Origin of the sequence: Idiomarina sp., assembly GCF_019431395.1 — a bacterium.
Taxonomy (GTDB): domain Bacteria; phylum Pseudomonadota; class Gammaproteobacteria; order Enterobacterales; family Alteromonadaceae; genus Idiomarina.
This window is the reverse complement of the sequence record NZ_CP080268.1, coordinates 2478110-2939482: the sequence shown is the minus strand read 5'-3', so window position 1 is coordinate 2939482 and position 461373 is coordinate 2478110. Positions and strand designations below refer to the sequence as shown.

At 49.3% G+C, this 461373-nt stretch carries 432 protein-coding genes, 5 tRNA genes, 1 other RNA gene and 8 pseudogenes (2 of these 446 only partly in view); 148 read left to right on the top strand and 298 right to left on the bottom strand.

All coding sequences use genetic code 11. The features are described from left to right. The 35 genes from KZ771_RS14170 to KZ771_RS14000 form a co-directional block, all read right to left on the bottom strand. Positions 1 to 747 carry the 5' portion of a D-hexose-6-phosphate mutarotase gene (locus tag KZ771_RS14170; protein ID WP_290653990.1) on the bottom strand. The gene continues 63 nt to the left of window position 1, outside the view, so the window shows 747 of its 810 coding nt (coding positions 1-747); the start codon lies at positions 745 to 747; its stop codon lies beyond the left edge, outside the window. A 47-nt stretch (positions 748 to 794) separates the two neighbouring features. Then, a complete protein-coding gene (locus KZ771_RS14165; protein WP_290653989.1) occupies positions 795 to 1256 on the bottom strand; it encodes a GDP-mannose mannosyl hydrolase in 462 nt (153 codons plus the stop codon). A gap of 3 nt (positions 1257 to 1259) precedes the next feature. Beyond that, entirely contained in the window at positions 1260 to 2219 is a 960-nt protein-coding gene (locus tag KZ771_RS14160) for a GDP-L-fucose synthase (RefSeq protein ID WP_290654868.1), read from the bottom strand. Between the two features lie 12 nt (positions 2220 to 2231). Next, a complete protein-coding gene (gene gmd / locus KZ771_RS14155; protein WP_290653988.1) occupies positions 2232 to 3347 on the bottom strand; it encodes a GDP-mannose 4,6-dehydratase in 1116 nt (371 codons plus the stop codon). A gap of 24 nt (positions 3348 to 3371) precedes the next feature. Further along, positions 3372 to 4013, bottom strand: coding sequence for a hypothetical protein (locus KZ771_RS14150; protein ID WP_290653987.1), 642 nt, complete (start codon positions 4011 to 4013; stop codon positions 3372 to 3374). A gap of 67 nt (positions 4014 to 4080) precedes the next feature. Further along, positions 4081 to 4938, bottom strand: coding sequence for a hypothetical protein (locus KZ771_RS14145; RefSeq protein ID WP_290653986.1), 858 nt, complete (start codon positions 4936 to 4938; stop codon positions 4081 to 4083). 34 nt (positions 4939 to 4972) lie between these two features. Then, positions 4973 to 8383: a glycosyltransferase gene (locus KZ771_RS14140; RefSeq protein WP_290653985.1), complete on the bottom strand. Its 3411-nt coding sequence runs from the start codon at positions 8381 to 8383 to the stop codon at positions 4973 to 4975. Between the two features lie 21 nt (positions 8384 to 8404). Continuing rightward, positions 8405 to 9367 (bottom strand): hypothetical protein, encoded by a 963-nt coding sequence (locus tag KZ771_RS14135; RefSeq protein WP_290653984.1) that lies wholly within the window; start codon positions 9365 to 9367, stop codon positions 8405 to 8407. 18 nt (positions 9368 to 9385) lie between these two features. Continuing rightward, positions 9386 to 11527, bottom strand: coding sequence for a hypothetical protein (locus KZ771_RS14130; RefSeq protein ID WP_290653983.1), 2142 nt, complete (start codon positions 11525 to 11527; stop codon positions 9386 to 9388). Further along, positions 11520 to 12683, bottom strand: coding sequence for a hypothetical protein (locus KZ771_RS14125; RefSeq protein ID WP_290653982.1), 1164 nt, complete (start codon positions 12681 to 12683; stop codon positions 11520 to 11522). Before KZ771_RS14125 ends, KZ771_RS14130 begins: the two co-directional genes overlap by 8 nt. A gap of 17 nt (positions 12684 to 12700) precedes the next feature. Beyond that, positions 12701 to 13603: a hypothetical protein gene (locus KZ771_RS14120; RefSeq protein WP_290653981.1), complete on the bottom strand. Its 903-nt coding sequence runs from the start codon at positions 13601 to 13603 to the stop codon at positions 12701 to 12703. A gap of 23 nt (positions 13604 to 13626) precedes the next feature. Beyond that, complete coding sequence (gene rfbA, locus KZ771_RS14115) at positions 13627 to 14550, bottom strand: glucose-1-phosphate thymidylyltransferase RfbA (protein ID WP_290653980.1); 924 nt, start codon at positions 14548 to 14550, stop codon at positions 13627 to 13629. A gap of 22 nt (positions 14551 to 14572) precedes the next feature. Beyond that, positions 14573 to 15976 carry a mannose-1-phosphate guanylyltransferase/mannose-6-phosphate isomerase gene (locus KZ771_RS14110; protein WP_290571018.1) on the bottom strand — a complete coding sequence of 468 codons (1404 nt, stop codon included), beginning with the start codon at positions 15974 to 15976 and terminating at the stop codon, positions 14573 to 14575. A 16-nt stretch (positions 15977 to 15992) separates the two neighbouring features. After that, positions 15993 to 17372 carry a phosphomannomutase CpsG gene (locus KZ771_RS14105; RefSeq protein WP_290653979.1) on the bottom strand — a complete coding sequence of 460 codons (1380 nt, stop codon included), beginning with the start codon at positions 17370 to 17372 and terminating at the stop codon, positions 15993 to 15995. Beyond that, on the bottom strand, positions 17369 to 17917 hold the full coding sequence (rfbC, locus tag KZ771_RS14100; RefSeq protein ID WP_290653978.1) for a dTDP-4-dehydrorhamnose 3,5-epimerase: 549 nt from the start codon (positions 17915 to 17917) through the stop codon (positions 17369 to 17371). The genes KZ771_RS14105 and rfbC overlap by 4 nt, the downstream gene beginning before the upstream one ends. Before the next feature lie 3 nt (positions 17918 to 17920). Then, positions 17921 to 18784: a dTDP-4-dehydrorhamnose reductase gene (rfbD, locus tag KZ771_RS14095; protein ID WP_290653977.1), complete on the bottom strand. Its 864-nt coding sequence runs from the start codon at positions 18782 to 18784 to the stop codon at positions 17921 to 17923. A 10-nt stretch (positions 18785 to 18794) separates the two neighbouring features. After that, on the bottom strand, positions 18795 to 19880 hold the full coding sequence (gene rfbB / locus KZ771_RS14090; RefSeq protein ID WP_290653976.1) for a dTDP-glucose 4,6-dehydratase: 1086 nt from the start codon (positions 19878 to 19880) through the stop codon (positions 18795 to 18797). 40 nt (positions 19881 to 19920) lie between these two features. Further along, entirely contained in the window at positions 19921 to 21042 is a 1122-nt protein-coding gene (locus tag KZ771_RS14085) for a glycosyltransferase family 4 protein (RefSeq protein ID WP_290653975.1), read from the bottom strand. Beyond that, entirely contained in the window at positions 21039 to 22106 is a 1068-nt protein-coding gene (locus KZ771_RS14080; RefSeq protein WP_290653974.1) for a hypothetical protein, read from the bottom strand. The genes KZ771_RS14085 and KZ771_RS14080 overlap by 4 nt, the downstream gene beginning before the upstream one ends. Next, entirely contained in the window at positions 22090 to 23175 is a 1086-nt protein-coding gene (locus KZ771_RS14075) for a hypothetical protein (protein WP_290653973.1), read from the bottom strand. The genes KZ771_RS14080 and KZ771_RS14075 overlap by 17 nt, the downstream gene beginning before the upstream one ends. 1 nt (position 23176) lies before the next feature. Then, a complete protein-coding gene (locus KZ771_RS14070) occupies positions 23177 to 23914 on the bottom strand; it encodes an ABC transporter ATP-binding protein (protein WP_290653972.1) in 738 nt (245 codons plus the stop codon). A gap of 2 nt (positions 23915 to 23916) precedes the next feature. Then, on the bottom strand, positions 23917 to 24717 hold the full coding sequence (locus KZ771_RS14065) for an ABC transporter permease (protein ID WP_290571001.1): 801 nt from the start codon (positions 24715 to 24717) through the stop codon (positions 23917 to 23919). Positions 24718 to 24719: 2 nt separating this feature from the next. Continuing rightward, a complete protein-coding gene (locus KZ771_RS14060; protein WP_290653971.1) occupies positions 24720 to 26522 on the bottom strand; it encodes a polysaccharide biosynthesis/export family protein in 1803 nt (600 codons plus the stop codon). Further along, the gene (locus tag KZ771_RS14055; protein ID WP_290570997.1) at positions 26519 to 26920 is read right to left on the bottom strand and encodes a hypothetical protein; all 402 of its coding nucleotides are present in this window, start codon (positions 26918 to 26920) and stop codon (positions 26519 to 26521) included. Before KZ771_RS14055 ends, KZ771_RS14060 begins: the two co-directional genes overlap by 4 nt. A 207-nt stretch (positions 26921 to 27127) precedes the next feature. Further along, positions 27128 to 29278 carry a YjbH domain-containing protein gene (locus KZ771_RS14050; protein ID WP_290653970.1) on the bottom strand — a complete coding sequence of 717 codons (2151 nt, stop codon included), beginning with the start codon at positions 29276 to 29278 and terminating at the stop codon, positions 27128 to 27130. Further along, positions 29275 to 30186, bottom strand: coding sequence for a capsule biosynthesis GfcC family protein (locus tag KZ771_RS14045; RefSeq protein WP_290570994.1), 912 nt, complete (start codon positions 30184 to 30186; stop codon positions 29275 to 29277). Before KZ771_RS14045 ends, KZ771_RS14050 begins: the two co-directional genes overlap by 4 nt. Beyond that, positions 30183 to 30986: a YjbF family lipoprotein gene (locus tag KZ771_RS14040; protein ID WP_290570992.1), complete on the bottom strand. Its 804-nt coding sequence runs from the start codon at positions 30984 to 30986 to the stop codon at positions 30183 to 30185. Before KZ771_RS14040 ends, KZ771_RS14045 begins: the two co-directional genes overlap by 4 nt. A 132-nt stretch (positions 30987 to 31118) precedes the next feature. Then, entirely contained in the window at positions 31119 to 31475 is a 357-nt protein-coding gene (locus KZ771_RS14035) for a hypothetical protein (RefSeq protein ID WP_290570990.1), read from the bottom strand. A gap of 182 nt (positions 31476 to 31657) precedes the next feature. Then, a complete protein-coding gene (locus KZ771_RS14030) occupies positions 31658 to 34603 on the bottom strand; it encodes a zinc-dependent metalloprotease family protein (protein ID WP_290653969.1) in 2946 nt (981 codons plus the stop codon). An 86-nt stretch (positions 34604 to 34689) separates the two neighbouring features. Beyond that, on the bottom strand, positions 34690 to 35919 hold the full coding sequence (locus KZ771_RS14025; protein ID WP_290653968.1) for a hypothetical protein: 1230 nt from the start codon (positions 35917 to 35919) through the stop codon (positions 34690 to 34692). A gap of 5 nt (positions 35920 to 35924) precedes the next feature. Beyond that, positions 35925 to 37154 (bottom strand): hypothetical protein, encoded by a 1230-nt coding sequence (locus KZ771_RS14020; protein ID WP_290653967.1) that lies wholly within the window; start codon positions 37152 to 37154, stop codon positions 35925 to 35927. Between the two features lie 8 nt (positions 37155 to 37162). Beyond that, complete coding sequence (locus tag KZ771_RS14015) at positions 37163 to 40183, bottom strand: AAA domain-containing protein (RefSeq protein ID WP_290653966.1); 3021 nt, start codon at positions 40181 to 40183, stop codon at positions 37163 to 37165. A gap of 7 nt (positions 40184 to 40190) precedes the next feature. Next, entirely contained in the window at positions 40191 to 41012 is an 822-nt protein-coding gene (locus tag KZ771_RS14010; RefSeq protein ID WP_290653965.1) for a protein kinase, read from the bottom strand. Continuing rightward, entirely contained in the window at positions 41003 to 43069 is a 2067-nt protein-coding gene (locus KZ771_RS14005; protein ID WP_290653964.1) for an NERD domain-containing protein, read from the bottom strand. Before KZ771_RS14005 ends, KZ771_RS14010 begins: the two co-directional genes overlap by 10 nt. 11 nt (positions 43070 to 43080) lie before the next feature. After that, a complete protein-coding gene (locus tag KZ771_RS14000; RefSeq protein ID WP_290653963.1) occupies positions 43081 to 44805 on the bottom strand; it encodes a hypothetical protein in 1725 nt (574 codons plus the stop codon). A 430-nt stretch (positions 44806 to 45235) separates the two neighbouring features. Between KZ771_RS14000 and KZ771_RS13995 the strand changes: the two genes are divergently transcribed. Together KZ771_RS13995 and KZ771_RS13990 are read left to right on the top strand one after the other, a co-directional pair. Then, positions 45236 to 46018, top strand: a complete 783-nt coding sequence (locus KZ771_RS13995) for a CsgG/HfaB family protein (protein WP_290653962.1) — start codon at positions 45236 to 45238, stop codon at positions 46016 to 46018. A 195-nt stretch (positions 46019 to 46213) separates the two neighbouring features. Then, entirely contained in the window at positions 46214 to 46558 is a 345-nt protein-coding gene (locus KZ771_RS13990; protein ID WP_290653961.1) for a four helix bundle protein, read from the top strand. A gap of 165 nt (positions 46559 to 46723) precedes the next feature. On the opposite strand, the gene KZ771_RS13985 is transcribed toward KZ771_RS13990, so the two are convergent. From KZ771_RS13985 to KZ771_RS13970, 4 genes are all read right to left on the bottom strand, one after another. Continuing rightward, positions 46724 to 48460 (bottom strand): DUF5666 domain-containing protein, encoded by a 1737-nt coding sequence (locus tag KZ771_RS13985; protein ID WP_290653960.1) that lies wholly within the window; start codon positions 48458 to 48460, stop codon positions 46724 to 46726. 243 nt (positions 48461 to 48703) lie between these two features. Then, entirely contained in the window at positions 48704 to 52696 is a 3993-nt protein-coding gene (gene purL / locus KZ771_RS13980) for a phosphoribosylformylglycinamidine synthase (protein WP_290653959.1), read from the bottom strand. A gap of 94 nt (positions 52697 to 52790) precedes the next feature. Beyond that, positions 52791 to 53276, bottom strand: a complete 486-nt coding sequence (gene rfaH / locus KZ771_RS13975; RefSeq protein WP_290573313.1) for a transcription/translation regulatory transformer protein RfaH — start codon at positions 53274 to 53276, stop codon at positions 52791 to 52793. A 56-nt stretch (positions 53277 to 53332) separates the two neighbouring features. Then, positions 53333 to 53467 (bottom strand): hypothetical protein, encoded by a 135-nt coding sequence (locus tag KZ771_RS13970; RefSeq protein ID WP_290573315.1) that lies wholly within the window; start codon positions 53465 to 53467, stop codon positions 53333 to 53335. A gap of 207 nt (positions 53468 to 53674) precedes the next feature. Between KZ771_RS13970 and rfaH (KZ771_RS13965) the strand changes: the two genes are divergently transcribed. Then, positions 53675 to 54169, top strand: coding sequence for a transcription/translation regulatory transformer protein RfaH (gene rfaH / locus KZ771_RS13965; protein WP_290573317.1), 495 nt, complete (start codon positions 53675 to 53677; stop codon positions 54167 to 54169). Positions 54170 to 54496: 327 nt separating this feature from the next. Here rfaH (KZ771_RS13965) and KZ771_RS13960 read toward each other — a convergent pair whose 3' ends face one another. The 4 genes from KZ771_RS13960 to KZ771_RS13945 form a co-directional block, all read right to left on the bottom strand. Continuing rightward, on the bottom strand, positions 54497 to 55528 hold the full coding sequence (locus KZ771_RS13960) for an IS110 family transposase (RefSeq protein ID WP_290653958.1): 1032 nt from the start codon (positions 55526 to 55528) through the stop codon (positions 54497 to 54499). Positions 55529 to 55669: 141 nt separating this feature from the next. Then, positions 55670 to 57025 (bottom strand): membrane-bound lytic murein transglycosylase MltF, encoded by a 1356-nt coding sequence (mltF, locus tag KZ771_RS13955; protein WP_290653957.1) that lies wholly within the window; start codon positions 57023 to 57025, stop codon positions 55670 to 55672. Between the two features lie 103 nt (positions 57026 to 57128). Then, positions 57129 to 58709, bottom strand: coding sequence for a methyl-accepting chemotaxis protein (locus tag KZ771_RS13950; protein WP_290573321.1), 1581 nt, complete (start codon positions 58707 to 58709; stop codon positions 57129 to 57131). Between the two features lie 232 nt (positions 58710 to 58941). Further along, positions 58942 to 60237: an amidohydrolase gene (locus KZ771_RS13945; RefSeq protein ID WP_290573323.1), complete on the bottom strand. Its 1296-nt coding sequence runs from the start codon at positions 60235 to 60237 to the stop codon at positions 58942 to 58944. Positions 60238 to 60440: 203 nt separating this feature from the next. Here KZ771_RS13945 and KZ771_RS13940 point away from each other — a divergent pair, with 203 nt between their 5' ends. Next, positions 60441 to 61472: an IS110 family transposase gene (locus KZ771_RS13940; protein WP_290653956.1), complete on the top strand. Its 1032-nt coding sequence runs from the start codon at positions 60441 to 60443 to the stop codon at positions 61470 to 61472. Between the two features lie 299 nt (positions 61473 to 61771). On the opposite strand, the gene KZ771_RS13935 is transcribed toward KZ771_RS13940, so the two are convergent. From KZ771_RS13935 to KZ771_RS13910, 6 genes are all read right to left on the bottom strand, one after another. Next, a complete protein-coding gene (locus KZ771_RS13935; protein ID WP_290653955.1) occupies positions 61772 to 63028 on the bottom strand; it encodes a type II toxin-antitoxin system HipA family toxin in 1257 nt (418 codons plus the stop codon). Beyond that, entirely contained in the window at positions 63025 to 63333 is a 309-nt protein-coding gene (locus KZ771_RS13930; protein ID WP_290573327.1) for a helix-turn-helix transcriptional regulator, read from the bottom strand. The genes KZ771_RS13935 and KZ771_RS13930 overlap by 4 nt, the downstream gene beginning before the upstream one ends. A 101-nt stretch (positions 63334 to 63434) precedes the next feature. Then, positions 63435 to 63896 carry a tRNA adenosine(34) deaminase TadA gene (gene tadA / locus KZ771_RS13925; RefSeq protein ID WP_290653954.1) on the bottom strand — a complete coding sequence of 154 codons (462 nt, stop codon included), beginning with the start codon at positions 63894 to 63896 and terminating at the stop codon, positions 63435 to 63437. Positions 63897 to 64056: 160 nt separating this feature from the next. Then, positions 64057 to 65445, bottom strand: coding sequence for a Na+/H+ antiporter NhaC family protein (locus KZ771_RS13920; RefSeq protein ID WP_290653953.1), 1389 nt, complete (start codon positions 65443 to 65445; stop codon positions 64057 to 64059). Positions 65446 to 66172: 727 nt separating this feature from the next. After that, positions 66173 to 69334, bottom strand: a complete 3162-nt coding sequence (locus KZ771_RS13915) for a TonB-dependent receptor (protein WP_290653952.1) — start codon at positions 69332 to 69334, stop codon at positions 66173 to 66175. A 136-nt stretch (positions 69335 to 69470) separates the two neighbouring features. Continuing rightward, positions 69471 to 72602: a TonB-dependent receptor gene (locus tag KZ771_RS13910; RefSeq protein WP_290653951.1), complete on the bottom strand. Its 3132-nt coding sequence runs from the start codon at positions 72600 to 72602 to the stop codon at positions 69471 to 69473. A 476-nt stretch (positions 72603 to 73078) separates the two neighbouring features. On the opposite strand from KZ771_RS13910, the gene KZ771_RS13905 reads away from it, so the two are divergent. The 4 genes and pseudogenes from KZ771_RS13905 to KZ771_RS13885 all read left to right on the top strand — a co-directional run bounded on the left by KZ771_RS13905 (position 73079) and on the right by KZ771_RS13885 (position 76555). Next, positions 73079 to 74218: an endonuclease/exonuclease/phosphatase family protein gene (locus KZ771_RS13905; RefSeq protein WP_290653950.1), complete on the top strand. Its 1140-nt coding sequence runs from the start codon at positions 73079 to 73081 to the stop codon at positions 74216 to 74218. A gap of 231 nt (positions 74219 to 74449) precedes the next feature. Continuing rightward, positions 74450 to 75782, top strand: a pseudogene (gene xseA, locus KZ771_RS13900) (exodeoxyribonuclease VII large subunit). A gap of 256 nt (positions 75783 to 76038) precedes the next feature. Beyond that, positions 76039 to 76311 carry a type II toxin-antitoxin system Phd/YefM family antitoxin gene (locus KZ771_RS13890; RefSeq protein ID WP_290653947.1) on the top strand — a complete coding sequence of 91 codons (273 nt, stop codon included), beginning with the start codon at positions 76039 to 76041 and terminating at the stop codon, positions 76309 to 76311. Further along, entirely contained in the window at positions 76292 to 76555 is a 264-nt protein-coding gene (locus KZ771_RS13885) for a Txe/YoeB family addiction module toxin (RefSeq protein ID WP_290653946.1), read from the top strand. Before KZ771_RS13890 ends, KZ771_RS13885 begins: the two co-directional genes overlap by 20 nt. A 202-nt stretch (positions 76556 to 76757) precedes the next feature. Here the strand turns inward: KZ771_RS13885 and guaA are convergent, their stop codons facing one another. Beyond that, positions 76758 to 78335, bottom strand: a complete 1578-nt coding sequence (gene guaA, locus KZ771_RS13880) for a glutamine-hydrolyzing GMP synthase (protein ID WP_133538648.1) — start codon at positions 78333 to 78335, stop codon at positions 76758 to 76760. A 29-nt stretch (positions 78336 to 78364) separates the two neighbouring features. Next, the gene (gene guaB / locus KZ771_RS13875) at positions 78365 to 79834 is read right to left on the bottom strand and encodes an IMP dehydrogenase (RefSeq protein WP_290653945.1); all 1470 of its coding nucleotides are present in this window, start codon (positions 79832 to 79834) and stop codon (positions 78365 to 78367) included. Positions 79835 to 80199: 365 nt separating this feature from the next. Here guaB and KZ771_RS13870 point away from each other — a divergent pair, with 365 nt between their 5' ends. Both KZ771_RS13870 and KZ771_RS13865 read left to right on the top strand, forming a co-directional pair. Continuing rightward, positions 80200 to 81144, top strand: a complete 945-nt coding sequence (locus tag KZ771_RS13870) for an alpha/beta fold hydrolase (protein WP_290653944.1) — start codon at positions 80200 to 80202, stop codon at positions 81142 to 81144. Continuing rightward, positions 81141 to 82418 carry an O-acetylhomoserine aminocarboxypropyltransferase/cysteine synthase family protein gene (locus KZ771_RS13865; protein ID WP_290653943.1) on the top strand — a complete coding sequence of 426 codons (1278 nt, stop codon included), beginning with the start codon at positions 81141 to 81143 and terminating at the stop codon, positions 82416 to 82418. Before KZ771_RS13870 ends, KZ771_RS13865 begins: the two co-directional genes overlap by 4 nt. A gap of 238 nt (positions 82419 to 82656) precedes the next feature. On the opposite strand, the gene KZ771_RS13860 is transcribed toward KZ771_RS13865, so the two are convergent. From KZ771_RS13860 to gspC, 13 genes are all read right to left on the bottom strand, one after another. Next, positions 82657 to 83478 (bottom strand): mechanosensitive ion channel domain-containing protein, encoded by an 822-nt coding sequence (locus KZ771_RS13860; protein WP_290653942.1) that lies wholly within the window; start codon positions 83476 to 83478, stop codon positions 82657 to 82659. A 174-nt stretch (positions 83479 to 83652) separates the two neighbouring features. Next, on the bottom strand, positions 83653 to 84387 hold the full coding sequence (locus KZ771_RS13855; protein ID WP_290653941.1) for a type II secretion system protein N: 735 nt from the start codon (positions 84385 to 84387) through the stop codon (positions 83653 to 83655). Next, positions 84384 to 84911, bottom strand: a complete 528-nt coding sequence (locus tag KZ771_RS13850; protein WP_290653940.1) for a type II secretion system protein M — start codon at positions 84909 to 84911, stop codon at positions 84384 to 84386. The genes KZ771_RS13855 and KZ771_RS13850 overlap by 4 nt, the downstream gene beginning before the upstream one ends. A 2-nt stretch (positions 84912 to 84913) precedes the next feature. Next, the gene (gene gspL, locus KZ771_RS13845) at positions 84914 to 86194 is read right to left on the bottom strand and encodes a type II secretion system protein GspL (protein ID WP_290653939.1); all 1281 of its coding nucleotides are present in this window, start codon (positions 86192 to 86194) and stop codon (positions 84914 to 84916) included. Positions 86195 to 86196: 2 nt separating this feature from the next. Next, the gene (gene gspK, locus KZ771_RS13840) at positions 86197 to 87162 is read right to left on the bottom strand and encodes a type II secretion system minor pseudopilin GspK (protein ID WP_290653938.1); all 966 of its coding nucleotides are present in this window, start codon (positions 87160 to 87162) and stop codon (positions 86197 to 86199) included. Further along, positions 87152 to 87844: a type II secretion system minor pseudopilin GspJ gene (gene gspJ / locus KZ771_RS13835; RefSeq protein WP_290653937.1), complete on the bottom strand. Its 693-nt coding sequence runs from the start codon at positions 87842 to 87844 to the stop codon at positions 87152 to 87154. Before gspJ ends, gspK begins: the two co-directional genes overlap by 11 nt. After that, the gene (gene gspI / locus KZ771_RS13830) at positions 87844 to 88260 is read right to left on the bottom strand and encodes a type II secretion system minor pseudopilin GspI (RefSeq protein WP_290568988.1); all 417 of its coding nucleotides are present in this window, start codon (positions 88258 to 88260) and stop codon (positions 87844 to 87846) included. The genes gspJ and gspI overlap by 1 nt, the downstream gene beginning before the upstream one ends. Continuing rightward, on the bottom strand, positions 88247 to 88873 hold the full coding sequence (gspH, locus tag KZ771_RS13825; protein WP_290653936.1) for a type II secretion system minor pseudopilin GspH: 627 nt from the start codon (positions 88871 to 88873) through the stop codon (positions 88247 to 88249). The genes gspI and gspH overlap by 14 nt, the downstream gene beginning before the upstream one ends. Then, entirely contained in the window at positions 88848 to 89294 is a 447-nt protein-coding gene (gene gspG / locus KZ771_RS13820; RefSeq protein WP_133538816.1) for a type II secretion system major pseudopilin GspG, read from the bottom strand. The genes gspH and gspG overlap by 26 nt, the downstream gene beginning before the upstream one ends. A 5-nt stretch (positions 89295 to 89299) precedes the next feature. Continuing rightward, positions 89300 to 90526 (bottom strand): type II secretion system inner membrane protein GspF, encoded by a 1227-nt coding sequence (gene gspF / locus KZ771_RS13815; RefSeq protein ID WP_290653935.1) that lies wholly within the window; start codon positions 90524 to 90526, stop codon positions 89300 to 89302. Between the two features lie 6 nt (positions 90527 to 90532). Then, positions 90533 to 92023, bottom strand: a complete 1491-nt coding sequence (gene gspE, locus KZ771_RS13810; RefSeq protein ID WP_290653934.1) for a type II secretion system ATPase GspE — start codon at positions 92021 to 92023, stop codon at positions 90533 to 90535. Beyond that, on the bottom strand, positions 92016 to 94094 hold the full coding sequence (gene gspD, locus KZ771_RS13805; protein WP_290653933.1) for a type II secretion system secretin GspD: 2079 nt from the start codon (positions 94092 to 94094) through the stop codon (positions 92016 to 92018). Before gspD ends, gspE begins: the two co-directional genes overlap by 8 nt. 10 nt (positions 94095 to 94104) lie before the next feature. Further along, positions 94105 to 94917, bottom strand: coding sequence for a type II secretion system protein GspC (gspC, locus tag KZ771_RS13800; protein WP_290653932.1), 813 nt, complete (start codon positions 94915 to 94917; stop codon positions 94105 to 94107). 204 nt (positions 94918 to 95121) lie between these two features. On the opposite strand from gspC, the gene hslR reads away from it, so the two are divergent. After that, positions 95122 to 95532, top strand: coding sequence for a ribosome-associated heat shock protein Hsp15 (gene hslR, locus KZ771_RS13795; RefSeq protein ID WP_290568978.1), 411 nt, complete (start codon positions 95122 to 95124; stop codon positions 95530 to 95532). Next, on the top strand, positions 95529 to 96368 hold the full coding sequence (gene hslO, locus KZ771_RS13790; protein WP_290568976.1) for an Hsp33 family molecular chaperone HslO: 840 nt from the start codon (positions 95529 to 95531) through the stop codon (positions 96366 to 96368). Before hslR ends, hslO begins: the two co-directional genes overlap by 4 nt. 61 nt (positions 96369 to 96429) lie before the next feature. Here the strand turns inward: hslO and der are convergent, their stop codons facing one another. The 9 genes from der to ndk all read right to left on the bottom strand — a co-directional run bounded on the left by der (position 96430) and on the right by ndk (position 105951). After that, positions 96430 to 97872: a ribosome biogenesis GTPase Der gene (gene der, locus KZ771_RS13785; protein ID WP_290568974.1), complete on the bottom strand. Its 1443-nt coding sequence runs from the start codon at positions 97870 to 97872 to the stop codon at positions 96430 to 96432. Positions 97873 to 97878: 6 nt separating this feature from the next. Beyond that, positions 97879 to 99126, bottom strand: coding sequence for an outer membrane protein assembly factor BamB (gene bamB / locus KZ771_RS13780; RefSeq protein WP_290653931.1), 1248 nt, complete (start codon positions 99124 to 99126; stop codon positions 97879 to 97881). Beyond that, positions 99126 to 99743, bottom strand: coding sequence for a tetratricopeptide repeat protein (locus KZ771_RS13775; RefSeq protein WP_290568970.1), 618 nt, complete (start codon positions 99741 to 99743; stop codon positions 99126 to 99128). The genes bamB and KZ771_RS13775 overlap by 1 nt, the downstream gene beginning before the upstream one ends. 11 nt (positions 99744 to 99754) lie before the next feature. Then, positions 99755 to 101032, bottom strand: coding sequence for a histidine--tRNA ligase (hisS, locus tag KZ771_RS13770; RefSeq protein WP_290653930.1), 1278 nt, complete (start codon positions 101030 to 101032; stop codon positions 99755 to 99757). A gap of 93 nt (positions 101033 to 101125) precedes the next feature. Continuing rightward, positions 101126 to 102241, bottom strand: coding sequence for a flavodoxin-dependent (E)-4-hydroxy-3-methylbut-2-enyl-diphosphate synthase (gene ispG, locus KZ771_RS13765; protein WP_133538630.1), 1116 nt, complete (start codon positions 102239 to 102241; stop codon positions 101126 to 101128). Between the two features lie 45 nt (positions 102242 to 102286). Continuing rightward, a complete protein-coding gene (locus KZ771_RS13760) occupies positions 102287 to 103531 on the bottom strand; it encodes a RodZ domain-containing protein (RefSeq protein ID WP_290653929.1) in 1245 nt (414 codons plus the stop codon). Continuing rightward, the gene (locus KZ771_RS13755; RefSeq protein ID WP_290653928.1) at positions 103512 to 103961 is read right to left on the bottom strand and encodes a pilus assembly protein PilF; all 450 of its coding nucleotides are present in this window, start codon (positions 103959 to 103961) and stop codon (positions 103512 to 103514) included. The genes KZ771_RS13760 and KZ771_RS13755 overlap by 20 nt, the downstream gene beginning before the upstream one ends. Before the next feature lie 195 nt (positions 103962 to 104156). Then, positions 104157 to 105290 carry a bifunctional tRNA (adenosine(37)-C2)-methyltransferase TrmG/ribosomal RNA large subunit methyltransferase RlmN gene (locus KZ771_RS13750; RefSeq protein WP_133538627.1) on the bottom strand — a complete coding sequence of 378 codons (1134 nt, stop codon included), beginning with the start codon at positions 105288 to 105290 and terminating at the stop codon, positions 104157 to 104159. A gap of 229 nt (positions 105291 to 105519) precedes the next feature. Next, positions 105520 to 105951 (bottom strand): nucleoside-diphosphate kinase, encoded by a 432-nt coding sequence (ndk, locus tag KZ771_RS13745; protein WP_133538626.1) that lies wholly within the window; start codon positions 105949 to 105951, stop codon positions 105520 to 105522. A 171-nt stretch (positions 105952 to 106122) separates the two neighbouring features. Between ndk and msrA the strand changes: the two genes are divergently transcribed. Then, positions 106123 to 106662 (top strand): peptide-methionine (S)-S-oxide reductase MsrA, encoded by a 540-nt coding sequence (msrA, locus tag KZ771_RS13740; protein WP_290568959.1) that lies wholly within the window; start codon positions 106123 to 106125, stop codon positions 106660 to 106662. A gap of 144 nt (positions 106663 to 106806) precedes the next feature. Here msrA and KZ771_RS13735 read toward each other — a convergent pair whose 3' ends face one another. The 3 genes from KZ771_RS13735 to trmJ all read right to left on the bottom strand — a co-directional run bounded on the left by KZ771_RS13735 (position 106807) and on the right by trmJ (position 109499). Next, positions 106807 to 107955, bottom strand: coding sequence for an IscS subfamily cysteine desulfurase (locus KZ771_RS13735; protein WP_290653927.1), 1149 nt, complete (start codon positions 107953 to 107955; stop codon positions 106807 to 106809). A gap of 32 nt (positions 107956 to 107987) precedes the next feature. Further along, complete coding sequence (gene iscR / locus KZ771_RS13730) at positions 107988 to 108470, bottom strand: Fe-S cluster assembly transcriptional regulator IscR (RefSeq protein WP_290653926.1); 483 nt, start codon at positions 108468 to 108470, stop codon at positions 107988 to 107990. A gap of 303 nt (positions 108471 to 108773) precedes the next feature. Then, on the bottom strand, positions 108774 to 109499 hold the full coding sequence (gene trmJ / locus KZ771_RS13725; RefSeq protein ID WP_290653925.1) for a tRNA (cytosine(32)/uridine(32)-2'-O)-methyltransferase TrmJ: 726 nt from the start codon (positions 109497 to 109499) through the stop codon (positions 108774 to 108776). Positions 109500 to 109631: 132 nt separating this feature from the next. On the opposite strand from trmJ, the gene suhB reads away from it, so the two are divergent. Next, a complete protein-coding gene (gene suhB, locus KZ771_RS13720; RefSeq protein ID WP_290653924.1) occupies positions 109632 to 110411 on the top strand; it encodes an inositol-1-monophosphatase in 780 nt (259 codons plus the stop codon). A gap of 78 nt (positions 110412 to 110489) precedes the next feature. On the opposite strand, the gene KZ771_RS13715 is transcribed toward suhB, so the two are convergent. Together KZ771_RS13715 and ung are read right to left on the bottom strand one after the other, a co-directional pair. Beyond that, positions 110490 to 110663 carry a DUF3545 family protein gene (locus KZ771_RS13715; RefSeq protein ID WP_133538620.1) on the bottom strand — a complete coding sequence of 58 codons (174 nt, stop codon included), beginning with the start codon at positions 110661 to 110663 and terminating at the stop codon, positions 110490 to 110492. A gap of 124 nt (positions 110664 to 110787) precedes the next feature. Further along, complete coding sequence (ung, locus tag KZ771_RS13710) at positions 110788 to 111471, bottom strand: uracil-DNA glycosylase (protein ID WP_290654866.1); 684 nt, start codon at positions 111469 to 111471, stop codon at positions 110788 to 110790. Between the two features lie 61 nt (positions 111472 to 111532). On the opposite strand from ung, the gene KZ771_RS13705 reads away from it, so the two are divergent. Both KZ771_RS13705 and KZ771_RS13700 read left to right on the top strand, forming a co-directional pair. Further along, complete coding sequence (locus tag KZ771_RS13705; RefSeq protein ID WP_290568945.1) at positions 111533 to 112318, top strand: glycosyltransferase family 2 protein; 786 nt, start codon at positions 111533 to 111535, stop codon at positions 112316 to 112318. Next, positions 112319 to 113053 (top strand): glycosyltransferase family 25 protein, encoded by a 735-nt coding sequence (locus KZ771_RS13700; protein WP_290653923.1) that lies wholly within the window; start codon positions 112319 to 112321, stop codon positions 113051 to 113053. It abuts the gene before it with no gap. Here the strand turns inward: KZ771_RS13700 and KZ771_RS13695 are convergent. The 4 genes from KZ771_RS13695 to KZ771_RS13680 all read right to left on the bottom strand — a co-directional run bounded on the left by KZ771_RS13695 (position 113050) and on the right by KZ771_RS13680 (position 118998). Further along, on the bottom strand, positions 113050 to 115077 hold the full coding sequence (locus KZ771_RS13695; RefSeq protein ID WP_290653922.1) for a S9 family peptidase: 2028 nt from the start codon (positions 115075 to 115077) through the stop codon (positions 113050 to 113052). The genes KZ771_RS13700 and KZ771_RS13695 overlap by 4 nt on opposite strands. 236 nt (positions 115078 to 115313) lie before the next feature. Further along, positions 115314 to 117134 carry a DUF1302 domain-containing protein gene (locus KZ771_RS13690; RefSeq protein ID WP_290653921.1) on the bottom strand — a complete coding sequence of 607 codons (1821 nt, stop codon included), beginning with the start codon at positions 117132 to 117134 and terminating at the stop codon, positions 115314 to 115316. 188 nt (positions 117135 to 117322) lie between these two features. Continuing rightward, on the bottom strand, positions 117323 to 118252 hold the full coding sequence (locus KZ771_RS13685) for an FAD-binding protein (RefSeq protein ID WP_290653920.1): 930 nt from the start codon (positions 118250 to 118252) through the stop codon (positions 117323 to 117325). After that, on the bottom strand, positions 118249 to 118998 hold the full coding sequence (locus KZ771_RS13680; protein WP_290653919.1) for an electron transfer flavoprotein subunit beta/FixA family protein: 750 nt from the start codon (positions 118996 to 118998) through the stop codon (positions 118249 to 118251). The genes KZ771_RS13685 and KZ771_RS13680 overlap by 4 nt, the downstream gene beginning before the upstream one ends. 139 nt (positions 118999 to 119137) lie before the next feature. On the opposite strand from KZ771_RS13680, the gene KZ771_RS13675 reads away from it, so the two are divergent. After that, positions 119138 to 119494 (top strand): SufE family protein, encoded by a 357-nt coding sequence (locus KZ771_RS13675; protein ID WP_290653918.1) that lies wholly within the window; start codon positions 119138 to 119140, stop codon positions 119492 to 119494. Between the two features lie 20 nt (positions 119495 to 119514). Here the strand turns inward: KZ771_RS13675 and tcdA are convergent, their stop codons facing one another. Genes tcdA through rppH form a run of 8 tightly spaced genes read right to left on the bottom strand, consistent with a single transcriptional unit; the run spans position 119515 to position 127018 of the window. Next, entirely contained in the window at positions 119515 to 120315 is an 801-nt protein-coding gene (gene tcdA / locus KZ771_RS13670) for a tRNA cyclic N6-threonylcarbamoyladenosine(37) synthase TcdA (protein WP_290653917.1), read from the bottom strand. Then, positions 120308 to 120721: a PAS domain-containing protein gene (locus tag KZ771_RS13665; protein WP_290568930.1), complete on the bottom strand. Its 414-nt coding sequence runs from the start codon at positions 120719 to 120721 to the stop codon at positions 120308 to 120310. The genes tcdA and KZ771_RS13665 overlap by 8 nt, the downstream gene beginning before the upstream one ends. A 1-nt stretch (position 120722) precedes the next feature. Beyond that, complete coding sequence (locus tag KZ771_RS13660) at positions 120723 to 121739, bottom strand: response regulator (RefSeq protein WP_290653916.1); 1017 nt, start codon at positions 121737 to 121739, stop codon at positions 120723 to 120725. An 8-nt stretch (positions 121740 to 121747) separates the two neighbouring features. Further along, positions 121748 to 122614: a thymidylate synthase gene (locus tag KZ771_RS13655; RefSeq protein ID WP_290568926.1), complete on the bottom strand. Its 867-nt coding sequence runs from the start codon at positions 122612 to 122614 to the stop codon at positions 121748 to 121750. Then, entirely contained in the window at positions 122611 to 123417 is an 807-nt protein-coding gene (gene lgt / locus KZ771_RS13650) for a prolipoprotein diacylglyceryl transferase (RefSeq protein ID WP_290568924.1), read from the bottom strand. Before lgt ends, KZ771_RS13655 begins: the two co-directional genes overlap by 4 nt. Before the next feature lie 9 nt (positions 123418 to 123426). Beyond that, on the bottom strand, positions 123427 to 124218 hold the full coding sequence (locus tag KZ771_RS13645; RefSeq protein WP_290653915.1) for a sulfite exporter TauE/SafE family protein: 792 nt from the start codon (positions 124216 to 124218) through the stop codon (positions 123427 to 123429). Position 124219: 1 nt separating this feature from the next. Further along, entirely contained in the window at positions 124220 to 126490 is a 2271-nt protein-coding gene (gene ptsP / locus KZ771_RS13640) for a phosphoenolpyruvate--protein phosphotransferase (RefSeq protein WP_290653914.1), read from the bottom strand. A gap of 3 nt (positions 126491 to 126493) precedes the next feature. Then, positions 126494 to 127018: an RNA pyrophosphohydrolase gene (gene rppH, locus KZ771_RS13635; protein ID WP_290568917.1), complete on the bottom strand. Its 525-nt coding sequence runs from the start codon at positions 127016 to 127018 to the stop codon at positions 126494 to 126496. A gap of 79 nt (positions 127019 to 127097) precedes the next feature. On the opposite strand from rppH, the gene mutH reads away from it, so the two are divergent. Beyond that, positions 127098 to 127778, top strand: a complete 681-nt coding sequence (mutH, locus tag KZ771_RS13630; protein ID WP_290568915.1) for a DNA mismatch repair endonuclease MutH — start codon at positions 127098 to 127100, stop codon at positions 127776 to 127778. Then, positions 127768 to 128454: a DUF2982 domain-containing protein gene (locus KZ771_RS13625; RefSeq protein ID WP_290653913.1), complete on the top strand. Its 687-nt coding sequence runs from the start codon at positions 127768 to 127770 to the stop codon at positions 128452 to 128454. The genes mutH and KZ771_RS13625 overlap by 11 nt, the downstream gene beginning before the upstream one ends. Here the strand turns inward: KZ771_RS13625 and KZ771_RS13620 are convergent, their stop codons facing one another. Beyond that, positions 128455 to 129189 carry an EAL domain-containing protein gene (locus KZ771_RS13620; RefSeq protein WP_290568911.1) on the bottom strand — a complete coding sequence of 245 codons (735 nt, stop codon included), beginning with the start codon at positions 129187 to 129189 and terminating at the stop codon, positions 128455 to 128457. A 181-nt stretch (positions 129190 to 129370) separates the two neighbouring features. On the opposite strand from KZ771_RS13620, the gene KZ771_RS13615 reads away from it, so the two are divergent. The 8 genes from KZ771_RS13615 to KZ771_RS13580 all read left to right on the top strand — a co-directional run bounded on the left by KZ771_RS13615 (position 129371) and on the right by KZ771_RS13580 (position 137455). Beyond that, complete coding sequence (locus KZ771_RS13615) at positions 129371 to 129787, top strand: RimK/LysX family protein (RefSeq protein WP_290653912.1); 417 nt, start codon at positions 129371 to 129373, stop codon at positions 129785 to 129787. 2 nt (positions 129788 to 129789) lie between these two features. Then, positions 129790 to 130698, top strand: coding sequence for a 30S ribosomal protein S6--L-glutamate ligase (gene rimK / locus KZ771_RS13610; RefSeq protein ID WP_133538600.1), 909 nt, complete (start codon positions 129790 to 129792; stop codon positions 130696 to 130698). 32 nt (positions 130699 to 130730) lie between these two features. Continuing rightward, entirely contained in the window at positions 130731 to 131747 is a 1017-nt protein-coding gene (locus KZ771_RS13605) for a succinylglutamate desuccinylase/aspartoacylase family protein (RefSeq protein ID WP_290569020.1), read from the top strand. Continuing rightward, entirely contained in the window at positions 131747 to 132085 is a 339-nt protein-coding gene (locus KZ771_RS13600) for an Hpt domain-containing protein (RefSeq protein ID WP_290653911.1), read from the top strand. Before KZ771_RS13605 ends, KZ771_RS13600 begins: the two co-directional genes overlap by 1 nt. A 93-nt stretch (positions 132086 to 132178) precedes the next feature. Beyond that, positions 132179 to 133888, top strand: coding sequence for a FapA family protein (locus tag KZ771_RS13595; protein ID WP_290653910.1), 1710 nt, complete (start codon positions 132179 to 132181; stop codon positions 133886 to 133888). A 3-nt stretch (positions 133889 to 133891) separates the two neighbouring features. After that, positions 133892 to 134914 (top strand): methyltransferase, encoded by a 1023-nt coding sequence (locus tag KZ771_RS13590; protein WP_290653909.1) that lies wholly within the window; start codon positions 133892 to 133894, stop codon positions 134912 to 134914. 98 nt (positions 134915 to 135012) lie between these two features. Further along, on the top strand, positions 135013 to 136659 hold the full coding sequence (locus KZ771_RS13585; protein WP_290568900.1) for an ATP-binding protein: 1647 nt from the start codon (positions 135013 to 135015) through the stop codon (positions 136657 to 136659). Positions 136660 to 136732: 73 nt separating this feature from the next. After that, a complete protein-coding gene (locus tag KZ771_RS13580; protein WP_208107595.1) occupies positions 136733 to 137455 on the top strand; it encodes a response regulator in 723 nt (240 codons plus the stop codon). Here the strand turns inward: KZ771_RS13580 and KZ771_RS13575 are convergent. Next, on the bottom strand, positions 137449 to 137802 hold the full coding sequence (locus KZ771_RS13575; protein WP_290568896.1) for an Hpt domain-containing protein: 354 nt from the start codon (positions 137800 to 137802) through the stop codon (positions 137449 to 137451). The genes KZ771_RS13580 and KZ771_RS13575 overlap by 7 nt on opposite strands. 190 nt (positions 137803 to 137992) lie before the next feature. Between KZ771_RS13575 and folE2 the strand changes: the two genes are divergently transcribed. From folE2 to KZ771_RS13540, 7 genes are all read left to right on the top strand, one after another. Continuing rightward, positions 137993 to 138919, top strand: a complete 927-nt coding sequence (gene folE2 / locus KZ771_RS13570) for a GTP cyclohydrolase FolE2 (RefSeq protein ID WP_133538593.1) — start codon at positions 137993 to 137995, stop codon at positions 138917 to 138919. Between the two features lie 271 nt (positions 138920 to 139190). Beyond that, complete coding sequence (locus KZ771_RS13565) at positions 139191 to 139772, top strand: DUF2726 domain-containing protein (protein WP_133538592.1); 582 nt, start codon at positions 139191 to 139193, stop codon at positions 139770 to 139772. Between the two features lie 24 nt (positions 139773 to 139796). Next, positions 139797 to 140750 (top strand): cobalamin biosynthesis protein, encoded by a 954-nt coding sequence (locus KZ771_RS13560; protein ID WP_290568892.1) that lies wholly within the window; start codon positions 139797 to 139799, stop codon positions 140748 to 140750. Between the two features lie 49 nt (positions 140751 to 140799). Further along, positions 140800 to 141795, top strand: a complete 996-nt coding sequence (locus KZ771_RS13555; protein WP_290653908.1) for an adenosine kinase — start codon at positions 140800 to 140802, stop codon at positions 141793 to 141795. A gap of 29 nt (positions 141796 to 141824) precedes the next feature. Further along, entirely contained in the window at positions 141825 to 143210 is a 1386-nt protein-coding gene (gene ahcY, locus KZ771_RS13550; protein WP_290653907.1) for an adenosylhomocysteinase, read from the top strand. Then, positions 143210 to 143785, top strand: coding sequence for a GNAT family N-acetyltransferase (locus tag KZ771_RS13545; RefSeq protein ID WP_290653906.1), 576 nt, complete (start codon positions 143210 to 143212; stop codon positions 143783 to 143785). Before ahcY ends, KZ771_RS13545 begins: the two co-directional genes overlap by 1 nt. A 1-nt stretch (position 143786) precedes the next feature. Then, positions 143787 to 145106, top strand: a complete 1320-nt coding sequence (locus KZ771_RS13540; RefSeq protein WP_290568884.1) for an FAD-dependent oxidoreductase — start codon at positions 143787 to 143789, stop codon at positions 145104 to 145106. 27 nt (positions 145107 to 145133) lie between these two features. Here the strand turns inward: KZ771_RS13540 and KZ771_RS13535 are convergent, their stop codons facing one another. The 10 genes from KZ771_RS13535 to mdh form a co-directional block, all read right to left on the bottom strand. Further along, positions 145134 to 146279 carry an ABC transporter permease subunit gene (locus tag KZ771_RS13535; protein ID WP_290568882.1) on the bottom strand — a complete coding sequence of 382 codons (1146 nt, stop codon included), beginning with the start codon at positions 146277 to 146279 and terminating at the stop codon, positions 145134 to 145136. Beyond that, positions 146279 to 147013 carry an ATP-binding cassette domain-containing protein gene (locus KZ771_RS13530; RefSeq protein WP_133538585.1) on the bottom strand — a complete coding sequence of 245 codons (735 nt, stop codon included), beginning with the start codon at positions 147011 to 147013 and terminating at the stop codon, positions 146279 to 146281. Before KZ771_RS13530 ends, KZ771_RS13535 begins: the two co-directional genes overlap by 1 nt. Further along, a complete protein-coding gene (locus tag KZ771_RS13525) occupies positions 147013 to 148494 on the bottom strand; it encodes an alpha/beta hydrolase (RefSeq protein WP_290653905.1) in 1482 nt (493 codons plus the stop codon). Before KZ771_RS13525 ends, KZ771_RS13530 begins: the two co-directional genes overlap by 1 nt. A 160-nt stretch (positions 148495 to 148654) precedes the next feature. After that, complete coding sequence (locus KZ771_RS13520; RefSeq protein WP_290568877.1) at positions 148655 to 149029, bottom strand: DUF3718 domain-containing protein; 375 nt, start codon at positions 149027 to 149029, stop codon at positions 148655 to 148657. A 112-nt stretch (positions 149030 to 149141) separates the two neighbouring features. Further along, a complete protein-coding gene (gene folA, locus KZ771_RS13515; protein WP_290653904.1) occupies positions 149142 to 149642 on the bottom strand; it encodes a type 3 dihydrofolate reductase in 501 nt (166 codons plus the stop codon). Positions 149643 to 149892: 250 nt separating this feature from the next. Next, a complete protein-coding gene (gene cgtA, locus KZ771_RS13510; protein ID WP_290653903.1) occupies positions 149893 to 151059 on the bottom strand; it encodes an Obg family GTPase CgtA in 1167 nt (388 codons plus the stop codon). Between the two features lie 123 nt (positions 151060 to 151182). Next, complete coding sequence (gene rpmA, locus KZ771_RS13505; RefSeq protein WP_133538580.1) at positions 151183 to 151440, bottom strand: 50S ribosomal protein L27; 258 nt, start codon at positions 151438 to 151440, stop codon at positions 151183 to 151185. Between the two features lie 15 nt (positions 151441 to 151455). Then, complete coding sequence (gene rplU, locus KZ771_RS13500) at positions 151456 to 151770, bottom strand: 50S ribosomal protein L21 (protein WP_133538579.1); 315 nt, start codon at positions 151768 to 151770, stop codon at positions 151456 to 151458. A 380-nt stretch (positions 151771 to 152150) separates the two neighbouring features. Further along, positions 152151 to 153122, bottom strand: coding sequence for an octaprenyl diphosphate synthase (gene ispB, locus KZ771_RS13495; protein WP_290654864.1), 972 nt, complete (start codon positions 153120 to 153122; stop codon positions 152151 to 152153). A gap of 134 nt (positions 153123 to 153256) precedes the next feature. Then, positions 153257 to 154186: a malate dehydrogenase gene (mdh, locus tag KZ771_RS13490; protein WP_133540879.1), complete on the bottom strand. Its 930-nt coding sequence runs from the start codon at positions 154184 to 154186 to the stop codon at positions 153257 to 153259. A 130-nt stretch (positions 154187 to 154316) separates the two neighbouring features. On the opposite strand from mdh, the gene argR reads away from it, so the two are divergent. Continuing rightward, positions 154317 to 154790: a transcriptional regulator ArgR gene (argR, locus tag KZ771_RS13485; protein ID WP_133540881.1), complete on the top strand. Its 474-nt coding sequence runs from the start codon at positions 154317 to 154319 to the stop codon at positions 154788 to 154790. Here argR and KZ771_RS13480 read toward each other — a convergent pair. Further along, complete coding sequence (locus KZ771_RS13480; protein ID WP_290653902.1) at positions 154766 to 155806, bottom strand: Dyp-type peroxidase; 1041 nt, start codon at positions 155804 to 155806, stop codon at positions 154766 to 154768. The two genes, argR and KZ771_RS13480, sit on opposite strands and share 25 nt — an antisense overlap. Positions 155807 to 155848: 42 nt before the next feature. On the opposite strand from KZ771_RS13480, the gene KZ771_RS13475 reads away from it, so the two are divergent. After that, positions 155849 to 157600, top strand: a complete 1752-nt coding sequence (locus KZ771_RS13475; RefSeq protein WP_290653901.1) for a DUF885 domain-containing protein — start codon at positions 155849 to 155851, stop codon at positions 157598 to 157600. A 108-nt stretch (positions 157601 to 157708) separates the two neighbouring features. Here KZ771_RS13475 and KZ771_RS13470 read toward each other — a convergent pair whose 3' ends face one another. Together KZ771_RS13470 and KZ771_RS13465 are read right to left on the bottom strand one after the other, a co-directional pair. After that, the gene (locus KZ771_RS13470) at positions 157709 to 160768 is read right to left on the bottom strand and encodes an efflux RND transporter permease subunit (protein ID WP_290653900.1); all 3060 of its coding nucleotides are present in this window, start codon (positions 160766 to 160768) and stop codon (positions 157709 to 157711) included. Beyond that, positions 160768 to 161844, bottom strand: a complete 1077-nt coding sequence (locus KZ771_RS13465; RefSeq protein WP_290653899.1) for an efflux RND transporter periplasmic adaptor subunit — start codon at positions 161842 to 161844, stop codon at positions 160768 to 160770. The genes KZ771_RS13470 and KZ771_RS13465 overlap by 1 nt, the downstream gene beginning before the upstream one ends. 100 nt (positions 161845 to 161944) lie before the next feature. Here KZ771_RS13465 and KZ771_RS13460 point away from each other — a divergent pair, with 100 nt between their 5' ends. The 3 genes from KZ771_RS13460 to KZ771_RS13450 all read left to right on the top strand — a co-directional run bounded on the left by KZ771_RS13460 (position 161945) and on the right by KZ771_RS13450 (position 165909). Next, the gene (locus KZ771_RS13460; RefSeq protein WP_290573710.1) at positions 161945 to 162838 is read left to right on the top strand and encodes a LysR family transcriptional regulator; all 894 of its coding nucleotides are present in this window, start codon (positions 161945 to 161947) and stop codon (positions 162836 to 162838) included. Between the two features lie 85 nt (positions 162839 to 162923). After that, entirely contained in the window at positions 162924 to 165512 is a 2589-nt protein-coding gene (locus tag KZ771_RS13455) for a bifunctional aconitate hydratase 2/2-methylisocitrate dehydratase (protein WP_290573708.1), read from the top strand. A 142-nt stretch (positions 165513 to 165654) separates the two neighbouring features. Next, on the top strand, positions 165655 to 165909 hold the full coding sequence (locus KZ771_RS13450; protein ID WP_133540893.1) for a type II toxin-antitoxin system Phd/YefM family antitoxin: 255 nt from the start codon (positions 165655 to 165657) through the stop codon (positions 165907 to 165909). A gap of 88 nt (positions 165910 to 165997) precedes the next feature. On the opposite strand, the gene KZ771_RS13445 is transcribed toward KZ771_RS13450, so the two are convergent. The 12 genes from KZ771_RS13445 to ampD all read right to left on the bottom strand — a co-directional run bounded on the left by KZ771_RS13445 (position 165998) and on the right by ampD (position 179795). Beyond that, a complete protein-coding gene (locus KZ771_RS13445) occupies positions 165998 to 167140 on the bottom strand; it encodes an RNA-guided endonuclease TnpB family protein (RefSeq protein ID WP_290573705.1) in 1143 nt (380 codons plus the stop codon). Between the two features lie 116 nt (positions 167141 to 167256). Beyond that, the gene (locus KZ771_RS13440) at positions 167257 to 168351 is read right to left on the bottom strand and encodes an efflux RND transporter periplasmic adaptor subunit (protein ID WP_290653898.1); all 1095 of its coding nucleotides are present in this window, start codon (positions 168349 to 168351) and stop codon (positions 167257 to 167259) included. Continuing rightward, on the bottom strand, positions 168333 to 168497 hold the full coding sequence (locus KZ771_RS13435) for a hypothetical protein (protein ID WP_290573703.1): 165 nt from the start codon (positions 168495 to 168497) through the stop codon (positions 168333 to 168335). The genes KZ771_RS13440 and KZ771_RS13435 overlap by 19 nt, the downstream gene beginning before the upstream one ends. 150 nt (positions 168498 to 168647) lie before the next feature. Then, complete coding sequence (locus tag KZ771_RS13430; RefSeq protein ID WP_290573702.1) at positions 168648 to 168896, bottom strand: hypothetical protein; 249 nt, start codon at positions 168894 to 168896, stop codon at positions 168648 to 168650. A gap of 22 nt (positions 168897 to 168918) precedes the next feature. Next, complete coding sequence (locus KZ771_RS13425) at positions 168919 to 171012, bottom strand: M13 family metallopeptidase (RefSeq protein ID WP_290653897.1); 2094 nt, start codon at positions 171010 to 171012, stop codon at positions 168919 to 168921. A 22-nt stretch (positions 171013 to 171034) separates the two neighbouring features. Then, positions 171035 to 171322, bottom strand: coding sequence for a ferritin-like domain-containing protein (locus KZ771_RS13420; protein ID WP_133539658.1), 288 nt, complete (start codon positions 171320 to 171322; stop codon positions 171035 to 171037). Between the two features lie 152 nt (positions 171323 to 171474). After that, the gene (gene lpdA, locus KZ771_RS13415) at positions 171475 to 172902 is read right to left on the bottom strand and encodes a dihydrolipoyl dehydrogenase (RefSeq protein WP_133539659.1); all 1428 of its coding nucleotides are present in this window, start codon (positions 172900 to 172902) and stop codon (positions 171475 to 171477) included. A 135-nt stretch (positions 172903 to 173037) separates the two neighbouring features. Further along, entirely contained in the window at positions 173038 to 174807 is a 1770-nt protein-coding gene (aceF, locus tag KZ771_RS13410; protein WP_290653896.1) for a dihydrolipoyllysine-residue acetyltransferase, read from the bottom strand. A gap of 11 nt (positions 174808 to 174818) precedes the next feature. Then, positions 174819 to 177491, bottom strand: coding sequence for a pyruvate dehydrogenase (acetyl-transferring), homodimeric type (gene aceE, locus KZ771_RS13405; RefSeq protein ID WP_290573699.1), 2673 nt, complete (start codon positions 177489 to 177491; stop codon positions 174819 to 174821). Between the two features lie 24 nt (positions 177492 to 177515). Continuing rightward, positions 177516 to 178262: a pyruvate dehydrogenase complex transcriptional repressor PdhR gene (gene pdhR, locus KZ771_RS13400; RefSeq protein ID WP_290573698.1), complete on the bottom strand. Its 747-nt coding sequence runs from the start codon at positions 178260 to 178262 to the stop codon at positions 177516 to 177518. A 100-nt stretch (positions 178263 to 178362) separates the two neighbouring features. Next, positions 178363 to 179196, bottom strand: coding sequence for a regulatory signaling modulator protein AmpE (gene ampE, locus KZ771_RS13395; RefSeq protein ID WP_290573697.1), 834 nt, complete (start codon positions 179194 to 179196; stop codon positions 178363 to 178365). Then, a complete protein-coding gene (gene ampD / locus KZ771_RS13390) occupies positions 179193 to 179795 on the bottom strand; it encodes a 1,6-anhydro-N-acetylmuramyl-L-alanine amidase AmpD (RefSeq protein ID WP_290573696.1) in 603 nt (200 codons plus the stop codon). The genes ampE and ampD overlap by 4 nt, the downstream gene beginning before the upstream one ends. A gap of 105 nt (positions 179796 to 179900) precedes the next feature. Here ampD and nadC point away from each other — a divergent pair, with 105 nt between their 5' ends. From nadC to yacG, 8 genes are all read left to right on the top strand, one after another. Further along, positions 179901 to 180755, top strand: a complete 855-nt coding sequence (gene nadC / locus KZ771_RS13385) for a carboxylating nicotinate-nucleotide diphosphorylase (protein WP_290573719.1) — start codon at positions 179901 to 179903, stop codon at positions 180753 to 180755. A gap of 75 nt (positions 180756 to 180830) precedes the next feature. Further along, a complete protein-coding gene (locus KZ771_RS13380; RefSeq protein ID WP_290653895.1) occupies positions 180831 to 181289 on the top strand; it encodes a prepilin-type N-terminal cleavage/methylation domain-containing protein in 459 nt (152 codons plus the stop codon). A gap of 23 nt (positions 181290 to 181312) precedes the next feature. Continuing rightward, positions 181313 to 182626, top strand: coding sequence for a GspE/PulE family protein (locus KZ771_RS13375; RefSeq protein WP_290573695.1), 1314 nt, complete (start codon positions 181313 to 181315; stop codon positions 182624 to 182626). Further along, on the top strand, positions 182613 to 183659 hold the full coding sequence (locus KZ771_RS13370; protein WP_290573694.1) for a type II secretion system F family protein: 1047 nt from the start codon (positions 182613 to 182615) through the stop codon (positions 183657 to 183659). The genes KZ771_RS13375 and KZ771_RS13370 overlap by 14 nt, the downstream gene beginning before the upstream one ends. A 12-nt stretch (positions 183660 to 183671) precedes the next feature. After that, positions 183672 to 184529 (top strand): A24 family peptidase, encoded by an 858-nt coding sequence (locus KZ771_RS13365; protein ID WP_290573693.1) that lies wholly within the window; start codon positions 183672 to 183674, stop codon positions 184527 to 184529. 2 nt (positions 184530 to 184531) lie between these two features. Next, on the top strand, positions 184532 to 185146 hold the full coding sequence (gene coaE, locus KZ771_RS13360) for a dephospho-CoA kinase (RefSeq protein ID WP_290573692.1): 615 nt from the start codon (positions 184532 to 184534) through the stop codon (positions 185144 to 185146). Positions 185147 to 185236: 90 nt separating this feature from the next. After that, a complete protein-coding gene (locus KZ771_RS13355) occupies positions 185237 to 186019 on the top strand; it encodes a cell division protein ZapD (RefSeq protein WP_290653894.1) in 783 nt (260 codons plus the stop codon). Positions 186020 to 186042: 23 nt separating this feature from the next. Beyond that, positions 186043 to 186234, top strand: a complete 192-nt coding sequence (gene yacG / locus KZ771_RS13350; protein WP_133539683.1) for a DNA gyrase inhibitor YacG — start codon at positions 186043 to 186045, stop codon at positions 186232 to 186234. Here yacG and mutT read toward each other — a convergent pair. The 3 genes from mutT to KZ771_RS13335 all read right to left on the bottom strand — a co-directional run bounded on the left by mutT (position 186231) and on the right by KZ771_RS13335 (position 190380). After that, positions 186231 to 186653, bottom strand: coding sequence for an 8-oxo-dGTP diphosphatase MutT (gene mutT / locus KZ771_RS13345; protein ID WP_133539685.1), 423 nt, complete (start codon positions 186651 to 186653; stop codon positions 186231 to 186233). The genes yacG and mutT overlap by 4 nt on opposite strands. Positions 186654 to 186656: 3 nt before the next feature. Beyond that, positions 186657 to 189368, bottom strand: a complete 2712-nt coding sequence (gene secA, locus KZ771_RS13340) for a preprotein translocase subunit SecA (RefSeq protein WP_133539687.1) — start codon at positions 189366 to 189368, stop codon at positions 186657 to 186659. Between the two features lie 79 nt (positions 189369 to 189447). Continuing rightward, the gene (locus KZ771_RS13335) at positions 189448 to 190380 is read right to left on the bottom strand and encodes a M23 family metallopeptidase (RefSeq protein WP_133539689.1); all 933 of its coding nucleotides are present in this window, start codon (positions 190378 to 190380) and stop codon (positions 189448 to 189450) included. A 52-nt stretch (positions 190381 to 190432) separates the two neighbouring features. Between KZ771_RS13335 and KZ771_RS13330 the strand changes: the two genes are divergently transcribed. Further along, positions 190433 to 190870, top strand: coding sequence for a DUF721 domain-containing protein (locus tag KZ771_RS13330; protein ID WP_290573690.1), 438 nt, complete (start codon positions 190433 to 190435; stop codon positions 190868 to 190870). Between the two features lie 29 nt (positions 190871 to 190899). Here the strand turns inward: KZ771_RS13330 and lpxC are convergent, their stop codons facing one another. The 19 genes and pseudogenes from lpxC to KZ771_RS13235 all read right to left on the bottom strand — a co-directional run. Further along, the gene (gene lpxC / locus KZ771_RS13325; RefSeq protein WP_133539693.1) at positions 190900 to 191817 is read right to left on the bottom strand and encodes a UDP-3-O-acyl-N-acetylglucosamine deacetylase; all 918 of its coding nucleotides are present in this window, start codon (positions 191815 to 191817) and stop codon (positions 190900 to 190902) included. A gap of 116 nt (positions 191818 to 191933) precedes the next feature. Further along, positions 191934 to 193124 carry a cell division protein FtsZ gene (gene ftsZ / locus KZ771_RS13320; RefSeq protein WP_133539695.1) on the bottom strand — a complete coding sequence of 397 codons (1191 nt, stop codon included), beginning with the start codon at positions 193122 to 193124 and terminating at the stop codon, positions 191934 to 191936. 43 nt (positions 193125 to 193167) lie between these two features. Then, a complete protein-coding gene (gene ftsA, locus KZ771_RS13315) occupies positions 193168 to 194400 on the bottom strand; it encodes a cell division protein FtsA (protein WP_133539697.1) in 1233 nt (410 codons plus the stop codon). 6 nt (positions 194401 to 194406) lie between these two features. Continuing rightward, positions 194407 to 195171 carry a cell division protein FtsQ/DivIB gene (locus KZ771_RS13310; protein ID WP_133539699.1) on the bottom strand — a complete coding sequence of 255 codons (765 nt, stop codon included), beginning with the start codon at positions 195169 to 195171 and terminating at the stop codon, positions 194407 to 194409. Continuing rightward, positions 195171 to 196094 carry a D-alanine--D-alanine ligase gene (locus tag KZ771_RS13305; RefSeq protein ID WP_290653893.1) on the bottom strand — a complete coding sequence of 308 codons (924 nt, stop codon included), beginning with the start codon at positions 196092 to 196094 and terminating at the stop codon, positions 195171 to 195173. Before KZ771_RS13305 ends, KZ771_RS13310 begins: the two co-directional genes overlap by 1 nt. Further along, the gene (murC, locus tag KZ771_RS13300) at positions 196094 to 197566 is read right to left on the bottom strand and encodes a UDP-N-acetylmuramate--L-alanine ligase (RefSeq protein ID WP_290573687.1); all 1473 of its coding nucleotides are present in this window, start codon (positions 197564 to 197566) and stop codon (positions 196094 to 196096) included. Before murC ends, KZ771_RS13305 begins: the two co-directional genes overlap by 1 nt. Positions 197567 to 197579: 13 nt before the next feature. Then, positions 197580 to 198677 (bottom strand): undecaprenyldiphospho-muramoylpentapeptide beta-N-acetylglucosaminyltransferase, encoded by a 1098-nt coding sequence (murG, locus tag KZ771_RS13295; protein ID WP_290653892.1) that lies wholly within the window; start codon positions 198675 to 198677, stop codon positions 197580 to 197582. Beyond that, entirely contained in the window at positions 198674 to 199903 is a 1230-nt protein-coding gene (ftsW, locus tag KZ771_RS13290; protein ID WP_290653891.1) for a putative lipid II flippase FtsW, read from the bottom strand. The genes murG and ftsW overlap by 4 nt, the downstream gene beginning before the upstream one ends. Beyond that, on the bottom strand, positions 199887 to 201290 hold the full coding sequence (murD, locus tag KZ771_RS13285; RefSeq protein WP_290653890.1) for a UDP-N-acetylmuramoyl-L-alanine--D-glutamate ligase: 1404 nt from the start codon (positions 201288 to 201290) through the stop codon (positions 199887 to 199889). Before murD ends, ftsW begins: the two co-directional genes overlap by 17 nt. A gap of 16 nt (positions 201291 to 201306) precedes the next feature. Then, positions 201307 to 202389, bottom strand: a complete 1083-nt coding sequence (mraY, locus tag KZ771_RS13280) for a phospho-N-acetylmuramoyl-pentapeptide-transferase (protein ID WP_133539710.1) — start codon at positions 202387 to 202389, stop codon at positions 201307 to 201309. Further along, on the bottom strand, positions 202383 to 203795 hold the full coding sequence (gene murF / locus KZ771_RS13275; protein ID WP_290653889.1) for a UDP-N-acetylmuramoyl-tripeptide--D-alanyl-D-alanine ligase: 1413 nt from the start codon (positions 203793 to 203795) through the stop codon (positions 202383 to 202385). Before murF ends, mraY begins: the two co-directional genes overlap by 7 nt. Further along, positions 203792 to 205264 (bottom strand): UDP-N-acetylmuramoyl-L-alanyl-D-glutamate--2,6-diaminopimelate ligase, encoded by a 1473-nt coding sequence (gene murE, locus KZ771_RS13270; RefSeq protein ID WP_290653888.1) that lies wholly within the window; start codon positions 205262 to 205264, stop codon positions 203792 to 203794. The genes murF and murE overlap by 4 nt, the downstream gene beginning before the upstream one ends. Further along, positions 205261 to 207014: pseudogene (locus KZ771_RS13265) on the bottom strand (penicillin-binding transpeptidase domain-containing protein). The gene murE and the pseudogene KZ771_RS13265 overlap by 4 nt, the downstream one beginning before the upstream one ends. Beyond that, positions 207011 to 207328, bottom strand: coding sequence for a cell division protein FtsL (gene ftsL, locus KZ771_RS13260; protein WP_133539716.1), 318 nt, complete (start codon positions 207326 to 207328; stop codon positions 207011 to 207013). Before ftsL ends, KZ771_RS13265 begins: the two are co-directional and overlap by 4 nt. Beyond that, positions 207321 to 208263 (bottom strand): annotated as a pseudogene (rsmH, locus tag KZ771_RS13255) (16S rRNA (cytosine(1402)-N(4))-methyltransferase RsmH). The gene ftsL and the pseudogene rsmH overlap by 8 nt, the downstream one beginning before the upstream one ends. Next, positions 208263 to 208721, bottom strand: a complete 459-nt coding sequence (gene mraZ / locus KZ771_RS13250; protein WP_133539720.1) for a division/cell wall cluster transcriptional repressor MraZ — start codon at positions 208719 to 208721, stop codon at positions 208263 to 208265. Before mraZ ends, rsmH begins: the two are co-directional and overlap by 1 nt. A gap of 187 nt (positions 208722 to 208908) precedes the next feature. Then, an RNA gene (gene rnpB, locus KZ771_RS13245) (RNase P RNA component class A) lies at positions 208909 to 209262 on the bottom strand. Between the two features lie 40 nt (positions 209263 to 209302). After that, entirely contained in the window at positions 209303 to 210181 is an 879-nt protein-coding gene (rsmI, locus tag KZ771_RS13240) for a 16S rRNA (cytidine(1402)-2'-O)-methyltransferase (RefSeq protein WP_290653887.1), read from the bottom strand. Positions 210182 to 210311: 130 nt separating this feature from the next. Next, positions 210312 to 210659 (bottom strand): annotated as a pseudogene (locus KZ771_RS13235) (SAM-dependent methyltransferase); the annotation flags it as partial. Between the two features lie 76 nt (positions 210660 to 210735). Between KZ771_RS13235 and KZ771_RS13230 the strand changes: the two are divergent. The 4 genes from KZ771_RS13230 to dolP are packed head-to-tail and all read left to right on the top strand — an operon-like array spanning position 210736 to position 214062. Continuing rightward, on the top strand, positions 210736 to 212571 hold the full coding sequence (locus KZ771_RS13230) for a penicillin-binding protein activator (protein WP_290653886.1): 1836 nt from the start codon (positions 210736 to 210738) through the stop codon (positions 212569 to 212571). A 2-nt stretch (positions 212572 to 212573) separates the two neighbouring features. Beyond that, entirely contained in the window at positions 212574 to 212924 is a 351-nt protein-coding gene (locus KZ771_RS13225) for a YraN family protein (protein ID WP_290653885.1), read from the top strand. A 2-nt stretch (positions 212925 to 212926) separates the two neighbouring features. Next, positions 212927 to 213475, top strand: coding sequence for an SIS domain-containing protein (locus KZ771_RS13220; protein WP_133539727.1), 549 nt, complete (start codon positions 212927 to 212929; stop codon positions 213473 to 213475). Continuing rightward, positions 213475 to 214062 carry a division/outer membrane stress-associated lipid-binding lipoprotein gene (dolP, locus tag KZ771_RS13215; RefSeq protein WP_290570738.1) on the top strand — a complete coding sequence of 196 codons (588 nt, stop codon included), beginning with the start codon at positions 213475 to 213477 and terminating at the stop codon, positions 214060 to 214062. Before KZ771_RS13220 ends, dolP begins: the two co-directional genes overlap by 1 nt. A 13-nt stretch (positions 214063 to 214075) precedes the next feature. Here dolP and KZ771_RS13210 read toward each other — a convergent pair whose 3' ends face one another. From KZ771_RS13210 to zapE, 8 genes are all read right to left on the bottom strand, one after another. Then, on the bottom strand, positions 214076 to 214510 hold the full coding sequence (locus KZ771_RS13210) for a ClpXP protease specificity-enhancing factor (RefSeq protein WP_290654862.1): 435 nt from the start codon (positions 214508 to 214510) through the stop codon (positions 214076 to 214078). A 19-nt stretch (positions 214511 to 214529) separates the two neighbouring features. Then, positions 214530 to 215150, bottom strand: a complete 621-nt coding sequence (gene sspA, locus KZ771_RS13205; protein WP_133539729.1) for a stringent starvation protein SspA — start codon at positions 215148 to 215150, stop codon at positions 214530 to 214532. A 73-nt stretch (positions 215151 to 215223) separates the two neighbouring features. Then, positions 215224 to 215958, bottom strand: a complete 735-nt coding sequence (locus KZ771_RS13200) for a cytochrome c1 (protein WP_290653884.1) — start codon at positions 215956 to 215958, stop codon at positions 215224 to 215226. Next, positions 215958 to 217223, bottom strand: coding sequence for a cytochrome bc complex cytochrome b subunit (locus KZ771_RS13195; protein ID WP_290653883.1), 1266 nt, complete (start codon positions 217221 to 217223; stop codon positions 215958 to 215960). Before KZ771_RS13195 ends, KZ771_RS13200 begins: the two co-directional genes overlap by 1 nt. Next, positions 217223 to 217813 carry a ubiquinol-cytochrome c reductase iron-sulfur subunit gene (petA, locus tag KZ771_RS13190; RefSeq protein ID WP_133539734.1) on the bottom strand — a complete coding sequence of 197 codons (591 nt, stop codon included), beginning with the start codon at positions 217811 to 217813 and terminating at the stop codon, positions 217223 to 217225. The genes KZ771_RS13195 and petA overlap by 1 nt, the downstream gene beginning before the upstream one ends. Before the next feature lie 662 nt (positions 217814 to 218475). After that, on the bottom strand, positions 218476 to 218868 hold the full coding sequence (gene rpsI / locus KZ771_RS13185) for a 30S ribosomal protein S9 (protein WP_290570749.1): 393 nt from the start codon (positions 218866 to 218868) through the stop codon (positions 218476 to 218478). 15 nt (positions 218869 to 218883) lie between these two features. Next, on the bottom strand, positions 218884 to 219312 hold the full coding sequence (rplM, locus tag KZ771_RS13180) for a 50S ribosomal protein L13 (RefSeq protein ID WP_133539738.1): 429 nt from the start codon (positions 219310 to 219312) through the stop codon (positions 218884 to 218886). A 206-nt stretch (positions 219313 to 219518) separates the two neighbouring features. Further along, positions 219519 to 220628 (bottom strand): cell division protein ZapE, encoded by a 1110-nt coding sequence (zapE, locus tag KZ771_RS13175; RefSeq protein ID WP_290653882.1) that lies wholly within the window; start codon positions 220626 to 220628, stop codon positions 219519 to 219521. A 125-nt stretch (positions 220629 to 220753) separates the two neighbouring features. Here zapE and KZ771_RS13170 point away from each other — a divergent pair, with 125 nt between their 5' ends. From KZ771_RS13170 to KZ771_RS13160, 3 genes are all read left to right on the top strand, one after another. Beyond that, complete coding sequence (locus tag KZ771_RS13170) at positions 220754 to 221212, top strand: YhcB family protein (RefSeq protein ID WP_290653881.1); 459 nt, start codon at positions 220754 to 220756, stop codon at positions 221210 to 221212. An 85-nt stretch (positions 221213 to 221297) separates the two neighbouring features. Continuing rightward, on the top strand, positions 221298 to 222656 hold the full coding sequence (locus tag KZ771_RS13165; protein WP_290653880.1) for a DegQ family serine endoprotease: 1359 nt from the start codon (positions 221298 to 221300) through the stop codon (positions 222654 to 222656). An 83-nt stretch (positions 222657 to 222739) separates the two neighbouring features. Continuing rightward, entirely contained in the window at positions 222740 to 223795 is a 1056-nt protein-coding gene (locus tag KZ771_RS13160; RefSeq protein WP_290653879.1) for a trypsin-like peptidase domain-containing protein, read from the top strand. A 12-nt stretch (positions 223796 to 223807) separates the two neighbouring features. Here KZ771_RS13160 and murA read toward each other — a convergent pair whose 3' ends face one another. From murA to KZ771_RS13120, 8 genes are all read right to left on the bottom strand, one after another. Then, positions 223808 to 225067, bottom strand: a complete 1260-nt coding sequence (gene murA, locus KZ771_RS13155; RefSeq protein WP_290653878.1) for a UDP-N-acetylglucosamine 1-carboxyvinyltransferase — start codon at positions 225065 to 225067, stop codon at positions 223808 to 223810. 8 nt (positions 225068 to 225075) lie between these two features. Next, complete coding sequence (locus KZ771_RS13150; RefSeq protein ID WP_133539747.1) at positions 225076 to 225336, bottom strand: BolA family protein; 261 nt, start codon at positions 225334 to 225336, stop codon at positions 225076 to 225078. Between the two features lie 42 nt (positions 225337 to 225378). After that, positions 225379 to 225669, bottom strand: a complete 291-nt coding sequence (locus tag KZ771_RS13145) for an STAS domain-containing protein (RefSeq protein WP_290653877.1) — start codon at positions 225667 to 225669, stop codon at positions 225379 to 225381. A 12-nt stretch (positions 225670 to 225681) separates the two neighbouring features. Beyond that, positions 225682 to 226338, bottom strand: coding sequence for an ABC transporter substrate-binding protein (locus tag KZ771_RS13140; RefSeq protein WP_290653876.1), 657 nt, complete (start codon positions 226336 to 226338; stop codon positions 225682 to 225684). A gap of 16 nt (positions 226339 to 226354) precedes the next feature. Continuing rightward, positions 226355 to 226822, bottom strand: coding sequence for an outer membrane lipid asymmetry maintenance protein MlaD (gene mlaD / locus KZ771_RS13135; RefSeq protein ID WP_133539752.1), 468 nt, complete (start codon positions 226820 to 226822; stop codon positions 226355 to 226357). Between the two features lie 6 nt (positions 226823 to 226828). After that, complete coding sequence (gene mlaE, locus KZ771_RS13130) at positions 226829 to 227605, bottom strand: lipid asymmetry maintenance ABC transporter permease subunit MlaE (RefSeq protein ID WP_290653875.1); 777 nt, start codon at positions 227603 to 227605, stop codon at positions 226829 to 226831. Beyond that, positions 227605 to 228405 (bottom strand): ATP-binding cassette domain-containing protein, encoded by an 801-nt coding sequence (locus KZ771_RS13125; RefSeq protein ID WP_290653874.1) that lies wholly within the window; start codon positions 228403 to 228405, stop codon positions 227605 to 227607. Before KZ771_RS13125 ends, mlaE begins: the two co-directional genes overlap by 1 nt. Positions 228406 to 228507: 102 nt before the next feature. After that, a complete protein-coding gene (locus KZ771_RS13120) occupies positions 228508 to 229062 on the bottom strand; it encodes a TetR/AcrR family transcriptional regulator (RefSeq protein ID WP_290653873.1) in 555 nt (184 codons plus the stop codon). A gap of 157 nt (positions 229063 to 229219) precedes the next feature. On the opposite strand from KZ771_RS13120, the gene KZ771_RS13115 reads away from it, so the two are divergent. From KZ771_RS13115 to mgtE, 11 genes are read left to right on the top strand one after another with little or no spacing between them, the layout of a single operon-like run. Next, positions 229220 to 230197: a KpsF/GutQ family sugar-phosphate isomerase gene (locus tag KZ771_RS13115; RefSeq protein ID WP_290570776.1), complete on the top strand. Its 978-nt coding sequence runs from the start codon at positions 229220 to 229222 to the stop codon at positions 230195 to 230197. 5 nt (positions 230198 to 230202) lie between these two features. Then, on the top strand, positions 230203 to 230751 hold the full coding sequence (kdsC, locus tag KZ771_RS13110) for a 3-deoxy-manno-octulosonate-8-phosphatase KdsC (protein ID WP_290570870.1): 549 nt from the start codon (positions 230203 to 230205) through the stop codon (positions 230749 to 230751). Continuing rightward, on the top strand, positions 230748 to 231308 hold the full coding sequence (gene lptC, locus KZ771_RS13105; RefSeq protein WP_290653872.1) for an LPS export ABC transporter periplasmic protein LptC: 561 nt from the start codon (positions 230748 to 230750) through the stop codon (positions 231306 to 231308). The genes kdsC and lptC overlap by 4 nt, the downstream gene beginning before the upstream one ends. Continuing rightward, complete coding sequence (lptA, locus tag KZ771_RS13100) at positions 231280 to 231813, top strand: lipopolysaccharide transport periplasmic protein LptA (protein ID WP_133539766.1); 534 nt, start codon at positions 231280 to 231282, stop codon at positions 231811 to 231813. Before lptC ends, lptA begins: the two co-directional genes overlap by 29 nt. A 3-nt stretch (positions 231814 to 231816) precedes the next feature. Further along, positions 231817 to 232542 carry an LPS export ABC transporter ATP-binding protein gene (gene lptB / locus KZ771_RS13095; RefSeq protein ID WP_133539768.1) on the top strand — a complete coding sequence of 242 codons (726 nt, stop codon included), beginning with the start codon at positions 231817 to 231819 and terminating at the stop codon, positions 232540 to 232542. A 43-nt stretch (positions 232543 to 232585) separates the two neighbouring features. After that, positions 232586 to 234052, top strand: a complete 1467-nt coding sequence (locus KZ771_RS13090; protein ID WP_290653871.1) for an RNA polymerase factor sigma-54 — start codon at positions 232586 to 232588, stop codon at positions 234050 to 234052. Between the two features lie 28 nt (positions 234053 to 234080). Continuing rightward, positions 234081 to 234368: a ribosome hibernation promoting factor gene (hpf, locus tag KZ771_RS13085; RefSeq protein WP_133539772.1), complete on the top strand. Its 288-nt coding sequence runs from the start codon at positions 234081 to 234083 to the stop codon at positions 234366 to 234368. 2 nt (positions 234369 to 234370) lie between these two features. Further along, positions 234371 to 234841 carry a PTS IIA-like nitrogen regulatory protein PtsN gene (gene ptsN / locus KZ771_RS13080; protein ID WP_133539774.1) on the top strand — a complete coding sequence of 157 codons (471 nt, stop codon included), beginning with the start codon at positions 234371 to 234373 and terminating at the stop codon, positions 234839 to 234841. Further along, positions 234832 to 235677 (top strand): RNase adapter RapZ, encoded by an 846-nt coding sequence (gene rapZ / locus KZ771_RS13075; RefSeq protein WP_290570786.1) that lies wholly within the window; start codon positions 234832 to 234834, stop codon positions 235675 to 235677. The genes ptsN and rapZ overlap by 10 nt, the downstream gene beginning before the upstream one ends. Before the next feature lie 12 nt (positions 235678 to 235689). Next, positions 235690 to 235965: an HPr family phosphocarrier protein gene (locus KZ771_RS13070; protein WP_290653870.1), complete on the top strand. Its 276-nt coding sequence runs from the start codon at positions 235690 to 235692 to the stop codon at positions 235963 to 235965. A 2-nt stretch (positions 235966 to 235967) separates the two neighbouring features. Further along, positions 235968 to 237332, top strand: coding sequence for a magnesium transporter (mgtE, locus tag KZ771_RS13065; RefSeq protein ID WP_133539780.1), 1365 nt, complete (start codon positions 235968 to 235970; stop codon positions 237330 to 237332). Between the two features lie 12 nt (positions 237333 to 237344). Here the strand turns inward: mgtE and pmbA are convergent, their stop codons facing one another. Continuing rightward, positions 237345 to 238691 carry a metalloprotease PmbA gene (pmbA, locus tag KZ771_RS13060; protein ID WP_290653869.1) on the bottom strand — a complete coding sequence of 449 codons (1347 nt, stop codon included), beginning with the start codon at positions 238689 to 238691 and terminating at the stop codon, positions 237345 to 237347. A gap of 65 nt (positions 238692 to 238756) precedes the next feature. On the opposite strand from pmbA, the gene yjgA reads away from it, so the two are divergent. After that, the gene (gene yjgA, locus KZ771_RS13055) at positions 238757 to 239278 is read left to right on the top strand and encodes a ribosome biogenesis factor YjgA (RefSeq protein WP_133539784.1); all 522 of its coding nucleotides are present in this window, start codon (positions 238757 to 238759) and stop codon (positions 239276 to 239278) included. Positions 239279 to 239296: 18 nt separating this feature from the next. Here yjgA and tldD read toward each other — a convergent pair whose 3' ends face one another. The 29 genes from tldD to KZ771_RS12910 all read right to left on the bottom strand — a co-directional run bounded on the left by tldD (position 239297) and on the right by KZ771_RS12910 (position 271705). After that, the gene (gene tldD, locus KZ771_RS13050) at positions 239297 to 240742 is read right to left on the bottom strand and encodes a metalloprotease TldD (protein ID WP_133539786.1); all 1446 of its coding nucleotides are present in this window, start codon (positions 240740 to 240742) and stop codon (positions 239297 to 239299) included. Between the two features lie 12 nt (positions 240743 to 240754). Further along, entirely contained in the window at positions 240755 to 241594 is an 840-nt protein-coding gene (locus KZ771_RS13045) for a carbon-nitrogen hydrolase family protein (RefSeq protein ID WP_133539788.1), read from the bottom strand. Next, positions 241554 to 245435, bottom strand: coding sequence for a YhdP family protein (locus KZ771_RS13040; protein WP_290653868.1), 3882 nt, complete (start codon positions 245433 to 245435; stop codon positions 241554 to 241556). The genes KZ771_RS13045 and KZ771_RS13040 overlap by 41 nt, the downstream gene beginning before the upstream one ends. A gap of 5 nt (positions 245436 to 245440) precedes the next feature. After that, positions 245441 to 246907: a ribonuclease G gene (gene rng, locus KZ771_RS13035; RefSeq protein ID WP_290653867.1), complete on the bottom strand. Its 1467-nt coding sequence runs from the start codon at positions 246905 to 246907 to the stop codon at positions 245441 to 245443. Continuing rightward, the gene (locus KZ771_RS13030) at positions 246904 to 247515 is read right to left on the bottom strand and encodes a Maf family protein (RefSeq protein ID WP_290653866.1); all 612 of its coding nucleotides are present in this window, start codon (positions 247513 to 247515) and stop codon (positions 246904 to 246906) included. The genes rng and KZ771_RS13030 overlap by 4 nt, the downstream gene beginning before the upstream one ends. Next, positions 247516 to 247995 carry a rod shape-determining protein MreD gene (gene mreD / locus KZ771_RS13025; RefSeq protein ID WP_133539796.1) on the bottom strand — a complete coding sequence of 160 codons (480 nt, stop codon included), beginning with the start codon at positions 247993 to 247995 and terminating at the stop codon, positions 247516 to 247518. Then, on the bottom strand, positions 247988 to 248848 hold the full coding sequence (mreC, locus tag KZ771_RS13020) for a rod shape-determining protein MreC (protein ID WP_290570803.1): 861 nt from the start codon (positions 248846 to 248848) through the stop codon (positions 247988 to 247990). The genes mreD and mreC overlap by 8 nt, the downstream gene beginning before the upstream one ends. 30 nt (positions 248849 to 248878) lie before the next feature. Then, complete coding sequence (locus tag KZ771_RS13015; protein WP_133539800.1) at positions 248879 to 249922, bottom strand: rod shape-determining protein; 1044 nt, start codon at positions 249920 to 249922, stop codon at positions 248879 to 248881. A 62-nt stretch (positions 249923 to 249984) separates the two neighbouring features. After that, a complete protein-coding gene (locus KZ771_RS13010; RefSeq protein WP_290653865.1) occupies positions 249985 to 251856 on the bottom strand; it encodes an SUMF1/EgtB/PvdO family nonheme iron enzyme in 1872 nt (623 codons plus the stop codon). A gap of 191 nt (positions 251857 to 252047) precedes the next feature. Beyond that, on the bottom strand, positions 252048 to 254882 hold the full coding sequence (locus tag KZ771_RS13005; RefSeq protein ID WP_290653864.1) for a polymer-forming cytoskeletal protein: 2835 nt from the start codon (positions 254880 to 254882) through the stop codon (positions 252048 to 252050). Then, entirely contained in the window at positions 254879 to 255307 is a 429-nt protein-coding gene (locus KZ771_RS13000; protein WP_290653863.1) for a Type II secretory pathway component, read from the bottom strand. The genes KZ771_RS13005 and KZ771_RS13000 overlap by 4 nt, the downstream gene beginning before the upstream one ends. Next, the gene (locus KZ771_RS12995; protein WP_290653862.1) at positions 255297 to 256106 is read right to left on the bottom strand and encodes a type II secretion system protein; all 810 of its coding nucleotides are present in this window, start codon (positions 256104 to 256106) and stop codon (positions 255297 to 255299) included. Before KZ771_RS12995 ends, KZ771_RS13000 begins: the two co-directional genes overlap by 11 nt. Then, positions 256106 to 256654: a prepilin-type N-terminal cleavage/methylation domain-containing protein gene (locus tag KZ771_RS12990; protein WP_290653861.1), complete on the bottom strand. Its 549-nt coding sequence runs from the start codon at positions 256652 to 256654 to the stop codon at positions 256106 to 256108. Before KZ771_RS12990 ends, KZ771_RS12995 begins: the two co-directional genes overlap by 1 nt. 16 nt (positions 256655 to 256670) lie before the next feature. Further along, complete coding sequence (locus KZ771_RS12985) at positions 256671 to 257135, bottom strand: prepilin-type N-terminal cleavage/methylation domain-containing protein (RefSeq protein WP_290653860.1); 465 nt, start codon at positions 257133 to 257135, stop codon at positions 256671 to 256673. 6 nt (positions 257136 to 257141) lie between these two features. After that, entirely contained in the window at positions 257142 to 257666 is a 525-nt protein-coding gene (locus KZ771_RS12980) for a type II secretion system protein (protein WP_290653859.1), read from the bottom strand. A 62-nt stretch (positions 257667 to 257728) separates the two neighbouring features. Then, complete coding sequence (locus KZ771_RS12975; protein WP_290653858.1) at positions 257729 to 258370, bottom strand: prepilin-type N-terminal cleavage/methylation domain-containing protein; 642 nt, start codon at positions 258368 to 258370, stop codon at positions 257729 to 257731. A gap of 75 nt (positions 258371 to 258445) precedes the next feature. Beyond that, positions 258446 to 258892, bottom strand: a complete 447-nt coding sequence (locus KZ771_RS12970; RefSeq protein ID WP_290653857.1) for a hypothetical protein — start codon at positions 258890 to 258892, stop codon at positions 258446 to 258448. Beyond that, the gene (locus tag KZ771_RS12965; protein ID WP_290653856.1) at positions 258892 to 260172 is read right to left on the bottom strand and encodes a type II secretion system F family protein; all 1281 of its coding nucleotides are present in this window, start codon (positions 260170 to 260172) and stop codon (positions 258892 to 258894) included. The genes KZ771_RS12970 and KZ771_RS12965 overlap by 1 nt, the downstream gene beginning before the upstream one ends. Beyond that, complete coding sequence (locus tag KZ771_RS12960) at positions 260173 to 261900, bottom strand: GspE/PulE family protein (protein ID WP_290653855.1); 1728 nt, start codon at positions 261898 to 261900, stop codon at positions 260173 to 260175. Beyond that, a complete protein-coding gene (locus KZ771_RS12955) occupies positions 261897 to 262970 on the bottom strand; it encodes a tetratricopeptide repeat protein (RefSeq protein WP_290653854.1) in 1074 nt (357 codons plus the stop codon). The genes KZ771_RS12960 and KZ771_RS12955 overlap by 4 nt, the downstream gene beginning before the upstream one ends. Beyond that, complete coding sequence (locus tag KZ771_RS12950; protein WP_290653853.1) at positions 262967 to 263878, bottom strand: AAA family ATPase; 912 nt, start codon at positions 263876 to 263878, stop codon at positions 262967 to 262969. Before KZ771_RS12950 ends, KZ771_RS12955 begins: the two co-directional genes overlap by 4 nt. A gap of 8 nt (positions 263879 to 263886) precedes the next feature. Further along, a complete protein-coding gene (gene mshL, locus KZ771_RS12945) occupies positions 263887 to 265575 on the bottom strand; it encodes a pilus (MSHA type) biogenesis protein MshL (protein ID WP_290653852.1) in 1689 nt (562 codons plus the stop codon). Beyond that, a complete protein-coding gene (locus KZ771_RS12940; RefSeq protein WP_290653851.1) occupies positions 265572 to 265955 on the bottom strand; it encodes a hypothetical protein in 384 nt (127 codons plus the stop codon). Before KZ771_RS12940 ends, mshL begins: the two co-directional genes overlap by 4 nt. After that, the gene (locus KZ771_RS12935; RefSeq protein WP_290653850.1) at positions 265948 to 266583 is read right to left on the bottom strand and encodes a hypothetical protein; all 636 of its coding nucleotides are present in this window, start codon (positions 266581 to 266583) and stop codon (positions 265948 to 265950) included. Before KZ771_RS12935 ends, KZ771_RS12940 begins: the two co-directional genes overlap by 8 nt. Continuing rightward, on the bottom strand, positions 266580 to 267194 hold the full coding sequence (locus KZ771_RS12930) for a PilN domain-containing protein (protein ID WP_290653849.1): 615 nt from the start codon (positions 267192 to 267194) through the stop codon (positions 266580 to 266582). The genes KZ771_RS12935 and KZ771_RS12930 overlap by 4 nt, the downstream gene beginning before the upstream one ends. Then, a complete protein-coding gene (locus tag KZ771_RS12925; protein ID WP_290653848.1) occupies positions 267194 to 268078 on the bottom strand; it encodes a Type II secretory pathway component in 885 nt (294 codons plus the stop codon). Before KZ771_RS12925 ends, KZ771_RS12930 begins: the two co-directional genes overlap by 1 nt. Before the next feature lie 221 nt (positions 268079 to 268299). Beyond that, on the bottom strand, positions 268300 to 269919 hold the full coding sequence (locus tag KZ771_RS12920; protein WP_290653847.1) for a methyl-accepting chemotaxis protein: 1620 nt from the start codon (positions 269917 to 269919) through the stop codon (positions 268300 to 268302). A 95-nt stretch (positions 269920 to 270014) separates the two neighbouring features. Then, on the bottom strand, positions 270015 to 271049 hold the full coding sequence (pyrC, locus tag KZ771_RS12915) for a dihydroorotase (protein ID WP_290653846.1): 1035 nt from the start codon (positions 271047 to 271049) through the stop codon (positions 270015 to 270017). 74 nt (positions 271050 to 271123) lie between these two features. Beyond that, entirely contained in the window at positions 271124 to 271705 is a 582-nt protein-coding gene (locus KZ771_RS12910; protein ID WP_290653845.1) for a thymidine kinase, read from the bottom strand. A gap of 56 nt (positions 271706 to 271761) precedes the next feature. Between KZ771_RS12910 and KZ771_RS12905 the strand changes: the two genes are divergently transcribed. Continuing rightward, the gene (locus KZ771_RS12905; protein ID WP_290653844.1) at positions 271762 to 272988 is read left to right on the top strand and encodes an adenosine deaminase family protein; all 1227 of its coding nucleotides are present in this window, start codon (positions 271762 to 271764) and stop codon (positions 272986 to 272988) included. A 3-nt stretch (positions 272989 to 272991) separates the two neighbouring features. Here KZ771_RS12905 and KZ771_RS12900 read toward each other — a convergent pair whose 3' ends face one another. The 4 genes from KZ771_RS12900 to KZ771_RS12885 are packed head-to-tail and all read right to left on the bottom strand — an operon-like array spanning position 272992 to position 278433. After that, complete coding sequence (locus KZ771_RS12900) at positions 272992 to 275445, bottom strand: GGDEF domain-containing phosphodiesterase (RefSeq protein WP_290653843.1); 2454 nt, start codon at positions 275443 to 275445, stop codon at positions 272992 to 272994. Then, positions 275445 to 276398: a hypothetical protein gene (locus tag KZ771_RS12895; protein WP_290653842.1), complete on the bottom strand. Its 954-nt coding sequence runs from the start codon at positions 276396 to 276398 to the stop codon at positions 275445 to 275447. Before KZ771_RS12895 ends, KZ771_RS12900 begins: the two co-directional genes overlap by 1 nt. Positions 276399 to 276419: 21 nt before the next feature. After that, positions 276420 to 277010 (bottom strand): single-stranded DNA-binding protein, encoded by a 591-nt coding sequence (gene ssb / locus KZ771_RS12890; RefSeq protein WP_290653841.1) that lies wholly within the window; start codon positions 277008 to 277010, stop codon positions 276420 to 276422. Between the two features lie 43 nt (positions 277011 to 277053). Beyond that, a complete protein-coding gene (locus tag KZ771_RS12885) occupies positions 277054 to 278433 on the bottom strand; it encodes an MFS transporter (RefSeq protein ID WP_290653840.1) in 1380 nt (459 codons plus the stop codon). A 93-nt stretch (positions 278434 to 278526) separates the two neighbouring features. On the opposite strand from KZ771_RS12885, the gene uvrA reads away from it, so the two are divergent. The 3 genes from uvrA to glsA are packed head-to-tail and all read left to right on the top strand — an operon-like array spanning position 278527 to position 282721. Further along, positions 278527 to 281352 (top strand): excinuclease ABC subunit UvrA, encoded by a 2826-nt coding sequence (uvrA, locus tag KZ771_RS12880; protein WP_290570861.1) that lies wholly within the window; start codon positions 278527 to 278529, stop codon positions 281350 to 281352. Between the two features lie 15 nt (positions 281353 to 281367). Then, positions 281368 to 281775 (top strand): thioesterase family protein, encoded by a 408-nt coding sequence (locus KZ771_RS12875; RefSeq protein WP_290570863.1) that lies wholly within the window; start codon positions 281368 to 281370, stop codon positions 281773 to 281775. Further along, positions 281765 to 282721, top strand: a complete 957-nt coding sequence (gene glsA / locus KZ771_RS12870; protein ID WP_290653839.1) for a glutaminase A — start codon at positions 281765 to 281767, stop codon at positions 282719 to 282721. The genes KZ771_RS12875 and glsA overlap by 11 nt, the downstream gene beginning before the upstream one ends. Here the strand turns inward: glsA and KZ771_RS12865 are convergent, their stop codons facing one another. The 29 genes from KZ771_RS12865 to KZ771_RS12725 all read right to left on the bottom strand — a co-directional run bounded on the left by KZ771_RS12865 (position 282722) and on the right by KZ771_RS12725 (position 314228). Further along, entirely contained in the window at positions 282722 to 283501 is a 780-nt protein-coding gene (locus KZ771_RS12865; protein ID WP_290570868.1) for a transporter substrate-binding domain-containing protein, read from the bottom strand. A 387-nt stretch (positions 283502 to 283888) separates the two neighbouring features. After that, the gene (tuf, locus tag KZ771_RS12860; protein ID WP_133541027.1) at positions 283889 to 285073 is read right to left on the bottom strand and encodes an elongation factor Tu; all 1185 of its coding nucleotides are present in this window, start codon (positions 285071 to 285073) and stop codon (positions 283889 to 283891) included. A 60-nt stretch (positions 285074 to 285133) separates the two neighbouring features. Beyond that, positions 285134 to 287257, bottom strand: coding sequence for an elongation factor G (gene fusA, locus KZ771_RS12855; RefSeq protein ID WP_133540857.1), 2124 nt, complete (start codon positions 287255 to 287257; stop codon positions 285134 to 285136). 30 nt (positions 287258 to 287287) lie between these two features. Continuing rightward, positions 287288 to 287758 carry a 30S ribosomal protein S7 gene (gene rpsG, locus KZ771_RS12850; RefSeq protein WP_133540859.1) on the bottom strand — a complete coding sequence of 157 codons (471 nt, stop codon included), beginning with the start codon at positions 287756 to 287758 and terminating at the stop codon, positions 287288 to 287290. A gap of 71 nt (positions 287759 to 287829) precedes the next feature. Continuing rightward, positions 287830 to 288204, bottom strand: coding sequence for a 30S ribosomal protein S12 (gene rpsL / locus KZ771_RS12845; protein ID WP_006956845.1), 375 nt, complete (start codon positions 288202 to 288204; stop codon positions 287830 to 287832). Between the two features lie 203 nt (positions 288205 to 288407). Beyond that, entirely contained in the window at positions 288408 to 292640 is a 4233-nt protein-coding gene (gene rpoC / locus KZ771_RS12840; protein WP_290653838.1) for a DNA-directed RNA polymerase subunit beta', read from the bottom strand. Positions 292641 to 292712: 72 nt separating this feature from the next. After that, a complete protein-coding gene (gene rpoB / locus KZ771_RS12835; RefSeq protein WP_290653837.1) occupies positions 292713 to 296741 on the bottom strand; it encodes a DNA-directed RNA polymerase subunit beta in 4029 nt (1342 codons plus the stop codon). Between the two features lie 214 nt (positions 296742 to 296955). After that, positions 296956 to 297330, bottom strand: coding sequence for a 50S ribosomal protein L7/L12 (gene rplL / locus KZ771_RS12830; protein WP_133540866.1), 375 nt, complete (start codon positions 297328 to 297330; stop codon positions 296956 to 296958). 53 nt (positions 297331 to 297383) lie between these two features. Then, the gene (gene rplJ, locus KZ771_RS12825) at positions 297384 to 297902 is read right to left on the bottom strand and encodes a 50S ribosomal protein L10 (RefSeq protein ID WP_133540869.1); all 519 of its coding nucleotides are present in this window, start codon (positions 297900 to 297902) and stop codon (positions 297384 to 297386) included. A gap of 266 nt (positions 297903 to 298168) precedes the next feature. Beyond that, a complete protein-coding gene (gene rplA / locus KZ771_RS12820) occupies positions 298169 to 298864 on the bottom strand; it encodes a 50S ribosomal protein L1 (protein ID WP_133540871.1) in 696 nt (231 codons plus the stop codon). A 3-nt stretch (positions 298865 to 298867) separates the two neighbouring features. Further along, entirely contained in the window at positions 298868 to 299296 is a 429-nt protein-coding gene (rplK, locus tag KZ771_RS12815; protein ID WP_133540873.1) for a 50S ribosomal protein L11, read from the bottom strand. Between the two features lie 137 nt (positions 299297 to 299433). Beyond that, positions 299434 to 299973, bottom strand: a complete 540-nt coding sequence (nusG, locus tag KZ771_RS12810) for a transcription termination/antitermination protein NusG (protein WP_133540875.1) — start codon at positions 299971 to 299973, stop codon at positions 299434 to 299436. Between the two features lies 1 nt (position 299974). After that, the gene (gene secE, locus KZ771_RS12805; RefSeq protein WP_133540877.1) at positions 299975 to 300355 is read right to left on the bottom strand and encodes a preprotein translocase subunit SecE; all 381 of its coding nucleotides are present in this window, start codon (positions 300353 to 300355) and stop codon (positions 299975 to 299977) included. Between the two features lie 52 nt (positions 300356 to 300407). Continuing rightward, a tRNA-Trp gene (locus tag KZ771_RS12800) sits at positions 300408 to 300483 on the bottom strand. A gap of 396 nt (positions 300484 to 300879) precedes the next feature. After that, entirely contained in the window at positions 300880 to 302064 is a 1185-nt protein-coding gene (gene tuf / locus KZ771_RS12795; protein WP_290653836.1) for an elongation factor Tu, read from the bottom strand. A 79-nt stretch (positions 302065 to 302143) separates the two neighbouring features. Further along, positions 302144 to 302219, bottom strand: a tRNA-Thr gene (locus KZ771_RS12790). Positions 302220 to 302232: 13 nt separating this feature from the next. Continuing rightward, a tRNA-Gly gene (locus KZ771_RS12785) sits at positions 302233 to 302307 on the bottom strand. Positions 302308 to 302345: 38 nt separating this feature from the next. Further along, positions 302346 to 302430, bottom strand: a tRNA-Tyr gene (locus tag KZ771_RS12780). 16 nt (positions 302431 to 302446) lie between these two features. Then, positions 302447 to 302522: transfer RNA gene (locus tag KZ771_RS12775), tRNA-Thr, on the bottom strand. Positions 302523 to 302838: 316 nt separating this feature from the next. Then, on the bottom strand, positions 302839 to 304134 hold the full coding sequence (locus KZ771_RS12770; RefSeq protein ID WP_290653835.1) for an adenylosuccinate synthase: 1296 nt from the start codon (positions 304132 to 304134) through the stop codon (positions 302839 to 302841). Positions 304135 to 304269: 135 nt separating this feature from the next. Continuing rightward, the gene (gene hflC / locus KZ771_RS12765) at positions 304270 to 305163 is read right to left on the bottom strand and encodes a protease modulator HflC (protein WP_290653834.1); all 894 of its coding nucleotides are present in this window, start codon (positions 305161 to 305163) and stop codon (positions 304270 to 304272) included. Further along, positions 305163 to 306323, bottom strand: coding sequence for an FtsH protease activity modulator HflK (gene hflK / locus KZ771_RS12760; protein ID WP_133540699.1), 1161 nt, complete (start codon positions 306321 to 306323; stop codon positions 305163 to 305165). The genes hflC and hflK overlap by 1 nt, the downstream gene beginning before the upstream one ends. 76 nt (positions 306324 to 306399) lie before the next feature. Continuing rightward, on the bottom strand, positions 306400 to 307692 hold the full coding sequence (hflX, locus tag KZ771_RS12755; protein ID WP_133540698.1) for a ribosome rescue GTPase HflX: 1293 nt from the start codon (positions 307690 to 307692) through the stop codon (positions 306400 to 306402). Between the two features lie 23 nt (positions 307693 to 307715). Continuing rightward, positions 307716 to 307973, bottom strand: coding sequence for an RNA chaperone Hfq (gene hfq / locus KZ771_RS12750; RefSeq protein WP_133540697.1), 258 nt, complete (start codon positions 307971 to 307973; stop codon positions 307716 to 307718). A 192-nt stretch (positions 307974 to 308165) separates the two neighbouring features. After that, positions 308166 to 309116, bottom strand: a complete 951-nt coding sequence (gene miaA, locus KZ771_RS12745) for a tRNA (adenosine(37)-N6)-dimethylallyltransferase MiaA (protein WP_133540696.1) — start codon at positions 309114 to 309116, stop codon at positions 308166 to 308168. Further along, positions 309109 to 310854, bottom strand: coding sequence for a DNA mismatch repair endonuclease MutL (gene mutL, locus KZ771_RS12740; protein WP_133540695.1), 1746 nt, complete (start codon positions 310852 to 310854; stop codon positions 309109 to 309111). The genes miaA and mutL overlap by 8 nt, the downstream gene beginning before the upstream one ends. After that, complete coding sequence (locus KZ771_RS12735; RefSeq protein WP_290653833.1) at positions 310854 to 312185, bottom strand: N-acetylmuramoyl-L-alanine amidase; 1332 nt, start codon at positions 312183 to 312185, stop codon at positions 310854 to 310856. The genes mutL and KZ771_RS12735 overlap by 1 nt, the downstream gene beginning before the upstream one ends. Then, positions 312182 to 312658: a tRNA (adenosine(37)-N6)-threonylcarbamoyltransferase complex ATPase subunit type 1 TsaE gene (tsaE, locus tag KZ771_RS12730; RefSeq protein WP_133540693.1), complete on the bottom strand. Its 477-nt coding sequence runs from the start codon at positions 312656 to 312658 to the stop codon at positions 312182 to 312184. Before tsaE ends, KZ771_RS12735 begins: the two co-directional genes overlap by 4 nt. A 13-nt stretch (positions 312659 to 312671) precedes the next feature. After that, entirely contained in the window at positions 312672 to 314228 is a 1557-nt protein-coding gene (locus KZ771_RS12725; protein ID WP_290653832.1) for an NAD(P)H-hydrate dehydratase, read from the bottom strand. Here KZ771_RS12725 and queG point away from each other — a divergent pair. Further along, the gene (queG, locus tag KZ771_RS12720; protein ID WP_290572639.1) at positions 314227 to 315366 is read left to right on the top strand and encodes a tRNA epoxyqueuosine(34) reductase QueG; all 1140 of its coding nucleotides are present in this window, start codon (positions 314227 to 314229) and stop codon (positions 315364 to 315366) included. The genes KZ771_RS12725 and queG overlap by 2 nt on opposite strands. Before the next feature lie 15 nt (positions 315367 to 315381). Here queG and KZ771_RS12715 read toward each other — a convergent pair whose 3' ends face one another. After that, positions 315382 to 315585: a YheV family putative zinc ribbon protein gene (locus tag KZ771_RS12715; protein WP_133540691.1), complete on the bottom strand. Its 204-nt coding sequence runs from the start codon at positions 315583 to 315585 to the stop codon at positions 315382 to 315384. Positions 315586 to 315665: 80 nt separating this feature from the next. Here KZ771_RS12715 and KZ771_RS12710 point away from each other — a divergent pair. The 3 genes and pseudogenes from KZ771_RS12710 (at position 315666) to KZ771_RS12700 (ending at position 318844) form a co-directional block, all read left to right on the top strand. After that, positions 315666 to 317589: pseudogene (locus KZ771_RS12710) on the top strand (ATP-binding cassette domain-containing protein). Then, positions 317586 to 318602: a hydrolase gene (locus KZ771_RS12705; protein WP_290653831.1), complete on the top strand. Its 1017-nt coding sequence runs from the start codon at positions 317586 to 317588 to the stop codon at positions 318600 to 318602. Before KZ771_RS12710 ends, KZ771_RS12705 begins: the two are co-directional and overlap by 4 nt. Next, positions 318602 to 318844 (top strand): YheU family protein, encoded by a 243-nt coding sequence (locus KZ771_RS12700; RefSeq protein ID WP_133540689.1) that lies wholly within the window; start codon positions 318602 to 318604, stop codon positions 318842 to 318844. Before KZ771_RS12705 ends, KZ771_RS12700 begins: the two co-directional genes overlap by 1 nt. On the opposite strand, the gene cysQ is transcribed toward KZ771_RS12700, so the two are convergent. After that, positions 318816 to 319628, bottom strand: coding sequence for a 3'(2'),5'-bisphosphate nucleotidase CysQ (gene cysQ / locus KZ771_RS12695; protein ID WP_290572630.1), 813 nt, complete (start codon positions 319626 to 319628; stop codon positions 318816 to 318818). The two genes, KZ771_RS12700 and cysQ, sit on opposite strands and share 29 nt — an antisense overlap. 4 nt (positions 319629 to 319632) lie before the next feature. Further along, complete coding sequence (gene nudE / locus KZ771_RS12690; RefSeq protein ID WP_133540687.1) at positions 319633 to 320181, bottom strand: ADP compounds hydrolase NudE; 549 nt, start codon at positions 320179 to 320181, stop codon at positions 319633 to 319635. A 167-nt stretch (positions 320182 to 320348) separates the two neighbouring features. Between nudE and sthA the strand changes: the two genes are divergently transcribed. After that, on the top strand, positions 320349 to 321770 hold the full coding sequence (gene sthA / locus KZ771_RS12685) for a Si-specific NAD(P)(+) transhydrogenase (protein ID WP_133540686.1): 1422 nt from the start codon (positions 320349 to 320351) through the stop codon (positions 321768 to 321770). Here sthA and envZ read toward each other — a convergent pair. The 10 genes and pseudogenes from envZ to KZ771_RS12635 all read right to left on the bottom strand — a co-directional run bounded on the left by envZ (position 321767) and on the right by KZ771_RS12635 (position 334871). Next, a pseudogene (envZ, locus tag KZ771_RS12680) lies at positions 321767 to 323073 on the bottom strand (two-component system sensor histidine kinase EnvZ). The gene sthA and the pseudogene envZ overlap by 4 nt on opposite strands. Continuing rightward, positions 323074 to 323799 carry a two-component system response regulator OmpR gene (gene ompR / locus KZ771_RS12675; protein WP_133540684.1) on the bottom strand — a complete coding sequence of 242 codons (726 nt, stop codon included), beginning with the start codon at positions 323797 to 323799 and terminating at the stop codon, positions 323074 to 323076. A 97-nt stretch (positions 323800 to 323896) separates the two neighbouring features. Then, positions 323897 to 324322 (bottom strand): potassium channel family protein, encoded by a 426-nt coding sequence (locus tag KZ771_RS12670; RefSeq protein WP_290572623.1) that lies wholly within the window; start codon positions 324320 to 324322, stop codon positions 323897 to 323899. Then, positions 324319 to 327531, bottom strand: coding sequence for an efflux RND transporter permease subunit (locus tag KZ771_RS12665; protein ID WP_290653830.1), 3213 nt, complete (start codon positions 327529 to 327531; stop codon positions 324319 to 324321). Before KZ771_RS12665 ends, KZ771_RS12670 begins: the two co-directional genes overlap by 4 nt. Beyond that, on the bottom strand, positions 327524 to 328540 hold the full coding sequence (locus tag KZ771_RS12660; protein ID WP_290653829.1) for an efflux RND transporter periplasmic adaptor subunit: 1017 nt from the start codon (positions 328538 to 328540) through the stop codon (positions 327524 to 327526). Before KZ771_RS12660 ends, KZ771_RS12665 begins: the two co-directional genes overlap by 8 nt. 65 nt (positions 328541 to 328605) lie before the next feature. Beyond that, complete coding sequence (locus tag KZ771_RS12655; RefSeq protein WP_290653828.1) at positions 328606 to 331149, bottom strand: EAL domain-containing protein; 2544 nt, start codon at positions 331147 to 331149, stop codon at positions 328606 to 328608. 137 nt (positions 331150 to 331286) lie between these two features. Beyond that, complete coding sequence (locus KZ771_RS12650) at positions 331287 to 331946, bottom strand: YoaK family protein (protein WP_290653827.1); 660 nt, start codon at positions 331944 to 331946, stop codon at positions 331287 to 331289. Between the two features lie 26 nt (positions 331947 to 331972). Next, positions 331973 to 332329, bottom strand: coding sequence for a hypothetical protein (locus tag KZ771_RS12645; RefSeq protein WP_133540678.1), 357 nt, complete (start codon positions 332327 to 332329; stop codon positions 331973 to 331975). 39 nt (positions 332330 to 332368) lie between these two features. Further along, a complete protein-coding gene (locus tag KZ771_RS12640; protein WP_133540677.1) occupies positions 332369 to 333550 on the bottom strand; it encodes a GGDEF domain-containing protein in 1182 nt (393 codons plus the stop codon). A 130-nt stretch (positions 333551 to 333680) separates the two neighbouring features. Further along, entirely contained in the window at positions 333681 to 334871 is a 1191-nt protein-coding gene (locus KZ771_RS12635; RefSeq protein WP_290653826.1) for an RNA-guided endonuclease TnpB family protein, read from the bottom strand. 13 nt (positions 334872 to 334884) lie between these two features. Between KZ771_RS12635 and KZ771_RS12630 the strand changes: the two are divergent. Next, a pseudogene (locus KZ771_RS12630) lies at positions 334885 to 335061 on the top strand (transposase); the annotation flags it as partial. Between the two features lie 88 nt (positions 335062 to 335149). Here the strand turns inward: KZ771_RS12630 and KZ771_RS12625 are convergent. Beyond that, positions 335150 to 335440 carry a hypothetical protein gene (locus KZ771_RS12625; protein ID WP_290653825.1) on the bottom strand — a complete coding sequence of 97 codons (291 nt, stop codon included), beginning with the start codon at positions 335438 to 335440 and terminating at the stop codon, positions 335150 to 335152. A 224-nt stretch (positions 335441 to 335664) separates the two neighbouring features. Here KZ771_RS12625 and KZ771_RS12620 point away from each other — a divergent pair, with 224 nt between their 5' ends. Both KZ771_RS12620 and KZ771_RS12615 read left to right on the top strand, forming a co-directional pair. Beyond that, positions 335665 to 335907 carry a type II toxin-antitoxin system Phd/YefM family antitoxin gene (locus tag KZ771_RS12620; protein WP_290653824.1) on the top strand — a complete coding sequence of 81 codons (243 nt, stop codon included), beginning with the start codon at positions 335665 to 335667 and terminating at the stop codon, positions 335905 to 335907. A 14-nt stretch (positions 335908 to 335921) separates the two neighbouring features. Then, a complete protein-coding gene (locus KZ771_RS12615) occupies positions 335922 to 336221 on the top strand; it encodes a type II toxin-antitoxin system RelE/ParE family toxin (protein WP_290653823.1) in 300 nt (99 codons plus the stop codon). 89 nt (positions 336222 to 336310) lie between these two features. Here the strand turns inward: KZ771_RS12615 and sugE are convergent, their stop codons facing one another. From sugE to KZ771_RS12600, 3 genes are all read right to left on the bottom strand, one after another. Beyond that, positions 336311 to 336628 carry a quaternary ammonium compound efflux SMR transporter SugE gene (gene sugE, locus KZ771_RS12610; RefSeq protein WP_290653822.1) on the bottom strand — a complete coding sequence of 106 codons (318 nt, stop codon included), beginning with the start codon at positions 336626 to 336628 and terminating at the stop codon, positions 336311 to 336313. Positions 336629 to 336688: 60 nt separating this feature from the next. Then, a complete protein-coding gene (locus tag KZ771_RS12605) occupies positions 336689 to 337117 on the bottom strand; it encodes a GFA family protein (protein ID WP_290653821.1) in 429 nt (142 codons plus the stop codon). A 96-nt stretch (positions 337118 to 337213) separates the two neighbouring features. Further along, on the bottom strand, positions 337214 to 337678 hold the full coding sequence (locus KZ771_RS12600) for a GNAT family N-acetyltransferase (RefSeq protein WP_290653820.1): 465 nt from the start codon (positions 337676 to 337678) through the stop codon (positions 337214 to 337216). A 326-nt stretch (positions 337679 to 338004) separates the two neighbouring features. On the opposite strand from KZ771_RS12600, the gene KZ771_RS12595 reads away from it, so the two are divergent. Together KZ771_RS12595 and KZ771_RS12590 are read left to right on the top strand one after the other, a co-directional pair. After that, complete coding sequence (locus tag KZ771_RS12595) at positions 338005 to 338226, top strand: hypothetical protein (RefSeq protein ID WP_058576644.1); 222 nt, start codon at positions 338005 to 338007, stop codon at positions 338224 to 338226. Then, on the top strand, positions 338219 to 338509 hold the full coding sequence (locus tag KZ771_RS12590) for a type II toxin-antitoxin system RelE/ParE family toxin (protein ID WP_053953157.1): 291 nt from the start codon (positions 338219 to 338221) through the stop codon (positions 338507 to 338509). The genes KZ771_RS12595 and KZ771_RS12590 overlap by 8 nt, the downstream gene beginning before the upstream one ends. Before the next feature lie 94 nt (positions 338510 to 338603). Here KZ771_RS12590 and KZ771_RS12585 read toward each other — a convergent pair whose 3' ends face one another. The 4 genes from KZ771_RS12585 to KZ771_RS12570 all read right to left on the bottom strand — a co-directional run bounded on the left by KZ771_RS12585 (position 338604) and on the right by KZ771_RS12570 (position 341397). Beyond that, complete coding sequence (locus KZ771_RS12585) at positions 338604 to 339200, bottom strand: HAD family hydrolase (RefSeq protein ID WP_290653819.1); 597 nt, start codon at positions 339198 to 339200, stop codon at positions 338604 to 338606. A 95-nt stretch (positions 339201 to 339295) separates the two neighbouring features. Then, complete coding sequence (locus KZ771_RS12580; protein ID WP_133540997.1) at positions 339296 to 339856, bottom strand: hypothetical protein; 561 nt, start codon at positions 339854 to 339856, stop codon at positions 339296 to 339298. Positions 339857 to 339943: 87 nt separating this feature from the next. After that, positions 339944 to 340408 (bottom strand): DUF1643 domain-containing protein, encoded by a 465-nt coding sequence (locus KZ771_RS12575; protein WP_126752305.1) that lies wholly within the window; start codon positions 340406 to 340408, stop codon positions 339944 to 339946. An 86-nt stretch (positions 340409 to 340494) separates the two neighbouring features. Continuing rightward, a complete protein-coding gene (locus tag KZ771_RS12570) occupies positions 340495 to 341397 on the bottom strand; it encodes a hypothetical protein (RefSeq protein ID WP_133541011.1) in 903 nt (300 codons plus the stop codon). A gap of 322 nt (positions 341398 to 341719) precedes the next feature. Between KZ771_RS12570 and KZ771_RS12565 the strand changes: the two genes are divergently transcribed. The 3 genes from KZ771_RS12565 to KZ771_RS12555 all read left to right on the top strand — a co-directional run bounded on the left by KZ771_RS12565 (position 341720) and on the right by KZ771_RS12555 (position 345037). Then, positions 341720 to 342082, top strand: coding sequence for a site-specific integrase (locus KZ771_RS12565; RefSeq protein WP_290653818.1), 363 nt, complete (start codon positions 341720 to 341722; stop codon positions 342080 to 342082). Between the two features lie 78 nt (positions 342083 to 342160). Further along, a complete protein-coding gene (gene greB / locus KZ771_RS12560) occupies positions 342161 to 342640 on the top strand; it encodes a transcription elongation factor GreB (protein WP_290653817.1) in 480 nt (159 codons plus the stop codon). Positions 342641 to 342703: 63 nt separating this feature from the next. Next, positions 342704 to 345037 (top strand): Tex family protein, encoded by a 2334-nt coding sequence (locus KZ771_RS12555; protein WP_290653816.1) that lies wholly within the window; start codon positions 342704 to 342706, stop codon positions 345035 to 345037. A 10-nt stretch (positions 345038 to 345047) separates the two neighbouring features. On the opposite strand, the gene KZ771_RS12550 is transcribed toward KZ771_RS12555, so the two are convergent. From KZ771_RS12550 to KZ771_RS12540, 3 genes are all read right to left on the bottom strand, one after another. Further along, the gene (locus KZ771_RS12550) at positions 345048 to 345905 is read right to left on the bottom strand and encodes a putative metalloprotease CJM1_0395 family protein (protein ID WP_243734583.1); all 858 of its coding nucleotides are present in this window, start codon (positions 345903 to 345905) and stop codon (positions 345048 to 345050) included. A gap of 73 nt (positions 345906 to 345978) precedes the next feature. Then, entirely contained in the window at positions 345979 to 346290 is a 312-nt protein-coding gene (locus tag KZ771_RS12545; protein WP_133540502.1) for a flagellar basal body rod C-terminal domain-containing protein, read from the bottom strand. Between the two features lie 91 nt (positions 346291 to 346381). After that, on the bottom strand, positions 346382 to 347515 hold the full coding sequence (locus KZ771_RS12540) for a fatty acid desaturase (RefSeq protein ID WP_290653815.1): 1134 nt from the start codon (positions 347513 to 347515) through the stop codon (positions 346382 to 346384). Positions 347516 to 347718: 203 nt separating this feature from the next. Between KZ771_RS12540 and fabR the strand changes: the two genes are divergently transcribed. Beyond that, complete coding sequence (fabR, locus tag KZ771_RS12535; protein ID WP_290653814.1) at positions 347719 to 348372, top strand: HTH-type transcriptional repressor FabR; 654 nt, start codon at positions 347719 to 347721, stop codon at positions 348370 to 348372. Positions 348373 to 348393: 21 nt separating this feature from the next. Beyond that, on the top strand, positions 348394 to 350421 hold the full coding sequence (locus KZ771_RS12530; protein WP_290653813.1) for a S9 family peptidase: 2028 nt from the start codon (positions 348394 to 348396) through the stop codon (positions 350419 to 350421). Between the two features lie 61 nt (positions 350422 to 350482). On the opposite strand, the gene KZ771_RS12525 is transcribed toward KZ771_RS12530, so the two are convergent. The 3 genes from KZ771_RS12525 to pckA all read right to left on the bottom strand — a co-directional run bounded on the left by KZ771_RS12525 (position 350483) and on the right by pckA (position 354337). Continuing rightward, positions 350483 to 351691: an ABC transporter permease gene (locus KZ771_RS12525; RefSeq protein WP_290653812.1), complete on the bottom strand. Its 1209-nt coding sequence runs from the start codon at positions 351689 to 351691 to the stop codon at positions 350483 to 350485. Then, positions 351678 to 352625, bottom strand: coding sequence for an ATP-binding cassette domain-containing protein (locus KZ771_RS12520; protein ID WP_290653811.1), 948 nt, complete (start codon positions 352623 to 352625; stop codon positions 351678 to 351680). The genes KZ771_RS12525 and KZ771_RS12520 overlap by 14 nt, the downstream gene beginning before the upstream one ends. 110 nt (positions 352626 to 352735) lie before the next feature. Then, a complete protein-coding gene (pckA, locus tag KZ771_RS12515; protein ID WP_290653810.1) occupies positions 352736 to 354337 on the bottom strand; it encodes a phosphoenolpyruvate carboxykinase (ATP) in 1602 nt (533 codons plus the stop codon). Positions 354338 to 354530: 193 nt separating this feature from the next. On the opposite strand from pckA, the gene KZ771_RS12510 reads away from it, so the two are divergent. Beyond that, entirely contained in the window at positions 354531 to 355856 is a 1326-nt protein-coding gene (locus tag KZ771_RS12510) for a sodium-dependent transporter (protein WP_290653809.1), read from the top strand. A gap of 181 nt (positions 355857 to 356037) precedes the next feature. On the opposite strand, the gene coaD is transcribed toward KZ771_RS12510, so the two are convergent. After that, entirely contained in the window at positions 356038 to 356526 is a 489-nt protein-coding gene (gene coaD / locus KZ771_RS12505) for a pantetheine-phosphate adenylyltransferase (RefSeq protein ID WP_133540495.1), read from the bottom strand. 148 nt (positions 356527 to 356674) lie between these two features. Between coaD and KZ771_RS12500 the strand changes: the two genes are divergently transcribed. Genes KZ771_RS12500 through KZ771_RS12485 form a run of 4 tightly spaced genes read left to right on the top strand, consistent with a single transcriptional unit; the run spans position 356675 to position 360058 of the window. Continuing rightward, complete coding sequence (locus KZ771_RS12500) at positions 356675 to 357865, top strand: glycine C-acetyltransferase (RefSeq protein ID WP_290653808.1); 1191 nt, start codon at positions 356675 to 356677, stop codon at positions 357863 to 357865. 24 nt (positions 357866 to 357889) lie between these two features. Continuing rightward, a complete protein-coding gene (gene tdh / locus KZ771_RS12495; RefSeq protein WP_133540493.1) occupies positions 357890 to 358915 on the top strand; it encodes an L-threonine 3-dehydrogenase in 1026 nt (341 codons plus the stop codon). 16 nt (positions 358916 to 358931) lie between these two features. Further along, positions 358932 to 359240 (top strand): rhodanese-like domain-containing protein, encoded by a 309-nt coding sequence (locus tag KZ771_RS12490; RefSeq protein ID WP_133540511.1) that lies wholly within the window; start codon positions 358932 to 358934, stop codon positions 359238 to 359240. A gap of 5 nt (positions 359241 to 359245) precedes the next feature. Then, entirely contained in the window at positions 359246 to 360058 is an 813-nt protein-coding gene (locus KZ771_RS12485) for a rhomboid family intramembrane serine protease (RefSeq protein WP_290653807.1), read from the top strand. A gap of 5 nt (positions 360059 to 360063) precedes the next feature. On the opposite strand, the gene KZ771_RS12480 is transcribed toward KZ771_RS12485, so the two are convergent. Further along, a complete protein-coding gene (locus KZ771_RS12480) occupies positions 360064 to 360468 on the bottom strand; it encodes a flagellar basal body-associated protein FliL (protein ID WP_290653806.1) in 405 nt (134 codons plus the stop codon). A gap of 76 nt (positions 360469 to 360544) precedes the next feature. On the opposite strand from KZ771_RS12480, the gene KZ771_RS12475 reads away from it, so the two are divergent. Both KZ771_RS12475 and ubiA read left to right on the top strand, forming a co-directional pair. Continuing rightward, entirely contained in the window at positions 360545 to 361150 is a 606-nt protein-coding gene (locus KZ771_RS12475) for a chorismate lyase (protein ID WP_290653805.1), read from the top strand. Further along, on the top strand, positions 361143 to 361997 hold the full coding sequence (ubiA, locus tag KZ771_RS12470; protein ID WP_133540489.1) for a 4-hydroxybenzoate octaprenyltransferase: 855 nt from the start codon (positions 361143 to 361145) through the stop codon (positions 361995 to 361997). Before KZ771_RS12475 ends, ubiA begins: the two co-directional genes overlap by 8 nt. On the opposite strand, the gene plsB is transcribed toward ubiA, so the two are convergent. Then, complete coding sequence (gene plsB, locus KZ771_RS12465; protein WP_290653804.1) at positions 361994 to 364465, bottom strand: glycerol-3-phosphate 1-O-acyltransferase PlsB; 2472 nt, start codon at positions 364463 to 364465, stop codon at positions 361994 to 361996. The genes ubiA and plsB overlap by 4 nt on opposite strands. A gap of 138 nt (positions 364466 to 364603) precedes the next feature. Between plsB and lexA the strand changes: the two genes are divergently transcribed. From lexA to KZ771_RS12435, 6 genes are all read left to right on the top strand, one after another. Continuing rightward, positions 364604 to 365221, top strand: a complete 618-nt coding sequence (lexA, locus tag KZ771_RS12460) for a transcriptional repressor LexA (protein WP_290653803.1) — start codon at positions 364604 to 364606, stop codon at positions 365219 to 365221. Next, the gene (locus KZ771_RS12455; RefSeq protein ID WP_290653802.1) at positions 365218 to 365637 is read left to right on the top strand and encodes an SOS-response cell division inhibitor; all 420 of its coding nucleotides are present in this window, start codon (positions 365218 to 365220) and stop codon (positions 365635 to 365637) included. The genes lexA and KZ771_RS12455 overlap by 4 nt, the downstream gene beginning before the upstream one ends. A gap of 333 nt (positions 365638 to 365970) precedes the next feature. Further along, positions 365971 to 367092 (top strand): cytochrome c oxidase subunit II, encoded by a 1122-nt coding sequence (gene coxB, locus KZ771_RS12450; protein ID WP_290654857.1) that lies wholly within the window; start codon positions 365971 to 365973, stop codon positions 367090 to 367092. 10 nt (positions 367093 to 367102) lie between these two features. Then, a complete protein-coding gene (ctaD, locus tag KZ771_RS12445; protein WP_133540485.1) occupies positions 367103 to 368689 on the top strand; it encodes a cytochrome c oxidase subunit I in 1587 nt (528 codons plus the stop codon). 4 nt (positions 368690 to 368693) lie between these two features. Then, on the top strand, positions 368694 to 369275 hold the full coding sequence (locus KZ771_RS12440; RefSeq protein ID WP_290653801.1) for a cytochrome c oxidase assembly protein: 582 nt from the start codon (positions 368694 to 368696) through the stop codon (positions 369273 to 369275). A gap of 13 nt (positions 369276 to 369288) precedes the next feature. Then, entirely contained in the window at positions 369289 to 370164 is an 876-nt protein-coding gene (locus KZ771_RS12435) for a cytochrome c oxidase subunit 3 (RefSeq protein ID WP_290572552.1), read from the top strand. Positions 370165 to 370183: 19 nt separating this feature from the next. On the opposite strand, the gene KZ771_RS12430 is transcribed toward KZ771_RS12435, so the two are convergent. Further along, positions 370184 to 370354, bottom strand: coding sequence for a DUF2909 domain-containing protein (locus KZ771_RS12430; RefSeq protein ID WP_290572659.1), 171 nt, complete (start codon positions 370352 to 370354; stop codon positions 370184 to 370186). 22 nt (positions 370355 to 370376) lie between these two features. Between KZ771_RS12430 and KZ771_RS12425 the strand changes: the two genes are divergently transcribed. The 5 genes from KZ771_RS12425 to KZ771_RS12405 are packed head-to-tail and all read left to right on the top strand — an operon-like array spanning position 370377 to position 374200. Continuing rightward, positions 370377 to 371117: an SURF1 family protein gene (locus tag KZ771_RS12425; protein WP_290653800.1), complete on the top strand. Its 741-nt coding sequence runs from the start codon at positions 370377 to 370379 to the stop codon at positions 371115 to 371117. A 2-nt stretch (positions 371118 to 371119) separates the two neighbouring features. Next, the gene (locus KZ771_RS12420) at positions 371120 to 371662 is read left to right on the top strand and encodes a hypothetical protein (RefSeq protein ID WP_290653799.1); all 543 of its coding nucleotides are present in this window, start codon (positions 371120 to 371122) and stop codon (positions 371660 to 371662) included. A 4-nt stretch (positions 371663 to 371666) separates the two neighbouring features. Then, the gene (locus tag KZ771_RS12415) at positions 371667 to 372656 is read left to right on the top strand and encodes a COX15/CtaA family protein (protein WP_290653797.1); all 990 of its coding nucleotides are present in this window, start codon (positions 371667 to 371669) and stop codon (positions 372654 to 372656) included. 11 nt (positions 372657 to 372667) lie between these two features. Continuing rightward, on the top strand, positions 372668 to 373564 hold the full coding sequence (gene cyoE, locus KZ771_RS12410) for a heme o synthase (RefSeq protein WP_133540478.1): 897 nt from the start codon (positions 372668 to 372670) through the stop codon (positions 373562 to 373564). 18 nt (positions 373565 to 373582) lie between these two features. Beyond that, the gene (locus KZ771_RS12405) at positions 373583 to 374200 is read left to right on the top strand and encodes an SCO family protein (protein WP_290653795.1); all 618 of its coding nucleotides are present in this window, start codon (positions 373583 to 373585) and stop codon (positions 374198 to 374200) included. On the opposite strand, the gene KZ771_RS12400 is transcribed toward KZ771_RS12405, so the two are convergent. Continuing rightward, positions 374197 to 375294: a polysaccharide deacetylase family protein gene (locus tag KZ771_RS12400; RefSeq protein WP_290653793.1), complete on the bottom strand. Its 1098-nt coding sequence runs from the start codon at positions 375292 to 375294 to the stop codon at positions 374197 to 374199. The genes KZ771_RS12405 and KZ771_RS12400 overlap by 4 nt on opposite strands. Positions 375295 to 375359: 65 nt before the next feature. Between KZ771_RS12400 and KZ771_RS12395 the strand changes: the two genes are divergently transcribed. Next, positions 375360 to 376676: an MATE family efflux transporter gene (locus tag KZ771_RS12395; RefSeq protein WP_290653791.1), complete on the top strand. Its 1317-nt coding sequence runs from the start codon at positions 375360 to 375362 to the stop codon at positions 376674 to 376676. On the opposite strand, the gene KZ771_RS12390 is transcribed toward KZ771_RS12395, so the two are convergent. From KZ771_RS12390 to KZ771_RS12380, 3 genes are all read right to left on the bottom strand, one after another. Continuing rightward, complete coding sequence (locus tag KZ771_RS12390) at positions 376647 to 377531, bottom strand: DUF4397 domain-containing protein (protein WP_290653789.1); 885 nt, start codon at positions 377529 to 377531, stop codon at positions 376647 to 376649. The two genes, KZ771_RS12395 and KZ771_RS12390, sit on opposite strands and share 30 nt — an antisense overlap. A 129-nt stretch (positions 377532 to 377660) precedes the next feature. Further along, positions 377661 to 378239 carry a Fe-S biogenesis protein NfuA gene (gene nfuA / locus KZ771_RS12385; protein WP_133540474.1) on the bottom strand — a complete coding sequence of 193 codons (579 nt, stop codon included), beginning with the start codon at positions 378237 to 378239 and terminating at the stop codon, positions 377661 to 377663. A 67-nt stretch (positions 378240 to 378306) separates the two neighbouring features. After that, complete coding sequence (locus KZ771_RS12380; RefSeq protein WP_290653787.1) at positions 378307 to 378996, bottom strand: phosphoribosyltransferase family protein; 690 nt, start codon at positions 378994 to 378996, stop codon at positions 378307 to 378309. Positions 378997 to 379031: 35 nt separating this feature from the next. Here KZ771_RS12380 and bioH point away from each other — a divergent pair, with 35 nt between their 5' ends. After that, a complete protein-coding gene (bioH, locus tag KZ771_RS12375; RefSeq protein WP_290572529.1) occupies positions 379032 to 379799 on the top strand; it encodes a pimeloyl-ACP methyl ester esterase BioH in 768 nt (255 codons plus the stop codon). A gap of 6 nt (positions 379800 to 379805) precedes the next feature. Here the strand turns inward: bioH and mutM are convergent, their stop codons facing one another. Continuing rightward, entirely contained in the window at positions 379806 to 380627 is an 822-nt protein-coding gene (gene mutM, locus KZ771_RS12370) for a bifunctional DNA-formamidopyrimidine glycosylase/DNA-(apurinic or apyrimidinic site) lyase (protein WP_133540471.1), read from the bottom strand. Positions 380628 to 380657: 30 nt separating this feature from the next. Next, on the bottom strand, positions 380658 to 381149 hold the full coding sequence (locus KZ771_RS12365) for a hypothetical protein (protein ID WP_290653785.1): 492 nt from the start codon (positions 381147 to 381149) through the stop codon (positions 380658 to 380660). Between the two features lie 83 nt (positions 381150 to 381232). Between KZ771_RS12365 and KZ771_RS12360 the strand changes: the two genes are divergently transcribed. After that, positions 381233 to 381862 carry a 2OG-Fe(II) oxygenase gene (locus tag KZ771_RS12360; protein WP_290653783.1) on the top strand — a complete coding sequence of 210 codons (630 nt, stop codon included), beginning with the start codon at positions 381233 to 381235 and terminating at the stop codon, positions 381860 to 381862. 66 nt (positions 381863 to 381928) lie between these two features. Here the strand turns inward: KZ771_RS12360 and rpmG are convergent, their stop codons facing one another. From rpmG to radC, 3 genes are all read right to left on the bottom strand, one after another. Further along, positions 381929 to 382084, bottom strand: a complete 156-nt coding sequence (rpmG, locus tag KZ771_RS12355; protein ID WP_006953863.1) for a 50S ribosomal protein L33 — start codon at positions 382082 to 382084, stop codon at positions 381929 to 381931. A 12-nt stretch (positions 382085 to 382096) separates the two neighbouring features. Continuing rightward, positions 382097 to 382333, bottom strand: coding sequence for a 50S ribosomal protein L28 (gene rpmB / locus KZ771_RS12350; RefSeq protein WP_053953199.1), 237 nt, complete (start codon positions 382331 to 382333; stop codon positions 382097 to 382099). A gap of 414 nt (positions 382334 to 382747) precedes the next feature. Further along, positions 382748 to 383422 (bottom strand): DNA repair protein RadC, encoded by a 675-nt coding sequence (gene radC / locus KZ771_RS12345; protein ID WP_133540507.1) that lies wholly within the window; start codon positions 383420 to 383422, stop codon positions 382748 to 382750. Positions 383423 to 383537: 115 nt separating this feature from the next. Here radC and coaBC point away from each other — a divergent pair, with 115 nt between their 5' ends. Further along, positions 383538 to 384758, top strand: coding sequence for a bifunctional phosphopantothenoylcysteine decarboxylase/phosphopantothenate--cysteine ligase CoaBC (gene coaBC, locus KZ771_RS12340; RefSeq protein ID WP_290653781.1), 1221 nt, complete (start codon positions 383538 to 383540; stop codon positions 384756 to 384758). Positions 384759 to 384761: 3 nt separating this feature from the next. Continuing rightward, positions 384762 to 385352 carry a nucleoid occlusion factor SlmA gene (gene slmA, locus KZ771_RS12335; RefSeq protein ID WP_133540468.1) on the top strand — a complete coding sequence of 197 codons (591 nt, stop codon included), beginning with the start codon at positions 384762 to 384764 and terminating at the stop codon, positions 385350 to 385352. On the opposite strand, the gene gpsA is transcribed toward slmA, so the two are convergent. From gpsA to KZ771_RS12320, 3 genes are all read right to left on the bottom strand, one after another. After that, a complete protein-coding gene (gene gpsA / locus KZ771_RS12330) occupies positions 385349 to 386356 on the bottom strand; it encodes an NAD(P)H-dependent glycerol-3-phosphate dehydrogenase (RefSeq protein ID WP_290653779.1) in 1008 nt (335 codons plus the stop codon). The two genes, slmA and gpsA, sit on opposite strands and share 4 nt — an antisense overlap. Positions 386357 to 386377: 21 nt before the next feature. Further along, positions 386378 to 386884: a protein-export chaperone SecB gene (gene secB, locus KZ771_RS12325; protein WP_133540466.1), complete on the bottom strand. Its 507-nt coding sequence runs from the start codon at positions 386882 to 386884 to the stop codon at positions 386378 to 386380. 86 nt (positions 386885 to 386970) lie between these two features. Beyond that, entirely contained in the window at positions 386971 to 387402 is a 432-nt protein-coding gene (locus KZ771_RS12320) for a rhodanese-like domain-containing protein (RefSeq protein WP_290569825.1), read from the bottom strand. Positions 387403 to 387566: 164 nt separating this feature from the next. On the opposite strand from KZ771_RS12320, the gene gpmI reads away from it, so the two are divergent. Genes gpmI through KZ771_RS12305 form a run of 3 tightly spaced genes read left to right on the top strand, consistent with a single transcriptional unit; the run spans position 387567 to position 391039 of the window. Further along, positions 387567 to 389102, top strand: a complete 1536-nt coding sequence (gene gpmI / locus KZ771_RS12315; RefSeq protein ID WP_290653776.1) for a 2,3-bisphosphoglycerate-independent phosphoglycerate mutase — start codon at positions 387567 to 387569, stop codon at positions 389100 to 389102. A 2-nt stretch (positions 389103 to 389104) separates the two neighbouring features. After that, entirely contained in the window at positions 389105 to 390268 is a 1164-nt protein-coding gene (locus KZ771_RS12310) for a peptidoglycan DD-metalloendopeptidase family protein (protein ID WP_290653774.1), read from the top strand. Beyond that, a complete protein-coding gene (locus tag KZ771_RS12305; RefSeq protein ID WP_290653772.1) occupies positions 390269 to 391039 on the top strand; it encodes a divergent polysaccharide deacetylase family protein in 771 nt (256 codons plus the stop codon). Here KZ771_RS12305 and KZ771_RS12300 read toward each other — a convergent pair. From KZ771_RS12300 to ftsY, 5 genes are all read right to left on the bottom strand, one after another. Next, positions 391007 to 391258 carry a YkgJ family cysteine cluster protein gene (locus KZ771_RS12300; RefSeq protein WP_133540462.1) on the bottom strand — a complete coding sequence of 84 codons (252 nt, stop codon included), beginning with the start codon at positions 391256 to 391258 and terminating at the stop codon, positions 391007 to 391009. The two genes, KZ771_RS12305 and KZ771_RS12300, sit on opposite strands and share 33 nt — an antisense overlap. Before the next feature lie 70 nt (positions 391259 to 391328). After that, positions 391329 to 392189: an RNA polymerase sigma factor RpoH gene (rpoH, locus tag KZ771_RS12295; RefSeq protein ID WP_133540340.1), complete on the bottom strand. Its 861-nt coding sequence runs from the start codon at positions 392187 to 392189 to the stop codon at positions 391329 to 391331. Positions 392190 to 392360: 171 nt separating this feature from the next. Next, complete coding sequence (gene ftsX / locus KZ771_RS12290; RefSeq protein WP_133540339.1) at positions 392361 to 393350, bottom strand: permease-like cell division protein FtsX; 990 nt, start codon at positions 393348 to 393350, stop codon at positions 392361 to 392363. Continuing rightward, positions 393347 to 394027, bottom strand: a complete 681-nt coding sequence (gene ftsE, locus KZ771_RS12285; RefSeq protein WP_133540338.1) for a cell division ATP-binding protein FtsE — start codon at positions 394025 to 394027, stop codon at positions 393347 to 393349. Before ftsE ends, ftsX begins: the two co-directional genes overlap by 4 nt. A 13-nt stretch (positions 394028 to 394040) precedes the next feature. Then, the gene (gene ftsY / locus KZ771_RS12280; RefSeq protein WP_290653768.1) at positions 394041 to 395345 is read right to left on the bottom strand and encodes a signal recognition particle-docking protein FtsY; all 1305 of its coding nucleotides are present in this window, start codon (positions 395343 to 395345) and stop codon (positions 394041 to 394043) included. Positions 395346 to 395452: 107 nt separating this feature from the next. On the opposite strand from ftsY, the gene rsmD reads away from it, so the two are divergent. After that, positions 395453 to 396022, top strand: coding sequence for a 16S rRNA (guanine(966)-N(2))-methyltransferase RsmD (gene rsmD / locus KZ771_RS12275; protein WP_290653766.1), 570 nt, complete (start codon positions 395453 to 395455; stop codon positions 396020 to 396022). 1 nt (position 396023) lies between these two features. Continuing rightward, positions 396024 to 396332, top strand: a complete 309-nt coding sequence (locus tag KZ771_RS12270; protein ID WP_290653764.1) for a DUF1145 domain-containing protein — start codon at positions 396024 to 396026, stop codon at positions 396330 to 396332. Here KZ771_RS12270 and KZ771_RS12265 read toward each other — a convergent pair. The 5 genes from KZ771_RS12265 to KZ771_RS12245 all read right to left on the bottom strand — a co-directional run bounded on the left by KZ771_RS12265 (position 396314) and on the right by KZ771_RS12245 (position 399945). Next, positions 396314 to 396919: a YjaG family protein gene (locus KZ771_RS12265; protein ID WP_133540334.1), complete on the bottom strand. Its 606-nt coding sequence runs from the start codon at positions 396917 to 396919 to the stop codon at positions 396314 to 396316. The genes KZ771_RS12270 and KZ771_RS12265 overlap by 19 nt on opposite strands. Before the next feature lie 9 nt (positions 396920 to 396928). Continuing rightward, positions 396929 to 397351 carry a VOC family protein gene (locus tag KZ771_RS12260; protein WP_133540333.1) on the bottom strand — a complete coding sequence of 141 codons (423 nt, stop codon included), beginning with the start codon at positions 397349 to 397351 and terminating at the stop codon, positions 396929 to 396931. Between the two features lie 14 nt (positions 397352 to 397365). Then, positions 397366 to 397599 carry a hypothetical protein gene (locus KZ771_RS12255; protein ID WP_133540332.1) on the bottom strand — a complete coding sequence of 78 codons (234 nt, stop codon included), beginning with the start codon at positions 397597 to 397599 and terminating at the stop codon, positions 397366 to 397368. A 195-nt stretch (positions 397600 to 397794) separates the two neighbouring features. Beyond that, on the bottom strand, positions 397795 to 398967 hold the full coding sequence (locus tag KZ771_RS12250) for a cystathionine gamma-synthase (RefSeq protein WP_290569821.1): 1173 nt from the start codon (positions 398965 to 398967) through the stop codon (positions 397795 to 397797). Positions 398968 to 398979: 12 nt separating this feature from the next. Beyond that, entirely contained in the window at positions 398980 to 399945 is a 966-nt protein-coding gene (locus KZ771_RS12245; RefSeq protein ID WP_290569820.1) for a cysteine synthase family protein, read from the bottom strand. A gap of 129 nt (positions 399946 to 400074) precedes the next feature. Here KZ771_RS12245 and ltaE point away from each other — a divergent pair, with 129 nt between their 5' ends. From ltaE to KZ771_RS12225, 4 genes are all read left to right on the top strand, one after another. After that, complete coding sequence (gene ltaE, locus KZ771_RS12240) at positions 400075 to 401100, top strand: low-specificity L-threonine aldolase (protein ID WP_290653762.1); 1026 nt, start codon at positions 400075 to 400077, stop codon at positions 401098 to 401100. A 108-nt stretch (positions 401101 to 401208) separates the two neighbouring features. Further along, positions 401209 to 401637, top strand: a complete 429-nt coding sequence (locus KZ771_RS12235) for a hypothetical protein (protein WP_290653760.1) — start codon at positions 401209 to 401211, stop codon at positions 401635 to 401637. After that, positions 401627 to 402457, top strand: coding sequence for a DUF692 domain-containing protein (locus KZ771_RS12230; protein WP_290653758.1), 831 nt, complete (start codon positions 401627 to 401629; stop codon positions 402455 to 402457). Before KZ771_RS12235 ends, KZ771_RS12230 begins: the two co-directional genes overlap by 11 nt. After that, positions 402441 to 403202 carry a putative DNA-binding domain-containing protein gene (locus tag KZ771_RS12225; RefSeq protein WP_290653756.1) on the top strand — a complete coding sequence of 254 codons (762 nt, stop codon included), beginning with the start codon at positions 402441 to 402443 and terminating at the stop codon, positions 403200 to 403202. The genes KZ771_RS12230 and KZ771_RS12225 overlap by 17 nt, the downstream gene beginning before the upstream one ends. On the opposite strand, the gene KZ771_RS12220 is transcribed toward KZ771_RS12225, so the two are convergent. Next, entirely contained in the window at positions 403184 to 404716 is a 1533-nt protein-coding gene (locus tag KZ771_RS12220; RefSeq protein ID WP_290653754.1) for a YifB family Mg chelatase-like AAA ATPase, read from the bottom strand. The genes KZ771_RS12225 and KZ771_RS12220 overlap by 19 nt on opposite strands. Positions 404717 to 404873: 157 nt before the next feature. On the opposite strand from KZ771_RS12220, the gene KZ771_RS12215 reads away from it, so the two are divergent. Further along, positions 404874 to 405167 (top strand): YebG family protein, encoded by a 294-nt coding sequence (locus tag KZ771_RS12215; RefSeq protein WP_290653752.1) that lies wholly within the window; start codon positions 404874 to 404876, stop codon positions 405165 to 405167. A 9-nt stretch (positions 405168 to 405176) separates the two neighbouring features. On the opposite strand, the gene KZ771_RS12210 is transcribed toward KZ771_RS12215, so the two are convergent. Both KZ771_RS12210 and KZ771_RS12205 read right to left on the bottom strand, forming a co-directional pair. Then, the gene (locus KZ771_RS12210) at positions 405177 to 405917 is read right to left on the bottom strand and encodes a ferredoxin--NADP reductase (RefSeq protein WP_133540303.1); all 741 of its coding nucleotides are present in this window, start codon (positions 405915 to 405917) and stop codon (positions 405177 to 405179) included. Between the two features lie 5 nt (positions 405918 to 405922). Beyond that, positions 405923 to 406171, bottom strand: coding sequence for an accessory factor UbiK family protein (locus KZ771_RS12205; RefSeq protein ID WP_133540302.1), 249 nt, complete (start codon positions 406169 to 406171; stop codon positions 405923 to 405925). 64 nt (positions 406172 to 406235) lie between these two features. Here KZ771_RS12205 and rep point away from each other — a divergent pair, with 64 nt between their 5' ends. Continuing rightward, the gene (gene rep / locus KZ771_RS12200) at positions 406236 to 408248 is read left to right on the top strand and encodes a DNA helicase Rep (protein ID WP_290653750.1); all 2013 of its coding nucleotides are present in this window, start codon (positions 406236 to 406238) and stop codon (positions 408246 to 408248) included. A gap of 4 nt (positions 408249 to 408252) precedes the next feature. Here the strand turns inward: rep and KZ771_RS12195 are convergent, their stop codons facing one another. Continuing rightward, positions 408253 to 410835: an EAL domain-containing protein gene (locus KZ771_RS12195; RefSeq protein WP_290653748.1), complete on the bottom strand. Its 2583-nt coding sequence runs from the start codon at positions 410833 to 410835 to the stop codon at positions 408253 to 408255. Positions 410836 to 411047: 212 nt separating this feature from the next. Next, a complete protein-coding gene (locus tag KZ771_RS12190) occupies positions 411048 to 411479 on the bottom strand; it encodes a cytochrome c5 family protein (RefSeq protein WP_243734563.1) in 432 nt (143 codons plus the stop codon). Positions 411480 to 411560: 81 nt separating this feature from the next. On the opposite strand from KZ771_RS12190, the gene dinB reads away from it, so the two are divergent. Beyond that, a complete protein-coding gene (dinB, locus tag KZ771_RS12185; protein ID WP_290653746.1) occupies positions 411561 to 412631 on the top strand; it encodes a DNA polymerase IV in 1071 nt (356 codons plus the stop codon). Here dinB and KZ771_RS12180 read toward each other — a convergent pair. The 6 genes from KZ771_RS12180 to KZ771_RS12155 are packed head-to-tail and all read right to left on the bottom strand — an operon-like array spanning position 412628 to position 420718. Then, a complete protein-coding gene (locus KZ771_RS12180) occupies positions 412628 to 413065 on the bottom strand; it encodes a DUF4399 domain-containing protein (RefSeq protein ID WP_133540298.1) in 438 nt (145 codons plus the stop codon). The genes dinB and KZ771_RS12180 overlap by 4 nt on opposite strands. Before the next feature lie 18 nt (positions 413066 to 413083). After that, positions 413084 to 414976 (bottom strand): methyl-accepting chemotaxis protein, encoded by a 1893-nt coding sequence (locus tag KZ771_RS12175; protein ID WP_133540297.1) that lies wholly within the window; start codon positions 414974 to 414976, stop codon positions 413084 to 413086. Positions 414977 to 415010: 34 nt separating this feature from the next. Beyond that, complete coding sequence (locus KZ771_RS12170) at positions 415011 to 416381, bottom strand: potassium transporter TrkG (RefSeq protein WP_290653744.1); 1371 nt, start codon at positions 416379 to 416381, stop codon at positions 415011 to 415013. 13 nt (positions 416382 to 416394) lie between these two features. Further along, positions 416395 to 417048, bottom strand: coding sequence for a TrkA family potassium uptake protein (locus KZ771_RS12165; protein WP_290569813.1), 654 nt, complete (start codon positions 417046 to 417048; stop codon positions 416395 to 416397). A gap of 9 nt (positions 417049 to 417057) precedes the next feature. Continuing rightward, entirely contained in the window at positions 417058 to 418086 is a 1029-nt protein-coding gene (locus KZ771_RS12160) for a GGDEF domain-containing protein (RefSeq protein WP_133540294.1), read from the bottom strand. A gap of 19 nt (positions 418087 to 418105) precedes the next feature. Continuing rightward, positions 418106 to 420718 carry a M14 metallopeptidase family protein gene (locus KZ771_RS12155; protein ID WP_290653742.1) on the bottom strand — a complete coding sequence of 871 codons (2613 nt, stop codon included), beginning with the start codon at positions 420716 to 420718 and terminating at the stop codon, positions 418106 to 418108. A gap of 153 nt (positions 420719 to 420871) precedes the next feature. Here KZ771_RS12155 and KZ771_RS12150 point away from each other — a divergent pair, with 153 nt between their 5' ends. Continuing rightward, on the top strand, positions 420872 to 421243 hold the full coding sequence (locus tag KZ771_RS12150) for a DUF4870 domain-containing protein (RefSeq protein WP_133540292.1): 372 nt from the start codon (positions 420872 to 420874) through the stop codon (positions 421241 to 421243). Positions 421244 to 421305: 62 nt separating this feature from the next. Here KZ771_RS12150 and KZ771_RS12145 read toward each other — a convergent pair whose 3' ends face one another. After that, entirely contained in the window at positions 421306 to 421824 is a 519-nt protein-coding gene (locus KZ771_RS12145; protein ID WP_290653740.1) for a hemerythrin domain-containing protein, read from the bottom strand. Positions 421825 to 421995: 171 nt separating this feature from the next. On the opposite strand from KZ771_RS12145, the gene norR reads away from it, so the two are divergent. Genes norR through moeB form a run of 3 tightly spaced genes read left to right on the top strand, consistent with a single transcriptional unit; the run spans position 421996 to position 424680 of the window. Next, positions 421996 to 423531 (top strand): nitric oxide reductase transcriptional regulator NorR, encoded by a 1536-nt coding sequence (norR, locus tag KZ771_RS12140; protein WP_133540290.1) that lies wholly within the window; start codon positions 421996 to 421998, stop codon positions 423529 to 423531. A gap of 11 nt (positions 423532 to 423542) precedes the next feature. Next, complete coding sequence (locus KZ771_RS12135) at positions 423543 to 423941, top strand: YbaN family protein (RefSeq protein ID WP_290653738.1); 399 nt, start codon at positions 423543 to 423545, stop codon at positions 423939 to 423941. Further along, positions 423922 to 424680, top strand: a complete 759-nt coding sequence (gene moeB, locus KZ771_RS12130) for a molybdopterin-synthase adenylyltransferase MoeB (RefSeq protein ID WP_290569809.1) — start codon at positions 423922 to 423924, stop codon at positions 424678 to 424680. Before KZ771_RS12135 ends, moeB begins: the two co-directional genes overlap by 20 nt. Here the strand turns inward: moeB and KZ771_RS12125 are convergent. Further along, positions 424677 to 425879 (bottom strand): NnrS family protein, encoded by a 1203-nt coding sequence (locus tag KZ771_RS12125; protein WP_290653736.1) that lies wholly within the window; start codon positions 425877 to 425879, stop codon positions 424677 to 424679. The two genes, moeB and KZ771_RS12125, sit on opposite strands and share 4 nt — an antisense overlap. Before the next feature lie 307 nt (positions 425880 to 426186). On the opposite strand from KZ771_RS12125, the gene KZ771_RS12120 reads away from it, so the two are divergent. Continuing rightward, positions 426187 to 428856, top strand: coding sequence for an MFS transporter (locus tag KZ771_RS12120; protein ID WP_290653734.1), 2670 nt, complete (start codon positions 426187 to 426189; stop codon positions 428854 to 428856). A 27-nt stretch (positions 428857 to 428883) separates the two neighbouring features. Further along, positions 428884 to 429915, top strand: coding sequence for a tellurite resistance/C4-dicarboxylate transporter family protein (locus KZ771_RS12115; RefSeq protein ID WP_133540285.1), 1032 nt, complete (start codon positions 428884 to 428886; stop codon positions 429913 to 429915). On the opposite strand, the gene mog is transcribed toward KZ771_RS12115, so the two are convergent. The 3 genes from mog to KZ771_RS12100 are packed head-to-tail and all read right to left on the bottom strand — an operon-like array spanning position 429916 to position 432348. Further along, positions 429916 to 430449, bottom strand: a complete 534-nt coding sequence (mog, locus tag KZ771_RS12110) for a molybdopterin adenylyltransferase (RefSeq protein ID WP_290569805.1) — start codon at positions 430447 to 430449, stop codon at positions 429916 to 429918. It abuts the gene before it with no gap. Between the two features lie 24 nt (positions 430450 to 430473). After that, positions 430474 to 431352 carry a U32 family peptidase gene (locus KZ771_RS12105; protein WP_133540283.1) on the bottom strand — a complete coding sequence of 293 codons (879 nt, stop codon included), beginning with the start codon at positions 431350 to 431352 and terminating at the stop codon, positions 430474 to 430476. Positions 431353 to 431355: 3 nt separating this feature from the next. Then, positions 431356 to 432348 (bottom strand): peptidase U32 family protein, encoded by a 993-nt coding sequence (locus KZ771_RS12100; protein WP_290653732.1) that lies wholly within the window; start codon positions 432346 to 432348, stop codon positions 431356 to 431358. A 110-nt stretch (positions 432349 to 432458) separates the two neighbouring features. Between KZ771_RS12100 and KZ771_RS12095 the strand changes: the two genes are divergently transcribed. Beyond that, complete coding sequence (locus KZ771_RS12095) at positions 432459 to 432956, top strand: SCP2 sterol-binding domain-containing protein (protein WP_290653730.1); 498 nt, start codon at positions 432459 to 432461, stop codon at positions 432954 to 432956. 33 nt (positions 432957 to 432989) lie between these two features. Beyond that, entirely contained in the window at positions 432990 to 434351 is a 1362-nt protein-coding gene (gene hemN / locus KZ771_RS12090; protein ID WP_290653728.1) for an oxygen-independent coproporphyrinogen III oxidase, read from the top strand. A 34-nt stretch (positions 434352 to 434385) separates the two neighbouring features. Here the strand turns inward: hemN and tmpT are convergent, their stop codons facing one another. After that, complete coding sequence (tmpT, locus tag KZ771_RS12085) at positions 434386 to 435024, bottom strand: thiopurine S-methyltransferase (protein WP_290653726.1); 639 nt, start codon at positions 435022 to 435024, stop codon at positions 434386 to 434388. Between the two features lie 238 nt (positions 435025 to 435262). On the opposite strand from tmpT, the gene yegQ reads away from it, so the two are divergent. Genes yegQ through KZ771_RS12055 form a run of 6 tightly spaced genes read left to right on the top strand, consistent with a single transcriptional unit; the run spans position 435263 to position 441920 of the window. Next, on the top strand, positions 435263 to 436546 hold the full coding sequence (gene yegQ / locus KZ771_RS12080; protein ID WP_290653724.1) for a tRNA 5-hydroxyuridine modification protein YegQ: 1284 nt from the start codon (positions 435263 to 435265) through the stop codon (positions 436544 to 436546). A gap of 10 nt (positions 436547 to 436556) precedes the next feature. Then, a complete protein-coding gene (locus KZ771_RS12075; protein WP_290653722.1) occupies positions 436557 to 436748 on the top strand; it encodes a 4Fe-4S binding protein in 192 nt (63 codons plus the stop codon). Positions 436749 to 436774: 26 nt separating this feature from the next. Next, positions 436775 to 437500: a helix-turn-helix domain-containing protein gene (locus tag KZ771_RS12070; protein ID WP_290653720.1), complete on the top strand. Its 726-nt coding sequence runs from the start codon at positions 436775 to 436777 to the stop codon at positions 437498 to 437500. Between the two features lie 25 nt (positions 437501 to 437525). Further along, positions 437526 to 438698, top strand: a complete 1173-nt coding sequence (locus KZ771_RS12065) for an acyl-CoA dehydrogenase (protein ID WP_290653718.1) — start codon at positions 437526 to 437528, stop codon at positions 438696 to 438698. A 22-nt stretch (positions 438699 to 438720) separates the two neighbouring features. Beyond that, a complete protein-coding gene (locus tag KZ771_RS12060; RefSeq protein WP_290653716.1) occupies positions 438721 to 440916 on the top strand; it encodes a thiamine pyrophosphate-dependent enzyme in 2196 nt (731 codons plus the stop codon). Continuing rightward, a complete protein-coding gene (locus tag KZ771_RS12055; protein WP_290653714.1) occupies positions 440913 to 441920 on the top strand; it encodes a malonyl CoA-ACP transacylase in 1008 nt (335 codons plus the stop codon). The genes KZ771_RS12060 and KZ771_RS12055 overlap by 4 nt, the downstream gene beginning before the upstream one ends. Here the strand turns inward: KZ771_RS12055 and deoD are convergent. Further along, positions 441917 to 442633: a purine-nucleoside phosphorylase gene (gene deoD / locus KZ771_RS12050; protein WP_290653713.1), complete on the bottom strand. Its 717-nt coding sequence runs from the start codon at positions 442631 to 442633 to the stop codon at positions 441917 to 441919. The two genes, KZ771_RS12055 and deoD, sit on opposite strands and share 4 nt — an antisense overlap. Before the next feature lie 143 nt (positions 442634 to 442776). On the opposite strand from deoD, the gene KZ771_RS12045 reads away from it, so the two are divergent. The 4 genes from KZ771_RS12045 (at position 442777) to KZ771_RS12030 (ending at position 446719) form a co-directional block, all read left to right on the top strand. Beyond that, positions 442777 to 442986 carry a DUF2892 domain-containing protein gene (locus KZ771_RS12045; RefSeq protein ID WP_133539932.1) on the top strand — a complete coding sequence of 70 codons (210 nt, stop codon included), beginning with the start codon at positions 442777 to 442779 and terminating at the stop codon, positions 442984 to 442986. A 95-nt stretch (positions 442987 to 443081) separates the two neighbouring features. After that, the gene (locus tag KZ771_RS12040; RefSeq protein WP_290653711.1) at positions 443082 to 445103 is read left to right on the top strand and encodes a TonB-dependent copper receptor; all 2022 of its coding nucleotides are present in this window, start codon (positions 443082 to 443084) and stop codon (positions 445101 to 445103) included. Positions 445104 to 445121: 18 nt separating this feature from the next. Further along, positions 445122 to 446198: a GHKL domain-containing protein gene (locus KZ771_RS12035; RefSeq protein ID WP_290653709.1), complete on the top strand. Its 1077-nt coding sequence runs from the start codon at positions 445122 to 445124 to the stop codon at positions 446196 to 446198. A 5-nt stretch (positions 446199 to 446203) separates the two neighbouring features. After that, complete coding sequence (locus tag KZ771_RS12030; RefSeq protein ID WP_133539935.1) at positions 446204 to 446719, top strand: response regulator; 516 nt, start codon at positions 446204 to 446206, stop codon at positions 446717 to 446719. Between the two features lie 64 nt (positions 446720 to 446783). Here the strand turns inward: KZ771_RS12030 and KZ771_RS12025 are convergent, their stop codons facing one another. The 6 genes from KZ771_RS12025 to KZ771_RS12000 all read right to left on the bottom strand — a co-directional run bounded on the left by KZ771_RS12025 (position 446784) and on the right by KZ771_RS12000 (position 450703). Continuing rightward, positions 446784 to 447482 (bottom strand): OmpW family outer membrane protein, encoded by a 699-nt coding sequence (locus KZ771_RS12025; RefSeq protein ID WP_290653707.1) that lies wholly within the window; start codon positions 447480 to 447482, stop codon positions 446784 to 446786. 83 nt (positions 447483 to 447565) lie between these two features. After that, on the bottom strand, positions 447566 to 448282 hold the full coding sequence (locus tag KZ771_RS12020) for a YebC/PmpR family DNA-binding transcriptional regulator (RefSeq protein WP_290653705.1): 717 nt from the start codon (positions 448280 to 448282) through the stop codon (positions 447566 to 447568). Between the two features lie 76 nt (positions 448283 to 448358). Further along, entirely contained in the window at positions 448359 to 449078 is a 720-nt protein-coding gene (locus KZ771_RS12015; RefSeq protein WP_290653703.1) for a GGDEF domain-containing protein, read from the bottom strand. Continuing rightward, positions 449057 to 450025, bottom strand: a complete 969-nt coding sequence (locus KZ771_RS12010; RefSeq protein ID WP_290653701.1) for a PAS domain-containing protein — start codon at positions 450023 to 450025, stop codon at positions 449057 to 449059. Before KZ771_RS12010 ends, KZ771_RS12015 begins: the two co-directional genes overlap by 22 nt. 55 nt (positions 450026 to 450080) lie before the next feature. Beyond that, positions 450081 to 450512, bottom strand: a complete 432-nt coding sequence (gene trxC, locus KZ771_RS12005) for a thioredoxin TrxC (protein WP_290653699.1) — start codon at positions 450510 to 450512, stop codon at positions 450081 to 450083. Beyond that, positions 450509 to 450703 (bottom strand): DUF2892 domain-containing protein, encoded by a 195-nt coding sequence (locus KZ771_RS12000; RefSeq protein ID WP_243734524.1) that lies wholly within the window; start codon positions 450701 to 450703, stop codon positions 450509 to 450511. The genes trxC and KZ771_RS12000 overlap by 4 nt, the downstream gene beginning before the upstream one ends. A 92-nt stretch (positions 450704 to 450795) precedes the next feature. Here KZ771_RS12000 and KZ771_RS11995 point away from each other — a divergent pair, with 92 nt between their 5' ends. The 8 genes and pseudogenes from KZ771_RS11995 to KZ771_RS11960 all read left to right on the top strand — a co-directional run bounded on the left by KZ771_RS11995 (position 450796) and on the right by KZ771_RS11960 (position 457593). Next, the gene (locus KZ771_RS11995) at positions 450796 to 451446 is read left to right on the top strand and encodes a cupin domain-containing protein (RefSeq protein WP_290653697.1); all 651 of its coding nucleotides are present in this window, start codon (positions 450796 to 450798) and stop codon (positions 451444 to 451446) included. Positions 451447 to 451606: 160 nt separating this feature from the next. Next, positions 451607 to 453043 (top strand): Fe-S cluster assembly protein SufB, encoded by a 1437-nt coding sequence (gene sufB / locus KZ771_RS11990; protein ID WP_133539941.1) that lies wholly within the window; start codon positions 451607 to 451609, stop codon positions 453041 to 453043. Positions 453044 to 453046: 3 nt separating this feature from the next. Then, positions 453047 to 453800 (top strand): annotated as a pseudogene (sufC, locus tag KZ771_RS11985) (Fe-S cluster assembly ATPase SufC). After that, entirely contained in the window at positions 453797 to 455044 is a 1248-nt protein-coding gene (gene sufD, locus KZ771_RS11980) for a Fe-S cluster assembly protein SufD (RefSeq protein ID WP_290653696.1), read from the top strand. The pseudogene sufC and the gene sufD overlap by 4 nt, the downstream one beginning before the upstream one ends. After that, positions 455041 to 456258: a SufS family cysteine desulfurase gene (locus KZ771_RS11975; protein WP_290653694.1), complete on the top strand. Its 1218-nt coding sequence runs from the start codon at positions 455041 to 455043 to the stop codon at positions 456256 to 456258. The genes sufD and KZ771_RS11975 overlap by 4 nt, the downstream gene beginning before the upstream one ends. Before the next feature lie 14 nt (positions 456259 to 456272). Further along, complete coding sequence (locus KZ771_RS11970) at positions 456273 to 456629, top strand: iron-sulfur cluster assembly accessory protein (protein WP_133539945.1); 357 nt, start codon at positions 456273 to 456275, stop codon at positions 456627 to 456629. Positions 456630 to 456646: 17 nt separating this feature from the next. Continuing rightward, positions 456647 to 457180: a putative Fe-S cluster assembly protein SufT gene (sufT, locus tag KZ771_RS11965; protein WP_290653692.1), complete on the top strand. Its 534-nt coding sequence runs from the start codon at positions 456647 to 456649 to the stop codon at positions 457178 to 457180. A 2-nt stretch (positions 457181 to 457182) separates the two neighbouring features. Next, positions 457183 to 457593 (top strand): SufE family protein, encoded by a 411-nt coding sequence (locus KZ771_RS11960; RefSeq protein ID WP_290653690.1) that lies wholly within the window; start codon positions 457183 to 457185, stop codon positions 457591 to 457593. Here KZ771_RS11960 and KZ771_RS11955 read toward each other — a convergent pair. From KZ771_RS11955 to KZ771_RS11945, 3 genes are read right to left on the bottom strand one after another with little or no spacing between them, the layout of a single operon-like run. Next, positions 457590 to 458117 carry a cytochrome b/b6 domain-containing protein gene (locus KZ771_RS11955; RefSeq protein WP_290653688.1) on the bottom strand — a complete coding sequence of 176 codons (528 nt, stop codon included), beginning with the start codon at positions 458115 to 458117 and terminating at the stop codon, positions 457590 to 457592. The two genes, KZ771_RS11960 and KZ771_RS11955, sit on opposite strands and share 4 nt — an antisense overlap. 4 nt (positions 458118 to 458121) lie before the next feature. Further along, entirely contained in the window at positions 458122 to 458403 is a 282-nt protein-coding gene (locus tag KZ771_RS11950) for a PepSY domain-containing protein (protein WP_290653686.1), read from the bottom strand. Positions 458404 to 458454: 51 nt separating this feature from the next. After that, positions 458455 to 460509 carry a prolyl oligopeptidase family serine peptidase gene (locus KZ771_RS11945; protein WP_290654855.1) on the bottom strand — a complete coding sequence of 685 codons (2055 nt, stop codon included), beginning with the start codon at positions 460507 to 460509 and terminating at the stop codon, positions 458455 to 458457. A 224-nt stretch (positions 460510 to 460733) separates the two neighbouring features. Here KZ771_RS11945 and KZ771_RS11940 point away from each other — a divergent pair, with 224 nt between their 5' ends. Further along, on the top strand, positions 460734 to 461373 hold the 5' portion of the coding sequence (locus tag KZ771_RS11940) for a hypothetical protein (protein WP_290653685.1). Its footprint extends 632 nt past the window's final position; only the first 640 of its 1272 coding nucleotides appear in the window; it begins with the start codon at positions 460734 to 460736; the stop codon falls past the right edge of the window.

The following is a 461373-nucleotide window of genomic DNA, read 5'->3' as shown; positions in this document are numbered from 1 at the left end:
TACACAAACAAAGTGTTTATAGGCATCAGTGTGAGTATCTTTTAGAGAGCGTCCGGTTTCGGTCCAGGGTGACCACAACATGGTGTCACTGTGGCCATTTTGAGTGACCATAATACGTCGTTGGTTGGCTTTATCGTGGATCTGTATTTGCTGACGTGCGTTTTTACCATAAGGAAAGCGCTTTTCGGTGGGGCCTTCGATGGTTACTTGCTCTGGCTCTTCCACCCGTTTGAAGTCGTCAAGGTTATCAATCGATTGCCTGCCAAGTCCTTCGATGGCGGTTTGTTCTATATCGCCTAGGTTAAAATAGCTGTGCAGTGCGCCAAACGACGGTGGGACGCTTTTACTTTGTCGTGCTTGCACCATCAGTGACATGGTTAGCGTTTCGCCAATCAAATACTCAAGCGTCAATACAAAATCGTGCAGGTAATGCGATGAGCTCGCCTGTTCATCGGTCAGTTGATACACCAGGTGATGAGCGCCGGTATTAATCTTCTCGTCGGTTACTAGCTTCCAGTCGGCCAGGCGCGCAAAACCATGCGACGGTGTGAAGTCGTCATTATCGCCTTTCGCAAACCACGGCCAACACAGCGGTATACCACCGCGAATGGGTTTATCCAGCGAGATAAATTGCTCATCGGTGCACCACAGCACGTCTTTGTGACCGACTGGCCGCCAGGACAAAATCTGCGCTCGTTGGTGACACACTTTAAATACACAACTACCGTTTTGATACGTCGTAATCATCTTGATTGCTTCTTTAATTTTTCCGTAGCTTGCGCATCATGCGCAAGTTACTCAAAGTACCACCGACTGTGCTTATGCACCTTTCCATCGGCCAGTATCTCTTCCGCACTTACCCAGCGGTAGTCAGTATGCTGGCCTTTGGGTAGCTCGATATCGTCTGAATCTATCGTGACTTCAAAAGCCAACACCACGTAGTGCGTTGACACCTGCTCATCGGTCTCATCACTAAACACAAAGTCGTCGTAAAAGTGCTCGTATAGACCTTTCCACTTGGCATCACTCATTGCAATACGCTGCCCTAACTCGGCCTCGGTTAAACGCAGAAAGGCATCGTCCAAGCGTTCATTTTTTTGAATACGACCGCCGGGTACAAACCAGAAATTCTTTGCCGGCCGATTTTTGCGCCAGCCCAAAAGAAATTGACCCTGTGGATTTTTCACCACAAGGTCAATGGAAACTAATGGGGTGTTGGCGATGACTTGGGTAAAGTCAGGTTTTTCTAAAAACATAGTCTACCCCCGAAAGCTCTCCTGATTATCCAAGAACCACTGATAGGCATCCCGCAAGCCGTCTTCCAGGTCGATGGAGTAACTCCAACCGAGGTTACGCAGCCGTGATACGTCCATCAGTTTACGAGGCGCGCCGTCAGGTTTTGAGGTATCCCATTCGATGCTGCCTTCGAAGCCAACGACTTTCGCAACGGTTTCGGTCAGCTCTTTAATGGTGCAATCGACACCGGTGCCCACGTTAATGTGGCTTAACATCGGTTGGGTATGTTGTTGGTAGGTGTCGTTGTCCAGGTTCATCACGAACACACTGGCTGCCGCCATATCGTCAACGTGCAAAAACTCACGCATCGGTGAGCCACTGCCCCAGGCTGTCACAGTCGCATCGCCACGCTCTTTAGCTTCGTGGAAGCGGCGCAGCAGTGCTGGTATCACATGACTGTTTTGGGGGTGGAAGTTATCATTCGGACCGTACAAATTGGTTGGCATAACCGAGCGGTAATCACGGCCATACTGGCGGTTATAGCTTTCGCACAGTTTAATGCCGGCGATTTTAGCAATAGCATAAGGCTCGTTGGTTGGCTCGAGTGTCCCGGTTAGCAGTGCGTCTTCGCGCATAGGTTGCTCAGCCAGTTTCGGGTAAATGCACGACGAGCCTAAAAACAGCAGTTGCTGAACATCTGCCTGATGCGCTGAGTGAATGATGTTCGATTCTATCATCAGGTTTTCGTAGATAAACTCTGCCGGATAGGTGTTATTGGCGATAATACCGCCGACTTTAGCGGCCGCCAGATACACCTGGTCGATAGATTCGGACTCAAAAAAAGCCTGTACTGCTTTTTGGTCCAATAAATTCAGTTCGCTCCGAGACCGGGTGATGACATTAACATCGTCCTGCTGTTGCAATTGGCGAACTATGGCAGAGCCGACCATACCGTTGTGACCGGCGACAAAAATGTTTTTCATAGTTGCCATAACTTACTCTACCGATACCGGAACTTCATACCCATGCTCTTTCAACAACGCATGGCGTTTGGCGACTTTCAGGTCTTCGGCGACCATTTCGGCACACATTTCCTGGGTGGTGATTTCTGGGGTCCAACCGAGTTTTTCTTTGGCTTTGCTCGGGTCACCCAACAGCGTTTCCACCTCAGCCGGGCGGAAATAACGCGGGTCGACTTTCACCAGTACATCGCCAACCTTAACGTTTGGCGCGTCGTCGCCTTCAACGGCTGCAACGATACCTTGTTCGTCAACGCCTTCGCCTTCAAACCGCAAGGTAATGCCCAACTCTTTAGCAGACCAGGTAATGAACTCACGCACGGAATACTGCACGCCGGTAGCGATAACAAAGTCTTCCGGCTGCTCTTGTTGCAACATCATCCATTGCATACGCACGTAGTCTTTAGCATGACCCCAATCTCGTAAGGCGTCCATGTTACCCATATACAGGCATTGCTCTAAACCCTGAGCGATGTTAGCTAAGCCACGAGTGATTTTGCGGGTAACGAAGGTTTCGCCACGGCGCGGCGATTCGTGGTTAAACAAAATGCCGTTACAAGCGAACATACCATAGGATTCACGGTAGTTAATGGTTATCCAGTATGCGTACAGCTTGGCAACCGCATAAGGTGAGCGCGGGTACATCGGCGTGGTTTCCTTTTGCGGGATTTCCTGCACTAAACCGTAAAGCTCAGACGTTGATGCCTGATAGAACTTAGTTTTCTTTTCCAGGCCCAGTAAACGAATGGCTTCGAGAATACGCAAAGTCCCCATCGCATCGACATCCGCTGTGTACTCAGGGGATTCAAAGCTTACCGCTACGTGCGACTGCGCGCCCAGGTTGTACACTTCGTCGGGCTGAACTTCTTGAAGAATGCGCGTCAAGTTCGAAGAATCGGTCAAGTCACCGTAATGCAAAACAAAGTTATGATGCTCTACATGCGGATCTTGATAAATATGATCAACGCGCTGCGTGTTAAACAACGAAGCACGACGCTTAATACCGTGTACTTCATATCCCTTTTCTAACAAAAACTCCGCTAAATAGGAGCCATCCTGGCCGGTTACACCGGTAATAAGTGCTTTTTTCATGAAGCGAACCTTTTATCCCATTGCTTAAAACGATAACTGTTTTATGCCAATAGCTTCCAGCTTATCGGCTATAGTTTTTTGACGCTCTTTTAGATCAATCCCCGTTTGACTTACAGTATTTCGCTTAGCTTGAAAATAACCGTCAGGCAACTTGCTAAAATCCGCTATATTTTTATACCCTAGGAATTGAACAACTTCTTGTAGTTCTTCTGGTGAAGCTATATCATCGTATTTGAGAATACGAACATTTTCACAACCGCCATATCGCGATACCCACTTATCAATAAAATCAACCCAAAACTCCATTTTTTCTTCAAAAAACTCTTCCCAGCAGGGTAGATTTTTTCCCTTACTTTTTTCCATTTCAAACCAACTCTCGATTGAGAGGAAAGGGTGCCTAAGCTGAACTAAGTAATTAAAGCTTTCGCTATAATTTAGATTCAAATCAAAATCATGGCATTTAATGTTTCTTTTATCAGCACCACAACTAAAGTCCTTTTTCTTCCAGCCCTTATCGCTCATGCAACAGTCTATATTTTTCCCATTATAGCTCGTACATGTATAAAACTCACAATAATCATTACCCAGACCACAAACCATATCGAGAATTTTTATTAATCGATGATGTCCACTTCTGGGAAAGGAAACGATATAATTTGTATTCATCAATCCACACCCTATATTTAATAATTTTAATATTTAAGACAGCTTTGTTATTTAGTTTGAAGACATATCAAACGAAACTACAAATATCTTTAGCCTCAGATAGATTTGCTTCTATAAATTTAGAATAAGGTTCATCTTTAGAAGTAAGACGCATCTTCGTATCAACATCCACGTCATCCTTTGACAAATAATTAATCGACATCACATTTTTTCGACTCGGTGGCTTTGAATAACCGTAAGCCTCTGTGAAAATCTGATCAAAATCAGTATAGTTTATTACTTTTAACACTCTGCTCAATATCAGTTCCCGCCAAGAATCAAGGTTGAAGAAGTTCGAAAAAAGACCTGCTGCATTATCTATATAAGCAGATGAAGAGATGACCTCATAGCCAGTGGGAACATCAGTAACTCCTAATCGAGAAACCCAAAGTTCACAAAAGTCTCTAACATTATTTGGCAACGATTTCGGATCTTTATAAAACAACCTTAAACGCTCCACAATCATATTAACATTAGATATATGAACATCAATGGGACGTCGATAAGCAGAAATCAAAGTAACTTTATTTGAATTAGATAAATCTATTCCACTTCCCAAAAAGGTTCGCAAAGAATGATGCGCTCTTACAACGACTGGCCTAGATTGATCCGCATGAATTAAGTAAAATAAATGTTCCAAAAAAGTTTTGTCATCAGCATCAGCAGATAAAACACATGCAACGCCATCCTCAGCTAGCCTCTCTCCAAATGTAGTACCTCCGGTTTTTGGAATATGCATAAACAGTAAAATCTTATTTTTTTTGTTATTTAAAACTTCTCTTATCAGCTCCCACCTTTCTGGAATCGATAGTTCTATATCACATTTTTCACCCTCTAAAATATTATTACGATGACAGTTTTTGAGGCTATCTATTATTTGAGACATTTTCTATTCCTAGATTCAACAGTCACATGCATTTCTAGATTAAGACTATAGAGTTTAACGCGAAGGATAATTGACGCGCCTCTCCTCCAAGGCCATCAAGTAATTTAGCTGGAAATATTTCAAGTAAATTACTTCCTTCTTTCAAATCAACGTCAATTAGAACAGTTTTAAGCTCCGAGGAATTATCAACATTTATTTTATTTCCTTCTAATTCGTTTATTTTGTAATAGAAATATTGAGCATCATGTATCGGATTGAAAACCTTAAGTTGTATGGTTTGATTTCCAGCGGTTCGGCTATATATTGAGAGTAAACTTCTGTGAGAGTGCAGCCATCGAAAACTAAAGCTTGGTCCATCGTCATAAGGCCCCTCTTGCGGGCTTACTCCTTGTATATACTCAACTTCACCATGTTTTCTATCACCATATATCTTACTTTTCACAAAGGAAATTTGGTTTGGAATATTTAAATCGTCAATTATACTTTTCTTTCTCATTATGTTAAATAAGGAATGATACAGTGATTCAAGCGAGAAGTTATTACAGCAATATAAATGAGTTAAATACCGTTCAACTTTATCAAATTTTATGTTATTCAATAGTTCTCTTAATTCTTCAGTACTTGAACCTCTACTTAATAACCATCCTGTAATAGTATCTTCTATGGCGGACTCACTACCAGATCCCTTAAGTCCTACCGAGGGAGTTCCACAAAGGCCTGCTTCGATATATACCTGCCCAAATGTTTCTTCTATACTTGGACCAATATATAAATCCATCGCATTATAAACTTCACTCAACAAGCGTTCATTTGTCACATAACCAGTCTTTACAAATTCGATACCAATATCAGGCAACTCAATATCAGCATTACCGATTACTAGAACAGTAAATTTTTCAGGCTGAGCCACCTTTGATAAAGCATCGAATAGAATTTGAGCACCTTTGCGTTTATCACTTAATGACGAAACGCTTATTCCTAGAACTACCTTGTCTTGTGGAAGAGCAAATTTTTTACGACACTTACTCCTATCTTGAGGTGTGAATATATTTTGAGGAGCACCAAGCGCAAACTCGTGAACAGGAATTGTTACACCATGATAGCTAAGTGTTTTTTGGTACTGTTCTGCTGCCCAAGAAGAATTCGCCAAAATACTAGTGTTTTTTAACCGTTTTAGTGTTCTATATTTTGCTTCCCATGATCCTGCAATCAGGTTTGGTGCTAATTTGGGATATTCTGTAGGAGTAGGACAAGTTGAGTCACAACCTGTGAGATACTTCGTACAACCGTTCATGTAAGCACAACGCCCGGTAAGTGGCCAAAAGTCATGGGTTACCCAGAATGTTTTAGCTACGCTATCCGTGACTGCAAGAACTTCTAAGTCCTGAACGCCCGCCGAATGTACGTTACCAACTATAATTAAGTCGGGATTGTAATCTAGTAAATCCTCTCGCAACTTGCCGTATTGAACATCGTTCTTATCTTTATAATTGTTGAGTTCAAAATTTCGACACTGATTTTTACCCATTTCACAAGCGGCAAACATTCGCTTATGCGCAATTCCAGCTCCGTACTTAAACCCGTGGTCATTGATAAATGCAATAACTAGCCGTCTTGACCAGTCAGGCTTTGGACGGTTTGACTCCGGAAAAACAAGCTTATTATCATCAATGATTCGCTGTCTTACCTGGACCAACTCTTTTTTGAATTTAGATGGGTCACTGGTTTTCTGCTCTTCATGCGCTCTAAAATTAATAAGTGAAGAGCCAATAACTTTAATCTGAGCTTCTGATAAAGAGAATCTTGACCAAAGCTCATAATCCATACTGTAATAATGATCGACTTTTACATGACCACCTGCTCTGTGCCATAAGTCTGCAGTAAAAAAGGCTTCAGGTTGATAAACAAACTGACCAGCATTCCATCCAGAATCTAAATCTAAAATATCTCTGAGCGGGAAGAAATTGTCATTCGATGTTAAATGCCGATTTATAATTTTCCCATCTTGGTATACTTCGCATATACCAATAACCATATCAACTTTGTTTAGTGAAAACTCTAGGCCAACGGAAAACAATGTATCGGGCAAGAATTGATCGTCGCTATTGAGCCAAGTATAAACATCCCCAGTTGCCTGTTTAAAGCCTTTATTTATTGCATCACTCTGCCCTTTGTCTTGTTCTGAAACAAAGTAATCGATGTGTTCATTGTATTGTTCTACAACTTCTACTGTTTGGTCAGTAGAGCCCCCATCTATCACTATCAACTCTAGATTGGGATAATTTTGATCAACTATTGACTGTAGGGTTTCGCCAATATATTTGCCTTGGTTAAAAGTAGGAACGACTACACTAATCTTCGGCATGCTAATATCACATAACTTTAAGTTATTGTTTGTCCCCGCTTCGGAAACAGTGATCAAGTTCCACTGATTTTTTCCCGAATCGAAAACAGCTCTTAAAGATTGATCTTTCCCTTCCGCTTCAAACTGATTTTGGCTATTACGAATTGCCTCAATTTCGGATTTGTAACTCTCTTGATCAACACTTAGCTGATTGCTGTGTTTGCGATGAGAGGCTAGAACTGCATCTATCTTTATCAATGCTTCGTGTTGAGCAAAGCGTTGCCATAGTTCCCAGTCCCCGGCAAGCTTTAGCTCCGCGTTTAGCTTACCTGCAACCTTAAATAGATGAGTTTTCCAGAACGTGCCTTCTTGCTGCACATAAGGATTAGTTTCCCCATCATATAAGCCTTTTATAAGCAAATCTCGCTTGTATGCTTTTATCTCATCATGGGTCGCAAGACTAGCTCCTGACTCATCTATGGTTGAGCCTATTCCTGTAAACCAATTTACATATTGATTGGTTGCTACAATACTGCGAGCTGTTGTCAGGGCATTCGGTGAAAGCAAGTCATCTGTATTCAGCCATGTGAAAATAGAATTTTCATTGTAGAAATCATCGTAGTGTTTCTCGAGGTACTCTATACCAAGGTTAATCGCATCATACATTCCCTTGTCTTTTTCAAAGCTAAAAGATGCCTTTATGTTCTTGTTAAAACGTTTACTGACAAACTGCTTAAAAATACTAACTGTAGCGTCACTAGAGCCACCATCCTGGAGATGTAACACAATTTTATTGTTTAAGCTGTTAGCGACAATCGACTCTAGTGTTTCCTCAATGAACTTTTCAGCATTGTACGATGGAATTACGATGAAGAACTTGATGTCATCGCTTGCAGGGAGTGCAGAATCTTTTCTTTCCCGGAAGTAAGAAAGATCCAAATCTAAACTGACTTTATTGGCAAGAAAATTGACAATTCGTAAGTCTACTTCAGTTAATTCTTCACGTTGTAGCTCTATCAAAGCTTTTTTGATGTCAGAAAAACGACCTTGTTTATACAAGTAAAGAATATTATTGACGCTTAATAGCTTGTTAATACTCACTTAAAATTCCTTTTTACTGTCTTAAGTTTGATTCATAGGCTCAAGTTGATAAAGATCACTCAAGCTTTTAAAGTTTTTAGAGGACACAATTTGCTGATACAGTTCGTCTGGAACAGGTTTTCTAGAGCGCTTTGAGATTTCTATACCACTTCTGCCGCTATCACCACTAACCTGGAATATATCGATATACTCCAAGTCATCTGAGAATTGCGTCATGCCGAGTAATTCAGTGATGTTTTTTAACTCGCGTTCTGGGTGCTCAACAAAACTTTCATACTTAATAATTTGTTCTTTGTCGAAAGGCTCCAAAAACTTTAGTAATCGCCCGCAATACTCATCGAAACTATCTGGCTTGAAATGCACCCACCCGTTATCTCTTAACGACATAAATGAGTCGATGGGGTTACGTACAGTAACCAAGTGCTTTATATGGAAGTGCGGTTCAAGCAGCCTGGTTAATGTATCGACTTCTGGTATGGGATTATTGGTACAATAGTCGGCATGGGTATGGGCTCTAATAACCAAATACCCACCGCGTTCACGTATGTGTTTTTCAGTTTCAATGATGCCGTTTACAAACAGTTTTTCTGCTAATTCATCAACGTTTGGTACGCGCCCATATATTGCCTGAGTTGTTATGTCTCTGGGGGTATAGGCGGCTTTTTCCATGTTCATACCTAACCGCGTTGTCGGATGCAATTCACTTAGCAGGAATACGTTAGACTGTGCGGCCAGACATTTGGAAATTAAGGTACCGCCACTACAGGCAAAGTGATGAATAATGCGTAATGTGGGCTTGGTGTTGTCTTTGTCTGCGTTAACCACAGCGGCACAGCGCTCGAGTAGGCTTTGGGTGTTGTTCAGGCCATCGGTGTCGAGCACGGCTTTACTGGTGTCGTTGTGCGTTGCGCTATAGTCGTTAATCAGACTAAGCGCTTGTTGCAGCTCTTGCTGTAGTGTTTTTAGGTCTTTAGATTCTGACATAATACGGCTTTACCTGTACTACAGCTTCTCGAGCAGTTCGGGGTGCTCTTGCTCAAGTTTGTGGTAAAAATGCGACGCGGCTTGCAGTTTTGCGTGCAACTCTTTTATAAGGTCTTTGAGCTCTTGCTCGCTTTTTACTTTATCGGCGTAGCGTTCGCGTAGTTCGGAGGCGTCGGCTTCGACTTTGGCGAGTAGTTTGGTGCTGAGTTGCGAAGAGCGTTGTTGTTCTTTGAGTTCTTTACTCGCGTCATGAACGCGAGCTACAGCCTCATCACGCTCTTTGGTTAGCTGCTCTTCGACTTTATTGGCTTGTTCTAATTCGGCTTCCAGGTTGTGCGCCCAGTTTATATGCTTTTCGCTCTCTTCGTTGGCGTCTTTTGCGGTTTGTTCTAATTCTTTGTTTTTGGCTTCAGCGGTTTTAGCGCGTTCAGTTTGGTCGCTGAGCTGCTGTTTTAGTTGGTCGAGTTGGTTACTCGCGTCATGGACGCGAGCTACGGTGGTTTCTAGCTCTTTTTCGGTATCGATGCGTTTTTGTTCTTCGGCTTTGGCGCGTTCGGTTTGTTGGTTGAGGTTTTGTTTTAGTTGTTCGAGTTCTTTACTCGTGCCAGAGGCACGAGCTACGGCAGCTTCTAGTTCTTTTTCGGTGTTTTGTGCGCGGGACAGGGCTTCGTCGCGTTCTTGTTCGGCGGTTTTGGTGTGTTCGGTTTGTTGGTTGAGGTTTTGTTGTAATTGTTCGAGCTCTTTACTCGCGTCATGGACGCGAGCTACGGATTCATCACGCTCTTTTTCCGCGTTTTGTGCGCGAGATAGGGATTCGTCGCGTTCTTTTTCGGCGGTTTTGGTGTGTTCGATTTGTTGGTTGAGGGTTTGTTGTAATTGTTCGAGCTCTTTACTCGCGTCATGGACGCGAGCTACGGTGGCTTCTAGTTCTTTTTCGGCGTTTTGTGTGCGGGATAGGGATTCGTCGCGTTCTTTTTCGGCGTTTTTGGTGCGTTCGGTTTGCTGGTTGAGGGTTTGTTGTAGTTGTTCGAGCTTTTTACTCGCGTCATGGACGCGAGCTACGGTGGTTTCTAGTTCTTTTTCGGCGTTTTGTGCGCGGGATAGGGATTCGTCGCGTTCTTTTTCGGCGGTTTTGGTGTGTTCGATTTGTTGGTTGAGGGTTTGTTGTAATTGTTCGAGTTCTTTACTCGCGTCATGGACGCGAGCTACGGTGTCTTCCAGCTCTTTTTCGGCTTTTTGTGCGCGAGATAGGGATTCGTCGCGTTCTTTTTCGGCGTTTTGTGTGCGGGATAGGGCTTCGTCGCGTTCTTGTTCGGCGGCTTTGGTGCGTTCGGTTTGTTGGTTGAGGGTTTGTTGTAATTGTTCGAGTTTTTTACTCGCGTCATGGACGCGAGCTACGGTGGTTTCTAGTTCTTTTTCGGCGTTTTGTGCGCGGGAAAGGGATTCGTCGCGTTCTTTTTCGGCGGTTTGGGCGCGGGATAGGGCTTGGTTTCGTTCGTTAGTGAGCTTTTTTATGGTTTGTTTTTGTTCGTCGTGTTGCCATAGTTGGGTTGTGTGTAAGGCGCTGGATTCTGACACAACTAAGTTAAAACAGTGCTTATTTAAGCTTTGTTTTACTGCGTCCTCACCGCGGGTTCCGCTATAGAAGTTTGCTTTAGGTGTATTGATCAGCACAACATTAAATTTGTTAAGCTGCTGTTCGGATAAACCATTCAACAATTGGGCTTCGCCGCCGTTAGTATCAATGACCAACAGGTTGAATGGCTGTTGTAATACTTCCCGCTGTTGTAATAGCGCGTTAACTGACAGTGCCGGCTGTGTCGTTTTTTCGCAGCTCAAGTTGGGCATCCGCTGATGCAGCTCGAGTGGTTTATAGCGACTGCTTAAACGTACCGGTGAACAGACAAAAAATGGGCTATTTTTTTGATCCTGTTCGGCGATCACGGCGTTAACCAATGCGATGGCTTTATTATTTTTATATCGTTTTTGTAAGCGGGCAAAGCTATCTGGCTCTGCCTCGGCCAGAACCCACTGCTGTTGTTTTAATACTTGCCATTGTAATAATGAGGGGTTACTTCCAGCGCCTATGTATACAACCTTTCCAGGTTCTTTATTATGCTGCTGCGCGGCTATGGATGCTTGTACGTTTTCGCTAATCATCGTTTAATTTTAGTAACCACTGATTAAAAGGTCTGAATAACGCCTTGCGATAGTTTGTCGGCTTTTGCGCGGCTTGATTTGCTACTGCGTTGGTCAATAAAGCCGGCTTAAACCGAGCCATATCATACGCGGTTAAATTTAACCGTGAGGCTTCTCGCGCCAGCCAAGTGCGATTGTTAATAACAACCGATGTACCAAGTAACGCTGCAAGCCACAAAAAGCCTGAGCTTTTGTTGCTGTATTCAGGCGGTTTGTAATTAAGCACAAGGCACGCTGTGTTGGCAACAAGCCCCACCATGGCATCATTATCTAGCCAGTAATTTAACAGCCTAATTTGCTTGTGGCTATTGGCTAATTGTTGTAATTGCTGATCGGTGTCTTTTAGCGCTGGATCTTTACCGGTTAGGGTGTAATGCACGACAAACTCTGTTTCAGGAGCTTGTTTTACCCATTGCTTAAGTTGTTCAGGTAACGTGGTAAAACCTTTTTCGTGCTTTGCGTCGCCTAAGTAAGCAATAACACTATTGGTACGGTTCTCTTTTCTATCAAAGGTTTGGCTATAAGTACTGGCCGGTATCGCACAGCACGGGTGAAGCAAAACCTTGATGCCCAGCTCCGCTAAATGCTGTTGCAGTTCGGCATCAGCGACATAAATACGGCACGATGTGACGGGGTGTTGGTCTGATAACATCGCGCTGAGTATGAACTTGACTATCCAATCTTGATGTCTTGGCCAACGGTACAGAAGAGTTAACACCAATGTCTTGGGACGTTCAACTGGCTTCAACTGTTTAAGCGCATGATACACGGCCGTCAAATGGCTTAACCCCAGCGAATGCAGTACGACTGCGCCAGTCGTTGTCTGCTGACTGACTTCTTTAAAACATTGTCGGTATTCGCGTGCAAGTTGGTGTTCGGTCTGTTTTTTTTTGTTAAACGCAAGTGTTGGGTTTAGCAATCGATAAAACGGTGCGCTGAAACCATGGTTCACGTTTATATCAGCATCATCAGTGACCAGCTCGCTTGCAATAAAGTCGTGATGAGCATAAACCGTTATGGGTTGCTGTGTTTGCGCCAGCTCGCGATAAATCAGCGCGTGATGTCCGTGCGGATTTGCTAACCCTGGGTCGAGTATAATCAAGCGGCTGCTCGGCATCAGATTCCGTTTGGCCTTTAAACTAGCTGTTTAAGGCGTATTAATGTTGCCAGTGATGAGCTACTTGCGCTGCCAACCATTTTGGGTTGGTTGTTGTGTTGTTCGGTGAGTGCTTGATACTGCGTAAAATAATGCTCTAGTTCTTCCTGTACTTGTTGCAACTGCAACAACAGCAGCTCGTTTTCTTCTTCCACTGCTGTAGCACCGTTACTCGCTGTAGTCAGGGTTTCGATTTCGCTAAGTGCGATATCATATTCCGTTTTTACATCATGCAACTGCTTTTTTAATTGCTCGATCTGTGTTTTATCTTGTTTACTGCCATTAAACGTTTGTTCGAGCTCTTCTTGCACTTGTTGCAACTGCAGCAACAACAGCTCGTTTTCTTCTTCGGACTCGGCGAGCCTTTGTTCATTTTTTTGGCTCGTTGCAACCATGCTGTCGACTGAGCGGGTCAGTTCAGTCAAGCGCCAATACTCGTTTTTTAGCTTTGGCACGTCGAGGGTTTTACAACTGGCGAGTAATTCTTCGTATAAACGATGTATGTCGTCATCGTTTATTATGCTGGCAAGCTGTTGCAGTGCATTTGCCCATTTGTTGTTTTGCTTGAGTAATAAATGAGTAACGTCTTTGACGGTTATCTGCTCATAATATTCAATCGCTACGTCGCTTATTTGCTGTAAAAACTGCGTTACCACTGATGGCTTAATAGCGTCAGCTTTATTATTCGCATTGCCATGTAAGCTAAGCAACCATTCTGGAGCGGCTATGATAATTTCGACATGTTCACCGTGTTGCAAACGTGATGTGAACGCCGTTATTGCCTCAGGTTTAAAATCAATAGGCACAGCGTCTTTATCGCGTTGATTTACCGCGCTTACTGGTATTAATGACAATGTTGTTCTTTTTTTATGTTTAGCCACACGCTAACCTTATTTTAAAACGTTTACCGGTCGAATCGGTCTTTTAAATCACCACAATAGCGTTGATCATCACGCAAAATTTTGTACAGATACTGGCCATAACCACTTTTGTATTGCTCATTAGCCAATGTTTTTAATTGCTCATCAGTGATAAAACCATTTCTGTAGGCGACCTCTTCCGGACACGAAATTTTTAAGCCTTGCCGCTCTTCTATGGTTTGTACAAATTGTGCTGCACTTAATAGATTGCCGTGTGTGCCGGTATCCAACCAGGTATAGCCTCGCCCCATGACCTCAACATGCAGTTGTTCTTTTTCTAAATATAAGCGGTTTAAATCAGTAATTTCTAGTTCGCCTCGGTCTGACGGTTTTACCTGCTTGGCTAACTCGACCACTTGGTTGTCGTAAAAATACAACCCGGTAATCGCGTAGTTCGACTTAGGTTGCTCCGGCTTTTCTTCTATACTGATTACTTTGCCGGATTTATCAAACTCCGCCACGCCGTAGGCTTTGGGGTTGTCCACGTGATAGCCAAATACCGTGGCGCCTTGTTGCTGGTCTGCGGCACGGTGCAATAACTTTAAAAAACCATGCCCGTAATAAATATTATCGCCAAGCACCAACGTGCAGGCAGAGCCCGCTAAAAAGTCTTCGGCTAAGATGAACGCTTGCGCTAGGCCATCGGGACTGGGTTGCACGATATAGGTTAGACTGATCCCCCATTGACTACCGTCACCTAGCACACGTTTGAATGACTCCTGATCTTCGGGGGTGGTGATAATGGCGATATCCCGAATCCCTGTAAACATCAGCGTAGTCAATGGGTAGTAAATCATCGGCTTGTCAAAAATAGGCATCAGCTGTTTGCTCACACCTTTTGTTAGCGGGTATAACCGAGTACCCGAACCGCCTGCTAATATAATGCCCTTTCTTGCGTTACTGCTCATTACAACCCATTCCTTGTGATTTTTAATTACGGTTATAGATGTCTTGAAATCTTACAATATCGTCTTCGCCTAAATACGAGCCACTTTGCACCTCTATTAGCTCAAGCGGTATTTTCCCCGGGTTGGTCAGGCGATGCGTAGCGCCTAGAGGGATATAAACCGATTCATTTTCAGTTAGTAGCTGTTCTTTTTCATCTATCTCAACCACGGCGGTGCCACTGACAATGATCCAGTGCTCGGCACGATGGTGATGCATTTGTTTAGACAGCTGTTGCCCTGGTTTCACCACAATCCGTTTCACCTGAAAACGCTCGCCTTTGTCGATGGAATCGTAAGCGCCCCATGGGCGGTTTACTTCTCGATGAAGCATGTATTCGCTACGATTGTTGGCGCGAAGTTCTTGCACAATGCCTTTAACGTCTTGTACACGATCTCTTTTTGACACCATCACGGCGTCTTTTGTCGATACAATGACTAAATCATCGACGCCCACAGCGGTAACTAATTGGTTTTCTGACATTACCAGGTTATTACGGCTGTCAATTAAGTGAATGTCACCTTTACACGCGTTACCATTGTCATCTTTAGCGGAGACTTCCCAGAGGCTGGCAAAACTCCCAACATCACTCCAGTTTGCATCCAACGGAACGACCATGGCTTTTTGCGTTTTTTCCATGACCGCATAATCGATAGATTCATCGTCTGATTCGCCAAACAGGGATTTATCGACGCGAATAAAGTCAAAATCCTGCGATTGTTCCTTCCAGGCTTTTTCAACGGCTTGATAAATATCTGCGCGGTGTTCGTGTAACTCACCTAAATACGTGGATGCACGAAATACGAACATGCCACTGTTCCATAAAAAATCACCCGCACTGATGTATTGCTCGGCGGTTTGGGCATCGGGCTTTTCGACGAACTGCAGGACTTTACCCGGTTTTTTTGCACCGTGTTCGGCTTTGATATAGCCATAGCCGGTTTCGGCTTTAGTTGGCACCACACCAAAAGTAACTAAATGCCCGCTTTGTGCGTGTTCCACAGCCGCTGAGGCTGCTTTTCTAAACGCCTCAACATCGCCGATAACATGATCAGCCGCTAGCACGACGATAGTGGCATCGGGATCAATTTCCTGAGCCTTTAATGCCGCTAGCATTACTGCAGGCGCGGTGTTGCGTCCCACCGGTTCTAGAATAATAGCGCTAGGCTCAATACCGACTTGTTGCATTTGTTCTGCAACGGTAAATCGGTGGTCTTCATTACATACAATAATGGGTGCGTGCATGTGCGTGACTCGATTGACGGTTTCTTGCAGCATCGACTGGTCACTACACAAGTCTAAAAATTGTTTCGGGAAAGCTTTACGGGATAGTGGCCACAGTCTTGTACCAGAGCCACCGGATAAAATAACGGGAATAATGGTTGCCATAAATTGAGTTCCTTCTTTATTTGCGCAAAACCGACAATATCGCGGCGGTTTTCTCTTCCATTAGTGCAGTATCTGCTTTGCTCTCGACGTTAAGCCTAACCACGGGTTCTGTGTTGGAGCTTCTTAAGTTAAATCGCCAGTTGCTAAATTCGACGCTGATACCATCGGTTGTGTCAACTTCACAGTCAGGTGTTTTAAAATGGGTTAATACTCGTTCGATGGCTGCTTTTGCATCACTGAGGGTTGAGTTAATTTCACCCGAAGACGGATACGCTTTTATACGCTTTTTTACTAAGCTTGATAACGGCTGGTCTTTAACACAGATTAACTCTGCCACCAGTAGCCAGGGGATCATACCGCTATCACAGTAGGCGAAACTTTTAAAATAATGATGCGCGCTCATTTCCCCACCATATACGGCGTCTTCCTTGCGCATTCGTTCTTTAATAAAGGCATGCCCTGTTTTGCTTTGTATCGCTTGGCCACCATTTTTATTGACGATATCTATAGTGTTCCAGGTTAGGCGCGGGTCATGAATGATTTTTGCACCCGGCTGTTTTTGCAAAAACGCTTCTGCCAGTAAGCCGACAATATAATAACCTTCGATAAAATCGCCGTTTTCGTCAAATAAAAAGCAACGGTCAAAATCGCCATCCCATGCAATTCCCATGTCGGCTTTATGCTCAATGACCGCTTGTTGTGTGCTGGCTCGGTTTTCTGGTAGTAACGGATTGGGAATGCCATTGGGGAAATGGCCATCCGCTTGGTGATGTACTTTTATCAGCTCAAATGGGATTTTATGTTGAGCAAATTTTTGCTCAAGGGCATCGATAACGTGACCTGCTGCACCATTGCCACTGTTAACAACTAGCTTTAGCGGTTTCAGGTTGCTCGGGTTTACATAGCCAAGTAGGTGCTGAGTGTAATCATCGCTGATATCGAGGGTCTTATAGTCGCCTTGCTTTGTCGGTTGTGCAAAGTTATTCGCCTCGGCCAGTGCTTTGATGTCATGTAACCCCGTATCCCCACTGATGGGTTTAGCGTTTTCGCGTACCAGCTTCATGCCATTGTAATCCATAGGATTATGGCTGGCGGTGACTTCAATACCGCCGTCGAACTTATAATGAAAGGTAGCAAAGTAGATTTCTTCGGTGCCGGCCAAGCCAATATCGGTTACATCAACACCGGCATCGCGAAGTCCTCGAGTCAAGGCTTGCTTTAATGCTTCGCTGGTCAGTCGCACATCGCCGCCGACCACAACCGATTGAGGTTTTAGCTGTTCACCGTATGCACGACCGATACGGTACGCGATATCTTCGTTTAGCTCTTCGCCTAACTGGCCTCGAATATCGTAGGCTTTAAAACAGCTCAGGACATCCTTGTTTTGGTTGCTCATGCAAATGTCTCACTCTCTTGAAATAACTTGCCAGCCTCGTCTTTTGCCGATAGCTGCGGTTCACCACCTTCCGCCAATGGCCAATCAATACCGAGCACCGGGTCATCATATCGAATGCTATGTTCGTCATCCGGAGCATAGTAATCGGTGCATTTATAACTGAATTCTGCGGTATCACTGATAACATAAAAACCATGGGCAAACCCGGGTGGCACCCACAACATTTGTTTATTGTCAGCAGACAGTTCAACACCTACCCATTCGCCAAAACTAGCTGAATCTTTGCGTAAATCAACAGCAACATCAAACACTCGTCCCTGTGTCACCCGCACCAATTTTCCTTGAGGTTGCTGCAACTGATAGTGTAAACCGCGCAAAATTCCCCGCCGCGATTTACTGTGATTATCCTGCACAAACTGATGATTGCCACAGTGTCGTTCAAATTCGTTTTGCCGGAAGGTTTCCATAAAAAAACCGCGTTCGTCACCAAACACTTGCGGCGTCATCAATACAACATCGGGGATCGCTAGTGGTTGATAGTCCATGATTTATCCTTTTACTTTTGCCATCGTGTCGGTCAGTGCCTGCTGCCAACTCGGGAGTGCTATGCCGAGTTTTTGCTCAAGCTTGGCTGTGCTTAAACGTGAATTTAATGGCCGTGTTGCGGGTGTGGGATAATCGCTCGTTGGAATGCCGTTGACTGTCTCTACTGCTAATGGCAGGACGTTCTTCTTTGCTTGCGTAAATATTTCGTTGGCAAATTCATGCCAACTGGCATAGCCAGTAGTGACTAAATGATATACACCTTTAAGATCTTCGTGTTGCAATGCCCTTAGCACATAATCAGCAATAACCTCGGCAGAGGTTGGTGAACCCACTTGATCATTTACAATGCTCAGTGTTTCGCGTTCTTGAGCCAGTTTTAACATGGTGTTTAAAAAGTTTTTGCCACGATAGCTGTAGACCCAGGCGGTGCGGAAAATAACCGCATTCGGGCACTGCTTTTGCACGGCTATGTCGCCGGCCAATTTACTCTTGCCGTATACTGAAAGCGGATTGGTTATCGCCTTTTCATCACGCGGTTGTTGGCCATCCCCCGGGTAAACGTAATCGGTGGAGAAATGCACTAAACGAATGCCGCGAGCGCCCGCAAATAGAGCTAAGGTCTCCGGTAAGTGCGTGTTCAATTTAAACGCTTGCTCGATTTCAGTTTCAGCTTTATCGACTGCTGTGAACGCGGCTGCATTAATAATCAGCTGCGGTGAGGTTTGTGCTAGATAGTCTGTTACCTTGCTCAAGTTGGTTAAATCTAACTGTTCACGCGTTGGCGCTATGATCTCGTGTGTGTCTTTTAGACGTTCATATAGCTCGTGACCGACTTGGCCGTTTATCCCTGTTAGAAAGATTTTCATGACGCTGTTGTTACCTCTGTCCTTGACCTAAACGCTCGCCTTGGTAACTGCCGTCCTGTACGCGCTGCCACCATATCGTATTGTCAAGATACCATTGCACCGTTTTACGCAACCCGGTTTCGAACGTTTCTGCCGGAGTCCAGCCCAACTCACGCTCTATCTTGCCGGCATCGATTGCGTAGCGCACGTCGTGCCCCGGACGATCCGTTACGAATGTGATTAAGTCGCGATAGTTTTTTACCCCTTCGGGTTTACTGGGCTGAAGCTCTTCGAGCAAGTCGCAAAGTGTTTCTACGACAGTTAAATTGGTTTTTTCGTTATGGCCGCCGATATTGTAGGTTTCACCTACTTTGCCTTCAAGCGCTACTTTGATCAGTGCACGCGCATGGTCCTCGACATATAACCAATCACGAATTTGTTGCCCGTCGCCATAAACGGGTAATGGTTTACCGGCTATCGCGTTAAGGATCATCAATGGAATAAGTTTTTCGGGAAAATGAAACGGCCCGTAATTATTAGAGCAATTTGTTACTAATGCAGGCAAACCAAAGGTGCGTTGCCAGGCTCTGACGAGGTGATCTGAACTTGCTTTACTGGCGGAATAAGGTGAACTCGGTGCGTAACGCGTCGTTTCGGTAAATAAATCGCCAGTTCCTTCTAAATCACCATAAACTTCGTCAGTGGATATATGGTGAAATTTAAAGTTTTCCGCTTTTTCTGCTGCTGTTTGCTTTAGCCCCTGCCAATAGGTTTTAGCGACCTCGAGTAAGGTATAGGTGCCTACAATATTTGTTTGAATAAATTCAGCAGGACCATCAATCGAACGATCCACATGGCTCTCTGCAGCCAAGTGCATAACCACGTCCGGCTGATAGTGTTCAAATAGCTGTTGCATACGTTCTGCGTCGCCGATATCCGCTTGTTCAAACTGATAGCGGTTGTTATCGCTTACGCTCGCTAGCGATTCGAGATTGCCAGCGTAAGTCAATTTATCAATATTGATTACTTGGTGTTGAGTATGATTGATCAACTCTCGAATAACCGCTGAACCAATAAATCCGGCACCACCGGTTACTAGAAAAACTTTTGCTGTCATAACCTTAACTGACGTCCTGTATTAAAGAGGCTAGCTATTGCTAAAGCCCGAGTACTTTTAACATTCTTTGATTAACCTGGGTTACGTCAAAGTGCTTTACCGCTAATCTGCGGCTGGCGTCACCCATGGCTTGTAGATATTCCGGCTTGTCTATGCAGTGCTGCATTGCCGTAATCAACGCATCGGAATCACGAGGTTGAACCAATAGCCCATTTTCGTTATTTACCACCGTCTCGCGACAACCTGGGTTATCAGTTGTTATTATTGGACGACCCACGGCTAAAGCTTCTTGGCTACTACGAGGCAAACCTTCGCGATAATAACTGGGCATCACGAACACGCTAGTTTTGTGCAAAAAGTCGGCAACGTTATCCACTTGGCCAAAATAGCGAATGATGTTGCGGTTTACAAAGGTATTAAGTTCTTGACGACTCACGCCATGCACAGGGTCAGCTTGGCCTAAAACCCAAAATTCGACCTCTGGATAATCTTTTTTAATCCGCTTTGCCGCACTTAAAAAATAACGAATACCTTTTTCGTTTAACAGTCGTCCGATAAATGAAAATACCAGTGGTTTTGTCGGCACAGGTGACTGTTGAAAGTGCTCTAAACAAACACCGATTCCACCAAGCAATACGGTATTCGGTAGCCTATTACCACAGATTCTTTTTAAATCCTGCCAGTCGTCTTTGTTCAACAACACCAACTCATGCGCTTTAGGTAAAATCCATTTAAATAATAATGATTGTACCTGACGCGCAAAATGGAGTTTTTTACTTTTATGGTAACGTGTAAAGGGTCGACCTAAACCTTCAATTTTTGCCACGCGATGTGGCACTCTTGCAAGCCATGCGGCAAACGTTCCATAAAGCACCGGCTTGGCAAAATAGCAATAGGTGAGCGTTATATTCAATCGTTTTATACGGCGCCACAACTGAAAAATTGTGATTAACTCGGCGATTGGGTTTAAACCGTAATTGTTTAACCGGTAACTGATTGGGATCAGGCCTAAAGAGCGAATAAGCTGCTTTGATTCTTCGGTGTAGTCTGTCGCAAAGGCATAAACAGTGTGACCTCGTGTTACCAGCTCTTTTAACAGTTCACCACGAAAACCGAGCATTACCTTAACTTCTTTACCAATAACGGCAATACGCTCTGTCATTGGCGACCTACCATCCGATTGATCAGCTGTCGCAGGCCTCGACCTATAAGGTTTTTTACATGGTATTTTGGGGTTATTGGCTTATTCTTAATTCGTGCCAGCGCATCAACGACATCTTCAACATCCGTTTTTTCTCCTGTCAGCGGATGGCAGTAAAGCGGGTAAGCTATTAACGCGCCATACACTAGCGTTGCTAAATTTAGGTGTTTGCCGCGCCGTTGGCACGTTAAGTAGTCATTTGTTAGCCCCCAACCACTATAAAACGGTTGCCCATAGCAGGTAACTGACTTACCTCGAAGCAAACCTTCAAAGCCCGTTAATGACGTTAGCGTGTGAACCTCATCGATATTCTCAAGTACCTCAATGATATCGGCATTTATAATAACTTCGTCGCAATACGCTTGCGCTTTTTTTAATTCATTTTTATCGTATTTACGTGCTTTTGCGACAATATCTGGGTGCGGTTTATAGACTACAAAAGCCTCGGGATTATTGCGTCTAACTTGCTCTAATAGGCCGAGGTTTGTGGTTATGGCCGGAGAACCAAGCAAAATACTTTTATCCGTTTCAACCTGTCCCGGTACTAAAATGACGGTTTTTTCTGTTTTTGGCCGACACCAGCTCTGGGTTTGCGCATTGTATTTACTGATGCGCTGTGTCACTAGCTTTTCGATAAGCGCATTTGCCCGTTGCGTTTGTAATGCGTTTAGTTCTGCGCCATTTAACCAGCTTTCGAGGCGCGACGGCTGGCTTGCATCAAAGTACAGCCCTTTATCATCTATGACCCAAGAACAAGGCTTTGCAAATTCTACCCCTAGCCCTACCGACCGAATGAATCCGTCTTCGACACGCACGATACGCACGTTTTTACTGAAGTCGGACTGTTGGTATTTATACCCCCAAACTAATGCAAGGGCTCCACTCGGCACATCTGATGGATAACTGACGTATTGAGGATTTAAATGACTAAAAAACGCTTGCCAAGCTCGCTTCCATAAAACGTTAACACCGACAATATAGACCCTATCTTGCCGCTGCGTAATAACATCAATGCTTATGGTCACGGATAATAGCCAACGCTAAATGCAAAATAGCGGCTATAAATACTGCAAAGATTAATAACACAGTAAAATTGTAGAGGCGATCGGGTTTAGTAGAATATTCCGGTAGTGTTGGAAACTCTAGAATTGATACTTGCTTTAGCTTACGCGCAGCTTCGATCCGTGTACTTTCTAGAGCAACCAAGGTATTAGAATAAAGCTGCAAGGCAAACTCTGCTTTTAATTGCAAGGTTTCAAACTCTGCTGAGGTACGGTTCAATGCGTCGCCCTTTTGACGAGCAAGTTTATCCTGCTCTTTTGTTATTTGCTGATCCAGAGAGCGTATTTCTCGCGTTAGCGCCATTACCTCAGGTGATGTGGTGTTCTGATAATCTAGCAATGCCTTTTGGCGTGCTTCCAGCATCGCCCGCTGCGCTTGCAACTGCGATACGGTGGTAAAAATTGCCTGTACCGTTTGCGACGGTGCCACTAAGCCATTTTCATTTTGAAAGTTAAGCATGTCTTCTCGTGCGGCAAAAACGCGCTCTTCAAGCTTGTTAGCTTGGTCTTCAATAAACTTAACTTGTTCTTCAGCCAGGCGCTGACCCATGCGGTTCATGTGTAACTCACCTTCGGCTAACAACGTTTCAACTATGCGTTTCGCCATCTCCGGGTCGTAAGCTTGCACACTTAAGTTTAGTACCGAAGCATATTCGTCAAACTCTGCCGTAATGTGCTCCAACATAAACTGGTGAAACACTTCAATAGGTACATTTGGTGCTTCTAATCGAGACCAACTGTCGATACTTTGCTGGCTATAATGACTGCGTAAATCAAGATCCTCTTGTAACTTACGCACCATCGTTACCGAGAGCAGGTGCTCGCGCAGTAATAACAAATCTCCGGCGCCTTGGGTGCCACTCAGCAATGAGGAGATATTCATTGATGAAAGATTAACTTCGGGACTTTCCAGAACGATTTGCGCCTGAGAAACATAACGATCAGTCGCAAAAAGTGACCAGTAGATGCCACCAATAAGAACGACTACTGCCGCAATGAACCAGTGGGGTTGGCGCTTAATCAATTTTTTCATGTTAGCCCTTATCATTCCCTTTTTTATTTTTGCCGCCTTTTTTAGATTCAGGGGCTTTACCGACGCTTTCGTAGTAGGCGTCGATTGCATCTTCAAGTTTGTCGTACCAAAGTGCCTGGCCTTCGTGTAGCCAAATACCAGCCTGACAAAAATCCTTTAATGTTTTGGTTTGGTGCGCAACCATGATTAAACTCGCTTGGCCGATACGATCCTCAAACGCCTTCTTCGCTTTGCGTTTAAAGGTAATGTCGCCGACTGCAGTCGCTTCGTCCGACAAGTAAACGTCAAAATTGAACGCCAATGATAAGCCAAAAGCCACACGCGAGCGCATACCACTTGAATACGTCTTTATGGGTTGGTCAAACGCTTTGCCAATTTCAGCGAAGTCTTGAACTTCTTCTATGATTTCGTCGATATTGCGGTTGCCGCCATGAATGCGCGCAACAAACTTGACGTTTTGACGCGCGGTCATTGAACCCTGAAATCCGCCCCCCAAACCAATTGGCCAAGAAACGCGGCAACGCTCGATAACCTCACCCTTATCTGGCGAATCCATGCCACCGAGTAACCGTAATAGTGTTGATTTACCTGCACCATTTTTACCGACTACACCAACAGACACGCCTTTGGGTATCGTAAAATTAACGCCTTTCAGTACCCAATCACTCCCAAATGGCCCGTGATAACGTTTCCAGACATCGTTAACCTCAATGACAGGTTGTTGCTGTTCTTGTTTCATGTCTAACTTGCCACCAAACGAACTTTATAGCGAACGTGCAAGGCTAAACCTAATAGCACTGTGCATACCGCCCATTCATAAACATACATTAACTCCACCCCACGAACGGGATGATAGGTACTAAAGAAGTCCGCTCGGATCAATTCGATAGCGTGTAACAAGGGATTATATAAAAGGTATTCTTGAATAGCGTGGGGCATAATTTGTACAGGCAATATAACCCCCGATAAAAAATAAAGTGGAAATACGATTAAACTCACAATTTTTGCAGCTTCTGGAAAAAAGGTGACAACCACTGAACTGCATAGCCCCATCCCCAAACCTAACAAGGTCATCGCAAACAGTACTTCAAGCGCGCCTAATGGGTGATGAGGGATAATATTAAATCCAAGTGCAGCAAAACCTGCCACCATTATTGCCATCACAAATAGTTGTAGCTTGGCTTCCATTGCGCAACGAACAATTACTGTATCGGTCGGATGAACTTGCCGATAGGCAAACAGCGCTTTATTGGCCGAAATTGCATTCATACCTTGCATCCAAAGTGTCCGGAACATAATAAAGGTGGTAATGCCTACCACTAGCCAGGGTATGAATTCGGCTCCGGGAACGATGCGTGAACGGCCAATGAAATCACGAATGGCAACCAAAATGACGATGTGAAGGATTGGATGCAAGAAAAGCCAGACCGGGGCAAACCGGTCTGCTGTCATACGCGAAACAAATTCGCGTAAAAATAACGCTGACCACACATGCCAAGTGACAAGATAAGGGCTGCGTTCGCCATTAAGCTTTTGCTTCATTACTACAGATCCAGCGCCACTTTGGTGGCCACGGCAATCTGATAGACGATTTGCGAAATTGACTGCGCCAGTTGCACGTTTTTGCTGCTCACTGCCGGCAGTACCAAGATCTCGTCACCGGCGCGCAGTTCGGCGTCATCGGCATTCACCACCTCGCCGTTTTGGCGCACAATCAGCACACGGTCGTCATCAGCGCGCATGGTCAAGCCGCCGGCGCCGTCGATATAATCCCAGGCGGACTTGTTATCCACAAACACCGCGGATTGCGGCACATACACCTCGCCGCTGATCAGCACCGAGTCGGTGCGCTTCGGCAGCGTCACCACATCGCCATGCTGTAAACGAATATCCACCAGCTGGTCATTATCGGTCACCACCAAACGACCGGTCGGTTTGGTGTCACGCGCTTTTTCGACGAACTGGCTAATCAGCTCCGCTTCTTGTGCCCGTACTTGGGCCTCTTCGGCAGTCGATGACGGCGCACCTAAATAAGTCTGCTCCAGCCGGTCTAAACTCTCTTCGAGGGCTTTTTTCTGACGCTCGGCGACACTCTGACGACGAATTGAGACACTGTCGTAATCTGTCTCTTGCGGATCGATCGCCACGGTATTTAAAAACTCCAGCAAGCGTGCCCCTTTCGGCAGCACAAAGTACGACTGGCCGAGATAGCTCCCTTCGATTTGCACCACGATTTGGTCGGTGCGCACGTCGGCGAAAAAGGCAATTTCGTCGCCATCAGTGACCTGCGCCTGCGAAAATTCGCCTAACGTAAAGTAATCAGCTATCGGGTTCACGCCACGGGTGCCCACCAGCAACGCATGCGATACGCCGGGGTTGAGTTTGGCGAGCTCCGTGATCATCGCGCCCTGCTCGGCTTGCTGATCCAGTTCGTAGTGATAAGCCCGGCCGACATCGCCGTACACGGTCACTTTGGGGCCGCGTTCTTTCACTAACAGGGTGTCGCCTTCTTTAAGTTGCGGGTGATTGAGCTGACCGTTTTGTAAAAAGTCATACAAATCCAGTGTGGTGACCAGTTCGCCGTCACGCATTAACTCGATTTGGCGATACGAGCCCAGTTCGTTATCAATGCCTGAGGCTTGGTCTAAAAAGTATAAAATGGAGTCGCTGGGTACACCGGCATAACGACCGGGGCGATTCACTTTACCAGTAACCATTACGGCGACCGGCTGCACCCCTTGCACGTTGGTGTAAACGTTTACTTCGTTCGGGTAGACGGTTTTGATGGCGTTGGTGATTACGCTATTGAGTTGACCGGCGCTGGTGCCTTGTACCTGTACCGGCCCTACCGATGGAATAAACACAAAGCCCTGGGCATCGACCGGCAGTACGCTTTGCACTTCGGTGGCGCCCCACACGCGTAAGGTGATTTGATCACCGGGCATGATTTGATAATCCGGATTTAAGCCATCTGAGCGCATGCCGCGGAAGCCGCCACTAAAGAGGTCGGCGCCGTAGGGTTGAATGGCGGCGCGTTCTTCCGCCGAGAGCATTTCTTCCATCACCGGGCCGTAGGTGCCAGTGCGCCAGCTGGAGCGCACCGGTTGTTGTACGCTTTGGCCGCTTAACGGCGATAGTTGATTGCCGGATTGGGCAAAAACTTGCGGGTTGACTTGGCTCTGGCTGCTCTGTGGGTTACTTTGCTGGCCATTTTGTTGGCTGAGGCGCTGTTCGGCTTGCGCCCGCTGTTGTGGGCTTAAATCGGCCAGACTTTGGGCAACACCGAAGCTGCTGAACGTTAGTGCGGTGAGTGCGGTGAGTGTGAGAAGCGTGCTAGGTTTTATCATTGCCCAATTCCTTCTGGGTTAGCTGCGCTGCTGCGGGCATAGGCTGGGGTTAGCCCCCAACGCACGGCGTCCGTCTGGCCGCTGTTACCACCGGCGGTAGCGCTGTAGTCACAGGCGATGTACTGCTCGTTAATGGCCTGTAGCCGTAAACAATGGCGGCCGCTGGCGGCAAAGTAGCGCTTAACCACTTTGGCTTTAAATTGGTTGCGCCCTTGGGTGTTGATACTCACCACTTGGCCGGGTTGGGCAAACTGTACCGCTTGACTACTGCCGGGGGTTAGGTAATCAACGCTGTTACTGTTCAGCCATTGGCTGTTGTCTGCCTGATTAGCGCAGGCACTTAACCATAAGCTGGCCAGCAGCGTTAATGCTAGCGTGTAGGGAGTACGGATATTCACAGGTTATGCGTCCTTTTGTGTGAGTTCATGCCGTAGCTGGGCACGCTACCGCCCCTGGGTTGCGGTTCCCAAAGGCCGGTAGGTCGCGTCCTGACGCGACAACACAAATTTTATTCGTGCGCCAGGGCGCACGGTACGGTTTTGCTATTGTACTGATGCGGGGCGCGTGTATCTAGCCCTTACGCAGTACGATTTGTTAAAAAACGTTTAATTGCCGTAAAAAGCATCACGTGCATCGGTAACGCCGAACAAGGGTCGCTGCCGCATCAGCATCTGCCCACCGTCGCGGGTTAGCGGGGTCCAGCCGACCGTGGCACGGCCTTTCGAGTCGCGCATTTGGAACAAGTCAAACGGCAGGCTCAGGTAAAAGCCTTTGGTAAAACTGCCCTCGCCGTAGTCTTCGGCAGAGACATCGGTTTTAGCCGCATAAGCCCCCACGATAACCCCGCTATCAAATTTGTGCTCAAAATTCACTTGTACGCCGACGTCTTTGGCCAAGAACCGCCCGGCGGCGACCCGGATCATGCTATCGGGTAAAAAGCTTGGCTTCCAGTAACCGCTAACATGGCCGGTCATCACATCGTAGTCTCGAAAGCCAAAGTGGCTGTCAAACGCCCGCTGTTTGGCCCAGTTAATGTCCATACCAACACCCCAGCCCTGACCATAAGGGCGATACAAGATCTCGCTACCGACCCCGCCAAACATGCGCTCGAAATAGCCGCCGTAAACCGAGGCGTACCAGTCTTTGTTAATTTGTTTTAAATAGGTCGCTTGCAGGTTTTCTAGCCAGATGTCGGAAAACTCAACGTAACTACGAATGTAAGTGCGCACGCGCGGCAACGGCGAGTCGTCGTTCTGGATAATAAAATTAAAGTCGTCGTAGTTACCGGCTAAGCGCAACGCCGCACGGCCATCAACAAACACGTTTTGTTTGATTTCCCAGGTGCTGTAGGCGTCGGCCCGCAACTCGTACATGTAAAAGTTTTCGGGGCTACCAAAGGATTGCTGAATATAAGGTCGCACGCTAAACGATGGTAAGTTCCAGTCGGTGTCGCGCTCGGCCAACACCCGCCCTTGGGGGTCGGTGCTCTCGACATCGCTGCGGATGAACTGCGCTTGGGCATCGATGCTGTCGGCGCGCATGGCGGCTTTAACTTGGCTGGCATCGATCTGCGTTTGTTGCATTTTTAAGCCATACGGCGCATCAATCAGTTGGTACTCGGTAATGGATTCCGGTAATTTTGTCGCCAGTAAGCGGGCGGTGCGCTCGTCGCCTTCGTCGCGATCACGATAGCGAGTTTGATAGCCATAGCTGGTGAGCGTTTTGCCATCGTCACTGAGTGTGAGCTTACTGTTGGCCCAGCCGGTTTCTCGATACACCTGATTGACCAGCTGTTCGGTATTGAGTTGCTCGGGGTGCACCGGCCGCCGTGTATTGTCTAAATCTTCTGCGGTGCGTTTACGCGGACGCTGTTTATACTGCTCGGCATCGTTAAAGTTCGTGCGCAGATTAAAACCAAACATCAGCGTGTTACCGCGCTCAAAGCTCACCTGAATATTGGCGTGCTCGTGCAAGCGATAATGCAAACCTAGGTTCCAGTGCGAGTCCTGAATAATCGCGGTGCGCGAAGACTCGTCGCTGTAATCGTTGCCGTCGTATTCGACTTTAACGCTAAGCGGTGCCCATGGCGATTGCCATTCGACCCCGCCATACAAGGCGGCATTGCCTTTAAACCACTCGTCGTATTCAAAGCTACCGCCCTCGCCCTGAAAACCACCGGGGCGTTCGCAGTAACTGTCGGTGATTTCGCAAAACGGGTTGTCGATATTGCCACTACGGCCTAAATAACCCCAGCCCATGCCTAAGGTAAAATCAAAGTCGTGCCAGCGCTTGGAGGCGACCAGGTATTCCCCCGAAAACTGCCCGGTACCGGCAAAATCACGCAGCCCAAGGCTGATTTGGGGGATATATTGGGATTCTTCCCACAACCGAAATTTTACATCGACGCCGCGGTCTTTATAGGTTTGATCGCCGGAGAACTCGGGGATCGGATTATACAGCCGGGTGCGTACGTCGTTGTAGCGGATAATGGTTTCTAGCCAGGGGAATAGTTGCAAGCTTAAACCAATGCGCCGGTATTCGTCGTTGTCGTAATAAAAGACCGTAAATTCGCCTTGGCGGGCCATACGCGCCGACGGCATTTGCAACAGCCCGGCTCCACCGACGTCGGTTTGGGTCGGCTGGTACTGTAAGTATTCAGGAATATCCTGGGCGCTGGCACTCGGGCTGGCCAGGCTAGCGCTGAGCACTGCCGTCGCTACCGCCGCCGGTTTTATATAGCGCAGAATAAAACTCATTGTGTGGGCCCTGCTGGGTGGTAATGTTTTAACAGGCGTACCATTAAGGTGTTGATGCCGCGGAGGTGATCCGGTAACTCGCTTTCGTCTAAGCCGATGTACAGCAAACTGCCACCACTGAGCTGCTGTGGCACGCGACAATCTTTAGCGGCGGTTAAGGCTAGCGGTTGCCGCCGGTCATGCTCGTAGCATTGTGCCAGTTGGTGTTGATTATAATTAGCGACCGGGCGATGAGCGACGGCACCATTTAGGTTGATTTGCCACACATAACTGGTTTCGGCCTGTGGCTGCCGCGGATGTTGCTTAAGCAGCGCTTGTACGCTGTTGTCTTGGGCGGCACTTTGCAAGGAACGCCGGTGCGGGTTTTGGGTTAGCCCAAAGACCTCGATGGCGTTGCTGCGCTGCGCAAACATGAGCGTAAAAGTGTTGCTGCTGTGGGTGTCGTTAAGCTGTGGGTTATTTTGTTGTTGCAGGCGCATGCTATGCCACGGAATGCCTAAGTAATAACTGGCGAAGAACTGGCTGTGGTTCAGTTGTTGCTGCAGCTGTTGGGCGGCGTTAGCTAACTCGCGGTTATCGTTGCCGCGGGCATAGTGTTGGATGCGGTTGAGCTGCTGCTGTGTTTGTTCTAACAGGCCTTGTAACTGGTACTGTAACTGGGTAGAGCCTAAGCGGGTGGCGGCCCAGTCAAAGTCACCAGCTTGTGTAGCTAATGGTTGCAAGGAGCTAAAAATGGTGGCCAGCCGGGTGCCTTGCGGGATGCTGTACTGCTGGCTGTTGCCGTTAGCAAACTGCACGTTCAGTTGGCGTGTTTCGGTGGCTTGTTGTTGCGGTTGTTTAGCACAGACCGATAATGTAACTAATGAGGCCACCAGGGCGAGCAGCACTAACGTAATGAAGCGGTTCATGGCTTGGCTCCGGCTGGGGTGGCTGGGGTTGCTGCCGGGGCAAAATACGGTTTAAGTTCTTGCCACGTCGCTTGCGGAAAATCCGGCACCAATTGTTGCACCGACTGCACCACTCGCACCGGCTGGCCCGGCTCTGTGCTTAGCCAGTATTCGTTTTGATACTGCCATTGCTCGCCGGCTTGGTTGGCGGTTAGTTGTTCCAGCCACTGCTGCGCTTGGATATGACGCCCGCCGGGTAAGCTTAGCGTGGCTTGTTGGCCGCGGCTAAACTGGCTGCTTAATTGGTAGCGTTGCTCGTCCATGCCCTCACCAACATAAATCGTTGCCTGCCAATGTTGCGGGCAGTCGGGTGTTTGGGCGGCGTTGGGGTTGATTGCTTTTGGGTTGATCGTGTTTTGGTTGGCGGACGTCAGGCAAACCAGCGGATCCGGGCTTTGATCATGCACGCTTTTTATTGGTCGCTCGATATTATCAAAACGGCTATTTAAACCTTCGGTCGCCACCATCCGCCCATGGCGTAGCACCACCGCCTCGCTGTCGGCCGATACATAGGTGTGTTGGTCAGCGTCTACATAGCCCAGCACGATGGCGGCACGCGGCTGACCGCTAATGCTGATGTACTGGGTCGCGTACTGGAGTTGCTTAATTTGGCTATCGCTGAGGTTGACCGAGTCGGCGCCGAAGATGGCGTATTCGACGGTATTTTGGATATTTTTGACGTAGGCACTACAACCACTGAGGGCTGCCAGGGTTGCTACGGCCAGGAACAGCTGTTTGAATTGTGAACGGTTGCGCTGCATTATTGTTATGGGCCCTTGGTTGGCACTTATTATGCTTGCTGGTGGCACTTATTTTATAGGTATAGCCTATAAAAAAAACCGCTGTATGAACAGCGGTTTTTCATTTTGCTTACGCGTTACCGGAGCTAACCGTTAACCACCCGTAGTGGTTGTGGTTGTGGTTGTGGTTGTTACCGGTGGTGGCGGTGGCGGTGGCGGCGGAACGATGTCGTCATCGTCGTTCGCTTCAGCTACTGCGGCTGCTGCAACGGCGGCTGCCGCTACACCGGCTGCGATAGCACCCGCACCAATACCACCTGCTGCTGCACCGGCTGCGCCAGCACCGGCTGCTGAGCCAGAAGCTCCAGCACCTGCGCCTGCGCCACTACCAGCACCTGAGCCAGAACCGGCGCCTGCGCCTTCGTCCTGGGGCAATGGCATAGGTTCAGCCATAACAGGTGATGCAGCCAGCATGGTTGCTGCGATTGCAGCTGCTAACTTTTTCATCATAATAAACACCTCTATGTGTTTTGGTTTTCATCGATTGGCCAATCGAACCTTTTACGGTCGATTAACCCTAACGCTACGCTTATTCCAGACATTTTGCAAGCAATATTTTGGTGTGTTTTCGCTAATGTGTCGCGCAAAATGCGCGACCTACCGCACCCGGTAACTTGCGCCTTTGCCGCAAGTTAGGATTTGCGTCGTAAAATAAATCCGCCGAGCGCCAGCAACATAAACAACCAACCACTGCTGCCACCGCTACTACCTTCTGAATCAGCCGTATCGTTGCCTTCATTGCCGGTATCATCGTCAGCCGGCGGTTCTTCCGGTTGCTCCGCCACCGTAAAGCTAGTGGTTGCTGAGGCGCTCATACCCGCTTCATCCGTCACTGTCGCCTCGAGTGTGTATTCGCCCTGTGCTAAATCACTCAATGTAAGATCAGCCCCATCATTACCCGCTAAGCTAACTGACGGCCCCTGCAACTGTTCCCAAACATAGCTTAAATCGTTGCTTGCTGTTTCAGCATCGCTGGCCGTTACTGTGAGCGTTACCGAATCACCTGCCTCCAAATCGCCTTTATTAAGGGCGATGTTTTCGATAACCGGTGCCGTATTCTGCGGCACCACAGTAACCTCGACTAACTCTGTGGTGATATTGCCGGCAATATCCTCAATACTGTAGGTAAACGTATAAGTGCCCGCCTCCTGCAAATCATCGATAGTGTAACTCGAGTAGGTGTTAGTTAGCGTATCATTAAGATATTCTTTTACCTCACCGGCACTAACCTCGCGGGTCAACATTGCTGAGGCCACGTTTATGTCGTTGTCCAGGTCGCTAATTTTGAACTCCAGTACAAATTCGTTGCCCGCTATCGGCTCTTCCGGCGCCACAATAATCTCATCCACAGAAGGCGGCGTGTTACTCCCGGAAACCGCCAGTGCTTGGCTAATCGGAGGATGCACTAACGAGTCAAAATCGGCAGTCACCTGCCATTCACCAGGCTCGTTGGTTGCAGGCACATCACCACTGATCAATATCTCAATATCGTCGCCACCATTGATGCGCGTTTGTGTGGTTGTAGAATTCTGCAGTGTTACCGAACCGGTTTGCGATATCACCGGCGTTAATGAGGCTGGTACGTCATTTAACTGCCAGCGAATGGTAACATTGCTGTTAGTTGTTAAGCGGTATTGATCACTAAAATAGGCGCTAATCGGAGTGATGTCTGGTTTGGGTTCCAGCCATATATCGGCACTTACCGCAAAGTTGTTTTTTTGGGCGTTCACGATAGACAGTGGTAAATGCATCAAAGCCCGCGCGTCCTGTGGGCTCATAGCAGCTAAAATTTCCGGCAGTGGTTCCTTTAGCGTGATCGTTGCCGTCCGTGTTTCTCCACTACCGGTAACGCTAAAATTAAACCATTGTGACGCATCGCTAATTGCCTGCTGTTGGTTATTAACTTCATCATCAGCACTTAATAAAACGCCAAGCGCTAAATCGCTGTTGACTGTTTCAGTATCCGTCAGATTTAACTCAATCTCGGCTGAATCGTTCATCGTAAACAGGTCAATGACATTATTTCGCGGTACGATAGCCTCGACTTGCTCACCGTTAGTCAGCGTATTTAAGCGTGCCTGGCCGACTGCCTGATAACCGCTGCTGCCATCAGCAAACTCTATTTTAGCTACTACGCAAAGGCCTAAGCCGCCGCTAATTCCAACTAACGCTTCGGTTTGTTGCGTGACGGTGGCATCGCTAATATCATCGCCCCTCAGCACGCTAAAAGTACAAAAATCAAAATTGTTAATCAAGTAGTACTCACTTGCCCCCGCTTGGGCGAGCCAGGACACAACAGCGTTACTATCGTCGACTAAATCGATTTGTAGCGACTGCAGATCCGAGGCCTTTGCCATTAGTGCCATTGACGGCGTTACCTGCGACAACGCCCGCACCCCGTTCGCTGCATCAATCTCGGCTTCAGTTTTACCCAACGCGACGCCATTTAATAGCTTGTCTGGATCAGAAAACTGTTCGGCAGCGTTGCATTCGCCTTCAAGGTTGGCGCAACTTGTACCATATGCCATGGTGGTGTAAGCGCTGGCGTCCTCGGTAATAAAGCCATAGTTAATTTTATAATCAACGGTTGAGCCGCCATCCTCTTCTATGGTTGAGCGGTCGTGACGTAGCGACAGATTATGACCTAATTCATGTGCAACTGTCGAACCAGGGCAGGCAATGCGTGAATACCCAACGGCATTGTTTCCAAATACATGCTGGAGTTGGTTTTGCTCGTTTAAGTTACTCGCTAATGTCGCTTTACCGCAGATTTGGGAGTCAGTCGCGCCAAGGTAATGAATGACATCAGCATCGTGTAAGTCAGCAAGATAGTTAATGCGGGGATCAGTCTGCAACCACTCCAAAACATCCCCGCTGGTTTCAGCGGGGAAGCCACTCAGCGTACCGTTGTATTGGAACGCGTACAAACCCACGTCGGCAAACTGATACGAGGGGCCGGAGTTGGCATAGATTTGTTGGCTAACGTCTTTGCGGTTAGCAAACGTGAGTTCAAAGTCATAGCCCTCACTATTAGCAAAGGCGGGTAAACGCGGATCCATGATCCACAGCACGTCGACGGTCGGCACCTCCACTTGCTGAGAACTTGTAGTGTTTTGTTCACTAACGATATTTGACAGCGGTTGAGGAGATATCTTTAATGGCGGTGCATTCAGTTTAGGTTGCCGCTGAGTCGCTGGTTTTAATGGCTTACTCGGGAGTGCTGTCACTAACTCGCGTATTATTGTATCACCATCTTTTTCGACGATTTGCACCGATTTACCGTTCGGCATATTCAGTACCGTGAGCTTTTTATTATCGCTGAGCTGAATATAACCGGCGTTAACGGTCTGTCCAGATTCGGTCTTTCTCTCCAGCGAGTAAAAACCTTTATGTGGCTGACTCTGTTCGCCAACTCTAATTTTGAGTAAGTCGTTTTGCGGGTCAATTTTTTCTGCCAAAGATTGCGTAAACACCACCGGCTCACCGACGTGCAGTTGGTTCGATGGCTGCTGCGCGACAGTTAGCGCAGAGGTTACCAGTAGGCTACCAGCAAGGATTGAATTAAACGACCAAGACATATTTAACTTCCCTTTAACATCTTTTCGTTAGTATTACATAACAAGCCGATGTCGCGCAAAATGCGCGACCTGCTTTATCCCGCACGTTATAGTTTGCGGCGTACAATAACGGGCGCCACCATAATAAGCAAAATGGCCAAGCTGCCCGCGCCAACACTCCACCAAAAATCACCGGTTCGCTGCGCCTCTGGCAACGATAATAGCGTTGACAACGCCTCCAATGGCAAGATCAGGGCTGCTACCACCGAAATACTGAACAACATAATATTAAAACGGCCAGCTTGCTCCCGCTGCTGCTCTTGATGGTGGTATTCGATCTCTTTAAACACACGCCCCTCTAATTCCCTTAACTGCAAACGTTGCACAAAATAATCATACAGCCGTTGCGCTAACGGATAACTACATACCTGAGTAATATTAAACGTCTGTCTAAACCGATTAATTTTTGTCGTTAATTGTTTAAACTCTTTTTTAGTTGCACCGGTAAACTGCTGCTGAAATCCATCCAGCGCAAGTCGTTGCACCAACCCGAGAGCAAACAGGTCCACATAATATTGCAATTGTTGCAGGTTCATATTCAACGCAGCAGAACCCTTTTCACTGATAAAAATTAATCGATGATATGCTTGTAACGCTTGCCAATCCTCCCACACCGAAAAGCAACTATCCGATAAACGCTTAAACTCGCCATCCGCCAGCCGGTAACCGGGTTTAGACGGTTGCGCCCCGGCCGCCAAGTTTATCAATTGGTCATTCAGTCTTTTGCCGTTGGCATTCTCAAGCTGCAAACAATAAGGTAGCTCATGCCCAAACCAGTCATCGACATACTGGTTATCATGACAAAAACGTAGCTCAAATAGTTGCTCTAACCATTCTTGCAACGGTTTGCTCTGTTTACCATATTGCCAGTGAGGCAGCTGGATGTGTTGGTTTTTTGGAAAAAAACTAACGATTTGCCGCTGCAACTCGTACACTTCATCGGCGGCGACTTCCTCGGCGCTAATATTTAAATAAACGAGCAGCCGCTGGTCCAACTGAACCAAAGTCAGCGACTGTAATTTAACCTTACTATTAGCTGCTAGCGATAAAGGTCCACCTAATGCTTGATCCATAGTGAGCCGCCAACGACCTGCTTGCAGCGGTCTAAATAAGTCAACCGTTGAGCGATTATAAAAGCGTCGTTGATCGGTTACGCTGTTATCGTCCAACCCCTTTGTCCAGTGCTGCCATGGGTAACGCTTTAACAGCTCCTTACGCTGCTTTACTGCTAACTCTAATGGCAAAATAGCGGTTAACGATAAACGACTTAAGGTCATTGGTGTTAGTCTCCATCATTGGCTGAATTGGCTTGTTGCAACCACTTTCGTATCGGTTTTATACCGAGTTCACTCGCAATCGTTAATAACTCTTGTCGCTTGTAATTTTCTATTGTGGCTAAATAAGCTGGCAGCGTGCGCTCCGGCCGCTCTTTTCTTGGCAAGTTAAAAAAATAAGCTTTCTTTTTATAAAACTTACTTAATGCTAACGCTTGGCGCTGTATTTTCTCATCTAATTGCGACAGATCGATGATCAAGGCATTGCCGTTAAGGCGATCTTTAGCACTAACCGGATAGCGATAAAACGGCCGTGGCTTCACATATTCTGACTCGCAACGAATAATATTCGGTAAATACGATGCTGAGGTAGCGCCTAACCAACGCTTACTAACTTGTCTGGCCGTTAATCGAATAACTCCCGAGTTGCTATCGTCCACATTACTGTCTGCGATAACACCGTCTTGTTTTAATGCGTCTATCACGCCTTGAATAGCATTGCGTTTATTGCGCATCGAACTCAGTTGAGGGACTCTATTCAACGGAAGGTCTAAAAAGCAGGAGCCGAATTGCATCCAGGCTTTGTGCATTTGCTGGTTGCCTGCAACCAGTAACTGTATTGGAATAAATCCCGCGGTATAATCTTCTATCGCTACCAACTGCTCAACCTCATCCGGTAGGTTAAGGCGCTTTTTGCTGGCATAATCTAAGCTGTTTATCCCACTCAGCTGTGCCAGACTAACCCGCTGTTGCTCGCCGGCTACCAGCGTGAACTTAAGATCATCGGCAGTGAGCTGTTCCGTGGTAACAAGGCGTTTATTATAGGACTCCCTTGGTAACAACTGTTCTGTCACAGCACAATAAAGCAAGCCTCTACTGACATGCCTAATAGCACGGCCGCGGTTTAAGCTCCGCTGACCGAGTTCTGTCAGGGTCACTTTATTATCCTGTCGATGTTGTAAAAAGCCCAAGGCAAAGAGTTCGCTGAGTTTGCTATGAATATTTCTAAGCGCAAGCCCCGAAAAATGCGCTAAGGCTTCAGCCGTGTCGATACCTGTGTGGATAAGATTCAGTAACACGCCATCAGCGCTGTCAAACTGATCGCGCGCAACCTCTTCAACGCAAACTTGTAGCGACAGTACAGGTAACAACATTTTGTTATAGAACAGCATTTGTTTACCAAATCGCTCGAGCTGTTCGTAAGCCAGCTCTTCGTGTTTCATTATATCCTGCGACATCTTACACGCTACTCCCGCGGTTTATTGTTTGGTGACGCTTTTTTAGGAAAAAAACGAAAGCCGGGTAGAATCGCATTACGCGCATTTAGTTGCTTTACCAAGAGTTGCATCGCCTGTTTAAAGTCGCGATCGCCGCGAGCGGCAGCGCTTTTCGGTAGGCGAGTCATAGTATCCGTGTTGCCGACCATGACCACTTGCTTTTTAGCTCGCGTAAGGGCTACGTTGAGGCGCTGCCACGCTTTTAAAAAACCAACATTACCGTGTTTGTTAGAACGAGAGCAGGCAAAAATAATCAGCTCGCGCTCTTGCCCTTGAAAACTATCGACCGATGCGACAAGTTCATCTAACGGCATGGATAACTCAGGAAATTCGTTAGTTTTCTGTAACTTTTTTATGCGCTTCTGGATCTGTTGCAAGTGCTTTCGATAGGGCACGATTATACCAAGTTCTCGTTGCTCGATTAGCTCCGGCATTTCCTCGATCGCGCGCCGGCAGACCTCGACGATGATATTGGTTTCGGAGCGGTTGCCAACAAACTGACCTTGGTTGCGCTCTTCATGATTATTTTTAACCTCTGCAGTATCCAACCAGATAATCGGCGAAGAACAAAAACTCAATAGCGGTTTGCAGTTCAGTTTATTTGCTCCCGCATAGTACTTGTTATCGTAAAATGCCTGCGATACAAAATCACTAATTTCGCTGGGGCAACGAAACTGTGTATCGAGCATAAACTTACGCGACGTCGGTGATTGTTCCCAGAGCAATTCGAACCAACTGCGCTCATACAGTTGTAACTCGTGCGGGTCACTTCCTCTTTCTTGCAATTCCTCGGTAATTTCAGGTTGTACCACGGGCCGAATTTGTTTGTGGTCGCCCACCAGAATCGCTTTTTTGCTGCGTGATAAAGGTACCATCAAATTATGTACTTGAATTTGTCCGGCTTCGTCGACGATGACCACGTCGAAGTCTATGTTGCGGAACATCTCTTTAGTGTTGATACCGATACAGGTTGCCCCCACGACATTAACGTGCTCTAGCAATAACGGGTATAAACTTTGTCGCCTGCGGCTGTGGATATCATCAAACCAGTCTTTCAATGTCGTTTGAATACGGCTTACCCTGTCGCAATACGTCGCTAATTTGCCACTCATTAACGAACGCAACTCTGGCAACTGAAAATACGCTCGATAATCGCCGGGGTGTTTTGCTTCGATTGTCTGCACACGATTAGCAAAACGGGCGCTACTTTGCCGGGTATCGTTGAGTCGCTCTTGGCTGTTTTCCAGCTCGCTTGCTAGCTGTTTACATTGCTGCCGTTTTGCTGCGAGTAACTGTTGTATTTCATTAATCCGCTTACGCAGCCTGCGTAATTGATAACGGTGCCAACCCAGCGTTAACAACTCAGTCAACAATGCCGGCCGCTGCGTTTCACGTTGTTGTTTTTGTTGCTGGCTTAACTGCAGTTGCTCTACCAGCTTATTTTCCTCACTCGCTAGCACATCAAGTTGGCTTTTTTGTGTTGCTAGCGTTGTGGTTAAGCTGGCTTCGAGCTGCTTGGCCTCGTCAAGCTTGCTAATACTGTCTTTTACATAGTCTTGATATTCGTCTAGATACTCTAAAAATGATTGCGCCGTATCAAGATGGGCCGTAAGCGCTTTGCTGTTCTCAAAAAGTTTATTCTGTAAGTCAGTGGCTTTGTTATCTAACAGAATATCATGCAGCGATGAGCTCACCTTCGTTTCGTTACCAATGCGCAAACATTCAAACTCAGGTTCATCGGCCAGTCGCTCTAACACGTTATCTACCGCTTTGTTGTTTTGCGACGTGACCAACACCCGCTGTCCTTGGCTGACAAAATGGCGTACCCACTCTAAAATTACCGTTGTTTTGCCCGTTCCCGGTGGTCCCAACACCAAGGAATAGTCTGGCGTCGCAGCGCCTGCATCAATCGCAGCTTGCTGAGAATCGGTCGGCGGAAATTCGTCGCTATCAACAGTTATTGGCTTAGCCGTAAAAGCCGGCGGTTCGTATTCCTTCGCCAGTAAAGACAATAACCATGGATTCTTGGTTTCACCAGACTGCAGTTGTTCGATAATCTCGCTACGAATTTTGTGTAAAGTCGGCAGCGCCATTAACTTTAGATCGCCTTTTGCAGGAATTTGTCTGGCGCTGACCTGTCGTTCAATACTTACTTGGATCACCGGTTTACCTGAGCAAACTTCTAATTCGACCACCTCCATTTTAATTTCTTCCGAAGTACCATCATCGCTGGCAACAGATAGTAATTTGGGTTGTACTTTAAGGACTCTGTCGTAATCGCTCTCCACCAACGTGAGGTCGTAAAATTGGCGGTAGGTCTGTTTTACCGTACTGGCTTTTATATGCTGATAAAAAAACGGCGGTTCTAGCTGTTGAGCCAAACACTCGAGATCATATTCGGTATCGACAAAACGCTGCAAACAATCTAATGCGTTATACTTCGCATCACTGAGCTTGATATTCGTTTCTTGCGTGGCATTTGCGTGCCTGAGATCGCCGGCTCGCTCAATCAGTGACACCCTAAGTAAGTCAAGTAACTTGTCGACAGCAGCACTCGACTTAGCCTTACCCGCTGTCGATTTTTCAAAGGCTCGACGATATTCAGAGCCGTTAAAAATTCTGATGCCATCAAAGTTAATCACGATACCATTGCGTAATCCCTTACGGCGGTCATCATGGCTTATCAGTCGAAGTCTTTTATAGCGAAACTTTTTCTGGTCCTTAGGCGTGTCGTCGACATAAAGTTCTAAGACATAATCCCCCACCAAAAAATAGGCAATATGCTTGCCATCGGGATATTTAACACAAGAAACGATCCCTTGCGTTAAGCCTTTCAAATAGGCAACAACCTCGACTTGCGTTTTCTCGACACCAGTCGATAAGTGCATTGAGTCGTGTTTGTCGGTCAACAACACGGCAACAGGCTGGCCATAATCAACGACCAAATCCTGTTGCCAAAATGGTACGGCTGTGTCGATTGTAATATCCATAACAGCACTACCCTCTGTTTAACGACTTTAACCGACCCAAAAAATGCGTTAGTGAGGGACGCTGTCTGGGATTAAATTGTGTCGCTTGCTCTAGCAGCTCGAACAGTTGTCGTGCTTGTGGTGTAAAGGTTGGTAACAGCGGATAGTCAGGATAATCCCAATCGCTGTAGTCGGCATTAACACTAAGTTCCGCCGATTCGTTTGCTAACAAAAACCAGAGGCTCTGAGCCAGCCCAAAAACATCAGTTTTATCAGTCACAGACTGTTGTCTTGATACATACTGTTCGGGTGCGCGAAATCCGGGGGTTCCCTCTTCGGCCTGACGCTTTTGAGAGGCACTACCCAAATCAATGACATAAACCGCATCATGGGGTTTGTCACCGGTTAAAATTAAATTGTCGGGTTTGATGTCACGGTGATAAAGTTTTTGACTATGCATGGGTTGTAACCGCCAACCGGCTTTTATTAATGCGCCGATGCGCTGTTTTATCTGATACTGATCAGCGGGCGGTTGCTTAAACCGTTGTGCAAATGACTGCCCTTCAATCCAGTCCAACAACAGGCCGACATGCGTGCCGGACTCGTCCCAGCTATGCACATGCGGCACGCTGCCAAACGGCAACCGATTCAACGCTATAATTTCCGCCGCTAGCTGCTTTTTGTTAATCAGCGTTTTATCAAATACTTTTAGTGCATAGTGGTTTTGTGTGATTTTGTGGCGTACATGAAATAAGCTACGTCCGGCGGCGGTGTTCTCATAAACTGTCGTTAACAGCTCTAGCTGCGCAAGGCCCATGCTCACAACAATATCTTGGTGGTTCATTGCCATTGCCTGACTCTCTCGTTTAATTCACTCATTGATGGGCGTTGTCGTGGGTTCTCGTGTAAGCCTTGTTTTAATATGATTCCATCCTTTTCCGGTAAATTCCACTTGGCTAACAAACTTGCAAAGCCATGACGTTGTTGCAAGCTTACCTTTTCGCGTGGCGACCCACCCAGCACATAGGCAATAATCATGGCAGCGCTAAAAACATCCGCTTTAACCGACACCGACGCGCTTGCATCAAGCACTTCCGTCGCTTGATAATCGCGATCAAAACCGGTGCGCGCATTAATCGGTAATGTTTTTAAATCATCTGCCTGCACTAATTCAAAGTTAATCAATTGCACGTCATTTGCCGGTGACAGACGAATGTTTTTGGGGTTAATAGAGCGTAATATAATCGGTGGCGCGGTAAATTGGCTGATTCGCGTTAACGTTGCCAGCAACTGCTTGATCACTGCCAAACGTTCAGCTCGGTTGGGTTCTTTAGTTAGCCAATCCATGAGTGTGGTTGGGTAGCCAGGCTCAAGAAAAATAATAAGGTCTTTACCATTTTGGTAGTGCCAGTAATAATAAGGAATACCGTTAACTCGATGTCTCCCCAAACGTTGTAAAACCGGTATTTCGCGGGCTACGCGGGCCGCTGCGGCACCGTTATCGAGCCGTTTAAACGCATCATCAATGTAACGCTTGGCCCAAACTTCATCTCCGTAATGGTCGGCTTTATAAATCTTAAAATAGTCGCTGGACTCCTCGCTAAGTTCACAGTCCAAGTCCATGTTTAAGCCGGGTAACAAGTATTGAGGGGTATTAAAGTCGTTTCCGGGCTGGCATGAAAAACGATCAGCGATCTGTTGGATTTGTTCAGTATCCAGTAGCGGTTTGAGTCGTTTCCCGGCCCAGGTTTTTGCTCTTTTCAAAAGCGCTTCTACCAAGTTTGGCAGATCGGTAACAACGGCCTCACCATATTGATAGGGTAACGAATGTCGGGTTTCGTTGCCATCAATGCACGTTGCCTGACCATGGCTAGAGGTAAAACAAACTACGACAGTTTTTCTTGCCTCTGGTATCAGATTTCCCGCCGCATCAGCCAGATCGCGCTGAAAACTTCTTATCGCCTCAATTCCTTTCGTCACTGGGTTTGCATCACGCGTTACGGTCGGCGGCGTGGTCGTCTTATCCCATAGCAGCATCGACTTTCGGTCACTGGAATCAACATAAAGGTCGATATCGCCCTCGTGACCTTTTATTTCGATAAAAAATAAGCCCAGCGGGCAAATCAATAGTGCATCGACTTCGCGTGATGAGTTTTTACTTTTAAAAAAAGGGTTTCGAACCAGTTTTGCGCCACTTAACGCAGTGCTTTCGTTAATTTCTTTGGCTATTAGTTGGTGGACTTGATGCTCCGCTATATCGTTGGACGGGTCGCCAATGAGCACCTCATCGATTAATTCGTCGTCGATCGGTGTCGTCGTATCATCAATAGGAAACACGACCGCTCCCCAATCGTCCTCTTCTTTTAGGGCATCAAGATTGGCCTTTACGTTTTGCTCGATATGACTAATTTTTAATCCGCTGTCTAAAATTTTTCGGTGCGATAGACCATCGGTGCATAGCAGGTACTTCTGATCGTAACTATCTAATGGTAAGCGTAACCTCGCCGGGGTAGGTAGTGAGCATTGCCCTAAAACGTGGGTTGGATGAATCATATCTTGCTCGCGCAAGGACTCGGCGTTTTTGTAACGTTTTAAGGCGTAAACGCGAATATTGCCTACGATATCAGCAACAACCTCGTTAGTTTTTTTTACTGTCGCCAAACAAAATACAGCTTGAGCACCGTTTTTAAACAACAGTTGATTAAGTTCTTCAATGATCTGTTCCGAACGAAGCAAACGGCTTTTGGGCTGCGCACTTAGCCATTGCTCACAGAGTTTTACCGCTTTTTCGGGCAGGGATGAGGACACGCCGTCAAGCAACAGAAATTGTTTTTGACTCGGGTGGGTCCAAATCAAATCACCGCGATTGCGGTCACCAATAAACTGTTTAAAAATTAATGAGCTCATTCGTATACCTATTAATGAAAATTGAACGGCAATGTAGCACTGATTTCACTTACGATTTGCTCAACCGGGTAAGATGATGGCGTTGATGACTGCATTTTTTGAATGACTGCATCTATTGCGTTTGCGATAGTATGCAAGGTTCTACCTTGTGATTGCAGCTTAGCGTTTTTTAATGCTTGATTCGCCCAACTAAGTGACTCGTCTGTTGTTTTTTGCAAGGGTGATTGCCATAAAATCAACGCACGATAAAAGTTAATCAATGCCCACGGATGACCGGTGCCGACCTGCCAATTTTGTTTTTGTGACCAATAAGCACGGACGACCGCTTCAAATTTTTTCGGCACCTTGACACAGGCGCGTAATAATAAGTAATGCCCAAAACGGTCGGCTGCCTCGCCGCGGGCAAACCGCGTGGCTAAACCACGTAAACTTGCCGCAGACTCAACCCCTAAGGCTTGCTCTAGCGCGCTAACTGCTGCATCTGTGTGCGGTACGTAGTCCATTAGCCACAGTGCTTGATAATGCCGTGTTTGTTGCGACTGTTTCTGAAGTTGACGCTTGTCATTCAACTTAGCGAAATGGGAAAGACTTTGCTCAAAATAGTCATTGGCAGCGGCATCGCCTAAAAACGCCATGACTTGTCCGGCGCTGGATAGGAGCTTTGCATGGTTTTCTGTACCAATAGCAAGTTTGGGCACTTTTAACCAATGATTGACCACCGCTTGTGCTTTTTCAAATTCGAACGCATTGCAATACGTAACAATAATCCGCAGCGCGACTTCGCAGCACAATTGCGCGTTTTCTTCTAGCAACTGACGCGCCAGCGCTTCGGCTTGCTTTGCCAAAGCAGACTCTACTCTGCCCATATGATTTGCCGCTGCCAACTGAATACTCAGTAATTGCAATTTTGCTATTGGTGCCAATGTCGCTGGCACATATTCCTCTAACCACTGACAGGCATAATAGAGATCATGCGGATAATACTGTTTTTGCTGCTGTTCACGCCGACTGTAAGATAAGTACTGCAACCAACGCGACTCATCCTCTTGGCATCGTTGACCTAGTTGCCGCAAACATTCACCTAATGCTGTATGGGACATAGACTCAGGTTCGATAGCTGCCATCGCATACCAGTCTACAGGTTCGAGTTTTTGCTGGTGATTCAGAGCCAGAAACAGCCGTTCAAAACGGTGCGAATCCGCTTCTATTAAGCATTGCTCTGCTAATCCTGACGATAACAAAAAACGCTTATTGACGGGTTTGGGGCTGCCCCAAAGGTAAGCAAGACTATCGACATAACCATTGTAAGGATGCCCTGTTTTTTTGATCATTGCTAAGGAGAGTTTTAACTGTCCGAGGCGTTCCGGAGAAAGTAAACGCAGTTGATTTTGCAATGTTTCTGCCAGCGCACTTAAATCTGCGCCAGCGGCATAGGGGGCGCGTTGCTCAATAAAAACCTTAACGGTCACCGGCGCACCACTTGCGGGTAGCAAGGTAAGTACCCATCGCGTAAGCAACTCAATGGTGTTGATCCAGCTGTACCCTTCAAGTTCTTCGTTTTTTACGGTCGCACCAATTACACCAACCTGTCGTTGTATTAATTGGTTAACAACGTTATGAACGTACGCAGGGTCGCTTTGGGTTGCATGGAAGCCCGCTTGTAATGCCGGCAACTGAATGGATTCGGGTACCAATAGCCCAACGACTTTACCAATTTCATGGCTCGATGAGGGCATACTCCTAGCCTTGACGCTAAAATGCGAACCAGTTTCATCGATTAACAGATGCCATGAATTAGCTTCGTCGAGGCCTAAAATACTGCAGGGGTGGGATTGCCGAAATAACAAGATAATATCCGTGCGTAACAACGTCCTTTTTTGTCACTATATGCTAACTCTGAGCGGGTTTCAATTGGCTACGTTTTTACTCGCTTTGACAGATGGCTTGTCGCTACTGTGTCGCGCAGAATGCGCGACCTACCGCACCTGGTAACTTGCGCCTTTGGCGCAAGGTGTTCGCGATTATGCGTGCAATCTTAAACGTTAAATATCCTACATCCCATGTCACACCCTCTTGCTGGCCGACTTCCCTATTTTTAGCGAACCTTGATGGGTTCTGTCCGACATCAAAACTTTATCGTGCCAAGGCACGACCCACGGAGACTCTATGCCCATTGCTAATGTAAAAACAATCACCCTAACCATGTTAATCACTTTTACTCTAACCGGCTGTATGAGCACCGACCCCAAACTGGGCGGTAGCGGCGGTATGACAACCTCAGGTGGTGCCGGCGGCAGTTCTTCGTCTGGCGCCAGTGCGCAACTGGAAAAATGCGATACTCCGCTGGGAACCCTGTCAGTATTTGAAGACACCGATGACAACTGGTGGCGTGACTACCAAAGTCGTTATCCAAAATTAGGTTCTACCTTGCCGGTTGTGCGGGTCATGATCCAGCAGTCGAATTGTTTTGTGATTGTTGAACGCGGCAAAGCGATGGCAGCGATGCAGGCGGAACGCGCACTAATGAGTAGCGGCGAGCTACGCGCCGGTAGTGATTTTGGCGCCGGCCAGATGGTTTCGGCCGACTATACCGTAAGCCCATCCATTCAGTTTTCGGAAAAAGGCACACAAAAACTCGGCGGATTGGTTGGCGGTTTAGTGGGGGTTGTGGCCGGCGGGTTATCGGCTAATGAGGCGGCAACCACGTTGATGCTTATTGATAACCGCTCGGGCGTGCAAGTATCTGCCGCCACCGGTAATGCTAAAAATTATGATTTTGGCGGTTTTGCCGGTATTTGGGGTTTGGGCATGGGCGCCGGCGGCTACACCGACACCCCCGAAGGAAAAGTCATTTCTGCCGCGTTTTTAGATTCGTATAACAATATGGTTAGGGCGCTGCGTAATTACAAAGCCCAGGACATCGCGGGCAGGAAGTTGATGGTTCAGTAGACTCGCTGCGCTCGTGGTTTCGGCGCTGCGCGCGGTTTAGGGCCTGCGGCTGGGATAAGCTCGCTGCGCTCGTGGGTAGGCGCTATGCGCGGTTTAGGCCCTTCGGGCGTTATAGACTCGCTGCGCTCGTGGTTTACGCGAGCGTAGCAAGCCCACCCCGCAGAGGCGAAGCCGGAGCCTAAACAAGGAGGTTTTATGGATTATAAAAAGTTGAAAGTATGGGAGTTATCATTAGAAAGCACATTCATCGTTATTGACGAAATAGAGCAGTGCCGCGTTTTTAGCTTTAATGATCAGATTCTGCGCTCGTCAATATCCGTGCCTAGTAACATTGCTGAAGGTATGGTCAGGCCGACTAGTAAACAACAATTACAGTTTTTAAGCTATTCTCGCGCTTCAAATGCTGAGATGGAGACACAGATTTTGATTGCTAGACACGGTCAGTATTTCTCTCAAGAGGCATGTAATAAGCTAACAACGAACTGCGCTCGAGTTGGAGTGATGTTGCACCGTTTAATGGAAAAAATTCGAGTGCGCTAGAGGCTCGGGCGGCGCTTTGCGCGGTTAGGGCTTCGCCGGTTTAGGCTCGCGCTTCGCGCTCGCGGTATAAAGCCTGCGGCTGGGATAGGCTCGCTGTGCTCACGTAAACCACGAGCGCAGCGAGTCTAAACCGCCCGAAGGGCCTAAACCGCGAGCGAAGCGAGCCTACAATTCAGCTTCTTTGACTTCGACGTAGGTTTGGTTGCGCCAAATGCCTTCGACTTCGATGATGCTGCCAACTTCCAGTGCTGCGAGAAACTCCTCTAAACTGACTTCTTCATCGTCAATTTCAAGCTCGCTGTCGCTGGTAAAACGTAATTCAAAGCCGTTGACGACTATTGATTCACCGTCAATAGATTCGACTGCACCTTCAAACTCGGCTTTGCCGCGCTTGTCGCTGGCGTTGTCATCGTCTCCATCATCATTATCATCTTCGTCGTCGTCATCTTCGCGTTCGATTTCGACTTCGCTGGCAACGAGAATATCACCGTCGTATTCGCCTTCGACCTCGACTTCAATGTCGGTTTCGGCACTAAATAAGGCGACGAATTCTTCCGGCGTCAGATGGTCTTCGTCTTCGAATTCCGTTTGCTCGTTAAAGGCAACCTGAACGCCGGCGACGGTCATGCCCTCAAGGCTGACGTCACTGGCGATGCCTTTAATTTCGCCTTCGCGGTCGTCTTCCTCGGTGCGCTTGATTTTCAGCGCGACGTAATCACCGTTGTCGTCGATTACAGCAATGACCTTGAGCCAATCGTTAACTGCGATATCATCGTAACTAAAGGTCCGGGCGCCCTGCCCCGAAGTGTCTAAATACGAGGTATCATCGTCGACAACAAAGGTGATGCCATTTAGCACGAATGCCTGCGCTTCAGCATCCAGCTCGGTGACCTGGCCTTCGCTTACCTGACGCGCGTCCTTGGCGATAAATTCGATTTCCTCGGCAATTAACTGCTCGCCGTCGTATTCTGCTTCGACTTTCACCCGTACGCCATTGGTCAGGCGATCAGCCGAGCCATCTTCAAATTCCGTGTCGCCATTGACGGTAAAGCTGTACTGATTAACCTCAAAGGTACCAGCGGTCTCATCGTAATTACTGACAATGCCGGAGATTTTTATCTCGTCAGCATCATCAAAGTCCTCGGCATCATTGTCTTTGTTTTCGACATCGGTCGCAATTAGGGTGAGGGTTTCTGCGTCAAACTCAGTACCTTCCACCTTCACATATAAACCATCTTCAAGCTCATCAGCACTCATATCGTCGAATTCTGCGCCACTATAATCAATGGTAAGCTCGTTAATCGTGAAGGTTTGCGCGGTAGTATCGAGTTCGCTGACATCACCTTTTAGTTTCAACTCGTCTTCATCGTTTTCTAACTCGATCCGAGTCGCATAGAATTCGCCGTCTTCGTTGATGTAACCACTTACTTCGATGGTATCGCCCACCGTTAGGTCAGCGAGTTCCACTTCGTCAAATTCGGTTAGGTCGTTGTAAACCACTTGCTGGCCCAGCACCTCGATAACTTCGGCTTCGGTATCGATAAAGCTGATTGGGCCTTGTAGATGTTCTTCGTAGCGAATAGCAGTGGCCTCCGGGTCACCGTTATCCGAACTGGATGCTGCGAGCGACACGACCATGCCTACTTTAAGATCGCTTTCGGTAGCTGCTGGGTTGTTGGCTAGTGCAATGTCGGCATTTTCCGAGCGGTAACGTTGGCCGTTAACGTACACGCTGCCAAACCCGGTGATGACGCCTTCGGTGTAGACGGTAGTTGAGGTACCGCCGGTGTTGTCATCACCCGGAGGTGGATTGGACACGTTGTTGTCTGATGAGCCTGAGCCGCCGCACGCGGTAAGTGCGGTGGTTACGGTTAGTGCAATTAGAGATTTAGCAAAACGCATGATTGCCCCCTGTCTTCGGGATTGGAATATGTAACAAAGTATTACGGGGGGATCGGAGGCGAACGCAAGCTCTTTACTAAAGCTTTACCTTCGTGGGCTTCCCGGGGTATGCGCTACGCGCGGTTTAGGCTTCGCGGTGTAGACTCGCTGCGCTCGTGGTTTACGTGAGCGAAGCGAGCCTAAACCGGCGCAGCCCTACACCGCGAGCGAAGCGAGCCCATCCCGCGGAGGCGAAGCCGGAGCCTAAAAACGTGTACGGGCGTTGCGGAACAGGCGTATCCAGGGGCTGTCTTCGCCCCACTGATCCGGGTGCCAGCTGTTGGCTACGGTGCGGAACACGCGTTCGGGATGCGGCATCATGGCGGTAAAGCGACCGTCATCATTGGTCACCGCGGTAATACCGTTAGGGCTACCGTTCGGATTACACGGATAACTCTCGGTCACCTCGCCCCAATTGTTGATATAGCGTAGTGCTACCTGACCGGCGTTTTGTAACTGGCTTTGCTGCACCGCGTTAGCGAATTCCGCGCGGCCTTCGCCGTGCGAAACCGCGATTGGCATGCGCGAACCGGCCATACCGGCAAAAAAGGCAGAGTTAGATTCTGGTACTTCGACCAGGCTAAAGCGCGCTTCAAAACGCTCACTACGGTTAGTCACAAACCGCGGCCAGTGTTCGGTGCCCGGGATTAGCTCCTTCAGTGCCGTCAACATCTGGCAGCCATTACATACACCTAATGCCAGCGTGTCATCGCGGTTAAAGAAGGCTTCGAACTGATCGCGGGCGCGGCTGTTAAACAAGATAGATTTTGCCCAGCCTTCACCGGCGCCCAGTACGTCACCGTATGAGAAGCCGCCGCATGCTGCCAACGCCTGCATGTCGGCTAAATCAATGCGTCCGGCCAGAATGTCGCTCATGTGCACATCGATGGCCTCAAAGCCGGCACGATCCCAGGCTGCTGCCATTTCGTAGTGCGAGTTAACGCCCTGCTCACGCAAAATCGCTACTCGCGGTGCCGCCCCTGATGCACTTTTTGCGATGTAAGGAGCCGCGATGTCTTCGTGCACATCAAAGCTCAGGTCAGCTAGTAAGCCGGGGTTATCCGCACGCTGCTTCAGCTGAAACTCTTCGTCAGCGCATACCGGGTTATCACGTAAACGCTGCATTTGGTGCGTGGTTTCCGCCCATAGCGTGCGGAAGTGTGTGCGCGAGCCAGTAAGCACTTGCTTACCGTCCAGGCTGAAGTTTAGCTCGTCTTTGTCGGTTGGCTGGCCAATGTTGTAGACCAAGTGGCCGACGCCGGCCATGTCGTAGGCTTTGATGACGTGTTGTAACTGTTCATCGGTTACTTGCAGGACCGCGCCGAGTTCTTCGGAGAACAGAACGGCCATGGTTTCTTCTGCTGTCGTGCCAAAGGCACGACCTACTCCATCATCAAGCTGAATATCCACACCACAATGCCCGGCAAAGGCCATTTCGGCGAGGGTGGTAAATAGGCCACCATCAGAGCGGTCGTGATAGGCCAACAAGCGCCCTTCGGCGATTAATTGCTGAGTGGTTTCGAAAAACGCTTTGAATTCAGCGGCATCATCAAGATCCGGCGTATCGGTACCAAACTGCTGGAATACCTGCGCCAGCGCCGAGGCACCCAGGCGGTTTTTGCCATGACCGAGGTCTGCCAGTAACAGATGCGTACGGCCTTTATCCAGGCGCAACTGCGGCGTTAGCGTGTTGCGGACATCGTTAGCCCGCGCAAAGGCGGTAATAACCAGTGACATCGGCGCCGTTACTGCTTTGTCCTCGCCGTTATCCTGCCACTGAGTCTTCATCGACATCGAATCTTTACCCACCGGAATGGTAATACCCAGCTCCGGGCACAACTCTTCGCCGACCGCTTTTACTGCTTCATACAAACCGGCGTCTTCGCCCGGGTGACCCGCTGCGGCCATCCAGTTTGCCGACATTTTAATGCGTTTAAGCTCGCCCACATCGGCGGCTGCCAGGTTAGTGAGTGCTTCCCCCACGGCCATACGTGCCGACGCGCCATAGTTTAACAGCGCCAGCGGTGTGCGCTCGCCCATCGCCATAGCTTCGCCGTGATAGGTATCGTAACTGGCCGCTGTTACCGCCACGTCAGCGACCGGGATCTGCCACGGACCGACCATTTGATCGCGATTAACCAAGCCCGTTACGCTGCGATCGCCGATGGTGATCAGGAAAGTTTTTTCTGCAATACTCGGCAGGCGCATTAAGCGCTCGGCCGCTTCTAAAGGCGTGACACCTTTAAACTGCAGAGGCTCACCTTCGGCTTTTAAGGTTTTTACGTCGCGGTGCATCTTAGGTGGTTTGCCCAGCAAGACATCCAGCGGTAAATCAATCGGCTGATCCTGGAATTTGGCATCGTTAAGCAAAATGGTCAGCTCTTCGGTGGCTTCACCGATAACCGCATACTCTGCTCGCTCGCGGGCACAAATATCTTCAAACCGTGCCAGGTTCTCCGGCGCAATCGCCATCACGTAGCGTTCCTGCGATTCGTTACACCAGATTTCCAGTGGCGTCATGCCCGGTTCGTCGTTGGGGATATCGCGCAGCTCAAATTTACCGCCGCGGCCGCCATCGCTAACCAGCTCCGGCATTGCATTGGATAAACCGCCGGCGCCAACATCGTGAATAAACGCAATTGGGTTATCAGCCCCCAGCTGCCAGCAACGATCAATAACTTCCTGGCAGCGACGTTCCATCTCAGGGTTGTCGCGCTGTACCGAAGCAAAATCCAGATCTTCAGTAGACTCACCCGATGCCATCGAGGAGGCGGCACCGCCACCTAAACCGATATTCATCGCCGGGCCGCCTAATACGACCAGTTTTGCACCCACCGGAATATCGCCTTTTTGCACGTGCGCTTCGCGAATATTACCTAAACCGCCGGCAATCATAATCGGCTTATGATAACCACGCATTTCGCGGCCGTTATGGCTGTTTACGGTTTGCTCAAAAGTACGGAAGTAACCTGTTAGTGCCGGACGCCCGAATTCATTGTTAAACGCCGCGCCGCCTAACGGCCCTTCCAGCATAATATCCAGCGCGGTAACAATACGCGCCGGTTTGCCATAGTCTTCTTCCCACGGTTGTTTAAAGCCCGGGATGTTTAGGTTCGACACGCTAAAGCCGACTAAGCCCGCTTTCGGTTTAGAGCCGACACCGGTCGCGCCTTCGTCGCGGATTTCACCACCGGAACCGGTCGCAGCCCCCGGGTATGGCGAAATGGCCGTGGGGTGGTTATGGGTTTCGACCTTCATCAAAATGTGGATGGGTTCGTGGTGGTATGTGTAGGCTCCGGCTGCGCCGTCGCGGTTTGGGCTCGCGCTTTGCGCTTGCGGGCTAGGCTCGTGCTGCGCACTCGCGGGATAAAAGCGCCCGCCTTCGTGGCCTTCCATTACTGCGGCGTTGTCTTTATAGGCCGACAACACGTAATCCGGAGTGACTTCGTAGGTATTTTTGATCATTTTAAACAGCGATTTCGGCTGCTCGATACCATCGATAGTCCAGTCGGCGTTAAAAATTTTGTGGCGGCAGTGCTCTGAGTTGGCCTGCGCGAACATATAGAGTTCGATGTCGTTAGGGTTACGGCCCAACTTTTCGAAGTTCTCGACCAGGTAGTCGATTTCGTCATCCGCCAGCGCCAGCCCTAAATTAATATTGGCGTCGGCTAAGGCCGCGCGGCCACCGGCCAGAATATCCACATTCGACAACGGCTTGGGCTGGTGTTTTTCAAACAGTTTTTCAGCGTCCTGCTCGTGATAAAGCACCGATTCGGTCATGCGGTCATGCAACAACGCCGCAGCCTGTTTAAGCTCTTCGCCGGATAAGTCGCCTTCAATAAAGTAAGCGATACCGCGCTCGATGCGATGAATGTTTTTCAGGTCACAATTGTGCGCAATGTCGGTCGCTTTTGACGCCCAGGGGCTTATGGTGCCAAGGCGTGGGGTTATGAGTATGTAGCGTGCGTCCTCGAGTGTCGCGCCAGAGGCGCGACCTACGTCCTCTGCGGCTGGGCCGTAGGTTAGCAATTTGGTTAAGGTATCGCGCTGGGCGTCGGAGAGCGGGGAATGGACATTAACGAAGTGTCGATATTCGGCGTAAAGCCCGGTGACGGGGAGCCCCGCCTGCTTAAGTTGTGCCAATTTCTTGGTAATTTTAAAGGCGGATAAGGCTGGTGCGCCACGAAATATTTCCACGTTGCTGTCTCCAAACGCTGGGGAATTTTTGCGTGCGAAGTATACAGGAAAGCATGACAAAAGGGTAGCGTGCGCATTGTGCGCACGTTGTGTATCAAAAAGCCAAATCGCGGTAGCTAAAGTGGGTGGTGATGTCTTCTTGCATCCATTCCAGCATCACAAAGCAGCGGGATTCGCCGTCTAAATTAACGACTTTGGCTAGAAAGCCTTTGAACGGGCCGGTTTTTATTTCGACTTCGTCGCCGATGCTTGGCGCTTGCGCTTCTTCGCTGCGATCAATTTCTTTAAGCTGCTGAATAAAGTTGTCGGGGATCTGCGGAATGCTATCGCCAAAGCGCACGATTGAGGCGACGCCATAGGTACTGCGCAATTTGTAAAACTGTTCACTCAGGCTATCGGGATGCACGAAAATGTAGCCGGGAAACATTGGTTCGACCGCCTTGGTACGATTGCCACGACGAATCTTTTCTACGGTTAACTGCGGGCAGTAGGCTTCGAAACCTTGATTTTCGAGGTTTTGAACGGCGCGAATTTCTTGTTTAGGCTTGCTTTTTAATACGTACCAAGCGTTGTTATCCATAACTGCCTTTACTGTGTTTACGTGCGTCGGGGCGTGCGTCGCGCAGGATGCGCGACCTATTCAAGTTTCGCACTACCGTCTTTTTGCACGATGCGGAACCATTTTTCGCGACGTTCGGTGATGCGTTTGCGACGTTTGCGGATGACAGCGCGGCGGCGGGCGTCATTGGCGGTTTTACGGATTTTACGCATAGCAGGCTCCAGCGGTGAGTGCAGTTTTATTGTGCCTTAACTTGTGCCGAAGGCGCAAGTCACGCCATTAAAATTGCAAAATAATTGACGTCATAAAACGTCATGCTGACGCGTCCGACCGAATTTAAACGATTAATCATCTGATCATCAGTGCCAATTCTTTATAGTCAGTTGTTAAATTCATTCGAATGTTATGGAGTTGACCGAATGGAAGCGCTTACCTCTGATGCATGGTACGTTTTAAAAACCAAGCCGCGCCAAGATGAACGGGCAATTCAAAGTCTGGATAACCAGGGTTTTGAGGTGTTTGGGCCAAAACTTACCGTTAAGAAAGTGCGTCGCGGTAAACGCATGAGTAGCGTCGAGCCAATGTTTCCCGGCTATGTGTTTGTGCGCCCGGACAATTTAATTGAGCAATTTTATAAGTTGCGCAACACCTTTGGCGTTAATAACGTGCTTAAATTTGGCGACTCCATTCCAACTATTCCGCAGTCATGGATTGACGACTTGAGGAGCATGGACGCTGCCGCGGAATCTGACGCCCCGCAAGTTGGCGACTCGGTAGAAATAAAAGAAGGCCCGTTTCGCGGCTATATGGCTAAAATCGTCGAGCTCGACGGCGAGTCACGTTGCTTTGTGTTACTCGAATGGATGCAAAAGAAAGTCCGCGCTAACTTTAGTTACAGCGAACTTACGCTATGATTTGCGATATGTTGTAACTTGCGCCTTTGGCGCAAGAAATAATCATTATGTCGCGCAAAATGCGCGTATATGGTCCCCTCCCGTTTTGCAACATCAACGTTGTGGTAAATGTTGGGTGCTCGCGTATATACGGCCTGTTTCTGGTGACTTGTCACCTGGCCTGGATGAACTCCGCCCAACGACTGGCTTATCGACCTAACGTTATCTCAGTAACAGCGCCTTGTCAGTCTCAGTCGTTGCCGGTTTACCCGTGTTTACCATCCTGTTGAAGTTAGCAACTCCGGAAGGTGTGAACCTTCGTTTTACCTGTTTATCGGTGGTTGCCGCTTAGGCGGCAGCCATCCGGTAATCTTCTTTATGTGTCAGCATCGCCCAGATTATCCGTGCGTGCTTGTTGGCCAGCGCCACGGCAGCAATGTTATTGCCCCGCCGCTTTGCGACATCCTGCGCCCACAGGCTCAGCTTGTCATTGCGTTTATGCGCCATCCGTAGCGCTGAGCGTGCGCCATGCACCAGCAGTGTTCGCAACCGGGTATTGCCTTTTTTGGTGATACCACCTAACCGGTCTTTACCGCCACTGCTGTTTTGCCGGGGCACCAGCCCCAGGTATTCAGATACGTTGCGCCCACGCTTAAAGTCGCTCACATCACCGATTAATGCCAGCAACGACACCGCCGTCACCGGACCGATACCCGGTATCGTCATAAGACGTCGACTGTCGTCAGTGTTATTCGCTTCAGCCGACAACAGCTTGTCCATGGCTTTGACTTCTTCGTCCATTATTCTGAGCAGTTCATACTGCCGTAACACAAGGTCTCTGCTTCGGGCTGTCAGTGCGTTGTCCGCATCTTCCAATATCTCCGGCACCCGTTTGAGTATCGAGCTTATCCGCTGCGGCATGGTGATGCCGTATTCAGCCAACACGCTGCGCAAGCGGTTAGCCTCCTGTGTTCGTGTTTGCACACGACTGTCGCGCTGACTAACCATGAGCGCTAAGTCCTGCTGCTCGATGCTTTTAATCCGAACCGACTTCCTGTTCGGTCTCGATGCCGCTTCGGCTATCGCCCGTGCATCATTCGCATCGTTTTTCTCGCCCTGCAGGTAAGCTTTTACAAATCGCGGTGGCAACGCCACCGTTTTATAACCCAGCTTTTCGATTTCCCGTCGCCAGTGATGGCTCATCCCACAGGATTCCACCGCGACTTCACAATCATCAGTTCTTTTCAGTTTGGCCAGCTTAGCTAACACCTTGTTACTGCGAAGCTTTTTATTAAATACTTCCTGCTCGCTCTCATCCAGAGCCAACACTTGAATAAAATCTTTTGCCAAATCAAGGGCAATTCTGTTTACAATAGCCATTGGTCCTCTCCACTCTGTTTCTATAGAAGCTTGAACCTCTATATTGGCACATTGCGATGCCGTTTAAGAGGGAGGGGACCATCTCATCGACCTACAACTTGGGCGCAAGAACCTACCGCAATGTCGCGCAGAATGCGCGACCTACAATCTTCCCTGTTCATCCAACCACTTTAGGGTGTCGTAAAAGCGGCGGATATTGCCTACGTAGGTTACCGGCTCATCACCGCGGGCAAAGCCAAATTTCGTTTGCCGATAAAATTCTTTTTTACGTAATAGCGGTAAGCGTTGTTTCACATCCAGCCAGCGATCGGGGTTGCCGCCCTGCACTTCGGTCAGTACTCGCGCGTCTTCTAGATGGCCAAAGCCAATATTATAGGCGGCCAGTGCGAACCAGGTTCTGTCCGGCTCCGGTATCCGAGCCGGTACTCGGCGCAACATTCGTTCAAGGTAACGCGCACCTCCGCGAATGCTTTGTTCTGCGTTCAGCCGGCTTTTAACACCCATTGCCTTAGCGGTGGGAAGCGTCAACATCATCATGCCGCGCACCCCGGTAGGCGACACAGCGCGCGGATTCCACAACGATTCCTGGTACGAAATGGCTGCCAGCAAGCGCCAATCCAGTGTGCCGGCGTGTTCTTTAAACATGTCGATATACTGAGGCAGGTCGTTTTTTACGGCTTCAATAAACAAGCTGGTAGTTACATAGTTGAACTGCTTTACATGCCCAAAGTGCTGCTCTTTAATGTAAGCCAGCCGGCCACTGCTGCGGATTTCACCAAAATATTGAATGACCGCGCTATAAAGCGAATCATCAGTACCTGCCGACAGCGCCCAGGCCACGGGTTGCTCTTGTTTTACCGTAAAAGCAATGCTTAAGCCCGGATAAGCGCGACGCTGAACTTCCAGCTGATTGCTATCGGCGATGGTGTAATCGATTTCATCTCTGGCGACCATTCGTAGCAGCTCCACCGCGTCATGATCGCGGGTGGCGCGCCATTTTAATGTTGGCACGCTATCGCCCAGACTTTTTAAATATTCGTGGTGTGAACTACCTGCAACCACCACGATTTCGCCGTCGGTGACTTGCTCCAGATCGCGCGGGCGCTGACGTGAACCTTGTTTGAAGACTAGCTTTTGGCTGATGATGTCGTACGGCGGGCCAAAACGATAAAGCGTATCGCGCGACGCCGTGCGATCCAGCCCGGCGGCAACCAGGTCAACGTCGCCGCGGCGCAACAAAGTAAATAAGTCGTTGACGTCAAAGCGCGGCACCATTTGCAATTCCACGCCCATGCGCGCCGCAAATCGCTTCGCCAGGTCATACTCAAACCCCTGCTCGCGGTCGTGGTCAAAGTAGTAGCTGGTCGGGTTCATAAGGGTCCCCACCCGCAACACCTGACGTTCTTTGACGACAGTTAATTGGTCGGGTTTCTGCTGCGGGCTACACGCCGAAAGCAGCATCAGCCCCAATAAAATCAATACCTTACGAGCAAGCAAAATAAAGTTAATCTCGTGTTATCGCAATAACTTCATTCTACGTAGCTTGCGCCTGAGGCGCAAGAAACATCCATCCGCGGGGATGTCGCGCAAAATGCGCGACCTACGCGGCGTGGTGTGCTTCCCAAAACTGCACGGTTAACTTGTCCAGTTGGTTGGCTACGTCGACAGTTCTGTGGCTCACCTGTCGACTCAGCTGCACGGCTTGCTGGTTTTCCTGTGCGTTAGTCCGGATACCGGTAATGCTATATTGCACGCTTTCGCAAGCTTGTTGCTGCTGCTCCACCGCACTGACCACCTGCTCGCTTAATGCCGCTACGCATTCGATGGAGGCGACGATGTCATTGAGGTACTGCGCCGCCTGTTGACTACTTTCCGAGCTGCCTTGTGCCATGCTTTCGCCCTGTTGCATCACGCTAACGGCCTGCTGTACCGACTGCTGCAACTGCTCAATAACTTCGCGAATATCTTCGGTTGATTGTTGAGTGCGGTTTGCCAGCGAGCGAACTTCGTCAGCCACCACGGCAAAACCGCGACCGGATTCTCCTGCACGAGCCGCTTCGATGGCAGCATTAAGCGCCAGCAAATTAGTTTGCTCGGCAATACTTAAAATGACGTCGAGAATTTTTTCGATGTCGGTGCTGCGTTGCGACACCGTCGAAATTACCTGCGACGCCTCTTGTAATTGAGTACTCAATTGACTGACAGACTGCTCGGTTTGGCCAATTAATTGTTTGCCTTGTTGCGCTGTCGCCAGTCCATCGCGGGTAGCAGCTGCAGTTTCCCGGGTACTGTTAGCGACTTCGTCAACACCCTCCCGCATTTGCGTGACCGCGGTCATAACGCTTTCGGTTTGCTGTAACTGGCTGTCGGTTCCTGCTTCGGACTGCATTACCGCCGAGCTTAAACTCGAGGCGCTATCAGATAACTTAAGCGAGGTATCGTGAATCCGTCCGATAAGCGCTGAGTTTTCTGATTCGAGTTTTTTCATCGCCAATAGCAAGGCGCCGGCGTCATTATTTTTACCGGTATAAACATAACGTGCCACGGGGTCATGGGTTACACGCCTGGCTTTGTCAACAGCCTGCTGGTAAGGCGCCCAGGTGAGAGTGACTAGTACCATCGAGATGATTACTGCTAATGCGACACACAAACTAAATATCAATAGTGAAGGTGCAATTACAAGGCTAGCGGCGGGAAGTAGATAAGGCAGCACTATGCTCAGCAGCAATTGCCATCGTGTTGAAAGTGCATTTTTTATTTTTCGGCATGGTCGTTGCTGATTGAGAGCTTGGTAAACTTGTTCTGCGCGTTTTACGAATTCGGGTTTGGCCTTGCGTCTTACGGACTGGTATTCGTTGACTTTGCCGTCCGTTTTTATGGGGGTTACGTAGGCATCGACCCAGTAGTGATCACCGTTTTTGCAGCGGTTTTTCACCATGCCCATCCAGGGCTTTTCTTGTTTTAGGTTATTCCACAGTTGTTTGAAGGCTTGTTTGGGCATATCGGGATGACGCACGATGTTGTGCCCGTGGCCGATCAACTCTTCGCTTGAAAAACCACTGATATCAATAAAATCCCGGTTAACGTATGTAATTCGGCCTTTGGTATCAGTGGTCGACAGTATATTAGCCTGATCCGGAAAGATCTGCTCAACCCCGGTAACCCTCGCTTGTTTGCGCATTAACATTAACCCCCAAGTAATCCCTACAAAATGTATGGAAATGTTAATTTACTTGAGTGATTAGGTTAAAAAAACGTTAAACAAGACAATATTCGTTACTAACTTGACGCAGATCAGCAAGAATGTGGCTTGCGCCAAAGTCGAGATTTGGTAGCTTGCGCCTGTGGCGCAAGTTTGGGTTAATATTGTCGCGCAAAATGCGCGACGTACAATAATATAGCGCTAATCTAGGTTACATCGATTCCAACGCCCAGTTCACATACAGATCGACGCCGGTGCGCAAGGCATCTTCGTCGGCATAGAAGTAAGGCGAGTGATTTGATGGTGCTTCGTCCATGTCCTGATCCGGCGGGGTTACGCCCAGAAACACGAACATACCCGGCACTTCCAGCGCATAGTAGGAGAAGTCCTCGGCACCAGTAACCAACGGCACTTCTTCAACCTTATCTGCACCAGCAATACGCTGTGTAATGGGTAGCATTTCCTCAACCAGTTCAGGATTGTTAACCGTCACCGGGTAACCCAGGTCAATATTAACGTCCGCTTCGGCACCGTTAGCCTGGGCAACGTGCTTAGCGGTATGTTCCAGTTTATCGTGGATATCGGCACGAATATCCATATCAAAGTTACGGATAGTACCGATTAGCGTGACTTCGTCCGGAATAATGTTATTACGCACGCCGCCTTCGACAATACCATAGCTGAGCACCGCCGGCGCTTTGGTAATATTGGTCTGGCGACTGATGATGGTTTGCGAACTGTTAATGATTTGCGCTGAGGTCACGATAGGATCAACACCACCCCATGGACGCGAACCATGCGTTTGCACGCCTTTGACGGTAATTTCGAACTGATCTGAAGAGGCCATTAACGGACCTTTACGGTAGCCGATATGCCCGGTCGGGAAGCCGCCCCAAACGTGGATACCGAATACACGCTCTGGTTTGTAGCCCGGGAATACATTAGTGAACAGGCCTTCTTCGAGCATGAGTTCTGCGCCGCCCTCTTCACCTTCCGGTGCACCCTCTTCTGCGGGCTGGAAGATAAATAGCACGTTACCGTTAAGCTGCTCTTTCATCGCCACCAATTTTTCCGCCGCGCCCATCAGCATAGCAACATGGGTATCGTGGCCGCAGGCATGCATAACGCCAACTTCGTTACCGCGGTAGTTGGATTTGACCGTCGACGCGAACGGCACATCAGTTTTTTCGGTTACCGGCAGGGCATCCATATCGGCACGCAACGCGATCGTCGGACCATCGCCGTTACCCTTTAATAACGCAGCAACACCGGTATGTGCGATGCCGGTTTTTACTTCCAGCCCCAGTGATTCGAGGTGTTGCGTAATATATTTTGCAGTTTCGTACTCGCGGTTGCTAAGTTCCGGGTTGGCATGCAAGTGACGACGCCACTCGATAACTTTGGCCTCCAGATTGTCATCAATGGCAATTGGTGACTGCTGAGCTGCAGCCTGCGGCACAGCAAATGCGGCGGCACTGACGGCAGCGGCTAATAAGAACTTTTTCATTGTTATTCTCCCTGGATGGTTTTCTTCATCATAGGGCGGATACTGTTGCAGCGCAAGACACGGCCTCATCGGTAACTTGCGCCAAAGGCGCAAGGTACGGGCTAGTCAGTAGCTTGATGAGATGGTCCCCTCCCTCCTAAACGGCATCGCAATGTGCCAATATAGAGTTTCGAAGATTCTATAAAGAGGAAAGGAGAGGACCAATGGCTATTGTAAACAGAATTGCCCTTGATTTGGCAAAAGATTTTATTCAGGTGTTGGCTCTGGATGAGAGCGAGCAGGAAGTATTTAATAAAAAGCTTCGCAGTAACAAGGTGTTAGCTAAGCTGGCCACGCTGAAAAGAACTGATGATTGCGAAGTCGCCGTTGAGTCCTGTGGCATGAGCCATCACTGGCGACGGGAAATCGAAAAGCTGGGCTATAAAACGGTGGCGTTGCCACCGCGATTTGTAAAAGCTTACCTGCAGGGCGAGAAAAACGATGCGAATGATGCACGGGCGATAGCCGAAGCGGCATCGCGACCGAACAGGAAGTCGGTTCGGATTAAAAGCATCGAGCAGCAGGACTTAGCGCTCATGGTTAGTCAGCGCGACAGTCGTGTGCAAACACGAACACAGGAGGCTAACCGCTTGCGTAGCGTGTTGGCTGAGTACAGCATCACCATGCCGCAGCGGATAAGCTCGATACTCAAACGGGTGCCGGAGATATTGGAAGATGCGGACAACGCACTGACAGCCAAAAGCAGAGACCTTGTGTTACGCCAGTATGAACTGCTCAGAATAATGGACGAAGAAGTCAAAGCCATGGACAAGCTGTTGTCGGCTGAAGCAAATAATACTGACGACAGTCGACGTCTTATGACGATACCGGGTATCGGCCCGGTGACTGCGGTGTCGTTGCTGGCATTAATCGGGGATGTGAGCGATTTTAAGCGCGGGCGCAACGTGTCGGAATATCTGGGGCTTGTGCCCCGGCAAAACAGCAGTGGCGGTAAAGACCGGTTAGGTGGTATCACCAAAAAAGGCAATACCCGGTTGCGAACATTGCTGGTGCATGGCGCACGCTCAGCGCTACGGATGGCGCATAAACGCAACGACAAACTGAGCCTGTGGGCGCAGGATGTCGCAAAGCGGCGGGGCAATAACATTGCCGCCGTGGCACTGGCCAACAAGCACGCGCGGATAATCTGGGCGATGCTGACACATAAAGAAGATTACCGGATGGCTGCTGCTTAAACGGCAACCACCGATAACGAGGTAAACGAAGGTTCAAACCTTCCGGAGTTGCTAACTTCAACAGGATGGTAAACACGGGTAAACCGGCAACGGCTGAGACTGACAAGGCGCTGTTACTCAGATAACGTTAGCTTGATAAGCCAGTCGTTGGGCGGAGTTCATCCAGGCCAGGTGACAAGTCACCAGAAACAGGCCGTATATATGCGAGCACCCAACATTTACCACAACGTTGACGTTGCAAAACGGGAGGGGACCATATATGCGCCTTTGGCGCAAGGTTCCCTATGCGTATACGTGTGTTATGGCGTCAGAGCCCGACCTATAAGATTTATGTTTTCACGACTTACCCCATACTCTTTAGCAAGCTGTGGCCAGCGAGAAATACTGGCTCTGGTTTGGTCAATAATTTCCTCAGCCAAACCCGGCTTAAGCCCGGCCTCGCTAGCCAAACTCAATAAATGCTCACGTGCTGGCGTCTTGCCTTCCCCCATAACGGTGGTGCTTTGTTCGCCGCCCGGACCGGAGGAAAACGTCAAGTCATAAGCAGGCGACAAGCGCCATTCACCGGTAGCATCCATCAGGTAAGTAAAGTTTTTACTATGATCATCGCGGTTATGCGCCAGCACATTAAATACGGCAACGCGAAATAACTTTTCAACTTCTCTGATATCACGTGTCAGCGTGCTGGTTAAAGCGACCAGATCTTCATAATCGAGTGCCGGAAAACGAAAATCTGAATGCAATAATCCACACGCGGTATGCATATGTAAGCGTTGATGATGGTTGCGGTCAAACCGTTTAATGGCAAAGTAGCCAGCCCCATCTCTCGCATCAAATAGATGAGTAGAGGGCATCTCAATGCCGGCACCCCGTGCCATCAACGAGTAGACATGCTCAATAGCTCCGGCATCAGCACCATCCTGCCTGTTAGCGAATTTAACCAACCAGTAGTCGTGCGTCGATGGCAGATCATTGACACCATATATGAGATCCTGTGTTTGGTTGTTATAACCAATCAACGCTTTTGGGCGCGCTCCCGCGGAGGAGCCATTGAGGGTAACTAATTCATCTAAAACAGCCTCGGAATTTCCGCTAATAGGTGTTTCAGTCAATATCTGCTGTGAGTAATCGGCCAGCTCATCAAGAAAAATTGGCCCGGGTGTCGCTTCGTGATCAATAACCGGCTCATAGGTCAATGCACCTAATCCATTAATCCCTATATGTGCCAGTCGGTCAAGCGGTGTGAGGCGTGCCGGGTTAATGCCTTGTTGACGCATAAGGCGGTCGAACAGCAGTCTACCCCAACCGTCGGGCAGACTGTCGTTGAACACACCGAACAATCCGTCAAAGAGTCCTCGTTCACCGCGCCTTAAACCAGGGCCTAACGCTAAATTGAACGGTGATATCTCCAGCTCCGTTGTTAAAAACTCGCTATCATACTCAAAATAAATCTCACCGCTGTGATGGGCCAAACGCCCGACCGGCAATCGCGCACCACGACCAAAATCAAGCGCAACGTCGATGTAATTTATTGGTTCAACGGTGTTTTTCTTCATTGCCGTTTACCCCTCTGCCGAGGAACCCTATTCGATTCTTCGAGCACCTCGTTTATGGACGTAAACTCGTTTTTTTCCGCTGTTGTCGCCGCAATTACATCGCTCAAATCGCCAACTACTGAATAGAGTTTTAGGAATGACTCCAATGAAATCGTGCCCTGTTGTTCAAACTTGCGCAGCGTTGGCAAAGGCACGCCCGAGCGTTTTGCCAAACCTGCTTGCGTTAGTTCTAACTGCAGGCGCCGCTCACGAACATTATGGGCGATTTTTCTAGCAGCTTTGGTAGGCGTTACAAGTGATACCATAATATTACTATCGATACTATTTTGGTCTTAATTGATATTATTATATTACATAAACGGTGGTTTCGCGAAGAATCATTGGTAACTTGGCCCTTAGCCGCAAACTACTTCTTGCGGCGGGCGCGGAAGAATTGGCGCAGGATGTCGCCGCACTCGTCGGCGAGCATGCCGGCCTGGATCTCGACTTTGTGGTTCATGGAGCTGTGGTTGAGGACCTCGATGGCGGTGCCGGTGGCGCCGGTGCGGGGATCGGGCGCACCAAACACCAGCCGTTTAACCCGCGCATGAGTAATAAGCCCGGCGCACATGGCACAGGGTTCGAGCGTGACATACAGAGTAGAGTTAACCAGACGGTAATTATCTATCGCCTGACCGGCAGCGCGAATGGCCTGAGCTTCGGCATGGGCGGACGGGTCGGATAAGGTAATGACCTGATTGTAGCCTTCGCCGACAATCTCGTCGTCCATAACCAACACAGCCCCCACCGGCACCTCGTCCTCTGCTGCTGCTTTAACCGCCAGCTCCAACGCCCGCCGCATGTATGTTTCATCTTGGTTCAGTTGCATATTATGGTTTCTTTAAAAATAAATGCTGAACCACGGAGGGCACGGAGTACACAGAGAAAAGATTTTAAAGGGAAAAACCGTGGCTGATAATGGGTTTTCCGCTTAAATATGTTTTCTCCGTGCTCTCTGTGTCCTCCGTGGTAAATCTTTAGCCTTAAGCCTACATCAATGCGCCGGTGATGGCGTAGGCGATGGTGGCGCCGACGCCGGCGAGCAGCGCGTAAGGCAGCTGCGTGCGCACGTGGTCGATATGCTCGGTACCGCTGGCCATGGAGGCGATAATCGTCGTATCGGATATCGGCGAGGCATGGTCACCAAAGATCCCGCCGGAAATCGCTGCAGCAATAAAAGGCGCAGCCGGCAGCCCCAGTGTCATCGCAATCGGGATCGCCAGCGGTAGCATAATTGCGAACGTGCCCCAACTTGAGCCAATCGAAAATCCGGTAATGGCCGACAGCACAAATATCAATGGTAACAGCATCCAAAGACTAACACTGCCATCCAGCGCTGCAGCTAAAAATTCACCGGTACCGAGGTCGCGCGTCAGACCACCCAGGGTAATCGATAACCACAAAATGACCGCCAGCGGCAGTATGTTCCAGGCGCCTTTTAGTGCGCTTTGAATAACCTTAGGCAAACCCGCCGAGCCGGTAAATAAGGTACCCAACATGGCAATACCAAGGGCAATATAAATAGCCACAAACACACTCAGGGTGCCGTCACCCTCGACCAACACACCGTTGCCGGTTATCAGCAACATTACCGGCACCATCACCACCAGCGAGATTAAACTTGATAGCACCACCGCCGTGCCTTTGCCAAATGACACTGACTCATCCGGCCCGTCCGCCCAGGTATGCTGCGTCACCCGATTCGGCTTAGCATTATTTTCAAACGCTTTCATCGGCCCGATATTCCAGTCAAACCAAGCCACGAATAAGGCCAACAGCACCGCAAATATCGCGTAAAAGTTAAACGCGATGGACTGAATAAACACCAGCAAGGGCTGCTCCACGCCTTGATTGCTGATCAACGTTAAGTTAAACGCGCCCCAGGCATTAAGCGGGATCAGAATACAAATCGCCGCACAGGTCGAGTCGACAATATACGCCAACTTCTCGCGGGAAATTCCCAGCCGGTCATAAATCGGGCGTGAAGTGGTACCTGAAATCATGATGGTGACATTAGACTCGATAAATACGATGACGCCCAGGATCCAAGTCATCAGCCGCGCCCGGCGCTTGGACTCAACCCATTGCTTTTGTTCGAGCTTTAACACGAACTGCTTAAAGGTACCGCCTTTTTCCAGCACCCCGAATAAGGCACCGATACCCAATGTAAAGAACCACACCAACATATTGCTGGAGTCGACCAGCGTACTCCAGGAACTGAAAAAGACGCCTTCGCCAATATCGGCGCTGCGCGGCCAAAATAACAGCACATTGGCAAGGATGATGCCGCCGATAAGGGCCAGCAATACTTTGCGGGTAATGATGGCGAACAGGATCGCGAGTATTGAGGGGAGCAGGCTGGTCCAGCTGAGTTCCATGGGTGTTTGTCTGTTATTTGTGATTGGCCAAGGTTAGCGGACTTTTGGTTTTTTTTCTAGCGCTAGACGGCAAGAGACGCTAGGCGCCGCCTTCCGGCGGCTTGCTTGGCGGCACCTGCTTCGCGGTGCCTTGCTGGGCGTTCGCTTCGCTCACTTGCTTGGCGCGGCTTCGCCGCTTGCTGGTGGGTGCGGTGCCGCCTGCGGCGGCTCCGCGCTTTGCCCTCGTTGCTTCGCGACTTGGGCGCTTTTTCGGCTTCTATTGTCGCTTCGCGACTTGGGCTTGCCTTGTGCCTTCGGCACTTGGCACTCGGCAAGCCGGCTATACTTTTTTGGTTTGCTATGGAGGGTGATTGATGAGTTATAAGAAGCTTCGGGTTTGGCAGGGGGCGATGGAGATTGCGGTGGAGCTAGGCTATTTCAAACAAGACGTGTGTAAAAGGCTCCTACAACAGCAACAAAAAGTAAACTTCCAACTCCACCACCTAAAAAACAAAGTCGCGCTAAAAGCGCAACCTACATAATTGAGCGAGCCGCAGAAGCGGCAAGCGCAAGCAGTGGACGGCGCGCCGAAGGCGCAACGTCCACTGCACAAAAAAAGTGCCCAAGCCGCGAAGCGGCGAGGGCACCATCCTTATCCAACAAGCGGCGAAGCCGCGCCCGGCAAACGAGCAACGCGAGCGCCTGGCGCCTGAATTCGCCGGGGCGAAAGCCCCGGCGAATTCAGGTGTTAGAACTTATATTCGAAACCGATGCGCGCAGACCATAGTGATGGTCCTGATACACGGCTTTGAATGCCCGGGTCCAGGAACTGGTCAAACACGTATTGGCCGCTGGCATTGCGATACGCAGAAACTACCTCTGTGTATTGCGGGAAGCCGGCTTGATACAGCACGCCCCAGTCGTCGTTGATTAGGTTAGTCAGGTTATCCACGGTAAAGAACAAGCTGGCTTTGTGGCCATCCATCAAGCCCGGCAACTCTTGCGAGATATGCAGGTCAAGCTTGTGCCACCAAGAGCTGTACAGTGAGTTACGCTCGGCAGTACCGCCCGCGTATTTGCCTAAGCCTGATTCGCCCAACCAGTTGAAGAAGGCTTCCTGGTCGAAGTTTGAACCAAATACGACGTTCGGATCGTTGGCACCGTCTGGTACGTACAACAATTGACGGTCGTCAGCGATATCCAGGCCACCAATCGCTGGCTGGTCAGCTGCAGTTTGGAACACGTAGCTGTACGGACGACCTTTGTTAGCCGAACCAAACAACGAGAAGGTGGTGTTTAAACCATCAAAGAATTCTTTTTGATAGGTTAAACGCAACGTAAAGCGATGCGGGATCTCGAAGTTTGAAGTCGCTGCTGACGGGTTATTGAAGTTATCAGTAGCAAAGTTAGCGTAGTTTGAGTAAGCAACCGAACTAGTCATTGGGTTGCCGTCTTCAGATTCCGTGAAGGCATACGCTAATGACGCGCTCAGGCCAAAGTCAAACTTCTTGCTGATTGCGGTAGAGAACGAGAACGCTTTAGTATCGTCTTCTAAGTTAGTCAGCATCAGGTCTTCTGAACGACCCGCTTCACGCTCGTCGTAAATTGGACGACCGTCAGCCATGGTACCGACCTGCTCAACTGCGATATTCTGAATGCGTGCTTCGTTTTTACGTACGGTGTACATGAAGTCCGTCATTAAGATGTAGTTGTCAGGGAACGTATAAGTTGCACCTAACGCGTACTTCCATTCAGACGGGATTTCGAAGTCAGGGTCCAGTACGTTAACCGCTGAGTCGTTGGTTGCGTTAGCAACGGCATCAACTAATTCTGCCGGAGGGTTGTAACCCGGACGGCCTTCGCCACTTAACGGGATGTCAAACAAGTTAATGTTACGCAAGCTAACCTGTGTCTGGCTGATACCGTTTTGCTGGTAGTTGTTCGCCAACCAAACGTTCGGGTTACCGCCAGAGTACAAGCCGATACCACCACGCACTTCTAATTCCGGGCTAACGTTCCAGTTAATACCGAAACGGGGCTGGAATAAACCTTCGCCGTCCAGGTTAGAGGCGTTAGTAAAGCCATAGCGGTTGATGAAGTTCTGGTTTTCTACCGGGTAGTCATCACTGGTGTACCAGTCATAACGGAAACCGGCAGTAATGGTCATATCCATTGGCGCGTAGTAATACTCGTCCTGCAGGTAGGCCGTGTTAGTCGCGTACTTGAATGCACCCGCAGCATCGGTTGGATCATTAGTGCCTGTACCTGAACCGTAATAGTAGCGGCCTACGTCACCGTTAATAAAGTCTTCCAGTGAGTAGAAGTCCAGCTCACCGCCGCGTGAGTGCTGTACGAACATGTTGAAAATGTCCAGCTGCTCGCGCTCGTAACCACCGAAAATAACGTGGTCGCCAATGAAGTAAGTACCCGCTAACTTAACGAAGGTGGTGTCGTAGTAAAGGTCATTGGCCTGACGTGAGTCATCAGCACCAAAATAAACCGTAGCAGACGATGGCGTGCCGTCGCCGTCATGGTCAAACTGGGTATTGATTTGGAAGTCACCGATGTCTTTAGGACCAATGGTCTGCTGGGTATTATCCAATTCTGAGTAACCAACACGTAGCTCGGTAGAGAAACGGTCAGTCCAGTCTGAGTAAAGTTGACCGACGTAAGAGGTGAATTCCGCACCACGATTATAGAAGTGATTCGAGAATTCATATTCAAACGCGTTACCACCGTCAGATGGGGTAATTGATGCGCCTTCGTTGTAGTTGTATGTCATTGATGCACGATGCGCATCGCTGATCTGCCAATCTAACTTCAGCAACATTTTTTCGTCTTCAACCGGCGACGACAAAATCGGCTCACCGACTTCGTAACCGTAAACGTCACGTGCGATTTGTGCGATTTGATCAAGTTGCTGTTGGCTGACGCCGTTTACGACAGTCGCGGCGTTTGTATTGGCCGGACCAAAGTCAAAGTTATCTGCGCCTTCAAACTTCTCGTAAGAAGCGAAGAAGAACAAGGTATCAGCAATAATCGGACCGCCAAGGGTGAAGCCATAACGATCTTCCTCGAAGTCCGCCTGTTCTAGCTTGGTACCTTCGAGCTCGTCGCCTTGCAGCGATTCATTGGTATAGTCATAAAAGAAACTACCGTGGAATTCGTTTGAACCAGACTTGGTTACAGCGTTGATGTTACACGCCGTAAAACCGCCGTATTGTACGTCAAACGGTGCGAACTCCACCGCAACCTGCTCGATGGCGTCATATGAGAACGGCATACGTTCGGTCGGGTAACCATTTGAGTTAAGACCGAAGTTGTCGTTCATACGAACGCCGTCAACGGTCAAACTGTTAAAGCGTGGGCTTGCGCCAACACACTGAATACCATCACCAAAGCTACGGTCGATATAAACGCGCGGGTCGACCCGTACAATGTCTTTTAAGTCACGGTTAATCGCCGGCAGATTTTCTAAATCATCCAGGCTAAAGTTGGCTGCCGGGCTGTTACTACCGTAAAGCGAGTTAGCTGTAGCGGTACCGGTAACCGCGATGGTTTCCATATCGGACTCAAGCACAACCCGCACTGACTCAGAATCACCCAGCGTCAGGTAAATATTCTCGATAACGTCACGACGACCACCCGGGCCTTCAGCAACGATCGTGTATGGTCCACCTACGTTCAAACCACGAGCCGAAAAGGCCCCCTGATCGTTCGTCGTATAGGTACGGGTCGTACCAGTGCGCTCGTCACGAAGCTGAACAGTTGCATTAGCAACAGTTTCGCCTGACTGGTTGGCCACGCTACCGCGTAAATTAGAAGATGTATCCTGAGCCATAGCGGCGCCAGACAAGGTCATCGCAACAGCGGCTGCAATTGCGGTGCGCTTGAAGGTTGAGTTAAACATGGTGTGTTCTTCCCCGATATGATGTTTTTTTATACCAACTAAAAGGGTATAGCTGATTTATGACAATTATGTGAAATAAATCCTGTTTTTTTATACAAAAAAGCCGCATCCGAAGATGCGGCTTTTTACAGCTAAATTAGAAGGTGTACTTAACACCCAACTTCAAACGCCAGGTTGATTCTTCAGCTTCGAAGATACTCCAGTCGTCATAACCGTAGAATGAATCGGTGTACATGTAACGACCCTGGTCATCTAAGCCGGCAAAATCAACAACGGTCTGGTTGGTGTATTGCTGACGCAACACCTGACCTTTCGAGCTGTCGATAAGGTTCAGCAAGTTGTTAACCGTAACGTAGAAGATACCTTTGTGACCTTCGCTAAAGCCAGGTACTTCCTGCTGGAACTGGAAGTCCAGGTTGGTAACCCAAGGTGAACGACCGGTACCTTTAGGTGCAAAGCCACCTGCGTACTGGTCTAAACCAGTATCGCGGAAGTATTCCATAACTTCTTCGTACGACAGTGGGCTCTCCGGGCTAAACGCTGGATCATCAGCACCTGTCGGGATGTATGGCAAGTATGAACCGCCACCCTGGAAGTAACGCTGGTCACCGAAGTCACCATCGTTGTACAGACCCATAGTGTAGCTGAATGCAGTACCTGAGCGACGGTTAAAGAACAAGTTGAACTTTGACGCGTAGCCGTCGAAGAACTCTCTGCTGTAACCCAAGGCAATTTTCAGGCTGTGCTCAACTTGGTAGTCAGCCGTGCCCAATATAGCTTGGTTACGGTCACGTACGATATTGTACTGATAGTTCGATGTAGCAGTAGACGACGTACCCGGGTTACCTTCTTCGATATCCTGGAAGGTGTATGCCGCGTAGGCGTTAAAGCCACTATCCCAGTTTTTCGACAATGACAAGGTACCCAGCCAGGCTTTGCCGGTCATGTCTTCGTTGGTCAGTTGCAGATCGTAGTGGCCTGTCGGTGCTGATGGGTCACATGGTTCATAGATATTTATGCCTGCTGCGGTTTGGTCAGCAACACAGCGTGAAATATCAACCCACTGGCTATTGTCTGTCATCCACTTACGGGTTACTTCGGCAGTTGCCTGGAAGTTATCACCTACGTTCGGGATGTCAAAACGGTAATCAACGCCAACGCGTGCAATCCAGTCAGACGGGATGTCGTAGTTTGGATCGATGCTGTTAGTGTCGCCGTCGCCCGCTTCCATGCTGTCTAAAACAGCTTGTGGAATTTGCGCCGGGTTCTGGTCGGTTAAATATGCGTTTTCAGAAACTTCGCCACGGTCAAACTGAACCAGGGTGAAGCCATCGTTCGAGAATGAGTTTGAGATCCAAACATTAGGACGACCACCTGAGAAACGACCTAAACCAGCGCGAACAACCATGTCGTCAGTCGCGAACCATTTAAAGTCGACTCGTGGCAGGATAATGCTCTTACCGTCTAGGTTTTCCTGGTTGCTGTAACCATAGCGATCAACAAAGTTTTGGTTAAGTGTTGGCTTGTCATCAACCATGTAGGTTTCGTAGCGTACGCCCAAACCTAATTCCATGCTGTCGTTCAGGTACCAGTTATCCTGTACATACAGGTTCAACATACCCAGCTCAAAGTTTGCCGCTGCGTCGGTCGAATCGTTGGTGTAAGCATTCTCGTAAAAGAAGTTGCTGGCCAGCCCTGCTTCGAAGTCGTCGATTGAGTCGTAAGACCAAGACCCCAGAGAATTACGAACGAATACGTTGTAAACGTCAACGCTGTCGTATTCACCACCAAACTCGATTTCGTGGTCGCCGACCAGATAGTCGAATTTAACACCAAATTTCAGGTTGTCATTTTCCAACTGGTTGGCGTGACGGTTTGAATCAGGACCAAAGTTTAAGGTACCGCTTTCAGTACGAACACTAACGTCACCGAAATCTTTAGTGACCAAGCCGGAAATCGCTTCAACGGCTTTGTGGCTTACATAAATTTCGCTAGATAAGTCACCGCTCCAGTCCGAGTACCAGGACAAACGGAATAGATCCATGTTTTGCTGGTAGTTATACCAGTTGGTGTCCAGGTTTAACGAGTTTTGGCTGCTGCTAACGCCGCGCAGGTTATTACCTTCGGTGCGGTTGTAAGTCAGCGCTACACGGTGATCGTAGTTAATGTTCCAGTCTAACTTCACCAACAGGTTATCGTTTTCGGTATCACGAACTGTGTCCCAGTTACCAATATCGAAACCATACTGATTTTGCGCGATCTGTTTGATGCGCTCGTATTCAGCCTGCGTGACGTTGCTGTCGTTAGGCGCACCAGCGCCGGCCGGGCCGTATTCGATTTGTGCAGGTTCTTGTGCATTTTCGTAGTTAACGAAGAAGAACAATTTATCTTCGATAATTGGGCCGCCAACGGCGATACTGTATGTATCACGCTCGTAATCCAATGGCACTTCATAACCCGCTGGGTTTTCAGGGTCACCCGCCCAGGCATCGCTCATGCGCTCGTAGGTTAACGAGCCTTCGAATTCGTTTGAACCTGATTTGGTCACGGCATTGATACGGCCGCCCGAGAAACCACCTTGTGACGCATCAAACGGTGCCATATCAACAGCAACCTGCTCCACCGCATCGATAGAAATAGGCGAACGCTGAGTCGGGTAACCGTTACCATTAAGACCGAAGTCATCGTTAACACCAACGCCGTCGATGGTGACCGAGTTAAAACGCGGGTTAGAACCACCGATGCTCATTGGCGCTTCGTTACCTGATAACAGGTTAACGTATGGGTTTAAACGCGCGACTTCTTTTAAATCACGGTTAAAGGTCGGTGTATTTGAAATATCGTCTTCACCGAAGAAGCTACTGCTACCACGGTTTGCGCCACCCAAAATCGCAGATCCAGAAACTGCGATACGTTCCATGTCGGTCGGCTCAAGTTCCGCATTAATACGGAATGACTCGCCTAAGGTCAGGTAAACGTCTTCATAGACTTTACGACCATTCTCACCTTCGATAACAATCAGATAAGGACCGCCAACACGCAAACCTGAATTAGAGAATGAACCTGATTCGTTAGTGGTTGCGATAGAACGTGTACCGGTAGGAATGTGAATGATTTCAACGCGTGCATTGGCAGCAACATCGCCAGACGCAGTGACAACGCTACCACGTACAACCGATGTAGTATCCTGCGCCATAGCGCTGGTCGACAACCCGACAGCAATAGCTAGAGCTGCTGACAGGCGACTCACTTTAAAATTTAAAGCCATGTGATATTTCCTGGTTTTCGATTGAGGGTTAAAACAAAAAGCAACGAGCGATAGGTTATATCGCGCAAAGATGACAATTTGATGAAGACTTGTGAAAAAGTCCGGAAAAGCGAAAAAGTTTGTCTAAATACGGCAGGAGAGATAGAAACAGCAAACGGTAGCTTGAAATAGTGCCAATATCGCTTTTCGATAAATGACGATGCCCCGCGGCATAGCAGCTGGTTAGCAACGGGAAAGCTGACAACGAGACAAGCTTCGCGCGTGCTGCATGAGGTCCGAGCTGTTAAGTTTGCGGTTGCAATCATTACACTTTTCTGACGATTATGTGTCATTTGTGTGGCGCATTTTAATTAAATATTGAGCGCTTGCCTAGTGTGTGTTGAACCTTTATTGTAAAAAACTGTCTCAGCGGTTCTTCACAAGGCGTGGTTATGGGCTTTATGCGTTTTCACTTTTTTTTAATTGCGACTCTTTTCATGGTTTCTTCCTCTGTTTTCGCTTCCGATCGCATCCGAATTGCGACATTTAACGTCAGTATGGATGCCAGTAATTATGTTGATTATGAGCAGTTGCCAACAGTGACTGAGTCGCCGATTCCCGGGCAATTAAGTGCGGGTAACAAACAAATTGCCGGTATTGCGGAAATACTGCAACAGGTGCGGCCCGACATTGTCCTGTTGAATGAATTTGACTACGTTGAACGTGAACGCGGTGTGGCCGTGTTTTTGCGCGACTATCTGGGCCAGTCGCAAAACGGTTTAGAGCCGCTGAATTATGACCATATTTATATGGCACCTGTTAACACCGGTGTGCCGTCGCCGTTTGATTTGAATCGTGACGGCAAAGCAACTGGTCGCGGTAACGATGCCTGGGGCTTTGGCTGGTATCCCGGCCAGTACGGCATGGTGATTTTGTCAAAATATCCGCTAGCCGCTGACAGCGCACGCACCTTCCAGCATTTTTTATGGCAGGACATGCCGGGTCAATATGTACCCATGGTGCCGGACGCCGACGGCCAGTTGACCGAGCAAACCTGGTACTCGCCGGAGGTTATGGCGCAGTTCCCGCTAAGCTCTAAGTCGCACTGGGACGTGCCGGTCATGATTGGCGAGCGTGTTGTGCATTTGCTTGCTGCGCACCCGACACCGCCGAGCTTTGATGGGCCGGAAAACCGCAATGGTATGAAGAATTATGACGAAATCCGTTTAATCCGTGACTACATTACCCCGGGTGCGGATAACTACATTTATGACGACAACGGTCAACGCGGCGGTTTAGGTGCTGACGCCTCGTTTGTGGTGCTGGGTGATTTAAATGCCGGCCCGGGCCGCGGTGGCGTTGAAGGTGCCATCGAGCAGCTACTGGATCACCCGCGCGTGAATGACGTTTGGCCGATGAGTAAAGGCGGCAAGCGCCATTCGCCTGACATTGATGGCTCGGAGTACCACACCGCTGCGTGGCGCAACCGCGTAGATTATGTGCTACCTTCAAGCGACTTGATTGTTAAGGACGCCGGCGTGTTCTGGCCTATTAAAGGTCAGCAAGGTTATCGGCTGATGGCCGAGCGCGGCGCTTCTTCTGATCACCGGTTGGTTTGGATCGATATTGCGCTGTAGGCTCAGGCTGGGCCTTCGCGGGCTGGGCTCGTGCTGCGCACTCACGGTTTAGGCTCGCTGCGCTCGCGGTTTAGGCGCTTCGCGCGGTTTAAGGCTTTTGGCCGGTATACCGCGAGTGAAGCGAGCCTAAACCGCGCGTAGCGCCCACACCGCGAGCAGAGCGAGCCTATCCCACGCCAAGCGTCTACACCGCGAGCGCAGCGAGCCGACAACGCGAACAAAGTGAGCATGATGGATATTTACTCGGTATCAAAACTTAACAACGACATTCGCGCGGCGCTGGAACAGCAGTTTGGCAATGTCTGGCTGGTGGGTGAGGTGTCTAACTTTGCTGCGCCGGGCTCGGGCCATTGGTACTTTACCCTTAAAGACGATAAAGCGCAGATCCGCTGTGCCATGTTTCGCGGCAATAACCAGCGCGCGAAAATACGCCCGCAAAACGGCGTACAGGTTTTAGTGCGTGCGCGGGTGACCGTTTATGCCCCGCGCGGTGATTATCAGCTGATTGTCGAGCACATTGAAGATGCCGGCCAGGGTTTACTGCAGCAGCAGTTTGAGCAGCTTAAAGCCAAATTGGCCGCGGAAGGGCTGTTTGCTAACGAACGTAAACGCCCGCTTCCTGAGTCTATCCGCCGTGTTGGCGTGGTGACCTCCCCTACCGGCGCTGCTATTCAGGATATTTTAGCGGTAATCAAACGTCGCGATCCACAACTGGAAGTCATTATTTACCCCAGTAGTGTGCAGGGCGAAGCCGCTATCCCGCAGCTAAAACACATGCTGCAAAGCGCGTTTAACCGCAACGAAGTTGATGTTTTGATTGTCGGCCGGGGTGGTGGTTCGATTGAGGATTTGTGGTGCTTTAACGACGAAAGCGTGGCACGGATGTTAATTGATGCACCGATGCCCGTGATCAGCGCCGTCGGCCACGAAATTGACTTTACCATTTGCGACTTTATCGCCGACCTGCGTGCGCCAACCCCGTCGGCTGCAGCCGAGGTGGTCAGTAAAGACCGCAGCCAAAGTCGGGAACAGTTGAGAGCACTGCATCAGCGGCTGATGTTGGCGCAACAGCGTAAAATTACCCAAAGCCAGCAGCAGTTCCGCCATTTACAAATCCGTTTACAGCAACAGCACCCGCAACGTCAGTTGCAGCAGCAAGCGCAACGCGCCGATGAGCTACAGGCACGTGCAACCCGTGCGATGCAGTCGCAATTACAACGGTTGCTTCAGCGTGAAAGCTATTTCCAGAGCCGGCTACAGGCGCCAGAGCCGGCTACAGGCGCTACACCCACAAAAAGATCTGGCGCGTTACCAAAGCCGTTTGAGTGACCTGCAACAGCGCTTAAGCCCCGCCATTACCCGGTTGCTTAAGCAAAAAACCGAGCAGCAACGCAGCATTTTACAAGCCCTGAACATCGTCAGCCCGCTGAACACCCTCGAACGCGGCTACGCTATCGTACGAGATAGGCAAGGAAGGGTTATCCGGGATAGCGAGCAGGCGCCGGCAGGCACGGAATTGAACATCCGGTTAGCCAAAGGCGAACTCAAAGCCCGGAGTGAATGATAGGCGCTTTGCGCGGTTTAGGGCTGCGCCGGTTTAGGCTCGTGCTGCGCACTCGCGGTATAGAGCCTACGGCCGTTAAACCGCGAGCGAAGCGCCTAAACCGCGAGTGTGAAGCACGAGCCTAAACCGCGCGAAGCGCCTAAACCACGAGCGAAGCGAGCCTATACCGCGAGCCCTCGGCGAAGCCCCAGGAAATTGCTTTTATCACGACGCACGACTAATATGTACATAGTTTCCGTACATAATTGAGGCATTGATGGATACTGTCAGCGTTAACCAATTCCGAGATAAGCTTAAATTCTTTGTTGAACAATCAGTTAGCAACCATACTCCGTTGAAAGTCACACGCCGTTCCGGCGAGGCCTTCGTTGTAATGAGTGCTGATGACTGGGAACGAGAGCAAGAAACACTCTATGTTTTACAGAATACCGATTTGATGCAACAAATTGCCGAATCGGCGGCCACGCAAATGGAACGCGGTGGTTACCAACCCACGGAAGAGGAAATCGATGAGATCACTGGTCTTTGAGGGAAACACCTGGAGTGCTTATGAACAACTTCGCCGTAAAGACCAGCGACTTCATCAGAATTTATGTAAGCTACTTAAAGAAATGTTACGCGGTGACCCCGCACGCGGGAGTGGCAAGCCCGAAGCGCTGAAACACAGTTTGTCCGGGCTATGGTCACGACGTTTGTCACGCTATGACCGCCTCATTTACAAATACGATGACAACTACATTTATATTTTTGCTATTGGCGGACATTACCGCTGAAGACAACCTCAAAGCAAAAACTTCGCAGTTTAGGCTCGCTGGATAGGCGCTTCGGGCGGTTTAGGGCTGCGCCGGTTTAGGCTCGCTTCGCTCGCGGTATAACGGCCATAGACCTCAAACCGCGAGTGTGCAGCACGAGCCTATACCGCGCGAAGCGCCTAAACCGCGAGTGCGAAGCACGAGCCCAAACCGGCCGTAGGCCCTACTCCCATTCAATAGTAGCAGGGGGTTTACCGGAAATATCGTAAGTTACCCGCGAGATGCCGTTCACTTCGTTGATAATACGGTTAGAGACCTTTTCCAGCAGCTCGTAAGGCAGATGTGCCCAGCGTGCGGTCATAAAGTCGATAGTCTCGACGGCGCGGATGGCGATAACCCAGTCATATTTACGCTGGTCTCCCATCACGCCCACTGAACGCACCGGCAGGAATACCGCAAAAGCCTGGCTGACTTTGTGGTACCAGTCCGCATTGTGCAGCTCTTCGATAAAGATCGCATCGGCACGGCGCAGCAAATCGCAGTACTCTTTTTTGATCTCGCCCAGTACCCGCACACCCAGACCCGGTCCCGGGAACGGATGGCGATAAAGCATGTTATACGGCAGACCCAGTTCCAGACCGATTTTACGCACTTCGTCTTTAAATAATTCACGTAGTGGTTCAACCAGGCCCAGTTTCATGTCCTCCGGTAAGCCACCCACGTTATGGTGTGATTTAATCACATGCGCCTTACCGGTTTTTGAACCGGCCGATTCGATCACATCCGGATAAATCGTGCCCTGCGCTAACCAGTCAACTTCGGTCAACTTAGCCGCTTCTTCGTCGAAAATCTCGATAAAGGTATTACCGATAATTTTACGCTTCTTCTCGGGATCATTCTCGCCTTTCAGCGCATCCAGAAAGCGATCTTCAGCAGCAATCGGCATAATATTCAAGCCATAATGGTCACCGAACATTTCCATCACCTGTTCGGCTTCATTCAAGCGCAACAAACCATTATCAACGAAAATACAGGTTAGCTGCTCGCCAATCGCGCGGTGCAGCAACATGGCGGTGACCGATGAATCAACGCCACCTGACAGGCCTAAAATGACTTTGTCGCTGCCCACTTGTTCGCGGATGCGCTCAATCGCATCATCAATAATCTGCGCCGGCGTCCAGTTCTTCTCACAGCCACAAATGCCGCTGACAAAATGCTCCAGCATGCGCATGCCCTGACGGGTATGAGTCACTTCCGGGTGGAATTGCACGCCGTAAAAACGGCGTTGTTCATCCGCCATCGCAGCGAACGGACAGTAAGACGTCTTGGCAACGGTGTGGAAGCCTTCCGGAATGGCATCGACTTTATCGCCATGGCTCATCCAAACGTCCAGCAACGGCGCACCGGATTCGCTAACCGCGTCTTCGATAGCTTCAAATAATGGGCTTTTTTCCACCAGTTCGATTTGCGCGTAGCCAAATTCACGCTCTAACGATCCCTGTACTGAACCACCCAGCTGATGCGCCATGGTCTGCATGCCATAGCATACACCCAGCACCGGTACACCCGCTTCAAAGACATAGTCAGGCGCTCGCGGCGAGTCTTTTTCGGTAACGCTTTCCGGCCCACCCGACAAAATAATGCCTTTGGGCGCAAAATCTTTGATGTCCTGGTCGTCGACATCCCACGCCCATAGTTCACAGTAAACGCCAATTTCACGAATACGGCGGGCAATCAACTGCGTGTATTGCGAGCCGAAATCTAAAATCAGTATGCGATGATCATGAATATCTTGAGTCATTCTATAGTCCAGTTTTTTTACGCGTTAACTTAAGAGCTACGGTAGTTCGGCGCTTCTTTGGTAATTTGTACGTCGTGCACGTGCGATTCACCCATGCCCGCTGCAGTCACTTTGACAAACTGCGGCTTGGTGCGTAATTCATCGATATCGGCAGAGCCGGTCAGGCCCATCGCTGAGCGAATACCGCCCATTTGTTGATGAATAATCGCAGAAATCGGGCCTTTGTAGGCGATGCGTCCTTCGATACCTTCCGGTACTAATTTTTCGGCTTCGTCCGACTTCTGGAAGTAACGATCAGATGAACCATTACGTTGGTTCATTGCACCTAAGCTGCCCATGCCGCGATAGGATTTGTAATAACGACCCTGATAGAGTTCGACTTCGCCCGGCGATTCTTCGGTTCCCGCCAGCATGCTACCGACCATTACACAGTGCGCGCCGGCAACTAGTGCTTTGGCGATATCACCGGAAAAACGAATACCGCCGTCCGCGATAACCGGAATATCCGTGCCTTTTAACGCATCAACAGCGTCAGAAATTGCTGTGATCTGTGGTACGCCACAACCAGTGACGATACGGGTCGTACAAATAGAGCCCGGGCCAATGCCCACTTTTACCGCATCCACGCCTGCTTCAGCTAACGCTTTTGCGCCCGCTGCGGTGGCGACGTTACCGGCAATAATTTGTAAATTTGGATACTCTTTACGGGTTTGTGCAACGCGGTCAATAACGCCTTGCGAATGACCGTGCGAGGTATCAATCAGCAGCACGTCGACACCCGCTTCGACCAGCAGTTTAATTCGCTCTTCGGTACCCGGACCAACGCCAACCGCAGCGCCCACGCGTAAAGAGCCTAGTTCGTCTTTACAGGCGTTGGGTTTGTTTTCGGCTTTCTCGAAGTCTTTTAAGGTGATCATGCCTTTTAGTTTGTAGGCATCATCAACAACCAGGATTTTCTCGATGCGGTGGGCATGCATCAGTTGCAGAATTTCTTCGCTTTCAGCGGTTTCGTGCACGGTTACCAGACGGTCTTTACCGGTCATGATGTGCTTAACGGTTTTGCTGTCATCATCTTCAAAACGCGTATCGCGACCGGTTACGATACCGACCAAGTCGCCGTTTTTCTCAACCACAGGGAAGCCTTGAAAGCCGTGCTCGGCAGTCAGCGCTTTAATCTCTCCGATAGTGGTATCAGGCTGGATTGTCACCGGGTCGGTAACCATACCGCTTTCGTATTTTTTAACTTTACGAACGTGTGCAGCTTGTTGCTCGGCGGTCATGTTTTTGTGAATAAAACCGACGCCCCCTTCTTGCGCCAACGCAATGGCCAGCGGTGCTTCAGTCACGGTATCCATCGCCGCTGAGATTAACGGGATATTCAGGGTAATTCCGCGCGTTAATTTAGTGCGCAGGTCGGCTTGATGGGGCAGGACAGTGGAATGTCCGGGAACGAGTAAGACGTCGTCAAAGGTCAGGGCTTCTTGGGCGATTCGCAGCATTGCAACACTCCGTAACGGGATTCATGTTGCGCGTGGATTATACATATCTACACGATTTCGCGCAAGCTTTTATGCTCGCTGCGCTCGCGGAATTATACCCCTGCGGGGTGGCTCTTGGCTCCTGCGGAGCGGCTGTTTGCAACATCGCTTCGCTCGTTGCGGCTGTTTGCCCTCCGGGCGGTAACACCCGTGCGCAGCACAAAAAGCCGCAGCAGCCGAAGGCTCGCTGCCAACAGCCGCCCCAAAGGGGCCAAGAGCCACCCCGCAGGGGTAAAGCCCGTGAGCGCAGCGAAAATTTAGACGTCTAAACATCTTGACAGCTGGAATGCTATTTGCGATTGTGCCATTTCAGATAGGAGGTGGTTATGGTTTTACCTGTTGGGCGTTCATTTTATGTCGAGACCCGCTTTGGTCGGGTTAAAGGCTTTCGCTATGCTGCGGACAGTGGTCGCACGGATGCTCCCGTGGTCGTAGTGCAAGGCGGGATAAGCGGCTCGGGGCAACTGTGGAAGCTAGACGGCAGTGGCTGGTGGCAGTCGTTGTATTCGGTATTTGCGCCGGCAGATGACGTGCAGGTGATTAGTTTTGATTATCTCGGTGGTGTTGGAGGTTCTGATACGCCTGATCAGCCGTTGACTGTTGCCCAGCATGCGCAGGCTTATGCTGACGCATTAGTTAAACTGGGATTAACTGATATCAGTGCCTGGCTGGGAGGTTCTTTTGGCGGGGTACTCGGTTTGCAGCTGGCGGCAACAAATAAACAGGTTGACCTTAAACGCTTAGCAATATTGGGAGCCGCTCATAAACCCTCGATTCAATCTGCACTGCTACGATCATTTCAGCAGTTGTTGCTGCAACACGCCGAAAACGAACAGCAAGGCGTAATTTTAGCCCGCGCGCTGGCGATGCTGACCTATCGCAGCGCAGATGAATTTGAACAGCGCTTTAGCCACGCGGACGACGCCCTGCAATACATTTTAGCGCAAGGTGAGCGCTTACTTCGCAATCACGGCAAACAGGCCAATACACTATTTACCCATTTAACCCCTGCCCTGAATGACTATGCGATTGACCCGGCACGAGTTAGCTGCCCGGTACAGATAGTCAGTTTTAGTTCGGACAGCATTGCGCCTGCAGCCCTTACCTCGCAATTAGAAGCGTTATTACCTAATTGCCACAGTTATATCAGCATCGAAACGCCTTATGGCCATGATGGTTTTATTAAGAACGTGGCCGACTATGCGCGGCCGCTTGCTCATTTTATACCTGAATTAAACAGCGAAATTGAATTACCGGAGACTGTATTATGACAACACGTTTTAAAGACGAAACCCTGGCAATCCATCATGGTTACCAGACTGATCCCACCACCAAGTCGGTGGCAACGCCTATCTATCAATCGGTGGCGTTTGAATTTGATAATGCCCAACATGGCGCTGATTTATTTGATTTAGCCGTACCCGGTAATATTTATTCACGCATTATGAACCCCACTAATGACGTTTTAGAGCAGCGTGTAGCGGAGCTCGAGCATGGCATCGCCGCGTTGGCTGTGGCATCCGGCATGGCCGCTATTGAATATGCGCTAATTACTCTGGCTAAACAGGGCGACAACATTGTTACCACGCCGCAACTTTACGGCGGTACCTTTACCTTGTTTCAACACATGCTGCCGTCGTTTGGTATTGACGTGCGCTTTGCCGAAAGTGACCAGCCTGAGGACATTGCTAAAGTAATAGACGGCAATACCAAAGCCGTTTATTGCGAGTCCATCGGCAACCCGGCGGGCAATATTGCCGATATCGAAGGCCTGGCGAAGGTCGCGCACGACGCCGGCGTACCGTTGGTGGTGGACAACACCGTTGCAACGCCGGTGCTGTGTAAACCGATTGAGTTTGGTGCGGATATCGTAGTGCACTCGTTAACCAAGTATATCGGTGGCCATGGTAACTCGGTCGGTGGATTGATCGTTGATTCCGGTCGTTTCGACTGGCTTAAGCACAAGGACCGCTTCCCTCAGTTCAGCAGCCCTGAGCCGGCGTATCACGGTATTGTGTATACCGATGCTTTTGAGGCTGCTGCTTTTATTGCCCGCGTGCGCACGGTTGCGCTGCGTAATACCGGCGCTGCGCTATCGCCGTTTAACGCTTTTTTACTACTGCAGGGATTAGAGACATTATCGCTGCGGATGGAGCGTCATTGCGAAAATGCCGTTCGGGTAGTGGAATTCCTGCAACAACACCCGCAGGTGGAATGGGTTAATTTCGCCGGCAGCGCGGATCATCCGCATAATGAGCTGGTGCAAAAGTATATTAGTGGCGGTGTACCGGCATCTTTGCTGACGTTCGGTATTAAAGGTGGCTTTGAAGCCGGTGTGAGTTTTTATGACAAGCTGGCACTGTTTAAGCGCTTGGTTAACATTGGCGATGCGAAAAGCCTGGCATGCCACCCGGCATCAACCACACACCGCCAGCTAAGCGCCGAAGAACAAGCCAAGGTGGGTGTAAAACCCGAAGCCATTCGTCTCTGCATCGGCATCGAGCACATCGACGACATCATCGCCGACCTGGATAACGCTCTGTAGGCTCGCTGCGCTCGCGGGTCGGGCTTGTGCGTCGCACTCGCGGTGTAGCGTGCCGCCTTCGGCGCACGGGTTTAGGCTCGCTGCGCTCGCGGATAGGCCTTTCGGCCGGTTTAGGCTCGCTGCGCTCGCGGGGTAGGGCCTTTGGCCGGTATAGCGCGAGCGTAGCGAGCCCAAACCAGCGAAGCTCTATACCGCGAGTGCGAAGCTCAAGCCTAACCCGCGACGGCGAAGCCGGAGCCTACTCCTGGTTTTTGTGCATATGCACATCCATTTGTGGAAATGGGATGCCGATGCCTTCTTCGTCTAAGCGATCTTTGATGCGTTCAAGTAAATCCCAGTAGGTTGGCCAGTAGTCATCTGTTTTGGTCCATGGGCGGACAATAAAGTCGACCGATGAACTATTCAAAGCCGTCACCCGGACATTCGGTTCAGGATCCGCCAACACCCGTTCATCACTGGTGATAACATCCATTAAAACCTGCTTGGTTTTTTGCAAGTTAGCGCTGTAACTCACCCCAATGACCAAGTCGATACGGCGTAAGTCCTCACGGTTATAGTTGGTAATCGTGCCGCCAATAACCTGTGAATTTGGTACGTAAACCACTTTACGGTCCGGTGTTTTCAGAATGGTCTGGAAGATATTAATTTCTTCGACTGTACCCGCGGTACCGCCGCACTCAACATATTCGCCTGCACGCATGGGGCGGAACATGATCAACAACACACCCGAGGCTATATTAGATAGTGACCCTTGCAGTGCTAAACCAATCGCTAAACCGGCCGCACCTAAGATGGCGATAAATGACGTAGTTTCTACGCCGACTTGATTCAACGCTACCATCAATGCAGCGATAAAAATCAGTGACTTGATAATAGCAGACAAGAAACCAATAACTGCGCCATCAACGTCGCGTTTGGTCATGCCTTTGCGCATCACACCGGTTAATACACGCGAAGCAATGCTCGCTACCACCATAATAACAATGGCGATAATTACCTTGATGCTGTACTCAATCAGCATGCCCTGATTGTTATTAATCCAATCAATAATAGCCTGCATAGGGTTACTTCCTTATGTAACAGAATGTTTCGATAAATTACCACAGCCGCGAATTTCGTCAAACACAAAAGCCAAACAGCAAAACGAGCTTACACCGGCCGAAGGCCCCAAACCGCGACGGCGCAGCCGGAGCCTAAACCGCGCGAAGCGCCCGCCCCGCGAGCGCCAGCGAGCCTAAAGCGAGAACCGATAACGACCCTGACTATCCGGCTGGCCGAGGTACTGGAACATTTGTGCCAGCCCTTCCGGGGTTCGTGGGTTGGGGCGGACAGTGCCACTGATATTAATATCCTGGCTGTTAATGTCACCCTGCATCGCCAGACCGAGGCTGTTTTCGCCGTTCATCGTCAGTGTCACCGCTCCCGATTCAGCGCAACCCAGGGCAACCGGAAAGTCACCAAGACTTTGCCAGGCGCCGTTTACTAATACCTGAATATTGCGGCCATTGGCGCTGCCTGTCAGTTGATTACACCATTTTGCCGGGCTTGGATCGCTAACAACGAAGGTATCAATACTAAGATTCCAGTTACCCTGTGTTTTTAACGGTAAGCGCGTATTCGCGAGCTGCAATAAGGTTGCAAGATCGCCGCTGGCACGCAGGTCAGTTGCTGCCAGTTCAGTTAAGCCAGCGCTAATGCGGCCATTAACGGCTAACGGATTGTTTTGCGGCGGCACCCTCACATCTACCGCCACTTCTCCGGTAAATAACTGCAACAGTTGCCAATCCCATTGCACGTCATTAAGTGTTACACCCTGGGCTTGTAAGCTACCGATGCGCCCCTGCCACAAACTACCGGACACCTGACTTATCGAAACCTGCGCAGGGATCGGCAACCAATAAATAATTTTAGCCGGTAACATGACCAGCAGTGCCAGCAAATAAACCGCAATCAACCACCAACGCTTCATGAAGACTCCGTGACCAACAGTTGCCTTACCCGAACTTGCCCGGGTGTATCTAACCGCGCCACGTCCAGCGTGCTAATTTGCAGTTGATATTGCTGCTCCAGCTGGGCAACAAAGGCTAATACGCGATCAAAATTAGCTTCGTCCACGCTAATCACAACCCCCTCACCCTGCGGCTGGATGCGCGCCAGACTAATGTCATTAGCGTCAGCCGCCTGGTTTAGCCGCTGAGTCAGCGAGCCCGAAGCCTGCGGTGCGGAAGCCTCGCTGCTTTGTACACGTGCCTGATAACGCGCAAGGTTTTGCTTTACCCATTGTAACTGCTGTTGCTGCCCCTGCAGGCGTTGCTCTGCATTCAAACGAGCCTGATAGCTAGGTTGCCAAATAACGAAATACAACACGGCGATAGCTAATACAACCGCCAGCGCGCTCAATAAACGCTGCTCGCGAGGTGCAAATTGTGCCCACCGCTGTTGCAGGGTGACTGCCAGCGGATGCGTACGAACTTTTTCCATAAATACGCTCATACTCATGCCCCCCCTGCACTGCTGTGTTGTATGGTTATCGAACCCGCGACCTGGTTACCGCGGTTATTTAACGCACCTTGTTGTACCGATAACCCTGCCTGCTCGGCGGCACGCTGAAACTGCTCGAACTGCGCAAAGCTTTGCGCTAACGCCTGCAGCCGCAACTCGCCATCCTGATAGCGCATTAACTCGAGGCTCATGCCCCGTTGACTGGCGAACGCCGGCTGCAAACTATCCAGTAATGCTAACGCCGACTGCTGTTCAGCTCCGTCAGCGCCCAGCGCGCGCAGCTCTTGTTGTAGTTGTGCGCGCAAATTAACAATGCGGGTTTTATTCGGGAAGGCCTCTAAAAAGAGTTGCTCGGCCTGGGTTTGCAGTTGTTCGGCCTGACCGGATAACTGATAGGCCCGCACCAAATTGCCGCCAACAGCTAATACAAAGGCAACCGAAGCCGCCACGGCCAGCGGCTTCCAGTGCAGCTGATGTTGACGTTTTCGTTTAACAGCAAATTCACCACGGCGCAGCTCCAGTGATTGCTGGCCTTGTGCCAGCGCACTAATAGGCACCTCGATATCCGCGGCCTGCAAAGGCGCCGGCGGTTGCGGCCAATTCACCTCACCAAAATGCGTAATGGCGGTCAGTTCCGGCGCGTCGCCCAGCAGCTGCGCCACCACCATCGGTAACACGTCATCAACCTGTGTTTGCTCCAGCGTAAAGCCCTGCCATGGCCCCGTGCGCACGACCAGAGCATCTGCAATCGACAGCGCACTCCAGTGATTCTCGCTGTAAGGCAGTAACAACGGTTCGGGCAACCAGTGGTCGGCTTCGATTCCAGCTTGCTGACACCAGGCTGACCAGCTTCGCATACGCTCGCGTGCGACCACCGCAACCGGTATCACGGCAGTCGATTTACTGACATTTGCCGGCCAGCTAAAGTGCAAATCATCAATATCTGTCGCCAGCTCTTCCTCTAATGCATAAGGAATAACCCGCTCCAGATGGCGTCGACTGCCGGCAGGAAGCTCCAGCTGCTTTAGCAAAACATCCTGCCCCGGTAACACTAACGTTGTTTCGCAACGGCGGGCTTGTTGTTGTAACTGGTTCAGTTCGTCGGGATGATTTAATTCACCACTGGCGATAACCTCGTGCTGACTGGCGTTCCAGATAAACCAGACAACCTTACCCTGAGCACTATTCTGAGCACTATCCTTAGTACTATCCTGACCAGCATGCTCGGCAGCGGCGTCACTGGCCGGTAATCTGATATACAGCCGTTCCTGCATTGCTATTCTCCCATCGCCCGATAAATCACGTTTGCCCGTTCCGGGGTTACGTTAATTACCGAGCGCGCTCGTGTCTCGACCTCGCCCCATTGAATAAAGGCAAGTAATTGAAAATATTCACTACTAACAACCAACTCATCCAGCGAGTTGCCTTCTTGATCTTTAATACCCGCCAGCGGCCCTTCGTTCAGTGCCTGCTCGCGATCATCATAACCATCCTGCGGTCGTCCCGCTAACACCTGCTGCGCGGTACTGATATCAATCGCACCGTTACTAAGAGCAACCAACAACGCGGCATGCTCCGGGTCAATGGTATTGATATTGAGCTTAAGCTCGTTGTTACCGGGTATCACGCATACCTGCGGTTTAATTTGCGCAATAATCGCCGCGCTGTAGCCTCGCACCTGGCGTAATTCGCTGATATCCAGCATCGCACTGTTAGCGGCCTGGTAAGGATGCGACAACGATTCGTAATCCGGGTCTTCTGCGCCGTTTTCGCTTAACCGGGTATCTTCGTCAAGCCAGTCAATTAAGGCATCGGTTAACTGCTGTGCCTGGTAACTATCCAGCTCATTAGCCATTAACAGCTGCCGGAATTGTTGCCGGCGACGCTCGCTCTGAAGCTCTTGTTCGCCACCAGGCACCAAACTATTAAGGTTAAAGCAGCTGCGCAAATCCCGCACCCGTGCAGCAATTTGTCCGCCGGCCACGGGGAACGGCCCCTGTCGGGTTGCCCAATTCTGTTCAGCATGCACGATGCCGTCACTTTGTTCCAGCTCCAGTTGCAGTACTTCTGCCAGCACCGCCTCGGCACTTAACCACATCCAGTAGCTTTGCTCGGCTTGATATAAATTTGCACTGCGGCTGACCTGGCGCTGCAAACTGCTGCCGAGGTTAACCGCGATAACGGACACTATCGCAATAACCAACATGACCGTTATAAGAGCGGCGCCGCGATTACTGCTCATTGTCGCTGCCCTCACTGTCGTTGTTACGTACAGCAGACGGCATACCGGTTAAGAACTGCCGTCTAATTTCGCCATAGGCTTTGCTAACCACGCTTATTTCGATGGCCAGCGGCATATCTCCCTCGGTATCCCAGCTGCCCTGCCAACCACTATTGATACCCTGGTTTTGCAGGCTGTCGCCGGCGGATTGCTGAGCGCGAAAGAAACGCACATTAAACTCTTCTACACCGGTCATTAGCGGCTGCACTGCCGGTTCGTCTGAGCGATCATTGACATAGGCATAACTAATACGCTCCAGCACGCCTTCACGTACACGGTAAATTACCGGCTGTAATTCAGCTCTGGGCAGCAATAAGCCCGGGTTGTCGTAACCACTTTTGACCAGCGCCAGCAAGCCACTATCCGACTCGGCCAGGCGCTCGTCACTGGAGACATAACGGCGCACCACATCAGTGCCGTTGGGGCGGGTCGGTTTGCCAACTGCCTGGCGTAAGTCCTGTTCAATCATCAACCAGCTAAACTGCATCGACTGCAGCTGTTCGCGCGCATCCTCTGACTGCGTTTTAGTCTTGCTCATCTGGTCCAGCACGGTAAAACTGGCAATGCCAATTAACGCGAAGATCGCCATAGTGACCAGCACTTCTACCAGGGTAAAGCCGCGGGCGTCTCTACTGCCTGCCATCACAAACTTACCCCATTATTATCTCTGCCCGCCGCGCCGCTATCTGGTCGCCGCACGTAGCGCGTTAATGCGATAATCTCTCCGTCCTGGTTGGGTTTGCTGACTGACACTGTAACCGCTACGACATCGGGCGTTACCGTTTCTACCACTTGTTGTTGCCACTGCCAATCCTGCTCAGCCATTTGCATGCGGCCACTGGCGTTATCTTCGATGGGCCATTGCGATGCCAGGGTTAGTTCGACCAGGCGATTAGAAGCGACATATTGAGCAAAGGTCTTTTGTTGTATCTGGCTAATGCTGGTTAAGTGACTGCTAGCTGCATTGACCGCCGCTAGTGCCGCGGTGCCAAAAATCGCCATGGCAACCATCACTTCGATTAGGGTAAAACCATGCGCAGAGCCCTTAATAACGTTCATAAGGCTGCTCCTGAACCAGTATCTGCCAGGCGTTTTGGGCAATTAACCAGCGCTGTTGTTGGCGTGCCAGGTTACGGTTATCGAGTGCCAGACTAAAACCGGTCATTTCGCCGCTGGGCAAAATTAAAATCTGCGGTTGTAGTGGTTGCTCTTGTTCTTCTTCTGCAGCAGCCTCCTGGTCCTCATCAGGCTGAAATAACAATTGCCGGGCAGATTCGTCCTGTGCCATTAAATTACCTTCTATCAGCTCCAGTTCCCAGCGCAACGTGTCGCTCCAGCGAACCTCTTTTAGCCCCCTGGCATCGAGCGTCTGCCATTGGCCATCGTACCAGCGTAAAAATCGATAACCTTGGTTGTCTACATGCAAACCCAGCGGCTGTTGTCTGACCATGGCATGCTCACGGGCATATTGCAGCTGTTCCTTTAAGGTAATAGCGAGATCCTGAGGTGAGCGCTCAGAGGGTGAAGAAGATGGCAACGTTAACGCAACCGCACCTGCGATCATGCCGATAATCGCCATCACCAACAGCACTTCTACTAACGTAAAGCCGCGGCTCCTGCGGGCGACGCTGCCCCTTATCACGACGTTAGTACTGAGCTTCTTGTTCGGCACCAATCATCCAGCTACCAAAATCGTCATCAGTACCTGGTTGACCGTCCGGTCCGGCCGAAAAGATATCAACATCGTCATATTCGCCCGGGTTAAGCAATAGATAGTCGTTACCGTACGGGTCTTGCGGCAATCGTTTGATGTAACCGCCGTTACGGTAATTACGTGGTTGTGGGTCGCTATTCGGACGATTAACCAGGGCTTGCAGGCCCTGCTCGGTGGTTGGGAACATACCGTTATCCAGATGATATTGTGCCAATGCGTTTTCCAACGCTACAATATCAGCAGTGACTTTTTGTTGGTTTGCCTGTTCCTGCGAGCCCAACACGTTAGGCAGGATCATGGTGGCTAAAATACCGATAATGGCAATAACTACCATTACTTCGACCAATGAAAAACCACGCTGGGCTTTTGCTTTATACATCATAGTTACAGTCCTACACTCTGGTTTAATTGCAATATTGGCTGAATAATTGCCAGTACAATAAAGAATACAATGCCGGCCATGGTGACAATCAATCCCGGCTCAAACACTTTTAAGCTCACCTGCACCAGTGATTCAAATTCGCGGTCCTGGTTGTCCGCCGTGCGCCGCAGCATTTGCTCGAGTTCACCGGATTTTTCGCCGGCAGCAATCATATGCAACATCATCGGCGGAAATAGTTTGGTTTCCTGTAGTGCGGCACGCAATGACGAGCCTTCACGTACCCGCGTCGCTGCCTCGTCAATGGCGTCACGAATGGCCAGGTTACCGATCACCGTTGAGGTGATGCGCAAGCCGTCCAGTAATGGCACTGCGGACGAGGTAAGAATACTTAACGTACGTGCAAAGCGGGCGGTGCTGACGCCACGAATAACCTTACCGATCATCGGTAGTTTTAACAGCTGGCGATGATAACGTCGCTTGTTGTTGTCATTTCGCAGCCATTGCTTAAACGCCACCACAGCGCCAATAACTAAGACCAGTAACCACAGCCCCCAGTTCTGCAAAAATTCAGAAATTGTGATCATAAATAGTGTAGTGCCCGGCAGGGTCTGACCCATATCAGCAAAGTTTTCGACAATCTGCGGTACAATCGACACCAGCAAAAACACCACGATACCGATAGCCACCAGAGTTAACATCAGCGGGTAAATCAGCGCCTGTGTCAGCTGGCTTTTCATGTGCTGACGTTGCTCGGTGTAATCAGCCAGCTCGTTAAGTACCTGGTCGAGATGACCGGACTTTTCACCGGCTGCCACCATCGCGGTATACAACGAATCGAATACGCCGGGAAAGTCGGCCATGGCCTCAGCCAGCGAATAGCCCTCGACCACTTTACTGCGCACCGACATCAGCAATTTTTTTAGGCGTGGCTTTTCGGTTTGGTCAGCGACCGCCAGCAGGCACTGCTCAATCGGCAACGCTGAGCTGACCAGGGTTGATAATTGGCGGGTGATTAACGCCAGATCCTGCGCTTTGACGCGCTTAACCGGGCGCCAGCGTGATACCTGCTGACCGCCTTTTTGTTCATTATCGGCCGCCGGCTCTACCTCAACCGGCATCAGACCCATTTCACGCAGCTGCTGGCGTACCTGGCGCATGGTGTCAGCTTCGAGTACCCCGCGCTTTTTACGGCCGTTGGCGTCCAGTGCCTGATATGAAAATGCTGCCACGCTACCTTACTCCTCGCGCGTTACGCGCAGCACTTCTTCTAACGTGGTCTGGCCTTCCAGCACCTTATCAATGCCGTCGCGACGAATCCCCGGCGTTGATTGATGCACGTACTTTTCAATCGCCTGCTCGCCGTGACCGTTGTGAATCAATTCACGAATGTGGTCATCAATAACGATTAATTCATGAATGCCGGTACGACCGCGATAGCCTGTCTGGTTACAGTGTTCACAGCCCTGCGCTCGATAAATAGTGACCTCTTCAGCGGTTCTGTTCTCTGCCGCTAACATTCTGAATTCCTCGGCATCGGGCTTATGCGGCTGCTTGCATTGTGAGCACAGTGTGCGCACCAACCGTTGCGATAATACCCCCAGTAGACTCGACGATAACAAAAACGGTTCGACCCCCATGTCTTCTAACCGCGTTATCGCGCCCGCGGCGGTATTGGTGTGCAGAGTCGACATCACTAAGTGCCCGGTCAACGACGCCTGCACGGCAATTTGTGCGGTTTCGACGTCACGGATCTCACCGACCATGACCACGTCCGGGTCCTGCCGCAAAATCGCCCGCAAGCCGCGCGCAAAGGTCATATCGACTTTCGGGTTGACCTGCGTTTGGCCAATGCCTTCAATGGCATATTCAATCGGATCTTCGACCGTCAGAATGTTGCGATCTTTAGAGTTAATCTCGGTAATGCCGGCATACAGCGTGGTGGACTTACCGGAACCGGTCGGCCCGGTCACCAGAATAATGCCATGCGGTTTATGAATCAGCTCAGCAAAAATTTGCCGATTTTTATCGGTCATGCCGAGCTGCTTTAAGTTTAGCCGGGCATTGTTTTTATCCAGTAATCGCAATACCACGCGCTCGCCGTGGTTGGACGGCATAGTCGATACCCGCACATCCACTGCCCGTCCGGCAATCAGCAGCGAAATTCGGCCATCCTGCGGCACTCGTTTTTCGGCGATATCCAACTGCGCCATAACTTTTATGCGCGAAATCAGTAACGACGACAGTTTACGGTTGGGCTTAAGCACCTCGCGCAACACGCCGTCAATGCGAAAACGAATGGTCAGCTGCTTTTCGAAGGTTTCGATATGAATATCTGACGCACCTTCTTTGATCGCCTCGCTGAGCATGGCGTTAATCAATTTTATAATGGGCGCGTCGTCTTCGCTTTCCAGCAGATCTTCGGTTTGCGGCAGCTCATCGGCCAGCGAAAATAAATCCGACTCGTTGCCAATGTCTTCCATGAGCTGTTTGGCTTCGGATGAATCACGCTGATAGGCTTTGGTTAGCAATGTCTCAAAGTCCGACGCCGGGTGTTCTTTAACACTAAACGATTGTTGCAGCGCGCGCCTGACTTCCAGTAGTGCCTGTGCCGAAATCCCGGCACGACAATGTACGGTCGGATGTTCGCCCTGCTCGACCACCACGCCAAACCGTTTAGCAAAGCTAAATGGCAGCCGCTTAGTGGCAATAGCACTGGCATCAGTCATTGTTGTTACCCTTCGCTTCCTGCGATTTTTTGTCCATGTAGTCATCAAAACTTGGCGGTAAGGTCAACTCACCATCCCACTCCGGCATCACCGGGGTGTCTTTAGTCGGCATTAAGTCCACACCCTCGGCACGACGTTTTAACTGCTCGGCACGCATGAAGTTATATTTTTCGCGGCTAATTTCCGCCAGCTTACTGCCATCACGCACAATGGTAGGCCGTATAAATACCATCAGATTGCGCTTTTGCGTCGACGTCGAGGTTGAACTGAATAGTTTTCCAAGGAACGGGATATCGCCCAGCAGAGGAATTTTAGACACCGACTCCTGTACGTCTTCGTCGATAAGACCGCCCAGTACGATAGTTTCGCCGTCGTTCGCCATCACCGTGGTTTTTAGTTCGCGCTTGTTGACGATAACGTCCACTGAGGTTGCGCCACTTAAACTCGATACTTCCTGCTCGATAAGCATTTGTACCGCGTCACCTTCGTTAATTTGCGGGGTAACTTTTAACTTGATACCGACTTCTTTGCGATCGACTGTCTGGAATGGGTTTTCGTTGTCGCCACCCAGCGTTGAACCGGTAATGGTCGGCACTTCCTGACCCACCAGGAAGCTGGCTTCTTCGTTATCCACCGTCACAATACTGGGCGTTGCCAGGATATTTGAATTGGTGTCCTGCGACACCGCCTGCACAACGGCCGCCCAGTCATTTTTAACCGTGCCGATCATCATGCCATTAACGCTGCCAAGCAGCTCGGCTAACAAACTAATATCGCCCCGTTGGTCCGGGTTTTGGGTTACCGCGCCACCTTCAGAAATGACCGTGGTACCTTCCTGGCCCTGCGCCTGATAAGCGCCTGCTGCGATGGCTCCAATAGGCACCTGATTGCCGGTGTTATATTGCACCAGGCCACCATCTTCACTCAGCCATTGAATACCAAAGTCGACGTTATCGCCTTCCAGAATTTCGACGATAATGGCTTCGACCTGAACCTGCGCGCGGCGAATATCCAAGTCGCGAATAACGTTTTCCAGCGACGCCAGCATGTCCGGTTCAGCCGTGATGACAACCGCATTGGTGGGTGCATGCGGACTGATACTGACCGTATTATTGTCATTACGCAAACGGCGTGCACCGTTGTTGGTACCGCCCTGTTGCTGTTCCACTTCTGCCTGAATTGAACGGCTGACGTTATCCAGTACTTCAACCAGCTCTTCTGCTCGCGCATATTTAAGATAATAAACGCGCGTATTACCCTCGGTTTTTAGATCCTGGTCGAGTTGCCGAATTAACTTAACCACTCGCGAGCGTGCCCGCGGTTCACCGCTTACGATAACGCTGTTACTGCGCTCGTCAGCAACAATTTTAGGGATCAACAACGACGGTGTCCCGTCTTGTGTGCTTTTTTCAAATAGATTCTGCGCAATACGAACCAACTCGTTAGCGGACGCGTACTCTAAGTCAATGATGTCGACATCCTGATCACCGGCCTGGTCCACGCGTTCGATAATTTCCACTAAGCGACCAATGGTCTCAGCGCGGCCGGTCATCATAATGACGTTTGAGGGGTCGTAACTGACCACCATGCCACCGCCGGTCTGATCATTTAATTGTCGTAGCAACGGCGCCAATTCGCGCACCGATACATTCTCGACTGCAACCACGCGGGTTATCATCATATCGCCCTGTTGCCGCTGCTCGCCGGAAACAACCGGCAATGGCGCATGCTGTGCGTCTTTATCGCGGATAACCTTAAGTACGCCGGAGTCCATTTCGACCACAGCAAAGCCATAAACTTCCAGCACGTTCAGGAAAAACTGGTAATACTGCTTTTCGTTCATGACATCATAACTGCGCACATCGATTTTACCGCGCACATTAGGGTCAATGATGATGGTCTTACCGAGGTTGCGTCCGACCACCTGAATAAATTCGTTAATGTCTGTGTTTTTAAAGCTGGCTGCGTATTCGTCAGCCTTTACCGTCGCCGCCGGAACGACCAACGCCGATGCAATGCCCAGCGCTAATGCGCTTAACCAAACTTTTGGGCCATGGGTATGAACTGCCATATTCGTTATCCTATTCGCTCGTCAGTTCGATGCTCATTTGCATCGGTTGACCATCGCGCACAATCGAGATATCTGCACGGGTCAGTGTGGTTAACTGGTTACTAAATTCCATTGCCTGTTGCATGTCGGTTAGGTCATAACCGTTGATGGCAACAGCGAGATCGCCATTTTGAAAGCCACTTTGGCGAAATAACTCAGGCTTCTGGCCGGCTTGCAAGCGATAACCGATCAGCTCTCCGTTCTCCATCGCCGGACTGATACTGACAAAGTCAGTCATTGACTGTGGGTCTGCGCTAAGCTGTTCCATCGCCTCGCCAATCTCGCGCGCCGGTATCTCTGTGGTTTCAGTGGTTGCGGCCGTTGGCTCATCGACGATTAACGATAAAGCCGGGCGGTCTTCGCCAATATCCTCTAACTGCAGAGTTTCGATACGTCCATTATTGTCCAACAGCACACGGTCGGCATAAATTTCTTCAACCGTGACGCCGCTACGCCCCAGTTCATCCCCAACGATATAGGTTTGTTGCTTACCTGATTGCTCGATAATTGCCGCAGAACGCAATGGATTGGAACTAGCTGACACACCAACCAAGCGAATATTTAATGCGGTTTTTGGGGCATCACGCCTGTTGTTACTCGCTTGAGTTGTCACCTTTCCAAATAAATTAAGTGACTGGATGGCAGGCATATCGATACTGCTTGAATCACCCTTAACCGATGCGGGGGTGTAATCAGGTAAGGTCACATTGAAATTAGGTTCACTCGGCTGCATCAACCACCAGCTCAGTTGAGCTAATAGTATCGCACTGACTATCCACAGCATAGCGGTCACCGCGCTAACTACAAAGGGCGCAGAGGCTAATTTTTTACCACTAAGTTTATTCAGGTACGGCAATTTGGGTCACTTTATCGTTATTGTTTTGTTAGACTTGTGTAGCTAACCGCATTCTTGTATCAAACGCAAGCCTGCCATGCGCGGGAGCCAACAATTGATTAACACAGTTTATGGTAATTTGATTGCATCCTTATGACAACAATTAACACAGTACGTTTAGATAAATGGTTGTGGGCTGCGCGGTTTTACAAAACCCGAGCCATTGCACGGCAGATGATTCAATCAGGCAAGGTGCATTATAACGGCCAGCGCGCTAAACCTTCAAAGGTTGTAGAGCTGGGCGCGATGCTTAAGTTGCGACAAGGCTTTGACAGTAAGGAAGTTGAAGTATTGCAGCTTAATGACCAGCGCCGCGGTGCTCCCGAGGCACAGTTGATGTATCGTGAAACCGAGGCCAGCATAGCAAAGCGTGAGGAAAATGCAGAAGCGCGCAAACTTAATGCCATGTATAATCCCCACCCTCAGGGTCGTCCGGATAAAAAACAGCGGCGACAGCTAATCAAAATGAAAGACGTTCAACGCAAAGACGATGGTGACCAATGACCGAACAAGCAATTGACTACCCTACTGATCAACTGAATCGTTATACCTTTGAAGGTCATGACGTACGCGGTGAGCTGGTACAGCTGACCAGCAGCTATCAGAGCCTGATCCGTGGCCACCAGTACCCACCGGCGGTACAACAAGCCTTGGGCGAGATGATGGCGGCCGTGTCGTTGCTTACCGCGACGCTTAAGTTTGAAGGTCATATTGCGGTGCAGTTACAGGGCGACGGTCCACTTAACTTTATTGCAGTAAACGGTAATCACCAGCAACAGTTGCGCGGTATCGCCCGGGTACGTGGCGAAATTACCGATACAGATATTCGTAGTATGGTTGGCAAGGGTCAATTGGTGATTACGCTGGATCCGGAGCAAGGTGAGCGTTACCAGGGTGTGACCAGTGCCGATGCCGATTCGATTGCACAAATGCTGGAAAATTATTTTATCCAATCGGAGCAGTTGGCCACTAAATTGTGGCTGCATGCGGACGGCGAACATGCCGCCGGTATGTTTTTACAACGTATGCCGGCATCCGGCAAAGATATGGTCGGTTTTGAACACCTGACCACGCTGACCGATACAATTACTGAGCAAGAGCTTTATACCTTGCCGGCAGAGCAGTTATTGCATCGTCTGTACCACGAAGAGACAGTACACATTTATCCGCCGCAAGCGGTTACTTTTGTTTGTGGCTGCTCTCGCGAGCGCACGCTGGAGGCGTTAGCCAGCGTACCGGTAGAGCAAATAAAGGAAATTTTAGAAGCTGACGGCGAAATCGTCATGACCTGCGACTACTGCCTCACCGAATACCGCTTCGCTGAAGCGGATTTTTCGTAGCTTGCGTCCTGCGTAGCTTGCGTCCTGACGCAAGCTCAAAAAAGTCGCGTCAGGACGCGACCTACTTCTTCTTAATAAACTTCATCAAGCGGCGGCGTTTGCGCTGCTGCGACAGGGTGAGTTGGTTCTTTTTGCCTTCGTACGGGTTCAGCGGTTCGCGGAATTCCATTTTTATCGGTGTACCCATTACGCCCAGAGCCTTGCGGAAGTAGTTAGTAAGGTACCGCTGATATGAGCCCGGTAGCCTGGTCACCTGGTTACCGTGAATCACGATACGTGGCGGGTTATAGCCGCCTGCATGCGCGTACTTGAGTTTGACCCGACGACCGCTGACCAACGGCGGTTGATGTTCGTCCTGCGCCATACCCATAATTTTGGTCAACTTAGACGTACTTACCCGGCGTGTCGCGCTGTTGTAAGCTTCTTCTACGCTTTCGAACAAATGCCCGACGCCGGTGCCATGCAGCGCAGAGATAAAGTGCAGGCGGGCAAAGTCGACAAAGCCTAAGCGCCGGTCAAGCTCGCGCTTAATTTCTTCTTTGTGGTCGCTTTCCAGGCCATCCCACTTATTCACCGCAATAACAATAGAGCGACCGGCATTTAAGGCAAAGCCAATCAGGTTTAAATCCTGGTCAGAAATGGTTTCGCGCGCGTCGATAACCACCAACACCACGTTAGCCTCTTCAATGGCCTGCAGTGTTTTTACCACCGAAAACTTCTCGATAGCTTCGTCAATACGCCCGCGGCGTCTAACCCCGGCAGTATCAATCAGGATATACTCACGATCGTCGCGCTGCATTGGTATATAAACAGAATCGCGAGTGGTGCCCGGCATATCGTAAACCACCACGCGCTCTTCGCCGAGTATGCGGTTAGTCAGTGTTGACTTACCCACATTGGGCCGGCCAACAATAGCCAGTTTAAGTGGCAGCGCATCGTAGTCAATTTCATCGTGGTCAAGATCTTCCGGCGCTTCCTGGTCGCGAATAAGCACGTCAGGGTAGTCATCGGCAAGCGGCCTGAAGCAGCTATCCAACAGATTTTCTACGCCGCGTCCATGGGCCGCAGCGATACCATACAACTCACCCAATGCCAGCGAGTAAAAATCTGCCATCGCGGCCTGCGCGTCAATACCGTCGATCTTGTTACAGACCATGTAGACTTTCTTTTGCTGCTGCTTTTTGCGTAAATGTTCAGCAATCGCCTGATCACCGACGGTAACGCCGTCGCGCGCATCGACCAAAAATAAGACGACATCGGCTTCTTCAATAGCCTGCAGCGATTGCTTCGCCATGACTTCGTCAATGCCTTCTTCATCGCCATGAATACCACCGGTATCCACCACAATAAATTGATAACCGTCGTAATTGGCCTGGCCGTATTTACGGTCACGGGTCAGGCCCGGAAAGTCTGCTACCAGTGCATCCCGGCTGCGGGTTAATCGATTAAATAATGTGGATTTGCCCACATTCGGGCGCCCTACCAGGGCGACAACAGGTAACATGTAATATTAACTTCCTGAATTAATTTCAATCGCCACAAGCTCGCCATCGCGAGTTTGGGTGTATAAGGTGGTACCGTCAACGACAGGTTGTGCATAAATACCGTCACCACCCACTTCGTAACGGCCTTCGATTTGGCCATTAGTCGGGTTTAACCAGTGTAGGTAGCCTTCAAAATCGCCAACCACGATAAAGCCGTCATGCCATGCAACACCGGTAAGTTTGCGGCCAAACATGGCGTTATTGCTCCACAACTCAATGCCGCCGTCCTGGTCAAGGCCATAAACGTGGCTTTGATGGTCTGTAAGGTAAATGCGTCCACCGCGCACTAAAAGATTCTCGAACGCGCTGTAATCACGCTTCCAGCGAACTTCGCCACTACGCAATTCCAGTGCGACCAGCTCGCCATTGTAGGCGATCATGTAAATCACACCACCAACAACGACGGGGTTCGCATCGATATCAGCCAGTGCCTCAAGCTCAGTCGCACCACTTGGCGTACCCACGTTTTGGGTCCAGGCCTGCTGGCCATTATTAGCGATTAAGATAGACGCGGTGCCGTTGCTGTCACCCAGAATTACACCACCACTAGCTATAGTCGGTGCTGACGAGCCTCGCAACGTTAATGTTGGTGTTTGGTACTCGTATTGCCATTGCTGCTCGCCATTTTCGGCATTGTAGCTAATTACCTGACCGCCGCCCGTGTGGACGATGACTCGCCCTTCACCTACGGCCGGATCGGCATTAACTTCATTACCCACTTCAACGTGCCAGACTAACTCGCCGGTGTGGGCGTCAAGAGCAACTAAATCGCCGTTTTCAGTACCCAGAAATAGTTTATCGTAAGCGGCTACCAGGCCGCCCGAAATACGAGCCGGAAACGGTGAAGAAAATATTCCGCTAAACCAACCTTCGTCGTCAGCTTCATTGATCTCGATAAGGTCGTGCAGCTCTACCGACCAGACTGTTTCACCCGATTCTTTGTTAAATGCCATGACGACACCCTGGCGGTCGGCAGCATAAACATTGCCATAATCGACAACCGGATTAAGACGCGAGAAAAACTCATCAACGCCATCGCCAACGCTACGATCCCATTTTACCTCAGCGGTTAACGTGCTGTTGATAGGCTGTAATGGCGCAACTTTTATTTCTTCGTCATCATCACCGAACAAGGAGCAACCACTAAGCAGCGTTGTAAAAGCGACAAGACTAAGTAGTGCGCGTGATTTTTTAAACGTTTGTAACAATTGCATTATGAAGCAGCCAAACTGTTGAGTTTAAGTTCCAGCGCAGGGGTTAACGATTCACCCTCTGATGCCAGTGCGCGTTGATACGCTTCGCGCGCCTGCTCGTTTTGACCCTGGTCGGCATAAATATCGCCTTGCAGTTCCGCGGCCGCGGCCTGATAAGCCGATGGCATTTCTGCCTGCACCGCGGCTAAAGCTGCATCATATTGCTGTTGCGCCAGTAACACCCGAGCCAGGCGAATGTTCGCCAGTGCCTGTAGATTGCTGTCGTCGGCGTCAGTTGCGACTGTCTGCAATGCAGTAACCGCAGTAGCTAAATCGCCATTTGTGGCAGCATGTTGAGCAAGCTGCAGCGACGCTAAATGGGCATATTGAGAGCCGGCGTTATCATTAATAAACTGCTGTGCATTAGCAACTGCATTGTCGGCGTCCTGTTGCAATTGGTTAGCTACCTGCTGATAACCAGCGGAAGCTGCGTTAGCCGCATCGATTTGTGCTTTGTCGTAATAGCGCCAGCCAAAAAACAGGCCAAAACCGATAACCGCACCGGCGATAATACCTTTGCCGTGTTCAGCCCAAAATTCCTTAATTCGTTCAACTTGTTGTTCTTCGTTCTGATCCACAGGATCACCTCTTATGCTTGCGTCAATGGCCGCAGAAACTCCACCAGCTCTGCGTGACTTAAGGTCGTTTGTTCAGCATCGCTGCGCAGCGGTTTTACCGTTACTTGTTGCTCTGCCAGCTCGTTTTCACCAACAATCAGAGCCACTTCGGCGCCCGACTTATCGGCCTTTTTAATTTGTTTTTTCATTGCACCGCCACCGCAGTGAGTGACTAACCGCAATTCGGGTAGCGCATCTCTTAGCTGTTCGGCAATCGCCGGCGCTTTTAGTTCCGCCTGTTCGCCTAACGGCATCAGGTAGGCATCAACCGCGCGGCGCGGGTTTAGTTTGTCTTGCTCCTGCAGCAACAACACCAAACGTTCCATGCCCATAGCAAAGCCAACGGCAGGGGTTGCTTTACCGCCCAGTTGTTCAACTAAGCCATCGTAACGACCACCTGCACAGACCGTGCCCTGTGCACCCAGCGCGGTAGTTACCCACTCAAACACGGTGCGATTGTAATAATCTAAACCGCGTACCAGCCTTTCGTTCAACGTATAGTTGATACCTGCTTCGTCCAGCCGCGCGCGTAACTGTGCAAAATGCTCCCGCGATTCGTCGTCCCAATAATCCGATAGACGCGGTGCGTCTGCCAATAACGATTGAGTGGTTTCGTCTTTGCTGTCAAGGATCCGCAGCGGGTTTGAATCCAGCCGCCGTTTACTGTCCTCGTCGAGCTGCTCCTGATACTGCGCCAAATAGTCGCGCAACGCGTCGCGGTAGCGTGCTCTGGCTTCGTTAGAACCCAGTGAGTTTAATTGCAATTCGACCTGATCAGCTATCCCGAACGCTTTCCATAGCCGTGCTGACAACAGAATGACTTCGGCATCGGCATCGGCTCCCGATAAACCAAAGGTTTCGATACCAAATTGATGAAACTGACGGTAGCGTCCTTTTTGCGGGCGCTCGTAGCGGAACATCGGCCCCATGTACCATAGCCGCTGGATTTGGTTATACAGCAGGCCATGCTGGTTGCCGGCGCGTACGCAGCTTGCAGTACCTTCAGGGCGCAAGGTCAGACTTTCGCCATTGCGGTCATCAAAGGTATACATTTCTTTTTCGACTATATCCGTTACTTCGCCAATCGAGCGCTTGAACAAGGCGGTGTTTTCTAACACCGGCATGCGGATTTCGCTATAGCCATAGCTGGCGGCGACTCGTCGAATCGTGGACTCAACTTGTTGCCAGGCCGGACTCTGGTCTGGCAGCAAGTCATTCATACCGCGGATTGCCTGAATGGATTTCGCCACAGGTAATGCTTCCCTTTAAATCAGTGGTTAAAAGTCGATAGCCTAAAAATCAAGCGCGTATTATAAGGACTTTAATGCGGCGGGTAAAATAGCTTAGCCGATTTCTTTTACGTCAATTTTGTGCTTTTGCACATAATCAACGCGGTCACGGATTTGACGCTCTAATTGGTCAATCAAATCGTTATTATCTAAACGCAGTTTTTGACGCTCGCCGCCAATATACAAGCCGCTTTTGTTTTTAGCTCCTGCCAGCCCTACTTCAGCAACCAGTGCCTCGCCGGGGCCGTTCACGACGCAGCCAATAACCGAAACGTCCATCGGCACCGTAATGTCTTCTAAGCGTTGTTCTAACTCATTAACAGTAGCAATGACATCAAATTCCTGGCGCGAACAGCTCGGACAAGCGATAAAGTTAATACCACGCGAGCGAATTCGTAGCGATTTTAAAATATCAAAACCTACTTTAATTTCTTCTACCGGGTCCGCCGCTAACGATACCCGTAGCGTATCACCAATGCCTTCAGCCAACAGCATGCCCAAACCAACGGACGACTTTACTGCACCACTGCGCTTACCACCGGCTTCGGTAATCCCCAAGTGCAGCGGCTGGTCAATCTGTTTAGCCAGTAACCGGTACGAATCTACCGCAAGGAATACGTCTGATGCTTTTACACTGACTTTAAAGTCTTGAAAATCTAACCGGTCAAGGATATCGACGTGACGCATGGCGGACTCCACCAACGCCTCCGGCGTTGGTTCGCCGTATTTTTCCTGCAGGTCTTTTTCCAGCGAGCCACCATTAACACCGATGCGGATCGGGATATTTTTATCTCGCGCTGCATCTACAACTGCACGGATACGATCTTCACGGCCGATATTACCCGGGTTAATACGCAAACAGTCGGCACCGTATTCAGCCACTTTTAACGCGATACGGTAGTCAAAGTGAATGTCGGTTACCAGTGGTACCGGACTCTGTGCTTTAATCGCTTTAAAGGATTCGGCGGCATCCATAGTCGGCACCGAAACCCGCACAATATCAGCACCGGCAGCTGCCAACGCATTAATCTGTGCAACGGTCGCTGCCACATCGGTTGTCTCGGTATTGGTCATTGATTGCACTGCAATCGGCGCACCATCGCCAATAGGCACATCGCCAACATAAATGCGACGTGATGGCCTGCGCTTAATGGGACTTTCATGCATCATAATGAGACTTCCTACTACCTATTAACGCAATCAATAAACTGACAATTAGTTATCTAAAGGAACATTGAAACGAGCCACCCGCGCCTGGCGGAAGTTACTCAGATCCAGCGTTTGCCCCTGATAGCTGATGGTAACCGCTTCGGGTTTGCAAATGGTAACAGAAAACGGCGCTTCACCCGGAACCGGCATGGTGTAACCGGCCGCTTTTATACCGACGGCCTGCGTTTCACCTGTTGCATCATCGACTTTGACCCAACACTCTTCGCTAAACTCAAACACTAAACTGGCCTGCAGCTGCTCGGTTTGCTCTGACTGTGCAGTGGCTTCAGTATCACCAGTAGCCGCTTGCGTATCGTTATCAGCGACCGGTTCTGTGGCTGGTTCCGTACTGGTGTCGTTATTAGCGTCAGAATTTACGTCGCTTAACTCACTATCATTGTCAGCGTCATTAGTGACTGTTTGCGGCTGCTCCGCCGCATCGGCTGTGCTCTCGGGCTCTGCTTCTGATTGGTCTGGCGACGAGCTATTAACCTCCGCCAAAACAGTATCCGCAGATTCAGTATCGGTCACCGTCTGTGGTGGTTCTTGTTCGTCAACAGGAGCACTCGGGTCACTCGCCGTTAATGAGGTACTGGTATCCTCGGCACTCACCTCAGACTCCAATACCTGGTCTGGCTCATTTTGTTCTGGTGAAGCTGTCGGTTGCATAGACTCTTCTTGCACCGCCTGTTCTTCCTGAACAGCCTGCTGCACGTCACTGCTAATATCGTTAAAGCTAATGTCGCTATCCTGCCACCACCAAATAACCAGACCAATCACTACGATAATGACCGCGTAAGTAATGAGCATTAGTCGGTTATCGTTTTCCTGGTGTTTTACCCGACGAGAAAAGCTTTGCATGGCCGTGGTATCCGGCTCTTTAATACCGAGTTTTTTGTAGGCCGCGAAAACTTCATCTTCGTTCGCTTCTAATAATTTAGCGTACGAACGCAGATAGCCTTTGATGAAGGTCGGAGTAGAAAACGACTCGTAGTCGTCAGCCTCGAGCAGCTCGATAATTTGTAAACGCAACCGTAACCGATCGGCAACGTCGCGCGACGTCAAGTTTTTAGCTTCTCTGGCCTCTTTAAGTAACTGCCCGGGCCCTTTTACAAGTTCCTTCTGCTGCTCAGCGGTATGTTCTACGTCGTTGTTATTTACCGCGTTTTCCTCAGTATCATTCGATTGATTATCAGCAGTCATGGTGTTCTGGATGATCCCTATTAGTACGCTATTGGCTCGCCTCGGCATAGCGATGCCTTGTCTTAAGCAAGGAACACTGTTTGCGGTTTGCTGCCACCTGTTGCTGCAGGCTCTCTGCCTGATCAAACATCAACATGGCTTGCTGCCGGTAGCCAGCGACACACAGTGCAATAGCGTAGTTGTTATACATTGCGCCGCTGTTAGGTTGCCATGATAACGCTTGCTGGTAAAGTAGCAACGCTGAATTGACCTTTTCTTTGCGCAAATACCACTGTCCCAGCGCAATGATCACAGCTTCTGAGCGTGGCGCATCGTTATAGGCTTTGTCCAGATGCGGCCGCGCGCGCTCTAATTGATCGCGCTGCATGTATTCCAGCCCCAGTTGTAAGCGGGTCTTGCCGGCGTCGCTAAGCTCTGCGTTTGGGGTTAGGCTGCAGCCTGCCATAAAAGCCAGGCACAATAGGCTCACTATTTTCATGCTATGCATTCCCTTGCATTTTGTCGCTTCGCGACGGCTGTTTGCGCCTGCGGCGCGGCTTTTTGCAGCGAGCCTGCGGCCGCTGCGGCTGTTTAAAGAGAGCTGCGGTTCAAACAGCAGCAACAAGCGTAGCGTTGTTGCAAACCGCCGTGCCGCAGGCACAAAAGCCGCTCCGCAGGAGCATACAGCCAGCTCTTAGGCGGTTTTTACACCGATTTCGTCACCGCGGGCGGCTTGTTGCCTTTTTAAGATGCGTTTGGTGCGGTCGATTACGTCACCGACTAGCTGACCGCAGGCTGCATCAATATCATCGCCGCGGGTCTTCCTGACCATAACGACGAAGCCATATTCCATTAACACTTTTGCAAACCGGTCGATGCGCGAGTTACTGGAGCGCCCGTAATCGGAACCCGGGAATGGGTTAAACGGAATTAAGTTAATTTTACTTGGCGTGTCTTTTAGCGTTTTTGCCAAAGCGTGTGCTTGATCTGTAGAATCATTAACATGATCCAGCATCACGTACTCAACGGTCACTTTGTGTTGCGCTTTTGACTGCTCGACATAGCGGCGACTTGAGGCCAGGAACTGCTCGATATTGTACTTTTTATTGATGGGTACAATTTCGTTGCGCAATTCATCGTCTGGCGCATGCAGTGAAATCGCCAGCATTACGTCGATTTGTTCAGCGAGCTTGTCTAATGCCGGGACAACGCCTGAGGTACTGAGAGTAACCCGACGCTTCGACAGGCCGAAGCCATAGTCATCCAGCATGAGTTCCATAGCCGGTACTACGTTATTCATGTTAAGCAGGGGTTCACCCATGCCCATCATGACCACGTTAGTGACCGGTTTAATACCGGTTTTACCGTAGGCGCCCAGTAATTGGTTAACCCGCCAAACCTGACCGATTATTTCAGCAACGTTCAGATTGCGGTTAAAGCCCTGCGCTCCGGTTGAACAGAAGGTACATTCTAACGCGCAGCCAACCTGCGAAGACACGCATAAAGTGGCTCGGTCGCGCTCCGGGATCCACACCGTTTCTACGTCCTGACCATCGAATAAGGTCATCGCGAATTTGATGGTGCCATCCGAAGATTGTTGCTGGGTACGCACTTCCGGCGCGCGGATTTCAGCTACCTGCTTGAGTTTTTCGCGCAACTTTTTGTTGAGATTGGTCATCTCATCAAAGTCATCAACACAAAAATGATAAAGCCACTTCATCACCTGGTCGGCACGAAATGGTTTTTCCCCCAGCTCGCTGAAGAACTCTCGAAGGCCTTCGCGATTGAGGTTAAGCAAGTTCACTTTTTTGTCGATGGCGTTGGTCATAAAACTCCTGTTTTGGCTCGCTACGCTCGCGGTTCAGGCCTGCGGCGGCTTGGGCTCGTGCTGCGCACTCGCGGTGTAAGCGCTGCGCGTGGTTTAGGGCCTTTGGCCGGTGTAGGCTCGCTGCGCTCGCGGTTTAGGGCCTTCGGCCGGTATACCGCGAGTGCGAAGCACGAGCCTACACCGCGCGCAGCGCCTATTCCGGCGAAGCGGCTATCCCGCGAAGCCTAAATTAGCGTGTACGTGGGCAGATTTCTTCATCGCTGAAGAAGTATGCGATTTCGCGCGCTGCAGATTCTACTGCATCAGAACCGTGTACCGCATTTTCGTCGATAGTTTCAGCATAGTCTGCACGCAGAGTTCCCGCCAGTGCTTCAGCTGGGTTAGTTGCACCCATGATTTCACGGTTCTTCAATACTGCGTTTTCGCCTTCCAGAACTTGTACAACGATTGGACCAGAAGTCATGAATTCAACTAATGCACCAAAGAAAGGACGTTCTTTGTGCTCAGCGTAAAAGCCTTCTGCCTGTTCTTTGCTCAAGTGCATCATTTTTGCTGCGACAATGCGCAGACCTGAGGTTTCGAAACGATTGTAAATAGCACCAACTAAGTTTTTAGCAACTGCGTCGGGCTTGATGATTGATAAAGTGCGCTCTAAAGCCATCTATTTTACTCCAAAAAGGGTATTAACTAAGTGATTAAAATTTCCGCGCGAATTATACGGGAGATTCGCTAAAAAATCGAATAACCTTTAATTGTTTTTGTAGAAATTCTACGTTAGGATGCAAAAACATATAGCCATTTAGACGTCTAAAATACGAAAGGAGTATCTTTAATGTCAAACAATCTGGCACAGGCAACTTTAGGTGGTGGCTGTTTTTGGTGCGTGGAGTCGGCGTTTTTACAAGTCAAAGGCGTTGAAAAGGTTCAGTCCGGCTATACCGGCGGACACACCGAAAATCCGACTTACGAACAGGTTTGCCGTGGCGATACCGGACATGCAGAAGTGGCACAGTTGACGTACAACCCTGAGATAATTTCTTACCGTCAAATTTTAGAAATCTTCTTTACCCTGCATGATCCAACTCAGGTCAACCGTCAGGGCAACGACGTTGGTACGCAATATCGCACCTCGATTTTCTATCATAGCGACGAGCAAAAGCAGCAGGCGGAGCAAATCATTGCTGAACTGGAAGCGGAAGATGCGTTTGCGGCACCTATTGTGACGGAAGTATCGCCACTGGGTAAATTTTATCTGGCTGAGGATTACCACGAGAATTACTTCGCCCGCAACCCTGAGAATCCGTATTGCCAGGCGGTGATTTCGCCGAAACTGGCTAAATTCCGCAAGACGTTTTCGGGACTGCTTAAATAGGCTCGCGCTGCGCGCTCGCGGTATAGAGCTGCGCTGATTTGGCCTCGCTACGCTCGCGGTTTAACGGGCAAAGCACCTACCCCGCGAGCGCAGCGAGCCTAAACCGCGCGAAGCGCCCAAGCCGTGAAATAAGTGCGCCTAGCGTTATCTCCGCAGAGCGCTGTAAACATCCAGAATATGCTGCGCCGCGTGCTCGACTTCTGCTTCCGTCGTCTCGCGGCCGAAGCTGAAGCGCAGAGATGCGTGGGCTAGCTCATCCGGTAAGCCCAGTGCGCGCAGTACATAGGATGGTTCGACACTTGCTGAGGTACAGGCAGAACCAGAAGAAATCGCCAAATCTTTCAGCGACATCAGTAAGATTTCACCTTCGACACCAGCAAAACTCAGATTGATAATATGCGGTACGCGGAATTGGTCGCTACCGTTTAGCGCAATGCCATCTTGCGCTAACAGCGGTTGCAGGAACTTTGTGCGTAGGTTTTCAAAGCGCTCGGCATCTGCTTGCAGACGGCCTGCTGCAACCTCTGCTGCTTCACCCAGGCCAACAATTTGATGAGTTGCCAGCGTACCAGAACGCATACCTCGTTCATGCCCACCGCCATGCATTTGTGCCAGTAAGCGTACCCGCGGTTGGCGCCGCACATAGAGTGCGCCAATGCCTTTGGGACCATACATTTTGTGGGCAGAAATTGATAATAGGTCTACCGGTAGTACTGCCATGTCCAGCGGCAGTTTGCCGGTGCTCTGGGCGGCGTCGACATGCAACAAGGTGCCATTATCACGACAAAGTTCGCCAATGGCGTTGATATCCTGAATCACGCCAATTTCGTTGTTTACATGCATCACACTGACCAGCACCGTATCTTCACGCAATGCCGAGCGTAGCTCGTCAAGATCAACGCGGCCATCCGCCTGCACATCCAGATAGGTCACTTCGAAACCGTCTTTTTGTAACTGCTCTGCCGGATCCAGCACCGCTTTGTGCTCGGTTCGCACGGTAATCAGGTGTTTTCCCTTGTCCTGTAAAAAATGTGCGACGCCTTTTAAGGCGAGATTATCGGATTCGGTAGCTCCGGAAGTAAACACGATTTCGCGGGCGTCAGCATTGATTAGGTCAGCAACCTGGTGGCGCGCAATATCTACAGCCTCTTCTGCCTGCCAGCCATACCGATGCGAACGCGACGCCGGGTTTGCGTATATGCCGTCGACGGTCAGAAATTGCATCATTTTTTCAGCGACCTGCTTATCCACAGGCGTGGTGGCCGCATAATCCATATAGATGGGCAACTTCACTAGCTCACAGCTCCTTTCTGGTGCGACATCCACTAAATGACGTTAAGCTCGATTTTGTCAGAACTTTTATCAGAACTTTTGTCGTAATTCTGGCGTTCACCAACCTCGGCAACATCGCGTGATGCCATCAGTTCAGCCAGGGTAATACCATCTAAAAAGTCTGCTATGCGATCACTCAGGCCTTCCCACAATGAATGCGTAAGGCAACGCTCGCCACCCTGACAATTGCCTTTGCCGTGACAGCGGGTTGCATCGATGGATTCGTCAACCGCATCGATAACAGCACCAACAGAGATGTCATCTGCTGTTTTGCCCAGCTGATAACCACCGCCGGGACCGCGCACGCTGTGCACCAGGCCGCGTTTGCGCAGGCGGGCAAATAATTGCTCCAGATAGGATAACGAAATCCCCTGCCGCTCAGAAATATCCGCCAGCGGCACCGGGGACTGTTTGGCGAACATGGCGACGTCGAGCATCGCGGTAACGGCGTAACGGCCTTTGGATGTCAGGCGCATGATGGTATTCCTCTTCGCTTTGCTTAAGCGACAAGTTTACTTACCCGACTAAAATAGTCAAGTATTCAATGCTCGCTTCGCTCGCGGCTATTTATCGCTGCGCGACGGCTGTTTTTGCCTTCGGCAAGGCTGATTGCAACTCGCTTCGCTTGTTACTGCTTTTTGTGGGTTCGCTAATGCTCACCCTCGGGGTGCTTTCCTTACCGTTTTTGGCTTGCCCCGAAACAGCCGCAGCGGCCGAAGGCTCGCTGCAAAACGCCGTCGCAAAGCGACAAACAGCCGTGCCAACGGTACAAATTGCCTTTATTTCTTACCGACAGACGCCAGTATCCCGCGGAGGATGTTTATCTCGCTCTCCTCCGGCCGTGCGCGGTTGAAGAGCCGGCGTAACTTGGTCATCACCTGGCCCGGATGCTGCTTAACGATAAAGCCCGTATCGTACAGCGTTTGTTCCAGATGTTGATAAAACTGTTCTAACTGTTCCCCACGCGGGTAATCAGCAACCTCGCCACTGTGGCTATAACGCTGTGCGTTTTCCTCGGCTTCTAAAAACTGCATACGCAATTCATAGCACACCGTTTGTACTGCCATGGCCAGGTTTAACGAGCCATAATCGGGGTTGGTCGGAATATGCAGGTGGTATTGGCTTAACTGTAGCTCTTCGTTGGTTAGGCCGTTGTTTTCGCGCCCGAAAACTAGCGCGACCTTATGTTTAGGTGCTTCGGCCAGCACTTTGGCTGCGGCATCTCGTGGGCCAAGTAACGGCCAGTCCAGGGTGCGGTTACGGGCGCTGGTAGCCAGCACCAACTCGCAGTCGGCGATGGCTTCCTGCAGGGTATCAACCGTGGTGGCGTTAGCTAAAATATCAGTCGCCCCCGCTGCTAATGCCGAGGCATGACTATCGGGTGCGTTTACCGGATCAACTAACGTCAGCTCCGATAAGCCCATGGTTTTCATGGCACGAGCGACAGAACCGATATTGCCCGTGTGCGAGGTATTTACAAGTACTATACGAATAGAATCTAGCATGATGACGTAAAACTATGCCTGAATAAAAGTTGTGCATGATACCGCAATACTGGTATTATCCGCGACCAGATTTTTGTGATTCACATTTTTGTTAAACACAAAGCGTTCTTTGACAGCACAGGTAATTTGATTATGCATCCGATGTTAAACATTGCGGTGCGCGCAGCGCGTGCAGCCGGCAAGATTTTAATTAAAGAGTTTGACCAAGGTCAACCGATTGACGCAACGTCTAAGGGCCCTAACGACTGGGTTTCTGAGATGGACAGAGCGGCAGAAAAAGCGATTATCGATACGATTCGTAAATCGTACCCGGAGCATGGCATTATTGCCGAAGAAAGTGGTCAGCAGCAAGGCACTGACAATGACTTTCAATGGGTTATCGACCCGCTCGATGGCACCACAAATTATCTGCGCGGTATTCCTCATTTTTGTATTTCTATTGCGCTATTACACAAAGGCTCGGTGCAGCAGGGCGTGGTTTACGATCCTGTGCGTGAAGAGCTGTTCACCGCGTCGCGTGGTGCCGGCGCGCAATTAAATGGTCGCCGTTTACGTATTGACCCTAAGGTTGAGCTTAAAGGTGCGTTACTGGCGACGGGTTTCCCGTTTAAAGCCAAGCACAAACTGCCTGAATATCAGCAAATGTTTAATAACTTGTTTGAGCATTGTGCCGACATGCGTCGTGCAGGCGCGGCAGCACTTGACTTAGCCTATGTTGCGGCGGGTCGTTTTGATGGTTTCTTCGAGATGGGCTTGAAGCCTTGGGATATGCTGGCCGGCGAATTGATGATCCGCGAAGCAGGCGGCATTGTGTGTGACCTTGATGGCGGCCACAACTATATCCAAAGCGGCAACATTACTGCCGGTGCACCTAAGGTACTTAAGCAAATGCTACCGGTAATGCGCAAGTAGCGTGCGTCCTGACGCACGTCCACGTCGCGTCAGGACGCGACCTACGTCAGGCTCTGTAGCTTGCGCCTTCGGCGCAAGTTACGTTAGATCTAGCTCTTCGAGATCGAGGTCGTAAGAGTAATCCATTTCGGCGAGTTCTTCCTTCAGCCGATACTTTTCTTTGAGTTGTTCTATTTCACGCCATTTTCTTTTGGCTGCGCGTCCCTTAGATGATTTTTCACTGACTTTCTGAAGCTCTTCTGAATGATCCATACTTGCCTCTCAGTTTCTTTATAATTATGGTTTTAGCGCATGCGAATCAATTTATAACAATTAATTCACAACTACCTTAATACCACAGAGAGCCCCAGAATAAAAGACAATTGTTACATCCGTGTTACCATTTGATGGGATTTTGACCGCTTTTTATTAAGTATTCATTAGCTTTCCGAAAATGCTGCGCCTCGAAAAAGCCCCGATGTGCCGACAACGGTGATGGATGCACGGTTTTTAGCACGCAATGCTTATTCCCATCAATCAATGCCGCTTTCTTCTGCGCATGCGCCCCCCAGAGCATAAACACAATACTCTCATAGCTGTCTGCCAAACGCGCAATCACGGTATCGGTAAAGCTTTCCCAGCCCCACTTAGCATGGCTATGTGCCTTACCCTGCTCTACGGTTAATACCGTATTCAGCAACAGCACGCCCTGCTCTGCCCAACGGCTTAAATCGCCATTTTCAGGTGCCGGAGTATCCGGGTAATCTAACTGAATCGCCTTAAGCATATTGCGCAACGACGGCGGCAGTTTAATGCCATCCGGCACCGAAAAACTGAGCCCATGCGCCTGACCGGGACCGTGATAAGGATCCTGACCGAGAATAACCACCTTTACCTCATCAGGAGCGGTCAGTTTTAGCGCGTTAAAAACATCCTCTTGCTTAGGAAATACGGTGGTCTGCTGGCGTGCGGCTGCTACCTTTGCCAGTAGCTCGTTAAAGTACGGCTTGGTTTTTTCTTCTGCAAGTAATGCACTCCAGTCGCTCATGGTTACTCCGGCTAGCTGATTATTCTGTCGAATTGATGCGATATGATAGTAAAAAATATATCATAGCCTTTATCAGCATAGACGGGAAACCACCATGGCAGACACACCCAAAATCAGCGTGTATTTAATTACCAAAAACGAGGGACGCCACCTGGATGAAGTATTGTCCAGCGTAAAGGGCGCCGATGAGATTGTGTTAGTCGATTCCGGATCGAGCGACGATACCCTGGCAATAGCAGAGCGGCATGGCGCCCGAATTATTCATCAGGATTGGCTGGGTTATGCCAAACAAAAAGCCTTTGCTCTTGAGCAATGCAGAAACGATTGGGTGATTAATTTAGATGGCGATGAGGTTCTGCCAGACGGCGCTTTTGAGCAAATACAACAACGAATAGCTGAAGGTGACATTAACGGTATTTATCTGGCCCATGACGATATTTTTATGGGTCACTCGTTGCCCGGTCACCGCCATCACCGTTTTCGTCGCGTTTACCGCAAATCAAAATCGCGCTGGAATACCTCGCTAAAAGTGCATGAGCATATCGAGGTGGATGACCCCTTAACGCACTTACCAATCGACGTTAAGCACTACGGCTATGACTCAGCTCACGGTTACATGGATAAGTTAAATAAATATTCTTTGCTTAAAGCCAAGCAGCGCGAAGAGCAGGGGCGTACCTGTAGCCTCGCCCGGGTGCTACTGATTTTTCCGTTAATGTTCATCAAATTTTATATCATACGGCGCATGTTTCTTGCGGGCTGGCGTGGCTTTATCAAAGCTAACATTGATGCTTTTCATTTTTTCCTTACCGAAGCAAAACTTTACGAGCGCGAGTACCGTCGCAAGCGCGGTGACGACGTTGAAAAATCTGAGCGATAAATGATGTTACCTGTCTATGTGATTAATCTCGACCGTTCAATTGAACGCCTAAAGCATGCTAGTCAGCAACTGCAAGGCGTGGGTATTGATTTTACCCGCATTGTCGCGGTTGACGGGCGTAAGCTAAGCGATAATGACATTAACAGTGTCTATGATGCGCAACAGAATCGAGAGCGCTTTTACGCTCCACTAACACGTGGGGAAATCGCCTGCTATATGAGTCACCGTAAGGCCTGGCAGCAACTACTCGACAGCGATGCTGAAGCCGCGGTTATCGTTGAAGACGATATCATCGTCAGCTCCGATTTCGCACAACTCAGTACGGCCATTGCATCCTTGCCCGGCGACTGGGATCTGCTTAAATTAGCGCAGCCATTTAAGCCAAAGCAAAGTAATAAGCTCGCTGATCTTGGTACATTTACGTTAGTGGACTACCGTACCGATAAGCCGCCGATGGGTGCCTGTGGCTATGTTATAAGCCGTTCTGGTGCGACTAAGTTATTAGCTCGCAAGTGCTTTTTCCGGCCAGTCGATGTTGATTTTCAATGGCAATGGGAGACCGGTTGCTACGTGCAGGGCTTATTACCCTATTGTGTCGATAATACCCATCAACATGGTAGCGACATTTTGGACGTGGAAGATCGACACTTAAAAGAAAAAAGCGCCTGGCGGCGCTTTAAAGAGCAATGGCGGTTTTTTTGGCAAAACCGCCGCTTCAACCAAACCCTGGATTAGTCTTTATTTTTAAATTTATCGAACCAGTGCAGGATGTATGCAACTTTGTTCATCAGGTTACTGGGGCGGGCATAAATGCCGTGGCCTGAGTCCTGAATCCGCACCATCGCTGTCTCGACTCCCTCAAGTTTAAGCGCTTGATAGTATTGCTCAGTTTCTGACATTGGTGTGCGGTAGTCATTTTCGCCGGTCAGCAACATGGTTGGCGTGGTCACGTTACCCACGTAGCTAATCGGTGAATACTTCATGTAATGTTCCAAGTTTTCCCATGGCAACCCCGGGAACCAATACTGGTAGAAATAGTTGTACATATCTGCGGTCAGCACAAAGCTGTACCAGTTAATCACCGGCTTAGCGACAACAGCAGCTTTAAAGCGGTCAGTGTGGCCAACAATCCAGGCGGTTAACACTCCACCGCCGCTGCCGCCGGTCACATACAGTTCGTCTGCGTCAATAAAGCCTTTATCGATAACTGCGTCAACGCCATCCATGAGATCATCGTAGTCATGGCTGGGATAGTTCTTGCTGATGGTGTTGGCAAATTCATCGCCATAACTGGTGCTGCCGCGAGGGTTGGTGTACAGCACCACATAACCCGCTGCCGCAAATAACTGCACTTCAGCAGCAAAGCGAGGACCGTAATTAGTATGCGGACCACCGTGAATTTCCAGCATTAGCGGGTAATCTTTGCTCGAATCAAAGTTAGGTGGGTAAGCAATCCAACCCTGCAAGTCGCGACCGTCAACGCTCGACTTGTAATTTATCTCTTCAACTTTGGCTAGTTGCTTGTGCGCCAGAGCGTCTTCGTTTAACTGAGTAAGCTGACGGCTATCGCCATCATCCCAGAGAGCTAAGTCAGCCGGGCGTTGTGGATTGGAGATAGTGTAAAGTACCTGATCATCCTCTGCGACCGAAAAGTCACCGCCACCATAAGGGCGACTATAAGATAAACCACCAACACGATCGGCCAATCGCTCGCGATCGCCGTCCAGGTCCGTGCGTGCCAGATAGCCAATGCCGTGGTCATCATAGCTAAAATAAATGCCATCACTGTCGGGATCCCACTCAAATCCGCTCACGCTGCGATCTAAGTCGGCGGTCAGCACGCGGCTATCGGTGCCGTCAGCAGCCATCACATATAAGCGGGTAATCTGAAAACTTTGGCCGTTATCGTCGTTCCCCAGGTAAGCGATATACTCACCGTCCGGTGACACAGCAGGCGAACGGTCAGGACCAACACGGTCGGTCACTTGTTTTATTTCGCCGGTTTTGAGCATGAGCTGGTATAGCTCGCTGTTAGTCGGCTGACGGAAGGCATCTTCACGGCGATTGCCGGAAAAGAAAATAGACTCACCATCCGCTGCCCAGGCTAGATCGCCACCATGATTGTAATCGCCGGAAGTTAATTTACGCGGCGTACCACCCTCGGTGGGCACCACATAGACATGCTGATAGCCGTCACGGGCGTAACCGCCACCGTCGTAGCGGTAATTATCTTTGTCGATGTACTTAGGCGCCGCTGTCCATTCGGCGCCCTGAGGCTTGCCGGGTAACGACACTGGCGCTGGTTTGGCCTCGGGTGTAAACATCGAAAACGCAAGATGCTTACCGTTAGGCGACCAGCTCAAATTACCGGGCGACTGGGTTAAGTCCGTAATTGCGGCATGTTCACCACTGTCCACCCAGTAAATATGAATTTGAGCACTCCCCGTAGCGGTCGAAACAAACGCCAAACGCTTGCCATCTGGAGACCATACCGGTTGGCTTTCACTGGTTTTATCCCCGGTTAAGGGGCGTAGTTCGCCGTTTTCATGGATTTTCCATAGTGAGCCAACTTTGCGGTCACTGTTGATATCCATTGATTGACGTACAAATACACTGTAATCACCACTCGGGTGAATGGTCGGTGACGATGCATATTCCAGCGTAAAAACATCTTCCAGTTGCAGGGTATTGTGGTCGTCTGCCAATGCTCCGGCGGAAACCAACAACGCCGTTATAGCCGTTAACGTTCGTTTCATCATGCTCTCCTTTTAGGGCCTACGGCCGGTGTAGGCGCTACGCTCGGTTTAGGCTCGCTTGGCTCGCGGATTACGTTTTAGCACGAGCGCAGCGAGTCTAAACCCGTGCGCCGAAGGCAGCACGCTACCCCGCGCGAAGCGCGTAAACCGCGAGCGCAAGCGAGCCTAAGCCAGTTTTTAAAAAAAAAGTCGCGCCAAAGGCACGACTTTCCATTTAGCTTATTTACAGTCTAACCAAGTTAGAATGCATACGAGAAGCTGATTGACGCAAAATCACGGTCAGTGGTCGCATCATAGTCACTGCCACTATAGGTGGTGTAACCCAGGTTCACTTTATAGGTTGATAGGTAATCCGCGGTCAGATTAATACCTAACGATTTACGACCTTCAATAAAGTTACTGTTAGACGAGTAACCGTCTACGTCGTGGTTAAACTGAATGACCGGCGTCAAACCCCAGCCCTGCCATACGTTTGAGTACTCAAACTGGAACCGGGTGCGATAGCCCCATGAATTTTCAGTAACAAAGCCTTCACAGTTACCTGCCGCAGCGGGCCCTACCTCTGATGGCAGTAAGCACTTACCAAACAGTGGCAAGCGGCCGTAGCGTTGTTCCGCTAAGCTCGGTAAATCATGTACCTGGTTCATCGCCACTTCACCAACAAAGGTCATGCGGTCAGAACCCCATAAGCGGTCGACAAAGCGCACAAAACTTGCCTGAGCCTGACTTACGTCAAAACGATCATAACCATTGGCTAAGCCACCCAGGTCTGTTGTTTGTACACGATCAGCGAAAGTACTTGGTACGTTCGGACGTAAACCGGCGGTAAGGATTTCGGTCGTGTTAATTTGCACAGGCGCATCCTGGCGGAAGCTGTATTCACCAGCAACAGACCATAAACCTAAGTTAGTGCTAAAGCTTGCACCCAACACTTTATAATCTTCCGGATACTCGAGCACCAGACGCGGGCCGTCAATCGGGTAGCCATTTGGTGTGGCATAAGTGTAACCCGGATTCATGCGGTCTTCGGCCGTCATGTACTGCTCTGGATCAACGGTCCAGTTATACGCCGAAATGATTGGCGTATTATTGTGCAGATTCAGGTAGTACAAACCAAATTCAGTATCCAGATCCAGTGAGTAGTAACGAAAGTTAACACCCCACTGGCCGCTATCAGATGCTTCCAGACGCGGATTATAACCAATATATGCCCCTGCCATAACCGATTCACGGTCACTCAGGTAACTGCTTGGATCGCCCGGCACTAATTGCGGGTTAAGGGTTACTTTGCCACAACCCGGCCCGCCGATAATATCAACACTGGAGAAGTAGGTACCACAACCGTCGAGTTTGGTGTTATCCCACTCGTATTGATAAAACGCTTCCATGTTCAAGCTTTGAGTCAAGCCCATGTTAACGCTGACCATGCCCACCGGCAGTAGCGCTTCTTTAATTTCTGCGCCCGGACGGCGAGCTGCGTTCACGTCCAACGGGTTGATATCATTGATACCATTAAAAACGAAGGTGCTCTCACCCCAGCTCAATACCTGACGACCAACACGTAAACTGGTTGGAATATCGCCCATACTGAAGTTTGCCCATACGAACGCATCAAGTAATTCGAAGCCGCTACCTTGTGAGTAGTCATCGAAAATATCATCGTTCAGGGTAGTGTTAGGGACGTAATTATTGCCCGGATGACCGTGTGGCATTTCTTCTTCAGAAATCACATAGTCATACCAATAGTTAAAACGGAAAAACGCACCATAGTCACCGCCATCGATACTCAGGTCGTGAACACCTTTAAATACCGAGCTGACCAGGTCACCTTTCTCGAAGTTCAGGTTACCATCATCACCGACACTAGAGCCGGCCGTTCCGCCCGGACGATTACCCGGGTGGATAAGGTGCATTGCCGGATCTTCCATCCGCCATGCTGCACCATAGGAAAGAATAGAGTCGAACTTGATGTCGAAATCACCAACTTCAAAATCAGCAGCCTGACTCGGCAACGCAAAAGCCAGCGCAATGGCTGACGCTAGAGGTAATTTTTTTAGCATAGTTGTTCTTCTTTTCATTGTGAGCCACCTAATATTTTTAACTTTTACGGCGGTTATGTCTGAATCATGTCCGATGAGTTAAAAATATGCAAGTGTATCGAGGCGAAAAGTGAGGAAAATGACGCCACCTTTCATCAACTTGTTGATTCAGGCGGCGTCAGAAGCGCTGTTAGTGCGGGTTAACGCAGTTACAGCTTTTTGCTTAATTCGGGTAACACATCGAACAGATCCGCGACCAGACCGTAGTCAGCAACCTGAAAAATTGGCGCTTCTTCGTCTTTATTGATCGCAACAATGACCTTCGAGTCTTTCATACCCGCTAAGTGCTGGATTGCACCGCTAATACCTACAGCGATATACAGTTGTGGCGCAACAATTTTACCGGTTTGACCCACTTGCATGTCGTTAGGCACAAAACCGGCGTCTACGGCAGCCCGCGAAGCGCCAACCGCTGCGCCGAGTTTATCAGCGATATCTTCAATCAGTTTGAAGTTGTCGCCGTTTTGCATGCCACGGCCACCTGAAATAACGATTTCTGCAGCCGTCAAATCAGGACGCTCAGACTCTGCGAGTTGCTCGCCAACGAACGCTGAGCGATCGTTATCGATAACTGTATCAAGCGCTTCAACGTTACCGCTGCCGCCTTCCGCTGCAACCGCGTCAAATGCTGTGGTGCGCACGGTGATAACTTTAATTGCGTCTTCTGACTGCACCGTGGCGATAGCGTTACCAGCGTAAATAGGACGCTTAAAGGTATCGTCGCTTTCTACACTGATGATGTCGGAGATCTGTGCCACATCCAGCAGTGCAGCCACGCGTGGCATAAAGTTTTTACCGGTCGTTGTCGCCGGCGCTAACACGTGGCTGTAATCTTTACCTAACTCGGCAACCAAAGCACCGATATTCTCAGCTAACTGGTGCTCGTACACACCATTATCGGCTAAAAACACCTTGCTTACGCCGTCAGCTTTAGCGACGTCATCGGCAACCGCTGAGCAGCCTTTGCCGGCAACCAACACATGAATGTCGCCGCCAAGTTTTTGTGCAGCGGCCAAAGTTTTTAGCGTTGACGGATCAACCGCATTATTGTCGTGTTCTGCTACTACTAAAATGCTCATAGTACTTTGGCCTCGTTTTTCAGTTTTTCGACTAACTCGTCCACATCGGCAACTTTGATACCCGCACTGCGCTCGGCAGGTGGCTCAACCTTCAACAATTTAACGGTGCGTTTAACGTCAACACCCAGGTCATCCGTACTAACGGTTTCCAGCGGCTTACGCTTGGCTTTCATGATGTTAGGCAGTGACGCATAACGTGGTTCGTTTAAGCGTAGGTCAGTCGTCACGATCGCAGGAAGGTTGAGTTTTACCGTTTGCAAACCACCATCAATTTCGCGAGTTACGTTAACAAAGCCATCACCGATTTCGACTTTAGACGCAAAAGTACCCTGCGGCATACCGGTTAACGCACCTAGCATTTGGCCGGTTTGGTTGTTGTCCGAGTCGATGGACTGTTTACCCAGAATCACCATATCCGGGCTTTCTTTCTCAACCACGCCTTTAAGGATTTTGGCGACTGACAGCGAATCCGGCATATCATCGGTTTCTACCTGAATGGCGCGATCAGCGCCTAACGCCAATGCCGTACGTAACTGTTCCTGAACCGATTTCGGGCCAATGGATACCACCACCACTTCGTCCGCCGTGCCGGCTTCTTTTAAGCGCACAGCTTCTTCAACGGCGATCTCGCAAAACGGGTTAAGCGCCATTTTGACATTGGCCAAATCGACGTCTGACTGATCTGGCTTAACGCGGACTTTGACGTTGTAGTCAATGACGCGCTTTACCGCGACAAGTATCTTCATGTTAACTTCCTTATGTTGGAACTTTTAAAAAGTTACTCTTGTGATTTGCTGTTAATTGGGCGTTATTATCCTCAACTAGCGTCCTTCTAACAAGTTATGCGACAATTTAGTTTATTTTTTGTAAGGCAGAGTTTACGCAGTGAACTGGGAACAACAATACCGCCGCTTAGTACAATTATCACGTACGCTCCCCGCCTACCCCGAGCAGGCGCGCGACGACGCACACCTGGTCAGTGGTTGTGAGGCTAAGGTTTGGTTATACGTGGATAGTTCCGATCCGGATGCCGTAGTGGTGCGTTTTGACAGTGGTTCACGCATCGTTAAGGGGCTGCTAGCGCTGGTTCAGCAGCAGGTTGACGGGCAATCATTAACTGCGATTCAAGCGTTCGATATCGACGCCCTATTCCGTGCTGAAGGGTTAGAGGGGCACCTAACTCCTTCGCGCGCTAACGGCCTGCGTAATGTAGCTAAGTCTCTGCATGAACTCACCGGCTAGGCGCGGCCCGAAAGGGGCGCCTAGCGCGAAGGCGCGCAGCGCCGTAGCAATAAGGCAACGGCGTGCATAGCGAAGGTGCAGGTAACGACCATGGCGGCGCCGAAGCCGCTGGAGCAATTCATTTGCATGCTGCCGCTGCCCGGTTTTTGCAAGGTCACTTCGCCTTCTTGCTCACCGCTTATGATGGGATAACGCAATTGCTCTTCAGAATAAATGCAATCAATTCCCCATTTACGCTTAGGGTTCTTAGAAAAGCCGTAATTACGACGCAAATCGGAACGCACTTTGGCTAATAACGGATCTTGCTTGGCTTTTGCCAGATCGGCGCTGCGGATCTGACTTGGATCTATTTGCCCTCCGGCGCCGCCACAACAAACTAAACGCACCTTGCGACGCTTACACCAGGCCACCAACGCAGCTTTGGTTTTAACGCTATCAATGGCATCCAGTACCGCATCTACCCCCGCCAGATACTGGTCAAAGTTGTCCGCTAACAGAAAATCATCGACCACGGTTACTTCACAATCCGGGTTAATCGCTTTTACCCGCGCTGCCAGTGCCTCGGTCTTTAGCTCGCCAACACTGTCGAAGGTGGCCGGTAGTTGACGGTTGATATTAGTGACACAAATGTCATCCAGGTCGATTAACGTCAGTTTGCCGATGCCCGTGCGCGCCAGTGCTTCCACCGCCCAGGAGCCAACGCCGCCTAAACCGGCGACGGCCACATGCAACTGCTTAAATTGCGCCAGCGCACTACGCCCGTACACGCGTTCAACGCCGTTTTGGGCTTGTTGTAAAGATTCATTGCTCGGACTACTCACCAACCTGCTCACTCACGTCATAAATTATTAAACACACCTGGTAGACCTCGCCACGCGTATTGTGCAGCGGTATGGCGGTCATATTTTGGTACATCCATTCGCTACTGCCGGTAATGGGCCGGCTATTGCGAAAGCGAAATACATAAGGCCGTTGCTCCCAGCTAATAAAGACCCGCGCATCTAACTGCCACACCCGTTCGACTTTGCGTTTTAACCAGGCCTCGTCAACGTCGCTACAGACCTTAAACAAATTCTTATCACGCACCTGACTCGGGCGCAGACCACTGTGGTTTTGCATAAATTCATTCCACAGCTGAATGTTGTAATCATGGTCCAATACCACGATGCCGACATCGATGGCGCCGAGTATACTCATTTTTGCGTGCAACTCATCCATTTCAGTCATATTAGTCCTCCTGCCCGGCCAACCAGTGTGCGAGCTGCTGATCGAGCACTTTAACCGCATCAGCAGGGAACAACAGCAACAAATCAAAGTCGATTTGGTGTTCTTTTAGGCTGTAGCCGATTTCAACCGCAAGGAGGTTTTGCCAGCGCTGTTCGGACTCCGCCAGCAGTTCCCGCACCGCTTTTTGTTCGCCCAGCAAAATCGGTTGTGACGCGGTAAATTCCACATGTAATTGCTGCCCCAGGCCATTAAGGCAGGCCGAGGTAATAATCGAAGCAATGTCCATTAACGCTTCGATACGTTGTTGCCGCACCGAGCCGGTTAACTGATGGCCTAACAGTCGGCAAACGTCGTCGATGGAGGTATCACTAAATAACGTCAGAGCTTCGCCCAATATGCCACTACCGGCAAAACCCTGGCTAATCGCCGATACGCGTTCGGTATTGTCGATAGTTTGCAGGGCCATGTGCAATTCAGACGGCGCGATAAAATTAACATTCGGTACCGGCAAATCAATAAAGGTATCCAGTACCCGCGCCAAGTGGTCGCCGGCCTGTCCCATCGCGACATTACTGACTTCACGGTAAACATCCAGTGCGTTTTCCGGCTGCGATTGCCGCTCGTCAACGAGTTGAAGATGTCCGGAGGCAGGCTGATACAGACCGAACTGTTGTAATAGCTCACGTAGTTCGTCGCCGGACATCGGCTTTTTAACAAAAGCCATTGCGCCCAGCCGTGTAACCCGCTGGTGTGCTTCCGGCTGAATATCACCGGACACCACGATAACCAGACACTCCAGCTGTTGCTGTTGGATCGCGTGCAGCGTTTGGTAGCCATCCATTACCGGCATATTCAGATCCAGAAACAACACCTCGGCCTGTCCCTGCTGCACACAAGTAAGCGCTTGCTCACCATCAGCCGCCTGATAGACCTTGGCATCCCAATCCTGGGGAAGAGTGCGTAATAATTGTTTGCGTGCCATCCCTGAGTCATCGCAAATGGTGACTTTTAATGACATAAGCTTTCCTAAACGGCGAACGGGTACTTAATCGGCGGGTGCGATTGGTAACCTTCAACCTTAAAATCATCTTTACTCACCCAATCCTCAATATCAGCTAACGAGCGGATATCGGGATTAATGTGTAGCGAGGGCACGGCATAGGGCTGCCGCGTTAATTGCTCGTCACGCATCAGCTCGAGCTGGTTTTCGTAGATATGCGCATTAACAATTTTGTGATAGGCCTTGCCGGGCTTATGGCCGGTAATTTGCGCCACCAGCGCCAGCAACACAAAACACTGGATCTGATTAAAATTAAGACCCAGTGGCACGTCGCAGCTACGCTGATAGGAAGTTAAATATAATCTGTCACCTAACAGCGAAAAGGTGTGTGTGTGCATACAGGGGCGCAGGCAACCCAGCTCAAACTCACCGGGATTGTAAAAAGTGACAATCTCGCCACGGTCATCAATACCTTTGCTTAAATTGTTAATAACCTTACGCAGTTGGTCTAAGGTGCTACCGTCCGGTTTTTGCCAGGCGCGACCCTGCACACCGTATACACGCCCCATGTCATCTTCGCCTCGCCGATGCGGATTGTTTAACCAGGCCTGGTTTTCGTTGGCATTGGCATTCCAGGTGTTACAGCCGATGGCACGAAAGTCCGCCGCACTGCTATAGCCACGCAGATATCCCAACAGCTCGGCAATAGCGGCTTTATAAAAACTCTTACGGGTGGTAACCAGCGGGAATTCATTATTGCCCACGTCATAATCCAGATCGGCATTGATGACGGTTAAGCAATTAATACCGGTACGCTCATTGTGCACCCACTCGCCTTCATCAACGATACGCTGACACAGTTGCAAATATTGTTGTTCCGGTCGGTTAATCATGGTTGCGCCACCTTTTGCTGCTGACTGGCACGGTATAACAGACCCATACCCAGTAAAATCATCGGAATGGTTAGCCACTGCCCCATCGACATCCCCAATGATAGCAGCCCCAAATGGGCATCGGGCTCGCGGAAAAATTCAACCACAAACCGCGCCACGCCATAGCCTAACAAGAACAGACCACTGATGGCACCACGACCGCGTGGTTGCTTTTGGAACCACCAGATAATGAAAAATAGCAGTAACCCTTCCAGTAGTGCTTCGTACAGTTGTGATGGATGGCGTGGTACCGGCCCGCCAGAGGGGAACACGATGGCCCAGGGCACATCGGTAACCCGTCCCCACAGTTCGCCGTTAATAAAGTTGCCTAAACGACCAAAGAACAGCCCCATGGGTACTAACGGCGCGATAAAGTCGCCAACTTGCAAAAAAGGTCGTTGCTTTGCTTTGGCATAAGCAAACATGGCGACAATAACGCCCAGCAAGCCGCCATGAAACGACATACCGCCATCGAACACCTGAAACAGAAACAGCGGGTTGTCGATAAAGCTACCGAATTTGTAGAACAGCACATAGCCGATGCGGCCGCCCAGCACAACACCTAAAAAACACCAGAATAGAAGGTCTGAAAACTGATCTTTAGTCCAATGGTCACTGCGTTTAGCCTGGCGATTACCCCACCAGAAAGCAAACGCAAAGCCGGCGATATAAGCCAGACCGTACCAGCGGATAGCGATAGGTCCCCAGATGTGTAAAATCACCGGATCGATGGTGGGAAATTGCCAGAAATCAGTCGGTGGCACGATTCACTCCTACTTCATTAATAAATTGATAGCGACGATAATTAAAAATGCGGCAAACACCCGTCGTAACAGCTTAACCGGTAACCGATGAGCTAGCTTTGCGCCAAACGGCGCTAAGCTGACCGATGCAATCGATAGAGCAATCCAGGCGGGTACATAAATTAACCCCAGGGCGCCGTCAGCCTTGTCGCTGAGCCAGCCGTTAACAACAAACATCAGCACCGAACTACAGCCAATCACAAAGCTACCCAACGAGGATATCGCTATCGCCTGCCTTACCGGCAATCGCATCCGTTGTAAAAAGGGTACCGTTAACGCCCCACCGCCGATTCCGACTAACCCGGAGATTGTCCCAATGACTGCGGCGCCCAGCGCCACCAGTCGTTTCGACACCGTTGTTTTCGGTTCTCCTTCGGGCACCGGTAGCAGCATACGAATGGACAATAAAACCAGTACCGTCGCGAAAATAAATTTCAACCACTGCGGATTAACAACGGTGACCAAAAATGCCCCGATGAGAGCGCCCGCTGACAACCCCGGCAAAACCCGCAGCAGCCAAAATGACTCCAGATAGCCGCTACGCGAATGCGTTAATGCGGCGGATGCGGTGGTCATACAAATGGTAGCCAAACTGGTTGCTATGGCACTGGGCACCACAATGTCGGGCGCGACGCCCAGAATGGGCAACAAATAAATCAGCAGCGGCACAACCACCAATCCGCCGCCAATACCCAGCAGGCCAGCCAATAAACCGGCTAGTGCGCCGCCGCCCAGGCACCACAGCCAAATACTCAGCTCCATGCTATTTACCAGCCCGCACGAAGCCACCCAGCCCCATGCTTTCCATCTTATTGGCAATCATTTTGCGTATTTGTTCAGGATGTCTTGCCTGTAATGCCTTCGCTAACATCACTTGCAGTGTTGCCGAGCGCACATTACGTAATATCCAACGCACCCGGTCAATGTTGTAGCTGTTCATACTCAGTTGTCGGTAACCCATTGCCACTAACAGCAGTGCGCCACCCGGGTCACCGGCAAGCTCGCCACAAACGCTGACCGGTTTGCCTAACTCTTCACAACGACGAGCGATTTCGTCGAGGCTGGCTAGTACGGCGGGATGATAGGCATCATACAAGTGCGCCACGCGGCGATTATTGCGGTCCACGGCGAGTAAGTATTGAGTTAAATCGTTAGAGCCTACCGAGAAAAAGTCGACTTTGTTAGCTAGCGCGGATAACTGATAGATAATCGCCGGCACCTCAATCATTACCCCCAACTGCGGCTGGATCAAGTTAACGCCCACCGCACAACCTTGCTCTTCGGCTACCTCAAAGTAAGCCTGCTTCATCAGCCGCGAGGCTTCTTCGACTTCGCTGATACTGGTCACCATCGGCAACAAAATACGTAAATTGGTGCGCCCGATACTAGCCCGCAACATCGCCCGAACCTGCACCAGGAAAATTTCCGGATGATCTAACGTCAAGCGAATACCGCGCCAGCCTAAAAACGGGTTATCTTCTTTTAGTGGCAAATAGGGCAACGGTTTATCTCCGCCCACATCTAAAGTACGCATTACGACTGGCTTGTCAGGGAAGTGATCAAGCACCTCTTTATACATTTCGACCTGCTCGTCTTCCGTTGGCAGCTGATCGCGCATCATGAACGGGATCTCGGAGCGATACAGGCCGATACCGTCGATATTTAAGTTAGCAAGGTGCGGCTGTTTTACATCTAAACCCAAATTAAGGTGCAGGCTGACACGCTGCCCATCCTGAGTTTCTGCCGGCAAATGCGCATGCTCGGCAACAATTAATTTAAGTTCTTCTTCTTCCTCCGCCAAGTGCCGATACTGTTCGCGCACCTGTGGCGGTGGATTAATATAGATTTCACCGGTGTAGCCATCGACGATGAGTTTTTTCTCTGTAAAAAAGTGTAACTCGATATCGTCAATGCCCAATACCGCAGGTATGCCCATACTCCGCGCCATGATTGCCGCATGCGAGTTGCTCGAACCATTCAGAGATATAATAGCGGCAATATCATCCTGCGGCAGTTCAGCCAGCATCGAAGCGGTAACTTCCTCGGCAATCAAAATACCGTCGGTAGGGAACTGACGGGGTTTGCGTTGACGCTGCTGCAAGTGCATGAGTACGCGCTGGCCGATATCCCGCACATCGGTGGCACGCTCACGTAAGTACGAGTCATCGAGGGCTTCAAACTGGTCGACAAATTGTTCTACCACGTGTTTGAGTGCGGTCTGAGCGCGCCAGCCCTCGTTGATCATCGATTCAACCGCGTTACCCAGACTGGCTGCATCGAGCATGCCCTGATAGACATCAAAAATGGCCAGTGTATCGTCGGGTACCTGCCCCAACATGCGCTCGGACAATTTTTTAAGATCAGCCCGGGTTCGCGCCACCGCTTGTCTGAATTTACGTACTTCGTGCTGCGGCCGGTCTGTGCGTTGCGGCGATACCTCTTTTAGCGATACCTCGGGGCGCGCCACAAAAGCATCGCCAATGGCAACCCCCGGCGAACCCGGCAAGCCCTGCAAACTATGTATCCAGGGCGAATTTTCGTTCGCCAATAAGCCTTTAGCGCTGGCATGTGCAATCACCACCGATAACTGCGCCGCCAGAGTGACAACAAAAGCCTCTTCTTCGCGGGTAAAGCTGCGCGCCTGGCTTTGATGAACAACGATGATACCAAGTACTCGACGACGGTGGATAATCGGCGCAGCCAGCAACCCCCGATACTCAGATTCGTTGGTTTGGGTAATTTTTTTATTGGCCGGATGCTGACTCGCATCGGCGATATTCAGGGGTTCTTCGCGTTGCGCCGCTAACGAGATAATACCTTCGCCAAAATCCACCCGCAGTGGTTCGTTTTTATGGGTGCTTAGGCCATCACTGGCAGCCATCACGAATTGCTGCGATTCATCATCGGCAAGAAAAACACTGCAGCTGTCGGTTTCGAGTGCTTCACGCACCTGACTAACCATCGCCTTTAGAGCAAGGTTAAAATCAGGTGACTTATTCACCGTCTCAACTATTCGCTGCAGAGTTACAAGCATAATTTACCGTTTTCGTTTGCCGCCACGGGGATGACGGTTCGGCCGCCCTCCGTTAAACGGCATGGCATGGGCAGCAAATTCTTTCATCACGCGGCGGTACACATCGCGTTTAAACGACACCACCTGGCGCACCGGATACCAAAAACTAACCCACCGCCAACCATCAAATTCCGGATGTCCTGACTGCAACACATCGACATCTTCTTCGCGGCATTTAAGCCGCAACAGAAACCATTTTTGTTTCTGACCAACACACATGGGCCGTTGCTCACGCCGGATCAGCCGCTTAGGCAATCGGTAGCGCAACCAGTGACGGCTGGTGTACAGAATTTCGACCTGCTCTGGCTTTAGACCGACTTCTTCCCAAAGTTCGCGGTACATTGCCTGCTCAGGTGTCTCACCTTCATCAATTCCGCCTTGCGGGAATTGCCAGCTGTGCTGATTAATTCGGCGAGCCCAAAATACCTGCCCATGCCCGTTGCAGATGACGATTCCTACATTTGCCCGGAATCCTTCTGCATCTATCACTCGAGCATCCTCAATTATTCTCTGTTAGCATTGATTCTTCCATAAAGGCCCGGTTTGGGCAAACGATTAACGAGTAAATATGGCCTTAAAACCCCCTCGTCCGAGCAGCGTCGATGAATTGTTTGAGCGCGCCAGCCAACTAGCCGGTCAGCGATTTGCTGATCTGGCAGCGCGCGCTGAGCTGGCAATACCAGCGGATTTACGCCGAGATAAAGGCTGGGTAGGCATGATGCTGGAACACTATTTGGGTGCGACAGCGGGCTCTAAACCCACCCAGGACTTTCCCGAACTGGGCATTGAATTAAAAACGTTGCCGGTTGATGCCGCGGGCAAACCGCTGGAGACAACCTTTGTCTGTGTCGCACCCTTGTTAAATATCGCCGGTGTGAACTGGCAGACCAGTAACGTACGTAATAAGTTACAATGTGTCTTGTGGCTACCCATTGATGGCCGGCGTGAAATACCGCTCGCCGATCGCGTCGTTGGTAGCGCCTTTATCTGGCAGCCAACACCGCAACAGGAAGCTATTTTGCAGCGTGACTGGGAAGAACATATGGATCGCATCGCCCTGGGGCAGGTTGAACATATCACCGCGCGCCAGGGGGAAGCTTTGCAAATTCGCCCGAAAGCCGCCGACGGCGCGGCGCTGACCGATGCCATCGGGCCTGACGGAAGTATCATTCAGGTGCGCCCGCGCGGTTTTTATTTAAAAAAGAACTTTACCGAACAAATCATTCAGCAGGTTTTTAATGCAGTTTAACGTGACCCCCTATGCCAAACGCAATGCCCTTGCCTTTTGTGGCCTGTCTCTGTTGTTGTTTGTGCTGCTGGTATTTGCGCATTTAGTGCGCGACGATATTCCGGTAGGTGTTACCGTGGTGATCGGAGCAACCTCCGGCGTATTACTGTTGCTGGGGATAGGTAAACTGATTGAGCCGCCGGTATCACTGGCCATTACGCCCGAACACATCACCTACCTGCACCGTCGCGGCAGTTGGCAAATCAGTTGGGATAATATTATTCGCTACGATGTGCCACGGGTGAGTCGTCTGCTCGATCTTGAAGATGCGCCATTTTTGGGGTTTCGGCTGCACGATATCGATGAGGTGTTGCAGTCCATTTCGCCACGTCTGGCATCAGCGCTGTTAGTTGAGCAGCGACAATTACTCACCATGGCTCTGCGCCATCAACGTCCGGATAAAAATGATTACTCTGAGTATTTCGAGATTCCGGATAAGTATGTGAGTCCGGAAGGTATTGTCTACAAGGGGTTGATTGCATCGTTCGCCGTTCGAATGCAGCAATTACGCGAGTTGTTAGGGTATGACTTATACGTGAGTGCCACGGCACTTGACCGTGATGTTTATGAGTTTATCGCTCACTTACATAAGCTTCAGGCCAGCCGCAACGAGGCGGCCAGCCAAAGCGACGCTTAGTTAGTCAAATTTCGGTATGGTATATGCTTCGATTTCTGGTCGTTGAAAGTAAAAACCTTGCATTAACTCAACGCCATTGTATTTCAGATACAAGTATTCATCGTGTGTTTCCACACCCTCGGCAACGATCATGATGCCTAACTCTTCACAGGCACGTTGTACCGCCGAAAATAACGCTTTTTTGATGCGATCTTCGTGAATATTCCGCACCAGCTTCATATCCACTTTAAGGATATCCGGCTGGAAGTCAGCCAGCAGGTTCAAGCCTGCATAGCCCTCACCAAAATCATCAATAGCAGTCAAAAAGCCGTGTTCGCGATAGGTTTTAAACACGTCAACCAATAGGTTGTGATTTTCGACTTTTTCATGCTCAGTCACTTCAAAAATAATATTTTCGCGCGGGAAGCCTGTTTTGCGCGCGGTTTTTAACGTTTTAGCCAAACACGTTTCCGGTTCGTAAATCGCATTAGGCATAAAGTTAATGCTGACCTTGGACGGTAAGTTTATAGCCGCTGCCGTTTCTATCGCCGCCATCCGGCAAGTTTGGTCAAAGGTATATTTGTTGGCTTCTGTTACCCGCGATAACACCTCGCCGGCACCTTCGCCATTACCACCACGAACCAAGGCTTCAAACGCAAAAACGTCCTTTGTCTGAACATTTACAATTGGCTGAAAAGCCATTTTAATGTTGAAACCCAACGGGGTTTCGCAATCACATGATGGGCACGCCGCCATGGGTTCCTCCTTTAAAACGTGACGTCGTTGTTACGCACGTCGAGTGTAAAACGTAAAGTGTAACGGATGGGATCAATCTGCTAGCGTAACAAAAATTAATTGCGCTAATCTGAAAATAGTGTATCTAGCATGTTCACCAACAACGTGTTGCAATAGAGCGTAAGATCGACAAGGAGAAGCCATGCAAGTTTTGGGCTGGAAGGAATGGGGAAGCCTCCCCGATATCGGTATTGAGCGGATTCACATGAAAGTGGACACAGGCGCCAAAACGTCCTGCTTGCATGCCTTTAAACTCGAACCCTTTGAGCGGGATGGTAAGGCGTGGTTGACCATTTATATGCATCCAAAACAAGACTCATTGCAAGAGCATTGCTTTGAGGCGCCCGTTTTTGAAAAACGCGAGGTGACCGATTCTGGCGGTCACACCGAATTACGCTATGTTATTAGAACCCGGTTAGTACTGGGGCAGTTTGACCACGTTGTTGAGCTGACCTTAACCAACCGGGATACCATGAAATTTAGGATGCTGTTGGGCCGTCAGGCCATGCGCCATCATTTTACCGTTGATCCAGCGGCCGCCCACTTACTAGGAGAGTAATTATGCGAATTGCTATCTTGTCGCGTAACAGCAACTTATATTCGACCCGTCGATTGGTCGAAGCCGCGCGTGAGCGTGGGCACGAGGTTGATGTATTAAACCCGCTCAGTTGCTACATGAATATCAACGCACGAGAAAATTCAATTCACCGCCATGGCAAAGAGCTGCCGTACTATGATTGTGTCATTCCCCGTATTGGCGCATCAGTGACCTTTTACGGTACCGCCGTACTGCGTCAGTTTGAAATGATGGGCACCTATCCACTAAACGAATCGGTTGCTATCTCTCGCAGCCGCGACAAACTGCGCTCGTTGCAGTTACTTTCACGTAAAGGCATTGGCTTGCCGACTACCGGTTTTGCCGATCAGCCTCAGGATATCCCCGACTTAATCGATATGGTCGGTGGCGCACCGCTGGTCATTAAATTATTAGAAGGTACCCAGGGTATCGGCGTGGTGTTAGCCGAAACCGCGCAGGCCGCGGAAAGTGTTATCGAGGCCTTTATGGGCATGAAATCAAACATCATGGTGCAGGAATATATTCGCGAAGCCGGCGGTGCCGACATCCGTTGTTTTGTGCTGGGTGACAAAGTCGTGGCGTCGATGAAACGTCAGGCTAAAGAAGGCGAATTCCGTTCTAACCTGCACCGCGGTGGCAGTGCCAGCTTGATTAAACTGACACCAGCAGAACGCCAGACCGCGATTAAGGCAGCTAAAACCATGGGCCTGAACGTTGCCGGTGTGGATATTCTGCGCTCTAATCACGGTCCATTGGTGATGGAAGTAAACTCATCACCTGGCCTTGAAGGTATTGAAACGGCATCCGATAAGGATATTGCCGGACAAATTATTACCTTTTTGGAAAAGAACGCCAAAGCGCATAAAACCCGCACCAAGGGGAGTCGTGGCTAATGGCGGTGTCACGCACTTCGCGTAAATCGGTAATGGCGGCGTTTGAGTTAGCCGGCACGCGCATCGAACCGGGTTCGCATCAGCACATTTTGATTCCGGCGGTGCGGCTTTATAACGACGCACCACTGGACCTGAGAGTGGACGTTTTTCACGGTACCAAGCCGGGGCCGGTAATGCTGCTGTGCGCGGCTATCCATGGCGATGAGTTAAACGGCATTGAGGTATGTCGGCAGATTATTAGCCAAACCGATGCTTTACGCTTGCACGGTACGCTGATTGTCGTGCCTATCGTTAACTTATTTGGTTTTGTGCAGCAATCACGTTATTTGCCGGATCGACGTGACTTAAACCGCTGTTTCCCGGGTTCAGAGCGTGGAGCCCTGGGGTCGCGCATGGCGTTTTTATTTAGTGAAGAACTCGTTAAAAAGTGCACGCATATTGTCGACTTACATACCGGCGCCATTCACCGCAGTAATTTGCCGCAGATTCGTGTGGATGTGGAAAACAACGCGGCACTGGATATGGCCAAGGCATTTGGCAGCCCGGTTATCTTGCACTCGAAAGAGCGCGATGGTTCGCTCCGTGCTCTCGCTAACGAATTAGGTATTCCGTTGATCCTTTACGAAGCAGGTGAGGCATTACGTTTTGATGACGCGTCGATTAATGCCGGGGTACAAGGTGTACAAAACGTCATGAAACACCTGAAAATGCTAAAAGGACGACGCCGGGGCAAACGCATTTCGCCGGTTATTGCTCGTCGTTCGACCTGGGTGCGTGCGGAAAAAGACGGTTTGGTGCTACGCAAAGTGGAACTCGGCCAAACCATCCAGAAAAATCAAGTGCTTGCGCACACCGTCAACCCGCACGCCGACGAGGCCGATATTATTTCATCGCCGGTTGCCGGGGTGGTTATCGGCTGTAGCAATATACCCGTTGCCAACGAGGGCGAGGCCTTATTTAACGTCGCGCAGTTCGAAAAAGAAACCATTAGTGAGGCCACCGAAGTGGTCGGTTCGTTTACCGAGACATACGACAATAGAACATTCTGATGACTGGCGTGCTCGATATTAACCAAGGCCTGCGCCACTGCAATAATGACCCCGCAATATACAATGCGGTATTGCAACAATTTCTGTTGCAGTACCGTGACGGGATTAATACAACAACCTGGCTGGCCGATCCGGAACATGCAAAAATCGAGTTGCACACGTTAAAAGGTTTGTGTGCGACCATTGGCGCGTTACCGCTCAGTACACTGGCGGCCCACAGCTATCAACAGTGGACAGAGTTAACCGCCAACGATGCCAAAGACGAACTGCAACAGCTCAGTCTGGAGCTACAGCATCTTATACGAGCTATAGATAACTACCTGAACAAAATAAATTAATTATATTTTTGATAAATTATTGCCCACAACGCCATTAATTTTCGCTACACTGAGCCGATATAACAATAACTATAAACTTCGTTAACGGGTGTTATGTCGGGCAAACCGTTAGATAATGTTCGCTTTCAGCGTGACGGCAGCGATGTATATGTGTTTATTCCTGCATCTCAGAATACCGTCAAACCTGAACATCTCAAACAGGCTTTTCAACTGTCTGAGTTTGCGAGTGCGCAATTGTTCGACCGCAGTGCCTTTGAGTTAATCGCCAGGCACTTCAACGAATGGCGCCAACAACGAGAACGTGACGATACCAGCAATTACAGCGAAGCTGTCGCACAGCTAATTGATGCGCAAATTAGCATTACAATTGATGACGACGACATGCAGGCAGTGGCTGAAGTAACCTCTGCCTGGGGCGGGGAGCCTATTACACGCCCCAAACTTCTGGCCGAGTTGAAGCAGCACGGCATTTCGACTGGTATTCAGCGACCCGCTATCAATCAAATTTTACAACACTGTATCGAAGCACCGCCCGGCACGACCGTAGAAGTCGTTGTTGCGCGCGGTAAACTCCCCAAAAATGGCCGTAACGCGCGTTTTCAGCAACTGGTAGAAGATGCCCGACAACGCATTCTGCGCCCGCAGGAACGCGATGACGGCACCGTCGACATGCGCGATCTTGGCAAACAAATTACCGTTAACGAAGGCGATGAACTAATGCGCCGCCTGCCACCCGAAGGCGGCCGCGAAGGCATTACGGTCAAAGGCGTAAAACTGCCTGCCGAGGGTGGTGAGGACCAACAGTTGACGCCCGGCGAAGGCAGTCAGATATCCGACTCTGATCCGGATTTGTTAATAGCCACAAAAGTAGGCATGCCCTGGTTTACTCATAACTCGGCTAATGTCGATGACGTTTTAACGCTTAAGTCGGTTGATGTATCCACCGGCCATGTTGACTTCAAAGGTTCGGTTATTGTTTCCGGTAGCGTTACCGAGGGTATGCGTGTTACCGCCAGCGGCGACATTACAGTGGCTGGGTATGTCGACTCGGCTGAGCTTAATGCCGGTGGCAATATTACCGTGCGCAAGGGCTGCATTGGCCACATATCTAAAGAAGACGAGCAGCTAGTGCTGGATAACGAGCACTTTATCCCGACCTTATCCAGTAAATTATCGGCCGCCGGTAATATTTGGTGTGCCTATGCTCAGTATGCCTATTTAGAGAGCGGTTTAGGTATTATTGTTGATAAACAGCTCACTCATTGCCATGTCATCACATCCGGTCCGGCGGAAATAGGCGGCGATGACAAGCAGGCGCGGGGCAAGATCATCGGTGGCACCTTCGAAACCTGCGCGCCAATATTTGCCGGGCAATTAGGGGCTCGTGCGGGGACCCGCACACGGTTTATTTTATCGCCGCCGCCACCGGACGACAGCACCCTCGACGCGCTCGATTCGTTGACTGAGAACTTTAAAGCCACCATGGCAAAAATGAAACGGTTAAAAGTTGGGTTGGGACGCTGCAATGCGCTTGAAGACGAGCAAATGCGTATTAAGCACAGCCGCACGTTAATTAATGCCATCCGCGTTGAGCACAATAAGCTACAAGCCATAAAAGACGATATTGCCGTTATTAAGGCGTCGGTTGATAACCACCCAACACTGCGTGTCATTGCTGCAAAAGAGGTTTTTCCTGGTGTTAAGTTTGTTCATCAAAATAAAAATCTGCAGATGAAAGAGCACCGGGGTGGTACACTATTCATGCTGCAAGATCATCAACTCAGAATGGATATATTACGTTAACTTATGCCGCAAAACAGTACCTCTGAAGCCGTGGCCAAACTGCTTCAACGCCAGCCTCAGCACCCCTGGAACACACTCGATAACGACAAAAAACTACTGGTTGTTAACCCCGACGGTAATGCGCTGACATTTTTGACTGCAGATGCCTGGTGTTTTCATGCAGGTCATGCAAGCTATTGGCCGCAGGCATTCTGCCAGGCGCTTCCGCCACGCCTCGATGCATACGGGGGCGTTATGTTGGTGGCCGCCAAAGAACAGGCATTGAATCAGTATATTCTTCGTTGTTTGGCCGCGTTACCCGCAACTACACCAATATGGCTGGTTGGGGAAAAACGCGGTGGCATTAATTCATTAGTCAAACGCCTTCCGGAAAGCTTCAGCAGCGCAACTAAGCTGGCGGTAGGCAACCACTGCCAATTATTCCAAACAGAGGTAGTGGCATCATTACCACCGTTAACCGACGATACCGAGCTACTAGCACTGGCCGATGACATCACTGTTACCCTGCCGGAGCGACAGTTTTCGCTTAAGAGTCTGCCGGGCGTGTTTAGTCGGCAACGCGTGGATGCGGGCACTCAACTGCTGTTAGAGGCACTACCACAACAACTGCCAACGCCGATTTTGGACTTTGCCTGTGGTAACGGGGTTATCGCAAAAACATTACATGAGCGTCAACAGCCGCTATTGTATGCGTGCGACGTTAATCCGTTAGCTATCGCGGCAACGGCGATAAACCTCAGCGGTGCCAATGCAGAAATATTTTTAGCTGACGGGTTGCCGGAACTACCGCAGGCGGTTGGCTGTATTGTCAGTAACCCTCCTTTCCACACCGGCCTGAAGACAGATTATACCATTGCCCGCGAGTTTATCACTGCCGCCTATAGTAGGTTAAAGCGCCATGGTGAACTGTATCTGGTTGCCAACAGTTTTTTACCCTGGCCCGAGGTTATCGAGCGTACCTTTGGTCATTGTCGGCAAATTACGCACAACAATCGTTTTACCGTTTATTACGCTCAACGCAATTAAACGTAAATTAATCGATTGACGTCACTTAACGACTGTACAAATTTTAACGATTTGATAACATATAGATATTCAGTCTTCAGCGAGTTGTTGTGACGCGCATGCAATCGATTTCCCTAAAACGCGGTCTTATCGTTGTGGTTTTGTTAGTGACCGCGATAGCCCTAGGTATCGGTTTTACCATCAACGTTTTTAGCCAGGTTAATCAATATCAGGAGTCGATGTTAGCGCGGGTTACCTCCTATGCAAAAATCGTCGCTGGTAATGCGCGTGAAAGCGTTGCGCTGGATGATAACAGTAACGAAACACGCCGATTAGCTACTCTGGCTAACAGCCAGTTTGTGCAACATGTTCATATTTACCGGCTGGAACCGACAAGCGGCGAACTGAGCTTTTTTGCCAGTTATAATAAAGAGGGATTAGCCCCAATCCCGGCCAAGTTTTCCAAAATAGAGCAGCTGAGCCAGGCTCAAATCAATGCCGACTTTATGGAAGTAGCCGAACCGATTTTGTTAGATAATTCGGTAATCGGTTACGTGTATTTGCGTGGTTCTACCAACGAAATCCGCTTATTTATGTGGCGTTCAATAGGCGTAGCGGTGCTGGTTTTTCTGGTCACCCTAATCGCCTGTTGGATTGCTACCATCCGTTTAAGGCGCGGTATTACTCAACCACTAGAGCATATCGTTGATATTGCCAGCCAAATAGCCCGGGATAAAAACTACACACTAAGGATTCCCGACTCCCGCGTCGATGAGTTTAACGATCTGGGGCAGTCTCTTAATATAATGTTGGAGCGGGTACAGCACCAAATCGAACGCCAGCGTCGCGCAGAGCAAGAGGCAAGTCAGTTAAATGCAGAACTCGAGCAGCAAGTAACACAGCGCACCAAAGCACTGCGCGAATCTAATCAGGAGTTACTCGCGACTCTGGAACAGCTACACCAGTACCAGGGACAACTGGTCGAATCCGAGAAGATGGCGTCGCTCGGCGATATGGTTGCCGGTATAGCACACGAAGTTAACACCCCCATCGGCTTATCCGTAACTGCATCGACACTGTTACAGGACAAGCTCGCCGTTATGCAGGAAAAATTTAACGAGAAACGCATATCAACTAATGAGTTTGCGCGTTTTTTGGGTGACTGCGACGAAAACCTTGCCATCATTTACCGCAACGTTAATCGCGCTGCTGAACTTATTACCAGCTTTAAGCAGGTCGCCGTCGACCAATCTTCAGAAGTTGACCGAACCATTGAAATTCACAGCTTTATGCGCGATGTATTAACCTCGGTTAAGCCGCGTCTTCTGGATATTGAGAAGTTCCCGATTCAGGTGCATGCAGCAGATAATTTAGAGGTGATGACTAAGCCCGGTCCATTAAACCAAATCCTGATTAATTTGATCGTAAATTCGATGGTGCACGGCTTTGACGGCAAAACATCGGGCCATATCGAAATCAATTTTGAGCTTATTGATGATGATTTGGAAATTACCTACCGCGACGATGGTAATGGTGTACCCTTCGATATTCGTAAAAAGATTTTCGACCCCTTTGTAACCACTAAACGTGGTGCAGGCGGTAGTGGCCTTGGTTTGCATTTAGCTTATAACCTGGTAACGCAGGTATTAGGGGGTAACATTCACTTCTTTAGCGAAGAACAACAAGGCGTCGAGTTTATCGTGCGTTTTCCGGTAACCGTAGTTAATGCGCCGGCAAGCTTGAAAAATTTTGAACAAAAGTCATAATATAGCGTCAATATTTGTACATCTTTTCTTATAAGCGCTGAATTATAATAATTTGCCAGGAACGCGGAACGCTATGAACGCCAGACTATTGATTGTGGAAGATGAGGTTGTTACCCGCCAGACGTTAACCCGTCTTTTCCAACAGGAAGATTACGAAGTATTTGATGCAGCCGATGGCTTGCAAATGGAAAACATCATGCGTCAGGAACGCATCGATGTCGTTATTATGGATGTTAACTTACCCGGCAAAAATGGCCTGGAGTTAGCAGAGTCATTGCGTGAACGTGATAATATCGGGCTAATATTTTTGACCGGTCGGGATAGCGAAGACGACCGCTTATTAGCACTGGAATTAGGCGCCGACGATTACTTGATTAAACCTTATAATCCGAAAGAGCTGACCATTCGGGTGCGCAATCTATGTCGACGCATCGAAGCATCACGGAACAGCAATCCAGTCGAAACCAACAGCGTGCAGTTTCACTTTCATGGTTGGCGCCTGAATAGCGATAGTCGTTGTCTTTATTCTCCCGAGAACCAAATGTTCCGGTTGCCAAAAAGCGAATACCGCGCCCTCGAGCTGTTTTTAACTAATCCGGGTCGAATTCTGGATCGTGAAACCCTGGTTAAGCGTATGTTGGACCGTGAATTACGACCCAACGATCGTACTGTCGATGTGGCAATCCGTCGCATTCGTCGCCATTTCGAGTCACATCCGGATACACCTAACCTAATCACCACCATTCATGGTGAAGGTTACCGCTTTATTGGCGAGGTTTCTCAGGAAGCTCAGTGAGCTTCCTGTTCTATCCACTGTTGCAGTTGTTGCCGGTGCGGAATAACCGAATCGGCCCATTCAATCAGTAAACGCTCAGCTTGTGGCCACTCCCAGCTTTCCTTTTCCAGCTGTTCCATAAATTTGGCAAGCTGGACTAAACCGACCGAATTACACGCACCCTTGACCTTGTGTGCCTGACTTCGTAATTGCTCTTCATTCTTTTCTTTAGCCGCCTGATGCAACAAATTGGCATAGCTCTGAATGATCTGATCAAAGGTCGTCAGCGTCGCGTTAAGGCCATCTGTGCCTAAGCTATCGTGATATTGTTTTAGTAATTGTGTGTCGAGGACGCTGTCCTGTGTCATTTGATTCGCTCCGTTACAATCCAAAACTCTATCGTGTGCGTAATCCTTGATTCAGTCAACCGATACTGTTAATCGGTTAAATCTGATTAAATTTTGTGTTCGGGAATGAAATGATCCCAGCATCTACGATATACTAGCGGATTCGACATTTATGCTTGATACAGTTAAAAACAATCGGAGTTCTAAACGAATGCCTAATAGCATGCCCGACGTAGCCAATCACAGCCAGGCGCAAACAGAAGGAACCCTGGACTGGGTTGGCATGAGCAACATTGAAGTGCCTCTTATGGTCGCTGCTTCTGACGCCGCCGAGCGTCCGGTGGCCGCGCACGTAGAGGCATTCGTTAATTTAAAAGATCCGAAGACCAAAGGCATTCACATGTCGCGGCTGTATTTGCTGCTGGATCAATTATCAACTGAAGGTGAGTTAAGTCACGCATCATTGAAGCAGTTACTGCGCGACTTTATCGACAGCCACAGCGATATTAGCGACCAGGCGTTTATTAAGTTTGATTTTGAATATCACTTGCGCCGTGAGTCACTGATCAGTCGCAAAAAAGGCTGGAAGGCTTACCCGGTAAGTTTAACCGGCCGTTACGATGCCGGCCGCTTGTCGCTGGAGTTGTCGGTAGACGTACCCTACTCATCGACTTGCCCCTGTTCAGCTGCGCTCGCACGCCAGCTTATTCAGGAAGCCTTTGTCGATAAGTTTGCCGATAAAGAAGTGATCGACAAAGCCACCATGCATGAATGGCTGGGTTCAACCGAAGGTATCGTGGCTACGCCGCATAGCCAGCGGTCAACGGCTGAAGTTAAAGTTAAACTGGCGGAAGATCTGGAAGAGTTCCCGATAGTAGCTTTGATTGACGCGGTAGAAGGCGCCCTCAAAACACCTGTGCAAGCAGCGGTTAAACGCGAAGACGAGCAGGAATTTGCACGCCTCAACGGCCAGAACCTGATGTTCTGCGAAGATGCCTCGCGTCGCCTGAAGCACCAGTTAAACCAAATGGCGATCTTTAAAGATTTCTGGTTGCGGGTAAATCACTACGAATCCTTGCACGCCCACGACGCCGTTGCTATCGCCACTAAAGGCGTTGATAGCGGTTACCGGGCATAGCAGGCGCTTCGCGCGGGATAGGGCCCGCGGCCGGGATAGGCTCGCTGCGCTCGCGGTTTAGCTTGCTGCCTTCGGCGCAAGGGTTTAGGGGCTTCGCCCGTTAAACCGGCGAAGCCCTACACCGGCCGCAGGCCCCAAACCGCGATGGCGCAGCCCGAAGCCTAAACCGCGCGAAGCGCCTAAACCGCGAGCGCAGCGAGCCCAATTGGCACATCCTTTGCATTAGTTTTGACACGAAGTTTGTTGTGTCAATTTTTTGCCGAGGTGAGTTATGGAAATCGTGTTGTTACTCTTTGTCGTGGTCTTAATTGCGGTGGCAATGATCGCCAGCCGTATGTCAGAGAACTACGCCCCCTACCCCTATAAACTCAAAGATGTCAGCTTGTGCACGCCGCAGGAAGCACAATTTATGACACTCCTCACTAAAGCCGTAGGTGATGACTTTCGAATATTTACCAAAGTCCGCCTGAGCGATATTGTCGCGGTTAAAAAAGGCGTTTCGGGTAGTGTGCAAAAAGATGCACAGAACAAAGCCAACCAACGTATTTTGGATTATGTTTTGTGTGACGTTGACACCATGACCGTCAAAGCCGTTATCGAATTAGAACCAGCCAGCAGTAATCTACAGCAGCAAAAGCGTAATCTGTTTTTGAAAAACACACTGGCAGCCGCCGGGCTACCGTTTTTACGCTTTAAAGCCAAGCCTGGATACCGTGTGGCTGACTTGCATGATTACATTCATGGCAAAATTCGCCAGGCAGAACATATCCGCGCGGCCGTGCCTAAAACGCAGCAGAGCCCGGACAGCGGCAGTGAACAGGGTAATAAACAACACTCGCCTATTGCCGCCTAACGTTAGCTTGGGCAAACTAAGGTCATGAACACGCATGACCTTTACACATTACTAATCTCCAGCCCCATACTAGCGCTCATTGCGCTAGCGCTTGAACGCTGGTTACCCTGGCCGGAGCAATGGCACCCGCTGCCAATGTTCCGGCTATTTGCACAATATCTGCAAACTAAAGTCAATAAACCAGGCTACTCCCCGGAGCAACAGCGCTTTGCCGGCGCCATGGCCGTGGTGATGCTGTTATTTATCAGTCTGGTGCCTACTGCAATTGTGGTGTATGCCGCCGATTTTTCAGAAATCCTCGGCGCCTTGGTGTTGCTAGCTTGTTTGCGCCGTCAGCACTACCTGAAACTACTGAACAAAGTCGACGCATTAGCGTTAAAACAACAAAAACGAGCGGCGCGCGCACTGCTTGCGCGCATCGATTACCGCGACACCGATCAGTTAAGTGTGCATGGGTTAGTCAAAGCAACCGCAGAGCTTCGCGCAGTCAGTATTATTCACCATCGATGGGCGCCGATCCTAGCTTGGTTACTGGGCGGTCCGATATTGGCGTTGGCTCTGCGCCTGATTAGTGAACTCTACACCTTATGGCCTATCAGTGTTTCGCGTTACCGCACTTTTGGTTTGCCGGCGCGCGCTGCCTACGTGCTGTTGATTGGTCCGGTTACGTTGTTACTCTCTGTTACTGCGCTATTGATAGCCGCCGTTAGCAACGCTCGTCCAGCTGAGCCGATTAAAAACAGCCGCGCCTGGGTTTGGCCAACCGGCAAATGGCTGGACAGCCTGAGTCGTTGTCACAATATTGCCTTAGGTGGGCCAATTAAGGTGCAGGGTACTCGCATAGAACGGCAACGCTTTGCCGGCCGCGCACCAGAGCAACACAACGCACAATTTAGACGCGCTATAGCTCGCTGGCACGGCTATCTGATACTGCTATTAATTGTCGCCGTATTGCTGTTGTTCATTTATCGACCCTGAGCCTGACTTCGTATATACTGTGCGCCCTAATTAGCAACCACAATTCGTTATGAAAACCATTGACGTAATCGGCATTGGAAATGCCTTGGTAGATCAAGAGTTTGAAGTCTCTGACGCCTTTTTAAAACAACACAGTCTGGAAAAGGGCATGATGGCCCTAATCGAAGAAGACGACCAAAATAAGCTAATTGCCGAACTCAGCAAACTGGGTGAGCTCAAAAGACAATGCGGCGGTGGCTCAGCAGCAAATTCGTTGGTGGCTTTCGCCCAGTTTGGCGGTAGTGCCTTTTATTGTTGTAAAGTAGCTGACGACGAAGCGGGTCAATTTTATCGCCAAGATCTAGAACAGGTCGGCATTCGTACTAACCTCGAAACGCAGCAAAACCCGGGTACCACGGGTCGATGCCTGGTGATGGTAACGCCGGATGCCGAGCGCACCATGCGCACGCATCTTGGTATTACTGCAGATTTATCCGTCGACGAACTGGATGAAGAAGCCATTGCAGCGTCAGAGTATCTGTATATTGAAGGTTATCTGATTACCTCTGAGATCGCGCGTGGTGCGATTAACCGGGCTAAGCAGATAGCACGGGAAAATAATACCAAGTTGGTAATGACCTGTTCTGACCCAGCCATGGTTAAGTATTTTCGCGACGGTATCGAAGATATCCTCGACGGAGGTGTCGACTTAATGTTCTGTAATCGCGAAGAAGCTGAGTTACTAACCGGCGAAAGCGATGCAGAAGCTGCTGCTAAAGCCTTGTTGGCACAGGCAAAAACCGTCGCCATTACGTTAGGTAAAGATGGTGCGTTGATTATGAATCAGCAGCGCCAGGTACATATTCCCGGGGTAGAAGTTAAAGCAATTGACACAAACGGTGCCGGTGACATGTTTGCAGGCGCGATGCTATATGGCCTGACCAAAGGTCTGTCGCTGGCAGACGCTGGCCGTTTAGCAAGTCATGCCGCGGCAGAGCTGGTGACCGAGTTTGGTGCGCGATTAAGTAAAGCTCGCCAGCAACAATTGCTTGAACGCTTATTTTAACCGGACACATTACAGAGTGAGATGACACTATGAGTTTGAATGATCCGAAGCACACTGATTTTAAAGTAGCTGACATTAACTTGGCTGAGTACGGACGCAAAGAGATCGCTATCGCCGAGTCAGAAATGCCGGCACTAATGACGATTCGTCGCAAGTATGCCGATAGCAAGCCGTTGCAAGGCGCGCGCATCATTGGTTGTATTCACATGACCATTCAAACCGCGGTGCTTATCGAGACGCTACTGGAACTGGGCGCAGAAGTGCGCTGGTCTTCCTGCAATATCTTCTCGACTCAGGATCACGCCGCCGCTGCCATGGCTGCCCGCGGTGTTCCTGTGTTTGCCTGGAAAGGTGAAACCGAGGAAGAATATGAATGGTGCCTGGAGCAAACCTGTCATAAAGATGGCGAGCTATGGGACGCTAACATGATTTTGGATGACGGCGGTGACTTAACCCTGATGATCCATGAGAAATTTCCGCAAATGCTGGAAAAAATCCATGGTATTACCGAAGAAACCACGACCGGTGTACATCGCCTATTAGACATGCTGGAAAAAGGCACATTGCGGGTTCCGGCTATTAACGTTAATGATTCAGTCACTAAGTCTAAAAACGACAACAAGTACGGTTGCCGTCACTCACTGAATGATGCCATTAAACGTTCTACTGACCACCTGATGTCGGGTAAAAAAGCCTTAGTCATTGGCTATGGCGACGTCGGTAAAGGCTCTGCCGCGAGCTTACGTCAGGAAGGTATGATTGTAAAAGTTACCGAAATCGATCCAATCTGTGCGATGCAGGCATGCATGGACGGCTATGAGGTTGTCTCACCTTACCTGGATGGTGTTAATAAAGGCGACGGCAGCAATATTAATACCGCACTGTTGCAAAACACCGATTTGCTGGTCACTACCACGGGTAATATGAACGTCTGTGACCGCTATATGCTGGCGGCGCTTAAATCATCAGCGGTAGTATGTAATATCGGTCACTTTGATAACGAAATTGATACTAAATACATGCGCGATAACTGGCGCTGGGAAGAAATCAAACCGCAGGTACACAAAATCTATCGTTCAGATGACGATGCAGATTATCTGCTATTGTTAGCTGAAGGCCGTTTGGTCAACTTGGGTAACGCAACCGGGCATCCGAGTCGCATCATGGATGGTTCGTTTGCTAACCAGGTATTAGCTCAACTGCATTTGTTTGAGCAAAAATATGCTGACATGAGTCTGGAACAGCAAAAAGAATACCTGCGCGTTGAAGTACTACCGAAGCAGCTGGACGAAGAAGTTGCGCGCTACATGGTGCAAGGCTTTGGCGGCGTAGTAACGTGTCTAACAGCAGACCAGGCCGATTATATTCACGTGAATGTAGACGGTCCGTTTAAAACTGACGAGTACCGCTACTAATGGCGGGTGACGTCATTTATCGCACAATAACGGCTGCCGATTCGGCGGCCGTTATTGATTTAGCGAACCAAGTTCACGGTGATAACTACCTTAGCGAAGAGTCACTAGCCGCTTTATTAGCTGGTGGTACGGTAGCCGATGTTAAATTAAACTGGCTTGCCGAACGTGACGGCGAGGTGCTTGGCGTTCGACTAACCCTGGCTCCCGGTAACTGGCCCGTTGACGACGCCTGCACGCCAACAAAATGGCCCTTTTCAGCTGCACAAATGTGTTACTTCAAGTGCGCTGCGGTGAGTGAGCGCGCACGTGGACTGGGTATTGGTAAGCAGCTACTGCAATGCAGTATAGACGCCGCTAAACAACTTGGCTGTAAGGCCGGGTTAGCCCATATTTGGCTGCAAAGCCCGCAAAACAGTGCCTATGAATACTTTAGCCGCTGCGGTGGTGTGTTGATTTCTACCCACCCTGACCGCTGGTTGCAAGCATCGTTAGAGGACGGTTATTACTGCCCGGTTTGCGATGGCACCTGCCGCTGTGAAGCGGGTGAGATGATTTTAGTATTTGAGGGCCAGTAGTATGTATGATCCGCTTGCCGACCAACAGTTACACTCGCACCAGCCGCGTGCAGACAGTTACTGGCAAGCGCATACCGCCGTTGAATGGCCCTGTTGTGGCGAGCTACCCGCACATACCGATGTCTTAGTCATTGGCGCTGGCTATACCGGCCTCAATGCCGCTCAGACTATAGCCGGTAAATACCAGCGTGATGTGACGGTTATCGATGCTAATGCATTGGCATGGGGATGCTCTAGTCGTAATGCCGGCTTTGTAATGAAAAGCACCGGTCGCTTAGGGCTATCCCAGTGGGCAAATAAGTTCGGTACCGCTATGGCGGAAAACATTGCCGCAGAACATGAGCTTGCTCATCAGCGTATCCGTCAGCACATTGATGCAACACCCTCGCGCTGCGACCGTCAATCCGGTGGCTACATCAAGCTTGCCCACCGCGCGCAGGCGGTACCGGCCTTAAAGCAGCAATACCAAACGCTGACGGCCTTTAAGCAACCGGTCAGTTGGTTAACAGCTGAAGAATTACCGCAGCTGGTCAACAGCCAACACGCCTTTGCCGGCCTTAAGTTTGACGACTGTTTTACGGTAAACCCGTTAAAGCTGGCAGCGGCGTCAGCAAAGGCTGCGGCTGATGCTGGTGCAACACTGGTTGAACATTGCAGTGCCGAATCTATTACACGACTGGCGGCCGGCTGGCGGGTAAAAACCTCGATGGGCGTGGTAGAGTGTAATAAATTATTAGTCTGCACCAATGCTTACACGGCCAATACCTTATTCGGCCCGTTAACCTGCCGTTCTTTGCCGGTTTTGTCGAGTATTATCACTACCCCGCCATTAACCGAAGAACAATTGCAGCAGACCCATCTAACCCCGCAACACGCTTTTATGGATACGCGTACTCTCAAGTATTACTTCAGGCTGTTACCGGATAACCGCTTATTAATGGGCGGGCGCGGTGCCATTCGTGGCCGCAATGCTAATGACCCGTTTTATGCACAACACCTGCTCAATGCGTTAAAAAGCTCATTCCCTGCGTTGGCAGATATTAAACAGTGGCAACATTTTTGGAGTGGCTGGGTCAGTGTGTCGCTGGATGATTACCCACGAGTTGGGGCCGTCGCCGACAATGCCTATGCAGCCATGGGCTACTGCGGTGCCGGCGTTAGCTTCTCGGCACTTGCAGGACAACGCCTGGCAGAAGCCGCAATGGGTGATAAGTTACCGGACCTGCCCTATTACAAAACTCCGCTTAAGCGCTTCCCCTTTGCACCGTTGCGCCGCATAGGACAGTGGGCGTTCTACCATTATGCCCGGATGACCGAGTAGCGTGCGCACAATGCGCACGTTAACAGGTTAAAGCCCGAACACCGTTTTTTCACTTTTCAGCATGCGCGCAATGGCCTGGCCAATAACTAATGCCAATGCAATGGTCGCTAATGCGCTAACACCGGTGCCTATCCAATTAATCGCCTCGCCGCGGATGAGCGATAAAAATGTCTGATGCTGTCCCGTAAGCGGCAAATAATAAAGTATTGGCGTTTTTAAACGAGCAAACTCAACGCCAAAAGAAGCCGCCATGGGAATAATCAACAAAAAGCTAATATAGGTTTGTGCCTCTTTAAAGTTCTTCGCCCTAAAGGATACAAAAAGCTGTAAGGTCGTTGCCAGCAATGCAAGCGGGATCAATAAAACGAACATCAACAGCATCATTGGTAGGCCAAAGCTGACACTCATGCCAATGTCCTGCAGCGGCACAAAATTAAAAATAATGGGGATCAGTATTAATGACAATGCGGCGCCGAAGATCGCGAAGCTGGCTGCCGCAAGAGTTTTACCCCAGACAATGGATTGTGTACTTAGTGGCTGTGAAAGCAGAAACTCGAGCGAGTTACGCTCCCGCTCGCCGGCGCTGATATCGATAGCCACATTCATACCGGACCAGAACACCGATAAAATAATAAAAACCAGCACACTACCCAGTATTAATGCTGCTTTTGAACCACGCGTCGCCAGGTCGTTTTTATTCAGTTGAATGGGTTGTACGACGCGCGGATCAAGGCCCCGCAGAATTAGCCGGTAATGCGTGATCTGCGCGGCATAACCCTGAATGGCCCGTTCTACGCGTTTAATATCACTTTGTTGCTTCTGTGCTGACCAATCAGCTTTTAACACTAAGTCGATGGGCTCTGCACGCTGCATTTTTTCATCCCATTGTGCAGGAATCATTAACGTAATCGGCGTAACCGTATCCGGCCAGGGGCTGGCCCGTTCGGTAATCCCCATCCGTTGCAAGTGTTGTATCAGCTCGGGCGCATTGTCTTTGCCTTCAATGCTAATCTCAACGTCAGAAGGGTCGGTCAATTGATTAATCAAAAAGAAAAACGCAACCGCCATCAACATGGGTCCGAAGAACGCGTATGACATAGCCGCCAATACAGACCGCTTATCGCGTAGCGCATCTTTAAATTCTTTGCGCCATATGAGTGTCGTCATCGTCATTACGCTGCAATCCCCTCATCGCTACCGATAATTTTTACAAACGCCTCTTCCAGAGCGCTCTCGCCGGTTAATTCACATAGTTCGTCAGGCGTTCCTTCAGCGGCCACCTTACCTTTTGCCATAACCACCACCCGGTCGCATAATGCGGCCACTTCCTGCATGACGTGGCTGGAGAATAAAATGCAGGTGCCTTGCGCGCGTTGTTCGCGCAGGATATCGCGCAGTATGCGGGTACTCATTACATCCAGACCACGGCTGGGTTCATCGAGAATAAGGTGTTTGGGATCGTGAACCAATGCCTGCGCCAATGCCACTTTCATGCGCTGACCCTGCGAGAAACCTGCTGACTTACGGTTGGCCAATTCAACAATATCCAGTTGCTCAATCACTTGCGCTACCCGCTGCTCCAGCTTTTCACCGGCTAAGCCATGTAATTGCGCAAAGTAAGCAATCTGTTCGCGCACAGTCAGGCGTTCGTAGAGACCAAATTTATCAGGGAATATACCGATCTGCCGACGAGCCTGAATCGGCTGTTGATTAGCATCGATGCCGTTAATAAGAGCCTGTCCCTGTTGCGCCTGTAACAGTCCATAGATAATTCTCAGACAGGTGGTTTTACCGGCGCCGTTAGGGCCGAGCAACCCCGTGATTTGCCCATCGGGAGCACTAAACGTAAGCGAGTTAAGCGCGTTTACGTCCTTGAAACTCTTACTTAATTGCTTTACCTCAATCATTACAGTCCCTCGCCATTAACGTTAAGTACAAATGGCTGGGCGACGCGTTTTTTCAGGCACTCACCGGATAAGTCCTGCACGCTACCGGCTTCAATAAAGTCAGCAATAATTTTGTTTGCGCAGGTATGGCTGGCGATAGTGTGGCTGGCATGTTCAGCAACAAAATGAGCGCTGTTAGTTAAGGTGCGGGCGGCGATATCGCCCCAGCGCGGCGGTGTAACCGGATCCTGAGTGCCTGACAATAACAATGCCGGCTTGTCGGACTCAACCGGTGCTGCCCATTCTGCTGCTACAGCATCGGCTGGCCAGGCTTTACACAATGCCTGAAACGCTTCGCCGGTGCGTCCGCCGATAAAGTCGTTGTTGGCGTCCTGTGCCAGTAGCTGCGCATCGGCGCGTGGTAAGTCTTCGCTACATAACACAGACAACATTAAGCCCAGGTAAATTGAATTTTGCGCAGCAACAGTCGTGCTGCCCATTAGCCCCAGAACCGGCTGAAAATTTCCGGCAGCGGCCTCATTAATAGTAAAAGGCAATAACTGACGCGTCATCGGGCTATATAGCGCTAAGCGAATAATCGAGCTAAAGCGGCCAGATGACAGCAGGATATCCGTAGGTTGGTTAGTTAGCGGGTCGTTGATCTGTAACCGCTGCGGCTGTTCGTCTAACGCTTGCATCACCTGCTGGTAGTCGTTTTTAACGTTAGGGAAGCGTTGCTCACAGCGCAGTTGTTGATTGCAGTCTTCAACTAACTTGTTAAATGCCAGGCTCGCATGCAGTCCAAACGGGCCTATAACGACTTGTGGCGGCGCCACCGCATCCAGGGTTGCTGTGCGCACAGAGTCGGGATAGTGCTGCAGGTACTTTAAACCGACGCGCGTGCCGTAAGAGCCGCCGTATAAATTAAACTGTTTGATGCCCAGATGTTCGCGTACCTGCTCAAAATCTTTAATGCTGTTTAGCGTGGTGTACTGTAAGGTGTCGGTATCTTCAAATTTTTGCAGACATCCAGCTGCCAGTTTTGTCAGGCTCTGCGCATCATCGGTTTGTAGCAGCTCATCGGCATGATCAACTTCACACTGTAATGGATTACTTTTGCCCGTACCACGCTGATCAATCAACACAATATCGCGCGTTTTGCGCACCGGCTCAAAAATTTTTGCGATCATTGGCGTTAATTCAGTCGCAGCCTGCCCTGGCCCGCCTGCAAGAATTAACAACGGATCGCTCCGCTTACCCTCTGATATCGCCGGTAACACCGCGTAATGAATAGCTATCTGCTTACCATCAGCTTGGTTATAGTTTTCGGGAACCTTTACAAAACCGCAGTTTAAACGCTCATCAACACCGTTGATAAAACAAGGTTCGGCTGTTTCCTGAGAGGTATCCTGGTTGGCTGAGGCCGTTATTGAAGTAGCGCTGATGAGTAGCCCTAATGCCACTAACCCCAGCGTCTCTAAATAGTGCCAAGCTGATCGCATTGTCATTCCCTGCTGTTACGCGTAAGGGAACTATGTTACTGCTCTTGGTAGGTTTAGCAATCAGTTTTAAGCAGAAAAGTGTTAGCAGATATTAATTTTTTAAAGATACAAAAAAGGGCTGCATGAGCAGCCCCTTTAATGCTTTTGGTGTGCTTTAGAATTAAAGGCCGGCGCGCTCTTTAATTGCTTGTGCGATAGGTGAACCACCGTGTCCATTTGACTGTGCCCACTCGTAGTCCCCTGAGCCTTTCAAATCATCAACGGCCAGGCGCCCGACGATAAACGTACCGACATCGTTAGAGCCGTTGGACATAGCAAACTGCAACAAGCTTTGACCATTACATTGAATACCGGTGTACACGTCACGAATACGCACGCGCGAGTCACGCAGTTTTTTACGCATACGCATGGTGTCGTCTCCCTGTACGTATGTACAAAGACTTAATGCCAATTCGTTAGCTTCTGCGTTTTTAGAAAATGTAACTCCGGTTGCCGCTACCGCTGCCATCACCGAGCCTAATAACAATGCTTTCATTTATGTGACCCCTATCACTAAACTGCTCAAATTTTCACCAGAATAATACTACGAATCAACAGCTCTATCAACGGCAGATTTTTAACTAAGCTGTTGATTTATTAACATTTAGTTAACGTTGTTTATCGAGAATTCGCGTAGTGTAAGCCGGTATTTGAGTACTCTCGGCGGCAACTTCGTGCCGCTCAATCTCACTCCACTCGGCTAGTTGCTGGTAATCGGGGAAGTAAGTATCGCCAGCAACATTCAATTCGATTTCGGTAACATAAAGCCGATCAGCAAGCGGTAAAAAAGTTTCATAAATTTTTCCGCCACCAATCACCATCAGTTCATCAACTGGCCCCGCCGCGGCGATAGCCTGTTTAACTCCGGACACCCAAACCACCTGTTCGTTCGGGTTTTGCGGCGGGTTTGTTCGATTAGATAGAATGATATTTTTGCGACCCGGCAACGGACGTCCTAACGATTCAAAGGTTTTGCGACCCATAACAATTGGCTTACCCAGCGTAATTTTTTTGAAATATTTTAGCTCGCTGGGAATGTGCCAGGGCATTTTATTGTCCTTGCCAATAACGCGGTTATTCGCCATGGCCGCCACTAAGGATATTTTCATTACCGCTCCTTTTAGACTCGCTGCGCTCGTGATTCAGGGCTTCGCCGGTACGGGCTCGCTTCGCTCGCGGTTTACGGCCTGCGGCCGGAGTAGCGTGCTGCCTTCGGCGCACGGGTTTCGGCTTCGCCGGTATGGGCTCGCTTCGCTCGCGGTGTAGGGCCTGCGGCCGGAGTAGCGTGCTGCCTTCGGCGCACGGGGTTAAGCTCGCGCCAAAGGCTGCGAGCTACACCGCGAGCGCAGCGAGCCGCTGTTACCGCTCGTAAATCACTTCGACGTCGTAGTCGTCATCATCAAAGTCATCGTCGTCATCTTCGTCTTCTGCATCCAGCATCGCCTGTTCGTGGTAGGTATCCCACTTAAAGTCGACCGGGTCAGTCTCGGTTGCCTTTTCAGCTTCCTCGTGAGGTGACGGCATGGTTTCGATAAACGCCATAACGTCGCGGCACAGTTTATCCGTGTCGCGCCCTTCGAGCGCCGCAATTTGATATACCGGGCCGTCCCAATTAAGCTCTTTAACCAGTTCATCAACTAACTGCTGACGTTCTTCTTCTAATACCAGATCAATCTTATTAATTACCAGCCAGCGCGGTTTTTCTGCCAGTTTGGGACTGTATTTTTCCAGCTCATCGATAATGATGCGCGCTTGCTCGGCAGGATCACTCTCATCAAATGGCGCCAGATCCACCAGGTGCAATAACAAGCGGCAGCGTTCCAGATGCTTCAAAAATTGAATACCCAGCCCGGCACCTTCAGCAGCACCTTCAATTAAGCCGGGAATATCTGCGATAACGAAGCTTTGATGATTTGCAGGTCGCACCACGCCCAGATTTGGCACCAGGGTAGTAAATGGATAGTCAGCAACCTTGGGTTTAGCCGCCGAAACCGATCGAATAAAGGTCGATTTACCGGCATTAGGCATACCCAGCAGGCCGACATCGGCTAACAACATCAGTTCAAGCTTGAGCTGACGTACTTCGCCCGGTGTGCCATCGGTTTTTTGCCTTGGAGCACGATTAACGCTGCTTTTAAAGCGCGTGTTGCCGAGGCCGTGAAAGCCGCCTTTTGCAACCATCAGGCGCTGACCATGACGAGTAAGGTCGCCAAGTACCTCGCCGGTATCTTCATCGACAGCCCGGGTACCAGGCGGCACATACAAGGTAATGTCTTCACCGCGTTTGCCGGTGCAGTTTTTACCCATGCCATTTTGACCACGTTGCGCCCGGTGAAAACGCTCAAATCGATAATCGATGAGCGTGTTCAAGTTCTCATCGGCTTCCAGGTAAACGTCGCCCCCGTCGCCCCCGTCACCGCCGTCGGGACCACCTTTAGGGATATATTTTTCGCGGCGGAAGCTGATACAGCCATTACCACCGTCGCCCGCTTCAACGCGGATTTCTGCTTCATCGACAAATTTCATGAATACACTTACTTTGCTTGAATGCCCGGATAAAATCTTAGCACATATGAAAAAGCCCCGCCTGATATAGGCGGGGCTTAAAAATCAGACGCTCGCGCTGCAAGCGACTAGGCAACCGGCAAATTAATCAGAAATAACGCTGATAAATTTACGGTTTTTGTTACCTTTAGTTTCGAAAGAAACTTTACCTTCTGCAGTCGCGAACAAGGTGTGGTCTTTACCCATACCTACGTTGTCGCCTGCGTGGAATTTAGTACCACGTTGACGAACAAGGATGTTGCCTGCTAATACAGACTCACCACCGAAACGCTTAACACCGAGACGTTTACTCTCTGAGTCGCGACCGTTTTTAGTAGAACCACCAGCCTTTTTATGTGCCATGTCGTTACTCCTTAATTAGCTGTTGATACCAGTGATTTTCACTTCTGTGAACCACTGACGGTGACCTTGCTGACGACGCGAGTGCTTACGACGACGGAACTTGACGATTTTAACTTTATCGCCACGACCGTGATCGACAATCTCTGCCTTCACTTTGCCACCTGATACGAATGGCGCACCGATTTTTACATCGTTGTTACCATCTGAAACCATCAAAACCTGGTCGAACTCAACTACGTCTCCGGTAGCTGCTTCCAGTTTTTCCAGGCGGACGATTTGGCCTTCAGTCACACGGTGCTGCTTACCGCCACTTTGGAATACTGCGTACATAGTAATCTCCACTACCCTATTGGGTATCCAAATTTAAATCAGGGCGCGAATTGTACTTAAAACCAGAAATTAACGCAAGCGTTAATTTCCGCTTGTCGCGGCCTGCGGCCGCTCGCTGGGCAGCGCTTGCTTCGCCGCGCTTTGCTTGGCGGCCGTGCTCCGCACGCCCTTGCTGGGCGCGCCTCCCGGCGCTTGCTGTTTAACACCGCGACTTGCGCCTACGGCGCAAGGCGGTTCGCCGCGCCGCAGGCGCGTGCTCAGCTTTTCGCAAGGCGCGGAGCGCCGCCTGGCAAGCGGGCATAGCCCGCGCCAAGCAAGGCACGGCACAGCTCGTTCCGCCGGGCAAGCCGCCGCAGGCGGCGCCAGGCACTCCATTTTGCTCAGGAAATTCGGTTGACCGACAGATCCGCTAAAGAGAAGAGCGCTTGTTTGTAGTCAGACTCCGGAATACCTGCTAAAGCATCCTTTGCCTGTTGCGCCGCCGCTAGTGCTTTTTCTTGGGTGTAGGTTAACGCGCCGGTTCTATGCATTGCCGTTAGCACGGTTTGCAAGTGCTCACGTCCGTCACCGTTTTCGATGGCTGCGCGAATCAGCTGCTGCTCGGTATCATTGCCATGCCACATGGCATAGAGAAGTGGTAAGGTTGGTTTGCCTTCAGCCAGGTCATCGCCGGCATTTTTGCCCATGGTTTCGGTTTCAGCCGTATAGTCCAGCAGGTCATCAACCAATTGGAATGCCGTGCCCAAGTAACGACCGTAATCGGCCATTGCTGCGGTAACATCGTCTGTTTGCCCGGTTAGTATTGCCGCGGTCTGTGTTGCCGCTTCAAATAGCTTCGCTGTCTTGCCGTAAATGACGTTAAAGTAGCGTTCTTCGGTGGTATCGGGATCGTTGCAATTCATCAACTGCAGAACCTCACCCTCGGCAATGATATTGGTCGCATCGGCCAGAATCTGCAAAATCGGCATCGATTCAACCTGAACCATCATCTGAAATGCGCGGGTATAAAGGAAGTCACCGACTAATACCGAGGCCTCGTTACCAAACACCGCATTAGCGGTTTTACGCCCGCGGCGTAACTCGGAATCATCCACAACATCATCGTGTAACAGAGTCGCTGTGTGAATAAACTCGATAATTGCAGCCAGTTTGAGGTGTTTATTACCGTTGTAATTCAGAGCTCGCGCGGCCAAAACCGTCAGTAAGGGACGCAGTCGTTTACCGCCGCTGTTGACGATATATAGACCGAGTTGATTAATGAGTGCGACGTCCGAGGTTAACTGTTCACCGATCAGCGCGTTGACGCCAAGCATGTCGCTTTTGGCTAACGCGTTAATGGACTGCATATCCATCATAGCTATCTGTTTTTACATAATTTAACGGAAATGCCATGGTACAGGAAATTTTAACTTTGCGGTAGCCTTCTGGAGCTTGGCGCCGCCTGCGGCGCCAAGCATAAAAAAACGCGCCGAAGCGCGTTTTTTTATTAAAGAAAGTCGACGCCTTGTTGGATGTCGCCTTTAAGGCCGTCCAGCATGTCATCCATGCATTGCTTTTCAAACGCACTAATTTCGCCGTACGGCAGTACTTCTTCGGCACCATTTTTACCCAAACGTACCGGCTGAGCGAAGAAAGTTGCGTGATCACCAGGGCCTTCAACGTAAGTGCACTCAATCGTGTCCTGACCTTGCAAACCTTTGACCAGTGACAAGCAGAAACGCGCTGCTGCCTGACCCATAGACAAGGTAGCTGAACCGCCGCCAGCTTTTGCTTCGACAACTTCAGTACCAGCATTCTGAATACGGTGCGTCAGATCTTTAATTTCCTGTTCGGTAAACTCAACGCCTTCTACCTGAGATAACAATGGCAGAATTGTGGTGCCGCTATGACCACCAATAACCGGTACATTAACGTTAGCCGGGTTTAAGCCACGTAATTCAGCAACGAATGCTTCTGAACGGATAACATCCAATGTGGTAACACCGAACAGTTTACGCTTGTCGTAACAACCGTTCTTTTTCAGTACTTCTTTAGCGATAGGCACTGTCGTGTTTACCGGGTTAGTGATAATACCGACACATGCGTCAGGGCAGTTGTCTGCAACACCCTGTACCAGGTTAGCGACGATACCTGCGTTCATATTAAACAAGTCTGAACGATCCATACCTGGTTTGCGTGGCACACCGGCTGGGATTAACACGATATCGCTACCGACTAAAGCTGACGCGAGATCGTCTTTACCAAAGCCAGTGACTTTAACGTCAGTCGGGATGTGGCTAAGGTCAACGGCTACACCCGGAACAACCGGCGCAACGTCATATAAGGATAACTCTGTACCCGCAGGTAATTGAGTTTTAAGAAGTAATGACAATGCCTGGCCGATACCACCGGCCGCACCTAATACGGCTACTTTCATCTCAGACTCCATTTAACTGGTTGATAAGATACTGCATAAGCATAGAATAGTTATGCAATATTTGGCGCAAAACTGTACTCTAATAGGGTAAAAATTACAAATTTACTCGCTAACCTGCGGATTCAATAACATGACCAAAGCTGATTTACTGGACGCGTTTAAAGCCTTACTTAAAGAAGAGCGTTATGGCTCTCAAACTGAAATCGTTGATGCCTTAAAAGCGCAGGGATTCAGCAATGTCAGCCAATCCAAAGTGTCGCGTATGTTAAGTAAACATGGCGCTGTCAGAACCCGCAACGCAAAACAGGAGATGGTCTATTGTTTGCCCGCTGAAATGAGTGTCCCCTCAGCCAAAGCACCATTAAATCAGCTTGTTCTGGATATTCAGCATAATGATGTGATGGTTATTATCCGTACCAGCCCCGGTGCTGCACAATTGATTGCCCGTCTACTTGACTCAGTGGGCAAAAAAGAGGGTGTACTGGGAACCATCGCCGGTGATGACACCATTTTTATTGCGCCATTAAAGGTTTCAGAAATTGACTTTACCCTGACCAAAGTCAAAGAATTGTTTGCCACTCACTCGGTCGTATCTGATACTTGATCCACAGTCTCGTTTAGTAAATCCCGTTGCACCGCATAGCGATAGCGTTTTAAAAAGTCGGTTGAGGGCACAAAAAAGCTGGCATTGGTTACGGCTTGGGTAAAGTCCAGTAGCGGGTCATAATGACCCTGTTCGTCCTCTAAATAACGACTTTTTAACCACTCAGTCACAGCTTTTGGCTGATTACTAAAATACAGCCCCAGTAGCCCTTGTTCGCGTAAATCGCCCCATGGCATGTTTTGTCGCAATAGCGGGATGGGCTGTTCATCTGCGCCAACCAGCCGCGTTTTTATCGCGTGGGTAACGCCCTCAATTTCTGCTTCCGACATACGCTCGCCCGATACTTTGTCTCGCCCCATCAATTGCTGTTGTTTATCACTGCCGAGGTGATCCCAATGACGCAAATCATGACGAAATTTTTGCAAAAACAGATAGCTGCCGCCTGCAAACTCGCTATCCATCGGCTCGTCCAGTAAAGCCACACTGCGCTTGCGTAAGCCTCGCGGATTATCCGGCGCATCGATAAATCCGGTTAAGTCGCGACCATCCAGGTAACGGAAGGTGCGCAATTGTTCAACGACCTCGACATCATAACCCAACCATTCGAGCAAGGTTCGCCCCGCCAGGTAATTGGCGTCAAAGCGATCTGAACGAACTTGCAAAAGCAGGTCAAAGGGTTGTCGCGGCGCATCCCGATCACCTTGTGCCAAATCAGGAAAACGTCTTAAATGCAGTGGTTTTTTTTCCGGGTAAACCACATCCCAGTAGTCAGCGCCAATGGCAATAAACCCATTCAGCATCGATTCAGAAAACCGGTCATCCAGTTCCTTAATGATATCTGGTATGCGCGCTAATTTACCCCGCACCGCGTCAACATCGTCGGTCATGACATTGCAGAATAACGTTAACCCGTGCAGGTTGGGTTCGGCGCAGACGCCGGATTGAGCTTTGAGCAAAGTTAACCCCGTTTTATGTTTTTTGGTCGGTTCTTTTACATTGCTATGAACTGCAGGCATTATAGAATGCCTCTATTTACTATTGCTTCGCAAGGAAAAATCATGCGCAAGACTGTCATTGCTTTAGCTATGTTGTCGCTGGCCGGTTGTGCCAGCCAGCCAGCCAATACGACCGCTTCAACAACTAACAATAACGCGGTTGTCGCCAGCTCACAATCTGAACAGTTCACTAAACTCGCTGATAAAATTTGGCAAGCGCTGTCAGCGCCGCACAAAACAGCACTACCGGATATGTCCGCGGACGCATTAGAGCAACGTTATCAGCGTAATAAAGCATGGCTGGAACAGCTTAACACTATCGACACAACACAGTTGGATAAACAGCAAAAAATTAACCATGCAATGATCCACTATACGTTAAAAAACCATGTCGATGAGTATCGTTTTAAAGCACACCTGATGCCACTGACAGCAGAAGGCTCGTTCCACAGCTCGTTGGCATTTATGCCCGGCTACACGCAGTTTAATAGCGAACAGGATTATCGCGACTACGTCGCCAAACTCGGCACCATAAACCGTTATATGGAACAACAAACCGCATGGTTACGACAGGCTATTGAGCAAGGTTATACGCAACCTAAAGCAGCAATGGTCGGCTTCGAAGAAAGTATTTTGGCGTATATCGTACAGGACGCGTCTGATAGTGTTTATTACGACCCGTTCAATCAACAGCCTAAGTTTATAGATGATCAAACATGGCAGCAGTTACAACAGCAAGCGCGCCAGGTTATCGATGAACAAGTCATGCCGGCCTATGACGACTACTTTACCTTTATGGTCAGTGAGTATTTACCAAACGCCCGTGAATCAGTAGGCGCCAGCGAATTACCGGAAGGTAACGCGTTCTATAAAAATCGCATCGAGCATTACACCACCACTGACCTGAGCGCCGACGAGATACATAACATTGGCCTGCAGGAGGTCGCCCGCATCCGGGCCGAAATGCTTCGTGTTATTGAGCAAACCGGATTCGACGGAGACTTCGATGCCTTCGTCAATTTTTTGCGTACAGACGAGCAATTCTATCCGGAAACAGCTGAAGAGCTGTTGCAGTATGCTGCCTGGATTGCCAAGAAAATGGACGGCGAACTGCCTAAGTTCTTTAAAACCTTACCGCGTAAGCCCTACGGCATAGCCCCGGTACCAGAAGAGATTGCACCTAAATATACTACGGGTCGTTATTCGGGCACTAACCGCGACGACCGCGCCGGTTTCTATTGGGTAAACACCTACGCACTGGATCGTCGCCCAATGTACCAGATGGAAGCCCTGACGCTGCACGAGGCAGTTCCCGGGCATCACCTGCAGAATGCTATCGCCGGTGAGCTTGAAGGTGTGCCGGAATATCGCCAACAAACCTATATTTCAGCGTTCGGCGAGGGGTGGGGACTTTACTCAGAATACCTTGGCCTCGAAGCCGGCTTTTACCAGGACCCATACAGCAACTTCGGCCGCTTGAGTTATGAAATGTGGCGAGCGGCCCGACTGGTGGTCGATACCGGTATGCATGCAAAAGGCTGGAGCCGCGAGCGAGCTATTGATTTTATGGCCAGCAATACCGCGCTGTCGCTACATAATGTAAAGACCGAGATTGATCGTTACATTACCTGGCCGGCACAGGCGTTGTCTTACAAGCTAGGTGAGCTAACAATCAAGCGGCTACGTGCAAAAGCTGAAAGCGAACTGGGCGCTGATTTTGATATCCGCGAATTCCACGATGCGATACTGGAAAACGGCAGTGTCCCATTGGATATCCTGGAGTCACACATCAACGACTGGATAAAACAACAATAACGCCAGGCGTCGAATTCGAGCGCTAGGCACGGCCTGCGGCCGCTTGCCAGGCAGCGCGTGCCGCCCAGCAAGTCGCCGGAGGCGACGCCTAGCGCTTGAAGTTGACGCCTAGCGCGGCTTTGGGGCGATGAGTGAGTACATCACCGGTACCACGATAAGCGTTAGTACTGTGGCAAAGCCAAGCCCGAACATAATCACCGTTGCCATGCTGGCAAAAAAGTCATCAAATAACAGCGGTAACATACCCAAAATAGTGGTTGCCGCAGCCATCGCCACCGGTCTGACCCGACTAACCGACGCATCCACCAACGCTTGATGTGGCGCTTTACCCTCAGCCAGTTCCACATTGACCTGCTCTAATAGCACCACGCCATTTTTGATAAGCATACCTGACAGACTTAAAAAGCCCAGCAACGCCATAAAACCAAAGGGCTTGTCCAGTATCAACAGCCCTGCGGTAACCCCCACTATCGATAGTGGTACCGTGGTCCACAATACCAACCCCAGACGCGCAGAGTTAAACAACAACACAGTAATAATGAACATTACCAGAAAACCCAGCGGCAACGAACTGAACAAGGCTGACTGCGCTTTATTAGCAGCCTCGTATTGGCCACCCCACTCCAGTTGATAACCTAAGGGGAGTTCCAATGCTTCAATTTTAGGTCTGACACGCTCAAATACTGCCGTTGCGGTTTCTTCGCCCAACACATCATGATCCGCCATTATCGTGATGGTGCGTTTGCGGTCACGCCGCATAATCAATGCGTTTTCCCACTCCACATCAATACGCCGGACCACCTGCGCCAGCGGCAAATAGCGATCCATCACCGGACTGTAAATTTGTAACTCCTGCCAATTATCCAGATCAACTCGTTCACTGGCCGGTGCCCGCGAGATGATCGGTAACAGCTCTGTACCATCGCGATAAAGCCCCACCTGACGGCCAACAAAATTGGTGCGCAGTAAATCATTCACATCTTGCTTGGTTACGCCAAGACGGCGTGCCGCCGATTCATCAAATCGCGGCCGCAATAATTTGGTTTTATTACGCCAGTCATGACGGATATTCATCGCACCCCGATCATCGCGCAGAATCGTTTCAACCTGCTTCGCTAACTGGCGCAGCACCTCAGGCTCTGCTCCGCTGATACGAGCTTCGATTTTAGCCGGCGTCGCCGGGCCTATCTCGACGCGTACCAGCTTGTCCTCGACCTGCGGGTGAGCACGACGAATTTGCTCCCTCACTTTGGCCATGAGTTGTTCCATCGCCTCAGTATCCTGCGCCCGCACAATCAACTGAGCATAACTCTCGTAAGCCTTCTCCACCAGGTAAGTCAGGGTAAATCGCGGAGCTCCCTGGCCAACGGTGGTTGACACTGAAACCACTTGCGGTTGCTGCAACAAAAACTGCTCAAGGCGGCTCGAATCCTGTGCTGTGGTACGTATGTCAGTGCCCTGCGGATACCATAAGTCGACATAAAACATGGGCGTGGTCGATGGCGGAAAAAAGACTTGCTTGACTTGCTTGAATCCTGCTGCTGATACCACCAATAACGCAGCCATTAATAACATGGTGAAGACTCTATGGCGCAGGCAAAGCTGCAAAAACCGACGATAGGCCTGGTACACCGGGTGACTATACACATCACTATTGGTGTCACCGCCAGTGTTGCTGTTGATGTCGTTTTGCGAGTACAGTCGGTCGGCTAAAAACGGAATCAGTATCAATGCAGTAATCCAGCTTAACAACAACGAGATTAACAGCACCCAGAACAAGCTGCCGGCAAACTCTCCGGTCGCATCAGCGGATAAACCAATGGGCGCAAACGCAATAATACCAATAACAGTTCCCCCTAGCAGAGCCCATTGATTTTGTTTTACCGTAATCACCGCGGCTTGCAATTTTGACTGCCCGCGCCGCATACCTACGGCTATACCATCGGCAATAACAATGGCATTATCCACCAGCATACCCAGCGCAATAATGAGCGCCCCCAGCGATACCCGTTGCAGATTGATTGCAAACACATTCATAAAAATGAAGGTGCCTAATACCGTCAGCAACAACACCGAACCAATCAATAACCCGCTGCGAAACCCCATTGTCAGCAATAACGCAATAATCACTATAGCGACCGCTTCAACCAGGTTGAGTAGAAAGTTGTTAACTGAGTTTTCGACCGCATGCGGCTGATCATAAATACGCGCCAGTTGCATGCCGATGGGTTGTGCGTAATTCAGCTCATCCAGCCGCGATTCAACCCGTTCTCCCACATCGACAACATTTACATTATCGGCAAAGGACAACCCCAGCCACACCGACGGCAGGCCATTATAGCGAACAATTTGTTGTGGAATTTCCGCCACGGTGCGATACACATCAGCTACATCTTTAAGAAAAATACGTTGCTCGGCGCCGGGGTTGGAAATAACTAAACTGGCAAGTTCTTCGACCGACTCGAACTCGCCACTGGTAGCTATACGAAAGGCCTCGTCTTCGATCGTAACTCTTCCGGCGTCGGCTACTGTGTTTTGCGTCGTTAATAAGTTAGCGATGCGTGCCGGCGGAATACCGACATTACTGAGTTTGGCGCGCGAAACCTCGACCACCACTTGTTGTTGCTGTTGGCCAGTTTCGACCACTTTGCCTACGCCATCAACCAATACCAACTCGCGTTTTAAAAAGTCGGCATAATGCTCGATATCCTGATAGGAGTAACCATCGCCGGTTATTGCCAGCAGCACCCCGTAAACATCGGCAAAATCATCGCGTACCATCGGCGTTTTAGTCCCCGGCGGCAACGCCCGCGCAGCGTCATTCACTTTACGCCGCAGTTCATCCCATATTTGTTCCAAATCATCTGCGCGGTAAATCGACTTCATCTCAACGGTGATTTGCGACAGTCCGGGCTTAGAAATTGACCGCACGTGATCCACGTAACTGAGTTCCTGAATCGCGTTCTCGAGCGGGTAACTGACTTCTTCTTCCACCTGCTGTGCCGATGCGCCCGGGTATTGCGTTATAACCATGGCTTGCTTGATAGTAAATTTAGGATCTTCCAACCGCCCTAGCTGAGTTAGACTAACTAACCCGCCAATAAGCAGAATTAACAGCAGCAGCCAACTGCTGGTTTTGCGCTCCATGCTGTACTGGGCAATATTCATTACAGCCCCCGCTCGCGCTTCCATTCCCGCACTTGCTGCTGCGCCTGCAGTTGTTGTACGCCTGCAGCAACAACGCGATCGCCCGCATTCAGGCCCGTGCTGATCAGCAACCCGTTATTGGTCATGTTACCGGTGCTCACCTCTACCTGCTCGACCGTCATATCATCCTTGACCCGCCAAACATAACTGCCGCCCTGCGCATCAGTAAATACAGCAGCAGACGGCACCAAAACGCCATCCAGCATGCGTCTCAGCACTTTGTTTAAATCCACCATAACGGTGGCTGTCATACCTGGTAAAATATTTAACTCAGCAGGTTTGGGCAGAGTAAAAACCACCTCATAAGTGTTGGTTGCCGGGTCTGCTTGCGAATCCCATTCTTTGAGGTGCGCTAAAAAGCGTTGTTCCGGCGCCGCATCAAAAGCAACCAATGGCTCGTAATCCAATCGTTTAGCCACGCGTGCAAATAGGTTCTCCGGCACTTGAATAGCCACGTCAATGGCATCGGCAATTTGCAGTGTTGCGATCGGTTGTTGTGGCTGAACATTTTCGTATTTTTCCACCGCCAGACGCGCCACCACGCCATCAAAGGGAGCCCGCAACTCGGTATAGCCGAGGTTGGCCCGGGCAGTTTCATAATTTGATTTTGCCACCGCCAGCTGCGACTCAATTTGATCAAACTGTGCTTCGGACATTACCCCTTGTTGAACCAACTTTTCGTTGCGTCGGTATTGTGATGAAGCCAGGTCATATTGCGCTTTGGCTTGATCCACCGCTAATTGATAGTCTTTCGGGTCGAGTGCCGCAATCAGCTGCCCCTGTTTAACGTCTGCTCCGGCACGCACCGGAAGCTGTTTAATTTCCCCCGCTACGCGGAAGGTTAACTGAGCGACTTCTGTCGCTTGTACCACCGCCGGGAATTCGCGCAGTTGCGCTGCCGCCGCATCCTCGACCACGGCTATTTTCACCGGTCGCGGTGGCTTTTGCGCCACTGATTCAGTAGGCGCCTCGCTACAGCCGGATAGCAGCAGTAACGGCATAATCAGTAAACAAGCAGAAATTAGTAACGCACGCATGGGGTTTTCTCAGTCGTTAATATCGAGCATTTAGCTATTATTCTAGCCATAAATTAACTACAGTAATATTGAAATAATATTGTTAAGTTAATCAGTTTTTATGAACATCTCGCATTTAAAAATGATGCAGGCGGTCGCGGATACCGGCAGCCTTCAACAAGCCGCACAGCGACTGTATAAAACCCAGTCGGCAATTAGCATGGCGCTCAAGAAGCTCGAGCAAGAAGCTGGCTTCGCGTTGTTTGATCGCAGTGGCTACCGCCTAAAGTTGACTGCCCATGGCCAACAATACCTGCGCCAGGCCGAAGAGGTTTTGCGCCAGCACCAACGTCTGCAAACACTCACCGATAGCTTACGCGAAGGCGCTGAACCGCACGTCACGCTGTGTTATGACCACACTTGTGACGCCAGTCTATGGTTAAAAAGTATTAGTGAGCTGCAGCGTCACTATCCAGCAACAGAGATCCGCATAGAAGGCGAATCTCAATTGCGCAGTTTGCGACGCGTTAATCAAGGTGAGGTCGATCTTGCCATTTGCCCGTGGTTACCATTGTTTCGTCAGTATGGTGATTTTGAAACCATTGCCATAGCGCCATTTGAATTAACCGTAGTAATTGCGGACACGCTGGTTAATTCGGCCGGCGGTATGCCGCGTTCCCGCCAACAATTACTGAATCTACCCATGCTGATACCGCAAAACCTTGACGTTGGTATCAGTATGGACGCTATTTTGCGGCTACCAAGCCAACGTCGTATTCAGGCCAATGACGTGTCGACGCAATGGGAATTATTACTCGCCGGCCTCGGTTGGGGAGTTATTCCGAAGCATATGGTGCACACTTACCTTGCCAGCGGTCAGCTGCATGAAATATCGATTCCCGGCTTTGTCCAACAAGTCGATTTAGAGGTTCACCTGATTCGATCGGCCTCGCGTTCACTCGGTCCCGCGGCGACATCACTGTGGGACATGGCATTCACCACATTTATTGCGTGAATGCCCCCATAACATGGGAATTTGGCGCTAATTTCCGTATAATGCGCAGCATTCAAACCATGCTAGTCAATAAGAGGTAATTCGAGTGCTTAAAGAATATCGCCAGCACGTGGAAGAACGTGCCGCAGAGGGCATCCCTCCCAAGCCATTAACAGCAGAACAAGTTGCTGATTTAGTCGAACTATTAAAAAATCCGCCTGCAGGCGAAGAGCAGTTCTTAGTCGAATTGTTGGCCGAGCGTGTGCCGCCGGGTGTAGACGAAGCTGCTTACGTTAAAGCCGGTTTCTTAAGCGCCGTGGTAAAAGGCGAAGTGCAAAGCCCGGTTATCAGCAAAGAAGACGCTGTTAAATTGCTTGGCAATATGCACGGTGGTTACAACATCGTGACTTTGGTTGAGTTATTGGACAGCGCTGATCTAGGTCGTTTAGCAGCCGAAGAATTAAAGCACACCATCTTAATGTTCGACGCCTTCCATGACGTTGAAGAGAAAATGAAAGCCGGTAATGCGCTGGCTAAAGAAGTGGTTGAGTCATGGGCCGAAGGTGAGTGGTTCACCAGCCGTGACAAAATGGCTGACCAGATTAAAGCGACCGTCTTTAAAGTGACTGGCGAAACCAACACCGACGACCTGTCACCAGCACCTGACGCCTGGTCACGTCCTGACATTCCACTGCATGCTAAAGCCATGTACAAAATGCCTCGCGAAGGCATCACGGATGCAGGTAAGCAGATTGAAGAGCTGAAAGAAAAAGGTCACCCGGTTGCTTTCGTAGGCGACGTCGTAGGTACTGGCTCTTCGCGTAAATCAGCAACCAACTCTGTCCTGTGGAACATTGGTGAAGACATGCCGGGTACGCCGAATAAGCGTGCGGGCGGTATCTGTATTGGCGGCAAAGTCGCGCCTATCTTCTTCAACACCATGAAAGACGCGGGTGCGTTGGTATTTGAAGCCGACGTCGAAAAAATGAATATGGGTGATGTCATTACTATTTACCCATACGAAGGCAAAATTGAAAACGAATCGGGCGATGTTATCGCTGAGTACGACTATGCGTCACGCGTTATTCTTGACGAAGTACGTGCCGGTGGCCGTATCAACCTGATCATTGGTCGTGGCTTAACCACCAAGGCGCGTGAATCACTGGGCTTAGGTCACTCTGATTTATTCCTGACTCCAGAGCAGCCTGCAGACAGTGACAAAGGCTACAGCCTGGCACAGAAGTTAGTGGGTAAAGCTTGTGGTATGGACGGCGTGCGTCCCGGCACTTACGTTGAGCCGAAAATGACCACCGTGGGTTCGCAGGACACCACCGGTCCAATGACCCGTGACGAACTGAAAGACCTGGCTTGTCTTGGCTTTAACGCTGACCTGGTTATGCAGTCTTTCTGCCACACGTCTGCCTATCCGAAGCCGGTTGACGTTGAAACTCAGCATACGCTGCCTGACTTCATCATGAACCGTGGCGGCGTTTCGTTGCGCCCGAATGACGGTATTATTCACAGCTGGCTGAACCGTATGTTGTTGCCAGATACCGTCGGTACTGGTGGTGACTCGCATACACGTTTCCCGCTGGGCATTTCGTTCCCTGCAGGTTCTGGTTTGGTTGCCTTCGCAGCCGCAACCGGTGTTATGCCGTTGGATATGCCAGAATCAGTACTGGTGCGTTTTAAAGGTAAAATGCAGCCGGGTATTACCCTACGTGACCTGGTTCACGCGATTCCTGCGTTTGCTATTAAAGACGGCTTATTGACCGTAGAAAAACGCGGTAAGAAAAACGCGTTCTCAGGTCGCATCCTGGAAATCGAAGGTCTTGAGCACCTGACTGTTGAGCAGGCGTTTGAACTGTCAGACGCATCGGCAGAACGTTCTGCAGCGGGTTGTACCATCAACTTGTCAGAAGATTCAGTCAGTGAGTACTTGCGCTCTAACATCACCATGCTGCGTTGGATGATCAACGAAGGCTACGGCGATGCGCGTACGCTTGAGCGTCGTGCTCGTAAGATGGAAGAATGGCTTGAGAACCCATCACTGACGCGTGCCGATAAAGATGCCGAATACGCAGAAGTTATCGAAATCGATTTGGACGAAATTAAAGAGCCAATCGTCTGCTGCCCGAACGACCCTGACGACGCTAAGTTCTTAAGCGAAGTTGCCGGCGACAAAGTTGACGAAGTGTTCATTGGTTCGTGCATGACCAACATTGGTCACTTCCGTGCGGCGGGTAAACTGTTAGAGAAGAACTCTGACCCGCTGAACACCCGTTTGTGGATTGCACCACCAACCAAGATGGACAAAGCTCAGCTGGAAACCGAAGGCTATTACGACATTTACGAGCGTAACGGTGTGCGCACCGAAATGCCAGGCTGTTCACTGTGTATGGGTAACCAGGCCCGCGTTGAGCCAAACTCAACAGTACTATCGACCTCGACCCGTAACTTCCCGAACCGTTTGGGCGACGGCGCCAACGTTTACCTGACCTCTGCTGAATTAGCAGCGGTCGGTGCTATCGTCGGCCGTTTACCAACGCCGGAAGAGTACCTGGAGTACGCACAAGACATTAACTCGATGGCTGGCGAAGTTTATAAATACCTCAACTTCGACCAAATGGATGCCTTCCGCGACGCAGAAAAAGCGGCCAAGGAAAATATCATCCCGACCATAAACGTGGCCTAAGCCTGCGCGCAGCGCACCAAACCAAAAAGCGCCCAACCGGGCGCTTTTTTTATACCCAATTTTTTATATCCAGGTTTTATACCCAACTTGCCGCCAGTCTATTAATGGACTATATTTAGTTCACTGCGGAGGAGGTTCGGTTATGCAGATAAAAACCATTAGCTACATTAAACAAAATGCGGCGTCACTAAACGTTGAAGAGCCTATCGTAGTCACTCAGGGGGGCAACCCCGTCTACCGCATTGAATCAGAAGCCAGCGCTCGGCAGCGGGACGAAGCTATCGCGCTGTTAAAGTTGGTCAATTTAGCAGAGCGCGATATTCAGCAAAAACGGACGTTATCAGTGGCTGAGGCTAAACAACTTTTAGCTGAAAAGCATGATAATAAGCACCTTTAATCATGCCGTGGCAGGTTGAAGTGACTACTCACCGCCTTATCAGGCGATGCTTCTTATTTCGTTAGCCGTTGCTCGATAGTATCGAGACTTACGCAGCTTCCATAAGCAGAAACGACTGTCCAGCCGCCTTTAATTCCAGAGCACCTTTATCACGGATATTGAGTGCGGCATTTAAATCCCGATCTATATCCGTCGTTCCGCAAGAGGGGCAATCCCATGTGCGAACCGATAACGGCATTTCTTCCATTTTATGACCGCAACAATGGCAAGTCTTTGAGCTGGCGTACCACTGGTCGAGCTTGACTAGGTATTTACCTTGCTCTTTCAGTTTGTACTCCAGTTTATTGACAAAGGTGTGCCATGCGGCATCCGCTATGTGTTTTGCCAGTTTGCGGTTTTTCATCATATTTGCTGATTTCAATGTCTCAACTATCACCGCTTGGTTTTCGTCAACGAGAGTTCGAGAGAGTTTGTGTTGAAAATCAGCGCGAGCGTTAGTGACCCTTTCATGGCATTTCGCCACAAGCAAACGAGCTTTCGCTCGATTAGCACTGCCTTTTGCTTTTCTGGATAACTGACGCTGCTTACGCCTGAGATTCCTTTCAGCACGCTTTACAAATCTTGGGTTGGCTCTTTTTCTACCATTTGACTCAATTGCAAAGTGAGATAACCCCAGGTCAATGCCTGTTACCTTACTCACCGTTTGAAGTGGTTTAGGTGCTTTCACTCCATCATCCACAAGGATAGAGGCGTAGAATTTGCCAGTTTTACTCAGGCTCACTGTAATGCTTTTAACTGTTCCCGAAATTTCACGATGGATATTCGCTTTTACAGGCTTCATTTTCGGGAGTTTGATTGCGTCATCTAGCACTTTTACACCCACACAGTGATAGCTCGACTGCTTGCCATGTCTGCGTTTGAATTGTGGGTATCTCGCCTTTAGCTTCGGGTTAAAGAAGTTATCGAAGGCTCGATGCAGATTGATCACGGATTGTTGCAAAGCAATGGCGTCATATTGCTTCAGCCAATGGTATTTTCGTGATTTTTTAGCAACAGCAAGCAGTGGTTTTATATCCTTTTTTGGACTCAGTGTGACACCATGCTTGCGATACATGTGAGACTTTAAATACAACGCTTTGTTATACGCAAAACGCACGGCACCAAACTGAGCAATCAAAAACTCAGCTTGTTCGGGCGTTGGATAGATGCGTACTTTCGTTGCTTTTAACATAGTAAGTAGAGGCTGTATTTATATACAGTATAATTACACGCGCCTTTATCTGAGTCAAGGTCGCAGACTGACTATAAAACCTACGCCTTATATCCCCGCCCTCATCGGGCGAGGGTTTACGGCGAAACTGCTAAAAGGAACTGGCCGTTAGTCACCACTTGCTCACCGTCAACGAGGCCCGATGTAACCACAACCTCATCACCCACCCGCAGGCCGGTCTTTACTGCTTTGACGGCAAACGCCTGGTCCCTGACCTGCACTAACACGCGGTTATTTTGCGCCGTGGTAATTAAGCTTTTGACCGGAATCACCAGGGCGTTTGTTACCGGCGACAGCTCGACATGACCGGTCGCCCACAACCCCTCGCGAAGGCAATCTATCGAGCTATCAATCGGCACACGCGCGGTCAGTGTTTGAGTCTGAGGGTCTATTTGCGGATAAATGTAGTCAATGTTATTCATCCAGTGACCACTCACCTGTTCAGAACTTAAATGAACCATTTGGCCAACGCTTAGCTGGTCTGCGTAGCGTACTGGTATATCCAGCATAAACCAGAGCTGCTGGTCGTCAGTAATGGTCATTAGTTCCAAACCTGGTTTTACGTACATGCCCTGTTGAATGTTGAGTTCGGTGATATAACCGGATTGCGGTGCATAATAGTCCACTTCGTAGGACGCTTGTTTGGTCTTTTCCAGCAAGCTAATTTGCTGCGCACTCATGCCAAGTAACAGTAAACGCTGCTTACCGCGGCGTTTAAACTGTTGCTGGCTCTCGGCATCACCCACTTCATTAATTGAATTAAGCAGCTGAAGGTAGTCGTCTTGCGCAACGACTAAGTCCGGTGCGTACACACGGTAGAGTTTTTCGCCCTGTTCCACCCACTGACCTTCAACATCGGCATAAAGTTCTTCCACCCAACCCTCGGCGCGTGAATGCACATGATACTTGGCAGATTGTTGCCAGCGCACCTGCGCTTGTGCCTTAAGCATGGGTTGCAGATCTTTACGGGTTGCTGTGGCCGTGGTGACTCGTATAGCTTGTTGCTGGGCTTTGGGAACATGAAAGCTCTTTTCTGAGGACATTTCATCCATATCATGTCCATCTTTATCGCTCACTGACGTTTGTGGCTGTTGTTCTTTGTCACGCGCGACCAAGTCCATACTGCAGATGGGGCAAGTACCTGCTTCGTCTTTTACGATTTGACTATGCATCGGGCAAACATCTCAACTTGCGCGTCGTTAAAGGGGTCGCTGTCACTGCTTTGCTGATGTTGGCTATGATCCTGAACTAGCGCATGTGCCGCGCTGACACTAGTATTCAGCGCTAATACGAATAGCGCTAACAATAAAACTCGCATGGTATTCCACCTTCTGATTGTGCATAAAAAAACAGACTTCCGGTTATGCAACAACCCGTTTTGGTGGACGAATAAGGCGCTCACTGCGCTGCCAAAGCGCCATTTGCTGGTGCTTAAACACAGTGAAAAATGAGGGTGAATTAAATTCGGTCAGTAGATTAACCAAGCAATTTGGCCAGCACAGTGCTGTTCACAATGCTGGCAAAATAAGCCTTCCTCGTCGCAATGTTCTGCCATCGACGGTTGCTCGACTTCGTCGCAACAATCATGCATGCCACTGCCTTCGGAGCTAACAACACCTACGGTGTCTGTCATTGGCATAGCGTGCATTGCCGGCGCGGAAAACGTCCCCGCCAGCAGGCTCAACAACAATGTCAAAACAACCGTAAGTGTTTTCATACTCTTTAGTTTAACAGAGCTATTACCAGATGGTCACGCGGTTTTCCGGCGCCACATAAAGCTCGTCACCTTCCTCAACGTCAAAGGCTTCGTAAAACGCCGGTACGTTAACTACGGTACCGTTTACACGATACTCTGCCGGTGAGTGCGGGTCGCTCATGACTTGTTCACGAATCGCATCTTCACGGTATTTACCGCGCCATACTTGTGCCCAGCCAATAAATACACGTTGCTCGCCGGTAAAGCCGTCCAGTTCAGGCGATGGTTCGCCGTTGAGCGACTTTTTGTACGCTTCATAAGCAATCGTCAAACCGGCTAAATCGCCAATGTTCTCACCTAGCGTCAAGTCACCGTTAATATTCAGCCCTTCGATAGGTTCATAAGCGCTAAACTGAGCAGACAACTGTTGGCCACGCTCGTCAAATGCTTCGCGGTCGGCGTCAGTCCACCAGCTTTGCAGGTTACCATCACCGTCATATTTCGAGCCCTGATCGTCAAAGCCGTGGCCCATCTCGTGACCGATAACCGCGCCGATGCCACCGTAATTAACAGCCATTTCAGCATTCATATCAAAGAATGGAGGCTGCAAAATACCAGCCGGGAAGACGATTTCGTTGCGTACCGGGCTGTAATAAGCATTCACCGTTTGCGGTGTCATGCCCCAGTCCTCTTCGTCAACCGGGCCACCAATTTTCTCGATTTCTTCCTGGTAATTAAACTCGGCATAAGCTTTGTAATTGCCAACCAGGTCAGTCGCCGAGATTTGCAGGTCGCTGTAATCACGCCATTCATTCGGGTAGCCAACTTTTGGATCAAACTTAGCCAGTTTTTCCAGTGCTTTTTGTTTGGTGTCTTCTGTCATCCACTCGAGGTTACGAATGGAGTCACCATAGGCCTCACGCAGGTTCTCGATCAGCACTTCCATTTTTTGCTTAGCTTCGGGTGGGAAGTACTCTTTAACGTAAACCTGGCCTAAGACTTCACCCAGAATACTGTTGGTTGCATCAACGCCGCGCTTCCAGCGAGGTTCCTGCTCCGGGATACCGCGCAGGGTGCTGCCATAAAACGCAAAACGACGCTCGCCAAACTCTTCGCTCAGAATAGTAGCCGCATCGTTTACCATGCGGAAGCTCAGATAATCCTTCCACGCTTGTAATTCAACGTCAGTGAACATCGCACCAAAGTCTTCGAAATACGACGGCTGGCGAATCACCATGTTGTCGACATCGCCTAACCCGGCAGTTTCTACCCAGGCTGCAAAATCAAAGTTACCCAGCATTGCAGCCACTTCGTCAACCGACTTCTTGTTATAGGTTTTGTCCGCATTACGGCTTTCTACCCGTGACCACTGAATTTCAGCCAGCTTGGTTTCCAGTTCAAGAATGCGTTCTGCAGCTGCTTCGGCATCTTCAACGCCGGCCATAGCCAGGATATCAGCGGCATAGTCTTGATACGCTGAACGGAATTCCTCGAATTTCTCGTCATCGCTCAGGTAGTAATCGCGGTCCGGCAGGCCCAGTCCTGATTGCGATACATACATGGCGTTGGTTTGCGGATCTTTAGCGTCCGGATACACGTAAAAGCCGAACGGCGTCGATACGCTTTGACGACTAAAACGTGCCATATGCTCAGCTACAGCCGAGTGGCTATCCAGCGCTTTGATTGCATCTAAATCGCTTTGAATCGGTGAAACACCCAGTTCGTTAAGTGTTTCGACGTCCATAAAGGCGTTGAAAAAGTCACCGACTTTGCGCTCGTTACTGCCCGCTTCGGGGTTTGAGTTGGCTGCGTTTTCGATAATGTCACGCAAGCGCTTTTGATTTTGTTCGCGTAAATCAAAAAACGAACCCACTGACGAACGGTCTGACGGAATTTCAGTGCGTTCAATCCAGGCGCCGTTTACATGTGCGAATAAGTCATCCTGTGGTTTAACGCTATGATCAAAGTTTTCTAACACAACACCTGACGGCATTTGCTGTTGGGCTTGTTGCTCGGCAGAGGATTGTTGTTGTTCAGCATTGGCTTGCGTGTTGCCCTCGCCCTGCTGCGGTGAGCAGGCAGATAAGGCTAGCGCCATTGAGACACTAGCCGCAACGGTAGCTAATTTTAATTTCATGTAAGTTCCCTGAGTTTTTGTTTTAATCATGTTTTAGTGATTTATCGGTAAACAAGTAATCTTTTAGCTCTTCATCAAACTTTGGATCTTTGCGACGGATCCATTCCAGCGTCATGGCCGCATGCTCTTTTTCTTCGTCACGATTATGGATTAACACCGATCGTAACTCATCGTCTTTGCATACATCGATACGTTGGTTATACCAGTCCATCGCTTCCAACTCTTCCATCAGCGAAATTATCGCGCGATGCATATCGCGGGTTTCGTCAGACAGCAGTTCGTATGGTTCATGATATCCTTCGTTCGCCATAACAGGCTCCTTGTTGTTTGTATGAGTCTAAATTAGACAACCCATTAAAATTATCGCATTGTTACCGGACACGCAAAGAAAAACGGCCGCATTCGCGATGAATGCGGCCGTTTTGCCGTTAACTTAACGTAACAGAGTACTACAACTGACTGTTACTTTTTCTTCTTAGCCTTCGGATTCGGCATATCAGTGATAGAGCCTTCCTGAATCTCTGCGGCCAAACCAACTGATTCATGCAATGTCGGATGCGCATGTACGGTCAATGCGATATCTTCTGCATCACAGCCCATTTCGATAGCCAGGCACACTTCACCCAGTAACTCACCGGCATTGCTACCACACATAGCGCCGCCGATAATGCGATTGTTCTTATCAAAGATCAGCTTAGTCATACCTTGCTGAGCATTTGAAGCAATCGCACGGCCCGATGCAGACCACGGGAAAGTCACTGCGTCATACTCGATACCTTTCTCTTTCGCTTCTTTCTCGGTTACACCAGCCCATGCAACTTCCGGGTCGGTATACATGATAGAAGGGATAACTTTAGGCTCGAAGAAGTGCTTCTTACCCGCGATAACTTCAGCTGCAACATGCGATTCATGTACCGCTTTGTGCGCCAGCATGGGTTGACCCACAATGTCACCAATAGCAAAAATGTGGTCAACATTAGTGCGCATTTGGCTGTCAACATTGATAAAGCCGCGGTCATCAACCTTAACACCGGCTTTGTCGGCATCGATTTTGTTACCGTTAGGCGCACGACCCACAGCAACTAAAACAACGTCATATTTAACCGGTTTTTCCGGCGCATTTTTACCTTCGAAGGTTACATAAACACCGTCTTTTTTCGCTTCAACGTTAGTCGCCTTGGTGTTTAACATAACGTTTTCGAAACGGCCTTTAATTTGCTTATTAAAGTTTTTGATGATGTCAGCATCAGCCGGCGGTACCAGCTGGTCGGTCATTTCGACCACGTCTACTTTTGAACCCAGAGACGCATAAACCTGACCCATTTCCAACGCGATAATACCACCGCCCAACAGCAGCATTTTCTTCGGAATTTCTTTTAATTCCAGCGCATCAGTAGAGTCCCACACACGCTCGTCATCGTGCGGAATAAATGGCAACTTAATGGCTTGTGAGCCGGCTGCGATAATGGCGTTATCAAACTCAACCGTGGTGTTACCGTCATCACCTTCTACTTCGATGGTGTTGCTACCGGTGAACTTGCCGTAACCATTAACAATTTTCACCTTACGCATTTTCGACATCTGGCCCAGACCACCGGTCAACTGGCCAACAACCTTTTCTTTATGCTTGCGCATTTTTTCCAGGTCAATTTTCGGCTCGCCAAATTCAATACCTTCAGCCGCAAGGTTTTTAGCTTCTTCGATATGTTTGGTCATGTGCAGCAGTGCTTTTGACGGAATACAACCGACGTTAAGACAAACACCGCCTAAGGTGCTGTAACGCTCAATCAAAACAACATCCTGGCCTAAGTCTGCGGCGCGAAACGCTGCCGAATAGCCACCCGGGCCCGAACCTAACACTACTACCTGTGTTTTAATTTTGTCGCTCATGTTAACCCCTTATTTGCTACGGCCGGTTGAGCCACCGGCCGAGGTCAGTCAACGCTAAAAAGTGGCGCTATTGTAGCGCGAATTTTTTCGTATTTCTTGTCAAATTGATCGTAGCTCGTGCCTTGGGCACGAGGTTTACAATACCAATTTGCGGATATCACCCAGAACCTGGCTTAAGTAAGCGGTAAAGCGTGCGGCTTCAGCACCATCAATTACGCGGTGGTCGTACGATAACGACAACGGTAACGTCAAGCGTGGCTCAAACTCTTTACCATTCCACTTCGGCTTCATCTCGTTGCGCGAAACGCCCAAAATAGCTACATCCGGCGCATTGACGATTGGTGTGAACGCGGTTCCACCGATGCCGCCCAGACTCGAAATCGAAAAGCATCCGCCTTGCATATCGGCAGCTTTCAATTTGCCATCGCGCGCTTTCGAGCTGATTTCAACCAACTCCTCCGACAATTCATAAATGCCTTTCTTATCAACATCACGAATTACCGGTACAACAAGCCCGTTCGGTGTATCAACGGCAATGCCGATGTGCACATATTTTTTCATGTACAGCGACTCGCCGGACTCAGACAAGCTCGAATTAAAGGTTGGGAATTCCCGTAACGCTTTAGCACAGGCTTTCATAATGAAAACCAATGGCGTGATTTTAAAGCCCAAGTCCTGCTTTTTCGCCACTTCGTTTTCGGCCTTACGGAAGTTTTCCAGCTCGGTAATATCGGCTTCGTCAAACTGCGTAACATGAGGGATCGTCACCCAATTACGATGCAGGTTAGGTCCTGACTTACGCTGAATACGCGACAGTTGCACTTCTTCGACTTCGCCAAACTTGCTAAAGTCGACTTTTGGCGCGTCAATTACCTGAAGGCCACCACCGCCCTGTCCTGTTGCACCAGCAACCGCTTTCGGACGCGATAACTCGTACTTAACGTAGTCCTGCACGTCTTCTTTCAGGATACGACCTTTAGGACCATTGCCTTTGACCTGCGACAAATCAACACCGAATTCACGTGCAACGCGGCGTACTGCCGGCGAGGCATGAATAGTGTGCTTGTCTTTGCGCTCGGTTGGATGATCCGGTACCGGCGGCTGACGCTCGCTGGTAGGCTTAGCGCGTGAACTGCCAGAATCTTCTGATGACTGGTCTTTAGGTTTTTCCTTCGATTCGCTTTTCTCCGTGTTCTCTGTGCTCTCTGAGGTTTGCTCTTGAGAACTCTCAGATGAACCCGAATCGTCAGAACCACCAGCCACTTTCAGCTTGGCAATCACCGAGCCCTGCGAAACTTTATCGCCCTCTTTAACCAACATTTCGACGATCTCGCCGTCATCCGGGCAAGGCACGTCCATGGTCGCTTTATCGGTTTCCAGCGTAATTAAGCCATCTTCTTTGGCAACTGAATCGCCTTTAGAGACCAGAATTTCAATGATCTCGACGTCCTCTTCGTCACCAATATCCGGTACTTCTACCTCAATCACTTTCGACTCAGTCGAGCCAGGCTTGCTGTCAGCGTCCGATGCTTGTTCAGCCTCGTCCAGCGCGTCATCGCTCTCGGCTTCCGCTTTATCTTCGCTTTTTTGGCTGCTATCAGCGGTGTCCTCAGCGCTTTCTTCGGCCTCTGCATCATCACCGTCAGATGAATCCTCAGAGCCGGCATCTGCCGCTTCGACGATCGCCAGCACGTCACCTTCGCTAATGGTGTCACCCTCTTTTACCTTCAGCTCGACGATTTTACCACCGGCTGAGGCAGGGATGTCCATCGACGCCTTGTCACTCTCGACCGTTACGATACCGTCTTCTTTCTCGACGGTATCACCCTTGCTCACCAAAATTTCAATGACTTCGACTTCTTCACCGCCCACGTCAGGGACTTTGAGTTCGATTGTATCGGCCATCTCAGTACTCCTTATGCTAAACGTGGGTTAAGTTTGTCGGTATCGATACCAAAATCTTTGATCGCTTTGGTTACCACTTTCTTATCGATATCACCGGCATCCGCCAATTCTTTAAGTGCCGCCACAACAATAAATTCCGGGCTTACCTCAAAGTGCTTGCGCAGATTACCGCGGCTATCAGAACGACCAAAGCCATCAGTGCCTAACACACGATAAGGCGTCGGTACCCAGGCACGAACCTGGTCAGCGTAAAGTTTCATGTAATCAGTCGCAGCAATTGCCGGCCCTTTAGCGTCTTTCATTGCCTTGGTGATATAAGCTTCTTTTGCTTCTTTATCCGGGTTCAGCATGTTGTGACGATCGACATCCAGACCATCACGCGCCAGCTCGTTAAACGAGGTAACACTGTAAACCGTCGAGTTAACGTCAAACTGTTCAGCCAGAATATCGGCCGCTTCACGAACCTGCTGCAGGATAGTCCCGCTACCTAACAACTGTACGTCAGCCTTGGCTTTTTTCTTGGCTTTAACGTTATCCAGCACATACATTCCTTTCAGAATGCCTTCTTCAACGCCTTCCGGCATTTCCGGTTGCTGGTAGTTTTCGTTCATTACCGTTAAGTAGTAGAAAACGTTCTCCTGATCTTCGTACATGCGCTTAAGACCATCATGCACGATAACAGCAATTTCGTAGCCATAGGTTGGGTCATAGCTGATACAGTTTGGCACTGTGCCAAACAGAATATGGCTGTGTCCGTCCTGGTGCTGCAGACCTTCACCGTTAAGTGTTGTACGGCCGGCCGTGCCGCCAATCAGGAAGCCCCGTGTTTGGCTGTCACCAGCGGCCCACACCAAATCACCAACGCGCTGGAAACCAAACATTGAGTAATAAATGTAGAACGGGATCATTGGCTCATTGTTCAGAGAGTAACTGGTACCCGCTGCAACCCATGACGCCATTGCACCCAATTCGTTGATGCCTTCCTGAATAACCTGGCCTTTTTTATCTTCACGATAATAGGCAACCTGATCCGCATCCTGCGGCGTATATTTCTGGCCGTGGTGCGCATAAATACCAACCTGGCGGAACAGACCTTCCATACCAAAGGTACGGGCCTCGTCCGGAATAATCGGTACGACGCGTTTGCCAATTTTCTTGTCTTTCAACAAGGCTGTCAGTACGCGTACGAACGCCATGGTTGATGAGATTTCGCGGTCGCCCGAGCCTTTCAGCACGGCGTCAAACGCTTTCAGTGACGGCATCTCCAGCTCAACGTCGCTGTTAGCGCGTCGCACCGGCATGTAGCCACCTAAGGATTGGCGACGCTCTTTCATGTACTTCATCTCGTCGCTTTCGTCTTCAAACTTGTAGTATGGCAAGTCTTCAAGTTCTTCGTCTTTAAACGGAATATTAAAGCGGTCACGCAAATGTTTGATCGCGTCCATATCCATTTTCTTAACCTGGTGGGCAATGTTTTTGCCTTCACCAGCTGCGCCCATGCCATAACCTTTGACGGTTTTGGCTAAAATAACCTGTGGACGATTTTTGGTGTTAACCGCTTTATGGTAAGCCGAGTAAACCTTGACCGGATCGTGACCGCCACGGTTCAGGCGCCAGATGTCTTCATCTGACAGGTTGGCAACCATTTCTTCGGTTTCCGGATATTTACCGAAGAAGTTTTCGCGGGTGTACTTACCGCCTTTGGCTTTAAAGTTCTGGTAGTCACCATCAACGGTTTCTTCCATTAACTGACGCAGCTTACCTTCGGTATCACGGTAAAGCAGCGGATCCCAATAGCGGCCCCAAATAACTTTGATGACTTCCCAGCCTGCACCACGGAATGTGCCTTCCAGCTCCTGGATAATTTTACCGTTACCACGCACCGGACCATCCAGGCGCTGCAGGTTACAGTTAATCACAAAAGTCAGGTTGTCCAGCTCTTCACGGGCCGCCATGTTGATGGCACCCAAGCTTTCCGGCTCATCCGTTTCACCATCACCCATAAAGCAGTATACGCGCTGGTTAGAGCAATCTTTTATACCGCGATCCGTCAGGTACTTCAGGAAGCGAGCCAGGTAAATAGCCTGGATGGGTCCTAAGCCCATGGATACAGTCGGGAACTGCCAGAAGTCCGGCATCAGGTTCGGGTGCGGGTACGATGGTAAGCCTTTACCTTCGACTTCCTGACGGAAGTTGTTTAACTGCTCTTCGGTCAAACGGCCTTCGATAAAAGCTCGACCGTAAATACCGGGTGACGCATGACCCTGAATAAACAGGAAGTCGCCGCCGTCGCCTTCACTCGGCGCACGGAAGAAATGATTAAAGCCGACGTCATACAGCATCGCAGATGACGCAAAACTGGCAATGTGACCACCCAGCTCCTCACCTTTTTGCGAGGCGCGCAGCACCATCATCACAGCGTTCCAGCGGATCGCTGAGCGGATACGTGATTCCATGGTCTGGTTGCCCGGCATGGTCGGTTCCTGACTGGCCGGAATAGTATTCAGATACGATGTGGTCGGACGGTATGGCAAATACGCCCCGTTACGACGCGCTTTGTCGATTAGCTGCTCCAACAAGAAATGCGCGCGCTCCGGGCCTTCGGCGTCGAGCACACCCTCAAGAGCGTCTAACCACTCCTGAGTTTCCTGCTGGTCAACATCTTTGTTTAATTCTTCACTCATAGCTATTCCTTACCGTTAAGTTATTCAGGAACGACGCAGCGAGCGCTGGATGCGTGATTGCTCTTTGGTCATTTCCAGCAATGCCTGTTCAATATAGGACAAATGCTGATGACATGCATCCCGCGCCTGCTCCGGTTGCCCATCAATAATTGCAGCTGCAATTTGTGAGCGGTGTTGATTTAATTGCTCTAACACCTGCGGGTGTTGAGCCAGTATGCCTAAATTTTGTTTTATATTATCTGCGAGCAATTCTTTCATACCCATAACGACATGCAATAGCACTACATTATGGGAAGCCTCAGCGATACGCAGGTAAAACGCGACCAACGCGTCAACCTGTGAGTCGATATCACTCGCTTGTGATTCAATGATGTTATTGATACTGCATTTAATCCGATCCAGATCGGAATCGGTGCCACGCAGTGCAGCATAAAATGACGAAATCCCCTCGAGCGCATGACGAAACTCCAGCAGGTCAAACTGTGACTCGGGATGTTTAGCCAATAACTCAAACAAGGGCGTCGCCACTTTGTCATTTAGCGTATCGGTAATAAAGGTGCCACCGCCTTGACGACGATCAATCAAGCCTTTGGCCTCAAGCTTCTGGATGGCTTCGCGCAGTGATTGCCGCGAAACATTGAACCGTTGTGCCAACTCACGCTCTGACGGCAGTTTTTCACCCGCACTAAAACGACCATCGACAATCATTGCCTCGATTTCAGCAACAATTTGATCGGATATTTTCGCCACTTTTATCGGTTGAAACGCCATTCGGTAAATTGGTCTGACCAAAAGATGGGATCATTTTAATAGAAGTAACAGCAAAACCCAAATTTTTCTGGTCTGGTATGACCTCGAGTTAACGACTCAGCTAGTAAAGTCCGCCTGACAATGTCATCAGCGCAATCACGCACAACCAGACGATCTGCTGGCGTTTCATGAGTTTTAGCTGCGCCCCGGCGGCATCAGTTTTATCATCCGGGTGATGTGGCATATCCTCTGCTTTATCAACAACTGCAGCCAACACGTCGCGCTGATCGCAACGCAGGTCAGTTAATGAACTGAGCCAAACCGGCAGTGCCCGCGAAAAATGCCCAACGATCAACAAACCAAGACCCGCCAGCCTTACAGGAATAAAATCTAAAGCCCAGCGTAACCGCTGTAAGGGCAAGCTGTTAAAGCGCGCCGACTGATGCAGCTCCGCACTACGAATTGCCGCGTAAGCAAGAACGCCAAACACGCCAAATACAACATAAAAGAACATCACCGCCACGTAATACTGATAATTTAACCAACAGACCGTTTGGTTAATGGGTCGCGATGCGTCGCTGCCTGCCAGGAGATTGAGTTGTTGCTGGTAATGCGCGACCGCTTCATGGTCACCTTTATTAGCTGCCTTTAGATAATTTTTATAAGCACTGCGTGCGTCCGGGCAACTTATGCCAACCAGCAACGCAATGATACCCGCTATAAAGGTGACCAGGCTATTGTCCAACAAGGTAACCAGCAAACCTGCCAGCAGCGCCGGCAGCAATAACCAAATTGCCTGCGCCACTGGTTTGTCGAGCTGTTGTTGTTTGCCCGGTGATAACTTTTGCTGGCTCCAGTCTAACCACCGTGCCAGCAAAAAGTCCATTTGCCAAAATGCCGGCAAATGGACAACCCGTTCAATGCTAAAAGCGATTAGCAGGGCAATTAAGATCATAGTTTCTCCTGCTCGGGGCAGCTGTTTTCCATTGCTTGTAATTGGTTACGATAACGCTGCCAGTCAAAACCACGGCCCGGATCAGTCTTGCGTCCCGGGGCGATATCCTCATGTCCGACGATACGGTCTCGCCGCAACTGCGGATAGTGACTTAATAAAGCGGCTGTTATCACTGCCAACTGTTGGTATTGTGCTTCAGTATAGCGGTCTTGATCGGTTCCCTCTAGCTCTATCCCAATACTGAAATCATTACAGCGTGTGCGGCCACAATAACTAGATTTACCGGCGTGCCAGGCACGTTGGTTAAAAGGCACATATTGCTCCACCGCGCCATCCCGGCGAATAACTAGATGCGACGAGACACGCAATCCATCAAGATAAGCGAAGTCGCTGTCGGGCGAGGTGTCTAAGCTACCCAGAAAAAGCTGCTCAACATACGGACTCCCATAGGTGCCCTCGGGCAAGCTAATACAATGAATAACCAACAGGCTTATATCATCGGCGTCGGGGCGTGCGTCATAATGCGGACTTGGTAACTGCCGCGCTGTCACTAACCGGTGGTCTGAAATCGACGCTGTACTGTTCAGTTTTGGCTCCATCGTACTCTTCGTTAATGAATGTCTTTTCACAGCTACCGCAAACAGGTAAAGTTTGCCCCCTAGTATCCTCATTGTGCAACCAAAGGTAAAGCCGCCATGGAAGTGATGTCCTCAATCGAATTGCAGTCGTTAAAACAACAAGTCGCTCAGGCATTGGCAGAAGATTTATCAGCCGTTGATGCTGAGCTCGATATTACCGCACAGTTGATCGCAAAGGATACCCGCTCAGACGCAACGATTATTACCCGCGAACCAATGGTAATGTGCGGAATGGCTTGGGTTAACGAGGTATTTCAGCAGCTGGATCCTGAAGTAAACATCGATTGGCAGGTCACTGATGGCGACCATGTTGATGAAAACACCGTGCTGTGTCAGCTATCCGGAAGCAGTCGTTCCTTACTTACCGGCGAGCGAACTGCACTGAATTTTCTGCAAACATTAGCCGGCACAGCGACCTTAACGGCCCGTTATACCGAGCTATTGGCCGGCTCTGGCACACGCCTGCTGGATACCCGAAAAACCTTACCCGGGCTGCGTCTGGCACAAAAATATGCGGTTCGCTGCGGTGGCGGAAAAAATCATCGTATCGGGCTATACGACGCCTATTTGATCAAAGAAAATCATATTGCTGCCTGTGGCGGCATTGCCAATGCGGTTACGCAAGCACATAAACTTAACCCCGGTAAACCCGTCGAAGTCGAGGTGGAAAACCTGACTGAGTTTGGTCAGGCGCTGGCAGCTAAAGCCGACATCATCATGTTAGATAACTTTTCGCTGGATGATATTCATCAAGCGGTTAAGCAAAACCAACAGCAGGGCAAAACGGCGCAATTAGAGGTATCTGGCAACATAACCGATGCCCGCCTTAGCGAATTAAAGGACACGGGGGTGGATTTTATTTCCTCCGGCGCGTTAACCAAACACGTGCAGGCTATTGACCTGTCGATGCGCATTAGTTGATCGCTTACAGGTTAATCTGTTTGCGCAGTTAGCGCTCATCAACCATGCTTGCGGCTTTTATTGACGAGAGCCGCCATGCACTACCCCAACTCCAGACAATTTGCTTTTAGCCTCATCGAGCTGATGGTCGTTATTGCCATTATCGCAATACTTTCGTCACTGGCTATTCCGGCTTACCATCAATATACACAGCGTGCAAAAGCGACGCAGGCACTGCAACATGCACAACCGCTGCAACTCGCTATCGCGCTATGCTGGCAACTGGAGGGTAATCTTGATGCCTGCGCCAGCCCCGGTGTAAACGGCATACCCGAGCTACCCACACCGCTGCCGGAATCACTCAGCGACTTATCCTTGCAGCCGGCAGGCGTAATAACTTTGCAACTCAAAGAAGTTAAAGTTGATAACCAGCCTGTTTCGGTGAGCTTAGTTCCGGCCGAGCAACAAGGCATGCTAGCCTGGCAAACCCAATGTTCTGACTTTAACAGTGGGCGTTCGGTTATCGCCAATTGCAACGCAGGTTTGATACCGTGAACTGCGCCGGACAGCTCGCCGACATGCCCCGTTCCGAATCCGCCGCAGAGGCAACCCTGCGTTCAACCATGGGCTTAGCCGTGGGCAATTTCTGTATCCTGTATCAAAATGACGAAATTGCCTTAGTGGCACTGGCTAAAACCGCAATGACAAAGTCTGCGCAGCTGCATTTGGCGTGGCAAACCTTATCCACGGCACGCGTTGTTATCATTGAATTGTGTCATCAACACCAGTGCTTGATTGATACCCGGGCAGCCGTCACGGACTGGTTGACCCAATTGATTACTTATACGCTGAGGCAGCAAGCGTCGGACGTCCACCTGGAACCAACCATTAATAGCCTTCGTATTCGCATCCGCGTGGCCGGTGAGCTGATAACCCTACAACACTTAAGCGCAGATGACGGCAAACAGTTGATTGCTCATATTAAGGTTCTGGCCGATTTGGATAGTAGTGAACAGCGACGTTCGCAGGACGGGCGTTTTTCTGTAACTGTTACCGTTGATGATAAGCAACCGCTTACTGCCTACGACTTTCGGGTCAGCACCTGCGCTGTCATGTCCGGAGAAAAGCTGGTACTTCGCAGCTTGGGTATGCTGGAGCAAGTCAGTGCACTTTCCCGCTTAGGGCTAACCCAGACACAGTTGATGGTTACCTCACGAGCACTTAAGAGCGCACAGGGGCTTATCTTAGTCACGGGACCAACCGGCAGCGGTAAAACCTCCACGCTATACAGCCTCCTGCAGCGACTTAATCAGCGTGCCTTAAATATCTGCACGGTAGAAGACCCTGTCGAAATACGTTGTCCGGGGATAAACCAGGTACCGGTGCGGCAACAACAGCAACTGGACTTTGCTACGATTCTGCGAACCTTGCTACGGCAAGATCCGGACGTCCTGATGGTGGGTGAAATTCGTGACAGCGAAACCGCCCGGGTGGCACTTCAGGCAGCTCAAACCGGGCACCTTGTACTCGCCTCGCTGCACACCAGTGGCGCGCTGGCAAGCTTTCAGCGCTTACAGGCTTTAGGGATTCCGGAAGCGGAAATAGCCAGCGCGTTAAGCTTAATCGTAAGCCAACGGCTACTACGACGCTTGTGCAAACGCTGTAAGGGAGTTGGTTGCACACATTGTCACAGCGGGTATCAGGGTCAATTACCCTGCTTTGAGGTGACTCCCTGGCAAGCCGACACCTTACTTAAGCTCCGCACTCAATCGCTGGCAGGAATGCTTAACGCACAGCAACTTCCGACTTTGGCACAACACGCTAACCAGCTGGTCAAAGCGGGTAAAACATCGGCTCAACAGGCAGCGAGATTAGAGCATGCCAGCGCGTAGAAAACCGATGTGTTATAAGCACCAACAGTTATTAATGGCGGCATTTGAACAGCTCGGTCTGCTGCTGGAAAGCGGTCTTCCGATGCGCAGTGCGCTGCAGGTTACCACCGCACAAACGACAGATAAGCTGGTGCGACAGGTATTGATAAGGTTCTCGCAAACGGTTAACCAGGGTTTACCCTTATACCGTGCCGCGCCCGAGTTGCCGGCGAAAATTCCGGTAAGCTTTACTGGTTACCTGCAATTAGCTGAGCAAAGCGGTCAGTTTGTTACGGTGTTAAATCACATGGTGGATGAGTTTAACCACGCCCATGCACAGCGTCAGCATATCAAAGCGGCCGTGCGTTACCCGCTTGCCATTCTGGCCCTGTCGATTGTTATTAGCGTCGGCCTGTTAGTTTTTGTGTTGCCGAAGTTTACCGCTTTATTTGGTGCCGGCCAGCTGCCATTGCTGACACAAAAGTTATTGGCCTTTTCGTTGTTGCTCAGCAACTACGGCAACATGTTACTGACCGCCTGCCTGCTAATAGCATTGGGCGCATGGTTAAGCCGCCGCTATTACCGGGGTATCTGGCAACGCAGTTTACTGTACTTGCCGGTTATCGGAACTCTGACCGAGCAGGCACGTCAACAACAGATGTTTCAGCGGCTGGCCCTATTGCAGCGTTCAGGTATGGCGGCAGTTGCGGCCATAAAACTTTGCGCTCAAAGTAGTGCCTGGTTAAAAACACGCGATGATTGTAACAAGTTGGCCGACTTAGTTTCGGACGGCAATGCCTGGTCGGTGGCGCTTAATCATATCGGCCTCAATCATCCGTTAATTACTGCCTATATCAGTACCGGTGAACAAACCGGCAGAATTGACTTTATGATGACCAAACTAGCCCAACAGCTCAGTAACGATTTACGTCGCCGCAGTCAACAACTGGTTGGCATGATACAGCCCTTGCTGATGCTGTCGTTAGGCGGCATTATAGGCGTGATTTTACTCGCCATGTACCTACCAATTTTTACATTGGGGCAGCAGTTTTAACAGGAAGACATAATGGAAACTCTCTACGCCGCCGGCCAATGGCCTGCTGTACTCATCGGTATTCTGCTTGGCGCCTGCGTCGGTAGCTTTTTGAACGTCGTCATTGTACGCCTGCCAAAGCAGTTACAGCAGCAGTGGCAACGCGAGTGCGCGGAACTTAACGGACAGCCCGTTAAAGAATTGGACCGTTATAACCTCGCACACCCGCCGTCGCACTGTCCACAATGTCAGCACCGTATCGCATGGTATGACAATATTCCATTGCTAAGTTATGTCGTATTGATGGGCCGCTGTCGACATTGCCGCGATACCATTCCGGTTGTTTACTGGCTGGTAGAATTACTCATGACTGCAGTAATAGGTTATGCAGCCTGGACGCTGGGTATTACCTTACCCTGGTTGGTGCTGTTAGTCGCAACCGCGTTGTTAGTGGCAATGGTGGTTATCGATGCACGCCATCAGCTGCTACCTGACCAATTAACATACTGCCTGCTTTGGCTGGGCTTATTGTGGTCAATCAGCGGGCAATCCGCCATTACCCCAACAACCGCGCTAATTGGTGCCGCAGCCGGATACCTGAGCTTGTGGCTAGTCTACTGGGCATTTAAATTGCTCACCGGCAAGGAAGGCCTGGGTTATGGCGATTTTAAATTGCTTGCCGCTATCGGCGCATTTACCGGCGCAACCTTGCTACCGGTAACCATCCTGGCCAGTTCGCTGGTGGGGATCGTTGTCGGTGTTATCGCGATGCTTAAACGCGGCTATTCAGCCCCAATTCCATTCGGACCTTTTTTAATTGGTGGCGGCTTAATCAGTTATTTTTACGGTAATGAACTACTACTTAGTTACTGGCAATGGATAGGCTTTTAACGATGGCAAATTATATTGTGGGACTGACCGGCGGTATTGGCAGCGGCAAATCAGCCGCCTCGGATTATTTCGCGACACTCGGCATCGATATTGTTGATGCCGACGTCATAGCCCGTGAGGTTGTGAGTCCCGGAAGCCCCTGTCTGAAGGAAATCGTAAAACATTTTGGTGATCATCTGCTGGATCACCAGGGGGCGCTTAATCGCAAAGCTTTACGGCAACTCGTGTTTGACAGCGAAGAGCATAAACAATGGTTAAATAACTTATTGCATCCGGCTATTCGAACGCGAATACTCGAGCAATTAAGCCATGCTAGCTCGCCTTATGTCATCCTGGTGGCACCATTGCTATTAGAGAACAACCTCGACCGGTTCTGTCAGCGGGTATTAGTGATTGACGTACCCGAATCGTTGCAAGTACAGCGGACCCTTGAACGCGACCAAACCTCAGCGCAGCAGGTAGAGGCCATAATGGCGTCACAGGTAACGCGCGAGCAACGGCTGGCGCATGCCGATGACGTTGTCCGTAACGACGGTAGCCTTGCACAGCTGCAGCAACAAATTAATCACTTACACGGCCTCTATCAGCAACAGGCAAGTAGTTGGCAGCATGATTGATTACATTCGTTAACAGTCCGGCCATTGCACCCCGATACTATTCAGTTATCATACTCGGAATAATAAAGAGCAGGGTTCCGGGACAACCAAATGAGCAGCGAGCAACAAAGTAGCAGCGTCTATGAGTATCCACTTCAGGAGCGTTTTCGCACCTATCTGCGGCTGGAACATAGCTTCGCGGAACTGAACAATGCGTTGGCACTGGCTGAGCACGCCCCGTTGGCGTTTTTTAATACGCTATTTGCTACCCAGGAGCTGATCGAACGCAACGATATCAAAACTGAGCTGGCAAAAGACCTGGAGCTGCAACGAGCGACGATGGAGCGCTGGCAGAACCACCCCCAGATCGATCAAAATGCGTTACAGGGCGCGCTGCAGAGCATCACCATGGCCTCAGATAATCTGCAATATATCGGTCGCGCATTGCGCCAACTAAAAGACGATCGGTTTTTAGCAAGTATTCGATCGCGCTTGATACAGCCCGGAATAACCGGCTTATTCGAGTTACCGCAATTACAGCGTTGGTTAAGTCAGCCGCTGGCACTACAACTGCAGCATTGGCAACACTGGCATGAGGCAGTGCAACCACTGGCTGCCGCTATTCAATTACAATTGGAATTAACCCGCCAACAGGGTGAATTTGACACGGTGGTTGCCCGTAACGGATTTTGGCAGGAAAGTTGCGACCCGCTCGCGCTACTGCGCATTCGCATGCCTCCCGACAGCCCTTATTACCCGATTGTTAGTGGCCACCGCCAACGTTTCACGCTGCGGTTTATGGCAATACCGACATCTACCGATGCCGATGCCGCCAACGAGGACATCACCTTCGAACTGGCGCGCAGTCCGCTGTTAAGTACCACCACCAGCTAACCATAAAGATAAGCGAGGATATTATGCCAACAACCGTAGATTGTCCGACCTGCCAAACACAGGTTGAATGGAGCGACAATTCTCCTTACAAACCCTTTTGCAGTGAACGTTGCAAATTGATCGACTTAGGCGAGTGGGCAAACGAAGAAAAGTCGATTCCGGGAGAACCCGCCGTTGTTCCCGAACAAGTTCCGGGCAACGACGATATCTATTAATAACTATTGAGGGTGTCGACTAAGCGTTCGACGATGGGTTGATTAGCGTCAGGGAATTGAAACGCGTCCAGCTGCGCAATATCAACCCAAAGCCATTGCTGGCCTTCCAGTTGTTTTGCTTCACCACGATATTTTAGTACCCACCAAACGTCGAGTAACACCCGCTTGTCCTGGTATTGGTGTTCTACTACGGTCAGTGGAGCACAGTCCTCAACTTCTATATTGCATTCTTCTTTTAACTCACGAGCTAGTGCTTGTTGCACAGACTCACCAGGCTCTACTTTGCCGCCGGGAAACTCCCATTTGCCACCCTGGTGTTGCTCAGGCAGGCGTTGGGCAATAAAGATCTCGCCATTATCGTTTTCGATAACCCCAACCGCGACATGCACGGTTGGGAGCTGACTGTCTGCTTCACTCATGAGTTATAGTTTACCGTGGCAATGTTTATATTTTTTACCCGATCCACAAGGGCAGGGATCGTTACGTCCAACTTTAGGACCGCGCTGCGCCGGTGCACCGGCATTAGCATTAGGTTGCTCAGCCTGGCCCGTTGCACTAGCTTGCTCGTGCTTAAATTCCCGTGGTGCTGAATCTGCCGCTTTGCGTTGCTGATCAACCGCATCGACGTCTTCAGGCGCACGAACCTTAACTCGGCTTAGAATGGTAACCACGTCAAGCTTCAGGTTTTCCAGCATCTCACTGAATAACTCAAACGCTTCGCGCTTGTATTCCTGTTTTGGATTTTTCTGAGCGTAACCACGCAAATGGATACCCTGACGCAAGTGGTCCATCGCTGCAAGGTGCTCTTTCCAATGCTGATCCAGGCTTTGCAGCATAATCGACTTTTCAAAACGGCGCAGCGTCTCGGCACCGACCATGTCTTCTTTTTCCTGATACGCTTTGGTAAGCGCCTCTAACACCCGTTCGCGTAGTACTTCCTCGTGGAAGTGGTCATCCTCTTCCAGCCATTGCTGTAGAGGAACTTCCACGTCAAAGTCTGCGCGCAAGCGCTCTTCAAGCGAGGCAAGATCCCAAAGTTCGGCCAAAGACTGCGGCGGAACATACTCGTCAATCACCGCATTGATGACATCTTCACGGATAACCTGAATCGTCTCCGAGATATCACCTTCATCCAGCAATTCATTACGCTGCTCGTAGACGACACGGCGCTGGTCATTGGCGACGTCGTCGTATTCCAACAGTTGCTTACGAATATCAAAGTTACGCCCTTCGACTTTACGCTGTGCGTTTTCTATCGCTCGCGTCACCCAGGGGTGCTCAATCGCCTCGCCTTCTTTCATACCCAGTCGTTTCATCATTGAAGCCATCCGATCGGACGCAAAGATACGCATCAGCGAATCTTCTAACGACAGATAGAAACGTGACGAACCCGGGTCACCCTGACGACCAGAACGACCGCGTAGCTGATTATCGATACGGCGTGACTCATGACGCTCGGTACCAATAATATGCAGGCCCCCTGCTTCAATCACTTGATCATGAAGGGTTTGCCATTCTTGCTTTATTGCGTCAATTTTTTCGTTAGACGGCTCTTCAAGCTTTTCGACTTCAGCCATCCAGCTACCACCTAACACGATATCGGTACCACGACCGGCCATGTTGGTAGCAATGGTCACCGCGCCGGGACGCCCGGCCTGCGCAATGATGTCGGCTTCGTGGGCATGGAATTTTGCGTTAAGTACCGCATGCGGTATCTTTTTCTTCTTCAGTAGCTGCGATAATAATTCCGAGTTTTCAATCGACACCGTACCAACCAGTACCGGCCTACCCTGCTTACGACACTCATGAATATCTTCTGCTATCGCCTCGTACTTTTCTTTGGTCGTGAGGTAGATGAGGTCAGCGCGGTCGTCACGCACCATCGGCTTGTTGGTGGGAATGACGACGGTTTCCAGACCATAAATTGATTGGAATTCGAATGCTTCGGTATCGGCTGTACCCGTCATACCGGCTAATTTGTCATACAAGCGGAAGTAGTTCTGGAAGGTAATCGAGGCCAGTGTTTGGTTCTCGTTTTGTATCTCTACGCCTTCCTTAGCTTCTACTGCCTGGTGCAGGCCTTCTGACCAACGTCGGCCTTCCATGGTACGGCCGGTGTGTTCGTCTACAATGACAATTTTGCCGTCTTTGACGATATAGTCGACATCTTTCTGGAACAAGTGATGCGCCCGTAACGCCGCATTAATATGATGCAAAAGCGTAATATTGGCGGCAGAATAAAGCGAATCATCCTCACCCAGCATGCCGCGTTCTTTAAGTAGTGACTCAACGTGCTCCTGACCGTGCTCGGTCAAGTGCAGCTGTTTCGCCTTTTCATCAATAGTAAAATCGCCGTCACCCTTTTCTTCTTCGGTATCTTCTTTTTCCTGACGGGTTAATAGCGGTACCAGCTCATTCATTTTGGTGTACATCTCGGAGCTGTCTTCTGCCGGCCCGGAGATAATTAACGGTGTACGAGCTTCGTCAATCAGGATCGAATCAACTTCATCGACTAGCGCGTAGTAAAGCTCGCGCTGCACGCGATCTTCCGGTGAAAACGCCATGTTGTCGCGCAAATAGTCAAAACCAAATTCGTTATTCGTGCCGTAGGTGATGTCGGCTTGGTAGGCTTCTTTTTTCTGTTGCGGTGGCAATCCGGGTATATTAAAAGCAACCGTCATGCCCAAAAATTCAAATAATGGGCGGTTAAATTCAGCATCGCGGCGCGCCAGATAATCGTTAACGGTGATGATGTGAACACCTTTGCCCGCCAGCGCGTTCAAATAAGCCGGCAGGGTCGCGGTTAACGTTTTACCTTCACCGGTTTTCATTTCGGCGATGCGATTTTCATCCAGCACCATACCACCGACCATTTGCACGTCAAAGTGGCGCATTTTAAACACACGCTTACTAGCTTCGCGCACTGTAGCGAATGCCTCCGTTAACAAACTCTGCAGGCTCTCGCCATCGGCTAAGCGCTTTCGAAATTCCGCTGTTTTGTCTTTGAGTTCTGCGTCGGATAACGCTTCGAATTCAGGCTCCAGCTGGTTAATTTGGTTAACCTTTTTGGATAGCGCCTTCAGAATGCGGTCGTTACGACTGCCAAATACTTTACTAAACAAACTGCCTAACATGAGTACGGAATTTCCTGTCTTGTAAAATTACAACAAAAGCGACGCCTACAGTACCGGCGTCGCTCGCGTTTATCTGTTTTTATTCATCGTCGAGCTTGCGATAAACAAACTGATTGGGGTCAATTTGCTGGTCATTGCGCAACACTTCATAATGTACGTGCGGTCCGGTTGAACGGCCCGTGTTACCCATTTCGGCAATCGCCTGGCCGCGCGTTACCACGTCACCGACTTCAACTAACAACGTGTCGTTGTGCCCATAGCGCGTTTTTAGCCCGCCACCATGGTCGATTTCAATGAGTTGACCGTAGCCCCATCTATCGCCGGCCCAGGTTACAACGCCGGCACCGGTTGCCACCACTTTGACGTCCTCGGCATAACTGGCAAAATCGAGGCCCTTATGCATTGCCGGTGTGCCGTTAAACGGATCTTTTCTTACTCCGTATTGCGATGATAGCCACCCCTCGCTAATGGGACGCCCAGCTATATAACTCGCATTAGAGACATTGTGGTTCATCATTACAGATTCAAGGAGGGATAGCTGTTTTTGTTTATCCGAGATGTGATTTAGTAGCTGGTCTATTTCGGCTAATACATCGGTGCCCGACGCTTTGGGAAGCTCAGAGGTGACGGCTTCGGGGCCGCCCAGCGGAATGTCACTGTTAAAGTTAAACTCTCCGTTGCTGAGATTGGCTTTTTCTGCCAAACGCTCACCGAGCGCGTCTAAGCGACGCACCTGCGCGCGTAGTTCGCCTAAATAAACAGTCATTGCGCCTAATTTTTTTTCGGTCTTTTCGCGCATCTCGGCAACAACCTGCTGCTGGACCGCTAAGTTACGCTGCTCAGCCGTTATTTTCTCTTGTGCCAGCTGTGGATCGATCCCCTGGTATTCCCACGGTGACCACGCAGCCAACAGTACGACACTCAGTAAACCGGTGTAAGATAACAAGCGTCGTCGCGTCAGACTAAAACGAAATCGTATTTTTGAGCCTCGGTAAAAGACTGATAAACTCATGAATACTCTCTTTTATAGGGTTCTTAATCGAGCGCCAGGTATAAACAACACCATGAGTCATAAACCCAAAACTCCCAAACAATGGCTCCGTTCCAACGTCGAGCCGCAATCGCAAACACTGCAACGATACGCACAGTTTGCCGTTCAACTGAAACAATGGCAACAATTGTTTGCTGAAGCGGCACAGCGACCGCTTATCGAACACTGTCAGCTGATTAACGTGCGCGATAACAAACTCATTGTTGAGGCCGATTCGGCTACTTGGGCAACCCAATTAAAGTTACAACAAGGGCGCATTATAACGCATTTCCAACAGGATGCGACGGTTGCTGTTCAGACAATCGAAATCAAGGTGAAGCCGCAATTGGATCGCAGTGCACTAGCCAGCAGCGAGAAGGCGTCGCGTCGCGAACGCATTTTACGTTTGGCGGAAAACAGCCAGGAGCCATTAAAATCGGAACTATTAAAGATGGCAGATAGGATGTGGTAGCCCGACTAATGCAGGCTACCGTCAATACATTAAGCTAGGCTTGGCGCCCAATAGGTGATTGGAGACTCGGCTTCAGCGTCATCAAATGTTACAAATTCCCAGGCTTCCTGCTGTTGTAACAACGCTTGCAGTAGCTGGTTATTTAACGCATGCCCCGATTTGTATGCACGTAAGTGACCTAAAATACTATGCCCACCCATATACAGGTCGCCAATCGCATCGAGCATTTTATGCTTAACAAACTCGTCGTCGTAACGCAGGCCATCAGTATTCAGCACACGGAACTCGTCTAACACCACGGCATTATCGAAGCTCCCGCCCAAGGCAAGATTGTTCTTACGCAAATACTCGATGTCTTTCATAAAGCCAAAGGTACGCGCGCGGCTGATCTCTTTGATGAAAGCGCCGCTGTTGAAGTCCATTGACACTGCCTGACCCGTCTCAGCAATGGCCGGATGGTCAAAGTCGATGGCAAAATCAATGCGGAATCCATCGTAGGGTAGCAGTTCCGCCCATTTGCCATCTTCCTCTTCAACACGAATTGGCGACTTGATACGAATAAACTTCTTCGCCACAGACTGCTCTTCAATCCCCGCACTTTGTAGCAGGTAGACAAAGGGATGTGAGCTGCCATCCATAATCGGAATTTCGTGTGAATCGACTTCGATAATGCAGTTATCAATACCAACGCCGGCAAGCGCAGCTAATAGGTGTTCAACGGTCGATATGCGAACATTCTGTTCGTTTATCAAACACGTACACAACTGTGTGTCCCGCACCCAATCGGCTCGCGCAGGAATGTCCACCGCCGGATCCAAATCGACACGGCGAAATATCAAGCCAGTGTTAGCGGGCGCAGGGCGCAACGTCAAATTGACTTTGTTGCCCTTGTGCAGCCCAACACCAGTCGTTGAGATCGCTTGTTGTAATGTACGTTGTTTTACCATTAGCTAAACTCACCTCTTTAAACAGCGACTGGCTATACTCAACGTCAATGCCAGCGCGGCCGCATAGTATACGACATTTGTCATGGTGCAAGCAAATTTTGCTTATTTTTTACGCATCAATCGACTTGTTTGCGCAAAAATGCCGGAATATCTAAATAATCCAGCTCTTTATCCTGCTGTTTTTTAGGCGCAGTTTTACGAGCTGCCTCGGCCTGCGGTTCCGCTTGTTGCTCCTCGACTTCTTCGTAACGCGGTGCTGCAGCGCTGCGATCAAGGTCTGCACGGTAACTTGGTGCCGCATCGCGCTTGGTAGCCTGACCGCTGTTTACCAGCGAGATATCAGGTTTGCGCTCAGCACCTATACCTGTGGCAACTACAGTAACACGCAACTCATCAGACATTTCCGTATCGATAACAGTACCCACAATGACGGTCGCATTATCAGAAGCAAAGGCTTTAACCGTATTACCTACGGTTTCAAATTCGTCAATGCTCATATCCATGCCGGCAGTCACGTTAACTAATACGCCGCGCGCACCAGAAAGATCGATGTCCTCAAGCAGCGGACTGTTGATTGCCATTTCAGCCGCTTCCTGCGCACGGTCTTCACCGCTGGCAACACCTGTTCCCATCATCGCGGTGCCCATTTCTTTCATCACCGCACGCACGTCGGCAAAGTCGACGTTGATGAGACCCGGACGCGTAATTAGCTCAGCAATACCTTGTACCGCACCCAATAACACATTGTTAGCAGCACTAAAGGCATCCAGTAATGACGTACCCTTACCCATCACTTTGAGCAATTTTTCGTTTGGAATGGTGATTAACGAATCAACACTTTGCGACAAGGCGTTAATACCCTCGTCAGCAACTGCCATGCGCTTTTTACCCTCAAACGGGAACGGCTTGGTGACGACCGCAACGGTCAGAATACCCAGTTCTTTAGCAACTTCAGCGACAACCGGAGCCGCGCCTGTTCCAGTACCACCACCCATGCCAGCGGCGATAAAGACCATATCTGCACCTTCTAATTGTGCTTTAATGGCCTCGCGATCATCTTCAGCCGACTGGCGACCAACTTCCGGGTTTGCGCCTGCGCCCAAGCCCTTGGTAATTTCACCACCTAACTGAATGGTGACATCGGCAGTATGGTTACGCAGTGCCTGTGCGTCGGTGTTAGCAGCAATAAACTGCACACCTTCGATAGACTCTTTAACCATGTGTTGTACGGCGTTTCCGCCACCACCACCAACACCGATGACTTTTATGACGGCTTCACTTTCGTAATTATCCATCAGTTCAAACATAAGATTTCTCCCTACCTGCTTTTCTTATTGTGCTACCCCAGCGTTAAAACTCACCTTTAAACCAGCTTTGGACTTTTTGCCAAAGACCGATCACGTCAGTTTTACTGCTTTCCTTTTGCACCGCCGTCGTACTCTCCTGCCCATAGCGTAACAGGCCAACCGCGGTCGCATAAACCGGATCCTCTACATAATCTTTTAAGCCCTTAACATTAAGTGGCTTACCAATGCGCACCGGCATCTGAAAAATTTCTTCTGCAAACTCGACACAACCCTGCATTTTGGCGCTACCACCGGTAATCACCACACCGGCAGCAATTTGCTCGTCTAAGCCGCTCTGTACGATTTCGTCGCGCACCAGTTCAAATAACTCCTGGTAGCGAGGTTCAACCACCTCCGCCAGTGTGTGGCGTGACATCATGCGTGCCGGTCGGCCGCCTACCGATGGTACTTCGATGGTATCTTCCATACTGACCATTTGCCGCAACGCACAGGCATGCTGTGTTTTAATCTGTTCCGCGTGATTGGTTGGTGTGCGGAAAATTTTAGCAATATCACTGGTGACCTGATTACCCGCAGCCGGGATAACCGCCGTGTGTCGCAACACGCCGCCGGCATAAATACAAATATCAATAGTTCCGCCGCCCAGATCCACCAGTGCCACGCCAAGGTCTTTCTCATCATCGGTTAACACCGAGATACTCGACGCCAACGCCGAAAAAATCAGTTTATCTACCTGCAGTCCACAACGCTCAACCGCTTTGGTAATATTTTTTGCCATATCGTTGGCACAAGTAATGATGTGAACTTTCGACTCCATGCGCACCCCTGACATGCCAATGGGGCTGCGAATACTTTCCTGCGAGTCGATAACATATTCTTGTGGTAACACATGTAATATGCGCCGCTCTTTAGCAATCGGTACCGACTGTGCAGCATGGATAACATTATCAACGTCATCCTGAGTTACTTCGGCTTCGTTAATTGGCACCATGCCACTTTCGTTCTGGCAGGAAATATGGCGCCCGGAGATATTTAAAAATACCGAGGCAACACGGCAGTCTGCCATCAGTTCCGCTTCGTCAACCGCGCGCTGGATAGACTGCACCACTAAGTTAAGGTCATTAACCCCGCCTTTATCCATACCCCGGGCAGTCGTCACGCCTACACCAACCACGCTAATTTCATCATCCGGCAGCAGTTCGCCGATGAGCGCGGTAACCTTACTGGTCCCGATATCCAGCCCTACTACCATTTGACGTTCTGTTGCTTTCGACATATTGATTTAGCTCTCTTTTTGCTCTTGTTTGCGCCAACTCACTGCCGCGCCGGTATCGTACCTCAAATCAACCGTTGCTAACGCGTTTTGTTCACTGTTTTTATGTGCCTCGATTTGCGGTAGCAAATCAATAAAGCGTTTAATTCGTTCTAACGTTGCCTCACGTCCAAGTTTTAACTCGATACCATTACCAAGCACCACACTCACTGCAAAACGTTCGGTCAGGCGCATCGCTGTCACCGACATGCCATTAACCTCTAGCATCTGCTGCACTCGGTTAAACTGTTCCAGCGTCGTTTCTACCGCGGTTTCCGGACCAAACAACCGAGGCAATGGTTGCGCCAGTTTGTCGCTGTCCAAAGCTGCTTTAAACACATCACCCGATGCCGTGACCAAACGGTCATTATTCCAATAGGCCAGCGGTTCTCGCTCGGTGATATATACCGAAAGCCGGTCCGGCCAAACTTTACGCAACGACGCTTTAGCTACCCAGGGCAACTGTTCTACCCGCTGCCGCAAGGCATTAACATCCGCGGTAAAAAAGCTGCCCAGCGGTTGTCGAGTCAATGCCGCACGTACTTCGTGCTCACTTAACTGCTGCAATTCTCCCTGCACGTTTAAACGTGCCAAGGGTACCTGTTGCTCATCCTTAAGCACCGTAATCAATTTCGCCAATCCCAGCCCAAAGGCGACCAATGTCACTATGCAGGTCAATAAACCGAGCCAAAAATTCCAACTCGGTAATGCACGTCGATTGACCTTGACGGACATCAGGCCTCCAGCGTCTGCGCCAAAATCGCCTCAACCAGTGCTGGAAAGTCCATGCCCCGGGCTTGTGCCGCCATCGGAACCAGACTCTTTTCGGTCATACCCGGCACGGCATTAGCCTCTAGCAAATACCATTGGCCCTGCTCATCGCGCATGGCATCAATACGACCCCAGCCATGACACCCCAAGGCATCGAATGCTTGTACTGCCAGCGTTTGTAACTGCTGTTCGTCACTATCATTTAAACCCGCCGGGCAGTGGTACTGAGTATCGGTCGCTTGGTACTTAGCATCAAAATCGTAAAACTCATGCGGTGTCTGTAGCCGAATCACCGGCAGTGCCTCTGCACCTAATAGCCCAACGGTATATTCTTTGCCCACAATCCAACGCTCAATCAACACCTGCTGGTCATAGTTGAATGCTTGTGACAGCGCTTGCGCCAGTTGCTCAGCATTGTTCGCCACGCTCATGCCAATCGACGAACCTTCGTTCGCAGGCTTAACAATCACCCGTCCGCCCAACTGATGAATAACCCGGGCACAATCAATATCGGTATGCTGGGGCTTAACGCTAATGCTGGCGGCAACCGGCAGTCCCATCGCCTGCCAAATTTGCTTCGTTCGAACTTTGTCCATGGCCAGTGCACAGCCAAGAATACCGCTGCCGGTATAAGGCAATCCCAGCGTTTGTAATGCACCTTGCATACTGCCATCTTCACCACCGCGACCATGCAAGGCGATAAACACCCGCTCAAAGCCCTGTTCAATCAATTGCTGCACCGGCTGCTCAGCGGGGTCAAAGGCGCTGGCATCGATACCGCGCTCTGTTAATGCCGCCAACACTGCAGCACCGGATTTTAACGACACCGCTCGTTCGGCTGAACTGCCGCCCATCAGCACTGCTACTTTACCAAAGCCCTTAGTCATCAGCGCCGCTCCTGTTCCAGTACATCAAACGCCAAACGCTTGGCCAGTGCACCAATATTGCCTGCCCCCTGAGTTAACAGCAGGTCATTAGGTTCCAGCATATCGCCAATAACGTTAACCAGTTCATCGGGCGAGCTCACATAAACCGGTTCAACCTGCCCGCGCTGACGAATACTACGACTCAACGAGCGGCTGTCGGCACCGGTCACAGCTGCCTCTCCGGCGCTATAAACTTCCAGCAATAACAGTGAATCCACCTGTGACAGTACGTTAACGAAATCTTCATACAGATCACGTGTACGCGAATAACGGTGCGGCTGAAATGCCATCACTAAGCGTTTTTCCGGCCAGCCCTCACGAGCCGCTTTTATCGTGGCCTCCACTTCCGACGGATGATGACCGTAATCATCGACTAACATGACACTACCGCGTGCTTTTTTATCAGCCGGCCATTGTGGCACAACAAATTGTCCATAATGCTGAAACCGACGGCCTATCCCTTCAAACTTATCCAGTGCGCGCTGCAACGCCGCATCAGGTACACCCTCGTCAGTCGCTACGGCAACAGCAGCCAGCGCATTCAAAACGTTGTGACGCCCCGGCAAATTAAGCACTACAGCTAATGGTTCGTGGCCATCACGCAATACCGTAAAGCGGCTTTGGCCGCCTGACTGTTGATAATCGACCGCCCTTACATCCGCTTGTTCGTTAAAGCCATAGGTGATCGCCTGGCGACCAATGCGTGGTATCAGTTCGGCCACCACCGGATCATCAGTACACATAACGGCCAGCCCATAAAAAGGCAGGTTATGTAAGAATTCAACGTAGGTATCCAGCAGTTTGCTAAAGTCACCTTCGTAGGTGTCCATATGGTCTGCTTCGATATTGGTTACCACTGCTACCATGGGTTGCAGATGCAAAAATGAGGCATCGCTTTCGTCTGCTTCGGCAATCAGGTATTTACTATTACCCAGCCGCGCATTAGCGCCAGCAGAGTTCAACAAGCCACCGATGACAAAGGTTGGATCAAGCTCAGCTTCGGCAAAAACGCTTGCTAACAGCGACGTAGTGGTCGTTTTACCGTGAGTACCGGCAACTGCAATACCGTGTCGAAAGCGCATCAATTCAGCTAGCATCTCGGCGCGACGCACAATCGGTAAGCGCTGCTCTTTAGCCGCCTGCAGCTCCTCATTGTTGGGGTTAATCGCGCTGGACACTACCACCACACTGGCCTCTTCAATATTGTGATGGCTATGGCCAATGACCACATTGGCTCCCAGCGATTGCAACCGCTCGGTATTGGCGTTGGTTGCAATATCAGAGCCCGAGATGCGGTAGCCTTGATTTAATAACACCTCAGCAATACCGGCCATACCGGCCCCACCAATACCAATAAAGTGAATACGTTTAACCCGGCGCATTTCCGGCACGTTCACTATGGTAAAAGGTTGCTGTTGTGCTGTTACTGTCATTTTATTTCACCTGCTACGCCGCTCGGTTCCGAGCGCTATCAATACATTTTTGCGCCACATTAAGTGCCGCCTGCGGACTTGCACACTGACGCGCGAAGCGCGCCATTTTCCACAGTTGGTCAGGGTCTTGCAATAAACTTTGCAACTGCTTTGCAAGTTGCTCTGCAGTTAGTTCGGCTTGTGGCAGCAAAAGCGCGGCTCCAGCGTCCACTAACACGCGTGCGTTAGCTGTTTGATGGTCATCAACTGCATGTGGAAGCGGCACAAAGATTGCCGGCTTAGCTAATGCTGCAAGCTCTGATACAGTAAGTGCTCCGGCCCGGCAAATGACCAAATCCGCGTTGCAATATGCGCTTGCCATGTCGTCGATAAAGTCGCTAACCGAAAGGCTATGTTGCTGATTTCCGGCCTGGCTAGCGTACCCCTTCCGCACGGCAGGACTATTCCCCTCACCACACTGATGTACCACCTTAACGGGCATGGCCAGTTTTGCTGTAGCTTGGGGCAGTACGTCATTTAAGACCTTGGCGCCCAAACTTCCGCCGACCACAAGAATCGACAGTTTGTCTGCCGTTTCGCTATTATTTTCTGCTGCTTGCAAGGCCAATCGTTCAATCTCCTCGCGCAGCGGATTTCCAACCTGCTGTGCCTGCCGTAACGGTTTTTTAGCAAGCGGCAAGCCCAGCATTACTACCGACGCAATGGGCGCTAATAGCCGCGTTGTCATGCCTGCTACCGCATTTTGCTCATGTACCAACAGCGGCACACCGGCCCAGCGCGCGGCCATACCCATTGGCGCACAAACATAACCACCAAAGGTCAATACCACGTCAGGTTGTAATTGCTTTAACAATGCCCGGCACTGACGCACGGCCGACAGCAACGTCCACGGAGCTTTAAGCAGGCGCTTGGCTCCATGACCGCGCACGCCGGTCATACTAATCTGATGTAAAGCAATACCGTTGGCCGGCACCACTTTCGCTTCCAGCCTGGCTTCGCGGGTACCAACCCAGTCCACCTGCCAGCCCTCAGCAATAAGCTTTTTAGCCACCGCCAATGCCGGGAACACATGCCCGCCAGTGCCTGCTGCCGCGATCACGATGCGCTTCATTCAGCACCTCCACGCGGCGTTACTTTGCGCCCTGACATACGACGTTCGTGATCAATACGCAGCAGAATCCCTACCGCCATCGCTGACACCACCAAACTGGTGCCTCCGTAACTAATCAACGGCAAGGTTAAGCCCTTGGTCGGTAAAGCGCCGGAGGCAACACCAATATTGACAAATGCCTGCAAACTAAACCAAACCCCAATACCGTACGCCAGGTAGCCACCGTACCGCTGTTCTATAGCCAGGCAACGGCGACCGATGACTAACGCGCGACTAACCAGCATAAGCACCAGGCTAATTACAGCAACAACGCCAATAAAGCCAAGCTCTTCGGCAACTACTGACATAATAAAATCGGTATGCGCTTCGGGCAGGTACTGCAGTTTTTGAATACTATTGCCCAGCCCCAGACCACTAAACTGCCCTTGGCCAAAGGCAATAAGCGACTGCATTAATTGATAACCTGCGCCAAATGGGTCTTTCTCAGGCTCCAGGAATGTCAGCATTCGCTGCATCCGGTAGGGCTCGACAATAATGAGCAGAATCAATGCCAGCATAAACGTAATGAATACACCAAAGAACTGCCATAGTTTGGCACCGGCTAAAAACAGCATCGCGATAGTGGTCGCCGACATCACTGCGACAGTACCAAAGTCAGGTTGCATCAACAGCAGCACAGCAGCAATGAACAGCAACGCCAGCGGCTTAATAAAGCCTTTTAATGCTTCGCGGATCTCGTCTTCGCGACGCCCTAAATAACTCGCCATGTAGATATAGAAAAACAGCTTGGCCAGCTCCGCCACTTGTATCGTGATCGGACCTATTTTTATCCAACGCTGGGCGCCGTTGACCGAATGCCCCGCTACAAGTACCAACACCAGCAGCGCCAGGCCCACCAGCAACAGTTTGCCGCTATGTTGTTGCCAGGTTTGCATCGGCACCGCTAATGTCACTAACAACGTAATTAGCCCGGCAACGACATAAACCGTATGACGTAGGGCAAAATGGAACGGATTACCGGTTAGCTTTTCAGCTGTAGGGAGTGACGCAGAGGCAACCATCACAAAACCGAATAACAGCATGGTAACCGCTAGTGTTAGTAGAACTCGGTCATACAGGCTGGTGGAGTAGCCCGGCCATAACCAGTCCCGCAACGCCAGTAAGGGGTTACGCCCCGCAGCGGCAGCCATGTTAAGGTCGAGCTGCTGCTCATGCGCTTTGCTCATAACAGGCCTCCACCAGTTGCGCAAACTGCTCACCGCGCTGTTCAAAGTTGGCAAATTGATCAAAGCTAGCGCACGCAGGTGATAGCAGCACCATATCACCGCTTTCAGCTAACGAACTGGCCAGCCTTACCGCTGCGCTCAGGTCATTAAGTTGACGAGAGCCATTAAACAAGCGACCAATTTTAGGTCCGTCCTCGCCAATCGTTAGTAATACATCAACCTTGCTAAGGGCTGTGGTTAACTCAGTAAAGTCAGCGCCTTTACCAACCCCCCCGGCAATAACAATTAACTTACCGAGCACTATGGGCCGCATGCCTTCAATCGCGGCTTCGGTAGCGCCCATATTGGTCGCTTTAGAATCATTGACCCACTTAACGCCGTCACGTTCTTTGACTAACTGACAACGGTGCGCGAGCCCGTTAAATCGGGTTAAATGGCGAGCTGCTGCGTTCGGCTCAATATCAGCGGCCATGGCTAACGCAATGGCAGCCTGTGCATTGAGCAAATTATGAATGCCCTGCACGCCGAGTTGATGCGCACCCAGCAGCAAGCGTCCGTTATGGGTTATCCAGGTTTCTTGCTGATGCTGAACCAAACCAAAATCTTGCGCTGCTGCGTCTGCACCAAAAAATCGCTGAACACAGCCGCTAGCGGCATTTACCGGCTGGCAATCAGGTTGTTGGCGATTAATGACATGCTGCGCTGCGCGCTGGTATATACGTAATTTTGCCGCAGCGTAATCCTGCATGTCGCCATACCGGTCTAAATGGTCAGGGCTCAGGTTAAGCACAGTCGCGGCTATGGGTGCCAAGGTTTCAACCGTTTCCAGCTGAAAACTTGAAAGCTCCAGCACATAAAGATCAGCGCCTTGCTCCAGCGCATCAAGCGCCGGCAACCCGATATTGCCTGCAGCAATAGCCTTAATACCCTCTTGTTGGGCGATAAATTCAACCATTCGGGTAACCGTTGATTTGCCATTAGAACCGGTAATGGCGATGACGGGTTTATCAACCTGCTGTGCGAATAATTCAATATCACCCACAACCCGAACACCCGCTTGTCGCGCCAGCTCTAATGATTCATCGCGGGCATCGATGCCCGGACTCAGCACGATGACATCAGCAGCCAGCGTATCTTCAAGTCCCCATGGACCACAGATGACCTGCTCGTTGCCAAGTAACTGTATAGCTTCGTCTTTACCCGGGGCGTCGGTGCGTGAATCAAAAACATTGACCTGTAATTGTCCTGCTTCGATACGGCCGCTGAACTGGCGCAATAAAAAGCGCAATACCGAGCAACCGGACTTACCTAAGCCCAGCACGGTTACTTGCTCTATCTGTTGCCAGTCTATCCGAGGCGGGAGTTGTTGCCCGCTAGCCGCTGCCATTATGAGTTCCTTATTGCTATCTCAGTTTGAGTGTTGCTAAGCCAATCAGTACAAAAATCAATGATAAAATCCAAAACCGCACGATTACCCGGGGTTCAGGCCAGCCTTTTAATTCGTAGTGATGGTGTATGGGTGCCATTCTGAAAATGCGCTTACCACGCAACTTGTATGAGCCGACCTGCAACATGACCGAAACGGTTTCCATAACAAAAACACCGCCCATGATAAACAACACCAGTTCCTGCCGGACTAATATGGCCACAACGCCCAAGGTTGCGCCCAGCGATAGCGAGCCCACATCACCCATAAAAACCATCGCCGGATAGGTGTTGAACCACAAAAAGCCCAAGCCCGCACCGACGATCGCTGCACACACCACCAACAACTCGCCGGATAAAGGCAAGTGAGGGATTTGCAAATAATCGGCAAAATTAATATTGCCCGATGCGTATGCAAATATGCCCAACGCGCCAGCCACCATGATGGTCGGCATAATGGCCAGGCCATCCAGGCCATCGGTTAAATTTACGGCGTTACTGGTACCGACAATTACGAAGTAACCTAACAGCAAATACATCAGCCCCAGCTGTGGTGCTACGTCTTTAAAAAACGGCACTAACAAGGCGGTTTCTGCGGCCATCGAACTGGACCAGTAAAGGTAGACAATGGCGACACTGGCAATAACCGACTGCCAGAAGTACTTCCACTTCGCAATTAGGCCTTTAGGGTCTTTACGAACGACTTTTCGATAATCATCAACAAAACCAATCAGTCCGAAACCCATAACCACAAACAGAACGACCCACACGTAACGGTTGTCGAGATCAGCCCACAATAAGCTTGAACCCACAATCGCAACTAAAATGAGCACGCCACCCATGGTTGGTGTACCGGTCTTACTTAAATGGCTCTGCGGGCCATCATCACGTACCGTTTGTCCTATCTGCAGACGTTGCAAACGGGCAATCATCCACGGCCCCAACCACAATGACAGCACTAGGGCTGTTAACACGCTTAATATGGCTCGCAAGGTCAGGTACGAAAACACGTTAAACGCGCTCTCGAATTGCGTCAGGTATTCAGCCAGCCAAACTAACATGCGTGTTGGTCCTCCGGTGCGGATAAGGTTATTTGTTGTTTTAACGCGTTTACTACGCGTTCCATTTGAGCCGAACGCGACCCTTTAACCAACACTGTGACCACTCGGTCGCTATGCTGTTGTGTAATGTTCTGTAAAATCGCTGCCACCAACTCATCGACTGACGAGAAATGACGCCCGCCCTTACCGTTAAAGACCTCACTGGCACTCTGACTCAGCACGCCTAAGGTGTATAAGTTATCAATGTCGCATTGCAGCGCGTGGTCACCGATTTCCTCGTGATAAGCACGCGAATCAGGACCCAGTTCCCCCATATCACCCAACACCATGATGCGGTAACCCTTATAGCCGCCGAGTAAGTCAAGTGCGGCCTTAGTTGATGCAACACTGGCGTTGTAGGTGTCATCAATCAAGCGCACCTGCTCGCTTAACTTACTGGTGGTCAAACGACCGGCAACGGGTTGAACGGCTTCAAGCCCGTTGATGATATCCACTAAACTAACTCCTAGTTCATAGGCTGCTGCACTTGCAGCAAGGGCATTAAGCACATTGTGCCGGCCGCTTAACTGCAAGCTAATGGAGGTGTGGTGTTCAAATAGATTTAAACTAAACGATGCACAGCCTTCGTCGTCCAGCTTCACATCGGTCGCATAAACATCAGCATTGTTATCCAGTCCAAACGTATGCCAACGCTTGCCTTCCCGATTGCGTTGCCAACACGGCAAAAATTCAGAGTGTATTGTTGTTATTGCCAAACCATCTTCCGGCAAGCCCCGGAATATCTCGGTTTTTGCTCTTGCAACACCCTGTATTGAGCCAAACCCTTCAACGTGGGCTGCACTCACGTTATTCAATATCGCCACATCGGGTTTGGTCAGCGCCGTGGTGTAGGCAATCTCACCGGGATGATTCGCACCGAGTTCGATAACGGCATACTCATGTTCGGGGGTTAAACGCAATAACGTTAATGGCACCCCGATGTCATTGTTAAAATTACCCTGAGTTGCCAACACTGAGTGGCGCTGCGACAAAATCGAAGCGAGCATCTCTTTAACCGTTGTTTTACCGTTACTACCAGTTATAGCAACTGTTTTAGGCGCGACTTCTGCTTTAACGGCGGCACCCAATTGCCCCAGTGCATAGCGGCTGTCTTCCACAATGAGCTGCGGCAAATCAACGTCGGCGGGCTTTTCACAAATAATTGCCTTAGCCCCCTGATCCGCGGCTTGTTGAATAAATTCATGTGCATCAAAGTTATGCCCACGCAAGGCAATAAACAACGCACCCTGGAGCGACTTTCGGGTGTCAGTGCTGACCGTATCAACAACTATCGATACCGCGTTATCAGTACCAATAATCCGGGCATCAATTTTTTCTGCAATCCACTGCAAGCTTACATTGATCATGCGCAATCCCCCCGCAGCCAGTCTGCTACTATGGCACGCTCGTTATAGTCAACCTGTTCGTCACCGATAACTTGATAGTCTTCATGCCCTTTGCCCGCCAATAAGACCACATCATCGCTGCCGGCGCGCGCAATCGTGTCTAACACAGCTTCGCGTCTGCCGCGTAAAACACGGGTTCGTTTTTGGTTTCCGGTACCGGTTAGAATGTCGGCAATAATTTGTTCTGGTGGTTCTGTTCGGGGGTTATCATCTGTAACCACAACCTCATCCGCATATTCCGCCGCAATCTGACCCATTTGTGGTCGCTTGCCACGATCGCGGTCGCCGCCACAACCAAACACGCACCACAACTTTCCGCGGCAGTGCTTACGCAGTGCTTGCAGCACTTGTTGCAGAGCATCCGGCGTGTGGGCGTAGTCAACAACAATTAATGCAGACTGGCTGTTTTGAAAGGCTTCCATTCGGCCTGGGACCGGCTGCAACTGACTACAGGCGCCAGCAAGTTTTGCTAATGCCTCGCCCTGGCTAACGCCAACCGCCAGCGCCGTCAGTAAGTTATAAACATTGAATTGGCCCAGCAATGGCGAGCGCACTGCCGCCGTTTCCTGTTCACCATCGGCGCGCGTGTAAACGGCGTCAAATGCGGTGCCATCGGCATGGTAACGAATATTAGTTGCGACTAGCGAGGTCCCCTCTGGCGTTTTAAAAAGGCTGGTTGCAATAGCTTTCGGATTATCGTCACGCCATTGCTGCAACATCACATCGTCAACATTAAGCACTTGCTGGTACGAATCAAAATCAGTAAACAAACGATATTTAGCGCGCACATAATTATCCATGGTGCCATGATAATCGAGGTGGTCACGACTAATGTTGGTGGCCGCTACCGCACTAAAGGTCAGTGCCTCTACCCGACGCTGCACCAACGCATGCGAAGATACCTCCATGGCAATCCACTGGGCACCTTCAGCAACCAGAGTCGCCAGCCGTTGCTGCACGGTAACAGCATCAGGCGTGGTGTGCTTTTCCGGCAACAAATGGCCAATCAAGCCACTGCCGGTGGTTCCTATAACGGCTGCCTCGCAACCAATAAGTTTGGCTAGCTGCGCAACCAGGTGGGTCACTGATGTTTTACCATTAGTGCCTGTTACCCCAATAACCTTTGCTCGCTGCGACGGGTGCTTAAAAAATTGCCCTGCAATTGCCGATAGCTGTTCTTTGACGGCCGGCATTCTTATCACCGGTACGTCGTGTTGGTAATCTATTGCAACCGATTCTGCCTCTGCCAACACGGCGGCGGCACCGCTTTCAATCGCCTGTTGAATAAAGTCACGGCCATCGGATAAGTAGCCGGGTACTGCAACAAACAAATCGCCATTGGCGACTTGTCGGCTATCTAACTTAATACCACTGACGGCCACTTGCGGCAGTGGCTTGTGAATCATCTCTAGTAGTTGGCTCAACATCATGGCGCCGACCCTCCCATGCTGGCGGCCTTCATCGGCTCGTTGTGCAAGTTATCGGGGGGAACATTTAATAAGCGCATGGTTTGGCCGACAATTTCCGAAAAAACCGGGGCTGCCGCCGTACCACCATAATAATCATCGGTACCCGGCTCATTAATGGTCACAACCACTACTACTTCCGGGTTCGATGCCGGCGCTACACCGGCAAATAAAGCAACATATTCGTCGCCGTAACCGCCTGCGGCTCGAATTTTCCGGGTTGTACCCGTTTTACCGGCAATACGGTAACCTGGCACTTGCGCTTCCGTGGCCGTGCCTTCATTAACCACGCGCTCCATCATCCGCAAAACAGCGCGAGTATTATCCGGACTAAATACTTGTTCAGCCGGAAGCGGTGACTCTTGTCGGAAAATCGTTAACGGACGCAACATTCCGCCGCTGGCGATAGTGGTATAGGCGCGCGCCAGTTGCAGCGTGGTGGTCGACAAACCGTAACCGTAGGACAAGGTCGCCAATTCAAAATCTGACCAGCGACGACGATTACCAAATAGCCCCATACTCTCGCCCAGCAATGACACCCCGGTACCGTTGCCAAAGCCGACGTCAAAATAAGTCTGTAGTAATTTATCGACGCCAAGTTCCAGCGCAATATTAGTGACACCGACATTCGAGGAGTGCTCTAAAATACCGCCCAGACTTAACTCCCCATAGTTGCGTGGGTCACTGACGCGGCGACCGCCAATTCTCAGCCAACCCGGGCGGTATCGATGCTATCGCCGGCCTTATAAAGGCCGTTTTCGAGCGCACTCAAGACCACCAGTGGTTTAACGGTGGAGCCCGGCTCATAGCTATCGGTAATCACCCGGTTTCGCATTTTAAAGCTTTGCAAATCCGCGCGATTGTTAGGATTAAAGGACGGGCTATTAACCATGGCCAGAATTTCGCCGGTATCGACATCGATGACCACCGCACTACCCGAGGTTGCCTGATTGTAGCGCACGGCTTTTTTCAACTCGGTGTAAGCAGTAGCCTGAATTCGTTGATCGATACTTAAGGTTAATTGTTTAGGTTGTTGGGCTTCAGTCTGGCTGATCTCCTCAATAACCCGTCCTTGCGCATCCTTGCGATAAACTCGTTTACCGGGTGTACCGGTTAAGTGTTCGTCATAAAGTAGTTCAAGGCCTTCCTGACCCTGCCCGTCTATATTAGTGATACCCAGTAAGTGAGCACTAATTTCGCCGGTAGGATAATAACGGCGTGATTCGGTTTTCAAGTACACGCCGGGGATGTTTAAGTCGCGAACGTATTCAGCCTCGCTGGGAGTAACCTTACGTTGCAGGTAGACAAAACGCCGCTCAGGATCCGAGACTTTTCCGATAAGCTCATCACGGTTCATACGGAAAGTTTCTGCCAATGCTTGCCAGCGACTGGTATCAGCAAGAGCATTATGTTCAGCAATACGCTGCGGATCAGCCCAGACTGTCTCAACCGGCACACTTACGGCCAGTTCACGACCATTGCGGTCGACGATCATACCGCGCTGAACACTAAGGCTGGCTGATCTCAGTGAGCGCATATCGCCCTGCATCGAGTAACGTTCAGGGCTAATAACCTGGATATAGGCCGCTCGCGCTATCAGTACGCTGAAAACAGAAAACAACACGCCGACAGCCACATAAAAGCGCCATTGGGTGCCAACAGGCTTGGTATTTTTGCGGTTACGTTTAACCGCTGGTTTGCGCCGCGGTGTCATTGCCATGGTACCACCACTTCGCGTTCCGGCGTAACTTCAACCATACCCAGCTGTTCTTGCGCAATACGTTCTACACGGCTGTGTTCAGTCAACGCATTCTGTTCGATCACTAAATGGCGCCATTCACGGTCAAGCAAATCTCGCTGAGATAGTAATTGATCCCGGGCAGACGTTAACTGACGATTTTGATGTGCGATATAAATGACCGTCAATGCGGTTGCAATAACCAACAACATTAATGCGATCACATATTTATAGCGCCGCAAATCTTGCAATAGCATAACCGGTAAGGCTGGATAGCGTTGCTTAGCCATGAGCTAGTCTCCTCGCTATACGCAACACCGAACTGCGTGCTCGCGGGTTATGCTGAAGTTCAGCTTCGCTTGGCTTGATTGCTTTACCGACTAATTGCAGTGAGCGATCTTTATTTAATTCAGCCTCTGTCAGGGGTAACCCTGCCGGAACCTGTTTGCCCTGACTATGATGACGCATAAAGCGCTTCACAATGCGATCTTCAAGACTATGAAAACTTATCACTACTAGCCGGCCATCTTCTTTTAACGCCCAGCGATGCATCAAGCGCTTGTTCAATTTGTTCTAGTTCGCGATTAATATGAATCCGAATAGCCTGGAATGAACGCGTTGCCGGGTGTTTATGACGCTCTTTGTTCGGTGCCACGCGGCCGATTAGGTCGGCCAGCTGTTTGGTCCGGGTAAAAGGCTCTTGGTCACGGTCGTGCACAACCGCGCGGGCGATTTTACGCGCAAAGCGCTCTTCCCCATACACTTTCAAGACATAAACAATGTCGTCGAAGCTCGCTTTATTCAGCCACTCAGCTGCGGTTTCTCCGCGACTTGTATCCATGCGCATATCCAGTGGCCCGTCACGCATAAAGCTAAAACCGCGTTCGGCATCGTCGAGCTGTGGTGACGACACCCCTAAATCAAACAAAATGCCTGTCACTTGATGCTCAAGCTGGTGCTGAGTTATGACATCTGCTAACCGGGAGAATGGCGTGTGAATAATGCTAAACCGCGGATCATCTATGTGTTCAGCGGCGGCTATCGCTTGAGGATCTTGATCAAGTGCAATAACACGTCCGCTTTCGCCTAGTTTTTGTAACAACGCACGGGTGTGGCCACCGCGTCCGAACGTGGCGTCAATATAGGTGCCTTGTGGATCAATCACTAGTGCAGCGATGGATTCTTCCAGTAGCACCGAAACATGTTGCGGTGTCGTTGTTGTCATTATAATGAAAAATCTTCCAAGCGCTCATTCAAGATAAATTCGCCGTCGCGCTCGACATCCATATCCTGCGCGATTTGGTCGTGCCACGCGGCCTCGTCCCAAATCTCAAATTTGTTTAATTGCCCAACCAGCATTAATTTTTTATCTAGTCCTGCATGCTGGCGAAGTGGTGCAGAGAGTAACAGGCGACCATTTTTATCCATTTCACAGTCGTCTGCATGGCCGAGCAAAAGCCGTTGTAGCCGGCGTTCTGCTGGGTTCATACTGGATAATTGCGTCAGTTTTTTCTCGATGATTTGCCATTCCGGTAACGGATACAACAATAGGCACGGTTGCTTAATATCAATCGTGCATACCATTTTACCTTCGCAGTCGATAGACAAGGCATTTCGATACTTAGCAGGTATCGCTAAGCGGCCTTTGCTGTCCAGACTGATCGTTGTAGCCCCTCGGAACATGATCCTCACCTGATCATTACGATCCACTATTATCCACAAATCCCCACAATGTTACAGTCTAGGTAGTTAAAGTTCCCACTGTCAAGTTAAAAACCACGCAAATAGCAGGCTTTTCGCGGGCTTTTCGAATCATTTACGACAAGTGGTTGAAGGGTAAAGGCATTTTAAAGAAGTAAAAAAGAAGAAGGAGGGAAGCCCGCCGATAAGCCGGGTTCTGTCGTGGACAATCATTCATCTAGCGATCACGTTGCCATGATCGTCAAGCAGTCTACCCGGGTTCAACGCGGGCCGCGCCAATGAACCCCTATTTGACCTTGCTCCGGGTGGAGTTTACCGTGCCGTGAACTGTTACCAGCCACGCGGTGCGCTCTTACCGCACCCTTTCACCCTTACCTGTGCCGCAAGCGGCCATCGGCGGTATACTCTCTGTTGCACTAGTCGTCGGCTTGCGCCGCCCAGGCGTTACCTGGCACCCTGCCCTGTGGAGCCCGGACTTTCCTCCCCTCATGCATGCATGAGCAGCGATTGTCTGGCAGGCTTCCCAAGCGCGCAATCATACGCACTGTAGCGACAGAGCTCAATCAATTATTGAGGTTTTTAAGTCCCCACTGGTACAGTGCATTTTTTCGCTCGTCATAAAGCTGCGCTACGATCGCTGCCGCTTTTTTTAACGGTAATTCCTGTACCAATATCGCCAACGCTTTTTGCGCCTGCAGGTCAGGTTGATCGTCAGCGTCGGCCGGCGCCACATAACCACTGATAATCAGCACCATTTCGCCACGCTGCTGGTTAGGATCGTCGGTCAGGCGTTGCAAGAGTTGTGAGGCGTTACCATATAAATAGGTTTCGAATTGCTTTGTCAGCTCTCTTGCTAACACTAGCTCGCGGCCATCACCCAGCGTCTCATGAATATCCTCAAGGGTGTGCATAATACGATGTGGTGTTTCATAAAACACCATGGTGCGCGGTTCTTCAGCCAGAGTCGCCAGCTGTTTTCTGCGTTGTTGTGGCTTAGCAGCCAAAAAGCCCTCAAAGCTAAAACGGTCAGTCGCGACCCCCGCACCACTCAAGGCAGTGGTAATAGCGCAAGGCCCGGGTAAGGCAACAACCGGTAACCCCTGCTGCCGACAACGGCTGACAATAATATAGCCGGGGTCACTAATTAATGGTGTGCCGGCATCACTGATCAGTGCAACATTGAGTCCGTTGCTTAATAATTCCATGACCGCTGCGGTCTTTTGCTTTTCGTTGTGTTCGTGTAAAGCAATAAGCCGAGCTTTAGAACCAACCTGTTGTAACAACGGCTTACTATGGCGAGTGTCTTCGGCAGCCACATAGTCCACTTCAAGCAGTGTTCGTATGCCACGCTCGGTCATATCGCTTAAATTACCGATAGGTGTTGGCACAACATAAAGGGTGCCGGGATTGTTTTGCGCTTCTTTTACCTTTGTTTGTTTCAATCAACCTAAGCATTATAGTATCATTCCGGTTAAAACTTTGGCAGAGGACAATCCCGTGACGGCTAAATTACCAACCCACATCATGCGGTTAACGCTGGCCGTATTATGCGTTCAGGTTCACAACCGGTAACCCCTGCTGCCGACAACGGCTGACAATAAATAAGCCGGGGTCACTAATTAATGGTGTGCCGGCATCACTGATCAGTGCAACATTGAGTCCGTTGCTTAATAATTCCATGACCGCTGCGGTCTTTTGCTTTTCGTTGTGTTCGTGTAAAGCAATAAGCCGAGCTTTAGAACCAACCTGTTGTAACAACGGCTTACTATGGCGAGTGTCTTCGGCAGCCACATAGTCCACTTCAAGCAGTGTTCGTATGCCACGCTCGGTCATATCGCTTAAATTACCGATAGGTGTTGGCACAACATAAAGGGTGCCGGGATTGTTTTGCGCTTCTTTTACACTCTGCTGTGCGGACATGGATGCCTTTGTTTGTTTCAATCAACCTAAGCATTATAGTATCATTCCGGTTAAAACTTTGGCAGAGGACAATCCCGTGACGGCTAAATTAACAACCCAAATTATGCGGTTAACGCTGGCCGTATTATGCGTTCCTCTGCTGACAAAATGCTCCAGCGTTGAGCGCGCTGAGCAACCAACACCAGAGCAGCAGCTACCAGCCTCTGTTGAAGACAGCATTCAGACATCTGACAGAACCGCGGGCGACTGGTTGCAACAAGCTGCTGCAGCGGACTCAAACACCGACCAACTGCGCTCCCTGTTAAACGCCGCCGAGGCCTTTCAACAACAGCAACAGTGGCAACACGCTGCAGCAATTCTTAGTCAAATTGAGACAGTGCAGCTGACTCGCCAGGACTTCGCGCGCTTCAAATTGATGCAGGCGCGGTGGTTTGCATACCAGCAACAGTGGCAAACGGCTATTAGTGAACTTGAGCCGCAAGTACAATATTTTCAGACCCGGGAACGACGCTTACAGGGTCTTTCGATACTCGCCAAGAGTCATGCCGCATTAGAACAGTATTGGCAGGCCAGCAAGGCACAAATAGAAGCCGAGCAGTATAATGGTGGCGCTTCTCCGAAGCAGAGTCGGACAGCCATCTGGGCCTATTTACGACAGGCCCGGGCTGACGAACTGCCGGCCACACGACCGTTAGCAAATCAACTAGCTGGCTGGTGGCGGTTAGCTAAGCTGTTCCACCAGCATGCGAGTAAGCCAACGCTGTTAGCGGAGTCTTTGCGACAATGGCAGTCGAGTTACCCGGAGCATCTGGCGGCTGACATGGTAGCAACCTGGCTACAACAGCCCTGGCAAGACGCTAATCATGTAGTAGCGCTGCTACCTTTAACCGGCGATTACGCTAAACAAGGCATTGCAGTGCGCGATGGATTGCTGGCAGCGGCCAGCAAAAACGATTTGTCCGTAAGCTTTATAGACACCCAAACGACTCCGCTCGCTGAGCAGCAATCTGCCGTTATTGAGGCGGGAGCAACACACATCGTTGGACCGTTATTAAAATCGCAGGTAGAGCAATGGAAAAATCAGCCGTTACCGGGGGTTTATCATTTATTGCTCAACGAAACCACGGTGCTCCCTTCCTCGATCATCGGTGCTGAACTGATCGAGTTTGCACTGGCACCTGAGGATGAAGCGCGACAATCGGCCCGCTACTTAACCCGGCAGAGTAAATTGACACCGCTAATTTTAGCTGCCAGCAGCCGCGGTAGCGAGCGTGTGGTGGAAGCTTTTCAGCAGCAACGCGAGTTATTAAATCAACAGCCCGCCGAGCTGGGTTGGTACCAAAGCCGTGACCAGATGCAAGCCGTGGTCGAACAAAAGCTGGGTATCGAAGCTAGTAAACAACGTATTAGAGAAGTAAAAATCGCCGCCGGTAAAATAATTGTCGATGAGCAAGAGCGCAGTCGTGCCGACCTCGACGCAGTTTATTTACCCGGCAACCTCGCACAGGTCAGACTGCTTAAGCCATTTATCGACGTGAATTTGTCACCCTTTGCGCCACCGCTAACGGTCTATGCCAATTCCGATGTGCATCAACGTGCTAATCGCTTGGGCGATGCCGATTTACAGGGCGTAGTTTTTACCGAAACACCGGGACTGTTAAACAAAAACGACGACAGTGAAACCGTTGCGCAATGGCTTAACTTGCGTTCAGACGCCAACCTCAACGAAGCACGACTATTTGCGATGGGCTACGACAGCATTCCACTACTAAATCATTTAATGGCATTAATACGCTTCCCGGGGGTTCACTACCGTGGTGTTAGTGGCACACTTCAGGTACCCTTCGGGCGAGTTCAACGCACGTTAGATTGGGCTACCTTTACTCGAGAGACCGTTCAAGCTATCGAGTAACTATGTCCAAAAAAGCCAAAGGCAACCGAGGCGAGGAAAGAGCTGCAGCCTTCCTGGTCGAAAATGGTTTGCGTATTGCCGCGCGTAATTTTCGTATTGACGGCGGAGAGATCGATATTGTCGCGACGTCCCCGGCAATGTTTATATTCGTTGAAGTTAAGTTCCGCAGTGAAGGAAGCTATATTGATGCACTGGAGCGAATCAGCCCTGCACAGACAACAAGAATTCGCTTTACCGCGCAGCACTATTTATTACAACACGGTCTAAACCAACATCAACTTAGATTACGATTTGATGTAATTACGATAACAGGGCCGAATGCGGACCTTTATTGGCTCAAGGATGCTTTTTAATCATGCAGTCAGAACAAGTGAAAACAGTTTTTACCGAGAGCATACAGACGCAGATTTCTGCCGTTGAAAGCCTTTCCGATATGCTTGAGGATACGGTCGGCTTACTCGTCAACAGCCTGCTTAACGGACAGCGGCTGTTCGTTCAGGGGAATGCATCGTGCCGCTGGATTAGTCGTCACTTTGCCGAGCAGATGAACAGCGGGATGCGTTTGGAACGGCCGGCTTTTCCGGTTATCCCACTGCAAAACTATGGTCACCAGCAGGTGGCCTCTTTGGGTCAGCGCAATGATATTTTAGTGGTTATAGCAGCAGCAGAAGGCGACGATAAGGCACTGCTCGAAACTATGGAAGTAGCACTAAGCCGCGAGATGATTATTGTTGCCTTAACCGGGCAGAATAATGAACTGGTGTCGGGTCTGTTGGGCGCTGACGATATAGAAATACAAATACCGTCACAAAACCCTGCACGCGTACTAGAGCATCAATTACTGATCTGTCATTGCCTTTGCGAACTTATAGAACAAACAATTTTTCCACAGGAGCACGACTGATGACAAAGTGGCTAACTAAACCTTTAAAGACAGGCTTCATGGCGGTTGCAGCGTTGGTTATGCTAAACAGCTGCGCGGTCGTAGCAACCGGCGCAGCAGCCGTTGGTATCAGCTCTGTTACTGACCCCAGAACTATCGGTAGCCAGTTAGATGACCAAACTATTGAAATGAAAGCCAATGCAAAATTAGGCAATGATGAACAACTTGGTGACTACCGTTTACGCGTTGTCAGTTATGACCAACAAGTTTTATTAATTGGCCAGGTTCCTAATGATGGCATGCGCCAACGAGCAGAAGAAGTTATCGCAGATACTAACGGTATTGAACGCATTTTTAATCAAGTTCGGGTTAGTTCGCAAGCTGGACTGTCGGTGCAAAGCAACGACGCCTGGATTACCAGTCAGGTTAAGCTCAAACTCGCTGCTAACGAACAGGTCAGTGCCAGCGACATAAAAGTTGTCACCGAAAACAGTGAAGTGTTTTTATTGGGAATCGTCGGCCGCGAGTCTGCCGAAATCGCTGTAAACATTGCCCGCAATGTTAAAGGCGTGAGCCGCGTAGTTAAGGCATTTAAAGCGCCACGTTAAATGGCGCCTTATGCTATTTAATGACTTTTAGATTGGGTCTTTTTGACTTGGTTTTTTCTTCGCTCTGGCCTGTGCCGCCTGATGACTCTTCAGGAGTCTCGTCGACTGGCATTTTGTCGAGTTGCGGCTCAGCCTCAAACATTGCGCCGGCACCATTCTCGCGAGCAAACAACGCCAGTGCAGCAGTCATCGGCACGATAACTTCCATCGGCTGGCCACTAAAGCGTGCATTGAAGCGAATCGCATCATCCAACAACTGCAAGCCAACAACAGCCGATGGCGAGATGTTAAGCGTTATCTGACCATCTTTGACAAACTGCTGAGGTACTTTGGTACCTACAATGGTTGCATCCACAACTAGATGAGGCGTGAGCTGGTTATCAACGATCCAATCATAAAGCGCTCTAAGTAAATAGGGCCTCTTAGGTGTCATTTCTGATACTTTCATCATCACCTCGATTAGTGTTTTAGCGTGCCAATTCTTTCTCGGCTTCGGTTAACGATTCCTGGAATGTTTTACGCTCGAAAACACGGATCATATAGGCTTTGATATCCTTAGAACCCTGACCGTCTAATTGAATACCGTAAGCCGGCAGACGCCATAACAGCGGTGCTAAGTAGCAGTCAACCAAGCTGAACTCTTCGCTCATAAAGTACGGCGAATCAGCAAAAATAGGTGCCAAAGATAATAACCCCTCTTTTAGCTCCTGCCGTGCAGCATTATCGCCTGCGAGTATCTTATCGGCCAACGAATACCAGTCACGCTCGATACGATGCATCATTAAACGGCTTGTTCCACGCGCTACCGGATAAACTGGCATCAGTGGCGGGTGCGGGAAACGCTCATCCAGATATTCCATGATGATATGTGCATCGTAAAGCACCAATTCACGATCAACTAACGTCGGCGTCGCATCGGAGTATGGATTCAGTTGAATCAAATCTTCGGGACGTTCGTCTCCTTCAACGTAACTAATTTCTACTGTCACGCCTTTTTCTGCTAAAACTAAGCGAACTTGGTGACTTTTCAAGTCGTCCCGACCTGAATACAACGTCATCACTGAACGTTTATTTGCTGCAACCGCCATTTATTTCTCCAGATAATATCAACGGCAAAAGGGTGGCAAGCCACCCTTATAAACCATTACTCAACGTGCCGAATTACTTAAGATCTCGCCAGAACTCTTTCTTCAACAGCCAAGCTAAAATGGTGAATACCAATAGGAAACCAAAAGCAAACCAACCCATACGGCGTTGCTCCAGTAACATCGGTTCACCCATATAAACTAAGAACGAAGTCAGATCGAGCATCGCTTGATCGTATTCGCTTTCAGTTAATCGACCCGTGCCGTCAGCCTGTATGCCGGCGTACACTTCTTTCATTTCACCATCAATACGGCGTTCTTCGTAAGTCTGCTCCGGCATACCCTGCAATTCTTCCAACACGTGCGGCATACCGACGTTAGGGAAAACGGCATTATTAACGCCAAACGGACGACTATCATCTTTATAGAACGAACGTAGATAGGTGTAGATCCAATCTTCGCCACGCACACGTGCGACGTTAGTCAAATCCGGTGGTGGATTACCAAACCAGTTGCCTGCAGCCTCCGGCGACATATTAATAGTGATCAAGTCACCCGCTTTGTCTCCGGTAAACTGCAAATACTTTTCGCCTAACTCTTGCGGGATTTCCAAATCACTAAACATACGGTTATAACGCGCATATTCCAGTGAGTGGCAGCCCAGGCAATAGTTCATGTACAACTGCGCACCGCGTTGAAGCGAAGCCTTATCGTGCAAATCTACTTTTGCTTCGTCTAACGGTACAGTTGGTCCCGCCGCAAACGTTAGCGACGGAATCAAGGTGATAAGAGCGATTAACAGTTTTTTCATTATGACGTCACCCTTTCTGGTACCGGTTTCGTTTTCTCGCGTCGACTGTAAAAGAACAGGAACACAAAGAACGCGAAATACAGGAATGTGAAGATTTGCGCAAACAACGTTGCCACCGGCGTCGCTGGTTGAGTACCTAAGTATCCCAGCACCACAAAACTGATCACAAAGTTAACCAGGTTCAATTTGTGGAACATCGAACGATAACGAATCGAACGTACCTTGCCGCGGTCAATCCATGGTAGTAACGCAAGCAACACGATAGCCGCGAACATCAGGATAACGCCCAGCAGCTTGTCCGGAACCGCACGCAGAATTGCATAGAACGGCGTGAAGTACCATACAGGTGCAATAAGCTCCGGTGTCTTCAACGGATTCGCTGGTTCAAAGTTCGGCGGCTCAAGGAAGAACCCGCCCATCTCCGGATTAAAGAAAATCACGTAGCAGAAGAAGAACAGGAAGATACCAATACCGATCAGGTCCTTAACGATGTAGTAAGGATAGAAAGGAATCGCGTCGACGATGTCGTACTTCTTGGTAAACCGTTCGTGGAACTTAAATTTAGGTTTTTCTTCGTCCGGCACCGAGCCTTTTGGTTTTTTAATCGCGACACCATCAGGGTTGTTAGAACCAACCTCATGCAACGCAATAATGTGCAGAAATACCAAAATAACCAGAACCAACGGCAATGCAATAACGTGTAGAGCGAAGAAGCGGTTCAGAGTCGCTCCCGAGATAACATAGTCACCACGAATCCACAGCGTCAGATCGTCGCCAATAACAGGAATCGCACCGAACAGGGAGATAATAACCTGAGCACCCCAGTAAGACATTTGTCCCCAAGGCAACAGGTAACCCATGAAGGCTTCTGCCATCAGTACCAGGAAGATAAACATACCGAACAACCACAGTAGCTCCCGTGGTTTCTGGTAAGAGCCATACATCATCCCGCGGAACATGTGCAGATAAACCACCACGAAGAACGCAGACGCCCCGGTGGAATGCATGTAACGGAGTAACCAACCGTACTCAACGTCACGCATGATGTATTCTACCGATGCAAAGGCGCCTTCAGCACTTGGCACGTAGTTCATGGTAAGCCAAACACCTGTCAGGATTTGGTTTACTAACACCAACATCGCCAGCACACCAAAGATGTACCACATGTTGAAGTTTTTCGGCGCAGGATACTGAGCAAGGTGGATATTCCACGTCTTGGTCATCGGGATGCGTTCGTCCATCCACTGTATAAATTTGTTAGCCATTACGCTTGCCCCTTCTCTTCGCCAACTAAGATGGTGTTGTCATCTACGTAGTAATGAGGCGGAACCACCAGGTTCAATGGTGCTGGTACGCTTTGGAATACACGGCCGGCGATATCGAACTTGGAGCCATGACACGGGCAAAAGAACCCTGACGCAACGCCTTCGACGTGCTCGCCCATACCGCTTTGATAATAAGTCGGCGAACAACCTAAGTGCGTACAAATACCGACGGCAACAAAGAATTCTTCTTTGATGGCACGGTATTTATTAGCAGCGTATGAAGGCTGCTGTGGTTCTTGCGAATCAGGATCGCGTAAGCGGTCTGCGATGCCATCAAGTTCTTTCAGCATCTCAGGCGTACGACGTACGACCCAAACAGGTTTGCCTCGCCATTTAACACGGATCATCTGACCCGGCTCGGCCTTCGCGATGTTTACTTCAACCGGCGCTCCGGCGTTTTTGGCTCTCGCACTAGGGTTCCAGGAAGCAATAAAAGGAACGGCAACTGCCACCGCTCCAGCTCCACCGACAACCCCCGTCGCGACCGTCAAAAAACGACGGCGGCCTTTATCTACAGGCGCATTGCTCATCCATTTATTCTCCAGTTTTGGACGCTCCGCGGTGCATCGCCGCGAAGTCGGGAATTAGCTGCTGCGTTATCCGCCATACGGATTACAAAAAATGCCTTAGAATGATAAAGAAAACCCACAAAATTTACAAGACAAAAGGCGGGGCACGCCGTTGTTTATAGATTGCGTTAAGCGCAACGAAGCACCTGCAACAGGAAAACGCTTTTATTCGGCCTCGAGGGGGTCTGGGTCAGGAACCGCTCCAAGCACGTCCGTGTGGCTTGTGTCCGGGCATCCATGCCCTCCCACATTCCTGCCCCAGACCCCCTCGAGACCAAATAGCGTTTCCCTGTTGCAGGCGCTTCGTTACGCAAAGCTCATACCCCATTAAAACTTTTGTACATTAATCATACTAACGAAAATTGTCGATGCCTTTGGTGTAAAGTTATCAGCGTTTGGTGGTGCGGTCACACCGGTGCCGCTTGGTGTGACGCTACCCCGTCAGGCGGGGGTGTTGGAGGCCATGGATGGCCGGAAACAAGCCTACAGGGACGTACTTGTGGCGTCCCCCGACTGACGGGGTAGCGTTACATCAAAAAGGCAACGGTGTGATCGGCCCGGCGACGGATAGCCATAAAAAAACCCGGCGATGCCGGGTTTTTGGTACAGTTTGGAAGCAGGAATTAACGCTTCGAGAACTGTGGACGCTTACGTGCTTTGTGTAAGCCGATTTTCTTACGTTCAACCTGACGTGCGTCACGTGTAACGTAGCCTTCTTTACGCAGAGCGCCACGGAATGCTTCGTCATACTGCATTAATGCACGGGTGATACCGTGACGGATTGCGCCCGCCTGACCGGTAGTACCACCACCACTTACAGTGATGTACAGGTCGAATTTCTCAGTCATCTCAACTAACTCAAGTGGTTGACGAACAACCATTTGTGCAGTTTCACGACCAAAGTATTCGCCTAGTTCACGGTTATTGATTTGGATGTTGCCGCTACCCGGACGCAAGAAAACGCGAGCCGTTGAGTTTTTGCGGCGACCAGTACCGTAGTATTGATTATCTGCCATAGTATTCTTGCTCCGTTAAATATCCAGTTGTTTCGGTTGTTGAGCAGTATGGTTATGCTCAGCACCTGCGTACACTTTCAGTTTACGGAACATGGCACGGCCTAGTGGTCCACGAGGCAACATACCTTTAACCGCTTTCTGAATGACCATTTCTGGTTTCTTAGCAATCAGCTTTTCAAAGCTGATTGATTTGATACCACCCGGAAATCCAGTGTGCGAGTAGTACATCTTGTCCTGAGCTTTATTACCGGTTACGGCAACTTTCTCGGCGTTAACAACAACGATGTAATCGCCAGTGTCAACGTGCGGAGTATACTCAGCTTTATGCTTGCCGCGCAGGCGACGAGCGATTTCGGTAGCTAAACGACCTAAAGTTTTACCTTCTGCGTCTACTACATACCAGTCGCGTTTTACCGTTTCTGGCTTTGCTACAAATGTTTTCATGAGTTTAAAACCTAAATCAAAAAGTTCACGGACAGTAATTCCGGGCTTCCCCGCGAATCACAACAGTAAAATAACGAATAAAATCATTAAGTTACTTGCTGCAACCATTGGCTAATCAAAATTAACACAATGGACTGTAACGTGGGCTGCGCGGATTATAGGAAAAATGGCAGTAAAGATCACGTCTTTTTTGCAGAAAGTTTAACCTACGCCTTGTGCTCTTCCGCCAAATATTGCTGACTTTGCATTTCTTGTAAGCGACTGACACAGCGTTTAAATTCAAAACTCAACTGGCCTTCGGTATAAAGCTGTTCAATGGGCACAGCTGCTGACAGAATAAGCTTTACTTTACGTTCGTAAAACTCATCAACCAATGCAATAAACCGCCGTGCGATATCGTCATTACCGCGCCCCATCTGTTCGACGTTACTGATAAGAACGGCATGATAAAGTTGACTGATTTCCATATAGTCGTTTTGTGACCGTGCAGTTTTGCAAATGGCACTAAAATCAAAAAACACAACGTCATCACTGACAGCACGCACAGCAATATCTCTGCCGAGGATATCGATAGTGGTCTCGTCATAGGCTTGTTTATTTTCCGGGGCCAGTTGCGCGAAATACTCAATTAAATTTTTATCCGCCTGTTGGTCGAGTGGCGAATGAAATATTTCGGCTTTACTTAAGGTGCGCAAGCGATAATCAACACCACTATCGACGTTAATCACACGACAATTTTCTTTAATCCGCTCAATCGCCGGTATAAAACGCTCACGTTGCAGTCCATTTTTGTACAGATCATCAGGTACAATGTTAGACGTTGCCACCAGCACCACGTTGCGTTCAAATAAATACTCAAACAGCTTACCCAGCAACATAGCATCGGTAATATCCTGCACGAAAAATTCATCAAAACAGATAATCTGCGCTTGCCTGGCGATCCGCTCAGCGATGATCTCTAGCGGGTCTGACTGGTCTTTCAGGGTTTTCAATTCGCCGTGAACGCGGTGCATAAAACGGTGAAAATGCACTCGCCACTTGTGTTCAAGCGGCAACGCCTCAAAAAACGTATCCACCAGATAGGTTTTACCGCGACCGACACCACCCCAAAAATACAAACCTTTCGGTGGCTTCGGCGTTGAACTAAACAGCCGCTTCCAGAATGGCTGCTGCAACTGACGTTGATATACAACGAGTTGCTGGTAGAGGGTTTCTAATTGCTCAACCGCATGCGCTTGCGCCTCGTCATAACTAAAACCCGCTTGTTGCAGGTCTTTTTCATACTGCTGTTGGGGACTTAAGCCACGCGTTGTCACTACCTGTTACCCTCAGATCGGATTACCCATAAACGTGCAGATAGTTTATCATGATGCTAAGTTTGAGCAATCAGCCGCTATTGATACGATGCGGTTGTGGTTAAGTCACCATTCAGGAGTGAGTAATGAGTTGGATTATTGGTGTGCTGTTAGTAATAGCGGGTGCAATACTCGGCTTTTTTGTGGCTAAATTTTGGCTGTCCGGCGGCACCTCAGGTGATTTAGAAAGTCAGGTTGAACAAAGCCAGAAGCAATTAGCAGACTACAAACGTGAAGTTGCTGAGCACTTCGCAACAGCTAATGCACTAGTCGAGCAGCTTGCTGACACACAGGACAAACTGCACAACTACCTACAACAAAGCGCCGACTTACTGCAACAAAACGGTGGTCAGGACGACTTACCGTTTTTTTCCGAAGATACTTTACGGCAGCTGCGAGTGGCCAACACCGTGAATAAAGATTACCGTTCAGGGCAAACTGACGACGCCTCGCAGCAGGCGCCGCGTGATTACACCGAACAGCGCAGTGGGCTTTTTGAGAGCGACAAGGGCCAGGACGAGGATAATAGCTCAAAAACATCTTGAAACATTTTTAAGGTGAACTCATATAAAGAGTTAACAGTCTGAACCTGCAAGTTGTAATCCCCTGTTACTTGGAGAAAAAAGTAATATGAACAAATTGTTGACTCTTTTTGCTGCTTCCCTATTCGTATTGACCAGTACTGCAACCAATGCACAGGTGAGCATTCCGTTTTTCGGCAACAGTGATGACACTCCTACCCTGGCTCCAATGCTGGAAGAAGTGACCCCGGCTGTGGTTAATATTTCGGTTAAAGGCAAGCGTGAAGTACGTCAGCGAATGCCAGATGCGTTGCGCTTTTTCTTCGGCCCCAACGCCCCGCGCGAGCAAGTACGTGAACGCCCCTTTCAAGGTTTGGGCTCCGGTGTCATTATTGATGCAGAAAAAGGTTATGTGGTTACCAATAACCATGTCATCGACGACGCCACAGAAATTTTAGTTACATTAAAAGATGGGCGCGAGTTTGACGCCGAGGTCATCGGCACTGACGAGCGCTCAGATATTGCATTAATTAAGATTAAGAATGGTGAAAACCTGACTGATATCGAGATTGGTCAGTCGTCTGATCTGCGCGTTGGTGATTTTGTGGTAGCGATTGGCAACCCGTTCGGGCTGGGTCAAACCGTTACCTCGGGCATTGTCAGCGCGCTCGGACGCAGTGGTCTGGGTATTGAAGAGTTAGAAAACTTTATCCAAACGGATGCAGCCATTAACAGCGGTAATTCAGGCGGCGCATTGGTCACCCTGGATGGTCAGTTGATCGGTATTAATACTGCCATCCTGGGTCCAAATGGCGGCAACATTGGTATCGGTTTTGCTATTCCTTCGGATATGATGAATAACCTGGTACTTCAGCTAATTGAATTTGGCGAAGTTCGTCGTGGCGTACTGGGTATTCGTGGTCACGACTTAACCCACGACATCGCTCAGGCTCTGAATATCGACGCCAGTAACGGTGCGTTCGTTGCCGAGTCGATTCCGGGCGGTTCAGCCGACGAGGCCGGAATCAAATCCGGTGATGTTATTTTGTCGGTCAATGGTTCGGCTATTGCCTCTTTCTCGGAATTGCGTGCTCTTGTTAGCAGTATGGGACAAGGCAAAACAATCACCCTGGGCGTAGTCCGTGACGGCGAAAGCATGGAAATTGACGTTACGCTTGGTTCACAGGATGTCGAGGTTACGGCTTCTTCAATACACCCGGCTCTGGAAGGCGCTACACTAGCTGTATCCAGTGACCCTGCGGGCATCGAAATCACGCAACTTGAGGACGGTTCAGCAGCGGCTCGGGTAGGTCTTGAAGAGGGCGATATTATCCGTGGTGTTAATCGCCGGGCAGTCAGTTCAATGGGCGATTTACGCAGTGTCATTGAAGACACGACCGGTGTCGTGGCATTAAATATACAACGCGGTAGCAGCTCGTTATATTTAGTCCTGCGTAACCCGGGTTAAGATCATTTGACGTAACTTCAAGCGCTTACAAAAAGGTGACAGCAGTGATAAGCTGATGTCACCTTTTTTGCAGGAATAATACCATGAGTTCAGCCCAGTCCATGTTTCGCTTTTTGATTCAGTCCGTCGGACTGGGGCTTGTTGTGGCAGCAATTGTGGTGCTAATGATGCCGCTTATCTCGCCACAGCAAAATACTTTGAATCCCGAGAGCGGTCCGTTAAGTTTTAACTACGCGGTTGATCGCGCCGCACCAGCCGTCGTCAACATCTACAGTCTGGGCGAAATCGAAGGTTCTTACTATCAACCTCAAACATCACGTGTATGGCGCCTGGGCTCAGGGGTCATCATGGATAGTCGCGGTTATATCCTGACGGCGCAACACGTAGTTGACAACGTTGATCAAATATTGGTGGCGCTGCAGGACGGCCGTCAATACGGAGCGCAATTAATTGGCAGCGACTACTATACCGACCTGGCTGTGTTGAAAATTGAAGCCGACAACCTACCCGTCATACCGACCGCCGATAAGCCTCAGCCACGTGTCGGAGATATTGTATTGGCAATCGGTAACCCCTATAACATCGGCCAAACTATTACCCAGGGTATTATCAGTGCAACAGGTGGACGCGTGGGCGTTAGCCGCAGTTCATACTCCGACTTAATTCAAATGGATGCCGTTATTAACCAAGGCGCATCAGGCGGTGCGCTGGTGAATACCGCTGGTGAGCTCATTGGCATTAATAACGCCCGTTTCAATAACGCCTTTGGTGACGGTATCGAAGGCATTTATTTTGCCGTGCCATACAGTAATGCCCGCGAAATTATGCAAACCCTTATCGCCGAAGGTAAGGTCGTTCGGGGCTGGATTGGCATTAGTGTGGATCCCAACTCCAGCGACCAACTTGCGCAGCAAGGTATTCAGGTGACTGCCGTTGATCCCGGCAGCCCTGCTGCTGTCGCCGGTATGCGCCAGGGAGATATTATTACGCGTATCGGTGGAAAGCCGGTTCGCTCCGCGTCGGAAGGTATGCGAGAAGTGGTTAATGCTAAACCGGGTTCAGCCTTAGACATTACGATTTATCGTAACGGCGAGCCACAACAACTCACCGTTACAACCGCTGAACCACCGGGTGGTTAGACGTACCGGGCGTTAACTGCTAACGCGTTCAATGTCAGCGCCTAACTGACGTAATTTGTTTTCGATGGACTCGTAGCCCCGATCGATATGGTAAATGCGCTCCACGACCGTTTGGCCTTTTGCAACCAGCCCCGCAATAACCAGTGACGCCGACGCGCGTAAATCAGTACACATAACTTCCGCGCCGGTTAGCTCAAGAACGCCTTTACTAATCGCGGTATTACCTTCTAATTCGACCTGAGCCCCCATACGGCGTAGTTCGGGAATATGCATGAAACGATTTTCAAAAATCGTCTCACGAATCCATCCACTGCCCTCCGCAATACAGTTTAAAGCGCAGAACTGTGCCTGCATATCGGTTGGAAATGCCGGGTGAGGTGCGGTAATAATGTTAACCGGTTGCGGACGCTTATCAGCACGTATCCGGATCCAGTCGTCCCCTTTTTCGATCTGCGCGCCAGCTTCGCCAAGTTTCTTTAACACTGCATCAAGGCAGTCCGGATCGGTATTTCGACAGGTTACGTCACCCTGAGTTGCTAGCCCTGCCACCAAAAACGTACCGGTTTCGATACGATCGGGCATAACGGAGTAGCTACCACCGTGAAGTCGTTCGACCCCATTGATGGTAATAGTGTCAGTACCGGCTCCTTTAATGTCGGCGCCCAGCGTATTTAGAAAGTTGGCCAGATCGATAATTTCCGGCTCTCTTGCCGCGTTCTCAATCACCGTCTTGCCGTCAGCCAGGGTTGCGGCTGTCATTAGGTTTTCAGTGCCGGTTACACTAACCGTATCCATCAAAATCTGTGCGCCCTGCAGACGCCCGTCAACCTGCGCCTTGATATAGCCATTTTCAACCGTGATCTGTGCGCCCATTCGGCGCAGTCCTTCAATATGCAGGTTCACTGGCCGAGCCCCGATAGCGCAGCCGCCGGGAAGAGATACTTCCGCCTCACCGGTACGAGCCAGTAACGGACCTAATACCAGAATCGACGCGCGCATCGTCTTGACTAACTCGTATGGTGCAATAGTTTGCTGCAGTGACGCCGGCGAGATGGTCACCTGACCTTGTGTAATGCCACTGTGATCAATGCCCAGCGTCTGTAACAATTTAAGTGTCGTTTTAACGTCATGTAACTGCGGTACATTGCTGATGGTGACGGGTTCGCTTGCGGCAACCGTCGCTAGCAAGATTGGCAATGCTGCATTCTTGGCACCGGATATGGTGACATCGCCAACCAAGCGATGCCCACCATTAATATGAAATTTGTCCATGCGTGCAGTTAACCCTGTGGCATGACGAGCTTTTTATCGCGCGCCCAGTCGGCAGGAAGGTAGGTTTTTATGGATACTGCGTGCAACGTCCCGTCAGCAATTAGAGGCTTGAGAGGCGCGTAAACCAATTGCTGACGCTTGACTCGGGATAACGGCTCAAAAACGTCACCCACTGCGATGATGTTAACGTTGGCACCATCGAGTTTAACGTGCACTTCCGCCAGTTCGATTTGTTCCTTTAGTACATTTTCTATTTGTTCTGCGTCCATTATATTAACCCTTGTTACTGCAGGCAGTTAGCATTTAGGACGCTAGCTTAACGAAAGCACGCCCTCAACGCCACTGACTGCGGCAATTTGTTGTAACTGTTGGTTGGCGCCAACACAGCTGATGTCGCTAAGCCCCTGTTCTTTAACCAGGTCCAGCAACAGCGCAACCCCGGCCGTATCAACATTAGAGACGTCACTGAGATCGATTTTTGTTACCTTATCAGCACTGATCGCCTGCCGCCACGTTGTCCAGATGGACGGAATTGTATGCCGCGTTAACGAACCACTGATGGTTAGTACCTGCTGCTCGATGGCAAAGGTAATATCACTCATTAGCTGCCCCTGTTAGGCCGGTACATCAACTTCATCATCAAGACGAATCGGTTGCTGCGCTTTGTTATTCAACAACTCTATGGTGTTGTCGATACCGCGCGAGCGGATCACCGCGTTAATTTCGCTTTGTTTGCTGGAAAGCAGGCTAACACCCTCGACAACTAAGTCATATGCTTTCCAGATCTCGCTATCCGCATCGTAGCGTACGCGAAAGTTTAACCGAATGGGGTCGCGTCCTGTCTCGACAACCCGGGTCTCTACAGTTACGTCCCGATCACTGGCTGAGACGTTTTTAGGATTAACAAATTCAACCTCGTGTTTGGTCTCGTCATATTGTGTAAAAGCCCGGGCATAGGTTGCAACAATGTAGTCTGTAAAAGCTTGGTAAAAAGCCTGACGCTGTTCATTGCTGGTATCCTTAAAGTAACGTCCAAGTACCTTTTTCGAAGCAAAAATATTATCCACGTAGGGCATCAGCTCGTCTTCTACAATCACTTTAAGGTGATCTGGATTTTCATTAATCATATCGCGTTCGTTGGCGATACGTTGAAACGTCTGCTCGGCAACCTTCTCAAGCAGACGGTACGGATTATCGTCTTTTATCAACTCTGCCGACGCGGGAGCCACCAGCATCAATGCACTAATTGCCCAAATCACTAAGGTTTTCATGTTACTACTCCTTAAATTAGTCGTTGCCCTGGCTGAATAAGAATTGGCCAATTAACTGTTCCAACACCAATGCTGACTTAGTATCGCTAATGGTATCGCCGTCTTCCAGCATACCCACGGTGTCATCAATAAAGCCTGGCTGCAGTCCAAGATATTGCTCACCCAATAAGCCCGAGGTCAAAACTGATAACGAACTGGTCTCTGAAAATTGGCTGTAATCAGCGCTAATTTCCATTTCTACTGTGGGTTCATAATATTCCCCAGTTAGCGATATCTGACTGACCCGGCCAACAACAACCCCACCCACCTTTACCGGTGAACGAACTTTTAAACTGCCGATATTATCGAACTTGGCATACAGCGTGTAAGTTTCTCCTGCCGTTGCCGCACTGCCGCTGGCAGCGCGCAGTGCTATAAATGACAGCGCCAGCACACCTAATACGACAAATAAACCGACCCAAATCTGTGTTTTACGTGATTCCATGGTTTTCTACCCACCAAACATCAAAGCTGTAAGAATAAAATCAAGACCTAAAATAGTGAGCGATGCAGTCACTACCGTAGACGTTGTTGCGGTACTGATACCGGCAGAGGTTGGCACCGCGCGATATCCTTTATAAAGAGCAATCCAGGTAACAACAAAAGCAAATACGATGGACTTAAGTATCCCGTTTAACAGATCGTCATACCAATCGACAGACGACTGCATAACCGACCAGAAGGCACCTTCGTCGACTCCCAGCCAGCCTGAACCAACCAAATAGCCACCGTAAATACCTACTGCTGAGAATATCAGCGCTAACAACGGCATACTGACAAAGCCCGCCCAAAAACGCGGTGCAACAACGCGCCGCAGCGGATCAACCGCCATCATTTCCAGGCTCGACAACTGCTCAGTTGCTTTCATTAATCCAATTTCAGCTGTAAGCGCAGAACCTGCACGTCCCGCAAATAATAGCGCTGTGACAACCGGCCCCAGCTCACGCAACAGCGACAGAGCGACCATGGGCCCCAACGACTGTTCGGCGCCATAGTCAACCAAAATGGTGTAACCTTGTAAGCCCAGTACCATGCCGATAAACAGGCCACTGACAATAATAATTAACAGCGATAATACGCCAACCACATACATTTGCTGAATAAAAAGAGGCAATGACTTACGTGGATTTGGCTTACCAATAAGCGCATTCATCAGCATCGCCAGTGCGTAACCAATTCCGGCAACTTGATCCAACGACTTCTTACCCAGACGACGTAGCATTTCCATTATTGCGCCCCCTTTAGCAAATCCGTTGCAAAGTCGTCGTCACTGTAATGGAACGCAACCGGTCCATCGGCTTCGCCATGCAAAAACTGTTTAACAATAGCCGTACTGTCGCTTAACAGAGCTTTCGGCTCACCTTCTGCAACCACGCGTTTGTCGGCAATAATATAAGCGTAGTCTGCAATACTGAGCACTTCATCGACATCGTGTGTTACTACAATCGAGGTTAAGCCAAGTGAGTCATTGAGTGACTTAATTAGTTTGACTATAACGCCCATTGAAATAGGGTCCTGCCCGGCAAAAGGTTCGTCATACATAATTAAATCCGGGTCCAACGCAATGGCACGTGCTAACGCCGCCCTTCGCGCCATGCCACCGGATAGCTCAGCCGGCATCAGATGACGTGCGCCGCGCAATCCGACGGCTTCAAGCTTCATAATGACAATGCTACGAATGAGTGTTTCAGGTAAGTCGGTATGTTCACGCAGCGGAAACGCAACGTTGTCAAAAACACTCATGTCGGTAAACAATGCGCCGCTTTGGAATAACATACTCATGCGCTTGCGCAGTTCATACAACGGCTTTCGTGACAACGCCGGTACTTCCTCACCAGCCACCTTTATGCTGCCCGAGGTTGGTTTTAACTGGCCACCGATCAAGCGCAGTAATGTCGTTTTACCGATGCCACTGGGGCCCATCACAGCAACTGTTTTGCCTTTCGGCACAGTTAATGACAAGCCTTCATATATTGAACGCTCGCCATGGGCAAAATGCACATTGTTCAGCTCAACAAAATTGCTCACTGTGCTTCCTGTTTTTTAGTTTCTATTAAGCTTACGTAGTTTAGCCTGTAAGCGTCTAATCAATAACTGTAAAAATGTTGCAAAACGTATCAGTTAATCGAATCAATCGGTGTCGCCGATACTATCAACCAAAACCATTAATTTTTGCGCAAACTGCTCTCGATCGGCCTGGCAGTGCTGGCACAATTGCAATTGCTCAAATAAACGCGCACCGTGAACTGAGAAAAACAATAATTCCGCCAACTGCGAATCCGCTGTGGCGTTTTTTATCGTCTCAAACGTTTGTCGCACGTGGCTTTGTAATGGCTCAAGTAATTCAGGGTTATTAGCAGCTACGGCTAACATACCGCTACTGAGCTGTGCACACTCGGCGTCACTATTTAACGAGGCCAGCAATATGCTTTTTAGTTCTTTACGCGGGTCATCATTGAGTTGATCACGAAAATGCGCGCGTAACTGGTCAAATTGCGCCACCATACGCTCTAACATGGCAGCCAATAGCGCGTCTTTATTGGCAAAGTGGTAAAGTAACCCGCCTTTGCTAATGCCGGTTTCCTGGCACAAGGCATCGAACGTCAAATGCGCTGCGCCCTGCTCGGCAACAAGCTTTTCCGCTGCACCGATAATCACGTCACGACTACTTGGACGACCTGCCATAGAATTCAGCCACCTTTTATAAACCGTCTGGATGGTATAGTAATTAAAATATGCCATAAAAGCAATAGCCGAAAGTTCACAGAACTGACTTCATGGTAGGCACAGATAGGTCAAATAACGTATCATTAAGCTAAGCAACAGAATTAGGAAAAAAAGCATGCAGCAAATCACCGAAGATTTTAAAGCACTCGGTAAAGAAGTGCTTGAAATTGAACGGCAAGCTATCGACGATCTACAACAGTATCTCGATGTCAATTTTGACCGTGCCTGTCAGACGTTATTTGACTGTCGCGGACGCGTTATTGTAATCGGGATGGGCAAATCAGGTCATATCGGCGGCAAAATTGCTGCCACCCTGGCATCGACAGGAACCCCATCGTTTTTTGTGCACCCCGGCGAAGCGAGCCACGGCGATTTGGGCATGGTCACCGAGCATGATGTTGTTATCGCAATATCCAATAGCGGCGAGACGGCTGAGGTCTTAAACATTATTCCGGTGATAAAACGCCTGGGCGTTAAACTGGTAGCCATGACCGGCAATCCTGAGTCGACGTTAAGCCGCCTTGCCGACGTTCATGTGTGTATTAAAGTCGAGCAGGAGGCCTGCCCGTTGGGCTTGGCGCCAACGGCTTCAACCACTGCTACGCTGGTTATGGGTGACGCCTTGGCTGTTGCATTGCTTAAAGCCCGCGGCTTTACCGCAGACGACTTTGCCTTATCACACCCGGGGGGCTCGCTGGGTAAACGCCTGCTACTGCGCTTGCAAGACGTGATGCATACAGGTGAGCGAGTTCCCGTTACGCATAAATCAGCATTGATTAGCGAAGCCCTGTTAGAGATGTCACGCAAAGGCCTGGGCATGACGGCTATCGTTGACGATAACCAGCGGTTGGCAGGGATTTTTACTGACGGTGACCTGCGCCGTATTCTTGATAATCGCATTGATGTGCATAGTACCGGTATCAGCCAGGTTATGACGCGCTCCTGCACCACCGCCAATGCCGATATGTTAGCCGCGCAAGCGTTAAAGCTTATGCAGGACCGTAAAATCAACGGCCTCATCATTATTGACGAAGACGGCAAACCGGTCGGCGCGATGAATATGCATGATTTACTGCAGGCTGGAGTGGTCTAATGAAAATGATCAACACCTGGTACGGCGACATTGAGCAATCGTTACTGGATAAATTCCGGCAGGTACGATTACTTATCCTGGACGTCGATGGCGTGTTTTCGGATGGACGTATTTACTTAGGTAACGACGGCGAAGAATTCAAAGCCTTTCATACCCGTGACGGCTTTGGCATGAAAGCGCTGGCCAATGCCGGCTTCGAGACCGCTGTTATTACCGGTCGCGAGTCATACATTGTTGAACGCCGCATGCAGCATTTAAGTGTCGGACATATTTTTCAGGGCCAGTCGGACAAAACAGTCGCTTACCAGCAGTTATTACAGCAGCTTTCGCTGCATGACAGTCAGGTGGCTTATGTTGGCGACGATGTTCCGGATTTAGCATTGATTCAACGCTGCGGCCTGGGTATCGCCGTTAATGACGCGCATCCAGCGGTGCAGCAGGGAGCCGATTACATTACCCGTTGTGTCGGTGGTCACGGTGCGGTGCGAGAAGTTTGTGACCTACTGCTATTAGCTAACGGTCAATTACGTCAAGCCGAGGGAATTAGTCTGTGAACAGACGTGTCGCGCTAATCTTACTGCTACTTTTTGGTGCCGGGGTACTATTGGTCTGGCGCCCATTCAGCAGTGGCGACGGCGAAGGCAGTGAGCGACGCTCGCAAGTCATGCAGCCCGACTTCACCGCACGCGGCTTGCAGACACGTTTATTTGAGTCCGGCGGTGACTTAGCACACCAGCTAGATGCCGAAGGCATGGCGCATTATATCCAAATTGGCTTGACCGAGCTGACTCAGCCCACCTACACGGTATACACCCAGGATGACTTAGCAACATGGCAGATCAGCGCCGAGCAAGGTACATTTTACGATGACCAAACGCTGATTCTGGAACGCGGAGTTGAAATCATTTCGCTACAGCCTGATACTGCAATACAAAGGGTAATTACAGAATACCTGGTTATCGATATGGCAGCTGAAAGTATGCGTACCGACTATCCAGTAACGTTATTTGGTCCGCAATTAACTATCCGTGGAGATGGTTTAAAAGCTGACCTATATGCTGAAAAGATGGAGTTAAATCGACATGTTAAGACCGTATTTGAGCCTCGTTAGCGGCCTTGTTGTGCTGTTCAGTAGCGCCGTATTTGCACAGGGCGAAGCGGACTTTTCTAAAGCGATTGAGCTGACAGCCGGCCATGAAGAACTGGATATCAAAAATAATAAGTTGTTGCTAACCGATAACGTAACAGTAACCCAGGGGTCGCTTGTCATAAAAGCCGACCGCCTTGAAGCGCTGCGTAATAACGAGCAGCAAGCAGATACCTTCATTGCCGAAGGAAACCCTGCAACCTATACCCAGCAACTAGAAGACGGCTCAACTATCAGCGCTCAAGCGCAACGTATTACCTACTATCAGGCGCGCGAAGTGCTTGAACTCGTGGGTGATGCGCAAGTATCCCAGGGTGCCAGCCGCTCTAGTGCGCAGATTATTACCTATGACCTCGCCAAACAAACCTTAAGCGCCAGCGGCGAGGGCTCAGAGAACAACCGGGTAACAACCATTTTTACGCCCACCAAAAAGGACGACAACGACGACCAAAACGGGGGCAATCGCTAACTTATGGCTACGCTTTCGGTTCGTCATTTAGCAAAAAGTTACAAACGTCGGCAAGTGGTTAAAGATGTCAGCCTGGAGGTTAGTCAGGGCCAGATCATCGGCTTGTTGGGCCCTAACGGCGCAGGTAAAACGACCACCTTCTATATGATTGTGGGTTTGGTTAATAGTGATAAAGGCCAGATTTATCTGGATGACACTGACCTAACGCTGTTGCCTATGCACGAGCGAGCACGCCGGGGGATTGGCTATTTGCCACAGGAGTCGTCGATATTCCGCAAACTGTCAGTACGCGACAACCTGATGGCCATTTTAGAAACTCGAAAATCGCTAAGCGCGGTTGAGCGTGAAGAAAAAGTTGATGCGCTACTGGAAGAATTCCACATTGGCCATATCGCCAACAGCCTGGGGATGAGCCTGTCCGGAGGCGAGCGTCGCCGGGTAGAAATTGCACGGGCGCTGGCAGCTGATCCCACCTTTATTTTACTGGATGAACCCTTTGCCGGTGTCGACCCGATTTCAGTCTTAGACATCAAAAAAATTATCGAACATTTAAAAAATCGCGGTATTGGCGTGCTAATTACTGATCACAACGTGCGCGAAACACTCTCGGTTTGTGAACACGCTTACATTGTCAGTCACGGCCAGTTGATTGCCAGTGGTGACGCAGACAGTATATTATCAAACCAACAGGTTAAAGATGTTTACCTCGGCGAACAATTTACGCTGTAAGCCTATTCAGTAACGACTGATGCGAGAGCCGGGAGCCTAACGTATGCGACAAAGTCTTCAGCTAAAAATGGGTCAGCAATTAACCATGACCCCACAGTTACAACAAGCAATTCGCTTGTTGCAATTGTCATCGCTTGATTTGCAGCAGGAGATCCAGGAAGCACTCGATAGCAACCCACTGCTGGACGTCGAATCGGATATCTCAGATGGCGGCGCAGATGGTAAGGCACATAACGCGTCATCACGCGACCGTGACGATAGCCAACAAGAAACCTCCGACGTATTAAAAAAAGACCAGTTGCCTGATGACCTGCCGGTCGACAGCAGCTGGGATGATACCTATACCTCGTCCACGCCAGCATCGATGACCAGCGGTAACGGAAAAAGTTTTGAGGGCGAAATGGACGTGTACCAGGGCGAAACCAGCGAAACACTGCAGGATCATTTACTGTGGCAAATGCAGCTGTCGCACTTCAGCGATGAAGACACCGCCATTGCCGAAGCGATCATCGAATCTATTAATGATAATGGTTATCTCACCTCAAGTATCGACGAGCTAGTTGATGCGGTCGGTCTCGATGAGGTTGGCCAGGAAGAAATCTGTATGGTGCTGAAACGCATACAGCATTTTGATCCCGTGGGCGTTGGCGCGCGCGACGTTGCTGAGTGTTTAACTATACAGTTGCAGCAACTAGTAGAAGAAAGCCCGTTAAGAACACAAACGATAGAGCTCGTTCAGCAACACATGGAATTACTCGGCAACCGTGATTACCGCACGATTATGCGCAAAATGCGCCTGTCTGAGGCAGAGCTAAAAGCTTGTATGCAGTTAATCCAACAGTTACATCCTCACCCCGGCGAACAAGTGGCGCAAAAACCGGTGGAGTACGTTATTCCGGATGTGTCTGTGGTAAAAAAACAAGGCCGCTGGGTGGTCGAATTAAATCCTGACAGCGTACCTAAATTAAAGGTTAATGAAGAATACGCGGCGCTTAGCAAAGCGGCCAAATCCGAGGCTGACTGCAACTACATAAAATCGCATACCCAGGAGGCGCGCTGGTTTATTAAAAGTCTGGAAAGTCGCAACGATACCCTACTTAAAGTTGCAAACTGTATCGTGCAGCGCCAGCAAGGCTTTTTCGAGTACGGCGAAGAGGCTATGAAGCCCATGGTTCTTAACGATGTCGCCGAAGCAGTAGAGATGCATGAGAGTACAATTTCGCGGGTGACGACACAGAAGTATTTGCATAGCCCCCGCGGTGTTTTTGAGTTGAAATATTTTTTCTCCAGTCACGTCAACACAGAGGCAGGAGGTGAGTGTTCAAGTACTGCTATTCGTGCTTTAATTAAGAAGTTAGTGGCGGCAGAAAATCGCGCCAAACCATTGAGTGACAGTAAAATTGCTGAACTCATTGCGGAGCAGGGAATCAAAGTGGCAAGGAGGACCATTGCAAAGTATCGGGAGTCGCTTAACATCGCGTCCTCGAGCCAACGCAAGAGTCTGCTTTAAATCGTGTAGCTATAAGAAGGAAGACGTTATGCAAATAAATTTGACCGGTCATCACATTGATATTACTGACGCACTGCGTGACTATGTAGATACTAAGTTCGCTAAGTTAGAGCGACATTTCGACCACATTAACAATGTGCACGTCATCCTTAAGGTTGAGAAAACGGATCAAATCGCCGAAGCGAATTTGCACGTTAACGGCGGCGAAATTTTTGCCGACGCCAAACACGAAGATATGTATGCGGCAATTGATGGCTTAATTGATAAGCTCGATCGCCAGGTTATTAAACACAAAGAGAAACTCAAAAAGCATTAATCATGCAACTGTCTGAACTATTAAGCCCCGACTGCACCAAGTGTGCAGTCGAGGGTGCCAGCAAAAAGCGTTTACTCGAGGCTATTAGCCAAATTGCGGCCCCCAAATTGGTCGGCATTACTCGCCACGATATTTTCGAAAGCTTGTTGAATCGGGAGCGTTTAGGCAGTACCGGAATTGGGCTGGGTATTGCCATTCCTCACGGTCGGCTTGCCAATGCCACACAACCTGTCGCTGTGTTACTGACGTTAGAAAAACCTATCGAATTTGATGCTATCGACAATCAGCCCGTGGATATTATTTTTGCCTTACTGGTGCCTGAATCAGAGCACGAAAATCACCTACAAACGCTTGCCGCGGTTGCCCGCCGTATGAACGATAAAGTCTGTACTCGCGCGCTACGACAAGCCGAATCTGACAAAGATCTCTATGACATCTTTGTTGACGAGAGTAACGACGGATCATGCAGCTAATTATTGTTAGTGGCCGTTCGGGCTCAGGCAAAACTATCGCGCTAAGGGTGCTTGAAGATTTAGGTTACTATTGCGTTGATAATTTGCCGATTGCGCTGCTGCCTACCCTGGTTCATGCCGTAATGGCTCAGTATGACCGTATAGCTATTAGCATTGATGTTCGTAACCTGCCAGAGAATTCAGAAGAACTGTTAGAATCGCTCGACTTTTTACCCTCAGACGTTGAGCCGGAAATTCTGTTTATTGACGCGGATGATCAAACACTACTGCAACGCTTCGGCGAAACACGTCGCTTGCATCCGCTGTCGCAAAAAGAGCTACCGCTAACTGACGCTCTGCAGCTTGAGCACAAAGTGCTTGAGCCAATTATGGAGCGTGCCACCTGGCGTATCGACAGCAGTAATTTGTCGTTACATCAGTTAAGTGAGCAGGTCACTGAAAGGGTGTTAGGCAAAGCCGAGAAAAAACTCATTATCGTATTTCAGTCGTTTGGCTTTAAATACGGTTTACCCAAAGACGCTGACTTTGTATTTGACGCCCGTATTTTGCCAAATCCTCATTGGCAACCCGAGCTCAAATTGTTATCAGGACTGGACGAAGACGTACAACATTACTTTCGGCAACAACCGTTGGTGGCGAAATACATCCATCAAGTCGAAAACTTCCTTGCCACCTGGATTCCGCATTTTCAGCGCAGTAATCGCAGCTATTTAACCATCGCAACAGGCTGTACCGGCGGACAACATCGCTCGGTCTATATCACCGAGCAATTGGCTGAACGGTTTAAACAAACAGCGATAAATGTTCAGGTTCGACACCGCGAAACCAAAAAATAGCACAGGTGAGCTATGACAATACATTGTAAAACCCTGATTATTCGTAATAAACTTGGGTTGCATGCACGAGCCGCCACCAAACTCGCACAATTAACACAACGTTTTGACGCGACCATCACCGTAGAACAAGATGGCCAGAAGGTGGATGCTGCCAGCGTTATGTGCCTGATGCTATTAGCCGGCAAACAAGGCAAGGAGGTAGAGGTATGCGCCGACGGCGAGGATGCGGAAGCCGCCCTGGCTGCCATTACCGGACTATTTGCACAGCGCTTTGAGGAAGAACAATAACCATGATCGCCGAGCTGTCCGATAAAGAATATGCCATGCAGCGTATTCAAGAGGTTAATGCTGCCTTAGCGGACGGTATGTACGTGGCTGCGCGGCGTATGCTGCACAATATGCCAGCCTGCGACGTGGCATTACTGCTGGAGTCTTCACCGCCGAAGAACCGGGCGATAGTCTGGAAACTGGTTGATGTTGACGAACACGGTGAAATTCTAGAAGAACTATCTGAAGAAGTTCAGAAGTCGATAATCCGGCAGATGGCCCCGGAGCGACTGGCTGCAGCAACCGAGGGCATGGATACCGATGACCTTGCCTATGTTCTGCGAGGCCTGCCCGACCAGGTTTATCAAGAAGTATTAAAATCAATGGACGAGCGCGACCGCGAACGCGCCGAGACCGCGCTTTCGTATGATGAAGATAGTGCCGGCGGTATTATGAATACCGACACTATCACAGTTCGTGCGGACGTTACCGTTGATGTTGTATTGCGTTATTTACGCCTTAAAGGCGAACTGCCGGAAGCGACTGACATGCTTTATGTCGCCGATCGCAACGACAAACTGATCGGTGAAATTTCGCTTGCCCGATTGGTTACCGTCGATCCCAGTCGGCTGGTCAGCGATATCATGTCGGCGGATGTCGTTAGTGTCCCGGTTGATATGGACGAAACCGAAGTCGCCAAATTATTCGAGCGCTTTGACTGGGTATCAGCACCTGTAGTTGATTCCGAACAACAGCTTGTTGGTCGTATTACCATTGATGACGTGGTCGATATTATCCGCGAAGAGGCTCAACACTCGATGCTGAGCATGGCGGGTTTAGAAGATGATGAAGACACCTTTGCCCCGGTTCTGAAAAGTACCCGCCGCCGCACCGTATGGTTAGCGATTAATTTGGTAACGGCTTTACTGGCTGCCATGGTCAGCTCGCTGTTCGAAGACATTCTTGCGCAAATGGCCGTACTAGCCATTCTTAACACCATTGTGCCCAGCATGGGCGGTATTGCCGGTAGCCAGACGTTAACGCTGGTCATTCGTGGTATGGCATTGGGTCATATCGGCACCAGCAACTCGCGCTGGCTGATCGGTAAAGAACTTGCAATAGGTGCCCTCAACGGCGTCATTTGGTCTATTTTGATTGCCGCTGTGGTAGCACTATGGATGCAAAGCTGGCTGGTGGGGGCAATTATTGCGTTTGCAATGATGGCCAACCTACTGGCAGCGGCACTCGCAGGTGTTACTGTGCCGATGATTTTGAAGAAGTTCGACATTGATCCGGCGCTGGCAGGCGGTGTTATCCTGACAACAGTCACGGACGTGGTAGGTATTTTTGCCTTCCTTGGCACAGCAACCCTGTTACTTTCGGCTTAGGCTATTAGTGAACTAAACACCGGCAATACGAAGCTCATCTAATAACACTGACCCCGTGTGTAACGCGTGACGTTTATCAACATCGCCACCAATTTCGACGATATTTGCCAGCATGTCTTTGAGATTACCGGCGATGGTTATCTCTTCTACCGGGTACTGAATTTCGCCGTTTTCGACCCAGAAGCCGCCGGCACCACGCGAATAGTCACCGTTGACCAGGTTAACGCCCTGCCCCATGAGCTCAGTTACTAATAGTCCGGTACCCATTTGCTGGCACAACTGCTGCAGGGTCTTATCTGAGTGCGTCATGCGCCAATTATGAATACCACCCGCATGACCGGTTGGCTGGCGGTTAAGTTTGCGCGCCGCATAGCTAGTCAGTAAGTAGGTCTGTAGTACGCCGTCCTTAATAATATCGCGCGCCTGCGTCGCTAAGCCTTCATTGTCGAAGGGACTGCTGGCTAAACCGCCAACAATCAGTGGATCTTCGTGAATAGTCAGCCATTCCGGCAGAATTTGAGTATCTAGTGCATCCAGTAAAAAGCTCGACTTGCGATAAAGGTTGCCACCACTAATCGCGGCCACTAAATGGCCGAACAGACTACCGGCGACATCAGCCCTAAAAATGACCGGTACTTTGGCGGTATCAATTTTACGAGCACCCAACCGCGACAACGTCTCACTGGCCGCATCCTCAGCGACTTTTTCGGCTTGCTCCAGCTCATCGGTTTTACGCGCCACGGTATAACTCATGTCGCGCTGCATTTTGCCATCTTGCTCGGCAATTAACACACAGCCTAAATTATGCCGTGACTGCAAATAACCGCCCAGAAAGCCATGACTGTTGCCATACACTTTAAATCCGGTATGTGAGCCGTACTGCGCACCATCAGAATTAACAATACGCTTATCCAGTGATAGCGCGTGGCGCTCGCAACGCAGTGCTTGTTCAATGGCATATTCCGGACTTTGGTCGCCCGGATGACATAAATCCAGCTCTGGAATATCGCCCGCCATTAACGCTTGCGGTGCGAGCCCGTTAAATTCATCAGCCGATGTGTGCTTAGCAATTTCACAGGCTTTTTTTACTGCTGCATGAATTGCCTCAGAAGACAAATCAGTGGTCGACGCTGAACCTTTTTGGTGATCTCGATAGACTGAAATGCCCAAAGCACCGTCTTGATTAAATTCGACGGTTTCGACTTCGCCCATACGAGTACCGACGGAAATTCCGCTACTTTTACTAATTGAGCACTCAGCACTGGTCGCGCCCAACTTGCCTGCAATAGCTAAAGCCTCTGCTACGGCATCTTCGACCTGTTGCATCTGTTGTTGCAACTCTGCGCGTTGTAATTTCAAAAAGCACTCCTTAAACCGCAAAAACTGTTAAAATAACCGCTTAATTACTTGTAAGACGATAAACTATGACAGCACCTGATAACGATACTGATTACACCAGCGATGATGACCAGCACATCAGCAAGTCGCAAATTAAACGCGAAGCTGAAGCACTGCAAAAGCTCGGTACTGATTTAATTAAGCTAACCGACACTCAACTTAAGCAAATACCGTTGGACGACGAATTGCGTGATGCCATTTTGCTGGCCCGCCGTATTCAGAAAAAGCACGAAGGCTTTCGCCGTCAATTACAATTTATCGGTAAACTCATGCGCCAGCGTGATCCCGCTCCTGTTCAAGCCGCACTTGATGATCTCAACGGTCGCCATCAAAAAGAAGTAGCCGAATTCCATGAGATAGAGCAGTGGCGTGACCGAATCGTTCAAGAAGGCGCAGTGGCCATTGACGAATTTTGTCAGCAATATCCGCAAGCCAGTCGCGACGAATTGTTAAGCTTGCATGGCGAACACCTACAACAGCAGGAGCATAACAAACCGCCGATGGCGTCACGCCGGGTTTTCGTTATATTGCGTAAGATCATGCGCTAGCTGTTGCTCAGTTACGCTTTACTCAGTACCGCCCACGGTCATGGCATCAAGCTTTAACGTGGGCTGTCCAACCCCGACCGGCACGCTCTGCCCATCTTTGCCACACACACCAACGCCCTCGTCTAAGGCCAGATCATTACCGACCATAGACACCTGCGACATCGCTTCCGGGCCATTACCAATCAAGGTTGCGCCCTTAACCGGCGTGGTGATTTTACCGTCTTCAATCAAATAAGCTTCGGATGCTGAAAACACAAACTGCCCGGAGGTGATATCCACCTGTCCACCAGCAAAATGAGGCGCATAAATACCACGTTTAACGCTGGCGATAATTTCTTCCGGCTGGTGTTCGCCGGCCAGCATGTAGGTATTGGTCATGCGCGGCATTGGCAAATGCGCATAGCTCTCGCGTCGGCCATTCCCGGTTACCGGCATTCCCATCAGGCGGGCATTCATTTTGTCCTGCATATACCCTTTTAGCACGCCCTTTTCGATCAGCACGTTGTAGCCACTTTCAGTGCCTTCGTCATCAATACTCATCGAGCCACGGCGGTCACCCAGGGTTCCGTCATCGACTATGGTGCATAGCTCCGAGGCAACTTTTTCACCTATTTTACCGGAGTACGCAGACGACCCTTTGCGATTAAAATCGCCTTCCAGTCCGTGTCCCACAGCCTCGTGCAACAAGACTCCCGGCCAGCCTGAGCCCAGCACCACCGGCATCGTCCCGGCCGGGGCAGGAATCGCCTCCAGATTAACCAACGCCTGGCGTACCGCTTCTTCAGCGAAGGTCTGCCATCTGGGCTTACCATCAACCAATAAAAAGTAGTCGTATCCAACACGGGCGCCACCGCCGGCTGTACCGCGTTCGCGACGACCATTATGTTCGGCGATCACGCTACAGTTTAGCCGCACTAACGGTCGCGTATCGGCCGCCAGAGTACCGTCAGTAGCAGCCACTGCAACATCATCAAAGCTCGCTGCCAGGCTTACCACCACTTGTGACACACGGGCATCTTGAGCCCGCGCATGGGCATCAACTTGTTTCAATAACGCTATTTTGTCGCCCTCGGTCATCGACGACAACGGATTAATTGCTTGATAGCGCGCAGTAACCTGTTTGGATTGCAACGGTTTAGCTACTTTACTTTGACCCTGTCGAGATATACCTCGGGCAGCCTCGCATGTCCGCTTCAGCGCCGATAATGTAATTTCATCAGCGTAGGCAAAGCCGGTTTTTTCGCCCTGAACGGCGCGCACACCCATCCCTGTCTCGATGTGGTACGCACCATCTTTTATTATTCCGTCCTCCAAAACCCAAGATTCATTGACGCTATTCTGAAGGTAGATGTCGGCGAAATCGATATCGCCGCTATAGAGTGTGGCAAGCGCTTGTTGCAACGCTTGTTCATCAATATCCCACTCGCTTAACCATGTTAGTGGCGATTGACTGTGTTGTGTCATGAAACCTCTTTGTTACTTCTTTAGCGAAACATCGATACGGCTTTGTTCCGCAACGGGCATCTGTTGCCGAATTTGGGTTACCGCGTCGCCGTTATAGTCAGCACTTATCACTCCCTCGCCATCTGCTTGTTCGGCAATGATCTCACCCCAGGCATTAACGATAATTGAATGGCCATAAGTGCGACGACCATTCTCATGTTCTCCGACCTGACCGGGAGCCACCATATAAACCTGCTGCTCGATAGCCCGCGAGCGAACTAATGTGTGCCAGTGCGCACGCCCGGTGACTTGGGTGAACGCGGACGGTAACACGATGATCTCAGCACCAGCCTGGCGCAACGCTTTAAATAATTCAGGAAAGCGCACATCATAACATACCGCCAAGCCCACCACAGCAAAGCCACAATCGATGGTTACAATCGAATTGCCCGGCTGGGTCCATTTAGACTCGCGGTACTGCTTTGTGTTGTCTGCAACATCGACATCAAATAAATGAATCTTGTCGTAACGGCCTAAACGCTCACCGTCGGGTCCGTATGCCAGACAGGCTGCAGCAAAGCGCTTGCCCTCATCAGCACCACTGCCTTGCAGGGGGATAGTCCCGGCAATCAAGGTAATTTGATGCTTTTTCGCGATAGCAGCCAATCGCTCCTGCACAGGGCCTTGTCCATCCGGTTCCGCCATCGCTAATTGCGCTTTGTCACCGGCACCAAAACAACTAAATGCCTCAGGTAAAACGACCAACTGAGGCCGGTTTTTAGGTAAGTCAGCCGCAAGTGCTTCTACTTTTGCCAGATTTTGCTCCGGCGTTTTAAGGCTGGTTAGCTGGATTGCCGTTAGAACGGGATGCATCGTTGCCCTCCTCAAGCTGCTGGCTTTGCGGCTCTGATTCTAGTTGCGGAATATCAACTGGTCGACTATCACGCTCAACCTCTGTTACCTGTGGGTTATCGATAGTACCAGTGACTTGATAACGCAACTGTGAAATAACTTCTGCGTCCTGTAACACCTTATCAATCAACAAGGCGGCAAGTCCACTGGGCGGGTTAACCATCCACGCCAGTATCACCGGCAAACTTGAGGTCACTTTTGGTGCATAGGTTAAATGATAATCTAATGCGTTGGTTACCAGGTTAGTAGTGCCGGTAATCTCCATGTTCCCGGCAGAGCCCAGTAGTTGGGTATCGTTGGTGGTTGCAATGCCATTAGCTAGCTGCACGCTCCCGCTGAGCTCGGTATAAAACATGCCTTGCGAAAAGATGTCACGAAAATCGAGGGTTAGCTTGCGTAAAATGCCATCTAGGCTCAATAGCGAAAATAATCGCGCACCGCCGTCACTTACCTCGGCGAGGTAGCCTTGCCCTAGTTGCCACTGCATAGAGCCGCCCAAGCTGGTAAAGTCAACTTGATGCGGATGGCCCTGCCAATTTAAGCCAAACTCAAGCGTTGCGGAACTGTCTCGTATGGCCGTTTCTAAACCGTATTCACGCAGCAGATCACCAAAATCTTCACTTTGTAAGTTACCACTGATTTGCGTTACCGGGTTACCGTCAGCAACCAGCCAATAACCGGACGCCTGTAAGCTTGAATTATTGCTTTGGGTGGAAAACTTAGATAATTCAATACCACCGTTTATGGGCCGTACTTCTGCATTAAGATCAACAAAACTTTTATCATCAAGTTTACAGGTTTTGCAGTTAATATCGATTGCCGGCAGTCGTTTAACCCATTGCCACTGAGCTTCTTTTTCGCGCAAATTATTAGTCGAATTCACGCCCAGCGACGATGATAACTGGATAAAGTCGGCATTTACCACGATGGGCTGTTGCAGAAAATCTTCGGGTATCGCTACATCTAATGCCAAATCGTTGGCAAAGACACGGCCAAACCACTGCTGATTACTCGGCCAGACCTCTAACTCGGCATCGACAAATGTTTGCCCGGCCCAGTTTAATTGCGGCGTGCTTGCAAGAATGTAGTCAGGTGTAAACGACGGCCCTGAATTTGTCGACTCACCATTCTGATTCTGCTGTAAGAAATAAACTAGATCATACCACTCACCGACATTGAGCTGCGGTAACTGGGCGGATATCACAAATGCATCACTGCGTTGCGCAAGTTTGGCTTTTTGTTGAGTGGGTTCCTTGCCTATGACTAACTGCGCAGATTGCCATTGCTTACTACCCGGCTGCCAACGGCTGTTCCAGCTTAAACGATCGGCGACGTTAGCATTTAGCCGCAGCTGCTGATCATTGCCGCTCAAATTAATCCCTAATTGCCAGTTTTCGCCAAACTCTTTAGCCAATGGCTGCGGCAAATTTGACTGTAGGCCGGTTAAATCATATTGCGAACGCCATTGCGACTCGATGGTATCCCCCAGTGTCAGTTGCAATTGACCACTGCCATTGACCGCACCGTAAAAATATTTTTGCCAGCCCTGGCTGGGTAATGCATCCAATAAAGGCTCAACTTGCCAGTCGAGCGACGTATCTACGGTAAGTAAGTAGTCACTGTCACCGCTACTGCCGACGACTTCAGTGGTAATCGGCATGCCATACCATTCCAGCACGAGTTCTTCGCTTTGCACTTGTGCATTATGAATGACCAGTTCACCTTCTCGGGCCCTGAATGTCTGATCTATCGCCGCCACATAAAACGATTGGTCGGTTAGGTCAGTGTTAACCCTGACATCGACTTCACGCGAACCATCAAATGGGATATCTAAACTAAATTGACCAGCAACACGGCTTCGGGGTTGCACCTGGCGTAAGGTTTCAGCCACGGATGTTAACGGAGAAGCAGCAAAAACAGGCTCTATACTAGCAGCAGGCCCGCTCACCGAACTGGTTAACTGCAGCCCGGTAGACGCGTTGGTTAGTTCCGGGATGCTGGCGGATACTTCATCGATCTGAACATCCATAAGCTTGCCGCCATCGGTGAACATAAACAAACCCGCTTGATAAAAGTCGAGTCGAATCGGTGTCTGCTGCAATGCCGGCCACTCTGGCCGGAAGCGATAGTCTAACCCAGCAAAATCTACTCGAGCATTAAACACGCCATTCATATCTGCATCAGGAAACTCGTTGACTGGTCCCCGCCAAACCGCTTCCAGTCCGGCAATGACGCCTCCCTGAAGGGCCTCGGTTAAATAATTCTTTACGCCCCGCCCCATAACAGAAGGTAACAGTTGTCGTGCCGTAGCAACCGAGAACTCAGCCTGGCTGCTTACCTTTAACTCGATCTGTGGTGCCTCATTGGTGGCTAAATCACTCCCACCACCAAGCAATCGTCCGGATAGCGCCAGCGGCATGTCCGCATAGGTGATTTGTCCTTGTTGCAGACTCGTCTGCCACTGTTCGCCCTGTCGTTGCCAGTGACCATTTAATCGCAGATCATCAAAATCCCAGGGCTGCTCCGCTAATGCCGTGTTTTCTAACTGCAATGAGTCAGCGGCAACTAACCAAGTACCGAATTGCGCATTTTTCCCTTGTATAGTTAACGAAAGCGGTGAAAAGGCCGCGCTGCCGTCCTCATTCGACTTTGCTAAATCATCACTGTGAACCTGCCAATATGCATCACCTACGGCATCGCGCTGCAGCCACACATCCATGCTGCCGGCAAGCCCTGCCAGCGAAGTACTTAAACTGTCGTCTTGCAACGGCAAGGCGCTCAATAGTTTCGGTATGGGTAGCTTTTTAGCACTCAGTTGCTGCAAATTCGGCTGACTTTGCCAGCTAATTAGTGGCAAGTTGATTGGCTGTTGATTAATCTCTACGGTCAACGGTTTTACATTTAACAGCCAGCCCTGCTGTTGTGGTTCGATAGCAACAGTACCTTTGGCAATATGTAAGGCAATATCGCGCTCGTTTACTCTAGCCGTCACCTGATTATCACGCAGTTGCAACAAGCCACTGGAGATATCTCCGTCCACCAGCGTCAGCCAACTGGTAAAGTTGACATTCGACTGGGTAATATCGACTCGGGTTAGTTGTTGCTCCAGCCAGGGACTGATATCGATCTGCCGTGAATCGACATAGATCTGTCCATCCACTGTACTAAGTTGGTTACCTTCCAGCTGGATAATAAAATCGAGGCTATTGCGGGTAAAATCACGCACCCTAAACTGACCGACGCCCTGATGTCGATTCCCCTGGTTCAGCCAGGATAATTTTTCGATAACTACTGAGCGGCGATTACCCGCCAGGTTGATGACATTAAGTTCGCTGTCAGTTAACGAAAACCTCTCCAGCTGTTGCAAAAACAGGTTCTCAAAGCGTGTGAAGCTGACGGGTTGGTCGCTATCAGACTGCAGTGAGCGTAAATCGATAGCAATAGTTGCCTGGTTAAGAATAAACTCCTGAGCCACCAACTGCCGTTGCAGCAACGACTGCCAGAAGTCCAGTACCACCGATATCTCATCGACCTGGAATTGTACCGGCGCATCCTCGCCGGATTTTAGCGTTACGCCGGTTACATCAAGTGCGGGCCCCTGACGGTGCCATGACATAGCAAGGGTTTCTATCTCAATGGGCTGTTGCAGACGTTGTTCTAACTCTGCCTCTACTTGCGCGGAAACATCGGGAATATGCGGCAATGCGTAGCGCATTACACTCATTAAAACCGCCGCCAGCACTAATAAAAGGGCTAGCGACAACCACAATTTATTTAACAGCCACAGCAACCCTTTACTCATTGACACTACATCATCACCACATCAAATTGCTCTTGGTTATAGAGCGTTTCGGTTTGTATGGTTATTTGACGCGAAACAAACAGTTCAAGTTCAGCCAGAGCGTGAGATTCTTCGTTTAGCAGGGCCTCTCTGACGGCAGCAGATGCGTACACCACAAATTTATCCGCCTCGTACGCCTTATGCACACGGACGATTTCGCGCATAATTTCGTAGCAAACTGTTTCCACTGTTTTCATCGAGCCACGTCCCCGGCAAACCGGGCACTCACCACACAGCACGTGTTCCAGACTTTCGCGTGTGCGCTTGCGTGTCATTTCGACCAGGCCCAGGGTGGTAAAGCCATTAATGGAAGTTTTTGCGCGATCTTTGGCCAACGCCTGTTCCAGACTGTGCAGGACACGCCGTTTGTGTTCGTCATTTTGCATATCGATAAAATCGATAATAATGATGCCACCGAGGTTGCGCAGCCTGAGTTGCCGGGCAATGGCCTGAGTTGCTTCGATATTGGTATTAAAGATGGTTTCCTCGAGATTACGATGACCCACGAATGCACCCGTGTTAATGTCGATGGTCGTCATCGCCTCGGTTTGATCAATAATTAACGAGCCACCGGACTTGAGATCGACGCGTCGATCCAGCGCTCGTTGAATTTCGTTCTCGATATCAAACAAATCAAAGATTGGTCGATCACCGGTGTAATACTCCAGCACCGGCCCAAGTTCAGGAATAAAATCGTCAGTAAAGGTTTTTAACTGTTCCAGCGTCGTCCGTGAATCAACTCGAATGCGCTCAATTTCTTCGCCAACGAAATCACGTAATACCCGACAGCATAAATTCAGGTCTTCGTATAACACCCCGACCTTACGCTGACTCTTTTTGCGTTTTTTTATTTGCTGCCACAGCCGCGTTAAAAACTCTGCGTCGCCTTTTAAGGCGCCTTCCTCAGTGCCCTCCGCTGCTGTGCGAACAATGAAGTAACCATCTTCAGTACTTAAGCTTTCCGCCAGCTGCTTCAAGCGCTCGCGCTCTTCACTATCATCAATACGTTGCGACACACCGACGTGTGAGCTTTGTGGCATAAATACCAGATAACGAGAGGGCAAGGTGATATCCGTGGTCAGCCGCGCACCCTTAGTGCCTAACGGATCTTTAACCACTTGCACCATAATATGCTGACCCTGATGCACCAGCGAGGTAATATTCGGCTCGGGTCGTTCGTGACGCTCAATGGTGTCACCGTCGATACTGGTAACAATATCAGAGGCGTGCAGGAATGCAGCTTTGTCTAATCCAATATCAACAAATGCCGCCTGCATGCCCGGTAAAACGCGTGATATTTTACCCATGTAAATATTACCTACCAGGCCACGCTTTACCTGCCGCTCGATGTGCACTTCCTGCAAAATACCGTTTTCGACCAAAACCACGCGGCTCTCGGTTGGCGTTACGTTCATTAATACTTCAACACTCATCGTAAACTCTCCAGCCACTGGCGACCCTGTTGAATCAGTTGCCCAGTCTCATACAACGGCAACCCCACTACGGCAGTATAGCTACCACTTATCGAACGAACAAAACGCGCTGCGCCGCCCTGTATTGCATAGCCACCGGCTTTGTCAGCGGGTTCCCCGGTAGCCCAATAATCTTGCATTTGTTGTGCGGTAATCTCACCCATAGTGACATCCGTAACCAGCTCCAGCACCTGCTGCCAGCGCTTACCATTATCAGCAATAGCCACGACCGCCACCGCCGTTCTCACCTGATGAGTTCCGTTAGCAAGCTGTGTCAGCATCTGCGTAAAATGCAGCTGGTCACGGGGCTTTTCCATCACTTGCCCCTGACAGTCAATGAGGGTGTCACTGCCAATGATTAAGGCAGGCCCCTCAATCGTTTCTGCCACAGCCAGCGCTTTATCCAATGCCAGTCGTTTAACGTAGTCCGACGGTGTTTCCTGCGCTTGCTGTTGCTCCTCGATGGTCGAGGGAATTACCTGAAAGTCGTTGTGTAATTGTTTTAGTAGCTCAGCCCTGCGCGGCGACGCAGACGCCAGTATCAGCCTGGGGGCAATTGCATGCGTCATTTAAGCCACCCCGAAATTACGTCTGATTTTGCGTAATAACGGAAACAGCCACAGCCAGAATAACGCGGAAGTCAACGCCGGCCAAAAATAACTGCCGGTAAATTCAGCATCGTGAATAAAGACATTAGCCTGAAATACAATCATGCGCTTAAGCAGGATAAGAAAAGCAATCAGTAGTGCCTGTTGCGGCAATGAGAAGTTCCTGAAACGCTGAAAATGTCGCGCTGCAAAGTAGGTTACGACCACCATACCCAGCGCATGAACACCAAGTACAGAACCCAGTAAAATGTCACTGAGAATACCCAATACCAGCGCCGTGCCCATGTTCACGCGATGAGGTAGCGCCAATACCCAATACAACAATACCAGGGTTACCCAGTCGGGCCGAAACGTATCAAACGCAGTTGGCATCGGCATGATCATCAACACCAGTGCGACCAGGTACGTCAGGATTAGCGTTAACGTGCCATGCTTAACCATCTGACGGCTCCTCGTAAATCGGCTGTTGCTGATCGTTACTGCGCCACAATAACAGCACATTGCGCACGCGGTCTAAAGGCGAAATCGGGTCAGCCTGTACTTGCGCAAAGGGTAACGACTCATCTCGCACAATCTCACTGATAGTAGCAACCGGATAGCCTTCGGGATAAACACCTCCTAACCCTGAAGAAACTAACAAGTCACCCTCTTTTAGCGTGGTACTGTGAGGAACAAACATTAATTGGAGCCTTCCGATATCGCCGGTACCCTGCGCTAATACACGTGTATCATTGCGCTCTGAGCGCAATGGAATGGCATGGCTTTGGTCTGAAATCAGCAACACACGGGCGGTATTACTCCCGACATCCTGAACCTGGCCGATGATACCCCGGTCATCCAGCACCGCCTGACCTTCATAAACGCCGTTTAGGGTCCCCTTATTGATCACCAGTTGTTGGCTAAACGGTTCTGATGCTACCGCTATCACCTCAGCAACCATGCGCCGATTAGGAATACGCTGCTCCGAGCCTAACAGCTCACGTAACCGTTTGTTTTCGTTGGAGATAAATTGAAATTGCTGTAACTGCCCCTGCAACTCAAGCAACTGCTGTTTGAGTTGCGCATTTTCTTCGCTCAGGGCTTCCTGGCTTTTTACACTTTCGGAGAAGTTATCCAGAATTTGCTCAGGCAAAATGGCTAAATACTGAACCGGCGTCACCAACGAGTTTAGAAACAAACGAACCGGCTGCATCGCTTGCAGGCGATGGTCAATGAAGATCAATAAAAACGAACAGGCTAGTGCAAGCACTAGCCTGGATAATAGTGATGGGCCGCGAACGAATAAGGTTTTCATTTTGGCGCTAGGTCACCTCGCGGTTGCGTTTTACTCGTAACTAAAAAGGTCACCGCCGTGCATATCGATCATTTCTAATGCTTTACCGCCACCGCGTGCAACACAGGTCAGTGGATCATCAGCAATAATGACCGGAATACCGGTTTCTTCCATCAGCAAGCGGTCCAGATCTTTAAGTAACGCGCCACCACCGGTTAACACCATGCCGCGTTCTGAAATGTCCGAGGCCAGCTCCGGCGGCGATTGTTCAAGCGCTACCATAACCGCACTGACGATACCCATTAACGGCTCTTGCAGCGCTTCCAGTATTTCGTTGCTGTTTAAGGTAAACGAACGTGGCACGCCTTCGGCAAGGTTACGGCCGCGTACTTCAATCTCTTTTAGCTCTTCACCCGGGAAGGCTGAGCCAATTTCATGTTTGATACGCTCTGCGGTAGCATCGCCAATCAGGGCGCCAAAGTTACGACGTACGTAATTGATAATGGCTTCATCAAATTTATCACCACCGATGCGTACCGAAGACGAGTAAACGACACCGTTTAACGAGATAATGGCAACTTCGGTGGTGCCCCCACCAATATCAACCACCATCGAGCCAGTCGCTTCAGAAACCGGTAAGCCTGCACCAATAGCTGCTGCCATAGGTTCGTCGATTAGGTAAACCTCACGTGCTCCTGCACCAAGCGCAGATTCGCGAATTGCCCGACGCTCGACTTGGGTCGAACCGCAAGGCACACAAACCAACACACGCGGACTCGGGCGGAAGTAATGGCTATCGTGAACTTGTTTGATAAAAAATTGCAGCATTTTTTCGCAGACATAAAAGTCTGCGATAACACCGTCTTTCATTGGCCTAATGGCTTTTATATTACCCGGTGTACGCCCCAACATTTGCTTTGCGGCAGCACCCACAGCGGCGATCGCTTTGGGCCCACCCGAGCGCTCCTGACGGATCGCAACGACTGAAGGCTCGTTCAGAACGATGCCTTCGTCTTTTACGTAAATAAGTGTGTTGGCGGTACCTAAATCGATCGATAGGTCATTCGAAAAAATGCCGCGAATTTTCTTAAACATGAAGCGGTAAATCCCTACTTAAAAAGCTAAAAACTGCAATAAATGATAGCACGAGTTAGTACTTACTGCGCCCTTACTACACGAAACCCAATATAATTAGAGCTGAAGTCGGCAGGAAGTTCCATCCGCGTCGACACCCGCGCTAAACTCGGTGCAAAATTCCATGCGCCGCCACGAACCACTGAGCTCTGTTCTGAGGTTGTCCATTCCCAGACGTTACCCACGGTATCAAACAAACCCCAGGGATTACGCTGAAAGCTACCAACTGGCGCGGTACGTTGATTTGACCAGTCCGAGCCACAATTGCGGCAATTGGCTTTACCAAAGCCTACGTCATTACCCCACCAGAAATCAGTTTCGGTACCGGCACGAGCCGCGTATTCCCACTGTGCTTCGGTAGGCAAGTTATAATCAAAGCCACTTTTTTGTGTTAACCACTGCGTATAAGCTTGGGCATCATTAAGGCTTACACAGACAACAGGAGAGGTCTCACTCTGCGAAAACCCTGGGTTACGCCAGTTCAGGCTATCATTGAATTTTGGCATGCCGTTTTGTAACACAGCGCAACTGCCGTTCTTTTCTGCTTCGGTCACATAAGCCGTGTCATTAACAAATTTACGAAAGTCAGTGACCGTGATTTCAGTATCGGTAATACCGTATGGACGAGCAATAGACTCGGTCGTCGCCGGCCGTTCATTGGCCATACCGTTACCGGTCAGGTCGCCCATTTTAAAATTGCCCGATGGCATAACCACCAACTCAGGCCCGCGCACATCGCGGAATAGAATATCCTGAATTTTCTCGCCGCGAGTAAATGAATACTCTGACTTTTCCAACTCCGCACGAATCACCTGTGCGTCTTTAAGGTTAAGCGTTTGGTTAAAGGCTGTGTAACCATATTTGATAACTTCGACTTCGTGCTCGCCACCGGGCAGCATAACCTCGATCGGCGTAGAACCGTAGCTTACGCCATCGATCATCACTTCATCATCATAAACGTTAGAGCGAATCGATAGTGGATGCATCACCGAGCTGTCGACCGGTTCATCAGCAGCCGGCTCATTAGACGCGGTACGCTTTACTGCACAATAGCGGACATCAATATCTAATAAGGTACAGGCCTGCGACTGAGGCAGCTGACCACGCAGTTCGACGCCCATTTTAACGCCATAATTACCTTGTCCACTAAAACCATCGCTTACAGTCTTTGAGCCCAGAATTTGTACATTGGGGCTAACGCGCTCAAGGTTGGTGCGGGCTAACTCTGACTCAGATAAATCAGCTAACGTCTGGTCGAGGTATTGTTTTGATGCTTTTTGCTTAGCCAGTAACTTGCCACGAGTTTCACATTGGCTGAGAGTTTCTTCGCGGTCACAAACGATCGACTGGCTAACTTCCAGCTCGCCGGTGCGATTAAATTCTTCCTGCAGCCGATCCACACGTGCTACGTTACGCTGATCTTTGAAGGTCTCGATTTCGTTTAACAGGCTGTGTTTACTAACCCGCGCCTCTTCCACTTCCCGACTCTTTGCACTAACCAGCTGAACCTGCGTTTTTATATCTTCTTTATTCTGCTGATGTGCCATGACCGCTTCTTTGTAAGCTTCCTGAGCGCCGGCAATATCGATGGACGGATCATCAACTAACTGTTGATAGCGGTTATTCATTTCTTCCAGCGCAACCTGGCGCTGCTGCTCGAGCTCACGGTTTCGCTCGCGCAAAGATTGAAGCTGTTCTCTTAGCTGCTGTTCTTCTCGCTGCAAGGTCGCCACAGTGTCAGAAAAGTTGTCATACTCTGTCTGCAATGTCGCAATTTGGTTTGATATTTCTTCGACAGACATCTGCGTCGCGTCTGACTCCTGCTGAGCCAATGCTGTCGAGGCGAATGTCAAAGTAGAGGCCATTATCACGGCCAGTCGAGCCAATCGCATCATGTTCCCATTCCAAGCTTGAAAATAACTCAGCGGCAGTTAGCTGTTGCTGCGTCCGCGCTATTGTTATTGTAGTTTTATTGAACGTTCGTCAACGTCGCGCATTTGTAATTACACCGCTTTATGCTATGTGCTTGTCAACGAAAGCGCAAGAGGCAATATCGTCGAAATGACGACAAAATGACGGTTTAACGTCACTGAAAGACTTCCTGCCAGTAAATTTGACGATCGGAACCACGGTAAATGCCAAAGGTGCCGCTGGCTGTGGGGTTATCGTCGTAACTACCATCCTCATTCCAGTCATATTGCAGATAAAGCAACTCGTTAGCCGTTAAATCAAGCAACAACTCAAATTCAAAGGTACCTGACAATTCGTCCGGCTGCGTCCAGCCCAATTGCTCCGTTAACAGCTCGTTAGCATCAAACAGTTGTCCAGCACTAACGGTTTGTTCGACATCGTTGGCTGCAGGTACACGAACCGCCGGCAGATCAGTGCTACTGACCGCGTCCGACAATTGTTGCGACACCAGTGTTGTACAGGTGTCCTGTTCATTCACGACGAAACGCCCGGGCTGGCTGTCTTCAGGGTCATTATCAAAATAGTATTCCGTGCGGGCGAAAACAGGTAACTGCTCGGCTTCGCTGCCAAAGGTGTTTTCCAGCACCATACGACCGTAGTATAGCCCGATCGAATCAATTGCCGCGGAACCCGCAACGCCGGCGAATACACTGTTTTCTATTTTGGTCAGATAACGGGCATTGTTACTGTTATCGCGCTCGCCATCGTCAATTTGCCAGGCCAGCGTGTATTCGGGATAGTGGCCGTCAGGACTGCCATCGGCTTGGCGGGTTATCGTAATGACGGGTTCTGTAGCCGAGCCTCCCGGCGAATCCAGCCACTCACTCATACCATTCTGCCAGTCGAGATAGCCGCTGAAATCAGCTAGACGCCCTAACTGCTGCGCAGTCCCTGTGTCACTGGTGGAAAATGAATAGAATTCAGGTAAACCGTTAGCAAAACCACCATAATAATTCTGTGTCCAGGTACCATCTGAATTCACCGCCATTAACTGCACCGTGAATGTCTGCTGCTGACCCATATAATAAAATGTGCCTGTGTCGCAGGCGCCAAATAACTCACCATTGGTTTGCACGAATTGATCAGGAATAAAGCGACCGATGGGCTGGCTGGTTCGGTTAGGAATAGTGCCGGCACCAAGGTAGTCATTATCAAGCAAGCCTGCTTCAAGGTTAATAACCCCAACCTCACTAAAAGTTACCTGATTGCCAACGACGTCTATATTGCCAGTATTTGCGGTATTTGAGCCGTCATTAGCAGGCGCCAGCAAATTATGCGATTTTACTTCCAGTCCCTCGGCAGTGGACTCCGCACCAAAGCTCGGGGCGGAGCTTCCATCTTGATTAATTGCCGCTAATGTTACCGTAAAGGGTTCGCCTGCTTTTTCGAATACAGTATCTTCAGCATAAGTGCCAGCGCTACCCGCAGTATTTGGGTCGATACCGCCGCTTATCCCAAAGCCAATGCCATAGGGTTTTACCACAAACGCCTGACTAGTGCCTGCAAGTGTATTGCCGGTATCGCCCTGTGCGTTGGCATTTAAACGAATACGCCCGACATCAGGGTAATTAACAGCAATAGAGGAACTACCGTTAACAAAAGTCACGTCAACCGCGGTAGTAGAATTGACGGACGTACCTTCAATTGCGATCGGTTCTGAGCACAGCGTCGGATCTTCACAGGTTAAACTGAAATTTACCGATTTATTGGTATTAAACGCAGCAACGCAAGCTCCCGTATTGGTATCCGTCCTAATCGCTTCCAGGCCAAGCGTAAAATCAGAACCGGAGAGTTGAGTTTGCTCACCACTAAAGCGCAGCGCCGTGTCTACAGCCGTCACCTGACTGGATGGCGAAAATTGTGTGTTATTGGTGGTGGTTACGTCCACCAGGTTACTCAGTGACAGGGTATAAGTGCCGGGTGTGGTCAGGTCAAAATTCACGGTTGTTGTAGCTGTGCTAGTAAAGCTTGCCGTTGCTGTCTGGTTCCCCAAATTTACGTCAGCACTCGCAGAGTCCAACGCGATGGGCGTACAACCGGCATCTGCACAGGCGGTAACGGTAACCGGGAATGACTCGCAAGTGAGCGCTGTACCAGAGTGAGATAATAAAAAGGAATGAATTTCTGTACCACCGCCGCCCGGTTCACAGGCACTGGTATTCTCGTCGATATTGTCGGTATTACAGGTCAAGTCAACGTCGATAGTGCCCCCACCACAACTATTAGTTTCGGTGCAGGGCGCGTTAACATAGCCGCCTTCGATGGTGCCTGAGTTATCCAGGTTACCGTTGACATTAACGTTGCCGGTTATGGTTCCTTCGTTAACTAAGTCTCCCTCAGCGTATACATTGCCAGTGACAGTAGTCTGGTTTCCGTTAAAGGTGATATCGTTCGCGGAGACATCACCGACAATTGTGCCGTTATTACCGACACTCAGATCCCCTTCAACGTCTATATTACCCTCGATCGTACTATTGTTCCCGATGGTTACATTACCACCAACCGTCAAACCACCATTTACGGCTGTGTTATTACCTGCGGTAATACTCCCATCAATAATCAGGTTTGCATTAATGATATTATTACTGTTACCACTTCCATCCAGTACGAGGTCACCGTCAATTTCAATAGTTAGATCGCTCTGGTTTCCCGTCGCATTGATATCTGCCCCACCCAGCTCTAAATCGCTACCGACTCCGGTTATCCTCAAGACCACCGGTGTCTGCGATAACTCTACAGTTAACTTATTAATGTCCAGATCAACAGTAAAATCACAGGTAACGACTGATGTTGAAACCGAGTTAATAACCTCTGTATCTAGCGTACACCCCTGGAAAGGACCAGTTCCTCCATTTTCTGCCGCATCCGGAAGATAAAGAATATCTTGCTTCGCAGCTAACACCGGATATTGAAACAACGTCAAACTGATCGCGATTAACAGCCACCTCATAACCCGGTCACCTCTATTGACAGACTGCGTGAGGCTTGCGAGCCACCAGCACTGCATACGCCATTAGCCTGCAACTGAAAGTAGACGTCACCTCTAAAGGATACGTCGTTGCACTGTATGACTGCGGTACACTGAGCTAAGCCCGGATCTTGCGCAGCAGAAAAGGTTATCGGGTTGGCAAGCGTGAGGTCATCACAATCACTAATCGCATCAAAACTCGGCTGTCCCAATGGAAAAACCTCCATCATCGCAATATTCAAACCCGTTTGTGCGGCATTATAGGCGCGGGCGCCCAGCACTTCTGTTACCACCGAATCAGAACTGCTTACGGTCAGTCGCGACAGGGTTGCTACTAACAGCCCCAGTACGACGATAACAAAAATGGCAACCACTAACGCGCTGCCTGATTGGTTCTTAAGGCGCATTGGCGATATTGACCTCGTAGTTAAAGAACAGCGGTTCGGTGCTGTTACTAACAAACTCCAAGTATAAAATAACGGTACTGGTACGCTGCAAATTGGCAGCATTGACGGCAAAGGGCAAGGCACCGCTGTTACTGTTATTAAGCCGTTCAGCCATTAAGACGCCGCCGCTCAGGCCATTGCCCGGGGTGGGTTGAGTTGCCAGCCAGCCATAGTTGGCGTAGCGCCATAACTGATTGCTCTGCAGGCAGTAGCTGACGGGCGTTTTTCCAATGTAGACCCGTCGTTGCGGAGAGTTGCCCTGGATGTTGCCGCTATAGGTTAACTCGGTTACGAAGTCGGCATCCGGGCTTTGCCCTGCGTCAAGGGTTACATAGCGCTCGGCTGTAGCGCTATAGATCTGCGGTGTTTGCGTAGCATAGATAAAGGCGCGGTCGCTGGCCAGCGTTTGCCAGCCCTGACTAAAACTGATTAAGGTGAGTGTATTGCCGCCGGGGCCGCGCCGATAGCGTCCGGCCGCCCGGGTAGGAGTGAACTCCACACACTGCAGCGCACTCGCGCCCGGCGTAATGGTCCGCACGCTGTTGGGCACGGCCTGTTTTAGTTCACGGCTCAAACGCTCCACGGCAAAACGACCTTGCTCCAGAGTTTGCAAGCGCTCACTTCCCTGCGCAAACATCTCCGCGCCAATACCCACGAAGCGAAATGTGAACGTCGCTACAATGCCCAGTAGTACGATCACGATAACCAGTTCAACTAAGGTAAACCCCTTGGCTGACTGTTTTGAATGAGCAACAGCCATCACCAGTTACCCCGCCAGCTATTGAAGATAATTGGGCTTTGGTTAGGTGCTGACACTGCTACTTGTATCCGCTTAAGCTCGGTTTCTTGGGCACTAGCGTCGGTTGCAGTCACCTCCACTTGGATCGTATATCCACGATAAACACCGGTAAGCGCCTGATTCTGCGAGTTGGTAATCTGATCACCGGATAATGACAAACAATGATAGTCATCGACGTCGTCAAAATCTTCACGGGAGGCTTCTTCGGCATTAGGAAATACAGTGGCGCAGGTGCTGACCAGGGTCGTACAAGCAGGGCCTCCGGTATCACCGCAGCGCAGGCCGGCACTGCCGGTCGGGGAGTTTTCATCAAAACGACGGGCGTTAATTTCGTTAAGCATACTTTGCGCTAACTCGGTAGCGCGCACTTGATGCCAGGGGTCTGTGGTTTGCTGAAAAAGCGGACCCATACCTGCCGTTACCACCAGGGTTACTATGGCAATAACGGTAATGCCAATAACGACTTCGATCAGGGTAAAACCTTGCTCGTGGGGTTGTCGTTTTAGCATGGTTTAGCTCGTTATGTCAGCAACTGTGAATGTAGCCTTCGCTTTCTATACACAAAGCGCGACTGCTGGTGCTATCTGAAAATGTTAATTGGCAGCCCCCTGCGCAGGCAAGCTCCGGGCGGCCAAAGCCATCAAAAGCGATGGATGCAGGTAAACCGGACGTGTTAAGAGTTACCGCAACACCGTCGGTATCAACAAGACGATCCGGTTGCTCTGCCGCGTTAATAGCCAGAACAAAGCCACTATTGCAGTCACCGGATGTCGCTGCACCCAACCTGTTCTGAGCAATAACCCCACCAACACACTGATCGGTATTCTGCATCGCCTGATTTTGCAGGTTACGCAAAACAGAAGCGGCGCGTTCCCGCACCGCTCTGCTTTGCACGCCGTCGTCACCAATAAACACCGGTGCGGCCGCTGCCGCTAATATGCCAATGATCACCAAAATGATGACCAGTTCGATGAGAGTGAAGCCTCTCATTGGGGATTAGCAGCCTGAAGTATCAACCGCAATTTCTGGACGTGTGCCATCGGTTGCCTCTGTATAACTTACATAGCACTCATTAGTTCCATCAAGAGTCTCAGGCAACGTCACAACGTCAATAGGCGAAATGTAGACAACATTTGCGGCTGGATCTGTGTTTGACTCAACAGTGTAGACCCAGTCATATTGACTAGTGTCAGTGCCAGCACCAGCAGCTCCAGTGATCGCCTCAAGTTGTGAGGCAGCAACAATGCCGGCCTGACTTGCCGCTGGGTAACCAAATACGGTATCGATTCCTTCGACCGTAACAGGGGCCGCTTTAGTGCCATCGAGACTGCCATCTACAGCAGCTCTAGCGTATATCGTCTGTGATGCACCTTGAAGTGAGCCTTTCAGACCCTTAACTGCAGATGATCTCGCGTCCGTTGAAAAATCTACAAACTGAGGCGCTGCAGTTACCGCCAAAATCCCCAGAACGACAATAACAATGATCAGTTCGATCAGGGTAAAACCTTTTTGATTGCGCATTTTTGTACTCTCTTTCGTTAGTAATTGTAAAACTTACGTTAGCGTATAGCAGTAATTATGCCTTAATTATTACTGCTGTAAACTGTCACACCGCCATTACGCGGGTTGTAGACAAAATTATTGCCGGTTGTCAGAAAATCGTCGTCGGTTGGCGTCGATTCTAAATTCTTTATGGTGTTGGCTAAATAAAACACACAGACTTGGTTGCCACCACCGCTGACCGGGCTGGTCGCGACATTAGCGTAATAGCGGTTCTCACCTAGATTCGGGTAGCTGTCTGTAACAGTAGGCGACCCCTGCAGGATATTCTGCATCAAGCTCACGCAGTCCGCCGCAGTCAGATTCTCGTCATGTGCGCCGGCATTAGCAAGCGCTGTGACTGGATAACCGGTATTACCATCCACATAAATAGGAATAGAGTCGAGCTCAACCTGTGCGCCTGCGCCGGTACTTTCATTACCGCGTGGTCTACCACGCAACTCCCATTCACCGCGGACAATACCCACGGCACTCGCAAAACCACCGGCAACACCCTCGACAGCGGAATCTTCTGCGTCTGCCGACACGTCGGTAAAGCGCGGCAAGGCAGAGGCTGCCAGTAAGCCGAGGATAACCACCACGATAATCAACTCGATGATGGTAAAGCCGCGCTGACGAGTTGCCGTAACGCAATTGGCTGATTCTTTTTTTAACTGGACTATCACGTTAAAAGCCACTTTATAACCTTACTATGTATAGTGTTATTGTATAACAAACATTCAACGTCTGCGACCACATTTTTAATGCTGAACTGTCTGTCCGGTACGCGCGTTATAGCTAAACCTTGTTTTACCCTCGAGCCGATAATTACAGATCGAGTTTTCCTCTACGGCTACCAAGCCACGCTCTAACCCTTGACCGGTTAAGTTAAACCACAATGCGTCGCACCCTTCAGATACGTCAGGCCAGCCGTGTCCGTTTACCTTTATAGCAACGGTTTCATCGTTAGTCGTGGTCAGCAGCACTGACTTTGGTTTGCCCTGTGCCATCCAGCGGGCCCGGATTAGCCCCACGTTCTGGCTAAAGCGCTGCTGTGCAACACTCAACTCTGCCTGCTGCCAGGACGCTGAATCGGAGTTAAACCAATAGCGCAGCAATACCGCCGTTAATATGCCAATAACCATCACTACAACGATGTTTTGCAACAACCGCATAGCCGAGCGCTGTTGCTGGTCATCGCGCGTCATTAGCGGCCCTGATATGCACTCATCATATCCCACATAGGCGTGAAAATACCCAACGCCAGAATCAATACCATAACCGCAACGATAGCAATCATTACCGGCTCAATACGCGCGGTTAAGGTTTTCAGATCGTAATCAGTTTCACGCTCATAATATTCCGCAACTTCCTGCAACAATACGTCAATGCGGCCGGTTTCTTCACCCACCATAATCATCTGCATGATGAGCGGTGTAAAGAGTCCCGACTGACGTGCTACCCGCGACAAATTGTCACCCTTCTCGATACCGCGGCGCATATCAATCACGCGTTTTTCCATCCACGCGTTATCTACCGCCTCAGCAACCAGTGACAAAGCTTGAGTGAGTGGCACGCCGGCCTTTAACATTACCGAAAAACTACGGGCAAAGCGCGCCAGCATAGAGCGCTCCAATATACTGCCGACAATAGGTACTTTTAACTTGAGTCCGTCCCACAGTTGGCGGCCTGCCGGCGTCGCCACATAAAACCGCACACCAATCACCGCGCCGACCATAGCCACCAGCATTAACGGCCAAAACTGCACAAAAAACTCAGACATGCCGAGCAGTACTTGCGTCGCCCAGGGCAGCTCTACTTTAAAGCGACTAAACATCGACGCGAAGGTCGGTATAACGAAAATATTCAGCACGAACAACGCAATAATCAGCGCAATAAAAACAAAATTCGGATAACGGGTAGCCGACTTAATTCGTTTGCGCGTGTCCTGTTCCTTTTCCAGATATAGCGCCAACTGCTGGAATGACTCTTCCAGTTGCCCGGTATTCTCGCCAACATGCACGATGGCAATAATCAACTTGGGAAAAACCGCAGGATATTGCGCCAATGCTGACGACAAATTACGACCTTTCTCGAGTTGACTATGCACGTCTTTGAGCGTGCTTTTTAAGCGCCGGTTCTGAGTAGTATCACTGAGCCCTTCGATAGCCCGCAAAATTGGAATACCGGCGTTGGTTAAGGAGTACATTTGCCGACAAAAAATAATCAACTCATCCAGGCTGACCTTGGGTTGTAAAGCGGCAGTAAGTTTTTTCGTCCAGGGACTGCTCGGCAACGAACCTGACTTGTCATCATAATTTCTGCTTCTGACGGCGTTACTGGCATTACGGCGAGTTTTACTGATATCCACCGGAATCAGGCCTTGCTTCATAATCGCATCAGCAGCACCACGCGAGTCTGAAGCTTCAATAACACCCTGGGTAAGTTCACCCTGATTAGTCCTCGCTTTGTAGCGAAAGTTAGCCATTTAGCTTACCTCCGCAGGCGTATCTTCGACACTTTCAGCCAGGAACAACACCTCAGGTACCGAGGTAATGCCCTGTTTAGCATAATCCAGTGCCACATTGGCCATTGAACGAAAACCTTTGGCTTCTCGTGCTGCCTGCGCAAAAGCCTGAGTTTGGTTTTCACGCAGCGCATCCATCATAGCGCGATTCATTTCCAATAATTCAAAAACACCAATTCGACCACGATACCCGGTGTGATTGCACGACTGGCAACCTTTACCAAGCCGATAATCGGCACTGCCCGAGCCGACCTCAAGGTGCTCCAGAATTTCTTTCTCGGACTCATCAGGCTGATAAGGCTGCGCACAATTCTCACACACGCGACGCACTAAGCGCTGTGCCAGGACACCCCGTAGCGCTGCAGCAACCAAATAAGGCGGTGCGCCCATATCCATCAAACGCATGGCGCTGGTTATCGCATCGTTGGTGTGCAAAGTCGACAACACCAGGTGACCGGTAATCGAGCCGCGCAGACCAATTTCTACGGTTTCGTGGTCACGCATCTCACCGACCATGATGATATCGGGATCCTGCCGCAAAGTGGTACGCAGCACGCGGGCAAAGTCGAGGCCTATTTTACTGTTAACCTGAACCTGAGAGATACGCGGCAAACGATACTCAACCGGATCTTCGACAGTGATGACTTTTTTGCCCTCGGTATTTAACTCACTTAGCGCACCATATAGCGTGGTGGTTTTACCGGAGCCGGTCGGTCCGGTAACCAACAACATACCGTGGGGTCTGTTAATTAGCGCCCGAATACGCTTAAGAATATCCTCCGGCATGCCTGTTTGATCAAGCGACAACAGTCCATCGGACTGGTCCAGTAAACGCATAACACAGGATTCACCATACTGGGTCGGCATAGTCGATACACGCACGTCAATGCTGTGTTTTTTTACCTGAATATTAAAGCGTCCGTCCTGTGGCAGCCGACGCTCAGAAATGTCCATCCCGGCCATCAGTTTTAATCGCAGCACCAGGGCGTTGGCAATATTGGTTTCTTCCAGGATATTTTCCTGTAGCACGCCGTCTATACGCTGCCGGATGCGCAGCATTTTATCGTCGGGTTCGATATGAATATCCGAAGCGCGAACGTCAACTGCATCCTCAAACAGTGTTTTTAACAGCTTGGCGACCGTAGCCTCTTCGCCTTCCTCTTCGAGGCTCAGTGCACCTAGCTCAAACTCAGAGGTTTCTTCGTATTCGTCTTGTAGTTGGCTGGCAAACGTCTCGATTTCTTTGCTGCGGCGGTACAAAGTATCAAAGGCTTCCATCAGTTGCGCTTCGGGCACTACCGCGATCTCAATCTCGCGCGGTGCTAACTGTTGCGATATCGTATCGATGGCTGACAAGTCAGCCGGATCACTCATCCCCACTAACGCACGTTGCTCATCGGCCTCGATAACCAGAGCCCTGTGACGGCGAGCCTGTACTTCGGGTAACAGTTTAAACGTTTGCGCGGGAATTTTTCGCTCGCTGATATCAAGCATCGGAATTTTTAATTGCTGCGCCAAAAATTCCAGTAACTGATGCTCACTCAGGTAGCCTAAATCAACCAGTGTTTTACCCAGTTTACGGCCGCTTTCACGCTGTCTTTCTAAGGCTGACTGTAGCTGACTTTCAGTAATAACTTGTTCGTGAACAAGCAAGTCACCCAAGCGCATTTTCAGGCGAGGTCGCTTCATGGAGCCTCCGGTGAGCTGCCTAACTGCTGCAGACGCGTTTGTACAAACTCTACACTGGGTTGATGTGAGAGGTGCTCCAGGGCACGCTCATACGCGGTTATGGCGGTCGCGGGGTCAATCTGCTCTAAAGCAATCGCCTGACCCAGATACCAGCGTCCATTAGCCGGTTGTGCCTGAGCCAAACTGCCGTAGCTTTCTGCCGCCAGCTCATATTGTTCGAGCTGCTGTGCTAACTGCGCCTGCAACTGATAGTATTCAAGGTTATCCGATACCCTTGGAGCCGCCTTGCCCAGTAACAATAGCGCCGCCTGATGCTGACCCTCTTTTTGTAGAATTTTAGCACTCAGCAGCCGTAATGAGTGCGCATCAGGTTGACGCTTAAGGCCGTCATTAAGAGTGACCAGAGCCTGACTAATTTGACCACGACCGTACTGCAGCGCGGCAAGCTTTTGGCGGTAATCTAAATTTGTTGGCAGCACCATGACAGCATTCTGCCAATGCGATTCCGCATCACTTAAACGTCCCTGCTGCTGAGCATTGTCGGCTTTTTCCGCATGCTGCGCGGCAACTTGCTGCGGCGACAAGTTAACCGGTTGTTTAACAAAAACTGGTTCGCTTTGCCGCGGCTCATCAGCTTTAGCATCGGCTACATCGTTTGCTTCGTTCTCAGGTGACGCTTGGGCTGGCCTACTATTCGGTTCATTCGGCAACTTTAGTTGCGGCGGTAATTGCAACGGCTGTTCTGCCATCTCAACGGCCGGTCCAGTCGTCGATGTTTTAACGGGCTCAGGTTGAGCTTGTTGTTGTGCAGACTGCGGACGGTAGGGCTTAATCGGCTCTGGTATCGATTCTTGTACCAATTCTGCTGCCGGTTCACCGGCTGATTCAGTAGTCAACCATTGATAGCCCCACAACGCGACTATTACCGAGATAATAATCGCGGATACCCACCACAACCAGCGCTTAGGCCGGCCATTATCAGCCGCCACAGCAGAGCTGCTGTCGGCAGCATCAAACGGTTTGCGACCGCGTCGATCCAGATCCTTTAAGACTTTATTGATTACGCTCACGGTAACCAGGCCCCACGCCAGAAATAAGCAATGCCAGCGACGCCAATAACAATCAACGGCAGAGCAAACCACCACCAGCGTATAGGCTGGCTAACATCACGCGTGTCTTCTGTATCCCGTACTGCTAATTTTAAATCTTTTTGGGTTAGTGCATGCCGACCTTCGCCGTAGGCCAGTAATAGCATCTTGTGACACAACATATTAACCAAGCGAGGGATACCACGGCTTGCCTGATGTAGCCGGCGGACAAGTTTCTGATGAAATATTGGCGTCCCCTTGTACCCTGCGACACTCATACGGTGAGCGATATAGGTACTAAGTTCAGTTACGTTCATGGCGGTAAGTGAGTGCGAAAAGCTGATACGCTGACGCAGCTGCCTAAACGCTTTTAGGCTGAGGCGCTCATCTAATTCCGGCTGGCCGATAAGAACAATGTGAACGAGTTTACGCTGTTCTGTTTCCAGGTTCGATAATAACCGCAGCGCTTCCAGGCTTTCTTCAGGCAGCGCCTGCGCTTCATCAATTAATATCAGTACCGACTTACCTTTTGCGCTAATTTCTAATAATTTTTGCTGCAATGCTCGTGCAAGCTTTTGCTGGTTGGAAAGCCCTTTGGTCGACACCCCCAGCTCTTCTGCGATCGCTAACCGTAACTCGCCAGGGTTAAGATAGGAATCAGGAATATAGGCGGTCTCGAAAAAGTCAGGGACTTCGTTAAGCAAACGCCGACAGAGCAAGGTTTTACCGGTGCCGACCTCGCCGGTAATTTTGATGAACCCTTCACCTGTTTTTAGCGCAGTCGATACCACCTCGAATGCTTCGTGATGACTATCTAAATCACAATAAAACGCCGTATTTGGCGTAATAGTGAAAGGCAGCTGCGTCAGTCCGTAGTGATATAAGTACATGATTTTTCTTATTGCGCTGCAGTGTTCAGTTCAGGAAACCAGGTTTCCAGCAACTCCTGTGAACGACGCAATTCTTTGCGCCAGGTATCAACCCCAATCACCGTGGGTTTAATTAAAATAACCAGTTCCTTCTTTTCCTGGGTATTACGGCGATTTTTAAATAAGTTCCCGACTAGTGGTAAATCTCCTAACAGCGGTACCTGCCCCACCTCTTCAGACGTGGATGTTTGCATTAACCCGCCCAATACCACGATCTCGCCGTTACGCGCTTTAACGATGGTATCCGATTCGCGAATGTTGCTGCGAGCTAACGGCAGTACCAGTTCTCCTTCGGTAAGGGTTATGACCTTTTGTTGTTCCCTTGTTTCGACAACGGATGGATGCACGTGCAAAATAACTTCACCGTTGTCACTAATTTGCGGCGTCACGTCTAACGAAATACCCGAGAAAAACGGTGTCAAATCGACGTTAGAATTAGCAAAATCATTGCTGCCACTGTTACTTAAATTAGTCGATGACGTTACGTTAGTCACATAATATTCGTCTTCACCAATCTTAATCACGGCCTTCTGATTATTGGCCGCACTAACGCGCGGATTAGACAGCACCTGAACACTACCTTGTGTTTGCAGCATTTCAATCACACCGGTAAAGTTCTGGTCTCTGAAACTTAACCCAAACAAGCCGCCAATCGCCGCCGATGTTTGGTTTCCCGGCGTTGCCCCATTAAAGGTAACGTCAAAGCCACTGCCGACCGAGTCCAGCTCAGACCAATTAATTCCTTGCTGATAGGAGTCGTTGAGCGTGACTTCAATGATTCGGGCTTCCAGAATCACCTGTCGCTGCAAACGGTCTTCCAGCGTGCGGATAAAATCGCCAACCGCTCGCAGTCTATTCGGCGGTGCAGTAACGCTGACCAAGCCGGCCTGCGGCGACAGCACAATACTGCCATCACTGCCAACAACGCCCTGTAACATCTCTTCCAGATCGTCCCACAGCGCGGTTTGTGACTGTGTTATTACGCTGGAGCCATTGCCCTGCATTTGGTTTTGACCAAATTGCGAGGACTGCTGCTGGTTGTTATTACCACCCAAAGGGCTAAGCCCGGCAGCGCTGTTTTGATTACCCGAGTTGCTATTACTATTACCCAGGCCACTGCCGTTATCTCTTTCCTGACTTACTCCACCGGAAGATATTTCGGTTTGCGATAAACCAAAACGACGCAGTGATAAATAGTCGAGCTGGAACGTTTGGGTACGAACCCCCGCCGGGTAAATTTGAATCATACGATTATCACGACGCACCTCGTAGCCATACATATCAGCGATAACGTCTAGTGTTTCGTCGACTGTCACGTCTTTTAAGTTAACAGAGATCTTACCGGATACATTAGGATGAACCACGATGTTGTAAGGCGAATCTACGCCCAGACTATGGAAGAACTCTTGTGCGTCGACCTGCTTTGCCTGTAACACAAAACGCGGTTCGTCCAACAACGCTGCGGCACTGTTATCAACTGTCGTACTACCTTGCAAAAAGGCCTGAACATCAGACGGAATGCCCTGTTGACTGGCTGACTTTGCCTGTTTCGGTGTGTCGGGTGTTAACGCATCATTGGCAGCCTTTGGCGAGTGCGTCGGCTGATAGGCACAAGCTGCCATTACAAGTGCTGTTAGAGCCAAAACCACATACTTCATTGACTTCCCTCATTAATCACTTGTTTTAATGATTTAAATAGCTGCAATTGCACGCGCTCTCCTGTCGAACTCATTAACTCCACCTGGTTCGGCAAAATCTTCACTACTCGATAGTTACCTATTTTATCTCCGGCTGCAACGGTGTTGCCGTTTATTACTGCTGATTGGCTATCTTCGCCAAACCGAATGCGGGTCAAGTGGAGCCCCGCGTCTGCATCAAGCTGACTCACTTGCTGTTGTGAGCGCCAGGCCATCGGCATGGTTGGATCTCGCAGGGGTTTAGCCTGTTGCGACTGCTGCGCGACAACGGTAGGTGCCGTTGAAATGGCAGCAACGGCCAAAGCAATCATAACCCGATAACTCAATACCTGCTTAGGCACTGATAAACTCCTTATCAGTACTCAACAATGACCAGGATAACGTCACCTCCGCTTGCGGGTACATCAGCACCTCATACTTAAAGGTCTGCCATTGTGCCTGAGGATATGACTCCAGCAAGGTTTGTAAAAACTCAAATACGTCGAAGTATCCGCCACGATAGCGCACCTGTACTTTGTGTTCATACAAAGCGACGGATTGTTGTTGATGCAACACTTTGGGTTTCTGTGTATCCAAATCCAATAATTCAATGGCATCGGGAGTGTTGAGCAGGCCCGTCAAAAACGCCTGTCGTTGGCTAACACTCATCAATTGTTGCTGTTGTTGTAATTGTTCTTCGATTGCTGAACGCTGCTCACGCAAACCATCAATCTTTTCCAGTAGCGGGCGATCGATATCAACTGCCAGAGCCTGCTCGGTCATTGCAATAGATTCCTGCAAGTTGCGTTGCTGCTGTAACGCTTGTAGCCGCTCGCGTTGCAAACTAGCATCGGTATTGATTAATGGCGCCACGGCAAAACGAATAATGGGTAAACAAGTCACCACAATAGCTGCCAGCAAAACTAACCAACGTCTTGAAGCTGGCCATTGCGCAAACTGCTTTTGTAACTCATTCCAGTTAACCGTCATTGTGCAGCCTCAGAAACTGATTCGTTATCACGTTTGCTACGCAACGTAAAAAGCTGCTGTCCCTGCTCATCTCTTGCCAGCTCAACCATCGCAAAAGCGGTTCGCGACAGTAACTCCGTGTCGCTAAAGCGCATCATCCATAATGCCAGACGATTTGAACGGCCCGCCGCGCCTTGTAATTCAATAATGCCTTCCGCGGTTAAACCAAAACGAGTCAACCAAAGACCTTCCGGAGTTATTTCTGCTAATTCACGCATTAACGTAACCGGTGTGTTGACTGCTCGGGTATCAAACCCTTGCAGTAGTTTAAGTAACGCTTGCCGATCACTCACTCGCTGCTCTAATTCCTGTTTTTGTTGCTGTAAACGCGGGCTTGGTTGTCGGTTTTCAAGTCGGCTTTGTAAGCTTGTCAGTTGCTCGGTTAACTCACTATTGCGGGCTTGTAATTGATCTAACGCCGAACGATCTGAACCTGCGGTAACGCTCAGCAATAACCACGCCAATAAACACAACACAATCACCGCGGAAGTAGCGGTCAATGCTCTGGCTAACGTCAGCGTGCGCTTAGTCGGCTTTACGTCGCCCTTATACCAGTTAACGGTCTGCTTCATTAAGCAACCTCGCTACGACTTTTATTAGCTTCCGTCTCGCTATCAAGCATCTGTTGCAACGCAGCAATAGCCGTCAGATCAGTATAATCGCCTTCGGCCAACTCATACGCCCATGCCGGATACGCAAACTTTTCGCAGGCGACTGCCAATAACTCGTTAAGCGTGGCGGTTACTTTATCCAGTTGTCGGTGCTCAAAAGCACAAGTGACTTGAGCCACCTGGGCCTGGCGCAGTTGACTCTCGTAATAGTCCATCGACCGCTGAACTTCAGTTGCTAAAGGTTCCAACGCGCCGGCCTCGATTTCATCACCGCTGTATTCAGATAACGGCCTTAACGCGCGCAGCTGTCGGGAAAAGGCTAACCGTTTTTTATGGTAAATTTGTATCAGGTAACCTTGTTCGTCATTTTCATAAATAACCAAATGACCACGCGCACTGTTATCAATCAATGCGGCTAAAACTGTCTCGGTGGCAGTGATGCTCTGTAGCTTTAACTTGTATTGCTCAATAGCGGCAACCCATCGCTGCAGGCTATCTTTTGCCGTTGCCAATGCGACAATGTTCTTGGAGCCGGCCGCATGAAACGGGAGCTCGTAGTAATCAATGGCTGCATTGTCCGGCGAATAACTCATCAGCTCTTTTAAACTGAACTTGAGGCTATCTGCTATTTCTGCCGCCGGCACCGACGGTGGTTCCACCTGAATACTTTCGTATAGCTGTGGCGCCAATACGAGTGTCGTTGGGGTCGACTCGAGGTTAAGTTTTTTGTACTTACTGAAGAAATCAGCGACCACACGCTCAGGCTGCTCTGAAGGTAACGGCAAAACGTCGTTAAGAATTGGTTCGATGGAAGTCGATTCAGCTTCTGCTGCGGACTTCCCCAAAAAAAATCGTGCCTTGGTATGACTGACAGCGACTGCCAACCGATAACGACTCGAATTTTTCCGGTTAAAACCCAGCACTTAGCGCAAAAACCTTTATTTTTATGATTTGTTATATGGTATCAGAGTCATATTGAATAAGTGAACAAAAAACAACAAAAAAGCGAGGGATTTATGAGCATACTCATAAATCCCTGATGGTGTTCTGCGTTTTGGGACTTTGATTAAAACTTAAACTGGCTCACTGCCTTGCCCAGCTTGCTCGCCAGGGTTTGCAGCTGATGTGCTGTGGCGCTGGTATGCTGTGTGGCTTCTTTATTTTGGTCAGCCATGTCAGAGAATCGCTCGACATTGCGCGCAACCTCATCACTAGCCGCATTTTGCTCGCCTAACGCGTCGCTAATATCCTGCACGACTTGCAACACGCGGTCAAAGCTTTCGCGAATTTCGGTAATTGCCTGCCCGGTCATAGAGGCGAGCTCAACCCCCTCCTCGACCTCACTGGCACCGCGTTCCATTTGTTTCACGCTGGCCTGAGTACCGCTTTGAATCTTCGCCACCATCGTCTCGATTTCATCGGTCGACTCGCTGGTACGTTGCGCCAGGCTTCGCACTTCGTCCGCGACCACCGAAAAGCCACGCCCTTGCTCGCCCGCACGCGCTGCCTCTATCGCCGCATTTAGCGCCAATAGATTAGTTTGGTCAGCAATAGACTTAATGACGTTAACGATAGAGGTTATTTGTTCCGACTGTTGTTCCAGTTCAACCAGCTGCTGCGAGGTCTGTTTGGCTGCATCGCTAATGCGGTTAATGGAACTGATCATCTGCTCGATAACTGCCGCACTTTGCTGCGCATTTTGACTGGAACTTTCCGATATTTCGCGCGCTTCAGCCGCATTTTCTGACACGTGATTAATGCTGGTACTGAGCTCTTGTATCGAGGTCGCAATGGTTTCGGACGCGTTTGTCTGCTCGTTAGATGAGGCAGACAACTGCTCCGCGGTGCTTGCCACCGACTGGCTTGCGGTATCGAGCTCCGTGGAAGCGGTTTTAATTTCTCCCATCATCGCACGCAACTGTGTTTGCATCGTTGCCATTGCTGACAAGAGTTCGGCGATTTCGTCGCGGCCATCATCGTCGACGTTAACATTGAGGTTACCGTCGGCAATGGCGGTGGCGACACGCATGGCCTCGTCTATGCGACTGGCCAACTGACGGCGGAACAACAAGGCGGCGCCAACAGCTACTAAGGCTACAATTAACCCGCCGATTATCACGATGCTATACACTAAAGTGGCAGCGGTATCGGCCGCTTGACTTCGTTGAACTAATAAATCTTGTTCCTCAGCAATAAACGCATCCATTAATTGGCGCAGTTGATCCATGCCTTCTTTTCCTCGCCCCTGCTTAACCAGGTATGCTGCCTGGTCAAGCCCCATAGCACCAGGGCCGTATTGCGTACGAATATCGATGGGCGGATCAATAGCTTCAACTAACCATTGTTGGTAAACTTCTTCGACCTTAGCAAGACGTTGCTGTTGCTCGGGATTATCGGATGTGAGTTGTTGCAACGATCTAAGATTACGTTCTACCCCCTCTTTACCATCAAGGTAAGGCTGCTGGAATTCCTCTGCCCCGCTAATAACATAACCTCGTTGGCCACTTTCTATATTTAAAAAGTGTTTGACCAAGTCTTCCGCTTCGCTGATAACCGTAAAGGTGTGTTCAGCTCGCTGGGTGGTCTGTACCATATTCGACACACTGTAAATCACAGTACCGATAAGCCCCGCCAGCACCACGACGATAACGCCAAAAGCGACGATCAGTTTATGTATTAGCTTCATGCAGTAAGTTCCAACTGGTCTAATTAGTTTTACTATAAACTCACTATCGACAGATAACGATAGTTCTTCAGTAAAACTTAACTTTTACTCAACAGCTATTTTTTAATCTGCCACTGCAGTTTTTTACCTGCATAGTAAGGCACGATAGCTCCATCGGCGGTATCCAGTGTCGCTGGAAGTTGCCATTCGTCGCGTACTAACGTGACCTTTTCTTGATTTCGCTCAAACCCATAAAAGTCTGCACCAAATACCGAGGCAAAGTTTTCCAGTTTATCCAGTGCGTCGTGCTGGCTAAAGAATTCTGCATACAACTCAAGTGCAGCGGGCGCTGAGTAACAGCCGGCGCAGCCGCAGACGGTTTCTTTATTCGCTTGTACATGAGGCGCTGAATCAGTACCCAGAAAGAATTTAGCATTACCCGATAACGCCGCCTGTTGCAGGCGCTGTTGGTGCTCGCGTCGTTTAAGTATCGGCAAACAGTAGTTGTGTGGGCGCACGCCGCCAACCAGTAAGTCGTTACGATTCATCAATAAGTGCTGCGGCGTCATGGTTGCTGCGACATTATCGTTAGCAGCCATGACAAAATCGACTGCGTCCCCGGTAGTAATGTGCTCAAGCACCAGCTTTAGCTGAGGAAACCTGGTGGTAATCGGCACTAAGTGGCGATCTATAAATACCTTTTCGCGGTCAAATATATCGATATCGTGGTCAGTAACTTCCCCATGCACTAGCAGCGGCACTTGCTCTTGCTGCATCGCCTCTAACACCGGAGCCAGGGCTTCTACAGATTTCACACCGGCTGCCGAGTTAGTTGTCGCCCCTGAAGGATAGAGTTTAAAGCCAATCACATGCGGGTTTTCAGCGGCGGCTTTAATTTCTTCGACAGTTGTTTCTGCAGTCAGGTAAAGCGCCATTAATGGCTGAAAACTCAATCCGTCTGGTAAGGCAGCAAGAATACGTTGCCGATACGCCAACGCCATTTCCACCGTAGTCACCGGCGGCACTAAGTTTGGCATCACCACGGCGCGATTAAACACCTGCGCGGACGCCGCCACGGTGGTTTTTAGTAATGCGCCATCACGTAAATGAAGATGCCAGTCGTCTGGGCGGGTAAGGGTAAGTTGCTGCATTTTGTGGCCTTTGGCTAAACTACGGAATGCACAAATTATACGCGAGTCGCTGTCAACCTGTCTAACTTCCTGAGCTAACGTAAGCCCATGGCTTGCTTCCAATGTTTGCGGCAACAGGACACATAGCGGTCGTTACCACCAATAGCCACCTGGGCGCCCATTTTTATCGCCTCGCCATTTTCGTCGACCCGCAGTGACATGGTTGCTTTGCGGCCACAGTGACAGATGGTTTTCATTTCGACCAATTTATCTGCCACGGCTAACAAGACCGCACTGCCGGGAAACGCGTTGCCAAAAGCATCAGTTCTGATTCCATAGCACATCACCGGAATATCATGCGTGTCGGACAGGGTAGTCAGCTGCCACACTTGTTGCTCCGTTAAAAACTGCGCCTCGTCAATCAGTACGCAATCGATGGCTGCCGCTTTATGATGTGCAAGTACCTTTTCGGTAAGGTCGCAGTGGCTCTTAAAACTCACTGCTTTGCGCTTTATCCCCAACCGTGACGCGATATTCCCCTCGCCCGCTCGATCATCGATCGCGGGCGTCATCAACAGCACGTGTTGGTCACGTTCTTCGTAGTTATGCGCCACTTGCAGCAGCGAGGTACTTTTGCCGGCATTCATTGCCGAGTAGGTAAAATACAAGGAAGCCATATTATTGTTTTTATGTCATCATGGTAAAAAGCAAATCTTACCGAGGAGCCAGTGATATGCAATACCCTGCCGAATTTATCCAAGCCATCCCTAAAGCCGACTTGCACTTACATTTGGACGGTAGCCTTCGCGCCAGCAGCCTTGTCGATATGGCTAAGCGCTCAGGTGTTGAGTTACCCAGCTACACCGAAGAAGGATTATTCGAGCAAGTATTCAAGTCTCACTACAATAACCTCGGTGAATATTTAAACGGCTTTCAGTATACCTGCGCCGTGTTGCGGGATCTGGAAAACCTCGAGCAGGCCTCTTACGAACTGGCGATTGATAACCAAAACGAAGGGGTCACCTATATCGAGGTTCGATTTGCGCCGCAGTTGTTAATGGATCCTTCTAAAGGCGTTACCTTTGACACCATAATGCACGTGGTAAACGATGGCTTGAAACGTGCTAAAACCGAATACAATCAGCGTGAAGACGTTAAAAATGGTGACAAGCCGCCATTTAACTACGGCATTATTAACTGCGCGATGCGTATGTTTGGTAAAAAAGGTTTCTCCCCTTACTACACCCAACTATTCCAACAACTACGCGACTTCGAGCCAATGCAGGTCATTCGCACTGCGGCCATGGAGTTAGTGCGCGCCAGCGTGCGTATGCGCGATGACGAAGGTCTGCCAATTGTTGGTTTGGATATCGCGGGTCAGGAAATTGGCTATCCCGCCAGTAAGTTCAAAGACGTGTATGAATATGCACACGAGAACTTCCTGTTAAAAACCGTCCATGCCGGTGAAGCTTATGGCGCCGAAAGTATTTTTGAAGCGTTAACACAGTGCCATGCGGACCGCTTGGGTCATGGCTATTCATTGTTCTCGCCGGAAATGACAGAAGACCCAAAAATTAAAGACCCTAAGGCCTACGGTGAAAAGTTAGCATCCTATATTGCTGACCAGCGGATTGCGGTAGAGGTGTGTCTTACGTCGAATATGCAGACCAATCCGAGCATTGGTGATATTAAGGACCATAACTTTAAGCACATGCTGGATAATCGTTTAGCGACCGTCATTTGCACCGATAATCGACTGGTTTCGAGGACAACGGTCAGTAATGAGTACCAGTTAGCGGTGGATAATTTTGATATCCCGCTGCACCGGTTAAAAGACTTGGTCGCTTACAGCTTTAAAAAGAATTTTTATCCGGGGGCTTATACCGAGAAACGCGATTACACCAAGCGTAACCTGGCTTATTTTGACAAGCTCGTTACTAAATTTGGTTTATCAGAGTAACCGCTATGTTAATGATGCCCGCCATTGCGTCACTTCGACCGGGCGGGCATAGTAAAAGCCCTGCATGACGACATTGGCATCGGTTTTAAATAGGAACTCTGCCTGCTTTTTAGTCTCTACGCCTTCAGCAACAACTCGCATACTCATATGATTGGCAATAGATATTACCGTTTCAATTACGCCGTCCCCGGCTCTCCGATCACCGATTGACTGTACAAAGCTTTGGTCTATTTTTAGCTCGTGAACCGGCAATTGGCTGATATAAGACAACGACGAATAGCCGGTACCAAAGTCATCGATGGAGAACTCTACCCCCTGCCGACTCAGGCCTTGCATTTTGGCCACCACGTCCGAGACATCGTCAATTAAGACACCTTCGGTGACCTCTAAAACTAGCGACTTACGGGGTATTTCATACTCTTTTATTAACGCATCAATCCAGTCTTCAAAGTCCGACTTACGAAAGTGACGCGCGCTAATATTGACTGAGATGCTTAGGTGCTTTCCTTGTTTTTGCAGATCAGCTAATAGTTGGCAAACCCGCGTTAACATCCAGCGGTCAACGTCAACGATAAGGTCTGACTGCTCGGCTACGGGTATAAATTTCCCTGGTGAAATCATGCCGTCGCGGGAATGATTCCAACGCACCAAAGCTTCAGCACTTACAACTTCACCGGAGTGAAGACATTGTGATTGCAGGTGCAACTCAAGCTCGTCTTTACTAATCGCATGGCGTAATTGTTTTTCGATCTCGAACTGCTGTTGCACTTGCTGACTAAACTTAGCTTTGTAAAACTCGAAGCTATTGCCGCCTTTGTGTTTAGCCTGATGCATTGCCGTTTCTGCCGACCGAATGATACGTTCAGCCTCAATTTTGCTGTGCATAATCACATTGGTTTCGGGGTAAATGACGCAACCAATACTGGCGGATATCTTCAGCTCTTCACGCATTACATGAAACGGCTGCTCTGTTGTCGCTAATAACAACTGTCCCACGGCTTCCGCCTTATTTTTGGCCGCCTGAATGCTACTGGCATCTTCCGGTAATAACACCGCAAATGCATCGGCGCCCAAATGCGCCAGCGTATGCTCACGCCCTTTCAGTTCCTGCTTCAGCCGCTCTGCAAAACGCTTAATAAGTTCACTACCAAACTCATAGCCACGTGCATCATTGATATGCTGTAAGCGATCCATATCAACCAACAGTAACGCACCATAATGTTTACCGTCATGAGCCGCCAAGACCTGCTGCATCAGTTCACTTAGGTGAAAACGGTTAGGCAGCGATGTGAGCGGTTCATAGTAAGCCAGAAAATGGAGCTTTTCCTCGTCAGCCTTACGCTCGGTAATATCCTCTTCGACACCGATAAAATGGGTAATACGGTCATTTTCGTCCAATACCGGGGTAATCGTAGCCCAAACCACGTAATTGCTGCCGTCTTTGCGTTTATTCAACAATTCACCGCGCCATGTTTCACCCAATTTAAGCTTGTTCCATAACCTTTCGTAGGTTGTTTCAGCGGTTGCACCTGACTGCAAAATGCGTGGGTTCTGGCCAATAAGTTCGCCCTTAGTGTAACCAGTGACGTCACTGAACGCCCGGTTTACGTACTCGATTTCACCCTCAATATTAGTGATTATGACACACTCGTTGCTTTGTTCGATGGCGGTATTAAGGTTCTTTAGATCGCTCAAGTATTGCGATCGATCGCGGGCTATTTGTTCTATAGTGCGCGCCATTTGCCCCAATTCATCGTTATCGGTTAGCGCAATATCGACGTCGCTATTAGTCAACCGAAGTTGTAAAACCCCCTGTTGTAATAGCTGCAATGGTCGCGTCAGTCGATGTTGCAAGTAAACTCTCAATAGCGACGCAAGAATAAACACCAATAGTAATTCACCCGCAAGCGCCCAGCGGCGCTGATAAATCGCGGCCTTCAGGCTGGTGTCATACTCATACGTCATTAGCAATGTCCAGGTTGCAACCTCTTGAGTCTGATTCGCACGCCCAACCAAGGGTGTTTTGGAATAAAACCGGTCTAAATCAGGTTCATAGACCACTAATGAGAATTTACCCGCTGGTGAGCTGAATGCCTCAGGCAACTCTAACTGTGCATGCTCAATCAGCCGCCCGACTTCACTTTTAAGGTTACTGAAAACCACCGAACCCTGCTCATTAAATATCAACGCACGGCTGACACGGCGATGCACTTCAAGCTCGGCTATAACCTCTTGCGCAAGCTCCGGATAGTCATAACGAATAATTCTATTCAGCGTAGCCTGCGAGGATAGATTCAGTGTTCTTAATTCGCGCTCTGCCAGGTTACGGTTTTCTAACTGCTGGTAATACAGCGTTAGCCAAACCAAAAAAACAAAGACCGCGACACTGACCGTAAAAACCAATAGCGTAATTCTGGTCGACAAACTGCGCCAAAAATTAACTCGTGCTTCAGCCATTAGTTTGCCCACCCATTGTCACAATAATCCAAGGATTGGCGCTTAGTCAGGTGGCCGGTTTCTAATAAAAATTGTTGCACCGATTTCAGCGTTTCAGATAAGTTAAACGCTTCAGAGTCTGTAGCGCCTACCAGCTCCAGATCCGCCAGCGCTAATACTAATTCTCGGCGTGACAAGCCCGTATTAACTGAAACAATACGAGTGACTTCAGGGGTTAGTGCTTTAAATTCGCTGACTGACGTTTGCCATAATTGCATTAATTTGGGTCGAATATGGCCGCCATGCCTGTCCCATACTGACTTTTTTATGACTAACAAGTCGACAATTTCGGCCGCAATCATGGAACTGTCGAATATAACCTCGCTGGGCATTCGTTCTAGCCTGCCAAGCACTGGATGGAAGGTTATGACGCCATCAACGGCCCCTGACTCAAAGAGTGAGGCGTGCATGTTTAGCGTGGCAACCGATGGCTGTATGGCTTTACCTTCAAACACCTCAAATTGCTTTGCCCGCTTTAACATATAGCCGCCTACGGCTGTTGCTTCATGCGCGATTCGTAATGGTTCAGGCTGCTCACGCCAGTCGGGGCGCATAATTAACCCATCACCACCCCGGGAGACATCGGTAACCACCGCGACACACAATTGCTCGTTAGTGCCTTGCTGATAGATTAATGCCTCGTCTAGAGTCAGAAAACCACCATCGAGTTGTCCTTCAGACATCAAACGTAATAGATTGGAAGTGGATGGCAACGAATGAATACTAAATTCAAGCTCGTTCACTGTTTGAGGGTTGAGCTCTTTCGCAACATAGAAAGGTTGATAACCGAGCCAATTGTTGCCGGCCAAGTTGACCGGCTCGTGCGGTGGCGAACAAGCAAGCAAAAACGCGCTGACAACCCAGATAAAGCCGCTTCTTAAGCAACTGTTAATGGATTTAGCAGCGCGTGACATAGTCAGCTGCTCCCTGCCAACCTAGAATGGTATATCATCGTCAAAATCTGACGAGCTGGGATCAAACGGCGCCGGCTGCTGAGGCTGTTGTTGAGGGCGCTGCTGCGGACTCGGCTGACCACCGCCGGTATTCGGGTTACCCTGTTGAGGCTGCTGCGGTTGCTGATTCTGCTGCGCTGGCTGTTGGTAGCCCTGATTAAAGCCTTGGTTGCCACCCTGGTTCATCGGCTGGCCCATGTTTTGATTTTGGTTTTGGCCCATGCCACCGCCGCCACGCGAATCCAGCATCTGCATTTCGTTGATGACGATTTCAGTGGTATAACGGTCTTGCCCGTCCTGCCCTTGCCATTTACGCGTCTGCAAGCGGCCTTCGACGTAGACTTTAGAGCCCTTTTTAAGGTATTCACCAGCAATTTCAGCCAGGCGTCGATAGGCGACACAACGGTGCCATTCGGTCTGTTCACGCGGTTCGCCGGTTTGCTTGTCTTTCCAGCTTTCGCTGGTTGCAATGGATAAGTTGGCAATAGCGGTACTATTCTGGGTATAACGAATTTCCGGGTCGGCACCTAAGTTACCGATAAGTATTACTTTATTGACACCGCGACTGGCCATGTTGCACTCCTGTTTAATTCCGTAACGTATTGAAAATTATAATTTAGTTTGTTGTTTGATACTGCTGCAAGAGACCTTGCACGGTCTTCTCATCATACTGCTTTTTATCGACTTTTAAATAACTAATTTCGTCATCCGGCGCGTAACGTACTTCCTCGACACCAGTAACCTCGGCAAGCGCCTGATTAAGGCCATTTCGCTGGCTACCGTTAACCGCCTGCAGATTAATCGTGACATTGGTTACCGGCTTAGGATTGGCCATCCATAACGTCGAAAACAGCCACAAGCCTAGTAGTGCCAGCGAAAAGATACCTAACCCCAGCGACTGATAATACTGTAAGACCCAGCCACCAACACTACCGCCAACAAAAGCGCCCAAAAACTGACAGGTTGCGTAAATACCACTGGCACTGCCTTTACTACCAGCCGGCGCGACACGCGTTAACAGTGACGGCAGCGAGGCCTCGAGATAATTAAAACCGGCAAAAAATATCAGTAGTGCCACCGCTAAACTCAGACCCGAGTGGCCAAAGACATCGCCAACAAATACGCCGCTGCACAGCATAATTAATGCTATTCGAAACCAGAACACCTGGTTATCAGTGCGTGAACTACGAATAATCATCGGCACCATCACGGCAATAGACAGCACGATAGCCGGCAAATAAAACCAGGCATGCGTCGAGGTCGCAAAACCGGCACTTTCCAGCTGCGTGGGTAAGGTGATAAACCACGCCGTAAGCACTGCATGCAATACAAAGACCCCGATATTGAGTTGCCATAACTGCGTATGTTTTAGCAATGATTTTAGTTCCGACGCGACCGGCAGTGCGTCACGCCTTGCACTTTGCGTCTGCGCCTTAGGTACGCTGAGCAATAAAATCACAATACCCAGCACGCCGGTACCGGCGGTAAACCAAAACAATCCGGATAATCCCAACGCGCCGCCTAACAGCGGCCCTGCCACCATTGCCGTTGCAAAGGCAAGTCCGATACACATGCCAATAACCGCCATGACCTTAGTGCGCTGTTGGTCACGCGATATATCTGCCGCTAATGCCAGAATTGCCGCAGCTACTGCGCCCAGCCCCTGAATTGCCCGGCCAATCGCTATACCCACCAGTGTGTCTGCCATAGCAGCTACCACGCTACCCATAATAAACACCAACAAGCCCAAAACGATAACCGGACGGCGCCCGATGCGATCAGACAACATGCCCATTGGAATTTGCAATAGCGCCTGGGTTAACCCGTAAGCCCCCAGCGTAAAGCCCATAAGTGCCGCACTGTAATCCGGGTATTCGCGCGCGTAGATCGCCAACACCGGCATGATCAAAAACAGCCCCAGCATCCGTATTCCAAATACTGATGCCAGCGCCAGCGCCGCTCTTTTTTCGGTATGATTAAGTGTTTGTTGTGACATGAACCACAGTTACTAAATTCTTCAATGATGACATTGTACCAGAAGCGGTCGGGTGTGCGATAATGATGTCAGAAAGCCAACAGGAAGCGATGAATGGATAGTATAGAAGTACGCGGAGCAAGAACGCACAATTTAAAGAACTTTAACCTTTCTATTCCACGCGACAAGCTGGTTGTGATCACTGGTTTGTCCGGTTCGGGTAAGTCGTCGCTGGCATTTGATACCTTGTACGCTGAAGGTCAACGCCGGTATGTTGAGTCGTTGTCAGCATATGCGCGGCAGTTTCTGTCACTAATGGAAAAGCCCGATGTCGACTCAATTGAAGGGTTATCACCTGCGATCTCGATTGAACAAAAGTCGACGTCACATAATCCCCGTTCAACGGTCGGCACCATTACCGAGATTTACGACTACCTGCGACTATTGTTTGCCCGGGTTGGTGAACCCCGTTGCCCTACTCACGACGTACCATTAGCAGCACAAACCGTGTCGCAGATGGTGGATAACGTGTTGTCAGCTCCGGAAGGTGCCAAACTTATGCTGCTGGCACCAATTATCCAAAACCGTAAGGGCGAACATATTAAGGTACTGGAGAACCTCGCGTTGCAAGGGTTCATTCGCGCCCGTATCGATGGTGAAATTTGCGACTTAAGCGATCCGCCGCCGTTAGAGCTGCAGAAAAAGCACACCATAGAAGTGGTTGTTGACCGCTTTAAAGTACGTGAAGGCCTGGAACAACGTCTGGCGGAGTCATTCGAGACCGCGCTGGAATTAAGCGGCGGTACCGCATTAGTCGCACCGATGGAAGGCGATGACGAAGAGATGGTATTTTCGGCTAACTTCGCCTGCCCACATTGCGGTTTTAGTATGCAGGAGCTTGAGCCACGCTTGTTCTCGTTTAACAACCCTGCCGGCGCATGTAATACCTGTGACGGTTTAGGTGTAGAACAGTTTTTTGATCCGGCAAAAGTTATTACCAATGCGGAGCTATCGCTATCGGGCGGCGCGATCCGTGGTTGGGACAAACGTAACTTCTACTACTATCAAATGCTGCAGTCGTTAGCCAAACATTACGATTTTAAGCTGGCAACGGCGTTCCAGGATTTATCCGAACAGCTGCAGCATAAAATACTCTTTGGTAGTGGCCAGGAACAAATCAAATTCACCTATGTTAATGATCGTGGTGACAAGGTGGTGCGCGAACACCCGTTCGAGGGAATTATCCCCAACATGCAGCGCCGCTATCGTGAAACAGAGTCACAAGCAGTTCGCGAAGACTTAGCCAAATACATCGCCATGCAGCCATGCAAAAGCTGCCATGGCACTCGCTTGCGTCCGGAAGCTCGCCACGTCTTTGTAGAAAACACCACGCTGCCCCAGGTTGCCGAGCGCTCCATTGGCGATGCGTTGGAATTTTTCCAATCGCTGAGCCTGGAAGGTCAGCGGGCACAAATTGCAGAAAAGATTTTAAAAGAAATTAACGACCGTCTGCGCTTTCTGGTTAACGTGGGCCTTAACTACCTGAGTCTGTCCCGTAGTGCAGAAACACTGTCAGGTGGTGAAGCCCAGCGTATTCGGCTGGCCAGCCAAATCGGTGCAGGGTTAGTTGGTGTAATGTATGTGTTGGATGAGCCGAGTATTGGCCTGCACCAACGCGATAACGAGCGCTTACTGAATACCCTGACTCATCTGCGCGACCTAGGGAATACGGTAATTGTGGTTGAACACGACGAAGATGCGATTCGTCAGGCCGATCATGTTATCGATATTGGTCCGGGTGCGGGCGTACACGGCGGCGAAATCATTGCTCAGGGTAACGTTGACGACATTATCGCCAGTGAGAACTCACTTACCGGCGATTATTTGTCAGGTAAAAAAGAAATTGAAGTGCCTGCTGAGCGCTTTAAAGTCGATAAGCGTCGATTGACGATAAAAAATGCCACCGGTAATAACCTTAAGGGCGTTGATTTTGAGCTACCCATTGGCGTCATGACCTGTGTTACCGGCGTGTCCGGTTCAGGCAAGTCGACATTAGTAAATGACACACTGTTCCATATTGCCCATCACGAATTAAATAAGGCAACAACCGGCGAGCCAGCGCCTTACCAAAGCGTCGACGGTTTACAGTATTTGGACAAAGTAGTCGACATAGACCAAAGCCCCATCGGCCGTACGCCACGTTCTAATCCGGCGACCTATACCGGTATTTTTACACCAATCCGTGAATTATTTGCCGGCGTGCCCGAGGCGCGTGCTCGTGGTTACAAACCTGGTCGCTTTAGCTTTAACGTGCGCGGCGGGCGCTGTGAAGCCTGTCAGGGCGATGGCGTTATCAAAGTCGAGATGCACTTTTTACCGGATGTCTACGTGCCTTGTGATATTTGTAAGGGCAAACGCTACAACCGCGAGACGCTGGATATTCAGTATAAGGGTAAGAATATTAACGAAGTGCTGGATATGACCATCGAAGAAGCACGGGAATTCTTCGACCCTATCCCTGCTATTGCGCGCAAGCTGCAAACGCTTATGGATGTTGGTTTATCTTACGTGCGACTTGGTCAGTCGGCGACAACACTGTCAGGCGGTGAGGCGCAACGAGTCAAGTTGTCACGTGAGCTGTCTAAGCGGGATACCGGCAAAACATTGTATATACTAGACGAGCCAACTACCGGCCTGCACTTTCATGACATTAAGCAGCTACTGGCGGTGATTCATCGCTTGCGTGACCACGGTAATACGGTGGTTGTTATCGAACACAACCTGGACGTCATTAAAACCGCCGACTGGATTATCGACTTAGGCCCGGAAGGTGGCTCAGGTGGTGGCGAAATCATTGCACAGGGAACACCAGAGCAAATTTGCGAGGTAGAACGTTCGCACACCGCACGTTTTTTAAAACCGATGTTATCTAAAACCTAACTGACAGAGACGACGATGTTAGAAGAGCAGTTTAAAGTACGTTTTTATGAAACAGACGCCTTAGGCCACGTTAATAATACGGTAGTGCCCATGTGGATAGAAACGGGTCGCCTGCCGATTTTTGAGTTTTTTGGCGAGATGTCACCCGAAACACAAAGTTTGATCGTCGCGCGGCTTGAAGTTGATTACGCACGGCCTATATTTTTTGGTAGTAATGTAACCGTTAAAACCTACGTTAGCCGCTTAGGTGGTTCATCATTTGATATCTCAACAGAGATTTGGCAAAAAGACGAGCTGTGCGCGAAAGGCAAAACTATTTTGGTTTATTTTGACTTTAAAGAGCAAAAGTCTATACCGTTAACTGACGGCCTGCGTAGCCGTTTAGTAACACTCACACATCCGGAGCATCCTCTTGACGCGTGAATTAGTCAGTGGTGGTCAACACATCCATGCACCTGACGATCTTAACCGGTTGTTACAGGACATTTATGACGAGGCCATGACGATAACGTCGGGTAAGGTCGCTGACTATATCCCGGCGCTGGCTGAAGTTAACCCTGACTACTGCGCTTTAACTCTGGCAACGCTGGACGGCGAGGTATTTAATGTCGGTGATACCAAAGAACACTTCTCGATTCAGTCCGTGTCTAAGATTTTTGGCCTAATGTTGGCGATGGACCGACTCGGGGACGACCTCTGGCAACGGGTTAAAATGGAGCCGTCTGGTCAAGCCTTCAACTCTATTGTACAGCTGGAATGGGAACAGGGTATTCCGCGTAATCCAATGATCAATGCCGGGGCGATCCTCGTCAGCGATGTGTTGGTCAGCCATTACTCGGCCAGTAAAAACGCTGTTTTGAGTCTGGTTCGTAGCTTATGCGGTAACGACAAGATCTATGCGGATCACGATGTCCACCTGTCAGAAAAGGAACACGGGCACCGCAATGCAGCACTGGCTCACCTGATGAAAAGTTTCGGTAACATCGAGTCTGATGTCGATGAGTTACTGGATCATTATTTTTGGCAGTGTGCGATAACCATGACTGGAGAGAACCTCGCCCGCTCGTTCACTTTTTTGGCAAACGACGGTGTTTGTCCTTTCTCAAAAAAAGAAATCATGTCTAAGCGCGACTCGCAGCGTATTAACGCACTGTTATCGACCAGTGGTATGTACGACCAAAGTGGTGAGTTTGCCTTTACCGTTGGGGTTCCTGCCAAAAGCGGCGTGGGCGGCGGTATTGTTGCGATAGTACCGGATTTTGGCGTGATATCTGCGTGGAGCCCACGCCTGAATGATTATGGTAACAGCGCGCGGGGTATGTTTATGGTGCGCGAACTAGCTAACCGTCTCGGCCTGAGTGTGTACTAACTAACGTCGATAAATTTGGAATCTTTGCAAATTAAAGCGGGCGAATAACGTATCAAGGCGCCCATCTCTGGCCAAATCCCTTAATAACCGCTGCATCTCGTCCCGACTAATATTCTTGTTAGGCGCGATTAAGACGCTCATCTCGTACTCGTGTTCGATCTGCTCAGATACGAATAACTGATCGAGGTAATTTACCGATGCATTGCGCAAGGCACTTAGTAGTTCGTCGTTTAACACCGCGGCATCAATACGGCCTCCCAACAACATACGCACATTAGTAATGCGCGAGTCAGCCAAATAGATATCGTAGCGCTCTGCAACCTCCGCCGAGTCCAATATTTCGCCCGCCATAAGATAATGATAGCCGCGAACACCACCTAGTGTTTTACCTTTTAAGTTGTCAAAAAAGGCCTGGGTACGGCCAGCAACCTTTTTGGTGACCAATCTCTCTCTACCTTTGAGTAACGGCAAAGTAGAAGCGATATCAAGCGCACGCTCTTGCCAACCCCATATGGGAGATTCGAATAGGATCACATCGCAACAACCATTTTCGGAAAGAGCCTGATAACGGCCATTGGGCGGAATAGCCTGAATAATAAACTCGTAGCTACTTTGGGACGTATTTAATAAGTCTACTAACTCAGTAGTTACGTCAGTCTCTAGCGTGTCTGAGAAAAATGGAGGGAAATCATAAGCAGCAACGTACACCGGCTGCTGCGCAGCGGCAGCTCCTGATGCCACTGATAATAATAATGTTACTGTTAAGAAAAGTCGTTTCACGATACATCAATGAATTGCAAACACGCACCCATAATACTTAAGCCAGCGTGAAGCGCAAGCGTGGATGCTCACTTCGTTCGCGGCTTTTGCCCCTGCGGGGCGGCCGTTTGTGCCTGCGGCACAGCTGTTTGTAACCTGCCTTCGGCGGTTACGGCTATTTGCCCCCTCCGGCGGCGGTAAAACCAAAAACAAGGCTGTCTAGGTTTCAGTATTTATGTTTTCCCGCGCCGTAGGCGCAAACGGCCGTGCGCAAGCGAAGCGAGCGCACAAACAGCCGTTGCGTAGCAACAAACAGCCGTGCCGCAGGCACAAACGACCGCCCCGCAGGGGCAAAAAAGCCATAAAAAAACCCGGCCGAAGCCGGGTTTTTATCAACACGTGTGTTGATTAGTCGATGATCTTAGATACAACACCTGCACCTACAGTACGACCACCTTCACGGATTGCGAAACGCAAACCTTCGTCCATTGCGATTGGAGCAATCAGCTCTACAACAAACTTCAGGTTGTCGCCCGGCATAACCATTTCTACGCCTTCCGGCAATTCTACTGCGCCCGTTACGTCAGTTGTACGGAAGTAGAACTGTGGACGGTAGCCTTTAAAGAATGGCGTGTGACGGCCACCTTCGTCTTTGCTCAGTACGTAGACTTCTGCTTCGAACTTAGTATGCGGAGTGATTGTACCTGGCTTCGCCAATACCTGACCACGCTCTACTTCGTCACGCTTAGTACCACGCAACAAGGCACCGATGTTCTCACCTGCACGACCTTCGTCAAGCAGCTTACGGAACATTTCAACACCAGTAACGGTAGTCTTCGTGGTGTCTTTCATACCAACGATTTCACACTCGTCGCCTGTACGCACGATACCGCGCTCTACACGACCAGTTACAACCGTACCACGACCTGAAATCGAGAATACGTCTTCGATTGGCATGATGAATGGCTTATCGATGTCACGCTCTGGCTCCGGAATGTATGAATCCAGCGCGTCTGCAAGCTCAACAATCTTCTTAGCCCAGTCTTCGTCGCCTTCCAGTGCTTTCAGTGCTGAACCCTGGATTACCGGCAGGTCGTCGCCCGGGAATTCGTATTCTGATAACAGTTCACGAACTTCCATTTCTACCAGCTCTAGCAGCTCTTCATCGTCAACCATGTCACATTTGTTCATGAATACAACGATGTAAGGGACGCCTACCTGACGTGACAACAAGATGTGCTCACGTGTTTGTGGCATTGGGCCGTCAGTGGCCGCTACTACCAGGATTGCACCGTCCATCTGTGCTGCACCGGTGATCATGTTTTTAACATAGTCAGCGTGTCCAGGGCAGTCTACGTGTGCGTAGTGGCGAGTTGGCGTGTCGTACTCAACGTGAGAAGTCGAGATAGTGATACCACGCTCTTTCTCTTCTGGCGCGTTATCGATGGCTGCGAAGTCTTTCGCCGCACCACCATAAACTTTTGCCAAAACGGTAGTAATAGCAGCAGTAAGAGTAGTTTTACCGTGGTCAACGTGACCAATGGTGCCGACGTTTACGTGCGGCTTCGAACGTTCAAATTTTTCTTTAGACATGATAGTTCCTCAAACTTAAGTTAAAAGCCCGGTCTCGTAAAAAACCGGACCAGACCTTACTTATTTAGCGTTACGCTCAGCCATCACTTTTTCAGCGATGTTGTTTGGTGCTTCACCGTACTTCAAGAATTCCATTGAGTATGATGCACGACCTTGGGTTTGTGAACGCAAGTCAGTTGCGTAACCAAACATCTCAGACAATGGAACAACAGCGTTGACAGCTTTCAAGCCACCTGGCGCTTCTTCCATACCTTCGATAAGACCGCGGCGACGGTTTAAGTCACCAACCACATCACCCATAGATTCTTCTGGCGTGATAACTTCAACTTTCATCAACGGCTCAAGTAATACCGGATCGGCTTGCATTGCGCCTTTTTTGAAAGCCATGCTACCGGCGATTTTAAATGCCATTTCTGATGAGTCGACGTCATGGTAAGAGCCATCATACAGGGTTGCTTTAACACCCAGTACTTGGTAACCGGCTAATACGCCCTGTTCCATCTGCTCTTGAATACCTTTATCAACAGCCGGGATGTACTCTTTTGGTACCACACCACCAACAATTTCGTTAACGAATTTGTACGTGATGTCTTCGCCATCTTCGTCTTCTTCGATAACCATTGGCTCCAATTTAAGCCAAACGTGACCGAACTGACCACGACCACCTGATTGACGTACGAATTTACCTTCGACTTCAACCGGCTTACGGATAGCTTCACGGTATGCAACCTGAGGCTGACCTACGTTACATTCAACTTTGAATTCACGCTTCATACGGTCAACGATGATATCCAGGTGCAACTCACCCATACCAGAGATAATGGTTTGGCCAGATTCTTCGTCAGTCTTAACACGGAACGACGGATCTTCTGCAGCCAACTTACCTAAAGCAATACCCATTTTTTCCTGGTCAGCTTTAGTTTTCGGCTCTACCGCAACAGAGATAACCGGCTCTGGGAATTCCATACGCTCAAGAATAATCTTGTTGTTTGGATCACACAGCGTATCACCTGTAGTTACGTCTTTAAGACCGATCAATGCAGCAATGTCACCCGCGCGTACTTCTTTGATTTCTTCACGGCTGTTAGAGTGCATCTGAACCATACGGCCCACGCGTTCTTTCTTGTTTTTAACCGGGTTGACGACACCGTCGCCCTGGTTAAGAACACCTGAGTATACGCGCACGAACGTTAGCGTACCAACGAACGGGTCAGTTGCGATTTTAAACGCCAATGCCGAAAATGGTTCGTTGTCATCAGACTTACGAACACCTTCAGACTCATCGTCTAAGATACCAGTAATTGCTTTAACTTCAGTTGGTGAAGGCAAGTATTCAATAACCGCGTCAAGTACCGCTTGAACGCCTTTGTTTTTGAATGCAGAACCAGCAGCAACCAGGCAGATTTCGTTTGCTAGTGTACGCGCACGAAGACCTAGTTTGATTTCTGCTTCTGTCAGTTCGCCTTCTTCCAGGTATTTTTCCATCAACTCTTCGTTGGCTTCAGCCGCAGCTTCTACCAATTCAGCGTGATATTCTTCACACTGGTCGACCATATCAGCAGGGATCTCTTCATAAGTGAAAGAGGTGCCCATGTCTTCGTCGTTCCAGTTGATGAACTTCATCTTGATCAGGTCAACAACACCACGGAAGTTTTCTTCTGAACCCACTGGCAATTGCATTGGTACAGCAACTGCATTCAAGCGAGTTTTCATCTGTTCAACAACAGACAAGAAGTCAGCGCCTGCACGGTCCATCTTGTTGACGAATACCATGCGTGGAACTTCATATTTATTCGCCTGACGCCAAACGGTTTCCGTTTGCGGCTGAACACCAGAAGAAGCACAAAGAACGACAACAGCGCCATCAAGTACCCGCAGAGAACGTTCTACTTCGATGGTGAAATCAACGTGTCCAGGGGTGTCGATGATGTTTACGCGGTGTTCTGGGAACTGCTTATCCATACCTTGCCAGAAACATGTAGTTGCTGCAGAGGTAATGGTAATACCACGTTCTTGTTCTTGCTCCATCCAGTCCATGGTAGCTGCACCATCGTGCACCTCACCAAGTTTGTGAGACAGACCAGTGTAGAACAACACACGTTCGGTTGTGGTTGTCTTACCGGCGTCTACGTGAGCGCAAATACCGATGTTACGATAACGCTCAATGGAAGTTTTACGAGCCACAATAAACTCCTTACTCGGTTAACTGTGAATTTACCAGCGATAGTGAGCAAACGCTTTGTTTGCTTCAGCCATGCGGTGAACGTCTTCACGTTTCTTCACAGCTGACCCTTTGTTTTCTGATGCATCTAGCATTTCAGCTGCCAGACGCTGCGACATTGATTTTTCACCACGGGTGCGCGCTGCATCAACTAACCAGCGCATAGCCAGTGCGTTACGACGTACCGGACGAACTTCAACTGGAACTTGGTAGGTTGAACCACCCACACGACGAGATTTAACCTCGACTGTCGGACGCACGTTGTCTAACGCAGCGTCGAAAATTTCCAAATGATCTTTACCTGACTTGTCTGCCAGGATGTCCAGTGCACCGTAGATAATCTTTTCAGCGACTGCTTTTTTGCCGTCAACCATGACGACATTAATAAACTTAGCCAACAACTCCGATCCGAACTTAGGATCTGGAAGGATTTTACGTTGACCTATGACGCGTCTTCTTGGCATCTCAATATTCTCCGATTAATTCAGGGTATTACCCAAAACGTACAAAGTTTGGCCTTACTAACGGAGAACCGTTAAGACTTAGGCCGCTTCGCGCCGTACTTAGAACGGCCTTGTTTACGATCGTTAACACCTGAACAGTCAAGTGCACCACGAACGGTGTGGTAGCGAACACCTGGCAAGTCTTTTACACGACCGCCACGGATCAGTACGACTGAGTGTTCTTGTAGGTTGTGACCTTCACCACCGATGTATGAAGAAACTTCATAACCGTTGGTCAAGCGAACACGACAAACTTTGCGCATTGCAGAGTTTGGCTTTTTCGGGGTTGTGGTGTAAACACGGGTACATACACCGCGTTTTTGAGGGCACGCTTCAAGAGCCGGAACGTTGCTTTTCACAACCGGCTTTTGACGGCCTTTACGCACCAGCTGGTTAACTGTTGCCATTCATTACTCCTAGTTTAGTTGATGTCGCTTTTTAGCGCGCACAATGTGCGTGAAAAATCGCTAACTCTGACCATTAAACGCCAGATCCCGAAATTCGGGAGCGGGAATTTTAATGGTCATAATTTCACCTGTCAAGGTTATATAAAAGAAGCCGGCACTGAAATCAGTACCGGCTTCTGTACGCTGACTAAGCAGAGCGTGCGTTATTCTGCACTATCGTCGCTTTGGCCACCCGCATTTAGGGCATCAGCCAATTGCTGTTCTGCTTCTTCCGCGGTCATCTTAGGCGCTTCCGGTTCAACCGCTAACTCTTCCATACGGCGGTCCATGCGCTCTTTATGATAAGAGTAACCGGTACCGGCAGGAATCAAACGACCTACGATAACGTTTTCTTTCAGTCCACGCAGACTGTCTTTCTTGCCGCCAACAGCTGCTTCGGTCAGGACACGTGTAGTTTCCTGGAACGAGGCTGCTGAGATAAACGACTCGGTCGACAGTGAAGCTTTGGTAATACCCAGCAACTGACGTTCGAAGCTTGCCGGTTGTTTGCCTTCAGCTTCTGCTTTTGCGTTAGCCGCCAGTACTTCGGCCATTTCAACCATTTCGCCTTCCAGCAGATTGGTGTCATTGGCACGTAAGATAAGCGCTTTGCGCAGCATCTGACGAACGATAGTTTCTATATGCTTATCGTTAATCTTAACGCCCTGCAGACGGTAAACTTCCTGTACTTCGTTGACGATGTAGTTAGCTACCGCACTAACGCCACGCAAACGCAGAATGTCATGTGGAGCCTCAGGACCGTCGGCGATTACCTCACCTTTTTCGACGTGTTCACCTTCAAACACGTTAAGCTGACGCCACTTCGGAATCATCTCTTCGTGTTGTTCAGCACCGTCAGTCGGCGTGATGATCAGGCGACGCTTGCCTTTGGTTTCTTTACCAAACGACACAGTACCTGTCTTCTCTGCAAGAATCGCCGGCTCTTTCGGACGACGTGCTTCGAACAAGTCCGCAACCCGTGGCAAACCACCGGTAATATCGCGGGTCTTCGAACCTTCTTGCGGAATACGCGCCAGGGTATCACCGACTTTAACTTCGGCATTATCTTCCAGGTTGATGATGGCGTTGCCTGGCAGGAAGTACTGCGCAGGGATATCAGTGCCGACGATATTAACGTCGTTACCTTTATTATCCACCAACTTAACCATCGGACGCATGTCTTTACCGGCACTGGTACGTTGACCTGTTTCCAACACTACCACGCTGGATAGACCGGTCAGTTCGTCGGTTTGACGGGTCATGGTGACACCATCAATCAAGTCAACAAACTTGATGCGACCTTCTACCTCGGTAATGATTGGGTGCGTGTGCGGGTCCCAGTTAGCAACGGTTTCGCCGCCTTCAACTGAGTCGCCTTCGCCTTTTTTCAAGGCTGCACCGTAAGGTACTTTATAACGTTCACGCTCACGGCCGAACTCGTCGATTAACGTCAGTTCAGTAGAACGTGACGTAATAACGTGCTGTTTATCGCTGTTAACAACCCACTTGGCATTGTGCAGTTTGATCGTACCCGGGTTTTTAACCTGAACACTGTTCTCTGCTGTTGCCCGTGATGCAGCACCACCGATGTGGAAGGTACGCATGGTAAGCTGTGTACCTGGCTCACCGATTGACTGTGCAGCAATAACACCAACTGCTTCGCCTTGGTTAACCATATGGCCACGAGCCAGGTCACGACCGTAACAGTGCGCACAAACACCGAAGTCTGTGTCACAGGTGATAACCGAGCGAACTTTTACTTCATCAATTGAGTTTTCTTCAAGGATGTCGCAGTTCTTCTCATCCAATAAAGTGTTACGCGGTAACAACACATCTTCTGAGCCTGGCTTCATTACGTCTTCACATACCACACGACCCAATACGCGTTCGCGCAATGGCTCTACAACGTCACCACCTTCGATAAGCGGTTTCATTGTCAGGCCTTCAAACGTGCCGCAATCTTCTTCCATGATTACGACGTCTTGTGATACGTCAACCAGACGACGTGTCAGGTAACCTGAGTTCGCTGTTTTCAGTGCCGTATCAGCCAAACCTTTACGCGCACCGTGCGTTGAGATGAAGTACTGAAGTACGTTCAAACCTTCGCGGAAGTTTGCGACGATTGGTGTTTCGATGATTGAGCCATCTGGCTTAGCCATCAGACCACGCATACCCGCCAACTGACGAATCTGTGCGGGGCTACCACGAGCACCTGAGTCGGCCATCATAAAGATTGAGTTAAATGATGCTTGTTCCTCTTCTTTGCCATCTTTGTTAGTGACAACTTCTTTAGAGAGGTTTTCCATCATCGCTTTCGAGACTTTCTCGTTGGCGGTTGACCAAATATCGATGACTTTGTTGTATTTCTCACCAGCGGTTACCAAACCTGATTCAAACTGTTCCTGAATCTCGGCAACTTCTTCTTCCGCGGCTTCAACAATCTCTTTCTTCGCATCCGGGATGACCATGTCGTTAATACCGACAGAGGCACCAGAGACCATCGCATAGTGGAAACCGGTATACATCACCTGGTCAGCGAAAATAACGGTGTCTTTAAGGCCTAAATCACGGTAAGCCTGGTTTAGCATACGCGCAATTGGCTTTTTGCCCATTGGCTGGTCGATTAGCTCAAACGGCAAGCCTTTTGGCATAATTAGCGACAATAACGCACGACCAACTGTGGTTTCACGCAGTTGCGTGCGGGTTTCGCTGTTACCGTCTTCATGGATTACCGTATCAGTGATACGCACTTTCACGCGGCTGTGAAGCTCAACCAAGCCATTGCGGTAAGCTTTTTCAGCTTCTGACGGGCTCTTAAATACCATGCCCTCGCCTTTGGCGTTGATTTTTTCTTTGGTCATGTAATACAGACCCAAAACAACGTCTTGCGAAGGAACAATGATAGGGTCGCCGCTTGCTGGTGACAGCACGTTATTGGTCGACATCATCAGCGCACGAGCTTCTAACTGAGCTTCCAACGTCAATGGCAAGTGAACCGCCATTTGGTCACCGTCGAAGTCGGCGTTGTAAGCAGCACAAACCAATGGGTGCAGCTGAATCGCTTTACCTTCGATTAGTACCGGTTCAAATGCCTGAATACCCAAACGGTGCAATGTTGGCGCACGGTTCAATAGTACCGGGTGCTCTTTGATCACTTCATCAAGAACGTCCCAAACCTCAGCGGTTTCACGCTCAACCATCTTCTTCGCGGCTTTGATTGTGGTCGCTAAACCACGACGCTCAAGCTTGCCATAGATAAACGGTTTGAACAGTTCCAGTGCCATTTTTTTCGGTAAACCACACTGATGCAACCGCAATTTAGGACCTACGGTGATAACCGAACGGCCTGAGTAGTCTACACGTTTACCCAACAGGTTTTGACGGAAACGACCTTGCTTACCTTTGATCATATCGGCCAAAGATTTAAGCGGTCGCTTATTAGAACCGGTGATGGCACGACCACGACGACCGTTGTCTAACAACGCATCAACCGCTTCCTGCAACATCCGTTTTTCGTTACGGACGATGATGTCAGGTGCTGCTAAATCAAGCAGGCGCTTAAGGCGGTTGTTACGGTTGATAACACGACGGTACAGATCGTTAAGATCCGAGGTCGCAAAACGACCACCGTCCAATGGTACCAATGGACGCAGATCCGGTGGTAAAACCGGCAGTACTTTTAGAATCATCCACTCAGGTTTGTTACCCGACATTTGGAACGATTCAAGTAGCTTCAGGCGTTTACTAATTTTCTTACGCTTGGTTTCAGAGTTGGTTTCTGGTAATTCTTCACGTAACTGCTGAACTTCGGCATCGATGTCAATAACGCGCAACAGATCCAGTACCGCTTCGGCACCCATCTTCGCATCAAATTCGTCGCCGTGTTCTTCCAACGCGTCCAGATACTCTTCTTCGGTCAGAATCTGACCTTGCTCTAATGACGTTAAACCACCTTCGGTAACGACATAAGATTCAAAGTAAAGTACACGTTCAATGTCACGCAAAGTCATATCCAGCATCAAACCGATGCGCGACGGCAACGACTTAAGGAACCAGATATGCGCAACCGGGCTAGCCAATTCGATGTGACCCATACGTTCGCGACGCACTTTGGTCAGTGTCACTTCGACGCCACACTTCTCACAGATAACACCACGGTGCTTCAAACGCTTGTATTTACCACACAAGCATTCATAATCTTTTACCGGACCAAAGATACGTGCACAGAACAAACCGTCACGCTCTGGTTTAAAAGTACGGTAGTTGATTGTCTCCGGCTTCTTCACTTCACCATATGACCAACTACGGATCATGTCAGGCGATGACAGCTGGATTCGAATACCATCGAATTCTTCTGTCTGATTGGCCGGTTTTAAAAACTTAAGCAAGTCTTTCACGATTTATCTCCTGTCGGAGTTCAAACCTCTGGGGAGCGCAAGCACTCCCCGAATTCATTCCGCAACAGCGTTTTAGCTCTGTTCCAGCTCGATATTAATACCCAGTGAGCGAATCTCTTTCAACAATACGTTGAACGACTCAGGGATGCCTGCATCCATCTGCAAGTTGTTGTCGACGATGTTTTTGTACATCTTGGTACGACCATTGACGTCGTCCGATTTCACCGTCAGCATTTCCTGCAAGGTGTAAGCTGCACCATAAGCCTCTAATGCCCAGACTTCCATCTCACCGAAGCGCTGACCACCAAACTGTGCCTTACCGCCCAGTGGCTGCTGAGTAACCAAGCTGTACGAACCAGTAGAACGGGCGTGCATCTTGTCGTCAACCAAGTGGTTAAGCTTAAGCATGTACATGTAACCCACGGTTACGTCACGCTCAAAGCGGTCACCGGTACGGCCGTCATACAAAGTAATCTGGCCCGACTCAGGGATATCTGCCAGTTTCAGCAGTTCCTTGATTTCGGCTTCTACCGCACCGTCAAATACCGGCGTTGCAGTCGGCAAACCGCCACGCAAGTTGTGTGCAAGACGCAATACTTCGTCATCGCTAAACTCACTGATATCTACTTGCTGACGGCATTCGCCCAGCGCATAGACTTGTTGCAGGAAGTCACGCAAATCTTGCATCGCCTGTTGCTGTTTCAGCATCTTATCGATCTTGATGCCGATACCACGCGCGGCCATACCCAGGTGCGTTTCCAATACCTGACCAATGTTCATCCGCGACGGTACACCCAGCGGGTTTAGTACGATGTCGACTGGATTACCTTCTTCGTCGTGCGGCATATCTTCAACCGGAATAATAGTTGAGATAACACCTTTGTTACCGTGACGGCCGGCAAGTTTATCGCCAGGCTGAATACGACGTTTCACAGCAAGGTAAACCTTGACAATCTTCAGTACGCCAGGCGCCAGATCATCACCCTGGGTGATTTTACGACGCTTAGTTTCGAACTTCTGATCAAAGTCTTCACGGATTTGCTGGTATTGCTCTGCAATCTGCTCTAACTGTTCTTGGGCACTTTCATCACTTAAGCCCTGAGTTAACCAATTGCTACGGTCCATGCTCGCCAATTTAGCTTCATCGAAGCCATTAGCCAGTAACAGGTTGCGTGCACGGTTGTAGATACCTTCTTCAAGGATCTTGAACTCTTCGGTTAAATCTTTCTTAACCTTGGCCAGTTGCATCTCTTCGATTGCAATCGCGCGTTTGTCTTTTTCTACGCCATCGCGAGTAAACACCTGAACATCAATAACAGTACCGTTCACACCGTTAGGCACGCGCAGTGAGCTATCTTTAACGTCTGATGCTTTCTCACCGAAGATGGCTCGCAACAGTTTCTCTTCTGGCGTTAACTGAGTTTCACCTTTAGGCGTTACTTTACCAACCAGAATGTCGCCACCGTTAACTTCCGCCCCAACGTATACAACACCCGCTTCATCCAGCTTGCTCAGCGCAGACTCACCTACATTTGGAATATCTGAAGTAATTTCTTCAGCGCCCAACTTGGTATCACGAGCCACACAGTTCAATTCCTGAATGTGGATGGTTGTCATGCGGTCTTCCTGAGCAACACGCTCAGAAATCAGGATAGAATCCTCGAAGTTATAACCGTTCCACGGCATAAATGCGACGCGCATGTTTTGACCCAGGGCTAATTCACCCAGGTCTGTAGACGGTCCATCAGCCAGTACATCGCCACGGGTAACCGGTTCGCCCGGATTAACCGTTGGCTTTTGGTTAATACAGGTGTTCTGGTTAGAGCGCGTGTACTTAGTCAAGTTGTAGATGTCGATACCGGCTTCGCCAGGTACCATTTCTTCTTCGTTGACTTTTACAACGATACGGCTGGCATCCACGTAATCGACTACACCACCACGTTTCGCTACCACACAAACACCGGAATCAACCGCGATGGTGCGTTCAATACCTGTACCCACTAACGGCTTGTCAGCGCGTAATGTTGGTACTGCCTGACGTTGCATGTTTGAACCCATCAATGCACGGTTGGCGTCATCGTGCTCAAGGAACGGGATCATACTCGCTGCAATCGATACGATTTGCTGCGGTGCAACATCCATATATTCAACCTGTTCTTTACTGACCAGGGTGAATTCATTTTTGTGGCGGCAGGGAATCAAGTCTTCGACAAGTTCGCCGTTGTCGTCCAGCGCAACGTTGGCCTGGGCGATAACATAGTTGCCTTCTTCGATTGCTGACAAATAAACAACGTCGTCGGTTACCTGGCCATTTTCGATACGACGATACGGCGTCTCCAGGAAGCCATATTCGTTAGTACGGGCAAAGGTCGACAACGAGTTAATCAAACCGATGTTCGGACCTTCCGGCGTTTCGATTGGACACAGACGACCATAGTGAGTCGGGTGAACGTCTCGAACTTCGAAGCCGGCGCGCTCACGGGTCAAACCACCCGGACCTAATGCAGAAATACGACGCTTATGCGTGACTTCTGACAGCGGGTTGTTTTGGTCCATAAACTGCGACAATTGGCTCGAGCCAAAGAATTCTTTTACCGCGGCACTAATCGGTTTAGCGTTGATCAGGTCCTGCGGCATCGTATTATCCAGGTCGCCCAGCGATAAACGTTCTTTAACTGCACGCTCTACACGAACCAAACCGACACGGAACTGGTTTTCCGCCATCTCGCCGACAGAGCGGATGCGACGGTTGCCCAAGTGATCAATATCGTCAACTTCATCAAGACCGTTACGAATCTCAATGAGCTTCTTCATTACTTCGATAATGTCGTCGTTGGTCAAGGTGTTAGTACCGGTCAGGTCTTCACGACCTAAACGTCGGTTAAACTTCATCCGGCCAACAGTCGACAAGTCATAACGATCTTCACTGAAGAAAAGATTGTCGAACAAAGCTTCGGCTGCTTCCCGCGTTGGCGGCTCACCCGGACGCATCATCCGGTAAATCTCAACCAATGCTTCTAAGCGATTGGTGGTGCCATCAACACGCAGGGTCTCACTCATATATGGACCGTGATCAAGGTCGTTAACAAACAATGTTTCGACCTTTTTGATACCGGCTTCGCTCAATTTAGCAATGAGTTCAAGCGTTAATTCATCATTCGCGTTAGCAACGATTTCGCCAGTCTTTTTATCTGCGTAATCCTTGGCTAACACTTTGCCGACCATATATTCAACCGGCACTTCAAGTTCTGACAACTCAAGCTTCTCAAGTTGGCGAATATGACGTGCAGTAATACGACGGCCTTTCTCGACAATCATTTCACCATCCGGTGACTTGATATCGAATTTAGCCGTTTCACCACGCAAGCGTTCTGGCACCAATTGCATTTTTACTTTGGTCTTCAGAATCTCGAAATACGTGGTCTCGAAGAACATCCCGAGGATTTCTTCGGTGCTGTATTCAAGCGCACGTAAAATGATTGACGCAGGTAGTTTACGGCGACGATCAATACGCACGAACACGTTGTCTTTAGGATCAAATTCAAAATCCAGCCAGGAGCCACGGTAAGGGATAACGCGCGCGTTATACAACACTTTACCTGAGGAGTGTGACTTCCCTTTGTCGTGATCAAAGAACACACCTGGCGAACGGTGAAGCTGTGACACAATGACGCGTTCGGTACCATTAATGACGAACGTTCCGTTCTCAGTCATTAATGGGATTTCGCCCATGTACACTTCTTGTTCTTTGATGTCTTTAACTGTTCCAGCGGCTGCTTCTTTGTCAAACAGAACCAGACGCAGCTTCACACGCAGTGGCGCAGAATAAGTAATTCCGCGAATTTGACATTCTTCAACGTCAAACGCAGGCTCACCCATGTGGTAACTGACGTACTGCAGTTCCGCATTACCTGAGTAGCTGGCAATCGGAAAAACCGAACGAAAAGCTGCTTCCAGACCATTGTTTGCCTCTGGATCAACTTCAATAAATTTCTTAAATGAATCAAGCTGCATTGACAGCAAGTAAGGCACTTCCAGCACTTGTGGCCGTTTACCAAAGTCCTTACGAATACGTTTTTTCTCTGAGTAGGAGTACGCCATGGGGTTCCTCAGCTAGCTGATTGATGACCCTAACCAACGAGTGGTTCGATGGTTAAATACAGAGTGTTAATCTGTTGTTCCCGTTGTTCTATTTACCGCTAACTTGTATCCCAACGACGGGCAAAAATGATACAAGCGTTAAAGCGCGAAAAGGCTGGTGGTCAATTAACCACCAGCCTAAGGCCGCTAGGCCAGATGTAGAGCTAAAGTTAAATTACTTAACTTCAACTTCCGCACCAGCTTCTTCAAGCTGCTTTTTCAGCTCTTCAGCTTCGTCTTTGCTTACGCCTTCTTTGACTGCTACTGGAGCAGACTCAACCATAGCTTTAGCTTCTTTCAAGCCAAGGCCAGTTGCGCCGCGTACTGCTTTGATCGCTGCAACTTTGTTGCTGCCTGCGCCTTTCAGTACTACGTCAAATTCAGTTTTCTCTTCAGCTGCTGCTTCGCCGCCAGCTGCTGGAGCAGCTACTGCTACTGCCGCAGATGCGTCAACGCCGAATTTTTCTTCAGCTGCTTCGATCAGTTCAACCAGTTCCATAACTGGCATTTCAGCGATCGCGTTTAAGATATCGTCTTTAGTCAGAGCCATTACTCTAAACTCCTGGGTTGATAATTACAAAAAATGGTTAAAAAACCAACGTATTATTTAGCGTCTTTAATTGCAGCCAACGTTCTAACGAACTTGCTAGGTACTTCGTTAACAGTCTTAACGAATTTGCTAACAGGTTCTTTGAAGGTGGCGAGCAATTTAGCCAATGCTTCGTCACGAGTCGGAAGTGAAGCAACTGCATCCAGTTTTTCTGGACCCATGATGCCATTACCGATTGACAGAGCTGTCACTTGCAAGTTCTTGTTTTCTTTTGAGAAGTCTTTGAACAAACGAGCTGATGCGCCCGGTGCGTCCAATGAAAACCCATAAACAAGAGGTCCTTTAAGTGCATCGCCCATGTCTTCAAACTGAGTGCCTTCAAAAGCGCGTTTTGCCAGTGTATTTCGTACAACTTTAACGAAAATACCCTGCTCGCGAGCTTTCTTGCGCAACGCAGTCATATCGGCTACTTCGATGCCTCGATATTCAGCAACGGTGACGGCTAGCGCATTTGAAGCAACTTCGTTAACTTCCTTAACGATGGCTTTCTTTCCGGCTAAACCAATTGCCACTGATATCACCTCGTTTTCAATTTGGGACCGAAGTCCCTCGTTACAATTAGGTGGGACAAAACCCACCGCGTTGTCACGGTGATTCTCTACCCAGAGAGCCTGAGTCGGATATCACCATCTGCGTAGGAAATTAAGTGCCACTACCCAATATTCCGGGATACTCGCGGTACACCTACGGTCTTGGACGGGAGCCTTGCTTTGTTGCTATTAACAACGCCACGGCAGCTCCAACCCATAAACCATTACATTAACCTAACTGAAGCGAATTAAACAGCTGCTACAGTTGCCTGGTCAATGCTTACGCCAGCGCCCATTGTGGTGGACAAGCTGATGCGTTTTACATAAACACCTTTAGCTGATGAAGGCTTCGCTTTTTTAAGCGCGCCTAACAATGCTTCAAGGTTTTCTTTCAATTTGTCGTTATCGAAATCAACACGGCCGATTGTTGCGTGAACAATACCGTTTTTGTCGTTGCGATAGCGAACCTGACCTGCTTTAGCATTTTTAACTGCTGTTGCTACGTCAGGAGTTACCGTACCTGTTTTCGGGTTAGGCATCAGGCCGCGTGGACCTAAGATTTGACCTAATTGACCGACAACACGCATTGCATCAGGCGAAGCGACAACTACGTCGAAGTTCATCTCGCCCTTCTTAACTTGCTCTGCCAGATCTTCCATACCAACGATGTCAGCACCGGCTTCTTTCGCTTTCTCTGCATTGTCACCTGAAGTGAATACAGCGACGCGAACGTCACGACCAGTACCGTTTGGCAGTACAGTAGCACCACGAACGTTTTGGTCAGATTTACGAGCATCGATGCCTAAGTTTACTGCGACATCAACACTTTCTGTGAATTTTGCTGTTGCTAACTCTTTTAACAGAGTGATAGCTTCATTCACATCGTAATCACGGGCTTCAACTTTCTCTGCGATCATTCGAGCGCGTTTTGTTAATTTAGCCATTGATTAGCCCTCCACGTTCAAGCCCATCGCACGAGCAGAGCCGGCGATAGTGCGTACAGCTGCGTCCATGTCGGCAGCAGTCAAATCAGGTTCTTTTGTCTTAGCAATTTCTTCTAATTGCGCGCGAGTTACCGTACCAACTTTCTTGGTGTTTGGCTCGCCTGAACCACTTTTGATACCAGCCGCTTTCTTCAACAAGAAAGACGCAGGAGGTGTCTTGGTAATGAATGTGAATGAACGGTCTTCGAATACTGTGATTTCAACAGGAACCGGTGCACCCTTTTCCAGGTTATCGGTTTGCGCGTTGAACGCTTTACAGAATTCCATGATGTTCACACCGTGCTGACCCAATGCTGGACCAACTGGCGGTGACGGGTTAGCTGAACCAGCAGCTACCTGTAATTTGATGATGGCTGATACTTTTTTCGCCATGATTATCACCTCTGTTGTGGGTTTAGCGCCTCGTAATTTGTCAGAGTCAAATTACTCAATCGGCTTCCCGTTAAAAAAGGACGCGAATTATAGGATAATTCGCACCCATGATCAATGCTTGCGTGGTTATTTTTTGATCACGCTTTTTCTATCTGTCCGAACTCCAGATCAACTGGCGTTGCGCGACCAAAAATTGATACCGATACCGTTACGCGACTTTTCTCGTAATCCACTTCTTCGACCGTGCCGTTGAAATCGGCAAATGGACCGTCATTAACACGCACTACTTCGCCCGGTTCAAATAACGTTTTCGGCTTAGGCTTGTCTTGAGAGTCTTGCAGACGGTCAAGAATTGCGTCAGCTTCACGCTTAGAAATAGGTGTAGGACGCTCTGCTTTACCGCCAATAAAGCCCAATACGCGAGGGACACTTTTTACTAAGTGCCAGGTCTCGTCGTCCATTTCCATCTCGACTAACACGTAGCCGGGAAAGAATTTACGTTCGCTTTTACGACGTACACCAGCTTTCATTTCGACAACTTCTTCTTTAGGTACTAAAACTTCCCCAAACTTGTCTTCCAAGCCGTGCATTTTGATGTGTTCTTTTAGAGATTCGGCTACGCGCGCCTCAAAACCGGAAAAAGCTTGTACAACGTACCAACGTTTATTATCGCTCATATTAAATCTCCAAACCGGTTAGGAAGCCAACAACACGCACTAAGATACCGTCCAGGCCCCATAAGATTAATGCTACGATAACCGTCGCAACAACCACGATTAGGGTTGTCTGAGTCGCTTCCTGGCGTGAAGGCCAAACGACTTTGCGCACTTCGGTACGGCTCTCTTTAGCAAACGCTAAAAATTGACGACCTTTGCTGGTCATTGCTGCAGTAAAACCTGCCAAGCCAACTAAAATGACCACCGCAATAGCGCGGTATAATACAGAAACTGTTTCTGTGTAATAGTGGTTGCCGCCGATAGCAACGACCAACAAGGCGATGGTTATAATCCACTTAACGCTATTTAAGGAACTGCTTTGCGTGTCGTTATTTGCGCTCATTCTAAAATCCTAATTGCGACTGCCGTTTCGCTCAACGAACTGATATAAAATCTGGCAGGGGCGGAGGGATTCGAACCCCCAACCGTCGGTTTTGGAGACCGCTGTTCTGCCGTTGGAACTACGCCCCTGTATTTTCCCTGGCACGAGTTACGGGCTCAGGATTGGACGCGGTATTATACCTAAGACTGCGCGAAGCGCAACACTCACTTCGTTCGCGGCGCTTTGCCCCTGCGGGGCGGCCGTTTGTGCCTGCGGCACGGCTGTTTGTTGCTACGCAACGGCTGTTTATGCGCTCGCTTCGCTTGCGCACGGCCTTTTGCGCCTGCGGCGCGGGAAAACATAAATACTAAAACCTAAACAACCTTGTTTTTGGTTTTACCGCCGCCGCAGGCGGCAAACAGCCGTAACCGCCGAAGGCAGGTTACAAACAGCCATCGCCGCAGGCGATAAAAGGCCGCCCGGAACGGGCAAAAAGCCATAAAAAAACCCGGCCGAAGCCGGGTTTTTATCAACACGTGTGTTGATTAGTCGATGATCTTAGATACAACACCTGCACCTACAGTACGACCACCTTCACGGATTGCGAAACGCAAACCTTCGTCCATTGCGATTGGAGCAATCAGCTCTACAACAAACTTCAGGTTGTCGCCCGGCATAACCATTTCTACGCCTTCCGGCAATTCTACTGCGCCCGTTACGTCAGTTGTACGGAAGTAGAACTGTGGACGGTAGCCTTTAAAGAATGGCGTGTGACGGCCACCTTCGTCTTTGCTCAGTACGTAGACTTCTGCTTCGAACTTAGTATGCGGCGTGATTGTACCTGGCTTCGCCAATACCTGACCACGCTCTACTTCGTCACGCTTAGTACCACGCAACAAGGCACCGATGTTCTCACCTGCACGACCTTCGTCTAGCAGCTTACGGAACATTTCAACACCAGTAACGGTAGTCTTCGTGGTGTCTTTCATACCAACGATTTCACACTCGTCGCCTGTACGCACGATACCGCGCTCTACACGACCCGTTACAACGGTACCACGACCTGAAATCGAGAATACGTCTTCGATTGGCATGATGAATGGCTTATCGATGTCACGCTCTGGCTCCGGAATGTATGAATCTAGCGCGTCTGCCAGTTCAACAATCTTCTTAGACCACTCTTCATCGCCTTCCAGTGCTTTCAGGGCTGAACCCTGGATTACCGGCAGATCGTCGCCTGGGAATTCGTATTCTGATAACAGTTCACGAACTTCCATTTCTACCAGCTCTAACAACTCTTCATCGTCTACCATGTCACATTTGTTCATGAATACAACGATGTAAGGGACGCCTACCTGACGTGACAACAAGATGTGCTCACGTGTTTGTGGCATTGGGCCGTCAGTTGCCGCTACTACCAGGATTGCGCCGTCCATCTGCGCTGCACCGGTGATCATGTTTTTAACATAGTCAGCGTGCCCTGGGCAGTCTACGTGTGCGTAGTGGCGAGTTGGCGTGTCATACTCAACGTGAGAAGTCGAGATAGTGATACCACGCTCTTTCTCTTCTGGCGCGTTATCGATGGCTGCGAAGTCTTTCGCCGCACCACCATAAACTTTTGCCAATACAGTTGTAATAGCAGCAGTAAGAGTAGTTTTACCGTGGTCAACGTGACCAATGGTGCCGACGTTTACGTGCGGCTTCGAACGTTCAAATTTTTCTTTAGACATTGCAGCCTCTCTAACAAAATTCTTTCGGTGATTACCTTTTACCGTATACCGTTGGTTTGTTAGATGGGCCAAATAGGATTGGTGCTGATAGGCGGATTCGAACCGCCGACCTCACCCTTACCAAGGGTGCGCTCTACCAACTGAGCTATATCAGCACGGATTGTAGCTTGGAGCGGGTGGCGGGAATCGAACCCGCGTCATCAGCTTGGAAGGCTGAGGTAATAGCCACTATACGACACCCGCTGAAACTATTTGGGCCACCTCAAAAACCAAGAATTGCGTGGTGGAGGGGGCAGGATTCGAACCTGCGAAGGCTGAGCCGTCAGATTTACAGTCTGATCCCTTTGGCCACTCGGGAACCCCTCCCAAATGCAATTTGAATTGGTGCCGGCAGAGAGAGTCGAACTCCCGACCTACTGATTACAAGTCAGTTGCTCTACCAGCTGAGCTATGCCGGCACCCCGGTTAGGTGGAGCGCATTCTATGGTACTAAATTTGATAGTGCAATAGCTTTGCGCAAAAAAATTGATATTTTGTGTTCGGTTGGTCAGTTTTTGACTTGTTCGAGCAAAAACTGAACTTTCTCGAACGGTTTGGGCTCGCTGTGCTCGCGGTTTAGGTCGCTAACGCGACGGGTTAGTTCGCTTGCTACGCTCGCGCAGGTTTAACGTTGGCAAACAGTCTACCTTAAACCGAAAGCAAGCGAAGCGCGCTTTCCCATACCGTTGCGTCAGTAACCCAAACCGCGAGCGAAGCGAGCCTAAAACACCAGCGTTAATCGAACGGGTGCCGCAATACGATAGTCTCAGCACGATCAGGGCCCGTTGAGATAATATCAACAGGCACGCCGGTCAATGCCTCGATGCGGGCAATATAAGCCAACGCCTCTGGTGGTAATTCACTGTGCTGTGTTAAACCGACTGTGCTTTGCTGCCAGCCCTTCATTGTCTCGTAAACAGGCTCAACCACGTCATAGTCTTCTGCGGCCATCGGCGGATACTCGCTGATGCTGCCATCAGCTTTCTTGTAGCCGATGCATATTTTCAACTCGTCGAGGCCATCAAGTACGTCTAACTTAGTTAAACAGAAGCCACTGATTGAGTTAATTTGTACCGCGCGGCGCATTGCTACGGCATCTAACCAGCCGGTGCGACGTTTACGCCCGGTCGTAGCACCAAACTCATGGCCTTTTACACCCAGGTGTTCACCGACATCGCAATCCAGCTCAGTAGGGAAAGGGCCACTACCGACGCGTGTCGTGTAGGCTTTTACAATGCCCAACACGTAATCAAGATATCGCGGTCCAAAGCCTGCTCCGGTGGCCACGCCTCCTGCGGTAGTGTTGGACGAGGTTACATACGGATAGGTGCCGTGATCGATATCCAGCAAGGTGCCTTGTGCACCTTCAAACATGATTTTGTCGCCATTTTTGCGAGCTACATCCAATAGCGCGGGAACGTCGGCTACCATCGGTTTAAGTACTTTGGCAAACTCGCGGCACTGGGCTAGTACGTCATCAAATTTTATCGCGTCAGTTTTATAGTATTCGGTTAATGCAAAGTTATGGTACTCAACCAATTCTTTCAGCTTTGTTTCAAAGCGCTCTGCATTAAACAAGTCACCCACACGCAGACCTCGGCGTGCTACTTTGTCTTCGTATGCGGGACCAATACCACGGCCCGTAGTGCCAATGGCTTCTTTGCCAAGCGCTTTTTCACGCGCCTGATCAAGGGCAATATGAAACGGCAGGATTAACGGGCAAGCTTCGCTGATACGAAGGCGCTCCTTCACCGGAACATCGCGCGCTTCCAGCATCGCCATTTCTTCCATCAGGGCTTCCGGTGACAACACCACACCGTTGCCGATGATGCATTGCACGTTTGAGCGCAAAATACCGGAAGGAATTAAATGTAAAACCGTTTTTTCACCGTCAATTACCAATGTATGGCCCGCGTTATGGCCGCCTTGATAACGAACGACAAGCGTTGCCTTATCGGTTAACAGATCAACTATTTTACCTTTACCTTCGTCACCCCATTGGGTGCCGAGAATTGCGACGTTCTGACTCATGTTTGCCCCGCGTAAAAAAAAAGCGCGGCAATTCTAACCTTTTGCGGCGCTTTTGTACACGGACATTAAAAAAGCCCCTGTCGATTTTTTAAACACCGACAGGGGCTTTACTAAGTTATACAACGAGCCAACCGATTAATCTTCGATTTGGCCTTGCATATCTTGCAAGTACTTGAAGAAGTCACTCTTACCATCAAGCACTAACACATCGCTACCTGAGCCGAATGATTCAGTATACGCTTCCATGCTACGAATGAACGAGAAGAACTCGGCATCCTGTGAGTAGGCATCAGCGTATATTTTTGCTGCCTGCGCATCACCTTCACCACGCAACTCACGCGATTGACGCTTAGCATCTGCCAACATGACGGTCACCCGTGCATCGACGTCGGCGCGAATAAATTCAGCTTGTTCACGACCTTCGGAGCGATGCTCAGTTGCTACGGCCTGACGCTCTGCTCGCATACGCTGATAAATTGACTGACTTACTTCGTTCGGTAAGTTAATCTGCATAACCCGCACGTCGATAACTTCGACACCCAGATCACTTGCACTCTGAGCACCTTTAATCAGTGCTTCGCGCATTAACTCATCACGCTCACCCGAGACAATATCAGAAATCGTGCGGCTACCAAACTCACTGCGTAAGCCACTGTTGATACGACGTGTAAGCAAGGCTTCAGCCTGTAAGATATTACCGCCGTTGGTGCTTAGGTAAAAAGTCGAAAAGTCGTTAATACGCCACATCACATAGGTATCAACAATCAAATCTTTTTTCTCACTGGTCACAAAACGATCCGGGTCGCCATCAAGCGTTTGCAAACGTGCATCTAAACGTTTAACCGTTTCGATAAACGGGATCTTAAAGTGCAAACCAGGTTCGAAAACCATAGCTTCACCGGTTTCGGCATTGCGCTCAACCTTACCAAACTGGATTAAGATTGCGCGTTCGCCTTCTTTAACCACGTAAATAGATGACAGGCCGAGCGCAACCAGAACGACAACGATAATTGCGATTAAATTTTTCATTATTCTCGACCTCCACTACGGCTGCTCGAACGCACCGGGCTCGAATTATTCGAGTTACTGCTGTTTGAGCCACTCGACATATCGGTTGGTACCCTCGCTGGCGAGAACGATGTCACATTACGCCCCTGCTTTTCCAAAATCTTATCCAGCGGCAAGTACATCATGTTATTGCTGCCTTCAACATCCACCAATACTTTTGGTGTTTTGCTGTACAAGTCTTGCAACGTATCCAGGTAGATACGCTCGCGTGTCACTTCCGGCGCTGCATTATACTCAGGCAATAATTCATTAAAGCGCGCGACTTCACCCTGTGCTTCAAGAATAATCTGCTCTTTATAAGCTTGCGCTTCTTGCAACATACGACGAACTTGACCACGCGCCAGTGGTTCCACTTCACGCGCATAGGCTTCAGCTTCGCGGATGAAGCGCTCTTCATCCTCTTGTGCGGCAATGGCATCGTCAAACGCGTCTTTTACTGCTTCCGGCGGACGCGCAGGCAGTAAGTTGATGTCAACGATTTGCAGACCCATCGTATAGGGTTGCACCGTTGACTCCAGTAATTCGAGTGTACGCGCACGCACGTCTTCACGACCACGGGTCAAAACTTCATCCATAGTCGTGTGACCGACAACATAACGTAACGCACTGTCTGTTGCCTTTGACAGCACTGAGTCTGCATTTACCACGTTGAATAAATAACTGCGTGGATCAACAACGCGATACTGTACGTCAAGCTGTACCACAACCACGTTCTCGTCCTGGGTTAACATAAAACCTTCAGTACTGTCTGAGCGGATATTGTTAACGTCCACATGCTCAACGGTATCAATAAATACCGGGCGCCAGTGCAGGCCTGACTCAACCAATGTGTGGAAATTACCAAACCGCAGTACGACACCACGATCAGCTTCTTTAACGGTATAGAAACCTGCAATAAACCAAACAATGACAGCAATAATGGCAATCAGCCCGACACCTTTTGCCGGAATGCCAGAACTACCGCCTGAACCACCACGTTTGTTACCACCGCCAAAGCCAAACTTGGCAAACAGTTTACGTAGTGCCTCATCGAGATCGGGGGGACCCTGATCTTTACCCCCCTGGTTTTTCCATGGGTCGCGGTCATTGTTGCCGCCATTACCCGGTTGGTTCCAAGCCATGGACTACTCCACTTTAGTTTTAAATCTCTAGTTTAAAATGTAGCGTTCTAAAAAGTTAGCAACGCTACAGTGTAAATTAACTCGTGCTCTGTACAAACTGCTGCAGTTGATGATCAAATTGTTTTTGCAGTTTTTGCCAGTCAACTGCCGACATTCTAACCGCTAGGTTGAACTGTCCGCTATCATCTACCTGCTCTTCGGCAACACTGTTAAGACTGTACAATGTACCACGAAGTTTACCCATTGAGGGCGGTATTTTCAGCTGCAAGTTGACCATCTGTCGCCCCAGCCGCTCATGCAGGGCGTCATAAATCAGTGAAAGACCGATACCCTGCTGCGCCGAAACCCAGACACGGATTGGATTTCCCTCATCGTCACGATCGATTTTTGCGTCAACATCGTCGAGTTTATCAATTTTGTTGCAAATCATTAACTGCGGCACATCACCAGCGTCAATTTCCTCTAACACCTCGGTGACCTGATCGACGTTATCTTGATAGTGCTCGTCGGCTATATCCACCACATGTAACAGTAAAGTTGCGTCTTGAGTCTCTTGCAACGTCGCTTTAAAAGCGGCCACTAAATCATGCGGCAAATGGCGAATAAAACCTACGGTATCAGCCAAAATTACGGTACCGACTTCGTCAACCTCAATTTTACGTAAGGTTGGGTCCAGTGTCGCAAATAACTGGTCTGCCGCATAAACGTCTGCGGTACTCAGTTGATTAAACAGTGTCGACTTACCTGCGTTAGTATAGCCAACTAAACTAACCGTTGGTATTTCCGCTCTCTTCCGGGCTCGGCGCCCCTGCTCGCGCTGCTTTTGTACTTTCTCCAGGCGCTTCAGGATGTTTTTAATGCGCCCGCGAATCAAACGACGGTCAGTTTCAAGCTGTGTTTCGCCGGGGCCACGCAAGCCGATACCACCTTTTTGACGCTCAAGGTGGGTCCAGCCTCGTACAAGCCGCGTCGAGATGTGTCGCAACTGCGCCAGCTCTACTTGCAACTTACCTTCGTGAGTACGAGCCCGTTGCGCAAAAATATCCAGAATCAACCCGGTACGGTCTAATACGCGACACTGACAAATTTTTTCGAGGTTCCGTTCCTGAGTTGGCGATAGGGCATGATTAAATATAACAATGCTGGCCTGTCGTTCTTTAACCAGCTCTGCTATTTCTTCTGCCTTACCACTACCGACAAAGTACTTTGGATTTGGTGAACTGCGGCTAGCAGTGACTACACCGAGTGTTTTAACACCAGCGGAGTCAGCAAGTAATTGTAATTCCGAGAGGTCTTCACGGTCGACTTCGGCGGGTAAGTCCATGTGGACCAGTACAGCGTAATCGCCACCTTCATATCTGTCGAACAAGTTTTAATGACCTCCTATAGGATTTATTCTGGTGCGTCAGCGAGATCTTGCGGATTCTGCTGTGGCAAATAGTTCTGCGGTATTCGCGCAGGCACGACGGTTGAAATCGCGTGCTTATATACCATCTGACTGACCGTGTTCTTCAGTAAAACAACAAACTGATCGAATGATTCAATTTGGCCTTGCAGCTTGATACCGTTTACCAGGTAAATTGACACTGGTATACGCTCACGACGTAAAGCGTTCAAAAATGGGTCTTGTAAAGTTTGCCCCTTCGCCATGCTGGATTCCTTATTCTCGTTATTTATATCCACGGTAAAAATTTATCGTAATACAAGTAACTACGATAGTTATCTACCCTAGACCAGTCATTATTTTTTGCAACATAATTTGGATCTTCGCATGCAAAAAACCGAACGATTATTCTTTACGTTGCGCTGCCCTCATTTGATCTATGGGCTTTGATTAAAATTTCAATCGTATTGCGAAAATCTTTTTGCCGGCAGTGACAACGCCTGTTGCACCTGTTCGCTCAATTGCCCGGCATCAGTTTCGAACCACTGCACGCCCTGCCAGTTACGTAACCAGGTTAGTTGGCGTTTAGCTAGCTGCCGAGTTGCAATAATGCCACGTTCACGCATCGTCTGGTAATCATAGTCGCCGGCGATATACGCCCACATTTGGCGGTAGCCAACACACCGAATAGAAGGTAAGTCCGGATGTAAATCGCCCCGTTCATATAAAGCACGCACTTCCTCTTCAAAAGGTTGTGCCAGCATTTGGTCAAAACGTTGCTCGATGCGCTGATGTAAAACGTCGCGTTGCTTTGGTGCTATTGCAAATTGATAAACCGGGTAACTGAGTTGACCACGACGTGACTGTGTCAGTTCCGTTAATGTTTTGCCGCTGATCCTAAAAACCTCTAACGCACGCAATGTGCGTTGTGGATCATTTTCGTGAATACGGGCAGCACTAACGGGATCTATGTTGCTCAATTGTGCATGCAGCGCGGCCAAGCCGTGTTGTTGTAGCTCGTCCGTCAATTGCTGGCGAACCTGCTGGTCCGACTCAGGCAGCACTGACATCCCCTCCAGCAAGGCTTTAAAATAAAGCATGGTGCCGCCCACTAGTAGCGGCACTTTGTCACGTGCCAATATATCTTCGATACATTGCCGGGCATCGTGCTGAAATTCAGCAGCTGAATAACTCTCGGCAGGGTCTCGAATGTCAATTAAGTGATGTGGTACCTGCGCTTGCTCTTGCTGACTTGGCTTGGCGGTACCAATATCCATACCTTTATAAATTAGTGCGGAATCCACAGACACAATCTCGCAGGGTAGCTGTTGAGCTAGCTCTAACGCCAGCGCTGTTTTTCCTGCGGCAGTGGGGCCATAAAGGCAAATGACGAAGGGCGGTTTATTCATTAGCGGGTGATTCACTTTCAGTTTGCGGCGGCTTTACATTATAGCGCATTGCGTTATCTTCCTGCAGTTGCTGTTGCCACTGCTGCAACCAGTGCTCTGCCTGCACTAAGGAGTAATCACTATTGAGTGCTTTAGTAGCAAGCCAACCAGCCACTTCGGTCCAGCTATCGTGCTGAAGTACCTGTCGAATAAGACCCATCGCGTGATGGGCAACATTACCCTGACGCAACATCGACGGCATGGTATCTATTACTAATCGCGACCCGTTAACCCTAAAGTTCATCCCACATTGGTTCAAGCGCGGACTTTGTTGCATTAACTCAGCCGGACTTATAGCAAACTGTTTTAAGTCGCAGCTGACTTCAACTAACAGTGGTTGCCCCGCTAAGCCATGCTGTAGTTGACTTTCTAATTGCTTACCCATGATCGAACGCTGTACCGCGCACAAGTCAAGCCAGGCTACGCTTTCCTCTCTACGCATCAACAGCCATTTTTGTTGCACCACAGTCAAGGCGCGCCAGCTGATATTTTTACCAGGCAGACTTTGTGTATTAACTGCATTAGGCAGAATACTCGCACCGGCCCGATAGCCCGTCATCGACTCATTCAACTGAGGTGTCGACTGACTGTAACTATGGCTCTTATGTCCCTGAGTTTGGCTCGGTGTCGCCGGCTCATCAACCGTCGGTGCTTCAGCAAGCTGTGGTGTGCTAGTCTCTTGCTCCGCTAGTGCATGCTGCTGTCGCAATGCATCGGTCACTGCTTGTAAAATAAAGTCATGCACCTGGCGTTGTTGGTGAAAACGCACCTCGTGTTTGGCCGGATGAACATTAACGTCAACCTGTTGTGACGGCAGCCAAAAATACAGCACATAAGTCGGCACTCGCTCTGGCAGTAAATAGCGCTCATAGGCTTGCCGGATAGCATGGTTTAATAATTTGTCACGCATCATGCGACCATTAACAAAGCAATACTGAATGTCAGCCTGGTGACGACACGCTTGTGCTGGAGCGATCCAACCAGTCACGCTATAGGGCGCTGCTTCACGTTCGATGTAAAGAGCCTGCTCAGCAAATTGTTCACCACATACTTTAGCCACCCGACGCCTTTGCTGCGCTTCGCTCAGGTCACGTAAACGCGGGTAATGGCGAACCCTTTTACCTTGATGATTAAGGGTCACGGCAACATCAAAACGACTCAAGGCGATACGTTTTACCGTCTCGTCAATATGGGCAAATTCAGTCTTCTCGGTACGCAGGAATTTACGCCGCGCCGGCGTATTAAAAAATATATCCTGAATATCGATGCTGGTGCCATCGGGGTGAGCTGCGGGCTCAATTCTGACGCCCATATCGCGCCCTTCCGTCCAAGCTTGCCAGGCTTCGCTTTGTGACGCTGGTTTAGACGTTAATCGTAACCGCGAAACTGAACTTATACTGGCAAGCGCCTCACCTCTGAATCCTAAACTTTGTATTGCTTCCAGATCATCCAGGGTTGCGATTTTGCTGGTTGCATGACGCGTCAGCGCTAGCGCCAGTTCATCTTTTGCGATACCACAACCGTTGTCACGGATACGAATGCGTTTGATACCGCCGTTCTCGATGTCAATACTTAGTTCATCAGCACCCGCATCAAGTGCATTTTCTACCAACTCTTTAACCACTGACGCAGGGCGTTCAACCACTTCTCCGGCAGCAATCTGGTTTGCTAATTCTATGGGTAATTGGCGAATAGGCATTAGCGCGGTATCGTCAGTTTTTGACCAATACGTAACATCGAACTGGTTAAATTATTTGTGCGCTTAATGGCATTTACTGTGGTGCCATAACGTTCAGCCAGCACCGATAAAGAGTCACCAGACTTAACAACGTACTCAATACTCTCCTGATTAGCCAACAGCGTATTATCCAACGGATTATTAATAAAATATTGCCGTACGCCGTTATAAATTGCTCGCGCCAACTTTTGCTGATGCCCGTTGCTGTTTAAAAGCCTTTCCTCTTCAGGGTTTGAGATAAAACCTGTCTCGACTAAAATTGACGGTTTGTCGGGAGATTTCAGTACCGCAAAACTGGCTGCTTGCGGTTCAGTCTTGTGCATTTTGGTAATGCGAGACATCTCGCTGATGATATGCCGCGACGCTGAATATGCGCCAGCGATAGAGCTATCCATCGACATATCTAGCAGAGTTTGTGCTAAAAAGGGCTCATGCCCGGTGTCTCGAATAATACTCTCGGCACCACCGAGTAACGCAGACTTACGCTCAGTTCCCTCCAGCCAACGACCCACTTCCGAGTCGGCACGGCGCTTTGACAAAACCCATACCGAGCCGCCGCGGGGTTGTGGCGTTCGAAACGCATCGGCATGAATAGAAACAAAAAAATCAGCTTTCGCTTGCCATGCCTTTTGTGGCCGCTCATTCAAATCGACATAATAGTCGCCCGAGCGTATTAAATAAGCCTGCATTCCAGGGTCATCATTAATCATGCTGGCCAGTGCTCGGGCTATTTTAAGCACTACATTTTTCTCGTATGTACCACGAGGCCCAATCGACCCGGGGTCATCACCGCCGTGACCGGCATCAATCGCTATGGTGACTTTGCGGTCTTTTAGTTCAGCTATCGATTTAGCCGGCCCGCTGCGTTCCACTGACTTACCTGGTAAGTCGACAACTAAGCGATCCGGATAGGACTCATTTGCCGGAAGCGTGAATATTTGTGGGTCACTTTTTTCTGCAAGCTCGATGACAATACGGGTATCACCCGCTTTTTTGGGGGAGCTGGTGCGCACTAGATTAACCAGTAAAGACGCGTCCCCCAGTTCGCTGAGATTCGCATTAAGAGCGGTATTGTTAAAGTCTATAACCAGCCGTAACGGATCACTCCCATACAACGTAAAGTAGCTATAGTCGGCTTGCTGACCTAAGTCGAAAACAATTCGGGTTTTGTCGGGAGACGGCCATGCCCGCACGCTTTCAATACTATTTTGCGCAGCCGCTACCGTCGACGTCAGCCATAGCAAAACGCCGGTGAGTATCGCTAGCCACCTACTTGACCCCGATGTATTCATAATGATTTTATTAGCGCCTGTGCTGTTGTTGTTTTTGCTTTTAATTCGATCATTCTACCCTCATCCTGATAGCTTAATGTTATATCAAGATCGGCCGCGGGCAACCAACCCTCGCCTCGTTCAGGCCACTCTATTAAGTTCAGGGTATCCGCGGCAAAGTAATCTCTGATTCCCATATATTCAAGTTCTTCCGGGTCGGCAAGTCGATACAAATCAAAGTGATGAATGCGCCAGCCCTTCAATTGGTATGGTTCAACTAAGGTATAAGTGGGGCTTTTGACCGCTCCCTGATGACCGAGGGCCGTGATAATGCCACGGCAAAATGCTGTTTTGCCGGCACCGAGTTCGCCGTGTAAATAAATCACCAACGGCGTGGATAGTTTAGCAGCCAGGCGTGTCGCCATCGCCAAGGTTGCTGATTCGTTCTCTAAAAACTCGCTGCGCACGCTCAACGCTGTTTGATTTTCTGTCATTTTTACTGCTCATTCACTCAATAGGTAAACCATTTACCAGGCGTCGTATCGGCACCAATAAATCCGAAGCTAAGGTGCCTCGCTCGCCGCTTTTTGCACAATGTTCGCCTGCTACGGCATGCCAGAAAGATGCCGCGATCAAAGCTTGCGCCGGCGCTAGCTGTTGCCCCAGCAAGCCACCGATTAACCCTGCCAGACAATCCCCCATGCCCCCACTAGCAAGTGCTGGACTACCTCGACCGATGACAAAATTACCACGATCAGAGGCAATCAGGCTACCCGCACCTTTCAGCAGCGCCTGGCCACCAAAGCGCTGGCGTAATAATTTGACCGCAGCAAAACGATCCTGTTCCACTTCATTGCCAGAACACTGTAATAGCCGAGCTGCCTCACCGGGGTGCGGCGTTATAATAAACCGATCTGACTTATCAGGCTGTTTTGCCATTAAATTAAGTCCATCAGCGTCAATCACAGTAATGCGTGCCGTTTTTTTCATCACCTGGTTGAACAATTGCAATGACCAGTCGGTTTGCCCCAACCCCGGTCCCAGCACAATAATCGATGCTTGCTCCAGTAACGGCTCAAGTTCTTCAGCGTGCTGTATTCCATGCACCATGGCCTCGGGTTGCGCGACAGCAATAATCGGTGCCGATTGTGGATGACAGGCAACGGATACCTTACCCGCACCACTGCGAAGCGCAGCCAGCATAGCTAACGTTGCTGCACCCGACATACCAGCATTACCACCGATAACCAATACATGACCAAAGTCGCCTTTATGGGCATCTCTTCGCCTTGCGCCCAGCCATGGATAGTAAACATCCTTATCAAGTAGCTGCCATGATGACGCATTCGCCTGGCTAAAGGCGTCCCCAACGCCTAAATCAGCTAATATGATATCACCACAAAGCGCGGGACCTTTTGCGCTATATAAACCGCGTTTCCTGGCCACCATGGTTACGGTATTAGTCGCCATTATCGTGGCCCCCAGCTGCTTGCCTGTATCGGCGTCTAAGCCGGACGGCACATCCACCGCAAGCACCGGCAACTGGCTTTGGTTAACGCATTGAACCCAACGCTCCAACTTCCCTTCCAACGGTCTGTTTAAGCCAATACCAAAAACAGCATCGACGATCAGATCGAATCTATCTGCAGTAAAGTCATCAAATTCCTGCTCAGTTCCACCTAGTTCACGCCATGCCTGGCGCGCATGCTCAGCATCATTATCGTCGCTATGTTGCAGCGACTTACCCGGGTTCAGGGCGTATACGGTCACTCGGTAACCCTGTTGCGACGCCAGCCGCGCTATTACATAACCATCCCCGCCGTTGTTTCCCTCGCCACAGAATACTGCAACGCTGGCACCACTCGGTACCATTTGCTGGAGCTGTTCAAACACAGCTCGTCCTGCCCCGGCCATCAGCGCCCTCATGCTCAGGCCTGATTTTTCGGCGGCTTGTTGTTCGCCGCTACGAACCTGTTCTGCACGATACAAACTTTGTGATAAGCTTTTTTTATTCGATTCTTCAGTAGATTCTGACATCATCGCCTCAACTCGGGTTTTTATCATGCCGGACACACCATTAAGCGAGCCACAATTACAACAGCTAGCCAGCGATATTAAGCGCTGGGGGCATGAACTTGGCTTTCAAAAAGTTGGCATCGCCGACCTTGATCTCAGCCGTCATGAAGCTAGCTTACAAGAGTGGTTAGATAAAGGCTATCACGGCGAAATGGGTTTTATGGAACGTCATGGCATGTTGCGTGCGCGCCCCGCTGAACTGCACCCTGGCTCTGTCCGCGCAATATCAGTGCGAATGAACTACTTACCGGTTGAAGCCGGTTTTGCAAAAACGCTAAATGATTCCAATAAAGCATTTATTTCACGTTATGCGCTCGGCCGTGACTATCATAAGTTACTGCGGAAGCGGCTTAAACAGCTCGGCGATAAAATAAAAGCCCAATTTGACGACACTGACTTTCGCCCGTTTGTGGATTCGGCCCCAATAATGGAGCGACCTTTAGCAGAAAAAGCAGGCTTAGGCTGGACCGGTAAACACACGTTGATACTGGACCGGGACAGTGGCTCCTGGTTTTTCCTTGGCGAACTACTAATAAACCTGCCATTGCCCGTCGATCAGCCGGTCGAAGAGGGCTGTGGCAGTTGTACCGCCTGTATGACGATTTGTCCAACTCAGGCCATTGTTGGCCCTTACGAACTCGATGCACGGCGCTGCATTTCCTATTTAACTATCGAGCTGCGGGGCTCTATACCGGAAGAATTGCGCCCACTGATGGGTAACCGCATTTACGGCTGCGACGACTGTCAGCTTATCTGTCCGTGGAACCGTTACGCGCAGCTAACCGACGAGGCGGATTTTAATCCCCGCCAGTACCTGCATAGCCCTCAATTACTTGCGTTATGGCAGTGGGATGAGGAAACCTTTAAAAGCCGTTTAGAAGGGTCACCCATTCGCCGTATCGGTTTTGAATGTTGGTTGCGCAACCTTGCCGTCGCGCTGGGTAATGCAGATGCAGATGCGGAAATCATTGCAGCACTCGAGTGGCGCAGTGGTGAGGTTTCTGACATGGTGCAGGAGCATATAGATTGGGCATTAGAACGGCAACGTTCCGGAGCCGCCAAAGTCACCCAACAACTTAAGCGTCTGGTGCGCGTGGTCGAAAAAGGCCTGCCCCGGGATGCCTAGCATTGCTGCATTGAGTTACTCGGGTTTAAACACCCCGATTACCTGATCGAATTCGCGTTCACTGCCGCCACCCTGTGATTTAGGCTCACTAAACCGATGCTTACAAGCAACGCATTCTACCTGCTCGATATCATTTTCAAAAAACAACATCAGCGTATCCATGTCGCCACACTTGGGGCAGGTTGCCCCGGCTATAAAACGCTTTTTCTGTTTGGCCACAATCACTCCTGTGCCTGACAACGGCTAAAATGGTAGACTTTCACTATTGTAACTTAACGGCAGGCAGCGATAAACAGACCATGATCACAGCCGAAAAACTTGCCCTACTACGCGGCGGACAAACATTATTTGATGACAGTAACTTCCAGGTTTTCCCTCAACACCGGGTCGGACTGGTGGGTAAAAACGGCTGTGGTAAGTCGTCACTGTTCTCGTTATGCCGCAACGAATTACAAGCGGACGAAGGGCAACTCAACATTCCCCGCCAAATGGCGCATTGCCAGCGTTGCGCAGGATACGCCGGCATTAGAGCAAAGCGCGTTAAACTATGTCATTGACGGCGATAAGCCCTACCGCCAACTGCAGTCGGAGCTTGACCAGGCTGAATCAGCAAACGACGGCCATCGCATAGCAGAAATCCACGACCAGCTTGCCGCTATTGGTTCATTTGATATTGAAGCGCGCGCCAGCGCTATGCTGGCCGGACTCGGATTTGAACAATCACAACTGGGGAATCCGGTAAAATCATTTTCCGGCGGTTGGCGTATGCGCCTGAACCTTGCCCAGGCGCTGATGGCTCGTGCCGATTTATTGTTGCTCGATGAACCAACTAACCACCTGGATGTTGATGCGATTTTCTGGCTGGAGGATTACCTGAGGCAGTTTGACGGCACCCTGATTTTAATTTCTCACGATCGTGATTTTCTGGATTCGGTTTGTACCGATATTTTGCATATCGAACACCAACGGATCACACAGTATCGCGGCAATTACAGTCAGTTTGAAGCGCAGCGCGCCGAGCAAATTGCGCAACAACAAAGCCAATACGAAAAAGCGCAGGTTATGCGTGAACACCTGCAAAAATACGTCGACCGTTTTCGCTATAAGGCGAGTAAAGCGAAGCAGGCACAAAGCCGGTTAAAGGCCATTGAAAAATTACCGACTCAGGCTCCGGTGCGCGCGCAGGCAGATATTCGGTTTAGTTTTTTAACCCCACCGCAACTGCCTAATCCGCTAATGACGTTGCGTGACACGCGCGCGGGGTACGGTGATACCACCATACTCCGGCACATTAAGCTGAACCTGGTGCCCGGAACGCGGTTAGGGCTGTTGGGCCGCAATGGCGCGGGTAAATCAACCTTAATTAAATTATTGGCAGGTGAGTTGCCACCGTTAGATGGCGAACGCACGGTATCCCCCGGCTTGCGCATCGGTTATTTTGCTCAGCATCAATTGGAAACTCTCGATTTACAGGCTTCTGCCCTGCTACACCTGCAACGACTGGATCCACAAGCCAGCGAACAGGCATTAAGGGATTTTCTGGGCAGTTTCGGCTTTTCCGGCGATCAGGCAACACGTTCGGTTGAACCAATGTCTGGTGGCGAGAAAGCGCGCCTGGCACTGGCAATTATTATTTATCAAAAGCCGAATCTACTGCTACTGGATGAGCCGACCAACCATTTAGACTTGAGCTTACGCGACACGCTGGTTGACGCTCTGCAGGAGTACGAGGGCGCACTCATTGTCGTCGCGCACGATAGACACTTGCTACGTACAACGGTTGATGAGTTTTGTTTAGTTGCCAATGGCGAGGTTAATCCGTTTGACGGTGATTTGGATGATTACCACCGTTGGTTGCAAAATCAGGCTGCCGCGCAGCGCAGTGAAGCCAAGCAAACCGATAACAGCGATGATAAAAAACGCGACCGCAAAGAACAGAAACGTCTTGAAGCTACATTCCGTCAGCAAGTTGCACCGCTCAAAAAGCGTATTCAACAACGCGAAACCGAAATCAGTAAGCTCGAACAACAACTGTCCGACCTGCACGCTCAACTCAGTGACAGTTCACTGTACGACGATAGCAACAAAGACAAACTACAGCAGCTACTGACAACTCAAACCGAATTAAAACAGTCGCTCGAACTAGCTGAGAGCGATTGGATGGAAGCCGAAGAGGAACTCAGCCAGCACCAGCAAGAATTTGAGCAGGCGAATAACGCATGAATATAGCTAACTTCATTCCACCATTGGGATTAAGCAACCCGCATTTGCAAACACTCTGGCCCCGTGCGGTTTTGCCTAAACGGCCCTGGTCAGGTGATTGGCAAATGTTCGAGTTAGCGGACGGAGACTTCGTCGACTTGTGCTGGCGAAAGCGTCCCGAAAAGGGGTCGAAACGGCCTCTACTGGTGATTTTCCACGGGCTGGAGGGTTCTGTTGACTCTCCCTATGTATGGCAGACCATGGAGCAGGCACATGCGTTAGGTTGGACTACCGTGGTAATGCATTTTCGCGGTTGCGGAATAAGTGGTATTAATCGACTACCGCGCGCTTATCATTCCGGCGACACCACTGATGCAACCGAGTTCTTAACCTGGCTACAGCAGACCTACCCGGACGCGCCGTTATATCTGGCTGGCTTTAGTCTTGGTGGTAACATGCTCGCACAATTATTAACAACCGCAGCAGGCAAAGCCGCCAAGGCCGCTGCTATCGCCTGTGCGCCGCTTGATCTGCACTCATGTTCTGAGCGAATCGACCAAGGCTTCTCGAAGCTTTACAGACGTTACCTGCTGACCCCGTTAAAGCAAAAATTTGAGCAAAAACGTGAGCAAGGTATCCTCGACGAGCAACATCCTCTGGCCACGTTGGATGTTAAGCCCATGCGTAGCTTTTTTGAGTTTGACGATAAAGTGACCGCGCCCTTACACGGTTTTACTGGTGTAGACGATTACTATCAGCGCGCCAGCGGTAAACAATTTTTAGCCGATATTAGCGTACCAACACTTATTATTCATGCTGAGGACGATCCCTTTATGGGGGCTGCGGTGGTGCCTGACAAAATGCAGCTATCGGCTTTCATTCGCTATGAATTAAGCCCGCACGGGGGCCACATGGGCTTTATCCAACGCCGCAGCAACCAATGGCATAGCTGGTTACCGGAGCGGCTTTTACAGCACCTGGCAAGCTATCAAAGCAATACACTGCATTACCATGACCACAAAGGAGCGTGTTAATGAGAATTCCCTGGCAAGAACTCGATGCAGAAACGCTGAACAATTTGTTAGAGTCAGTTGTGCTGCGCGAAGGCACCGATTATGGCGAGCAAGAACTCAGCTTTAATGCAAAAGTTGAACAGCTGCGCGAAAGACTTAAACGTGGCGACGCCGTTATCGTTTATTCCGAGCTACATGAAAGCGTTGATATTGTTGCACCAGACCAGGTAAGTGCTAGCGAAAGCGCGGCGGACGAGCAATAAAAACTTGCTCCCAGTCAACGCGGGGATCACCTAACACCATAAAGTTAGGGTTTAGCAAGCTCACGGTTTTATTGTAAGTGATGGGTTCGAAGTTTTCGTTTACTAACGAACCGCCCGCTTCACTGACAATAACTTCAGCGGCGGCGGTGTCCCATTCCCCGGTCGGGCCTAAACGCAAGAAGCAGTCGGCTTTACCCTCGGCGATAAAGCACGCTTTGAGTGAGCAGCTACCGGCTGGCAGTGGTTGTAATTCGCGCTGTGTTTGAATTCGTTTTAACACCGGACCACGGGCCTGACGGCGACTGATGGCAATAACAATGGGGTCATTTTGCGGGTCACTCATGGCCCTGACGCGAATTGGTTCGCTGCCGCTAGCCGTTGTTTTGGATGCGCCCTCGCCCTTTCGGGCTGCATACAGACTATTACCGGCTGGCCAGAAAATCACCCCCAGAGTCGGCTGATTGTGTTCAACTAAAGCAATGTTGACAGCAAAATCACCGGATCGTGATATAAACTCCTGCGTGCCATCGATAGGATCAATGAGAAAATAACGCTGCCATTGACGGCGTTGTTGAAAGTTTTCGTGCTCGCTCTCTTCCGACAGTACCGGGATATCCGGAAACTCCTGACGTAGCCGTTCAATAATGAGTTCACTGGCGGCAATGTCGGCACTGGTTACCGGCGACTCGTCCGGCTTTTCATAAGTTGAATAGTCGCGGCGTTCATAAAGCCGCATGATTTGCTCTCCCGCTTCGCGGGCAATACTGGCAACAATATCCAGCATGGTTTTAACGTCCTTTGTTTCGCAACATCAACAGCAGCGCCGTTAAGCTTCGGGCTTCGCTAAAGTCCGGTTGCTCCAGCAACGCATCAACGTCGTCAAGCTTCCAGGTCACTTTTTCTAATGGCTCTGGTTCATCGCCGGGTAGCTCTTCCGGGTACAACTGCTCGGCCACAAACAGAGTCATTTTCGCCTGGAAAAATTGCGGCGCCATGGTCACTTCGGTTAACCGGGTTAGGGTGTGGCAGCCATAACCAATTTCTTCTTTTAGCTCCCGCTGTGCTGCCTCTTCAGGGGTTTCACCAGGATCAATTAAGCCTTTTGGAAAGCCCAGCTGATACTCGTGCAGACCCGCTGCGTATTCACGTACTAAAATCATGGTGTCGGCATCGATAAACGGCACCACCATCACCGCTCCACGTCCACTCCCCTGCATGCGCTCGAACTGACGTTGCTCACCATTGCTAAAGCGTAAATCAACCGCTTCGATCTTTAACAAACGACTTTGTGCAACAACTTTTCGCGCCAATACTTTGGGAATTTGTCGAGAAGCCATAACCCTTTACTACCTTTAAGAAAGTCTGCCTCTACTATAACGCGTCAGCGCTCAGAAACCAGCATCAATTGGAGGAGGGTTAGACAAAAGTCGAGCCATGAATGACGTTGCCAGCCAGCAATGCTAATCTATAGGCAACTAGTTTTAACAGAGTCTGGAGAATCGTAGTGGTTAAAAACGCGGGTAAAAAACCATCGACTGAAACCAATTTTGACGCCGTGGTTATTGGCACCGGGCCCGGTGGCGAGGGCGCCGCGATGCAGCTGGCAAAAAGTGGTAAAAAAGTTGCAGTGGTAGAGCGCCACCAGTCCATCGGCGGTGGTTGCACACACTGGGGTACGATTCCCTCTAAAGCATTACGTCATGCGGTTAGCCGCTTAATTGAGTACAACAATAATCCGCTGTTTACCGGCACCGGCTGGCAAAGTGGCATGACTTTTTCGCAGATCCTGCATTATGCCTCGGGCGTCATACGTAAACAGGTGAAATTGCGTAGCTCTTTCTACCAGCGTAATAATGTCACCGTTATCCATGGCGCAGCTTCGTTTGTTGATGCCAACCGCATCAAGGTAACTAAAAACGATGGTTCGTTTGACTATCTCAATGTTAAACAGGTTGTTATCGCCACTGGATCACGTCCCTACCGCCCCAAAGACATCGACTTTGGACATGCACGTATCTACGATTCAGACACCGTTTTGTCGTTAGACAAAGACCCGCGCAATATTTTGATTTATGGTGCCGGTGTTATCGGCAGTGAATATGCCAGCATTTTCCGTGGCATGGGCGTTAAAGTCGACTTAATTAACCAACGCGACCGCTTACTGTCTTTCCTCGACGCAGAAATTTCGGACGCACTCAGTTATCACTTGCGGAACAACGGCGTGGTTATTCGTCATAACGAGGAATACGAGAGTATTACCGGTCACGATGACGGTGTTACCTTAAAAACTAAGTCAGGCAAAGTCATGAAGGCCGACTGCCTGCTATTTGCTAACGGGCGCTCTGGTAATATTGAAGCCTTAAACGTGGACGCGGTAGGTCTTAAGCCGAATTACCGTGGGCAACTAGAAGTTGACGAAAATTACCAAACACAAGTCGACAATATCTATGCCGTTGGCGACATTATTGGCTATCCCAGTTTAGCCAGTGCGGCCTACGATCAAGGCCGGATTTGTGCCACCGCCATGCTCAACGGTAGTGCCGACGAATCGCTTATTAGCGATATCCCAACGGGTATTTATACCATCCCGGAAATCAGCTCAGTAGGTAAAACCGAAGAAGAGTTAACGGCCGCTAAAGTACCTTATGAAGTTGGCCGGGCTCAATTTAAACACCTGGCTCGTGCGCAGATTTCCGGCAATAACGTGGGTTGCTTAAAACTACTATTCCACCGCGAAACGCGCGAACTACTGGGGCTTCATTGCTTTGGTGAGCGGGCTTCAGAGATTGTCCACATTGGTCAGGCGATCATGGAACAAAAAGGCGAAGGCAATACGATTGATTACTTCGTTAATACCACCTTTAATTATCCGACCATGGCCGAAGCCTACCGTGTAGCAGCACTTAACGGCATAAACCGGCTTTAGCGAAGCGGCAGTTCGACGGTAACGCGCAAACCGGCGTTAGCCATGTTTTGCATATTAATGCGGCCATCATGACGATCAACGATACGTTTAATGATGGCCAGGCCAAGACCTGAGCCAACGCCGCCACGCGCTTTATCGCCTTGGGTAAAAGGCTGAAACAGCTGTTGTTGTTGCTCTTCGGGAATACCCGGCCCATCATCAGTAACCGAAAACCAAACCCGACGCTGCTTTTTATTATAGCCTGAGGCAAGCCAGACATTCTGTTGGCCATAACGCTCGGCATTTTCCAGTAAGTTGATAAGTACTCGTTTAATCGACAGAGGTCGTAAACTTAACCGTGGGCAGTCATCCAGTGCTAAATGAAACTGTTTCTGCCAGGAGTCCGGTACATTGGCTACAGTTTGCTCCAGTAACTCGTTCAACGATTCCTTGCTGGCGTTTTCCTGCTGATCCAGACGTACGTAATCAATAAACTGGTCGATGATATCGTTCATATCATCAATATCTTCGGCAATGCCCTGTGCCAGATAATCTTCGGATTCGGGCATCATTTCGGCAGCCAGCCGAATACGCGTCAACGGCGTTCTTAAATCATGAGAAACGCCGGCCATTAATAAATTACGATCGTTTTCGAGCTCGTGAATACCACGCGACATCTGGTTAAAAGCCCGCGTTACCGCGACAATTTCACTGGCGCCTTTTTCGGGTAGTTGTGGTGGAAATTCTCCGCGACCAACCAGACGAGCCGACTCTTCAAGCGCTTTTTAAGCGGCCGGTTAAGCCAATTGGCAAATAGGATACCGCCGAATACACTCAACAAACCAATGACCAATAAATAAACCACCAATGGTGAGAACTGCCCGGAGCTAAGACTATTTAACGGCACTCGAATCCAATAGTCCGGCGCCTGCGGCGGTTTAACCCAGACAAAAAATTGTTCGCCCTGAGCAATCCGAACCTGCGCCTCACCATCCAGTTCTTGCGACATGATTTCGGATAAGTAACCGTAGTAGGTGGTAAGCTGAAGGCCTTCTTCCAACGCTTTTTCATTGTCAAAAACACGAATTCCGGTCGCGTCATAAAAGGCAATGGCCAGCGACTGATCGTTTTGACGTTCAGCCAAACTGCTTTCGCGGATAAACATGGTTTTTATCTGCTTTGCCACCAGTTGTGTAATTTGTTCAACTGACGGTTTAACCACATAGTTACTCACCATCAGGTACGAAACCACCTGATTAAGTAACAGCACCAGTGCTAATAATCCCACGGTGCGGGCAAATGCAGATTTAGGAAATAGGGTCATCTAATTTTTTAATTTACCATCAGGTACAAATACATAACCTAATCCCCATACCGTCTGAATGTAGCGCGGCTTAGCCGGATCAACCTCTAACATACGACGTAAGCGTGATACCTGCACGTCAATTGAACGTTCTAATGCGCTGTAGTCGCGTCCTCGCGCCAGGTTCATAAGTTTATCGCGCGACAGCGGTTCGCGGGCATGTGTTACCAGCGCTTTAAGCACGGCAAATTCACCACTGGTCAGTGGCATCGGCTCATCACCATCAAACATCTCGCGTGTGCCTAGGTTGAGACGATAGGTACCAAAGGTCACCTCTTCATCCTCATGACTCGGCGCACCCGGCGCCTCCGTGCCGCGACGCCGTAACACAGCCCGGATCCGCGCCAGCAACTCACGCGGATTAAAGGGTTTTGCCAAATAGTCATCAGCGCCCAGCTCCAGGCCAATAATACGGTCAACTTCGTCGCCTTTGGCGGTCAGCATAATCACCGGGATATTATTGTTGTTTTGACGCAATCGCTTACAAATAGACAAGCCGTCTTCACCCGGCAACATTAAATCCAGTACCATCAGGTGAAAGTTCTCTCGCGTCAGCAGGCGATCCATTTGTTCAGCATCCTGCGCTACGCGAACCTGAAAACTTTGTTCCTGCAGGTAGCGCTCAAGCAAGCTACGCAGGCGAGCATCATCGTCTACTACCAAAACCTTTAGGGTTTCTTGTGTCATGGTGTTATCTCGGTCGTGGTATTTTTAATTAATAACATACACCGCTGGTGTGCAATTAAGAAGCCCTTGAGTGTTAACAAATGTTTCTTGTTAAGGCTTATAAATCAGTCCAGTAGCGGGTCATTCTTACGTACAGAAAGGAGGCTGTCCAGGTAATTAGCACGAGTCCGGTCAGGCTCTCAATACCGGTCAGAAAACGCAGTTCTCCGTGCGGGAAAATGTCACCGAAGCCAACCGTAGTATAGACCGTATAAGAAAAATACAAGCTATCCAGATAGCTTCCGTCGAACGCACCATGAAGTGAGCCAAAATATGGGGAATGATGCATCCAATAATAAGCAAGTGCGAAGATCGCCACCTCGATACTATGAGCAACCAGGCTTAACAGCACAGCCAGACCAATCCGGAACTGCGCCAGCACTTTAAACTTTTGAAAAAATATACCAATCTGTCGCAGCGCTTCATAGTGAAACGCCACGACAATCAGCACCACCAGGGTGTTGGCTAAAAACGAAATAATCACGTGCGTTTACTGTCTGCTAAGTAATCATATAAGCCGTAATACAATAGCGGAACAACCAGCACCGTCAATAACGTTGAGGCAAAAAAACCGAAAATCAACGAAATCGCTAGCCCGTTAAAGATCGGATCGGCAAGAATAAAGTATGCACCGATCATCGCTGATACGGCCGTTAGTGCTATCGGTTTTAACCTTACAGCCCCCGCCAGCACAACGGCATCTTCTAACGAGTAGCCTTCGTCGATCAGTTGGCGAATAAACACTACCAGCAAGATGGAGTTACGCACGATAATCCCCGCCAAAGCAATCATGCCAATCATTGAAGTCGCTGTGAACTCTTTACCAATCAACCAGTGACCGGGCAAGATACCAACCAACGTCAGTGGTATTGGCGACATAATAATCAGCGGCATCAGGTAAGACCGGAACTGCGCTACCAGCAGCACGAAAATCATGAAGATACCCACGCTGTAGGCAATCCCCATATCGCGGAAGGTTTCGTAGGTGATTTGCCATTCACCATCCCATTTTATCGCCACCGGACCATTAGCCGAGGGTTGGTTAATATAAAATTGCTCAGGTGGGTTATCCAATTCATCAATCAAAGCTACCAACTCAAACATGCCGTAAATGGGCGAGTCGGTCTCGCCTGCCATGTTGGCTTCGACATAGGTGACCGGATTGAGATCTTTGTGATAACGACTACGTGGCCACTGATCCGTCTGAATCGAGGCGAAGGTCGATAGTGGGATCATCGCGCCGTTTTGTGCCCGTACCCGCAACGACAAAATACGCTGTTGCTGAGCTTTATCGCCATCATCTAATTGCACCAATATTGGCACCGCATACTTAGCCGTATCCTTATGCAAATAGCCTGCAGGTTGCGCATTGATGAGTAAACTTAGTGCCTGAGTGACCTGTGACTGCGAGATCCCCAATTGCGCCGCACGCTGCCTGTCAACCGTTAAGAACCACCGCCCAACGTTGTCGGTTATGGTGGAGTCCTCATCGACCAGCCCGTTAACCTCAGCCATCTTGGCTAAAATGGTTTCTGCCAATTCGATTTGCTGTTGACCATTGCCACCATGAATTTCAGCAACAATGGGTGCTAGTACCGGCGGTCCCGGTGGCACTTCTACCACCTTAATTGCGGCATCAAAAGGCTCAGCAATAGCGACTAAGTCGGCGCGAATAGCGCGGGCAATTTCATGTGAAGAACGCTCACGTTGCTCTTTTGACTTCAGGTTAACCTGGATATCACCTTGGTTTGGTAGACTGCGTAAATAGTACTGCCGTACCAACCCATTAAAATTAATTGGCGATGCAGTACCTGCGTACGCCTGCCAGTTTTCAACCTCATCCACAGAGGTCAAATAGTTACCTAACGCCACTTGTAGGCGCTGGGTTTCTTCCATTGCCGTATCATCGGGCATATCCACCACAATTTGCAGTTCGGACTTATTGTCAAACGGCAGCATTTTTAGGATGACCCCTTTATAAACGGGGAATAGCATTACCAAAATAAGCAACGCAAACACCCCCGCACCAAACAGCGCCCGGCGGCCACGATGATGGTCACCCAGTAGCGGGCGCAGTAGCTTTTCGAACACCGCTTTGAGTTTTTCGGAGGTTCCTGCCGCAGAGTCACTATCGTCGTTGCTATCTTTGCCGCGCTCGCGGTTCAATAAACGCAGCGCCAGCCATGGCGCGACGATAAAGGCCATTAGCTGCGAAAATACCACGCCTGCCGACGCATTAATGGGAATAGGGCTCATATAAGGGCCCATCAAGCCACTGACAAATGCCATAGGGATCAACGCCGCCATGATCGTTAAGGTCGCCATAATGGTCGGTGACCCCACTTCATCCACCGCCTTGGGAATCGTTTCCAACAAGGGCTTAGTCGAATTACGTACCCGTCGATGGATATTTTCGGTAATCACAATACCGTCATCGACTAAAATCCCAATCGAGAAAATTAACGCAAACAGCGACACACGGTTTAGGGTAAAGCCCCATGCCCAGCTGAATACTAAGGTAAATAGCAAGGTCACCATTACCGCAGCACCCACAATCAGTGCCTGCCGCCAGCCCATGGTTAACAACACCAGTATGATCACAGAAATGGTCGCCGAGATAAGATCCGACACCAGTTGATCAAACTTGTCCGTGGCCGTCTTACCGTAATCACGGGTGACCGATATCTCGATGTCTGCTGGTAACAGTTCGTTTTCGAGCGCAGCAAGCCGTTGCCGCAAGGCTTGTGTAATATCAATCGCGTTTTGGCCAGGCTTTTTAGCAATAGCAATAGTGACTGCCGGGTAAATGGCGTTGTCATTATCCAGCCCGCCCATCAGCACCGTTTGGTTCGGGGCACTGCCGCTATCTTGCACTGATGCGACATCGCCTAAATATATCGGTCGACCGCCAGAGGTTGCTATTACCAGCGATTCCACTTGCTCTACTGACTGTAGAAAGTCGCCTGCCTGAAACGGCACCGCCAGTCCATTACGCGTGATGCGCGCTTCCGGAGCGGCATTGTTCGCGGCATCGATAGCCTGCTTAATATCCCCAACGGTTAAGCCATAGCCACTGAGCTTGCTACTATTAACTCTGACATTGACGTGTTGACGAGCCGCGCCGTGTGTTTTTATATCGCGGGTACCGGGAATTTGTTTTAAGGCGATTTCTAAGCGATGTGCCAACGCCGTTAACTGTTCCGCACTCTTAACATTATCTCGGTCATAAAGGGTGAGCGTCATGATCGGCACATCATCGATGCTACGCGGCTTTACCAGAGGCTGAGAAACACCTAAACCTTGCGGAAACCAGTCCGCATTCGATTGAATTTTATTATAGAGTCGAACCAGAGCTTCCTGACGGGGAACGCCGACATTGAACTGAACGGTCAACACGGCCTGCCCGGCACGTGAGACCGAATAAACATGCTCAATTTCTGACATCTCACTGAGAATTTGCTCACCCGGAATCGCGATAAGCTGCTCGACTTCTTTTGCCGAAGCCCCCGGAAAACCAACCAGCACGTCGGCCATGGTTACGTCGATTTGTGGCTCTTCTTCTTTCGGCGTAACCAGCACAGCGACAATACCCAGCACAATGCCTAATAGACAGATTAGCGGGGTCAGTTCAGAGCGTTGGAAAACGGCCGCAATAATGCCCGAAGGGCCGAGTTTATGATCGCCATTACTCATTGAGCATAGCCTCCGCTGACGCTAGTATGTTCTCGCCGGTGGCCAGCCCGGCTAAAATTTCGACCTGATCGTCATGCGCTTGCCCAACCTTTACTTGTCGTAATTGAGGTTTGCCGTCTGTCACGACATAGACCGCCCGTAGCTCGCCACGAACTAACACGGCAGAAGATGGAACCAGTAATGCATCACGCTCCCCCACTGACACGTTCACTTTTACTAACGTGCCGGGAAACAAAGCGCCTTCGGGATCGGTTAAATTCAGACGTAACCTAAAGGTATGTGACTGGGCGTCGGCATAGGGGTAAAAGGTCATTGAAGCAATGCTAAGTTCACGGCCGTCATCGGTGACAATCTCAGCATCGCGTTGGTTTCTGACGTATTGTGCGTATTGCTGTGGTAATTCAGTCACTACGCGTAATTGTTCAAGCGATAAACCAGACATCAACGGCTGGCCCGGTTGCACCGATTCGCCGAGCTCGACGAAGCGTTCGGTAACAATACCTGCGTACGGCGCCCGGACCTGGGTATAGCTCAGTTGTTTTTGGGCTTCTTCCAACGCTGCCTTAGTCTCTGCCAGCCTTGCTTTTGCTGTTTCTAATTGCGTCTGTGCATCATCACGCTCAGACTCAGAGGCAACATTTTGTTGATAAAGCTCCCGAATACGGCGGTAGCGGCGTTCCGCATCATCTAAAGTCGACTGCGCGCTCTCCATATTGGCCTTAGCTCGATTTAGCCTGGCGCGCTGCTCGGTATCATCCAGACGGATAATCAGTTGATCAGCAGCGACAGGATCATCAACATCAACAGGCAACTCGATAATGGTGCCTGAAGTCTGCGCCGAAACGGTACTCTGATTAATTGCCTCGACTCGACCTTCCAAACTAACTGTGTCAGTTATGGTCTGTTTTTGTACCGTTATCTGTTGTTGCGCATAAGCCGTTTTTGAGCCTACGACGCTTAGCATCATTGCGGCGATGAATCCCGCTAACATCGAAGTCTTAGATTTCACCCGATAGCCCTTCTGCTTAGATTCTGCATCAGTAAAACATTATACTTTAAATTAAATTGATAATATCACTGCTTTAACCAGTGTTCCAGCGGTTCCGGGTGACCCAGCAGAAAACCCTGATATCGGGTGCACCCCATTTCCCTGAGGCGCTCTAATTGCGACGGCTCTTCAACGCCCTCTGCTAATACCTGCAGTCCCAAACTCTTAGCCAGCGCAACAATCGTTGCGATGATGGCCTCATCGTTCCGGTCAGATAATAAATCACGTACAAAAGACTGGTCGATTTTTAGCTGTTTTAGCGGTAAACGTTTTAAATAGCTGAGCGCGGAATAGCCTGTGCCAAAATCGTCCAGTGACAGGGACAGCCCCAGACGGGTTAATTCGTCCATTGTTGCAGCAACCCTGTCGGCGTCGCTAATTAGCATCGATTCAGTTAACTCCAACTCGAGATATTTTGCTGCGGGATTTTGCTCCACTAAACGCTCAAACTGCTGATAAAAGCCGGCGTCGTTAAACTGGCTGGCACTAATATTTATGGCAATTGAGCAACCTGAATAATTGGGATGAGAATGTAAACGTTCAATCGCGGCAACCGCCTTAGCTAACACCACCTGATGTAGCTGCGGCATTAAGCCTGCGGTTTCTGCTACCGGAATAAATTCGCCCGGCGATACCGGCCCCAACTGTGGATCATACCAACGCAGCAAGGCCTCGAAGCCCACGCATGTTAACGCGTCATCTTGCTCGTTACGGGTAAACTGCGGCTGCAAGTACACCGTCAGACGATCGTGTGCCACAGCAGCTCTCAACCCTGACTCGATTTGCTGGCGACGGTTAAAGTCCTGTTGCAGCTGGCTGCTATAAAACTGTACCGAGCCCGGACCCACCAACTTAGCCTGAGTCATGGCTAAATCAACGGCTTTTAATAAGTGTTCAGCGGTTTCGGCCTCGTCAAAAAAGCTCACGGCGAAACACAAGGTTATCAGTTGCTGCTTATCCGCCAGGGTATAGCGAGTGGACAGCTCTTGCTGAAGTTGTTGCAACCTCGTCTGAACCAAAGCCTGCGCGCTGACGGAGTCATTCGGCAAGTCATCAAATAGAATATAAAATTCGTCAGATGCGAGGCGTCCACCAAGCTCGCTAGACCCAACTAACGCTTCGATACGACTGGCGAGCTGGCGCAACAACTCATCGCCCTGTTCATGGCCCAGTGCGTCATTAATCGTTTTAAATTTATCGACATCAATCAATAGTAACGCACTGTTACGCTCTGAGTTTTTATAGTGGTGCATTACTTTTTCCAGCAACATACGACGATTCGCTAAGCCTGTTAACACGTCATAAAAAGCCAGTTGCTCGATCTGTTGTTTTAGTTCTTCGTATTCAGAGACATCCGTTGAAATACCACACAGACCGACAATTTTACCGTCACTGTTTTTTAACGGAACCTTGACTGACCAATAGGCGCGGGTCTTATTTTCGCCGGGGATCTGGTTAAGTTCGTGGCGAGCAAGGCGCCGACCGGTTTGCAACACTTCTTTGTCATTGTCTGTAATTTGTTGCGCGGTTTTTAAGTCGAACAGATCATAGTCTGTAACGCCTACTACGTCCTTAGCATCCCGCTTAAACATATCCGCGACGCGGTCATTAACGTACTGGTAGGTTAAGTCGATACCTTTTATAAAAATGTAGGCATCAACACTACCGAGAATCGTCTCCAGCTTTTTCTCGCTGTCCTGAAGCTCGCGCGTGCGCCGATTAACGGCCAATTTTAACAACCTGACAAAAACCAGACTGATGATCAGGACAGCGCACAACGCGATAACCAGCCACCATAACCACGTCGGCAATCGCGATTCGCTAGACTGCGCGCTCCAACGCTCAATAATGGCATAGTAAACAGAGGCCGGATCGGCTTTTAGTGCAGTTAAGGACTCGTCAATAGCCGTCAGCAAACTCTGGTTGGCATCCTTGCCGATAGCAAAATAGAGTTCATTGGGCAAAAACATGATGGGCGTGATGGCCGCTTGAGCTTCAGCAACTTTCTGGTTGCCAAAAAACTGATTGGTTGCTACCGCGTCAACATAGTTGCGTTGCAGTGCATCAAAACCATCGTCAAAACTGGCTACGGGCAAAAAATCCACGTTAAGATTAAAGCGTTGCGCCAGGTTGCGCAGGTAATCCTGTTGCACTGAGTCGCTCAACACGGCAACTCGCTTACCATTTAAGTCCAATAGGCTGGCTATTTGCTGCTGGCGGTCAGCGTAGATTTGCGACCAGCTAAGTAATGCGGGTTCCTGGTGAAACCGAAAACGCTGGCTACGTAAATCGGTTTTCGCAACATCGGGCAACAAATCAATCTCGCCCTCGTCCAGCCATTGCAGGCACTGCTGCCATTGGCAAGCCTTAAGCACCAGCCGCCAGTTATGCTGTTGAGCAATTTCAAGCAGCAAATCGCCATGAATCCCGGTTAATTCGCCATCATCGAGCAGTAATTTAGGCGGGTTATTGTAAACCCCCACCGTAATCACCTGTTGCTGAGCCACCACCGGTATCGCGCAAAACAGAAAAAAGGCAAAGGCAATAAGCGAAAGCCGTTGATTTAGCACGTTTTTGTGATCCCTGTTGTTTAATTAATATCCGCAAAGATCACTATAGCGGGTCGAGGGGCTGAATGCTAAATTTCTGTGCCGGCGCAGTATGGGAAGTGTCGACCTAATTTGGGTTTAAGCAATTAAGGTTTCGATTAAGCCGTTTTTTTGTAGTGCAAACGATACAGAATAGCCAACATCAGGCAGATAATTGCGGGAATCAGCAGGGCCTGAAACTGTAATTGAGTAAACATATAGGCGCCAGAAGTTCCGCCACTGATAAAGCGAGCAATAATAAGCCCAAACAATATCGCTTTTCTTTTATCAAAGACTTCACCACGCATTATTGCGCCAAACATGATGCCTAAGTCAGTAAATATACCGGTCAGGTGCGTGGTTCGTACAATGGCGCCACTGTACGTCGTTGCCAGCGCATTCTGCATCCCACAAGCTAACGACGCGGTGTAATGCCCATAAATAGACCCTTCGGACAACAAGTAAAAAGATGCTAATATTAACAGTGACTCTATCGCCAGCGCCGTATCGTAATGCCGGCCCAGCTTTAATCGTGTGCCGTGAAGCAAAAAACCAGAAAGGCCTGCACCAACAAAAAACGAGAACAGCACTCCCGCTAAATGCAAAATATCCCCGAATGAGTTGGTCAACATGCTGGTACCAAACAAAGTTGCAGTGCCTGAAACATGAGACACCGCCTGATGTTCAAAACCGAGCAAACCAATGGCGTTGATGCACCCGGCAACAAATGCCAGTACAAACGCACCATACTCAATCCATTTAGGTAGCTTAGATATCAATGTTTTTTATTTTCTCACGAAGAGTTTTAGGGGCTTTCATGCTTGCTAACTAAAACCGTAAGCTTGGTGTCACCAACCTCAACAGATGCTTCCTTGTCATAAAACACGGTTAACGACGGGTTCATAGTGGCGCTGCCAACATTCATTGCAGTTTGGACTTTAACCGTATCTCCGGATTTTGAAGACACAGTGAGCTCATAACGAAAGTCATCACCTATCGTCATATACGCCTTTTTATCGGCTTCAACGATCATCACGGGTGATTTAACAAGTTCGCCGTTTCGGTAAATCGAGCTAGAAAACTGAAACGTTTCTGCAGCCAGTGATGGCAACGATGCAAGTATGCCCAGTGCAGCAACGCTTGCTTTAAAATTGATGTTCATATTCGGCTCCTTTTTATTGTTTTAAATCCATTATGTGAGCTAACACGCCACCACTTTATTTCTCCCATTACGCTTCCCCTCATACAATCTATTATCCGCGCGGGTAATGAGTGTGTCGAGGTCATCTTCTGTCGAGGCAACCGCAACGCCTATGGTGACGCTCAGTTTCAGGTCTTTAAATTCATCGCCCAAACGGAGTGTTTCTACGTTTTGTTTTAATCGTTCGGCTACGGCCGTGGCATCATCAGGGCTAGTGTGTGGTAAGCCAACGACAAACTCTTCTCCACCAAAACGGCCAATAATGTCGGTTGGCCGAAGTGAGTGCTGACAAAATTCTACTATTTTAGTCAATATCACGTCACCTTGAGTATGACCCCAGGTATCGTTAATTTTTTTGAAGTGATCGACATCGATCATGAACAAACAAAATGGCGTGTCATCTAGACGAGCGCGCTGCAGCAATGCTTCAGCTCGTTTCATAAAATGGCTGCGGCTGTCGACACCCGTTAGCGCATCATGTTCGGCGACCATACGTAGTTGCGCCTCTAATGATTTACGGTGCTTTATTTCCTGTAGTAATTCACGATTTTGGTCTCGTTCATCATTAAGCAAGGCATGTTGTTGACGCTGCAAACGCTCCAGGCGGCGGAGAGACGAGTAACCGACAATATTGGCCATCGCGATTAATAATCCAATGCGAACAGCGCCTTCTGCAGTCACTCCGGCATAGATCATTGCTGCGGCTAAAAAGGTAATACTGACAAACGCACTGGCCAGCGCCGCTACCGTCAATAAGTTAGGAATCAGTAAGTAGAACGCGACTATCGCGATGGCAATAGAAGTAACCTGAGTAGAAAGGCTCTCGGGGCGCAACGGCACAATAAGAATAATACCGATGGCAAAAATCCAGAGCGGAAGTGCGTGTAACCAGGCTTTTTCAGCATAACCCCCTGTTTTGCCAATAATAAAAGCTAACGTCAAACACGAGCTCACCACCACAATGCGCATCGTCAGCAATAGATAGTATTCATGAGTGAGTCCGAGCAGGTTATAGTCGGTAATGCCGAACATAGCGAAAATAACGGACGCCAGAATTAACGCCAACCGAGCATCCGAGCGAACGTTTGACTCTATAGAGCGCCGGTAACTTAATTCCTTTTGGCGGTCACTAAACTGACCCGTCAGCCAATGTATGTCGTTTTGTTTTTGTTGTTGTGACAAATGCTTTCCCTGTTAAAACTATGTTGATTATTAACCAACCGCCCTGATTTTGACCTTTTCTTCGTCACTTTGCAGTAATTTTTTTGTGCGAAGTACATACTCAGTTTCGTGACTGCTCCCTTCCAACTTCTCAGGCAGCAACCAGCGCGTGGCTGGATTTACGCAAGCCTCCATTGGCAGGAACCGACAGTCCTTCGGCCCGTAGTTTAATAACACCCTGCTGGCGGATATTGATCGCGGCGTTTACGTCGCGTTCAAGCTCTGCTGTACAAGCAGGGCACGACCAGTTACGCACCGACAACGGCAGGGTGTCCACCTTGTGCCCACAGCAGGAGCAGGTCTTGGAGCTGGCGAACCACTGGTCGATTTTGACCAGATGTTTGCCCTGCTCCTTCGCTTTGTATTCCAGTTTCTCCAGTTTCTGAATCAGGCCGGACCAGCTTGCGTCTGCGATGTGCTTGGATAGCTTCCGGTTCTTCAGCAGGTTCTTCACTTTCAATGTCTCGACCACCACCGCTTGGTTTTCGTCAATGAGTTGTCGGGACAGGTTGTGCTGAAAATCCGCACGGGTATTCGCTAGGCGCTCATGCGCCTTAGCCAGTTTCAAGCGTGCTTTCGTACGTCCTTTGCTACCTTTCTGGCAACGGGATAAGGCTTTCTGCTTGCGTCGCAAATTAGATTGGGCGCGTTTCAGGAAACGGGGATTCGCCGTCTTGTTTCCTTCGGAGTCGATAGCAAGATGGGTTAGCCCCATATCAACGCCCAGCACGGTATCAACGCTATGCAATGGGGCCGGTGTTTGCAAGCCATCTTCAACCAACAGCGAGGCGTAGTACTTCCCTGTTACTGAGCGCGACAGCGTTACGCTCTTGAGCTTTCCGTTCAGCTCACGGTGAACCCGCGCCTTAAGCGGCTTCATCTTCGGCACTTTTATCCAGTTCTCGCCAGCACTCACACTCGTGCAGTGGTAGCTGGATTGTTTACCGTGTTTGCGCTTGAACCTCGGGTAACGGGCGGGAAGCTTCGGGTCAAAAAAGTTCTGGAAGGCTTTATCAAGGTTGATGCACGCTTGCTGGAGTGCAATCGAATCAAAATCCTTGAGCCAATGATACTTGCGAGATTTTTTCGCCACCGCCAACAGCGGCTTAAGGTCTTTCTTGGCTTTGAGCTTCAGGCCGTGACGTTTGTACTGTGAGCTGATGATATGCAACGCCTTGTTGTACACGAACCGCATAGCACCGAACTGGCGGTTGAGAAATTCCGCCTGTTCAGGTGTCGGATATATGCGTACCTTCGTGGCCTTTAACATTTCAGCGCTCATTGGTATGATTCAGTTATTATAATCCAGTAAATCGGTTTCATCACGCCGGATACGAATACTCAATGCCCACATACCCCGGCAAAGCAAAAGCGCAGCGCTCTGGTCACGCTCTTACTTTGCCTGTAGTGCAGGCGGCGCAACTATCGAAACACTGAGAGAGTATGTGCAGAGTCAGAGTACACCAGAATAGAACCGCTACGCGGTTCCCGCTTGTATACCCAAAGGGCACACTGTCCCCGCCCGATTGGGCGAGGGTTTACGCGGAGTTTTCCTAAATATCAGCTGTCGAATGAGAAAAAGACACCGACAGCAAGCTCGGCCCAAACATAGATGAACCCCAGAAAAACGACTATAGCAGCCATTTGAAACTGTCTTTTGGGCAACTTCCGGGCTAAGAGTATCAGTAAAGCGCCGACGACTAATAGCAAAGCTCCCATCGTTATGAAATCTGAGAGAGCCCAGTGAATATCGTTGCTATACTGCATGCCAACCAATGGGATAAGTAGCAGCCCGCAAGTAATAAGTAAGACCCAGGCAAAGGCGGTTTTTCGTTGCAGTGTTTCTCTCATGGTTCTATTCCTGTGATAAGAGGGGCGTTAGTAAGTGTGTTCCTAATCTCTGCTTTTCGTCAAAAGAAACTTGAAATTAAAATATTTGAACATGCTTAACTCTCGTAAACATTTAATCTTTACGCCCCATAATTAAACTGATTAAATCGCACGATTTAATCAGTTTAATTATTTCGTGCTCAGAGCTATACTTTAAAAGTACTCTCTACGGTGAGGTTATATTTATGCAAACGTTGACAGCCAATGATGCCAAGCGCCATTTTGGCGAACTACTTTTAAACGCGCAGCGCGCGCCTGTGAAGATTAGCAAAAACAGTAAAGACGCTGTTGTTGTTATGTCCGTAAAGGACTTTGAAGAGCTTGAGGCTATGAAAGCCGATTACCTTAAACACTGTTTCGAATCCGCCAAGGCGGACCGTAGCAAAGGTAACTTAGTTGACGGCGATAGCTTCTTGAACTCACTCTAAACGGACTAGAAGTTATGGCAGGAAGCCAATACAAACTGAGCAAGCTAGCTCAAGATCATACTCGTGCAATTAAAGACTACACAATTATTAACTTCTCCGAATTACAGTGGCATAAATACAGAGCAACAGTCTTATCTCGTTTTCAAATGCTCGCAGATAATCCCGAGTTAGGAAAAAGTTGTGCAGACATTTATGATAACGGCTTTTACTTTCCTGTCGGTAAACACACGGCTTACTTCACTAAAGAAAACGGATTTATCCTTTTCGTTGCTGTACTAAGCCAGTCACAACTGCCCCAGAAACACTTGGGTTAGCTTAAGAGTTTATGCCACTCAGACAAGTTATCCTTCCGAGCTGTGAACTTATAATTAATACCCATAGCAAGCCCGAATGCGCAAGACCTTCAGCTATGAGCCAATTTGAGACCAACAATACCCGCACAAATTAACCCTAAACTGACCAGTTTAGGAACGTCCGCTGACTCGCCGAACAAAAACATACCCATTACCGCTGTACCTACGGCACCAATGCCTACCCAAATAGCGTACGCTGTGCCGACGGGTAAAGTTTTCAATGCCAGGCCTAATAAGACAAAGCTACCCACCAACGCAACAGTGGTGCCAACGGTTGGCCAAAGCTTAGTGAAGCCGTCGGTGTACTTAAGCCCCAAAGCCCAAGCGACTTCCAACAGGCCGGCGATAAATAAAATGACCCAACTCATAAACACCTCTTAATGACTTTGGGGCCGTCCCCGAATGAAAGTTGAGCGGTGAGGTCGTCCTCACTTCGGATCTCGCTTTGCTTGCCCAGGTAACGCATCAAAACTCGGCACATTACTCAAATCAGCTGACCAGGCAGCGCAGTCAGCAACAAAGATTTTAGCCGTAGGCTTAACTGATATCTGCGTATCGAGGCTACCGGCAGGCACCACAACACAATTAATGGACTCAGCGAATGAGGGCAGTGCGGAGCCGCAACACTGACAAAAACTCTTAGTATGCAGCGAGCCAGGGTGTTGATAATGGGTTACGTCCGTCTCACCTTTTAACCAAACCAACCGCCCTGCTTTTGCAAACAAGTTAGCCGCATGAGCAGAGCCGGTGTCTTTCTGGCAGCGGCTACAATGACATAAATAAAATGCGTCAAAGTCACCACTGACCTCGTAGCTGACACGACCGCAAAGACACGAACCGTAATATTTATTCACCATGACATTACCTGTTAAATAAACCCGCCTATCAATTGGTGCTTGGTTAGCCACTGCGCCCAATACGACATCCTCAAGTTTTGAGAATAGCAAACAGGTTTAGCTGAGTTTTTCCATCACAAAGTTACGCAGCTTCTGTCCTCGAATTTCTATCGTTTGCTCTTTTGCGACTTTAAAACCAAATTTCTTATAAAACGGACGAGCCGTAATGCTTACCTCAGAGTAAAACCGGGTAATTCCTTGTAACTCACCCACGCTTAATACGTGCTCCATCAAGTGACGCCCGACACCTTTCCCCTTATGCTCATGGTGACAAAAGAAGTGATCAATTAACCCATCTTCCTGAAGGTCGGTATAGCCGACAATTTCTCCGTCAATTTCCGCAACAAAAGGAGAGATAGCATTCATTTTTTGCTGCCATAGCTCAGGAGAGAAATCATCCGGCGCCCATGCTTCGACTTGCGCTTGTGTGTAGTCACGTGAGTTCACATTGCGAATGGTGTGATAAAAAATAGCCCATAAATCACGCGCGTCTGATTCGTTATATTTTCTAATTTTTATCATGCTGGTGGTTGCCGCTCACTCTCAATCACTATCATGACCGAGATCTAAATAGGCGGTGAAATACGCCAAACGCCCCGATGTGCAAGCTGATACGAATAAAGCTAACGCGAAAACGATACAGCTACTTTTAATTTTCACCGGTGTGATTCCTGTTTATATGACGCCCGCGTCACAGGCTTCATTGGAATGGAGCCTTTTGGCATATAATTGCGCAGCAATGCTAAAAGGTGTAACGGAAATTAAGTCCTTGGTGCACGCGCTTGTTACAACTGCTATTTTGTGGTAATATGCCACATTTGATGCAAAATGACACAGGAGCTCTAATTATGGCTACAAACAGCATAAGATTAGACCAAGAACTTGTAGAAAAAGCTACTATTATAGCCAAGGCTTATAACAGAACGCCGCCTAAACAAATTGAGCACTGGGCTAGGATTGGTGAAATTATGGAAGATAACCCAGAGCTACCCTATGAGTTTGTGAAACAAGCTATTATTGCGCAAGCTGAAAAAGATGCGGGTAAGCTCGAGAGTTACGATTTTGACTAAAGTTAAAACAGTATTACAAACGCCAACTTTTAAGAAGGCCGTTAAAAAGTTAAAGCCTAACCAAAAGAAAGATCTCGACAGTGCAATCAGGGAGTTGATGAGTGATCCATTTATAGGCCAGCAGAAAAAGGGGGATTTAAGTTTTTTACGGGTTCACAAATTTAAAATGAATAAGCAGCTCACTTTACTTGGCTATAGTTATGATGACGGAGTTTTTGCTTTAGAACTTATGACTTTGGGCAGCCATGAAAACTTTTATCGTGATGTGAAACGAATTTTCTAAGGTTGTAACGCTCGGTTGTGCGGCAGTGAACGAGCTCGCGAGTGAGCTGTCGCGACAGCAACCGCTACTGAGTGTCTAGTGAACTAGTGGCGATTCAAACTTCAAAGAGCTCGCCCCGATAAAAACTCGTATTGGCTAGGTTTAGCATAGGGTAATCCTCTTCTGAATCTCCATACGCAAAAACTTCGCTATAAAGAGATAAATCGATGCGTTCTTTTATGCGCTCGACCTTTCTCTCGTTACTGCAATCACCATTCAGGTAAGCGCCGGTAAATCGACCATTACGCACTTCAAGTTCACTGCAAATTAAATCTACCTCGTGGCGTTTACACCAAATTTTTAAATAAGGAGAGATAGATGCAGACACAATGACCACGTGATCGCCGTTCTCTTTATGTTCAGCTATTTTCTGCAGCATATCGCTCCGAATCACGGAGGGTAAATATTCAGAAACATAACGTTCAGCACTAGCATCAAGTTGTTTTTCAGAAACGCCCATGAAAGCAACTCGTGATATGAGAGGTCGAACTTTAGGAGCAGAAAGAAGCCTAGCTTTGTGTAAGATGATTGCCGGAGAAAGAAGACAAGCACCAATAACTAGACGAGCCAATTTCGTCGAGGAAAAGACAAACTTAGTATATGTATCCCGCGTCGTGATTGTTCCATCGAAATCGAAGAGAGCAAGGTTCATCTATACCTCAAAGCTTTTAACGCCCGCCATAAACGGTCGAGTGAAACGAGGTCCGGCGACCGAAGGGAGCGAATTTTATGGCTTGGTTATGCATGTCAGAGATGTCCCGCCTGTTCAATGACTTTTGGCCAAGATTTCTCTGAATGCCAGTCACTATATCTTTTCATCATGGGCAGGTAATGCTCAGGAATATCTGATTCCGGCGCTCCGCTGTACACATAGGCCATGCCTTCTCTAAACCATTCCGGTTTCATCATGGTCGAAACCGCACCAATTTCGTAAAACTGAAACCAATGAATCAATTCATGCTGAGTGATGTATCTTTGCCACGATGCGGGAGCTATCACGGTACCGAGAAAAGGATATGAAACGGCCCGTTCATTGCCTCCTCCGAACGACTGATAACACTCCATAGTAGAGCAGTAAACAAATGTGGGTCTGGACCGAAGTGGGACGCCAGAAGTAGAGATTGCCTTTATGGCGGAGCCATACAACTCAATGGCCTTTTCCATTTCTTTTGTGTCCTCGACGCAAACTGATCCGTTACATTGCATCCCGTTTAAATGCGGCAGAAACAATCTAGTCGGCTTTGCGAACGACCAAGCTAATGCAGGAATCAAGGCAACAGCCAAAATCAGCGACAACTTTTTGACCACATTGGCTCCTTATGCATAACGCCCGCATTTGCGGCTGGTTTGGAGCGCAGCGGAAAACCAGTCCGACAACACGCGCTTGTTAAATGCTTATAGCAGAGGCGTAGGCTTTAGTTCTTTGCTTTTATACAAAGGATGGCCCGGCCTGCCGCTTTTTAGTTTAGTTAAGCACTTTGGTGATTTTAAGATTGGTAAAACAGCCAAGTCGCGCTTCATAAATGCGCCATCATCTGTCCATGCACACACTGTTTCGACAGCCTCTTCGCTGAGTCTCTGCAAGTGCTGATCATTTTCTGGGCCTACTGGATCAGAAACTTGATAGAGCACTGATTTGTCAGTAGACCTATATGCAAATAGATTTGCTATAACCAGCCCGCCATAGCCCCAGCGCTTAGCGTAATTTATACACACCCGAGAAGTATTATCCTCTTCTTCATGGTCTGCTGTTGACGGATTGAGACAAATAAAAAGAACCCAAGGCTTTGAATCATCCCAAATCCGTTTTAGTTCATACCTGTACATTCCGCATTCGGAAATTATTGCTGACTTCTGCATGATTCCTCTTGGCATTTAACGCCGCGCTCTGCGGCAATTTTGGAGCGCAGCGGAAAAATTGTCCGACAGCAGCGCTTGGTTAGGCATTATAACCTCTGTAACTTGTCGTTTTCTCCGATAGTAAAATCAGACGTTTCGTCAAACACGGTCCAGTAATGGCCTTTTATGTTGGTTTCTTTTTGTACAAGAAGGTCAGGTTCACACCACGTATCGAAATCTAACGACGTCTCGATTAAAGTAACTCCTATGGCTGCCAAATCAGGAACTTGAATAGTTCCTTTCAGCTCAAGTTTCTTAAGTTTCCCAAAACCATCCGCAGGAAAGTCTAGCTCTGTTTTCCCGAAAACATCTTTACCGATATGGAACTCACGTTTATGCATAAGCACCAAAAGCCCAAGAATGAGTTTATCCGATTGGGCTTCGAAGCTCTTCGTGTCTTGCAGTAGCCCAAGACTCTTAAAAGTTTCGGTGAAGCTGGACACAATTTCACTGGGGCTGAACAGAGGTTTTATTTTTATGAAGCTTGACGCCTCATTGACGATATTTACAAGATCTTTGCTTGGCGATTTGGTATAGCTATAGCCATTTCTTTCTTCTGAAAAAAATTCTTTAAATATCCTCTTAGCTTGCTTTCTACTAAACCCATACTTCTTCTTCAACACGTGACTTTCGATCTCATCCAGTTGAAAGAGGACAAAATCGTAAAACCATTTATCGATTGGCGAACTTAAGTCCAGTGGCTTTTTATGGTATTGGAACTCACCATACGCCCGCATCCGACAGTACACTCTATAGAGCGAGAGGAACGTAAGACCAGAATCCCTCTTATGATGAGCAATAAAATGGGAGATTTCTCTAAATATACTTTTAGCGTTTGAATACTCACGCAAACGAATTAGAAGTAATTCAATATCGTCTTCAGAGAAACAGCCTCGCTCCATCCGTTGGATAGCTTCTATGGCCTTAGCTTCAATCGCCTTTGGCAGCACTCGGTTCTCCATTTGCCTAACATTTATATATTGTGCATGCTCACTTCGTCCGTCCCTCAATTATTAACTACGAGCGAGCAACTAACTGATAAAGCAAGCTATTTCTATCAAAAAGCTCACTAAAACAACAAAAACAATCCGAGCATGCTCATTTCCATTCTAACGAGTGCACGGTATCTAACTTTACGTTTTTATTATGTCATTGACATTAAACGAGTTAAATACGTAATACAACAACAAACTATGCATTATTGCTTACAAAACTAAGCCACAAGTTAAGCTAAAGTAAATCACTCAATTCAAAAATCGAGGATGGTAATTGATGTCTAGCCCATTTATTGAGCAATTACGCGCTGATATGCGCTTACGTGGTTACAGTTTAAAGACTGAAAAATCATACTTAGGCTGGGTCCGTCAGTACATTTTCTTTCATAAAAAGCAACATCCTAAAAAGCTGGGTAGTAATGAAGTTCGAGAATTTCTAAGTTGGCTAGCTAACGAACGCCATGTCGCCATAAATACTCAGAAAACGGCGCTTAATGCTTTGGTCTACCTCTATCAGAAAGCGCTAGGTATAACGCTAGGGGATTTAAATTTCAGCCTAGCAACCAAGCAGAGACAATTGCCAGTTGTTTTATCGCCCAACGCGGTAGTCAATATTACGCTGGTACGTCTAGCCCGTTAGACAATCTATCGTTCCCCTCCCCTTCATAACCCAGTAAAATCCCCCTAATCATTCAACGCAGGCACAACGAATCAGCGTATGAAAACCAATTTAATTACCCTTGGCGGTTATGAAAAGTTGCAGCAGGAGCTTGAACACCTTTGGCGGGTAGAGCGGCGGGAGACCGTGGATAAGGTATCGTGGGCGGCGAGCCTCGGCGACCGGTCGGAGAACGCAGACTACAAATATAACAAACAAAAGCTACGTAAAATTGATGGCCGTATTCGCTATTTAACCAAGCGTCTGGAGCAGTTGAAGGTGGTGTATTATTCGCCACAGCAGGACGGTAAGGTGTTTTTTGGTGCCTGGGTGGAAATTGAGGACGAGGACGAGAACGTTCGCGCCTTTCAAATTGTTGGGCCGGACGAGATTTATGATCGCAAAGACGCGGTGTCTATTGATTCCCCCATGGCGCGCGCTCTGCTGAAAAAGCAGGTGGACGATGAGGCGGAGGTAAACACGCCACAGGGTACTAAGACCTGGTTCATTAATAAGATAAGTTACCAACAGCCCGCTTAGTCAATTCGTGATAGTATTCGTCCCCATTATTTGTCGTAACGTTTTAAAACCAAGAGATGTACTATGAGCCAGATACCGCAATTACTTGCTAATGAACTGAAGGTCGACGAGCGTCAGATTGCCGCTGTTATCCAGTTGCTGGACGAAGGCTCGACGGTGCCTTTTATTGCCCGTTACCGTAAAGAGGTAACCGGCGGTTTAGACGACACGCAATTACGTCAGCTGCATCAGCGCCTGAACTACCTACGCGAGCTGGACGACCGCCGTCAGGTGATACTGAAGTCGATTGACGAGCAAGGCAAGTTAACCGACGAACTGGCTCAAAGCATTAAAACCGCCGACTCGAAAACCGAGTTGGAAGATTTATACCTGCCCTACAAACCTAAGCGCCGCACTAAAGGCCAAATTGCTATTGAAGCGGGCATTGAGCCGCTGGCAGATCTACTGTGGAAAGACCCAACGCAGAACCCGGAACAAGCTGCCGCTGACTACGTTGACGCTGACAAAGGTTTTGCTGACGCCAAAGCGGTATTAGACGGCGCTCGCGCTATTTTAATGGAGCGCTTTGCCGAGCAGGCCGAATTGCTGAAGCGTTTGCGTTCACACTTGTGGCAGAACGCGCACTTAACCAGCAACGTTGCGCCGGGCAAAGAAAAAGAAGGCGCTAAGTTCCGCGACTACTTTGAGTTTTCTGAGCTGTTTAAAACCATTCCGTCGCACCGTACGCTCGCGTTGCTGCGTGGCCGTAACGAAGGCTTTTTGCAGCTGTCTATGGACGCTGACCCGGGTAGTGAAGACAAAACCTCCGGCTCGCACTGCGAAGTCATTATTGCCGACTTCCTGAATTTCGAGCATAAAGCCCGCGCTGCCGATGACTGGCTGCGTCAGGTTATTCAGTGGACCTGGCGGGTGAAGTTATCACTACATATGGAAACTGAACTTATGGCGCGCGTGCGTGAGCGCGCCGAAGAAGCCGCCATTCAGGTGTTTGCCAGCAACTTAAAAGACTTGCTGATGGCGGCGCCCGCAGGTGCTAAAACCACTATGGGGTTAGACCCGGGCGTTCGTACCGGTGTTAAGGTTGCGGTGGTCGACGAAACCGGTAAAGCGGTTGCCACCAACACGGTATTCCCGTTTCAGCCGCAGAACCAAATGGATAAAGCCATGCGTACGCTAGCGACTTTGTGCAAACAGTACAAGGTTGAGCTTATCAGCATTGGCAACGGCACTCACTCGCGCGAGACCGACAAAATGGTCGGTGACATGCTCAAGCAGCACAGCGAAATTAAAGCAACCAAGGTTATAGTCAACGAGGCCGGTGCATCGGTTTACTCCGCTTCTGAGCAGGCAGCGCAGGAGTTTCCGGATATGGACGTGTCACTGCGTGGCGCGGTATCTATCGCCCGCCGCTTGCAGGATCCACTCGCCGAATTGGTTAAAATTGAGCCTAAGTCTATTGGTGTGGGCCAGTATCAGCACGACGTTAGCCAGTCACAACTGGCCCAAAGCCTGGACGCAGTAGTCGAGGACTGTGTAAACGCCGTGGGTGTGGATGCCAACATGGCCTCAGCGGCATTGCTTCAGCGCGTGTCGGGTTTGTCGAAAACACTGGCGAAAAACATTGTCGACTACCGCGACGCCAACGGTGCCTTTGCTAACCGTAAGCAGTTACTCGATGTGCCACGCATGGGGCCAAAAGCTTTTGAACAGGCAGCGGGCTTCCTGCGTATTAACAATGGCGAGCAACCGTTAGATGCTTCAGCGGTTCACCCGGAAGCTTATTCAGTGGTCGAGCGCATGGCAAAAGCGAATGATTTGCCGGTACAAGAGCTTATTGGCAACCACTCATTGGTTAAAAGCCTGAACGCTGCCAACTACACCGACGAGCGCTTTGGTTTGCCAACAGTAACGGATATTTTGTCTGAGCTTGAGAAGCCGGGTCGTGACCCTCGTCCTGAGTTTAAAACCGCTAACTTTAAAGAAGGTGTAGATAAAGTCAGTGATCTTAAACCGGGAATGACGCTGGAAGGCGTGGTCACCAATGTGGCTAACTTTGGTGCGTTCGTCGATGTCGGAGTACATCAAGATGGTTTGGTACATATCTCGGCGCTATCTAATAGCTTTGTCAGTGACCCGCGCGAGGTTGTAAAAGCCGGTCAGATTGTAAAGGTAAAAGTCGTTGAAGTGGATCTGGAGCGTAACCGTATCGGCTTAACCATGCGGCTGGATGACGAAGTGAGCGCAACAACCACCAAGGCTAAACCATCGAACTCAACTAAGAGTAACAAACCTAAGGCTAAATCGGGTGGAGGAAAATCAAATCCGCGCCCTCAGCCGGGTAACTCGGCGATGGGCAACGCGCTGGCGGACGCCTTTGCTAAAGCCAAAAAGAAATAGCTTAAAGCAGTTAAGCTGTCGCGCTGAAGCCTGTCTCTGACGGGCTGACGCGGCGACTGTAAAAGTCAGCTATCATATTGCCGCGTTCAGCCGACGACAGTGTTTTGCTTGCTTCAGCGGCGTATGGGTTAGCAGTACTTTCAGTTTCGGAACGACCAGCGGCTTCACCCTCTAACGACTTACGCACCGGGCCCTGGATGCGGCCATCATTACTCGCTTCGCCAGTCGCCTCACTATTGGCGTTAACCTTGTTGCCGCCCTCAGTTTCACTCGACTTACCGGTAGCATTTGGCGAGTTCGTCTGAGCCAACTCGGCACGTGCCTCGGCTGCTTTAACAGACGCTTCTGCGGCAATCGACCGATCTGCAGATGACGGTTCTGCCGGGGCTAATGCCGCGCGGCGGACAACCTGCATTTTTTGGATTGTCGCTTGTGGGTCACCAGGAACCACACTCACGTCAATAGGCACTTCGCCACCAACAGCATAGGATTTACCGTCGGGTCCGCGCTCGTATTCGTAACTGGGGCTACCGGCATACTGTCCGCCTACGGCGGCGTGTGCCTGCTCGTGTGTTCGCACCTCGGCATCACGATTCTTGAGCTCCTGAACTTCCTGTTGAACTTCGCGTTGTTCTTCGGGGGTGCGCTCGGATTCGCGTTTATCTTCGGCTTTGCGGCCATCAGACTTCGCTTCCTCTGAGCGCGAACTTTCATCTCTCGATTTACTTTTATCGGTATTATCACCGGATTTACGCGCTTGCTGGCTTGCTGGTGCGTCAGTAGCTGTGCCGTTTTGCGGAGAAGATGCGGGCTCTTTGATTGCCGTACGTTGAAGGTTTTCGCGGCCAACACCATCCGACGCAGGCATGGGAGCCGGAGGAATCGTCGGAAGTGCGGTTGTTATATTCATGCCTGTTACATACGCGAGTTAACTGAGAAACCTATGCACTTGTGTCGATCATCGTGCCGAGCATTTCATCGGCAGTTTCGACAGTGCGCGTATTGGCTTCAAAATTTGTCTCGCCCTGCTGTAGCGATACTAGCCCATCAGTTGCGTTATTTGCGCTTACCGATTGGCCGGTTTCGCTGGCAGATTCGGTTGCAGCGTTAACGCCATTAGCTTGTGCGTTGCCCTGCTGTTGCACCTCGTTACGGGCGCCGGCATTAGCAATTTCTGCACTCGCTTCGTTAACTTGCTGGCTAGCGCGCTGTAAGCCCTGCAAACCAGCGTTCATTGCTCCGTTAATTTCCATACGTGCCTCCAATGACTGCGGCAAAAACTTGCCACCAGTATTGTATAAAAAGCACGCAATTGCAAGTTAGTTCTGCGACGCAGAAGTCAATTTAAGCGTGCTGTTTTAATTGGTTCATCAGCTGCTTCCAGTGACGGCGCTGATCTTCAACCGCCTGCTTAAGCTCTTCAACTTGCGCATGCAGTGCATCCATATTCACCTGCTCGCGCAATTTTTTCGCTTTCGTGTCTAACAGCTTTTTACGCGCCTGATAATAGTGACGCAACTGCACTGCCATTTCGTCATAGTGTTGTTGCGCAGTTTCCAGCAATGTTTTTGGCGCAGCTTGAGCTTTTTGTTGCATGCGTTGCAACTGCATTTGCAAACGTGCCTTTTCCACCTGGTAACCTGAACTACGTTTAAGGCCTGAGGCTAAGCCCACCCAAGAAAATGCACGAATCAGCCATTTGGTCGGATCAAACTGATACCAACGAATGCCATTGCGATAATCGGCTGAAAAGATGTGGTGATAGTTATGGTAGCCTTCACCAAACGTCAGGAATGCCAGCACACCGTTATCGCGCGCCGTATTCTTATCGGTGTAGGGCTGCTTGCCCCAGACGTGCGCTAGCGAGTTAATGAAGAACGTGGTGTGGTGGTTCAATACCAATCGTAAAACGCCTACAACCAACAGGGCTGCCCAAACGTCGCCGGTAATTAAGCCGACCACAATCGGCCAGCCAAAATTAATACCCAGCGTCAGCGCCAAGTAGTGACGATGCTGCCACATAACAATCGGATCTTTTTGTAGATCCTTAACGTTGTTGTAATCTGAATAACGACTGGCTTGATATTCACGCAGCATCCAGCCGATATGCGAGTACCAGAAACCACGTTTTGCCGAATACGGGTCTTTGTCGTTGTCATCCACGTGAGTATGGTGCACGCGGTGATCAGATGACCAATGCAAGGCACTATTTTGCAGCGCCAGCGCTCCGCCAATAGCAAAGATAAAACGCACTACCGGATGCGCATCGTAGGTTTTATGTGACCACAAGCGGTGATAGCCCGCCGTGATCGAAATGCCGGCGTAACAAAGCGTTGCCAGCATTATCCACCAAAGCGACGAGTCAATACCGACATGATATGCGTATAAAGGTACGCCGACGGCCGCAATTAAAAAAGTGGTGAGAAATACAGTGGCATTAAGCCAGATAATCGGGGGTTTTTCTGTCATTTCATTCATTAAGCGTCTTGCCATTATTGCTTCGAAAATACATCGAAAGTACGTCGAAAGTACGTCGATAAAGTGTCGGCTATAAAATAGCGTACACGTGTTCGCTGAATCTACGTGTTTTTGCCCAAAAATACAAGCGATATTTGTGTAAATTCCTGTGTTAAGATGTTCGGTTAGTAAACAAAAGCAAGACCAGAACCTGAGAGTATAGCGTGGCAAATACAGCGTCTAGCGACAGCCCTGTCCGCGGGATAAGAGCCCAGCAGAAAGAAAAAACCCGGCGAGCATTAATTGCGGCCGCCATGAATCAATTAAGCGCGGAGACCGGCTTTTCCAGCTTGAGCCTGCGCGAAGTTGCTCGCGAAGCCAATATCGCCCCTACCTCCTTTTATCGCCATTTCCGTAATATGGATGAGCTCGGTCTGACGTTAGTGGATGAGTGTGGTTTAACGCTACGTCAGTTGCTACGCCAGGCGCGCCAGCGCATCGATAAAGGCGGCTCGATTATTCGCGTTTCTATCGAAACCTTTATGCAGTACGTCGCCAGTAATACCGCTATTTTCCGATTACTGTTGCAAGAACGCACCGGTTGTTCACGAGAATTCCGGAATGCGGTGGAAAGAGAACTTGAACACTTCAAAGCTGAGTTAGAAGAATATCTGGTGGCAGAGCAGGGCTTCTCATCACAACTGGCGGCATTGCAATCCGATACCATCGTAAAAATCGTATTTAGCGCTGGAGCTGATTGCTTTGATGTTAATGACGAACAACGTTCGCATATTACCGAAGCAACAATTCAACAGGTGAGACTTGTTGCCCGTGGTGCTGAAGCAACACGCCGGCTAATCCAAACTAACTCATTATAAACACAATAAAACCAGGAGATTATGATGTTATTCAGAACCCTTGGCACCGTTAGCCTGCTAACATTAGCGGTAACCGGTCAGGCGCGTGAAATGACGCTAATGGAGACGGTTACTGCACAATCCGTTGCCAGCGTCGATCTATCGCCCAACGGGCAATACACCGCAGTACTAAAGTATATTCCCCGGACACCCTATAAAGATGATGACGGTAGCGGCTATACCGAGCTCGTATTAATCGATGCGCAGGGTAACGAGACCACCTATTTTAACCGTGACGACAAATTCTCTCGGGTGTCATTTGGCCCGAATAGTCAGTATTTATACTTTACTGCTAAGCGCGGTGATGACGAGTATAACGAGCTTTATCGCCTGCCGATTAGCGGCGGTGCCGTACAACCGTTTTATGAGTTTGAGGGAAACATCGGCTCCTATGATCTGAGTGGTGACGGCGAGTCGTTAATTTTCACTTCGCGCGGTAAGCCCGATGCAGACGACAAAGAGCTTGCGAAAAAGGGCTTTAAAGCGGAGGTCTACGAAGAAGACCTCAACTACACTCACCTGTATCATGTGGACTTAACCGCAGAACAGTCAGAAGCGACCCAAATTTCTGGCGCCGAGCAGCACATCCTGTCGGCAGAGTTTCATCCGGACAATACCCATATTTTGGTGCGTAGCGCGCCTACGCCGCTTGTTGATGATAATTATATGAGCAGCCAATATCAGTTACTTAATACTGAAGGTAATGTTCAACAAAGCTTCGAGACTGCCGGAAAACTCGGTCAGGCCAGCTTCTCGCCAAACGGCCGTTACTTGGCCATGATATCGGCCGCAAATTATAACGACCCGTCGGCAGGCACACTGTTTGTATGGGATACTCAGAACGAAGAAATGCGTAATGTTCTGCCCGATTACGAGGGTTCTATTCGCGACTTCGCCTGGCGCACTGACGAAGAGTTAGTCTGGTTAGGTCATCGCGGCACCGAGTCTGAGGTACAGGCGTTAACGCTCAAGTTCCTTGAAAATCGTGTGCTGGTTGAACTCGGCGAGGCCATCTTTACCAGTCTCGATGGAGAAGCCGGTATCGGTCAAGTCGCACTTCGCGGTAACCGCCCTGAGCATCCTAACGAGGCATTTTTACTCGATAACCAGGGACTCGAACGCCTGACAGTGTCTAACCCTTGGTTAGATGATATCACCATGCCTCGCCAACAAACGATTACCTATGAGGCTCGCGACGGGCTGGAGTTAGAAGGTATTTTAGTTTATCCAACCGATTACCAGGAAGGGCAAAGCTACCCGACCGTCATGGTCATTCATGGTGGCCCGGAGTCGCATTACAGTAACGGCTGGTTAGATCGCTATTCGGCGCCGGTTAAACATGCCGCCGCTAATGGTTATGCGTTGTTCTTTCCAAACTACCGGGGTAGTACCGGTCGCGGTGTTGAATTCTCGATGCTGAGCCAGAACGACTACGCGGGTAAAGAATTCGACGACATTGTTGATGCTAAACAGCATTTAGTCGAAATGGGCATTACTGACGCTGAACGCGTGGGTATTACAGGTGGCTCATATGGCGGCTATGCATCGGCCTGGGGCGCCACCAAACAAACCGAGCATTTTGCAGCCAGTGTCATGTTTGTCGGTATCAGCGACAACATCTCTAAGTTTGGTACTACTGACATCGCCAAAGAAATGCACGCGGTACATGCACGCAGTTACCCATGGGAAAAATGGCAATGGTATTTAGAGCGCAGCCCTATTTATTATGCTGAACAGGCGCGCACGCCGATTTTAATTATGCATGGTAAAGAAGATACTCGCGTGCATCCGTCACAATCGATGGAACTGTACCGCTATCTTAAAACACACGGCAAGGTTCCGGTCCGGTTAGTTCTTTATCCCGGTGAAGGTCATGGCAACCGTAAAATGGCTGCACAGTTAGATTATGGTATGCGCATGATGCGCTGGATGAATACCTTCCTGGTAGAAAAAGCAGAAACAAAACCACCGTTTGAGCTTCCTCATGCCGAGAACATGAGCGAAGAGTAATCGGCTAAACAAAAAAGCCGGCCTGCAAAACCATGCTGGCCGGCTTTTTTATAAGCTTTGATTAACCTTTAATAGCGTTCCAAATATCCTTCCAGGTCGGCTCTTTACCGTAAAACTGAATACCCATCGCAAACAAACGAGCGGCGACATTGCGCATCCAGATAACAAATACAATAAGCAACGCGAGGCTTAATAACTGCTGCCACCAGCTTACATCCGTTTGTAGTAATCGCACCGGCATCATCACAAAGGACGAAATCGGTAAAATACTCATTACCTGAGCCAATCCGCCATCGGGGTTATCAATGATGCTGAATGATAAAAACACCGGCAATAACGGCAACAGCATGACCGAACTTCGCGACGAGTGATTAGGGTCATCGATGGTTGCGGAAAACCCAGCCAGCATGGCATTAATCAGAACCAATCCCAGCACCACAAAAATCAGCGATAAAACCGCACCATAATAGCGATCAAAACTTGCTCCACCGCCACTTTCTCCGGCAAACATTGAGGCGACCAGTCCGATACCAGTAAAGAATAACCCCAAAAACACCATCGATTTAATACTATGCAGCGTTATACCGAGAATCTTTCCATCCATCCATTGCCGCGGACTGATAATGGTTAATAACTGCTCGGTTACCCGCTGTTGCTTTTCGGCTGTAATGGACATCATCATCAACCCAAAGCCAGTAAACACACCGACCGTAATCGAAATCGTCACCAACATCGGTAGCGCTTCTTTAAAGCCCTCATCCTCTTCCGCTGAGCTCACGTCGACATCAGTATTTTGAATGGTGCGTGCTATCTCGGGCGGTTGCTCGATAATCGTGCGTTGTTCTTCGCTCAAAGAGAGCCGAGCAATACGTTCCTGCTGCAGCTGCTGTTGCAACTCATCGATCAAGTCAGCCTGCCAGTCGTCCTTCTCGCGCACGACAATTTCAGCGTCTAAGTTTGATGAAATGACAACCAGAACATCGAGGCCTTCAGGTAACTGTTGCTGCCACTGCTGTACTTCCATTGAACCCGCATCGCGCAGTGGGACTTTATCACTCTCGTCAAAGCGCCAGCTCTGCTCGGCTTTATTTTCATAATAAATCGCGCCCTGATGCTGCTCCGAAAAAATTTCGGTGATTACACCCCAGCCGGCGCTGACAATAAAAATTATCGCCAGTAGAGCTATCGAAATAAGTTCCTGCTTCCATTTAAAGAAGCGTTTGAATTCCCACCATGCAATGGTTTTTAACTGCTGCTTAGACGTGCTCATTAGCGTCTCCCTGCGACTGACCTTTTGAACGTCCAATCGTATCAAGATAGAGTTCATGCAAACCCGGCTTGCGCGCCGCAAAAGACTCGATAGCGCAACGCGCTGCCAGTTGTGGCCAAAGCTCACTGACATCAACCTCTGGTTTTATCGTCAGCTCAACTTGGTCCGCGCTTATCGGCAGTAAATGCTCAATTGCATCAAAATCTGCCCACGCAGTTTGTGCCGACATTGCGTCACAACTAACGCGATAAAGTCGTTCTGGCTGCAGCGCATCACGAATTTGCTCCAATGTCCCCTGGGCCAGCGCTTTACCGTGTGACATCAATAGCATTTTGTCAGCTAATCGTTCGACCAGTGCCATTTGGTGAGCACTCAATAAAACTGTCTTACCCTTGGCCTTTAAGTCGCTAAGCACGTTAAGTACGTGTTCTTGATTAACGGGATCTAATCCAGAAAAGGGCTCATCCAGAATCACTAAATCCGGATCGTGAAGTAACGTAGAGATTAACTGAACCTTCTGCTGATTACCCTTGGATAATTGACGCATGGGCTCGCTCTTTCGATCGGTTAGTTCGAAGTGCTCCAGCCAATCGTCGATGCGTGGCTGATAAACCGACTTATCCAGTCCCCGCAGCTTTGCCACATAGGTTAGGTTATCGAGTATCGTGCGATCCTGATAAAGACCACGATCTTCCGGAAGGTAAGCAAAATGGCCAGGTTGCAGATCCACTGCTGCTCCCTCATTGTCACTAATGGTAATGGTGCCGCTGTCAGGCTCGGTTAACCCAACCAACATCCGTACCAACGACGATTTACCCGCACCATTAGGACCGAGTAACGCGTAAATTTGGCCCGATTGAACGTTAAGAGAAATCGCATCGACCGCGGTCACAGTCTTATAGCGCTTGGTTACCGTGTCTATTGTTATATTCATGTTACCAGTCTGTTAGTCAGCCTGGCGCTATGATAGCAACGAAAAAGGCCTGTAACAGTCTGTTACAGGCCTTTTAATTGTTTCAAAATGTTAGGAGTTGTTCTGACCGCTTATAATTTAGGGCCCGCTGCGACCAACGCCTGGCCATTTTCGGTGTCAGTAAATTTCTCAAAGTTAGCGACAAAACGCTTGGCCAAATCCTGCGCCCGAATATCCCACTCTTGCTTGTCTTCGTAGGTATTGCGCGGGTCCAGAATATTACTGTCTTCAACGCCCGGTAAGGTTGTAGGCATAGCAAGATTAAAATAAGGCAACTGGCTAAACTCTGCGTCTTCGATAGAGCCATCCAGTATCGCGTCAATAATCGCACGAGTCGCTTTTATCGATATACGTTTCCCCGTGCCATTCCAGCCGGTATTGACCAGATAAGCTTCGGCACCGGCAGCTTCCATACGCTTAACTAACACTTCCGCGTATTGCGTTGGGTGAAGGCTCAGGAACGCCGCACCAAAACAACTAGAGAACGTCGGCGTTGGCTCGGTTACACCACGCTCGGTGCCTGCCAGTTTGGCGGTAAAGCCAGATAAAAAGTGATACTGTGCCTGCTCTTTGGTCAACTTAGAGACCGGCGGCAATACGCCGAATGCATCCGCGGTCAAAAAGATAACTTTTTTCGCATGGCCGGCTTTTGAAACAGGCTTAACGATGTTATCGATGTGATAAATGGGGTACGAAACGCGGGTATTCTCAGTTTTTGAATTGTCGTCAAAGTCGACTGTACCATCTTCGCGTACTGTTACGTTTTCTAATAAAGCGTCGCGGCGAATGGCATTGTAAATATCAGGTTCTGCTTCTTTCGACAAGTTGATGGTTTTGGCATAACAACCACCTTCAAAGTTAAAGACACCATCGTCGTCCCAGCCATGCTCGTCATCACCAATTAACGCGCGCTTAGGATCGGTAGATAATGTCGTTTTACCCGTACCTGAAAGACCAAAGAAAACCGCTACATCGCCGTCTTTACCAACGTTCGCCGAGCAATGCATTGACGCGATACCCTGCAATGGCAAGAAGTAGTTCATCATCGAGAACATGCCCTTCTTCATTTCGCCACCGTACCAGGTACCACCGATCAGCTGAATTTTCTCGGTTAGGTTAAAAGCAACAAAGTTTTCTGAATTGAGTTCTTGCTCTTGCCAGTTAGGATTAATGCATTTTGCACCGTTCATGACCACAAAGTCGGGTTCGAACGTCTCCAGTTCTTCACCACTTGGGCGAATAAACATGTTCTTGACGAAGTGAGCCTGCCACGCTACTTCAGTAATAAAACGAACAGCCAAGCGGGTATCTTCGTTAGCACCGCAATAGGTATCAACTACGAATAGGCGCTTACTCGATAACTGCTCGGTTACCAGGCCTTTCAGGCTATCCCAGGTTTCCTGCGACATCGGTTTGTTGTCGTTTTTGCCTTGATCAGACCACCACACCGTATCGCGGGTCGTATCATCACGCACAATATATTTGTCTTTAGGTGAGCGTCCGGTGAAGATTCCGGTATCAACAGCAACTGCGCCCAAATTGGTCACGGTTCCTTTTTCAAAACCGTGCAGGTCATCGCGTGTTTCTTCAGCAAATAACACATCATACGATGGGTTGTGGACAATTTCCTGGACGTTGGTGATGCCATAGCGGCTCAAATCCAAATTCGGCATGACGTAAGGCTCCTGAGAATTACGGTCTTTGCATTAACGTTAACTGGCGTTGCAGCGTGCCGTCCTGGCAGAACTGCATGAGTTACAGAATTGGTCGCGAATGTTACCGTTTATTGGTCAAAAAAGATAGGGCAAAATTTTCTCAGTTCGTTAGAATGCGCGCTCTAACTTTAAATTTTTATACAAGTTGTAAGTGAGCACTATGCGCGAATCCTTCCACACCCGTTTAGGTTTTATTTTAGCCGCTGCCGGCTCGGCAGTTGGCCTTGGCAATATTTGGGGGTTTCCTACCCAAGTTGCTAACCACGGGGGCGGAGCGTTTTTACTGGTCTACCTGGTCGTCATTTTTGTGCTCGCCATACCCGCCTTGTATAGTGAAATGCTAATTGGTCACCACGGCCGCGCCAACCCGGTGCGCTCACTCGCCAAGCTTAGTGAAGGCAAGGCGCAGCCCGTTGGCGCCACAATGGGCTTCCTGAACGTCATCGGCTCGTGTTTGATGCTGAGTTTTTATCATATCGTAGCAGGTTGGATGGTCGTTCATGCGCTGGGCTATGTTGCCAGCTGGTTAGGTCTTAACGTCGTTGCCGACTTTTTAATGACGGGCTCACTGACCCGCGACTTACTATTTACTGCGCTGTTCTTATGTACAACCGGGTGGGTGGTGCTACAAGGCATCGAGAATGGTATTGAGCGTTGGTCTAAGCGTTTAATGCCGACATTGGTCGTACTCTTGGTCGGCTTAATTGTTTATATGGGCACACTGGCAGGTGCTAGTGATGGCTTTCAGGTATATCTGGTACCAGACTTCAGCCAACTGACCGACCCGGCGATCTACCTTGCCGCCATGGGGCAGGCGTTTTTCTCATTATCTATCGGTCTCGGCGGCATGATGATCTACGGCTCTTATTTGCTGCCTGGCGCAAAGCTAGGAAAGCTCAGTCTTTCCGTTGCCGGTTTAGATACGCTTATCGCATTCCTGGCAGGTTTATTGATCATCCCGGCCTTATATGCCGGCATCGAACTGGGGGTTAACGTCACTAACGGTGATGAGCTGATTGGAGAAGGCCAGCTGATTTTTGCGGTGCTGCCACAACTTTTCGCCAGTATGGGTGCGGTCGGTCCTTTTGTTGGCTTTGCCTTCTTTACGCTACTGAGTATCGCCGCGCTTACTTCTACCATAGCGCAGGCCGAAGTGCCGGTTTCTTACCTTATCGAAGAAATGAACCTGGACCGCAAAAAGGCCACGCTGTTAGCACTGGCAACGATTGCCATTCTGGCTTTCAGTCTGGTGATCTTCTTTGAGCCCCTGTTCGGCTGGGTTGTCACCGCCGTCACGCAGTTCCAGTTGCCAATTTCGGGCATATTTTACTTGCTGGTTGTGGGCTGGTTATGGCGTAAAAGTAACCACTTACATACTATCGCACAGGGCAGCTTCTGGCTGACAGCATTGCGCTGGCATTTGCGCTATATCTGCCCTGTTTTGATGACGCTGGTGTTTATAAATACAGCTTTTTAGCGCCTATCGGCGCTGGCTGTTAGTGGCTTCGCCACGGCTGTTTGCCGACTCGCTTCGCTTGTCGGCGGCTCTTGAGAGCATTAAATCACTACTCACTAAACAGCAGCAACCGCCGCAGGCAGGTTGCAACAGCCGCTGCAGCGCAGCAAAAAGCCGTGGCGAAGCCACAAATAGCTTTTTCTTAACTACGGTTAGCAAACTTCTGTTGCAGCGCGTCGGCGACTCGGTTGTCGACAAAGCCGGTTACATCACCGCCGTGTAGCGCGACTTCTTTGACTAAGGTCGAGGAAATAAATGAGTTTTCTTCGGCCGGTGTCAAAAATACGCTTTCTAACTCGGGGAACAAACGGCGGTTCATGTTTGCCAGCTGAAACTCGTATTCAAAATCTGACACTGCACGCAGCCCCCGCACCAGTACAGTCGCATCATGCTCTTTAGCAAAGTTAACCAGTAAACCAGAAAAGCCCACCACCGAGACATTCGGTAAATTCTCAGTGACCTGTTGCGCCAGGATCACGCGCTCCTGCAATGAAAACAAAGGTTTCTTACTCGGACTTTCGGCAATCCCCACAACGACCTGCTGAAATAAGTTTGCAGCACGTTCAATCAGGTCGTAATGACCGTTAGTAATGGGATCGAAGGTACCCGGATAAATTGCTTTACTATGCATGGCGGCCTCGTTTCGCTAAATTTTGCTAAAGAGTACACCTTATTGAACGGCTGACTCAAACGCTAAATCAAAATTAAGGGTGCGAAGCGACTATAACATCAGTAAAATGGCGCATAAATTTGCCACTATCAAACAAGATGGAGCAGCCATGAATTCTGCATTTTACAAGCAACTGGGCGAACAACTCGAAACTACACGCAGCGAAGGTTTATACAAAAAAGAACGGATTATTACTTCTGATCAAGGCTCGGAAATCACCGTTAATGGCCAGCAAGTACTTAACTTTTGTGCCAATAACTACCTGGGCCTGGCTAACCACCCTGATCTGATTGCAGCGGCAAAAAAAGGCCTGGACGAGCATGGCTTTGGTACCGCCTCGGTTCGTTTTATTTGTGGTACGCAGGATATTCACAAAGAGCTGGAGCAAAAACTGAGTGACTTCCTGGGCACCGAAGACACCATTTTGTACTCCTCTTGCTTTGATGCCAATGGCGGCTTATTTGAGACTATCATGGGCCCCGAAGATGCGATTATTAGTGATGAGCTTAACCACGCCAGTATCATCGATGGCATCCGTCTGAGTAAATCTAAACGTTATCGGTATAAAAATAATGACCTGGGCAGCCTCGAAGAGCAATTAAAACAAGCCGACGCCGATGGCGCGCGCTTCAAACTAATTGCTACCGACGGGGTGTTCTCGATGGACGGTGTAATCGCTGATCTAAAAGGTATTTGCGACTTAGCCGATAAATATGACGCCTTAGTGATGATGGACGATTGTCACGCGACCGGCTTCCTGGGCGAAAATGGCAAAGGCACCCACGAATACTGTGATGTGCTTGGCCGCGTCGACATCATTACCGGTACGCTGGGCAAAGCGCTCGGCGGTGCTTCAGGTGGTTATACCTCCGGTAAGAAAGAAGTGATCGACTGGTTACGCCAACGTTCGCGCCCCTATTTGTTCTCTAACTCCGTTGCCCCTGCTATCGTGCAGGCGTCCATCAAGGTGTTAGATATGCTGAGTGATGGCCATGAGTTACGCCAGCAACTGTGGGATAACGCTAAGTACTTCCGTGAGCAAATGACCGCCGCCGGCTTTACCTTAAGCGGCGCCGATCACGCGATTATTCCGGTGATGATTGGCGATGCCCGCATGGCCTCTGAAATGGCTGATCGTTTGTTACAGGAAGGTATTTATGTGATCGGCTTCTCATTCCCGGTAGTACCTAAAGGCAAAGCGCGTATCCGCACACAAATGTCCGCTGCTCACACACGTGAACAGTTGGATCGCACCATCGAAGCCTTTACACGAATCGGCAAAGATCTTGGCATTATATAAGCGCCCAGGATTAGGGAGAGAAGCATGAAAGCATTAGCTAAGCTACATAGTAAGCCCGGCATTTGGATGACCGATGTCGAACAACCCGAATACGGCTACAACGACATCTTAATTAAAATTAAAAAGACCGCTATTTGCGGCACCGATGTACATATTTATAAGTGGGACGAATGGTCTCAGAAAACTATCCCGGTACCCATGGTTGTAGGCCATGAATATGTCGGTGAAGTTGCCGCCATGGGTGACGGTGTTCGCGGCTTTGAAATTGGCGACCGCGTTTCTGGTGAGGGTCATATCACTTGTGGTCACTGCCGTAATTGTCGTGCCGGACGCCGCCATCTTTGCCGTAATACCTACGGCGTGGGTGTAAACCGGCCCGGCGCATTTGCTGAGTATCTGGCGATACCCGCAGATAACGCATTCAAATTACCTGACGACGTCAGTGATGACATGGCATCGATTATGGACCCTTTCGGTAATGCCGTTCACACCGCCCTGGCATTTGATCTGGTTGGTGAAGACGTACTGATTACCGGCGCAGGACCTATTGGTATTATGGCAGCAGCCGTTGCTCGGCACGTTGGTGCGCGACACGTGGTGATCACCGACGTCAATGAGTTTCGTTTGGATTTAGCACGTAAAATGGGTGTGACCCGCGCGGTTAACGTGGCTGAGCAAAAACTTACCGACGTCATGGCCGAACTTGGCATGAAGGAAGGCTTCGATGTCGGGCTGGAAATGTCCGGCGTGCCGTCAGCCTTTTCGCAAATGCTGGCGACCATGAACCACGGCGGTAAAATCGCCATGTTAGGCATTCCTCCCGAGAATGTAGCCATTGACTGGAATGAAGTTATCTTTAAAGGTCTGGTCATCAAAGGCATTTATGGACGCGAGATGTTCGAGACTTGGTATAAGATGGCAAGTTTACTGCAATCAGGGCTAGATATATCTCCAATCCTGACACACCAAATGCATGTCGATGACTATGAACAGGGCTTTGAGACCATGATCAGTGGTCAGTCCGGTAAAGTCATTTTAAACTGGGATTAATCACGTGACTCAGGAAATTACGCTTCTGGACGCCCATCAGCAATGGGCGTCTGACGCTGCTCCCATCATTGTCGATATTCGTGATGCGCAGTCGTTTGCACAGGGCCATATCCCCGGTTCGCTGCAGTTAAACAACGACAATGTCGCTGAATTTATTAGCAACACTGACGGTGGTGCTCAAGTTATCGTTGTTTGTTATCACGGTATCAGTAGTCAGCAAGCCGCCAGCGTGTTACAACAAAATGGATTAACTAACGCGGTTAGCATGCAAGGCGGTTTCACCGCCTGGCAAATGCAGTTTCCGGACGATGTCGAGGCCAATTAATCATCATGCGCAGATTACTGACTAGCACCGATAGTGACTTCATAGGTCAGGTTTATCAGTATCTGCGTCAGCATGGTATTCCGGTTAGCGTTACCGAACAAGGCAACAACCTCGAGCTCTGGTTGCACCAAAGCAGTTACGAGGCGGCGGCCAAACAGCTCATTCAGGATTTTAAAAATAATCCTCAAGTCATGGATACCAAACCAAGCCGAAGCGCACGCTCGTCATTACTGAACGACCTGCTGCGCAATACCGGTTGGCTTACCCGTATCATTGCAGTTATTGCCGTGTTTGTTTACTTGCTGCTGCAAATGGCGCCCGAATCAATACTTGGCGCGCTTAGGATCAGTAACTACTACGATAGCTACCCAGTTGCTCAGCCCTGGCGGTTTATCTCGCCGGTAGTACTGCATTTTTCCGTCATGCATCTGGTGTTTAATGTGTTCTGGTGGTGGTATCTGGGCGGACGAATTGAACGTTATTTGGGCGGCTCATGGTTAATTGCCGTCTTTTTATTCAGCGGCATCACCGCTAATGTCGCACAATACGTCGTCAGTGGACCCAACTTTGGTGGTTTATCGGGTGTTGTTTACGGCTTGTTAGGCTTTTGCTGGCTTTATAGCTTTGGCCGGCGCACGCCATTGTGGTTGCCTCCCGGCCTCATCGTATTTATGGTCGGCTGGTTAATTTTAGGTTACACCGGTGTACTTTGGGTTAATATTGCCAACGAAGCCCACTTGGCTGGTCTGCTTTCCGGTTGTCTTGCCGGCGTTGTGGTACGGCTGCTAAACCCAACACCACGCAAAAACCTACGCTGACTACCTTATTGATAAATAAAGTTAGTAAATATAAGTTCACGGATAACAGGGTTGCCGGTTTCCTGTCGCATTAATTCCTGCGCCCTTTCTTGGCATTTCATTCGCAACTGATCACGTCCTGTCATGGTCTTAATTTGACGCTCCGGGGCAGAACTCAGAATATGAATAAATGCATCACGTAACAACGGTGCGTGATGCTCGACCACCCCAACATATTGGGGGTTTGGCACCATCACTTCGATAGTCACTCGAATAAACCCTAGTCGGTAGTCGTTGCCATCTTTAATGAAGTTAGTGGTTATGTCTGGTTCAAAGCCATAATAAGAAACCGAGCTTTGCATGGTTTTAGCCGGCATGGCTAATACCAACAACGCAATAGCCAGCATACTTTTTAACGTTATTATCTTCATCTGTTGTTCCCGATTTACTGCCAAGCGCTACTCGCTTTGCTATGATAACGACAGTAGCCGTTAGCCGAAAGTTGATATGCAACTAAATTTTCCTGTTTCTGAACCTTGCCAATGGCAACCGCCTGAACATTATTCGCTTACATCATCCCAGCGCAACTGGCTATTAGCTGAAGGGTCATTAACAAAAAAATTAAAACAACATTGCCGCCAATTCCGTGTACAACTGATTGGTCAGCGACCCGCGCCGATTTTTGACAGCGAATTCGACCTGTTTAAACGCCATCATACCCGCGTTCCATTTGAAGCCAGCGTGCGGGAAGTACTGCTGTATTGCGACGACAAGCCCTGGGTTTTTGCACGCAGCTTATTCCCGTTATCGGCACTACGGCATAAAAACCTGAATTTATCTGGCCTCGGCGACTCATCTTTGGGGCAATCACTATTCGGTCAGCCTGACTTATTGCGCAGCCCTTTTGAGGTCGCACAATTACCCGACAATCATGCTGTTGCAAGGCTAAACCATCAGCTTTTTGGGCATTCACAAAATTTGTGGGGGCGTCGTAGCTTATTTTTAACCGGCGGACAGCGCGTTCTAGTTAGCGAAATATTTCTTTCGCCACTACCCTTTTATGAATCCCGCGCATCACATTCGCTTAACCCTGAGGAGAAAGGACATGAGTAAGCTTAACGCGTACTGGCGCTTAATGCGTGCCGATCGGCCTATTGGCACTTACCTATTAGCCTGGCCTACCATTTGGGCTCTGCTCATTGGCGGCAACGGCGAGCCCTCGTTAAAACTGTTTGTGCTGTTTATGTTGGGAACATTCTTAATGCGTTCTGCCGGTTGTGTGATCAACGACTTTGCCGACCGCAACCTTGATGGCCACGTCAGCCGCACTCATCAACGGCCTATGCCGGCGGGTGAGGTTACAGCCACCGAAGCGGTAGTGGTATTTGGGCTGTTATTGTTTGCCGCCTTCATTGTGGTACTGCAGTTCAATACCCAGACCGTGATGTTAAGCTTCGCCGCCGCAGGTGTTGCTGCACTCTACCCTTTTTGCAAACGCTGGACACATTTGCCACAAGTGGTTTTGGGGGTCGCGTTTAGCTTCGGTATTTTGATGGCCTTTAGCGCCCAAAACTCAACTCAGTGGTTTATTGCCGGTGTGTTATTTGTGACTAACGTTATCTGGACAGTGATGTACGACACCGAGTATGCCATGGCTGACCGCGAAGATGACTTACAAGTTGGTATCCGCAGTACCGCGATTTTATTTGGCCGACATGATCGGCTTATCATTGGTTTACTGCAGCTTATCACGGTCGCCTTGCTGACTTATGTAGCGTATTGGTTTGACTGGAGCTGGCCTCTGCTATTGGCGCTCGCGGCTATTGTGGGATTATTTGTATACCAGCAATTATTAATTCGTGAACGTGAGCCAAGCCAATGCTTTAAAGCCTTCCTTCACAATCACTATGTGGGGATGACATTTGCCACTGGCCTGGCCTGGCATTACTGGTTTCTTTAACCTGAGTTGTCGGCCTTCTTCTGCATTTCGACTAACAGCTGTTGCACCGATTGGCGGATTGTTTGCAGTACCGGTGGATCGATCAACGCATCAATACGGTCACTTAATGCGCCAATTGCCGGAGCCGCAATTTGCTGGCCGTCATCGTTGACGTTTAATAAGTCCTGACCTTTTAAGCTTGCAATAAACGTCGACATGACTTTTTTATCGTAAAACTCTGGTGCGTTAATACCGTGAATCGCACTTAATCGCTCTGCCAGCGTAATTGAGTGCCTCTCCAACTCGGCTCGCTGAATTGGCTGAGCCTGCTGTAAAAGCTCTAATACAATACTATAACGCTGCAGGGTTTCGCTGGCACTACGGGCTAGTAGTTGCAGTTGTAACCACTGCGCCGACTCCCGTGACACCATGTGATAGACTCCGCCGCTAAAGCTAACTAAGCCTTGTCGTTGCAGTTCTTCAACGATTGCCTCAACCCAAAGCGGTACTTCGTCAACCTCGTGCGAGAGGAATAGCTCGGCTTGCAACATGGGATAGACTTGTTGAACCTGTTCAATTAGCTGAGTCAGGGTTTGCTGCTTTTTAGCGACCAACGCAGTGGCAACAATCCCCGGAACAATCATCAGGTGCAAAATGTTATTACGATAGTAAGTCATGGCTATTGCATTAGCATTCTCTAAGCCAATGACCTGACCCATGGTATCTTCGTTGATAGTAAATTTATCGGTACGTTTAGCCTGGCTCCAAAGTTCTTCAGCCGTCGCGGTCGGTACATTAACGTCCTGCGTATAGGGGACTTCTTTTAGTAACCCCTGATAAACGCGTAACTGCGCCAGTAACTCTTCCCGCGTTAACGCATGATGCTCTGAGCTCAGAATAGCCAAGGCGGTTAAATTAACACTGTTGGCTGCAGCAGCGTCATTAATGCCACGCATGACCGTTTCTGCTAACCGGTTAACGGCAGGTGTTAGCCACTGCGGCCGTTCGGGTTCTTCAGCACCGCGGGTAACCGATGACTGCCAGTCCTCTACCTGACGATCGAGAAAGTCTTTAAGGTTAATTGGCTTACCAAAAGTAACGTAACCCTGACCGAAGTTTTTTAACTTGCGGAGGCTACCCAGCACCTGCCACATCGATTCTTTTTCTTTGTTCTTACCTTTTAGTTCTTTCAGGTAGGTCGCTACTTCCATTATATGCTCGTAGCCAAGGTAAACCGGTACCAACGAGATAGGACGCTGCTGGCCGCGCAACATACCTTGCACTGTCATCGCTAACATTCCCGTTTTCGGCGGTAGCAAACGCCCGGTTCGGGAGCGACCACCTTCGCTAAAATACTCTACCGGATAGCCTTTCTGAAATAACCAACAAAGGTATTCGCGAAACACGGCCGAATACAGTTTATTGCCGCGAAAGCTACGGCGAATAAAAAACGCCCCACCGCGGCGAAAAATTGAGCCCACCGGAAAAAAGTTAAGGTTCACGCCGGCGGCAATATGCGGCGGTACCAGGCCTTGCTTGTATATCACGTAGCTCAATAACAGGTAATCCATGTGACTGCGATGGCAGGGAACGTAGATAATTTCATGGCCCTGTTGCGCGAGTTTGCGAATTCTGTCGCCTCCGCGCACGTCGATGCCATTATAGATTCGACTCCACATCCAGGTCATAAAGCGATCCAGAACCCTTACCAGCGTCTCGCTATAATTAGCTGCAATTTCGTTAACGTAGCTAAGCGCCTTTTTACGAGCTTCCTGTTCAGACACTTTATTACTGCGCTGTTCATCGGCTATCGCTTTTTTGAGCGCTGGCAAACTAATTAAATCATGCATCAGCTCGTTGCGGTCACTTAACTTCGGCCCCGCCACCGCGTGACGCATGCGTACAAAGTGGACCCGAGCAACCCGCGCAAGTTTGTGCGCAATTTTTATGTCGCTACCACTTTGTCGGGCCATGGTGCCTAAGCTAACCGAGCGCGAAAAACGACACAGCACCTGCCGACCCGAGAAAAGTACCAGCCAGAACTTACGCAAGTGGCCAGGGTTGTCCAGGTCACCTGTCATGGTGGCGCCGTCGCGAGCCTCCTGACCAGGTTTTCTGCCCCAGAAGACGCCAACAGGCAGCAATTGAATGTCCAACTGTTGGTCAGCATGGTGGGCTTCGAGTAACTGATGGAAGTCTTCTATCGCTTGCTGAGAAGAATCGGATTCTGCTTGTTCCAAATACATAACCCGCGTGAACGATTTCCCATTTACGACCAGTGGCATCGACGGATCCGGCAACTGTTTTTGCCGGGCTGCCCGCTGTAATATGGAATAATCGGCACGCGACGTTGAACGCATAACGTACACGACCGGCTTGTCGGCAACACTTGCGTCACCTGACTCTGCATCATCAGCTATCGCAATAAAACGCGTCAACCAACGTAGCGGATGCTTAATTACCGAATAAAACCAACCCTGACTTGCCATTAGAACCCTGCACAGAATGCGTTTAAAACAATTACTTAGTCGACAGTATACAGGATATTAAGTTGCGACAAAAAATACTTGCGAATGCAAAATACCTGTATATACTCACAGTTACTGTATAAATAAACAGGAAAGCTCATGCGACCGTTAACTCCAAGACAATCAGAAATTTTAGCACTGATTAAAGATAATCTGCAGGCGACCGGTATGCCGCCCACGCGTGCCGAAATAGCCAGTAAATTAGGGTTTCGGTCTGCCAATGCCGCAGAAGAACATTTAAAAGCACTGGCCAGAAAAGGCGTGATTGAAATTCTCCCGGGTATGTCACGTGGTATTCGGCTGATTGGTGATGACTTTGACATAGAAGAAGGTTTACCGCTGATAGGTCAGGTTGCAGCGGGTTCGCCCATTCTAGCGCAAGAGCATATTGAAGGACATTTCAAAGTTGACGAGGGCCTTTTTTATCCTGCGGCGAGCTTTCTATTGAAAGTTAATGGTATGAGTATGCGCGATATCGGCATCTTAGATGGTGACCTTCTCGCTGTACACAAAACTGAACAAGCACGAAACGGGCAGGTGGTTGTCGCCCGGGTCGAAGATGAAGTCACGGTAAAACGGTTTGAACAAAAAGGCCGCAAAGTGCTGCTTCATCCTGAAAACGAAGAGTTTTCTACCATTGTTGTGGACTTATCAGAACAAGTATTTGCCATCGAAGGCTTAGCCGTCGGTGTTATTCGTAACGGAGCATCATTATGAAGTTTCAGCAATCAACCAAACAATCTCACCCCGGTTTATGGCAAAGCAACTCGGGTATCACTCAGTCATCTCAAGGTGTTGCAGCTGATACATCAGTGACACAAGCGCTTGCTGCTGCAGCAGATTGTGCGTCGGAGCAATGGGTTACGGTTGTTGGCGGGCAAAGGGAGTTTGTCGCGCAGCTGGTCGCCGCAGGCGTGCCCAGCCAAAGAATTCGTTGGCTACGGACACAAAGCCAGGCGCAGCGCGAATGGGCATTAGAACAAGCTCTTTTGACGGGAACCAGCGGCGTGATCATTGGCTGGTTAGGTTCACTCGACAGTCGCTTTAATCAGCGGGTAAAGATGGCAAGCCGCTTAAGCCAAACACAATGCTTTTTGTTTGAAGAAGACACATTATTATCTCACCTCCACTGAGCCCCTACCTCAGTACCCCACAATCTAATAATGTGTCTGGGCTGCTGGTGCAGCCCTTTTTTTTAACACTTTTGGTTATTTTTCCAGCAAACAGCACATTTGATCTGGATCTTTGTGCATAAATTCGTTAATAAATGATACTACCCAACTATATAAATTAATATAACAACGAAACTACAACAAAGAGTTGGTAGAGAAAGTGATTTCTGGGGAGATGTAGTTCCTTTTTCTGCTTACCTCTTTGTTCTTCAACATACGATCAGGTTTTGGTTTCGCGTAGGTGCGAAATAGAAGTCTGGCGAGTAGAAGAATAAGAGGAGAAGTCACGTGAAAATGAAGCCGCTGTTGGCACTTATGGCTTTATTTGGGTTTTCTGCGCAAGCCCAAAACCGCCTTAACCTGACGCAAGGTGTCACTGACGTCAGTAACCGTGTCTATGACCTCCACATGACGATATTTTATATCTGTTGTGTTATCGGGGTTGTTGTGTTCGGCCTGATGTTCATTTCTATGATCCGACACCGAAAATCTAAGGGTCGCGAGCCGGCCAAGTTCCACGAAAGCGTCAAAGTGGAAGTTGCCTGGACCATTATCCCCTTTCTAATTCTTGTTGGTATGGCGATCCCTGCTACTTCGACACTTATTGCGATGGAAGACACCAGTGATGCCGACGTAACCGTGCAGGTTACCGGGTCGCAATGGAAGTGGCATTACAAATACTTCGAGCACGAAGTTGAGTTTTTCAGCCGCTTAGCTACCCAACAAGAACAAATACAGAACAAGTTTGAAAAGAGCGAAAACTATTTGTTGGAGGTCGATAACCCGTTAGTTATCCCTACCGGACAAAAAGTTCGTTTTCTCGTCACCTCTGATGATGTCATTCACAGCTGGTGGGTACCCGACTTCGCTGTTAAGAAAGACGCTAACCCGGGTTTTATAAACGAAGCCTGGACCCGTGTTGAAGAGCCCGGTATCTATCGCGGTCAGTGCGCAGAACTCTGTGGTAAAGACCATGGGTTTATGCCTATCGTGGTCATTGCCAAAGAGCCTGCCGACTATCAGAAATGGATAGAAGACACTGAGGCCGAGCAAATTGCTGCGCGCGAACGCGAGCAAGAACTTCTCGACATGGAAATGTCGATGGACGAGCTCATGGCGATGGGTGAAAAAATCTACAACAGTACTTGTGCAGCGTGTCACCAGGCAAATGGTCAAGGTATTCCGGGTACATTCCCTGCATTAGCAGGAGAAGGTGTATCAATTGACCCTGAAGCGCGCGACCAGCATATCGATATTGTCGTTAATGGTGTTCAGGGTACGGCCATGCAGGCCTTTGGTGCTCAACTTACCATGCAAGAGCTTGCCGCAGTGATTACCTACGAGCGAAATGCCTGGGGTAATGATACCGGTGATACCGTGCAAGCCGCGGACATCAACGCAGTAATGAATCAATAAGGAGACGGTGATGAGTACAGTTGTGGACGATATCCATCACGAAGAACACCACGATCACAAGCCGTCAGGCATTACCCGTTGGTTGTTCACGACAAACCATAAAGATATTGGCTCGCTTTATCTGTGGTTTAGTTTGATTATGTTTTTTATCGGTGGTGCGATGGCAATGGTCATCCGCGCCGAGTTATTTCAGCCTGGCTTACAGTTAGTAGAGCCTAACTTCTTTAACCAGATGACGACCGTACATGGTCTAATCATGGTTTTTGGTGCGGTTATGCCCGCCTTTACCGGTTTAGCCAACTGGATGATACCGATGATGATCGGCGCGCCGGACATGGCTCTGCCACGAATGAATAACTGGAGCTTCTGGATTTTGCCGTTCGGCTTTGCCATTTTGCTCTCATCGTTGTTCCTCGAAGGCGGTGGCCCTAACTTCGGCTGGACATTCTATGCGCCGCTATCAACAACTTACAGTAACGACTCCACAGCACTGTTTGTGTTCTCCATGCATATCTTGGGTATCTCATCGATTATGGGTGCGATTAACGTCATCGTAACCATTATGAACATGCGTGCTCCGGGCATGAATTACATGAAAATGCCATTGTTTGTGTGGACATGGCTAATCACCGCTTTCTTGCTCATTGCGGTTATGCCGGTGTTAGCGGGTGCTGTAACCATGGTATTGACTGATAAGTACTTTGGCACCAGCTTCTTTGATGCAGCCGGTGGTGGTGATCCGGTCATGTTCCAGCATATTTTCTGGTTCTTTGGCCACCCCGAAGTGTACATCATGATTTTGCCATCGTTTGGTATTATATCGGCGATTATTCCGGCATTTACACGTAAACAGTTGTTTGGTTATGCATCGATGGTTTATGCCACGGCATCCATTGCCATCCTGTCGTTCCTGGTATGGGCACACCACATGTTTACTACGGGTATGCCGGTATTTGCAGAACTGTTCTTTATGTACTGCACCATGCTGATTGCGGTGCCTACCGGGGTAAAAGTCTTTAACTGGGTTGCAACCATGTGGCGTGGCGCAATGACATTCGAAACACCAATGTTATTCGCGCTGGCGTTTGTGATTTTGTTTACTATCGGTGGTTTTTCCGGCCTGATGCTGGCAATAACCCCCGTCGACTTCCAATATCATGATACCTACTTTGTGGTTGCCCACTTCCACTATGTATTGGTGACCGGCGCAGTCTTCTCAATTATGGCTGCAGCTTATTATTGGCTGCCCAAATGGACAGGCCATATGTATGACGAGACGCTGGCTAAATTACATTTCTGGACCTCGTTAATTTCGGTCAACGTGTTGTTCTTCCCCATGCACTTTGCCGGCCTTGCGGGCATGCCACGACGCATACCCGACTACTCGATCCAGTTCGCTGATGTTAACCAAATTACCAGTATTGGTGGGTTTGCGTTCGGCTTATCACAACTGATCTTCTTATGGCTATGCATTAAATGTGTACGCGGTGGCGAAAAAGCTGCTGCGAAACCGTGGGAAGGTGCTGAAGGTTTAGAGTGGACCGTGCCGTCGCCGGCGCCATACCACACCTTCGAAAAACCACCTAAAGTGGAGTAACGTCATGGCTGACTCGCAACAATCACAACGGCCAGATAACAGTAAAATCGTTAAGCGACTGCTATTAACAGTCGCTGGTATGTTTGCTTTCGGTTTTGCCCTGGTACCTTTGTACGACGTGTTTTGCGAGGTCACCGGCTTTAACGGCAGAACCAAGAACGAAGCGGTAGCGGCGACTCATCAGACGGTTGATAAGTCGCGTACCGTTAACGTTCAGTTTATCACCCGCAATGCAAAAGGGATTCCCTGGAAATTCGAACCATCGGTTAAGCAGGTTCGGGTGCACCCTGGCGAAGTGCGAGTGGTTAACTTTTTAGCCGGGAACCCGACGTCGGGCGATATGGTCGCGCAGGCAATTCCGTCGGTTGCTCCAGCTGAAGCCTCGCTTTATTTAAACAAGGTGGAATGCTTTTGTTTTAATCAGCAACCGTTAAAAGCCGGTGATAATACCGAAATGCCGATGCAGTTCTATTTAGATCCGGAAATACCGGATCATATTACTACACTGACACTGTCATACACGCTGTATGATATGACAGCCGATGCGACGGCTGAGACATTAGCTCAGCTACAAACTACAGAATAAGGAAAACGTCGTCATGGCAGAGAATCAAAGTTATTACGTTCCTGCTTCCAGCCCTTGGCCGATTATAGGCGCCATTGGTTTGGGCCTGATTGCCTGGGGAGCCGGTAACACAGTAATAGACATGACCAACAATCAGGACGGTTACGGTAGCACCGTATTAACTATCGGTATCATCGTAATGGCCGTCATGCTGTTTGGCTGGTTTCGCGATCAAATCAACGAATCCATGCAGGGTTTGTACAATGACCAACTTGGCAACTCTTATAAACAAGGCATGAGTTGGTTTATCTTTTCGGAAGTCATGTTCTTCGCAGCATTCTTCGGCGCCTTGTTTTACGCGCGGGTTATAGCTGTTCCCTGGCTTGACGGCGCCAGCAACAATGTAATGACTGCTGAAGTATTGTGGCCTGAGTTCGTTGCGCAGTGGCCGTTGACCAAAACACCGGGTGGAACCGAAACTCAAGCCATGGGTTGGTATGGACTTCCGTTAATTAATACCGTGATTCTGGTGGTTAGTTCGGTTACCTGTCATTTTGCTCACGTAGGGCTGGAAAAAGATAACCGCAAGCAATTGACTGCTTGGTTAGGTCTTACCATTATCCTGGGTTGTATTTTCCTTTACCTGCAAGGGGCTGAGTACGTTCATGCATACGAGCAGTTGGGCTTAACGCTTGATTCAGGCATCTACGGCAATACTTTTTACATGCTGACCGGCTTCCACGGCATGCATGTGACGCTGGGTACGCTGATGCTCATCATCATGTTCCTGCGCGTAGTTAAGGGTCATTTTACACCGGATAATCATTTTGCCTTTCAGGCGACCAGTTGGTATTGGCACTTTGTCGATGTGGTCTGGGTTTGCTTGTTTGTGGTTGTCTACATCCTTTAAACCGAAAAATCCGCGCCTCTTAATAGGGGCGCGGATTGAGCGGCATAAGTCCGCTGGAAGCTGCAATAATTAGCAATAACAAAACCAGGGCAGCAATTCCCACGCGTTTTCCAAGATAGCGTGTCATTGGTGGTTTGTTGGGGTCGTTTCGTAGCATCACAAAAAGTGCCCGGAACAGGTTAAACACCATATAGAGTAGTAACGCGACGATAATGAGCTTAAAAATAACTAACATAAAAATACCGATTGTGGCTGGTATTATTACTTTGCTCGCTGTCGTGGTGATGGTCAAGTTAGGATTTTGGCAGCTCGATCGCGCCGCCCAAAAACAAGCCTTATTCGATGACTATCAACAGCATGCCTCCGACTCCACTAACAACCCAGTGAACCTTAATCTTATTAAGCGACAACCTAAGCGCTTCGAAGCCGTTACGGCATCCGGCACCTTCGACCAGAAACGATTCTTTTTTATCGATAACCAAATACAAGATGGTACCCCTGGTTATCACGTTGTCGGTTTACTTAAGCTCAGTACAAAGCAGCGCTATCTGCCCGTTAATCTTGGCTGGATCAAGGCCCCCAGGTTACGTAGCGAGCTGCCTCAAATAGAACTACCAGAAGAAGAGGTGACATTGACCGGGCTCATTCAGCACCCCGAAGAAAATGTTTTTATTAGCAGTGAGCAGGAGCAACAAGTCGGAATATGGCCTCAGCGTGTACCCGAGTTTTTACCAGGAAAAATTGCCGATGTTTATCAAATACCCATGCTTCCCTATGTTGCGCTGCTATCTGAACAAGTAGCATTTGGCTACTCTCGCCAATGGCAACCGAACGTCATGCCACCCGAAAAACATCAGGCCTATGCATTGCAGTGGTTTTCGTTGGCAATTGCGGCATTGGTGATTTTTGCTTTTGCTGTTATAAAAATAAATAAACAAAAACAAGAGGAGTAACGATGAGCTCCCTCAATCGCTCACGACGTACATTGATCATTGTTCTAATCGCCTTTTTACTACCGGTCATCATTGCCTGGGTCATCCTCGATCAACATTGGTACCAGGCAGGTACTAACAAGGGTACCTTAATGGCTAATCCAGTGGCATTAGAGCAAGCCGAAGCACTACCGGAAGGTTGGAAGCTTGCCTACGTACCCCCAAAGGAATGCCAGCAGGCATGCCAAAACGCGTTATTCGTTATGAATCAAATTGATGTTGCTGTTGGCAAAGATACGGACCGGGTAACTCCCATTGTATTGACGGCAGCTCAGCGTGACGATATTGCGCAATACCATCAACAATTTGACTTCCAGGATGTTGTCTCCGCAGACCTTTTGGCACAGCTTGATGAGTTACCGATTAATACACTCTTCATTATCGACCCGCTGAATAATGTCATGCTTTACTACCCCACCCATGCAGATAAAGAAGCCATGGTGTTGGAGGGTAAAAACGTGCTGGCTGATCTGCGTAAGCTACTTAAATTATCAAGAATAGGATAAGGCAATGCGTACTCTCGTTAAAATTAGTATTGTGCTGGCGTTTTGCGTTATCGTCCTGGGCGCTTTTACGCGTCTAACAGAAGCCGGATTAGGTTGCCCCGACTGGCCGGGCTGTTATGGTTTTTTAACCGTTCCGTCAAAAGCTGAGCATATTGCGCAAGCTGAGGCATTATTCCCCGGTGCGCCCGTTGAAGCCGATAAAGCCTGGTATGAGATGATTCACCGTTATTTCGCAGGGACTCTGGGACTGTTAATTTTAGCTATTGCTGTTAGCGCATGGTTTAAAAAGCGCCAGCCAAGCCAAAAGCCAACACCGATTAAATTACCCACTTTTATTTTAGCTCTTGTTATTTTCCAGGCTGCATTGGGGATGTGGACCGTTACCCTAAACCTACAGCCGCTTATTGTGATGGGGCACTTATTGGGTGGGTTTTCGATCATATCACTGTTATTACTACTCAATCTGCGCTTGGCGCCTTATCGGGTTGGCGGCGGCGATCCGGAATTGCGGCGTTACCGGGGGCTGGCATTATTTGCGTTGTTAACAGTACTCTTCCAAATTGCCCTTGGTGGTTGGGTTGCTGCTAACTATGCTGCTGTTGCCTGTACTGAACTCCCGTTTTGTGAAGGGAACTGGACTGCTAACCTCGATTTCGCTGGTGCCTTTAGCATTCCAGAAGCCGAAACCTATCAATACGGCGCTCACGACTACAACGACCGCATGACCATGCATATTGTGCATCGTGTTGGCGCAATTATTACCACGCTGGTGGTCGGCTGGCTTTTATTTAAGTGTTGGCGTAAAGCTGTATCCGGTTTCTTCCGTAGCTCGCTATTTGTTATAGGCTTGTTATTAGTTTTGCAAATTGCACTCGGTATTAGTAACGTAGTCTTCGGCCTGCCGTTATGGGTCGCAGTCTCTCATAATGCCGTGGGAGCATTATTACTGCTGTCTCTGGTCGCCTTGAACTATAACTTGTCCAGAAAGGCATAAAGGAGTTTGATATGCCAACTACCGTTGCATCAAAAAAATTACAACAACGCAGCGCTCACTGGCGGGATTATCTCGAATTAACTAAGCCTCGCGTGGTTGCCCTGCTATTGCTTACAGCCGTTGTCGGCATGGCATTAGCACAAACGGAGTGGGTAGCGCTTGATGTGTTAATACCTGCTCTGGCCGGCATTGGCTTAATGTCGGCTGCCGCTGCCGCCATTAACCACCTGGTCGATCGTCATATCGATGCAAAAATGGCACGTACGCTGCGTCGCCCCCTGCCGCAAGGCAATTTATCGCCGTTAAAGGTCAGTACCTTTGCGGCTACAATTGGTCTGTTAGGCTTTGCGACATTGTATGTATGGGTCAATGCACTAACGGCATGGCTAACTTTCGCCAGTATGGTCGGTTATGCGGTGGTTTATACCATGTTTCTAAAACGCGCGACGCCACAAAACATCGTCATTGGCGGTCTGGCTGGGGCAGCACCGCCACTGTTAGGATGGACTGCTGTCACTAACGATATTCACGCCCATGCCATTTTATTGGTGATGATTATATTCACCTGGACACCACCCCATTTTTGGGCGTTGGCAGTACACCGCGAAAAAGACTACGCGCGAGCCAAAGTACCCATGTTACCGGTTACACACGGTATCGACTTTACCAAAACCTGTATTCTGCTTTACACGGTGTTATTGACGGTAGTTTGCTTTTTGCCCTACCTGGTGGGCATGTCAGGCGCAATCTATCTTGTCGGTGTTACGGTATTGAATGCCATTTTCCTGGCCTATGCCTGGAAGCTCAAATATGCGCCCAAGAAAAAAACCGCGTTTAACATGTTTGCGTTTTCAATTTGGCACCTGATGTTGCTGTTCGTCATATTACTGGTCGATCACTACGTATAAGGCCTGAGGTAACAATCGATGCAAAAGTTAATGATCGTGTTAGCCGCCGTTATTGCGGCTGCTATCAGCGTTGCCAGTTATCAGCTTTGGCCAAAGGCCGAGCCTGAGGCCTTGGTCTATCAACCGCCAAGGGCACCTGCCCCCTTCCAGCTGCAGTCAACAGAGAGTCCTGACGCCATAAATAACCAGGCTCTTAAAGGCCAGTGGACGTTACTCTTTACCGGCTACACGTTTTGCCCGGATATATGCCCAACTACCATGTCCGATTTGAAAAACGCGCTACCCAACTTACAGCAGCATACTGACACACCGGTAAAAGTGTGGATGATTTCGGTTGATCCTAAACGCGACTCGATGGAGCGTTTAAAAGAGTATACCGGCTATTTTGGCGATGCATTTGTCGGTATCCGTGCAGAACATCCGCAGTTATTTCCGTTTGTCAGGGATTTAGGATTGATGTATTCGGTTCCGGAAGAAGGCGAGGAAAATTATCTGGTGAACCACAGTGCAGCTATTATTTTGGTTAATCCTGATGGCAACCGCATTGCGATATTTAATGCCGACCACCAGGCTGGTGAAATTCCGGTGGTCGACATGGAACAGCTTAAACGTGATTTTGCGATTATAGCCGGCTAATCCGGCCAGCTCCCCTCGGCATCCGGACGAATAAATGCTGCTGAAAACCAGTAGTAAGGAGTGCCGGCATCTGCCGGCGCTGTGCAGTTAATGCGTGAACGCCCTATCGGTAAGTTTTCTTTAGGTTTAACGCTAAACGTGAGTTCATCCTGCCAGGTAGGCTGTAACACATCTGTCCCCTGAAAACATCTCAAGGCCTTTTGTTGCAGACCGTCCGCATGCGCAAGCGTCACCCGCAGGGTTGGTCGTTCATCGTCATAAGCGATCAATGGCTCACTGGGTTTATAGTCCGCTACCGGCAATGCGCGACTCTTTAGCTTAGCATCCAGCGTTTTTAAATTGGCATAAATACCCGAGGCGGGGAAACGCGTAATTGCCGTTTTATCACTGTAAGGACTCCATGGTCCGCTGTGTTGAGCAAAGCCTAAAAAGCCCCACTCATCGAGCAAATTCTGTAGCTCTGCATCATATTCGCCATAAGGATAAGCAAAATACTTAGGTTGCTCGCCGAGTTTTGCATCGATAACCTGCTGGGCAGATATAACGTCATAATGCATCCGCTCCCGCCATTGTTCCTCGGTTTCGTTTGCCCGACGGCGGATTAAGTGCGCATGCGTTTGACCATGGTTAACAATAGTTGCGCCCTGCTGCTGTATTTGTTTGAGTTGTTCCCAGCTCATATAGGCAGATGGACTCTCTTTCATCAAGTCGGGGTTAACAAATACCGCGTAAGGCATATCGTAGTCAGCCAATAACGGAGCAGCATGTTCGAAGACATTGTCGTAACCGTCGTCAAAAGTGATTACCACCGCTTTATCCGGAAAGCCTTCGTCGTTCTCTATGCGTTGATGCGCTTGCTCAATAGACAATACCGAAAACTCGTTTTCTTCGAGGTAATCGAGATGTTGTTTAAACTGCTTTGGCGTAATGGATGTAACTGCCGGGGTCGTCTCCGACACATGGTGGTATTGCAAGACAGCGATACTGTTGTCTGGCTGCTTTTTAGCCGTTTCCACAGACGAGGCTTCCTGCGAACTACTGTCGCCGCAGGCCACCAGCAGTATTGACGCGAGCCCCAGTGATTTCAGTTTCATGCTACACTCCCATTTTCTGCAGATAGCCACTTTTTCTGACATTGGACAACGCTAAGGACAACATCGTGCCATCGACTTTATTTGGTTTTAGCATCACTGACCACAAAAAAGTCTTTGCGATTGCGCTGCCGATGATCTTATCCAATATCGCAGCCCCCATGCTGGGCTTAGTTGATACCGCCATCATAGGGCATTTACCCGATGCTATCTACTTATCAGCGGTCGCTATTGGTGCCATGGTGGTTAGCTTTATTTATTTGTTAGCCGTATTTTTACGCATGGCCACAACCGGTTATATTGCACAGTCCTTTGGTGCTAATAATCTGGCCGAGCAACGGCAGCATTTTAACCATGGTTTGACGCTTGCCATCGGATTAGGTATCGCTATCGCTATAGCTTCCCCATGGATTATTGACTTCTCACTGTGGGTCGTACAGCCGGACGCCGCACTTATTCCCTATGCCAGCACTTATATTGGCATCCGCCTATGGTCAGCGCCGGCAGCACTTACCATCTTAATCGCATTAGGTGTTTTGCTAGGCCGGCAGCAAAGTGGCCGCGCTATGTGGCTGGCGATTATTACCAATGCCGTTAACGTGATGATGGATCTCGTACTGATCATAGGCCTGGACTTAAACGTTGCCGGCGCCGCCTGGGCGTCCCTGATTGCTGATTACGTCACTGCGTTAGTGGGTATTTACTGGTGTGCAAAAGCATTGAACTGGACACCTGCATTATTAAAAATAATCCCCGATAAACTGAGCCAATACCTCAATGTAAACGGTAATATTTTCATTCGCAGTCTGGTATTGCAGTTATGCATGGCGACAATGACCGGCTATGCGGCGCGCTATGGTTCGGATATCGTTGCTGTAAACGCGGTACTGATGCAGTTTTTGATGCTAATTTCGCTCGGCCTCGATGGCATTGCCTATTCGGTTGAGGCGCTGGCGGGCGCTGCCAAAGGACAAAAACAACCTGACCGTATTCGCTATTGGTGTAAGCTTACCTTGGTTTGGTCGTGTATCTTCGCCGTATTTTACAGCCTGATATTCTGGATTTTCGGTGCGCAAATCATAGGTCTGATTACTGATTTACCCGAAATCATCAATAAAGCCGAGAATTACTTACCCTGGATAATCCTATTACCACTGGTCGGTCACTGGAGTTACTGGTTTGATGGGGTTTATATCGGCTTATCGTTGAGCAAGGGCATGCGCAATACCATGATACTTGCGGCCGGATTTGGCTTTTTACCCTTGTGGTGGGCCGGGATGCCGCTACAGAACCATGGTTTATGGCTGGCTCTGAGCGGCTTTTTGCTTATGCGCGGTCTGTTTCAGGCGCTATGGTTAAGGTTGCGCTGGCGCCAAGTCGTCTAACAGAATGACCTGAGGTGGTAAACCACCGCCATTGCTATCAGTTGCCACAATGGTATAAATGCCCGAGGCGTCTAATGTTAACGCTACCGGACCGATAGCCGCATCTTTGGTGCCGGTGGCTGTTGTCGAAATCTGTAACGTGACTGGTGATTCACCTGTAGTTACATTGTTGGTTGCCGCGACAATATAGTCACCACCGTCAGCCAACGGTAAAGTACCTGAGTCATAAACGACGGTAGTTTCGCCCGCTGGTGTTAAACGCACACGATAGTCACCGGCAGGAACCTCTACCTGACCACTGTCTGCTGCATATTCCAGAGTTACCGCCGGCGATGCGCTGGCTAGCTCGTCCTCTGGCGCGGTTAAATAAACGTCAACCGTTGGTGCTCCGTAGGCAGCGTGAACAACCTGAATTCGGCTTTCACCGTCAGCGACCGCAGATACCGGGTTCGACAAGATCAACGGTTCCAATGATTCATCTGCGACCTGACCCAGGGCAAATACCTCGTAACGCGTTTCTCCGGAAAATTCCAGATCAGCCGGTCCGATAACGTCGGCAGTAGTGCCGTCAGGTAAAATACCCTGGACAGTGATTGAGTAGGTGCCTTCGTCTAGTTCAAGTACGTTTGAAGAGGCATGATAAGGAACATCCTCAAGTACAGCCGAACCGTCAGCTAACACATTAACGTTAGGCGCATCAGCCGAAGTATGGTGAACCCGCACATAAGTTGATTGCACTTCGGGTTCAGGTGGTGGAGTAACCGTGGTTTGGTCATTATCATCGTCATCCAGCCAACAACCGGACAAGACAACAAGGGATAAAGAGAGTACACTGAGTTTAGTGATTCCTCGCATAGTGATTTCCTCGTAATGATTAGGGCAAATATCACTACGCTAGGTACACTTGCGAGGGATCACATTATCTTAACATTAAAAAATCGAACGATTCCTGCTAATTTCTTTCAACTTGTATAACCCCTTACCCTAGTAGTAAGAGTGTTCGCCACGCTCATGTTCAGTAATATCACGAACCCCGGTTATCTCCTCAGGGAAGCGTTCTTTAAGCTCTTTTTCGATGCCATTTTTAACCGTTACATCAATCATGCTACAACCGTTACAACCGCCACCAAACTGCAAAATTGCCAAGCCGTCATCGGTAATATCATTGACCATGACATGGCCACCATGATTGGCTAACTGCGGGTTAATTTCGGCCTGGATAACATATTCCACGCGTTCAATTAATGGCGCATCATCTGCAACTTTGCGCGCCTTTGCGTTGGGCGCTTTAAGCGTTAACTGCGAACCCAGTTCTTGTTCTTCAAAGTCAATCACCGCATCTTCTAAAAAGGGTGCACTTCCTGAGTCAACTATTGCATCGAACCCATTAAACGGCAAACGTTCGTCATCTGCTTCGACTGAATCCGGCGGGCAATAGGATACGCCACATTCAGCGTTAGGTGAGCCCGGATTAACCACAAAAACACGAATTCCGGTGCCATCGGGCTGTTCGGAAAGGAGTTTGCCAAAATGTTTTTGCGCCGCTTCGGTAATACGAATCATACTGCTCGCCTCTTCTATACCTGAGTAATTTACTAGGGTATAGTTTATCGTAATAGCAAGCCGCTGGCTAGTCACCGGCGTTGTAGATTAGCGCCCAGCCATGTACCTGTTTAGCTCCCTGCTTCCTAAGCGCTTGAGCCGCTGCCGACAGCGTTGCTCCTGAACTAATCAAATCATCAATCACCGCTATCGTTTTTCCTGACACATCTGCTGTACAGAACTGACTACCACGAGCTTTTTGCCAACGTGCGACACGGTTCAACTGCTTTTGTTTGGGGACATTGCGGATAACCCGCAGTAATCCGGGTTGATTTGCCAGCTGCAGGTGTTTTGATACCTCTAACATCAAAAGCCCGGTATGGTGAAAGCCTCTGTCCCGCCAGGTTGCCTGCGTTGTCGGCATAGCAATAATTAAGTCCGGCCAAGCTATGCCTTGATTCGAGTAACAATGGACGAGATGTGCTGCCAGCCATAGTCCCATCGGCCTTGCCAGGTATTGCTGCCCGGAGGTTTTATAGCGATGAATGAGTTGTTGCGTTATCGGTGTCCAGCGCAGCGCTGCAAACCAGTAATCAGCCGTTGCCAATGTGCTGGTTGGGGGTTGCTCTGCAAGGTGTTTAAGACATCGCGGATACCAGCGCGAGATAACCCATTCACAATCACCGCAGAGTCCATATTCTGAGACTTTTACAAGGCCGCACACCAAACAACTATTGGCTCCCACCCTATTGGCGAGTGTCTGAATTAAAGCTAGCATAGGCATCTTTCAAAGGGCCAAAAAAGAGAACTGTAGTGACCATTAGCAAATCCGTACACGGCGCCGGCGCTGATATTGTTGTAATCCACGGCTGGGGGATGAATAGTAATGTCTGGCAAACCTTAATCCCCGAGTTAAGCGACTCGTTTCGCGTTACCTCGGTTGATTTGCCAGGTTTTGGCGATAGCAATGACCAACAATTGGCCGACTCAGTAGCCGCCGTATGCGAACAACTTTTACCGGCGCTACCTGAGTCATTTCATATTTTGGGCTGGTCTATGGGTGGCTTAATTGCCACAGAGCTTGCATTAAGCCAGCAGCAACGCGTTCTGTCACTCGCTACAGTTGGTTCATCACCCTTTTTTATTGAAGAGTCCAGTTGGCCCGGCATTAAAGCCTCTTTGATGCAACAGTTTTATCAACAATTGGATCAGGACTTCGGCAAAACCATCGAGCGCTTCATGGCCGTACAGGCAATGGGTAGTCCGCATGCCAAAGCGTTGATTAAACAAGTTCGGGAATGGGTGTTTGCCAAGCCTATGGCAAACCCAAAAAGCCTACTGGCAGGGCTTAAATTACTGGAAGAGACCGATTTTCGAGCCAAACTAGGTGAAATAAATCAACCATTCATACGTTTTTATGGACGACTCGACTCACTTGTGCCGGCAGCCGCCATTAACTTGATTGATGAACTTGCCCCCGACTCTGAGTGTGAGGTATTCCCTCATTGCGCGCATATGCCGTTTATCTCGCAAACCCACGACCTCGCCACTCGCTATCGACGGTTTTTGTCTGCTGTATAAACAGCATCAGCGTTGACATTGGGTACAGTAAACGGTGCTGCGTTGACCGAGCCGGATTTCCTTTAGCTCACTTTGACACTGCATGCATCGTTTGCCGCCACGACCATAAACCATAAGCTGCTGGGCAAAATAGCCAGGGCTGCCGTCAACATTGGTAAAGTCTCGCAGGGTGGTCCCCCCTTGTGCGATGGCTTCTTGCAATGTTTGCTTTATCAACGGGACTAATTGCTGATAGCGTGCCTTGCTGACCTTGCCAGCCTGACGTTTTGGGTTAATGCCGGCTTTAAATAGCGCCTCATTGGCATAAATATTACCGACCCCCACCACCACATGGTTATCCATAATAAACGTCTTAATGGCTTGCTTACGGCCTCTTGAGCAATTAAACAGATAATTAGCCGTAAATTCGTCAGTTAACGGCTCCGGCCCTAAACGAGCTAACAGCTCATGGGCATTTATTGGCGATTGGCTCTGGTCATGAAACAGTAGTGCCCCAAAGCGGCGCGGATCGTTCAGTCGCAATACCTGGCCATGTTCAAACTCAATTTCGATGTGGTCATGTTTTTTCAATGTCGTTGAAGCCGGTACCACGCGCAATTTACCCGACATCCCCAAATGCAGAATTAACGTCCCTGCGGCAGTTTCCAGCAGCAGGTATTTCGCCCGTCGTTTAACGCTGATGAGTCGTTGTTGCGTCACTTGCTGCACCGCTTCAGGCACGGGCCAGCGTAAACGCGCGTCATGCACTCTGATTGCCGTGATTAACTTGTTTTCGATATGAGGGCTAATCCCCAACCGACTTACTTCGACTTCTGGTAATTCAGGCATCAGTACTTCCTTCCCTCATTTTTCGTACCACTATCGACCTAACAACGACTCTATCGTAACATCCATGGGCTCAAACACCCGCTGCTGTTGAGGCAAGCGTAGCAACAGACGCGGCTCCGTATAGATCTCCACAGTTGCCGTTTGATCGCCCCCAAAATACAAATACACATCGACCACTTTTGCCGCAGGCTCCAGCTCAGTCGGCTGCATCCGCAGTGAAAGCCAGGTACGCGCCACATTTTCAGACTGCTGTTTAGATAGCGAGCATGGCTGGCGACAACGCCAATCGTTATTGCTGTGCTCTAACGTCTGATCATCAATAATAATTTGCTGCAAATCCAGGTGTCCGGGTATCAACCCCATAACCTCGGTGTTGGTCTGTTCCGGTGTACTACCGTTATCGCGAGGCGATGCATAATAAAGTAAGAACATCAGCAGCAGAACCGCATAAATGAGGATGTTATTCCAGGCCCGTTTAGTTAAGGTAATACCGAAAATAGTTCGCTTTTGGTTGTATTTCATAGCAGGCTCACAAAGCGCTTGTCGATGACTTTAGAATAACCTATATTTCGCTCCCGTTATAACTCCGTCTGGATAAAATTGCAGTGACCGCGTTAACGCATATTGATCATATTCTCGATAGTTTGAGCGATAAAGGCTACTGCATCGTACCAAACTTCCTGCCTAAAGATATGGCCGGGCAATTGTTTGATCACGCTAACGCCATACCCGCGCAACACTGGAACACGGCTGCAATTGGCCGGGCGGAGCAGCAGACAATTAATACTCTGGTACGCACCGACCGAATCTTGTGGTTACGCAAAGAGCCACAACCCGAGCAAGATTACCTTAAGCTGATGGATGAGTTGCGGGTTGCTATTAATCGCGATCTGTTTTTGGGTCTATTCGATTACGAATGCCACTTTGCCCACTACCCCAAAGGTGCATTCTATAAAAAGCATCTGGATGCGTTTAAAGGTCGTAGTAACCGACGACTGACAACCGTCATGTATTTGAACGAAAACTGGACTGATAGTGATGGCGGGCAGTTAGTAATTTATGGCGAACGCGGTAAAGTGTTAGAGACCGTCAAACCTGAGCGCGGCACGTTGGTGGTCTTTTTAAGCGAAAAGTTTGTCCACGAAGTCCTGCGCTCTAACCGCGACCGGCTTAGTATAACCGGTTGGTTCCGCATTAATGCCAGCGTCTCTGGTATCGTCGATCCACCCCGTTAAGGGTTAATTAAATCACAGACAATAAAAAACCCAGCCGAAGCTGGGTTTTTTTAAGCTCTAAATCAATTACTTGATTTTAGCTTCTTTGAAAATCACGTGTTTACGAACCACTGGATCGAACTTTTTGATTTCCATTTTTTCTGGCATGGTGCGTTTATTTTTGTCTGTGGTGTAGAAGTAACCAGTACCCGCAGACGACACCAAACGAATCTTATCGCGCATAATATCTTTTCCTTACACCTTGATACCACGGCCGCGGAGATCCGCTAATACCGAGTCGATACCGTTTTTATCGATGATGCGCATACCTTTAGTAGAAATACGCAATTTAACCCAACGCTTCTCGCTTTCAACCCAGAAGCGGTGAGATTGTAAGTTTGGTAAAAAGCGACGCTTAGTCGCATTGCGTGCGTGCGAGCGGTTGTTACCGACTACCGGACGCTTACCTGTAACTTGGCATACTTGTGACATGTCTTTACTCCAAAATTGCTGCAAGCTCGCCTGTCGCCCAATTTGACCTTGCCTAGAAATCCGAGGGCGCATTTTATACAGCAAACAGGCCCGCTAATCAAGCTTAAACGGCGGTTTTTTGATCCTTTCCGATCATTCGCGGCGAATTCTACGCTAAATCCGCTCAATCTTCCAGCGCTTTCTTTTGTTATTGTTTAACCACGGTGGTGGAGCAGTAACGCTTTTATCAGCTTGAAGGGGGTCTGAGTCAGGAACCGCTCCAAGCACATCCGTGTGGCTTGTGTCCGGGCATCCATGCCCTCCCACATTCCTGCCTCAGACCCCCACAGCCCGACAAAAAGCATTTTCCCATTCCCCCGCTTTACAAAAGCCCCCAGAGTTCAGAACAAAGCACAACCGAACTGCCTGAATCTCCTACAACAGCCCGCGTTCGGCGAATGAGACGGGATCGCCGGCGCCGATGATGAAGTGATCGAGGAGGGCGACGTCGACGAGGTTAAGGGCTTTTTTTAAGCGCTCAGTGACGCGTTGATCGGCTTGGCTGGGTTCGGCGATGCCGGATGGGTGATTGTGGGCAAGGATTACAGCTGCGGCGTTGTGTTGCATGACCATTTTGAGGACTTCTCGCGGATACACGGGGGCGGCGTTGATGGTGCCGTGAAACATTTCTTCGTAGCGCAACAACCGGTGTTGACTGTCGAGCAGGAGAACCACGAAAACTTCCCGACATTGATGCCGTAATTGAGATGTTAGGTAATCTTTTACCATTGCCGGTTCGGTGAATCCATCCTCGCGTTGCAACTGCCATTTTAAGTACCGTCGGGACAGTTCCAGCACTACTTGCAACTGGTTAACTCTGGCAGGACCGATACCATGGTATTGCAATAACTTGTCCGCCGGGGCGCTAAGTAGCGGGCCAATACCCTCAAAGGACTGCAGTAAATTACGCGAGAACGCAACGACATCAACACCCCGCTGGCCACTGCCCAGTAGTATCGCCAACAACTCTGCGTCACTCAGCGCAGCCGCGCCCTGCTGTTGCAATTTCTCTCGCGGTCGTTCCATTTCCGGCCATTCCTTGATCCCCATCACCTGCTCTCCTTAACTTAACGGATCTCGCAGTGTAGTTCCGATCTACCCTGTTAGCATTGAGCGTGTTATCTTTACAACTCTTTACGTATGACAACTTAAGTGGTTTTTGACCATGCAGGCATTACAGGATAAAAACATTCTGCTGGGTATTTCCGGTGGCATCGCGGCTTACAAAACACCCGATTTAGTGCGGCGTTTAAAAGAAGTGGGCGCTAACGTACGGGTTGTTCTTACCCGCGGTGGCGAGGCTTTCGTGACGCCATTAAGCTTACAAGCTGTGTCTGCAAACCCTGTCAGTACGGATCTGTTAGATCCTACTGCGGAAGCCGCTATGGGTCATATCGAATTAGCGAAATGGGCTGATCTAATTTTAATCGCGCCCGCCAGTGCCAATGTTATCGCTCGCTTGGCCAATGGCATGGCTGATGATTTGCTTACCACGTTAGTATTAGCCAGTACCGCCCCCGTTGCTATCGCCCCCGCCATGAATCAACAGATGTGGGCGGCACCGGCAGTACAGGAAAACATGACGCGCCTGCAACAACGCGGGTTGGCTATTTTCGGACCGGGTAGCGGTTCGCAGGCTTGCGGGGACACTGGGGCGGGACGAATGTTAGAGCCGGTTGAATTACGTCAATTAAGTGCTGACTTACTGTCCACTCAAGCCAGCACTGAAAATATCTGGCAAGGCACCCGCATTACCATTACTGCAGGCCCGACACGAGAGGCTATAGACCCGGTGCGCTACATTAGTAACCACAGTTCCGGCAAGATGGGGTTTGAACTGGCCGCAGCGGCCCGGAAAATGGGTGCCGAAGTCACGCTAATTGCAGGCCCGGTAAGCCTGCCTACGCCGACTGGTGTAACGCGCATTGACGTAGTAACCGCTGAGCAAATGCTGGCCGCGGTACAGGCCTCTTCAATGCATGTTTTTATCAGCTGTGCTGCTGTAGCTGACTACCGACCGGCAACGGTTGCCGAGCAAAAAATAAAAAAAGAAGCCAATGGCGAGGAATCACAATTAGCATTGGTTAAAAACCCGGATATTTTAAAAACCATCGCAGTTAGCGCTCAACCGCCGTTTTGTATTGGCTTTGCAGCAGAAACAGAGAACGTCAAGGCGCATGCCCTGGATAAACTGAAGCGTAAACAACTTAAGTTGATTGTTGCTAATAACGTGAGTGATTCGCGCATTGGTTTTAATAGCAATGACAATGCCGTCACCGTGTATTGGCAAAACGGCGAACAAGACTTTGCACCGCAATCAAAAGCGCTGCTTGCATCGGAATTAAATCAGCTGTTTGCACAGCATTATTTTGAATTAAGAGGATAATCCATGGCTCAACAAAAGCGTAATCGTCGTGAAGAGATCTTACAGGCGCTTGCCGCAATGTTGGAAACCAGTCCCGGCCAACGTATTACCACGGCTAAATTAGCCGCCAACTTAGGTGTCTCAGAAGCGGCGCTATATCGCCACTTTCCATCTAAAGCACGAATGTTTGAGGGGTTAATCGAGTTTGTCGAAGACACCCTGCTAACCAGTATCAATTTGATCTTAGAAAAAGAAAAACAAACGTTGGGCCGTTGTCAGGCGATCCTTCATTTGATTCTGACCTTTGCTGAACGCAATCCGGGTATTAGCCGGGTCATTACCGGCGATGCGTTGATGGGCGAACATGATCGGTTACGCGCTCGTATCGAGGACTTATTTAACCGCATCGAGGCTCAACTCAAGCAGGTTTTGCGTGAACAGGCGTTGCGTGAACAGCAGAAATTTACGGTCGACGAGGGAATATTAGCCAATTTGTTATTGAGTTATGCCGACGGCAAGATTTCTCAGTTTGTGCGCTCCAATTTCAAACGCCTGCCCACCGAGCACTTCGGTACTCAGTGGCAGTCGCTTGCTGACCAACTATCAGCCAGTTAGTCGGTTTCGGTTTTACGGCTGCGGCTAAGTAAGTCGATAGCCGCCTGACGAGGTGGTTTACCTTGATAAAGCACGGCGTATATTTGCTCACAAATGGGCATTTCTACGCCGTTACGCTTTGCTAACGCCACCACCTCTCGGGTATTGCGATAACCTTCTACCGCCTGCCCAATTGATGCCAGCGCCTGCTCTACGTCTTTACCCTCTCCCAATGCCAGACCGAAACGCCGATTGCGCGATTGGTTATCCGTACAAGTCAGGATCAAGTCACCGAGACCTGCCATGCCGGTAAATGTTTCGCTCTTCGCACCCAGCGTTAGGCCTAAACGCGTTAACTCTGCCAGCCCCCGGGTGATTAATGCAGTTCGTGCATTTGCGCCAAAGCCGATACCATCAGCCATTCCGGCACCAATCGCTATGACGTTTTTAACCGCCCCGCCCAGCTGAATACCGATAAAATCATCGTTAGTATAAACCCGGAATGAACGCTCACAATGAAGCATTTCGGACAGTTCATCGACAAATGCCTGATCAGTCGACGACATCGAAATAGCGGTTGGCAGACCTTTTGCCATCTCTATGGCAAACGTTGGGCCTGACAACACGGCTAACGGGTGCTGGTTGCCGAGTTCTTCTTCAGCAACTTCGTACAACAAACGACCGGTTTCGGGTTCCAGACCTTTGGTCGCCCATGCAACACGGGCATCTGCGCTCAAGCTTGGTTTTACCGCACGTAGTAGGTCAGCAAATGCATGGCTGGGCACTACCACCAACACGTTTTTTACGTCTTTTACGGCTGCCGCTAAGTCGTCTGTAACCTGCAATGTTTCGGGAAACGGGCAGTCCGGCAAATAGTGTGCATTTTCGTGCGCTTCGCGCATTGCAGCGACTTGCGTTTTGTCACGCCCCCAAAGCGTGGTGGCTATGCCTTTACGGGCAAAACAAATAGCAAGGGCGGTCCCGTAAGAGCCCGCCCCTAGTATTGCAACATTTGCAGTTTTCATCAGTTTGATGAGCGTCGACGCTTAAGCGTCTGCCTGCTGTGTTTGACCTGCTTGTTCCGCTTGCTGTTGCATATGACGTGCAAAGATTGCGTCAAAGTTAACCGGCGCCAGGTTCAATTGTGGGAAAGTTGCACGGTTTACCAGGCTCGCAACGCACTCACGTGCATACGGGAACAAAATGTTAGGGCAGAAAGAACCCAACATATGCGCCAATTGGCCTTCTTGTACTTCTTCACCAATAGTAAAGATACCGGCTTGATGTACTTCACATAAAAACGCCACTTCCTCTTCGACTTTGTTAGTCGCAGTCAGCGTCAACACGACTTCATATACGCGGTCTTCAATTTTTTCGTGTTTTACGTTTAAGTCCAGTTTCAGGTCAGGCTTCCACTCTTTGCGGAAAATCGCTGGTGAGTTTGGCGCTTCAAACGAAACGTCTTTAGTAAAAATGCGTTGAATAGCGAACTGCACTTGTGATTGTTGTTCGTTTTGGGCAGCTGCGCCATTTGCTTGCTGTTCTTCAGCCATAATGATACTTCCTATTACTTATATTGAACTAATAATTAAAGTCGGTAAAAACGTTGCACGACTGTACCGAATTTTTGAACTAAAAACTACTTTCCTGATGCTACTGGCAGCTTCTCGTTACGCCAAGCGTTCATACCACCTGCTAATACCGCAACGTTAGCAAAGCCTTGCTGCGTTAGTTGCATTGCCGCGCCACGAGCGGTTGCTCCGGAGTTGCATACAACAACAATGGGGGCATCTTTATACTTTTCAATCGCTGACACGTTTTTTTGTTTAATTTGTGTTAGCGGCAAAGATTTTGCGCCGTGTATATGTGCCTTACGAAAGTCGTCCTGGTTACGGATATCAACAAAAACGCCATTTTCTTTATTGACCCAAACGGTCGCTTGATGAGTCGACATATCCTTTACCGGAGAAGATTTCGAACGGATCCAGGTCACAATCAATGCAACCAAAAGAACTACCCAGAGGCCGCTCATAAAAGCATTTTGACGCGCGAATTCTAGTATCTCTTGCATGGTTTTGACTACTTTAGATTATCGAGTGATTGGGTATTTAAGGGCACAAAGTATACCTGTACAAAATTCAGTTGCCAGCAAAATCTCAAATGGATGCGAACTAAGGCAAAATCACGTAAACTGGGGATATTTAATTTTGCACAGCAACTGAAAAGGCAATGCGCATGAGCCAAGGTAAAAAACCGTTAGTTTTGATGATTTTAGATGGTTGGGGTTATCGAGAGCCCGCGCCGGATAACGCAATCGCAACGGCAAATACACCGGTAATGGATGAACTTTGGGAAAATTACCCACATTCATTGGTTGATGGCTCGGGTGATGCCGTGGGCTTGCCAAAAGGTCAGATGGGCAACTCGGAGGTAGGTCACGTTAACCTCGGCGCCGGCCGTGTCGTATTTCAGGACTTCACCCGCATCTCAAAAAGCATCCAGGACGGCGAGTTTTTTAACAATCCGGTGCTGTGTGACAGCGTTCAGGCAGCCGTTGATAAAGACGGCGCCGTGCATATCATGGGATTACTATCCCCGGGCGGCGTGCACAGCCACGAAGATCATATTGTGGCAATGGTAGAGCTTGCCGCGCAAAAAGGTGCTAAAAACATTTACCTACACGCATTTTTAGATGGCCGTGATACGCCTCCTCGTTCAGCAAAACCGTCCATTGAGCGTTTTGAAGCCCTGTTTGAGCGCCTTGGTGTAGGCCGCTTCGCCTCACTAAGCGGTCGCTTTTATGCAATGGATCGTGATAACCGTTGGGAACGTATTGAGCAGGCTTATAATGCAATTTATCACGGTCGCGGACAACACAGCGCCGTCAATGCGTTAGAAGCACTGGATGCCGCTTACGAGCGTGGTCAAAGTGATGAATTCGTCGCGCCAGTGACTATTGGTCAGCCGGTTAGTATTGCGGCAAACGATGCCGTGGTATTTATGAACTTTCGTGCAGACCGCGCACGTGAAATGACCCGTGCATTTACTGATAGTGAGCTGGACACTTTTGAACGCGGCACTCAACAGCCACTCAGCGCTTTTGTCATGCTAACTCAATATGCAGATGATCTGGATGCCGCTTGTGCATTCCCGCCAGAGCCGCTGAATAATGTATTTGGCGAATGGTTAGCAAAACAAGGCAAGACTCAGTTACGTATCTCAGAAACTGAGAAATATGCACATGTCACCTTCTTCTTTAGCGGGGGGCGCGAACAAGAGTTCGACGGTGAGAAGCGCGTATTGATTCCTTCGCCGCAAGTTAAAACCTATGATCTGCAGCCGGAAATGAGTTCCGAGCAGTTAACCGATGAGTTGATTGCGGCAATAGAAAGCGGCGAATTTGACGCCATTATTTGTAATTATCCAAACGGCGATATGGTTGGGCATACCGGTGACTTCGAAGCTGCGGTTAAAGCCTGTGAAGCCGTTGACCACTCTGTCGGTCGCGTTATAAAGGCGTTGCAAGCGATTGGGGGTGAGGCGTTAATTACAGCGGATCATGGTAACGCTGAACAAATGAGTGATGCCAGCACCGGCCAGGCGCACACCGCGCACACCAGCGAGTTAGTACCCTTTATTTATGTCGGTCGTGACGCATCGCCGCGTAATGGTATTCTCTCGGACGTTGCACCGACCATGTTGCACCTCATGGGGCTGGAGCAGCCACATGAAATGACCGGTAAGACGCTGATGACTCTTAAGACTAAGTAGTCATGATGCGCAGTTTTCGGCGGCTAATGCCGCCTCTTTTGTTGACCCTGACTGTAACGCTGATAGCGCCTACTTTTGCGTTTGCGCAAGCTGACGTCAGTGAAGCCGAAAAGGCACGCAAAGAAGCCGAGCTTGAAGCTGTACAGGAGGAAATTGCATCGCGTTTAGCGACTTTAGAATCACGGCAACAGAAGTTAACTGATACCGAGCAGAAACTGCAAACGCTGGAACGTGATACGGCTAGTGTTGCCGGGCGTTTGCAAGCGACTCGCGCAGAAATCCGGCAACTCGAGCAACGGATTAGTAGTAATGAACAACAACAACGTCAGTTGCAACAACAACAGCGACAGCAAGCCAAAGCGCTGGAGCAGCAAATCGCCAACGCCTATGCTAATGGCGATCACGATTTTTTAAAGTTATTACTTAACCAGCAAGATCCTGCGACTATAGAACGCATGCTGAGTTACTACCATTACTTTAACCAAGCCCGAATTGCAGAAATTGAAGCACTCAAGAAAACCACAGCGCAACTTACCCAAGTACAAGAGACGCTTGTTAGGCAACAAGACGAACTCGCTGCGTTAGCAACGCAACAGAAGCAGCAACAAAATGCACTCGCTCAGCAGCAACGTGCGCAGGAAGAACTGATTGCCGAGCTGCAACAACGACAGCGTTCTGATCAGCAGCGGTTGCAAGCATTGGAGCAAAGCCGCGAGCAGCTGGAGCAAGTCATTAGCGCTATTGAATCGGCATTACAAGCTGACGTACAGTTAATTGGGCTTACACCGGTAAAGTCTCGCCTAACCTGGCCGGCGGAAGGACGTGTAAGAAAGTTATTTGGTCAGTCCCGGGAAGGGCCGTTGCGCTGGAAAGGTGTTATGATTGAAGGCCGAAATGGTCAACCAGTGCGGACGATAGCAGACGGTCGTATTCTTTTTGCTGATTGGTTGAGAGGCTTCGGGCTAGTTACCGTTATCGATCATGGGGAAGGTTACATGAGCCTCTATGGTCATAATCAATCACTACTAAAAGACGTAGGCGACGAAGTTAAAATGGGCGAAGAAATCGCACTCATGGGGCAATCCGGTGGCCGCTCAGACGCTGCCTTATATTTTGAAATACGTTATCGTGGCGATGCGCAAAACCCAACCCGATGGATAGATTAAATGCGCGCCCTAATCGTCACTATTTTCGTCTTCGTCAGTGCTTTTTTAACCGCCCCAACGGCGCTATCAGCTAACGCCAGAGTTGCAATAATTATTGACGATATTGGTAATAATCGCAGTGACCTTAACGCGGCTTTACTGCCGGGCAATGTGACTTTCGCTGTACTGCCATTTACCCCTCACGCACGTTCGTTTGCACTTAGAGCCCATCATCAGGGCAAACAAATAATGTTGCATGCGCCGATGCAGGCGGTGAGAGGTAATCGCCTGGGCCCGGGAGCTCTCACTACCGAGATGAGCAGCGCCGAAATCAAGCTCGAATTACAACGCGCACTCGACGATGTGCCTTATGTAGTCGGCGTAAATAATCACATGGGTAGTTATTTTACCCAAGTTGAGAGTTCGATGCGGGCGGTGTTAGAAACATTGCAGTATAAGCAACTGTATTTTATTGACAGTCGAACCTCGGAATTTAGCGTGGCCGAACAACTAGCAGAAGAATTACAGGTAGCAACCAATCACCGCCACGTATTTTTGGATAATGACGTTGAGCTAACCTATTTGCAGCAACAATGGCAGCAACTCATTGACCAGGCATTAGCAACAGGCGAAGCCATTGGTATTGGCCACCCTTACCCTGAAACTCTAGCCTTCCTTAAACAAGAAATACCCAAGCTCGAAGCTCAGGGGATAACTCTCGTCTTCGCAAGTGAGTTAGCGAAGCCTTCCAAAAAGCCTCTATCCCGTCGACTGCTCGAGGCTAGTGAGTAATAGTAACGCTTGCTCGCGTGAGGTGCCGCAAACATCTCGGTCGGCGCTGAACTGTTCACAGACTGCCGGTCTGCGTGGATCGCCAAAAAGTTTACAGAGATTATTGTCGTCCAACTGTACACACCGCTCACCGGCTTTTTTACCATTTGGCATACCGGGAATTGGGGAGCTAATCGAAGGTGCGATACAGCAAGCACCACAGCCTACACGGCACTCCATAAAAACACCTCGCTGGAGAAATAAAAAAGGCGTTGCATACGCAACGCCTTTTTCGGAAGTCCCGACAGCGTTACGCCATCGCTGTACGTAGTTTCTTCATGGCATTTTGCTCTAACTGGCGAACACGCTCAGCAGATACTTGGTATTTTGCCGCCAAGTCATGCAATGTTGATTTGTTATCAGTTAACCACCGTGACTGCACGATATCCTGACTACGTTCGTCCAACTGACCCATTGCAGTTAATAGTTTTTGCTGGGTATGCGCTTCGTAGTCTTCGGCTTCAATTTCTTCAGCCAGATCCGAGCGTTTATCTTCGAGATACATTGCCGGAGAGTAATTATTACCCTCTTTACTGTCATCGTCATCGGAACTGAGTTCGAAGGCTTGGTCATGCGCACTCATGCGCGCTTCCATTTCCATAACCTCTTTGGTCGAAACACCCAGCTCTTCTGCAACCGTCTCAACTTCTTTCTGACTGAACCAGCCAAGACGTTTTTTCATCTTACGCAGGTTAAAGAACAACTTACGCTGAGCTTTGGTTGTAGCAACTTTCACCACACGCCAGTTTTTCAGCACATACTCGTGAATTTCGGCCTTTATCCAGTGCACTGCAAAGGATACAAGACGTACACCGACCTCTGGATTGAAGCGTTTAACCGCTTTCATCAGACCGATATTACCTTCCTGAATAAGGTCAGCTTGCGGTAGTCCATAGCCTGAGTAGCCCCGCGCGATGTGCACGACAAAGCGCAAGTGCGACATGATCAACTCACGCGCAGAGTCCAGATCGCCATCTTCATATAGATTAGTGGCGAGTTCCTTTTCTTTTTCCGCAGACAGCATTGGAATGCGGTTAACAGCCTGAATGTAACCGTCTAGACCGCCCCCTTGGGGAACAGACAACGCCATGGTTTGTAATTCAGTGCTCATCGACTACCTCTATGCTATAAAATGTCGGTATAAAGATTCGGTTTACAACCAATAACGGTGATTTTACCTACTCTCTATGACCCTTTTTTGACAGAAAAGTTCCTTTTTGGAGCGCACCTACACGGTGCCAGCCAAAAAATTAGTATATCTAAGATCTATACGATCGCAACCCTATTGCGGTTCAATACTTCTGATATGTCGACGCACTGCCAGGTACGAGCCCGCCAACCCCAGCACAATAGCAATTAACCACACAATCAGCATTTCATTAAAGTTCAGGCCCGCTAACTGGAACTGTGTTTCATAAAGTTCGGTCACACTTAGCACCGAGCCCTCGACCCACCAAATCAACACCGCAGTGGCCAACCAGGCTAAGATGCCGCCAATAAATCCATACCATAAACCGGTGTACAGAAACGGCCGTTGAATAAAGGCATTGGTTGCACCCACCAGCTTCATTACAACGATCTCCTCGCGTTGACTCAGAATATTCAGGCGAATGGTGTTACCGACGATCAAGACAACCGATAGACACAGCAAAATGCCCAAACCACCGAGGATATCTTCAGCGAGATTTAATAGCGCCTGCAAGCGTTCCAGCCATTGCACATCCAACTTACCAAAATCAACCTCGCGCGCGCGCTCTAACTCGGCCAGTAACTCCCTGGCTTTTTCTGGTGTGCGGAATGCGTCTGCAGGGATAACCAGCAATACATCAGGCAACGGATTAGATTCGAGGTAATCTAATGTCTCGCCAAAACCCGACTGTTGCCTAAAGTCAGCAAGTCCCTGTTCTTTGCTAATGAGCTCTACTGATTCAATTTTAGGATTAAGCGACCACTGCGTTTTTAACGTTTCTATCGCCTTGGTATCGATCTCTTTTCGTAAAAATAGCGACATTTGTGACGCTTGCTGCCAGTCACCGGAAACAGCCGACGTATTTTTTACCAGTACGTAGAGCGTTGATGGCAAGGTTAAACTTAAACCTAATACCGCCATCGTTAACAATGATGCAAACGGGTTGCGCCAAAGTTCCCCCAGGCTGGCTACAGCCTGTTGCAGGTGGTGCACTGGCCACATCAGTGCGCGTCTGTACCAGGCCAACTTCTGTCGCTTCGCTGCTCCCCCCGGCACATCACGATTACGGAAAAGTAGGCTCATACTGACGACTCCTCACTTAAGCCATCATTGATCAAACGCCCGTCTTTTAACGTCAGGGTTCGATACTTTAACCGCGCTATCAGGCCTAAATCGTGGGTAGCGATTAAGACTGCCACGCCCACTTTGTTGAAGGACTCGAATAGACGAATGATTTCCATCGATAATTTGGGATCGAGGTTACCTGTTGGCTCATCGGCAAGCAGTAACGGCGGTTTATTAACGATAGCCCGGGCAATCCCCACGCGTTGTTGTTCACCACCCGATAACATCTGTGGGTAGTGGCGATACTTGTCCGCCAAGCCGACTTTTTCCAGCGCAGCCAGCACCCGCTTACGTGCTTCCTGAACGCTGTAACCTTCTATAATCAAAGGTAACGCAACATTATCAAAGACACTTTTGTCCATCAGCAAGCGATGATCCTGAAAAATCATGCCGATATCACGCCGTACATAGGGGACTTGCGATGATTTGATTTTCCGCAAGTCGTTACCGTTGATCATTACCCGACCCGCAGTAGGCCGCTCCATGATGCTAATCAACTTTAATAACGTGCTTTTACCCGCCCCCGAATGACCTGTTAAAAAGGCCATTTCGCCTGGCTGAATATGAAAATCTACATGGCTGAGGGCTTGATGCCCGCCAGGATAGGTTTTACTGACTTGCTCAAAACGAATCATTCAGTCGCCGCTGTTAAGTATTATTGGATTCTGCTTCTAGCTTACGGTCAAACAACGCGCCGATAAAGTCCTTCGCCACAAATGGCCGTAAATCGTCTAGCTGCTCGCCGACGCCAATGTAACGAATCGGAATTGCGAACTGGTCTGCAACCGCGAAGATAACCCCACCTTTTGCGGTACCATCCAGCTTGGTCATCACGATACCTGAAACGCCTACCGCGTCAGTGAATAACTTTGCCTGGCTTATCGCATTTTGTCCGGTTCCTGCATCCAGCGTTAGCATCACTTCATGCGGCGCATCCGGATCCACTTTTTTCATGACCCGAACAATTTTTTTCAACTCTTCCATCAGGTTCGCTTTGTTTTGCAAACGACCCGCTGTATCGGCAATTAATACATCGATATTTCTTGCCTTAGCCGCTTGCAAAGCATCAAATAAAACCGACGCACTATCTGAACCTGTTTGCTGTGCGATCACCGGTATATCGTTGCGCTCGCCCCATATCTCAAGCTGCTCTACGGCTGCTGCGCGGAACGTATCGCCAGCCGCGAGCATGACCGACTTGCCTTCGTTTTTAAACTGTTTCGCCAGTTTACCAATGGTTGTGGTTTTGCCCACACCATTAACACCGGTCATCAAAATAACATAGGGGCTGTCTGCTTCAGGTATTTCCAATGGTTTATCGACAGGCGCTAAAATATCAGCAAGCTGTTGTTGCAAAAGTTCATAAAGCGCTTCGGCATCATTCAACTGCTTGCGATTGGCCTGCTGGGTTAAGTTGTCGATGATTTTGGTCGTTGTCGCAACACCTAAATCCGCCATCAACAATTGAGTTTCTAATTCCTCAAATAATTCGTCGTCGATTTTTTTGCCGCGAAAAATCCCAAAAAGACCGGAGCCAATGGAGCCTGAGGTCTTTTTTAGTCCTTGGGTTAAACGCTGCCAAAAGCCTTTCTTTTCAGCTTTTGGTTGTTCCGGCTTGGCATCTGGCTCAGGATTAGTTTCCGGGGTTGGATTTGGGGTAGGCTCTGGTTCAGGTTCTGGCTCAGGTGTTACCTCGGGCAGCGGTTTACCCGCAGCTGAGTCAGCAGTTACCGACGCGCAGTCGTCAACGGCTGATGGTGATGAGTACTTTTCAGCCTCTGGTTCCGATTCTGTTTCTGGCTCAGATTTTGGTTCATGTTCAGGCTCTGGCTCAGGTTCTGCTGACTCTACCTCGGCTTGACTAGCCCCAGTAGCGGTGTCCTCCACAACGGCATCATCAACAGGCGACTTTTTCTTCTTTTTAAAAATTGAGAACAACGAACCTTTTGCCATAATCGCTTTACCTTGCAACCTTATCTTGGAACTCAAACGCGGGAACGAGTAAACTATACGAAATCTATTTCCTAAGTTTACCATGCTCTGCTGTTTTTGAGGTCAATTTGCGCAAAAATCAAGGTCAACTACGAATCATTGGCGGCCAATGGAAAAGTCGCAAACTTCCCATCCTTAACAGCGAGGGGCTGCGCCCGACTACCGATCGCGTGCGCGAAACACTGTTTAACTGGCTGCAGTTTGATATTGCAGGGGCAGTAGTTATCGATCTGTTTGCCGGTAGTGGCGGGCTTGGATTCGAAGCGGCGTCGCGTGGTGCTCGTCAGGTTGTCATGGTGGAGAAAGACCACCGTGTTGCCAACCAGTTGCAGCAAAATGTCGCTTTGCTAAATGCCGATAACATCACTATTGTGACCACTGATGTATTGCAATTAATGCAATCACCATTGTCATTACCAAACCAGTGGGACATCGTCTTTATCGATCCCCCCTTTAATCTCGGTTTAGCAAGTCAATCGCTGGAGCAGTTAAGCCAGTTGCCACAACTATCTCCCGAAACGCTGGTTTACCTGGAAACAGAAGCCACATTAACACTTCCTCAACTGACTCAGTGGCATACACTAAAAGAAAAACGCCACGGCGCAGTGTGTTTCAGATTATTACAAAAGAAGGATTAGCATGAAAATCGCTATTATTATGGGTAAATGCGTATTTGCCGCTATCTGGCTGGCGCTATTTTCTGTGCTTGCAGGTTTTGCCGGAGAGGTGGGTCAACAAACCTTTGCGCTGGTTGCACTGCTGCTTGCGGTGATGATCATTATGCATCTATTACTGCTAGGCACATTTGTCGCAATTATGAAGCCACAAATGCTTTGGAAAAAGGGCGATAGCTGGCAGATACTAGCGTTTGGCATTTTTGCCTGGTTGGCGATTTTTAAGCGCACCAACGAGCACGCTAACAACGCTGATCAATCGTCGTCTAATTGAAGACCAAGGTTAGACACACCTTCATCAAGCACCATCTGCCGCATTTGTTTGATCAATGCGGCATTAACTTGAGGCTGACTTTCTAAAAAGTCTACCATCGCCTGTTGCATGGCAATTTCGTATTGATACAGTTCGTGTTCCTCGACATGCTGCCTTAACTCATCCGGACTTACCTGCTCGGCGTCATTTAACTCGATAAACTTAACCACGCTCGCCTGAGAAACTTTCGCAACGTCCAACAGGTTACCCGCATTTTTATCCATCAAGCCTTGTAACAAAACACTGATAGCCGTGCACGCATCCATGGCCGGATAGACCCCCAACATGTCATGACCGTGCTCACTGGGAGTCACCTCATCGACCTTCTCCTGCCAGCGGCTGAAGTTGACCTTAGTTTGCTTGGGGTTTGCTATGTAATCCCAACACGCATTAAGTGCTCCACGCAGCGGCTTAGCATCACCAAATTGGGTGATGTGACAGAAGAACTCGTAATTAGGCACCATTCGCTCGCAAAGGTAAAGCGCCAGCACCACGCTATGCGACCAGTTTAAATCGCGAATTCGCTGGAAAGTATTTAATTCGGCCAAGAGGGGTTCCTAGGTGGCAAAAATATCGTCGTCGCTGTTGAAGGTTTTAAATTCTAATGCGTTACCACAATAATCATAGAAGAACATGGTGCCCTGTTCACCAGGCTGCCCTTTAAAGCGGATGTATGGTTCAATTACAAACTCAATACCAGCAGCGGTGACCCGTTGGGCAAGTGCTTCCCAGTCATCACGTAATAAGACTACGCCAAAATGAGGTACCGGCACCGAATGCCCGTCCACGCCGTTATGATTTTTCATGCCGGCAACATCTTCAGCCACGTGCGTCACAAACTGGTGACCATAGAAGTTCCAGTCAATCCAGTGGTCACTGCTACGACCTTGCTGCAAGCCCAAAACCTCGCCATAAAAACGGCGTGCATTATCCAGTGATTTTACGGGGATAGCTAAATGGAAGGGACGTACTGCGTTCATACCGTCCTCTTTAATTAGTGACTAAGGTTTGTTGCGGAGGTTGAACGTGCAGTTGCAGTCTGCGCAGAGCGCTTCCACATTCTGACGCCAATCGCTGCCATCAACATAATCCAATTTAACGGCGGTACAAAACCCGCAGTTAATACGGCTAACAGATTCCAAAGTGGTTTTTGCTGATACTGCCCTACTAATCCGTAGAACAACAACGCAGCTACGAGTCCCTGTAGTACCAGTAGGCTCAATAGCATAATTTTTTCCTTCTTTCTGTGTCTGTTTGCTTTGTTATTTTCGTTATTCAACGTCAGCGTTTGCTGATGCAGTAAGACTACTTAATTATGACGAAACTGTAAAATTTTGTATAAATTTATGATTTTTAAAGAAAAAAGCCGACTTTCTAGCCGGCTTTTACGATTTTGAAGAATATTTTTAATCGCTGGTTTCGATTAAAACGCGTTAAGCGCATGTTCCAGATCGGCCTTAAGATCATCAAGATCTTCGATACCGACAGAAATCCGCACAAAATTATCCAATATGCCAAGCTTCTCACGGTTTTCTTTCGGTACTGAGGCATGGGTCATTATTGCCGGATGTTCAATTAACGACTCAACGCCGCCCAGACTCTCCGCAAGCGCAAACACCTCTACTGATTCAAGGAACTTGCGCGCGGCTTCCAGATCACCCTTCAGCAAGATTGAAATCATACCGCCAAAACCATCCATTTGCTGTTTGGCCAGTTCATGCTGCGGGTGACTTTGTAATCCCGGGTAAATGACTTTCTCAACTTTTGGATGTTGCTCCAGCCATTCTGCCAATTCCAACGCTGCCTGATTATGATGACGCATACGCAGGGCTAAGGTCTTTACACCGCGCAGAGCAAGATAAGAATCGAATGGGCCCGCAACCGCACCCACTGAGTTTTGTAAAAACAGCATGCGCTCAACCAGGTCTTCATTGTCACCCACCACGGCAATACCACCGACCATATCCGAGTGACCGTTTAAATATTTAGTCGCCGAGTGCATCACAATATCTGCACCCTGCTCAATCGGACGTTGATTAAACGGCGTCGCAAAGGTGTTATCAACCACCACAATGATGTCCGGGTTTTGCTGTTTAGCAAGTTCTACAATGCCTTTTATATCGACCAGTTTCAGCATCGGGTTACTTGGGGTCTCAACCCAAATCATCCGGGTTTCCGGTTTGATGGCCTTGGCAACCTGTTCAAGATCCGCCAAATCAACATAACTAAACTGCAGACCTGCCGAGCGCCCGCGCACCTTATCAAACAGGCGGAAGCTACCGCCGTAAAGATCGTCCATCGCCACAATATGGTCACCACTATCCAGCAGTTCCAGAATCGTTGACGTTGCCGCCATGCCCGACGCAAAGGCTAGTCCCTGACTACCACTCTCCAAACTAGCAACTGCGCGTTCCCAGGCAAAGCGTGTCGGGTTGTGCGAGCGCGAATATTCAAACCCTTTGTGTTGTCCCGGGCTTTCCTGCGCATAGGTTGAGCTGGTAAAAATTGGTGGCATCACCGCACCCGTCACTGGCTCGGGGCTTTGCCCGCCATGAATGGCTTTGGTTGCGAACTTCATCGTTTTATCGTTTGCCATGTTCAACCTCGCTTACAGCAAATTATTTTCACGCATCCAGTCATCATTAAATAACTTGGATAGATAACGGTTACCAGTGTCACAAGCTAGTGTCACGACACGTTTCTTCTCGGTTTGCTCCTGACAGTAACGCAGTGCAGCAGCAATCAGCGTGCCACTCGAGGAGCCCACCATGACACCCTCTTTTTCGAGCACTTTTCGGGCCGTTTGCATGCCTTCTTTATCGCTAATCGCATACGCTTTATTAGCAATAGAGATATCACAGATTGTCGGTACAAAGTCTTCCCCTATGCCCTCAGCTAACCAGCTACCGGCTTCGACTTCTTCACCACGATTAACCAGGGGTTCCAGAATCGAGCCTGCCGGATCAGCCAGCACCATATCGACATCAGCCTTTTGCTCGCGCAGATAACGTCCAATACCAGTTAACGTGCCGCCAGAGCCAACACCGCAAACAAAGGCATCGATATCGCCATTCATTTGCTGCCAGATTTCCGGCCCGGTTGTTTTGTAATGTGCTTCGACGTTGGCATCATTTTCGAACTGGTTTACGTAGTACCAGCCGTTTTCTTCAGCCATACGCGCTGCCATGTCCTGATAATATTCCGGATGGCCTTTTTGCACGTCAGATCGCGTCTGTACCACTTCGGCGCCCATCGCGCGCAGATTGTTGACTTTCTCCTGGCTCATTTTGTCGGGCATCACAATTTTTAACGGATAACCTTTGCTGGCCGCTACCAGCGCCAACCCAAGTCCGGTATTGCCAGCCGTCGCTTCGATGATGGTATCGCCGGCTTTTAATTTACCGTCGCGCTCAGCAGCGTTTATCATCTCCACCGCGATACGATCTTTTATCGAGCCACCCGGGTTTTGTAGCTCTAATTTTAAATACAACTCACACGGGCCGGTGTCTAAATTATTCACACGCACTAGTGGCGTGTTGCCAATCATTTCCAAAACGTTATCGAAAACTTTCATATGCGGTCGCTTTTTTATTGAGTGTCTGTTTGAATTGTGCTCATTATCCCTATACTTGGCTTGCATAACAACCACAGGCTTAGAATGCTTTGCTTGAGGTTATAACGAATAGACTAATGGAGAGACAGAGTGAAGCGCCTCGATTTACGCAGTGATACCGTAACCCAGCCGACATCCGCAATGCGGGAGGCTATGGCCAATGCCCCGGTTGGTGACGATGTCTATGGAGAAGATCCGTCTATCAATGCACTCGAACGACGGGTTGCTGAAATGCTGGGCAAAGAATCGGCATTACTCTGCGCCTCGGGAACACAAAGTAACTTATGTGGTTTGCTGGCACACTGCCGTAACGGCGAAGAATATATTGTTGGTCAGGAGTACCATACTTATCGTTATGAGGGCGGCGGAGCTGCCGTTGTCGGCGGTATCGTGCCACAACCACTGGAAGTACAGGCAACGGGGACGCTGGATCTAGACTTATTAGTTAGTCGCATCAAACCCGACGACCCGCACTTTCCCATCACACGGTTATTGGCATTTGAGAATACCCATGCCGGTCAGGTCATCGACCAGGACTACTTGAATAAGGCGCGCCGCATCGCTGATCAACATGGCTTGTCGATGCACTTAGACGGCGCTCGCTTGGTTAACGCAGTGGTAGCGTCCGATCGTAGCTTTAGTGAACTTGCTGCGCCATTCGATAGTGTCTCAATCTGTTGTTCTAAAGGTCTTGGTGCACCAGTTGGGTCGCTACTGGTCGGATCGAACGCATTGATAGCAAAGGCAAGACGCTGGCGCAAAATGTTGGGCGGAGGTATGCGTCAGGCGGGCGTTATCGCAGCTGCTATTGACCATGCGCTGAATAATCACATTGAACGTATTAAGGTCGACCATGATAATGCTGCCTGGCTTGCGGCAGCTCTCGCGGAAATTGGCCAGGCTCACGACTTTTCGGTGCGGCCGGTGCAAACCAACATGGTTTATCTTGATTTGCCCTCTGCAGAAGTCGGCGCTTCATTACAACGCTATATGGCCGCAGAAAATATCATTGTGCCGGCCGGCAAGACGCTGCGATTAGTAACACATATGGATGTCGAACGCGCCGAACTAGAAAAATTCGTGACACATTTGCAAAAATTTTACGCAAACAATTAGGTCAAGCACGCTGCTATTTGCTAAGCTAATTGAGTGAATAGCCATTGTAGCTATTGCCAAAGAGGAATTAACAACAATTGTAGCTATTGCCAAAGAGGAATTAACAACATGAGTTACGCAAATAAAACCCTAATTGCATCTGTGGGCGCTGCTATGGCGCTGGGTGCATCCTTACCCGCAACCAGTGCGGAAAATCCTTTTGCTTCCACAGAGTTAACCTCCGGCTATGCGTTTACCGCACAGCAAGAGGGTAACAGTGGTGGTAATAAACAGTCAGACAAGGCCAAGGATAAGGCCAAAGAAAAGATGATGGAAGAAGGTAAGTGTGGCGAAGGCAAGTGCGGCAAAGGCAAGTGCGGTGAAGCCATGATGTCTGACAAAGCAAAAGAAAAAATGGCGGAAAAAGCCAAAGAAGGAAAATGCGGTGAAGGCAAGTGCGGTGAAGCCATGATGGCTGACAAAGCAAAGGAAAAAATGTCAGATAAAGCCAAAGAAGCAAAAGAGAAGTCCAAAGAAGGCAAGTGCGGTGCCGCTTAACAGCGATACTGTTGGTTTAGGCTATCGTCGTTCGATGTATCAGGAGCTGATCCAGTGTGATCAGTTCCCCTTCGACTTTCTCGAGATTGCGCCCGAAAACTGGATGAACAGTGGACCGCGCTTACAACACCAATTAAGGGCGCTACGTGAGCGCGTGCCGTTCACTACGCATGGCCTATCGTTATCTATCGGCGGTTTCGCGCCGCTCGATCTTCCTTTTTTGAGGCGCCTGAAAGCCTTTCTGGATGATTACGACATAGAACTGTATTCCGAACACTTAAGCTACTGTTCGGACGAGGGGCATTTGTACGACCTTATGCCAATCCCGTTTACAGCCGATGCAATCGGACACGTGAGCGAGCGTATCCGCACCGTCAGCGACGTATTGGAACGCCCTTTGGTGCTTGAAAATGTCTCTTTTTATGCGATGCCCGACGGAGATATGAACGAGCTTGAGTTTATTAATGCGGTATTGACTGAAGCCGACTGTGATTTGTTGCTAGACGTAAACAATGTGTATGTTAACAGCATCAACCATCGCTATGACCCGGTTCAGTTTATTACTGGACTGCCCGCTGAACGGATACGCTATATGCATATTGCCGGACACTATCAGCAGCAAGCGGATTTAATTATAGATACCCATGGCGCCGATGTTATCGATCCGGTCTGGCAATTATTAAAGACCAGTTATCAATACGCTGGATGTCATCCGACGTTGCTTGAGCGCGATTTTAATATTCCATCGCTTGATACGCTTAGCAACGAACTTGCAACTATTCGCAAGACGCAGGCAACGCAGCATGCCATCGTTTCGTAATATCCAGCAACAGTTTACTGCCGCGGTCAGAAACCCAAGTGACCATAACACGCTTGGTATTGAACCACGACGGATGAGCGTGTACCAGGAACTGGTTTTTAATAATCTCATCAATTTTACCCGGTCCGCTTTTCCAGTCGCATGCTCAATTATGAGTAGTGATTGGTGGCAGCATGCTGTGCGCCAGTTTTTAATTCACTACCGCAGCCAGTCCCCTTATTTTAATGAGATTGCCGCCGAGTTTTTGTCTTTTCTAAGAGAAAGTGACGCAGTTACCACCACCGAGCCCGACTTTCTGCTCGAACTGATGCATTACGAATGGGTAGAGTTGGCACTAGACAACATTCCACAAGATACCTTAGCGGTGCGACAACAGCTTAGCGATGACCTTGTTAATGGTAAACCGGTGTTATCCGACGCCGCCTGGCTGTTAAGTTACGAATACCCGGTGTATGAGATCAGTATTGAACGGCAGCCCACTTTGCAGGAAAAAAAGGATACACTGGTACTGGTTTATCGTAAGCCTGATCTGAGCATCGGCTTTCGTCTCATGACCCCCATATTTGGTCTGCTTTGGCAGCAATTACAGCAAAAAGACATTAGTTCAGGGCAGGATGCCATCGAGCAATTGGCCATGCAGCTTGGTATAAACGCTGATACCAGTTTCCATCACCACGCACAGCAAGCGCTACAGGAACTGTTCGAATGGGGCGCCATTTTGGGTGCTCATAACGAACGCACTTGATCAATTAGCTGATCCAATGCTCTATAGCCCATCGCTTCGGCTAAATGAGGTTTTTGCACCTTTTTTTGATTATCCAGATCGGCAATACTGCGTGCCAACCGCAATGTTCGGTGATACGCCCGGTGCGACAGTTTTAGTTTTTCAATCGCAGTGATAAGAAACTCGTGGTCAGCGTCAGTTAGCATACAATGAGACACAACTTCGCTTGCTTTTAGCTCGCTGTTAAGACATCCCTGGCGTCGATATTGCTGCTGCCTTGCTGCAATAACCCGTTGCTTCATTTGTTCGCTAGTCTCTCCCGTAACCTGAGTTCCATCTAACCGCAGGCTTGATGTTTCGCGGGGTACCGCCACCTGAATGTCGATACGATCTAACAATGGCCCCGATAGCTTGTTAAGATAATTTAGTATCTGGTCTGGTGTTGAACGGCAACTCCCGAGACAGCCATCGAACTGCCCGCATGGCGAAGGGTTTAGCGCACAAATCAGCTGGAAATTTGCCGGGAATTGCACTTGGTGAGCGGCGCGGCTGATGGTCACGTGTCCGCTTTCTAAGGGTTCACGCAACGAATCCAAAACGTGACGCGAGAACTCGGGTAATTCATCTAAGAACAAAATCGAGTGGTGCGCCAGGCTAATCTCGCCAGGTCTTGGTGGTGAGCCTCCTCCCACAAGCGCAGCTGCAGAACACGAATGATGAGGGGCACGAAATTCACGTACCCGCCAATCTTCGACGCTACCCGCTCGTTGCGCAATAGAGCGAATTGATGCGAGTTCGAGCGCCTGCTGTTCTGTTAAGCCGGGCATTAGGCTCATCAACCGTTGTGCCAACATTGTTTTGCCTGTACCGGGCGGCCCCACAAAAAGAATATGATGACGTCCGGCGGCAGCCAGCAACAGTGCGCGTTTAGCCTGCTCCTGCCCCATCACTTCAGCTATGTCACCATAGTGCGTTGTCTCCGTTTTTTGCCAATCGACGGGACACGCTTTTCTTAGTTCATTATGTTGGTGCAGGTGCTCAAAAATACTGACTAAATCAGGAACTAAGAACGAGGTTTGGTTTTTTATTAGCGACGCATCAGGTTCATTTTTTAACGGTATCACAGCGGTTCGCTTAGCATTGCGGCAAGCCAACAACGACGGTACCAGCCCCGCTACGGGCAGAAGCTCGGCATTTAAAGCCAACTCGCCATAAAACTCGGTGTCTCGAATGGCGTTATCGGGGATTTGGCCTGACGCAACTAAAATACCAATTGCGATAGCGAGTTCATAGCGAGCTCCCTGTTTCGGAATATCCGCCGGTGATAAATTGACCGTGATTTTTGTTGCCGCCGGGAACTCCAGACCCGCGTTCAACAAGGCGGCTTTTACCCTATCTTTAGCCTCCCGGATAGTAGCGGTTGGCAAACCCACAATTGCAAACCCGGGTAACCCACGCGCTAAATCGACTTCCACCCTTATTTCCGGTGCATCAATGCCGAGGCTTGCCCGGGTAAACACCGTTGCTAAGGCCATAATCATCTCCCAAAACAGCGGAGTATAGTCATCATCCTTATTTAGCCCAGAGTAAAACCACTGATCCTGATGTAATCAGGTATAGACCACAAAGGTTGCAACCATTAACAATTAACTGTATAAATAAACAGTATTATGCCACCGACGAGGAATAACCATGCCTGTAGTAACTCAGTACGTTGTTGTGCGAGACGGAGAAGAGAAAATGACCTTTAATAGTAAAGCGGAAGCAGATGCCCACGACAAAATGCTGGATATGGTGGACGAGTTGGTACCCTTACTAAAACGCAGCGACACCATTGACGATGAGCAAAAGCTAGAAGATTTGGCATTTTTTCTGGCGCGTGAGCGTGAACAGGTTGTTATCGCTCTGGGGGCCAAAAGACCGGCTAAGAAAAAATCTCCTAAGCCGGCCAATAAAAAAGCTGACGAGGATCCCTCCGCTGCCTAATTGACGCTTTTACCAGTAGTTTTCTGAGGTCACATTACCTGGTTTACGGCGCGTATTCTTTTGCAAGCCTTTATCGGCGAGAACCTGTCGACACTCGCTGATCATGTCAGGGTTACCACACAACATAACCTGACTATTAATCGATAATTGCGTTGCTAATGCCGCTTCCAGCGCCCCGCTTTCCAATAGCTGTGGTATGCGTTCGGTTAGAGCACCGGGGATAGTTTCCCGGGTAACCACCGGCTGATAACGTAATTGTTCAGGATATTGACGCTGCCATTGCTGAATTTGGTCTTGATAGACTAAGTCTTCCGCTACTCTTACGCCATGAACCAAGTTAATCTGCTTAAATCGCTGCCATGGCTTTTCAGTATGCAGCATCGACAAAAACGGCCCGATACCTGTGCCGGTAGACAATAACCATAAATCATCCCCATCAGGGACTTCATCTAGAGTAAAAAAGCCACTTGCAGGCTGGGTAATATTAATCGAGTCACCCGGCTTTAATGCGTTTAGTTGAGGGCTCACCATGCCGCCATCAACGTGTGCTATGACAAAGTCAGTAACGGTCGCGCCCGGCGCACTAGCGAGTGAATAGGCTCGCAGTGACTTTAAGTCAGCGCCCGGCAGACCGATACGCACGAACTGACCCGCTTTAAAGTCAAAAGGCTCAGCGATCACGCGTAAACTGAACACACTCTCGCTCCAGCGGTAGTTCTCCACCACTTTTGCACTAATAAACTGCACCACGCAAACTAGTCCTTATGGTTCGATGAATTTTGCTCTGCTAGCTGTGCTTCTAACTGCTCGACCCGCTCCCGCAGGCGTAACAGCATCTGCTGTTGCACGTCCATCTCTTCGCGCGTGACTAAATCGAGCTTAGATAATTGTTGCTGCAGCGTTTGTTTTACGCGCTGCTCAACATTACCCGCCATTTCTTTTACGCCTGCCGGCATACTCTCACTAATTTGCTTTGCAATGTTTTCGATGGTTTTATTGTCCATTGTCTTTTCCTTTCGGTAAAATCCGTTGCTTCATTAGTCTACCACTCCTTTAAGGGTCTGTTTAATGTTAAACGAGCGCCAGCAACAAGCAGTTCACTATATCCAGGGGCCTTTATTGGTTCTGGCTGGTGCCGGCAGTGGTAAAACACGCGTCATTACCGAAAAAATCGCCTACTTAATACGCAATAATATCTATAAAGCTCGTCACATTGCCGCCGTTACCTTTACCAATAAAGCGGCTCGAGAAATGAAAGAGCGTGTTGCACAGACCATGGGCAAACAAAACACTCGCGGCCTGACCGTTTCAACATTTCACACCCTTGGCCTTAATATCATTCGTCGAGAGCTATCCGCGCTTGGATTAAAACCCGGCTTTTCACTGTTCGATGATCAAGATAGCTTTGCGTTGATAAAAGCGCTTACTGAAGATAGCTGGGATGGCGACAAGCAACTCATTCAACAGTGTGTTCACCAAATCAGCAACTGGAAGAATGATATGCTGACGCCGGAACTTGCCGCTCAGCGCGCAGTGTCTGAGTCAGAGCGCGAGTTCGCCACGGTATACACCGATTACCAACGCAACCTTACCGCCTGTAACGCGGTTGATTTTGATGACCTGATTCGTTTACCAACAATGTTATTGGCGACTAACGAAGCCAGCCTTAAGCGCTGGCAAACTAAGTTCCAATATTTACTGGTAGACGAATACCAGGACACCAATACCAGTCAATACCAACTGGTAAAATTACTTGTCGGTGAACGTTCACGATTTACCGTCGTCGGCGACGATGATCAATCGATTTATTCCTGGCGCGGCGCCCAGCCGCAAAACCTGGCTTTGCTTCAAAAAGACTTTCCGCAACTCAAGGTCGTTAAGCTGGAGCAAAACTATCGTTCTCACGGGAGGATCTTAAAAGCGGCGAATATATTAATAGAGAATAACCCGCACGTATTCGATAAAAAGCTATTTTCTGACATGGAATACGGTTTACCCATGCGGGTGATTTACGGCCGCAACGAAGAGCATGAAGCTGAACGTGTGGTGGCTGAAATTGTAAAGCAGCGGTTCTTAAAAAAGACACACTATCACGAGTTCGCCATTTTATACCGCGGTAACCACCAAGCGCGCTTATTCGAAAAGGCGCTGATGAATAACCGCATCCCATACAAAATAACAGGTGGTCAGTCATTTTTTGCACGTGCTGAGGTCAAAGACATCATGGCCTACCTGCGATTGCTGGTAAATCCAACTGACGATACTGCATTTTTACGCATTATCAACGTGCCACGACGTGGTATTGGTCCGCAAACCACAGAACGGATTGGCCAACTGTCTAAAGAGCTTGGGTGTAGTTTATTCGAGGCCGCGCAATCTCCACATGTTAAAACGCTACTTGGCACCAGTGTGTTTAATGCCCTGGATACCTTTGTCACCATGATGTCGACCCTGGCGCGCCAGGCTGACCATCAGGCCGACGCAAAAAATGCGGTACGCCAGTTATTAAGCGATATTGGCTATGAAGATTGGTTATTTGAACAAAGCCCAAGCGCCAAAGCCGCTGAGATGCGAATAAAAAATATCTATGAGCTACATCGTTGGGTAAGCGAGATGATCGAAGGCAACGACGAGAATGAGCCCATGTCGTTAGATCAGGTCGTTAGCCGGCTATGTTTGCGTGACATGATGTCACGTAATGAAGAAGACGAAAGCTTTGACCAGGTTCAGTTAATGACACTGCATGCTTCTAAGGGGCTGGAATTTCCGCAAGTGTTTTTAGTCGGTATGGAAGAGGGATTATTACCTCATCAAAGTAGTATCGATCTCGATGACGTCGAGGAAGAACGCCGTCTTGCCTATGTCGGGATTACCCGCGCTCAGCATCAGTTAATTTTTACTATGGCCCGTGAGCGCCGTCAGTTTGGCGAGGTAACACAACCGCAAGCAAGTCGCTTCCTGCATGAGTTACCACAAGATGATCTGGAGTGGGAGCACCAGAAAAAACAAAGGTCGGAGGCCGAACACGAAGAACAACGTAGTCGGGGTCTTGAAATGCTTAAGAATGCGTTAAAAAAGTAACTTTTTAACTTGCTGATTGTTGGCTAACACGCGTATCGCTATGCTCATCTAAATACCGACCTTGCGCAAAATCAACGCCAAGGCGGGTAATATGGGCATATTCTTCTTCAGTGTTAATACCCGCCGCAAACAGCGCGATATTAAGTTCGTCACAGAGCGTTACAACGTGTTTAAGCATTGCCCTGGCACGTTCGTTACTTTTTAACCGTGCAACATAATTATGATCGAGTTTTAAAATCGAAAACGGATAATTATATAGGTACTGCAACGGACCTGCCCCACGGCCAAAGTGATCAATGACTAAGGTAAAGCCAAGTTCAGACAGCCGACGTAAACTGGCTAACGAACGCCGGTCATTCTGTGTTAACGCGGTCTCGGAGAATTCCAGCGCGATAGCAGAGGGGTCTACATTATAGCGTTCGACAAGCTCAATCAGCTGATTAATGTAACCCGCTTTAAGTAAGTGTCTGGCCGACAAGTTAACATGCTGCCTGGGCATGGACTTTCCGCGAGATTCTTTAATCCGCTCGCAACAGCGCTTAAGCACATAACGGTCTAGTTTTATGATTAAACCTGTCTTTTCGGCTAACGGCAAAAACTCATCTGCAGACAAAGTTTGTCGTGGATCATTCCAACGAATCTGCAACTCGACACCAATAACGCGGTTCGACGCCAACTCGACAATATCCTGATACTCTACATCAAAGTCTTCTTCGATTTTTGCATGTCGCAAGGCAGTTTCACGTTTTACTGAATCAACCAGCGACTGATGCATCTGCTCGTCAAACAGCACATAACGGCCACGACCCTGACTTTTTGCCTGATACATAGCAGCATCCGCATCACGCAATAGGCGTTCAACCGAGTCACTGTCTTCTCTGCATAGCGCGATACCGACACTGGCACCCGAGTAATGCTCCTGTCCGTTCAGCATAAACGGTTCGCTCAGGCTACGAATCATCCGTTTTGCAACGTCTTTAGCATCCTCTATAGACGTCATCGTATCTAGCAACACGACAAATTCATCGCCGCCTAAGCGCGCGACCATGTCGTTATCTCTAACGCAGTCGCTAATACGCTTAGATACATCGAGTAAGAATTCATCACCGGCTGAATGGCCTAACGTATCATTGATATTCTTGAAGCGATCAAGGTCTAAAAACAACACCGCAAAATGATGCTCCGGGTGGCGGCGCTTATGCGCTACTGCCTGTTGCAGCCTTTCCGTGAAAAGAGCCCGGTTTGGCAGCCCCGTCAGGCTGTCATGATGAGCGTCATGAAATAGTCGTGCTTCGATTTTTTTACGGCGCTCTATCTCCGACACAAGTTCTTCTGTGCGTTCGGTGACCTTTTTCTCCAGGAACGAGTTTACCCGTTGAATCTCTTCTGCCGAACGTTTCCGGTCGATAGCTACAGCGACGTGTTGCGAAACAAAGTTAAGTAGTTCAAGGTCATCATTGCGATACAAAAACTCACTATCGTAAGTTTGCACCGCGATCACACCAAAAACCTCACCTTTAAGCATCAACGGCGAACCAAGCCATTGTTTGGCTAACTTGTCGCCACCAGTGCCTGGCGTAACTTCGCCATCTTCGATCAGTTGTTGTCGATGGCGGCCATTAATAAATACCGGCCGCTGCTGCCTTATCACATACTCCGTTAAACCTCGGCTTACGCGACGACGTTCTGCAGCCGTACCGGTTTCGTCCACATGATACGGAAAATGCAAAAACTTTTTATCGGGCGAGAGCAATGCGACGTAAAAGTTATCCGCATGAATAAGCGTTCCGATCTCGTTATGTAGGCTTTTATAAAAGGTTGCCATATTATCCGAGGTGTTGGTCAACTCAGATATCGCAAACAACACGGCGGTTTGTTGTTCAGCTTTTTCGCGCTCGGTAATTTCGCGCATCAAGCTCTCGTTTGCATGACGCAGTTCCGCCGTCTGATGCTCAATTTCATTCTGCATCAATTCTCGTTGCTTCAGACGTTCGAGTGCGTTAACCACATGCTGAGACACGAAGGTTAGCAGGTCCTCGTCCTTTTCATCATAGCGAAAAGATTCATCATAACTCTGCACCACCATTACACCGATCACCGAGTCCTGGCTTTTTAAAGGAACGCCTAACCAGTCGACATGAGTCGCTCCCATCTCTTTTACTTCGCCCTCTTCAATCAGCTTTTGGTAGACCTCCGGCGGGCAAAGGAGTGGTTTTCCGGTTCGCAATATATAGCCGGTTAAACCAGAGCTAAGTTTTTCGACCGGCAATTGCTCAAAAAGGGTGTCTTGATCGACTTCGTCCACAAAATAGACAAACTTGACGACTTCCTGCTGCGCGTCATAAAGGCAGATGTAGAAGTTTTTGGCAAACATGAGTTTGCCAATAATCTCGTGTACTGAACAATAAAAATTGTCCATATCACGCACTTGAGCGGCTAACTCGGAAATTTGGAAGAGTGCATTCTGAATAACTTCAGCGGAGCGATATTTATGCGTTAATTGCTTGAGCCGGGACACGACTTTCCTGAGCTTGAGGTTTTCGACCTCAAGCTTTGCGGATTCGTTATTAATATCAGACCCTTGCACTCGCTTACACTTCCCTAAAGCTTATCTAATATAGGCATCATAGAGACTTTTATCTTTATGTTATGATTTGTAACAAACGTAAAGTATAAACACCTGTTTAAAAGAAGCAAGATCTGTGATGAAGATTTGTTCAAGTCGCTTATTATGACGTCAATAAAACTAAAAAAGCCACCCGTAGGTGGCTTCTCTAAGTAATCGTAATGCTGCTTGAATTAGATGTCTGCAATCATGTAATCAATCGCAGCCTGAATCTCATCATCCGAGCAATCTGAACAGGTGCCTTTTGGCGGCATGGCGTTGTAACCTTCAATCGCATGCTTCAATACGGTATCCATACCTTGAGCTAAGCGAGGCTCCCAATCTTCCGCGTTATTTATTTTCGGTGCACCCATCACGCCCGAGGTATGGCACGCGGCGCAGAAGGTATTGTAAACTTGCTCACCCGAACGCGCACCGCCGCCTGATGATGCTTGTTGATCGCTTTGCTCTCCAGCCACATAATGTTGTGCAGCAGGTTCTATACGCTTTTCGATCGCTTCTTTCGACATTTTGTCCTGTACCGACGCGGCACCGGCAGCTACTGCAAATACTGCAGCGATTGAGGCAATAAGGCCTTTAGATGCTAGAGATTTAATACGTTTCACTGGTTTCTCCTAAAGTGGCTGGTGATCATCTTACCCAGTTTGTGGTCTGATTATAACCACAAATGTGCACAGGATAAACACTTGGCTGAAGTAACCCGAAAAATAGCACTACTTGATTTAGATGCGTTCTTTGCTTCTGTCGAAGTGTTACGTGATCCCAGCCTCAGGCACAAGCCCTTTGCGGTGGGCGGAGGCGGCGATCGTGGGGTCGTTGCGACCGCGAACTACCTGGCCCGGCGCTATGGTGTTAGCAGTGCCATGCCCGGCAGCCAGGCGCGCCGTCTATGCCCGCAACTGATTTTTGTAAAGCCCGATCATGCCCGCTATCGCGACGTATCACGGCAAGTTTTACAATTGCTTTCTGAAGTCACAGATATTATTGAGCCCGCTTCTATAGATGAGTTTTATCTGGACTTAACCGAAAACACCTTATTTAAAGGCAGCGCCTCGCTAACCATGCAAGCCTTACGACAAAAAATTAGTCAGTTAGGTATTACCGGCTCGGCGGGTATATCAAATCAAAAAATGGTCGCCAAAATTGCCAGTGACGAACGCAAACCTGACGGTCAGTTTTTGGTAACACCGGAGCAGATATACGAATACATTTCTCAACTTGATCTGAAACGAATTCCCGGCGTTGGCCCTAAAAGCCAAAAGCTATTAGCACAACATGGCTTAATTAAGGGTTTGGATATACAAGCAGTGACTGTAACGCGGTTACAAGAGATTCTTGGCGAGAAAGCAGGTTATTTATTACATCAACGCTGTCAGGGTATCGATAAACGCGAGGTTGTTACCGAACGTGTGCGGAAAAGTGTTGGGGTTGAGCAGACGCTCTCGGCTGACATGACACACCTGGTGACTGCACAGGATTACTGCCAGCAACAATTGCTGCCTAAGCTGAAAAAGCGTCTCCAGATTACGCACTGGCGTGAACAGCCAATTCGCTCGCAAACCGTAAAATTAAAATTTTCGGACTTTACCCAAACGACAGTCTCTAAAGCGACCCAACGCGTCTCGCCAAGCGCCTTTTATCAATTGTTGGAGCAAGCCTGGACTCGTGGGAATAACAAAGGGGTTCGTTTGGTTGGTGTCAGTGTTGCGCTGCCCGACCCCGAGCAGCAGCAACAGTTAGAACTTGATTTAGATTAGTCCTCTTTTACCGTAATGGTTATCTTTTTAGACATCACTACAGGTTCATGTGGCACGTGATTTTTATCACCCAAAATAAGCTGTAGGGTATGCTCGCCGGGTTCCAGTGTAACGGTTGTTTCGGTCTGACCGCCGCCGAAATGAATTACATCTGAACCCATAGGCTGTCCTAGTGCGGGCATCTCGTCCTTATCAATTAACAGATGGTGGTGTCCGGTGTGTTTCATATCAACGCCAGCAGGCGCGACACCCATTCCCGTCAGGCCAAACTTAACCTTAAATGTCTTGCTAACCACTTCGCCGTCCTGCGGCGAAATAATGTATGCCTGCGCACCTTCAGCTGACGCTGAACGTGACATTTCCTGCGCTTCGGCGGTCGCTAATACCGGACCACCCAGCATGGCTAATGCGCCAACTAGTAATGCACCCTTCATATCAATCTCCTACATCAATTATTGTAATTTAAACTTACTGACTAAGGATTCTAAACGATCAAATTCTTTTTGTAACTGCTCGCACGCGTCGTTACTGCGGCGCAAGTTTTGCTGTGTTTTTTCGTTAAGTTGACTGATATCAGAGACGTCCTGATCTAACGACTTAATAACCGAGTTCTGCTGTTCAGTTGCTGACGCGACCGTGTGGTTTACGTCGTCGATCTGACCAATAATATGGTCGATTTCTGCCATATGAGTCGACGATTGCTCAGCTGACGTAACACAAGCATCGCTGGTCGCCTCGCTTTCTTTAATTACACCGACAACCGTTTGTGTGCCTTTGCGAACACGCTCAATCATCGCCTCAATTTCGCCGGCCGAGTCTGCCGTACGCTGCGCTAAGCTTCTTACCTCATCAGCAACTACAGCAAAGCCTCGGCCGGCCTCTCCTGCACGTGCAGCCTCTATCGCCGCATTCAGTGCCAAAAGGTTAGTTTGCTCGGTAATGCCTTTAATGACTTCCAGTATCTGGCCAATATTTTGCGTATTTTCATCCAGTTCATGGATTGCTTCAGCAGATTCCTGCATCCGTTGTGACAGGGTTTCAATTTGTTGGCGATTTTCGGTCAAAGCCTGCCGCGCCTCTGTCGATTTATGATTCGCTTCTGAGGCACGTTCCGAAGCTGTAGCCGCACTACCAGAAATATCATTAGCGCTGGCTCCCAATTGATTAATTGCGGTTGCAATGGTTTGTGTACGACTGGCTTGCTCATCGCCTAAATTAACCGAGTCACGATTAGCTGCAGCCATTGCCGTTACGTTCTTCTCTAATTGCGAGGACGCCTGTTGCACATCGCTGATAGCACCGTGAATTTTGGCAATAAACTCATTCATGCGCTGTGACAAACGTCCAAATTCATCGTTAGATTCAACCGGCAGGCGTTGTGTCAGATCGCCCTCTCCCCGCGCCATATCGGTTACCGCGTGACGCAAACGCTGCAGCGGTTTTAGTAACAAATTCAATAGCCAGCTCAGCAACAACACCACCGCAATGATGCCGATAACCATATAAACCAGCGCCGTCCAGGCAAACGAGGAGACCCCCGCATACGCTTTCTCTTCGTCAATCGCAACCGCCAGGTACCAGTTAACTCCGTCAATACCGTCTATTTTCCTAAACGAAACCAAACGTGATATGCCGTCGACATCGTAGTTAACAAATTCGTTTTTTATCGCTGCATCATTACCCAGGTAATCCGTTAACGAGGAATCCACTCTGTCAGTATCTGGATGGCTGAGAATACTTCCTTGCTGGTCGACTAGAAAAGCAAATCCAAGCCCCATAAAGTCGACATCATTAACGATAGCAGAGATGGTATCCAGCATCATATCTCCGCCGGCGACGCCTAACAGACGCCCGTTTTCCTTCATCGGAACCACAGCCGAGATGGTTAGTTCATTGGTGGTGACGTCGATATAAGGCTTTGTATAGGTCGGCTGATCCTGCTCCAGTGCCAACTGATACCAGGGTCTGGAGCGGGCATCGTAATCGTCAGGCAGATTGATACTGGTGTCATCAAGGATAAATGTGCCATCAGTCAAGCCATAATAGACGTTTTTGAAGTCGCCAGCCGCCTTGCTTTGCTGTACTTTGCCCAAGGCATCGGCAAATGTGTCATCCGCTGAATACGCGCTGGCTGTCGCCCGCACAATGCGCATACGGTCGTTTAGCCACTGCGAAATGTTGCTGGAAACGGAGCCGGACAGCGCCCGCATCTGCGCTTGTAAATCAGTACGTATCTGGCTCGACATTTGATAAAAGTTAGTCAAAGTAAAAATGCCAAGTACCAACACCAGTATCAACGATGCGGCCAGAATAACTTTTTGATTAAACCTTAGAGACTTCAACATAGTTATTGTTACTCATTATTATAATTTTAACGCGTTATCCCACCTGAATATCGGTATCGGGGTAGCGCACATGCCGCTTTTTCGGCGTCGCGACAAAATAACCAAGCGTCAACGGGCCAAGACGCCCGGCGAACATAAGAAAAATCAAAATCAGCTGACTGGTGCTGGTTATGTCGGCAGTGATACCCCGCGATAAACCCACCGTCGCCGATGCTGACAAAACTTCAAAGGCTATATCTATAAACGGCAGCGAATTCAAAATCATTAGCGCAAATATACCGACAAAGATTAACCCCAGGTAGACCACGGTGACCGCTAAGGCTTTCATCACAAGGTTTTGTGGTATCGTACGGTCAAACAAAGTGACTGCCTCTCGCCGGCGCAAAAAAGCGTAGGTGCCCAGAATCAAAATAATAAAGGTACCTAACTTTATTCCCCCCGCGGTACTCATTGAACCGCCGCCTATAAACATTAGCAATAAGGTAAATACCGCACTCGCCTCGGTCATAGCTCCGGTATCGACAGTGTTAAAGCCTGCCGAGCGTGGTGTGGTTGCCTGAAACCACGCATTAACCGCCTGATCGTACCACGGTAGGCTACCCAGGGTTGCCGGGTTATTACTCTCCAATAACCAAATGATTGCCATCGCCGCCGCGTTGATCAGTAACGTGGCAATTAAAATTGCTTTGGTATACACCGAAAACCTGTACCAGCGCCGCTGCTCATAGATATTATTAATGACAGAAAAGCCCAACCCGCCAATAACAAATAACACTGAAATGAGCAGCGTTACTGTGCGTTCTGCCTGGTAATCAACTAAACCATTTGGAGTTAACACAAACCCTGCACTGTTAAAGGCTGAAATTGCGTAAAAAGTTGATTCTGCCAGCGCCGTAGCGAATCCTTTGTCTTGCAACCAATACAGCGTCATGATGACAACCGCGACCGCTTCCGCCAACAACGCCAGGGTGACAACCGCAATGGCCGTCTTCTTAATACTTGCCAGACTGGTCTGTTGCATGGCTTCTTTTGCCAGCATTTGTTGACGTAGGCCTACCTGACCACCCAATGAAATAGCCGCGAGCACAGCAAAGGTCATAAAGCCCAAGCCGCCGGCCTGGATCAATAATGCTATAACGGTAAGGCCAAACCCTGAGAAGGTCGCTCCGGTATCGACGACAACGAGCCCGGTAACTGTGACTGCCGACGTGGCAGTGAACAGGCTTTCCAACCAGCTAATATCATCAACGGTAGCTATCGGTAACTTTAGTAACAACGTGCCCAGCACAATTAGTCCCAAAAACCCGCCGGCCAGAATCGCCGGTGGGCTTAAACTTATTGCACGTCGATTAGTTCGCGGCCGCTTACGGTATAAGAAGCTGAACGAAGGTAGCCACTGTTTCATTTGAATTCGTGAATCATTGTAGTTTTGGGGCCATCGATTTAAGGGCTTTAAGACTGCCGGCGATCACTAAGGTTTCATTGCCCTCAAGCTTTACCGATGTTGAAGGGTTTGCGGTTACCTCATCGCGGCGCTTTAACAACAACAAATGAAAGTGCTCTAAGTCATCCGGTAAAATGTCTTCTATGGATTTGCCATTGAGATCCTCATTTACATCAATCTCAACACAGTACCAATTGTGCCCTAACGACATATATTCATTGACCATAGGGTAATTTAACGCCTGCGCAACCCTAATTCCCATCTCTTCTTCGGGATGAATAATTCGTTTCACACCGAGCTTAGATAAAATTTGGTGATGCTCCTTTGATGTCGCTTTAGCCCAAACTTCCTTCACCCCAATACTTTTCAGGTGCAATACGCACAACAAACTGGCCTGTAAATCTTCACCGATAGCAACCAGAACCACGTCACATTCTTCTAAACTAAGTTCCTTTAAGGCCTTTTCATCAGTAACATCAGCTATCGCTGCGTGGGTAAGATATTCGGCCAATGCATCGACGTGTTTCTCATCCGAATCAACACCAATCACTTCATGGCCAAGATCCAACAGTTCTAATGAGGTACGCGCACCAAAGCGACCTAATCCAATAACTCCAAACTGCGCCATAATTGCCTCTTAGTCACTAACGACTTTGTTTCGTCCGGCTGCTTTAGCCTGATATAAACGCTGATCGGCACGTTCCAGCCAATCAGTCCAGTGTTCGTCATTTTTCAATTGTGCCACCCCGGCTGATAACGTCATTCTCGTTTCCGCCCCCTTCAATTTAAAGTCCTGAGCCGCAAACTGATGACGGAGCTTTTCCGCCGCAACAGCGGCTCCGGCGCGGTCAGTGTCTGACATCAACACCAGGAACTCTTCACCACCTACACGGTAAACTGTATCAGTGTTTCGCACCGAATCTTGAATCAATTGCGCAGCCTGAACCAATAGCCGGTCGCCTTGCAAATGACCGAATTTATCATTTAACGGCTTAAACCAGTCAATATCACAGATAACCAAAGATACCGGCTGCTGGTTACGTCGATAACGTGCCAACGCAGAATCAAGCTCACTGGTTAGCCGTTTTCGGTTGTATAAACCTGTTAGCGTGTCTGTCGTAGCGAGCTGAGTAAAGCTCGTCTGCATGCGCTCCAGTAAAACCAGTAAAGTAAGCGTCAGTACCAGTACAGCGCCGAGTGATAAACTACCCCGCCACACTAAATCCAATGGCATCGCGATAACCGCCACGCCAGTTATTAGCGCATAAAAACAAAAAGCGGTAATAATAGCCAGCCTGCGGCGCAACAAAAACACGATCGACGCCATCACAGGAAACGACCAGACAAAACCATTGATACCGTTAATAAAGGTTGAATAGCACGCGGCTATTGCAAGTAAGGTGACAAATGCAAGCAACTGTATTTGTCTGAGGTTTCGATGTCTGGAAATTAAAGCAAGCGATAACGAATAACAGCAAAACGCCGTTAACCAGGCAGTCATGAGCCAGTTTTCCGCGTAGCCCTGCACGATGGCTAACGGAAGTACAACAGCAAACGCTCCCCATTGCGTGCGGTTTGCTACTTTGCGGGTAAACAAAGAGACGACATCCTCTGTCGTACTCTGTGCATTGATCGGCTGCTGTTTTTGCTTTTGCGTAGCGTCCATCTACGTTCCTGTCAGCATACTAACGGGTGGTAGCCGGCGCCAAAAACAGCGCGTTCATCAGGGCCGTATTTAACCCGTCCATATAAGCCCTATAGGTCGGTTCCTGGGTGAAGCTAATTACCATACCGTCACCGTTAGGCTGCCAAATAAGCAATGGCTTATAAGGCAGTTGCTCGGCAGTTTCATCCCACAAAAAGCCACTGGCGAGTAGTTCGTCTTTATTGCTAAACCAAGCAATATTGCGACCTTTATCAATATCTATCGGTGCTAGAATTGTATTGCCGTTAAACAGGCTAACCAACTTGTCTTTTAATCCGGCAGCTAACCAATGATCCTGATCAACGTCGGCGTGGACTAAAGCACCAGAGACCCAGTCTGGATCGACACCATGAGCCTGAATTTCAGTCATGAACTGGTCGCGTGATACGATCGCCTGACCATCAATCTTAGTCTCCTCGGCAGGTTCCTCGACACCCTCTTTGGGAATTGCCCGTTCCACTTTGGTTGCCAATAAACCCGCTTCCACTGCCCAACCCGAGGCATTACCCAGAGTGACAAGAACACCACCGTCGTTAATCCAGTCTTTGAACTCAGCTACCGTCTGCTCACTGAATACGCGGTCATAGCCATAACTTGCCGGCAAAATAAAGACGTCAAAACCGTCCAGATCACCAGCTCTCAGTTCGCCCGTACGGATAGCGGTAACGGGGTAGTTCATTTGACGTTCAATCACAAAGCGAGTGTGGCCTGCATTGTATTGACTCACCGGTTCATCCCAGGCCATAGCGATTTTCGGTGCAAACAACCCATGCACATTCTCGGAGCCAAAGTTAGGTCCGTCAGTAATCCAGCTCGTATCAACTCCGTAAATGGTTGCTCCCGTCTGTTTTGCCAGCCGTGCCAGGGTATTTGCAAGCTCTTTCTCCGCGTTGTCTGCGTGCGTGACAATCAGTGAACCACTTGGGAAACGGCCTGCTGTTTCGTGAGTAAATGCTAACTCACTTTGCTTAATAGTAAGCCCCTCACGCAACGCTGCCGTTAAAAATCGACCGCTGTTCATGTTGCCCCAGCGCACCAAATAACCAACCTTGGCAGCAGGATTAATGAGTTCGCCCGCTGCGATTCGCCCCTCATTGACTGCAATAGTGTCCACTCGTGGCAAATCGTCACAGCCATCGACATCAACATTAAACATCAGCGGTAAAGACCAGCCGGTTACGTCATAGATTTGATCAGGTAAATTATTACCGCGACGTTGCTCTTGTTCTTGCAAAAATTCAGGCGCCATATCGACCTGTTTATCCATCAGCGTTCGAATCATCCGATATGCTGGTTGCGCCTTATCGATAATAAAGCTCCCGGCAGCATAGTCATTACCACAAACACGAAACGACTGCTGCGCCTGCTGCACTTCAGCGCCTTGCTCTACCAATAACGACGCCAGTTTTCGTGCTCCAGCGGGATCATCTTTACCTGGAATAATCAGCGCACGCTGCTCGTCATCTTCGCCGGCTTCTATCGCCGATTTCCTATAACTCCAGAATTTTTCCAATAATGCCTCGCGGCGTTCCGATACGGTCTGAATGGTAGAGATTGATGCAACAAAATGCTGTTGTACACCGTCAGCATAGGTTAGAACGTCGCCATCGGTGCGCTCAAACTTATGTCCTCGCGCAGACGCCATCTCGTAGGTCATGGCTACCGCACCATGGTATAGCGGCCAGCTGGCTCCGTAACCAGGATAAAACGCATCAAAAATTTCACGGGTAAAGTAATCAAAGCCCTTGTCGTCAAACCACGAAGCATTGTTCTTCCCTATCCAGTTTAGCGTTTCGCGCTGTGAGTCAGTAATCAACGGGTTGTAGGGCCGCGCTTCAGGGGTAAAATAATAAGTAGAATCTCCGCCCATCTCGTGTAGGTCGACAAACACTAGCGGGTAGTATTTTAGTAGCGCGTCAACCTGACCTTTGATTTCAGGTTGTGTCAGCGCAATCCAATCACGGTTCATATCAAACATATAGTGATTAGTGCGGCCACTAGGCCAGGGCTCGTTATGCTCTGCACTGCGACGGTCAGCGGAGTGTTCCAGTCCTGCTGTCATGTAATAGCGCTGCACAAATCTTGCACGGCCGTCAGGATTCTGTAACGGATCGATAAAAATCACCGTATTCTCGAGCCATTGCTCGGTTTGTTCACGGTTATCGTTAAGCAAATGATACGCCGTCATCATTGCCGCTTCGGGAGATGATATTTCATTGCCATGCACGCCGTAAGAAAGCCAAATACTCGCCGGTGTTTCATTGATTAATCGCTCGGCATCGTCCTCATCCGTACTGCGCGGATCGGCAAGCTGCTGCATGTTCTGCACAAACTGATCAAAATTTTGTAGATTTTCAGGACTTGAGATAACCACATAGTAAAGCGTACGACCTTCCCAACTTTTACCGTAATCCAAAAGTTTTACTTGATCGGGGAATGCTTCAGCCAATGCCTCGAAATACAAGCTCATCGCCTCAGGAGAGGTTATTTTCGTACCTATCGGGTAGCCGAGAACGTCCTCGACAGACACTTTTTGGTTGCTATAGTTGGCTTCGGGTAGCAGGGACGCAGCCCCACTTAATGAATCCGCCATAGTCGCAGTCGAGGCTGTGGCAATACTCAGGCTTATTAAAAGTTTTTTTAGTGTGCGCATAAACGGCCTATTATTTTTTTAACAATATGCCTAATGTACGAGCAGTTTAACCCGATGTGAAGTCGTTAACGTCAAATAGACAAGGAATTGTCAATGAACTCAGATCCCTTATACCAAAGCAATCCGCTTGAAGATACCGCTACTTACACCATGCTAATGCATTTATCTCAGTTCGCAGCCTATGTAGTGCCGTTCATTGGTTGGTGTGCACCAATCATTATGTGGGCCATAAAACGTGAGCAAGCGATAGTCGATCAGCATGGGAAAATTATATTTAACTGGATGCTCAGTGCCATCATTTATAGCGTTGGCTTGCTGGTACTGACTATGCTAGTACCATTTTTAACCATCCCGTTACTCGTGCTGCTCGCGTTGGCATCGATCGTTTTTATCATACTCGCGGCCGTCAATGCTAAAAATGGGCAGGCCAATCAATACCCACTGGCCATTCCATTTTTTAAATAGAACAAAAGGCTACTTAACACGGTAGCCTTTTTCTTTCGATACCCTTTGTTATTACCAGGTAGTTATTGACAGGACCCGCAGCAAAAGTCTTTTCCGTGAGTTGGCACAGGCTGTTGCTCAACAAACAAAACGGTATTTTCTAATTCGATATGATCGTTTAAATCCTGGATGAGCTCAGCTAAGCCCCGGTAGAGCGCTTGCCAGCTGCCACAGGCGCCCTCTGGCAAAGTTAAGTCATTGGTTAGCATACGAATTTTTTGAATATCCTGATCGTGTTGCTCATGCTCCTCTTCCATGACCGAAATTGGTCCGCTAGGATAAATATCGCGAGCCAACATGGGGAATAATATTTGTTCCTCTTTCATCATGTGACTTTCTAATTCGTGCAACATGTTATCGAGGTGTTCACCCAGACCCTGCGGTGCTTGTGGATGGTCTCCGTGCACGTCTTCGACTTTTAATGCCAGTTGTTTCAGCTCTGGTAATTGTTGCCGGTGAACTTGATGAAACCGCTCAACAATAAACTCCACTAATTCAAGATTTGGTTTGTCTTGCCATTGCTCAATAATTGTATTGGTCATAACTGCCTCAAGCTTTTAATGAATAAACGTTGCTATCCATCTTCATTTGCACGATTTAAGCCAACTCCTACCCCCTTATGGATATTGAGCTTGCGAAGCGTAACGGTAAAATCAACCTATCGTTAGCGGGTATAAAAAACCCTAAAATCCGAACTGAGTGTAAAAATAACCATGCTTCAGCAGAGCTTATTAGCCGATCTGGTCACCGATGTGCCGGCACCGGTCAGGTTACAAAATCTGGTAAAAACATTACGCCAACACTTTCATTGTGGGGCTGTTGTATTGCTAAAACGCGACAGTGACGCGCTCCGCCCCATTGCCATGCATGGCTTAGTTGATGAGGCCTTAGGCCGGCGTTTTGTTGTCGCTGAACACCCGCGGCTGGCTACCTTGCTTGCTTCACGCAACCCGGTGTTGTTTGAACCCAGCTCGAGTTTACCCGACCCATACGATGGCTTGCTGTCGGATCAACCCGGGGACGCATTGCCGGTTCATGATTGTATGGGGATCAGCCTTTATATTGAGGGGCAGTGCTGGGGCGTGCTGACGTTGGATGCATTGCAACCGGGTACATTCAATGACCAGTCTACCATTGAACTGCAACGCTTTAGCCTTATCGTTGAAGCGGCAATTCGCGTTGGTTCGCTGGAGCAACAGGTTCGGGCTTTAAGGCAAAATCAACCGACTTCAGGTAGCGGCAATCCCTCGCCCAATAACCTGGACAATGAGATCATCGGCAAAAGCTCAGCATTGAGGCAGGTTATTTCTGAGCTCCATACTGTTGCCAAAGCTGAACTGCCGGTTCTGCTATTAGGCGAAACCGGTGTTGGTAAAGAGTTATTCGCACGCGAGCTACATCGTTATTCGAAACGTGCTGCTAAGCCGATGATATACGTTAACTGCGCCGCACTGCCGGAATCGCTGGCGGAGTCGGAACTGTTTGGTCATAGTAAGGGGGCATTCTCGGGGGCCACTAGTGAACGCGGCGGGCGTTTTGAAGCCGCCCACGGTGGTACCTTGTTTTTAGACGAAGTGGGTGAATTGCCTCTGTCGATTCAGGCGAAGCTCTTGCGTGTGCTGCAAAACGGTGAGGTACAACGCCTGGGTTCCGACAGGCACCGTAAAGTTGACGTGCGCATTGTTGCCGCAACCAACCGCAACCTGCAACAACAAGTTCGCGACGAACAGTTCCGTGCCGATCTTTATCATCGCCTTTCAGTTTATCCGCTCCCCATTCCGCCACTGCGGGATAGAGAAGACGATATCCTGTTGCTGGCAGGCCATTTTTTAGAATTAAACCGCAGCCGTCTGGGCCTTCGAGCAATACGCTTATCGGCGACAGCAGAAATTGCGTTAAAACAGTATCGTTGGCCTGGCAATATTCGGGAATTGGAACACGTGATCAGCCGGGCTGCGATTAAGTTACTGAGTGCCGGAGTTGAACACAGCAGCATCGCCACCATTACCGAACAGGAACTCGACCTAAACCTGCCAAGTCATGCCAGCGCCGAGCGACAGGTGCTTGAACAAACAGCCATACCGGCAAGTGAAGCAATAAGCTTACGCGATGCTGTCGACTTTACTCAAAAGCAAATGATACAGCGAGCATTGGCGTTAGAAGACGGTAAATGGAGTCGAGCCGCCAAGCGTTTGGGTGTAGACTCGAGTAACTTACATAAATTAGCGGGTCGATTAGGTATCAAGTAGTCATGGAGTTAATGACCACCATGTTTTGGCGCTGCTTAGCGCTTGTATTTGTCGCCGTAGGATTTGTCGGCTTATTACTGCCGGTTATGCCGACGGTACCATTTTTAATCGCCGCGTTGTGGGCGGCCAGTAAGGGCTGGCCATCATTGGAAGAAAAGTTATTAAACCACCCCAAATACGGCCCTGATATTCGTGCCTGGCGCGAAACACGCAGTATTCGACGCAACGCCAAGTGGGCCGCTAGCCTGATGATGCTCGGCGGCTATATTATTCTGTGGTTTATTCCCACCCCGCCGGTATGGGCTAAGTTAACCGTTGGCGCTGTTTTACTCATTGTCGGCGTATTTATCTGGACCCGCCCTGAACTCTTTAACGAAACAAGTCTGACTAATGAAAACGCTGACTCGTGAACAACTTATTCGCTACAACCGCCATATCGTGCTGCCCGCTATCGATTTAGAGGGCCAGGAGCAGTTACTTGATAGCCACGTATTAGTTATTGGTGCCGGCGGCCTCGGCTGCGCCGCTCTGCCTTACCTGGTCAGTTCCGGTGTGGGCAAAATCACGGTTATAGATGCTGATATTATTGAAGCCAGTAATTTACAGCGCCAGCCCCTGTTTACTGAGCAAGACATAGGTAACAAAAAGGCTGAAGTTGCCGTCAAACGTCTTAAGCAATTGAACAGTGAATGTCAGTTAACGGCCCTCAACCAATGGGCTGATGAAGCCGTGTTAGGTAAACACGTCGATGCTTGTGATTTAGTCGTCGACTGTTGTGATAACCTCGCTACCCGCAATTTAATCAACCAGCAATGTCTTGCCACAGCAACACCTTTGGTATCAGGGTCCGCCATCCGGTTTGAGGGGCAAGTGGCCGCCTTTAAAATGGATGGCAAGTCACCGTGTTATCAGTGTTTAAGCAGCCTGTTTGGCGAACAAAGTTTAAGCTGCGCTGAGTCCGGCGTGGCTGCTCCATTAGTCGGTGTTGTAGGGAGTATGCAAGCATTAGAGGTGATTAAAATTCTCAGCGGTGCCGGCGCACCGCTGTATGGTCAGTTATTAATGTTTGACGGACTCAGTGCGGACTGGCAGCGCTTTAAAATTGCCCGGCATCCACACTGTCCTGCATGTTCGGCAATCCATCCTTAACCAGGGTTGCCGTCTGCTCGCGGTGTTAAAAATACTTTCAAATAAATCGCAATAAAGATAACCAGCGCAAACGTCCAGGCTAATGTGCTAATAAGAATCCAGTCTGTCGTCCATTGCGGAAATAAACTAACGCCGACTACCCGCATTAATGCAGAAATAAACATTAATGCAAACGCCACTGACATTATTGGTTTTGGCTTTAGCGGTCGGCCGCTATGGCCTAGCGAAACCCGCGCCATCATCGCCAGGATCATGTTACCCATTGCGCCAGCGGTTAACGCATGCATTGCCGTGCTGCGCGTGATTTCAACACCCCAATAGTGTGCCGCAAGCAGTGCCAAACCAAGAGGAATGAACCAATAAGCCAAGTGAATAGACCACAGCAGAGGCACTTTAAAGGTAATCCATGTCTTCCAGCGCAACACTCTAAGGGTGTGAGCAAGCGCCGTTAACGCAAATAGAGCACCAAGCCAAACATCGGCTATATACAGCGTCAGGTTAAAAAAGTGAACCGCAAACAGCACCCAAAGTAGCCCCAGGGCGGTCTTTTCCAACCAGGCAATGGGCATAACTTTTTTAGTCATTGTGCCGTTAGCGGTAAACATCGGCATGACGCGGCCGCCAATAATCGCCATCAATAAGGTGGCCAAAAACACGCCATTATACGCACCAATGGTTTGCCACTCGTACTGATTAAAAGCATAACCCACGTGCATTAACCCGCTTGATACAGCGAGCAATAGCAAAATCGGAATAAAGAATAGGTTTCGTGTTTGATTAACCGCTAATACCAGACGCGCAAATAAAATCGCAGCCACAGGCAATAACGCTACGTCTACAGCAGCAACCAGCCACCAAGGCAAGCCTTGCCCAAACAACATCAGCAACCTACCCGCACTCCATAATAGCGCTAAAATCAATAACGTCGGCCCGTGTGTTGCTCGCATCCCGGTCCAGTTTTGCACGGCTGTTAACAAAAAGCCCAGAACGATAGCGACGACAAACCCATAAAGCATTTCGTGGCTGTGCCAAAACAGCACATTACCGTACACCGGCAACTGGATAGCGCCAATAAGCACCAGCCCCCACAATAAAATAGCTAACGCACTAAAAATCGCGCCCAACAAAAACATCGGCCGATAGGCTTGCCGTAGGATGGGCGCCATCGCCATTTCTTTTTCGTGCTGTGTTACTTGCATAGTCAACGCTCTGATTATTTAATCTTGCTTTATAGTACATTTATAATGCATATTATTGAAAGAGCATACTAGCAAATATAGTGAAGTACCCCAAAGTTTATGCCTCCTTGGCTTTGTTTTTTAAAAATACCCACAAAGAGTTAAGAAAACGCCAAAATTCGCGGCTTGTATCCATAACCCCGACACCCTTTTTTAGGTACTGTTGATTATCCGCGAACTGTCTATAGCTATTTGATAATAAAGTATTTTATTTAAAAACCTCGTAAAGTAATGCCATCGAATATAGGGCTATTTAGGAGGTTTCTTTATGAACCAGTCCGTCACCACGTCCCCGGGCCAACGCAACTATGCGCTAATGCTTTCGACGTTAGCATTTACGTTGTCTTTTGCCGTATGGACAATTTTTTCCATTATCGGTATTCAGATAAAAGAAGACTTTAACCTGACCGATACTCAACTTGGTTTGCTCATGGCAACCCCGGTACTGACCGGCTCTATTAGCCGCATGTTTCTGGGGATATGGACTGACCGTTTGGGCGGTAAAAAAGTCTTTGCCGTTTTAATGCTGCTAACCTCAGCATGTGTTTACTTACTGACCTTTGCCAACAGCTACATTATGTTGCTAATCGCGGCACTCGGTGTCGGTTTAGCCGGTGGCTCGTTTATTGTCGGTGTGACGTACACCGCCGCCTGGTTTAACGACGTCAAAGAGAAGCAAGGCACTGCGCTGGGTATTTTTGGTGCGGGCAACGTGGGTTCGGCGGTAACCAACTTCGGCGCGCCGTTTTTATTGATTGCATTGGGTTGGCAAGGTACAGCGCAAATTTATGCGACCGTATTGGCTATTGCTGGTATCTCATTCTTCGTCCTCGCCAAAGAAGACCCGCTTAAGAACGACCGAGCTGCAAAGCAACAACAAGGCTTCTGGGAGCAGTTATCGCCGTTAAGCGATTTGCGTGTTTGGCGCTTCTCGCTTTACTACTTCTTCGTATTCGGTGCGTTTGTAGCATTGGCCTTATGGCTGCCGCATTACCTGATTGGTGTGTATGAACTGGACGTAAAAACCGCCGGTATGATTGCTGCGCTGTACACCATTCCGGCGTCACTGTTCCGTATTTTGGGCGGTTGGATGTCTGACAAATACGGTGCGCGTCGAGTCATGTATTGGACCTTCATTGCCTCCATTATTTGTACGTTCCTGCTCAGTTACCCCAGCACTGAGTACGCGGTTAAAGGCATCAACCAGACTTATAATTTCCAGTTTGAAGTTACCTTAGTCGGTTTTGTGTTTTTAACCTTCGTGCTTGGCTTCTTTATGTCACTGGGTAAAGCGGCCGTGTTTAAGCACATTCCGGTTTACTATCCGAAAAGCGTCGGTGCCGTCGGTGGTGTTGTCGGCATGATCGGTGGTTTAGGCGGCTTCTTGCTGCCACTGACCTTCGGTATGCTCAATGACGTTATTGGTGTATGGCAAAGTAGCTTTATGTTGCTGTTTGTGATTGCGACCGTTTCGCTGCTGTGGATGAATGCTGCCATTGTTAAAGCCGAACGCGTTGAGTACAAAGAAGATCGCGAAGAACGTGATCTGCCGGAACTTTCCACACCAAACTCGATGGTACTGGATGACTGGCGCCCGGAAGATAAAACATTCTGGGAAGAAAAAGGGAAACGAATTGCCAGCCGTAACCTATGGATTTCCATACCCAACCTATTTTTAGCGTTCGCGGTGTGGACCATCTGGAGTATTCTGGTGGTTAAAATGCCTGCGCTGGGCTTCCCGTATAGTCAAAACGAACTGTTCTGGTTAGCCGCCCTGCCCGCGCTTTCCGGTGCGACTCTGCGGATATTCTATAGCTTCATGGTGCCGATATTCGGTGGGCGACGCTGGACCGCGATATCCACCGCGTCTTTATTGCTACCGTGTATTTGGATTGGCTTCGCCGTTCAAGACACCGATACCCCGTACATGATCATGCTGATTTTAGCATTATTGTGTGGCTTCGGTGGCGGTAACTTTTCATCCAGTATGTCGAACATCAGCTTTTTCTATCCACAAAAAGAAAAAGGCGGTGCATTAGGCATGAACGCCGGCTTGGGCAACCTGGGTGTATCCGGTATGCAGTTACTGGCGCCATTAGTTATTGCTGCGAGCGTATTCGGTGGTATTGAAGGCGACCCGCTGGTCATTCAGGAGGGCGCCAATGCTGGTCAGGAAATCTGGCTGCAAAACGCAGCTTTCTTATGGGTGCCTTTGATCATTATCGGTTCTGTTGCGGCCTGGTTCGGCATGAACGACATTTCGTCTGCGAAAGCCTCATTCAGCGACCAGGCGGTCATCTTCAAACGCTTCCACAACTGGATAATGTGTATCTTGTACCTGGGAACTTTCGGTAGCTTTATCGGCTTTGCCGCTGGCTTCCCACTGTTATCCGGTATGCTGTTCCCGCAAGTTGACCCAACCGCTTATGCCTTCTTAGGGCCATTGGTTGGAGCCTTAGCACGACCACTAGGTGGCATTGTTGCCGACAAACTGGGCGGTGCACGAGTGACCTTCTGGAACTTCCTGTTGATGATTGTCGGTGTTATCGGTGTTATTTACTTCTTGCCGATAGCGGGTACCGAAGGTAATTTCTGGGGCTTCTTCTCCGCCTTTATGGTGTTGTTTATTGCCACTGGTATTGGTAACGGTTCCACTTTCCGTATGGTACCGGTCATCTTCCTGAACCAGCGCAAACGTGAGTTAGGCGATACTGACCAAGCAATAAAAGAAGGCAACAAAGAATCCGCTGCGGTTATCGGCTTTATATCAGCCATTGCAGCATACGGCGGCTTCTTTATCCCGAAAGCTTACGGTAGCTCAATTAGTCTAACCGGCGGAGTTTCTGCCGCTTTGGTGAGCTTTATCATCTTTTACGCAATATGTGGTGTGATAACTTGGTGGTTCTACTCTCGTAAAAATGCACCTGATCCTTGCTAAGTGAAGCAAGGCTCAGGCGGAGACGTTATGAGCCTACTTGATAAATCAAAAGACTTGTCACCAGCCTACTTTGGGCTGGTGATGGCCACAGGAATTATCGCCATTGCTGCACACCAGCAGCAATGGCCTTTTATTGCCAAACTTCTTTTTTTCGTTTCTACACTCAGCTGGGCAATTTTAACTTTTCTATACAGCTACCGCGCCATCCGTTTTTCCAACGAGTTCTTCAGTGATTTAGTCAGTCACAACAAAGGCCCAGCATTTTTTACTGCCGTTGCCGGAACCACCTTGGTCGGCAGTCAGTTGCTTATTCTTTATGACAATTACTGGCTAGCTTTTAGCGCCTGGGTAATCGCATTACTGCTCTGGATTATTCTAACCTATACAGTTTTTACCGCATTGACGATTCGCCGTAACAAACCGTCACTAGACAAAGGCATTAGCGGTGCTTGGTTATTGGCTGTAGTTGCAACACAGGCAGTTGCCGTACTCAGCGCTTATTTAGCGACACAAACTGCACAACCCTGGAAACTCGAACTTAACTTTCTGGCACTTTCTATGTGGCTTTGGGGTGGCATGCTGTACATCTGGATGATGTCGCTGATTTTTTATCGCTATACGTTTTTCCAATTCGTGCCCAGTGATCTGGCGCCACCGTATTGGATAAACATGGGTGCAATGGCTATTTCAACGTTAGCGGGTTCCTTGCTAATTATTAACTCACCGAAAGCCCCCTTTCTGGAAAGTCTGGTCCCCTTCATTAAAGGCTTTACCATTTTCTATTGGGCGACTGGCAGTTGGTGGATACCCATGCTGCTTATTTTGGGTGTGTGGCGACACGTCATTCGGCGTTTCCCGTTTGCCTATGACCCACTTTATTGGGGAGCTGTGTTCCCATTAGGTATGTATTCAGCTTGCACTTATGTCATGTTAAAAGCCATGCAATTTTCGTTTTTGGACGCCTTACCGACAACCTTCTTCTATATAGCTTTATGTGCCTGGACGGTAACCTTTATCGGATTATGCCGAAGCCTGCTACGACTCCGGCATGGCACATAACTACTTATTCTTAGGACGGAAGGGTTTAATCACCGTTTCATCGCACTCCAGATAAGGGCCTTCCATCAAATCTATACAATAAGGCACTGCCGGGAATACCGCGTCTAAGCACTGACGAATGGCTTTAGGTTTACCGGGTAAATTAATAATCAATGAAGACCCTCTTAAGCCCGCAGTTTGGCGTGAGAGAATTGCGGTTGGTACGTATTTTAACGATTCTTGTCGCATTAGCTCGCCAAAGCCCGGCATCATGCGGTCGCAAACCGCTTCAGTTGCCTCGGGAGTTACATCGCGTTTAGCCGGGCCAGTACCACCGGTAGTCACCACCAGACAACAACCTTCTTTGTCCACCAGCTCTTTTATAGTTTGCTCAATAAGCGATTGTTCATCTTCAATAACCCGGTACACCGGCTTCCACGAAGACGTTAAATAGTCGTTTAGTGTCGCCTCAATTGCCGGACCTGAGATATCCTCATATTGACCCCGACTGGCGCGGTCACTGACTGTAATAATTCCAATCCGTGTTGTTTGCATAAGCTCCCTTATCGTTAACGCTGATTAGCCTGCTTTTACCATACCAGCAAGCTGTAACCAATAGCCATTGCTCTCACCCTGTGTTAGCGCAATCGGGTTGTCGCCGCTCATATTCGCTTTAAAACGGTCTACCCATTGCAGCGTACCCTCGGGTTGCGGGCTAATACGAATGCGGTCGACTAATCCTTTCATGGTGGGCAGTTGATTAATTAAGTTGTAACGCGAACCTGATTGCGTTTGAATACCATTCAATACAAACACTTGTTTACCGTCCTGGCTTTTAACGGTGCGACCTTGCGGGTATTTAATACAACAAAGTTCACACTGATCCTTCGGACGATTTTCAGAACGAGCGGTAAAACACCGCCCGGACCATGCTAGCGGCATATGTCCAAACGCAAAAACTTCAGTTTGGAACAAACTGCGCACACTGCTTATCCGGGGCTGCTTTAAAATATCTGTCAGCCACTGTTGTGATAATTCATAGGGCGTTACCCAATGATTCATTCCCATATCCACAAAACGCCTCAGCGCCTCGTGATTGTATATATTAATCGCTGAGCCAACAGTAAAGTTGACTCCGTGTTCGCGTAAGTAAGGAATGGCGCCAACGTCATTGGCCTCTACCTCGAACTCACCGTTGTCACAATACTTTGTCATTTGCGCCAGCTCCGCCGGCGCTTCTAATAGCGTCATCGTAGACAGACAGACTTGTTTACCTGACTCACGCAGTTCATGTGCTATTTGCAGGTAATCTTCCAAGCCCAACTCTCGACGCTTACTACAGACAGTTTCGCCCAGATATACACGGTCGATAGTATCCGACTCGGCAACCTGGCGGTAGAACGCTTTGACCTTTGCCTTTGGCCAAAAGTATAAAATAGGTCCTAATGCGATTTGCATAATTTATTTCCACTTCCGGTGATAAGCGCCAAGGGTGGTTTGGCTTCCTTCAGATAACGAGGCCAGCACTCGATCCCACTCTTGTTCAACGCTAAAGTTTTCGGGCTCCTGCATGACGCGATCGATCGCCTGGCGCCAAACTTTAGTGATCTGCGCTACGTAGGCGGGGCTTCGCTGTCGCCCTTCAATTTTTAAAGATGCGATACCTTCTTTATACAGTTGCGGTAGCAGGCTAAGGGTATTTAAGCTGGTGGGCTCCTCTAGCACGTTGTAGAGTTCGTCATCGACGCTAAAACGCCCCTTACACAAGGTTGGATACCCGGCATTTTCGCCGTCGCCAAAACGGTCAATAACAACACCATTTAAACGGCTTTCTAAACGGCTACCCTGATGCTCCCATTCAACATAGGCTGCGGGCGAACACGCACCCGCCGTGTTAGGTGATTCACCGGTCATATAAGAACTCAGGTAGCAACGTCCCTCAGCCATGATGCACAAACTACCAAACGCAAACACTTCCAGTTCGATGTCGGTAGTTCTTGCCAATGCTCTGACTTGTTGCATCGACAGAACCCTGGGCAACACCACTCTCGAAACTCCATATTGTCGGTAAAACTCTATCGCTCCGGCGTTAGTCGCCGAGGCCTGAACACTAAGGTGACGTTCGATCCGGGGATAACGCTCAGCGGCATAGCCCAGTACTGCGATATCCGATATAATCAGCACATCCGCACCGGCAGCAACGGCGCCATCAACGGCATCCCGCCATTTATGCCATTGGTTGGCATGCGCAAATGTGTTAATCGCGACATGCATCTTTTTGCCATGGCGATGAACATAATCGGCTGCCTCGGCAAGCTTCATCGCGTTCAAGTTTAGCCCGGCAAAATGGCGCGCGTTGGTTTCGTCTTTTAAGCCGACATAAACGGCATCAGCACCGTTTTCTATCGCCGCTTTTAATGCCGGAATACTGCCCGCTGGGCACAATAGCTCCATAATCGCCTCAGTTTCTGCTGTGTTTTTTACTTAAGTTAAGAATTACCCATTCAATAGCGATTATTATAAAGGCACATTTTAAATATTTATTTAAAAGGGGAGAGATTTTAATGGATACCAACAACGGGGTAATGCGCTTGCTTAACCAATGCGCTAAGGCGCATCGCTGGCTACCTGAAAACGCTAAATTTAAACCCCTTGAGCAGATGTTAAACCGTTTGTTCAGACAAGAAATAACCGACGATGAACTGGCGTTTTTAACCGACAAAAACGTACTAATCACGTTTTCTGATATCGACTTAAGCTTTGCAGTAAGCCTTGAAACTAAGCGCATTAAGGTGAGTCCGCCCCGGCAAAGCAGCGATGCCAGCATGAGCGCGAAAAGCACCGACTTTTTGCTGTTAATCCACAATAAGGTCGACCCGGACACACTGTTTTTCAGACGCCAACTTCGGGTTGAAGGTAATACAGAGCTGGGCTTATCACTTAAGAATTTTCTTGACACTATTGAGGTAGATCAAAAGCTGCCACAGCCAATTTTCAAGCTCGGTGATAAACTGGCGTCCTATTTACAGCGCCAAAAAGATGGAATAATAACGGCATCTTAAAACGCGTTAGTTGACACCCGTCAAGAGGTCGATATGTCAGTCATTCAATGGGATAAAAAATTAATCGATAAGTACAATATTAGCGGGCCCCGTTATACGTCTTATCCAACCGCATTGATGCTCTCTGAACAGTTTGACCATCAACGCATTAATCAGGCACTTAGAACTGCGGGCAATGAGCTGTGCTTATACCTGCATCTGCCCTTTTGTCATAAGCTCTGTTACTACTGTGGTTGCAATAAAGTCATTACCCGCCACCAGCACAAAGCCGACAAATACCTGGACTATTTGGCAAAAGAAATGGCGATGTATCAGCCAATGGTTGCAGACAAACGAATCCGGCAAATTCATTTAGGCGGCGGCACGCCGACCTTCTTGACGGAACAACAATTAACTCGCTTGATGGAGCTGGTACATCAACATTTCAGTTTTGTTGAAAACGCTGAAGTCAGTATCGAGATTGACCCGCGCAGTTGCAGTGATGACAAGTTACGCCACCTGCGCGCGCTGGGTTTCAATCGCGTAAGTTATGGCGTACAAGACTTTGATACCAAGGTACAAATTGCAATAAATCGAGTGCAAGATGTCGACTTAATTCGTCATCAGCTCAAACTCAGTAAAGAGCTGAGCTTTGATTCAATCAACCTGGACTTAATTTATGGCTTGCCTTACCAGCAACCTGAGACCTTTAAAAAGTCGATTGAACAAGTAATCGAGATGGATCCGGATCGTATTTCGGTATTCAGTTATGCGCATTTACCGCAGCGTTTTGCCGGCCAGCGTAAAATTCCGGAAGAGTCTATTCCGCAGCCATCCGTTAAGCTCAGCTTATTAGAACAGGCGATTACCCAATTAAGCGAAGCGGGTTATCAGTTTATTGGCATGGACCACTTTGCCAAGCAAGACGATGGCCTGGCCGTTGCGCAACGCGAAGGACGTTTACAACGTAACTTCCAGGGCTATACCACAGACGGTCAGGACGCATTACTGGGCTTGGGTGTGTCATCCATCAGCCAGGTAAACGGTATGCTTTGGCAACACGAAAAAGAGCTGCCGGCTTACTATAAAATAATCGATGAGGGTCACCGACCCATCATTAAAGGCATGGCACTAACCGATGAAGATAAAATGCGTGCGGCGTTGATTTCGCAGGTGATTTGCCACTTCGAGCTGGATGTCGAAGCCTTCAAAGAACAATGGAACATCGACGATTTCTGGGCTCACTTTGCCGAGTCCATACCGCTATTAAAACCGTTCATTGAAGATGGTTTAGTCGACGTATCCGACAAAAAACTTCGTGTTACCGAATTAGGCCGCCTTTGGGTACGCAGCATCTGCGCTTGTTTCGACGAATACCTGGATCACGGCCAAAATCGCTACTCTAAAGTCGTTTGAGCAAACCACTCGATGTACTTTTTATCGCTGCTGATTAAGTCAATTTATAAACTTGCTCTAATACCGGCTCATCTGCGGAGCTCTCTCCGTTTATGTTTCCTTCACCAGACTCTAATTGTTCAATGCTAAAACGCTGCCCAAAACTTGCCTCTATTTCGCCCTCATTAATAGAAAATGGGGGCCCTTTGCGCATGCTTGGTGGGTAGTTGAGCGTGATCAACAGGCCACATGCATGCTGCGGTAACTGCTGACTCAACTGACTCACATATTGGCTGCGCATCTCAGGTGGTAATGCCACCATTGCCGCTCTGTCATACCATGCATCAATAACAAGTAAATCTTTCTTCGTTAATTTAAAAAAATCGCCAACCCAAATAACTAACTTGTCTACAGCGTATTCTTTGAAGTCCCCCTTTATGGTGACTGCAGGCGTTAAATCGTTATCTTGAAAAAATTGCTTAACAGCAATTTCGCTCAGTTCTACCCCAAAAACTTTGTAGCCAGTATCTAGCAACCACAGCATATCCTTCGATTTGCCACACAGCGGAACAAGCACCCTCGCACCGGGCTTGGCTACCGTCTTAAAGTATCGCCGCAACATTTCATGAAACTCTAGACGATGAAAACCTATTTGTTGCTTTTCCCATCTTTCGTGCCAAAAACTCGCTTCCATTAAGTTTCCCTAATTCTCAAACCACACAGCGGTAATCAATATGGTGGAAAGACTGCCTGTAAATAAAGAAAAAATCTACCGACTATGGAATTTTCTTCCAACTGCTTAACCCAATGTCTCTCACACTTCAATCATAAGCCTAGTTAGCGAAGTTTTGATCCCCATCAAGTTTTTGCTACCGCTACTCTGCTAATCTCAGCGCAAATTTTCCACAATCCTGATCTAGGTCAAGCTGTCCATGGTCAATAAACCAGAATTACTCTGCCCTGCCGGCAACCCTAACGCGATGAAAATAGCCTTTGCCTACGGCGCCGATGCGGTTTACGCAGGCGAACCGCGTTACAGCCTACGAGTACGCAACAATAGCTTTACGTTACAGAATATGGGTGAGGCAATTGCTTATGCTCACAGCCACAACAAACGCTTTTACGTGGTCGTAAACATTGCCCCTCATAATGCTAAGCTCACTCACTTTGTTGAGCATATGGCGCAGATAGTAGCTTTAAAGCCGGATGCTCTGATCGTATCCGACCCCGGCGTTATCATGCTGTTGCGCGAGCACTTCCCGGAACAGGCGCTACATCTCTCTGTGCAAGCTAATACCATTAACTGGGCCGCATTAAAGTTCTGGCAACAACAAGGTATCGAGCGTGTTATTTTGTCGCGCGAACTTTCGTTAAAAGAAATTAAAGAAATGCGCCAACAGGTACCCGATTTACAGCTCGAGGTTTTCGTGCATGGCGCACTATGCATGGCCTATTCCGGCCGCTGTTTGCTATCGGGCTATATGAACAAGCGCGACCCCAACCAAGGCGCCTGTACTAATGCCTGCCGTTGGGGGTATCAGGTTCACGAGGCCAAAGAAGACGCGGTGGGCCAATATGTACCCGCCTATCACCCCGATCCGGTGTTATTGGGTGACCCCAAACAACCTGACGACCTGATGTTACTGGATGAAGATTTACGTGGCAGTTACATCATGAACTCTAAAGATTTAAGAGCCATTGACCTGGTTCCTGATCTTGTCAGTATCGGCGTGCATTCGCTTAAGATCGAAGGACGTACTAAATCCGATTATTATGTCGCCCGCACCGCGCAAGTCTATCGCCGTGCTATCGACGATGCGGCAGCCGGTAAACCTTTTGACCCGCAATTGTTAGATGACCTGAACGGCATGGCGAACCGTGGTTTTACGCATGGCTTTTTACAGCGCCACTCACCACAAGATCTACAAAATTATCAACGCTCGCATAGCGAAGGTGAGCAACTGTTAATCGGTCAGTTTATTGAGCAAGTCGGCAGTAACCGTTATCTGGTTGACGTAAAAAATGGTTTTAACGTCGGCGATACCGTGCTGTTGATGTCTCCATCCGGTAATCAAAGCTTTAATTTAGAAACCCTTGAAAGCGAGCAAGGCGAAGCGATTATTCGCGCCCCGGGTTCAGGTTACAAGGTAATTGTACAGACAACTTTACCCTTAGCCGAACGAGATATCCCTTATAGCCTATTGGTTAAACAGTGAGCAAGTCGATATGATAGTGATTAACGAAGATTGTATTAACTGTGATATGTGCGTGCCCGAGTGTCCGGTAGAGGCAATCGACATGGGAGCAGAGCATTACGAAATCAATCAAGCACTGTGTGTCGAATGCGAAGGCTATTATGCTCAACCGAGCTGTTATGCCGTCTGCCCTGTTGATGCTGTAGATATTACGCAAGACTAACGCATTCAAGAATAAAGGTAACTCACATGCAACACGCAGCAAAATCACAACACGAGGTGGCCATGCGCAATCCTATTCAATGTAATCAATGCAGTATGCAATCCATTTGCGTACCCGCCGGCCTAGTTTCTAGCGACGTTGAGTTGCTCGACAAAAGTAGTCGCGAACCCCATGTCTATAACAAGCGAGCGATGGTTTATAGCCCCGATCAACCAATGCACTCTTTATTTGCCATTAAATCGGGTTCGGTTAAGTGCTATACCATCGACAGTGAAGGCAAGCAGCAGATTACCAGTTTCCATTTAGCCGGCGATATCATCGGCATGGAATCTATCGCTAAAGGCGCTGCGATAACCTATTGTGAAGCACTAGAAACGTCGATGCTGTGTGAAATAAAGCTTAGCCGCCTGTTCGCGCAAAACTTTAATGGTGTCGATAAGAATTTATTGCAATTACTCAGTAAGCGTATCGGTCAGCGTAATGTGCATTACCTTAACGTCGTCAACACCACCGCTGAACAACGCGTCGCCTCGTTTTTAATGGCGATGGGCGATCATTTGCACGAGCACGGGTTCTCGCGACAAGAATTTCGTTTACCCATGACGCGTACCGATATTGCCAATTACCTGGGTTTAGCGGTAGAAACCGTCAGTCGCATTTTCACCTCCTTTAAAAACCAGGGGTTAATCGCGACACAACAGTCTATATTGACCATTAAAAATTTACAGGAACTGCAAAAAATAGCGGCCTAACAACTCATAACAACGGAGGCATTCTATGTCACAGCCGGCATTTAACTGGGAAGATCCTTTAAACATGACTTCGCTACTAAGCGAGGAAGAGCGTATGGTGCACGAAAGTGCGCGTCAGTACGCACAAGAAAAGTTAATGCCGCGCGTGTTACAAGCCAACCGCGAAGAAATTTTTCACCGTGAAATCATGAATGAATTGGGTGAAATGGGATTACTTGGCTCGACACTCCCGGAAGAATACGGTGGCGCCGGTGTTAATCATGTTTGTTATGGTCTGATTGCACGCGAAATTGAACGTGTCGACAGTGGCTACCGTAGTGCGATGAGTGTGCAGTCATCATTGGTGATGCACCCGATTTATACCTTTGGCACAGAAGCACAACGCAAAAAATATTTGCCCAAATTGGCGTCGGGCGAATGGGTTGGCTGCTTTGGCTTAACCGAACCTGACGCCGGCTCAGATCCCGCCAGTATGCGGACAGTGGCCAAAAAAACCGACAATGGTTATGTATTAAGCGGCAGTAAAATGTGGATTACTAACTCACCCATTGCCGACGTGTTTGTGGTGTGGGCAAAACTCGATGGCGAAATCCGCGGTTTTGTGCTGGAAAAAGACATGCCGGGTCTGAGCGCACCCAAAATTGATGGCAAATTCTCACTACGTGCATCGATCACCGGCGAAATTGTCATGGATGGCGTCGAGGTACCCGAAGAAAATATCTTCCCTGAAGTGAAAGGCCTGAAAGGTCCATTCAGCTGCCTTAACAAGGCCCGTTATGGCATTGCCTGGGGCTCCATGGGGGCAGCAGAATTCTGCTGGCATGCTGCGCGCCAGTACACCTTAGATCGCGAACAATTCGGTCGCCCGCTAGCGGCTAATCAGCTGATTCAGAAAAAACTCGCCGACATGCAAACCGAAATCAGTATGAGTTTGCTGGCTGCGCTGCAAGCCGGACGAGAACTCGACAATGGTAGCCTAAACCCTGCGGCTATTTCGCTGATTAAACGTAATAACTGTGGCAAGGCGCTGGACATCGCGCGCACCGCTCGAGATATGCACGGTGGTAATGGTATCGCTGACGAGTATCACGTTATCCGCCACGTGATGAATCTGGAAGCCGTTAATACCTACGAAGGCACTCACGACGTTCATGCCTTAATTTTAGGACGCGCGCAGACAGGTATTGCTGCGTTTTAATTGCTGACAAGGAGTCGTCATCATGATGCGAACCGATTTTGAAGGTTGGCAGGCAGACTTTATTCAGCGTTTGGCCGTAGCTGATTTACCTGCAGCCGAGGTATCAGAGCCCGCAGTATCCGATGCCATGCTTAGTGAGTGGTATAATAGCCAACTGACCAGCCGCTTTGCCGACTTAGAGTCCCGACGACTGCAAAAGCAGGGACTGAGTTTTTATACCATAGGCAGCGCCGGCCACGAGGCTAATGCTTGTGTTGCTGCGGCCTTACGCGTAACCGACCCGGCGTTTCTGCACTACCGCAGCGGCGCCTTTTTTTTACAACGCGCGAAGCAACAGCCCGGCTGCCATGCACTCTATGACCTGATGTTGTCCTTTTGCGCCTCAGCCGACGATCCCATTTCTGGCGGTCGTCACAAAGTACTGGGTAGTCTCGAACTCAACATTCCGCCGCAAACATCAACCATAGCCTCTCACTTGCCCAAAGCCATGGGGGCAGCGCATGCCATCGCCATGAGTAAGCGCTTAAAGCTTAATGGCAATTGGCCACACGACAGTATTGTGCTGTGTAGTTTCGGCGATGCCTCAGCCAATCATTCAACGCTGTTAGGTGCGCTTAATGCCACCGCCTGGGCTGCCTATCAGGGGATTCCGATGCCGGTGCTGTATGTTTGCGAGGACAATGGCATCGGTATTTCGACCCGCTCTCCCAACGGTTGGATCGGTCAACGGTTACAGACTATCCACCCGTTAAAATACTTTTATGCAGACGGTCGCGATGCGCAACAGACTTACTTAGTCACTCAATCAGCACAGGCCTACATCCGCAAAACCGGTAAGCCGGCTATTTTGCATTTAAAAACCATTCGCTATTTTGGCCACGCGGGCGCCGATGCAGAGGTAGCTTATCGCGATAAAAACAGTATCGCGGCTGACTTTGAAGAGGATATTTTGCTGCACACGGCGGCGCAACTCGTTGAAAGGGGAGTATTCGATGGTGCCGAGCTGGCACAACACGCAAAGGACACTAAAGCCCGCATTCAGCGCGTGGCTGCTGAAGCGGCTACTCGACCGCGCTTAAAAACGGCAACCGCCATCAAAGCATCGATTGTTCCGCAAGCTAAGACGCAGACTTTGCCTGCTCGTAGCGAACAGAGTATTGCCGCAGCGCTTTCTTTCGATAAACGTAATGCCGGACAACCGCAACCGTTAGGCAAAATGCTGAACTGGGCTTTGCATGAGGCCATGCAGGATTATCCGAATACGCTGTTATTTGGCGAAGATGTCGGCAAAAAAGGCGGCGTTTACCACGTTACCCATGCGTTAAGAGACCGTTTTGGACCCAACCGGGTAATGAATACGGTGCTCGACGAACAAAGTATTTTAGGTTTAGCCATCGGTGCCACACAACAGGGCTTCTTACCGATTCCGGAAATCCAGTTCCTCGCCTACGTGCATAACGCGGAAGACCAAATTCGAGGTGAGGCCGCGACACTACCGTTTTTCTCTAATGGCCAATACGATAACCCGATGGTTATTCGAATTGCCGGACTGGCCTACCAGAAGGGGTTTGGCGGACACTTCCACAACGACAACTCATTTGCCGTATTCCGCGATATCCCCGGCGTTATCGTGATGTGCCCCAGCAATGGCCGCGACGGCGCTCTACTCATGCGCCACGCCATTGAACTGGCGCAACGTGAACGTCGGGTGGTAATCATGTTAGAGCCCATTGCACTCTATATGACCCGCGATTTACTCACAGAAGCTGATAATGGCTGGGTCGGTGACTACCCTAACGCTGACCAACCGTTGCCTAAATTGGGTCAACCCAGTGTGTATGGCAACGGCAAAAAAGTGGGTGTAATCAGCTACGGTAATGGTTATTACTTAAGCCGCCAGGCGTGTGCCAGATTAAACGCAGAACAGCAAATTAAAGTCATTGATTTGCGCTACTTAGTGCCCCTGGATATGGGTCAGGTTATGCAGGCGATCGACGATTGTGAGCAGCTACTGATCGTTGACGAGTGCCGCCAGCGCGGTTCGCTCAGTGAAGAAATCATAACCTATCTGGCAGAGCATGATTCCCAACGCCGACCAGTACAGCGGATAACCGCAGACGACTGTTTTATTCCGTTAGGTTCCGCAGCGTATGACGTACTGCCCTCGGCAGCAGATATTGAATCCGCATTAACGGCAATGGGAGTGACCAATCGATGAGTCAGCAAAAGCCAACCGCCATTGTTGTCTGCCCCGGCCGTGGCGGTTATAACAAACCTGAACTGGGCTCTATTAGCCGCAAGCATGGCAAAAAAAAGCACTGGCTTGACGCCTGGAATGAGCGTCGTCATAGCCTGGGTGCAGCAACCGTTACTGAACTCGATCAAGCACAAAAGTTTGACTTTAAACGACACCTACACGCCGAAAACTCCGCCGCACTGATATACGCAGCCGGTTATCTGGATTATCAGGCGGTCAAAAACGACTACGATATTGTCGCCGTTACGGGTAATTCCATGGGTTGGTATACCGCATTGAGCTGTGCCGGTGTTTGGGACCCCGTCAATGCCATGGATATCGTCACCGACATGGCCCGTAATACCGCTGATGCTCAGGGCGCCCAGCTTATTTTTCCCTTAACAGATGCAAACTGGACTCCTCAGCCTGAATTTCACGCTGCCATTACAGATATTCTCAATAAGTTACGCGGCGAGTTATTTGAATCCATTTATTATGGTGGCTATATCTTGTTATCGGGCACCGAGCGTGCAATAAAACAAGCTGCCGGGAAGTTACCCAAGGTTGACGACAGGTTTCCGTTAATACTGCCGGGGCACGCGGCTTTTCATTCGCCACTGATGCAACAGGCGAGTCAACGAGCGTTAGCCAATTGGTCAGTCGAACACTTTAACCAACCGACGCTGCCGCTGATTGATGGGCGAGGTCATATTTGGCAACGCCCTGCTGTTGATTTAAAGGACCTGCGTGACTACACCTTTAATCATCAAGTGGCGCAAACCTATAATTTCACTCGCGCGCTTGAGGTTGCCGTGCGTGAATTTGCGCCAGACAAGCTTTTGCTGTTAGGGCCTGGCAACAGCCTTGGCGGCGCTGTTGGGCAAACGCTGGCGATGATGAATTGGCGCAACATTCACGACAAACAGAGCTTCGCTCAGCAACAAGCGCGTGATGACGCTGCTGTCATCAGCCTGGGTTTAACTTAACCATCGCTATCGGTAGCGACTGTCAGCGCGAGCGTGATCATGGTATCAAAAGAGCGCTCGCGCTCATCACCTGACAGGTGCTGTTGGGTAATCAGGTCGTCAGACACCGTTAAGATAGCCAGTGCCTGGGCACGGTGCCGTGCTGCCACGCTATAGAGCCCGGCAGCCTCCATTTCGACCGCGAGTATATGCAACCGGTTGAGCATGGCAGTTAACTTTCGGTTCGGGTGATAAAAGCTATCGGTTGAAAATACGTTACCGACTTTTACCGTCTTCTTTTGTTGCTTCGCAACATCCACCGCTCTACTCAATAAATCAAAGTCTGCAATAGCAGCATAATCATAGCCATTAAACTGATGCCGGTTGGCATTGGAGTCAGTTGATGCGCCAGCGGCGAGAACAATATCATTAAGACTAATCTCTGGGTCAGTGGAACCACACGATCCCACTCTGATCAGGCGTTTTACACCATATTCTTTTATCAGCTCCTCGGCATAGAGTATACAACTTGGCATCCCCATTCCGGTACCCATTACTGATACCGGCTGTTGGTTATAAAAGCCCGTATAACCCAACATATTGCGCGTGCTGGTTATGCATTCTGCACGCTGCAAATAGTTCTCAGCAATGAACTTTGCGCGCAGTGGATCGCCGGGCAATAAACAGGTTTCTGCAAATTGCTCAGATTTTGCTTGAATATGTGGTGTCGTCATATATTATGCTTTTAACTTAATTGTTTTGATGCGATTCAATTTAACCGAATTAGCAGTATTGACGATTGACGCATATCAATCCAGTCGCTGTCATTAATTAGCGGGCTGGACTATTTTGCAGTATCTCTATTGGAGTAATAAACATGAGCGTAGAAAAAGCATTAATGGCCTTTGCCGGTTTTATGGTGATGCTGTCTGTTGCCCTGACCTATTGGGTTCATCCTAATTTTGTCTGGCTAACCGTATTTGTGGGCGCAAACTTGTTCCAACAATCTTTTACCGGTTTTTGCCCTGCCAGCATGGTCATGAAAAAAGTGTTTGGACTTAAGACTGAAAAAGAGCTGGCAAAATAACCGCAAAAATAGCTATGTGCTACCTTTTGTCACATCCCCAAACGTAGCGGTTACACAGATAATAGGCACCTTATTTTTTAATAAAGGTGCCTGTAATGAAAAAGTCGGTTTGTTACATAGCTGTATTAAGTAGTTTTTCAGCCATTGCCCAAGACGCTAATGAGTCGACTCAACAGCCTGAAGAACATATCACCATAATCGGTGACTCGATGTTGTCACCCAGTGTCTATGAATTAAACGCGAAGCAACCCAGGCAGCCCTTACCTGCACACGATGGCGGTGACTTTTTAAAGACCATTACAGGTTTTAGTGCGACGCGCAAAGGCGGCGCTTCATCAGATCCTATGTTCCGGGGAATGGGCGCTTCGCGGCTGACCATCGTTAATGACGGGCAAATGTTGCAGGGCGGATGCAGTAGCCGCATGGATCCGCCAACCGCCTATATCACGCCACAAAGTTACGATACTGTTCGCATTGTTAAAGGTCCGCAAAGCGTCCGCTATGCAGGCAGTGCCGCAACCATCGAGTTCGAACGCGATACGCTGCGCTATTCTGAGCCCATTTTGGACGGTTATGCCAACCTCACCGCGGCAAGCTTTGGGCGGATAAATGGTACCGCCGAGCTCATTGCCGGTAATGCAACCGGCTATGTCAAAACTAACCTTAGCGCAGCCACTGCAGATAATTACGAAGATGGCGATGGAACTGAAATCAACAGCCAGTACCAACGTTGGAGCGGTGACATCGATCTGGGCTGGACTCCGTCGCTAAATCACTCATTTAAACTGAGCCTGGGCGCCAGCGATGGCGAAGCGGCCTACGCCGATCGCGCCATGGACGGTGCTAAGTTCGAGCGCACCAGCACCGCATTAACCTATGATTATGAGGGCGCCGGTACCTTGCAATCACTTACCGCCAATAGTTATTTCAATTATATCGATCACGTGATGGATAATTATTCCTTACGTAACTTTACGCCATCAATGATGATGCCAAATAAGACCGCGCGCAATCCTGACCGTTATTCGCGTGGCGCACGGATCGAGTCGACATGGCAGCTACACTCGCAACATACCACTGAGCTTGGTATCGAATATCATGATAACAAGCACCGTGATCGCATTAGCCGCAATCAAGAAATGAGCCCTTATCAATCGCTGCCACGCAAAGCCGATGCTGAAAGTTCCCAGTTTGGACTGTTCGCAGAACACAGTATGTCATTAACAGCCGACCAGCGGCTCATCACAGGAGTTCGTTTTGACCACTGGAAGCTGACTGATCGCCGCGAGAGTCTGGGTAACATGATGAATAGTCAGCCGAATCCAACATTAAATCAAACACACTACGATGATTTGTTTAGTGGCTTTATTCGTTATGAGCAGCAAACCGACTTGGGCACTTGGTATGCTGGCTTGGGCCAGGCAGAGCGCTTTCCGGACTATTGGGAAGCCATTGGCAACAATAAAACCTATCAGAGCTCGCCCTCGGCACTTTATCTGCGACCCGAACAAAATCAACAGTTGGACGTAGGCTGGCAATACCAAAACGACGCCCTGCAATTAGAAGCCTCAGTATTTTTCGGCAATATCGATGACTTTATTCTGCTGGAACAAAGCTCAGGGAGGATGGCAGACAGCGTCCGCAATATCGATGCAACCACCTGGGGTGGAGAGCTCACCAGTCGTTGGAATGTAACGACAGCCTGGAAACTTTCAGCCAGCTTTGCTTTTACCCGAGGTAGCAACGACACCGATATTCGCTATCTGCCACAACAACCGGCGGATGAGCTACGACTTGCCAGCGACTATACACATAACGACCTTACCTACTCACTGCTATGGCGGGTCGTTAAGCAGCAAAACAAGGTGGACATCGGGCGTGGCAACGTCATTGGTTATGACTTTGCCGAAACGCCAGGCTATGGCGTGCTGTCAGCTAACATGAACTGGCAACTCGATAAAAGCTGGAAGTTAGCAATAGGTGTCGATAACCTGTTAGATAAAACGTATGCTGAGCACATTAGTAGCAGCGGAGCCACTATTGCAGGCTATGAACAGGTTGATCGCGTTAACGAACCCGGACGGGTCTTTTGGTTACAAAGTAACCTGTATTTTTAGGCGCCTCGGAGCATCTGAATGTTGACCCTCTTAGCAACGATATACGGCCGTGAAAATACCTTGTTATTAGTCTTAGTCATGTTGATTGATATCAGCATCGCCAACGTGGTTATTGCCTTTACTGGTGGTATCAGTAACCCCTTTTCGACGATCTTATTGCTATTTGTTGTGGTTGCCGTCTTGCTCCTTAACTGGTTACCTGCATTAATCATTTTAGTTGCCAGTATTTCAGGGCAAATCGCGCAACTGTGGGGGCATCAGTGGCTCAGTGTAGCTGACCACAGCGGCCATGCCATGGGGCCGGAGTTTACCGCCCACGCGCAGGGTATGGTCATTAGTTTTGTTATCGCAGCAATGATCATTTGGGTATCAAGCCTTTGGTTAAAGCAACGCTGGCAGCGCTCACAACAGGTTGCTCAAGCCCTGCGTGAACGCCAGCTGCGCGATGAACAGCTACTCACCATCGGTTCTGCGGCGGCACAACTAGCGCATGACTTAGCGACACCCATCCAAACCATGCAACTGTTGCATGAAGAGCTTATTGAGCAAGCCCCGTATGCTGACTGGCAAACTCTGGACACTGAGCTAACGAAAATCGGCCACTCACTCGCGCAATGGCGGCAAACTGCTGATGATGTTCGTAGCGGCCGTCGCCATCGCTTGAGTGTTGAACAGCTAAGTCAACAAATTCGGCAGTTATTGCGAGTTGTAAGCCCACAAACGCTTGCCCAGTGGCAGCTTGATAACGCAACGCTTAAACAGTCTCTGGTCTGTGATCGGACGTTAATACCTGCGATCGCTAATCTCATTATCAATGCACACGAAGCTTCACCAGAGCGCGAAATTGACGTGAAAATTACGACTAAAAATAACTTTTTATACTGGCACATAACAAATCAAACCCAGCACGTTGATTCGCTAGCCAATAACCTGGGTTTTAGCTTACAAAAAAGTGATAAAGGCAGTGGCGCAGGCGCAGTCATTAGCCATGCTACGATAGAGCGACATCATGGTCAGGTAAGCTGGAATTGGCACAACGGCATCGCTATAACCAAAATACGACTGCCGCTATCACCCGCTAACAATATAGGTTAAGCAGTATGAGTCTGTCGGTATTACTCATTGACGATGATAAAAGCTTTTGCCACGTCATGAGCCGTCGTCTTCAGTATCATGGTTTTAACGTTGATGTTAGTTTTGACAGCTTGTCTGCTTTGGAACAGCAGCCTGTCCACTATGACGTGATCTTGCTCGACATGATGATTGGCTCCGATAATGGCATAGAGCTTATTCAACCCCTGATTAAGCGGTATACGCCCGACCAACTGATTGTATTAACCGGTTATGCCAGTGTTGCAACCACGGTTGAGGCGATAAAACGCGGGGCTGATGACTATTTAGCTAAGCCGGTCAGCAGTCAGGATATTATTAAACGCTTAAATGGCGAGGCTCCAACCAACCTTGAACAAGCCCAGCCATTATCACCGGCTCAGGTAGAGTGGGAGTATATTCACCGGGTATTGCTGGAAAACCAGGGTAATATTTCTAAAACAGCACGAGAGTTGGGTATGCATCGACGCACACTGCAACGCAAACTCGCTAAAAAAGCGCCATAAAAAAGCCGCCATCAGAAAACCTGTGGCGGCGAGGGCATCTTCCCTAATTCAGGCCCCTAAAACGCTAGAACGAATAACGTAAACCAACCATTGCCACGTATGGGTCGATTTGTACGTCGACACTTTCTATCGTTGCACCATTCAGACGCACATCACCCGTGGTATCAATATCCATTTTGCTGACCATAACGTGCATCCCCCAGTCTTTGCTTAGACTGACGTTAACACCGGCTTGCAATGCAACACCCCAGCTGTTTTCTAAAGCAAGATCTACTGCGTCACTCGTTGTTGCAACACCGGTGCTGACTAATAGGTCTTTTACTGCCGGTGACACCTGGTCGTCAAAAAACGCTGTATAGTTAGCACCGACACCAACAAACGGCTTAAACATATCGCTGCCGATATCAAAGTGGTACTGGGCTAATAAGGTTGGGGGTAAATGTTTGGTATCACCGATTTTAACGCCCGCTAAAGCACCGGTACCGGTGATATCATGACTAAAGGGAGTCGCAGCGACCAACTCAATAACCCAGTGATTATCAAGCGCATAGTCGAATGTCAGGCCAAGTTGCGTATTGGTGTTAACGCCAACGCCGGTGCTGTCCGCATCCAAACCCGCAACGCTTTCAACAACGTTTAGTGAACCGCTGCTGTCGTCAGGCATAACACTGATTGCACCGATATTGACTGAAAAATCGTTAGCCTGTGCGGCACCGCTTAACAACCCGAACAAAATACCAACTGACAAAACTGAACGCTTCATGGGTAACTCCTTTTGTAGAATACCCATGAAGTTTAAAAGGTTTTGCGTTAAATCAATTTGATCTGGATCAGGTTTTTGACTGGCTAAACTTCAGCATTGTGATAAATGTTTTGCACGTCATCGCAGTCATTCAACATATCCATCAAGCGCTCGTACATTGGCATGTCGTCGTCGCTGATTGCTGTGGTTACGTGCGGAACAAACTGAATTTCGTCAGTATCAAAGTCGATATCAGCAAAAGCAGACGTTAATGCCTGACGTGCTGCAGCATATTCTGTGTGGGGAGCAAAAACGGTCACAACACCGTCTGCAAATTCTACGTCGGTAACATCGACGTCGGCTTCCATCAAGGCTTCCAGAACCTCGTCTTCGCTATCGTGTTTAAACGAGAAAATCGCACAATGCTCAAACGAGTGCATTACGCTACCCTGTTCGCCAATTTTACATTTGCTTTTAGTAAAGCAGTTGCGGACTTCACCAAAGGTGCGGTTTGGGTTATCTGTTAAGCATTCCACGATAACCATGCAATTACTCGGACCATAGCCCTCGTAACGGGCAGGTGAAAAATCTTCGCCCGCACCGCCTTGTGCCTTTTCAATGGCTTTATCGATAACATGCGAGGGCACTTGATCTTTTTTCGCCCGGTCAATCAGGCTGCGTAACGCCAGGTTAGCCTCTGGATCTGTTCCACCCTGCTTGCCACAGACATAAATTTCACGGCCGTAACGGCTATAGACCTTACTTTTAGCGGCTGCCGTTTTGGCGATAGATTCTTTTCGGTTTTGGAATGCGCGACCCATAACGTGATTCTCTATTCTATTATTTTTAACAAAGAGTGCGAATTTTACACGCCCTCTGCGTCAGGGTCTACGGAAATCAATAGAGTGTGCTATCTGCAAGAACCACTTGATTACGGCCCCGTTGTTTGCCTTGGTAGAGTGCACGGTCAGCAATTTGCAACAAATGCTCTTCGCTAGTTGTTTGCGCTGCAACAACCACCAGCCCAAACGTAGCCGTCACATTGAGTTCGTCATCTGCTGCGGTGACTGCTTTCCGTTCGATGGATTGGCGTAACTTTTCTGCCACTTGCTTGCCACTCTCGGCATTACACTCCGGTAAAATAATAGCGAACTCCTCGCCACCGACGCGGGCAAACTTATCCTCAGTTCTTAGCTGCGAAGCAACTATTTCCGAGATCGTTGTTAATACTTTGTCTCCTACGGCGTGACCATAGGTATCGTTGATGCGCTTAAAGTGGTCGAGATCGAAGGTAATTAGACAAAAAGGCGTGCCATGTCGTTGAAAGCGGGCAAACTCCCGTTGTATGGCCCGTTCAAAAAACCGACGGTTACCGATTTGAGTTAGCGGGTCTATCACCGCCTGCCGTTGCAATTGTAATTCGAGTTGCTTCTGCTCGGTGATATCGCGAACTGTCCCAATGAGCGTAACGCCATCCTCTTGCAACTCAGCAAGTTCATGCACCCAGATTGTGTCACCTCGGCTTGTCATCATGCGATGCTGAACATCGTGAATACCCGTCTGTTGTGCTTTAAGTTCACTAGCACGAATGGCTGCTAAGTCTTGCTCCGGAACCAAGCTATTAAAAACTCCACCGAGGGTTCCACCTCACCTCGTTTATAGCCCAATATTTTATACACCATGTCTGACCAATAGACATCGCCCGTGGCGATATTAGCTTCCCAATGCCCGGTGCGCGCAATACGCTGCGCTAGCTTGAGGTTAGCTTGGCTTTTTTCTAGCTCAAGCTCGAGTAGTTTACGTTCGGTAATGTCAATGATCATGCCATACCACAATACCGAACCATCAAAACCTGATTGAGGACGCGCATGACCAAACACCCAACGAGGCTCTCCGGTGTGTATTACCCGATACTCACAAATCCAGTCTTCGTCTTTCTCTGCGGATTGCGCTATCGTTTCGGCAACACGCTGCAAGTCATCCGGATGTATCGCCTTAAAAACCGTGCTGCCGTCCTCTTGCAATTCCTCAGGTGCAACGCCGTATATTCGTCGCATTCCCTGGCTGGCAAAAGGAAAACATGACTGCCCGTCAGGCCGTTGTTCGTATTGGTAAATCACACCGGGGAGTAGGTCAGCAAAAGCCTCAAAGCGCTCGCTGAGATCTTTAAGTCCGTTGATATCGATATGGGTGCCGACGATCCATTCAGGCTGGCCATCCGCAGTACGCGACAGTAATTTACCGTAATCACGAACCCACACCCAGCGCCCATCTTTATGACGCATACGTGCTTCACACTCGTAAAAGCTGCGCTTGCCATCGAAATGTTCAGTCAGCCGTTTATCAGACTCGCTTCCATCATCAGGATGGACGAACTTCAACCAGGTCTGGATATTAATCGGCTGCAGCTCATCCAGCGTGTACCCGATAATTTCCGCCCAGCGCTCGTTAAAGTGCGCTTCCCCGGTCTGCACGTTCCACTCCCAGGTACCCGCCTGTGTTGCCTCGAGCATCATCATCAAGCGATCGCTGAGTGGTAAATTCTGGTATTTCCCGTAAGGCACTGGACTATCCTTTACACTGTTTTTCCATTAACTATGCCAAACAACACCGGCAATATCACGAAAATTTCGCGAGCCATTGTTGAATCTGAGCCGCTGACATGACCCCTGCCTGGCGGGCAACTTCCTGGCCATTTTTTATCAGCAAGGTTGTCGGGATACTGCGTACCGCGTAATGTTGAGCTAGGTGGGGCTCTGTTTCTGTACTGATTTTTAAAAACTGCACGTCATAAGGCAATTGTTTTGCTGCTTGTTCGAAGTGCGGTCCATATTGCTGACAAGGCCCACACCAACTAGCCCAAAAATCGACCACTAATGGCAAGTCGGCACTTTGATGAGCACGAAACTCGTCGCTGTTCACCTTGATAACCTGACCACCGAACAGCGCCGCTTTGCAATGCCCACACACAGCATTTTCTTGCTTTCTTTCCCAAGCAACACGGTTCTTTTTGTGGCATGCGGGGCATGCCACAACCTTCTTCTCGCTCATTCTTTTGTTCCTGTCGATTTATCCGTTGTCATCCCGATAAGTTTATACAGCAGACAGAATTTGAATATGGCAGTACCTAACACTACTGCGCCCAGAATCCACCATAAGTTACCCGCTTGTAACGACCAAACGATAATAGCGATTCCTACAATCGCTCTTAAAATACGATCAATACCACCAACGTTTGCCATAATAACCACCTTCTTAGTTACGCCTAATGAACTAAATAGTCTGCCTTTTTCGTAAGTGTAGTACTGTTTTAATCGGATGAAAGATTAATATCATGCTAAATTTAGATTTTACTCAACGCGTTGTCATAAATACCGCTGAACAAGATTGGATTGATAGTCCCGCAGCAGGTGTCCGGCGCAAACAGCTCGAGCGCGAAGAAGCAGAACGCGGCCGTGCTACCAGTATTGTCGAATACAAGCCCGGCGCGTCATTCAAGACCCATCATCACCCTCTGGGTGAGGAAATTTTGGTACTTGAGGGTGTATTCTCTGATGAAAATGGAGACTATCCCGCTGGCACTTATCTACGCAACCCTCCCGGCAGTTCGCACGCTCCTTTCAGCGAAAAAGGCTGCAAATTACTGGTAAAACTTCACCAGTTTGATGCTGATGACCGCAACACTGTGCGTATTGATACCAACAACGCCGAGTGGCTACCGGGACAGGGTGGACTGCAAGTCATGCCACTGCACAGCCACAATACAGAACACGTTGCACTGGTCAAATGGCCGGCCAATGAAGTTTTCAAACCGCACCGCCACATGGGCGGCGAAGAAATCTTTGTACTACAGGGTGAGTTCTGCGATGAACACGGCCGCTATCCTCAGGGCACGTGGTTACGTAGTCCTCACATGAGTACCCATCATCCCTTTGTTGAACACGAAACTATTATCTGGGTAAAAACCGGTCACCTACCCATTTAGAGTTAGCGGTTTCGCACCGGACGAAAGCGACTTTTAACGCACAACAGCGTATAATACGCGACCAATTGCCCGAGCATAGTCTGCAAGCACCAGATAAAGTTGAGTGTTTTAGTCAGGTATTTTATAATATGGGCATTCGCAAGTTAGTAAGGTGGTCATCATGAGCGAACAAATTGATCAAGCGCTAGAGCGCAAATACGATGCTGGTTTTGTTTCTGAAATAGAATCAGAAACTTTCCCGCCGGGGTTGGACGAAGATGTTATCCGCCGTTTATCCGCAATGAAAGAAGAACCTGAGTGGATGACGGAGTGGCGTTTGCAGGCCTATCGGAAGTGGCTGAAGATGGAAGAACCCGAGTGGGCGCACGTTGATTACCCGAAGATTGACTATCAATCTATCTCGTATTATTCAGCGCCAAAAAGCATGAAAGATAAGCCTAAATCGCTCGATGAGGTCGATCCTGAACTGCTGCGCACCTACGAGAAGCTGGGCATTCCTCTGCATGAGCAAGAAATGCTAGCCGGCGTTGCCGTGGATGCGGTATTTGATTCAGTTTCTGTGGTCACCACCTTCCGCGAGAAGCTTGAAGAAGCAGGCGTTATTTTTTGCCCAATTTCCGAAGCGCTACACAAATACCCAGAGCTGGTTAAAAAGTATCTGGGTACTGTGGTGCCTAAAGGCGACAACTACTTTGCGGCATTGAACAGCGCTGTATTTACTGACGGCTCGTTTGTTTACATTCCAAAAGGCGTACGTTGCCCAATGGAATTGTCGACCTATTTCCGTATTAATGAACAGAATACCGGCCAGTTCGAACGCACCTTAATCGTTGCCGAAGAAGGCAGTTACGTCAGCTATCTCGAAGGTTGTACCGCACCTCAACGTGATGAGAATCAGTTACACGCGGCGGTGGTCGAGTTAGTAGCGTTAGATGACGCCGAAATCAAATATTCAACCGTACAGAACTGGTATCCGGGTGACGAAAACGGTAAAGGCGGTATTTATAATTTCGTGACTAAACGCGGCCTGTGTGAAAAGAACGCGAAGATTTCCTGGACTCAGGTAGAAACAGGTTCAGCGGTAACCTGGAAGTATCCGAGCTGTATCCTTAAAGGTGACAATAGTGTCGGCGAGTTTTACTCAGTCGCTCTGACCCGTGGTAAACAGCAAGCTGATACGGGTACCAAAATGATTCACTTGGGCAAAAACACCAAGTCGACCATTATCTCCAAAGGTATTTCTGCCGGTTACAGCAACAACGCCTATCGTGGCTTAGTACGCATGGGACCGGGCGCCGAGGGAGCACGAAACTTTACCGAGTGTGACTCGCTGTTAATTGGTGATAAGTGTGGTGCGCATACCTTCCCATATATCGAAAGCAGCAATCCAACGGCGATTGTTGAGCACGAGGCAACCACCTCAAAAGTCAGTGATGATCAGTTATTCTTATGCCAGCAACGAGGCCTTGACCCTGAAAAAGCAGTCTCAATGATTGTAAATGGCTTCTGTAAAGAAGTATTCCGCGAATTGCCAATGGAGTTTGCGGTAGAAGCCGGTAAGTTGCTCGAAATCAGTCTTGAAGGTTCAGTGGGGTAAAACATGTTAACGATTAAAGACCTACACGCACGTGTAGAAGAAACTACCATTCTTAAAGGCCTTAACCTGGAAGTGAAACCGGGTGAAGTACACGCCATCATGGGCCCTAAATGGTGCCGGTAAAAGTACGCTTGGCTATGTATTGTCCGGTCGCGAAGGTTATGAAGTCGAAAGTGGCAGCGCTGAACTCGATGGTAAGGATTTATTTGATATGGAAGTAGAAGAGCGCGCGCAAGCCGGCGTTTTTCTTGCTTTCCAATACCCGGTAGAAATTCCCGGCGTAAGCAACATGGAATTCATGAAAGAATCAGTCAACGCGATGCGCGAAGCTCGTGGGGAAGATGCATTAAGCTCGGCCGAGTTCCTGAAAAAAGCGAAAGAAGCATGCAAGCAAGTTGAGTTGCCGTTGGACTTCTTAAAACGAGGCGTTAACGAAGGTTTTTCCGGTGGCGAGAAAAAACGCAATGAGATCATGCAAATGATCATGCTTGAACCTAAGCTGGCGATTCTCGATGAGTCTGATTCAGGCTTAGACGTTGATGCCCTGCAAGTGGTTGCAAAAGGCGTAAACAGCCAACGCGACGGTAAACGCAGTTTTATCGTGGTTACCCACTATCAGCGGCTGTTGGACTACATTGAACCCGACTACGTGCACATCTTATCGCAAGGCAAAATTGTTAAGAGCGGTGGCCCTGAGCTTGCTAAAGAAGTTGAAGCCTCGGGTTACGCGTGGTTGAAAGAGGGAGAAAGCGCATGAGTCAATGGTTAGCCCACGTTATTGAGCGTGCTGCCAACGTTGACGACTGGCTGTCTCCGGTACGCGCTAACGCGCTTGCCGAGCTAAAGCAAAAAGAATGGCCGGGACGTCGCACCGAGGCATGGCGCTATACGTCACTGCACAAAGTCGCCGATTTGAACCTGCAAGCCGGCAGTCAGGCGAGTGCAGAAGCTCCTCAGGTTAATGGTTTAAACAGCATCGATCTGGTATTTGTTGATGGCCGCCTGACGACTGATATTGCTCAGTTGCAGCTGCCCGCAGGTATCAGCATTACAGCCTTAGATGCTAAAAGTGAGGCTGCCGATGCATTATTCGCAAAAGTTAAGCCTGCGCACCATTTATTTGGACTGATCAACGATGTGCTTGCGCAACAAGGCATTGTTATTGATGTAGCTGAAGGCTCACAGGTCGAACAGCCCATTCGTATCGTGAATGTTGCTACCAACGGCGTTGAATCACACCAACGCACACTGGTTCGTGTGGGTAAAGGCGCTCGCGCAACCATCATTGAACACGGGGCCGGCAACGAGCAAAGCCTAAACACGGTGTTTGCCGAGTATGACATTGCTGACAACGCAAAACTCGAACATTACCGCTTAGCGTTGCAAGAAGACCAGGCGATTCATGTTGGCGGTAGTCACTTCCGTCTGCACAATGAGTCGAAATTAAACAGTACACTGGTTGGTTATGGCTCACAGTTAACACGCCTGGATGTTGATATCGAGCATGCCGGTGAACACGCCTTTGCCAAGTTCAATAATATCTATTTGCTGGCACCGCATGAGCATTTCGACCTGCACAGCACGATTGAGCACGCACAACCCAATGGTACCACCGAAGAAAATGCTCGTGGCATAATCGGCGACAAAGCTAAAGCGGTATTCAACGGTCGTATTCATATTCACCGTGACGCCCAAAAGACGTTGGCGGAACTGAATAATCGCAACTTGTTGCTGTCGCGCGGAGCACAGATCAATACCAAGCCCGAGCTTGAGATCTATGCCGACGACGTGCAGTGCGCTCACGGCGCTACAGTCGCCGAGATTGACGAAGAAGCGCTTTATTATATGCTGACACGCGGCATCGATAAGCAACAGGCATTGGTTATGCTCAACTTTGGTTTTGTGCAGGAGCTACTGTTTCAAATGCCGAATAAAGCATTGGCGGATTGGTTGCAGCCGATTTTACGGCAGCGTTTTGAGCGCATGATGGAGCAAAAATGACTCTGAACGTTGCACAAATTCGTGAGCAGTTTCCGATCCTGGCGCGTCAGGTTAATGGTCAGCCGTTAGTTTATCTGGACAATGCGGCAACAACGCAGAAGCCGCAGGCGGTTATCGATGCGCTGGTTGACTACTACACACAGTGCAACTCGAATGTGCATCGCGGCGCTCACTACTTGTCAGATGAGGCGACTAAGCGTTATGAAGCCGCCCGCAAAACCGTTGCTCACTACATTAACGCGGGCCGCCCAGAGGAAGTCATTTGGACCAGCGGTACCACCGAGGGTATTAACCTTGTCGCTAATGGTATGGCGCAACGTTTAAAAGCAGGCGACGAAGTCATGGTGACCGAAATGGAACACCATGCAGACTTAGTTACCTGGCAGCAGGCGTGTAAACGCTCAGGCGCGACGTTAAAGATTGTACCTATTCATGATAACGGCGAACTGAATAGCGATGCGTTTTATGATTTGTTGAGTGACAACACGGCATTCGTCGCAATGCCGCATATCTCGAACGCGTTAGGTACCATTAATCCGATTAAAGAACTGACCGCCGCGGCTAAGGCTAAAGGCGCATTAGTCTTGATTGATGGTGCACAGGGTGTTGCTCATGGTGCTATCAACGTACAGGATATTGGCTGCGATTTTTACGTGTTTTCGGGTCACAAACTATTTGGTCCGACCGGTATTGGTGTTTTGTGGGGTCGTTATGACGTACTCGCCGACTGGCCGGTGTGGCTCGTTGGTGGTGAAATGATTGCAACAGTGACCTATCAGGACTCGACCTGGGGCGAATTACCCAATCGCCTAGAGGCCGGTACCCCGAATATCGCAGGAGCAATCGGTTTAGCTGCCGCCATTACCTGGTTACAGGGATTCAATGCCGATGATATCTGGGCTCATGAGCAGGCATTGCTTAAACGCGCCACCGAGCTCGCGGAAAAGACCGACGGTATGCGTATCATTGGCACGGCCAGCAACAAAATCGGCGTGCTTAGTTTTATTATCGAGGGTACGCACCCGGCCGATATTGGCTTTATACTCGATAAGCAAGGCGTCGCCATTCGTACCGGCGATCACTGCGCACAGCCATTGATGAAAAGATTGGGTGTGCCCGGTACGGCTCGAGCTTCTTTTACTATTTACAACACCATGGACGATGTTGATGCGCTGTTTAAAGCGATCAATAAAGCCCGCATGATGTTGGCTTAACGACGGGAGGAAATATGTCTGTCGAATCTTTTGTCCCATCAACCGCGTTAGTCTCGATGACTGACAGCGCGATTCGATATTTCGAATCGCGCCTGGAGGATCAACCAGGCAACCTCGTGAGGTTATCGACTAAAGCCAGTGGTTGCACCGGTTATGCCTATGTCCTGGATTCGGTTGATAATGCACAGGAAGGCGATGAGTTAGTTAAGATCAACGACAACATCACCGTTGCTGTTGCAGCCAACGCCATCGAACTGCTGCGTAACACCGAAATTGACTACGTCAAAGAAGGCATTAACGGCATTGTGAAGTTTAACAACCCCAACGTTGTTAACGAGTGTGGCTGCGGCGAAAGCTTCAGCGTTAGTTAAAAGGCTGCCGTAACCCTATGCAACTGAAAATGGTCAATACCTTGCGCGAAGTAAAAGCGCGCAAGGTCCCTTCAGGCGAACCCAAGGTTATTCCTAAGGGTGAATTTGTTAATATCACTCAGGATCTCGGCGGCAACTACACGGTAACGTGGCAAGGTAATATGCTGCGTATAGACGGTACTGACGGTGACGCCATTGGTCGCAAACCGGAAAAGCTTGATTTCGAAGCGCCCGCTGACGGGAAAATCTCGGAACAACAAGTTTGGGACGCGTTAGAGACGATTTACGATCCGGAAATTCCTATTAACCTGGTATCGCTTGGGCTAATCTACAAGGTGGACGTTGACCAAGACGCCAATCAGGTAAATATCGACATGACCCTGACCGCCCCGGGTTGCGGCATGGGTCCTGTGCTCGTTGGTGATGTTGAGTACCGTGTTTCACTGGTTCCTTTCGTGAACAATGTAAAGGTTAACCTGGTATTCGATCCACCATGGTCACGCGAAATGATGAGCGAAGAAGCGCAACTAGAAGCAGGAGTGTTTTTCTAATCATGAGTAACCTACCCAGCACTGAAGAAATCATTGACGACCTGGAGTTTCTGGACGACTGGGAACAACGCTATCAGTATATTATCGACCTGGGCAAGGCACTGCCTGGCTTGCCGGAAGAGCAGCATCGAGACGAATACCGGGTACGTGGATGCCAGAGCAACGTCTGGTTAATCAGCGAACAAAAAGACGGTAAGCTATTGTTTCATGTCGATAGCGACGCAGTTATCGTACAAGGTCTCTTAACGCTAGTGATGGCGGCTTATGATGATAAAACCCCGGCGCAAATACTCGAATTTGATATCGATGGCTATTTTAATCGGTTGGATTTAGAAAATCACATCACGCCCACTCGGGGAAATGGTCTCCGTGCCATCGTTGGTAAGATTCAGGATATTGCCAAAGCCAGTTAGTCGCTCGGCTTTCGCCATCCTGTGATCATGGGTCGTATTAATGCGATACGACCCCACCAGCCAATCATCAACACCGCTGCAATATGCAGTAAAGCACCTGCATATAACGCGTGAGCAATCAGCTCGTGAATATTCTCCACTAAACTACTGCCAAAAAATCGGTCAGTTTCTTCAAGTAAAAAGCCGGTTAACCCCTGCCCCAGAAACAGTAACCAAAACACCAATATTAGCATGCCACCCAACGCATTATGGCCTTGTCGCTGCGGCAGTCGCCGCATACGTAAGTGGTCAAGGTGTCGCCGTAAGCGTAACGGGGTAGGAAAAAAGTCAGCGATTCGTGCGGTTTGTGGGCCAATAAAGCCCCACCCAATTCGCAAAAAAACCAGAGCCACGGCGCTGTAACCGACCCATTGATGAATCGTTTCGCCGGGCTCCAGGATAAAGTAATTCAATGTAAATGCGACAATAATTAGAACATGGTAAAGCCTAATAAAAGGATCCCAAATTAACCTTGCCGCACTCACCGTATTACTCCATTTCTTGTTTTACGATACTGCCGTCAACAGGGTTAAAGTAAATTTCAACTTTATCGCCAGCGGGACTTTGGCCATAGATTTCATAACAGTTACCGGGTGTCACCTTAAACTCGTTAATTTGGTAACCCTGTTGCTCAAGGCCTGCTTGAAAGTCGCCCTCGTTCATCCATTCCGTGCTTGCTGCGGTCGTACATTGGGTAACACTTTCTTCGGCGCTACAGGCTGCTAATAACGAAACTACAGCAGCTGAGGTTGCTAACTTAATCATGTTCATCTTGTGCTCCTTTTGTTGCATCATTTCCGCAAGGCGTTTTGCATTATTCAATTACTCCTGTGGTAATGATTCGTAACCCATGTGGTAGAGGGTGAAACCAAAAATATCGGAATACTGTTCAATCGTTTTTGAAACGGGTGTCCCGGCGCCATGCCCCGCATTCGTTTCTATACGAATGAGCTGTGGGTTATCTCCACCCGCCTTTTCTTGCAGTTCTGCAGCAAATTTAAACGAATGAGCCGGCACAACGCGGTCGTCATGGTCACCCGTCGTGATCAATGTTGCCGGATAAGCCACCCCTTCTTCTACGTTGTGTACTGGTGAGTAGTTTAACAAGTACTCGAACATTTCCGAGCTATCTTCTGCGGTACCGTAATCGTAAGCCCAGCCAGCACCAGCGGTAAAGGTGTGGTAACGCAACATGTCCAGTACCCCAACTGCCGGTAACGCAACAGCGAATAGTTCAGGCCGTTGTGTCATCACTGCACCAACTAACAAACCGCCATTAGAGCCGCCTCGTACAGCAAGTCGCTCAGATGATGTGTAGTCCTCATCAATTAAGTACTCACCCGCAGCGATAAAATCATCAAACACGTTTTGCTTTTGCATCTTAGTACCGGCTTTGTGCCACTCTTTGCCGTACTCGCCGCCACCGCGCAAGTTAGCCACGGCATAAACACCACCCATTTCCAACCAGGCTGCGTTAGCAATACTAAAGCTTGGGGTCAGGCTAATATTAAAGCCACCGTAACCATACAGAATCGTGGGGTTGCTGCCGTCCAGCGCCATACCTTTTTTGTGCGTGATAATCATCGGTACCTTGGTACCATCTTTAGAGGTATAAAATACTTGCTTGCTGACATACTGACTGGAGTCAAAATCAGCACCCGACTCTTCGTATACCACTGATTCGCCGGTATCCGGATTCATTTCATAAATCGTTTGTGGCGTGCTGTAGTTAGTAAAGCTATAGAAAACTCTTTCAGCGTCTTGTTTCTCGCTAAAGCCGCTGGCACTGCCAACGCCTGGTAACTCGATATCACGTACTTTGTTACCATCGTAGTCGTATTGCTCCACTTTAGACACGGCATCAACCATGTACTCGGCAAAGATATAGCCGGCGCCGGTAGACGGGTTCAATACATTATCGCTGTGGGCAATAAAATCCTGCCAGTTCTCCGGCTGCGGATTGCTTGCATCAACGGTCACCACACGACCATTTGGAGCATCCATATTGGTCTCCAGATACAACATATTATCGCGACTGGTTAATACCGATGTGTCGTAGTCCATGTTGCCGTCAACTAAAACCAGGTCAGCATCCGGGTCACTCAGGTCTTTAATGTAAAGCGTGTTGCCTGATGTCGAGTTCGCTGCAGATACCACCAGGAAATGGTCATCTTCGGTAACGTAGCCGCCAACATAGCGATGTTTTTCTTCTTCCGTACCACCAAAAATTAACTGATCGTCAGACTGCGCTGTGCCTAACTCATGGTAATACAATTTATGTTGGTCAGTTTTCGCCGACAGCTCACTGCCTTCGGGCTTGTCATAGCTGGAATAATAAAATCCGTCATTACCTTTCCAGGAAATACCGCTGAACTTGACGTCAACGAGCGGCTCTTCCAGTTGCTCACCGGTTTCGGCATCAATAACAATGATTTTTCGCCAGTCACTACCGCCTTCAGAAATAGAGTAAGCGGCAATCGAGCCGTCCTCGCTAAAAGTTAATTGCGCCAACGAGGTGGTACCGTCTTCGCTAAAGGTATTCGGATCTAAAAAGACCTCAGCTTCGGCATCCTCACTTTTTTTACGATAAACGACATACTGGTTCTGCAAACCATCATTTTTATAAAAATAGATATAGTCGCCTTCAAAACGCGGGGCGCTAACTTTTTCGTAATTCCAAAGCTCCGTCAGACGTGCTTCGATTTTTTCACGAAACGGAATATTTTCGAGATGATCAAAAGTTACTTCATTTTGCGCTTTTACCCAGTTTTCCGTCTCTTCGCTCCGATCATCTTCTAACCAGCGATAGGGATCGGCAATTTCGGTCTCAAAGTAAGTATCAACAACATCTCCTTTCCGCGTTTCGGGGTACTGCATTTTCGCGCTCTCTTGTTGTGCTTGTTGCTCTGTTTGTGGTTCTTGCGCTTGCTCTGCAGATTGTTGTGGCGAACATGCCATTAATACACTCGCGGCAACCGCGGTTAAGACCATTCTCATTGTTATTCTCCTATGTCTATTTATTGCAATACGTTAGCAGAACTAGGCAGCAAGAGGAATCTTTGCTAGAAAGGTAACGACTGTCAGCAAAAAAAGAGCGACCAGTGGCTGATTTACCCCAGATCATTTGCGGACCTATTTTACGTTCGGTCGAACCTGACGCCATTATTCTATGGCTAGTGACATCTCATGATAATCCAGCAGATGTGCGACTAACTGTCGATATTGAACGCTGCGATGAGCAATTAGTGAGGGTCGGTCGATACGCCTGGATTCGTCGACTCTGCATCACACCTAAAACACCCCTCAACGATCAGCAGTACATTGAGTACGACGTATTATTGAATGGGCTGGGGTTACAGCAAACAACGCCGCACTTGCTTTACGCCGACCAGCAAAGCCCCGGTTTTGTATTTAAAAGCAATATCGATAAGTTACTACACGGCTCTTGCCGTCGCCCCCATCATGCCGCTACCGACGGCTTAATTCGTGTAGACCAAAAGCTCGAAGCATCCGTCAATAGCCCGGCAGATAGGCCAGCGCTACTACTCCACTCGGGTGACCAAATTTACGTTGATGATGCAGCCGGGCCGATGCTGGTGGCTATAAAACAGGTTATTGAACAACTCGGACTTTATGATGAACAGTTTGACGGCGCTCCGTTCAGCTCGTTGCAGGAACTCTATCAGTCGGACAGACATTACTACGCACGCGACTCGCTATTGCCGGATACTGAATCAAACG

Coding starts and splice junctions, on each gene's coding strand:
- rfbC (WP_290653978.1), bottom strand. CDS start 17,917: ATGGACTATCAACCACTAGCGATCCCCGATGTTGTATTGATGACGCCG.
- KZ771_RS13695 (WP_290653922.1), bottom strand. CDS start 115,077: ATGATGAAACGAACGTTAACGGCTATAACGGCGTTGTTGGTTTCCGCC.
- yegQ (WP_290653724.1), top strand. CDS start 435,263: ATGGTCAATAAACCAGAATTACTCTGCCCTGCCGGCAACCCTAACGCG.
- murD (WP_290653890.1), bottom strand. CDS start 201,290: ATGGCAGCGGCTAGCGGGCAACAACTCCCGCCTCGGATAGACTGGCAA.
- murG (WP_290653892.1), bottom strand. CDS start 198,677: ATGAAGCGCATCGTGATCGCGGCAGCAGGCACTGGCGGGCATGTGTTC.
- aceF (WP_290653896.1), bottom strand. CDS start 174,807: ATGGCCGATACAATCGAACTCAAAGTCCCTGACGTGGGCGGTGAAGAA.
- KZ771_RS13355 (WP_290653894.1), top strand. CDS start 185,237: ATGAGCAGCGAGCAACAAAGTAGCAGCGTCTATGAGTATCCACTTCAG.
- KZ771_RS12040 (WP_290653711.1), top strand. CDS start 443,082: ATGAAAAAGTCGGTTTGTTACATAGCTGTATTAAGTAGTTTTTCAGCC.
- KZ771_RS13305 (WP_290653893.1), bottom strand. CDS start 196,094: ATGACTAAGGGCTTTGGTAAAGTAGCAGTGCTGATGGGCGGCAGTTCA.
- KZ771_RS14000 (WP_290653963.1), bottom strand. CDS start 44,805: ATGCCCTCATCGAGCCATGAAATTGGTAAAGTCGTTGGGCTATTGGTA.
- rimK (WP_133538600.1), top strand. CDS start 129,790: ATGCGAATTGCTATCTTGTCGCGTAACAGCAACTTATATTCGACCCGT.
- KZ771_RS12960 (WP_290653855.1), bottom strand. CDS start 261,900: ATGAAGCGACCTCGCCTGAAAATGCGCTTGGGTGACTTGCTTGTTCAC.
- KZ771_RS13005 (WP_290653864.1), bottom strand. CDS start 254,882: ATGAGGTGGCTGTTAATCGCGATCAGTTTGACGTTGTTTCAATATCCG.
- KZ771_RS12390 (WP_290653789.1), bottom strand. CDS start 377,531: ATGCGAGGAATCACTAAACTCAGTGTACTCTCTTTATCCCTTGTTGTC.
- KZ771_RS12420 (WP_290653799.1), top strand. CDS start 371,120: ATGAGCTCCCTCAATCGCTCACGACGTACATTGATCATTGTTCTAATC.
- KZ771_RS13460 (WP_290573710.1), top strand. CDS start 161,945: ATGAACATCTCGCATTTAAAAATGATGCAGGCGGTCGCGGATACCGGC.
- KZ771_RS14065 (WP_290571001.1), bottom strand. CDS start 24,717: ATGAAGCAAAAGCTTAATGGCGAACGCAGCCCTTATCTTGTCACTTGG.
- gspC (WP_290653932.1), bottom strand. CDS start 94,917: ATGCTGTGGATAGTCAGTGCGATACTATTAGCTCAACTGAGCTGGTGG.
- hslO (WP_290568976.1), top strand. CDS start 95,529: ATGACCGAACAAGCAATTGACTACCCTACTGATCAACTGAATCGTTAT.
- KZ771_RS13590 (WP_290653909.1), top strand. CDS start 133,892: ATGCCGCAAAACAGTACCTCTGAAGCCGTGGCCAAACTGCTTCAACGC.
- KZ771_RS12220 (WP_290653754.1), bottom strand. CDS start 404,716: ATGGCCTTAGCAACGGTGTTTACCCGGGCAAGCCTCGGCATTGATGCA.
- petA (WP_133539734.1), bottom strand. CDS start 217,813: ATGAGCAATGCGCCTGTAGATAAAGGCCGCCGTCGTTTTTTGACGGTC.
- KZ771_RS12665 (WP_290653830.1), bottom strand. CDS start 327,531: ATGAGTAATGGCGATCATAAACTCGGCCCTTCGGGCATTATTGCGGCC.
- miaA (WP_133540696.1), bottom strand. CDS start 309,116: ATGAATAAACCGCCCTTCGTCATTTGCCTTTATGGCCCCACTGCCGCA.
- rpmB (WP_053953199.1), bottom strand. CDS start 382,333: ATGTCACAAGTATGCCAAGTTACAGGTAAGCGTCCGGTAGTCGGTAAC.
- sufB (WP_133539941.1), top strand. CDS start 451,607: ATGAGCGAACAAATTGATCAAGCGCTAGAGCGCAAATACGATGCTGGT.
- rfbD (WP_290653977.1), bottom strand. CDS start 18,784: ATGAAAATCTTTCTAACAGGGATAAACGGCCAAGTCGGTCACGAGCTA.
- plsB (WP_290653804.1), bottom strand. CDS start 364,465: ATGGCAAGTCAGGGTTGGTTTTATTCGGTAATTAAGCATCCGCTACGT.
- ftsW (WP_290653891.1), bottom strand. CDS start 199,903: ATGAGCAAAGCGCATGAGCAGCAGCTCGACCTTAACATGGCTGCCGCT.
- KZ771_RS12875 (WP_290570863.1), top strand. CDS start 281,368: ATGTTAGAAGAGCAGTTTAAAGTACGTTTTTATGAAACAGACGCCTTA.
- ndk (WP_133538626.1), bottom strand. CDS start 105,951: ATGGCTTTAGAGCGCACTTTATCAATCATCAAGCCCGACGCAGTTGCT.
- KZ771_RS12980 (WP_290653859.1), bottom strand. CDS start 257,666: ATGCGCAATCAAAAAGGTTTTACCCTGATCGAACTGATCATTGTTATT.
- KZ771_RS12725 (WP_290653832.1), bottom strand. CDS start 314,228: ATGATAAAAACCCGAGTTGAGGCGATGATGTCAGAATCTACTGAAGAA.
- gpmI (WP_290653776.1), top strand. CDS start 387,567: ATGAGCCAAGGTAAAAAACCGTTAGTTTTGATGATTTTAGATGGTTGG.
- ptsP (WP_290653914.1), bottom strand. CDS start 126,490: ATGCTTGTAACTCTGCAGCGAATAGTTGAGACGGTGAATAAGTCACCT.
- KZ771_RS13445 (WP_290573705.1), bottom strand. CDS start 167,140: ATGTTAAAAGCAACGAAAGTACGCATCTATCCAACGCCCGAACAAGCT.
- KZ771_RS13885 (WP_290653946.1), top strand. CDS start 76,292: ATGAGATCACTGGTCTTTGAGGGAAACACCTGGAGTGCTTATGAACAA.
- KZ771_RS13145 (WP_290653877.1), bottom strand. CDS start 225,669: ATGAGTGATATTACCTTTGCCATCGAGCAGCAGGTACTAACCATCAGT.
- gpsA (WP_290653779.1), bottom strand. CDS start 386,356: ATGAAAACTGCAAATGTTGCAATACTAGGGGCGGGCTCTTACGGGACC.
- KZ771_RS12045 (WP_133539932.1), top strand. CDS start 442,777: ATGAGCGTAGAAAAAGCATTAATGGCCTTTGCCGGTTTTATGGTGATG.
- lptA (WP_133539766.1), top strand. CDS start 231,280: ATGTTAAGACCGTATTTGAGCCTCGTTAGCGGCCTTGTTGTGCTGTTC.
- KZ771_RS14150 (WP_290653987.1), bottom strand. CDS start 4,013: ATGAATACAAATTATATCGTTTCCTTTCCCAGAAGTGGACATCATCGA.
- KZ771_RS12595 (WP_058576644.1), top strand. CDS start 338,005: ATGGCTACAAACAGCATAAGATTAGACCAAGAACTTGTAGAAAAAGCT.
- KZ771_RS12625 (WP_290653825.1), bottom strand. CDS start 335,440: ATGAGAGAAACACTGCAACGAAAAACCGCCTTTGCCTGGGTCTTACTT.
- KZ771_RS12600 (WP_290653820.1), bottom strand. CDS start 337,678: ATGATAAAAATTAGAAAATATAACGAATCAGACGCGCGTGATTTATGG.
- KZ771_RS12145 (WP_290653740.1), bottom strand. CDS start 421,824: ATGACCAATACAATTATTGAGCAATGGCAAGACAAACCAAATCTTGAA.
- KZ771_RS13450 (WP_133540893.1), top strand. CDS start 165,655: ATGCAGATAAAAACCATTAGCTACATTAAACAAAATGCGGCGTCACTA.
- mutM (WP_133540471.1), bottom strand. CDS start 380,627: ATGCCTGAATTACCAGAAGTCGAAGTAAGTCGGTTGGGGATTAGCCCT.
- cyoE (WP_133540478.1), top strand. CDS start 372,668: ATGCCAACTACCGTTGCATCAAAAAAATTACAACAACGCAGCGCTCAC.
- KZ771_RS12060 (WP_290653716.1), top strand. CDS start 438,721: ATGATGCGAACCGATTTTGAAGGTTGGCAGGCAGACTTTATTCAGCGT.
- rpoH (WP_133540340.1), bottom strand. CDS start 392,189: ATGAGCACTGAATTACAAACCATGGCGTTGTCTGTTCCCCAAGGGGGC.
- KZ771_RS14035 (WP_290570990.1), bottom strand. CDS start 31,475: ATGATGAAAAAGTTAGCAGCTGCAATCGCAGCAACCATGCTGGCTGCA.
- KZ771_RS13170 (WP_290653881.1), top strand. CDS start 220,754: ATGAGTTGGATTATTGGTGTGCTGTTAGTAATAGCGGGTGCAATACTC.
- KZ771_RS14145 (WP_290653986.1), bottom strand. CDS start 4,938: ATGTCTCAAATAATAGATAGCCTCAAAAACTGTCATCGTAATAATATT.
- coaD (WP_133540495.1), bottom strand. CDS start 356,526: ATGCATAGTAAAGCAATTTATCCGGGTACCTTCGATCCCATTACTAAC.
- KZ771_RS12000 (WP_243734524.1), bottom strand. CDS start 450,703: ATGGCAAACGTTGGTGGTATTGATCGTATTTTAAGAGCGATTGTAGGA.
- rfbA (WP_290653980.1), bottom strand. CDS start 14,550: ATGAGCAGTAACGCAAGAAAGGGCATTATATTAGCAGGCGGTTCGGGT.
- msrA (WP_290568959.1), top strand. CDS start 106,123: ATGTCAAACAATCTGGCACAGGCAACTTTAGGTGGTGGCTGTTTTTGG.
- argR (WP_133540881.1), top strand. CDS start 154,317: ATGACCAAAGCTGATTTACTGGACGCGTTTAAAGCCTTACTTAAAGAA.
- KZ771_RS12175 (WP_133540297.1), bottom strand. CDS start 414,976: ATGTTGAAGTCTCTAAGGTTTAATCAAAAAGTTATTCTGGCCGCATCG.
- KZ771_RS13945 (WP_290573323.1), bottom strand. CDS start 60,237: ATGAAAAAGTTCTTATTAGCCGCTGCCGTCAGTGCCGCCGCATTTGCT.
- secE (WP_133540877.1), bottom strand. CDS start 300,355: ATGAGCGCAAATAACGACACGCAAAGCAGTTCCTTAAATAGCGTTAAG.
- KZ771_RS13940 (WP_290653956.1), top strand. CDS start 60,441: ATGGCTATTGTAAACAGAATTGCCCTTGATTTGGCAAAAGATTTTATT.
- uvrA (WP_290570861.1), top strand. CDS start 278,527: ATGGATAGTATAGAAGTACGCGGAGCAAGAACGCACAATTTAAAGAAC.
- KZ771_RS13475 (WP_290653901.1), top strand. CDS start 155,849: ATGCGCAAGACTGTCATTGCTTTAGCTATGTTGTCGCTGGCCGGTTGT.
- KZ771_RS14125 (WP_290653982.1), bottom strand. CDS start 12,683: ATGCCGAGCAGCCGCTTGATTATACTCGACCCAGGGTTAGCAAATCCG.
- KZ771_RS13525 (WP_290653905.1), bottom strand. CDS start 148,494: ATGCGATCAGCTTGGCACTATTTAGAGACGCTGGGGTTAGTGGCATTA.
- slmA (WP_133540468.1), top strand. CDS start 384,762: ATGGCTCAACAAAAGCGTAATCGTCGTGAAGAGATCTTACAGGCGCTT.
- ahcY (WP_290653907.1), top strand. CDS start 141,825: ATGAGTTTGAATGATCCGAAGCACACTGATTTTAAAGTAGCTGACATT.
- gspD (WP_290653933.1), bottom strand. CDS start 94,094: ATGGCAGTTCATACCCATGGCCCAAAAGTTTGGTTAAGCGCATTAGCG.
- KZ771_RS13160 (WP_290653879.1), top strand. CDS start 222,740: ATGAGTTCAGCCCAGTCCATGTTTCGCTTTTTGATTCAGTCCGTCGGA.
- KZ771_RS12125 (WP_290653736.1), bottom strand. CDS start 425,879: ATGCAAGTAACACAGCACGAAAAAGAAATGGCGATGGCGCCCATCCTA.
- KZ771_RS12180 (WP_133540298.1), bottom strand. CDS start 413,065: ATGAAGGGTGCATTACTAGTTGGCGCATTAGCCATGCTGGGTGGTCCG.
- KZ771_RS12440 (WP_290653801.1), top strand. CDS start 368,694: ATGGCTGACTCGCAACAATCACAACGGCCAGATAACAGTAAAATCGTT.
- KZ771_RS13070 (WP_290653870.1), top strand. CDS start 235,690: ATGACAATACATTGTAAAACCCTGATTATTCGTAATAAACTTGGGTTG.
- rplL (WP_133540866.1), bottom strand. CDS start 297,330: ATGGCTCTGACTAAAGACGATATCTTAAACGCGATCGCTGAAATGCCA.
- KZ771_RS12525 (WP_290653812.1), bottom strand. CDS start 351,691: ATGAGCACGTCTAAGCAGCAGTTAAAAACCATTGCATGGTGGGAATTC.
- rapZ (WP_290570786.1), top strand. CDS start 234,832: ATGCAGCTAATTATTGTTAGTGGCCGTTCGGGCTCAGGCAAAACTATC.
- KZ771_RS13865 (WP_290653943.1), top strand. CDS start 81,141: ATGACAACACGTTTTAAAGACGAAACCCTGGCAATCCATCATGGTTAC.
- der (WP_290568974.1), bottom strand. CDS start 97,872: ATGTTACCTGTTGTCGCCCTGGTAGGGCGCCCGAATGTGGGCAAATCC.
- rfaH (WP_290573317.1), top strand. CDS start 53,675: ATGGAAGCGCTTACCTCTGATGCATGGTACGTTTTAAAAACCAAGCCG.
- KZ771_RS13430 (WP_290573702.1), bottom strand. CDS start 168,896: ATGAAAACACTTACGGTTGTTTTGACATTGTTGTTGAGCCTGCTGGCG.
- murC (WP_290573687.1), bottom strand. CDS start 197,566: ATGACAGTAACAGCACAACAGCAACCTTTTACCATAGTGAACGTGCCG.
- KZ771_RS14160 (WP_290654868.1), bottom strand. CDS start 2,219: ATGAAAAACATTTTTGTCGCCGGTCACAACGGTATGGTCGGCTCTGCC.
- KZ771_RS14085 (WP_290653975.1), bottom strand. CDS start 21,042: ATGACAGAGCGTATTGCCGTTATTGGTAAAGAAGTTAAGGTAATGCTC.
- cysQ (WP_290572630.1), bottom strand. CDS start 319,628: ATGCTGGATATTGTTGCCAGTATTGCCCGCGAAGCGGGAGAGCAAATC.
- hemN (WP_290653728.1), top strand. CDS start 432,990: ATGTCAGTCATTCAATGGGATAAAAAATTAATCGATAAGTACAATATT.
- KZ771_RS13195 (WP_290653883.1), bottom strand. CDS start 217,223: ATGGCTAACAAATTTATACAGTGGATGGACGAACGCATCCCGATGACC.
- KZ771_RS13645 (WP_290653915.1), bottom strand. CDS start 124,218: ATGGAGCTGAGTATTTGGCTGTGGTGCCTGGGCGGCGGCGCACTAGCC.
- murA (WP_290653878.1), bottom strand. CDS start 225,067: ATGGACAAATTTCATATTAATGGTGGGCATCGCTTGGTTGGCGATGTC.
- KZ771_RS12250 (WP_290569821.1), bottom strand. CDS start 398,967: ATGGCAAACGATAAAACGATGAAGTTCGCAACCAAAGCCATTCATGGC.
- KZ771_RS12705 (WP_290653831.1), top strand. CDS start 317,586: ATGAATATAGCTAACTTCATTCCACCATTGGGATTAAGCAACCCGCAT.
- KZ771_RS14015 (WP_290653966.1), bottom strand. CDS start 40,183: ATGGATATTACAATCGACACAGCCGTACCATTTTGGCAACAGGATTTG.
- KZ771_RS13860 (WP_290653942.1), bottom strand. CDS start 83,478: ATGCAGGCTATTATTGATTGGATTAATAACAATCAGGGCATGCTGATT.
- KZ771_RS13910 (WP_290653951.1), bottom strand. CDS start 72,602: ATGGCTTTAAATTTTAAAGTGAGTCGCCTGTCAGCAGCTCTAGCTATT.
- KZ771_RS12540 (WP_290653815.1), bottom strand. CDS start 347,515: ATGAATGAAATGACAGAAAAACCCCCGATTATCTGGCTTAATGCCACT.
- KZ771_RS12270 (WP_290653764.1), top strand. CDS start 396,024: ATGAAAATCGCTATTATTATGGGTAAATGCGTATTTGCCGCTATCTGG.
- KZ771_RS12615 (WP_290653823.1), top strand. CDS start 335,922: ATGGCAGGAAGCCAATACAAACTGAGCAAGCTAGCTCAAGATCATACT.
- KZ771_RS12030 (WP_133539935.1), top strand. CDS start 446,204: ATGAGTCTGTCGGTATTACTCATTGACGATGATAAAAGCTTTTGCCAC.
- KZ771_RS12150 (WP_133540292.1), top strand. CDS start 420,872: ATGAACTCAGATCCCTTATACCAAAGCAATCCGCTTGAAGATACCGCT.
- KZ771_RS13335 (WP_133539689.1), bottom strand. CDS start 190,380: ATGAGTTTATCAGTCTTTTACCGAGGCTCAAAAATACGATTTCGTTTT.
- KZ771_RS11970 (WP_133539945.1), top strand. CDS start 456,273: ATGTCTGTCGAATCTTTTGTCCCATCAACCGCGTTAGTCTCGATGACT.
- KZ771_RS12170 (WP_290653744.1), bottom strand. CDS start 416,381: ATGAAACAGTGGCTACCTTCGTTCAGCTTCTTATACCGTAAGCGGCCG.
- queG (WP_290572639.1), top strand. CDS start 314,227: ATGCCGGACACACCATTAAGCGAGCCACAATTACAACAGCTAGCCAGC.
- rplK (WP_133540873.1), bottom strand. CDS start 299,296: ATGGCGAAAAAAGTATCAGCCATCATCAAATTACAGGTAGCTGCTGGT.
- KZ771_RS14165 (WP_290653989.1), bottom strand. CDS start 1,256: ATGTTTTTAGAAAAACCTGACTTTACCCAAGTCATCGCCAACACCCCA.
- KZ771_RS12920 (WP_290653847.1), bottom strand. CDS start 269,919: ATGAAGCTAATACATAAACTGATCGTCGCTTTTGGCGTTATCGTCGTG.
- sufD (WP_290653696.1), top strand. CDS start 453,797: ATGAGTCAATGGTTAGCCCACGTTATTGAGCGTGCTGCCAACGTTGAC.
- ftsY (WP_290653768.1), bottom strand. CDS start 395,345: ATGGCAAAAGGTTCGTTGTTCTCAATTTTTAAAAAGAAGAAAAAGTCG.
- ftsE (WP_133540338.1), bottom strand. CDS start 394,027: ATGATTCGTTTTGAGCAAGTCAGTAAAACCTATCCTGGCGGGCATCAA.
- KZ771_RS13890 (WP_290653947.1), top strand. CDS start 76,039: ATGGATACTGTCAGCGTTAACCAATTCCGAGATAAGCTTAAATTCTTT.
- KZ771_RS13200 (WP_290653884.1), bottom strand. CDS start 215,958: ATGAAAAAACTGTTAATCGCTCTTATCACCTTGATTCCGTCGCTAACG.
- rpoB (WP_290653837.1), bottom strand. CDS start 296,741: ATGGCGTACTCCTACTCAGAGAAAAAACGTATTCGTAAGGACTTTGGT.
- KZ771_RS13120 (WP_290653873.1), bottom strand. CDS start 229,062: ATGGCAGGTCGTCCAAGTAGTCGTGACGTGATTATCGGTGCAGCGGAA.
- KZ771_RS13440 (WP_290653898.1), bottom strand. CDS start 168,351: ATGCATAGTCAAATCGTAAAAGACGAAGCAGGTACTTGCCCCATCTGC.
- KZ771_RS13150 (WP_133539747.1), bottom strand. CDS start 225,336: ATGGACGCAGAACAAATAGAAAATGTACTAAAGGAACAAATCGAACTG.
- KZ771_RS12165 (WP_290569813.1), bottom strand. CDS start 417,048: ATGGCGCAGTTTGGAGTTATTGGATTAGGTCGCTTTGGTGCGCGTACC.
- aceE (WP_290573699.1), bottom strand. CDS start 177,491: ATGAGTGAAGAATTAAACAAAGATGTTGACCAGCAGGAAACTCAGGAG.
- KZ771_RS13375 (WP_290573695.1), top strand. CDS start 181,313: ATGCCCCGTTCCGAATCCGCCGCAGAGGCAACCCTGCGTTCAACCATG.
- KZ771_RS13930 (WP_290573327.1), bottom strand. CDS start 63,333: ATGGTATCACTTGTAACGCCTACCAAAGCTGCTAGAAAAATCGCCCAT.
- gspE (WP_290653934.1), bottom strand. CDS start 92,023: ATGACTGATGCCAGTGCTATTGCCACTAAGCGGCTGCCATTTAGCTTT.
- kdsC (WP_290570870.1), top strand. CDS start 230,203: ATGATCAACACCTGGTACGGCGACATTGAGCAATCGTTACTGGATAAA.
- KZ771_RS12545 (WP_133540502.1), bottom strand. CDS start 346,290: ATGGAAATTAACGGAGCAATGAACGCTGGTTTGCAGGGCTTACAGCGC.
- KZ771_RS12900 (WP_290653843.1), bottom strand. CDS start 275,445: ATGGCTGAAGCACGAGTTAATTTTTGGCGCAGTTTGTCGACCAGAATT.
- KZ771_RS14110 (WP_290571018.1), bottom strand. CDS start 15,976: ATGGCAACCATTATTCCCGTTATTTTATCCGGTGGCTCTGGTACAAGA.
- KZ771_RS12635 (WP_290653826.1), bottom strand. CDS start 334,871: ATGAGCGCTGAAATGTTAAAGGCCACGAAGGTACGCATATATCCGACA.
- KZ771_RS13115 (WP_290570776.1), top strand. CDS start 229,220: ATGCAGCAAATCACCGAAGATTTTAAAGCACTCGGTAAAGAAGTGCTT.
- sugE (WP_290653822.1), bottom strand. CDS start 336,628: ATGAGTTGGGTCATTTTATTTATCGCCGGCCTGTTGGAAGTCGCTTGG.
- ssb (WP_290653841.1), bottom strand. CDS start 277,010: ATGGCCAGTCGCGGTGTCAATAAAGTAATACTTATCGGTAACTTAGGT.
- greB (WP_290653817.1), top strand. CDS start 342,161: ATGAAAACCAATTTAATTACCCTTGGCGGTTATGAAAAGTTGCAGCAG.
- ctaD (WP_133540485.1), top strand. CDS start 367,103: ATGAGTACAGTTGTGGACGATATCCATCACGAAGAACACCACGATCAC.
- KZ771_RS13040 (WP_290653868.1), bottom strand. CDS start 245,435: ATGAGTAAAGGGTTGCTGTGGCTGTTAAATAAATTGTGGTTGTCGCTA.
- KZ771_RS13000 (WP_290653863.1), bottom strand. CDS start 255,307: ATGCGCCTTAAGAACCAATCAGGCAGCGCGTTAGTGGTTGCCATTTTT.
- rep (WP_290653750.1), top strand. CDS start 406,236: ATGTTAAACGAGCGCCAGCAACAAGCAGTTCACTATATCCAGGGGCCT.
- lpxC (WP_133539693.1), bottom strand. CDS start 191,817: ATGGTAAAACAACGTACATTACAACAAGCGATCTCAACGACTGGTGTT.
- mutH (WP_290568915.1), top strand. CDS start 127,098: ATGGCCTTAAAACCCCCTCGTCCGAGCAGCGTCGATGAATTGTTTGAG.
- KZ771_RS12135 (WP_290653738.1), top strand. CDS start 423,543: ATGACCACCATGTTTTGGCGCTGCTTAGCGCTTGTATTTGTCGCCGTA.
- KZ771_RS14040 (WP_290570992.1), bottom strand. CDS start 30,986: ATGCAGCGCAACCGTTCACAATTCAAACAGCTGTTCCTGGCCGTAGCA.
- ampE (WP_290573697.1), bottom strand. CDS start 179,196: ATGATCTTAATTGCCCTGCTAATCGCTTTTAGCATTGAACGGGTTGTC.
- tmpT (WP_290653726.1), bottom strand. CDS start 435,024: ATGGAAGCGAGTTTTTGGCACGAAAGATGGGAAAAGCAACAAATAGGT.
- KZ771_RS13585 (WP_290568900.1), top strand. CDS start 135,013: ATGCAATCGATTTCCCTAAAACGCGGTCTTATCGTTGTGGTTTTGTTA.
- KZ771_RS13140 (WP_290653876.1), bottom strand. CDS start 226,338: ATGAAAACCTTAGTGATTTGGGCAATTAGTGCATTGATGCTGGTGGCT.
- KZ771_RS13970 (WP_290573315.1), bottom strand. CDS start 53,467: ATGCGTAAAATCCGTAAAACCGCCAATGACGCCCGCCGCCGCGCTGTC.
- trmJ (WP_290653925.1), bottom strand. CDS start 109,499: ATGCTAGATTCTATTCGTATAGTACTTGTAAATACCTCGCACACGGGC.
- iscR (WP_290653926.1), bottom strand. CDS start 108,470: ATGCGCCTGACATCCAAAGGCCGTTACGCCGTTACCGCGATGCTCGAC.
- radC (WP_133540507.1), bottom strand. CDS start 383,422: ATGGGGATCAAGGAATGGCCGGAAATGGAACGACCGCGAGAGAAATTG.
- KZ771_RS13225 (WP_290653885.1), top strand. CDS start 212,574: ATGTCCAAAAAAGCCAAAGGCAACCGAGGCGAGGAAAGAGCTGCAGCC.
- KZ771_RS13665 (WP_290568930.1), bottom strand. CDS start 120,721: ATGACTGAAATGGATGAGTTGCACGCAAAAATGAGTATACTCGGCGCC.
- KZ771_RS13575 (WP_290568896.1), bottom strand. CDS start 137,802: ATGACACAGGACAGCGTCCTCGACACACAATTACTAAAACAATATCAC.
- KZ771_RS12520 (WP_290653811.1), bottom strand. CDS start 352,625: ATGAATATAACAATAGACACGGTAACCAAGCGCTATAAGACTGTGACC.
- murF (WP_290653889.1), bottom strand. CDS start 203,795: ATGATCAATGTAAGCTTGCAGTGGATTGCAGAAAAAATTGATGCCCGG.
- KZ771_RS12995 (WP_290653862.1), bottom strand. CDS start 256,106: ATGGCTGTTGCTCATTCAAAACAGTCAGCCAAGGGGTTTACCTTAGTT.
- KZ771_RS12245 (WP_290569820.1), bottom strand. CDS start 399,945: ATGAAAGTTTTCGATAACGTTTTGGAAATGATTGGCAACACGCCACTA.
- KZ771_RS12575 (WP_126752305.1), bottom strand. CDS start 340,408: ATGCAGAAGTCAGCAATAATTTCCGAATGCGGAATGTACAGGTATGAA.
- KZ771_RS12255 (WP_133540332.1), bottom strand. CDS start 397,599: ATGCTATTGAGCCTACTGGTACTACAGGGACTCGTAGCTGCGTTGTTG.
- hfq (WP_133540697.1), bottom strand. CDS start 307,973: ATGGCGAAGGGGCAAACTTTACAAGACCCATTTTTGAACGCTTTACGT.
- ispG (WP_133538630.1), bottom strand. CDS start 102,241: ATGATGCATGAAAGTCCCATTAAGCGCAGGCCATCACGTCGCATTTAT.
- KZ771_RS11960 (WP_290653690.1), top strand. CDS start 457,183: ATGAGTAACCTACCCAGCACTGAAGAAATCATTGACGACCTGGAGTTT.
- cgtA (WP_290653903.1), bottom strand. CDS start 151,059: ATGAAATTTGTCGATGAAGCAGAAATCCGCGTTGAAGCGGGCGACGGT.
- rng (WP_290653867.1), bottom strand. CDS start 246,907: ATGAGTGTTGAAGTATTAATGAACGTAACGCCAACCGAGAGCCGCGTG.
- KZ771_RS12120 (WP_290653734.1), top strand. CDS start 426,187: ATGAACCAGTCCGTCACCACGTCCCCGGGCCAACGCAACTATGCGCTA.
- coxB (WP_290654857.1), top strand. CDS start 365,971: ATGAAGCCGCTGTTGGCACTTATGGCTTTATTTGGGTTTTCTGCGCAA.
- KZ771_RS12585 (WP_290653819.1), bottom strand. CDS start 339,200: ATGAACCTTGCTCTCTTCGATTTCGATGGAACAATCACGACGCGGGAT.
- KZ771_RS13470 (WP_290653900.1), bottom strand. CDS start 160,768: ATGAATATTGCCCAGTACAGCATGGAGCGCAAAACCAGCAGTTGGCTG.
- KZ771_RS11995 (WP_290653697.1), top strand. CDS start 450,796: ATGCTAAATTTAGATTTTACTCAACGCGTTGTCATAAATACCGCTGAA.
- KZ771_RS13380 (WP_290653895.1), top strand. CDS start 180,831: ATGCACTACCCCAACTCCAGACAATTTGCTTTTAGCCTCATCGAGCTG.
- KZ771_RS13540 (WP_290568884.1), top strand. CDS start 143,787: ATGTATGATCCGCTTGCCGACCAACAGTTACACTCGCACCAGCCGCGT.
- suhB (WP_290653924.1), top strand. CDS start 109,632: ATGCATCCGATGTTAAACATTGCGGTGCGCGCAGCGCGTGCAGCCGGC.
- KZ771_RS12065 (WP_290653718.1), top strand. CDS start 437,526: ATGTCACAGCCGGCATTTAACTGGGAAGATCCTTTAAACATGACTTCG.
- KZ771_RS12910 (WP_290653845.1), bottom strand. CDS start 271,705: ATGGCTTCCTTGTATTTTACCTACTCGGCAATGAATGCCGGCAAAAGT.
- folA (WP_290653904.1), bottom strand. CDS start 149,642: ATGAAAATATCCTTAGTGGCGGCCATGGCGAATAACCGCGTTATTGGC.
- KZ771_RS12160 (WP_133540294.1), bottom strand. CDS start 418,086: ATGGACGCTACGCAAAAGCAAAAACAGCAGCCGATCAATGCACAGAGT.
- mog (WP_290569805.1), bottom strand. CDS start 430,449: ATGCAAACAACACGGATTGGAATTATTACAGTCAGTGACCGCGCCAGT.
- KZ771_RS13660 (WP_290653916.1), bottom strand. CDS start 121,739: ATGTCATTAAAAGTCACCATTTGCGATGACTCAGGGATGGCACGCAAA.
- KZ771_RS12400 (WP_290653793.1), bottom strand. CDS start 375,294: ATGAAACTGAAATCACTGGGGCTCGCGTCAATACTGCTGGTGGCCTGC.
- gspL (WP_290653939.1), bottom strand. CDS start 86,194: ATGCAGGAACGGCTGTATATCAGATTACCGGCCAGTGACGCCGCTGCC.
- KZ771_RS13480 (WP_290653902.1), bottom strand. CDS start 155,806: ATGCCTGCAGTTCATAGCAATGTAAAAGAACCGACCAAAAAACATAAA.
- ftsA (WP_133539697.1), bottom strand. CDS start 194,400: ATGTCGAAAGCAACAGAACGTCAAATGGTAGTAGGGCTGGATATCGGG.
- KZ771_RS11945 (WP_290654855.1), bottom strand. CDS start 460,509: ATGCAGTACCCCGAAACGCGGAAAGGAGATGTTGTTGATACTTACTTT.
- KZ771_RS13090 (WP_290653871.1), top strand. CDS start 232,586: ATGCGACAAAGTCTTCAGCTAAAAATGGGTCAGCAATTAACCATGACC.
- guaB (WP_290653945.1), bottom strand. CDS start 79,834: ATGCTGCGAATCGCCCAAGAAGCCCTGACCTTTGACGACGTCTTACTC.
- KZ771_RS12770 (WP_290653835.1), bottom strand. CDS start 304,134: ATGAGTCAGAACGTCGCAATTCTCGGCACCCAATGGGGTGACGAAGGT.
- KZ771_RS12225 (WP_290653756.1), top strand. CDS start 402,441: ATGCCATCGTTTCGTAATATCCAGCAACAGTTTACTGCCGCGGTCAGA.
- KZ771_RS13620 (WP_290568911.1), bottom strand. CDS start 129,189: ATGGCGGCGTGCCCATCATGTGATTGCGAAACCCCGTTGGGTTTCAAC.
- KZ771_RS12965 (WP_290653856.1), bottom strand. CDS start 260,172: ATGGCTAACTTTCGCTACAAAGCGAGGACTAATCAGGGTGAACTTACC.
- ubiA (WP_133540489.1), top strand. CDS start 361,143: ATGAGTAAGCTTAACGCGTACTGGCGCTTAATGCGTGCCGATCGGCCT.
- mraY (WP_133539710.1), bottom strand. CDS start 202,389: ATGTTAGTTTGGCTGGCTGAATACCTGACGCAATTCGAGAGCGCGTTT.
- KZ771_RS13605 (WP_290569020.1), top strand. CDS start 130,731: ATGGCGGCGTTTGAGTTAGCCGGCACGCGCATCGAACCGGGTTCGCAT.
- KZ771_RS12430 (WP_290572659.1), bottom strand. CDS start 370,354: ATGGTGTTTAACCTGTTCCGGGCACTTTTTGTGATGCTACGAAACGAC.
- coaE (WP_290573692.1), top strand. CDS start 184,532: ATGGCAAATTATATTGTGGGACTGACCGGCGGTATTGGCAGCGGCAAA.
- rpsG (WP_133540859.1), bottom strand. CDS start 287,758: ATGCCAAGAAGACGCGTCATAGGTCAACGTAAAATCCTTCCAGATCCT.
- KZ771_RS12990 (WP_290653861.1), bottom strand. CDS start 256,654: ATGCTAAAACGACAACCCCACGAGCAAGGTTTTACCCTGATCGAAGTC.
- KZ771_RS13560 (WP_290568892.1), top strand. CDS start 139,797: ATGAACACGCATGACCTTTACACATTACTAATCTCCAGCCCCATACTA.
- KZ771_RS13915 (WP_290653952.1), bottom strand. CDS start 69,334: ATGTTTAACTCAACCTTCAAGCGCACCGCAATTGCAGCCGCTGTTGCG.
- pdhR (WP_290573698.1), bottom strand. CDS start 178,262: ATGGCGTTTCAACCGATAAAAGTGGCGAAAATATCCGATCAAATTGTT.
- KZ771_RS13370 (WP_290573694.1), top strand. CDS start 182,613: ATGCCAGCGCGTAGAAAACCGATGTGTTATAAGCACCAACAGTTATTA.
- KZ771_RS12645 (WP_133540678.1), bottom strand. CDS start 332,329: ATGAACATCAATTTTAAAGCAAGCGTTGCTGCACTGGGCATACTTGCA.
- KZ771_RS12970 (WP_290653857.1), bottom strand. CDS start 258,892: ATGACGCGCGATGACCAGCAACAGCGCTCGGCTATGCGGTTGTTGCAA.
- KZ771_RS12155 (WP_290653742.1), bottom strand. CDS start 420,718: ATGGCGGATTCATTAAGTGGGGCTGCGTCCCTGCTACCCGAAGCCAAC.
- KZ771_RS12070 (WP_290653720.1), top strand. CDS start 436,775: ATGCAACACGCAGCAAAATCACAACACGAGGTGGCCATGCGCAATCCT.
- KZ771_RS13655 (WP_290568926.1), bottom strand. CDS start 122,614: ATGATTAACCGACCGGAACAACAATATTTGCAACTGTGTCAGCGTATC.
- KZ771_RS13600 (WP_290653911.1), top strand. CDS start 131,747: ATGACTGGCGTGCTCGATATTAACCAAGGCCTGCGCCACTGCAATAAT.
- KZ771_RS12735 (WP_290653833.1), bottom strand. CDS start 312,185: ATGAATACATCGGGGTCAAGTAGGTGGCTAGCGATACTCACCGGCGTT.
- tdh (WP_133540493.1), top strand. CDS start 357,890: ATGAAAGCATTAGCTAAGCTACATAGTAAGCCCGGCATTTGGATGACC.
- KZ771_RS12235 (WP_290653760.1), top strand. CDS start 401,209: ATGAGTTACGCAAATAAAACCCTAATTGCATCTGTGGGCGCTGCTATG.
- KZ771_RS12935 (WP_290653850.1), bottom strand. CDS start 266,583: ATGACGGTTAACTGGAATGAGTTACAAAAGCAGTTTGCGCAATGGCCA.
- KZ771_RS12055 (WP_290653714.1), top strand. CDS start 440,913: ATGAGTCAGCAAAAGCCAACCGCCATTGTTGTCTGCCCCGGCCGTGGC.
- KZ771_RS13750 (WP_133538627.1), bottom strand. CDS start 105,290: ATGACCAACGCCATCGACAAAAAAGTGAACTTGCTTAACCTCAATCGC.
- KZ771_RS12205 (WP_133540302.1), bottom strand. CDS start 406,171: ATGGACAATAAAACCATCGAAAACATTGCAAAGCAAATTAGTGAGAGT.
- rpsI (WP_290570749.1), bottom strand. CDS start 218,868: ATGGCAGATAATCAATACTACGGTACTGGTCGCCGCAAAAACTCAACG.
- guaA (WP_133538648.1), bottom strand. CDS start 78,335: ATGACTCAAGATATTCATGATCATCGCATACTGATTTTAGATTTCGGC.
- gmd (WP_290653988.1), bottom strand. CDS start 3,347: ATGAAAAAAGCACTTATTACCGGTGTAACCGGCCAGGATGGCTCCTAT.
- KZ771_RS12215 (WP_290653752.1), top strand. CDS start 404,874: ATGCCTGTAGTAACTCAGTACGTTGTTGTGCGAGACGGAGAAGAGAAA.
- gspG (WP_133538816.1), bottom strand. CDS start 89,294: ATGTATAAAGCAAAAGCCCAGCGTGGTTTTTCATTGGTCGAAGTAATG.
- mgtE (WP_133539780.1), top strand. CDS start 235,968: ATGATCGCCGAGCTGTCCGATAAAGAATATGCCATGCAGCGTATTCAA.
- KZ771_RS13210 (WP_290654862.1), bottom strand. CDS start 214,510: ATGAAAGTATCAGAAATGACACCTAAGAGGCCCTATTTACTTAGAGCG.
- KZ771_RS12895 (WP_290653842.1), bottom strand. CDS start 276,398: ATGTCACGCGCTGCTAAATCCATTAACAGTTGCTTAAGAAGCGGCTTT.
- rfaH (WP_290573313.1), bottom strand. CDS start 53,276: ATGGATAACAACGCTTGGTACGTATTAAAAAGCAAGCCTAAACAAGAA.
- KZ771_RS12530 (WP_290653813.1), top strand. CDS start 348,394: ATGATGTTATTCAGAACCCTTGGCACCGTTAGCCTGCTAACATTAGCG.
- KZ771_RS14030 (WP_290653969.1), bottom strand. CDS start 34,603: ATGTCTTGGTCGTTTAATTCAATCCTTGCTGGTAGCCTACTGGTAACC.
- KZ771_RS14075 (WP_290653973.1), bottom strand. CDS start 23,175: ATGAAAAAATTGATTAAGCGCCAACCCCACTGGTTCATTGCGGCAGTA.
- KZ771_RS12485 (WP_290653807.1), top strand. CDS start 359,246: ATGCGCAGATTACTGACTAGCACCGATAGTGACTTCATAGGTCAGGTT.
- KZ771_RS13015 (WP_133539800.1), bottom strand. CDS start 249,922: ATGTTTAAGAAAATTCGCGGCATTTTTTCGAATGACCTATCGATCGAT.
- hflC (WP_290653834.1), bottom strand. CDS start 305,163: ATGAAAAATTTAATCGCAATTATCGTTGTCGTTCTGGTTGCGCTCGGC.
- KZ771_RS12480 (WP_290653806.1), bottom strand. CDS start 360,468: ATGAAGATAATAACGTTAAAAAGTATGCTGGCTATTGCGTTGTTGGTA.
- mreD (WP_133539796.1), bottom strand. CDS start 247,995: ATGGTTAAGCATGGCACGTTAACGCTAATCCTGACGTACCTGGTCGCA.
- KZ771_RS14070 (WP_290653972.1), bottom strand. CDS start 23,914: ATGAAACAAGAACAGCAACAACCTGTCATTGAGGTTAACGATGTCTGG.
- gspJ (WP_290653937.1), bottom strand. CDS start 87,844: ATGGCAGGCAGTAGAGACGCCCGCGGCTTTACCCTGGTAGAAGTGCTG.
- KZ771_RS14025 (WP_290653968.1), bottom strand. CDS start 35,919: ATGACCTTAAGTCGTTTATCGTTAACCGCTATTTTGCCATTAGAGTTA.
- KZ771_RS12985 (WP_290653860.1), bottom strand. CDS start 257,135: ATGAGAGGCTTCACTCTCATCGAACTGGTCATCATTTTGGTGATCATT.
- hflK (WP_133540699.1), bottom strand. CDS start 306,323: ATGGCTTGGAACCAACCGGGTAATGGCGGCAACAATGACCGCGACCCA.
- KZ771_RS13870 (WP_290653944.1), top strand. CDS start 80,200: ATGGTTTTACCTGTTGGGCGTTCATTTTATGTCGAGACCCGCTTTGGT.
- KZ771_RS12500 (WP_290653808.1), top strand. CDS start 356,675: ATGAATTCTGCATTTTACAAGCAACTGGGCGAACAACTCGAAACTACA.
- KZ771_RS12475 (WP_290653805.1), top strand. CDS start 360,545: ATGCAACTAAATTTTCCTGTTTCTGAACCTTGCCAATGGCAACCGCCT.
- ispB (WP_290654864.1), bottom strand. CDS start 153,122: ATGGATATGCAGTCCATTAACGCGTTAGCCAAAAGCGACATGCTTGGC.
- nusG (WP_133540875.1), bottom strand. CDS start 299,973: ATGAGCGATAATAAACGTTGGTACGTTGTACAAGCTTTTTCCGGTTTT.
- pckA (WP_290653810.1), bottom strand. CDS start 354,337: ATGCCGAATTTGGATTTGAGCCGCTATGGCATCACCAACGTCCAGGAA.
- deoD (WP_290653713.1), bottom strand. CDS start 442,633: ATGACGACACCACATATTCAAGCAAAATCTGAGCAATTTGCAGAAACC.
- KZ771_RS12700 (WP_133540689.1), top strand. CDS start 318,602: ATGAGAATTCCCTGGCAAGAACTCGATGCAGAAACGCTGAACAATTTG.
- KZ771_RS13690 (WP_290653921.1), bottom strand. CDS start 117,134: ATGCTAAAAAAATTACCTCTAGCGTCAGCCATTGCGCTGGCTTTTGCG.
- KZ771_RS12310 (WP_290653774.1), top strand. CDS start 389,105: ATGATGCGCAGTTTTCGGCGGCTAATGCCGCCTCTTTTGTTGACCCTG.
- ftsL (WP_133539716.1), bottom strand. CDS start 207,328: ATGGCTAAGCAACGCTATCCAGCCTTACCGGTTATGCTATTGCAAGAT.
- mdh (WP_133540879.1), bottom strand. CDS start 154,186: ATGAAAGTAGCCGTATTAGGTGCGGCCGGTGGTATCGGCCAGGCATTG.
- KZ771_RS12105 (WP_133540283.1), bottom strand. CDS start 431,352: ATGCAAATCGCATTAGGACCTATTTTATACTTTTGGCCAAAGGCAAAG.
- KZ771_RS13990 (WP_290653961.1), top strand. CDS start 46,214: ATGGATTATAAAAAGTTGAAAGTATGGGAGTTATCATTAGAAAGCACA.
- KZ771_RS13680 (WP_290653919.1), bottom strand. CDS start 118,998: ATGAAGATACTTGTCGCGGTAAAGCGCGTCATTGACTACAACGTCAAA.
- KZ771_RS12885 (WP_290653840.1), bottom strand. CDS start 278,433: ATGTCACAACAAACACTTAATCATACCGAAAAAAGAGCGGCGCTGGCG.
- mutT (WP_133539685.1), bottom strand. CDS start 186,653: ATGAGTGAAGCAGACAGTCAGCTCCCAACCGTGCATGTCGCGGTTGGG.
- pyrC (WP_290653846.1), bottom strand. CDS start 271,049: ATGCAGCAACTTACCCTTACCCGCCCAGACGACTGGCATCTTCATTTA.
- KZ771_RS13435 (WP_290573703.1), bottom strand. CDS start 168,497: ATGCGAGTTTTATTGTTAGCGCTATTCGTATTAGCGCTGAATACTAGT.
- secA (WP_133539687.1), bottom strand. CDS start 189,368: ATGTTAGGCAGTTTGTTTAGTAAAGTATTTGGCAGTCGTAACGACCGC.
- KZ771_RS12260 (WP_133540333.1), bottom strand. CDS start 397,351: ATGAACGCAGTACGTCCCTTCCATTTAGCTATCCCCGTAAAATCACTG.
- KZ771_RS14130 (WP_290653983.1), bottom strand. CDS start 11,527: ATGATTAGCGAAAACGTACAAGCATCCATAGCCGCGCAGCAGCATAAT.
- tsaE (WP_133540693.1), bottom strand. CDS start 312,658: ATGACAGAAAATCAAACAGCGTTGAGCGTGCGCAGCGAGTTTTTAGAG.
- KZ771_RS13310 (WP_133539699.1), bottom strand. CDS start 195,171: ATGTCCGTCAAGGTCAATCGACGTGCATTACCGAGTTGGAATTTTTGG.
- mshL (WP_290653852.1), bottom strand. CDS start 265,575: ATGAAGTATGTGGTTTTGGCTCTAACAGCACTTGTAATGGCAGCTTGT.
- KZ771_RS11975 (WP_290653694.1), top strand. CDS start 455,041: ATGACTCTGAACGTTGCACAAATTCGTGAGCAGTTTCCGATCCTGGCG.
- KZ771_RS13960 (WP_290653958.1), bottom strand. CDS start 55,528: ATGGCTATTGTAAACAGAATTGCCCTTGATTTGGCAAAAGATTTTATT.
- rfbB (WP_290653976.1), bottom strand. CDS start 19,880: ATGACAGCAAAAGTTTTTCTAGTAACCGGTGGTGCCGGATTTATTGGT.
- ptsN (WP_133539774.1), top strand. CDS start 234,371: ATGCAACTGTCTGAACTATTAAGCCCCGACTGCACCAAGTGTGCAGTC.
- secB (WP_133540466.1), bottom strand. CDS start 386,884: ATGGCTGAAGAACAGCAAGCAAATGGCGCAGCTGCCCAAAACGAACAA.
- KZ771_RS14050 (WP_290653970.1), bottom strand. CDS start 29,278: ATGAGTTTTATTCTGCGCTATATAAAACCGGCGGCGGTAGCGACGGCA.
- ftsX (WP_133540339.1), bottom strand. CDS start 393,350: ATGAGCCTACTTTTCCGTAATCGTGATGTGCCGGGGGGAGCAGCGAAG.
- KZ771_RS13685 (WP_290653920.1), bottom strand. CDS start 118,252: ATGAGCATTTTAGTAGTAGCAGAACACGACAATAATGCGGTTGATCCG.
- gspI (WP_290568988.1), bottom strand. CDS start 88,260: ATGAACGTTATTAAGGGCTCTGCGCATGGTTTTACCCTAATCGAAGTG.
- yacG (WP_133539683.1), top strand. CDS start 186,043: ATGCCAACAACCGTAGATTGTCCGACCTGCCAAACACAGGTTGAATGG.
- KZ771_RS12605 (WP_290653821.1), bottom strand. CDS start 337,117: ATGGTGAATAAATATTACGGTTCGTGTCTTTGCGGTCGTGTCAGCTAC.
- KZ771_RS14020 (WP_290653967.1), bottom strand. CDS start 37,154: ATGTCGCAGGATATAATGAAACACGAAGAGCTGGCTTACGAACAGCTC.
- rpsL (WP_006956845.1), bottom strand. CDS start 288,204: ATGGCAACAGTTAACCAGCTGGTGCGTAAAGGCCGTCAAAAGCCGGTT.
- KZ771_RS13365 (WP_290573693.1), top strand. CDS start 183,672: ATGGAAACTCTCTACGCCGCCGGCCAATGGCCTGCTGTACTCATCGGT.
- KZ771_RS13220 (WP_133539727.1), top strand. CDS start 212,927: ATGCAGTCAGAACAAGTGAAAACAGTTTTTACCGAGAGCATACAGACG.
- KZ771_RS12555 (WP_290653816.1), top strand. CDS start 342,704: ATGAGCCAGATACCGCAATTACTTGCTAATGAACTGAAGGTCGACGAG.
- nfuA (WP_133540474.1), bottom strand. CDS start 378,239: ATGATTCGTATTACCGAAGCGGCGCAAAAACATTTTGGCAAACTCCTT.
- KZ771_RS12550 (WP_243734583.1), bottom strand. CDS start 345,905: ATGCCTGCGTCGGATGGTGTTGGCCGCGAAAACCTTCAACGTACGGCA.
- KZ771_RS12320 (WP_290569825.1), bottom strand. CDS start 387,402: ATGCAAGAGATACTAGAATTCGCGCGTCAAAATGCTTTTATGAGCGGC.
- KZ771_RS13465 (WP_290653899.1), bottom strand. CDS start 161,844: ATGCGTGCGTTACTAATTTCTGCTTGTTTACTGATTATGCCGTTACTG.
- ompR (WP_133540684.1), bottom strand. CDS start 323,799: ATGACACAAGAAACCCTAAAGGTTTTGGTAGTAGACGATGATGCTCGC.
- KZ771_RS13530 (WP_133538585.1), bottom strand. CDS start 147,013: ATGATTGAGGTAAAGCAATTAAGTAAGAGTTTCAAGGACGTAAACGCG.
- hpf (WP_133539772.1), top strand. CDS start 234,081: ATGCAAATAAATTTGACCGGTCATCACATTGATATTACTGACGCACTG.
- KZ771_RS12905 (WP_290653844.1), top strand. CDS start 271,762: ATGCAATACCCTGCCGAATTTATCCAAGCCATCCCTAAAGCCGACTTG.
- KZ771_RS13715 (WP_133538620.1), bottom strand. CDS start 110,663: ATGGATCATTCAGAAGAGCTTCAGAAAGTCAGTGAAAAATCATCTAAG.
- KZ771_RS13995 (WP_290653962.1), top strand. CDS start 45,236: ATGCCCATTGCTAATGTAAAAACAATCACCCTAACCATGTTAATCACT.
- mraZ (WP_133539720.1), bottom strand. CDS start 208,721: ATGTTCCGAGGGGCTACAACGATCAGTCTGGACAGCAAAGGCCGCTTA.
- KZ771_RS12405 (WP_290653795.1), top strand. CDS start 373,583: ATGCAAAAGTTAATGATCGTGTTAGCCGCCGTTATTGCGGCTGCTATC.
- KZ771_RS13755 (WP_290653928.1), bottom strand. CDS start 103,961: ATGAAAATAGTGAGCCTATTGTGCCTGGCTTTTATGGCAGGCTGCAGC.
- KZ771_RS14105 (WP_290653979.1), bottom strand. CDS start 17,372: ATGAGCAACCAAAACAAGGATGTCCTGAGCTGTTTTAAAGCCTACGAT.
- KZ771_RS12020 (WP_290653705.1), bottom strand. CDS start 448,282: ATGGGTCGCGCATTCCAAAACCGAAAAGAATCTATCGCCAAAACGGCA.
- KZ771_RS13700 (WP_290653923.1), top strand. CDS start 112,319: ATGATGTTACCTGTCTATGTGATTAATCTCGACCGTTCAATTGAACGC.
- trxC (WP_290653699.1), bottom strand. CDS start 450,512: ATGAGCGAGAAGAAGGTTGTGGCATGCCCCGCATGCCACAAAAAGAAC.
- KZ771_RS13425 (WP_290653897.1), bottom strand. CDS start 171,012: ATGAAATTAAAATTAGCTACCGTTGCGGCTAGTGTCTCAATGGCGCTA.
- KZ771_RS12300 (WP_133540462.1), bottom strand. CDS start 391,258: ATGGAGTGCCGTGTAGGCTGTGGTGCTTGCTGTATCGCACCTTCGATT.
- KZ771_RS12620 (WP_290653824.1), top strand. CDS start 335,665: ATGCAAACGTTGACAGCCAATGATGCCAAGCGCCATTTTGGCGAACTA.
- rplA (WP_133540871.1), bottom strand. CDS start 298,864: ATGGCTAAATTAACAAAACGCGCTCGAATGATCGCAGAGAAAGTTGAA.
- KZ771_RS12035 (WP_290653709.1), top strand. CDS start 445,122: ATGTTGACCCTCTTAGCAACGATATACGGCCGTGAAAATACCTTGTTA.
- KZ771_RS13330 (WP_290573690.1), top strand. CDS start 190,433: ATGAGTCATAAACCCAAAACTCCCAAACAATGGCTCCGTTCCAACGTC.
- KZ771_RS13165 (WP_290653880.1), top strand. CDS start 221,298: ATGAACAAATTGTTGACTCTTTTTGCTGCTTCCCTATTCGTATTGACC.
- sufT (WP_290653692.1), top strand. CDS start 456,647: ATGCAACTGAAAATGGTCAATACCTTGCGCGAAGTAAAAGCGCGCAAG.
- KZ771_RS13420 (WP_133539658.1), bottom strand. CDS start 171,322: ATGGCGAACGAAGGATATCATGAACCATACGAACTGCTGTCTGACGAA.
- KZ771_RS12435 (WP_290572552.1), top strand. CDS start 369,289: ATGGCAGAGAATCAAAGTTATTACGTTCCTGCTTCCAGCCCTTGGCCG.
- KZ771_RS12455 (WP_290653802.1), top strand. CDS start 365,218: ATGAAGTTTCAGCAATCAACCAAACAATCTCACCCCGGTTTATGGCAA.
- KZ771_RS12100 (WP_290653732.1), bottom strand. CDS start 432,348: ATGGAGCTATTGTGCCCAGCGGGCAGTATTCCGGCATTAAAAGCGGCG.
- tadA (WP_290653954.1), bottom strand. CDS start 63,896: ATGCAACTGAACCAAGATGAAACATACATGCGGCGGGCGTTGGAGCTG.
- KZ771_RS14005 (WP_290653964.1), bottom strand. CDS start 43,069: ATGAGCTCATTAATTTTTAAACAGTTTATTGGTGACCGCAATCGCGGT.
- KZ771_RS13555 (WP_290653908.1), top strand. CDS start 140,800: ATGAAAACCATTGACGTAATCGGCATTGGAAATGCCTTGGTAGATCAA.
- KZ771_RS14010 (WP_290653965.1), bottom strand. CDS start 41,012: ATGGCAATGAACCACCAAGATATTGTTGTGAGCATGGGCCTTGCGCAG.
- KZ771_RS12115 (WP_133540285.1), top strand. CDS start 428,884: ATGAGCCTACTTGATAAATCAAAAGACTTGTCACCAGCCTACTTTGGG.
- gspK (WP_290653938.1), bottom strand. CDS start 87,162: ATGAGCAGTAATCGCGGCGCCGCTCTTATAACGGTCATGTTGGTTATT.
- ftsZ (WP_133539695.1), bottom strand. CDS start 193,124: ATGTTTGAACTGATGGATAATTACGAAAGTGAAGCCGTCATAAAAGTC.
- KZ771_RS12415 (WP_290653797.1), top strand. CDS start 371,667: ATGCGTACTCTCGTTAAAATTAGTATTGTGCTGGCGTTTTGCGTTATC.
- KZ771_RS13905 (WP_290653950.1), top strand. CDS start 73,079: ATGGTTTCTTCCTCTGTTTTCGCTTCCGATCGCATCCGAATTGCGACA.
- tuf (WP_290653836.1), bottom strand. CDS start 302,064: ATGTCTAAAGAAAAATTTGAACGTTCGAAGCCGCACGTAAACGTCGGC.
- rpmA (WP_133538580.1), bottom strand. CDS start 151,440: ATGGCACATAAAAAGGCTGGTGGTTCTACTAAAAACGGTCGCGACTCA.
- KZ771_RS13855 (WP_290653941.1), bottom strand. CDS start 84,387: ATGAAGCGTTGGTGGTTGATTGCGGTTTATTTGCTGGCACTGCTGGTC.
- KZ771_RS13920 (WP_290653953.1), bottom strand. CDS start 65,445: ATGGAACTCAGCTGGACCAGCCTGCTCCCCTCAATACTCGCGATCCTG.
- KZ771_RS11950 (WP_290653686.1), bottom strand. CDS start 458,403: ATGAACATGATTAAGTTAGCAACCTCAGCTGCTGTAGTTTCGTTATTA.
- tldD (WP_133539786.1), bottom strand. CDS start 240,742: ATGACACAACACAGTCAATCGCCACTAACATGGTTAAGCGAGTGGGAT.
- KZ771_RS12025 (WP_290653707.1), bottom strand. CDS start 447,482: ATGAAGCGTTCAGTTTTGTCAGTTGGTATTTTGTTCGGGTTGTTAAGC.
- KZ771_RS13705 (WP_290568945.1), top strand. CDS start 111,533: ATGGCAGACACACCCAAAATCAGCGTGTATTTAATTACCAAAAACGAG.
- KZ771_RS13595 (WP_290653910.1), top strand. CDS start 132,179: ATGTCGGGCAAACCGTTAGATAATGTTCGCTTTCAGCGTGACGGCAGC.
- folE2 (WP_133538593.1), top strand. CDS start 137,993: ATGCCTAATAGCATGCCCGACGTAGCCAATCACAGCCAGGCGCAAACA.
- mutL (WP_133540695.1), bottom strand. CDS start 310,854: ATGCCTATTCGCCAATTACCCATAGAATTAGCAAACCAGATTGCTGCC.
- KZ771_RS13545 (WP_290653906.1), top strand. CDS start 143,210: ATGGCGGGTGACGTCATTTATCGCACAATAACGGCTGCCGATTCGGCG.
- KZ771_RS13615 (WP_290653912.1), top strand. CDS start 129,371: ATGCAAGTTTTGGGCTGGAAGGAATGGGGAAGCCTCCCCGATATCGGT.
- KZ771_RS12365 (WP_290653785.1), bottom strand. CDS start 381,149: ATGAAATACAACCAAAAGCGAACTATTTTCGGTATTACCTTAACTAAA.
- KZ771_RS13760 (WP_290653929.1), bottom strand. CDS start 103,531: ATGCCGAGGCGAGCCAATAGCGTACTAATAGGGATCATCCAGAACACC.
- lptB (WP_133539768.1), top strand. CDS start 231,817: ATGGCTACGCTTTCGGTTCGTCATTTAGCAAAAAGTTACAAACGTCGG.
- sspA (WP_133539729.1), bottom strand. CDS start 215,150: ATGGCGGTTGCAGCAAATAAACGTTCAGTGATGACGTTGTATTCAGGT.
- murE (WP_290653888.1), bottom strand. CDS start 205,264: ATGATGTTGAGCCAACTACTAGAGATGATTCACAAGCCACTGCCGCAA.
- bamB (WP_290653931.1), bottom strand. CDS start 99,126: ATGCAATTGTTACAAACGTTTAAAAAATCACGCGCACTACTTAGTCTT.
- nadC (WP_290573719.1), top strand. CDS start 179,901: ATGTCCTCAATCGAATTGCAGTCGTTAAAACAACAAGTCGCTCAGGCA.
- moeB (WP_290569809.1), top strand. CDS start 423,922: ATGAAAACGCTGACTCGTGAACAACTTATTCGCTACAACCGCCATATC.
- KZ771_RS12425 (WP_290653800.1), top strand. CDS start 370,377: ATGAGCTTAAAAATAACTAACATAAAAATACCGATTGTGGCTGGTATT.
- coaBC (WP_290653781.1), top strand. CDS start 383,538: ATGCAGGCATTACAGGATAAAAACATTCTGCTGGGTATTTCCGGTGGC.
- KZ771_RS12380 (WP_290653787.1), bottom strand. CDS start 378,996: ATGCTAGCTTTAATTCAGACACTCGCCAATAGGGTGGGAGCCAATAGT.
- KZ771_RS13565 (WP_133538592.1), top strand. CDS start 139,191: ATGGAAATCGTGTTGTTACTCTTTGTCGTGGTCTTAATTGCGGTGGCA.
- KZ771_RS14045 (WP_290570994.1), bottom strand. CDS start 30,186: ATGAACCGCTTCATTACGTTAGTGCTGCTCGCCCTGGTGGCCTCATTA.
- KZ771_RS13045 (WP_133539788.1), bottom strand. CDS start 241,594: ATGCATCCCGTTCTAACGGCAATCCAGCTAACCAGCCTTAAAACGCCG.
- lpdA (WP_133539659.1), bottom strand. CDS start 172,902: ATGAGCGACAAAATTAAAACACAGGTAGTAGTGTTAGGTTCGGGCCCG.
- lexA (WP_290653803.1), top strand. CDS start 364,604: ATGCGACCGTTAACTCCAAGACAATCAGAAATTTTAGCACTGATTAAA.
- tuf (WP_133541027.1), bottom strand. CDS start 285,073: ATGTCTAAAGAAAAATTTGAACGTTCGAAGCCGCACGTAAACGTCGGC.
- rpmG (WP_006953863.1), bottom strand. CDS start 382,084: ATGCGCGATAAGATTCGTTTGGTGTCGTCTGCGGGTACTGGTTACTTC.
- dolP (WP_290570738.1), top strand. CDS start 213,475: ATGACAAAGTGGCTAACTAAACCTTTAAAGACAGGCTTCATGGCGGTT.
- norR (WP_133540290.1), top strand. CDS start 421,996: ATGCTTCAGCAGAGCTTATTAGCCGATCTGGTCACCGATGTGCCGGCA.
- KZ771_RS14060 (WP_290653971.1), bottom strand. CDS start 26,522: ATGATAAAACCTAGCACGCTTCTCACACTCACCGCACTCACCGCACTA.
- nudE (WP_133540687.1), bottom strand. CDS start 320,181: ATGGCTTCTCGACAAATTCCCAAAGTATTGGCGCGAAAAGTTGTTGCA.
- KZ771_RS13950 (WP_290573321.1), bottom strand. CDS start 58,709: ATGCGCAAACAAGCGAGGGTTACCGGGGTTGAGCAGATCTTTCCGGAT.
- KZ771_RS12305 (WP_290653772.1), top strand. CDS start 390,269: ATGCGCGCCCTAATCGTCACTATTTTCGTCTTCGTCAGTGCTTTTTTA.
- KZ771_RS13985 (WP_290653960.1), bottom strand. CDS start 48,460: ATGCGTTTTGCTAAATCTCTAATTGCACTAACCGTAACCACCGCACTT.
- ampD (WP_290573696.1), bottom strand. CDS start 179,795: ATGGAGCCAAAACTGAACAGTACAGCGTCGATTTCAGACCACCGGTTA.
- rplM (WP_133539738.1), bottom strand. CDS start 219,312: ATGAAAACATTTGTAGCAAAGCCAGAAACGGTAAAACGCGACTGGTAT.
- KZ771_RS13580 (WP_208107595.1), top strand. CDS start 136,733: ATGAACGCCAGACTATTGATTGTGGAAGATGAGGTTGTTACCCGCCAG.
- KZ771_RS13030 (WP_290653866.1), bottom strand. CDS start 247,515: ATGACGCATGCAATTGCCCCCAGGCTGATACTGGCGTCTGCGTCGCCG.
- mlaE (WP_290653875.1), bottom strand. CDS start 227,605: ATGGAAATGCTACGTCGTCTGGGTAAGAAGTCGTTGGATCAAGTTGCC.
- KZ771_RS12950 (WP_290653853.1), bottom strand. CDS start 263,878: ATGTACTTATATCACTACGGACTGACGCAGCTGCCTTTCACTATTACG.
- KZ771_RS13850 (WP_290653940.1), bottom strand. CDS start 84,911: ATGAGCGTATTTATGGAAAAAGTTCGTACGCATCCGCTGGCAGTCACC.
- rplU (WP_133538579.1), bottom strand. CDS start 151,770: ATGTACGCAGTATTCCAAAGTGGCGGTAAGCAGCACCGTGTGACTGAA.
- KZ771_RS13935 (WP_290653955.1), bottom strand. CDS start 63,028: ATGAAGAAAAACACCGTTGAACCAATAAATTACATCGACGTTGCGCTT.
- hslR (WP_290568978.1), top strand. CDS start 95,122: ATGACAACAATTAACACAGTACGTTTAGATAAATGGTTGTGGGCTGCG.
- KZ771_RS12930 (WP_290653849.1), bottom strand. CDS start 267,194: ATGAAGCAGACCGTTAACTGGTATAAGGGCGACGTAAAGCCGACTAAG.
- KZ771_RS13625 (WP_290653913.1), top strand. CDS start 127,768: ATGCAGTTTAACGTGACCCCCTATGCCAAACGCAATGCCCTTGCCTTT.
- mlaD (WP_133539752.1), bottom strand. CDS start 226,822: ATGGAATCACGTAAAACACAGATTTGGGTCGGTTTATTTGTCGTATTA.
- KZ771_RS13520 (WP_290568877.1), bottom strand. CDS start 149,029: ATGAAAGCATTGTTATTAGGCTCGGTGATGGCAGCGGTAGCGGCAACC.
- mreC (WP_290570803.1), bottom strand. CDS start 248,848: ATGAAAACCTTATTCGTTCGCGGCCCATCACTATTATCCAGGCTAGTG.
- KZ771_RS13535 (WP_290568882.1), bottom strand. CDS start 146,279: ATGACGATGACGACACTCATATGGCGCAAAGAATTTAAAGATGCGCTA.
- KZ771_RS12095 (WP_290653730.1), top strand. CDS start 432,459: ATGGATACCAACAACGGGGTAATGCGCTTGCTTAACCAATGCGCTAAG.
- KZ771_RS12075 (WP_290653722.1), top strand. CDS start 436,557: ATGATAGTGATTAACGAAGATTGTATTAACTGTGATATGTGCGTGCCC.
- KZ771_RS12565 (WP_290653818.1), top strand. CDS start 341,720: ATGTCTAGCCCATTTATTGAGCAATTACGCGCTGATATGCGCTTACGT.
- yjgA (WP_133539784.1), top strand. CDS start 238,757: ATGACAGCACCTGATAACGATACTGATTACACCAGCGATGATGACCAG.
- KZ771_RS13010 (WP_290653865.1), bottom strand. CDS start 251,856: ATGATGCGATTGGCTCGACTGGCCGTGATAATGGCCTCTACTTTGACA.
- KZ771_RS14135 (WP_290653984.1), bottom strand. CDS start 9,367: ATGTCAGAATCTAAAGACCTAAAAACACTACAGCAAGAGCTGCAACAA.